This window comes from Devosia sp. UYZn731 (genome assembly GCF_040546795.1).
In the GTDB taxonomy this organism is placed as follows: Bacteria; Pseudomonadota; Alphaproteobacteria; order Rhizobiales; family Devosiaceae; genus Devosia.
Genome location: NZ_JBEPOL010000004.1, coordinates 109,721 through 503,498 on the forward strand (window position 1 = coordinate 109,721; position 393,778 = coordinate 503,498).

Sequence of the window (393,778 nt, forward strand, 5' to 3'; positions counted from 1 at the left end):
TGAAGATCATTGCCCAGGCGATGTAGAAGCCAAGGCGTGCCAGGCGGTAAGATAATGGCTGCTGTTCTAGCGCGCCGAGGCGGCGAGCGATGCTGAACACGTCGATGATGGAGCCAATCACCAGCAGATAGCTCAGCATCGTGAGAACGCCGTGCTGCCAGCTTTGCGGAAAGATGAACTTCTTGCTGCCCAGCTTGATGACCCAATCGGGGTCCTTGTCGGTGTTGGTATAGCGATGATGGGCCAAGTGGTTGCGGCGATAGGCGCCAATGGTGGTCAAAATCGGCCAGCTCAGGACGAGGTCGCAAACCCAGTCACTGAGCTCCTTGCGCTTGTCGATGAAGCGATAATGGGCGAACTCGTGCAGCAGCACGCCGAAGCCGTGCATGCGGCCGCCGATGACCGCAACTGCAGCCAAGTAAACCAGGATATTGCCGGCCCATTGGCTGATGGCGATTGCGGCAATTATCACGGCCCAATCGAAGGCGATGGCCACGGCGGTGCGCCAGGGTGTCAGCACCGAGAGGCGCTTGATGGTGGGGGAATCGATGTAGCTTTCCGACATGCTGCCCTCCGCATGAGGAGGGTACACTATCATTTGAGGCCGGGACGCACCACTGCGTCAGGCCCCCCAGCGGGCCTTTGCACTGTCATCGGCGGATTTGGCTTCGACCCAATGCTCGCCGGTGGCGGTGGTTTCCTTCTTCCAGAACGGCGCGTCGGTCTTGAGGTAGTCCATGACCATCTGGGCACCGTCGAAGGCAGCCTGGCGGTGGGCCGAGAGGGCCATGACCTGCACGATGGGTTCGCCGGGCAGCATGCGGCCATAGCGATGGATCACGGTGATATCGGCCAGCGCAAAGCGCGTCACTGCCTCGGCGGCAATGGCGGTGAGCTGGCGGATGGCCAGTTCCGGGTAACATTCCAGCGTCAGGGCGATGATGGGATCATCGGGGAGCGAGCGGACGAGGCCGGTAAAGGTCACAGCGGCGCCGGCGGCCTTACCGCGGTCGAGGAAAGCATTGCTTTCGGCACCCGGATCGAACGGGGTTTCGGAGACGCGGATATCCATGTCAGCCTCCGGTCATGGGTGGGAGCAGGGCGATGACTTTTGCACCGGCTATGGGCGTGGCGTGGGGCACGATCCGGGCATCGAGCGCGGTCTTGAAGATCGCCGGCCGCTCGAATGCCAGGGAACCGGCTTCGTCGCGGGCGGCCAGATAGGCGATAACGTCGCCGGTGGTGATCACTTCAGGGGGGAAGGCGATGTCTTCCTCACTCATGTTCAGCCGCTCGCGCAGCCAGGCGAAGTAGAGGACTTTCACTTGGCATCGCCCGACAGGTGCGGCCAGGAGGCGAGGAGATATTGCGCGCCGGTCCACACCGTCAGGATGCCAGCGAGCCAGAGCACGATGTCGCTGAGCAGCCCCAGACCGGGCACGATGCGTTCGAGCAGGATGATGGCGAGGGCGACGAGCTGGACCGTCGTTTTCCACTTGGCCAATTGGGTGACCTTGAGCACGACCTTGGTATTGCCGAGGAATTCGCGCAGGCCCGAGATGAAGAATTCGCGGAACAGGATGGCGAGGACGGGGATCATATCGAGGGCGGACAGGCTGCCGTCCCAGGCGAGGGCGGCGATCAGCAGGCCGACCAACAACTTGTCGGCGATGGGGTCGAGCATGCGGCCGAGCGGGGAGGTCTGGTTCCACTTGCGCGCCAGATAGCCATCGAGCCAGTCGCTGGCGGCGGCGAGAATGTAGAGGATCAGGGCAATCAGGCGCAGGTTGGTATCGCCGGTCATCACCAGGGCGATGATAGGCACGATCGCCAGGATGCGGGCGATGGTGATGAGGTTTGGAATCTGCGTCAGCGGAGATTGGGCCATGGGCGGGAGACAACAGGAATGGGGAGAGGGGGTCAAGGGTGCTTGTACCGCCGAACTTGAAGTCGTCACGCTCCCCCTTGATAGGGGAGGGATCAAGGGTGAGGGTCTCGCAGGCACCGAGCTTGCGGGACCATACCCCCACCCTGCTCGATGTACGGACTTAGCTGAAGCTAAGTCCTATCTCGCTTCCCTCCCCAGAAGGGGGAGGGCGGCAGACTGATAGATCCAGCTTAGCTAAGCCACTGCCTGGTTTGTCGCAGCCCGCCGTGCCGTGATAGCATCCGCCAAATCCTGCAGTACCGTCACCGTGGTGTCCCAATCGATGCAGCCGTCGGTGATGGACTGGCCATAGACCAGGTCCTGGCCGGGGACGAGATTCTGCCGGCCGGCGACGAGGTTGGATTCCAGCATGACGCCGATGATGCGGCGGTCGCCCGCGGCGAGTTGGGCGCCGATGTCGGCGAGGACCAGGGGTTGGTTTTCGGGCTTCTTGGAGGAATTGGCGTGGCTCGCGTCGATCATCAGCACCGGAGCCTGGCTGGATTTGATGGCTTCGGCGCAGGCATCATTGACGCTGGCGGCGTCGTAATTGGCGGTTTTGCCGCCGCGCAGGATGATGTGGCAATCGTCATTGCCGGTGGTGGAGGCAATGGCGGAGCGGCCATTCTTGGTCACCGCCATGAAATGATGCGGCTGGCCGGCGGAGGCGACAGCGTCCAATGCGATGCGCACATTGCCGTCAGTGCCGTTTTTGAAACCGACCGGGCAGGAGAGACCCGAGGACAGTTCGCGGTGAATCTGCGACTCCGTGGTGCGCGCCCCAATGGCGGCCCAGCTCACGAGATCGGCGATGTATTGCGGGGTGGTCATATCGAGGAATTCGCAGGCGGCAGGCAGGCCGAGATTGTTGACCTCAAGCAGCAGGCTGCGCGCGATGTGCAGGCCCTGATCGATGTGGAAGCTGCCATCGAGATTGGGATCGTTGATCAGGCCCTTCCAGCCGACGGTCGTCCGGGGCTTCTCGAAATAGACGCGCATGATGATTTCGAGGCGGTCGCCGAGCTGTTCGCGCAGGGCGGCAAGGCGCTTGGCGTAGTCGATGGCGGCGGCAGGATCGTGGATCGAGCAGGGGCCGACGATGACGGCGAGGCGATCGTCCTGGCCATGCAGGATGGAGTGAAAGGCGTGGCGGGCGCTCAGCACGGTGCGGGTGGCCGCGTCGGTGCGGGGATGCTGGCGCATCACCTCGATGGGGGTGGTGAGTTCGGTGATTTCAATTATGCGCAGGTCGTCGGTGGTTTTCAGCACGGTAGTCTCCTCGGGGATCGGGACCAGCCGGCGGCATAAAAAAAGCCGCCAGGGTGAGCTGGCGGCGGCTTTTTGGGTTTTTTGTGTACTTGAGTTTAGATCAAGCGCGTCCCTGCCTCCACCAGCCTCGGATAGCTAAAATACCAAAACGAGAATGTGGCGGCGGAACGGATCATGCGTGGACGTATAGCGCGGCGCCGGATGATTGTCACGAGGGAGATTTACTCCGGGACGATTGCCTAAAAGTTTAGACAAATTTTACCATGAACGAAACGTGTGCGCGTTTCCATGTCAGGCCAGGCAACCAAGCGCCCCCGGCGCAACTTTGGTGAATAACCAAAGAGTATTCCATGATCAAGTTCGCCAGTTTCGCCGTTTTGTCGCTCAGCCTCTGCCTCGTCGCCGGACCTGTCATGGCTCAGAGCGAGCGACCGTTCATCCGGATTCCGATCGAGACGGCTGTGCCGCTGACCGGGGACGCGGTCAATGCCGCCGATTTGCAGGCCTACGTGGCGGAGCGGGCGATGCCGGTCGCCGCGCCGGTTGCCCCGGAAGTCGTCGACCCAACTGCAGTGGCGGAACCGGTCGCGCCGCCGAAGGTGGTGGCCAATCCGGCAATTGCCAAGCTGCAAATTCTCTTGGATCAGGCGGGTGCGTCGCCGGGAGTTATCGACGGTTTTGATGGCGACAATCTGGTCAAGGCCGTCGCTGCGTTTCAGATTATGGCAGGGCTGCCGGTCGATGGCATATTGACCGCCGAGGTTGTTACGCGGCTCGACACCAGGCAGGCGGTGATCGGCGCCTACACCATCACGCCTGAAGATGGTTCGGCGCTGACTGCCCCCACGCCGGTCGATTACGCCGAAAAGGCGCAGATGGCATTTCTGGGTTATTCAAGCATCGCCGAGGAATTGGCCGAGCGCTTCCATATGGATATCGACTTCCTCAAGGCGCTGAACCCGAGTGCGCAGTTCACCGCCGGAGAAACCATTGCGGCGGTGATCACCGGCGCGAACCGTACCGGCGTCGTGGCAAGGATCGATGCCGACAAGACGCTGCGGCAGGTGCGGGCTTTCGATGCCAACGGCGTCATGCTGGCGGCGTATCCGGCGACGATCGGCAGCGAGGATAATCCTTCGCCCAGCGGCACTTATACGGTCGTCTCGGTGACGCCGATGCCGAACTATACCTATAATCCGAAGATCAATTTCCAGCAGGGCGAGAATACTGGCGTACTGACGATTCCGCCGGGGCCAAACGGGCCGGTAGGCTCGATGTGGATCGCGCTGTCCAAGCCGACCTTCGGCATTCACGGCACGCCTGAGCCATCCCTGATCGACAAGACCGGCTCGCATGGCTGCATCAGGCTGACCAATTGGGATGCCGATGAGCTGGCGGGGATGGTCCAGGCGGGCGTGGTCGTGACCTTTATTTAGGGCAGCTCAACCGCCCTTGTTGAAATGGTCGTAGATCAGTTGCGCCATGGCGCCGGAAATGCCGGGCACCGCAGCGAGGTCTTGCAGCGAGGCGCGTCCGGTGGCCTTGGCGGAGCCGAAATGGTTGAGCAGGGCCCGCTTGCGGGTGGGGCCGATGCCCTCGATTTCGTCTAGAGGATTGGCGACAGCGTCCTTCTTGCGCTTGGCGCGGTGGGTGCCGATGGCGAAGCGGTGGGCTTCGTCGCGCAGGCGCTGGACGTAATAGAGCACCGGGTCGCGATGGGGCAGCATGAAGGCCTCGCGGCCTTCCATGAAGAATTTTTCGCGGCCGGCATCGCGTTCTTCGCCCTTGGCGATGCCGATGAAGGTGACTTCCTTTTGCAGGTTCATTTCGGCGATGACGCCGCGCACGGCGCTCATTTGGCCGGCGCCGCCGTCTATGAAGACGACGTCGGGCCATTCGGGCATGCCACCTCCTTCGTCTTCGGCCTCTTCGTCGTTTTCATTGGCGAGCCGGGTGAAGCGGCGCGTCAGCACTTCGCGCATCATGCCAAAATCGTCGCCGGCGGAAATGTCGGATTTGATGTTGAAAGTGCGGTAGTGCTTTTTCGAGAACCCTTCTTCGCCCGCCACCACCATGGCGCCGACAGCATTGGTGCCGGAAATGTGCGAGTTATCGTAGATTTCGATGCGGCGCGGCGGCTCGTCCAGCCCGAAGCATTCGGCGACACCTTCGAGCAGGGTACGATTGGTGGCGCCTTCGGCGAGCTGGCGGCCCAGGGCCTCGCGGGCATTGTTGAGGGCATGGTTGACCAGATCGCGCTTTTCGCCGCGCTTGGGCACTTCGACATAGACGCGGCGGTCGGCGCGCGAGGACAGCGCCTCTTCCATCAGGTCATGTTCAGACAATTCGTGGCTGATCAGCACCAGGCGCGGCGGGGTGCGGCTTTCGTAGAACTGGCCGATAAAGGCTTCGAGCACTTCGGCGTCAGAGAGCGACGAGTCGGCGCGCGGGCGATAGGCGTAGTTGCCCCAATTCTGGAAGGCGCGGAAGAAGAACACCTGGACGCAGAACTGGCCGCCTTCATGGTGAATGGCGAAGACGTCCGCCTCTTCCACCGATTTGGCAGTGGCGTCGCCCTGCGACTGGATTAGCGCAAGGGCGCCGAGACGGTCGCGGAGGAGAGCGGCACGCTCGAAATCGAGCTGTTCGGCGGCCTCGTTCATGTCCTTTTGCATATGGTCGCGCACGCCCTGCGAGCGGCCGCTCAGAAACTCGCGAGCCTCGTTGACCAGTTCGGCATAGCCTTCGGTGGAGATTTCGCCGGTGCAAGGGGCCGAGCAGCGCTTGATCTGGTGTTGCAGGCAGGGGCGGGTGCGGGCGGCGTAAAAGCTGTCTGAGCAGTTGCGCAGCAGGAAGGCCTTTTGCAGGCTGGCAATGGTGCGGTTGACGGCGGTGACCGACGCGAAGGGGCCAAAATAATGGCCCGGCCGGCGGCGGGTGCCCCGGTGCTTGAGCAGTTCGGGGGCGGGGTGATCGGTGGCGATCAGGATATAGGGGAAGCTCTTGTCGTCGCGCAGCAAAACGTTGAAGCGGGGCTTCAGCCGCTTGATCAGATTGGCTTCGAGCAGCAGTGCTTCGGACTCGGTCTCCGTCCGCACGAACTCCATGGTCACCGTGGCGGCGATCATGCGTTGCAGGCGGATTTCGAGCGCTTCGGGGCGTGTGTAATTGGTGACGCGCGCCTTGAGGTTGCGCGCCTTGCCGACATACATCACCTCGCCGGCGGCATCGATCATGCGATAGACGCCGGGGGAAGTGGGCAGGGTGCGAACGAGGGCTTTGATGACCTCGTGGCCGCTGGGCGGGGATGTGTCGGTCATGATCGTGGTGTCGGTCCGCGGCGTGCCGCATAGTCGAGGTGCTGGCCGCCGTCGAGCGCCAGCATCTGGCCGGTCATCGACGGCATTTGCAGCAACATCATGACGCCGGTGGCGATCTCGTCGGGGCCGGCATGGCGCTGCAGGGGCAGGGTGGCGACATGCTTGTCGAAGGCGGCCTGATCCTGCCGCGAATGGGGCAGGACGGGGCCGGGACCGATGGCGTTGACGCGGATATCGGGGGCCAGTGACTGGGCAAGCGTACGCGTGGCGGTCCACAGCACTGATTTGGACAGCGTGTAGCTGAAATAAGCGGGCGACAGATGCAGCACGCGCTCGTCGACGATGTTGACGATGTTGCCCTGCGCGCCTGTGGGAAGCTGGGCGGCGAAGTCGCGGGCGAGGAAGATGGGAGCCTCGGCGTGGACGGCGAAGTGCTGGTCCCACAGGGCTTCGTCGAGGTCGCGGGCGCTGTCGGGGTCAAACACCGAGGCGTTGTTGACCAGAACCGTGAGCGCGCCGAACGGCTTGGCGGCGCGCTCCATCAGGCTGGCGCGCTGGCTGCGTCGGGCCAGGTCGGCCTTGACGATAGCTGCCCTGCCGCCGGCCTTGACGATTTTGGAGCGCACCGCGCGCGCGCCCTCGGCGTCGGAGCGGTAGTGGATGATCACGGCGTGGCCGGCGTTGGCCAGGCGCGTGGCGATGGCTGCGCCAATGCGGTCGCTGGCGCCGGTGACAAGGGCGACGGATTGGTTTGGTGATGGCTCGGTATGATTCGTCATGGTCGATCAGGTTGGAACAGGCAGCGGACCATAAGCTGCTTTGGCTGCACGCATCAACGCTGTGCACAGATAGGGAATGCCAGGGCTTGGACAAGGGCTGTCAGTAGCCCAACTTAGGCAGTGGCTCTGTCCTTTTGTTACGCATGAATCAGGCGTAGCCTCACCTTGTTGTTACCGCCCGGCGGGGAGGCTGCGCGGGACATTTTGGGGAGAATGTTGAGATGGAAGCTATCGTACCACTTCTGGTGCAGTTGATTGCCGGCGGGGCCGGCGGCAACGTCATCGGGCAGGTGATCAAGTCGCTCAATCTCGGGCCAGTGGGTAATTCTATCGCCGGGGCGATCGGTGGCTTGGCGGCCACGTGGCTCGCGACCAAGATTCCGGGCCTGGATGGGCTGGTCGGCATGGCCAGCACCGCTGCGGCGGATGGCACAACGGCCGCGGCTGGCGGACTGAATGGCGGCGCCCTGGCTGGGCAGGCCGTGACGGGTCTGGTTGGCGGCGGTATCCTGACGGCAATCGTCGGCGCCATCAAGTCGAGCATGGCGAAGGCCTCGTAATTGAGCTAGTGCATGGCGTCCCCGCCGGTTCGGCGCGGGGCGCCGTTTTCCTCATATCCAGCATTGTCCATGACCACTCCACTAGTCGCGACCCGCGGCGACAATGTCGCTCGCGCCATCCTCCTCACCCTAATCACCATTGGCGTTTTTGGCGTGCAGGACGCGGTTGCCAAGCTGCTGGTGCAGGACTATTCGCCATTCCAGATCACCATGATGCGCTATTGGGGCTTTGCCCTGTTCGCACTGATTGTGGTGATGCGGCAGGCGCCGTTGCGCCAGGCCCTGGCCTCGAAGGCGCCGCTCCTGCAGGTGATGCGCGGCGTATTGCTGATGGGCGATATCTGGCTGTTCGCGCTGGCGCTGCGCACAGTGCCGCTGGCTGAGCTGCAATCGATCTCGCTGATCTATCCGCTGCTGGTGACGCTGTTCGCCATTCCGGTGCTGGGCGAAAAGGTCGGGGTGTTTCGGCTTGTGGCGGTGGTGGTGGGCTTTGCGGGCGCCATGGTGATCGTACGGCCGGGCGGGCTGGCGCTGGATTGGGGCGTGGGCTTCGCTGTCGCGTCATCGACGCTTTACGCGCTCTACATCGTCATCACGCGGCGGGTGAGCGCGGTTGATCCTGCGCCGACCAGCATGGCCTATGCCGCATTGATCGGGCTGGCGATGTCGAGCGCCGTCGGGGTGTTTTTCTGGCAGCCGATGGACTGGAAAAGCGTGGCGATGGCAGTGGTCGTAATGGGCACCACCTCGGTGGCCCATGGGCTGATGACGGTGGCGCTGTCGATGGCGCCCGCCAGCGTGCTGCAGCCGTTCAACTACTTCTCGCTGCCTTGGGCGATCGTGCTCAGCGCCGCCGTGTTCGGGCATCTGATCGACGGGGTATCGCTGATCGGGGCGGGGATCATCGTTGCGGCAGGCCTCGTGGTGATGGCGCGCGAGCGGATGAAGCGGGTAGATGTCGTTGATGAGGCGGCCGTTGGGCGGGACGGGTAGGACCCCAACGTCGATCCCTCCCCCATATGGGGAGGGAAGCTTGAGAGTGGCCGCGACTGCCGCAGCGAACCCCAGAGGTTCGCTCAGAGCTTGACCTTGGCGTTCTCGCCGATCTTGGGGGAGCGGCGGGTGACTGCGGCGGCGAGCATCGAAATGGCGGTGACGACGCGGCCGGGGCTGTCCCAGAGTTCGGCATCCTGCGGCGCGACCTTGATAACGCGGATGGCTGGATCATCAGCATTGTCCCACCAGGCTTGAGCGAAGGGCGACCAGAGTTCCTTGATCTTGGCGCGGTCATTAAGGACCGTGCCCTTGCCGGTGATCGACACATATTTGGAATGTGGAATATCGGCGAAGGCCAGGGTGACGATTGGGAAATTTTCCACCTGATCGTCCTTGTGGCCATCGACGTCGGTCAGGAAATAGATGGCGTGTTCGTCGCGGTCGACATTGGCCTGCAATGGCCGGCTGCGCTGGCGCTCGCCGTCCCAGGTGACGAACATGCAAACGCCGATTCGCTTGGCGAGTTCCCAGATGCGATCGACATGCTCGCCATGGGCATGGTGGGCGGTCCCGTTGGCCTTGGGTTTAGGCTTGGCGGTGATGGCGGGTTTAGCGGCCTTGGTTGTGGAGGAACTCTTGGCCACCGGCTTTCTAGCGGGTGCAGCCTTGGTTGCCGCAGCCTTGGGCTTGGCCTGTTTGGCCGGTGGTGTGCGCGGGGCGGGGGTAGTGGATTTGGTCTCGGTGGTGGCAGCCGTGCTGGCCATGGCGACAATCCTTTCGCGTTTCTTGGCAACACAACGAGCCATGGCGCCGCACGGTTGCGTGGCGCGTGGTCTTGAACTGCGCGCCGTTGAGGGGCATGTCATCGGCATGGATCGAGGGGGCGTGGAAAATGGCCTGGCTGATTGAACTGGCGCTAGTGCTATTGCTGGTTGGCGGCGGCTGGACGCTGTTTACGCGCGGCAAGCGCACCGATGAACGCGAATCGCTGACCTTGCGGCGGGTCGACGCCTATATCGAGACGATCAGGCGCGAGCGCAGCAACCGCGCTTTGGTGTCGATGAGCGACAGCGAATTGCGCGATCTGCTGCATATGGGCGCGCGCAATCTGCGCATCGCCGGCGAGCGCAAGGCGTGGACGCTGCTGGGCGTGGCGGGTGTGGGCACTTTCGCGGCCATTGTGGCGGCGACGCAGGACGGCATTCGCGGCTTCGCCATTGCGGCGGTCGTCGCGGCGGTGGTGATCTACGGGCTCAACGAATTTCTGACGCGGCAAATGCGGGCGCCGCTGGAAAAGCAGGGCATCGATATCGAACGCATCAAGGTGGAATGAATTAGAAAGCGCCGCCCCGAAGGGCGGCGCTTAATTCTAGTTAGTTGCCGAGGCAGACGTAACCGTCAGGCCCGTTGAAGCAGACGCTGCCGTTGTCACGCGGACGGGGACGATGGGGACCATTGCCCCAACCCGGACCGTTATTGCCCCAGTCGGGGCGACCTGGGCCGTTACCCCAGCCGGGACCATTCCCCCAGCCTGGGCCGTTATTGCCCCAATCGGGGCGACTCGGACGGTTGGGGCGGCCGCGATCGAGATAGCTGGCCGAAACCCAGCCGTCGGGACCGCGCTTTTCGACAAAGCACCAGCTGCCTTGGCAATATTGCACGTCGACCTGTTCGCCGCGGCGAATGGTGTCGATGGCATAATAGCCGGTGCCGGGACCGGAGCGCACATTGACGTTGCCGGTGACGAAGGCAGGAGCCGCAGAGGCGGCAATGCTGGTGCCCAGCAGTGCCAAAGCGGCAAGCCCGGCAGCAAGTATTTTCCTGTTCAAAGCCATGTTCTGAACTCCTTACTCAGGGGGCGTTCATCGCCCGTGGACCTACATAACGGCCTCTTGCCTGAACCGAACCTGAATGGTCCGGTCATCTTGGCACGCGCTATAAACGCAGCAGTTCGACGAAACGTTTGAGGGTGCCGGCGAATTTCTTGCGGTGCTTGGGCTTGAGCTCGCCCATCAGCGCCTCTTCGAGCTGGGTCCAGTGATCGGCCAGGGCGTTGCGGATGCGCACGCCGCGTTCGGTGAGGGCCAGACCGGGCGCCAACTCCGGACCCACAGCCTGGCGACCGACCAGTTCGCGGCCGATCAGGCGTGCGAGCCGGGCATCGAGCGCGTCCTGCGGCAGGCCCAGTTGTGCGGCGAGCGCCGTCTCGGTGGTGCCCGAACGGGCCAGCTCGAACAGCACGGCGTCATCGCCCGGCTCCAATCCGCGCTCGCGCAGGGGCACCAGGAGGGCCTGATGCGCCAATTGGCCGGCCTCGATGAGCCGGTAAAGCGATGATCGGGACGAGGGTCGAGACATAGGCGGGAAAATAGTCTGAACTCCGGGCATGCGTCGATCTGCCATCCAGTCTATCGTTAATCGTGGCACGACCAAGCCCCGTTATTGTTCACCGGGCGCAGATGAGTTATGCGTCGGTGCATGCCGAAACGGATCGCCGGATTGGCACCGCAATCGCCGACAGGCCGGAGTAGGGCAATGACCCAAGACCTCGCGCGCATCCGCGCCTTCGTGCAAGTCTTTGACTCCGGCGGCTTTTCGGCGGCGGCGCGCCAGCATGGGCGCTCCAAGGCGCTGCTCAGCAAATATGTCACCGATCTCGAGGACTATCTCGGCGTGCGGTTGATGAACCGGACGACGCGCAAGCTGAGCCTGACCGAGGCGGGCGAGGCCTATTATCGCGAATCCAGCTCGCTGCTGCAGCAATTGGACGATCTGGACGCCACCATCACCGACCAGACCTCGGAGCCGCGCGGGCTGCTGCGGGTCTCGGCGCCGCGCAATTTTGGCGAGGATACGCTGGCGCCAGCGATTTTCGCCTACCTGGCCAAATATCCCAAGGTGACGCTCGATCTGCGGCTGGAGGATCGCTATGTCGACCTGGTGGATGAAGGCATCGACGTGGCGCTGCGGATTTCGACCATGGCCGACAGTTCGCTGATCGCCCGCAAGATCGCCGACATGCACCTGTTTATCGGCGCAGCGCCATCGCTGCTTGAGGTGCATGGCGTGCCCAAGCATCCTGAAGATTTGCGCAATCTTCCGTGTATCGTCGATACCAATCTGCAGGGGCAGGCGAATTGGCGGTTCTTCGAGGATGGCAAGACCGTATCGGTGCCGGTGACCGGACCGGTGCGAGTCAATTCGCCCCTGGCGGCCCGCCAGGCGGCCATCATGGGCCTTGGCTTTGCCGCATTGCCATCCTACCTGGCTGATCCGAAAGTAGCGTCGGGTGAACTCGTGCCGGTCTTGACCGATTTTGTGCCCACCGGGCAGACGCTGCAGGCGGTTTATCCGCACCGTCGGCATCTCGCCGGCAAGGTGCGCGCATTGATCGATCACCTGGTCGACTGGTTCGCCACGCACCCAATATCCTAGGGGTAGTCGTTGGCGATCATGCAGTTTGGACGTTGTGCAGCGGCGCGGCTTTTGGCGCTTTGCGTCATCGCCCTGGCGCTGGTTTTGCCGGCTGCGGCCCATCCCCATATTTTCATCGATGCCAAGGTCACGGTGGTGTTCAACGATGCCGGAGCCGTTGTGGGACTCAAGCACAACTGGACCTTTGACGAGGCCTTTTCGTCGTGGGTGGTGCAGGGGCTCGATACTAATGGCGACCGCGAAACCAGCCCTGAGGAATTGCAGCCGCTGGCGGACGACAATCTCAAAGGCCTGACCGAATACGGTTTTTACACCTATGCGGGCACGCAGGATAATCCGCTGAAATTCACCCCGGATGGCGATCAGCGCTTTGTTTATGAGAACGGCCGAACGACGCTCACCTATGGGCTGACCGTGACCAATCCGCAGCCAATGGCCAACCGGTTCGAGCTGGGCGTTTATGACCCCGAATATTACGTCGCTATCAGCTTTGCGGCTGCCAGCGACGTGGTGCTGGAGAATGCGCCGGCTGGCTGCGGGGTGACGCTCGACCCGCCCAAGGAGATGAGCCAGGCATTGCAGGACCGACTGTTCTCGCTGGGGCCGGACGTGATGGAATTGCCGCCCGACCTCGCCGCCGCGATGCGCGGCACGCAGGGCATGATCGTCATCACGTGCAATGGCGTTGCGCCCGCGGCGCCGGTTTCGGCGCTCGACGCGGTCAACCAGGTCGCCCAGGCCCAGGCGCATTCGCCCGCATTGCCATTCGGTGGGCCGCCCAAGGAGCCGGGGCTGAACCTGCCGCACAACGGCTTCACCGTGTGGCTGCAGACGCAGCAGCGCGAATTCTACCAGGCGATGAATCAGGCTTTGGCTTCGCTCAAGACCGATTGGACCGCGTTCTGGCTGCTGGGCGGACTGAGCTTTTTGTACGGCATCATCCATGCCGCCGGGCCTGGGCACGGCAAGGTGGTGATCTCGTCCTACATGCTGGCCAACGAAACGCAGGTGCGGCGCGGTATCACGCTGAGCGTGATTTCGGCGATGATCCAATCGGCAGTGGCGGTCGGATTTGTGCTGATCGCGGCGAGCATATTGGGCATGACCAGCATGGCGATGGATGTTGCCGCCAACTGGATCGGCATCATCTCCTACGGCATGGTGGCACTGCTCGGACTGTGGCTGGTGGTGCGCAAGCTGTTCAATATTGGCCACGGGCATCACCATGCGCCTGACGATATGGCGGCAAAGGCGCGCGGACATTTGCATGACGAGCACGAGCACCATCATCATCATGGGGCGCACGATCACGATCATCATGACCATGAGCATCATCATCCGCACCAGCATGCGGCTGAAGCCGGGCATGACCATCACGATCACATGCATATCGTGCCGCCCAGCGCTGCGACCGGAAGTTGGCGCGAGCAGATTGGCGTCGTTTTCGCTGTTGGGTTGAGGCCTTGTTCGGGGGCGCTGGTGGTGCTCGCCTTCGCGCTGTCGCAAGGTCTGTTGCCCGCGGGTATCCTGGCCGTGTTCCTGATGGGCGCAGGTACGGCGATCACCGTAGCTGTACTGGCCACCATCGCGGTCACCGCCAAGGGGCTGGCACAGCGGATCGGCGGCGTGGACAATCCGGTTATGGGCGCGCTGGTGTGGTGGGCCGAACTGCTCGGTGCCTTCGGGGTGCTGGCGTTCGGCGTGCTGCTGGTGATCGCCAGTCTGTAAGCGCGACCCATCGCCGCCTTGCGATTGGGGCGGGAGCGGCTATGGTGCGGCCAAATTCCTAGAACATTTCCAGACTGCGGCGCTCCATGTCCGATAACCTGCCTGCCAATCACCCGCCTGTGGCCAAGCCCAAGATCGGCGTATTGCTGCTCAATCTCGGTACGCCCGAGGCGACGGACTATTGGAGCGTGCGGCGCTATCTTAAGGAATTCCTCAGCGATCCAAGGGTGATCGAGACGCCGCGCCTGCTGTGGTGGCTGATTCTGAACATCGTCATCCTGTCGTTCCGGCCGCAGAAGAGTGGTCACGCCTATGCGCAGATCTGGGACAAGGAGAAAAACGAGAGCCCGCTGCGCGTGATCACCCGCCAGCAGAGCGACGCGCTGGCGCAGCGGCTCGGCGGCGAGGAGAATGTCGTCGTCGATTTTGCCATGCGTTACGGCAACCCCTCCACCGAGGCGCAGCTGAAGGCGCTGCAGCAGGCGGGGTGCCAGAAGATCCTGCTGGTGCCGCTCTATCCGCAATATTCGGCGACCACGACGGCGACTGCTAATGACAAGGCTTTCGAAGTGCTCGGCAAGATGCGCTGGCAGCCGGCAGTGCGTACAGCGCCGGCCTATTTCGACGACCCCAAATATGTCGAGACGTTGGCCCGGTCGATCGAGGAGGGCGTGGCGAAGCTGGATTTCGTGCCGGACCTGGTGGTTACCAGCTATCACGGCATGCCGGTGGAATATCTGGAGCGCGGCGATCCCTACCACTGCCAGTGCCTCAAGACGACGCGGCTGGTGCGCGAGCATCTGGGCTGGGACAAGGGTCGGCTCATGGTCACGTTCCAGTCCCGGTTTGGCCGGGCCAAATGGCTGGAGCCGTATACAGACGTGACTTTAGCAGCGCTGCCGGGGCGGGGGATAAAGAAGATCGCGATCCTGGCGCCGGCATTCTCAGCGGACTGCATCGAGACGCTGGAAGAAATCGCCATGCAGGGCAAGGAAACCTTCATGCATGCCGGGGGCGAGCAATTCGCCTATATTCCGTGCCTCAACGATAGTCCCGGCGGAATGGACATGATCGAGTCCATCGTCCGCCGGGAGCTCTCAGGCTGGCTATAGCTTGATCTTGGCGTTGTCGCCGAAATCGGGGGCTTTGCCGGTGACGGCGGCGACGAGCATTTTGGCGCTGGCAACGAGCTGATTGGGGCTATCCCAGAGTTCGCCGTCGTCGGGGGTGACGGTCAGGAGGCGGATGGAAGGATCATTCTCGTTCTCCCACCAGGCCTTGTCGAAATCGCTCCACAAATCCTTGATCTTGGCACGGTCGTTGCTGATCTTGGCCTTGCCGGCGATGACGACGTATTTGTGGCCGCCGCTATCGACCCAGGCGAGCGAGACGGTGGGGAAACGCTCGATCTCGCCGTTCTTGTGACCTTCGATATCGACCAGGAAATAAATGGCGTGTTCGTCGCGGAAGACGCGGGCGGAGAGCGGGCGGCTGCGCTGGTTTTCGCCGTCCCAGGTGGTGAACATGCAGATGTCGATTTTTTTCGCCAGCTCCCAGATACGGTCTTCGACTTCGTCGGGGGTTAGGTCGCTGTCGTTGGGATGTTCCTTGGCCATGTGAGCCTCCTTTGTTGCAGGAAGCGAACGGGCGGGCGGCGATGAGGTTGCGGAGGATATTTTTCGCGCCGGAGTGATCCAAAACAAAACACCCCCGCCTGGGCGGGGGTGTTGGATGCGTCAGGCCGGATCAGAAGCCGAGGCAGAATGAGGCGTTCTGGCCGGAGACGCAGGTGTTGACGCCGACGGTGTTGTGGGTGTTCCAGCCGCCGTGGTTGTTGCCCCAGCCGCCATTGTTGCCCCAGCCGGTGTGGCGGCGGTGGTGGCGGTCGCCGCCCCAGCCGTTATCGGTGGCGAGGTAGCTGGCGGAGACCCAGCCGTCGCGGCCGGGCTTGGAGACGTGGCACCAGTTGCCGGCGCAATAGTCGATATCGACCGGCTGGCCATACTGGACCGACGAGATGACCGGATAGCCGGTGCCGGCGCCGGCGCGCACATTGGCATTGCCGGTGACGACGCCAGGCGACGCCATGGCGGCGGAGGCGGAAGCGACGAGGACGGCGGCGGCGAGCAGGGCGGTGGTGAACTTGTTCATGGGGAAATCCCTCTGTGTGTCTGGTTGTGGCAGTCGTCTGCCTTGGACACAGTTATGAGGGATGGCGATTGAACGGTGCCTGAGGGGGCCGTTCATCCTGGTTCAGAATGGGAAGCGCCGGTGATGGCCGAACCCGAGCGGGTCCTCGAACAGCAGATCGGGCGGGGTGGCGTTGACCTTGGCGGCCTGGCCGACGAGGTAGCTGGCGCGCACCCAGCCGGTATTGGTGACGAGGCACCAGGCGCCCGAGTGGGTGCAGCGATCCAGCGTCACCACGGTGCCATTGGGCAGCACGCCGATGCTGGCATAGCCCGAGCCGGGGCCGCTTCGCACCTGGATCGTGCCGCCGCTGACCCGGGCGGTGGGCTGGGCCAGAGCCGGGGTGGCGACGAGGGCGAGGGCGACAATGAGGGCGGCGCGCATGGGTGGGGTCTCCGAAGACCGTGAGCATGGCGCGGGCGGACGGCAAATTGATGGCGAAGCCAGCGCCGGGCATGCCGAGACGCCGCACGGCGCGGGCGCCTGCGGGGACACGGTAACGGGCGGCTTTTGCCTCTGAGGTTTGGTTAGGGGAGGCAAGAGCCGCCCGTCACGATCCGGATTTTGAACAGGTTCGGTTCATGCGCGGTATATGCCAACCGCGCGTGCCGGGTTTTGCGCCTGCCCAGGTGAGCGCCCCCACCTGCCGGTCTCCCCGCCTTGACGCCGCGTCAGCGCCAAGTGACTGGCGGGAATGGAGGCATAATGGCATGGCCGGCAGGGACGGGGATAAGTTTTCTCAGGGACGCGTCGGCGCGGGAAATCCGGCGGGTGCGCCGAGGGCCGATTGCCGTTCAGCGACCAGGTGGCGATAGCGCTCCTCGAAGGCAAAACAGGCGGCGGTGAGCCGCGCTGTCAACAGCGCCAGATCGGCCTGCGTCATCGGGCTGGTCGGATCGATGTGGGCAAACTGCGGCAGGCCCGGCACCGGCCGAAACAGGCGGTTGGCCGTGGCGATCAGGCGATTGCAGGTGGACAGGGTCGTCGGCCCGAGCGCACCGGTGGGCTTTTCGCGGCGGATATAGTTGAGGGCGGCGATCTCACGCGACAGGTGATTGTAGATGGCGACGCGGTGCGGCTTGAGATTGGGCTGGGTCATGCTGGCTCCGGGGTTGGGGAGCCGGCAAGTATAAGGGGTGTGGGGGACGCGGGGATTTGTGTTCTTCTTTCCATGGGGAGACGGTGGGCCGAAGGGCCGGATGAGGGGGAGTGCTTGGGGGGCCTCCGGCAATGAGTGCGCGGCGAGATGGTCCTGTTTGTAGGTAGTGGGGGGCGATCACGGGCAGTGACGGTGGATTCGCGACGATCACGCGGATTTAGAGTGAGGACCCCCACCTAATCTCCCCCTGGCAGGGGGAGGGATCATATCCAGTGTGCGGCAAGGCTGGTGCACCACTTCCTGCTCCTCCCCCTCCCAGGGGGAGGCCGGGTGGGGGTTCACTTCCCCATCGCCAATGCTACGCTCCACCCCGGAGGCATCATGGACGATCCCATCACCTTTGCCCGCAAGCTGCGGCGGGAGCAGACGACGGCGGAGCGCGGGTTTTGGGCGCTGTTGCGTCGTGGCGCGACAAGGGCTGGCACTGGCGGCGGCAGGCGCCCATCGGCCCGTTCGTGGTGGATTTCGTCTACAGGCGAGGCTTACTGATCGTCGAGATCGATGGCGATAGTCATTATCAGGACGTGGGGGTGGCACGTGATGCGAACCGGACGGCGTATCTGGAACGGCAAGGCTATGCCGTGGTGCGGTTCACCAATGCCGATGTGCTGGAAAACGCCGAGGGCGTGTTCGACCGCATGCGCGAGATTTTGGGTGAGCCCGCGGCCTGACCTGTTCCTCCCCCTGCTAGGGGGAGGCCGGGGGGCTGCGAAGCGCAGTAAGAGACCATACCTAACATCCCTTGAAGAGGGGTGAGGGATTGAACGGTGATGGGGTGCCGTGTGGGAGTATTTGTGGGCAGGGTGAACGCGGCTTCCCGACGCCTATCTGCGGGCGTTGACCCAGGGACCGTCGAATTGCACCTTGACAACACACCGTTAAAACCGGTCCCACTAGGACATGACGCATCTGCTGGGGGGCAAATTGATCAAGGTAAAAATCCAAAACGGCCTAAATAGCATCGAAATTGAGGGAGCATTGCCGACGTTTCATCTGTACTAGAGAAGTACTGGGTGCCACGGGCAGCTGCATCAGGGATGACGTCGGAGAAGCCGGCGGATGAGGCTGCATCCGGCAAAACAAGATCGAAGTCGAAGCGCAAACCACCTTCGGGCGGCGGCGACGCAGGTAACAAGTCAGTGGTCCTGGACGCTGAGTTGACGGCAAACAAAATTAAGACGGATCAAAGATTTTCAGCGATCAAGACCAAGATATTGGACGTTGGAAACGAATGGATTTCTAAGTGTAAGCTCGTGGCTTTAGTCTCGGGGGAGCCTGTTACCTCGGGCGATGTATACCGCGTACTGACCCAGCTGAGAATCAAGAGCGCCTTATCGACGTTATCGAAAACTCTTAGCGGCAACTCAACAGATTTTCTTACAACGGGCAGCAACCCGGTGAAGTATGAACTTACTGCGGCAGCCCAGCAGGCATTCGAAAAATGGCTCGCTGATGCATGATACGTCGGGTTTCTGTTTGCAGCTCGCGCATGACGACGCCCTCAGCGAAGCGGACATTGCCGTTCTCGTTTCTTGGTTCCTGGGCGAGACACAGGCAGATGTGCCTGACCTAGGCCGAGTAGTTAATTTCATACTCGAGCATCAAATTCGAACAATCATAAACAAGTCTAGGCTCAGGACAAACCTGAAGAAACGTAGGGACATATCGCTGGGTATCGCGGACCGAATCGGAATTCCGCTGAAGGCCAGGGCCGCCATGCTTGAAAGGTTTGGTACCTACTTGGAGGAGAAGCCGCCAACGGTTCTGGACACTGTTCTCGTGCTGTCCGAGTTCGAGGGAGATCGGGCATATATCAAGGGGTTGGTCCGTCAAATCAATTCAAGCTACCAGTTTCACATCTTCGATGGCTGTGCCGTACTGATGCGAAGGTTGGTTGAAGTATTGATAATCGAGTCGTATGAGCGCGCCGAAATTGGTTCGGCTATACATGGCGGTGACAATTATTTGATGCTGTCTGGGATACTGAACGAACTAACTAGCGGACGTAATTTCAAACTATCTAGGAATGCACCAAGGATACTCGGGCGTTGCAAGGATATCGGCGACACGGCGGCGCACAGCCGAAACTATCTTACCAAAAAGATCGATATTGACGATTTTGCACAGGACTTCCGCAGAATAGTGGAAGAGATGAAATCACTGGTACCCCGGCCGTAATTTTTTCTTCAATTTGAGGGAGGTGCATTTGGTAAATGATAGATTAGATACTCCAGGCGAGGACGCGCCGCATTTTTTGTATGCTGAAATTCGCTACAAGTATCAGGATTTGGGCGAGGGCATAAGAAGGATGATAGCCGATTCACTAGAGTCGGCGGACATTCCCTATCATAATATTGGAGCGAGAGCCAAAGAGGTCGACAGTTTTCGCGAAAAATCCCAAAAACTACGTGCTGATGGATCTATCAAGTACAATGATCCACTGTCAGAAATAACTGATCTGGCTGGTGTTCGGGTAATAACTTACACCATCGATGAGGTTCGTAAGGTTTGTGACTTCATTTCCGAAAACTTTGAAATCGTCGAGAGAACTGACGTCGGAGAAGAGCGGTACCGCGGTGGCCGGTTTGGGTATCAGAGCATACACTTCCTAGTTCGGCACTCTGAGAACAGGTTGATGTTTCCCGATTTCGTAAGGCACAAAAACCTTCTATGTGAAATTCAGGTAAGAACGCTTCTTCAGCACGCGTGGGCCGAGATCGAGCACGACGTTCAGTATAAAAATCAGTCGGGTTTGCCTGATTCATTGCAAAGAAAATTTACTGCACTGGCAGGATTGCTAGAAATAGCTGATAGAGAATTTCAGTCCATCAGAGATGAAGATGATAGTCTAAAGCAAAGGATAACGGAGTCATTACAAGAGGACTTAACGAAGGACGCGCTGGCTGAGACTGAGGGAGCGGATAAATCCGGGGCAACCGCTCCGGAAGTTGAGGCTGCCTCTGTTCGACAGTTGGTCAAAGCGAAGCGCTACGATCAGGCTATCAAACTGTATAATGCAATGGTCGCAGACAGCCCCACGATGCATACCCTTTTTCAGGGACGAGCTCGTGTCAAATTCCTGTCTGGAGACCGCGCCGGAGCTATCGAAGATATCGAAAGCGCGCTTGCTCTCAACTCCACGGACCCCGCGACACTTAATCTACTGCGGCAGATTAAGGAGGGAACGGTTGGTGTACCCAATTACCGTTCAAATGGCGGCGGCGAAGCTATGGCGATGGGTAACGAGGCCCTGATGAAGGGAGACGGCGTCAGTGCATACGAGCACTATTCTCGTGCTCAGGAGGAAGGTGCACCCCGGCCGCTGTCCATCTTAAACAAAGCCACAGCTTGCTTTGTCGCGCAAGACTACGAGGGCGCCAAGATTCAACTTGGCGCGCTTGAAATACGACCAGGCACGAACTTTTCTGTGACCATTGGCGGTATGTATGCTCTGATCTATGCCATCTGCTCACCTGAAAAGTTCGACTCAGAACTTGAGCGCCTTCTTCGATTGCATGCTCAATGCAGCGGATATGACTTCGAGGTGTCGGTGCTCGGTAAGTTAGTTCGAGGACTTAGGGCCACGAGTGTCAAGCTTACCAACGAGGCGGAGAGTATGCTGGCGCTGGTGTTGTCTGAACTTCAGAATCAACACCAGCAATAAGTCAATCTAGTTCACCTCGCCACTCAACGTATCCAGTTCCATCTCCCTTAACCGCTTCACCTCGTCCCGCAACCGCGCGGCCTTCTCGAACTCGAGGTTCGTCGCGGCCTCGCGCATCTGGGTTTCCATGTCCTTGATGACGGCGGCGAGGTTGGCGCCGACCTGGACTTGTTCCTTGCCGTCCTTGCCTTTGCCAATAGAGATGGTGACGTGGTCGCGTTCGTAGACCGAGTCCACGATGTCATGGATGTTGGAGCGGACCGAGGCGGGGGTGATGCCGTGTTCGAGGTTGTAGGCGACCTGTTTCTCGCGGCGGCGGTTGGTTTCGGCGAGGGCGCGTTCCATGGAGCCGGTGATGCGATCGGCATAGAGCACGACCTTGCCGTCGACGTTGCGGGCGGCGCGGCCGATGGTTTGGATCAGGGAGGTTTCTGAGCGGAGGAACCCTTCCTTGTCGGCGTCCAAAATGGCGACGAGGCCGCATTCGGGGATGTCGAGGCCTTCGCGCAGCAGGTTGATGCCGACGAGGACGTCGAAGCCGCCGAGGCGGAGGTCGCGGATGATTTCGATGCGCTCGATGGTGTCGACATCCGAATGCATGTAGCGCACGCGAATGCCCTGTTCGTGCAGGTATTCGGTCAGGTCCTCGGCCATTTTCTTGGTGAGGACCGTCAGGAGCGTGCGGTAGCCCTTCTTGTTGGTTTCGCGGATTTCGTCGACCACGTCATCGACCTGGGCCTTGGCGGGGCGGATTTCGACCGGGGGATCGATCAGGCCGGTCGGGCGGATGACCTGTTCGGCGAAGACGCCGTCGGTCTGGTCCATTTCCCATTTGCCCGGCGTGGCCGAGACATAGACCGATTGCGGGCGCATGGCGTTCCACTCCTCGAAGCGGAGGGGGCGATTGTCCATGCAGCTCGGCAGGCGGAAGCCGTATTCGGCTAGGGTCGCCTTGCGGCGCAAGTCGCCGCGATACATGGCGCCGAGCTGGCCGATGGTGACGTGGCTTTCGTCGACGAAGACCAGGGCGTTATCGGGGAGATATTCGAACAGCGTCGGCGGTGGCTCGCCGGGGCGGCGGCCGGAGAAGTAGCGGGAATAGTTCTCGATGCCAGCGCAGGAGCCGGTGGCTTCCATCATTTCCAGATCGAACAGGGTGCGTTGTTCGAGGCGCTGGGCCTCGAGGAAGCGGCCGGCGCCGTTGAGTTCCTGCAGGCGCGCGGCAAGCTCGGCGCGGATCTGCTTGATGGCCTGGTTCATGGTGGCGCGGGGCGTCACGTGGTGGGAATTGGCATAGACGCGAATGAAGGTGAGGTCGGCGGATTTCTTGCCGGTGAGGGGATCGAATTCGGCGATGGACTCGATTTCGTTGCCGAACAGGGAGACGCGCCAGGCGGCGGCTTCATAATGGGCGGGGAAGATCTCGATGGTATCGCCGCGCACGCGAAAGGTGCCGCGCACGAAGCCGGTATCGCCGCGCTTGTATTGCAGGGCGACGAGCTTGGCGAGCAGCTCGCGCTGGTCGATCTTCTGGCCCTTGCCGAGATCGACGGTCATGGCGGTGTAGTCTTCGACCGAGCCGATGCCGTAAATGCAGGAGACCGAGGAGACGATGATGACGTCGTCGCGTTCGAGGATGGAGCGCGTGGCCGAGTGGCGCATGCGGTCGATCTGCTCGTTGATGGTGGATTCTTTTTCGATGTAGGTATCGGTGCGCGGGACATAGGCCTCGGGCTGGTAGTAATCGTAGTAGGAGACGAAGTATTCGACGGCGTTGTCGGGGAAGAAGGACTTGAACTCGCCATAGAGCTGGGCGGCGAGGGTTTTGTTGGGGGCGAGGATCAGCGCGGGCCGGTTGGTGCGGGCGATGACCTGGGCGGCGGTGAAGGTTTTGCCGGAGCCGGTGACGCCGAGCAGGACCTGGTCGGTCTCGCCATTGTTGACGCCTTCCACCAGTTCGGCAATGGCGGTGGGCTGGTCGCCGGCGGGGGTGTAGGGGGTGACCATGCGGAAAGGCATGGAGGCGCCGCGCGTGGGGCGGGTGGGGCGATGCGGCATCCAGGGGGAGGAGCCTTCGACTTCCTTGCGGCCGTGCAGGATGATCTGTTCGAGGGCCTTGACGGTGGCGGTGACGCCGACGGTCTGGGCGTCCTCGACGGTGCGGCTGGAGCCGGATTTGGAGCGGGCGCTGGAGAGGGCGTCGCGCAGTTTGCCGATGGTCTCGGGGTCCTTGGCGGCAGCGCCGGAGATGTCGCGGGCGCTCATCGCCTCGGGCGAGGGCATGTGGCCGAAACCGGCCTGGGGGCTTTCGCCCAGCCCCGAGAAATCGATGCGGTCGACGGAGTTGATCTTGGTCTTGCCGGTTTTCGGCGCCATGCCGGTGGCGTTATCGTGGCTGGACTTGGTGGTGCGGCGCTTTTCCAGCGCGGTCAGCTTGCGCTGTGCGGCTTTTTCGGCCTTGAGAGCCTCCTTGGCGGCAGCGGCGGCGTCGGCCTCGACCTTGCGGGCAGCCTCGATCTTTTCCCAGTCCATGCGGGATTTGTTGCGCATGCGCTCGGCATAGAGGGGCTTATTGGCCGCGATGTCCTCGGCTTTTTCGATCTCGCTGAAGAACTCCTCGATGGAGAACTCGGCTTTGCCCGGGCGGGCAGATTTGTCGGAGGCCATGGGACACCGTGGTACTTTTGATAAGGCAGATATGTGGGAACGTTGCGCGCAAATGCAATGTTCCGGCGACCTTAGCATTCCATGAACGGAGAGGGAACGGGGGTGCTGACAGATCGTGTCAGCACTGATGTTTGGCGCCCATGCGATTTTGGCGGAGCGACGGGGCGGCGGCAAGGGGCGATAACGAGGCATCGGCAGAGGAGCCAAGCGATGGAGATTATCAAGGGCACGAATCTGGCGCTGGCCTTCGCGGTCGAGCTGGCGATGCTGGCGGCGCTCGGTGTGTGGGCGTTCGGGCTGCAGGAGACGTGGGTGCGCTGGGCACTGGTGGTGGTGGTCGTCGGCGTGGCTGTGGCGCTGTGGGCGGTGCTGGCGGCGCCGACATCGGGCAGCCGGCTGGGCGAGCCGTCGCTCAGCGTGTTCAAGATCGTATTGTTTGGGGCGGCGGCACTGGCGTTGACCCAGGCTGGGCACGGGTCTTGGGCGGCTGCGTTCGCCATAGTCGCAGCGGCCAATCTGGGGTTGGCGGCGCTGTGGGGCCAGCTTTAGGCGGGCAGGCACATTGAGCCGAGCGAGCGCCGCCGGGGATAGGCGGCGCTCGATGCGGGCAATCAGGCGAGCAGGCTGGGGGGAAGTTTGCCGCCATTGGCGGCGAGCTTGGTGATGACCTGCTTGTGCAGCCAGATGTTCATGGCGGCGGAGTCGGATGTGTCGCCCTTGTAGCCAAGCTCGTCGGCCAATTGCTTGCGGGCGGTCAGCGAGCTGTCGATGTCGAGGGCCTTGAGCAGGTCGACGATCGAGGTTTTCCAGTGCAGCGTCTGGCCGGATTTAGCGACGGCGGCATCGAGGACGGCGGCGACGTCGACCGTCTGGGGGGCGGCAGCGGAGGCATTGGCGGCCACGGCATCGGCGATCGACTTGTTGGCGGCGGCCATGCCGGCATCAAGCGCGGCCTGCTGGGCGGCCTGTACGCCAGGGGCAGGGGAGGCAACGCTCGTGGGAGCGGGGCTGGCAGCAGGCTGCGACGCGGCAGGGGGAATTGCGGCGGGGGACGTATGGCCGAATATGCGGTCCTTGATGTTGTCAAAAATGCCCATGCTGTGCTGTCTCCTCAGCGATCGGAATGACGTGCCTAAGGCAAGTCTTGCCTCGGCTAACGCGCGGCCATTGGTGCCGTTCCCGTTTGTGGAGTGGCGTGGGCTGGCACAGAGCAGCGTTCAAATCTGGCGTGATTGGAGACTTTGCCTTTGCGACTCCGCAAGGGAAGTGCGAGAGATCGGCCGATAAATCATTAGGATGCGAGCAATTAGCACTACGTCAACGCAGGGCGAGGCCGATGTGCCGACCGCCATCAGCCCTCTCCGCTGGCCCATCCTGGCCGCCGTCATGGTGTCGATGGCGATGGTCGCCTTCGAGGCCACGATCGTGTCGACGGCGATGCCGCAAATCGTCGCCGACCTGGGCGGATTGACGCTCTACAGCTGGGTGTTCTCGTCGTACCTGCTCGCGACGACAGCGGTGACCGTGGTGTTCGGCAAGTTTGCCGACATCTATGGCCGTCGGCCGATCGTGTTGCTCGGCATCGGAGTGTTCCTTGCGGGCTCCATCCTTGCGGGCCTAGCCTCGTCGTTGCCGATGCTGATCGTCGCGCGGCTGATCCAGGGCGTCGGCGCGGGGGCCATGCAACCGGCGGCCATGACCATCATTGCCGATCTCTATCCGGGCAAGCAGCGCGGCAAGGTGCAGGGGTATCTGGCCGCGGTGTGGGCAGTCTCGGCGGTCAGCGGCCCATTACTGGGCAGCTTCATCGTCCACGCCATTTCTTGGCCGTGGGTGTTCTGGATCAACATTCCGATCGGCCTTGTGGCCGCGGTGATCTATTTGGGTTTCCTGCGCGAACCGGCTCGCAAGAAGGGCGGATCCGTCGATATTGCCGGGGCCATCCTGTCCGCCGTTGCCATTGCCGCCCTGATGCTGGCGCTGACCGAGGGCGGCAATTCGATGCTGCTACTCGCCAGCAGCATCATTGTGTTTGTCATTGCGGCTGTGCTGTTCGTCATGCAAGAGCGCCGGGCGCCAGATCCGATGATTTCGCTGGAGCTGTGGCAGCGCCCGTCGATCGCCACGGCCAATGGGGTGACGGTGCTGGCCAGCATGTCGCTGATGGGACTGACCACCTTCCTGCCGATCTACGTGCAGGGCGTGCTGGGGCAATCGGCGATGGTGGCGGGCTTTACGCTGACCACGATGCTGCTGGGTTGGCCGATGGGGGCGACTATCGCGGCACGGATTTTCTATCATCTGGGTGCGCGTCCGCTGGTGCTCACCGGCGCCGTCCTGCAGCCCGTCGGGGCACTGGTCCTGACGCTCATGGGGCCCGATAGCTCACCGATCCAGGCGGGCATTGCCTCGCTGATAATGGGCTTTGGCATGGGGCTTATTACCGTCTCGGCACTGTTGGTGATCCAAGGCGAGGCCGCTGCCCACGAACGTGGTGCGGGCACGGCGTCGAACCTGTTCTCGCGCAATCTCGGCAGCACACTGGGCGCGGCAGTGATGGGTGCGGTGCTCAATTTCGGACTTTGGCAGGTTTCGGCAGGACATGGCGTGAGCGAGGACCAACTGCGCCAGTTGCTCGGTCGGACGGGGGACGTTGTCGCCGCCGAAGGGTCGGTCCGTATTGTGCTGCAGGGCGCGCTACACTTGACCTTCATCGCCATGCTGGTTCTGGCGCTGGCGACGGTCTGCGTCGCGATATTCGTGCCGAAGCGGGTGGCGCAGCCAAAGTGAGCGGCGCCTAAGCCTGGGACGGCGCGCCCAAGGTGACGACGAACTGTTTTGTTCGTGCCTGAACCGGCGCGTTGAACACCTGGGCCGCGGCCCCGGCCTCCACCACCTCTCCACGCTCTAGGAATACCACGTCGTGGGCGATCGCCGCGGCGAGGCGGAGGTCGTGGGTGGCGATGAGCATGGTGGTGCCTTCGCGGGCGAGCTGGACAAGGACGTCGACAACTTCGCCGGCGAGTTCGGGATCGAGGGCGGAGGTGGGTTCGTCGCAGAGCAGGACTTTGGGCGATGGAGCAAGAGCACGGGCGATGGCGACGCGCTGTTGCTGGCCGCCGGAGAGGTTGGTGGGCCAGGCATCGGCCTTGTGGGCCATGCCGACCTTGTCGAGCAGTTCGAGGGCGCGGGTGCGGGCCTTGTCCTTGGGCCAGTTGAGGACGGTCAGCAGGGATTCCATGACATTTTCCAACGCGGTCTGGTGCGGGAAGAGCTGGAAATTCTGGAACACCATGCCGGTGTGACGGCGCAGGCGAAGGATGGCGTCGCGGTGGGGGCGGGACGTCGGGTTGAAATCCAGCACCTCGTCATCGATCTGGACGCGGCCGGATTGGGGGATTTCCAGCAGGTTGACGCAGCGCAGCAGGGTGCTCTTGCCGCCGCCGGAAGGGCCGATCAGGGCGGTGACGCCGCCTTCGCGGACGGCGAGGCTGACATCGTTGAGGACGGTGAGATCGCCAAAGCTCTTGCGAATGTGGTCAAGCGTGATCATGACGCGGACTCCATGTGGCCGCCATAGCGGGAGAGGCGTTTTTCCAGACGGGTCTGCAGGGTGGAGAGGACGGAGCTGAGCGCCAGGTAGATGATGGCGACTTCGATATAGATGATCAGCGGCTCATAGGTGGTGGCGACGATGCGCTGGCCGGCCTGGAACAGCTCGGGCACGGTGACGGCCGCGGCCAGCGAGGTGTCCTTGATCAGGGCGATGAAGGTGTTGGACAGCGGCGGCACGGCGATGCGGCTGGCCTGGGGCAGGATGGTGCGGCGCATGGCCTGGGGCCAGGTCATGCCGATGGAAAAGGCCGCTTCCCACTGGCCTTTGGGCACGGCGGTGATGACGGCGCGGATGATCTCGGACGTATAGGCGCCGACATTGAGGGTGAAGCCGATCAGCGCGGCGGGGAAGGCGTCGAGGACGATGCCGATGCTGGGCAGGCCGTAAAAGATCAGGAAGAGCTGCACTAGCAGCGGCGTGCCGCGAATGACCCAGACGTAGAATTTGACGATGGCGGATAGGGGCGCGGGGCCGAAGAGGCGGGTGATGGCGGCGATGAAGCCGACGGCGAGGCCGAGGGCGAAGGAGAGCAGGGTCAGCGGCACGGTGAAGAGGATGCCGGCGCGCAGCAGCGGCAGCAGGGAGGTCAGCATCAGATCGAGCCAGTGCGGCATGGATGGGTCCCCGTGAGACGCGGTTGAGTCTCGATAGCATTAGTGGGTGTCGGAGGGGAGAGGCGGCTGCATTACCGGGCGCGATCTAGCCCTATACTCCCTTCCTTCCCGCGCGCTTGACCCGCGGGCCTCTCGCCGATCGTGCCGGGTTGAGAGTGGCCCGCGGGTCAAGCCCGCGGGAAGGAAGGTGGGTGGGCATTTAGTGGACTATAAAGCGACCCCCACCCTTGATCCCTCCCCACAAGGGGGAGGGAGACGACTGAGCGTTTGGGTATTTACTTCGAGACGTCGGCGCCGAAGTATTTCTGGGAGATTGTCGCGTAGGTGCCGTCGGCCTTGATGGAGACGAGGGCGTCGTTGATAGCGGCGAGCAGTTCAGGATTGCCCTTGGCGATCAGCACGCCGGAATGGTCGGCGGCGTCCTGGGTGGCGGCGATCTTCACATTGGCGTCGGGCTTCTGCTTCTTGAAATCGTAGAAGGAGAGGCTGTCATTGATGGTGGCATCGGCGCGGCCGTCGATGACCAGAGCGATGGACTGATCGAAGCCGTCGGTGCCAACCAGTTCAGCACCGCTTTCGGTGGCGAGCTTGCCGAAATTGCTGGTCAGGGTCTGGGCCGACTTCTTGCCGGCGAGATCGGCGAAGCTGGTGATATCGGTGTTGTCGCCGCGCACGACGAGGACGGCCTTGGAGGCGATGTAGGGTTCGGAGAAATCGTATTTGGCCTGGCGCTCGGGATTGATGCCGACCTGGTTGATGACGGCGTCATAGCGCTTGGCATCGATGCCGGCGATCAGACCATCCCACTTGCCTTCGACGAATTCGGCTTTGACGCCGAGGCGCTTGGCAATTTCCTGGCCGATTTCGACGTCGAAGCCGACGAGAGCGCCGGTGTCGTCGTGGAAGGTGAAGGGGGCATAGGTGCCCTCGGTGCCGATGCGCAGGGCGCCGGCGGACTTGATGGCGTCGAGGCCAGATTGCGCGAAGGTTGGGGTCATCACTGCAAACTGCAGCAGGCCCAAAGCAATAATCGACTTTACCAGTTTCATGTTTGTCTCCTTGCAGCGCGTATGTTTCCCACGGCGCAAGGTGATCTATAGGCACGGTTCAGTCTTCGCCATCGCTGTTGCCAGCAAAAAGCAGGATGTTTCTGCGGCAGCACCCAAGGCGCATTGGCATACTCAGGATTTGGATTTTAGGGAAACGGCGCTGCTGACGATTAGTGGGGCGGCCGCCCGGAGGCGACCGCCGAGAGCATCAGCTCACGACGCGCAATGGCCTCGGGACATCCCAGCCCAGGCCCTCGATGGAGGTTTCGCGGCCTTCGGTGATATTGGCGAAAGTGGCGATGGCAGCGGGGCGGCTGAGGAGGAACCCCTGGGCTTCGCCGCAGGTTTCGCCGCGCAGGAAATCGAGCTCTTCCAGCCGTTCAATGCCTTCGGCCACGACCGGCAGCTTGAGGCCGGCGCCAAGGCCGAGGACCGCGCGGACGATGGCGGCGGACTGCTCGTTGCTGTCGACCGACTTGATAAAGGACTGGTCGATCTTGATCTTGTCGAATGGGAAGGCGCGCAGGTTGGCCAGCGAGGAATAGCCGGTGCCGAAATCGTCCATGGCGATGCGCACGCCCAGGGCCTTGATCTGGCGCAGGCTGACCAGGGTGCGGTTGATGTCACGGACCAGCGCGGTCTCGGTGATCTCGATCTCCAGGCGCTGGGCGGGGAGCCCGGTCTTGCGAAGGATGTCGGCGATCATTTCGGGCAGCTGGGCGCTTTGCATCTGCACCGCCGAGACGTTGACGGCGATCGAAAGGGGGCTGGCCCAGGAGGCGGCCTCCTCGCAGGCAGTGAGCATCACCCACTCGCCGATCTGCATGATCAACCCGCTTTCCTCGGCGACGGGGATGAAGGTGCTGGGCGAAATCTGGCCCTGGTGGGGGTGGGACCAGCGCACCAGCGCTTCGAAGCCGTTCACCAGGCCCGAGGCGATATCGACCTGGGGCTGATAGACCAGATGCAGTTCCTGGCGGGAAATGGCGTGGCGCAGGTCGTTTTCCATCAGGCGGCGCTGGCGCACGGCGGTGCCCATTTCGGTCTCGAAGAAGCGGTAGATGCCGCGGCCGTCATGCTTGGCGCGGTAGAGCGCGGTATCGGCGTGGGTGACGAGGTGCTGCGGGTCTTCGGCATTGTTGGGGAAGAGTGAAATGCCGATGGAGGCGGAGATCATGGTGCCGTCGGCGGCGTTCTGGTTGGCGTCGCGGAAGCCGTCGAGAATGCGCTCGGCGATGCGGCCGGCGCGGGCCGGGCTGCCGATATCGGGGATGATGACGGAGAACTCGTCGCCACCGATGCGGGCCGCAAAGGCTTTGTCGCCAATGGTGGCGAGCAGGGTCTGGCCGACCCGCTTCAGCAGGGCGTCGCCGGCGGGGTGGCCGAACAGATCGTTGACCTCCTTGAAGCGGTCGAGATCGAGGCACAGCACGGCAAAGCTCTGGCCCTGCCGCGTTGCCAGCGCGATTTCGCTTTCCAGGTGGCGATTAAAGCTGGCGCGGTTGGGCAGGCCGGTCAGGGCATCGTGATGGGCGAGGAAGCGGATATGCTGCTCGGCCTGGCGGCGGGCGCTGAGATCGCGGACGGCCACGACGTGGTGCGGCTTGCCGTTATAATCCACCTTGCGCAGGATGACCTCTACCGGGATGTGCATGCCCTTGGGGCCCACGAGATCGGTTTCGACGGCGACATTGTGCCGGGCGAGCAGGGCGGCGCAGGTGGTGTCATCGAAATAGGCCGACAGTGGCTTACCGGTGACTTCGGCGTCATTCTGGCCGACCAGGGTGCGGAAGCTGGCATTGACCGTGACGATGTTGTCGTTGAGGCAGACTATCAGGCCCTCGACGGCGGCATCGGCAAGGCCTCGCATGCGGTGCCCTTCAAGGGCGGCGCGCTTTTCTTCGCGCAAATCGAGGCGCAGCGCCATGAGGGCGGTCAGCAGGACCATGATGCTGCCGATGGCCACCGCTATTCCCAGATATTCGGGGGTCGCATCGGCGGCGCTGACGATGGCGTAGCAGTTTTGCATGCCAGCGGCACCCATGCCGGTGAAGTGCATGGCGCAGATGCCCAGAGTGAGCAGGGCCGTGCCGCCGAAGCGGGATTTGACGCCGGTGCCGAGCGCAGCAACCAGCAGGGCCGCGGCGCCGAACACGATGCCGAGTAGAAGCGAAGCGGTCACCAGCGTGGTGTCCCAGGCAATATTGCCGCCGATCATCAGCGCGATCATGCCGACATAGTGCATGCCCGCAATGCCGATGCCGACGATGGCGCCGCCCAAGGCCTTGTCGGAGCGTCGACTGCCCGCCGTGGCCACCCAGAAGCCGCCGCCGGTCACGACGATGGCGAGCGCCAGCGAGAGCAGCGTCATCCACAGGTCATAGCCGGTCGGCATGCCGATGGCGAAGGCGAGCATGGCCACGAAATGGGTGGCCCAGATGCCAAAGCCAACCGAACCGGCCGCGATCGCCAACCAAATGGCGCGGGTGCGACCGGGCCTGAGTTTTTGCGCGTGACTCAGCAGCGTGACGCCGGCGAAGGCGGATAGCGCACAGATGAGGGCGGCAAGGACCACGAGGCGCAAGTCGTGATGCAGGAACAGGGTGGAGAGGACAGTTTGCATAATGGTCTCGGCGTTGATTACCTGGACCATCAGGGCGGGTCAGTAAAAACCCTATGAAGGCGGAAATAACGTGATCGAAACCGGGCGGGTTATGGCCCGGCTAGTTAATGATGTGTGGCGAGCGCCCGACGATAAGCGGCTGGCTTTATTGAGTTAATAGACCCGGATCGAGGAAACGGCATCGTTCAGATAGCGGCCCAGGACCGGTTCGCTCTTGATGATGCGGGTGCAATAGGACTGGAAATCGGCGTCGCGGCAGACGGCAGCGGAAACGTGACCCTCGACGGTCACCGAGGAGAAGCGATTATCGATGTGGTACAGCAACAGGTCGTTGTAGACGTTGCCGGAGGTCATGCAGACCGAGGCGCCGGTATAGTTGCGGCCTTCGAAGAAGCAGACCTGGCCGGGGCCGCCATGGCCATAGTTCAGGCGAGGGCCGCTCAGCGGACCGGCGGAGGACAACCCGAAGCTCAGCTTGGAAATCTGGGTCCAGCCGCGTTCATGGCCCTGGCCAACCACGCACCACCGCACGGTGCAGCGATAGACAAGGATTGCCTGGTCGGCGGCGATGGCGCCGACAACGTCATAGGGGCCGCCGGGACCTTCGCGCAGGGTCAGGTCCTGAGTGCTCCAGGCAGGCGTGCCGTATCCGGGACCTTCGGCCATTGCGGGTGCCACTGCGAACAGCAGGACCAAAGGCGCAATCAGTGCAAGCAGGATTTGGCGCGTGCGCAGTACCATGAATAAAGGCTCCCAGGATCGGCGTAAGATGGCGCGATAGTAGCGCGGGCAGTTGCCACATCCAAGCCGCAATTACCAAAGGCAAACAAAAAGCGCCATCCCGAAGGACGGCGCTTGATGTGGCGTCAGAGCAGTTTAGCGAATGCGGACCGAATACACGTCGCCGAAGCTGCTGAGCGAGGAGGCGCTGGTGGTGTAGGTGCGGCAATCGCGGAAGTTGCGATCGGCGCAGACCTGTACGCTCAGGCCGTCCTCATTTTCCATCGACTGGAAGGAGCCGGCCATGCGGCCAAGGTCGCGGACGCTGTCGCCCGACTGGTAGCATTCGCTGTTGCCGCGGAAGCGGGTGCGATCGTAGAAGCAGACTTCGGCATCCTGATAAACGGGCGGGCGCGTGCCGGGGCCGTTGCCCGGGAAATTATCGCCGGGGCGCGGGCCGGGGCCATTGCCGGGGAACGGACCGTTATTGCCCGGGAATGGGCCGTTATTGCCGGGGAAGGGACCATTATTGCCCGGACGTGGGCCCGGGCCATTATTGCCGTTGCCGACACCGATATTGATGTTGGGACCGCCGGGGCCGCCAACGGAGAAGCCGAAGGACACGCCGGGATTGCTCGGATTGACCGGGCGGCCACCAGCGCTCAGGTACTGGGCCGAAACCCAACCGGAGACGCGACGGCCTTCGACATAGCAGAAGCCCGAGTCGCAGCGCTGGACGTCCACCTGAGTGCCGCTCGGCACGGCGGTGACGACGGCATAGTTGGTGCCGGGGCCGGAGCGCACATTGACGTTGGAGGTGATGACGCCCGGCGCTGCCTGGGTTGCGGGGAGGAAGGTGAGGGCGGCAGCGGCGGCCACGGCAAAGCCGGTGGCAAGGTTCAGCAGCATTCTGCGAGTTTGGCGGTTCATCAAGGCGCTCCATGGATGGGCTTAGTCGGCGTGCCCAAGAATCGGGCACGCGGAAGATTAGGTGGATGTTGTGCTAGGAACGGGGCGCCGGTGCAAAGGGTTCCTGCACCGGGCCTCGTGGGGACGCTGAGCTCAATAGACCTCGAGCGAGGAGACTCGGCGGTCGATCTGGCTGGGCAGGCGCGACTGGCTGGAGCGCAGGGTGGCGCAGGCGCCTTCCATATCCTCGTCGCGGCACAGATCGACGCGGGCGCGCCCGAAGATTTCTACCGAGCGGATTTCATTGTCCCAATCGTCAGGCAGGTAGGCATAGCTCTGGCCAATATCGACGCAGAAGCTGTCGCCACGGAAATTGGTGCTGCTGTAGAAGCAGGCCTGGGCGCGCTGAGAGGGCTGGGGGCGAGGCGGGCGCGGTTGCTGCTGCGGCGGGAAGGGGCCCGGATTGTCGTTGCCGAAACCGAAGTCGAAATTGAAATTGGGACCGTTGCCACCAAAGCCGCCATTGTTGCCGTTATTGCTGGGCTGGGGCGCCTGAGGGGCACCATCCAGAGCGATAGTGGGTGGCTTGAAAATGCCCTTGAAGATGATGGAGTCCCGGCCGATCCAGCCGGTCGTATTGCCATCGGAGACCTTGCACCAGACGCCATTGCAACCCACGACATTGATCGGCGTCGAGGCACCATAGGTGGCCACCAAGGCGGCGCCGGAATTGGGCACGGACAGCACCTGGACCTGCTGACTGGTGGCGCCGCCCGTGGCGAAGGCGGGGGTAGCGAGCGCGGCAAACGACATCGCGGCGGCGAAAGCGGCAATGGCAAGGCGGAAGGTGGGCATGAGGGGCTCCCGAAAACGATCGCAATGGCGACCTGTTGGCCGTTTGAACACGAACAGGCTGAACGCGGCCTGAACGGATTCGTTCAGCATTGTGGCCGTTCAAGGGAGACGGTGTCAGGCTTCGATCTTGCGCTTCATGCCGTGATCGTCGAGGGCGACGTAGACGAAGCGGGCTTCGGTGACCTTGACGCGATCACCGAGGCGGTTGCGGCGGGCCCAGGCTTCCATGGAGACGGTGATGGACGTGGTGCCGACACGCTCGACTGTGGTGTAGACGCAGAGCACGTCGCCGACCTTGACGGGCGAGATGAAGGTCATGCCCTCGACCGCCACGGTGACGGTGCGGCCCTTGGTGCGCTCATGGGCGGCGATGGAGCCGGCAATATCCATCTGGCTCATCACCCAGCCGCCGAAAATGTCGCCGGCTGGATTGGTATCGGCAGGCATGGCCAGGGTGCGGATGGTGAGGTCGCCCTTGGGTTCGGTTGCCGAGCGGTCCATGATCAGGGTCCTTTGACTGGCCAACGGCCGACAGCTTCTTCCCAGTGCCGGCGGCAAAGGGACAGGTAAACGGATTTTTCGATGGAAACCTGGTTGCCATCGGTGAGGACGCGTCCATCCATGCCTTGGCGCACCACCATGGTGGCCTTGGCGCCGCAGGAGCAGATGGTGCGAATTTCTCGCAGGACATCGGCAATGGCAAGCAGTTCGGAGGAGCCGGGAAACAGTTTGCCCTGAAAATCGGTGCGCAGGCCGAAACACATGACGGGAATACGCAGGCGATCGCTGACGCGCGCCAGTTGCCAGACCTGGTCATGGTTGAGGAATTGGGCCTCATCGACGAAGACGCAATCGACCTTGGCGGCGTCGGAATGGTCGCGGATGGTCTGGAACAGATCGTCGCCATCCGCATAGAGTTCGGCGGCTTCAGAAATTCCCAGTCGCGACGAGATCAGGCCAACATCATCCTTGGCATAGAGAGAGGAGGTGAACAGCAGCGGGCGCATGCCGCGTTCGCGGTAATTATAGGCAGCCTGCAGCAACAGGGTGGACTTGCCTGCATTCATCGCCGCGTAAGAAAAATAGAGTTTGGCCATGGACCGCGCTGGAGGATTGGATCAGCGCCCGTTGTGCCGCAGCGGCGGGGTTTGCGCGAGCGCAAACGCGATTGGTCCACATAAAAAGCGGCCGCCCCGAAAGGCGGCCCAGATGCCGATTAGGGTCGGCCGAGCCAGGCTGGCGGCCCAAGCTCGCATAAAATGCCTAGCGCGGCGTTGGGGAAACGCGGGGCCGGGCGGTTCGGGCCGAATGGGGTAAGGCCGGAACGAGGCAAGCCTATGAGCCAGGCATGACAGGGCAATGACGGGCATGTGACTGTGGACAAGGGGGTGGAACCGCCTCGTTCAGCGGGCATTCAGCTTGGTGACGGCAGGCTGAACCGATCGATGGTTTTGCGTTCAGGAGATTTCCATGCGGGGTTTTGGTAGGGCGATCGTCGCGTTGGGACTGGTGATGGCAAGCGTGGCGCCAGCTTTGGCGTCGCCCAATGGCGTGTGGGAACTGGAGACGCGCGATACGCGCATCCAGCTGCAGCTTTGCGGCGATGGCACCAAGCTGTGCGGCACGCTGGTCTGGCTGTCCGACGCCGATTACAACAAGCAGTATCAGCGCTATCTGAATACGCCGGTGACGACCGGCATGGCTCAGGCGGGCGAGGGCCGGTGGAAGGGCAAGCTCCGGCTGCTCGGATACGACATGTCCGGCAGCATCACCCAGCAGAGCGAGGATCAGATGACGCTTTCGGGCTGTGCGTTCGTGGTGGTGTGCAAGACCTACCAAATGTATCGGCACGACAAGTGACGGTCCGTCGTGCCCTTCGCGGTGTCGTGGCAGTGGCCGTTTTGGCGATCGCGCCGGCGGCCTTTGCGGCATCGCCGGTGGGCACCTGGGAAATCGAGATGCGCGACTCGCGCTACCGGGTGGAGCTGTGCGGCGACGGCACGCAGCTGTGCGGCACGCTGATCTGGCTGGGCAATGGCGCCGACAACGCGGAGAACCTGCCCTATCTCAACACGCTGTTGATCGACCATGCGCAGGCAACGGGGCCGAATGAGTGGAAGGGCGACCTGCACCTGTTCGGGCAATCGGCGGGTGGAACGATCACCCAGGTGGGCGACGACGAGATTGAGCTGAAAGGCTGCGTAGCGCTGGTGATCTGCAAGACCTATCGGCTGCATCGCTACGCGGAATGAGCCTGGGGTTGGTCAGCCGCCATCCATCCCCGCCGTCGCCCTTCCCGCGGGCCACTCTCAGCCCGGCACAAGCGGCGAATGGCCCGCGGGTCACGCCCGCGGGAAGGGCGGTGGGTGGGGAAGCTTCGGTGCGTCCAGTCTTTTCGGCTTCATCGTCCTTTCCCTTGATGGGTGGGAGCGCTAGGCGGCCGGCGCGGGTGTTCGGCGTGCGTTGAGCGCCGGGACGATCTCGACCAATAATATTGCCACCAGGATCAGCGCGGCGCCGGCATAGCCGACGGCGGGGAGGCGTTCGCCCAGCAGCAGGGCACCGCCGAGCGCGGCAAACAGGCTTTCGGACGACAGGATAATCGCCGCATTGGCGGGCGGCACATATTGCTGGCCGACCGCCTGGAAGGTGAAGGCGATGGCGGTGGAGAAAATACCCGCATAGGCGATTTCCATCCAGCCGTTCATGACGCCATAGAAACTGGGCGTTTCGAGCATGAAGGCCAGGATCAGGCCGAGGGCGCCGGCGACGAGGAAGCTGATGCAGGAAATCAGGATCGGCTGGCCGGTGGTGCGGGCGATATGGCCGAGCATCAGCACGTGGCAGGCCCAGAACAGGGCGCTGATGATGATCCAGAGGTCCCCGCCATTGAGGCGATCGAGCCCGCCGCCATTGAGATAGTAGATGCCGATCAGTGCCATGGGCATGCCGACCCAGACGATGGGGTGGGGCCAGGTGCGAAAGGCGAGCAGCGCGATGGCGGGGACGAACAGCACATAGAGGCTGGTGAGGAAGCCGCCATTGGTGACGGTGGTGGTGAGCAGGCCCACCTGCTGCAGCCAGGAGCCGATGAAGAAGGCCAGCGACATGAGGCCGATGAATAGCCAGTTGTTGCGCGTCAGGTGGACGGCCTGGCGGCGGCGCTCGAACAGGGCGACGGGCAGGATGACGATGCCGCCGAGCAGGTAGCGCAGGCCGATGAAGGTGAGCGGGCCCATCGATTCCATGGCCGATTTTTGCACCACGAAAGCGAAGCCCCAGAGCATGGTGCAGAACAGGAGCAGGGCAATGGCGGCGGGACGGGGCATGGGGACTTTCGGATGGTTTGATGAGACGCGGTGAGGGCAGTCACCCTCACCCGGCCTCCGCTTCGCTCGGCCACCCTCTCCCCGACGGGGAGAGGAATAATGCGAGCGCAGTGCCTCTTATTCTTCTCCCCCGTCGGGGAGAAGGTGGCGCGCAGCGCCGGATGAGGGTGTCTTACTTCAGTTCGGCATCCAAAGCGGCGATGAGCTGGGCGATTTCTTCGGGCGTGGTGTAGTGCACGAAGGAGAGTCGGAGGACGCCGTGGTTGGGGTCGATGCTGAGGGCCTGGAGCAGGCGGTAGGCGTAGAAATGACCGCCGCCGGCCATGATGCCGTGCTTGGCGAGGCGCGCGGCGACGGGGCCGGCGGGTTCGTCCAGCGCGATGGCGATGGTGGGCGCGCGCAGGGCGGGATCGTCAGGGCCGATGAGGCGGACGGAATTCTTGCCGCGCAGATAATCGAGCAGGGGCGTGGCCAGGGCGATTTCCTGGGCACGCATGGCGTGATGGGCGCGGCGGAAGGGATTTTCGCCCGGCGCATTGTCACCGGCGATGGCGGCGACGGCTTCGAGATAATCGACGATGCCCGAGGCGGCGGCGATCTGGGCGTGGTCGGGACCGGCGGGGGTCAGGCGGTAGCGTGGCTTGTCGTCGTTGAAGAAATGGCCCTGGTTGGGCAGGTCCATCGCCAGCGAGGGACGGACGGCCATGACGCCCTGGTGGGGGCCGTAGACCTTGTAGGCGGAGAAAATATAGATATCGACACCGAGCGCGGCGAGGTCGGGCAGGCCGTGGGGCGCGTAGCTGACGCCGTCGATGACGGTGACGGCGCCGATGGATTTGGCGCGGGCGGCGACCTCGGCGATGGGGTTGATTTCACCGGCGACGTTCGAGCAATGGGTCGCGGCGATGAGGCGGACCTTGGCGTCGAGCAGGGTATCGAGCGCGGCGAGGGAGAGGCGGCCGGTTTGTGGATCGACCTGCCATTCGCGCACTTCGATGCCGCGCGCGGCGAGGCGACGCCAGGCGCCCGAATTGGCCTCGTGGTCCTGATTGGTGACCACGATGGCGTCGCCGGGCTTGAGCCAGGAGGCGAAGGCATTGGCCAGCACATAGGTGTTCGCCGAGGCGGAGGGGCCGAAATGGATCCAGTCGGCGCTAACGTTCAGCGCTTGCGCCATGCGGGTGAAGCTCAGGTCCATCGCCGAGCCGGCTTCCTGGGAAGCGGGATAATGGCCATAGGGCTGCACCTTGGTGGCGCGGACGTAATGGTCGAGCTTGTCCATCACCTGGCGCGACATATAGGAGCCGCCGGCATTTTCGAAGAAGGCCTGGCCTTGCAGGGAGGGCTCGGCAAAAGCGGGGAAATGCGCGCGAATGCGGGCCGGGTCGAGGGGCAGGGCGGTCATGAGGTGATCCAGTCAGCGGGGTGGCCGATTGGTAGATCATCAAGGGGGCCGGCGCAACAAGGGGCAGGCCCCGGCTCGTTAGAGCCAGGGCCTGTGCGGCGCCGGGGTATTGTGGGGGCAGGCCCCGGTGCCGACGATCAGCCCGATGCCGGAGGGTAGGGCAGCGGGCTAAACTCTATGCGGTCCTAGCTCTTGAGCGGCACGGGCGCAGCGTCAGGGGCGGCGGGAGCGTTGAGCTGGCCCGGAATTGTCCGCTTGCCATGGTGGCCCATCGGGCCCTTGCGCTGCTCGCCCTGCCAGCCGGACCGCTGCTCGCGCTGCGGCATCAACTTGGCTTTCTGCTCATCGGTGAGACTGGAGAAGAAGGCCTGGAACGACGGCTGCACGGCAGTGAGCGCGGCGAGATGGGCCTTTTCGACCGCAATGCGCTGATCGAGACGGGCGACGATATCTGGGCGCGGGGCCGGTGTCGTGCCGGCAGCTGGGGCGGCGGGGCGACCGGCATCGATGACTTTGGTGAAATCCGCCTGGGCGGCCAAAGCTGCGGTCTTGAAGCTTTCGAGGAGCGTTTTCTGGGCGTCGGTCAGATCGATGCGATGGGTCAGGCGAACCAGCGCGATTTCGATCTGTTGGCTGTCGCGCCCGAAATCGAGCACGCCACCGAGGCCGGCATCGCCATTGCCCGGACGCTGCTTGTTGGCGTGATTATTGGCACCGCCGCCCTGATGATGCATGGGCTGCATGGCGCCGCCTGGATGCTGCATATGCTGCTGGAAGCGGGGTTGGGCTTGCTCGGCCATAGCGGGGGCTGCGGCGGCGAGGCCGACACTGACTGTCATCAATGCCACAATGGCGGTCGCGGAGATCGTCTTCATGGGGGTTGTCCTTTGCATGGAAAGCCGTTTGGAGCGGCGTAAACACACATTAGACCGCGTTACCTGTGCGCGACCTTGCGAGGGGATGAACACTTAGCCATGTTGGTAACGTTCAGGCCGAAAAGGATTGAATGTGATCGACATTGTTAACGATCCGTTGCCGACGGATGCTGCGCTGAGCGCCCTGTGGATGGCGGCTTGGGGTGATGCCGGACCGGCCAGTTTCCAGCCGATTTTGCGGCGCAGCCTGGCGCATGTCGGGGCATATGATGGCGAGCGATTGGTGGGCTTTGTCAATGTCGCCTGGGATGGCGGCATTCATGCCTTTATCCTCGATACCTGCGTGGACCCCGCCTATCGGCGACAGGGACTCGCAACGCGGCTGGTGCAGGCGGCGACCGAGGCGGCGCGGGCGCGCGGGGCACAATGGCTGCATGTCGATTTCGAGCCGCATCTGACCGCGTTTTATCGCGGTTGCGGGTTTGCCGATACAGCGGCGGGACTGATCGCGCTGGCTTGAGGCAGTGCGTCGGTCAGGCCGTTGGAGGGGCCTTCTTGCCGCGTGATGGCGGCGTGGCGGCCGGCTTGCGGCCGAGGCCGTTGCTTTTCGCCAGGGTCGAGCGGACTGCCGCATAGCTGGGGGCAACCATGGGATAATCGTCCGGCAGGCCCCATTTCGCCCGGTAATCATCCGGTGTCATCTGGAAATGCGTCATCAGATGGCGCTTGAGGGATTTGAACTTTTTACCGTCTTCCAGGCAGATGATGAAGTCGGGCGTGACCGATTTTTTGATGGCGATGGCGGGTTTAAGCTCAGGCATCGCCTCAACGGGAGCCGCAGCGCCAAGCGTTTTGAGAGCCGCGTGGACACTGGAAATCAGCGTTGGAAGATCGTGGGTGCTGATGGGATTGTGACTGACATAAGCGCTGACGATTTCGCCAGTGAACACTACTAGATCGCTGGCAGCGTTTGCTGTTTCGTCGCTCGTCATCAAATCGGACCCTGAACCATGTGCGGCTGCCCATACGAATACCGGATTTATCGGGGCTGTCCATCGAAAGTTTAGCCCCGCTAAAATTTCAACTTGCGCCGATTATCGTCGGCCAATCTTTACCGTCAGGGGCATCCGAGAGTGAGTCGGACAGCGGCGACGGTCGGGCCGTGCGCGCCTCAGGAGGCGATGTATTCCCGCAGGGCGCTGGCCTCCTGTTCGACCTCTTCGATCTTGAACTTCACCACGTCGCCAATGGAGATGATGCCCACCAGGGTATCGCCATCAACGATGGGCATGTGGCGGATGCGGAAATTGGTCATGCGCTCCATGACCTCGTCGATGGGGGTAACCGGCGTGCCGGTGACGACGCCGCGCACCATGCAATCGGCAATGCGCAGGTTCAACGTGTTGGCCGGATCGGTGCCGAGGCGGCGCACGATATCGCGTTCCGACAGGATCCCGATGATCGATCCGTTGGTAGCGGTGATGACCACGGCGCCGATATTGTGCCGGTTGAGCAGGGCGACGGCATCGGCCAGGGTGCCGGTTTCGGGCAGGGTGTGCACCAGCACGCCCTTGGTTTGAAGGATATTTTCGACAAGCATCGTTGAGTCCTCCTCATTGCGGTGATTGCGCGGTTTTTCGCAAAGTGTGCGCCCGAGGGCGGGGCAGGGCAATAGGGAGAAGGTCTGAGAGACTGTTTGGAAATTCTACCTTGGCGGCCATCTGCCGCGCTTTTCTGCGCTTCCGGTGCTCACGTACCCAAACGTACGCTGCGCTCCGGTTCTCGAAAACCACGGCATCTGACTCACCAGGGCGAATTTCTAAACAGTCTCGGAGGCGCGACGAAAAAAAGGGCCGGCGCGAGGCCGACCCAGGGGGACGTCAGTCGGGGGAAGTATGGAGGTCAGCCCTCGCCGTTACCGGGGGTCCAGTTGAGGCGAGAGGGTCGGCGGGGTGTGGAATCCACCGGCAAGGCGCCGCGCATCGCAACGCGCGTCACCTCGAACAGCAATGCCAGGACGAGCAGGGTCAGCGGAATCATGAACACCGCAACCTGGGTGTCCGCATTTTGCGCCAGGCTGGATGCCGTTGCGGGCGTTATGCCCGCCGCCAGCGCTGCAGCCGCGCCCACGCCGACGAGGGCGGTGGAGACGATCGCGTAGAGCCTGAAACTTTTCCGCTTGGGAGACGTAGATTTGTGCATGGGATCGGCGTCTTTGCTCGTGGTGGCAATGACGATGAGTAGACCGTGCGAATGCGCGCAGAGTTTGGGTCGATCTGGGTCAAGCGCGTACCATTTGACGGCAGAACTGTGGCGCCGGGCGGCGTTGCAATGCAATGGAGGCGGGAATGCGCATCATAATGGCATTGGCTTTGCTGCTGGCACTGGTGTTTCCAGCGCAGGCGCAAGAGAGCGACGCGCCGTGGCAGGCCACGGTGACGGGGCAGATCGAGGCGTTTCGCGCCGGCGATGGCGTGGCGGCGCTGGATTTTGCCGCGGCGGGGTTCAAAGCGCAGTTCACCGATCCGAACGTGTTCATCAAGGCGATTGCGGCGTCGGGCTATGGGCCTATCGTGGCGTCGCGCTCGCATAGCTTTGGGGATTTCACCAAGGTCAGCGACACAGTGGTGATGCAGGTGGTCAAGTTCGTCGGGCCGGACCAGGGCCTGTATGAAGCGCTATATCAGTTGGTGGACGAGCCCGATGTGGGCTGGCGGGTGCAGGGCGTGGTGCTCAAAAAAGAAGCCGGCATCGGCGTCTAGGTCCGTCGATCTTCAGGTGATGCCGGTCTGAGAATGGTGGTTATCTGCGCTTCCGGTGCTCACGTACTGAAGTACGCTCCGCGCGGGTTGTCGATAACCACCGTTTTCCACTTGGCCTGTCCTGAAGCTCAACCAAGCTGGGCCTAGTGCGGGCGAAGACTGCGTTCCGTATTTCACGACTGCGTGGCGCAATTGGAGTTGACGGGGTGGTGACGGACCAGGCGCTGGCGCAGGGTGGAGGCCAGGGTGAGGACGTTGAGGATGGGCCCGCCACGGTGGGGTTTGGTGTATGGCGTCGCCGGCACGTCGACGGCATGTGGGTTGCACGGGTCGCCCCAGATTTCGGTGTAAAGGCTCTTGGAGAAATAGGTGGTGGGGATGAAGGTCATCATTTTATACTCCTGAGTTGGATCGGTTCAATTCGTAGACGTGCGATCGTTTGGATCGGTTCAAATCTATGCCCATATCAGCCCAAGTCAAGCAGATTTTGAACCGGTACAATTTTTGTGCTAGGAACGGGGTTTAGCGGCGTAGGCGGGCTGATGGCGACGAAGGCGACGGTGAAACTGGCGGATGTGGCGCGCGAGGCGGGGGTGTCCAAGGGCACCGCGTCCAATGTGTTCAGCCGGCCCGAAGTGGTCCGCGACGAGGTGCGCGAGCATGTGCTGGCGACGGCCAAGGCTATGGGCTATGGCGGGCCGAGCGTGCAGGGGCGGCTGCTGCGGGCGGGCAAGGTCAATGCCATCGGCGTCGCCGCGGTGGAGCCAATGGCGTATTTTTTCGAGGATCCGTGGGCGCGGGCGCTGATGGCCGAGATTTCGGCGGTGTGCGACGCCAGCGGCACCGGCATGGCGCTGGTTTCAGCCAAGAACCAGCAGAAGCTGGTGTGGAATATTCAAAGCGCGTTGGTGGACGGATTCATCCTGCTGTGCGTCGAGGGCGGCGAGAAGCTGGTGGAGCTGACGCGGGAACGGCACTTGCCGTTCGTGGCGCTGGCGCTGGGCGTGGATGACAAGTCCATTCCCACCATCGGCATCGACAATATTGCCGGGGCCAGCATGGCAGCGCGGCATCTGGCCGAACTCGGGCATCGGCGCTTTGCGGTGCTGGGGACGGAGTTTTCCGAGGGCGGCGCGGGGCTGTTGACGGATGGGCAGGTGCGGGGCGCCACGTTTTCCACCTCGCGCGATCGTGCCATTGGGTATTGGCGGACGCTGGCGGAATTTGGCGTGGCGCCGGAGTCCGTGCCGGTTTACGAGACCCAGGATGTGGCCAGCATAAGAACCGCAATCGCGGCGATTTTTGCCGCGGCCGAGCCACCGACGGCGATCCTGGCGATGTCGGATCGGGTGGCGCTGGTGGCGATGGAATGGCTGGCGGAACACGGCTTGCGCGTGCCGGAGGACGTGTCGATCGTGGGGTTCGATGGCGTCAAGGAGGCGGAACTGTCGGAGCCGCCGCTGACTACGATTGTGCAGCCGCTGGCGGAAATCGCGCGGCAGGCGGTGCAGGCGATTTTGCAGGACGACGTGCCGGCGCAGCGCCGGAGCATTCCGCTGACCTTGGCGGTGCGCGCAAGTACGGCGGCCCCCAGGGGCTAAGGCGAAAAGGGGGGGCCTCACCGCGCGCTGCGCGCCGGCCCTCTGCCTCAGGGAGAGGCGAGGAAGGCTTGCCCGGCGGGCGTTGAGCCTCTATCAATCCTCGCGATTTCCGGGAGGGTTTTTGCATGGGTTTCCTGTCCGAGGCTTTGAGTCGCGTGGCGCCGTCGGCGACGATCGCGATCAGCCAGAAGGCGCGCGACATGGCCGCGGCCGGGCGCGACGTGATCGCGCTTAGCGCTGGGGAACCCGACTTCGACACGCCGCTGCATGTGCGCGAAGCGGCTATGCGCGCCATGAGCGAGGGCAAGACGCGCTACACCAATGTCGACGGCATTCCCGAACTCAAGGAAGCGGTGGCGGCCAAGTTCCGGCGCGACAACGGGCTGAATGTAACGGCAGCAGACTGTTTCGTGTCTTCGGGCGGCAAGCAGATCATCTTCAACGCCTTCATGGCGACGCTCAATCCGGGCGATGAGGTGGTCGTGCCCGTGCCCTATTGGGTGAGTTATCCCGAAATCGTGCGGCTGTGCGGGGCGGAACCGGTGTTTGCGGTGGCCGATGCCTCGAGCGGGTTCAAGCTGAGGCCGGAAGTGCTGGAGGCGGCGATCACGCCCGCGACCAAGTGGCTGATCCTCAACACGCCATCCAACCCGACAGGGGCGGCCTATACCGCGGCCGAACTGCGCGGGCTGGCCGATGTGCTGCTGCGGCATCCGCAGGTGCATATCCTGACCGACGATATCTACGAAGTGCTGGTCTATGATGGCGGCACCTTCGCCACCATTGCCGGAGTGGAGCCGGCCCTGCAGCCGCGCACACTGACTATGAACGGCGTTTCCAAGTCGCATGCGATGACCGGCTGGCGCATCGGTTACTGCACCGGGCCGCGGCAATTGGTGGCGGCGATGACCAAGCTGCAGGGCCAGTCGACCAGTTGCCCGACATCGATTGCGCAATGGGCGGCGGTCGAGGCACTGAACGGGCCGCAGGGTTTCCTGGCGGATTGGCGCAAGGTGTTCCAGGGGCGGCGCGATCTGGTCGTGGCGGGGCTCAATGCCAATACGGGGCTGGATTGCCTCGTGCCCGAGGGGGCGTTTTATGTGTTCCCGTCGTGCCAGCGGCTGCTGGGCAAGACCTCGGCGGGCGGTGCGAAGCTGGTGACCGACGAGGATTTCGTCTTGGCGCTGCTGGAGGAAACCGGGGTGGCGCTGGTGCATGGCACCGCGTTCGGGCTGCCGGGGCATTTCCGGCTGAGCTATGCGGCCGCCAATAGCCAGTTGGAAGATGCGGTGGCGCGCATCCAGGGGTTTTGCGCGGGGATAGCGTAGCTTTGCTGAAGAACTGACTGTCGGTTGGCGGACAGTTTGGGGCGGTCGGGGGACGGTGCCTTGTGACGTCATACTGGAAGACTGTGGTGCCGTTGTATCTTTCGCTCGTCGTCAGCTTTGCGCTGCCGATTGTGGAAGCGTTGGCGGTCGAAAAGATCGATATCGTGTTCCTGGCCTATCTGGGCCTGGTGATCCCGCTGGCGGTTATCATTTCGACGTCCGCCCGGATCTACGCGCAAAGCGATGTGTTCTCGCACGGCTTTGCGCCGGACACGGACGGCGTTGCGGCGACGGTGAGAACCACCATGGTGTCGCTGGCGGTTTATGTTCCGGCCATGATGTGGCTGCATTTCGTGGCGCCGTGGCCGCAGGAGCGCCCGCTGTGGTCGCTGCTGCTCAGCGTCTTCCTGTTTTCATCGGTGCTGCAGGCGCCGCGCATGGTGGCGCAGGCCATGTCGACCGGCGGCAAGACATCGCGAACGGTGCTGGTGTCCTCGGTGATCATGGTGGCGAGCGCGGCAGTGTTGAACACCGCGATCGTGCTGCTGGTGCACGACGCCGATACCGGCATTGCGCTGAGCATCGCGGCCAACATCGTGTCCGTATCGGCGGCCAGCGGCTACGTCTGGGTGAAAGTGTTTGCCGGTAGCGAAACCCGAGGTGTGCTGGCAAGGGCGCTCACGGGATTTGATATCCGTAACCTGAAAACTCTGGCCTTCGCGGTCATCGAGTCGCTGTCGTACAATGCGTTCTTCTATGTGTTCGCGACAGCGCTGCTGGCGATCAGCGTCGACAGCGCGGCCAAATTCAACTTCATCAGTAGCCTCTGCCTGATCGCCGTGGCGTGGCGGCTGACGTTCTCGATCATTCTGCAGTCCGCCTTCAGCAAACCGCTGGGCGTGAGCGAGCACTATCGGTTGTTCGCCAAACTTGTCGGGGCGGGGCTGGCCCATGTGGTGCCGTCGCTGGGGCTGATCTGGCTGTTCATCAGCACAATGACCGACATTCAGAACTTCCAGAGCGAGTTTGTTGCCCTGTCGGCGATCATGTTGCTGGGGACGTTCAACCAGATTGCGCTGGCCGGCCTGCGGGCGAAGAATGCCATGGGGCGCATGGCCATGCTGTCCGTGTTGAGCAATGTGGTGGGGGGCAGCGTCATCCTGTGGTGGGGGGCCGATGCCGCCTTGGCGGGACTGCTGATCGTGGCGGTGTGCGATGAATTGTTCAGGACGACGATGAGTACGCTGATGCTCTATCGCGTGGTGGCGCGTCCGGCCCCGGTGCTCCTGCCGACGCCAGGCTAGCGGCCGTTTCCTTCACGGTGACGAGGGATCATGCGGCCCAGGGCGGGGTGAAGGGCGCTTGGCCCGGCAGGATAGCCTGACCGCCGACGGGGAAGACGGCGAGGGCGGTGAGCGGGGTGTCGCCCGGATTGTCCAGGCCGAAATCGGTGTGCGGTGGCACGATCAGGGTGTCGCCCGGGGATAGGGTGAGCACCTCGTCGCCCAGTCGGATGCTGGCGGTGCCGGAGAGGCAAACGAAGATTTCCTCGCGGGTCAGTTGATGGGTGGTGCCCACGCTGCCGGGGGCGAGCGAGAGTGTCCAGACGGCGGTGTCGCTTGCGCCGCGCGTCGGCGAGGCGAGGCCGGTGAAGGTGACGCCCGGAATGGTAAACTGGGGAGCGCTGGCGGCGGTGATCAGGGGCACGGGACATCCTCGTGGCGTTGTGTGGGCGGTGGGCGCGTGCGACTGTGCAGGCACCCCGTAATGTGTTATCGTCAAGCAACTTGACTACATGGACTTGGTGAATTGGTCAAGCAACTTGACGAAAAAACGACGTCGGAGCTGATCGATCACGTCGGCTGGCGGCTATGGCGGCTGAGCCGGCAGTGGAAGGACGAGTTCGAGACAGCCATGACCGCGGCCGGCCATGGCTGGATAACGCAGGCGCAAGGTGCGGTCGTGGGGCAATTGCGCGCCGCCGGAGTGCCGCAGGCTGAGTTGGCACGGAAGCTGGGCGTGTCCAAGCAGGCGGTGCAGCAGTTTGTCGATACCCTGGAGGCGGACGGATTTGTGCTGCGTGTCGTCGATCCGGCGGACAAGCGCAGTCGCATTGTGCAGCTTACGGCCAGGGGCGCGCAGGCGCTGGACGACGGCAACCGGATCAAGCAGGAGATCGAGGCGCGCTATCGCGAGGCGGTTGGGACGGCGCGGTTCGAAGATTTTATGGCGGTGCTGGACGAGTTGTTCGAAGGCCAGTAGGGCCTCGGGCTTTCAAGCGTATGCGAACGCCGACCGCCGCCGTTGCGCGGCTGGTCCGGGGCGTTGGCGCGCGGGGCGGTGGATCACCGGGACGGTCCGGTGATGGGTGGGGAGGGGCCGAGGGCAACGGACAGCCGATGCCCTCTTGTGCCGCCTACTTGCTGAACCAGCTCGTGAAGTTGGTGGCGTTGCCCGATGAGGCGTCGCCGAACATCTGGGTGAGTTTTGAGGTGGTGGCGAAGCTGTTGACGGCGGCTTGGTAGAATTGGTCGCTCCAGCCCAGGGCCTGGCGTTCTTCGGCGCTCAACGACGAATAGATGCCGATGACGTTCTGGCTGAAGGCGGTGGGGTCGCTGCTCTTGGCGGCGTTCTGGTAGCCAGCGATCAGGGCAGCGCCGCCCTTGCTGCGCAAGATCGCATTGGCGGCGGAGACTTCTTCGCCCGAAAACTCGTCGTCCTGGTTGAGGACGATGGCGGACAGCGAGCGGGAATCGAAGGTGGACAGATCAATGAAGGTGCCGACTTTGGTGTTCTTGTTGAAGGTGGGCACTTTGCCGTTGGCGAGCGCCGCATCGTATTTCTTGTCGATGGCGACGCGCACGTCGCTGGCCACGTCCTTGATGTCGCGCGGGCCGGACGCCCCGCCGGCCTCCTTCAGGGCCAGATAGAGCGCGACCGGATCGTCGTCGCCCGCATCGGGCTTGGTCTTGGGAGCGGTGGCCAACTGCTTGAGGCCGTCGGTCAGGGCGGCGCGGGCGGCGACCGATTTGGGATCGGCGCGTTCCTCGGGGCCCAGACTATCCAGATAGGCGGCGGCGGCCTGGTAGAGGCCGGTATAGTTGCCGGTGACCTTGGTGATGGCGGCGGGACCGGCCAGGGCCGCATCGAAGCGGCGCTGCATTTCGAGGCCGGCGGCTTTCTTCTCGTCGTCGGTGAAGGCCGCTTTATCGGTGCTGTTGGCCATGGCGTAGATCTCGCGGGCATCGAGGCTGCTCATGTCCAGGGCCAGCTTGCCGCCTTGCAGCGGCGTGGTGCGCTTGGCGTCGGTCAGCAGCGCGGTCATCTTCTGGCGCGCCTCGGTCAGGACCGTGGCCAGGTTTTTGGCTTCGAGCGCGGCCTTGGCGGCGGCGGAAAACTCCACGCTGGTGGCGGGGGTGTCGTCCGTAGCGGTTGCGGTGGCGGGCGTGACGGCGGCAATGGTGCTGGCGGTCTTGCTGGCGATCGCGGCCGCTGTCGAATTGGTATAGGCCGTGGCGGAATAGGCGGTGGTGAGGGCGACCATGACGGGGCTCCTGGCAAGGTTAATCAAACTTATGCAAGCAACGTGCCGCCCCGAAATCCCCGGAAATCCGGGAATTTATCAGATGCGCAAGCGCATCAGGCGGCAAAAACTGCCGGAGCGGCGGCAAGAATGACTGGAAATGAAAAGACCCCGCCCGAGGGGATGGGCAGGGCCTAGGGGTCGTAGGCCGAAGCCTCTGACCTTGGAGATGCGGTCACCACGAAGACCGCGTTCCGGTGACTATCTGCTCGCCGGGTTTCATACACAAACGCACAATGGGCAAGCCAGCCATGCAAAATTGGCGATACCAGAAAACATAGCGGCAAAAAAAGAGGCTCCATCCGAGGATGGAGCCTGATGATAGGGCCGAAGCCAAATCGAAAGTAATGGCCCTGCGCAAGGGAGGAGGATATGCGCCGGACCGGGTGGGCCTAAGCCGAGGGAGGAGGATACGACTTAAACCCGGTGTCGCGTAAAGCCGGTCCGAGGGAGGAGGATACGGAGGGCTTCGCAGCGACAGGTGTATGTATATATTTTGACCGGATGGTCAGCAATGCAGATGCTGACATGTCAGCCATGCACTATGTGCTGCGACAAGTTGTCAAAGGCTCGATCTTCAGGTGATGCCGGTCTGCGAATAACGCTCTGCTGCGCTTCCGGTGCTCGCGTACCTGAACGTACGCTCCGCTCCGGTTCTCGAAGTCCGTCATTCTCGACTCGGCCTGACCTGAAGCTCTTCGCCTTTGCTGTGGCCAACCCAAGGAAGGGACGAAAAAAAGGCCCCATCCGAGGATGGGGCCTGACGATCGGCTGAGCCGATCAAAAGTGGGGCAGAGAGCAAGGGAGGAGGATATGCGCTCTGCCGTTGAACCTGGATCGAGGGAGGAGGATACGATCCAAATTCGGTGTCGCGATACAGAAGACCGAGGGAGGAGGATACGGTGTTCGTCTCAGCGACAATGTGAATATGCGCCCTCCGACATGAATGCACAATTAACATGCTGGTATGTGTGCCATGCGCATACTGCAGGCATTTGCCCAGGGTATGGGCAAAAAATATGGCCCCGCTCGAGGGGAGAGCGAGGCCATATCGATGCGAAGCAAGCCTCGCAAGGAGGGAACGCAGCAGGAGCAAGGGAGGAAGGCCCCGCTGTGTTCGGGCGGTATAAGCCTGTGCAGCATGCCTCACAATTAGGCAGGGCGTATGCCAGCCATGCGCGAGGCGCGGGTGAACAGGAATTGTCGTTTGGAATCAAGGCGCCGGCTGGCTGGGGGTGCGCGAATTAAACTATTGGCCAGAGAGGCGGCCGGTTAGATTTGCCCTGACGAGGGCAGTGGGAAGTCGAGTACTGCTCCGAAACGAGCCCTATGCCGACCGTTTGCGAGAGTTGGAGATTGCTCGCGCCACGGCCAAATGCGCCAAATTGATTCGTTAAGGCTTTATTTATCCTGTGCCCCGAAGGCGTCGATGGCGGCGGGCAATTCGCCAAGATGAGCGATGCGGGCATAGCGCGGATTGCCGGCCGGCTCCTCGGCGTGCTCGAACGACCATGTCAGGTCGTGCGGCACATGAACGGCGAAGGCGCCAGTGGCGAGGGCGGGCAGGACATCGGATTTAAGCGAATTGCCGACCATCAGCGTGCGGTCGAGCCCATCGGCGTGCTGGGTGAAGATGCGGCGGTAGATGGCCTCGGTTTTGTCAGAGACGATCTCGACCGCGGCGAAATACTCGGCAAGGCCGGAGGCGGCGAGTTTGCGTTCCTGGTCGAACAGATCGCCCTTGGTGACGAGAATCAGCCGGTAGCGGTCCTGGAGTTCGCCCAGGGCCTGGTCGACATAGGGCAGGGTCTCGACCGGATGGGTAAGCAATTCGCGGCCGGCGGCGAGGATTTCGGCGATGACGGTGCCGGGCACGCGATGTTCGGTGACCTCAAGGGCGGTTTCGATCATGGAGAGGGTGAAGCCCTTGATGCCGAAGCCATAGGTGGCAAGGTTGCGCACTTCGGCGGCCAGCAGGCGTTCGCCGAGGCCTTCGGGATCGGCGTGATCCTTGAGCAGGGCGGTGAAGCGCTGCTCGGTCAGGCGGAAGAACTGCTCGTTCTGCCACAGGGTGTCGTCGGCGTCGAAGGCGATGGTGGTGATGGGCATGGAGGCTGGTCTTGGCTAAAGGGGCAGGATTCCGGCAACGGGCATTGGGGCCATACCCCTCACCCTGCTCGCTCCGCTGAACGCGTCGCGAGCTGTCCCTCTCCCACAAGGGGTGAGGGTTGACGACTGCAAGCTCCCGGTTCCATCCCTTCTCCCCTCGTGGGAGAAGGTGCCCGAAGGGCGGATGAGGGGGAGCCCTCGGCCTAGAAACTCCACTCGCGGGCTTTGCCGACGAGGAAGTCGCGGAAGACGCCGACGCGCTTGGAGTTTTTGAGGGCCGGGGGATAGACGAAATAGGCCTCGTATTCGGGAATGGTGATTTCCGAGAGGACCTGGACCAGACCATCTTCCTTTTCGGTGACGTAGGCGGGCAGCATGGCGATGCCGATGCCGGCGCGGGCGGCCTGCATCATGCCGTAGACGGCGTTGACCTTGAGCGCGGCGCGGCGCGGGCTGTTGTCGGCGCGGCCGACGCGTTCGAGGAAGTTGATGTCGCCGAGATAGGAGGGCACCGGCTCGCCAAAGCTGATGATGCGGTGATTATCGAGGTCCTCGATATTCTTGGGCATGCCGTATTCGGTGATGTAGCTCTGCGAGGTGTAGAAATAATTGTGGACGGTGAACAGCTTGCGCTGGATCATCTCGGACTGGTTGGGCCGGTGCAGGCGGATGGCTACGTCGGCCTCGCGCATGGCCAGATCGAGTTCGCCGTCGTTGAGGCGGATTTCGAGCTGGATCAGCGGATAAAGCTTGAGGAATTCGTCGAGCCGCGAGGACAGCCAGGTCGAGCCGATACCCACCGTTGTGGTGACGATAAGCGGGCCGGTCGGCACGTCCTGACTTTCGGACATCTGGGTTTCCACCTGCTGCAGTTCCCAGTGCATGCGATGGGCGGTGCGGAACAATTGCTCGCCCACCTCGGTCAGCACCAGGCCGCGTGCGTGGCGGATGAAGAGCTTGAGCCCCAGGTCATCTTCCAGTGCCGAAATCTGCCGGCTGACCGCCGACTGACTCATGCCCAGCTTTTCGGCGGCATGGGTGAAACTACCCGACTCGGCGGCGGTGTGGAAAATCCGGAGCTTGTCCCAGTCGAGCATTTCTTTGTGACGCCTTCTTTTTTACTTGGCAGGCTACTCCGCAGCCTCGGCCAGCTCATGTTCTGCCAGATATCGTTCGGCGTCGAGCGCCGCCATGCAGCCCATGCCCGCCGCAGTGACGGCCTGACGATAGATATCGTCAGTGACGTCGCCAGCGGCGAAAACGCCCGGGATATTGGTTTCACAGGTGCCCGGCTTGACCTGAAGGTAGCCTCCCGCCTTCATGTCGAGCTTACCAGCAAAGATCGATGTGGCCGGAACATGGCCGATGGCGACGAATACGCCATCGATTTTTTGTTCGTAGGTGCGGCCATTGGTCAGGTCGCGCAGGGTGATGGCATTGACCGATGGCGGCATGGCCGAGCCGCCGATTTCGGCAACCTCGGTATTCCAGCGCACTTCGATCTTGGGGTTCTTGAACAGGCGATCCTGCAAGATGCGCTCGGCGCGGAATTCGCCGCGGCGATGCACGACGATGACCTTGGAGGCGAAATTGGTGAGGAACAGGGCTTCCTCGACTGCGGTATTGCCGCCGCCGACCACGACCACTTCCTTGTTGCGATAGAAGAAGCCGTCGCAGGTGGCGCAGGCCGACACGCCAAAGCCCTGGAACTTCTGCTCGCTCGGCAGGCCCAGCCATTTGGCCTGGGCGCCGGTGGCGATGATGATGCTGTCGGCGGTGTAGATATCCCCGCTATCCCCGGTGAGCACGAAGGGGCGACGGTCGAAATCGATCGAGACGATCAGGTCGCTGACCATCCTGGTGCCGACGTGGATGGCCTGCGCCTTCATCTGGTCCATCAGCCAGGGGCCCTGAACCACATCGGCGAAGCCGGGGTAATTTTCGACATCGGTGGTGATGGTGAGCTGGCCACCGGGCTGCATGCCCTGGATCATCACCGGCTCAAGCATGGCACGCGCCGCGTAAATGGCGGCGGTGTAGCCGGCAGGGCCGGACCCGATGATGATGACTTTCGCGTGCATCGACGCTCTCCGAATTTCCACGAAAAACTCCCTCGGCCCTAGATTAAGGGCGCGAGGGTCATAGTTTCAAGGCCAAGTGTTTGCCCGCAGCTTGGCGGACGGCGCTATACACCGAAATGTCACACCCTTGATGAGCAAATGCTCAATTATTGGGCGTCAAACATACCGTATCTTGATGATCTCGTAGCTTCGGGCACCACCGGGAGCGGAGACTTCAAACGAATCGCCCTCGGACTTGCCGATCATGGCCTTGGCGATGGGGGAGGAGATCGAAATGCGGCCCTCGCTGGCATTGGCTTCGCTATCGCCGACGACCTGGTAGGTCTTCTCGTCCTCGGTGTCCTCATCGACATAAGTGACGGTGGCGCCGAACTTGACGGAGGTGCCGCTCAGCTTGGTAACGTCGATGATATCGGCCAGCGCCAGCAGCGATTCCAGTTCCTGGATGCGGCCTTCATTGAGGCTCTGCTGTTCCTTGGCGGCCGAATATTCGGCGTTTTCGGACAAGTCCCCATGGGCGCGCGCTTCGGAGATCGCCTCGACAATGCGGCGGCGCTCGGTGGCGGTGCGGTGCTCGTATTCGACGCTCAGGGCCTTATGGCCACCGATCGTCATTGGGATCTTGTCCATTCTATTTGCCTCCAAAGGCACGGCAACAATATTTCTTCCTGCCAGGTCCGTTCGGCATCCGACAGGATTGGGTGTTTCAGGAGATAGTCTCAAACTGCCCGCCAACCGCGTTGCGGTCAAGCCGGTCTACGCTTGGGAGATAGGGCTCTCCACATGCGGTTGCAAGCCTTAGGGATATTCGCCGCAAAAGGCCAGTGGGGTGCAGGTTTTGGCGTAGAGCCATTATTCAGAAACGGAAAAGGCGCGGCCTCCCAACCGCGCCTTCTCAAATCTATGCCGGTCGGCTTACGAAGCGACCAGATTATCCGCTGCGGACTTGCCGGTGCGCTTGTCCTTGACGATTTCGTAGGTGACCTTCTGGCCTTCATCGAGCCCGTTGAGGCCCGAACGCTGAACCGCGGAGATGTGGACGAACACGTCCGCCCCGCCTTCGTCAGGTTGAATGAAGCCAAACCCCTTTTGGCCGTTAAACCATTTTACGGTGCCGGTTGCCATGATGCGCGTTCCCTCGTGCAGTCGCTGATCTAAGCAGTCCCGGTCACAATGACCGTGACTTGGTTGATATCGAAATATCGGAAAGTGACGTCAGCATGCGCGAATGGTGTTCGCATAAACAGATCGGTCGGCCGCAATATTCGATGGCGGGCAGCCTAACCCGAAAAAAAGGCGTGTTCAATATGTCTTAACACATGACAAAACACCCGGCTGACTCGGGGGTCAACCAGGGCGCGAACCGATCTCGTCAAATATAGACACCAGACCCGAGAAGGGGCCGGCGCCGACGCGCGGGGGTCCAGGCGAAGCGGGAAACTGCCTGCGCCAAGGGCGTCGCATCCATAACCGCCATAGATGGCAACGGTATGAACGTGACCACAATATCCCAGCGCGCGTGCAAATGCACTGCCGCCAATGTCGCAGGGCAAATAGATCGTTCGTCCCCGTTGCAATTGGCGCGGCTTTGCGGCACTCCGCTGGCTCCGGCGATCAGCCGGACCGCTGGGGCCAGCACTTGCGCAAAACCTCCTATACTTCGGGCGATGTGATCGCCGACCGCCGTGCCGACTATGCCAAGAGTTATGCCGCAGACGGGGATTTCGGCGCCGCCGGCGAAGTCATGGCGCAGGCGTTGGAACTGGCCCCCAACTGGGCCGCCGGCTGGGACCTGCTGGGTGGCTATCACGAGCGGGCCGGCAATATCGCCCACGCGCTTTCGGCTTGGCGGCATCTGGAAGCGCTGGATGACGATGGCGAATTCGGCGCGCGGCTGAAGCTGGCGGCGCATGGCGCCTCAAGCGCTGGCGATGGCACGGCGGTCAGTTATGTCGAGGCGCTGTTCGATCAATACGCGCCCAAGTTCGAAGCGGCGCTGGTCGACCGCCTGGGCTATCAGGTGCCCGACCTGCTCGATGGGTTGCTGGCCGACGCGATGGCGGAACTCGGGCTGTTGCGGTTCGCCGATGCGTTGGATCTCGGATGTGGCACCGGGCTGATGGGGGTACGGCTGCGAGGCCGGACGGACCTGCTGGAGGGCATCGACCTGTCGGCGGCCATGGTGGCCGAGACGGCGCGCAAGGGCATTTATGACCGGCTGGAAAAGGCCGAACTGGTTGAGTATCTGGGACGCCGGACGGCACAGGCCGATCTGGTGACGGCCGCGGATGTGTTCATCTATTGCGGGGCGCTGCCGCCGGTGCTGGCCGCCGTGGTGCCCGTGATGACGCCCGGCGGGCTGCTGGCATTCTCGCTGGAGGCCCATGACGGCGAGGAGGCGGTCTTCCTGCGCCCATCGCTGCGCTATGCCCACGGAGTGGCGGCGACGCGGCAGGCGATCGAGGATGCCGGGCTAGAGATACTGCGGTTCGAGCGAGCCACCTTGCGGCAGGATGGCGGCGCGCCGATCGCCGGCATGCTGATCGTGGCGCGCAAGCCCGACTGATTGTTTGGAGAGCCTGATGAGCAACGCCATTTACGACTTCCGCTCCGATACCGTCACAGCCCCAGGCGCGGGCATGCGCGCCGCGATGGCGGCGGCGGAGGTGGGCGACGACGTTTATGGCGACGACCCGACGGTCAACCGGCTGCAGGGCCGGATGGCCGAACTGCTGGGCAAGGAAGCGGCGTTGTTCGTGCCTTCGGGGACGATGTCGAACCTGTTGGCGCTGATGAGCCATTGTGGGCGCGGCGATGCGTTCATCGCCGGGCAGAAGGCGCATTGCTATGCGGACGAGCGCGGCAATGCGGCAGTGCTGGGATCGATTCAGCCGCAGCCGATTACCCATGAGGATGACGGAACACTGCGGCTCGACAGGGTCGAGGCGGCGATCCATCCCGATGATCTGCATTCCGCGCCGACGCGGTTGCTGGCGCTCCAGAATACGCTGGGGGGCAAGGTTTTGCCGCTTGAGTATATGCATGCAGCCGGAGAATTGGCGCGCAAGCATGGGCTGAGTTTTCACCTCGACGGGGCGCGGGCGTTCAACGCCTGCGTGAAGCTCGGGGTCGATATCGCGGAATTTACGGCGCCGTTCGATACGGTTTCGATCTGCCTGTCCAAGGGGCTGGGAGCGCCGGTAGGGTCGGTTCTGGTTGGGCCGAAGGCGCTGATCGACAAAGCCAACCGCAATCGCAAGATGCTGGGTGGCGGGATGCGCCAAGCCGGCATCCTGGCGGCGGCCGGGCTTTATGCGCTGGACCACAATGTGCAGCGGTTGGCGGAGGACCATGGGCTGGCGAAGAAGCTGGCCGAAGGACTGGCGAAGTTCGCCGCGCTCACGGTGACCGTGCCGGACACCAATATCATTTTTGTCGGCATGGAAGAGCGGATCGAGGCCCGGTTTACTCGGTATCTCAATGAGCGTGGCGTGCGCATCAATGGCAGCTACGGCCAGCAACGCTGGGTGACGCATCTGGATGTGGATGATGGCGCGGTTGACGCCGCCCTGACCCATGTGGCGGCGTTTTTCGAGGCCTAGGCGGCGCGATCACACGCCGGCCGAGGCCTTGAAGCCGAGGTAGAGCAGCAAAAAGAGTGGCGTGATCACCGGCCCGGCGGCAAGTCCGGCCAAGCCCGCGGCTGCGCCGCTGACCAGACCGAAGACTGCGAGGACCGGATCGAGTTCGCTCATGCGGCGAAGTAATCCTGCAATGGGCGGACGGTCAAGTTGCCTTGCTGGAAGGCGATGATGCCGGCGACGGCCGCGATGGCGCCGGGGATGGTGGTGTAATAGGGGATGCGGCCCATCAGGGCGGTGCGGCGGATGTCGCGGCTGTCGCTGATCGACTTGGCGCCATCGGTGGTGTTGATGACAAGCTGCACGCCGCCGTTCTTCATCGAATCGACGATGTGCGGACGGCCCTCGAGCACCTTGTTGATCTTGGTGGCGGGGACGCCATTTTCGACCAGGTATTTCTGGGTGCCGCTGGTGGCGATGATGGTGAAGCCGGCGGCGACCAGGTGGCGCATCGAATCCACGATGTGTTCCTTGTCGGCGTCGCGCACCGAGACGAAGGCGACGCCAGATGCGGGGACCTTGGAGCCGGCGCCCATCTGGGACTTGGCGAAGGCCATGGCGAAATCGAAATCGAGGCCGATGACTTCGCCGGTCGACTTCATTTCAGGCCCGAGGACCGTATCGACGCCGGGGAAGCGGTTGAAGGGGAACACGGCTTCCTTGACGGCGATATGCTTGAAGGTCTTTTCGACGAGACCGAAGCTGGCCAGGGTTTCGCCGGCCATGATGCGGCTGGCGATCTTGGCGATGGGCTCGCCGATGACCTTGGCGACGAAGGGCACCGTGCGGCTGGCGCGCGGATTGACTTCGAGCAGGTAGATGACGCCGTCCTTGAGCGCATATTGCACATTCATCAGGCCGCCGACCTTGAGGGCGAAGGCCAGTTCGGTGGTCTGGCGCTTGAGTTCGGCGATGATTTCGGGGCTGAGGCTCTGTGGGGGCAGCGAGCAGGCACTGTCGCCCGAATGGATGCCGGCTTCCTCGATGTGCTCCATGATGCCGCAGACGAAGACGTCCTTGCCGTCGCAGAGGCAATCGACGTCGATTTCGATGGCGTCGGAGAGGTAGCCGTCGAACAGCAACGGGTTATCGCTGAGGACCGAGTTGATCTGGCCGGTCTTGTCGTTGGGATAGCGCATCAGGATATCGGGCGGCACGAGGCCGGTCAGGGTATTCTGGACGTAGCGCTCGAAATCGGCGGGCGAGTGGGCGATGGCCATGGCGCGGCCGCCCAGCACGTAGGACGGGCGGATCACCAGAGGGTAGCCCAGACGCTCGGCGACGAGGCGGGCCTGCTCAAGGCTATAGGCGATGCCGTTCTTGGGCTGGCGCAGTTCGAGGCGGTTGATCAGCTTCGAAAACAGGTCGCGGTCTTCGGCCAGATCGATGGAGTCGGGCTGGGTGCCCAGGATCGGAACGCCGGCCTTCTGTACGGCTTCGGCCAGGTTCAGCGGGGTCTGGCCGCCGAACTGGACGATGACGCCATGCAGGGTGCCGTTCTGCTTTTCGGTTTCGAGGATTTCGATGACGTCTTCTTCGGTCAGCGGCTCGAAATAGAGGCGATCGGAGGTGTCGTAGTCGGTCGAAACGGTTTCGGGATTGCAGTTGATCATGATGGTTTCATAGCCGGCTTCGCTGAGTGCGAAGGCGGCATGGCAGCAGCAATAATCGAACTCTATGCCCTGGCCGATGCGATTGGGACCGCCGCCGAGGATGACCACCTTCTTGCGGTCGGACGGGCGCGCTTCATCGGCTACGGTGCCGGCGAAGGGCTGCTCATAGGTCGAGTACATGTAGGCCGTCGGGGAGGCGAATTCGGCGGCCGAAGTGTCGATGCGCTTGTAGACCGGGCGCACATTGAGCGACCAGCGCAGCTTGCGCACATCTGTTGCGGTGAGGTTGGCCAGTTCGGCCAGGCGGCGATCGGAGAAGCCCATGGCCTTGAGGCCGCGCAAAGCGGCGGCGTTGTCGGGCAGGCCAAGCTGACGGATTTTGGCTTCGGTATCGACGATGCCTTTCATCTGCTCAAGGAACCAGGGGTCGATTTTGCAGGCTTCGTGGATGTCCTCGAGGCTCATGCCGAGACGCATGGCTTCGGCGACGTGCAGCAGGCGATCCGGCGTCGGGGTGCCGATGGCGGCGCGGATGGCGTTTTCGTCATCGCCTTCGCCGAGGCCCGGAATGCCGATTTCGTTGAGGCCGGTGAGGCCGGTTTCGAGCGAACGGAGGGCCTTCTGCAGGGCTTCCTGATAGGTGCGGCCGATGGCCATGGCTTCGCCGACGGACTTCATCGAGGTGGTGAGGCGATTGTCGGCGCCGGGGAATTTTTCGAAGGCGAAACGCGGGATTTTCACCACGACATAGTCGATGGAGGGCTCGAACGAGGCTGGGGTCATGCAGCCGGTGATGTCATTGTCGAGTTCGTCCAGCGTGTAGCCGACGGCGAGGCGGGCGGCGACCTTGGCGATGGGGAAGCCGGTGGCCTTGGAGGCGAGCGCGGAGGAACGGCTCACGCGCGGGTTCATCTCGATGACGACCATGCGGCCATCGGCGGGGTTGATGCCGAACTGCACGTTGGAGCCGCCGGTCTCGACGCCGATCTCGCGCAGTACAGCAATGCTGGCGTCGCGCATGATCTGGTATTCCTTGTCAGTCAGCGTCAGGGCCGGTGCGACGGTGATGCTGTCGCCGGTATGGACGCCCATCGGATCGATGTTTTCGATCGAGCAGATGATGATGCAGTTGTCCTTGGTGTCGCGGACAACTTCCATCTCGTATTCTTTCCAGCCGAGCACGCTTTCCTCGACCAGCACTTCATTGGTTGGGGACGCATCGACGCCGCTCTCGACGATGGCGAGATATTCCTCGCGGTTGTAGGCAATGCCGCCGCCAGTGCCGCCGAGGGTGAACGACGGGCGGATAATGCAGGGCAGGCCGATGACTTCGAGCGCCTGCAGCGCCTCGATGGTGTTGTGGGCCAGCATGGAGCGGGGCGTTTCCAGCCCGATCTTCTTCATGGCGTCGCGGAACAGTTCGCGGTCTTCGGCCTTATCGATGGCTTCGGCATCGGCGCCGATCATTTCGACGCCGAACTTCTCCAGTATGCCCATCTTGCGCAACGACAGTGCGCAGTTCAGTGCCGTCTGGCCGCCCATGGTGGGGAGCAGGGCGTCGGGGCGTTCCTTCTCGATGATCTTGGCGACGACTTCGGGGGTGATCGGCTCCATATAGGTGGCGTCGGCCAGGTCCGGGTCGGTCATGATGGTGGCGGGATTGGAGTTGACCAGGATGATCCGGTAGCCCTCTTCCTTGAGCGCCTTGCACGCCTGGGTGCCCGAATAGTCGAACTCGCAGGCCTGCCCGATAATGATCGGGCCGGCGCCGATGATGAGGATCGATTTGATGTCGGTACGCTTTGGCATGGCTCGGGCTCGCTCGGCTCGTGGTGGTGGCGCTGCGAGGAGAGAATCGCGCGCCAATTTAACCGCCCGGCCAGACGCGCGCGGCAACAGGGCGCTGCGGCGCTTGGGTCAGGCTTGGGCGTGGTGGTTAAGAGGCTCGTTTAGCGGAAGAGGGCGGGGAAGGGAAGGGGCGAACTTCCCTTTCCAAGGTTAGGGAACTTGTGCCTCGCGGTCGAAGCCGATCAAGTCCCCGTAACCCGACTTTGCCATGGGAAAGCCATAGCCGTCTCCTGGCTTGTCCCAACGCAGATTGCCGGCTTCGTGATGAGGACTGACATAAAGTTCGAACGCAACGCGCTGCATCGCCAAATGGAGCGCTTGCACACTATCAAACGCGCTCACTGTGATTTCAGCAGCGCTTTCGGGCCACCCGATTTCGAAACGGCATTCCCAACAACGGTCGCCCTCGATAGGCGCGTGAATTGCAACCAGGACCACGTATTCGGCTTGGCCCTGTCGCAGTGTCAGTCGACGACTTGCTATGATCACAGGAAACCTCAGAAGCGGAGGGTGGGAAGATAATTATTTTTCATGCACGCCGCGTATCGGTCGTAAGCGAGCCCCCAGCATATTGGGCTCTTTGCAGCCCTACAGAGTTCTTCATCCCTTATCTATTGGGCTTCGCACACCGCTGCTCTCCGTGGATCGTAGGCTCCCGCCACATTGATACGTTCCTCGGTATCTACGTCGACCCATTGTCCACCTAGAGCATTGCCACGCGGCACACGAGGTTGGTCCGGGCGGTATTTATGTGGCGTCCGATGAATCTGAATAGCCATCAGACTTAGCTTCAAGTCCAGCAGCGCAGTCTTGCGCTCAAGTAACTGGATAAGGGGTAGAGGTTTGGACATTGTCTTCCGACCGCGAGCCAAAAGGAGGAGGCAGTATGGAAGAAGGCGCGGTGTTGGGGATAAGTGCCGCCTGCGGAACCATCAAAGCTGCAGATAGCTTGCCGCCGACTCGTCAGTTCTGCGCGTGGTCGTTGATCTCGACCCAATAGCCATTGGGGTCCTGGATATAAATCTGACGGAATCCGGCCGGGTGGTGGCCGATGGTGTTGGGCGTGTTGACCCAGTCGTAATAGGTGATGCCCGTGCCGGTGAGGCGGGTGAGGAAATCGTCGAACCCGTCGATGCGGACGGCCAGGTGGTTTTCCTTGGTCACCGTGGTGGTGGCCATGTCGCCCTGGTTGAGATGCAGGTATCGTTGCCGCCTATGCCCAGCCATTGTCCGGTCACCGGATCGCCGCTGGTGCGCACGATGGGCCAGCCAAACACGTCGACATAAAACTGCGTGCTGATGGTGATGTCGCGGACGAGCATGGAGACGTGGTCGAGGCGGAAGTTCGGCATGGGGGACTCGCTTGACGGTGACGCAGTGTAGCGCGTCACGGATCGCGATACAGCATTGGTATGGGTGCGCTGTTGGCGCGTCAAAGCGACGGCTGCCTTCCCCATACTCTATGTAGTGCGAGAATAGTTGTCTTCAAGAATTGTGGCGTCGAATTTTGCTCTATATATTTCAATCTGTTAGCGAAAATATTGCGGATTTTTGAAGCTGTCGGTGCCTGGCTGGGGCGCAGACGGGCAATTTCGGCATAGGAGTTACAGATGACAGAACATGCGGTGATTATTGCGGGGGGCGGTCCGACGGGGCTGATGCTGGCCGGCGAACTGGCATTAGCGGGGGTCGATGTCGCCATTGTCGAACGGCGTCCGGATCAGGAGATTTCCGGCTCGCGCGCGGGCGGCCTGCATGCGCGCACGCTGGAGATTTTCGATCAAAGAGGCATTGTCGACCGGTTTTTGGCGGAGGGGCAGAAGGCGCAGGCGCTGGGGTTCGCGGGGATGCGGTTCGACATCAGCGATTTTCCGACACGCCACCCCTATAGTCTGGGGCTGTGGCAGAACCATATCGAGCGGATTTTGGCGGGCTGGGTGGAAGAGCTCAAGGTGCCGATCTATCGCGGCGTCGAGGTGACGGGGTTTGTGCAGGACGACACCGGCGTCGATGTTGCGCTCAGCGATGGACGCTCGCTGCGCGCGGGGTATCTGGTGGGGTGCGATGGCGGGCGCAGCCTGGTGCGCAAGGCTGCCGGCATCGCTTTTGTGGGGTCGGAGCCGACGACCAGCAATCTGATCGCCGAGGTCGAGCTAGCGGAAACTCCGCCCGAATGGGGCATCCGGCGCGACGCCATCGGCGTCCACTCCATAGGCCGCGTCGATTACAAGGTCCGGGATGGCGAGGTCATCTATGCCGACACGGGGCCGGTGCGCGTGCTGGTGACCGAACGGCAGATCGGTACAGGGGAACCCACGATCGAGGACCTTCGCGCGGCGCTCGTCGCCGTTTATGGGACCGATTACGGGGTCCATAGCGTTACCGCGATCTCCCGGTTCACCGATGCGGCACGGCAGGCGATGGAGTACCGGAAGGGGCGGGTGCTGATCGCGGGCGACGCGGCGCATGTGCATCCGCCCGATGGTGGTCAGGGTCTGCAGACCGGCGTGCAGGATGCGGTGAACCTGGGATGGAAGCTGGCGCAGGTGGTCCAGGGGACGTCGCCCGACAGCTTGCTCGACACCTATCAGGCCGAACGCCATCCGATCGCGGCTCGCGTGCTGCGTCACACGTCAGCAGCGGTGGCGCTGCGTCGCGAGGACGACCGCACCAAGGCGTTGCGCGAGACGATGGCGGAACTGCTCGGCATGAACCAGACTGGTCAGCAGTTCGCCAGCATAATGTCGGGGCTTGAAATCCATTATGACCTCGGGGCGGGGCATGCTCTGCTTGGCCGCCGTATGCCTGATCTCGATCTGGTTACGGCGAGCGGTGCAATACGGGTTTTCAGCTTGCTGCGCGGAGCCGTGCCGGTGCTGCTCAATCTTGGTGGTCCCGGCAGCATCGACATCATGCCCCGGGCCGATCGGGTGCAGGTGATCGACGCCAAATATGAGGGGCCGTGGGAGCTGCCAGCGCTTGGGGTGGTCTCTGCGCCCAAAGCCGTGCTCATTCGCCCTGATGGCTATGTGGCATGGGTGGGCGAGGGAACCCAGCTCGGGCTCGCCGGGGCGTTGAGCACATGGTTCGGGCCAGAGGCTGGTTGACACGCGGCTATATTGGCATTATTTAGCAATCTACGTAATTAGCAGATTGTGCAAATATGGCTGACGCGTTGAGCGCGACTTTTGCGGCACTGGCCGATCCGACGCGGCGGGCGATCCTGGCGCGGCTGACGCAGGGCGCGGCAACGGTCAATGAACTGGCCGAGCCGTTCAGCATGACGCTGCCCTCGGTGTCGCGGCACCTCAAGGTGCTGGAGGCGGCGGGGCTGGTGGTCAAGGAGCGGTCGGCGCAGTTCCGGCCGTGCCGGCTGGAGGTCGCGCCGCTGGAGGCGGCAGATGACTGGATGGGCCAGTATCGCGTCTTTTTTGGCGAGCGTTTCGACCGGCTCGATGCGCAACTCAAGACCATGATGGCGGGAAAATCCGCCACGGACCACAAACCGGAAACAGGAGAGGAAGAATGACCGCGACCTACAAATTCGACCGGGGGTTTACGCTCAAGCGCCAGTTCGATGCCCCGCCCAGCATGGTGTTTCAGGCCTGGACCGAGCCGGCTTATCTCGACTGGTTTTTTAATCCGGGTCTGCCGGTGACCGCCCCGACCGTGGTGGATCTGCGGGTTGGGGGCGTGTGGCGACAGCAGATGGTGGAAAGCGCCGACAAGCAGTATTTCACCGGCGGGGTCTATCGCGAGATCGTGCCCGGCGAGAAGCTGGTGTTCAGTTGGGGCGCCGAGGATGGCTGGCCGCCGCTCGATCTCGACAATCTGGATGAAGGCCCGCTGGTGACGCTGCGATTCAAGCCGGCCGGAGGCGGCACGGAGATGGATTTGCAGGTGCAATTTCCCGATCACCTGAGCGAAGGGCGGGTTCGCGAATGGCTGCAGACCGGCATGCGTGAAGGCTGGGGTTATACCATCGACCGGCTCGCCGATCAGTTGGGCGAGAGCGCGAAAGCGCGGGCCAGCTAGGGTTTTGCCGCGATCAGTTGTTGATCGCGATGATGCCCCAATGGGTCTGCGAGCAACTGTCATCGTCGCAGATATTAGAGACCCACACTTTTCCATCGCCGAAGCCGACGCCTTCGCTGGTGACGATCAGGTCGGCAACGTCCTGGGTGCGAATGGCCTCCTGCGCCTCGGCGGAGACCAGCGTGTCGAAATTGTCGATCATGTCCTGCTCGGCCAGCACGTCATAGACTTCGCCATTCGCCTTGATGGTGATGGGATAGGCGACATTGGCGGCGATGGTCGTCGGATCGCCGAACATCATGGCGTCCTGCATGAGACCGAACAGCTCGAAAAAGCCCTCGGAATCGCCCTGTATCGACTCGATGCTGGCGCTAACCTCCTCTTCGGACTGGGCGAAGGCGGCGGGCGTGGCGGCCAGAACGGCAAACAGGGCAAGCGTCAGTGAGGCAAGGCGCAACATCGTCGTCTCCAAGGTTGGATACGCGAAGCTGCCGCACTGGCCGCCGATAAGCAAATGAAATTGCAGGCGTTGTCTGGGGATGGGCGCTGAGTGGTCGACGATATTCGACCGCAGTGTCGGATCGATCAGCGGCTCAGCGTCATTATGGAGTGTCCCGCAAGGAGATTTGCGATGAGCAAAGTCGTTATCGATATGACCATGTCGCTGGATGGCTACGTTGCCGGGCCGAACGACGGCAAGGCCTACCCGCTGGGCCAGCATGGCGGCATGGCGATTTTTGACTGGTACACAAGCGGCACCGAACAGGTGCAGACGCCGCTGTTCAGGCCGGCGCCGGGCGCCAATCGCGATGAGGTGGACGCAATGTTCGCGGACTCCGGCGCCTTCATCTTCGGGCGCCGGACTTATGACATCACCGATGGCTGGGGCGGGCGGCATCCGGTCAATGGGGTGCCGGTGTTCGTGCTGACCCATAACCCGCCGCGGGATTTCCCCAGGGGGCCCTCGAACCTGACCTTTGTGACGGATGGCATTGCCAGCGCCATCGAGCAGGCGCGCGGCGTGGCCAATGGCAAGCAAATCAAGCTGGGCGGGGCCTCGCCCGGAAAGCAGGCACTGGCGGGCGGGCTATGCGACGAAATCAACGTGCATATCGCGCCCTATCTGCTGGGTGGGGGCGTGCGGCTGTTCGATGAACTGCCGGATGGCATCAGGTTGGAAAAGCTGCACATCAGCAACGGGCCGCTGGCGACCCATATTCGCTACAAGGTGTTGAGGGCCTGAGAGAAATGAGGGGAGAGCCGTTTGGGAATGCAGGCCGGCGAACCGGCTTGCAACGTCTCTCCCCTGTCAGAACAGCCTGGTGGACGCAGGACGTTCCGAATCCGGAGCGCAATGCCTATTTGGCGAAGACGACGGCGTGTGTCGTGTCGTTGGCAGCGTTCTGCGCGGTGCGCCCGAAGGCGTCGCGGAAATCTTCGATATAGACGATGTCTGGCCGGGCGAGCTGGGTGCGGGCCAGCGTGCCGATAATGTAGGCGAGGTGAGCGCTGTTGCGAGCCCCGACCTTAGTCATGATATGGGCGCGGTGGGTTTCGACCGTCTTGTAGCTGATCGACAGCTTTTGACCGGCCTCGCGGCTGGTCAGCCCCTGGCCGATGAGGCTGGCGACTTCGAGTTCGCGTGGCGATAGCTTGTATGGATTGCACGCCTGGATGCGCGCGAGTTCAGGGCCGAGCGCAATATCGAACATCGTCATTCCGTGCCGCATTCCCGGTGAACGACGGGCCTGCCCCAATGCTGCCTCCGCTCACAATAGAAACAATACAACATATTGAGCCGCTTGAAAATTGTGAGGAATGACGCTGGTAAAACTGTCATGGTGAAAAAGGTCATCGTAAAAATTACCATCGAGAAATTTTACGATGGGGTTTTTCACGAGGAACGATGACAAAGCCGGATAACCTGCTAGGTTTTGGCATCGCAGTATCCTCGGTGCGGTCTGCGACGAGGGGGAAACAGTGCTAGCCTTGGTGGAGCGAGTTCTCGATAGCATTCGCAAGTCCCGAACGGATACCGACATCATCGGTGTGCTGGCCGAGATCAGCGCGTCCCTGGGGTTTCGCAGCGGCTTCCTGATCGAGTACGCCGCCGACCTCAAATCGGCGCTGCATATCCTGGACAGCAATCCGCAGCGCGAAGGCTGGCTGCAGGACTATGTAGCCACCGGCCTGAGTACCGATCAGAGCGAGTTGGCCGCACTGCTGGCGGAAGGCGGCGTGCAGACCTTCGACGGCAGCCGTTTCGGTGCGGAAAGCCGCCTGCTGTCCTTCGCGCGCCGGGTCGATATCGTGGAACTGGTGCTTGTGCCGGTCAGCTTCGATGGCGCCGTCATCGGGCTGGGGGGCTTTTCGGGCAATCCGCCGCTGACCGCTGGCCAGAAGACCGCGTTGCAACTGGTGGTCTATAGCCTGTTCGCACAGACCCGCTCGTTCCGGGCCAGTGGCAGCCGCACCGCGACGGAGCCGCTGACGCCGCGCGAAAAGGAGGTCATCCGGCTCTCGGCCGATGGGCTGACGTCGCAGGAGATCGCGTTGCAACTGGGCATGTCGCCGCGCACCGTCAACCAGCATGTGGACAATGTCGCCGACAAGCTCGGCACCCGCAACCGCGCCCATACGGTGGCCGAGGCGATCCGGCACGGGCTGCTCAACTAGCGCCAGATCCTGCGAGCTATTCTTCCGGCTCGCTGGTGAACAGCAAAGGATAGCCTTTGTCGCGGGCGATTTCGGTGGCGCGGTTGGATTTCTCTTCGGCAATTTCCTTGGTGAACACGGCGACCACGCAGGAGCCCTTGGTGTGGGCGGTCAGCATGATGCCGAGGGCCTGAGCCTCGGGCACGCGGAATTCGGCCTTGAGAATGCGGACGACGAAGTCGCGCGGGGTGAAATCGTCGTTGACCAGGATGACCTTGTAGAGCGGGGGCTTCGCCGTCTTGAGGACAGTCTGGGTGCGGTTCTTGGTATCGGTATCAGCCATTGGGAGGCGCTCCTGCCAATGCGCGGGCAATCATTTTATCAAAGTCCGGCGGCCGTTTACAGATGGCACTGTGCCCCGGATGGTTCAATGGCGGAAATAACGAAAACCCGGGGCAGCGGGTTCCCCAAGGTTTGACCGGCCAGTAGCCGCGGGCGTAGGCTAGGCCATCCCCCTATCGCTGGAGACTCACCATGGACTATCGCCGCCTTGGAACGACCGGGTTGGAAGTGTCGCGCATTTGCCTGGGCTGCATGAGTTATGGCGACGCCACGCGCGGCAACCATGAGTGGACATTGGACGAGGCCGCGAGCCGGCCCTTCATCAAGCAGGCGCTGGAGGCGGGGATCAATTTCTTCGATACGGCCAATGTGTATTCGGAGGGCACCAGCGAGGAAATCGTCGGGCGGGCGCTCAAGGATTTCGCCAAGCGGGACGAGGTGGTGATCGCCACCAAGGTGCATGGGCGGATGCGGCCCGGTCCGAATGGTGCAGGGCTGTCGCGGCGGGCGATCATGGCAGAGATCGACAACAGCCTGCGCCGGCTGGGGACTGATTATGTGGACCTCTACCAGATTCACCGCTGGGACCCGGCGGTGCCGATCGAGGAAACGCTGGAGGCGCTGCATGACGTGGTCAAGGCCGGCAAGGCCCGCTATATCGGCGCGTCTTCGATGTTCGCCTGGCAATTCGCCAAAGCGCTGTATGTGCAAAAGGCCAATGGCTGGGCGCGGTTCGTCACCATGCAGGACCATTTGAACCTGATGTATCGCGAGGAAGAGCGCGAAATGCTGCCGCTGTGCCGGGCCGAGGGGGTGGGCGTTATCCCGTGGAGCCCGCTGGCGCGCGGCAAGCTGACGCGCGATTGGGACGAGACCAGCAAACGCGGTGGCACCGATAATCTGATCGCGCGGATGTATACCGAGACCGAGGCGGCCGACCGCAAGGTGGTGGAGGCGGTGGCGCAGGTGGCGCAAAAGCTGGGCGTGCCGCGGGCGCAGGTGGCGTTGGCGTGGTTGTTGCAAAAGGATGGGGTGACGGCGCCCATCGTGGGCGCGACCAAGCCGCAGCATTTGACGGATGCGGTGGCGGCGGTTGAGGTGACGCTCAGCGACGAGGATGTGGCGGCGCTTGAGGCGCCGTATGTGCCGCATGAGATTGCGGGGCATAGCTGAGGCTTTCTCACCTCTCCCTAAGGGGGAGAGGTCGGTGCGTAGCGCCGGGTGAGGGGGCCTTTACTGGGTGAGGTGCGCGGCGAAGGCCCCCTCACCCGACCCAAGAGGGTCGACCTCTCCCCCAAAGGGAGAGGTGAAAGACTAAAGCTTCAACTTGAAGCCTTCGTGCGACTGCTCGAAGCCCAGCTTGCGGTAGAAGCGGTGGGCGTCCATGCGGATTTTGTTGGAGGTAAGCTGCACCACGCCGCAACCGGCTTCGCGGCAGCGGTCGATGGCCCATTGCACCATGACTGTGCCGAGGCCGGAGCCGCGCTGGTCTGAGCGGATATGGACGTTTTCCAGCACGCCGCGCCTCATGCCGAAAGCGGGCAGGCCGGGCAGGAAACTGATCTGCAATGTGCCGACGACCTCGCCATTGCGTTCGGCGACGATCAGGCGGTGGGCCGGATCGGCCTCGATAGCGGCGAAGGCGGCCAGCGTCCGCGGATCGGTAGCCATTGCGGGGTCGAGCGGTGGCGTGTCGGGGCCACGCGCATCGCCGGCATGACTCAGTGTCAGCATGGTCAGGATGTCGGCAGCGGTGGCGTCGCGGAAGGTCAGTTCGGGCATGGCAGGCTCCAGTCGGCACGCGCAACCTAGCGTGCGGCGGCCGCCGATCAACCCGAAATTCGGGCGTCCATCAGGATAATTCAGCCGAGGCCCGCGTGGAGACCACGGGGTCGCCGATGGCGATCTGCTCACCCATGTCCGGCAGGGGCAGGTAGCGGGTTGTCGCGATGATCGAGTCGAGAAAGCCGGGGAAGCGGCTATCCAGATCGGCGCGGCGCAGCGTGACCATGCGCTTGGTGCCGTCGGGACGGACATTGACCACGCCGGCTTCGCGCAATTTGGAGATGTGATAGCTCAGCGCGGTCTTGGAGCCGAGGTCGGAGAACTGCCCGCAGGTGAGGGCGTGGGCCTCGTCGCGCGCCAGGCAGCCAATGATCGCCAGCCGGGTCTCATCGCCAAGCGCGGTAAGGACATTGGGCAGGCTGATCTGATCGGCATCCGGGTGATAAATCGTGCTCATGACCATCACATAGCGCATCGCTGTCCTGCTTTCAATGTTCAAAGACTTTTGAACTTCGCCTTGACAGTTTGGCGTACGAGGTCCAATTGTTCAATGAATTTTGAACAAAGAGGTTTCCTCATGGACATCCGTCTGATCTGGCTGGCGGTGGGCACCTTCGCCATCGGCGTCGAGAGCTTCGCTATTTCGAGCCTGTTGCCGCAAATCGCAGATTCCACCGGGGTGACACTGACGCAGGCGGGCTATCTGGTGATCGCCTTCGCGCTTGCCAATGCCTTTGGGGCGCCGGTGCTGGCGGCCTTGACGGGGACGGCCGACCGGCGGCGGACGCTGACGCTGGCGGCGCTGGTGTTTTCGGTTGGCGCGCTGTGGGCGAGTTTCTCGCAGGGCTATTTCGACCTGATGGCGGCGCGCGTGCTGATGGCGTTTTCGGCGGGGCTCTATACTGCGACGGCGCAGGCGACGGGCGTCGCGATTTCGTCGGTTGACCATCGGGCGCGGGCGATATCGGTGATTGTGGGTGGGACCACGATGGCGGTGGCATTCGGCGCGCCGCTGGGGGCGTTGATCGGTGGTCTGGTAGGATGGCGCGGCGCTTATCTGATGGTGGCGGCGTTCGGGGTGATCGCGGCTGGTTCGATCTGGATGCTGTTGCCAGCCGGGTTGCGCGGCGCGCATCTGCCCCTGCGGCAGCGCATTGCCGCAATCGGCATTCCGGGCGTTCCGGTGGCGCTGCTGACGACGTGGCTCTATATGACGGGTGGCTTTACGGTGATCATCTACATCGCGGCGCTGACCACCAAGTCGATTGGGTTGCCGGCGGCTCTGGTGCCGGCTGTGCTGCTCTCGTTCGGCATCGGCGCGGCGATTGGCAATGTGGTCGGCGGGCAGTTGTCGGACCGGCTCGGGTCGCGCCAGACCATTATCGGGGCGATCGTGTTGTCGGCGGCTCTGATGTTCGGAATTTCCGGAGTGGTGCATCTGCCGGTGGCGGTGGTTGGGCCGGTGTTCTTCGGGCTGATCTTCGTGTGGGGCTTTGTGGCCTGGGCGTTCTTGCCGCCGCAGTCGAGCCATTTGCTGGGCCTGTCGCCCACCAATGCGCCGCTGGTGCTGTCGCTCAATGCTTCGGCACTGTATCTCGGTATTGCCGCCGGCTCGTTCGTCGGGGGGCTGGTGTTGCAGAATGCCAGTGTCAATGATCTGGGCTGGATCGGGGCCCTGTTCCCGGTGGCGGCGCTAGTGCTGACCGTAGTGGCGGCGCCGGGCCGCGAGCGCCTCACAGGCGAAATGCGGCTGGGCTAACGGCGGCGCGGTGCTAACAGCCGCGCCAGCCCGACCACGCCGAGCGCCATGATGGCGCAGCCGACCGCGAGCCATGAGCCTGCCGCCCAGATGGCGCCGGTGCCGGCCCACAGGATCGAGGCGAAAGCTTCGGTCAGGGTGGCGGCGCGGGAGGCGACCTGGCGGCGGCGGAACATCGAGCGTTTCGCCGGCACGCGGAACCAGAGCTGGATCGCGGTGGCGGAGCTGGCGGAGATTACGGCGCAGGCCGCCGTCACCAGCGCCATCTGCGGCGAGGACAGCGCCAGCATGAGCAGCAGCGGCGCCAGCACCAGCGCGATGATGACCAGCACGGCCTCGATCTTGGCGGTGAGCACGGCGCGAGGCGCGACAGGGGCCGTGGTCACCAGATCGTGGGCGTCCTCGCCCGAAATGGCGAGCCAGGCCAGCCCGCCCGCCAATTGTCCCGCGGCCATGACCAGCACCGGCACGACCACCACATAGGCGCCGGCGCGGTCGCCGTAATTGATCCAGAGCATGAGGGCGGGGGGCAGCAGATAGAGCATCTGCATCAGCGTCTGTGACAGCAGCCATGGGTCGCGCTGCAATAGGCGCCACTCCTTGGCGCGCAGCACGGCACGTTGCGAGCGGGCGCGGAAGGGCTGGGCGGCCGGCTTGCGGCGGTTGCGGATGTGGGACAGGCCGGTGGCAGAGATGGCGTGGCGGCCGTAGCTGGAGGCGGTGGCGGCGATGGTCAAGGCGAGTGCCCCGAAACCCAGCAGCGCGACAACGGCGAGGGCCACGGGATCACCCATGCCGGCGCGGGCGGGGAGCCAAAGGGGATTATCGACGCCGGGCGCGGCGGAGATGACCGCCTCTGACTCGAACAGTGAGAAGCGCGAAAAGCTGCCGTAGTAGAGAATGGCGGCGGCTTGGATGCCGATGACGAAGCCGGCGCCCACCAAGGCGGCGACGATTTGGGCGATCAGTCGCGTGCGCTTGGGGCCGACGGTGCGGAACAGGGTGATGGTGATGGCCACCGCGATGGCGGCGGAGAGAGCGCCCAAGGCGGCCAGCGTGCCGTAGGCGGCCAGCCATTTGGGGCCATCGAGCACGATCAGCGTGTTGATCATCGGGCTGGCGAGCAGGCAGGATAGCACGACCGTTGACAATGCAACCGCCGCCGTGCGCACGGCGAAGAGGCGGCGCGAGGAGGCGGGGGAGGACAGGATCAAGTCGAGATCGGAGCGGGCGTAGTAGACCCGCGTCACCGATTCCAGGGCCTGGCTGAGCATGACCGACCAGAACAGCAACCCGCCGCCGGTGAGCAGCACGAGGGTCGGCTTATCGGGCATGATGCCCCGGGCGACCCAGGGGGCCAGGACCGTATAGGCCATCAGGTGCAGCAGCACATAGACCACGCCGAGCACCAGGGCCAGTACGAGGCCGCGGCTGCGGCGGCCGCCGGTCATCATGGCGACGCCCTCGCGCCAGGCGAGATTGATTTCGTGGCGGGCGAACCAGCCCAGCGAGGCGGGCGCGGCGTTCATGCGGCGGCGGGCTCGGCGTCGTCCTGCGCCACCAGATCGAGGAAGATTTCCTCGAGGCTGGTCTGGCCGCGGCCGATGCGGGAGCGCAATTCGGTCAGCGTGCCTTCGGCAATCAGGCGGCCGTGGGTGATGACGCCGATGCGCTCGGCCATGCGTTCGGCGACTTCCAGAATATGGGTGGTCATGATGACGGTGACGCCATCGCGCACCTTGCCGAGCAGCACGTCCTTGACCTGACGGGCGGAGCCGGCATCGAGGCCGGTCAATGGTTCGTCGAGGATGATGAGTTTGGGATCGTGGACGAGGGCGCCGGCCAGCGCGACCTTCTGCAACATGCCCTTGGAAAAGCTACCGCAGAGTTCATTGGCGTGCGGGCCCAGGCCCAGCCAGTCGATCAGCTCATGGGCCTTGGCCTGTGCGGTGCGAGCGTCGATCTGCCAGAGGCCGGCGACGAATTCGAGATATTCCAGCGGCGTCAGCCGGTCATAGACCATGGGTTCGTCCGACACCCAGGCGGTGACGCGCTTGGCGGCGAGAGGATCGTGGCGGGCGTCTATGCCGAAGATGGAGATGGCGCCCTCGTCGGGCTGGAGCAGGCCGGCGACCATGCGCAGGATGGTGGTTTTGCCGGCGCCATTGGGGCCGAGCAGGGCGTAGAATTCGCCCGCGCGGATGGTGAGATCGAGATTATCGACCACGGGCCGATCGAAGCTTTTGCGCAGGCCGGTAATGGCAAGGGCAGGCGTGGAACTGGACATGGTGGCTCCGGCTGGGCTGCCGGAACTCTAGGCGTGCCGCCTTGCGGCGAGGTGAACGCGATGGGTTAAGATTTGGTCCATCCCGATCTATTGCAGGCCGGCGGGGTCGACCGTGCCGATATTGCAGCCGCCATCGGTGGGGCGTGCAGCGGCAGTCAGTTCGGCGAGGTCAGCATCTGGGGTGATGGGGCCAACGAGGCTGATGGTGAGTTCGCTGATCACGAAGCGATCGCCGTCACGCTCGCAGTCCATGCTGACGCGTTGGCCGGTACCGGAGCCGAATGCTGCGTCGAAGGCGGAGCGCACCTGCCGCTGGCTGAGCTGTCGTCCGATATTGGCGGCGAACAGATTGGCCACTCTTGAGCTGTTGAGAGCACTCATCAGGGCGACAGCATCGGTAAAATACTGCTCCTGCGACGCGCCATAGCAGGTGCCGTGCTTGGTCCATTCGTGGCGTTCCAGCTGCGATCGCGTGCCGGGCATGACCTGATCGAGGGCGGACCGCAGACGGGCGCTGAGCGCGACCGGGGGCAGATACTCCCAATACCCATCCTCGCTGTCGCGCACCTGATCGGCCGGAACGTCGCAAAAGACGTTCTCGAAGGGTTCAGGCCACAGACCGTGCAGGCTGAAATGGGTGGCATCGAAGCGGCCCGGTGTCTGGCTGCGGCATTCGGGCGTGCGGGTGTGGGCCTCGCAAAAGGCGGGCTGCCAGCTGACCGCCATGGTGTAGCGCGGCTTGGGACCCGATGCCGGTGGTTGGCGGGGTGGAGCCGGCATGCTGGCCGTGCCGCCATCGAGGCTGCCACACTCGACGGCGACCCAGCGACGGTCGGGCTGCGCGCCGTGAACCACGATCCAGTAATGCGTGGCCTGCGCCTTATTGGCCGCGATCACGCGATAGGTGGCGCCCGGCGAAACAGTGATATCGCCGGGATTGGTCTGCCGATTGATCGATTGCAGAGCCGGGCAGGTGCGTTGCGCCGTGAACGTGCCGTCAAGCGGTACCTCGGCCCGGACGCTGGCGCCCATGACGGCCAGCAGCAACAGGCTCAGGATCGTGCGTACCATCAAGCTCTCCAACATGGCGATAGTCTGGCCGCTGATCGTGAGCTCCGCGAGGATTTGCCGCCAGACCAAATCGCAGCCGTTAAGGGCGATGAATCCAAAGCAACAAACGTCGGCTCATGGGCAAATAGTTGAGACGCGTTAACGAATTTTAGGGGCGATTCGGAGCAATGTCTTTGCGCAAGGTTAAGGACCGTTCCGAATGGCCACGAAAATCACGGCGACGCAGCAGGCTCGGCAGTCGAGCACTTTTGCTGGGTTGAAGATGCTCAATGACGCGGTGGCCAAAGCCAAATTTGCGCAGCAAGCCCGTAGCGGCGGCGTGAGCTACGTGGACAACGTCGTCAAGGTGCCGAAGTACAAGACGCTGATCACCTATAACACCGAAGCGATCATGACCGAGGTGCCCATTTATGAGGGACGCCAGGCCCCCAAGAGCGTCGCGGACGGCACCAAGTCGCTGACGAGCTTTCGGGAGGCTGGTCAAGCCGGGATCGAGATAGGCGCCACCTTCCAGGTTCAGGTCGGCAGCGGTGCTTCGACGTCGATTTCGTTTGGCACCGGCCGGACCATTAACGTCACCTCGGGGTCTTCGACTACCAAATATACCTATGGCGGCGCAGAGGGCGAGTTTGCGAGCACCCTGACCAAGATTCTGGATGGCGTCCCTGGGCTACAGGCCAAGATGGATGGCGGCCAGTTGAAACTGGAAACCGAGAAGTCGGAGTCCCTGACGCTGACCGACTCGCTTTTCAGCCCCCTGGGGTCGCTCGGCCTGACGGCTGGGAACTTCGACCTCAACGGCACCGGTATCGAGCAGGTTCAGATCGGCACCAGAATGGCGCAGACCGGCACCAAGCAGGTGGAGGTCGGGCGCGAATATAGGCGTGATGGCGACCGCGAGATCGTCACCGGCACGCACGCGGTCCAGGAAGCCGTCGATGAGAGTGAAGCGACCCTGACTGCGGCCAGCCGCAAGGCGATCCTTACGGCCGCCCTGGCCCTGGACAACGCCATTGGGCCCGCCGAGATTTCCAAGGGTGTGGCCAATCCGTACGACCAGATCCGCGGCCAGATAGGCCTGACACAGCTCAAGACCGCGAGGACCAGAGGCGATCTCGGCTACAGCCCGGCACAGGTGGCGGTGATGATCCAGTCATATACCAAGCAAATGGCGGCGGCGTCCGGTACCAACAAGCTCGGCTGAGGTGCTGGAGCATTTCCTGCTTTGATTGCATCAAATCAGGAGCTCTAGTCTTTGTGTTGTGGCGTTTCCGATCCCCGGATCAAGTCGGGGAAACCGCTTCGCACTTTTCCTCGAAACGCTCCTAGCGCTGCGTCACATATCCCTCGGGTACGCCCTTGGGCGAGAGGACGAACTGCCAGACCTGTAGCGCCCGCGAGCGGAAGCCGCCGGCACAGCAGAGCAGGTAATACTGCCACATGCGATAGAAGCGCTCGCCCTGGGCGTCGCGGTCCTTGGGCCATTTGGCGGCAAAATTCTGTGACCAGGCCATCAGGGTGTTATCGTAGTGGGGGCCGATATTGTGCACATCCACGGTGGCGAAGAGGCCATCGATGGCGGTGCCGATCTGGGCAATGGAGGGGATGACGCCGCCGGGGAAAATGTACTTTTCCAGCCACGGGTCGATGGTGCTGGTGGTGTGGGCCGAGCCCACGGTGTGCATCATGAACAGCCCGTCGTCGGAAATGGCGCGGCGGGCAGCCTCGAAATAGGCGCGGTAATTCTTGTAGCCGACATGTTCGAACATGCCCATCGAGACCACGTGGTCCACCTTGCCGGTGAATTCGCGGTAGTCTTTGATCTGGAATTCGACCTTCATGTCCTTGTAGCGCTCGCGGCCATAGGCGGCCTGGTCGGGCGAGACAGTGACGCCGACGCAATCGGCGCCATATTTTTCGGCCGCAAAGCCCATGAAGGCGCCCCAGCCGCAACCGATGTCCCAGACCTTCTGGCCCGGCTTGACGCCAATCTTGCGGCAGACCATGTCGAGCTTGGCTTCCTGGGCCTGGTTGACGTTGACGACGCCTTCCGGCCAATAGCCGCAGGAGCCGGTCATGCGGTCATCGAGCGAGGCGCGATAGGCGTCGGTCTCGTTGTAATGCATGGCGGCGACGCGGCGCGAGCGGGTGATGGTCTGCATGTTGAACAGGCGCGCCTGCACCGTCTGCCAGATCAGGTTCATCGATGGCTTGAAATTCCGATCCACCGTCTTGCTGATGACCCTGTTGAAGAATTCGGCCACGTCGGCGCAATCCCACCAGCCGTCCATATAGGCCTCGCCCAGGCCCAGCGTTCCCTCGGCGAGGAAGCGGTTCCACAATCGCTCGTCATGGACCTGCATGTCCCACGGATCGGAGCCGTTGACGACCACCCCCGCGTCGGCGAGCAGGGCGACGATAGTAGATTTCTGGGTCATGGGGAGCGCAATCCTGAAGCTGGTCGCGAGTCGAACTGTGGCGACAGGAGGGCACCAGAGCAATTTTGCGACGGTATTTCAAGCGTTCAGGAATGACGAAGTGCCGTGCCAAGAAGGCGCCGCCGAAGGGTGGGACAAGAGCGAAACGGCGCGAGAAATTCCTTTGCAGGCCGCTGTAACCTTTCTCAAGGGCGTTGCGTATAGGATGGCATAAGCAGTGGGGACTTGGCTCATGGCCATCAGCAGCGACTATCCGCGTCCGATTACCGTCAACGGCTTCCTGTGCCGCAATTGCGACGACGTATCGGAGGCCAAGAAGTTCATCGATCCGGCGAAGCCAACCGGTAGCATGGGGACGGTCGAGGCCAGCGACAACGATCCGCAACGGGCGGTGAATTTTGGGGGAACGCTGTCGTTCCTCAATACCGTATCCCCCGCAAATCCGTCGCCGAGCCCGGCCGCCGATATTGGCCAGCGCTACGACAAGGTCGCCTGAGCCTGGACCAGATATGGAAAAGCCCGGCTACCGATGTGGTAGCCGGGCTTTTCCTGTCGCGGCAGGATCAAGCGGATCGCCGATCACAGCGCTCCGCCCAGGGGGAGGGGTTTAGATCCTGCCGATCGACCGGAAGGCTTCGGGGTCGATACCGAGGGTCCTGAGATGCCGGGAGTGGGGCACCCGACCCGACTGGACGGCCGATGCGGCGGCAACAGCGCTGCCAAAAACATCGACGACAGAACCAAGACGGGCAAACAACGATGTGTTGTGGTGGGTGTTCATTTTCCAAGCTCTCCAAGGATCCGGCCAGAGCGCCGTCGCCTTCATGTTCCAATAGATGGGGCAGGGCGGCGCGGTTTGTAGGGCTGTGACGGCAAGCCAGCCATGCCGCTGCTGCACACGCCGTGGTGCATGGTCGGCAGAACGAATTGCTCTTGTGCAGTGAGTTGCTAGAATTTATTGACTGTGGGGCGCGACTGCGCGCTGCGCAATCAATCCGGATACCGACATGCTGACGAAAAAGGGCAAATACGGGCTCAAGGCGCTGGCCTACCTCGCCGATGTTCCCGAGGGGCGGTTGGCTTTCGTCAACGACGTGGCGGTGGCCGAGAACATTCCCAAGAAGTTCCTCGACGCGATCCTGGGGGAGTTGCGCAATGCCGGGTTCGTGCATAGCCGCAAGGGCAAGGCCGGTGGCTATTGCCTGGCGCGGCCGGCCGACGAGATCAGAATAGGCCATGTGGTGCGCGTGCTCGACGGGCCGCTGGCACCGATCCCCTGCGCGAGCAAGACGCGTTACCAGCCGTGCAGCGATTGCGATGTCGCCACGTGTCAAATCCGGCACTTGATGCTGGACGTGCGCAATGCGATCGCCGAGGTTTTGGACAATACCAGTTTGACGCAGATGAAGGCGTTTGGCGGCGCGGATGAATTGCTGGTGGCGCAGGTGAGCGCTTAGCGTCTGCTGAACTTCGATTTTTTTATAGGGCGCCGTACCGCCTCCCTCCCCCTTGAGGGGAGGGATTGAGGGGGGGGTGTCGAGGTTGGGCGAACTCGACGGCCCTGCAATTGCTGAACCGCCGACACCCCCACCCTAGCCCTCCCCTCAAGGGGAGGGGACCGTGCGGTGTGCTTTTCGACGGTCGACGTCGGGCCTACAGCTCTATGCGATACACACCGAACCCGGTCTCGCTGGTCTGGCCGGTGGCTTCGATCTTGACTGCGGTCACGTCCGCCAGATGCGCGGCGGCTTTCGGGCCGGTTTCGAACAATACCGTGGTGCCCCCAATGGGAGCCAGCGACCAGTTGCTGTCGGCCTTGGGGTTGATGGTGCCTTCTTCGATGATGAAGCGGATGAGCAGGTCGCGATTGGTATCGGGGCCCTTGAACACGATCTTGTCCGCCCCGGTGCCGGGGAAATTGCCGCCACCGCCAGCGCGATAATTGTTGGTGGCAACGACGAATTTAGTCGCCGGATCGATCGGCTTGCCGTCAAACATCAGCTCGATGATGCGGTTGGCGTCGGGATTGGTGACGCTCTTGCCATCGCTGGCATATTTGGAGGGCTGGGTGAGGTCGATCTTGTAGGTGACGCCGTCGATGACGTCGAAATTGTAGGAGGGGAAGTCGAGGTTGATCAGGGATGCGTCCTTGGCGCCCTTTTCGATCTGGTTGAAGATACCGGCCGAGCGTTCCAGCCAGTCCTTGACCTCGGCGCCGGTGATGGCAACGGCCATGATGGTGTTCGGATAGAGGTAGAGATCGGCGACGTTCTTGATGGCGACGGGACCGACGGGCACGTCGGTGTAGTAATCGGGGCCACCACGGCCGCCGGCTTTGAACGGCGCTGCCGCGGAGAGCAGCGGCAGGGCTTCCCACTCGGTGCCCTTGAGCATCTGCTTCAGGTACCAAGTCTGGGCCTGCGAGACCACCTGCACCGATGGATCGTCGGCCACGAGGGCAAAGTAGGAGTAGAGCGGTGCTGAGGTTTCGCCAACCGGACGGCGGACATACTCCAGCGTTTCGTCATGCTCGGTCTGGGCGGCCTCGATGATCTTGGGCTCGTCCTTGACCAGGGCTTTGACCTTGCCGTCGACGCGCTCGAAGATCGGCCGGGCTTCTGAGGTGTGTGAAACGATGCTCCATTTGCCAGCCGCGTCCTGCTCCAGCAGCAGGTCGATCAAGCCCATATGGCTGCCCCAGAAACCGGCCATGACGGCGGGCTTGCCGGCAAGAGTGCCCTTTTCCAGGTCGGCGCCTTCAAGGCCCTCGAAATCCTTGGAATTGGGGAAAACCAGATGCTGGTGGCCGGTGAGGATCACATCGATGCCCTCGACGGCGGCAAGCTGCAGCGAGGCGTTTTCGGCGCCGGGGCCACTATCGGCGGCGATGCCGGAATGAGAGAGCGCGATGATCAGCTCGGCGCCTTCCTGCTTCATCTTGGGGATATATGCCTTGGCGGTCTCGACGATATCGCGGGTATTGACCTTGCCGGCGAGGTTGCCTGCGTCCCAGGTCATGATCTGGGGCGGCACGAAGCCGATCAGGCCGATCTTGATGGTCTTGGTGGCGCCAGCGCCGTCGGTCAGGGTCTTGTCGATGATCATGTAGGGGTCGAGATAGGTGTCGTCGGCCAGAATGTCGGCGCCGAGGGTGTCGCCCTTGACCAGGTTGGCAGAGACGAACGGGAAGCTGGCGCCCTGCAGGGCCGTGTCGAGGTAATCGAGGCCATAGTTGAACTCGTGATTGCCGACGGTGGCGGCTTCATAGCCCAGCGTGTTCATCGCGGCGATCATGGGGTGGACATTGTCCTCCAGGCCCTTTTCGTAGGCGACGTAATCGCCCATCGGATTGCCCTGGATGATGTCGCCATTGTCGATCAGCATGGAATTGCCGGCCTCGGCGCGGATGGCGTCGATGATCGAGGCGGTGCGGGCCAGGCCCATCGTGTCATTGGGGGCGTCGGCGAAATAATCATAGGCGAAGACCGCGACGTGCAGATCCGTGGTTTCCATGATGCGCAGGTGGACTTGGTTAGCCTGGGCGCTGGCGGCGAAAGGATGCAAGGCAGCCATGGCTCCGACACTGACGGAGCCGGCCAGGAAGGCGCGGCGGGAAATGGCGGGATCAAATTTCATCGCGGTTCTCCGGAACGATCCAAGGTTTGGATGGAGGCACGGGAACGATAACCAGCAGCGCCGGTTGTGTTCCGCACTGTAGAGCATGCCTCCTCTTGCCGACCTCAAATGACGCTGCCATGACGCCGACTTGGCCAGTGTTAGGGAAATTGGACCATGTGGTCAAATTTTCACATTTGCTGGCAGCTTGCCTCTGTGCGAAACGTTAACGGCAGGGGCCGGTAGGAGAACACGACCATGAAGTGGCAAGGGCGCGAGCGCAGTTCCAATATCGAAGACCAACGCGGCCAGACCGGCGGCGGACTGGGTGGCCTGGGTGGCGGCGGCAATCCATTTGGACGCGGCGGCGGCGGCATGCGCCTGCCGACCGGGCGTTCGGGCGGCGGGATTGGCGGGGTAATCGGCATCGTCGTGGTGCTTGGCCTGATCTGGGCGCTGACCGGCCAAAACCCCATCGATATCCTGACCGGGGGCTCAGGCACCACCTCAAGCGCGTCTTCGTCGCCCGCACGGCCACTGCCGCAGGCTGGCCAGGATGAACTGGCGGACTTCGTGGGCGTGGTGATCAAGGAAACCGAAGACCTGTGGGGCGCCCAGTTCAAGGCGGCCGGCCAAGTCTATACGCCGCCCAAGGTCGTGCTGTTTACCGATAGCGTCAACACTGCCTGCGGCGCTGCGGATTCCAGCACGGGTCCGTTCTACTGCCCGAACGACAAAAAAGTTTATATCGACCTGGCCTTTTACGACCAGTTGCGGACCCAATTTGGTGCGCCGGGGGATTTCGCCCAAGCCTATGTGCTGGCCCACGAAGTTGGCCACGCCGTGCAGGATCAGACGGGGATTTTGCCGAAGTTCAATCAGCAGCGCCAATCGATGAGCACCGAAGAATCCAACGCCTATTCGGTGCGGATCGAACTGCAGGCTGATTGTTATGCCGGCATCTGGGCCAATTATGCGGGCCAGGAAAACCTGGTTGAGCAGGGCGATTTCGAGGAAGCCCTGAACGCTGCCGACCAGATCGGCGACGATACGCTGCAGAAGAAGATGCAGGGTTTTGCTGTTCCCAAGACGTTCAACCACGGCACCTCGGCACAGCGCCAGACCTGGTTCGCGCGCGGGTATAAGAGCGGCGACGTGAACCAGTGCGATACGTTTAGCGGAAATGTTTGAGCGAGCTTCGGCGTCCCGCGGGACGCCGAGTGCCTGCAGGGCGCGATAAGGACCGCCCGTCGGGTAGCGGCGGCGGCAAAGAAAAACGAAGGATCTTGCGATCCTTCGTTTAAGTCGACGGGAACGTCAGGCGGAGATCAGAAATCTAGAAGTGGTAGTTGAGGCCCACTTTTACGGTATGGGTCACAGCGCTGATGTCGAGGAAATTGCGGCCCGCACCGTCAAAATCGGCACCGTCGAACGTGTTGGTCTTGCTGCCGAGATCGGCATAGTCGTATTCGGCGAAGACGGAGAGATTGTCCGTCACCATGTGTTCGACGCCGGCGCCAATGGTCCAACCCACGTAGGTGTTGGAAGCGGTAGCGTCGAGAGCGCCACCGACGACGACGAGGTTATTCTCCACGCGAGCGACGGCCAGACCACCCGTGGCGTAAAGCAGGGTCGTATCCAGCGCGACACCAATGCGGCCGCGAATAGAGCCCATGAACGGTATGGAACCGGTGAGTTCCTGGCCGGCGACTGGAGCCAGGCTCTCTTCCGAGCTTGAAGCGATAGCGTCGACCACGATACCGACGACCAAGGGACTATCGGGCATCTGATAATCGCAACCAGCCTGGGCACCACCACCGATACCGTTCGGGGTCGTGCTGTAATTGCTGAGCGGAGCGTTGGAATCCAGGGGCGAAGTCGACCAGGTCAGCGGTACGCCGACATAGCAACTGGTCCAACTGAACAGTTCGGGTTGAACAATAACTTGCGGGACAAAAAGGTCCGCGGCGAAAGTTGGGCCGGTCATCAGACCGATCAGCCCCAGCGATGCGACAGCAACAGATTTCCGAAACATTCGACCTCCATTATGGCTCAGTCAATTTTGAGTCATGGCGAGAATGCGGCAATAAGAGGCTTCGGTAAATTGCTGCTGGCGGTAAAGTCTTGCCGCCCAGCTATGTCGACTTGGAAAACGTGCAGGTTTGCAACACTGGTATTGTCGACCAAGTCAATTGGTATCATCCAAATGAATGATTTAGGCCTTCACGAATTCCGGCTGCTGCTCGGCGCCGTTTTGGGCGCGCACGTGATTCATGAACCGCGTGAACAGGTAGTGGCTGTCGCGGGGGCCGGGGCTGGCTTCGGGGTGGTATTGTACCGAGAAGATGGGCTTGCCATCAACGCTGAGGCCGGCATTGGAGCCGTCAAATAGCGAGATATGGGTTTCGGTGACGCCGGCGGGCAGGCTGGCCTTGTCGACCGCGAAGCCGTGGTTCATCGAGGTGATCTCGACCTTGCCGGTGGTCAGGTCCTTGACCGGGTGGTTGGCGCCATGATGGCCCTGATGCATTTTGGACGTGGTGCCGCCAAGGGCGAGGCCCAGAAGCTGGTGGCCGAGGCAAATGCCGAAGACGGGCTTGCCGGTGTCCATCAGCGCCTTGATCGTCGGCACGGCATATTTGCCGGTCGCCGCCGGGTCGCCGGGGCCGTTGGAGAGGAAAATGCCATCGGGCTTGTGTGAGAGTACATCGGCTGCGGTGGCGGTGGCGGGAACCACGGTTACGCGCGCGCCCTGATCGGCAAGGCAGCGCAGGATATTGCGCTTGGCGCCGTAATCGATGGCAACGATATGGAATTGCGGGTTTTCGAGCGTGCCGTAGCCTTCGCCCCATTTCCAGCCGGTCTGATCCCAGTGATAGGTCTGGGCGGTGGTGACTTCCTTGGCGAGGTCGAGGCCCTCAAGGCCGGGGAAGGCATTGAGTTCGGCCATGATCGACTTTTCGTCGAAATAGCCGTCTTCGCTATGGGCGATCACGCCGTTGGGCATGCCGTGTTCGCGAATCTGGGCTGTCAGGGCGCGGGTGTCGATGCCGGTAATGCCCACGATATTGCGCTTCTTGAGCCAGGCGTCGAGCTTTTCGGCGGCGCGGTAATTGGACGGATTTGTGATGTCGGCTTTGAGCACGACGCCACGCACGCCACTGAGGGCGGCCATGTTGACCGTCTCGATGTCCTCGTCATTGGTGCCCACATTGCCGATATGGGGGAAGGTGAAGGTGACGATCTGGCCCGCATAGGACGGGTCGGTCAGGATTTCCTGGTAGCCGGTCATGGCGGTGTTGAAGCACACTTCGCCTGCGGCATGGCCCACGGCGCCGATGCCGCGGCCTTCGAGGCGCGTGCCATCGGCCAGGATCAAAAGGGCGGTCGCGGGGGATTGCTGCCAACCGGTCACGGTGAGCCTCCAGAAGTGTGGACTATGTCGATTGAGACCTTCCTTTAGAAGGCTCGGCGCAGCCGCGCAAGTGGCGCAGCGGCATGTTTACGCCTATATGGGGCCGACAAACGCAAAGCCAAGAGGATGAAAACCCATGCGCGACGAGATCAGCGAAAGCCTCAAGATTGCCCTCAAAGCCCGCGATCAGCGCCGTACGTCGACGCTGCGGCTGATCAATTCGGCGATCAAGGACAAGGACATCGCCATCCGCCAGGAGGCACGTGGGCCGGCGACCAATGAGGAAATCCTCGTCATCCTGCAAAAGATGGTCAAGCAGCGCGAGGAGAGCTTTGCCATTTATGCGCAGGCCGGCCGGGCTGATCTGGCGACTGTGGAAAAGGAAGAAATCGATATCCTCAACGAGTTCCTGCCCAAGGGCTTGAGCGATGCGGAAGTCGATGCAGCGATTGCGGCGGCGATTGCCAGCACCGGCGCCGAGGGCCCCAAGGACATGGGCAAGGTGATCGCCGCACTGAAGGCGGATTATCCGGGCCGCATCGATTTCGGCAAGGCCAGCGGCAAGGTGAAGGCTGCATTGTCCGCTTAGGCTACAAGTCGAAGACCCGGGGCATGGACGCGGTTGCGGCCGTCGCGCTTGGCTTTGTAGAGGGCGCTATCGGCGCGGCCGAGCAGGTGCTCAAAGGTTTCGCCCTTGCTGCCGCTGATGGCGATGCCGGCGCTCACCGTGGCCCTGACGGGCTCGCTCATCGAGGGGGTCAGGGTGGTCTCGAAGGTTTCGCGGATCCGTTCGGCCACGCCGACTGCGGTGCGTGACGACAGGCGGCCGAGCACGATGCAGAATTCCTCGCCGCCTAGGCGCGCCGCAGTATCGGCGGCGCGCACATTGTCCAGCACGATGGTGGCGAATTGCTGCAGCACCAGGTCACCAATGGCGTGGCCGAGCCGGTCATTGATGGCCTTGAAGTGATCCAGGTCGAACATGATGACGGCGACGCCGGGCTCGATGGCCTTGCCCGCGAGATTGTCGAACAAGGCGCGGCGGTTGAGCATGCCGGTCAGTGGGTCGGTCATGGACTGCTGCCGGTGATGGCGCGCGGCGCGGAACTGGTTCAGCGTGATCGATAGCGCGCCGATGCCGGTCAGGCCGATAATTGCAGCGATGGAGTTGAAGTCCTCGGCCCAGTTCTGCGGGCGTGCCGTCAGCACCAGCCTGCCCTCACGCAGCAGTTCGAGGCCGCAGAGCACGAAAGAGACGGCGACGATGAGGTAGAGTACCGCATTGGCGACGAGGGGAACCGGCGCCTCGGCGCGGCCGGACCAACATTCGTGCGCGGCCAGTATCAGGAAGACCGCGATGCCGAAATTGGCGCCGGCCGTTCCCAGCCCCGACAGGCCAAGGGCGAACGCCACGCTGATGCCGCCCGCGAACACGGCCCAGAGGCCCACCACAATGAGCCATGGCACTGCACCCAAGCGGAATTGGCGGGTGCCGGCATAGACCAGCGCGAAGCCGGCGAGCAGAAGGGCGAACGAGGCCAGTTGCAGCCCCGGATCGTAATGCGCGCCCACGATGCTGAAAACGACGACGCCCAGCACCACCAGCGCCATGCCGGCGGCCCAGCTGAGCAGATAGTTATCGGTGCGCGCGCCTAGCCAACTGGCCAGCAGGGTCAGTGTCAGGGCCGCGCTGGAAAAGCCGATCGCCGTCAGCAGGGATATTTGGTCTAGAAGCATGGCCCCGTCCGCACTCGAATACGCCGGGGTTGGCGGTTTCGCGTGTGCAGCAGCCTTAGCAAGCTTCCGCCGATTGCGATTTCACGAGCGCGGTTGTGGTGAGCAAAGTCTTAGCGTCGCCGCTCATTGCGCGGGCAGGGCCGCCTCGATCGCCGCTGGCGGCCGCGAGCCGCTGCGTTTCTCCCAGACCAGGGACTGCAGGGCCACCAGGGCCGCCACCAGAAGCGCCACGGTGCCCAGCAGCGGCAGGCTGCGATAGCCGTAGCCGCTGTTGAGCATGGTCGAGCCGAGGACCGCCGCTATGGCGATGCCGATATTGAACCCCGAGGGGATCAGCGAGGATGCCAGGCCCGGCGCGTCAGCGGTCCAGCTCAGGATGCGGGTCTGGATCGGGGTGCCGATGGCGAAGTTCAGGGTTCCCCAAACGAAGACGGTGGCGACCATGGGCCACGGATAAGGGCTGGCGAGATACAGCACCACCAGGGTGACGGCCTGCAACACCATCATGACGATCATCGAAGGCATCAGCTTCCAATCGGCCAGGCGGCCGCCGAGGAACACGCCGACCGTCGAGCCGACGCCGTTCAGCAGCAGCACCCATGGCACCACATTGGTATCGAGCCCCGTCACCTCATGCAGCATGGGGGCGATGTAGGTGAAGGGCACATATTGGCCGATCATCAGCATCAGCATGAGGAAGAGCGAGGTCCAGACCTGCTGGCGGCCCAGCACGCCCACTTCCTGCGCCAAAGGCGGGCGCGGCGCGGCGGCACCCTTGGTGCGCGGCAGCCACAGCACGATGGCCAGGCTCGCGACCAGCCCGAGCACGCTCATGGCCCAGAAGGTGGCGCGCCAGCCGAACATATTGCCGATGGCTGCGCCCAGTGGCACGCCGACCACGTTGGACACGGTCAACCCGGACAGGATCAATGCGACGGCAAAACCGCGGCGCTCGGGCGGGACCAGCCCGACCGCCACCACCATGGTGATGCCGAAAAACGTGCCGTGCACCACGGCGATCATCATGCGCAGCACCAACATGGCGGCGAAATCGGGCGCCAGCGCGCAGGCGACCTGGCCGACGGTGAATACGGCGATCAGGCCGAGCAGCAGCGTGCGGCGCTGCATATTATTGGTGACGAAGGTCAGCAGCGGCCCGCCCAGCGCGATGCCGATGGCGTAGCCCGATACCAGATAACCGGCGACCGGAATGGTGACGCCAAGCCCGTCGGCGACCTGGGGCAGGACGCCCGCAATGACGAATTCGGTGGTGCCGAAGGCAAAGGCGGCAATGAACAGGGCGATCAGCGGCAGGGACAGCATGGCAGGCCTCAATTGAAGCCGCCTCAAATCACAGCCGGCCGCGCCCGGCAATGGAGATAATGGAAAGCGGGACGCTCAAAAACTGAACCGTGGGATGCTCGACTAGCCGGCAAATGGCGCTACACTCCGCATCATATTTGGGCGGGAGACGGGGCTATGGCGATTTCTGCGGATACACGGCGGCGTTTTGCGCTGGCAACGGCGTTGCGCGGCGTGCTGATGCTGCTGGCGGGACTTTATGTGGTGATCTTTCCGGTGCAGGCCCTGTCCGTGCTGGTGCTGTGGGGCGGCATTCTGCTGATCATCGATGGCCTGCTGGGCCTGTGGAGCCTGACCTTGGGGGGCGGCAAGAGCGGCAATTACTGGTTCGACGTCGTCTCCAACGTGCTGGCGCTGATCCTGGGCATTCTGATCCTGATCAGCCCGTTTATTGCCACCATCTTGACCGTTACGTTCCTCTCCACGCTGGTGGGGATCGCGGCGCTGATCGTGGGCGTCATGCAGATCGTCGTCATCACACGCGAGCGCGAGCATTATGCGCGCATCTGGCCGGTGGTGCTGTCGGGCGTGTCCTATGTGCTGATCGGGCTGGTGTTCCTGTTCTTCCCGGTGCTCAGCGCCTCGATCGGGCTGATGCTGGGCGGCATTTTGCTGATCGTGTTCTCGTTCGGCCTGTTTGGCTGGGCCTATAGGCTCTATCAGCGCAGCAAGGCCGTCTAGGCGGCTCGGGCGCGTTCGGCGAGGGTTTCGAATTCGAGTTGGGCGTTGAGGGTGGCGCCCAGCACCAGGATCAGCGCCGAATTGTACATCCAGAGCAGCAGCACGATGGCGGTCGCCAGCGAGCCGAATGTTGCCTGGAAATTGCCAATGCGCTCGACATAAAGCGAGAACAGCGCGCACACTGCGATCCACAGCAAGGTTGCCGTGATGGCGCCGGGCCAGATCCAGCGGGCGCGATGCGCGCGTCGATCCGGCGCGAAACGGTAGAAGGCGGCGATGGCCAGCACGCCCAGCACCAGCAGCAGCGGCCAGCGCAGCAAGAGCACCGCGAGCTGATTTTGCCCAAGCCAGGGCAGCAGCGCAAAATAGGCGGGCAATACCGCCACCAGCGTCAATGCCACAACCATGGCGAAGGCGCCGGCCAGGGTAGTCAATACCGAGACCACGACCGTCATGACCAGTCCGCGCCGTTCCGGCTCCTGGCGGGTCTGGGAGGTGGCATAGATCAGCGCCGCGACGCCGCGCGAACCGCTCCATAGCGCCACCACCAGGGAAATCACCAGCCCGATACCCAGGCCCACGCGGGGCTGGGCCAGCAGCGTCACCATCTGGCTGGCCAGCGCCTGTTGAGCGACCTTGGGCACGAGGCCGTCGAGCTTGTCGATCATGTCGGCCAGAAATTGGGGGCTAGCGAGCAGGCCGATCAGGAGCACGACGGTGCTGATCGCCGGAAACAGCGAGAGAAACCCGAAATAGGCGATGCCGGCGCACCGCATCGACGTTTCCATCTGCGTCACCGCTTTGGCCGTGCGCCACAGCACGCGCCGCCACCGCCGCCGATAGTTCTTCGGCATTGGCGCGGTTACGGCATCGACGACAAGTTTGGTGGTTTGATCGGTCATGGCGCCCCCATTGCGAGGGGGAACGCCGCGCGGGCGGTGAGGTTGCCGAAGGAGGGGGGCCGAGTTCGTCAGGACCGACGGCCTTCCTGAGATTATTTGGCTATCACCGGGATGTGGCTACCAATCTTTCGCGTGTCGTCGCGAGCAAGCTTCGATAAACCGTCCCGTCGCTGTAAACGAGGACTGGCCCACTGCCGCTCCAAAGTCCTGACAGCCTGTCGTCGGTGGCATCGCTATCCAAGATCAGAGTTAGGAAATGCTGCAACGCTATACGGTCTGCGGGATTCGTAATATATTGCAGGGCATTGTCGACCAATTCGCCCATGTCATCGGCAGGCATTTCATTGAACTCGATCGCGTCGAGCGCATAGAACGCTACAAAATCGTGGAAGGCTTTTGGTATTTTGATTTTGGTCATTTGAAGACCTCATTTGGAACGTCTCTCATCGGAAAGGCGGTTATGACAATGTAGCCCCTGCTACCAGGTGTTGGATCATGGGCGATGAGAACCCTTACCTTGTGGGTAACCTGAATGATTGGAGCGGCGTCGTTAGGTCCCCAATACGCCTCTATCCCCGTTGGATAATGAAAATCATGGGTGATTTGCACTCGATTGTCCCCCTGCACCGCTCTTTCGACAAGCTCAGGATACTCTCGCAGGACCGATGCTACCAATCTATTGGCCTCACCTTCCGTTGCAAAGCCGCCTTGGCTCTGCTGGTGCCGGATAGTAGGTGATCCGTCTGGATTAACCCAAGGTCGGGCTGTTGCTAAGATGTCGGAAAGCAATGCTTCGGGCGTCTTGTTGACATGGTTGCTCCAAGCGTGTGAGCGCCGCGACTCTATCGCCCGCAAATCAAAATAGTAGAAGTCCGGCGAGCGAAATGGCGTTCCGCCGCTTCCCCCGGAGGTTCCGCCCCCAGACCATTGTCCACCAGTGGATGTTCCTGCTGGGTCTCTTGGTTGGTTGGGATCGTAGCCTGCCTTGCCAAGGGTGGCGCCTACTCGGCGCAATGCGGCCATGCAGCGCATCGCAGCGGACTCGTAGCGGAGCTCAAGGGTCAGCCGCCAGATGGCGGTTTCAAGGTCACGATTTGACGAACTGTCCATAAATGCGTCCCGCTTCGATGCCGGCCATTATGAGCATGGCTCGGCCGCGGGCGGACAAAGGGGATAACTCGGCCGCTTGGTGGTGACTTCGGATAGGTAAGTGCTTACTTACCCCCTATGCGCTTCACCGATACATTTTTGGACGAGATCCGTCAGCGCCTGCCGATAACGCAGGTGGTGGGCGAGCACGTCATCTGGGACAAGCGCAAGAGCAATCCGGGCCGCGGCGATATGTGGGCCTGCTGCCCGTTTCATGGCGAAAAAAGCCCCAGTTTTCATGCCGATGACCAGCGCGGCATCTATCACTGCTTTGGCTGCGGCGTATCGGGCGACCATTTCCGGTTTTTGACCGAAAAGGCCGGGATGAGCTTTCCCGAGGCGGTTGAGAAGCTGGCGGGCATGGCCGGCGTTGCGATGCCGGCGCGCGACGAGCGGGTGGAAAAGCGTGAGGCCGAGCAGCGTTCGCTGATCGAGGTGATGGACCTCGCCACCAAATATTTCGAGGCGGCGCTGAGCCACAATATTGGGGCGCGGGCGCGGGGCTATCTTTTCGAGCGCGGGGTTTCGGCGCAGAGCCAGACGCGGTTCCGCGTCGGTTTTGCCCCCGATAGCCGCAATGGGCTGAAGGAACATCTGGCGCAGAATGGCGTGTCGGCGCAGGACATGATCGATACCGGCCTCGTCGTGCATGGCGACGATATTCCGGTTCCCTATGACCGGTTCCGCAACCGCGTCATGTTCCCGATCATGGATTTTCGTGGGCGCGTGATCGCCTTTGGTGGCCGGGCGCTGTCGGCGGATGTGCCGGCCAAATATCTCAATTCGCCCGAAACGCCGCTGTTTTCCAAGCGGCAGACGCTCTACAACGGTCAATCCGCCCGGCAGGCGGCGCGCGATGGCAAGACCATTATCGTGGTCGAGGGCTATCTCGACGTGATAGCGGCTGTCTCAGCCGGTTTCGAGGGCACGGTGGCGCCGCTGGGCACAGCGATGACCGAGGAACATCTGCAATTGCTGTGGCGGATGAGCGAGGCGCCGGTGCTGTGCTTCGATGGCGACAAGGCCGGCCTCAAGGCGGCCGAGCGCACGGCCGACCTGGTGATGCCGCATCTCAAGCCCGGCTTTACCGTCAAGATCGCCACGCTCCCCGATGGGCTCGATCCGGACGATCTGATCAAGGCCCAGGGACGGCAGGCCTTTGCCGATGTGATCGACAAGGCGCGCAGCCTGTCGGACGTGATCTGGAGCATGGAGACCGGCGGGCTGGTGCCGGAGGCGCCCGAAGAACGTGCGGCGCTGCAAGCGCGGATGCGCGAGCGGGCCAATTCGATCCAGGACAGTTCCGTGCGCTTCCACTACGCGCAGGCGTTCGATGAAAAGCTCAAGGCGTTCTTCGCGCCGTCCCGGCAAGGGCGGTTCGAGCCGCGCGGCGGCCGGCCTGCCTATGGGCAGGGCAAGACCTATGGCCAGAGCGGCGCTTACGGATATCCGGCGCGCGGCACCCCCCGGCTGGTGGTCTCTGATACGCTGCGCAATTCGCGGCTGCTCAAGCCCAGCGCGACGGCCGACGCCACCCCGCGCGAGGCGGCGATCATTGTCAGCCTCGTCAATCACCCGGCGCTGGTCGAGGACAAATTCGAGACTTTGGCGGCGCTGGACTTCGAAACGCCGGCCGCTCACAAGGTATTGAGCGAAATCCTCGCGCTGGTGGTGCGGCACCACGATATTTCCGCTGCCGACCTGATGAGTGCCCTTGGCGTGCGCGGTTATGGCGAGGCGCTGGACAGGATGGCGCGGGTGCTCAACCAGCAGGGCGTGTGGCAAATTACCACCGAAACGGCGCAAATCGATGCCGAGACCGGATTGAGTCACGCGCTGGCCTTGCATAACAAGAAAGTTCAGCTAAATAAGGAACTCAAAGCAGCCGAAGCGGCGCTGGGCGAAGACCCAAGCGAAGAAACCTTTGAAAGGCTGCGGGACATCAAGAACCAAATTACCACTGTCGATGGCACAGAGGCATTGATCGAAGGCTTTGGTTCGTTATCGGGACGCGCGACACGCAGTTTTTAGGGTTGAGAGCCTGAAGCCTGCGAGTACGCGCGATTTTGCGTATGGCGATGTACGCATAAAACGGCCGAAACGAACTGCTTGGAGCGTCAGGCGTTAACGTCTGGGTAACCAAACCTTTATCTTTCCTTGAGGCGTCACCACTTATGACCTTACCGGCACCCGGCCGCTGACGGGTCCCGACGGAGTACCAGATGGCCACCAAGGCAGCTACCAAGACGACGACCAAGGACAATGAGAAGCCCGAAGCCGGCGCCCCTGAGGCGACGAACGACAGCCCATTGCTCGATCTATCCGATGCCGCCGTCAAAAAACTCATCAAGGTCGCCAAGAAGCGCGGCTATGTGACGTACGAAGAGCTCAATGCCGTCATGCCTTCGGAGGAAGTTTCCTCCGAGCAGATCGAGGACATCATGTCCATGTTCTCGGACATGGGCATCAATGTCGTCGATGAAGACGAGGTCGAAGAGACCGAAGTCGAAAAAGACGAGGACGACACCGGCACGGAAGTCGCGCCCGCTACGGGCAGCGCCGTTGCCACCACGTCCAATACCAAGGCCGGCTCAGACCGTACCGACGATCCGGTGCGCATGTATCTGCGCGAAATGGGCTCGGTGGAGCTACTCAGCCGCGAGGGCGAAATCGCCATCGCCAAGCGCATCGAGGCCGGTCGCGAGACCATGATCGAGGGCCTTTGCGAGTCGCCGTTGACGTTCCAGGCCATTATCATCTGGCGCGAACAGCTCGCACAGGGTGAAATCCTGCTGCGCGACATCATCGATCTCGAGGCCACCTATGCGGGCCCCGACGCCAAGCAGGCGACGCCGACGCCCGAAGTGCTGAGCATGCACACCCATCCCAAGCCCGAGCCCGTGGTTGCCCCCAAGCCGGTGGCGCGCCGCGCTCCGAGCGGCGATAGCGACGACGATTACGTGCCCGAGGAGCCGCAGGCCCCGCAGGACCCGGTCGCCGACGATGACGACGACGAATTCGAGAATGCGCTATCGCTGTCGGCGATGGAAGCGGAGCTGAAGCCGCAGGTGGTCGAGACCTTCGATCGCATCGCCGAGGCCTATGGCAAGATGCGCGTCATGCAGGACCGCCACGCCGGCAACCCGACCGGCGATGTCAGCGCCGCCGATACCAAGAAGCTCGACGTGCTGCGCGGCGAAGTGATCACCGACGTCAAGTCGCTGTCGCTCAATGCCGGCCGTATCGAGAACCTGGTCGAGCAGCTCTACGACATCAACAAGCGCCTGGTGAAGCTGGAAGGCCGCCTGCTGCGCCTGGCCGAGAGCTATGGCGTCAAGCGCGAGAAGTTCCTCGAGAGCTACTATGGCCAGGAAGTGAACCCGGCCTGGGAAGAGTCGCTGGAAACCCGCGAAGGCAAGGGCTGGGGCGAATTTGCAAAGCGCGAAGCCGATACCATCCGCGAAATTCGTGGCGATGTGTCTACTCTGGCGACCGAAGCCGGCCTCGATATCGGCGAATATCGCCGCATTGTGCATAAGGTGCAAAAGGGCGAGCGCGAAGCTGCGATCGCCAAGAAGGAAATGGTCGAGGCCAATTTGCGCCTCGTGATTTCCATCGCCAAGAAGTACACCAATCGTGGCCTGCAGTTCCTCGACCTGATCCAGGAAGGCAATATCGGCCTGATGAAGGCCGTCGATAAGTTCGAATATCGCCGCGGCTACAAGTTCTCGACCTATGCGACCTGGTGGATCCGTCAGGCGATCACTCGTTCGATCGCCGATCAGGCGCGCACCATCCGTATCCCGGTGCACATGATCGAAACGATCAACAAGATCGTCCGTACGTCGCGCCAGATGCTGCACGAAATCGGCCGCGAACCGACTCCAGAGGAACTCAGCGAAAAGCTGCAGATGCCCTTGGACAAGGTCCGTAAGGTGCTCAAGATAGCCAAGGAGCCAATTTCCCTCGAAACGCCGATCGGCGACGAGGAAGACAGCAACCTGGGCGATTTCATCCAGGACGTGAACGCGATCCAGCCGATCGACGCGGCGATCCAGAGCAATCTGCGCGAAACCACCACTCGCGTGCTGGCCTCGCTCACCCCGCGCGAAGAGCGCGTGTTGCGCATGCGCTTCGGTATCGGCATGAACACCGATCATACGCTGGAAGAAGTCGGCCAGCAGTTCTCGGTGACGCGCGAGCGTATTCGCCAGATCGAGGCCAAGGCGCTGCGGAAGTTGAAGCACCCAAGCCGGTCGCGGAAGCTGCGGAGCTTCCTCGACAACTAGGCAATTTCAGGCATTCTGGATAGTAAAAACGGGGGCCATCGGCCCCCGTTTTCGTTTCTGCGTCAGGCACTTACTCGGTGATGTAGTCCTGGATGATCTTTTCGTTTTTGGCGGTTTCGAGCTTGTAGAGGCGTTCGGCCTGGATGCGGTCGTCGAGGCGGTACTTGACCAGGTTCACCAGGGCCACGGTGAGCAGGAAGATGCCCATGCCCCAGTAGCCCTTGGTGGAGAGATCGACGGGTGCGAGCCAGACGGAGAGGGCCAGCATCACATAGGCGGTGGCGACGCCGAGGCCGTTGAACATGATGTAGACGGTGTTGTTGCTGTTGTTCATTTTTTAAAATCCTTGATTGTGTTGATGTTTTTTGGTTCAGGCATTGCGGAGGCGGGCGAGCACGTCTTGTGCGTGGGTCCTGGTGGCCGGGCCGAAGCCGGCAGCGGCGAGGTTATCTTCGGTGCTGCGGTGCGATAGCGCGTCGTCGATTTCATCCAGCACGCTGGATTGCTGGAACGGGTCATCCTGCTCGGTGACGCGCTGGATCAGTTTTTCGGCTTCGTGGATGGCGCTGCCGCCATCGAGCGAACGGTTAAGGCGGCGCTGCGAACGGCGTTCGAGGTCGATGGCACGGGCCGCGATGGCGTTCTGGCGCAGGTCGCCGACGCGGCGATGGGCCTGTTCTACCGATTGACGCAGCCGGGCGACGCGTTCGGAGAGCCGGGCGAGGGTTTCGGCGCGCACGCTCATTTCGTTTTCCATCTGGGCGATGGCGTCGGCGCCTTCGAGAGCCAGGGCCTCGTTGTCGGCGGCGAGCGCCTCGCGTACCCGGTTTTCCAGGATCGCCTTGCGGACGCCGAGGGTATCGAGGGTCTTCTGTTCGGCGCGCTGGCGGACGATGAGGGCGGCCAGCGCATGTTTGGCGCCTTCGACGCCGGCTTCGGCCTCGCGGATTTTCTGGTTGATCAAGTCTATGGCGAAGTGGTCGGTGACAGTTTCGGTCGCCTTGGCATTGGCGCCGCGGAACAGGGTGGAAATCAAGTCCAACATCTCGGCTTCTCCGGGTGAGGCGGAGGCTGCGAACCGCCGCAAATCGTTTTGAACATCGTTCATGAATTAAACATACGCTTTTTTGAACGGCGTTCAAGTGCAAAAACGAACAAAGTTCAAATTAATATGCTAGGACCTGTGAGGGGCCGAAAACGGACGAAAAATATATGACGCTGGAACATGACACGGTGCGCGAGACGCTGATCGACGCCACGATTGCGCTGATGGACGAGGGAGGGCTGCAGGCGGTGAAGGCGCGTGCGCTGGCGCAGGCTGTCGGCGTTTCGGTGGGCACGATCTACAATCTGTTCGGCAATGTGGACGGGCTGGTGCTGGCCGCCAATCAGCGGATTTACGCCGATCTCAATACGGTGGGGCAGGCCAATATCGGACCCATCGAGGAGCGGCTGGCGCAACGGATCGCGCAAGGTCTGGTTGGCGACACGGCGCGTGACCGCGTGCGGGAGCGGCTATTGGGGCTGTCGGAGGTCTATGTCGACTTCGTAGCCGCTAATGCCAGCCGCTGGAGTGCGGTGCTGACCTTCGATCGCAATCGCAGCACGGCGGAGACGCCTGAAGGCTATGTGGAGCAGCTCGATGCCATGATCGGCATTATCGGGCGAGTGCTTGAAGCGGCGCCGCGCTGTGCCGATATAGGGGTTCGCCACCAGACGGCGCGCGCCCTGTGGTCATCGGTGCATGGAATCGTGACCCTGACTTATTTCAGCGGTGATGTTGCAACCTCCCGGGACCGCACCTGGGCGCTGATTGTTATTCTTGTGAGTGCTGTGGCCGACGGCTTGTTCGTCGAGCCGGCCTGACTGCTTGCCGCGGGCGCCATGCTGAGGCATTAGGGGCCATGCCTCGACGACGGAGACTGAATTGGCGCTTAAAGTGACCTCTGTGCGAGCCCTGCCGCCGTACAAGCTTGATCTGGTGTTTTCCGACACCACATACGGCGCGTTCGATTGTGCGGCGCTGATCGAGGAACCCGGCTCGGGGCGGGCGCTGAAGGATCGGCGCTATTTCGGGCAGGTGATCCTGGAGAACGGCGTGCCGACCTGGCCGAACCATTTCGACCTGTCGCCCGTTTGGTTGCAGGAAGAATTGCGCAAGCGCGACCTGCTGCGGTTGCCCGCGCCCCCCAGAAAGCGATAAGAGAGGCGCAAAGCCCCTCTCAAGGAGAAACCAATGTCATTTTTCAGCAAGCTCTTTGGTGGTGGCGACAAGGCTGCGAGCACGCCAGCCGGCGACAAGGAATTGGATCAGGAGAGCTACAAGGGCTTCCTGATCAAGGCCATCGAGATGCGCGCCGGCAGCGAGTATCAACTCGCAGGCACCATCGAGAAGGAAATCGGCGGCGAGCTGAAGACGTATAAATTCGTGCGGGCCGACCGCATGAGTTCCAAGGACGATCTGATTTCGATGGCGCTCGGCAAGGGCCGGCAGATCATCGACGAGCAGGGCGACAGAATTTTCAGTTAGTCGCCCACCAATACAACAATGCCGATCACGACGCCGGGGCAGCATGCCACCGCCGTGTTCGGCCGCACAGGAGTTAGCCCCATGGCCAAGAAACCCACCGCGCGCAGCGAATATGTGATGTTCGACGTGATCTATGAAGACGGCAGCCAGCGCTCCAACCGCAAGGTGGAAGCGCATTTGCTCGGCGGCCTCGACGGCGACGAGCCGGCGCGCACCGCGATCATGGACCAGGACCGCGCCATCTCGGAAAAGTCCGGCCTGCCGCCACTGCAGATCAAGACCATCCGGCGTTCGGGCAAGTAAGGCCATGAGCGAGGGCGGATTGCAGCTCGGCCGTCAGGTCGCCCCACCGACGACACCCGAGGACGCGGTGCTCGATCCGGTGCCCAATCCGCATCCGGACACGCTTTACGTAGCGCGTTACGTGGCGCCAGAGTTCACCTCGCTCTGCCCGGTGACCGGCCAGCCCGATTTCGCGCATCTGGTGATCGATTATGTGCCGGACCAGTTCCTGGTCGAGTCCAAGTCGCTCAAGCTTTACCTGACGTCGTTCCGCAATCATGGCGCCTTCCACGAAGGCTGCACCATCGATATCGGCAAGAAGATCATCGCGACGATCAAGCCGCATTGGCTGCGTATCGGCGGGTATTGGTACCCGCGCGGCGGGTTGCCGATTGACGTGTTCTGGCAGACGGGTGTGCCGCCCGAGGGCGTGTGGTTGCCGGATCAGGGTGTGGCTGCGTATCGCGGGCGGGGGTAGGGTACTCCACCTCTCCCTTTGGGGGAGAGGTCGGCGCGTGGCGACGGGTGAGGGGGCTTTTGGCAGACACCTCACCCAGTAAAGGCCCCCTCACCCGACCCAAGAGGGTCGACCTCTCCCCCGAAGGGAGAGGTGAAGGGCAGCCAGCCCCTACCGCGGCAGTGCTTTGTCGATTGCCGGCTTAACCACTGTTCCGAACAGCTCGATGGCTTTCATGACCTTATCATGAGGCAGGGTGCCGACGCTGAGTTGCAGGCCGAAGCGGTCGTGCTTGAACCATTCGTGCTGAGCCAGGATCTTGTCGATCACTTCTTGGGGCGAGCCCATGAAGTAGGCGCCGTTGGGCGTGGCGCCGGCATCGAACTGGGCGCGGCTGGTGGGGCCCCAGCCGCGTTCCTTGCCGATGCGGTTCATCACCTGGCTGTGGGCCGGATAGGCGATGTCGCGGGCGTCCTGGCTGTCGGCGGCGATGAAACCGTGCGAGCTGATGCCGACCGGCAGGCTTTTCGGGTCCTTGCCGGTTTTCTCGGCGGTTTCGCGGTAGAAATCTACCAGCGGGGCGAATTGCTTTGGCTGGCCGCCGATGATGGCGATCATCAGGGGCAGGCCGTAATAGGCGGCGCGGGCCACCGAATTGGGCGTACCCCCGACGGCGATCCACAGGGGCAGGGGGTCCTGCACCGGCTTGGGATAGATTTCGAGGCCCGGAATGGGCTTGGTGTGCTCGCCGCCCGGCCAGGTGACCTTGCCGCCAGCGCGAATGGCCATCAGCATTTCGAGCTTTTCCTCGAACAGGCTGTCGTAGTCGTCGAGCTTGAGGCCGAACAAGGGGAAGCTTTCGATGAACGAGCCACGGCCGGCCATGATTTCGGCGCGACCGTTGGACAGCAGGTCGAGCGTCGAGAACTGCTGGTAGACCCGGATTGGGTCTTCCGAGCTCAGCACGGTGACGGCGGTCGACAGCTTGATGGTTTTGGTTTTCGCGGCCGCGGCGGCCAGAATGGTCACCGGCGCCGAGGCGACGAAATCGGGGCGGTGATGTTCGCCCAAGCCGTAGAAATCCAGCCCGAGCTGGTCGGCCAGTTCGATCTCTTCCAGCAGGTCCTTCAGCCGCTCGGCGGGGCTTTGCAGCCTGTCGCCATTGAGCGCGTCGGGGGTGTTTTCAGCGAACGAATAAAGACCGAGTTCCATGGTGTGCCTCTTGTTTGCAGGACAGATGGCCACTGTCCTGCAAACCGGCAAGAACGCACACGGATGTAACCGCGCCTAGACGTTAGTGGTGGACGGCGTATAGGCGAAGGGCGCGGCGGGCTGGGTCGGGCGCAGCAGGCGCTCGCCGGCGGCCTTGTGGATTTCATCGACCAGGCCCGGTTCCAGCTTGAGCTTGGTGGCCAGAGCATCGAGATAAGCGCGTTCCGAAGCCGTATCGGCGGTGATGGCCACCAGCGAGGCGGCATAGATTTCGCTGGCATGCTCGGGCGTATCGGCGCGGGCGACGACGGCGTTGATATCGAGCGGGCTCGAGAGTTCATCGAACACCCAGGCCTTTTCTTCGGCACTCAGCGACATGGTTTCGAGCTTGGTGAAGATGGCTTCCTTCTCGTCGCCATCGATTTTGCCATCGGCCTTGGCGGCGGCGATCATGGCGCGCACGAGGGTCTTGCCGAGTTGTTCCTGAGCCTGTGCATCGGCCTGCGGGGGAATGAAGGCGTCCTGGCTCTGTGCCGGCGCGGGGGCATTGCCCTTGTTCTGCTGGTGGTTCTGCCAGGCCTTGTAGGCCAGGCCGCCCACTGCTGCCACGGCCCCGATCTGGACGGCATTGCCGAGCAGCTTGCCGGGATTTCCGCCGCCGAGCAGCATGCCGGCCGCAACACCGGCGGCGCCGGTCAGCGCGGTGCGCTGCGTGTTGGGATCGGTCTGCAGGGCTTTGAGAATCTGGTCGATATTGAACATGGCTGGCTCCCTTGGTTTTCATGTGAAGTGGGGAAGCGATTGGGGCTTCGCAAGGCGGGCCGCTACGACGTAATGTCGCGCCATCTTTTGGGGATGCCATAAATGAGAAAATCAATTGGACTGATCATGGCCGCGCTGATGCTGCTGACGGCGGCCGCCAGCGCCGCGCAGGCGGTGGAATGGGGCTCGATCTACTATTCGCCCAGCACGCACGCGACCGGGTTTTCGCACAATTACGATACCCAGCGCCAAGCGGAACGGGCGGCTGCGAGCTATTGCCGTGGGGGCGATTGCGAATATGCGATCAGCTTCCGCAATGCTTGCGGGGCTGTGGCGGTGGGCCGCAATGGTGGCTGGGGCGCCGATTGGGGCACTACCGGCAGTTCGGCGCAGAGCAACGCTATAAGCGCCTGCCGCTCGCACGATCGCGGTTGCAGCGTCGTCCGCTGGCAGTGCAGCAAGTAGCGTTTTCAGGCAAAGAAAAGCCCCGGCGGGGCGGCCGGGGCTTTAAGTGACGCCTCAGAGGGAGTGCTGAGGCGCCGGGGACGCTTAAATTACGGGTTAGCTGCCGGAGCCGGCGTCGTGGTGTCGGTGGCCGGGGCAGCAGGGGTCGCGGGAGCCGCGTCAACGGCCGGAGCCGGGGTCGCGGGGGCCGCGTCAGGCGTAGCTGTCATCGGCGCGGGGGCGGTATTGGTCGCCGGAGCTTCGGTCATCGGTGCGGGGGCTGCGGCGCCCGAATCTGTGGACGTGATTGCTGGGCTGGCGCCTGTATTGACTGCGGTCGACGGGCCCGAATTGGCCGAGAAGACCAGATAGCCGATGGCAAGCAGTGCCAAGACCACAATGATGCCGACGAACCAGCCCGTACCGTTGCTTTCGCGGGTATAGACAGTGCGGGTGCCGTCATTGGTGTAAACTGTATCGCGTTCTGGGGTAGCCATGATTGCGCTCCTTTGTTTCACGCTATGGCAAAGAAACGCGGGTTTTCCGAAATCGTTCCCGATTCCGTGATCAAGCTGAGATCCGTGCCCGGTCGCCCAAAAGCGCTGAATTTTCAAAAGATTGCGCGCAAAATTCGCCCGGCGGCCGGGGGTTTTTCCACAGCCAAGGCAAAATAATCGCTTCTAAAGATCGGGTTCTTTGTCTTTTCCGGGCTTTTTGGAGATGCGGTCGATGATCGCCAGGAACAGCGCCGAAACCACAAAAGCCAGGTGGATAATGGTGAACCACATGATCTGGGTATCGGTATATTTCGGCACGTTGAGGAAAATCTGCAGCAGGTGGATCGACGAGATGGCGACGATCGTGGAGGCCACCTTGATCTTGAGCGAGCCGGCATCGATCTGGCCCAGCCAGTGCACGTCGTCCTCATTGTCGAAGCGCGAGACGAAGTTCTCGTAGCCCGAGATGATGACCATGACGACGAGGCTGGCGATCAGCGCCGCATCGATGAGGCCGAGCACCTTGAGGATGGTTTCGGTATCGTCCATCTCGAAGACATGGCTGGCGAATTCCCAGAGCTTGAAGATGAACGAGGCCGCATAGATCGCCAGCGCCAGGCCCAGCCCGATATAGAAGACGACCAGCAGCCAACGCGACGCCAGGATGACCTTCTCGACGAAAATTTCCAGCTGCTTCATGCTCGGCTCCACTGCGAGAACCCCCAATAGCAAGATTTGCCGGCCAAACAAGGGCCCGGGCTGCATAGGGGCTTGTCGGCGGCGCCGGGATCGGCACTGATGCTGGCAAAGCCGCGGAGGGGAAACCGATGATCAGCGATGACGCACGCAAGGAAATCGACGTTCTGTTTGCCAGGCCCAAAAAGGTGGGCCTGACCCTGACGGAGAACCGGCGGCAATGGGAGGAGGAGTGTCTTACCACCCATATGCTGCCCGAGGGGGCGGCGGTGGAGGCGGTGATCGCCGGCGGCGTGCCCGGGGAATGGGTGACGATGCCACAGAGCCAGGCGGGCAAGGTGTTCCTGCTGCTGCACGGTGGCGGCTATAATGCGGGCTCGCCCAAGACGCATCGGCGAATGGCGGCGAACCTCGCCGCCGCGACGGGCATGCGGGTGTTGGTGCCCGATTATCGGCTGGCGCCCGAGCATCCGTTTCCGGCCGGCGTCAAGGATGCGCTGCTGGCCTATGGGTGGCTGCTGAGCCAGGGTTTGAGCGAGGCCGATGTGGTGGTGGGTGGTGACTCCGCCGGGGGCGGGCTGGCGCTGTCGATGCTGCTGGCCCTGCGCGAAGCCAATGCAAAGATGCCGCTGGCGGCGGTGCTGATGGCGCCGTGGACCGACCTGACCGTCTCGAGCCCGTCTTATGAAACGCTGCGCGCCAAGGATCCTATCATTACCCGTGAGGGCCTGCGCGAGGCGGGGCTGTGGTATGCGGGCAATCGCGATCCCGCCGATCCCATGCTGTCGCCGCTGTTCGCCGACCCCAGCGGGCTACCGCCGCTGCTGATCCATGCCGGTGGCGACGAGGTGATGGTGGATGACTCGGTGCTGTTCGCGCAGAAGGCACAGGCGGCTGGGGTGGAGACGATTCTGAAGGTGTGGCCCGGGCTGTGGCACGTGTTCCACGTTCAGTCCTATGTGCCCGAAGCGGCGCAGGCGATTGCCGAGATCGGGGCGTTCGTGCACGAGCGGATGGGGCGGTCGAAGACTTAGGCACCCTCATCCGGCGCAACGCGCCCCTTCGCCCCGACGGGGAGAAGAATAAGTGGGCCAGCGGGGTTCGCCGAGGACTTAGCTGGCGCCTTCAGCCTTGGCGAACCCCCTGTCGGAGGCCCTCGCTTCCGGCAGGAGTGGTATGCCCGATTGAACATGAACGCATATCGAACAGATGTTCGATGTTCCGTTCATCTTAGCGGCTGGCGAAGTACGGCGTCACCAAGGGCGTGATGCGGCGGATGGTGACGCGCCGGTTCTGCGCTTCGGCGCGCGGCGTCCTGATCCGCAGGTAGCGCTCGCCATAGCCCTGGGTCGCCAGGTTTTCCGGCGGGATATCGTAATACTGGGTCAGGATGCGCGCGACATTGCTGGCGCGCTGGTCCGACAGCAGCAGGTTGTCGCGGTCCGAACCGGTGGCGTCGGTGTGGCCTTCGATGAGGAAGGTTTCGCCCGGGTTCTGCTCGAGCAAGGTCGAGATGGCCTCGGCGAGGCGGCTCAGCCCATTGACCTGGCTGCGGCTGAGGTTGGCCGACCCCGAGGCGAAGTTCAGGTCGTTGACTTCGAGCCGGCGCAGGCTGTCGCGCAGGCGGGCGGAGCGCTTGACTTCGTCGATCGAGTAGATGCGACGGGCCCGCTCCAGCGGCGGTTCGGCGAAGAATCGCGCAATCCGGGCCGCATCGGCGTAGCGCCAATCCAGCGCATAGTCGCGGATCGAGATGGTGATGCGCAGCGGCGGCAGGTCGATGCCGGGGTCGCCCCAATATTGCATGTCATCGTAATAGGCCGGGTCGAAATAGGCCATCACATAGGTATCGCCGTAGGGGTCGGTGCGGTAGCGCTCGAGGATATTGCCGTACTGGTCGCGCGTGGTGACGACAACCGAGCCGTCGTCGCGATAGACGGTTTCGCGGAAGCGGTTATCGCCGATCTGGTCGAACTGGTAGTTGTCGTCGCGGCCGAAAATGCGGTCACGGTCGGCGTAGGAATTGTTGATGATGACGGTGTTGTTGGTCTCGTAGATATAGGTGTTCTGGACGTTGTTGATGATGGTGACGTTCTGCGGCGTCACCACCTGGGGGGCGGCCGCCAGCCGTTCGCCCGGAGCCGCATTGGCCTCAACGATCTGCTCGGGTGTCACCTCGGCCATAACCTGCGCCTGCTCGTCGCTTACGGGCGCTTCTTCGTCCTCGCCAGTGTCCGCCTCCATGTCGACCGTGCCCTCCTTGGCGCTGTCGAACAGGGGCGCAGAATTCTCGGCCGATTCGCCGTCGGCCAGCGGCTCTGTGGCGGTGGAGAGTTCCTCGGCGGGCAGGTCGGCGATCGGATCGTCCTCTGCGAGAGCTTCGGCGGCCATCGGCTCGACATCCGCGTCGTCCTCGACAACGAGATCGGGGTCAGCAACCTGGTCGGCGGTGACGTCGGTCTGCTCCTGGCTTGCGTCGGGCTCGACGGCAGTGTCTTCGTCGGTGGTTTGGGGTTCGGCGGCAGTCTCTTGGTCGGTAGTGTCCGGCACAACCACCGGCTCGTCATCGCTCGTTTCAGGTTCGACGGCAGGATTCTCCTGCGTCGTGTCGGTCTCGACGTCCGTCGTATCGTCTGGCGTGGCCTCGTCTACAGATGGTTCAGCAGCGGGCTCGTCATAGACAGGTTCATCCGCTGCCGGTTCGTCGTAAACGGGTTCCTCAGGCGTCGGCTCATCATAAACCGGCTCTTCGGCTGCAGGTTCGTCATATACCGGCTCCTCGGCCGCCGGCTCGTCGTAGACCGGCTCTTCGGGAGCGGGTTCCTGGTAGACGGGTTCCTCGGGGGCAGGCTCCTGATAAACGGGTTCCTCAGGGGCGGGCTCCTCATAGGCAGGCTCTTGGTAGACCGGCTCCTCGGGAGCAGGTTCCTCATAAACCGGTTCCTCGGCCGGCGCGGCGCCCTGCAATGCAGCCTGGCATTCGTCATAGCTTGCAAAGCCTGCGCATTCCTCAGGCATGTCTTCCTGCGCAAATGAGGGTGCCGCCAGCACAGTAGAGAAACCGACAAGGGCAAGCCAGAAACGAAACCGCATTGAAGGTCCTTAGGCCGCTGTAGAATTAGCCAGCAGCTATACTGAAATCTAGACCGCCGCACAGTCACAAGTTGGCCGGATCGTTACCGGGCCAAAAAAAGAAAAAAGGCCGGGCGATGTGCCCGGCCTTCGTGTTCAGCGTCCGTTCAGATTAGTTGCTGGCCATGGTGATCAGCGGCGTAATGCGGCGGATGGTGACGCGGCGGTTTTCGCGCTCGGCGGCATCGGTGCGGATGCGCAGATAGCGTTCGCCATAGCCCTGGGTCGCCAGGTTTTCCGGCGGCACCTTGTAGAAGTCGGTCAGGATGCGGGCCACCGTGGCGGCGCGCAGGTCGCTGAGCTGCAGGTTCTTGATATCGCTGCCGACAGCATCGGTGTGGCCTTCGATCAGGAAGGTTTCGGCCGGGTTGTTGGCCAGCAGGCCAAGCATGGCGTTGGCCACGTTGCTCAGGGCCGCAACCTGGTCACGGCTGATAGTGGCCGCACCGCTATCGAAGGTCAGGCCGCCCACTTCGAGCTTGCGCACGCTGTCACGCACGCGGGAAGACCGCTTGACCTCGTCGATCGAATAGAGACGCGCGACCTGTTCGACCGGTGGCTGGCGGAAGAACGTCTCGACGTCGCCCTGATTGGCATTGTCGGCGTCCAGCACGTAATCCTGCACCGGAATGTTGAGGCGCAGCGGCGGCAGGTCCTGGCCCGGATCGCGCCATTCCAGCAGATCGTTGTCGTAACGATCATCGAAATAGGCGAGTACGGTTTCGCGGCCATCGGGCGAGAAGCGCGAGCGGCGCAGGACGTCGCCGTTGCGGTTACGCACGGTGACGATCTGGGTACCATCTGGTCGCGTAATGGTCTCGCGGACGCGACCATTGCTGAGGTTTTCGTAGAACACCTCATCCTTCTGGTTGTCGAAATACCGGTCGGTATCCTGGCCGGGGGTGTTGACGATCAACTGCGTACCAATCTGCAGGATGACCTGGGTCAGCTGATCACCATAGGTGGTCTGGCGCAGGTCGTTCTGCTCGATATTGGTCTGCTGGCCGATATTGGTCTGCGTGTTGTTCTGGGTATTGTTGGTGGTGTTATTCGTCGTGTTGTTGGTGATGTTGTTGACGACATTGGTCTGGTTGATGATCGTCACGTTCTGCGGCACCGCGGTCGGTGCGACGGCGGCAGCAGTTACCTGTTCGCCCTGTTCCTCGGTGACCGAGACGCGGGCGGCTTCTGCAGGCGCAAAGGCGGCCTGAGCGGCGGCATCGTTTTCCGGTGGCGGCGCTACGGGTGCCTCGGGCACCACTGCGGCGGCAGGCTGGCCATCGGCGGGTGCGGGAGCGGCTTCGAAGTCCTTGGCGCTGTCGAGCACTGGAGCAACCTGCTCCTGCGTGATGCCCTGCGGCAGGTTCTGGATCACTTCGACCGGCTGGCCCGTGGCGTCGACGGGAGCTTCGCCAACCGGCTGTTCAGCCGGGGTCTGTTCGGCCGGCGTCGGCGCCGCCGGGGTGAGGCCGGGCACTTCGGTAAGCTTCAGGCCATTGGCGGCAAGGCAGGCATTGGCGTCGGGCTGGCCGGCGGCAGCGCAGATGCTGGCGATCTGGGCGCGGGCAGCGTCCATATTGGCCTGGGCCGCGGTGGCATCGCCACCCGACATCAGGTCGGCAAGGGCGGTGTCGTAGGCATTGACCTGGGCTTGCAGGTCGGCCTGCAGATTGGCGCTGACCGGAGCGGGAGCATTTTCCGGAGCCGGAGCGGCTTCTGGAGCCGGGGCGGCTTCCGGTGCAGGCGCAGCCTCTGGAGCCGGTGCGGCCTCCGGAGCGGGAGCAGCTTCAGGTGCCGGAGCGGCCTCTGGGGCCGGGGCGGCTTCCGGTGCAGGCGCGGCCTCTGGAGCTGGTGCGGCTTCCGGAGCGGGAGCAGCTTCAGGTGCCGGAGCGGCCTCTGCGGCCGGGGCAGCTTCTGGGGCTGGAGCAGCTTCCGGTGCAGGCGCGGCCTCTGGAGCCGGTGCGGCTTCCGGGGCGGGCGCTGGTTCAGGGGCAGCCTCAGGCGCAGGGGCCGGTTCGGGCGCAACCTCGGGGGCAGGCGCCGGCTCTGGAGCCGCTTGGGGAGCGGGGGCGGGCTCAGGCGCAGCTTCAGGCGCGGGCTCCGGTGCGGGAGCGGCTTCCGGGGGGGCGGGCGCTGGTTCGGGCGCAGCCTCAGGCGCGGGGGCGGCTTCGGGTGCTGGGGCAGGTGCCGGCGCAGCCGACATGGCGGCGACGCAGGCGTCGAAATCGGTGATACCGGCGTCGATACACTGCTGCGGCAATTCCGGTGCTGGAGCGTCCTGCGCGAAGACCGGTATGGGCGCGAAAATCATTATTCCCAGGCTGGTGCTCGCGAGGAGCCAGTTTCGAATGCGCATAGTGATTCCTTTGTGGTCGACAGACACTTGGGATCAGCATCACGGCGCCAGTCTGAACCGAGACTGAACGGCGCCAAGATTATCGATGTGATGCAAATCCCCTCGTAATGCCCGCAACGCTTGGACTTGTGCCAAGGTTCCGCAGGCAGGCAATCGAACATGAGCGGCCGATGATGGCGTCAATGCGGCGCTGGCAGCGCGAGCCGCTCCGTGTTAGGCCGGAGGCACACCACCGGACCCGCCATGCTGCAAGCTCTCGATACGCTCACCCTTTCCACCAGTGGCGCCGCACTCTACGAGTTTACCCGTGACGTGCGCCGCTTCGTGGAAGCATCGGGCGTGGCCACGGGCCTGCTGACCGTCTATTGCCGCCACACGTCCTGTTCGTTGCTGATCCAGGAAAATGCCGACGACGACGTCAAGACCGATCTCGACGGCTTCTTCCGCCGCCTGGTGCCGCAGGGCATGGCCTGGATCGTCCACACCACCGAGGGTGCCGACGACATGCCCGCCCATATCAAGGCGGCGCTGACCCAAACCTCGATCGCCATTCCCATTGCCCAGGGCCGGCCGGTGTTCGGCACCTGGCAGGGCATTTACCTGTTCGAGCACCGCACGCGTCCGCATCGGCGCGAGGTGGTGCTGCATATTATCGGAGACGCATGATGGACTGGGGTTCACTCCTGTCATACTGGCCGTTCGTGGTTGGCCTCCTGGTCACTGGTGTCTGTTCGGGCATTGCAGCGGGGCTGCTGGGCATTGGGGGCGGCGCCATCATTGTGCCGGCGCTGTCGACGGCGCTGTCGGTACTCGGCTACGGCAGTGACGTGGTGCAGCATGTGGCGGTGGGCACGTCGCTCGCCATCATTATCCCCACCGGTATCATGAGCGCGCGGGCCCATCAAAAGCGCGGCGCGCTGGACATGCCCACGCTCAAGCTGTGGGTGCCGTTCATCGTCATCGGCACGCTGATCGGTGGCGTGGCGGCGGCGTTCCTGTCGGGCGACGTGTTGCGTGTGGTCTTTGCGGTCATGGCATTCGTCATCGCGGCCAATATCGTGTTCGGCTTCCAGGACAAGGTGATGGGCCACCTGCATGGCTCGGGGCTGACGCACCGGATTTCGGCGTTTGTGGTCGGCTTCATCTCGGCACTGATGGGCATTGGGGGCGGCTCGCTCAGCGTGCCGACGCTGGTGGCATTCGGCGCCAAGATGCATGCCGCGGTGGGCACGTCGGCGGCGCTGGGCGTCGCCATCGCGATTTCCGGCACCGTTGGCTACATCGTTTCGGGCTGGGGCGTGGCCGGCGTGCCGCCGCTGAGCCTGGGCTATATCAACCTGCCGGCGCTGGTGCTGGTCGCCGTGCTGGCGGCGATCTTCGCGCCGTTGGGAGCAACCATTGCGCACCGGCTGGACCAGAAAACGCTCAAATACGTTTTCGCGGGGTTCCTGGTTTTCGTGGGGCTGAACATGCTGTGGAAGGTGGTCTACGGGTAGGTCCGGCGCGAGCTCAATCTCCAATGAGTTGACCCCGCGCCTGTTTTTTTATTTCCCGGCCGCCGTTACTTCCCACTTCGCCGAAATACTGGACGAAAAGCTGAGTGTCCCGGGCGCGATGCGGACGATCGGGATGATCAAATCGGCCTCACCTTCGGACGGCGCATATTCCATGGTGTCGGTGTCATAACCGCCGCCTTCGCGCAGCGACAACAGGTCACCCAGCTTTACCCCTGTGGATGCCGCATAGGCCTGCGCCTTGGCCAGCGCATTGGCGGTCGCCACATCGCGGGCCTGGGCATAATAGGCGGGCGCCCTGGACGACAGGAAGGTGACGGAGCCGATTTCATTGCCCAGGCGGGCAATTCCGGCCAGGACGGTCCCGATCTTTGGCAGGTCCTTGACGTCGATGCTGACCGAGTTGCGGACGCGATAGCCATCGAACGTGTCGCGGTCCGGGTCGTCCTGTTGATACATGTTGTTGGCACCTTCGGCCCGTATGTAGACGGTCTCAAAGATGAAATTGCTGGTCTGGACATCGGCCTCCGGAATGCCGAGGGCGATCAGCGCGTTGAACAGCTTGTCGGTGTCGGTGATGTTGCCATCGACCACTTCCTGCGGCGTCTGGCCCTTCTTGACCACAGACACTTCGACGGTCGCGTGGTCGGGCGGCGCTGTGACCGTGCCTTTAGCTTCGATATAAATATAGTGGCGGGTGTCGATTTCGTCGGCAATAGCGGCGGTGCAGGCTAGCGCGGCAGACAGAAATACTATCGATCTCAGCAATATCACGGCGGTGCCCTCTCATGTGCAATGCAATGGAGCAACGCATAAAATTGGCGGCTTAAATATGGCCTGAATAGAGCCGTCAGAGTGCATTCAGGCGCATTGTCAGCTGCCCGGAACAACAAAGGCCGGACTTGCGTCCGGCCTTTGTAATTAGGTTGGTGGGGACGGTTGACTACGAAGGCCGTCCCCACCGTCCAAGCCCCTTGGGAGGGTTTGGGTTACTTGCCGGCGTCTTCCAGGTCCCACTGGACCGAAACGTTGATGGCAAAACTGAGTTCCCCGGCCGCGATCGGCACATCGGCACGCGGCGCTGCCGCCGCCATATCCTTGAACATGTACGGCTGCGGCTGGCCAATATCCTGGCCTTCGTTGATCGACACGATGTCGTCCAGCTTGGCGCCGGCCGCGGTGGCATAGAGTTCCGCCTTGGCGCGAGCGTCGGCAAAGGCCGCCTTGCGGGCTTCGTTGAGCAGTTCGCTCGGATCGGAGACGCTGAAGCTGACGCCGTTGATGGTATTGGCGCCCACGGTCACGGATTTATCCAGGATCGCGCCCAGCGTATCGAGGGCGCGCACACGCACCGTCACGGTATTGCTGACCTGGTAGCCGTTGATCTTGGGCGGCAGCGTATAGCCATTGGCGTCGCGCTCTTCGGTATAAACATAGTTCGGGCTGACCGAGAAGCCCGAGGTCTGCACGTCGCGCTCGGCAATGCCCGAAGCCTTGAGTTCAGCCAGCAGGTCGGCCATTGCCTTGGTGTTCAGGTCCAATGCCTCGCGCGCGCTGGCGCCCTGGGTGGTCACGCCGGAGGTTACGAAAGCGGTGTCCGGGGAAGCGGTGACTTCGCCATGGCCGGCGATGGAGACGGTGCCGGCGAAAGCAGGCATCGACAGGCCAGCAAGCAGGGCGAAGGAAACAAGACCGATCAGGGGACGCATATGAAGAACTCCTTGAGGGCGTGGCGGCGACACTTCGCCACCTAATGCGTCCATAATGGGGCGTAGCTGAACCGAACTTGAACAGACTGTGGAAACTCGCGCCGGCGATCCTAGTCCCATGGCGTCGCATCTGTTTTGCGAAAAAACGGTTCCCGCTTTTTCGCTCGACGCTCTCGTTGGCCGAAGGGATGAGCCCGTTTGAGGCACGTACACCTTGCGCGCAAGGGTCGCCGCGGGTTACTCAGCCACTAACATTTCAGGGGACCGGCATGAGCGAAGTGATCTATCCCGCCGATGGCGTTTTACTGGGGCGTGCCCGCGTTCCGGGCATTTCCCATCCGCTCATCGTGACGGTGCGGGATGGCGAGCTGGTCGATATCACCGCCAAAGGCATGGCCACGGTGCGCGATATCGCCGAAAGCGCCGATCCAGCGGGTTATGTGGCTGCGGCGCCGGGCAAGTCCATCGGCTCGGCCGACGCGATCGTGGCCAATAGCTGGGCCCGGGTCACCGATTCTGCCAAGCCGTCGCTGCTGTCGCCCATCGATCTGCAAGCCATCAAGGCCTCGGGCGTCACCTTCGTGGTGTCGCTGCTGGAGCGGGTAATCGAGGAGCAGGCGCGCGGCGACAAGGCCCGGGCCGACGCGCTGCGCGGGGAAATTATCGAGCTGATCGGGACCGACCTCAGCGAACTGGTTCCGGGATCGGAAACGGCCATGCGGGTCAAGGCGGCACTGATCGCCAAGGGCGTCTGGAGCCAGTATCTCGAAGTGGGCATTGGCCCCGACGCGGAAATTTTCACCAAGGCGCCGACCATGGCCTCGGTCGGCTTCGGCGCCGATGTGGGGCTGCATCCGATTTCGAGCTGGAACAATCCGGAGCCCGAAGTCGCGCTGCTGGTGTCGAGCGCCGGCAAGATCGTCGGCGCGACCCTGGGCAATGACGTCAACCTGCGCGACGTCGAAGGCCGCTCGGCCCTGCTGTTGGGCAAGGCCAAGGATAATAACGCCTCGGCCTCGTTGGGGCCGTTCATCCGCCTGTTCGATGGCCAGTTCACGCTCGATACCATCAGCCAGGCCGAAATCGCGTTGCGCGTCGAGGGCGAGGATGGCTTCGTGCTCGATGGCCATTCCTCGATGAGCCAGATTTCGCGCACGCCCGCCTCGCTGGTCGAAGCCACCATCGGCCGCCATCACCAATATCCCGACGGGCTGGTGCTGTATCTCGGCACCATGTTCGCGCCCGTCAAGGATCGGGATGGCGCGGGTAAGGGCTTCACCCACAAGCTCGGCGATACCGTCTCGATCTCGACATCCAGCCTGGGCACACTATCTAATAGGGTGAACCTTTCCACGCTTGCTCCCGCCTGGACGTATGGCACCAGCCACCTGCTGCGCGACCTCGCGACGGCCAATCTTCTCTGAATTCCTCAAAAGGCACTTCATCATGACATTGCATCAGAACCTCATCGGCGGCGAATGGGTCGGCAGCGAAGGGCGCGACAACATCAACCCGTCCAACATCAATGATGTGGTTGGCGTCTACGCACAGGCTTCGGCCGAAGAGACCAAGCAGGCCATCGCCGCCGCCAAGGCGGCTTTTCCGGCCTGGTCGCGCTCGGGCATTCTGGAGCGCCACGCGATCCTGAGCAAAACCTCCCAGGAAATCCTCGCGCGTAAAGCCGAGTTGGGCGAGTTGCTGAGCCGCGAAGAAGGCAAAACCCTGCCCGAGGGCATTGGCGAAGTCACCCGCGCCGCGCAGATTTTCGATTTCTTTGCTGGCGAAGTGCTGCGCCTGGCCGGTGAGATCATCCCGTCGGTGCGCCCCGGCGTCGGCGTCGAGATTACCCGCGAACCGATCGGCGTCGTCGGCATCATCACGCCGTGGAATTTCCCCATCGCCATCCCGACCTGGAAGATCGCTCCGGCGCTTGCCTATGGCAATACCGTGGTCATCAAACCGGCCGATCTGGTCCCCGGCTCGACCTGGGCCATCGTCGATATTCTCGTGCGTGCCGGCCTGCCCAAGGGTGTGTTGAACCTGGTCATGGGCAAGGGTTCGGTCGTCGGCCAGACCATGCTGGAGAGCAAGGACGTCAACGCCATCACCTTCACCGGCTCGGTCGGCACCGGCAAGCGTGTCGCGCTCGCCTCGATCGAAGTCGGCCGCAAGTTCCAGCTTGAAATGGGCGGCAAGAACCCCACCGTGGTGCTCGATGACGCCGACCTCAAGGTCGCCGTGGAATCGGTGGCGCAGTCGGCATTCTTCTCCACCGGCCAGCGCTGCACCGCGTCCTCGCGCGTCATCGTGACCGAGGGTATCCACGACAAGTTCGTCGAGGCTTTGAGCGAGCGTATCCGCAATCTGCGCGTCGGTGATGCGCTGCACAAGGATACCGAAATCGGCCCGGTGGTCGATGCCAGCCAGCTCAAGCAGGACACCGATTACATCGCCATCGGCAAGGCCGAAGGCGCCAAGCTCGCCGTGGGCGGCGAACTGGTAAAGGGCGCGACGGAAGGCTTCTACCTGCAGCCGACGCTGTTCACCGAAGCCACCAACCAGATGCGCATTTCGCGCGAGGAAATCTTCGGGCCCGTCGCCAGCGTCATCCGCGTCAAGGACTATGACGAGGCTCTGGCCACTGCGAACGATACTGAATTCGGGTTGTCGGCTGGCATCGTGACCACGTCGTTGAAATACGCCACCCACTTCAAGCGCAATTCGGAAGCCGGCATGGTGATGGTCAATGTGCCAACCGCTGGCGTCGATTTCCACGTGCCGTTCGGTGGTCGCAAGGCGTCGAGCATGGGCCCGCGCGAGCAGGGCAAGTATGCCAACGAGTTCTTCACCGTGGTGAAGACGGCTTATACGGCTGCGGGTTAGGTTTTTCTCACCTCTCCCTTTGGGGGAGAGGTCGACGCGTAGCGTCGGGTGAGGGGGCCTTCCTCTCACCCGGTGCCAAGAAAGGCCCCCTCACCCGGCTCGCAAGGGCGATCCGACCTCTCCCCCAAAGGGAGAGGTGGAGAGTTAGCCCACCACCATCTCCGCCCGACGCGCTACCTTCCCAATCAGCCCGCACAGCTTGTAAATCCCGCCCTCGATCTGAGCTTCGTCGCAGAGCGAAAAGCTCAGCCGCATGGTGTTGCGCCCCGAACCATCGGGGAAAAACGCCGCACCGGGGACAAACGCGATGTCGGCCCGCAGCGCCTGCTTGAGCAGGTCGCCGGTGTCGATATGCGCTGGCAGCGTTACCCACACGAACATTCCGCCCTCCGGCCGGGTCCAGTGCACGCCCTCCGGCGCATAGCGCTGCAAGGCGGCCAGCATGGCGTCGCGCCGCGTGCGGTACACAGAGCGAATCCGCGAAACCTGCGCGTCGAAACTGTCCACGGCCGCGTGGTGAATGATGATCTGGTTGATGGTCGCCGTATGCAGGTCCGCGCCCTGCTTAAGCAGTACGAGCCGGCGGATCAGCGCGGCCGGGCCGCAAATCCACCCCACGCGCAGGCCCGGCGACAGGGTCTTGGAAAACGTGCCGCAATAGAGTGTGCGCACGCTCTCGACGCTGCCGGTGCGTGCCTGGTCCAGCGCTGCGATCGCGGGTAGATCCTGGCCGTCATAGCGCAGTGCCGAATAGGCCGCGTCCTCGACGATCAGCGCGCCCATTGTGTCCGCCTGCGCCAAGGCCGCGTGGCGCGCCTTGAGGCTCATGGTCTCGCCTGTGGGATTGGCGAAATCGGGCACCAGGTAGATCAGCTTGGCGGGGCAGGCGGCACGCGGCGCATCCAGCGCCTCAAACGTAGGCTGATAAGCGGAAAAAGCCTGCAGAGCGCCCAGATAGGTTGGCTGGGCCGTGGCCACGGTGTCGCCTTCGTCCAGCATCAGCTTGCCGATCAGGTCCAGCCCCTGCTGCGAGCCGCTGGTGATCAGAATATTGTCGGGTGCGCAATTGACGCCCATGGCAGCCATCCGAGCGGCGATCCACACGCGCAGCGGCAGGTAACCCTCGGTGGTGGAATATTGCAGCGCTTCGCGCGCGATTGACGGACCCGCGAAGGTCTGCCGATAGGCGTCCTGGAACAGCCCCACATTGAACAGCGCCGGATCGGGAATGCCGCCGGCAAACGACGTCATGCTCGGACGAGATACCAGCTTGAGCAGTTCGCGGATTTCCGAGGCCTTCATGGCCAGTGCGCGGGTCGACAGGCGGGGCAGGGGGTGCGGTGGCATTGTATCACCTATGGCTGATATGATAGATACAATACCCGCGGCATTGTTATGTCAACTCTGTTGACCTTAATATTGTTGCGGCGTAGCGTCGGTTCCAGTGAAGTCAATGTCCAATCCCGCAAGCGCTGCCGGGATATCCTTGTCGATGCAGCTAGGGGGCGACTCTGATAAAGATGAGGCGCCACTTGAAGCGCAAACGTGCTGGCATGAATGGAACACCATATTGATTCAGCAATTGTATCTCCATGAAGGCATAGAAAGTGATACAATCGTGGACCAAGCGATACAATGACCGCTGTGAAAACGCTGCTGCTGCCCGATGGCGATCAAGCGCTGCATGAGCGCCTGGCGACTGCGCTGGTCGTCGCCATTGATGATGGGGCCTTCAAACCGGGCGAGCGGCTGCCGACCCACCGAAGGCTGGCGGAGCGCTTTGGTGTTTCCATCGGCACCGTTACTCGCGCCGTCGATACACTCAGCGATCGCGGCTTGGTGCGCGGCGAAATCGGCCGGGGCACTTTCGTGCTGGAGCGGGCCGCGCCGTCCGATGCCAACGATATTGTCGATCTCACCATCAATGCGCCGCCGCCTTTGCTGGGCTATGAGGCGCTGGCGGAAGCTGCCGAAATCGCCACGCGCCGGGCGCTGCGGCTCGGCAATGGCGGTTATGTCGATCACAGCGGTACCGATACGCAGCGCGGTGTGATTGCCGCTTGGCTGACCGGGACGCGCCAGACGGCCATGACCGACGAAATCGTGCTCACCAATGGGGCGCAACAGGGCATCCATCTGGCCTTTGCCGCGCTCAAGGATCGCTCGGCAACCATTGCGACCGAAGGAGCCACCTTCCCCGGCGCCATCTCCGCCGCGGCCAATCTGGGCCTCGCTATGTTGCCGGTGCTCACTGACGCGGAGGGCATGATGCCCGATGCGCTCGACGCCGTGCTGGCGGCCAACCAATGCAAGATCATCTATACGACGCCCGTGTGCCAGAACCCGCTAGGTTTTGAGACCGGCCCGGAGCGGCGGCGCGCCATCTCCGCCGTGGCGGCCAAAAACGGCGCCGTCATCGTCGAGGACGATATCTATGGGCTCTACGCCGCCAAGGGCCGGCTGACCTATAAGGACATCGCGCCCGAGGGCACGATCTTCGTTACCAGCCTGTCCAAAAGCCTGACGCCGCTGGTGCGGCTCGGCGTCATGGTGCCGCCGCGGCCGATGCGGGCGGGGATCATCAAACGGATGCGAGCGGAAAGCTGGGGCCTGCCGCCCTTCGTGGCAGAACTGTCGGCAGCTTTGATCGAAACCGGCGCCGCCACCCATGTCGAGGGGCAATTGCGCGATGAGGCGCTGGTGCGGCAACTCATGGCGCAGCAGATCCTCAATCTCGCCAGCCTGCCCATGCCCAAGGGCGCCCCCCATATCTGGTTGCCGATGAGCCCGCTGGCGGCGGAGCGATTGGCGCGGCGCGCCAGTGAGGCGAAGGTGCGGATCACGCCGCCCGGTGCCACCCAAGTGGGCGCTTCCAGCGTCGGAGGGGTTCGTCTCTGCATCATGGCACCGCCGACGCGCAGCGGGCTGGAGCGTGGGCTGACCATTCTCGCGGGTCTGCTCGGCAGCGAAGAAGACGTTATAGTCTGAGGCGTCATCTGGTTGTTACGCCGGCCTGATGAACTCATCCGGCAGGCCTTCGATCGCACCGGTGACGGCGGGGCGAGTTTGCACACGTGCACACGCAAAAGCCGCGCGCCGGGACTCCGGAGCGGCCTCGTCATGAAGTCATATTTTCCACTTTGTGACAGCGTCATTTTTGAATTATTACAAAGATATGTGTTTAAGTTCATAGCTTTAGGCTGTCACAAATCCGTGGCCCAACTGCAATAAAACTGTCGCCACGCCCTCCTATGGTCTGCCACGTCACAGGGCGGCCCGGCGCGAAGCCGGATTGGCCAGCCAGATTAAAAAATGAATTCCGAAAGGGAAATCTCAATGAAAACCGCACTCCTCACCGGTGTTGCAGTCATCGCTCTGGCCGCCATGGGCACGACCGGCGCTTTCGCCCAGTCGCGCGACACCATCCAGGTCTCGGGTTCCTCGACCGTGCTGCCGTTCGCTTCGATCGTTGCCGAAGAATTCGGCGCCACCTTCCCCGAGTTCAAGACGCCAGTCGTCGGTTCGGGCGGCACGGGCGCTGGCCTCAAGCAGTTCTGCGAAGGCGTTGATCTCAACACCACCGACATAGCCAATGCATCGCGTCCGATCAAGTCGAGCGAAGTCGAAGCTTGTGCCGCCAATGGCGTGACCGATATCCGCGAAGTTCAGTTCGGCTATGATGGCATCGTGTTCGCCTCGGAAGCCTCCAAGGGCGATTTCAAGCTGACCCCGCTGATGGTTTACAAGGCCATTGCCGCTCAGGTTCCAGTCGATGGCAAGCTCGTCGCCAATCCCTATACCAACTGGCACGATATCGACGCGTCGCTGCCTGACCAGCCGATCGCCCTGGCCATTCCGGCTTCCAACCACGGTACGCGTGAAGTGTTCCAGCAGAAGGTTGTCGATGCCGGCGCCGAAGAAGCCGGCCTGCCTGCCGACCTGACCGACGAACAGAAGCTCGCTGCCACCACCACGTTCCGTCAGGACGTCGTTGTCGAAATCTCCGGCGACTACACCGAAACCCTGGCTCGCCTGAAGTCCAATCCCAACACCGTCGGCGTGTTCGGCCTCTCGTTCTATGACGAGAACAAGGACACCCTCAAGGTTGCGACCGTCAACGGCGTCGTGCCCACCAATGACACTGTCGTTTCGGGCGAATATCCCGTGTCGCGTCCGCTCTACTTCTACGTCAAGGGCGCTCACATCGGCCAGATCCCCGGCATCGAAGACTACGTGTCGTACTTCCTGTCCGAAGGCGTTTCGGGCGAAGGCGGCATCCTGGAAGACGCTGGCCTGATCCCGCAGCCAGCCGAAAAGACCGCTGAAGTCCTGGCTGCCTTCACCGCCGGCCCGACCAAGTTCTGATAGATCCGACCCGGGCTGCGCTCATTCGAGCGCAGCCCATCCTCTTCGGCCCCCGGGAAAGCGTGACATCGTGAACTCCTTGATAATTGCCGGCCTGTTGATTGTTCTCCTGGGCGTTGCCTATCAGATGGGGTGGTCCAAGAGCCGCGCCCTGGTGACTGCCGATGGCGTCAAGGTGCATTCGCGTTCCCAATACCATGGCTCGCTGGTTGCGATCTGGACCATCATTCCTGCCCTGCTCGTGGTGGGTCTGTGGGCCTATTTCAGCGATAGCGTCACCCACAATTACATCGTCTCCCAGCTCCCGTCCGATCTGGTGATGAGCCTCGATCAGGCTGGCCTCAACGGGGTCATGCAGCGCGTCCAGGCCATCGCTTCAGGTTATGGCGTGGCTGGCGAGGTGCAGCCTTATGAGCAGAGCGCCGGCGAGGCTCTGCGCCAGTTCCAGTTCATCACCTTCCTCGTGGTGATCGCCGCCGCGGCCGGTACCGGCATCCTGGCGCTGCTCTATGCCCGCGGCAAGATCAGTGCCCGACTGCGAGCCCGCAACAGTGTGGAGCGCATCGTCACCCTGCTGCTGCTGTTGTGCTCGGCCATCGCCATCCTGACCACGGTGGGCATCGTCGCCTCGCTGGTCACCGAGGCGTTCAAGTTCTTCACCTTCATCAGCCCGGCGGACTTCTTCTTCGGCACCGTCTGGGCCCCGAAGTTTGCCACCACCGCTTCGGGCGACGCCGGCCAATATGGCATCCTGCCGCTGCTGACCGGCACGCTGATGGTTTCGGTCATCGCCATGCTGGTGGCGGTCCCGGTCGGGCTGATGACGGCGGTTTATCTCAGCCAATATGCCCCGCGCAGCGTGCGCGCCGTGGTCAAGCCAATCATCGAAATCCTGGCCGGCATCCCCACCATCGTCTACGGCTTCTTCGCTCTGGTGACGGTTGGTCCGTTCCTCGCCGGTATTGGCGCCGCCATCGGGCTGCAGGTCAGCGCCACCAGCGCGCTCACCGCCGGTATCGTCATGGGCATCATGATCATCCCGTTCATTTCCTCCCTTTCCGACGACATCCTCAATCAGGTGCCGCTGGCGATGCGCGACGGGGCCTTCGGGCTGGGCGCCACCAAATCCGAAACCATCCGCAACGTGCTGCTGCCGGCCGCTCTTCCCGGTATCGTCGGCGCGTTCCTCCTCGCCATCAGCCGCGCCATCGGGGAAACCATGATCGTGGTGCTGGCAGCGGGTAACAGCCCGGTCCTCCGCGGTAATCCACTGCAGCCGGTCTCCACCATCACCGTCTCGATCGTCAACCAGCTCACCGGCGATACCGATTTCGCTGGGCCACAATCGCTGGTCGGCTTCGCGCTGGGGCTCACCCTGTTCGTGATGACCCTGGTGCTCAACATTGTCGCGCTCTACATCGTCCGCCGCTTCCGGGAGCAGTACGAATAATCATGGCCAATACCACAGCTTCCGCGATCTCGACCGGCCTCCAGGCCTCGCGCGACCGCACCAAACTGATCCGTGACGGCCTGCGCAAGCGGCACACCACCGAGGCCATCTTCAAATGGTCGGGCGTGGGGGCCATCATTCTCGCACTAGGCTTCGTGGCGATCCTGTTCGCCGACGTGCTGGTCAAGGGCATCCCGGCCTTCACCCAGGCCAATCTGCATCTGACGGTTACTTACGACCCGGCCATCGTCAAGATCGATCCGGCCCCGGTTCGCGCCGCTGGCCAGTCGGATGCCGATTTCAACCGGGCGAACCTAGATTGGCAGCGCAAGGTTGCGCTGCTGAACTGGAACAAGGTGGTCGAAGCCTCGCTGCGCGCCGCAGCGCCGGCCGGCTACGAAATCGACAGCAAGGACCTGCTGTCCATCGCTGAAACCGATAGCCGCCACACCATCCGCGAACGCTTCGTCGCCGACCCATCGCTGCTGGGCAAGACGACCGAGATCGACGTGTTGGCGTCGGCCAATGCGGCCAACTGGATCAAGGGCAATATCTCCCGCGATGCCAGCGATGCCCAGCAGCAGCTGACACCTCCGGCTCGCACGCTGATCGATCAGTTCGTCGACAACGGTACGATCTCCAACGGTTTTGCCTGGAGCATCTTCACCAACGTCGATAGCCGCGCGGCTCCTGCCTCGGCGGGCCTGCTCGGCGCCTTCATGGGCTCGCTGTTCATGATGCTGATCGTCATTATCCTGGCGGTGCCGATCGGGGTGGCCAGCGCCATCTATCTCGAGGAGTTCGCGCCCAAGTCGCGCTGGACCGATCTGATCGAGGTCAATATCAACAATCTGGCGGCCGTGCCCTCCATCGTCTTCGGCCTGCTCGGGGCGGCGCTGTTCATCAACACCTTCCACCTGCCGCTCTCGGCGCCGCTTGCCGGCGGCCTGGTGCTGACCCTGATGACACTGCCCACCATCATCATCGCCACCCGCGGTGCATTGCAGGGCGTATCTCCGTCGCTGCGCCAGGCGGCGCTCGGCATGGGTGCCTCCAAGACGCAGATGGTGTTCCACCATGTGCTGCCGGTGACCTTCCCCTCGATCCTGACCGCGACCATTATCGGCGTGGCGCAGGCGCTGGGTGAAACGGCGCCGCTGCTGCTGATCGGCATGAACGCCTTCGTGGCTTCGGTGCCGGCGACGCCGCTGGATCAGGCCACCGCGCTGCCGGTGCAGATCTTCCTCTGGCAGGGCAATGAAAACCGCAACTTCTTTGAATCACGCACCTCGGCGGCCATCATGGTGCTGCTGGCCTTCATGATCCTGCTCAACGCCGTCGCCATCTTCCTGCGCACCCGGCTGGAGCGCCGGGCATGACGCAAAACAATTCCGGAGACACTCAAATGGACATGCTGGCTGGCAAGGTTAAGATGACGCAGACATCAGTGAATAGTGCCATGAACCCGACAGATATGCTCGAACGCCCGATCCGCCTGCATGCCAAGGACGTCACCGTCCACTACGGCGCCAAGCAGGCCCTGTTCGGCATTTCAATCGACATTCCCGACCGTGCGGTGACCTCGTTCATCGGACCTTCGGGCTGTGGCAAGTCCACGTTCCTGCGTTGCATCAACCGCATGAACGACACGATCGAAGGCGCCAAGGTTGGCGGCTTGATCGAGCTGGATGGCGAGGACATTTACGATCAGTCCCTCGACGTGGTGGAACTGCGCGCCCGTATCGGCATGGTGTTCCAGAAGCCCAATCCGTTCCCCAAGTCGATCTATGAGAACGTCGCCTATGGCCCCAAGATCCATGGCCTGGCCCGTTCCAAGACCGATCTCGACGAGATCGTGATTTCGTCCCTGCGCAAGGCGGGGCTGTTCGAAGAGGTCAAGGACCGCCTCAACGAGCCCGGCACCGGCCTGTCCGGTGGCCAGCAGCAGCGCCTGTGCATTGCCCGCGCCATCGCCGTCGGCCCCGAAGTCATCCTGATGGACGAGCCCTGCTCGGCGCTCGATCCGATCGCGACGGCCATCATCGAAGAGCTGATCGATGAATTGCGCGAGAACTACACCATCGTCATCGTCACCCACTCGATGCAGCAGGCTGCGCGCGTAAGCCAGAAGACGGCGTTCTTCCATCTGGGCAAGCTGATCGAGGAGGGTGTCACCGAAGACATCTTCACCAACCCGATCAACAAGCAGACCCAGGACTACATCATGGGCCGCATCGGTTAGGAGGCCGATCTTCGTGCCAAGCCGGGCTGCAAATGCCACCTATCTGCGCTTCCGGTGCTCACGTACCAAACGTACGCTCCGCTCCGGTTCTCGATAGGCGCCATTTTCGCCTCGGCCTGACACGAACCTCGACCTCCTAATGCCCTCCACAAATTTCGAGGATAAAGCCATGGCCACCACGTCCCCAGAACATATCGTCAGCTCCTATACCGACGAATTGACTACGCTTGCCCAGTTGATCGCCGAGATGGGCGGCCAGGTCGAAGTCGCCATCGAGAACGGCACCAAGGCGCTGCTCAAGCTCGACCGCGAGCTGGCCGATGTCACCATCATCGCCGATCAGCGTATCGACGACATGCAGCGCCGCATCGACGATATGGCAGTGTCGATGATCGCCCGCCGCCAGCCGATGGCCAGCGATCTGCGCGCCATCATCACCTCGATCCACGTCGCGTCCGATCTGGAACGGGTCGGCGACATGGCCAAGCAACTGGCCCGCCGCTCGCTCAAGCTGGAAGGCCTCAGCCTGCAGCCCACGTTCTACAATGGCGTGCGCAACATGACCAATCTGGTGCTGCGCCAGATCAAGGATGCGCTGGATGCCTATGCCAGCCGCGACGCCGAAGCCGCCATCGAGGTGTGCAATCGCGACGACGAGGTCGATGCCATGCACACCTCGCTGTTCCGCGAGCTGCTGACCTACATGATGGAAGACCCGCGCAACATCACGCAGTGCACGCATCTGCTGTTCTGCGCCAAGAATTTGGAGCGCATTGGCGACCACGCGACCAACATCGCCGAACGCGCCTATTACCTGCAGACCGGCAAGCAATTGACGGCCGACGTGCAGGAACTTCAGCGGACCCAGATCAAGGCGTAGCCGGCTGCGGCCGAGCGACCTTGGGAGCACAACAATGCCCGCAACGATACTTGTCGTCGAGGACGAGGAAGATATCTCGATCCTCCTGCGCTACAATCTTGAGGCCGAGGGCTTCCGCGTCCTGACCGCCGAAACCGGCGATCAGGCGCAGGAACGCATCCAGGATAAATTGCCGGACCTGATCCTGCTCGACTGGATGCTGCCCGAAGTCTCCGGCATCGAGTTGTGCCGACGTCTGCGCGCCCGCGAGGAAACTGCCCGGGTGCCGATCATCATGATCACCGCGCGTGGCGAGGAAGAAGAGCGCGTGCGCGGCCTTGCCACTGGCGCCGACGACTATGTGGTCAAGCCGTTCTCGGTGCCCGAACTGCTGGCGCGCATTCACGCGCTGCTGCGCCGGGCCAATCCGAACCTGGTCACCGCCGCGCTCAAGGTGGGCGATCTGGAGCTGGACCGCACCACCCACCGCGTCCGCCGCGCCACCCGCGACGTGCATCTGGGGCCGACGGAATATCGCCTGCTCGAATATCTGATGCGTCATCCGGGCCGGGTCTATTCGCGCGAGCAATTGCTCGACGGCGTTTGGGGCAATGACGTTTACGTCGATGAGCGTACTGTGGACGTCCATATCGGCCGTCTCCGCCGCGCCATCAATCGCGGTCGCGAAAGCGACCCGATCCGCACGGTGCGCGGCGCCGGTTATGCGTTTGACGAGCGGTTCGCGCAAGTGGCGTAGGGTTAGCACTAAGCGGCTCCTCCCCCTTACAGGGGAGGCTGGGTGGGGGTGTGAGAGCCCAAATCCGGCAGATACGACCCCCACCTTGATCCTCCCCCTGGAAGGGGGAGGTGTCGACTGAGGGGACTTACCTCACCCGCTCCAGATAGCGCTGCTTGCTCGGCTGCAAGTGATCGACGCAGAGCTGCGCCAGCACCCAATTATCGTGGCCTTGCAGCATGTCGATCATCATGGCGTGGTGTTGGTGCGCGATGCGCAGGGACTCCTTATCGCCCATAGTGTTGGCGCGCACCGGCAGGCTGAGCCGCATATAGAGCTCGATCGATTGCACCAGATGCGCATTGCCACAGGCGCCGAACAGCGTCAGATGGAAGCGGTCATTGGCCTCGTGCACGCCGCGCAGGAAGCCGGCTTCCATATGCCGGCCATGCTCTTGGTGGATGGCTTCGAGTTCGGCGATCAACGCGGCGGGTGCCGGCAGCGGAATCCACAGCGCCGCCTGCCGCTGCAACAGTTCGCGCACGTCGTAGATTTCCTGCACCTGTTTGGGCGTCAGCGAACGCACGGTGGCGCCGCGATTGCGTTCGCGCACCACGATGCCCATGGCCTCAAGCTGCACCAATGCCTGGCGCGCGAAGTGACGCGTCACGGCAAAGCGGGCGAGCAGCGTATCTTCGGTCAGCCGCGTGCCGGGGGCGAGACGGCCGAAGATGATGTCCTCTTCCAGCGCTCGGGCGATGCTGAGATCGTCGTGCTCGATAGCGATTTGTTCGGTTTGGGTCGCTGCGGCCAAGGTCGTCTCCACGTAACGATGCTCATCCTACAGCGATTTTTGCTGCCGGTCGAATTGGTCGGGCAAAACCGCCCAGGGCGCCTGCGCACGGCTTGCCCTGCGGCGGCCTCTGGCCGATACCGAACCATCGGCCGCCGCTCGCGGCACCATCTGGAGATCACGCATGGCAATCCTCAATGAACAGGCCAAGGGCGTCTACGTCATCGCGGTGACCCCGTTCGAGGATAATGGCGCATTGGACCTGGCGAGCGTCGATTCCATGCTGGATTTCTACGAAGGCGCCGGGGTGAGCGGCATCACCGTGCTCGGGCAATTGGGCGAGGCGCCCAAGCTGACTTCAGCCGAGTCGGCGCAAGTGGTGGAGCGCGTGCTCAAGCGCCTCGGTGGCCGCCTGCCGGTCGTGGTCGGCGTTTCGGCACCCGGCCTCGCGCCGATGACAGAGCTGGCACGGACCGTGATGGACCAGGGCGCGGCGGGCGTCATGGTGGCGCCACCCTGGACCATTAAGACCGACGATCAGAGTTTTGCCTTCTACCAGTCGGTCGGCGAGGCGTTGGGAGATATCCCGTTCGTGCTGCAGGATTATCCGCTGACCACCAATGTTACGATTGCCCCCAAGGTGATCGACCGGATCATTCGCGACGTGCCCAATTGCGTCATGCTCAAGCATGAGGATTGGCCGGGCCTGTCCAAGATTACGGCTCTCCGCGCCGCCAGCGACAAGGGCGAAACGCGGCGGATCTCGATCCTCTGCGGCAATGGCGGGCTATTCCTGCCCGAGGAAATGAGCCGCGGTGCCGATGGGGCGATGACCGGGTTTTGTTATCCGGAGATGATGGTTGGCGTTGTCGCCGAATTCGCCAAGGGCAATGTCGAGCGGGCGCATGATATCTTCGACGCCTACCTGCCGCTGGCGCGCTACGAGCAGCAGCAGGGCATCGGGCTGGCGGCGCGCAAATACGTGCTGGCCAAGCGCGGCGTCATCAAATCGGGGGCGCTGCGCAAGCCGCGGCCGGTGATGTCGGCGCTGGATGTGGCGGACGTGGAACTGCTGCTGGTGCGACAGGCACGGCGGCTGGCGGAGATTGGTGCGTAATGGCCAAAACCTACGACTTCATCATCGCGGGCGGCGGCTCGGCGGCCTCGGTGGCGGCGATGCGGCTGGTGCGAGAGTTCGGTTTTTCGGTATTGATCCTCGAACGCGGGCCGCGCGACACGGCCAAACTGATGGCCTATCCCGCCGGCTACATGAAGTACCTGGCGCGCGAGGACTTCCTCGAAATGCACCATACCGTGCCGCAGCCACAACTGGGCGGGCGCGGGCCGATCGTGCCGGTGGCCAAAGCCTTGGGCGGCGGCAGTGCGGTCAATGCCATGGTCTATATGCGCGGGCAGCGCGAGGACTATGACGGCTGGGCGGCCCATTTGGGCAACGAGACCGAATGGTCCTACGCGGACATGCTGCCGCACTTCAAAGGCATCGAGGCCAACACCAAGTTCAATAATGAATTCCATGGCATCGGCGGCAATTTACGGGTCTCAGAGCCCGGCCATATTGCCGATACCACGCAGGATTTCCTGCTCGCGGCACAGGGCCTGGGTCATGAATTCAACCCCGATTTCAACGGTGCTCGCCAAAACGGCGTTGGCATCATGCAGCACACCTATGGGCAATGGGGCCGCTACAAGGAGCGTTCGGACGCCAAAAAGGCGTTCCTCGATCCGCTGTCGGGCGATGATCGACTGAGCATCGTCACCGGCGCGCGGGTGGACAGGATTGTCATCGAGAACGGTCGCGCGGTTGGCGTCAGCTATACCAGGGGCGGCGTCAGTCATACGATGCATGCCGAGCGCGAAGTGCTGGTCGGGGCGGGGACCTATAACAGCGCCAAGCTGATGATGCTGTCGGGGCTCGGGCCGGCCGACCACCTGCGCGAGCATGGGGTGGATGTGGTGGCCGATATCGCCGGCGTGGGCGCCAATTTGCAGGATCACCATGAGGTCCCGGTCATCGCCACTACCAAAGGCAAGTCCGGCTATTTCGGCGAAGACAAGGGCTGGCCGATGGTTCGGAATGGGTTGCAGTATCTGCTGTTCAATTCGGGGCCGGTGACCACCACCGGCATCGAGGCCTGCCTGTTCTATGATCCCGACGGCGGCGAGCGGCCGACGATCCAGCTCTATTGCGCGCCCATCGTGTATCTCGACCGCGACGTATCCTCGGCCAAGCCAACTTATGGGGTCACATTCACCTCATGCCTGCTGCGGCCCAAGGCGCGTGGCAGCGTCAGGCTGCGCTCGGCGAACCCGGATGATCAGCCGCTGGTGAACTGCAATTTCTTTGGGCATCCGGATGACCTGCGGCTGACGCTGGCGTCGCTGAAGGTGGCGCGGCAGTTACTCGAAACCGAGCCGTTCAAGTCCAAGATCGCCGAGGAACTTTTGCCGGGCAGAGCGGTGCAGGACGAGGACAGCCTGACTCAGTTTGCCGGCCAGACCGTCAAGACCAATTACCATCCCTCGGGCTCGCTGCGCATGGGGCCGGATGGCGATCCGATGGCGGTGGTCGATCAGAGGCTGCGGGTGCGTGGCGTCGAGGGGCTGCGAGTCATCGATTGCTCGATTATCCCGTTCATTCCCTCGGGAAATACCAATGCGCCGGCCATGGCGATCGGGTCGAAGGCGGCGGCGATGATTGCGGAAGATCATCGATAGGGTTCAAGCGCGGAGATTGGCTTTGGGTGATCCCCACTCGATGCAACCACCACCACCGGTCTTCCCGCGGGCTTGACCCGCGGGCCATTGGCCGCTTGTGCCATGCTGGTGGAGGCCCGCGGGTCAAGCCCGCGGGAAGGCCGGTGGGTGTGAGGGGTGAAGCGAGTGGGTCGGGCGTTGAAGGTGGGTGGGTGGGCGCTTGAGGCGAGTGGGTGGGGCGTTGAAGGTCGGTGGGTGGCGGTGCCAAACACGCTGCGAGCCCCCAAATTAGAAAATGAGCGCGCCCCGGGGAGGGTGAGCGCGCTCGGAACTCCGGCAGTTACCAGTCGAGGCGAAGCAATGAGGCGCCTTGGCGGGGATCGTGGTCCGGAGTTCGATGCTGCTATTGATGAGCGTAGTGCTGGCCTGATCCCCGGCCTGGGCGACGGTCATGCCGCGTCATACACCCGCACCAGTCGACCATCGGGGCGGCTGACCAGTTGCCCGCCTGGCGCCGTCGCCAGCCTTGTGGCCAGCGCCACCATATCCGGATTGGTGGCGAGCTTACCGTCTCCGGCATCCTCGGTGGATAGTACCGAGGCCTTGAGGAGGCGCGAATAGGGATGTTCGGGGTTTTCCAGCACGGTGCGCGCGTCGCCCATTTCCACGATCCGCCCGCGCTGCATGATGATGAGCCGGTTGGAGATGTAGTAGGCCGTCGCCAGGTCGTGGGTGATGTAGATCACCGACACCCCAAAATCGTCGCGCAGGGCCTTGAGCAGGTTGACGATGGACATGCGCAGTGAGGCATCCACCATCGACACCGGCTCGTCGGCGATCAGCAATGGTGGATTGGGGATCAGCGCTCGGGCAATCGCCGCGCGCTGCAATTGCCCGCCGCTCATTTCATGGGGATAGCGCCCCTTCACTTCGGCCAGGCTCAGCCCAACCTTCTGCAAGGCTCCATCCATTGCGGCGTCGACGGCAGTCCGATCCTTTAGGCCCAAAAAAGTCCGCGCCGTGGATTCCAGATAGCGGTCGATCTGCTTGAGCGGGTTGAAGGCCTCGAACGGGTTCTGGAACACTGGTTGGACGGCCGACATGAACGCCATGCGTTCGGCCTTGGTGGCGCCGCCCACAGGCTTGCCGCGGAAGGTGATACTGCCACTCGTGGGCGTTTCCAGCCCCAGGATCATGCGGGCCAGCGTGGTCTTGCCCGATCCGCTCTCGCCGATAATGGTGAAAATCTCTGGCTTTTCAGCAGCCAGAGAAAAGCTGGCGTCCTGAACGGCAGCCGTGGTCTTGCGCGACAGCACGCCGCCCATAGCAAAAGTCTTGGAGACGTTGTCGACATTGAGCAGGGTGGTCATGCTGGCACTCCATGGGCGGCGTGCGGCGCGACCAGCGGCTTGACGTCCTGCCAACGCCAGCAGGCGGTGCGATGATCGGGCGCCACGGTTTCCAGCGGCGGCACGTCGGTCTTGCATTTGTCGATTGCGAGCGGGCAGCGCGGGTGAAAGCGGCAGCCGCTGGGCGGCGCGGCCAGGCTCGGCGGGCGGCCCTCAAGGGCGGGGCGCTGCGTGGTGTCGCCGATGCGGGGCAGGCTGGCCACGAGGTGCGCCGTGTAAGGATGCTTGGGCGCGAAGAACATCTGGCGCGTGGGGCCTTCTTCGACCAGCCGGCCGGCATAGATAATGCCCACGCGGTCGGCCATATTGGCGTGCACGCTCATGTCGTGAGTGACGAACACCACGGAAGAGCCCATTTCCTGCTGCACGTCGCGGATCAGGCTCAGCACTTCCTTTTGCACCACCACGTCGAGCGCCGTGGTGGGCTCGTCGGCGATGATAAATTCGGGACGGCAGACGGTCGCCAATCCGATGGTGACGCGCTGGCGCATGCCGCCGCTCAGTTCATGCGGATAGGCCCGCAAAACGTCGGCGGGCAGCTTGAGCTTTTCCAGATGCGCAACAACGCGATCCTCGAAGGCCCTGCCCTTGAGCCCGAGTGGCCGCGCAGCAAAATCCTCAAAGGTCCGCCCGATGCGTCGCACCGGGTTGAGCACGCTCATCGAGCCTTGCATGATGTAGCTCAGATGCCGCCAGCGGATCGCTTCGATCTGCGCGTCCGTTGCCTTGGCCACGTCCACCGGCCCGCTGGAAAAGTCATATTTCACCAAGCCGGCGACGACGCGGAAGGGTGGCCGCAAAGCCGCTGCCAGCACTTTGATAAATGACGTTTTGCCAGAAGAGCTTTCTCCCGCAATGCCGTAAATCTCGTTGCGGCGCACGGTCATGGTGATGTCGTCGACGGCGCGCACTTCGCGGTCCACGCCAAAATAGCTCATCTGGTAATAGGCCTTGAGGCCCTCGACCGTCAGGATATCGCGGCGTTTGTTGTCCTGGGCCATGGTCATGCTCCCATGCGGCGCAGGCGGCTGCGCGGGTCGATATATTCGTTGAGCGAGACGGCCAGCAGGAACAGCCCGATGAACAGCAGCACGACGATGATCACCGGGATCAGGATCCACCACCACACGCCCACCACCATGGCCGAGTGATTGTTGGCCCAGTACAGCGTCGTGCCCACGGTGGGGATATTGATATTGGTGAAGCCAAGAACAGCGAGGGTCACTTCCAGCCCGATCGACCAGATCATATTGGCCATGGTGGTGGCGAAAATGATCGGCATCACATAGGGCAGGTGTTCCTGCAGCATGATCTTGACCGGCGACATGCCGGCAAACACCGCCTGCCGGGTAAACTCGCGATGGCGCAGGCCCAGCGTCACCGAACGGATCAGGCGCGCGTCATAGGGCCAGCCGAAGCAGGCCATGACCAAAGCCAGGGTAAAGCCGTTCAGATTACTGCGCATGACGAAGTAGAACAGGATCAGGATTGGAAAGATCGGGATGGCGACGAAGATGTCGTTGATGAACATCAGGACCCGATCGACCCAGCCGCCCAGATAGCCGGCCGCCAGGCCCACGCCGATCGAGAGGATGCGCGACAGCAGCGCCACGGTCAGCCCGAAAGTCAGGGTGTTGCGGAAGGCGAAGCTAAGTTGCCAGAACATGTCCTGGCCGCGCGAATTGCTGCCGAACCAGTATTGTGCGCCTGGCGGCTGGTCGGGAATGGCGAGATAGACCTGGGTCGGATCGACCGGCGAGAAGAAGCTCAGGCCGGCGAAGATGACTATCACCGCGACCAGGATGGCGCCGATGGTGAATTCGATATTGTAGCGGACGAGGTCGCGCAGGACTGCAAACATGGACTACTCCGCCCGAACGCGCGGGTCGATCAGGGGGTGCACGAGATCGATGATGAAGATGGCACTGGCAACTGCGATCACGGCGATGCAGGACACCGCCAGAGTGGTGGCAGAGTCGCCGGCATTGACCGCGGTGACCAGAAGACTGCCCAGACCAGGATAGCCGAACACCTGCTCGGTGATGATGGTGCCCGAAAAAATGCCGCCCAGGGTCATGGCAAGCGAGGTCAATTGCGGCACCATCGCGTTGCGGATGACGTAGCTGAAGACGATGCGATTGCGCCTGACGCCACCGAGCTCGGCAAAGGTCACATAGTCTTCGGTGACGATATTGGACACCAGTGCGCGCATGCCCAAAAACCAGGTGCCGATGCCCACGATGACGAGCGAAGCCGCCGGCAGGATCGAATAGTGCAGCACCGACAGGACGAATTCAGGTGTCCAGGAAGGGCGCACATTCATCGCAAAGCCGCCGCTGATCGGCAGCACCGGCCAGAAGAAGCCAAAGACGATGACCAGCAGGAACGCGACGATGTAATAGGGGATAGGCTGCACGGCGATGGCCAGAATACCCAGCGTCTTGAGGATCTTGGAATTCTGGTAATAGCCCGCGAGGCCTCCCGCGATGTTGCCGATCAGCCAGGTCAAGACCGTCGAGACCATCAGCAGGCCGAAGGTCCAGGGCATGGCGAGCATCACCAGTTCCATGGCGGGTCGGGGAAAAGCCATAAGCGAGGGGCCAAAATCGAACGCGAGCAGGCGGCGCAGGAAATTGAAATACTGTTCGTGCAGCGGCACGTTGAGGCCGAACAATTCGGTCAACGTATCGCGCAGCGACTTGATGGCCTCGGGGCTGTAGCTGGATTGTCCGCTCACCCGGCCGATGATGGATTCAACCGGGCTGATGGGAGACAGATGCGATACCACGAAGGCGATCGAGCATCCGGCAAAGATAACGGCAAGCAGTTGGATGAATCGCTTGAGGGCGAAAAGAAGATAGGCCTTCATCGTCGGCAAGGTCCTCTGGTCAGGCGCCCGGCAAAGCCGAGCGCCTGGGGCGGGGGAGGGCGGTTAGGTCCTTGGTGCGTCGCGCTTCCGAAGCGGACAAACGCGACGCACATTTCCTAAAGGCTCTATGCGCCGGTCGGCTTCAACTGGGTCAGGATGAACTTGGAGTTCGACCAGTTGTTGACGATGTTGGCGTAAGGATTGGACTCGGCGGCCGGGAAGCCTGTCCAGTAGCGGGTGCTGTAAGCCGAGAACACGTTGAACGACATGATCGGGATCACCGGCATTTCGTCGATCATCAGCTTGATGAACTCGTTGCCCAGCGCCACGTTGGCGTCGTGATCGGTGAACTCGGTGACGCGCATCTTTTCGATGATCGGATCGAGGCCCGGATTGGTCCAACGCTGCCAGTTGCGCTGCGTCTGGCGTTCGCCAGGCTTGGCCACATAGGACGAGTGCCAGCTATCGAGGAAGAACGAGAGGTCGGGATTGCCGCCCCAGGTTTCGATCGACCAGCCCATGGCGACTTCATAATCACCCAAGGGAAGCTCGTTGCCGAAAATGTTCGGCACGGTTTCCGCGGTCGTCTGGACGCCGGCCTGCGTCCATTGCTGGGCGATGTCGGTCCCAAGGCGATTGATCACGCCATCGGGGAAGGTCTTGAGGGTGAACTTGAACGGCGTGCCGTCCGCGAGCATCCACTGATCGCCCTGCTTGGTGAGGCCAGCGGCTTCCAGCAGTTCGCCGGCGGCCGCGAGGTCCTTTTTCCACCAGCCGAAGCCGAAGGACTTGTGGATGGCCTTTTCGTCGGTCGGCACGGCGTCGCCAAATTGCGGACGAACCATTTCGGCGATGCGGGTGCCGACGGTGGCGTCGTATGGCTTGATCTTCTGCTTGCCGGTATCGAGTTCGTAGGCAACCAGGTAGTCCTGCAAGGGGCCATGGTAGTCGTCGGTGTGGGTGCCGGTCGGCGGCATGGCGATGGCCGAAAGGGTCGCCGCGCCACGATAGGAGGCCATCGACATTTCCAGCGGATCGAGCATCAGCGTCAACGCCCAGCGGACGCGCTTGTCCTGGAACATCGGGTTCTGATTGTTGAAGATCGCCATGGGCAGGGTCGGATCGGGATGGGCATAGGGGAAGCCCGGGAACCAGCCGCGAGCGGTCTGGTCCTGCTTGGCCAGCGCGAACATGCCTTCCGGCGACAGATCGTGGATCATGTCCAGATCGCCGTTGACCATCTCGATCAGGCGTTTGTCGTTGTTGGGGATCGAGCGATAGATGACGTATTTCGGCCCGGGTTCACCCCATTCGGCCATGGCGGTCTTGTCCCAATCCTTGCGCTTTTCCCAGATGTACCAGGCGCCGTTCGGATCGAACGAGTGCAGCGTGTATGGGCCAAGGCCGACCGGTGGGTTGAAGTCGTACGCCTTGACGTCGGCCTGCTTCTCGAACACGTGCTTGGGCATGATCCAGGCGCCGTTCCAGCGAACGGTGAACAGGGCATGGAAACGGGCATTGGCCTTCTTGAGCTTGAAGACGACGGTGTAGTCGTCCGGCGTTTCGACAGTGTCGATGGCGTCGGCGAAGGGCGCGCTCCAGGTCATGCCCGGATTGGCGATCTGGGTTTCCACCGTGTACTTGACGTCGGCGGCGGTGAATTCGACACCGTCGCTCCACAGCACGCCCTTGCGCAGCTTGGCGGTCATCTCGGTGAATTCGGCGTTGTACTTCCATGGCTCGCTGGCGAGTTCATTGTACATCGAGCCCTTGAGGCCATTGTCAGGGTCGATGAACCACAGGGTGTCGAGCACCAACTGATGCGTGCCGTTGGAATTGGATACGCCGTTGCCCGCAACCCACAGGTTGAAGTTGCTCGGGTTGACCGACGGGTTTTCCGGATTATTGATGATCAGCGTTTCATTACGCGGGAAATCGGTCAGCGACGGTGCCGCTGCCTCGTCCTGACCATAGGCCAGGCCCTTGGCCGCCAACATAAGCGCACCGACGGCGGTGCCCACCATAAAGCCACGTCTATCCATTTTTTATCCTCCCTTGGTGGAGCGCCATTCGGCTTCTCCGGTCGAAAGTGCCCTCCAGCACTGTGAGATCATGCTAGCGCATAAGGCGAGTAAGTCAACGTACTACGTGATATGAACCCGAAACCATGATGAACAATACGAATGGGCGCACCTTTGCCGGTGCGCCCATTGTCAGGTCGGTGGAAGCTTTGGCGCGTCAGACCTTTACGCGGACCATCTGGTAAGAATAGGGGGGCAGGCTGACGGTGAGCGTGCCGTTGTCGATGCTGGCGCCGTTGCCCTTGCGGGGCGCGACGGCGTTCTGATCGCCGGCGGTGTTGACGGCCTTGAGGTTCGGATGGGTCATGACCTGATGGTCGATGACGGTGCCCGTGCCAAAGCCCTGCAGGCTGACTTCCGTGTCGATGCTCTCGCTGGTGTGGCGATTGACGATGAAGAAGCTCAGCGTGCCATCAGCCTCGTTGTGGACGCCGGAGACGTCAACGAATGCGGTGTCCTTTGCGTGGGTCGTCTCGTAGCCGGGCGAGTTAGTGACGAGCTGCAGCGCCGTCCCGCGACCGAAGATCGAGGCGAAGTAGTAGGGATAGTAGATCGTCTGGGCCCAGGCAGGGCCGCCCTTTTCCGTCATGATAGGGGCAATGACGTTCACCAACTGGGCGATACAGGCGATCTTCACCACGTCCGAGCGGCGGATGAAGGTGTTGAGGATCAGGCCGACCATCAGCACGTCTTCGAAGTTGTAGATGTCTTCGAGCAGGCCCGGAGCATGCGGCCAGCCGCTGTTGCCATCGAGGATCTGGCGATCCTGCTTGTTGGAATGGTACCAGACGTTCCATTCGTCGAACGAAATGGTGACGTCCTTTTTCGACCGCTTCTTGTGCTTGACCTGCTTGATGGTCGCCGCCACCGTTTCGATGTAGGTGTCCAACTTTTCGCTCAGGCCGAGATAGTTGGGCGTATTGTCGTCGCGGTTGGCGAAGTACATGTGCAGGCTGATATGATCGACGTGATCATAGGTATGCTCGAGCACGATGCGCTCCCAATCGGGAAAGCTGATCATATCCGAATGAGACGAGCCGCAGACGATCAGCTCCAGCGAGCTGTCGAACATGCGCATGGCGCGGGCGGTGTTGGCGGCCAGTTTGCCATACTCTTCCGCATCCTTGTGGCCGACCTGCCATGGACCGTCCATCTCGTTGCCGAGGCACCACATCTTGACGTTGAAGGGCTCCTTGCGGCCGTTCTTGATGCGCAAATCGCTCCAGTAGGAGCCGCCGGGATGGTTGCAATATTCGAGGAAATTGCGGGCTTCGTCGACGCCGCGTGACCCCAGGTTCACGGCCAGCATCATCTCGGTGCCGACCGTGGCGCACCAGTCGGCGAATTCATGCACCCCAACAGCATTGCTGTCCGAAGTGTGCCAAGCCAGATCGAGGCGTGTCGGGCGCTCGTCGCGCGGCCCAATTCCGTCTTCCCAGTTATAGGCGGAAACGAAGTTACCCCCAGGATAGCGCACGACAGGTACATTGAGGTCCTTGACCAGCTTGGCCACATCGCCGCGCATGCCATTGGCATCGGCCGTGGGGTGATCTGGCTCGTAGATGCCTTCATAGATGGCGCGGCCGAGGTGCTCGAGGAATGCCCCATAGACACGATCGTCGATTTTCGAGATCGTGTAATCCTTATGCGCCGTTACCGTCGCCTTCATCGTATCCTCCCAGTAGTCCCGTTTATCTGATTTATATCAGTTGTCGCGTTTGTACGTGACGGGGCGTGGCGGCGCAAGCACCTGCGGGGGAGAAATTATCGACGATGTGTCAGCGTTCGGTCTCCAGCCTCAGCACGATATCCTGATCGTAATTGCCGAAGCCCTTGCCGAAAATATTGATGCCACCGGGGTGTTTGGCATCGGCCTTGACGGCAATGCGCAGGCGGATCGAGTGATGGTTTTCGAGGTCCAGGTCGACGAGCGAGATCGGTGAAATCTTCATCCCATCGACAAAGCTGCCGTCATGGGTGACGCGCCAGGATTTGAGTTTGCCGTATTGGCTGCCCTTCAGTTTCCACCAATCGGGGGTGTAGACGCCGCGCTTATCCCCGAAATCCCCCGGTGACATCCAGGTGCCGATTTCGGTGCCGTTGACCGAGAGGGTAATGTCCGAGGGCCAGTCGGCGGACGTGCCGGGCACTTCCGAGGACAGCTCCATCGAGAATTCCATGGACTCGATCTTGTTCTGCGCCAGCTTGGCATTGTTGGGGAATTGATACTCCACATATCCCCGCGTGAACCAGATCAGCCCGGTCTTCATCCGCTCCGGATCGAGGAAAGTATCGGGCACGTCGAGCAGGCCGATAATGCCCTCGCTGGAACAGAGGCCACACGGAGCCGAAACTTCGCAACTGGTGTAAAGCCCAAGCGGCATCGAGACTTCGATACCGTTGGAGCGTTGCTGGGAGATGTCTTCCTTAAACATCACCAAGACTTCATCGAAGGTCGAATGGCAGATTTTCTGGTTGCCCTTGCGGGCCTTCTGGGTTTCGGTGCGGATCAGCCCGGCTTCTTCCAATATCTGGATATTGGTGGAGACCGTCGACTGCGGCAGGTCCAGTTTCTCGGCAATGTCGTTACCGTTCATCGGCCCATGTACATGTAATAGCTTCAGTATCCGGATCCGGATCGTCGACGCCAGGCCCCGGAGAACCTCGAAATCCTCTTCGGGGTCGACGACCAGAAAGTTGCGGCTCATAGGGGACAGCTTCGCATGTGACGGATTGATAACAAATCTGTATCAGAAATTATGATTGAATCAACGGCGTCCAGCATGCCGGGTTTCGCCAGCATGCTGGATTTCTTGTGAGAGCATATCAGGGCGAAACCAGCTCCAGCGTCTGTTCGTCGAACAGGGGTGCGTCCTGGCCGGCAATGACGAACAAAATCTTGTGCGCGTTGTCATGCGCCTCGAAATACTGGATGCCGTCTGGCCACTCGCCGAGGTCACCGCATGGCGGTTCGGGGAGTTCGTCGGGGGAAGCGGACTTTTCCAGTTCAGCTGCGTATTCGGCATTTGGGACGAAGCTATATCGGCGGACGCCGGCCGGCACGGTGCCGTAATCGGCGTCTGCGGCGACGCAACGGCTGGCGGTCGCGGGATCGGTATGCTCGGCATAAATGCGGTTCAGGCCCGCTTCTTCTGTTTCGCCGTCTTTGAGATCGAAAATCTGGATCACTGGCTCGGCGTCACCGCCGTCAGAGTACTTTTCCACCACGGTGTTGCCGTCGAAATGCAGGTCGATCTTGCGGTCGCCGAAATCGCAGCGTTCGACCCAGGCGGAGAGGCCGACTTTGGCGTCGGACAGTTTTTCCCAGGCGCAGCGATCATCGGCGGGGCGGGAGGGCTCGCCGGTCTGGGCGAAGGCGGGGGCGCTGAGCAGGACGGTCAGCGCCAGCAGGGCGAAGGTGGGGAGGGCAAATTTGGTCATGGTGAATTCCAGGTTGGGTGGGCGCCTATTGGCGGGTGTCGTTAAGGTCTTTGAGCTTGTCGATTTCGGTGGTGTCGCCGTCGAAAAAGCCGGTGGCGGCGTTCCATTGGAACAGCGCGGAATATTGGTCGGTGTAGGGGGCCAGGCCCACGGGTTGGGCGCAGCCGTCCTTGGTTGGGTGACCGAGGTCGTTGATCGTCACCTTAATATCGTCATAGGGGCCAGCCGTGGGCGGCTTCTGCGTCGTGACGTCGAGGGTTTGCGTGCGTTCAAAGCCGCAAAGGAGGGTGCCGGTGCGGAAAAAGCCGCCGACGGCGTCGAACTTGCCGTTGCGCATGAACAGCAGCGTGTCGGCGCTCTGGGTCTGGCCCTCGTTGGCATAATCGCTGCTCGTGACGATGGCTTGATCCTTGGCGCCAATGCGCAAGGGTTGGCCGATGGTGACGGTATCGCCCATGCTGACATCCATGACATCGAGCAGTTTGGGAGTGGCATCGTCGCTGAAGGCCAGCAGCAGTACTGGATCATCCGGGTTGGTGCGCAGGCCGACGGCCGTCAGGATCAGCAGGCGGCTGGCGCCCTCGGATTGGATCGTGCGGGTCTCGAAGGAGGCGAAGCTGACGGTGGCGTCGAAGTGCGCGACGAAGGGTTTGCCCATGACGTGGGGGATCGGCTGGGTCGGGGCGGTGCCGGTCGCGATGGTCTCGTTGAGGCGGAGGTCGGGGACCAGTTGGCGCAGCAGGTCGGAATAGCGCAGCTCGGGATGGCCCGGCACCACGGTGTTGATGTCCGTATAGGTGAATGGCGGCGGCGCGGTCTCGGCGCCGAAGGCAGCGAGGGTGCTGACGGCTAAAGCGAGCAGCGCGGTCCAGGAGCGGTGGATGGGGAACATGAGATTTCCAGGGATGGCGCATCGGCAGCGCTGAAAGTTGTTGGCGAGCAATGCCTTGATGGATGTGAAGCCAGGCTGAACGGACCATTGGGGGGCGCGACAGGATGGCCCGACTATAGGGACTGCGCCGGCCGAAAGCTTGAGCCGGTCCAGGGGGCGTCCATGATTTTCCGTACAGCGTGCATTCTGGCTTTTGCGAGTGTCGCAATTGCCGCCAATGGGGCGGAGTGCCGACTCGACCAGGCGCACTATGTGGAGCCGGTCTCGGGCGCGACCATGCAGTTTCATCCCAAGGGGCCGGATGAGGCGGCGCAGACCATGGCGGTGTTCGATGTCGCCCTGCCCAATGTGGTCCGCACCTATGCTGGCGATATCACCTGGAACGCCGGCAACAATGCGCGGCCCGACCCGAGCATCGAGGAGTTGCTGGATATCAGTACCGTCTACGCTATCGATGGGGGCAAGGTCGGGCTGATCGACGATGTCGACATGGCGGCGCCGGCGAGCATCCTGATCGTCGATTTCGGCCGGGCGCTGCATGGCTTCAGCGCGTTTCTCGAGGCCAACCCGGACAGCCAGGCCTTCGATGTCTTCACGCTGACCGGGTGCCCGTAAATGGAACTGAAATGGCTGCTATTCGGCATCCTGATGGCCATGGACGGCTTGGTCATGGTGGCCGCGGCGACGAAATATGCAGAGGTCAAGCGCGCCAATATCTGGGCCGCGGTAGCGGGCAAGATCACCTCGTCGCGCTCGGAAGCGCGCAGGGTCGACAGAAGCTCGGGCAGTGGCCTCGACCGGACCGTGGACACCGAAATCCGCAATTTTGCGACCGTTGCCTATGAGTTTCACGCCGATGGCAAGAAACAAACCGGCAATCGGATCAGCATTGCGCATGACGTGGGCAATTATCAGGTGGCCGAGAAGCTGGCGAAGTATCCCGTCGGCGCGAAGGTTACGGTGTTTTACGATCGCAACAAGCCCACCGACAACGTGCTGGAGCGCGAGATGTCGATGCGCGGCTTTGAGATCACCTTCCTGATTGGCGCACTGGTTGCGACGGTTGCCGTGCTGGCCATGCTGATGACGGAGAATGTGGGGGCGATCGTCGCCCAGTACGTGCCGCAGGACGGGCGCACCTCGGGTGGAATTTTCGTGACGGTGATGGCCGGTTTCATGGCGCTGTTTGCCAACGCCATCTATCAGCGCGGGCAGGCGACGTTCAGCTGGCCAAAGGTGGAGGGCGTGGTCGCATCATCGCAGGTCGACAAGGTGCAAAGCTATTATCTGCGCGGCAACGGGGTCATGTACTACTGGTATATGTTTCGGTCCCGGACGGTCTACGACTACCGGGTCAACGGGGTCGCGTATAAAAGCGACCGGGCCAGTTATGGGGCGCAGACCTATGCCAGCTTCACACTGCTGGCGAAGCGGGAGGCGGAGCGCTTCGTTCCCGGCGATAGCGTCGAGGTTTATTATGATCCGAAGTCGCCCGAGCGGGCGGTGCTGGTGCGCGGTGCGCCGGGGCAGTGGCTGATCTGGGTGGTCGCGTTGGCCCTCTTTGCCGTGGCCGCGCGGCTGATCGGGTTGATCTGAGAGGCCGTCTGGAAACTCTACTTTGGCGGCCATCTGCCGCGGTTTTCTGCGCTTCCGGTGCTCACGTAACAAACGTACGCTGCGCTCCGGTTCTCGAAAACCACGGCAGCTGACTCACCAAAGCGAGTTTCCAAACGGCCTCTGCGTCGCAAGGGCTGAGCGATTATTGGCCCGGAATGCGGCCGGCAGTCTGGCGGGCGACCATCCAGCCGGGATATTCCGGAGGCAGGGCGCTGACCGTATCGAGGCGCTTGAGCTCGTCCTCGGTCAGCTTGACTGCGGTGGCGGCCAGATTGTCATCGAGCTGTTCGATGGTCTTGGCGCCGATGATCACCGACATGACGTGCTTCTGGTGCAGCACCCAGGCCAGCGCGATGCGGGCAACCGAAACGCCCTTGGCGTTGCCGATTTCGCGCATCACATCGACGGCGTTGAAGGCGCGGTCCTTGTTGACGGGCGGGAAATCGAAATTGGCGCGGCGGGAGCCATCGGGGGCATTGCCGTCGCGGTCGTATTTGCCGCTGAGCAGGCCGCCGGCGAGCGGGCTCCAGACCATCAGGCCGAGCTTCTGGTCTTCGATCAGGGGGACCAGATCGCGTTCCAAGTCGCGGCCCGCAATGGTGTAGTAGGCCTGCAGGGTTTCAAAGCGAGCCCAGCCGTGCTTGTCGGACAGGCCGAGCGCTTTCATGATGCGCCAAGCGGCCCAGTTGGAGACGCCGACGTAGCGGACATGGCCTTGGCGGACGAGATCATCGAGGGCGCGCACGACTTCGTCGACCGGGGTCAGGAAATCCTGCGAGTGGATCTGGTAGAGGTCGATATAGTCGGTATTGAGCCGCTTGAGGCTGGCCTTGACCGAATCCATGATGTGGCCGCGCGACGAGCCGCGATCGTTGGGGCCCTGGCCCATGGCGCCGGTGGCCTTGGTGGCCAGAACCACGTCGGTGCGCTTGCGGCCGGAATTGACCATGGCCTGACCGGTAATCTGTTCGGAAAGGCCTTCGGAATAGACGTCGGCTGTGTCGATGAAGTTGACGCCAGCATCGAGCGCGCGGGCGACGATGCCATCAGCCATCTTCTGATCGAGCTGGCCAATATTGCTCCAGATGCCGCCGCCGGTGCCGCCAAAAGTCATGGTGCCGAGGCAGATTTCGGAAACGAGCAAGCCCGTCCCGCCTAAAGGTTTGTATCGCATTGCGAATTCCGATCTGAATGGGTCTCGCGCGCGGCTGGAGAAGCGGCGGGCGAGACCTATCTTAGCATTGAATTCGGCTTTTGCGCTAGGTGGGGCCGGCCGGGACGAACCCGGCCGGACGACAATCAGGCGGCGATGCTGGTGACGCCGTAGCGTGAGGCCGGGCGGTTGGCCACGAGCCCTGACAGCAGCTTGGTCCGCGCCTCGACGACGCGCGCATAGTCGCTATCGCCATGTTGGGCCGGGATGGTCACGAGCTCCTTGTTATCCATGCCTGCAAGGGCCGCATCGACCAGGTCTTCCACTTCCATGATCTGCTCATCGGGAATGCCGGCACCGTTGCCGATCATCGGCGTGCGGGTATAGCCGGGCAGGACGGCCTGAACCTGAACACCCTGCGGCGCCAATTCAAGATCGAGCGAATGGGTGAAGCTGAGGACATAGGCCTTGGTGGCGCCGTAAGCGGCAGTCTGGGGCGTGTCGAGCAAGGCCAGCAGCGAGCTCAGGTTGACGATGATGCCACGCTTGCGCTGGGCGAAACCGGCGGCGGCCGCGGCGGCAAGGCGGGTGAGCGCGGTGACGTTGATGTCGAGCATGGTTTCCAGCTCGTCCACATTGGCCTGGGCCAGTGGGCCGCCGCCAAGGATCACGCCGGCATTGTTGACGAACAGCGTGATGGCGGCGTCGTCGCGCAGGCGGGCCTCGACCACCTTGCGGTCGGCGGCGTTGCCCAGTTCGGCGCTAATGGTTTCGACCTTGCGGCCGGTTTCGGTGCTGAGGCGCGTGGCGAGGGCCGTGAGACGCTCCACATTGCGGGCGACCAGAATGAGGTCATAGCCGCGCTTGGCGAGGCGGTCGGCATAGACTTCGCCGATGCCGGAGGACGCGCCGGTGATCAGGGCGGTGCCGAGGGAAGGATTGGACATGGAAATTCTCCGTTAAGCCCAGCGCCAGCCGGAGCGGCGCGATACCGGACGGCTCGTCCGGCTGCCTTTAGATTATGATCATCATCTAAATCGACAAGGGGTGAGGTCGGATATTTTTCGGGCTATTCCGGTTTTGGCGAAACGGCCTGCAGAGCAGCACTCAGCAGGTCGTCGGAAACGGCAGTGCCACGGGTCGCGCGGGAGAGCAGCAGGGCGCCGACCATGGTGGACAGCGTGACCAGCGCCTGCTGGTGGTCTTCGGCGGATGGGTTGCCCCGGACGGCTTCTAGCTTGTCCATCGTCTGCTCGAGACCTTGGACATAGGCCTGTTGCGCTACGCAGCCCGGCGCCGCGCGGGCAACGTCGCCCGCCAGGGCCGAGGTGGCGCAACCGCCGCCGGGGTCGTCGCGGTGGGCCGGGGAGAGATACGTGGCGAAAAACTCGCGCAACGCGCCTTCCGGATCGGCGGGATGGTTGGTCGTGGCGGTTTCCAGGAAATCGTCGACCGTCGAAAAGGCACGCGCAAAGGCCAGCGGCGCCAGCGCTTCCTTGGAGGCAAAGTGGCGGTAGAAGCCGCCATGGGTCAGGCCGACTTCGGCCATCAGATCGGGTACGCTGACGCTGTCGAAGCCTTTTTCGCGCACGAGTCTCGCGGCGGCGTCGATGATGGCTTCGCGATGTTTTTCCGTATCCTGGCGCGATGAGCGCATGGCTTGTTCCTCAATCCGGCCACCATGATATAGGAAAGCCACCCGGTTTTTACATCACGATGCCGGCGAGTCGCATTGGCCGGGAAAAGGCGCCGCATGTCTGTTCAAGAAGGGCGTAAGGGTAAGCCCAGTTCCGGCGGCCTGCTGCCGCTATTGACCCCCTATTGGCCATGGATTTTGCTGCTGGTTGGGCTGACCATTGCCAGCAACGCGCTGAACCTGGTCGGACCGCAACTGATCGCGCGGGCGATCGACAGCGTTGGTGGGCCCGATTATCGGCTGACCACGCTGATTGAAGAGTTCCTGACGCTGGCGGCGGGCGTGTTCATCCTGACTTACGGGCAGTCGATCGTACAGACCGTGGCGGCCGAGCGGGTGGCGCGCGATTTGCGGGCCCGGCTGGTGGATACCATTTCGCGGCAGGACTTTGCCTATGTGCAGACGGTGACGCCGTCGCGGCTGTTGACGAATTTGACGTCGGACGTCGATGCGGTCAAATCGTTCGTGTCGCAGGCGATTTCATCGATCGTGTCGTCGTTTTTCCTGATCATCGGCGCGAGCATTTTGCTGCTGCTGATCGACTGGCAACTGGCGCTGGCGGTGCTGACCGTGGTGCCGGTGATTGGGTTTAGTTTCTATTACGTGCTGAGCCGGGTGCGAAAGCTGTTCCGCAAGTCGCAGGAGGCGATCGACTGGCTGAACAAGGTCATCAACGAGAGCATTCTGGGCTCGTCGCTGATCCGGCTGCTGAATTCGCAGGCCAGCGAATATACCAAGTTTCTGGAGGCCAATAGCGAAGCCAAGTCGATCGGCATGAGCATTTTGCGCATGTTCTCGACACTGATCCCGATCATCACATTCTGCACCAATCTGGCGACGCTGGTGATCGTGGCGTTTGGCGGGCATCTGGTGATTTCGGGCACGATGACGCTGGGCGATTTCACCGCGTTCAACAGCTATCTGGGCATCCTGATTTTCCCGATCATCATCATCGGCTTCATGAGCAATGTGGTGGCGCAGGCTTCGGCATCGTATGAGCGCATCGCCAAGGTGCTGGTGAGCGAAGCGCCCAAGCCGTGGGGGAATGTGGATGTCGAGCTGCGCGGCGATATCGCGGTGGAGCATCTGACGGTGCGGTATGGCCAGCGCAATGCGCTGGACGATGTCAGCATGGTGGTGAAGGCGGGGACGCGCACTGCGGTGATTGGGCCGACGGCGGCGGGCAAGACGCAATTGCTGTTCGCGATCAGCGGGCTGCTGGTGCCGCAAAGCGGTCGCGTCACCGTCGATGGGCGAGTGCTGACCGACTATGACAAGCAGGCGCTGCATCGGCAGGTGGGGCTGGTGTTCCAGGACAGCGTAACGTTCAACATGTCGGTGCGCGAGAATATCGCGTTCAGCGCGCTCGTGGACGATGCGAGCCTAGCCAAGGCGGTGGAAACGGCGGAACTGGATGACTTCATCGGCACGCTGCCGGCGGGGCTGGATACGGTGATTTCGGAGCGCGGCACCTCTCTGTCGGGTGGGCAGAAGCAGCGCATCATGCTGGCGCGGGCACTGGCGCTTAATCCCAAGGTGCTGTTGCTGGACGACTTCACGGCGCGGGTGGATGCGCGGACGGAGAAGAAAATCCTCGCCAATGTCACGGCCAATTATCCGGGCATCACGCTGATTTCGGTGACCCAGAAAATCGGGCCGGTCGAGGATTATGACCAGATCGTGCTGCTGATGGAGGGCAAGGTGCTGGCAGAGGGCACGCATGCCGAACTGATGCACAGCTCGCCCGAATACGTGCAGATTTTCTCTTCGCAGCAAAGCACCGAAGACTATGAACTACAAGCTTAACACCAAGGACGCCAGCGAAAGCAAAGAGTCGATCTGGACCGGCCTAGCCCGGTTGCTGCCACTCATGGCCGATGAATGGCGCAATATCGGGATTGCCTTTTCGGCGATCGCGGTGACCTCGGCGATGGCGCTGACCGCGCCGTTCATCATCGGGCACATCGTGGATCAGTTCATCTCCAAGGGTGACTATACGGGCGTGCTCACCTGGTCGGGCCTGTTGCTGATTGTGTTCCTGGTGCAGCTGGTGTCGAGCTATACGCAGACGCGCACCATGGGCGGGGTGGGGCGGCGCATCCTGTTCAACCTGCGCAATGCGATTTTCACCAAGCTGCAGGAGCTGCCGGTCGCGTTCTTCAACCAGAACCGTTCGGGCGACCTGATCTCGCGCATCAACAACGATACCGACAAGCTGAACCAGTTTTTCGCCCAGGCGCTGATGCAGTTTCTGGGCAATGCGTTTCTGATCGTGGGCGCGGGCATTTTGCTGCTGGTGCTCAATATCAAGCTGGGCGCGGCGGCGCTGGTGCCGGCGGTTCTGGTGCTGATCGCGACGCAATTGCAGTCGCCCTGGGTCAAGCGGGCCAGCTTCAAGAGCCTGCAAACGCTGGGCGGGCTGAGCGGGGAAGTGCAGGAGAGCCTGGCCAATTTCAAGGTGATCGTGGCCTTCAACCGGCTGGATTATTTCCGGCAGAAGTTCGCAGTCGCCAATGATGTCAACTATTCGGCGTCGGTCAGCGCCGGGGTGGCCAGCAATATTTTCCTGCCGCTCTATGGGCTGGCGGCGACGCTGGGGACGCTGATCGTGCTGGGTTATGGCATCATGCTGATCGACGCGGGTGACATGACCACCGGCCTGTTGATCGGGTTTTTGCTCTACGTCACCAATTTCTACAATCCGCTGCGGCAATTGGCGTCGATCTGGTCGTCGCTGCAACTAGCGCTGGCGGGGCTGGACCGGATTTCCGAAGTGCTGGCGCTGCAATCGGACATGGTGGTGGTGCCGTCCGAGGCGGTCGTGTCAGACGCCGTGATGGCGTTCGAGAACGTGTCGTTCCGCTATCCCGATGGCAAGGATGTGCTGAGTGGGATCACTTTTGCGCTGGAGCGCGGCAAGACCTATGCGCTGATCGGGCCGACCGGCGGTGGCAAGACCACGACGGCGTCGCTGATGGCGCGGCTTTACGATCCGAGTTCGGGAACGGTGCGGCTGGAGGGGCGGGATATCCGCGGCTATACGCCGGAGGAGCGCGCGGCCAAGATCGGGTTCATCTTGCAGGAGCCGTTCCTGTTCACCGGCACGGTGCGCGACAACATTATCTACGGCAATCCGACTTATGTGGGCAAGCCGGACGCGGTGTTGGTGGAAACGCTGGAAAGCGCGGGACTGCATAGTCTGCTGTCGCGGTTCGAGGCGGGGCTGGATACTTCGGTGTCGTCGAGCGGCGATGCGATGAGTCTGGGGCAGAAGCAGTTGATCGCCTTTATCCGGGCGGCGTTGCGCAATCCGGAATTGCTCATCCTCGACGAGGCGACGGCCAATATCGATACGGTGACCGAGCAATTGCTGGAGGATATTCTCAAGCGCCTGCCGGCGAGCACCACCAAGGTGATCATCGCGCACCGGCTCAACACGATCGACAATGCGGACGCGATTTTCTTCGTCAATGCGGGGACGGTGACGCTGGCGGGATCGATGGAAAGCGCAGTGGACATGCTTTTGAACGGGACGATGCAGAGCTGAGGCGATTTGTGCTAGGGTCTGGCGTCGCATTTAAAGGAAGAAGCTCATGAAGATCAGTGCCAGGAACCGCCTCAAGGGCGTCGTCACCGAAGTCGTCAAGGGCGCGACCACGGCCCATGTGCGGATCGATGTTGGCGGCTCGATCGTCACGGCATCGATCACCAATGAGGCGGTCGACGAACTGGGGCTGAAGGTTGGGCAGAGCGCCTACGCGATCGTCAAAGCCTCCGACGTCATGGTTGGCGTCGACTGATCGCGACCGTGCAGGCGGACGATTTACTGGGCCTGGTCGGCGATTGGTCGTTCAGGCGGTCGGTGACCGGCGGATCGATCATGACCGGGCAGGCGACGTTTGGTCGGGTCGGCGAGAATTGCCTGAACTATGCCGAGACGGGGATGCTGACCCTGGCGGATGGCAAGGATTATGCGTTCGAGCGGCGCTATATCTATGAGCTGCGCGGCGGCGGCTTTCGCGTGCTGTTTGACGAAAAGCCGCCGCGGTTGTTTCAGGATGTCGATCTCGGCCTGAGTGATGACACATGGATCGGCAGCGGCTTTCACAATTGTGCCCCCGATATCTATGCGTCCACCTACCGGTTCGATCTGCCCGTTGGGTTTCGCATTGCCCACGATGTGAGCGGGCCGCGCAAAGCCTATGCCATCGTCACAGACTATGCGCGGCGCTAGCGACTAACGGCGCAGGGCTTTGGCGGTCACGACAAGGTTCTCCAGCGCAGCCTCGACCTCGGGCCAGCCGCGGGTTTTGAGGCCGCAATCGGGATTGACCCAGAGTTGATCCGCCGGAATGCCCTGCGCTGCCTTACGCATCAGGGCTTCCATGTCCGCCTGGCTGGGAACGCGCGGCGAGTGGATGTCCCAGACGCCGGGCCCGATCTCATTGGGATATTTGAAGTCGCGGAAGGCTTCGAGCAGTTCCATGTCGGAGCGCGAGGTTTCGATGGAGATGACATCGGCGTCCATCTCGGCGATGGCGGGCATGATGTCGTTGAACTCGGCATAGCACATATGGGTGTGGATCTGCGTGGCGTCGGAGACCCCGGAAGCGGAGGCGCGGAAGCAGTCAACCGCCCAGCGGAGGTAGACGTCCCAATCGCTGTGGCGGAGCGGCAGGCCCTCGCGCAGGGCGGGCTCATCGATCTGGATGATGCCGATGCCGGCAGTTTCGAGGTCGATGACCTCGTCGCGGATGGCCAGCGCGATCTGGCGGCAGGTTTCCGAGCGAGGTTGGTCGACGCGCACGAAGCTCCATTGCAGGATGGTCACCGGGCCGGTCAGCATGCCCTTCATTGGACGGTCGGTGAGCGAGGCGGCATAGGCCGACCAGCGCACTGTCATCGGGGCAGGGCGGCTGACGTCGCCGTAGATCACCGGCGGCTTGACGCAGCGCGAGCCATAGGACTGGACCCAACCGTTCTTGGTGAAGGCAAAGCCGTCGAGCTGTTCGCCAAAGTATTCCACCATGTCGTTGCGCTCGAATTCGCCATGCACGAGCACATCGAGGCCGATGCGCTCCTGGATGCGCACGGCGCGTTCGGTTTCGGCTTGCAGGAAGGCGTCGTAGGTGGCGGTGTCGATCTGGCCCTTTTTGAAGGCGGCGCGCTGTTCGCGCACTTCGGCGGTTTGCGGGAAGGAGCCGATGGTGGTGGTGGGGAAGGGCGGCAACTTGTAGCGTTGGCGCTGTAAGGCACGGCGGGTGGAGAAGACGCCGCCGCGGCCGAGGGCGATTTTGGCGGCGGCGCGAGCCTTGACCTGCGGCTTGTGGATGCGGGCCGAGGCCTTGTGGGCGGCGATGGCGGCGGCGCTGGCATCGAAGGCGGCTTTGGCGGCGCCACGGCCTTTCTGCATGGCCAGGGTGAGGGCGCTGACTTCGGCCAGTTTTTGTTTGGCGAAGGCCAGCCAGGATCGCAGTTCCTCGTCTAGCGCGGTCTCGCCGTCGAGATCGACTGGGGTGTGGAGCAGCGAGCAGGAGGGGGCGATTTGCAGGCGGTCAGGGCCGATGGCGTCCCAGGCGGTGGTGATCAGGGCCAGTTGCCGGTCGAGATCGGCGCGCCAGATATTGCGGCCGTCGATGACGCCGACGGAGAGGGTTTTGTCGGCGTCGAGCAGCTTGAGGAGGTGGGGCAATTGTTCGGGCGCGCGGACCAGATCGATGTGGAGGCCCGAGACCGGGAGTTGCGTGGCGAGTTCTGCATTGTCGAGCAGCGCTCCGAAATAGGTGGCGAGCATGATGCGCGGACCGGCGGCGGACAGGGTCGCATAGGCCTGGCGCAGGGCGTGCTTTTGCGCGTCGGACAGGTCGAGGACCAGGATGGGTTCGTCGATCTGCACCCAGGTGGCGCCTTCGGCTTTGAGGGCGGCGAGCAGTTCGGCATAGAGGGGCAATACGCTATCGAGCAGCGACAGCGGGTCGAGGCTGCCATCCTTGGCCTTGGCGAGGCTGAGCCAGGTGACGGGGCCGACCAGCACGGGGCGGGTGTCGATGCCCAAAGCCTTGGCTTCGCGATAATGGTCGAGGGCTTTGGTGCTGGCGAGGTGGAAGCGCTGGCCGGTGTGAAGCTCGGGGACGATATAGTGGTAATTGGTGTCGAACCATTTGGTCATCTCCATGGCGGGCGCGGCGGCGGTGCCGCGGGCCATGGCGAAATAGAGCTGGTCCGGATCGGCGATGCCGGCAAAGCGCGGGGGAATGGCGCCGAGCATGGCGGTGGTATCGAGCATGTGGTCGTAATAGGCGAAGTCATTGGAGGGGATGATGTCGATGCCGGCATCGCGCTGGAGTTGCCAGTGGCGGGCGCGGAGCTGTTTGCCGGTGGCGTGGAGGGCGTCGGCGTGGGTCTCGCCCTTCCAGTAGGATTCGAGGCTCTTCTTGAGTTCGCGGTGCAGGCCGATGCGGGGAAAGCCGAGATTGGCGGATTTGGTCATGGTGGTGCCGATGCAAGGTTACGCGCCCGCCGGCGGGCCATAGGCCGCCACGGTCTGGGCGTCGAAAAACAATGAGGAACTAGGTTCGGAGCGTCAGGAGCGACGCATTCGGAACCGGGGCCTTGGTGCTATCGGCAGCAGGGAGATCGTCATGGCATGTCCTCGACCAGTCCACCCGACTGGCGTGTTGTGAGCGTTCAATCCCAAGGTAGGTCTCCTGGCTCGCGGGTGTGGCCGGATGCTCGCCTTCCCAGCTTGCGCCAGTGGCTTGATGAGCACCCGTCACCGCCTACAGTTGCGGGGGCAGCTCCGGACTGGGCAAAGCCGCACCGGATTCCCTGTTATCCCCTTGCGGGGACCATGGGCTGGACGACCATGCACTAGCGGCGGAAAGGCTGTCAATTGAGATATAAGGATTTCTTTATATCCCCGCTGTCCACAGCGGCGGTCGGTCGCCGGCAAAAATCCGTCACAAGTCATTGACGCGAATCGCGGGTAGGAACACAAGATATAGTGTGTCGTGGTCATCCGGGTCGCAAGGACGGGTGATAATAGGGAAGCTGGTGCGAACTTCGGTTCCAGTCCAGCGCTGCCCCCGCAACTGTGAAAGCGTGTTTCGGCACGCCAGCCAGATACCTGCCACGACAGGTTAATTCGTCCACGGCGGGGTGTCCGGTTGGTCGCATGCGAAGCCGTGGCCGCTCGACGGTCCCTTCGCGCGCGTCCCCATCCCCCGCTTCCACCTACGGGGTCTCTGGGGTCCACATGACTGAACTCGATATTGTTGAGCGCGCTGACACCGCTGTCGCGCAGTTTGCCTATGACGCTTCGGACCATCGGTCTGCGGCGGAGCCGGGCTATTCCATCATCAAGCGCAATGGCGGCACGGTGCCGTTCGATCCGTCCAAGATCGCGGTGGCGCTGACCAAGGCGTTTTTGGCCGTGGAGGGCAACAAGGCGGCCGCATCCCGCCGCGTGCATGAGATCGTCGAGGGGCTGAGCGGGGAGGTGTTTGCCGCGCTGAGCCGTCGCGCCAAGGACGGCCGCGTGTTCCATATCGAGGATGTGCAGGACCAGGTCGAACTGGCGCTGATGCGCGGCGAGCACCAGAAGGTGGCGCGGGCCTATGTGCTCTATCGCGAGGAGCATGCGAAAGCGCGCGCGGCCAGCAGGCCGGTGACAACTTCGGCTTCGGCGCTAAGCATGAAGCTGGCGGATGGCACTCTGGTGCCGCTGGATGAAGTGCGGTTGGCGACGGTGGTTGGCGAAGCCTGCGATGGGCTGGAGGGGACTTCGGCGCAGACCATTCTGGAGGAAGCCCGGCGCAATCTCTACAATGGCATTTCGCTGGACGAGCTGGCGCTCGCGCCGATTCTGGCGGCGCGGACACTGGTGGAGACCGAGCCGAATTATGCGCTGGTATCGGCGAGGCTGTTGCTGGACAAGCTACGCCGCGAGGCACTGAGCTATGTTTCCGGACGCACCGAACTGGCGACGCAGGCCGATATGGCGACGCGCTATGCGGAGTATTTTCCGGACTATCTGGCAGTTGGCATCAAGGCGGAGCTGATCGATCCGGAACTGGCGCGGTTCGAGCTCAAGCGCATCGCGGCGGCGATCAAGCCGGAGCGGGATATGCAGTTCCAGTATCTGGGGCTGCAGACGCTGTACGACCGCTATTTCCTGCATGTCGAGCGCACTGTGTTCGAGCTGCCGCAGGCGTTTTTTATGCGCGTGGCCATGGGGCTGGCGGTGCGCGAAATCGATCGCGAGGCGCGGGCGATCGCGTTTTATGACCTGCTGTCGAGCTTCGATTTCATGGCGTCGACGCCGACTTTGTTCAATTCGGGCACGCTGCGGCCGCAGTTGAGCTCGTGTTTCCTCACCACCGTGGCGGACGATCTGGACGGCATTTTCAAGGCGGTGAGGGACAATGCGCTGCTTGCCAAATATTCCGGCGGGCTTGGCAATGACTGGACGCCGGTTCGTGGGCTGGGCGCGCATATCAAGGGGACTAACGGGGAGAGCCAGGGGGTCGTGCCGTTCCTGAAGGTGGCCAATGACACCGCCATCGCCGTCAACCAGGGCGGCAAGCGTAAGGGGGCGGTCTGCGCGTATCTGGAAACCTGGCATGTCGACATCGAAGAATTCCTCGACCTGCGCAAGAATACCGGCGACGACCGCCGCCGCACGCATGACATGAACACGGCCAATTGGGTGCCGGACCTGTTCATGGAGCGCGTCGAGGCGGGGGCGGACTGGACGCTGTTTTCGCCGGATGAAGCGCCGGACTTGCATGATCTTTATGGGCTGGCGTTCAAGGCGGCCTATGAGGGTTATGAGGCCAAGGCGGCTGGGGGCGGGCTGAAGGTGTTTCGGACGGTCAAGGCGCTCGATCTGTGGCGCAAGATGCTGACCATGATCTTCGAGACCGGGCATCCGTGGATCACCTTCAAGGACCCGTGCAATATCCGCTCGCCGCAGCAACATGTGGGCGTGGTGCATTCGTCGAACCTGTGCACCGAGATCACGCTCAATACGAGCAAGGACGAGGTGGCGGTGTGCAATCTCGGCTCGATCAACCTGCTGGCCCATATCGGGCCGCACGGGCTGGATATGGCGCGCCTCAAGCGCACGGTCGACGTGGCCATGCGCATGCTCGACAATGTGGTGGACATTAATTTCTACACCATTCCCGAGGCGCGGAAGTCCAATCTGCGGCACCGGCCCGTGGGGCTGGGGCTGATGGGATTTGCCGATGCGCTGCAGGTGCAGGGCATCGCCTATGCGTCGGAGCGGGCGGTGGAATTTGCCGATAGCTCGATGGAGGCGATCAGCTATTTCGCGATTTCGGCATCGACGGATTTGGCGGAAGAGCGCGGCGCTTATGCGTCGTTCCAGGGTTCGCTGTGGAGCCAGGGTATCTTGCCGATCGATAGCCAGGAACTGCTGGCGCGGACGCGCAGCGAAATCAATATCGACCGCACGCAGCGGCTGGATTGGGAGACGCTGCGGGCTCGGGTCAGAAACGTTGGCATGCGTAATTCCAACACGATGGCGATCGCGCCGACGGCGACGATTTCCAACATTTGCGGTGTCAGCCAGTCGATCGAGCCGGGGTATCAGAACCTCTATGTGAAATCGAACATGAGCGGCGATTTCACCGTGGTGAATGCGCAACTGGTGCGTGATCTCAAGGCGCGCGGGCTTTGGGACGCGGTGATGATTTCGGACCTGAAGTACTTCGATGGTTCGGTGGGGCAGATCGACCGGGTGCCGGACGATATCAAGGCGATCTATGCGACCGCGTTCGAGATGGATTCTGCGTGGATCATCGCGGCGGCGTCGCGGCGGCAGAAGTGGATCGACCAGGCGCAGTCGTTGAACCTGTATCTCGCCAATCCATCGGGGAAGGCGCTGGACCAGCTGTATCGGTCGGCGTGGAAGGCGGGGCTGAAGACGACGTATTACCTGCGGTCGCGTTCGGCGACGCATGTGGAGAAATCGACGCTGAAGGGCACGGATGGGAAGCTCAATGCGGTGGCGGTCTCGGCTCCCGTCGTTGTTGCGCAGGTCGTTGAAGCGCCGCCGCCGCGTATGTCCCTGAGCATACCGGTGATCGATGGGCCGGCGTGCCTGATCGACGATCCTGATTGCGAAGCCTGCCAGTAAACAGAACCCCTCATCCGGCCTTCGGCCACCTTCTCCCACAAGGGGAGAAGGGAAAGAGCCGAGAGAGCTTCGGGCAGTCGCCTTCTCCCCTCGTGGGAGAAGGTGCCCAACGGGCGGATGAGGGGGTCTCTCCAACAAGGAAATCCCAAAATGTCCCTCGACTGGACCTCCGACACTCACAAACCTGCTCCTGTCCTAGAAGCCCACAGTGACCTCAAGGGTGGCCGCGTCTCCGTTGACGACAAGGCGATGATCAATTGCCGCGCCGATGTGAACCAATTGCTGCCGCTCAAATACAAATGGGCGTGGGAAAAATATCTCAACGGCTGCAACAATCACTGGATGCCGACCGAAGTGTCGATGCAGGCCGATATCGCGCTGTGGAAGTCCAAAGACGGGCTGACCGATGACGAACGGCACACGCTCAAGCGCAATCTGGGGTTCTTTGCGGCCTCGGAGAGTCTGGTTGCCAACAACATCGTGCTGGCGATCTACAAGCACCTGACCAATCCGGAATGCCGGCAGTATCTGCTGCGGCAAGCGTTCGAGGAGGCGGTCCATACGCACACGTTCCAGTACATCGTGGAAAGCCTGGGGCTGGATGAGGGCGAGCTGTTCAACATGTATCGCGAGGTGCCCTCGATCACCGACAAGGCGGCGTGGGCGATCACCTTCACCCAGCATCTGGACGATCCGGATTTCACCACCGGCACGCCCGATACCGACCGCGCCTTCGTGCGCGATCTGATCGCCTTCTATGTGATCTTTGAGGGGATGTGGTTCTATACCGGCTTTGCGCAGATCCTGTCGCTGGGGCGCCGCAACAAGATGGTCGGTATTGCCGAGCAGTATCAGTACATCCTGCGCGACGAGAGCATTCATCTCAACTTCGGCATCGACGTCATCAACCAGATCAAGGCGGAGAACCCGCATGTCTGGACGGCGGAGTTCCAGGAGGAAGTGCGTGGCATGATCCGCACGGCGGCGGAGCTGGAGGCGGCTTATGGGCGCGATACCATGCCGCGCGGGTTTCTCGGGCTGAACGCGGCGCTATGCGAGCAGTATATGCACTTCATCGCCAACCGTCGCTGCGCCCAGCTTGGGCTGGCGCCGGTCTATCCCGAGACGGAGAACCCGTTCCCCTGGATGAGCGAGGCGATGGATTTGAAGAAGGAGAAGAACTTCTTCGAGACCCGCGTCATCGAATATCAGAATGGCGGGGCGCTGAGCTGGGACTGACGGACGTCACCGCGGCCATTTGATCACCAGCTTGTCGCCCGGTCCGTGGGCGGCTGCGAACATCAGGCCGGCGAACAAGCTGAAATGATCGACGAAGAAGCCGAACTCCATCTGGTTGGCGGTCCAGGTGGAGGGTCCGTGAAAGGCAAAGGCCAGGAAGATGACGTAGAGCCCCGCCAGCACGGCGGCCGGCGAAAACAGGATGCCGGTGAAGAAGGCGGCGACTAGCGCCAACTCGAAAAGGGCTGCCAGCCAGGCGAAGACCAGCGGCAGGGGAAAACCGATGGAGGCGATATAGCCGGCGGTCGCCTCCATGCCGGTGAATTTGAAATAGGCGGCCATCAGGAATACGCATCCGAAGATGAGCCGCCCAAGAAGCACTGCGGTTGTGCGAGCCATTTGTATTCTCCTCTCATTGCTGTTCGGCGGCATCGGGCCGCGCGAGCCCCTAGGGCTCTCAAACAACGACGAACGGGGTGGGAGAATTCAGACAGCGATGTGGGGGAATTTATGGAGACGCTTCGCGCGACCACTACGTGCCAGCTGCTCAAAGCATGATCCGGCGCTGACGGTGACCCGCTGCCACGCAGCAGGCCTTTCGAAGGGCAACTTTCAAGATGCGAAAGCAAGGCGTGAGTGACCGGAATGGGGCGGTGGGTTCAACTGATCGTCGCAACACCTTTAATCTGAGAGGATTGGGAGGTGTCGCATGGTGACGTCAAGGGTCTGGTTTACCGCCGAACAGAAGGTTGAGCTCTGGGAGCGATGGAAGCAGGGTCAGAGCATTCGTCGATCTCGCGAGCGCTGGATCGCAGGACCGAAGGTGGCGTTCAGCGGATTGTAGTTGTCCGTGGCGGCATTGCTCCATCAGCAAGACGGCGAGCTGCAAGGACGCTCGAGGTGTGGGAGCGCGAAGAGATCTCTCGCGGGGCTGCGGCAGGTCTTTCCATCCGCGCGATTGCTCGATGTCTGGGGCGGTCCCTCGCACGAGGCCTACCGAGGAAGCCGCGAAGCTGGGCAACGCCCCGGCATTTTTGGGAGGATGCTGTCCGCCCGCAATGGAGCGAGCGGACAGCATCGTGTCAACGCGACGGTGCGAATGGAGCTAGTACATCGTCCGCGGATTGGTGGCGTCTGCGGGAATTTGCTGGATCACGTCCCAATGCTCGGCAATCTTGCCGTTCTCGACGCGGAAGATGTCGACGATGACGGTGCCGGGGGAGTTTTCCGATTTCGGCTGCGCGGTTTGCAGCATCACAAGATCGCCTTCGCGATTACACGCTCGAATTTGACCTGCCGTTTCGGCCAGGAGTCGATGCCCAGGCCCTGGAGGAAGGTCTTTACTGCCTCCCGGCCATCGGTCATGGAGGGATTGTGCTGGATGTACTCGTCGGCCCAGTAACGGTCGAGGGCAGTGAGATCGGCATTACCGAACAGTTCCTGGAACGCCTTTGTAACCAGCGCCTTGTTGGCCTGTGTCAGTTCGTAGTCCTGCACGATCTGGGTCTGGGTGGCGTCCTGGGCAAAGACAGGTACCGCCAATCCCGCGACCGAGGCGGTCACGATGAAGATGGATGCGAGAAGCGTCTTCTTGAACATTGGGTCGTCTCCTGGTGTTTGCGCCTAGCTGAGCGCGCGGTTGACCAGAACGGTGTCGACATACTGGGTCATGCGAATGACCTTGCCGTCCTCGATCTGGTAAAGGTGGGCGAAGGGCGCGGTCATGGACTTGCCCGTCGCGTTGTAGGTGCCGGAATAGAGGCCGAAGGCGGCAACCCGGTCGCAGTCGGCAAGGTAGGTGTGGACGTCGGCGCGATAGCCGGTCCATTCCGTGCCAAGGCGGCGGAATACGCCGTCGATCAGCGCCTCTGGCCCGACATAGGTGCCGGCATAGGGGAAGCCCTCGGCCTCAGTCCATTCCACGTCCGGCGCCAGGACAGCCCGCAGATTGCGGCCGTTGTCCTCGGAGGACCCTTCATAGGTCGCCCGGATCAGTTCGAGATTGGTGCTCATCTCAGCCCCACTTCATTTCGCCGGTGGCGACCTTGGAGCCGATGTCGAGAGCGACACCCATGCCCAGGTTCGGAAAGCGCGCTTCGAGCGCGGCCTTGAGCGCGGCGGAGTCGCCGCCCTTGGCCAATTCCTCCTCGAAAGCCAGCAGATACACCTTGGTATGCTCGATCGCGGCAAGACCGGTCGGCGCTGCGGGGTCCATGTGGCCCGGAATGACGACCGACGGATTGCGGGCGGCAATCTTGTCGAGATTGGCGATCCAGGCCGCGCGCTGCTCCTTGGTGGGCGTGTCGGCGGTCCACACATGCACGCCCGAAAAAATCAGGACGCCGCCAAAGACGGCATTCAGCGTCGGAAGCCACAGATAGCGGCGATTGGCTGGGCCCTCTGCCGGGACGATTTCGACCGTTTCGCCATCCACGGTAAGCGTCGGGCCGTCAAAGGCCTCCGGAAAAACGATATCGGCCTGGGTCTGCGGACCATTCTCGTTGAGCTTTGGGCCCCATGCGGCCAGCTTCTTGTCCACATTGGCCTTGATAGCTTCCACCGTCGCCGAAGCCGCAACGACCCTGGCGTGCGGGAACGCTTCGCGAACCGGCTTCAGGCTGAAATAGTAATCGGGATCGGACTGGCTGATATAGATCGTGGTCAGCGTCTTGCCCGTCGCCTTGATGGCGTCGGCGAGCGCGCGCCCGTCGGGATAGGTGAAGCCGCCGTCGATCAGCAGTGCCTCGCTTGGGCCCGACAGCAGCACCGGCGCCCGGAAGAAGCCGTTCCCGCCGGCTGGAAAGTGCGTCCAATTCAGAGTTGTTGCCATGATTGTTTCCTTGGTGATGCTTGTCGTCGTTGGGATAAGGGCTCAGGCAGCTTCGAGCTGAGCGACCAACATTTCGGGGCCGCCAAACATCGCGCCGTTGGGAAGCAGCCGGCGGCTGTCGCCCTTGCCGACGACCAGCGCGGGCACCCCGTTGGCGCCGAACAGCGCCATGTCGGCGCGGCCGGCCGCTATCCGCGCGCGGTAGGCGGCCATCAGCTCCGGGTCTGGCACGCGAAGACGGTCGGCGGCGTCAGTGAATCCGGCATCCGCGAGGATACCGATCACGACGCCGATATCGCCGTTGTCCCGGCCGTCGACATAGCGTGCGCGCTGAAGCGCCTTGAGCGTCGCTAGCTCATCACTAGGCGCCTGCAGCCCGACGGCCACGATGGCCAGAGTTGCCGGCGCAGAGTCGAAGGTGGCGCCTGTCGCGCCGAGTACCTGCTGGCGGTAAGTTTCGCTGAAAATCTGCCCGGTCAGCCGGGCGATGCGCTGATCGTTCTGCCAGGCATAGGCGGCAAACGATTGGTCCATGGAGCGGGCGCCTTCACCGGCAAAGAGGCCAGTGGGGGCAAGATGGATAGTCGCGCCAGCCACACGGCTCAATTGCTCTAGGGCACCACTGGCCCCGTAGCACCAGCCGCACAGCGGGTCGAACAGGTAGGTAATGTTCATGTCCTGCATCCTTCAATGTCTTGAATGCAAGCTAGGCCACCGCTATTGATTGATCGAGGACGTCAAAGCGTACAAAATGTTTGCGTACGGCATACAATGTGGTGATCTGGTGCAAGCTATTCGGCTCAATCGATTGGCCTACTTCTCCGCAGTGGCTGAGACTGGATCTTTCACCAAGGCCGCTGACCGCCTGGGCATCACCAAGGCCGTCGTGAGCCAGCAGGTCAGCCGTCTCGAGGCAGAACTCGGGACGAGTCTGCTGGTCCGAACCACGCGGCGGGTCGAGCCAACCGAAGCCGGCAGGCTGTTGCACGCGCGCTGCGTGCTGATCTTCAGCGAAGTCGAGGAAGCGGTCGGGGAAATCGCTCAAACCAATGCAGAGCCAACGGGAACCTTGCGCATAACCGCTCCCAATGACTATGGCGCGTCCACCATTGCGCCTGTCATCGCAGCCTTCACCCGGATGTACCCGGCCTGCAATGTGGAATTGCAGCTGTCCGATACCAAGGTCGACCTGATCGCCGACCATTTCGATCTCTCCATCCGCGTCGGCTGGCTGGATGATTCAAGCTATCATGCCAGGCGGATCGGCACGTTTCGGCAGTTGTTGGTGGCATCGCCGGACCTGACGCGGGCCTGGACCGCCGACGTGCCCGAGGACGTGACTGGTCTCCCTTTCATTGCCAATGCGTCGCTGAAAGAGCCGTTGGTCTGGCGCTTCGCCAAGGATGATTTCGACCCCAGGACCGTCAGACTTCGGCAGAACATCCTGACCAATTCCACGCCCGCGGCGCTGGCGGCCGTGCTGGCCGGTGGCGGCATGTCGGTTTTGCCGGACTTTCTCGCGGCGGCGCACTTGGAGGCCAATCGGCTCGTCCAACTCCTGCCAGCCTGGAGCCTACCAGCTGGAGGGGTATATGCCGTCTATCCGGCGGCGCGGTTCCGTCCACCCAAGGTCACCGCGTTCGTGGCGATGTTGTCACGCCACCCAGGCGATCAAACAAAGCTGGAAAAGTAGATATTCGCATCAGCCGCACGTGGAAACCGCGGCGGAGCTGGCTCGCATGATGAGTTTTGGCTGCAGGATAATGTGTTGCGCGCTTACCCGCCCTCCGACACGCTCAAGCAAAAGCCGGGCGGCGGATTGACCCAGCACGGCGCCCGGTTGGTTCACACTGGTGAGGCCATTCTGAGCGAGCGCGCAAACCGGGCTATTGTCGTAGCCAACGATCGCAACATCGTTGGGACTTGTAAGTCCCATGTCCGAAGCGACACTCAAAACTTCCACCGCTACCAAGTCTGACCAACAGAACAATGCGCGTGGCCTCACCGGCTCATCGAGCACCCGTTTGGCGCCAGCGACGATCTGCGCTTTAGCGCTGCCCACCCGGACGATGTTGATGTGTTCGGACAGACCACACCGGATCATCTCTCTACGGTATCCCAACTCTCGCTGGGCGATGATCGTGGACTCGGGGCGGTCAAGGCTGAACATGGTGGTCGCCAGGAAGCCGTTCGCGACTAAATGTCGGACGGCCAGGCGGGCGCCGAGCTGATCGTCAGTGTTGACCGTGTCAAACGTCCGCATCGTAGGCGCGTGAAATCCAAGCGCGACCAACGGCAGGCGCGACGCGAGCGCGTCTACGACGGCCTCTACATTGACTGTGCCAACAAGGATTATCCCTTCGACCTGCCGATCGATCATAGCCTCGATGACTGCGTCTTCGCTGGCCGCGGGCTCGGTTATACCAATCATGACCTGATACTGCGTTTCGGCCAAGGCGGATGCGACGCCATCGAGAATTTCGGCAAAGAAGGGGTTCCGGATGTCCGGCAGGACAAGCCCGAGCGTATAGGTCCGGCCGCGCATGCCTCGGGCGGCGGCCAGGGGCCGGTAGTTCAACTCCCTGATCGACGCCTCGACCCGCGCGCGCAGCGAAGCGCTGACGCCGTAGGCATCGCGCAACACCTTGGAAACTGCCGATACCGAAACGCCCGCATTCTCGGCCACCTGACGGATAGTAACCCTGGGGGGCAACCTGTCTTCCTGCACACCCAAGGTTGACACCTCCTCTCGAACTGCAACGAATTGAGGATCGGGAGGTCCCCGATCCTCAATTCGGCAGAGAGTTAGGCAGTTTTCCAATATTGGCGTTCGGCGGCGTCGGGATCGTTCACAACTCGGCATTCGGCATCGATCCACATGGTGGCTCGTTCCGTCAGGTTGTAAGCAGGCCACGCCGGCACGCTATCGGCATGGGGTACACCGGTACGGGCGAAGTCGGCCCATAAGGCACTCATGTTCTCGGCCGTCTTGTAGCGCTCGGGCGACTGATCCATCCCGAGAATGAAGTCCTGGCCGGCGGCCGGGTTGTTGAACTTCATGGCAATGTCAGAAGCATGAGGCGACCCCAGTTCGAATTCGGAGCCCGGAACCTTGGTCTTGCTGTGGTAGACGAGTTGGTACGAATAGACGGACGCGCCGGCTTGCGCGACCTTGGCTTCCGCAATTTTGATGGAATCCGGGACGATCGGCGCGGTCTTGATCGCGAAGTAGATCTCAGCCGGCGTCGCGTCCGGCCGCGAGCCCTTAAAGGTGGCGATGATAGCCTCGAGTTCGTCGCCCTGGTAGGTGTCGCTGAGCTGTTCGCGCAATCCGGCATCGTCGATGTTGAAGATGTCCGGTGGGCCAAAGAGCGAGAAGAACACCATCTCGTCGCGGGTCGTGCCGCACATCAGTGGTTTGTCCTTTGAGAACGACGCTACGCCCTGGGCAAAGGGGTTTTGCGGAATGATGGTGCCATCCACGAAGGCGCCAAATCCGGGAACCTCCCGACTTTCCGCCCAAGGCGCCTCGCCCATGGGTACGTCATTGCCTTGTTGGGCTTCGAGCAGCTTTGCGACGGGCATGTCCGTGAGCAGACCCAGATCGGCTTGGGCGATGCCCAGCGCAGCAAGTGTACTGCGGGCACGCTCGGTGGCACCCTCTCGGGTGGCAAGGGTCAGGGGCGCCGAACTTTCGATCGAGGCCTTGTGGAACAGGTTGGCCGCGCCGGGCATGGTATAGACGCAGGCGGTCTTGGCGCCGCCGCCGCTCTCGCCCCAGACCATCACATTGTCCGGATCGCCGCCGAAATTCTCGATATTGTCCTGCACCCATTGCAGCGCGAGCTGGATATCGAGCATGCCGGCATTGGCCGTGTAATCCTCGCCGCCGAGGTCACCCAGGAACAGGTAGCCGAGCAGGCCGAGGCGATGGTTGGATTGCACCACGACAACGTCATGCAACCGCGCCAGATTGGTGCCGTCCTGCCCGGCGGCCGAACCGGAGCCGACCGTATAGCCGCCACCATGGTTGTAGACCATGACCGGGCGGCGCTTGTTGTCGGCAGCGGGCGTCCAGACATTGAGGTAGAGGCAATCCTCGGAGGGTGCAGGCATGCGCCTGTCGGGACCCATGTCCGGCTGCGGCGCCTGAAAGGACGGGTTGCCGAACGTCATGGTGTCCCGAATTTCAGTCCAGGGCTGCGGCGGTTGCGGTGCCCGGAACCGCAGGGATCCCAGCGGCGGGGCGCCATAGGGAACGCCGAGGAATTTGGCGATGCCATCCTCGGTCTTGCCGCGGATCGGACCGTGGGTCGTCGCCGCGTCAATGGTGCCGCCGTCGGCCTGTCCCACCGCTGACAGCGGCAATCCTGCGACGCCGAGTAAAGCGGCTCCCTGCACCATCATTGTCCTCCGGGTTATGCGCATTTGAGTCATATCTGCTCCATCTGTTAATAGGGCATGCAGTCTCGTTGACCGACGCGTTGGCGCGGCTGGCTAAAGGCGACCGGGCCGGTGGCACTAGAGGTGGCGGGCGCGCCCGGAGGGATCGAAGACGATCGCATCCTGGGGTTCGAAGCCGAAGCTCACCTGTTGTCCGGGCTGCAGTGTCTTGTCGCCATCGAGCACCGCCAGGAAGTTGACGCCCGACGGCAGGTTGACGCTGACATTGGTTTCGCTCCCCAACCGCTCGACAAGGACAACCTTCCCGACCAGCGACCCTTGATCGCGAAGGACGAGCGCCTGTGGCCGTATCCCGAGCGTGACCTGGTCGCCAGGTTTCAAGCCTGTTGCATCTGCGAGCACTTCCACCCGCTCGACGCCCTTGCCACTCACGGCGATGGTGTTGGAACCGATGGCGTCCACGCCGGCGGACAGCAGGTTCATCTTTGGCGATCCGATAAACCCGGCGACGAACAGATTGGCCGGCCGCTGATAGAGGTCGATCGGGGCGCCAATCTGCTGAACCGTGCCGCCGTCCAACACGACGATCTTGTCGGCCAAAGTCATGGCTTCGACCTGATCGTGGGTGACATAAATCATGGTCGAACCGAGGTCCTGATGCAGCTTGCTGAGCTCCATGCGCATGTCGACACGCAGGGCAGCGTCGAGATTGGACAGCGGCTCATCGAACAGGAATACCTCGGGCTGTCGCACGATGGCGCGTCCAATGGCGACGCGCTGGCGCTGACCGCCGGACAGTTGGGCTGGCTTGCGCTCAAGCAGATGTTCCATCTGCAGGATACGCGCCGCCTCGCGCACCTTGGCGTCGCGCACATCCTTGGGCGTCCTGGCCAACTTGAGGCCGAAGCCCATGTTCTCGTAGACCGTCATATGGGGGTATAGCGCGTAGCTCTGGAACACCATGGCAATGCCGCGGTCGCGCGGTTCCACCTCGTTGACGATCCGCGAGCCAATGGACAGCTCGCCCCCGCTGATCTCTTCGAGGCCGGCGATCATGCGCAGCAAGGTGGACTTGCCGCATCCCGAGGGCCCGACGAACACGACGAACTCGCCGTGTTCGATCGAGATGTCCACGCCCTTGATGATTTCCACGCTGCCATAGCTCTTGTGGAGTTGCTTGAGTTCCAGTCCGGCCATGGCGGCCTCCCTTGAAAAATGTTGTCAGCCCTTGACCGCACCGGCCGTCACACCGGCCACGATCTGCCGGTTGAAGAACAGGAAGACCAGAAGTGGCGGGATGGTGATGAGCAGGATGTTGGTGAAGAGCAGATTGTAGGAGGTGTTGAACTGGCTCTGGAAATTATAGAGCGTCAGCTGCACCGTCGCGTTGCCATTCCCGGGCAGATAGTAGAGCGGGTTGGTGAAATCGTTGAAGATGGCCACCGATTGCACCACGATATTGGTCACCGTCACCGGCCAAAGCAGGGGCAGGATCACCCGGAAGAACACATCCAGCGGGCGAGCGCCGTCGATGATAGCGGCTTCGTCCAGCTCGCGCGGAATAGTGGAAATGAAGGCCCGATACAGCAGGATGGAGAATGACAGGCCGTAAGCGACCTCGATGAGCACCAGCCCGTGCAGCTTGCCGAACAGGCCCAGGCCCTGCAGCAGCCAGATCGTGGGGACAACCGCCGGCGGGATCATCAGCCCGGCCAGGATCAGGAACTCGATGAGCCCGTTGAACCGCGTCTTGCGGCGGGCCAGCACGAAGCCGACCATGGCAGCAAGCACCACCAGCAGGGTGACGCTGGCCACGGTCAGGATGGTGGAATTGATAAAGGCGGTGATCAGCATCCAGTTGCGCGTCGCGGCCACCTCCACCACGTTGTCCCAGAGGTGAAAGCCATTGGGCCAGGAAAAGTCCCGCAGCAACGACTGCCGGCGATCCTTGAACGCCATGAGCACGATGAACGCGAAGGGTATCAGGAACACCACGGTCGAAGCGACGATGGCGGCTGCACTGATCAGAATGGATGGCCGGGATTTCATTCGTGACCCTGCTTGCGGTTGAGGAGCATGGTCAGCGGGACCACCAGGACGCCGATGAGCACGAACAGCACCACATTGCCGGCGGTCGACAGCCCGTAAAAGCCGGCCTGGTACTGCTTGTAGATGACGGAGGCCACCGTATCGGAGGCAAAGCCGGGGCCACCTCTGGTCATCGCCCAGATCAGATCGAAGGTGCGCAACCCGCCAATGAAGCTGAGCGTGATCACGGTGGCCGTCGCCGGCCGGCTCAGCGGCAGCGTGATGTAGAGGAAATTCTGGAACTTGGTGGCCCCGTCGATCCGCGCCGCCTCGTAATAGTCCTGCGGGATGGCCACGATGCCGGCGATGTAGATAACAGTAGCGAGGCCCACGCCCTTCCAGACATCCACCAAAGCGACCGAGAACAAAGCGAGGTTGGGGTTGGTCAGCCAGCCGGGCCCCTTGATGCCGATCAGGGCCAAACCCTCATTGATCATGCCGGTGGTGGGATGCATCAGCACCGTGAAGGTAATGCCGACGCCCACTGTCGAGACCAGGACGGGAAAGAACACCACCGAGCGGAGGTAGCCACGCGCCAGGATCTGGCTGGTGAGCAGCAGCGCCAGCAGCATGCCAAGCACGACCTTGAGACCTGAAGTGATCACCGCATAGAGCACGGTGTTGACCAGCCCCCTGATGAGGAACGGCTCACGAAAGAACTGCGCGAAATTTTCGAACCCGATGAACGTCGAGTTGAACAGCGTCCAGCGTGTCAGGCTGAAATAAAGCGACGCAAAGGTGGGCATCAGGAACAGCACGCCATAGATCACCGCCGCAGGCAGGAAGAACCAGCCTGGATAGGGCGAGGGGCGGGCTCCCAGTCTGGCAGGCATGACCAGCGGGGCGAGGCGCGTATCGGACGCGGCTGACATCAGCCTTCTCCTTGAGAAAGAGGGTGGCAGCCCGGAGCGAGACCAGATGCTCCGGGCTGCCTGGGCAGCAAACGCTTACCAGCCAGGGAGGCCGAGCTGCTGCGCCTGCTTGCGGACGTCCTCGTCATAGAGTGCCGCGGCATCTTTGGGGGTGCGGATGCCGGAGCCAACTTCGACAGTGATGTTTTCCAGACTTGGGCCTTTGACGGGCGACAGGAATTCCAGCGCTGGAGCGGTACGGCCATCGGCAGTGAAATAAGTCTGCAGATCTGTGACGGCCGGAGGCACATCGGCCGGCAGTTCACACCCCTGGATCAGGAACGGTCCGGTGATGGCGTTGAGTTTGACCCATGGGTCGCAGCCGCCTTCCTTGCTCGCGACGAAGGCCACAAGCTTCTTGGCCGCCTCCAGATTGGGCGAACTCGCCGAGATGTAGAGTGCAGTCGGCATCCAGACCGTGGTGCCGTTGACGGCAGCGTCGTCGCCCGGCAGGGCGAAGAAGCCGACATCCTTGAGCTGGTCGGGATAGTCCTGCGCGATCGTGCCGACCGCGAAGGTCAGCATCGGATAGTGGGCACCCTCGCCCATAGCGAGCATGCGCAGGCCGTCATTGAGCGTGGCGGCACCGAAATCTTCGTTCAGATCCCCAGCGTTGAATATGTCGGCCTGTTTCTGGAAGCCGCCCATGGCGGCCGGGGTGTCGGCATATTTGGCTTCGCCGCGTGTGTACATCTCGGCAAACTGCGGGTTTTTGGCCTGCACATTGAAGAAGTCGGCGAGGATGAATAGCTGGCTGGTCCAGGTATCGCCGAACGTCTGGATCACAGGGGCCTTTCCGGCGTCTTTGATCTTGGCATTGTTGGCCATGAACTCGGCCCAGGTCATCGGAACCGAGAGGCCAAGCTCTTCATAGACCTTCTTGTTGTAGAGAATGCCGCCGCCCATGGCCTGGCCATAGGGAACGCCGCGCAGCGTGCCATCGGAGGCGGCCACGGTCTGCTTGAAGCTGCCCAGGATCGTGGACATATAGGGTTCGTTGGTCAGGTCGACCGTGGTCTGCAATGGATTGATCGCCTGGAACAGCGAGCCGGCATTGTAAACGAAGACATCGTTCATCGTGCCGGTTGCGAGGCGACTCTTGACCATGTTGTCGCGCTCGGTGCCGCCCGGCCCGACCTCGATTTCCACATTGATATCGGGATTGGCAGCTTCGAACGCCGTAACCATAGCTTCAGTGTAGGCGACAGCGGCCTGATCGTTTGGTGCAAACAAGCTCAGCGTCGTCTGCTGTGCGAAGGCAGCGCCCGACAAGGCGGTGAAGCCCATCAAGCCCGCAGCGAACCCGGCAATGGCGTGCCGGCGGTTGGTCTTCTGCATAGTTAATCCTCCCTGTGATCGAGCCATTTGGCTTCGATCGGATGTTGTGATCCCGCCAGAGCGGGCTCCGGTAACTAGTTCTCCCGCCGGCTGATCCGGAACGTCACCGTGTGACGGCCGGGCGCGAGCTGGCATCGCGCTGTCTCGCCGGACGAGCGGCCAAGGGCCCCGCCATCCACGATGATTTCCTGGTATTCCGGCCGCAGAACGAGCGTGCCGGTGGAGTGCATGGGTACGAGCACCTCGTAGGTGACACTGTCGCCATCCAGGCTCCAGGCAGCCTCGATCCGCCCGATCTTGGCGTCGTGATGGGCGGCGACGGGCGAGAGCGACGGCACGATCAGCGGCTCGAAGACGACATGCTCGAAGCCGGGCTTTTCCGGATCGGGCCGGAAGCCCGCGACGGCTTCGAACAGCCATTGGCAGACCGCGCCGTAAGCATAGTGATTGTAGGAATTCATCGTCGGCTCGAAGATCGAACCGTCCGCCTTGATGCCGTCCCAACGCTCCCAGATGGTGGTGGCGCCTCGTTTGACCTGGGCGAGCCAGCCTGGAACTTCCTCCTGGAGGAACAGGCTGGCTGCCATGTCCGGTTCGCCGATCTTGACCAGTGCCGGCAACAGCGCCGGCGTGCCGATGAAGCCGGTGCCAATCCGCCCCCGCGCGCGTTCGACGGTTGCCTTGAAGAAGCCTTTTGCCGCTTCGAAATGCTCTGCCGGGATCAGGTCGTGCAGGAAAGCCAGGGCGTAGGAGCTTTGGTCGTCGTAGAGAAGTCGGCCGGCGGGGGTGATAAACTCCCTGGCAAACGCCTGTTTCACGGCTTCGGCGCGTGCGCCAAAATGTTGCGCCTCGGCCTGTCGACCGATGATCGAAGCGATGTGCGAAATTTGTCGCGACGATATGTAGAGGTAGATCGTGGCCGCGGCATCGTCGCCCATGGTGGGCACTGCCTTGAGATGATCGTTCTGCGGCTGCAGCCAGTCGCCGAACGAGAACCCCTTGACGCCCCAGCCCGAAGGTGGCCGAACAACCGGGCCGTCGCTGATGGCCCAGACATAGTCATTCCACCGCGTCATGGCGACGAAAGCCTCGTCCAGGATGGCCCTATCGCCGTACTGGAGGAACAGGGTCCAGGGGATGATGCTGATGGCATCGCCCCATCCGGTTGAGCCGGCAAAACTGCTGCCATCGAGCGGTGGCTTGAGCCGAAGCGGATTGGGAGACACATGCGCGATGGCGCCGTCCGGCTCCTGGTCCACCATCATCTCGCGGACAAACTTGGCCAGGAAACCGTGGCTGTCGGCCAGGTAGCACGCGGTGGACGCAAAGACCTGGGCGTCACCGGTCCAGCCCAGGCGCTCGTCGCGCTGCGGGCAATCGGTGGGAATATCGATGAAATTGCCGCGCTGCGACCAGATGGTGTTTTGAACCAGCTTGTTGACCAGCGGATTGGCCGACGTGAAGCTGCCGGTTGGGGTCGGGACCGAAGTAATCGGCACCGCAACGATGCTCTCTATGCTCGCAGTGCCGGTGATCGTGGCCCGCGCATAGCGGAAGCCCTGAAAGGTGAATGTCGGCCGGTATTCTTCCGCCGCATCGCCAGCAAACACATACTGAACCACTGCCTCGGCGCTGCGGAAGTTCCCGTTGTAGAATGCGCCATCCTTGTCGAGGATTTCGGCATGCTCGAACAGGACCGACGCACCTGCGACACCACGCCCCCTGAAGGCAACATAGCCACCGATATTCTGACCGAAGTCATAGACGGCGCGACCCTGGGCATCGTTCCAGGTCTTGACCGGGGCCAAGCCAGCCATTTCTCTGATGGGAAGGCATTCCGGTGCGACCAGGACACCGGGATTGAAGTCGAGCACCTCAACGCCCTGGTCCGCAACCAGCTTGACCTGCGCGTCGAAAATCTCGCCGAAATAGATGCCAGACTTTCGGACCCCGCTCTCGCCGCTTTTCCAGGAGGCATCGGTGACCAGCAGTGGCTCGCCCAGGCGACGCGACTCCTGGTTGAACGCATCGACGGCCGGCAGAAGGCCGAAAACTTTCTGGTTCATCCCCGTCTTGTCGCGCGGCGCAGCACGGCAAGCAAACCAGTCGAAGCCAGATCGGTCTCTTAGACCGCCGAGCGGCGCATCGGATCACCTGTCGGCGTCCGCAACCCCGGGCGCGGCAGGATATTCGCTGGGTGCAGATCCGCATGCAGCCAAACGGCCGGCCAAGCCCAGGCAGGAGCGGTGACCGCCGTTGGCCGGGCCCTGATATATGGCCGGAAAGGGGCCGGTAGCGGAGTGGCACGTCTTTTGTGAGCCTAAACGAAAGCGGACACATGGCGGGCAAATGTCGACTATGTCCATTGTGGAGCGCCCCAATGAGCGATTGAAGGGCGAACTTACTTTAATGTCCGTCCTAAGCCTGTCCGTCGGCCCATCTTGGTTTTGCGACCAGCAGCCTGGCCTGGGCAAGCAACTGCCGGCTGCTGCGAAGGGGAATGGCTTCAATCCCGACAAAGCCTCTGTATCCCGCGTCGCCCAGCCACTTCAGTTCGTTTGCCCAGTCGACCGTTCCCGTGCCGAACTCGTGCCGCCCCGGCACGTCTGCGGCCTGAACGTGACCGACCATGTCCATGTTGGCCGCAACCGCCCAACCCAGGGGCTCGGCATTGAGGATGGCGTGGTAGCGATCATAGAGGAAGCGCACGTCGGGACGACCCAGCCGGCGCAGCAGATCAATGGCCGTTCTTGAGTCCTGGACCAAGGCACTGGGGCCTTCGAACTCGCGGTTCACCACTTCGAGCAGCAATGTCAAACCGGACCCGGCGATCGCTGTCGCCGCCGCATCCAGGGCTTCCACCAGGCGATCATGCTGTATCTGCTCGTCAACTGCGTCAAGGCGATCGCCAGGCAGCACCACGAGATTGGGTGTGCCAAGTTCGAGAGCGGTCGCCGCGCTGCGCTGCACCCGCTCGACGAACTGTTCGCGCGCTGCCGCATCGCCAAGCCGGCATTTGTCCCGCCAATCCTCCACGCAGAGCGTATGCAGCGTCGTGCCGGTATCACGCAGGGCGTGGCGCAGTTCCGGCAGCGGTTTGGTCCACCAATCCCATATCTCGACCGCCTTGAAACCGCTTGCTGCAGCGGCGCGGACCCGCTCGGGAAAATCCCCACCGTCTTCGGTGAAGGCGGTTTCGATGCAGACGCTGAACTCGATCATGAGCGATAGCGCGAGACGACTGCCAGGCCCTCGCGCAGGGCAGCGACGGGATCGGCTGCGACATCAAGCTCGATCAGGGCGATATCTCGACCCGGCGTGCGCGCCATGGCAGCGGCCCAGCCAGCCCAGTCAACCACGCCCTTGCCGAAGTCCGCCATGTAGCGTTGCTGCTGCTCATAGATGGTTGCGTCGATGACCAGGTGCCCCTCAATGGGGCCAAGCGCGTCTTTCCAGTGCGCCAGGGCAATGCGTTGACTGTGACGTTCGGCCACCTGCACCGGGTTGCCCCCGCCCAAGGCGATGTGGCAGGAATCGGGGCACAGCCAGACATAGCGCGGGTCTGTCAGGGCCATGAACAGGTCGATGTCACGCTCATACCAAAGCGTACTGTTGGATTCGGTATGCAGCGCAAGCTTGATACCCTTCCGACTGATCGCATCGCCCACGGCGTGGGCAATGTCGGCCATGGCCTGCACGTAGCGGCCATCGACGAAGACCGGTGGCTGTTCGCCAAAGGTTTTGCGCATGGGCAAGCCGCAGACCAGGATTTCAGCACCGAGTGCTGCCAGGACATCGGCGCGGCGTTCGGCGTCGGCGACGATGGCGGGAATGCCCGCATCGCCATCCCATTTCGGACCATCCGCGACAAAGGCGCTGACAACGCTTATTCCCGCGACATCCAGCGCAGACCTGAAGGCCTTTACGCTGCCATAGGCCTTGAGGGCGTTGTCGATACTGCCCGGACCAAATGTCAGTTCAAGCCCGGTGACACCTGTGCCGGACAGTGTCGTCAGTACCTTGTCCCAGAAGGCCCGCGGGTGCGCGGCGCCCCAGGCCAAAACTTCGTCAAAAGTGCTCAGACCCCAGAACTTTGGATCGTAGAATGTAATGATGTCGGTTGCGACCATGAATGGCATGGGAATTCCTTGCTAAGCCCGCGGGCTCGATATGACGGAGCTATTTGATGCCGGTGCCGGCAATGCCTTGAACAAAGTACTTTTGCAGGAAAAGGAAGAGGATCAGCACCGGCAACAACACGACGATGGCTCCTGCCAGCAGCAGCCCATAGTCGGTCGACTTGGCGCCCTGGGAGGCTACTGCCAGGCCGACGGGCAGGGTGTAGGTGTCCTGGTTCTGCGCCACGATCAGCGGCCAGAGGAAGTAATTCCACGAGTTGAGAAAGGTGATGATCGCCACCGTCGCCATGGCCGGTCCGACCAGCGGGATAAATATCCTGAAGAAGATCGTGAACTCTCCGGCACCGTCGATGCGGGCTGCCTCGAGCAATTCGTTGGGAACGGAATCGGCGAACTGGCGCATGATGAACACGCCAATCGGCATGACCGCTATCGGAAGCACGATCGCGGTCAGGGTATTGACCAGCCCCATCTGGACGATGATGAAAAACTGGGGCACGAACAGGGCGATATAAGGCACCATCATTGCCGCCAGCACGCAGCCAAACACCAGCTTGTGGCCGGGGAACTCGAGCTTGGCGATGGCATAGCCTGCCATGGTGGCAAACAGCACGTTGGTAAGAACAGTTGCCGACGACACGATCAGCGAATTGACCATGTAGCGCCCAAACATGCGCTCGGCGAATAAGGTGACAAAGTTGGCGACATTGCCAAAACTCTGCGGCAGCCAAGCCCCGGGCGCGGACATGATTTCCGCCTGGTTCTTGAACGCACCGAACAATACCCAGGCAAAGGGGAGCAGGGCAATCAATGCCCCGAGCGTCAAGAGGCCGTAGAGGACGGCTGTCACGACAGGATGGGTTTTGTTCATTGGCGGGCCCCCAGGAAGCGGAGTTGGAGGACACCCAGGACCACGACGATGGCCAACATGACGTAAGAGCCGGCCATTGCGGGCGCGATATTGCCCTGCCCGAACTGTTCGTAGACCCAAAGCGCGACCGACTTGGTCGAGCTCAGCGGGCCGCCTTTGGTCAGCAGATACGGCTCGTCGAAAATGTTCATGAATGAGACGGTCATCAGCACGGTTACCAGCAGCGTTGCCGGCCTGAGCAGTGGGAGCGTCATGGTCGTGAAGCGTCGCCAGGCCGAAGCGCCGTCAATCTTGGCAGCTTCGTAGACGTCGACAGGGATCGCCTGCAGGCCGGCGAGGAACAGCACCATGCATGTGCCGACGTTACGCCAGACGGCCAGCATGATGACGGTCGGCATCGCCATCCTGGGGTCGCCGAGCCAATTTGGACCGGCCGTGCCGATGGAGGCGAGGAAGGAATTGACCGGCCCGCTCAGCGTGAACGCATACTGCCAGATCACCGCAGCGGCCACGATGTTGGTAATGACAGGCAGGAAGAAGGCCGCACGATAGGTGGCGCGCAACTTGGTGATGCCGTTGTTGAGCCCCATTGCCAGCGCCAGGCCGATGATCATGGTCACTGGCACGCCGACAATCACAAAAAGCGCGGTGGTCCAGACCGACTTGAGAAACCCCGGATTGGTCAACACGCGCGCAAATGTCTGGAACGAGACAAAGTCGACATCCAGCGGGTGCCGGATGTCAGCCACGCCGATATCGGTAAAGCTGTAGATCAGCGCCAGTACCGCCGGAATTGCGGTGAACAGCACAAAGATCGTCATGAACGGGGCGACGAACAGCCACGCCGTGCTGACGCGTTGGCGGCTTGGCGCCTGCATCCAGGAAACGAAGCGAGTCATGGCAGGCTCCAGACAACGGAGGCAGCAAAAGGCCCCGGAGCGTAATGCCCCGGAGCCGTTCGGGAGATCAGTTGCCCAGCCCTGCGCCTTCGGCAAAGCTCTGGACATCATCGAGCACATCCTGGGCGCTGGCCTGGCCGCGGGCCACCAGTTCCATCTGTTGGCCAAGATAGGTGCCGACCTGCGTCCAGGTGGGAACCTGCGGAATGTCCACGGCCGTCTGCAGTGCCTCGCGTTCGGCATCGAGCAGGGGATTGGACGCGATGGACGGATCGTCCCATGCCGCCTTGACGGCGGGAAGGGACCCAAACGTCTTGTACCAGGCGATCTGGGTTGCAGATTCGGTCAGGTAACGCGCCAGCTTCCAGGCGGCGTCAGGGTTCTTGGCGTCCTTGAGCACCGCAATGCTGCCCGAGCCCAGAGCGGAAAAGCTGCCGGACGAACCAGCAGGCACCGGTGCCGTGGCGAGATTGGCTTTCACCCAGTCGGCGCCGTTGGCATCCACCAGCCATTGCTCAAGCCAGGGGCCGTTATCCTTGGCGGCAATCTGACCGGAGGTGAGCCACGGCACGGTGTCGAGGAATTTGGGACCGTCGGGGGAGGCATAACCCTGCGAGATCAGCGAGCCCCAGAATTCAAGTGCGGCGACATTCTCGGGGGAGTTGATGGTCCAGGCCGTCTGGTCGGCATTGATGAAGCTGCCGCCATTCTGGTGCACATATTCGTTCAAGCCCTGGGCATTGTAGATGTCATAGCCGACATCGAGCGATATCGGCCACTCGACGCCGTGTTCCTTCATGGCAGCGGCAAAGGTCTTTAGCTCGTCCCATGTCTTGGGCGCTTCAAGCCCTGCCTTGTCTGCCAGATCCTTGCGGTACTGGAAAATGGTCGCATAGGCATCCCATGGAAGACCGTAGGCGACGCCATCCTTGACGGTGGTGTTGTAGGTATTGGCGAAGAATGTTTCGGGATCGACCAGACCTGCCGGGACTTCCGCGAAAGCCCCGGTCGCCAGCAGTCCCGACTGACTCTGTGAGTAGAGCCGCACCAGATCGGGCACGGTGCCGGCAGCAATGGCAGTCAGGAGCTTGGTGTCAAACTGATCCGACGGGATCTGGGTGACCTGGATATTGAGATCGGGGTTGGCTGTTTCAAAATCGGCGAGAAACGCGGGCAGCTTCTCTCCTTCCGCTCCACCGATCCAGATTTGCAAGGCGCCAGAGGCCGGGGTGTTGTCGATTGGGCCCTGGGCGACAGCGAATGGTGTTGCGAGAGCAGTGCCCGCTAGAAGCGATACGGCGATCATCAGACGTTTCATGGTCGTAGTTCCTCAAGACCCGTGAATGACAGCATTGCTGGCCTCTCCACACGCCGCTTCCCGTCAGCACCGGTCGGACCATTTAGGTTTGGCAATCGATTGCCAACGCACTATTGATGGCATATGCTGATTTGGTGCGCAAGAGTGGTTGATGCCTCCAAATTAGGCTACTTCGCTATTTGAGGTTTTGATCTGCAGGTTGGGATTAGCATGGCGAGGAATGATGATCGCGTGGCCGGACCGTCCATTTCGGATGTGGCACGCGAGGCTGGAGTGGCGACGTCGACGGTCAGCCGTGCGCTGACCAAACCCGGCCGCATTGCTGAACCCACGCGCCTGAAGGTGGAGGCCGCGGCGCGAAAGCTCGGCTACACCGTCAACCAGACGGCACGCAACCTGCGCGTCGGGCAGACCCGCACCGTGATGATCGTGCTGCCGGAGGCACTGTATATCGGGGCGTCTCAGACCGTTATCGAGGGTCTCGAATCCGTCGCCAGGACGCTGACGGAACGCGGCTATCACCTGCTGATCGCCAACGTCTCGCGAGAGGCCTGGACGGACGAACACATCATTACCACGGCCTTTGGGGGCACCATTTGCGGCGTGATCCTGATGGCTACCCTTCCCCCCAAGACTGCGGAACTGACCCTTGCCGAGGCCGGCCTTCCAGTCGTGTCGTTGCACTTCGACCAGAGCGCAGACGGCATTCCCAGCGTGGTGAGCAATGACTTCAACGCAATCGCCGAGGCGGTGCGGGCATTGTTCGATCTGGGGCACCGCAAATTCGTGTACGTCGGGGGGCGCGCCGACAATTATCATGAGCATCAGCGCGTTAGCGGTGTCCGCGACACCCTTGCAGCACTAGGTGTGCCGACCCAAAATCTGGAAGTCTTGCGCGGCGACTTCAATTTTGGTGGCGGCGTGCGCGCTGCAGCCGAATATCTCGAAACGGCATCTGACCGTCGCGCCACCGCGGTAATCTGTGCCAATGACGATACGGCCATCGGCTTCATCAAGCGGGTGACCGATGCCGGTCTCGACGTGCCAGCCGATGTCTCGGTAGTCGGGTTCGACGGGGCGCCGGTTGGAGCATTTCTGGTGCCCAGCCTGTCGACGATCCAGCAATCCACGACCGAACTCGGCCAGCAGGCCGCCGACCTTCTCATTCGTATCGTGGAAGGAGAGGCGGTTCCGTCCAACGCGCGCATCGAAGTGGCGTGCCAACTGGTCCTGCGTCAAAGCGTCAGAAGAATCCAGGCATGAACACACCCCTCCGTCCCGGCCTGCGTGGCCGCGCCATCATCGGTGATTTTTTCCACGCGCCCGTGCTTGATCGGCTCGAAATCCTTTTTGATACGCTGATCGAAGTCGATGAAGTCGGCACCATCTCAGCCGTTCTTGGTCCCAATGATCCCCGCCGCGCGGAGGCGGAAGCACGTTTTGGCGACATGCTCCTGAGATTGCCGCAGGGAAGGTATGGCCTGCCGGGTTTTGTTGATACTCATGTGCACGCGCCGCAATATCCGCAGCTGGGACTGGCGCTCGATGCGCCGCTCGAAACCTGGCTCAACACCTATACCTTCCCGCTCGAGGCGCAGTATGCGGACCTGGAATTCGCCGCTGCGCGCTACCAGTTGCTGGTGGAGGACCTGCTCGCCGGTGGTACGACCACTGCGCTCTATTTCGCCACGCAGCATGTCGAGGCCAGCAAACTGCTTGCCGATATCTGCCTCGCCCTTGGCCAGCGCGCCCTGGTGGGCAAGGTTGCCATGGACGACGCTACCGCCTGTCCGGAAGGCTATCGCGATGCGACCCCGGAAGACGCAATTGCCGGAACGCGAGACGTCATTGAATACATCCGCTCGCATCCGGACAATCAAGAGGCCCTGGTGCTGCCCGTCGTGACGCCGCGGTTTACGCCCTCCTGCTCGGATGAAGCGCTGGCCGGCCTGGGCGCATTGGCGCTCCAATATGATTGTCACGTCCAGACCCACTGTTCGGAAAGCGACTGGGCGCATGGTCATGCCCTGTCGCGCTTCGGGGTGACGGATGCCGAAGCGCTTGACGGCTTCGGGCTGTTGACGCGTCGAACAGTTTTGGCCCATGCCAATTTTCTCTCAAGTGATGACATGGATCGGTTGGCCGGCCGAGGGGCTGGCGTGGCTCATTGCGCCCTGTCCAACATCTATTTCGCCAACAGCGTCTTTCCGCTGCGCAAGGCCCTGGAGCGACACGTGCGCGTGGGCTTGGGGACCGACATTTCGGGCGGCCCGTCGGCGTCCATGTTCGATGCCTGCCTGACAACGGTGCGGTCATCTCGCATGCTGGAGGAGGGTGTCGATCCGGACTTGCCAGCCGAGCGCCGCGGTCGCCCCCGATCTGCCGTCGATCTCGTTGCAGCGTTTCACCTGGCCACGGCCGGCGGCGGCGATGTGCTGGATCTGCCGGTGGGACGCTTGGCGGTGGGCTACCGTTTCGACCTGGTGGCTATCGATGCGACCGCCAGGTCCGGGGGCATTCGTCTTTTCGATCTCACCGAGCCAACGGCAATTTTTGAAAAGATTATGCACGGGGCGACCCGCGCCAACGTAGCGGCTGTCTGGGTCGACGGGCACCAAGTCGTCCCGTCGCCAACGGGCGAAGCAGTTCGCTAGTCGGCAGCGCTATCTTAAACACCATACAATCGATGGAGCGACTATGCCGGACCCAGTTTACGATGCCCTGATCGTCGGGGCGGGCGCCTCAGGCATGTTTGCGGCCCAGGAACTGACCGCGCAGGGGCTACGCGTGGTTCAGCTCGAGGCCGGCCCGGAGATCGGCGTCGGCAACTTCGATCCTTCATCGGTTCGCCGACAGAGCGACATCAACCTGTGGCAGCGCATCAAGGCCTTCGTCGGCGGCCAGGGCATCCAGGCACGGGCTGCTTTTTTCGATGCGCGCCAGCGCCACCTGTTCGTCAACGACCGTGAACTGCCGTACACGACCCCGCCCGACGCGCCGTTTGTCTGGATTCGAAGCCGGCAGGCCGGTGGCCGGACCCATGTCTTCGGTCGCGTCCTGCTGCGCTGGACCGACGACGATTTCAAGATGCGTAGCCGCAGCGGCCGCGGCGTTGATTGGCCGATCGGCTATGATGATCTGGTGCCGTACTACGAAGAAGTGGAACGCTCTCTCGCCCTTTATGGCGAACAGGATAATGTTCCAACGCTTCCCGACAGCCTATACGGCCATCGCGCTGCGATGACGTCCGCCGAGCAGATCTTCAAGAGGGATGTCGAGAGTCGGTGGCCCGAACGCAAGATCGTCACTTGGCGCTATATCGGTCCCGAAGCCACCCGCGTCCTGCGACCGCTGCGTGATGCCATAGCCAGCGGCAGCCTCGACATCCGCTACAACAGTATCGTGAGCAGGGTCCTGACCGACGAAGCCGGGCGACAGGCGACGGGCGTGGAGGTGATCGATCGCCTCACGGGTCAGAAGACTGCCGTGCTGGCCCGTTCGGTCATCCTTTGTGCTTCGCCGGTCGAAAGCATCCGCCTGATGCTCAATTCCGCTTCTGCGCACCATCCCAATGGCCTGGGCAACAGCTCGGGCACACTGGGCCGCTACTTTGTGGATCAGCTGCCTTGCGTGGTCGCCGGCACCTATACCAAGGCCAAGGGGTGGGCCAGTGCCGACCCAGCACCCGCCGACCCGTTCTACGGTCCGTCAGGCGGCATTTACATGCCGCGTTTCGTCGCTCCAGATGGCCGGTCCGCCGACAGCGACTTTGCCTTTCAAGGCAGTATCGGGCGCTATAGCACCCCCGACGATGCCGATGCCCGCTTCAGCTTCTTTGGTTATGGCGCCATGGACGCCGACCCGGACAATCGCGTCACCCTCAATACCAATCGACGCGACGCCTGGGGCATTCCAATTCCGCATATTCGATGCAAGATCGGCGAGCATGACCGCACCACTCTCAAGCAGCAAATCGGCGCCATCGTCGAAACCATCGAGCAGGCCGGCGGGCGCATTGACTATGTTGGCTCGCCTCTGGGCCTCGAGGAAAAAGGGCGCGGTGCCTATCCCGACGCCAACCCGCTCAGCCGCTTTGTGTTTCGAAAGATGTTTTCGCGGACCATGGTGATGGGCGCCGCCATTCACGAGGCAGGCGGCGCTCGCATGGGCGACGATGCCAAGACATCCGTTCTCAATGGCTGGAACCAGAGCTGGGACCTGCCCAACCTGCTGGTGACCGATGCCAGCGCGTTTGCCAGCAGCGGCGTCTCCGGAACGACACTGACCATCATGGCCATGACTGTGAGGGCCTGCCGCAATCTGGCGTTACGACTGAAAAGCGAGCCGAGGTCGGAAACCTAGAGCGGCCAGCGAGACACTACGAGCAGCCGCTTCCAATAGCTTCAATCGTGTGTCCGCACTGACACCGGTCCGGTTGTTTAGCGCACATGAGACGGTGCCGATGGAGATGCCAAGGGTGTCCGCCAATAGCCGGCTACACGCAGACCGTTTTTCTGCGGGTCTAGAGATCTGCATCCCAAAAGCTGCGCAGTCCGGTGTCACTTCAACAGCCGGAGACCCCTGAGGATATTATGCATGGCCTTCCGATCTTCGCGAAAGGCTATGCCGACAATGTTCAGGTCTTCGGTGCGCGCAGCATACGCCCGGAAAGGTTGGTGGGCCCACCAGGACTCGAACCTGGAACCAGACCGTTATGAGCGGTCGGCTCTAACCATTGAGCTATAGGCCCTTGCGTCGAAACGCCTGTACTCACTAGGGTCTACAAGTGGAGCTGGTCAAGGGCGTTTCTGGGGCAACTGCATAGACGATGCCAACGACCTATGGCCATCGTCGTAGGCGTGTAGACACTGGTGCAGGACGAAATTGCGGATGCCGCCACGCTGCTTGTACCCGGGGAGGGGCCGTCCCCTCGTTGCAGTTCCACTGGTAGAATGGCCAAGCGATGCCGAGGCTTGACCTGCTGTTAGTTTACCTCGTTGACGAGTTACTTTCGGCTAAGGTCACTTTCGATAAGGATTTTACCGACCTCGTTGAGCAATTTGAAGTACCGGCACCCTATAAGGGGAGAATGGAACCCGAGCGCCGCAGGCAAGTAAGACATCCAGTCAAGATCAGCGCCACGCTGGTTGCCGGCAACGGACTTGACCGCATGGCGGTCGCAATAACCGATATGTCCGACCTCGGAGCCCGCCTCGCATTTAGACCTTCCTTCCCACTCCATGGGGAGATTTACATGCTGATTCCGAACAATACCCTGCAGCCTTGCCGCCTTGTGTGGCATCAGGACGAGCGTTTTGGCCTAAGCTTCCTTTAGCAGCCGCTGAGCTCCGCTCGAGGCCATTCGGTCATCCCTCCGCCACCCCTCGCATGCGATCTGTCAGGGATGCATCGCCGTTCGGGCGTGACGACGCTTTTGCCCCTTTTGGCGTTCGCGAAATCAAGCTGGCGCAATTCTTAGACCGTTCCCGTCCGGCAGCGTCCCGCGTGACGAGGTCCAAGAGGTGACGGTGAGCTCCAAAATAGCGCCGTCATGCGGAACCTGCCGGCATCTACGACATTGGGTGCGCAAAGAAGGTGCGCCCCATAATGCAGATCAAGTCCGGATTCTCGTTGACCTACGACTGCCCCCAGCCGACTCCAATGTTGCTGACCCTGAACATCCACCCATCGCGCCGTGTAGACCTACTCACCCCGCAGGTATTGAGCTTTTCACCGGAGGTAGAGCCTTGGGAATATCTGGATGTTTACGGGAACGTCTGCACCCGAATAACCGCCCCGGCAGGTCAGTTGACGATCTCCACCGAGTTCGAGCTTTATGATGCTGGCCTCCCTGACATTGTGCCCTTGGATGCCCGGCAGCACGATATCCGCGACCTCCCCGATGAAACCCTGATCTACCTCCTGGGATCCAGATACTGCGAGACCGATGTACTGGCCAACATCGCTTGGAATCTTTTCGGTCAGACCCCCCCGGGCTGGCCACGCGTCCAAAGTATTCTCGATTTCGTACATCAGCACATTGCGTTCGACTACCAGAAGGCAGATCGCACCCGGACTGCGTACGGTGCTTATATCGATAAAACCGGCGTATGCCGCGACTTCGCCCATCTGGCCCTGACGTTCTGCCGGTGTATGAATATTCCGGCCAGGTACTGCACCGGGTACCTTGGAGACATCGGGGTGCCATTCAACCCTGACCCGATGGACTTCTCCGGGTGGTTCGAAGTCTACCTTGGCGGGCACTGGTATTCGGCGGACGCTCGCCACAATGAACCGCGAATTGGGAGAATCCTGATGGCCAGAGGGCGTGATGCCACGGATGTTGCGCTGTCCACTCAATTTGGCCCGGCGACCCTCTCGAGCTTTTCCGTCACAACCTACCAGATGCCTGATCCGATCGGACAGCGTTGAGCGATAGAGGATCCTTGCCTTGCCCTACTCGCCAATCGAAGCGATATGCGAGCCCGGTTGAGTGCAATTGCCTCCTTGGTCCGCTCCCGATCTTTGGCACCAGGCCTTGGGGAAGCCATCGAGCAGGCGGCCTGTGTCGACGCAAGCGGCCGGTAACCGAGCTGCGGTCGCGGGCACCCAATGAGACGTGATGCTGTCGCGCGCAGTGCCGCCTCCTTCATCGGACCGGCTCAGATCGGGTGCCTTTTCAGGAGCATGAGTGAACCAGTATGCCCTCCAGCCCGTATCTACGGGGGAACAGGAGCGCAGCATGGCATCTCGGAAAATGGCCTGGGTTACCGGCGCAGGAACCGGCATTGGCCGGGAAGTTGCCCGGCGCCTGGCACTGGATGGCTGGCAGGTGGCCGTCAGCGCCCGGACCAATGCCGACCTGGACAGCCTTGCGCGCGAAGTTCCCGATGCGATCCATTCGTTCCCACTCGATATCACCGACCGCGATTCAGTCAACGCAGTGGCGACACAGATTCGTGACACCCTTGGCCCGTTGGATTTGGTGATCCTGAGCGCCGGCACTTATGTGCCGATGTCGGCGAAGGACTTCGATGTGGATGGCTTCGCCAAGACCATCGATGTCAACCTGATGGGCACGGTCAATTGCCTTGCCGCGGTCATGCCACCAATGATTGCGCGGCAGAGCGGACACATCGCGGTGGTCGCCTCGGTCTCGGGATTTGTTGGACTTCCCGCTGCCGGTGCCTACGGCGCCAGCAAGGCGGCGCTGAACAATCTGTGCGAGGCGCTGCAGCCCGACCTGGCACGCTATGGCGTGAGGCTGTCGGTGATCAATCCAGGCTTCGTCGACACGCCGCTGACCAAGAAGAACGACTTTCCGATGCCATTTCTGATCCCAGTCGAACAGGCCGGGGATGCGATCATGGCCGGCCTCAAGACAGATCGGTTCGAAATTGTATTCCCATGGCAGATGTCGGTGGCGATGAAAACGCTGGCCTTACTGCCGCATGGACTGCGGCTGGCTATCACCAAGAGGATGCTGCGCTAGGCCTCCTCGCGCTCGCGCACGACGGTGGTGGCGATGCGCGTCGCTGCCGGCTTGTGGCGGAGCAGGGGAACGCCCTTGCGCCAGAGCTTTAGCGCCTCCCAATGGATTGCGCCGATGATCTTGACGGTCATCAGAGGGTAGGAAACCAGCGCCCGCAACAAGGCGTGGCCATTCAGTTCCTGCCGGTCGCCGGAAAACGATGCCCGCAGCAACAATCCCTCGGCATCCGTTTCGTTGATGCTCACGACCACGCGCCTGGCCGGCGGCTCGATGTGGAAGTGATAATCGCACTCCATCGGCATGAAGGGGGAGACGTAGAGTTGCTTGGCGCAGGAATGCTCCACCGCTCCATCGTGGTCCCCAGCGTGGATGACATAAGTGTGTCGCTCGCCAAAGGTGTTGCAGACCTCGTAGAGAATGGCCCGCGTGGTCCCACTCGCGTCCGAGCAAAAATACACCGTCAGCGGATTGAACACGTAGCCGAACATGCGCGGATAACACAGCATACGGATTGTGGGCCGGCCCATATCGATACCTGCGGCATCCAATTGCGCCTCGACCCACTGCCGCAACCCACCCGCGCGGCCATCGCCATGGTCCTTTTCCCAGAAACTCAAGACGCCGCGGGCATTGATGCCGAACAGTTTTGTCAGTCCCGCTAAGGCCGGCAGTTCATCCAGATCGAGCAGCAGGCAGAATACGCGGTAATGCAGGTTGTGCTTGCGCGGCCGCAGGCGGGAATGCACCACGTGACCCGCATAAATGGCGGACTGCATGCTCATTCGGCCGCTTCCAACATCTGAGGCGCCAAGGTGATGCGATCAGAACTGCCCGCGACCGACCAGGGCCGGCGCACGCCACCCAGCATTTCGGCAACCGACAGACCCGATTGCAGCGCGTCTTCGTGGAAGCCGTGGCCGAAATAGCTGCCGCAGAACCAGGTGTTGCGCCGCCCCTGCAATTGCCAGAGCTGCTGCTGGGCCGCGAGCGCCGCCGCATCGAACAGCGGATGGGTATAGGCGAAGCTGCGGATGATCTTGTCCTCGCGGATCTCTCGGGTTGGATTGAGCGTGACGAACAGCGGATGGGCCGGATCGAGATTCTGCAGGCGGTTCATCCAATAGGTAACGCAGAGCGGTCGATCCCCACTAGCGCAACTTTCCCCTATGTAGTTCCAGCTCGACCACACCCTGGGGCGCTTGGGCATCAGGCCGGGGTCGGTGTGCAAGACCGCGGTATTGCTCGTGTAGCGCATGGCGCCAAGCAGCGTCCGCTCTTGCTGGTCCGCGTCGGCCAACATCTTGAGCGTCTGGTCGGCATGGCTGGCAATCACAACATCGCTAAAGGTCTCGGTGCGGCCGAACATGTCGGTGATGTCGACGGTGCCGTTTGCCCGCGAAATCCTCTCGACCGGGCAGCCCAGGCGCATTTCCCCTTTGAACGCAGCGACCAGGCGTTGCACATATTGCTGGCTGCCGCCGGTGACGGTTCGCCATTTCGGCCGGCTCATCAGGTTGAGCAGGCTATGGCTGGCGAAAAACCGGATAAACGCCTTGAGGGGGTAGCGCCGCATTTCGGTGGCGCTGATCGACCAGATCGCGGCTCCCATCGGCAGGAGGTGGTCCTCGATGAATGCCGGCGCATAGCCATTGGCGTCCAGATAATCGCCGAGGCAGATAGCATCGAGTTCGGGCAGGTCGAGCAGACCTGGCGCGTCGCGATAGAAGCGCACGATATCGCGCAGCATCAGCCAGAACCGGCCGCGTGCGAGATTGCCGCGCTGGCCGATCAGGCCATTGAGCCCATTGCTGGAATATTCCAGCTTGCCGTCATCAAGTGACGCGGCGAAGGACATGTTGGAGGCTTGGTGCGCCACGCCGAGATGCTCGAACAGTGCCACCAGGTTGGGATAGTTCTGCTCGTTATAGACGATGAAGCCGGTATCGACGGAAATGCTGCCGTCGCCGCCGGGGACCATCACGGTATTGGCATGCCCTCCCAGCCGGTCGTCCGCCTCATAGAGCGTGACGCGGTGGCGCTTGCTCAGCAGCCAGGCGGCCGAGAGCCCGGCAATGCCAGATCCTATGACGGCAATGTTGCGCCCTGTCTGATATTCGCCCGATGTCATCTGGTGCAGCACGCGCCATTCCTTCTACACGTTGTGCAGGTAGATACGGGCGGCAGCGCAAAACGGACTTCGCCGGTTTGAAAAAATCTGCCGATCACTGATCCGGCCCCGCACCGGCAGCGTAACAGCACCATGACCCTGGACCTGCATATCGCTGTTCTGCCGCCCGCTCGGGTTGTATTTGCGGCAGGGCCGAGGCTAGCCAGAGCAAGGCGTTCTGATCATAATGTGCCCATGACCGCACTTCCGGACGGCCAAGCCGACAAGAGCATGACGGAGTTGCTGCTCGCCGTTGGCCGCAGCCAGGATATCGATGCGTTCGAAACCCTGTTTCGCTATTACGCCCCCCGCATCAAGGCCTATATGTCGCGCGGCGGTGGCAGTGCGTCGGCCGAGGAGCTGATGCAGGAGACCATGGTGGCGGTGTGGAAAAAGGCCGCGCTCTATGATGCGTCCAAGGGCGCCGCATCGACCTGGATTTTTTCGATAGCGCGCAATCTGCGCATCGATGCCTATCGGCGCGAACGCCGTCCCGAATTCGATCCCAACGATCCCGCCTTCGTGCCGGACGAGGCGCCTGCCGCTGATGTTGCAATGGCGGCATTCCAGGATGCCGGGAGGGTTCAGCGGGCGTTGTTGAGCTTGCCCGCCGATCAGGCGACGGTGCTCAAGATGTCATATTTCGAGGACCAGTCGCAAAGCGCCATCGCCGCCGCGCTCGACCTGCCATTGGGGACAGTCAAATCACGCATGCGCCTCGCCTTCGACAAACTCCGTGCGCTGATAGGGGGGGACCCCTCATGAGCGTTATCCATCACCTGAACGATGACCTGCTGGTCAGCTACGCCGCCGGGGCCCTCAGTGAGGGCTGGAGCATCGCCGTGGCCACGCATCTGGCCCTGTGCCCGGACTGCCGCCGGCGTGCAGCTGTGGCCGATGCGGTTGGCGGCGCCATGCTGGATGATCTCGACGCGGCACCATCCGAGGAAAAATCCTGGCAGGCCGTACGCGCTCGACTGACGTCAGGATCCGAGTCGGGGAAATCGCGTTCGACAGGCCGCCCACAGACCCTGCCGCAGCCGTTGCGCGACTATGTGGGGGGCGACCTCGATGGCGTCCGCTGGCAGGCACTGGGCAAGGGCGCCTCGCAATTGCGCATCAAGACTGCGGATCGCGCCACGCAGGTGCGGCTGTTGCGCATTCCCGCCGGCAAGCCCGTCCCTGAGCATACCCATGGCGGACGTGAACTAACCCTCGTGCTGACCGGCAGCTTCCGCGATGGCGACACGATTTTTGCGCGGGGCGATATCGAGGATGCCGATGCCAGCCTTACCCATCAGCCTATCGCGACGCCGGAGGCCGATTGCATCTGCCTCGCGGTTACTGACGCACCGCTACGCTTCAGCAGTTGGATCGTGCGGGTGGTGCAGCCCATTTTGGGAATTTGAACGCAGGCGGAGCTCATCGTGCTGAAATACATCGTCGCCTACGCCGCCACCGCCGTGATTTTCTTCGCCTGCGATTTTGTATGGCTGTCCACAATGGGCGGCTTTTATCGCGAGCGCGCCTCGGGCCTGTTCCTGGACAAGCCGAACCTCGCCATCGCCGGCCTGTTCTACCTGGTCTATGTCGGCGGCGTCGTTTTCCTCGCCGTCATTCCCGGCCTATCGGGCGGCAGTTGGAGCGCGGCATTGCTCGCCGGTCTGGTGCTCGGCCTTGTGGCCTATGGCACCTATGACTTGACCAATTTGTCGACCCTAAAGAACTGGCCGTTGGCAGTAACGCTGGTTGATCTGGCCTGGGGCACCGGGCTTACCGGCGTCGCCGCAACCGGCGGCTTCCTGGTGACACGCTGGCTGGCTGCGTAATCTGCCGCTTAACTCCAGTGACACGGCCTGGGGCTCGGCAGGACGAACCCAAGACTCGACGAGCCAGCCTGTTCAAATAGCGCCGACGATAGGTTTTCATTGCATTCGCGGTCGTGGTCCACGCGCTGCATGTAATTCACGCCTGCCTGCCCGTGTTCATGCAGGAAGGGGAGGCGAGTCAGCGATCGACGTGCTTGTTTTGGGCGCAGGCACACGATGATTGCCCTGCCATCACTGCGATGATGGAGCCTCAACACCCTCAATAGTTCGCCCGGTAATGGCCACTGAAAGCTTGTTTCGGCGAGGCTGGAATAATCATTCGCGCCGGTTGTCTCCTAGCCTGCGGATAGCGAACTCCCACGCCGGCCGGACAGGTGCAAGAATCCCTTTGATTATGTCGTTATAACGTCATAACACTATGACCTATCGGTTAGCGCTTGGCTGGCCGGACGCGACGGGGAGAAAATTCATGCATTACGTTAGGGCCATCCGCTGCCTAGCTGGCGTGGCGACTGTCCTGGTATCCGGCACCGCGCTCACGCAGGCGGCCGAGATTTCGTTTCTGACCCATTGGTCGCCGGACACGGTGGCCATGCTGGACGCCGCGATCGCCAAATATGGCGAGACGCACAAGGACGACACGATCACTGTCCGCGCCGTACCGTTCGGCGACCTGTTGACCACGCTGCGCACCTCGGGTGGTGGGGCAGGCGGGGCAACCATTGCGGGCATTTATGACGCCTGGCTGCCGGACCTGGCAAAGGACAAGCTGGTCGCGCCCGTGGCGGCCGAAATGGCCACGGCCGTGACGGCCAATTGGCCGGCCGGTGTCGTCAGTGCGGCCACGGCGGGCGGTTCGCTTTATGGCATTCCCAATGAAATCGATGTCTATGCGCTGAATTATAATAAGCGCCTGTTCGCGGCAGCCGGGATCACCGAGCCGCCCAAGACGTGGGAAGAATTTCTTGCCGATGCGGAGAAGCTGACGGACAAATCGAAGGGTCAGCAGGGCTTCGGTATGATCAATTCCTGGGCCGCGGGCGTGCTGCATCCGTTTGCGTCGCTGCTGGTGTCCAATGGCGGCGACCTCGTGGTCGACGGCAAGCCGGTGCTGGACAGCAAGCAGGCCAAGGAGACGTTTGAGCTCTACGAAAAGCTCATCACCTCCGGCTTCTCCGATCCAGCCATGGCGACAGCCGACGCCAATACGGCCGGGCCGTTCCTAGACAATTTCGTTTCAGGCAAGACCGGCATGATCATCATGGCGAACTGGTGGGAATCGGCGCTTAAGGCCGGCATGGGCGGCGCGTTCGCCGATATCGCCACCGCGCCGATCCCGGTCGGTCCATCGGGCGACAAGGCGCATTCGATCTCCTATTCGTGGATGACCGTGGTCAACGCCCAGGCCAGTGCGGAAGAACAGGCTGCGGCCTGGAGCTTCCTCGATTGGCTCAACGGGCCGGAATCCGGGCCGAACGGCGCCTCGGCCATGGGCGAAATCCTGATGTCGATGGGTATCCTGCCCTCGCGCACCTCGGACGCGAAGGCGTTTGGCGATCGTCTCAGCGGGGACGCGTTCCTTGCCGGATATACGGGGCCGCTGTCGGATGCCAAGCCGTTCCCGGTGGTGCTCGGTGGTCAGGAGTTCTCGGAATCGCTGCAGCAGACGCTTGAGGCCTTGCAGTTCGGGCAGGTTACTGCCGCCGAGGCGCAGACCAATGCCCAAACCGATGCGACCGAAATTCTTGGACGCAACGCCAAATAGGCATCTCATCATCACGTTCTGGGCGGCTACGGCCGCCCAACTCTCCTTGCCCCGGATAGTTATGCTCCGCACTCAAAACAGATCAGCGATCGGCATGCTGGCGCCCGCGACGGGCCTGATCGGCGTGTTCGTGCTGCTGCCGACGGCGCTGACCATCTGGCTGGCGTTTCAGGACTGGTCGACCCAGACCGGGTTCGAGACCGCACGCTTCATCGGCGTGGACAATTTCCTGGCCATTTTCGGGCCCGGTTCGGTCGGCCGCGATTTCAAGGCAGCGCTGGTCAATACCGCTATTTATACCGTGCTGTCGGTCCTCATCATCGTGCCGCTGTCGGTGGCGCTGGGCCTGCTGGTGCATCAGAAGATCGCGCCCGGCGGCATCGTGCTGCGCACGGTATTGTTCTCGACCTATATGGTGCCGATGATCGCGGTGGCGCTGGTGTGGTCCAAGCTGTATTCGCCCACCGAGGGGCCGATCAACCAGATGCTGGGCTGGATTGGCATCGGAGCCCAGACCTGGCTGTCGTCGCCCAAGACGGCGCTGGTTTCGCTGGTGCTGCTCAATGTGTGGCAGCAGGTGGGCTATTTCACCGTGCTGGCCGTTGCGGGACTGACCCAGATTCCGCCGGTTCTATATGAGGCTGCCCGCGTCGACGGCGCCTCGGCATGGCGGCAGTTTCACGCGATCACGCTGCCGCTGCTCGGCAATACGCTGCTGTTTTCGGCGGTGATCGGCGTCATCAACGCGGTGCAGGTGTTCGAGCCGGTGGCGCTGATTACGCAGGGCGGGCCGGTCAATTCCACTAACGTGCTGACTTACCACATTCGCCGGGTCGGCATCGAGCGGGCGCAGGGTGGGCTCGGCTCGGCGATGGCCGTCACGCTGATGCTGGCGCTGATCGTGGCGATCACCGCCTTGTTCGCGGTCGCGCGCAGCCGGGAGAACCGGCCATGAGCAGCGATCGGCCGAAAATTTTCGCTTCGCCGCAGGAAGGTCTGCTGACCCTACTGATTATTTTCGTTGCCGTGGTTGCGGCTTTCCCGATGGCCTGGATGGTTCTGTCGAGCCTCAAGACGCCGCAGGAAAGCATGCAGACGCCGCCCGTCTGGTTTCCGGCCACGCTGAACCTGGATGCCTATTTGCAGGTGGCCGATGTGGTGAGCCTGGGACAATCGTTCCTGAATTCGGCGGTGATTGCGGTGATCACGACCGCCGCCATTCTATTGACCAGCCTGATGGCGGGCTATGCCTTCGCCAAATACACGTTTAAGGGCCGCGACGCGCTGTTTGCCGTGTTGATCGCGGCGATGTTCCTGCCGCCTATCGTTACGCTGATCCCGCTCTATCGCATCACCGGCTATCTGGGGCTCAATGCGAGCCTGTTCGGCGTCATCGTGCCCAATCTGGCCAATGCCTTCGGCATCTTCCTGATGCGGCAATATATCAAGGGCGTGCCCGACGACATGATCGATGCGGCACGCGTCGATGGGGCGAGCGAAATGCGCATCCTGTTCAAGGTGGTGGCGCCTTCGGTGATGCCGGCCATAGCGGCGCTGACGCTGTTTGCCTTCGTCTATCACTGGAACAGTTATCTGTGGCCGCTGACGGTGTTGCAGGGCAAGACCGACCAATATCCCATCGTCATCTCGCTCTCGCGACTGCTGAGCTATAATCGCGGGGCGATGAATACCGGGCTGGTCATGGCCGGCGCGACGCTGGCGGTGTTGCCGCCGGTGGTGCTGTTCGTGTTCTTGCAGCGCTTTTTTGTCGACTCTATCGTGTCGAGCGGGGTCAAGGGATGAGCGCGATCCTGGCTATCGATTTAGGTGGCACGCGCTGCCGTATTGCGCTCGCGACGTCCGATGATGCTGGCGCCGTTCAGGCGGTTGCGAACGTGCCGGCGCCGACCACGAGGCAGGATTTCATCGCGCTGATAGGGGGGCAACTCGCCGAGCATGGCGCAGAGGCGTTGGGCTTGGGTATTCCGGGTCTGGCCGAGGGCAGCGTCTGCCGCTGGGTGCCTAACTTGCCCTATCTCGATGGTCTCGACCTGGCTGACGCCTTTCCTGCAATCTCGATTGCGCTGGGTAATGATGCGCAGTTAAGCCTGCTGGCCGAGGCAAAGTCCGGCGCCGCTGTCGGCGTTGCGGATGCGATCCTGTTGGCAATCGGCACCGGCATTGGCTCGGCCGTTCTTGCTGGTGGTACGATCATCAGTGGGACTATGGGCGCGGCGTGTTCGTTTGGCTGGGCATCGGTGGATGTCGACGACGGGGGCGAGGACGTCAGTGGATGGCTCGAACGGCATTGTTCGGGCCGGGCGCTGGACGCACTGGCCCGCCAGCAGGACCTCGCCGACGGAACGGCGCTGATAGCGCAGGCCCGGGCGGGCAACGCCGCGGCGCGCAAGGCGCTTCAACGGTCTATGCAAATGCTCGGGACGGCTCTAGCGGGTGCGGTGGCGCTGCTCGCGCCCAAGAGAGTCATCTTTGCCGGCGGCGTTGCCGATGGGTTCGATGTGCTTGCGCCGCTGATCGAATCGGGGCTGGTCCGGCATCTGCCACCGCATTTGCGGCAGGTTGAACTGGTGGCGGCCCGGCATGGGCCTGGCGCCGGCCTGATCGGGGCCGCGTTTGCCGGGGCAGTGGGGCCAGCTTGGAGAACCGGACATGGATGAGCCACAAGGCCTGCAACGGCCCGATCGCCGCCGACCCGAGCCGCTCTGGCACCAGGCCGAAACGGCGCTGCGCGAACTGATCAAGAGCGGGGAATGGGCGGCCGGCTCACAAATTCCCAACGAGGATCGCCTCGGCGAGATGCTGGGCATCTCCCGCATTACTTTGCGCCACGCGCTGCGCAATCTGGAGGAGGCCGGGATGCTGCGCCGCGAGCATGGCCGCGGCACGTTCGTGCGCTCTGCCACCATGGTGGCGGGGGTGCGCGGGCTGACCAGTTTCACCGATGAAATGCGCACACTGGCGCTCGAGCCGGGTACACGGCTGATCGCGGCGCAGATCTTGCCGGCCACCGAGGTTATCGCCGAAGCGCTTGAGGTCAGCGTCGGAGCGCCGATCGTGCAGTTGCGTCGGCTCTGGCTGGGCAATGGCATGCCGATCGGCATCCAGACCACACATCTGGCGGCAGAGCGGGTGCCGGGCCTCTACGAGGCCGCGCCCAGCGTCGGTTCGCTCTATCGCTGGCTCAAGGACAATTGCGGCATCGACCCGATCAAGGCCAAGGAAGTCTATCGCGTCGGCAGTGTCCCGCAGGGCGATGCAGACCTGATCGAATTGCCCGCCGGCACGCCTGCTTTCGAGGTTGAGCGCGTGACCTATGATCGCGCCGGCCCATTCGAATTCGCCCTCTCCATCATGCGGGCGGACCGCTACGAAATCCGCTCCACACTTTTCGTCTAGTCCAGAAAGGCACATATCCATGTCCACGCTCTATATCAGCAAACTCGTCAAGCTCGCCGAACAGGCCGGCGCGGACAACGAGGCGGCCTACGAGGCGGCCTCCAACGCCATGACCGAAAGCCTCGCTAATGATGGGCTGGTCCACCTCTACGGCTCGGGCCATTCGGTGTTGCCCGTGCAGGAAACCTATCCACGCTACGGCTCCTATCTCGGCTTTAACCCACTGACCGATCCGCGCGTCATGTGGCACAATATTTTGGGTGCCGGCGGCGTGCGCGAACTGCTCTGGCTCGAGCGCACCGAGAACTATGCCGAGAAGTTCCTCGATCACCAGCCGCTCAATGCCGGCGACACCATTGTTATCTTCGGCCATTCGGGGCGGAATTCCTCGGGCATCGATACCGCCATCTATGCCAAGAAGCGCGGGCTGACGGTTATCGCGATCACCGCCAAGTCCAATCTGGACAAACCTGCCACGCATTCCTCGGGCAAGCGGCTCGCCGACGCGGCCGATATCGTCATCGATACCTGCGCGCCGATCGAAGATGCCATCGTCGATATCAAGGGCTGGAGCCGGCCGGTGGCCGGCGCCTCGACCGTGCTCGCCATGATCAACATGCATGAGCTGGTGGCGCGCACGGCGCAGAAACTGGCCGATCGCAATATCGAACTGCCGGTGTTTGCCTCGCCGACGATCGCCGGGGTCACCCTGCACGACACCGACATCATCTATGGCCAGTACCGCGAAAAGATGCTGGACGCGCAGACCAAGCATCTGCCGCAGTTCAAGAAATCCATGGCCAAGGAAGATTAAGACGGTCGGCTCTAAGCGTTGAGCTATAGGCCCTTACGTCGAGGACCCCCGGCTGATCCGTGGGGCTCTGGATGGTAGTGGTCAAGGGCATTTCTGTCCCCGTGTCGACCTCCGGCTCTGTTCCGCGCATCAATGTGTCGCCACAGAGCTGGGGGTTGGTCGCGTAATTTTACACGTCCGGGATGTCAGATTTCCTCTATCGTATCGGGGGTGGCATCGGCGGCAGGAACGTGCGCTTTGCGGCCGCCGGAATGCCCGGAGACTTCTGCGCCCGCGTCCCGAGGCAGCCTCACGAAGGTCAGCGCGGTCAGCAGCAGCACGACGCCCATCAGTCCCAGCGCGATCTGGAAATCAGGCAAGCCCGGCGTCGCCGCGCCGCGCCAGAGCTGGGAAAGATTGACGCAACCGGCGGCGGCGGCGACGCCGAACACCATGGAGAGCTGCTGCGACATGCTCGAGATGGTCGTGGCCGAACTGCGCTGGCTGGCGTCGACATCGGCAAAGGCAAGCGTGGCGAGAGCGGTGAACTGCATCGAGCGGGTGGCACCGGCGATGAGTAGGATGGCGATGGTGATCGGGTAGGGCGTTGCCGGCCCCAAAAACCCGCAGGCCATGACCGAGAGTCCGGCCAGGCTCCCATTGATGACGAGGACGGCCCGAAAGCCGAAGCGCTGCAGGGTGGGGGTGGTGATTGCCTTCATGGCAAGATTGCCGATGAAGTAGGCGACCACTAGGCCGCCGGCCTGTAGAGCATCGAGCCCGAAGGCAACCTGGAACATCAGGGGCAGCAGGAACGGCGTAGCATTGATGGCGATACGCGCCACGACGCCGGCCTTGGCATCGGTTGCCGCGAAGGTTGGAATTTTGAGGGTACGCAAGTCAAGCAGCGGGTGGGCGCGCCGGAGCAGCCAGACGATTGCGACGGCGCCGAACACCAGGCCAACAGCCGCCAGAATCACGGCATAGAGCACCGGCAACGTTCCCTGGACCAGGGCGTCGAAGCCGTATAGCAGCGTCGCCAGGGTGATGCCGGTCAGCACGAAGCCGACGCGGTCAAAGGGGCGCCGCTGGAACTCGCGGTCGGCTGGAACAATCCGGAACACCAGCACGAATGCGATGATGCCGAGCGGCACGTTGATCCAGAAATTCCAGTGCCAGGACGCATATTCGGTCAGGAACCCGCCCAAGGCTGGGCCAAGCACCGGCGCGAACAGCGCGGGCCAGATGGTCAGGCCGATGGCCGAGACGATCTCTGACTTCTGCGCCGTCTTCAGCACGATGATACGGCCGACCGGAAACAGCACCGCGCCACCGGCGCCCTGCAGGGCGCGCGCCACGACGAACTGGCTCAGATCCTGTGCCAGTGCACAGGCAATCGACGTGACGGTGAAGATGGCGATGGACAAGAGGAACGTGCGGCGCGCGCCCAGAGTATCGGCGAGCCAGGCAGCGGCGGGGATGCAGATGGCGACAGCCAGCATATAGATGGTAATGCCGATGCTCATCTCGAGGGTGCCGACATTGAAGTCGCGCGCCATCTGGGGCAGGGCGGTGACGATGATCACCCCGTCGAGAATCTGGGTGAATAGCGCGGCAGCGACGACCAGCGCGATATTTCGGGAATGGGGGGTGAGAACTGAGGGCATACAGGCGGGACCGGGCGCAGATTTTGGTACTCCAGCGGCCTGGAGCGCCGCTTTGTGTGCCACATATTTGTGAGCCAACCTAGTCATTTGCGATAGGCTAGGCGGTTGTCGAACGTTGGCCGTTGCGCGCGCAGGCAAATGGAGCGGCGTTCGGTGTCCGCCAATCAGGCGCGGTATGTGAGCCGGCATATGGGGCCGGAACGCCATTGTCGGGATATCCAGATTAGCCGCATTTCAGGTGTCATCGTAGAGCGGTATGATGTGGAGCCCGGAGATTCGCCTCATGTCGACAGATTACGACGCCGTCCTCGCCGACATCACAGAGCTTGCCCGCCAGGCAGGTGCGCTGACGCTTGGATATTTCAAGCGGTTCCGCGAGCTTGAAATCGGCATCAAGGGGCCGGCCGATTTCGTGTCCGATGCCGATAAGGAATCGGAGTTGCTGATCCGCAAGTTCCTGTTCGAGCGCTATCCGGACTGGAGTTTTACCGGCGAGGAGTTCGATCCGGTCACCGGACGGAACCTGGAATACCGCTGGCTGGTCGATCCGATCGATGGAACGACCAACTTCATCAACGGTATGCACTACACCATCTCGATCGCACTGCGGCGTGGCGACGAAACAGTTTGTGGCGTGCTTTACAATCCGCCCGCCGACGAGATGTTTACGGTCATCAAAGGGCAGGGCGCCTTCCTCAACGGTGAGCGGCTGCAGGTCAGCCAGCAGACCGACATCGGCCTGATGACCGTTAGCACCGGCTTGCCGACGCCGAACCTGCAGCTTTATCCCGGGGCCTATGAACGCCTCGATGCCATCCGGGCACCGATCGGCGCGGTGCGCATCGTCGGCAGCGCCGCCAATTCCTGCGCCTATGTGGCTATGGGCCGCCTCACCGGGTATTTCGAGGAGACCGGGTTTGTCGATACGGCAGTGGGCATTCTTCTCGTCGAGGAAGCCGGTGGCGTGGTGACGGATTGGTGGGGCCGTGGGCCGGAATTCTATGAAAAGACCGGCACCTTGATCGTCGCCAACAAGGCGACGCACGCTTTCCTGCTGGAGAAGCTCGGGGACGTGCCGCGCAAGGACCCGAGCTAAGCCAAGGCGTCGGCGAGACCTTCGGGATCATCGGTGGTGATCTGGTCGACCTTGAGCGCCAGCAGCCGCTTGACACGGGCGACGCTTTCAGGATCGGAGCGCTGGATGGTGTAGGCGTCGATCCGCCTCCCATGAGCGTGGAACGCAGCGATGATGTCGAAGCCAGCGTCATCGGCGCCGAGCACCAATCGCCATTCCAGATAGATCATTTCGGCGTTGGGAGAGGCTGCCACGGCATCGGCCACGAAGCCGGCGAAGTCCTGGCTTTTGGCCAGATTGTCCAAGGCGTCTCCGTGGCAGGGGTCGTAGCCGATGCGGACGCCCGGCGCGGCCGTGGTCAGCAGGCGAACGGCCTCGGCATCGCCGGATGACAGGATCATGTTGCGGGCCACCGGGGCGACGCTGCGGGCGAAATTATCGAGGGCGACAGGATCGAGCGCCGCCGCGTCTTCCTTGTAGTCGAGTTGCAGCAGGGCGTCGGGATGCACCGTCTCGTTCGCCAAGAGGCTCGCCAGATCTTCAAGCAGCATGATCGGCTCGTCGATCGGGGTGCCGGTATTGTCGCGCAGCCGCAGTGCGCGCAGTTCGGCGGCGGTCTTGGAGAGCACTGCGCCGTCGCCGGTGCTTTCGCGGCCCAAGATCATATCGTGCAGCACGGCGAAGCCGCGTTCGCCATGGATGACCAGATCGACTTCGACGCTGGCGCCCAGGCGCATGCCTTCGATGATGCGCGAGCCGGTGAAGACGGAGTCGCTGGCGCGGCGGCGGCCCCGGTGCCACTTGAAGAAAGTGCGATGGCCGTCGCGAGTTATTGAAATGGCGTCAGCCATGATTGTCGAGGCTCCGGAAGATGGCGGCGTTGTCGCGATAGGCGGCAAAGGCGCGCGGCTTGAGATCGATGGCTTGACCGGCCGACCAGTTCCGCGCCTCGCCCACCATGGCCTTGAGGCGCACGCCATCGGGCAGGTCGACATCGACGATGGCATGGGTGCCGTAATCGGTGACACGATGGATCTTGGCCATTCCGGCGCCGGCCGCCGGCACGATATCGAGTGCTTCGGGGCGCACCGCCAGCGTCGCCGGCCCGTCGGCCGCAGCTAGCGGCACGGCGAAACCCGTATGGGTGAAAACGCCGTTGGCGATCGTGCCGTCCACCAAGTTCATGCTGCCGATAAACCCGGCAACGAAGGGGGTTGCGGGTTCGCGATAGACTACATCAGGCCGGTCGGCCTGTTCGGTATGGCCATCGCGCATGACGACGATCCGGTCGGCCAGCGCCAGGGCCTCGTCCTGTCCGTGGGTCACGAACAGCGTCGTGATTTTGAGGCGCTGCTGGATATCGCGCACTTCCTCGCGCAGGCGTTCGCGCAAATGCTGGTCAAGGCTGGCGAAGGGTTCGTCGAGGAGCAGAATTTTGGGCTCCAGCACCAGCGAGCGGGCGAGCGCCACGCGTTGTTGCTGGCCGCCCGAAAGCTGGGTGGTGGCGCGCGAGCCATAGCCACCGAGGCCCACAAGTTCGAGCACGGCGTCGACCTTGCGCTTGATTTCGGCCTTGGGCAGGCGACGCAGCTTGAGGCCGAAGGCCAGGTTGTTGAAGACGTTCATGTGCGTCCACAGCGCGTGGCTTTGGAATACCATGCCGGTGGGGCGCCGTTCGGGGGGGACTCGGGTGACGTCTTCGCCATCGATGGTGATGAGGCCGCTAGTGGCAGTTTCGAAACCGCCGATCATGCGCAGCAAGGTCGACTTTCCGGAACCCGAAGGGCCGAGCAGGCAGACGAGCTCGCCGTCAGCGACGGTCAGGGTGAAATTGTCCACCGCCATGGTGGTGGAGAATTTCTTGGTGACGCCTTGGATATCGAGCACGGCCATACGCCGAAGACCTTTCTAGCCGCCGAAGCCGCGGGCGAATGAGCCCGAGCTGATAATACGCCGCGCGAACAACAGAGCGGCAAAGGAGGGCACCCACAGGATCACCGACAGCACCGCGCCATATTGGATCACCGGCTGGTTGTTGATGAAGGAAATCATCAGCACCGGCAGGGTGCGGATTTGCGGCGCACCGATCAGCCAGGCGCCTTCTGTTTCATAGAAGGTGCCGACGAAACTGAGCAGCACGGCCGCCGCGATGGTCGGCCCGGCCTGGGGCAGGGTGATGGACCAGAACACGCGGAATGGCTTGGCCCCGACATCGCGGGCCGCTTCCTCCATGCGGCGATCCACCGACTGGAATGCCGCGACTGGAATCCAGATCATGAACAGCAGCGTGCCCACGAGCTGGATCAGCACCACGCCCCAGAAGGTGGCGATGAGATTGAGCTGCAGGAAAATGCCGGCAATGGCGACGAGGAGGCCAAATTTGGGGAAGGCGTGCCCGGCCAGGAACGAGAAGAACAGCAGGTTGCGCGCCGGAAATTCCATGCGCGCAAAGGCATAGGCGGCCGGCAGGCAAATGACGCAGGACAGCAGCGTCACCGTGACCGAGAGGCTCAGGCTTGTGGTGATCGAACTCCAGACGTCGGCGCGGGCCAAGGTCTGCTGCCAGAATTTGAGCCCGAATTCCTGCGGGATCACCGAGGGATAGCGCCACACATTGGTGAAGGCCCAGGTGCCGACCACCAGCAGCGGGAAAATGATGACCACGGTCAACACTGCGGCAAAGCCGATACCAGTCCAGTCCATGCGCTTTTCGATCAGGGCACGGGCCATCAGGGCGCTCGATTCTTGGCGACGGAATAGACGTAGAACAGCCCGAACACGATGCAGAAGCCGAACGCGATTACCGCCTGGGTAATGGCCGTCGTCGGATCGTTGAGATCGCGGAAGGTGCGCTGCATGAACGGCCCCATCATTTCGGGCGCCGCGGGCCCCAGCACATAGGGCAGTGTAAAGGCCGAGAAAATGCCCAGAACGGTGAACGACACCGCCACCAGCAGCGAATTGGAAATGCGCGGCAGGATGATGTGCCACAGCACGGCGATCCGCCCGGCGCCGACATCACGCGCGGCCTCGATCGACTGGTTGGACACATTGCCCAGCCCCGACAGCAGGATCAGCACGGTCAGCGGGATATTGTCCCACACCAGCCCGAGAACCGGACCCCACGGCGTCAGATAGGGCGAGCGGATGTGAGGCAAATGCACCGCGTTCAGCAGCAGGTCGACCGTGCCGTTCGGCCCGAGCACGCGGATGAAAGCGTAGCTCAGAATGATCGAGGGCACGAACATCGGGAAGATCGCCAGGCCCTGCACATAGGCGGCAATGCGATTGGTCGCAAAGCGCAGGTAGAGCGCGATCGGCAGACAGATCAGCAGCAGGATCAGCGCGGTCACCGCGGTGGTCCACAGCGTCACCAGCAGATTATTGATGCTGTACTGGTCGGAAAAGAAGAACTGGTAGGTTTCGAGCGAAAAGCGCTTTTCGCCCGCTGCGTCTGGCAGCCAGATGGTGCGGATGATCGCCGAAATGATCGGCCAGATGATCAGCCAACACACCAGCAGCACGGGCGCGGCGACGAGCAGGAGGCCAACTGGCCTCCTGCTCGATTTCGTGCCGACAATGTCGTTGGCCGGCAAAGCGGTCATGCGGCGGTACGGTCGACGTTCGGTGCCACGGCGCGATACCAGCCGTCATTGATGGCCTTTTCCCAATCGCCGCCGGGAAAGACCGGGATGGAGTTCGGCACGATATCCTTGAACTTTTCACGCAGGTCGGCGGCGACATAGTCCCAGGATACGCCCGGATAGCCACCGAGTTCGGTCAGAACGGCCGACTGGATTTCCTCGGTCAGCACGAAATCGGCCAGCTTGAGGGCCGCATCCTTGTTCACGCCATTGGAGAACACGCCGAGCTTGGTGAAACCGCCCGGCATGCCGAGGTCGGTCAGCTGTACCAGACCCGTGGTTTCGGGCAGCACGCCTTGGCTGATCGCCGACAGCGCCTGATCGGACCAGGCGGGGATCATGGTAACGGCAGACTGGCTAAGCAGCTGGATCGACTGGGTATTGCCCGAAGTATAGGCGCCCTTGTCGAACAGCGAGCCCGACAGATCCTTGAGGATGTCCCAGGCCGGGTTCAGCGAGGCATCGGCCAGTTCCTGGGTGTAATTTTCAACGGTGAACTTGGAGGGGTCCTTGCCGGTCGCTTCATAGATCGCCCGACGCACGAAATTGCCGCCCGAGCCGCCCTTGTCGGGACGGTTGTAGATGAACTGGCCGGGATTAGCCTTGATCCAGGCAATCAGGTCCGGCCAGGTCTTTGGCACGGAAGCGGGATCGAGCTTGGTGGTGTCGTAAGCCAGCAGGACCTGCGAGCCGCGATACGGCAGGTTGGTCGGAATGTCCTGCGCCAGCGGATTGATCTTGGAATAGTTGGACAGGTTGGCCTTCGCGAAATCGACCCAGAGGCCAGCTTCGATGCCGCCACTTGGCAGGCGCGTATCGAAGCCTTCGGCGAGGTCCGACTGCGGATCGGCACCGCTCGGCAGGGCAGCCAGCGCGCGCTCGGCAATGGCCTGCACGCCGGCGCTATCGCCACCGTCGACCAGATTGAGGGTGATGCCGGCATTGGCGGCTTCGAATTTCGGCTTGATCACATTGGTCCAGAAATCGATCACGTTCTGATCGGATGTGAAATACACGTCGATCTTGCCGGCTTCGGCGAAGGCCAGACGGGGCAGCAAGGCAAGGCCAGCGGCGGTGCCGGCGGCCGAAATCATGAATGAGCGACGTTTCATAACTGTTCTCCAGGTCCTGCGGAATATCCGCGGCGTTAAAGTCCGAAGTCGGTCGGTGACTGATCTGCTTCCGCAGACGACCGCTGAAGGCGCAGGAAGCCTGCGGGCATTATGAGATGTGTGTGACAGGCAAATGACCGCGCCTGCGGTCGACAAGACGTGCTGGGCTCTCCCTTTGGCTCTTTGCGAGCTCTACGGTAAGCGTGCACATTTTCGGTCGGCATTCCAGCGCGTTCTGTTAGCGATCATTCAAATCATTTTGGTCCCAGTGGTCGCCTGCAACGGGTTTGGTGAGACAGACGCTCCCCGAGCCGGCCGCTAGAAAATGGAGATTTCGACGGGACTGAGGGGTGACAGGTGTCGCGCCGGTATTCCGTCGAGGTTGTCTTGGCGGAAAGCCAAGCTTGCCAATTGAGCTGGGTGAGGCCAATCTCGGCCTTAGCAGGCGTTTGGCGGGTGCACTGCCGATCGGTTTTTTGGTCAGGCAACGGGAAATGGGAAACTTCAAGTCATGATCGTAGACAATGGGATTGTGGATGCTCGTGAAATGGGCGAGGTCACTTCGGCCCGGCTCGCGGCAGGGGCTCTGAGCCGCAGGTCGTTTCTGGTCGGTTCTGCTATCGGTCTTGGCGCTTTGGCGCTTTCCGGTTGCGCGACCGGCGGTATGAGCCTTGCTGAGGCGGAGAAGACTTACGGGCCCGTGCCTGATGAGCGCTTCCCGATCCCGGCCGTCGCTGTCAGCAAGATCGATCCGAAATTTTATCGCCGGACCGTGCGCTATGACACCAAAGAGGTCGCTGGCACGATTATCGTCGATCCCAGCCACCACTACGTCTACCGTATCGAAGGCGATGGAAACGCCACGCGTTATGGTGCCAGTGTCGGCCGCGCCGGGTTCCTTTGGAGCGGGGACGCCTATATCGGGCGCAAGGCCGAATGGCCCGTCTGGACGCCACCCAGGGAGATGATCCTGCGGCAGCCGGAAGCCGCCAAATATGCTGGCGGCATGCCGCCAGGCCTGGACAATCCGCTCGGCGCCCGCACGCTGTATCTCTATCAGAATGGCGCCTACACGCTTTACACGCTCTACAGCACGAGGGTGGCCGAAACGATTGGAAAGGGCATTTCAAGCGGCTGTATCGGCCTTCTCACTCAGGACATGATCGACCTTTATTCGCGGACGCCGGTTAACACCAAGGTGGTCGTGCTGCGCGCATAGGCGACAGCGGCAGAGCCGTTCGGAAAATCATGCGACCTTGAAGGGGCGGCGACCTTTGCCTATCTGCGCCGTCTCGCCGGCGCCAAGATGAGGCCTATATCGCCGCAACCTATTTTGTCTTCTGCTTTGCCGGCTGCTGCTACAGCCGGTGGCTGGAGCAGCGGCCGCGCAAATCCCATTGAGGCGGCTGCGGCTATCCAGGGCGGCGGCAAATGGCCGGCGAAAACCGGCTTAGGGGAGGCGGTAGTCGTCGCTTTCGCCTTCGATCAACTCAAACGGCCAGAGGCGGCGGACGGTGCCTTGCGGATAGTCGGCCTGGTAGGCGGGCATGGTGGCCAAAAGGGCTTCGGCGAGGGCGATGCCGACATTGCGCAGCGACAGGCCGAAGCAGGTCAGGGTGGGCGACAGGAACGTGGCGTGCGGGCTGTTGAGGCCGATCACGGCGATGTCGCGGCCTGGGCGGACGCCGGCCTCGGACAAGCCGCGATAGAGGCCGATGGAGACGCTTTCATTGATCAGGACAATTGCGGTCGGCTGATCGGGTCGTTGCAGCAGGCGCTTGGCGATGTCGTAGCCGCCGGCTTCGTTGGGGGTGGAGCGGAAGATCATGTCGTCTTCCAGCGTGAGGCCGCGGGCGGCGAGGGCGCGGCGGCTTTGCTCGACGAACACATATCCCAGGTTGACGTCGTCATGGGGCGCGCTGATGGCGATGCGGCGGTGCCCGCGCGCCACCAGGCGATCGATGGCGGCCGTGGCATAGGCTTCGAAGTCGAGATCGAGCCAGGGGTGACCGGCGTCGGAAAGGCTGCGTCCGAGGGCGACGAAGGGGATGTGGCGCTGGGCCAGATATTCGATGCGGGGGTCCTTGCGTCGGGTGGCCGAGATGATGAGGCCATCGGCGAAACCGCGCGCGACGATGCGCTGGACATAGGCCTCGGGGTCTTCCTCGGACGAGCAGAGCAGGGCAACCAGATCGAGCTGGTGGCGGGCGAACACGGTCTGGACGCCATCGAATACGCCCATAAAGAAAGTATCGCCCTGTCCGGTGATTTCAGAGCCGGTTTGCATCATGAAGCCGATAACGCCGGTGGCGCCGCTGCGCAAAGCGCGGCCGGCCTGATTTGGCACATAGCCCAGCTCGGCGGCGGCCTTGAGGACGCGTTCGCGCGTTGCTTCATTGACGTCGGGCTTGCCGTTCAGGGCCCGCGAAACAGTGCCGATCGAAATATCGAGATGCTGCGCTAATCGTCTGATGCCCTTCATGATTTCAGCCGATTATTCCCAAGGTCGTGGATCGCATCAGAAACGTTTACGGAACCCTATTGACATGGATTGGGGTCAGAATATAGCGTCGTAAACGTTTACGGCATATCCCCAGTCAAGCTGTCGCACAAGACACAAGCAGACTGGCGGGGTGGCCGAAAGGGAGGCTTCATCTTGACGTTTACGGCCGTTCTCGCGGGTTGCGGTGGCATGTCCAAAGGGTGGTTGTCGGCGCTTGCTGATAGCGACCTGCTCAAGGGGCGGGTGCGCATTGTTGGCCTCGTCGACCTAGATCGTGCGGTGGCCGAACAACGGGCCGCCGAGTTCAATCTGGGCGATGTGGTGATCAGCTCTGATCTCGATGCGGTGTTGGCAGAGACCAAGCCGGACCTGCTGTTCGACGTGGCAATCCCGGCGGCGCGCGAAGCCATCGTGACCACCGGGCTGCACCATGGTTGCCACGTGCTCAGCGAAAAGCCGATGGCGGCGAGCCTTGCGGCTGGTCGGGCGCTGGTGCAGCAGGCGGCAGCGGCGGGGCGCGTCCATGCGGTGGTGCAGAACCGGCGGTTCATCGCCGGGGTGCGGCGGATCAAGACGCTGATCGAGAGCGGCGCGCTGGGCGAGCTAACGGCGCTGCATTGCGATTTCTTCGTTGGCGCGCATTTCGGCGGGTTCCGCGACGAGATGGACAATGTGCTGCTGCTCGACATGGCCATCCACACGCTGGATGCGGCGCGCTTCATGGCCGGCAAAACGCCGGAGGCGGTCTATTGCCTCGAAACCAATCCGCGCGGCTCCTGGTACGCCCATGGCGCAGCGGCCAATGCGATCTTCGAATTTTCCGACGACGTGGTGTTCAACTATCGCGGCAGCTGGGCCGCGGAAGGCGCCAATACCAGCTGGGAAAGCGCCTGGCGGATCGTGGGCACCAAGGGCACGCTGCTCTGGGATGGCGGCGACAGTTTTGAGGCCAAAGTGGTCAGCGGCGACACCGGGTTTTTCCGCGACCTGGCCGACCTCGCGGTGCCGGAGCCGGCAAATGCCGACCAGACCCATGGCCATGCCAGCGTCATCGCCGAATTCCTGAATGCCATCGAGGGCGGACGACCGCCCGAGACGGCGAGCAGCGACAATATCAAGAGTCTGGCGATGGTGTTCGCGGCGATCGAAAGCGCCAAGACCCGCCAGCGCGTCATCATAGCAGTTTGAGGATTATCTCGTGACCAACCCCGCCAAATCCATCCGCATCGGCACCATGATCCAGGCGACAGCCGGACAGGGCGCCGAGAACATCGCCAAGATTGCCGATCTGGGTTTCGAGAGCTTTGAGCCGTTCTTCTGGCAGACCACCAATGGGCAGGACCTGGCGGAACTGGGCAAGCGGTCGCTTGAAGCCATCGGCAACCGCGACATCACCATTTCCACCATCGGCATGTTCGGCAATCCGCTGGAGGACCAGGAGATGGACCGCCAGACGCTGCAGGGTTGGAAGGATTGCATCGACAATGCGCACCATTTCGGCGCGACCTGCGTCGCCGGTTTTACCGGGCGCGTGCGCAACAAGCCGCTGACCGACAGCCTGCCGCGCTACAAGCAGGTGTGGAGCGAGTTGGCCAAGCGGGCGGCGGACAAGGGCGTCAAGATTGCCTTTGAAAACTGCGCCATGGACGGCAATTGGGCGAGCGGCGACTGGAACATTGCGCACAATCCCGATGCCTGGGAGCTGATGTTCAACGAGACGCCGGACGACAATATCGGGCTCGAATGGGAGCCCTGCCACCAGATGGTCTATCTGATCGATCCGCTGCCCCAAATTCGCAAGTGGGCGCACAAATTCTTCCACGTGCACGGCAAGGACGCGACCATCCGCTGGGAGGTCATCAAGGAGCACGGCATTTTCGGCAAGGAAAAGTTCGTGTTCATGCGCACGCCCGGCTTCGGCGACACCAATTGGGTGGATGTGATCTCGGAACTGCGGCTGGCCGGCTATGCGGGCGCTATCGATATCGAGGGCTGGCACGATCCGGTCTATCGCGACGCCCTGGAAATGACCGGGCAGGTGCGCGGGCTCAACTATCTCAAGCAATGCCGGGGGGGCGACTACGTCGCCTGACCCCGTCTGATCGCCAGGACAGGCTCCGCAGAGGGCCTTGGCGATTTCATATGAACCGCGGCCACTGCCGCACAATGGGAGGACTAAGATGAAACTTTCGACATTGGCCATGGCGATGGGCGCCATGGTATTGGCGACGGGCCTGGCCCACGCCCAGGACAAGACGTTCAATATCTGGTGGTTCGAAGATCCTGCGAGTGCGCAGGGTACCGCCTGGACCAAGGCGCTTGAGGAGTTCAAGTCCGCCCATCCCGACGTGACCGTGAACTTCGAGCAGAAGACATTCGCGCAGTTGCAGGCTTCGGGCAGCATGATCCTGAATTCGGATCAGGCTCCGGACGTCCTCGAATACAATAAGGGCAACGCCACCGCCGGCCTCGTGGCCAGCCAGGGACTGCTGACCAACCTCGACGATTATGTGACCTCGCAGGGCTGGGACAAGATCCTCAACGAAGGCGACCTGGTTTTGTCCAGGTATGACGACAAGGGCATCTATGGCTCGGGCCATGTCTGGGGCATTCCAGCCAATGGCGAATATGTGTCGGGTTTCTACAATATCGACGCGTTCGACAAGGCCGGCCTGAAGGCTCCCACCACGATCGCGGAGTGGGAAGCCGACATGGACTATTTCAAGAAGCAGGGCATGACCCCGCTCGCCCTGGGCGCCGGTGATACCAGCGGCCAGCATCTGCTCGCCTCGCTGGCCTATACCAAGGCCGACGATACCTGGATCCAGAACTATCAGGGCTTGAAAGCCCCGCTCGATGGCGCACCCTACCTATACGCCGCCCAGACGCTTATCGACTGGGTCGGCAAGGGCTATATCAGCAAGGACTCCACCGGGATGAAGGACCCGGACGCAGCTCTCCTGTTCACCTCAGGCAAAGCCCCGATGTATGTCTCGGGGACCTGGAACCTGGGTTCGTTCAGCTCGACCATCAAGGATTTCAAGTGGGGCCAGTTCGTGATTCCGACCGCGAAGTACTCGGTTGGCTCGACCGGTAACCTCTGGGTCATTCCAAAGGGTGCCAAGAACGCCGACCTGGCGGCTGAGTGGATCAGCCAGACCTTGTCGCCGAAGTACCAGACCGAGCTGGCCAATGCGGGTGGCGTCGCAATCGCCGCCGATCCGGCCACGATCACCGATCCGGTCGGCAAGAATGCCGTGACCGTGTTCAAGCAGATCTCGGACGCCAATGGTCTGGGTTTTTATCCCGACTGGCCGGTTCCGGGCTTCTACGACACGCTCAACCAGAAGGATAGCGGCCTGTTCCAAGGTACTCTGACCCCTGAGCAGTTCGTCGACGAAATCAAGAAGGTCTATGACGACGCCCAGGAAAATCAGTAAAATCTGAGCATGCCGGATCGCGCCGAAAAGGTGCGATCCGGTGACTTTGGAGGGGAAAATGACGGACTCGACCGATTCTGCCGCCGAAGACCGGCGCAGTTACTATTTCTACCTGCTGCCAGGCGCCATCGGCTTCGTTGTCATCGTCCTGATCCCGCAAATCGCCAATTTCCTGCTGAGCTTTACAGCCTGGAAAGGCGTCGGCCTGCCGCGCTTTGTCGGCCTGCAAAATTATCTCAAGCTGCTAACGGACGACCAGTTCTGGGGTTCGATGGTCCACACCCTGCTGTTCATCATCTCGATGACCATCATTCCGGTGATAGTGGGGCTGGTGCTGGCCGCGCTGCTGTTCGATTATGTCCGCGACGAGTTCGGCGAGACAGTTTCGAGCATCTTCCGCGCCGGCTTCTATCTTCCGCAAATTCTGCCCGTGACGGCGGCTGGTGTGCTCTGGGGTTGGATACTGAGTCCCATTGGCGTTGCCAACACGATTCTGCAGGCCGTGGGCCTGGGTGGGCTGACGCAGAACTGGATCGGTGATGCAACCTTTGCGCTGGCGGCGGTGTCGCTGGTGATCGTCTGGATCCAGGTGGGGTACTGCCTCGTGGTGTTCATGGCCGGCCTGTCGCGCATCGATCCGGCGCTTTATGAGGCCGCCGAACTGGATGGCGCCGGCTGGTGGCAACGCCTCGTGACCATCACCATTCCACTACTGGCGCCGGAAATTTTCGTGGTGGTGCTGACAACGCTGATTGCCGCGCTCAAAGTGTTCGCACCAATCTTCGTAATCACGGCGGGCGGACCGGACAACGCGACCCTGGTGCCCTCCTACCTGACGTATTTCCACTTCTTCACCACGCAGCGCGTCGGCTATGCGGCCTCGATCGCTGTCGTGCAAACGGTGCTGACCGTCACCCTTGCCGTGATTTTCCTGCGCTTCCAGGCCCGCCAGGAAGGGAACTCCTGAGATGAGCGATGCAATCCTGACCGATAACGCCGCATCCGCGGCAGCAGAGGACGCCGCGCACAATCGCCCGCGGCGCAGCCCATTCCGCTGGCTGGTGCTGTTGCTGGTCACCCTCATGCTGTTGCTGACGCTGTTTCCGTTCATGCTGGCCGTCATCAATTCGATCAAGAGCGGCGTTGACTACGCGCGAAATGGACCGCTTTCGATACCAACCAGCACAGATTTCGGGGCTCTTGCCTACTTCTGGAATCTCTCCGATTTTGGCCGGAAGCTCGTCAACAGCGTCATTATCAGCCTCTCCGTTTCGCTGCTGGGCGTGCTGATCAGCCTGCTGAACGCCTACGCCATCAGTATCGGCCGGGTGAAGGGGTCGAGAATATTCCTCGTCATACTGTTGCTGGGCATCATGGTGCCGCAGGAATCCATCGTTTACCCGTTGTATTACATGGCCAAAGCGACGGGCCTATATGACACCCAGCTCGCTGTGATTATCGTTTTTGCGGTGCTGCAAAGCGCCTTCGGCACTTATCTGCTGTCGTCCGTGCTGCGGAGTTTTCCCAAGGAAATCATCGAAGCGGCGGAAATGGATGGGGCCAACCGCTGGCAGGTGCTGTGGCAGGTGGTGGTCCCGGTGCTGCGGCCATCGCTGATGGTGGTGGGGACGTTCTTCTTCATCTGGACCTGGAACGAGTTCCTGATCCCGCTGGTCATGCTGGTGTCCAACAACAACCAGACCGTCGCGGTGGCGATGGGCCTGACGCGTGGACAAAACATGTCAGACCCCACCTTTCAGGCGGCGGCGTCGCTGCTTGGTATCGCCCCGACGCTGATCTTCTTCCTGATCTTCCAGCGCACCTTGACGCGGGGCGTGGTGGTGGGAGCGGTCAAATGACGGTGCGTATCAGTCTTCACATTGGAGAACTCAAATGAGCGATATCCAGATCGAGTTAGCCAATATCAACAAGCACTACGGCACCTATCATGCGCTCAAGGACGTCAGTCTGCGCATCGAGAAGGGGAGTTTCGTGGCGCTGGTGGGGCCTTCGGGGTGTGGAAAGTCCACGCTGTTGCGCTCGCTGGCGGGGCTGGAGAGCATTACGGGCGGCACCATCAGGATTGCCGGCGAGGTGATCAACAATGTGCCGCCGCGCAAGCGCGACGTGGCCATGGTGTTCCAGTCCTACGCGCTTTACCCGCATATGACGGTGGCGGAGAACCTGACCTATTCGCTGCGCATCAAGGGCGTGAAGAAGGATGTGGCCCGCAAGGCGGCTGAGGAGATCGCGGCGACGACCGGGCTGACCGGGTTGCTGGACCGGTATCCGCGCGAGTTGTCCGGTGGGCAGCGGCAGCGCGTGGCGATGGGGCGGGCGATCATCCGCCATCCCAAGGCGTTTTTGTTCGACGAGCCACTGTCCAATCTCGATGCGGCGCTGCGGGTGCAGATGCGCAAGGAAATCCGCAGCCTGCATGACCGGCTGGGCGCGACCTCGGTTTACGTGACTCATGACCAGATCGAAGCCATGACCATGGCCGACCATGTGGTGGTGATGCGCGAGGGGGTGATCGAGCAACAGGGCGCGCCGCTGGAGCTTTACGATACGCCGGCCAACAAGTTCGTGGCGGGCTTTATCGGATCGCCGGCAATGAATTTCGTGCCGGGCACGATTGCGGCTAATGGGCATGAAGTGGTGCTGGACCTGCCCGGTGCGCCGGTGATGGAACTGGGCCGGCAGGTCGAGGCCAATCGGCAGGTGACGGTGGGTCTGCGGCCCGAGCATCTGAGCGTCGTGCCGCTGGATGAGGCGAGCCTTCGGCTACCGGTCGCGGTGGTGGAGTCGACGGGGTCGATGACCTATGTGACGACAGCGACCACGCCGGAACTCACCGTGGTCGAAACGGGTCGCACGGCGGCCAAGACCGGCGACAATGTCGGTGTGCGGATCGAACCGGGCAATGTGCACCTGTTCGACCGGCAGAGCGAAAAGGCGATTTAGGGCACAGCCATTCAGGTTTGCCAGCACCCTCTTGCTGCTCCTCCCCCTCCCAGGGGGAGGCTGGGTGGGGGTATGAGAGCCCCAATCTCACGAAGAAAACCCCCACCTTGATCCTCCCCCTGGAAGGGGGAGGTGTCGACTGAGGCATTTCGCTCTCGATTGGTCTCTAGTGTTGCCAGACGACGAGGCCGGCGGCGGTGGCCATCATGGCGCCGGCGGTCTTGTTGAGCCGGCCAAGGGCCTTGGGGCTGCGGAACATTTCGCGGGCGGCGGAGGCCAGCCAGGCGTAACCGCAGCCGATGATGAGCAGCACCACGACTACGATGAAGGTCAGTTCGGCGAAGGCAACAGGGTTCATCTGGTCGAGCGGGATCACCGTGGGCAGGATGGCGAGGTAGAAGACGATGGTCTTGGGATTGCCCATGGTCAGCGAGAAGCCGGCGAGGAAGGTCTTGAGCGCGCTCTCGCTCTTGGGTTTCATCTGTTCGGCGCCGGGCCGGGCGGTCCAGAACTTGTAGGCGACATAGAGCAGGTAAGCGGCGCCAGCCCAGCGGATGACGACGAAGATCGGGCCGAAATAGTGGGCGACGGCGGCCAGCCCGAACACCGCGAAAACGAAATAGACCAGATCACCGGCCAGGATGCCCAACACCATTGGGAAAGCACCGCGGAAGCCGCCGCCCAGGGCGCGCGCCACCACGGCGGCGACGCCGGGACCGGGCACCAGCACGGCGATGGCATAAGCGATGGTGAAGGTCAGAAGCGTGAAGATATCCATGATCGGCCCGCCAGATTGGAGGCGGACCCTAACGCTGGTCGGTCAGCTTCGCAATCGTCTACGGCAGAAGCGCGAGGCGCTCCAGCAACAGCGCGTAGAAGCCAACGGCATTGCCGTTGCGCATGTAGTTCACGTTCCGCGGCCTGTCGGTGACGTGCCAGTAATCGGCCACGGTCATGCCGACGGTCAGTTCGCTGGCGGTCTCGATGGTAACGTTGCACAGGCGCCCGTCGAACAGCTCAGGGCGCAGCAAATAGGCGATAACGGTGGGGTCGTGCAGCGGTGCGCCGTCCCAGCCGTATTTCTTGAGGTCAAAACTCTCCGAGAAGGTGAGCATTTCGTACACGGCGGTGCCACTTTTGTTGCCGATGGCGCGGATGGCGTTCAGCCGTTCGGGGGTGGACTGGATTTGATGGGTCACGTCGAGCGTCATCATGGTGATCGGCGCCCCGCAGCGCATAACGAGGTCGGCGGCTTCGGGATCGACATAGATGTTGAATTCGGCGGCGGGTGTGATGTTGCCCGCTTCGAAATAGCCGCCGCCCATCATGACGATCTCGGCGATGCGTTCGGCAATGGCCGGCTGCTTAACCAGCGCCATGCCGATATTGGTCAAAGGCCCCAGCGTGCAGAGGGTGATGCTCTTGGGCTCGGCCGCCATCAAGGTATCGATGATGTAATCGACGCCGTGCTGGGCTTGCAGCGCGGTTTTGGGCTGCGGCAGGTCGGGGCCGTTGAGGCCGGTATCGCCATGCACATGCTCGGCGGTCACCAGCGTGCGGCGCATCGGTCGGGCACAGCCGGCAAAGACCGGAACATCGGCTCGTCCGGCAAGCTCGGCGATCTTGAGGGCGTTATTGGCGTTATGGTGCAGACCCACATTGCCCGCCACAGCCACGATGCCCAGCACCTCAAGTTCGGGTGAAGCCAGCGCGAGCAGGATGGCGACGGCATCGTCCTGACCAGGATCGGTGTCGATGATGATTTTGCGGGGCATGAGAAGGCCTTAGCTTCAATGGTTGAATCGCCACGATGATAGCGGGCGCCGGGAACGCGGTCGACCGGAACGTTTGACCCGCGTCACCGTTGTGGGCACGGGCTTTAGACGTCGAGGGACAACAGATGGCACGCGTGTCGAGCAGCAAGGTCGACCAGGAGCTGTCGGAGAGCCAATTCGAGCGCATCTTGCGCAATGCCGGCAGTGTTGCTCTGGTGTTCCTGGGCTTCATGGTGCTGGTGGTTGCGTTGCAGGTGGGGCAGGTGTTCCTTGCCCCGGTTTTCCTCGCCATCGTCATTGGCTTGATGTTCGGGCCAGTCGCCGATCGGGTCGAGCGCTTTGGCGTGCCGCCGGCGCTGTCCTCCGCCGTGGTGGTGCTGCTGCTGATCGCCGTGATCCTGCTGGGCATGGCGCTGTTTGCGGTGCCGCTATCGGAATGGGTCGCCAAGGGCCCGATGATCTGGCAGAAATTGCAGGCGGAACTGGCCAATTTCAAGGAGCCGCTGGCCGCCATCGGCTCGTTCCAGGAGCAATTGGGGTCGGTCTTCGGGCGATCCAGCGCCATGAGCGTGACGGTGGACAATGGCGGCGGCGCCGTGACCAGCATCGCGCTGCTGGCGCCCGCAATCCTCGCACAAATGCTGATATTCCTAGCCAGTCTCTACTTTTTCGTGGCGACGCGCGACCATATCCGCCTGTCGGTTTTGTCGCTCTGCGTCAGCCGACGGATGCGCTGGCGCACAGCGCATGTGTTTCGCGATGTCGAACAGAAAGTGTCGCGGTTCCTGCTGTCCATCACGATGATCAATATGTGTGTCGGGGCTGCGGTCACGCTGGTCATGTGGGCCATCGGCATGCCCTCCCCGCTGCTGTGGGGCGCGATGGCGGCGGTGCTGAACTATATTCCTTATGTGGGTCAGGGCGTCATGATCCTGGTGCTGGTATCGGTAGGTCTTGGGACCCAAACCGGGCTGGAACATATCCTGCTGCCGGTGGCCTGCTATCTGGTGATTACCTTTTGCGAGGGGCAGGTGGTCACGCCCCATTTCATCGGCCGGACGATGACGCTCAATCCGTTCCTGATTTTCCTGTCCATCACGTTCTGGCTTTGGGCGTGGGGTCCGGTCGGGGGCCTCGTGGCTGTTCCGTCACTGTTGATCACCACCTCGATCATGGCGCACTTGTTGCCCAGCAAGCCGCTGGAGCCAAGCCGGCGGGTGCGCCGCACGCGCAATATGACCGACCGCGACGAGTTGCTCGCCAATGCGGCCAAGGCCATTCGCGAACAGGCTGAAGCTGCCGCAACCCCGGCGGAAAAGCGCAAGGACGCCCGCCTTCAGCCCCCCGAAGGCACGCTGCCGAGCGGGGTCGAAACGGCGACCTGAGGGACTGCCCTGCAGCCATGACGCTTGACGCCGTGATGAGCAGGCGAAACACTTGCCGCTCAATGCAGGAGAGTGTTCGTGGCGGTTGAAGTAGTGGGGCATGCGGCAGAGGCGGCGAGCCATGGCATAGATTTGGTGCCGGTCGTGGTGCTGCTGGCGGCGGGCGTGATTGCCGTGCCGTTGTTCAAGCGACTGGGGCTTGGCAGCGTGCTGGGATATCTGGCTGCGGGCCTTCTTCTGGGGCCATCCGGCCTCGGCCTCATCCATGATCCTGAATCTGTGCTGGCGGCGGCGGAACTCGGCGTCGTCATGTTCCTTTTCATCATTGGCCTTGAAATGGAGCCCGCGAAGCTGTGGGCGCTACGCAAGCAGATTTTCGGGCTGGGCGTTATCCAGGTGGCCGTCTGTGGCGCGCTGTTGACTGGTGCCGGCGTGTTGCTGGGGTTTTCGCCGGTGGTGGCCTTCATTTTCGGGATGGGCTTCGTGCTGACCTCGACGGCCATCGTCATGCAAATCCTGGGGGAGCGGGGCGAGCTGTCGACCGATAGCGGGCAACGCATGGTGTCGATCCTGCTGCTGGAAGATCTCGCCATCGTGCCGCTGCTGGCCATTATCGCGATCCTGGCGCCGACGGGGGAAGACGGCGGGCTATGGGCGCGCCTGACCAGCATCGCCATCGCGTTGGGCGCCGTGGCGCTGCTGATTTTCCTGGGGCGGCGAATCATGAATCCGCTGTTCGCGCTACTCGCCGCCAGCAAATTGCGCGAGGTGATGACGGCAGCGGCGCTCCTGGTGGTGCTGGGGGCGGCACTGCTGTTCCAGGTCAGCGGATTGTCTATGGCGATGGGCGCGTTTCTCGCTGGGGTGCTGCTATCAACGTCGGCGTTCCGCAACCAGTTGGAGGCTGATGTCGAGCCGTTCCGTGGCATTTTGCTCGGGCTGTTTTTCCTGGCCGTGGGCATGTCGCTGGACCTGTCGGTGGTGGCCGGACACTGGGTCACCATCGCCATGAGCGTGGTCGCCTATATGCTGATCAAGGCGGGCGCGATCTATGTCATCGCGCGGCTGCTCAAGTCCAAGCATGCCGAGGCGCTGGAGCGGGCGGTGCTGATGTCGCAAGGCGGCGAATTCGCCTTCGTGCTCTATACCACCGCGGCGACGGCGGGGCTGATCGACGGGCCGACCAATGCCATCTTCACCGCCACCGTGATCGTCTCGATGGTCATCACGCCATTCGCCATCATCGCGCTGGGTTACCTGACGCCCAAGCCCAAGCCCTCGATGGAGGGCGTGGAGAAGGTCAGTGGCCTGGATGCCCGCATCCTGCTGATCGGCTTTGGCCGCTTCGGCCAGATCGCCAGCCAGCCGCTGCTGGCCATGCACCATACGGTATCGATCATCGATAACGACACCGACATGATCCGGGTGGCCGCGCAACTGGGCTTCAAGATCTATTACGGCGACGGCACGCGGCTGGATATTCTGCGGGCCGCGGGCGCCGGGACGGCCGACGTGGTGATGATCTGCATCGACAACCGGGAGTCCGCGATCCGCATCGCCGAATTGCTGCGCGACGAGTTCCCGCTGGTCAAGGTGATGGCCCGCGCATTTGACCGTGGTCACGCGATCAAGCTGGTCAATTCCGGGGTCGAATATCAAATCCGCGAGGTTTTCGAATCATCGCTGGCGTTTGGGCGGGCGGCGATCCGCATTCTAGGCGCCACCGATGAGGAGGTTGATAACGTCATGGAGGGCGTGCGGCAGCGCGACCGGCAGCGGTTCGACCTGCAACAGGCCGGTGGGCCGGCAATGGCGGGGCGGCACCTGCTGCTCAGCAATGCCGAGGATCAGGCCCGCGAAAGTGGCGTCGACATCGATCCCGAGGCGATCGAGGAAACAGTTTCCAAGACTACTCATCCAGTCGAACCGGCATAGAGCCATGCAAAATTCTGGGGGTTTCAACTGCCCAAATTAAGTGCAAGACTAAAGTCTCTAGAGGGGAATACATCGTCATGAAACCTGGATTGCGATATGCCGCAACAGCCGATCGTTTACGACGCCCCTACGCCGGAGCCACGTGCCACCACCGTTGAGGCCATCCAGGCCGAAATCCTAGAAAGACTGATTTATTCAGTCGGGAAAGACCCCATTGTCGCCCGCCCACATGACTGGCTGGCGGCCACTATCCTGACGGTACGCGACCGGGTCATGGATCGCTGGATGGAGTCCTCACGCGAGACGTGGCGGACCTCGCAGAAGCGCGTCTATTATCTCAGTCTCGAGTTTCTCATCGGTCGCCTGATGCGGGACGCGATGAGCAATGTCGGGCTGATCGAGCCGGTGCGCGATGCGCTCAAGAACCTCAATGTCGATCTGGGCGACCTGATCAACCTGGAGCCCGATGCGGCTTTGGGCAATGGCGGTCTCGGCCGGCTGGCGGCGTGTTTTCTGGAATCCATGTCGACCCTGAAGATTCCCGCCTACGGCTATGGCATTCGCTATGTCCACGGCCTGTTCCGGCAGGAAATGAGCGAGGGCTGGCAGGTCGAACTGCCCGAAGAATGGCTCGCCCACGGCAATCCATGGGAATTCGAGCGGCGTGAAAGCGCCTATGAGGTCGGCTTTGGCGGCCATGTCGAGCCGGTGACCGATCCGGACGGCACCATCCGCCAGGAATGGCGACCGAACGACCATGTGCTGGCGGTGGCCTTCGATACGCCAATCGTGGGTTGGCGCGGCGCCCGGGTGAACACCTTACGGCTGTGGAGCGCGCAGCCGATCGATCCGATCCTGCTGGACAAGTTCAACTCGGGCGACCATATCGGCGCGCTGGAGGAAAGCTCGCGGGCGGAAGCGATCACGCGGGTGCTTTACCCCGCCGACTCGACGGCGGCGGGCCAGGAACTGCGGTTGCGCCAGGAGTTCTTCTTCTCGTCGGCATCGCTGCAAGACATCGTGCGCCGACATTTGCAGCAATATGGCGATCTGGGCTCGCTGCCCGAAAAGGTGGCGATCCATCTCAACGATACCCATCCGGCGATTTCGATCTGCGAGCTGATGCGCATTCTGGTCGATGACAATGGGCTGAAATGGGCCGACGCCTGGAAGCTGAGCCGTGGCGTGTTTGGCTATACCAACCATACGCTGCTGCCCGAGGCGCTCGAAACCTGGCCGGTGGCGCTGCTGGAGCGGCTGCTGCCGCGCCACATGCAGATCATCTACCAGATCAACGCCGACGTTTTGACCGAGGCGCGGGTGCGCGCCAAGTTCACCGACGCGCAGATCGCCAATGTGTCGCTGATCGACGAAGCGGGCGGCCGGCGCGTGCGCATGGGGCAGTTGGCGTTCGTGGGATCACACTCGATCAACGGCGTTTCGGCGCTGCACACCGAGCTGATGAAAAAGACGGTGTTTTCGGACCTGCACAAGCTCTATCCCGACCGCATCAACAACAAGACCAATGGCATCACGCCGCGCCGCTGGTTGATGCAGTGTAATCCGGGGCTGACCAAGCTGGTGATTGACCGCATAGGACCCGGATTTCTCGACGATATCGAGCTGCTCAAGGGGCTCGATGCGCATGCCGACGATCCCTCGTTCCAGGGGCAGTTCGCAGCCGTCAAGATGGGCAACAAACGCCGGCTGGCACAGTTGATCAAGGATCGGCTGGGCATCGTGGTATCGCCGGACGCGATGTTCGACGTGCAGATCAAGCGTATCCACGAATACAAAAGGCAATTGCTGAACATTATCCAAGCTGTTGCCGCCTATGATGAAATTCGGGCGCATCCGGAACGCGAATGGGTTCCGCGCGTTAAGATTTTTGCGGGCAAGGCGGCTCCGGGCTACTGGAACGCCAAGCTCATCATCAAACTCATCAATGACGTGGCCAGGGTCATCAACAATGATCCTGCGGTGCGTGGCCTGCTCAAGGTGGTCTTCCTGCCAAACTACAATGTCAGCCTTGCCGAAGTGATCGTACCTGCCGCGGACCTGTCCGAGCAGATTTCGACCGCTGGCATGGAAGCCTCGGGCACCGGCAACATGAAGTTCATGGCCAATGGGGCAATCACCATCGGCACCATGGATGGCGCCAATGTGGAAATGCACAAGGAAGTGGGCGCGGACAATATCGTGATCTTCGGCCTGACCACCGATGAGGTCAACGACAAGCGGGCCAAGAGTGAAGTGCCACGGTCGGCGATCGACAACTCGTCGCGGCTCAAGGAAGCGCTGGGGTCGATTTCATCGGGCGTCTTCTCGCCGGACGATCCGAACCGCTATCGCGACCTGATCGGCGCGCTCTACGACCATGACTGGTTCATGGTGGCGCGTGACTTCGACGCGTATGTCGAAGCGCAGGCGCAGGTGGACGCGATCTGGACCGACAAGCGGCGGTGGAACGCCATGGCGATCCGCAATACCGCCCATGTGGGGTTCTTCTCGTCGGACCGCACCATCCGGCAATATGCTGCCGACATCTGGGGCGTGACGGTGCCCGCATGACGATACGACTGGCGGTAACTGACCTCAAGATCAGGCCGGCAGGAAACATAGGGTCATATGTGGCGCACTGGTGCGCTGCGACGGACCATAGGGGGATGGACGTTTGAGTAAGGAAACCTGGCAGGCCGACTCGGCAGAGGTGGATGCAATCGTTGCTGGTCGGCACGCCAATCCGTTCGGCTTCCTGGGGCTGCAGCAGATCGGCACCGATTGGGTGCTGCGCGCGTTCATTCCGCATGCCGAACTGGTCGAGGCGTTCACGCTGGATGGTACGGAACTGGGCTTTTTGACGCCGCGGCATCCGGCAGGCTTTTTCGAGGGCCAGGTCACGGTCGACAAGCGTCAGCCGATCCGCTATCGCGCCAAGAATGCCGGCGGCGAATGGGAGGTCTACGACCCCTATAGCTTTGGGCCGGTGCTGGGGCCGATGGACGATTACTACATCGGCGAAGGCAGCCATTTGCGGCTGTTCGACAAGCTCGGCGCCCATGAGATGGAATTCGAGGGCATCCACGGCACGCATTTTGCGGTGTGGGCTCCGAACGCCAAGCGCGTTAGCGTTGTTGGGCCGTTCAACGAATGGGACGGGCGGCGCAATCCGATGCGCAACCGGTTCGAGAACGGCATCTGGGAAGTGTTCATTCCGGTGCTGGGCACGGGGACGCTGTATAAATTCGAGATCGTCGGGCCCGATGGGGTAGTACTGCCGCTGAAGGCCGATCCGTTTGCGCGGCAATCGGAAATGCGGCCAAAGACGGCTTCGGTGGTGCCAGATCCGACGCCGTTCGTATGGACCGACCAGAAATATATCGAGGAGCGGGCGACGCGCGATTGGCGCCGCACGCCGATGTCGATCTATGAGGTGCATCTCGGCTCATGGCGCCGACGGCCGGATGGCGGTTTCCTGACCTATGACCAATTGGCCGAGCAGCTCGTGCCCTATGCGGCCGACATGGGCTATACCCATATCGAGCTGATGCCGATTACCGAGCATCCGTTCGATCCGAGCTGGGGTTATCAGCCGACCGGGCTTTATTCCCCAACGGCACGGTTTGGCGATCCGGCAGCGTTTGCGCGTTTTGTCGACGCGGCACACGAGGCGGGGTTGGGGATTATCCTCGATTGGGTGCCGGCGCATTTCCCGACCGACGAGTTTGGGCTGGCCCATTTCGACGGCACGGCGCTCTACGAACATGCCGATCCGCGGCAGGGCTACCACCCCGACTGGAACACCGCGATCTACAATTTCGGCCGGCGCGAGGTCGTCAGCTTCCTCGTCAACAACGCGCTGTATTGGCTGGAGAAATTCCACATTGATGGGCTGCGGGTCGATGCGGTGGCATCGATGCTGTATCTCGATTATTCGCGACAAGCGGGGCAGTGGGTGCCCAACAAGCTTGGCGGCAACGAAAACCTCGAGGCCGTCGAGTTCATCCGCAAGGTCAATATCGAAGCCTACCGGCTGCATCCGGGCACATTCATGATCGCCGAGGAATCCACGTCATGGCCCGGCGTCAGCCATCCGGCCTATACGGGCGGACTGGGTTTCGGGTTCAAGTGGAACATGGGTTTCATGAACGACACGCTGCGGTTCATGAGCCGCGAGGCGGTGCATCGCAAGTACCACCACAACGACATGACCTTCGGCATGGTCTACGCATTCTCCGAGAATTTCGTGCTGCCGCTGAGCCATGACGAAGTGGTGCATGGCAAGGGCTCGCTGATCGAGAAAATGCCGGGCGATGACTGGCAACAGTTCGCTAACCTGCGCGCGTACTACGCCTTCATGTGGGGCCATCCCGGCAAGAAGCTGCTGTTCATGGGCCAGGAATTTGCCCAGCGCGAAGAATGGGCCGAAAGCAAGTCGCTGGATTGGTGGTTGCTCGACGCCGGCGCGCATGAAGGCATGCGGCGGTTGGTGACGGATTTGAACACCGCTTATCGCCAGCTTCCGGCTCTCCATGAGCGGGATTGCGAGCCGGACGGGTTCGAGTGGATCATTGGCAATGACTATGCCAATTCGGTGTTTGCCTGGGTGCGCAAGGCGCCGGGGGCGGAACCGGTGCTGGTGATCTCCAATTTCACGCCGGTGCCGCGCGAGAATTACCGCATCCCGATGCCGGCTGCTGGCAAATGGGTCGAGCGGATCAATACCGATGCCGGATGGTACGCCGGCAGCAATACCGGCAACCAGGGCGCCGTCATAGCCAAGCCCGTGGAAGGCCAGCATTGGCCGGCGGAGGCGGAGCTTTACCTGCCGCCGCTTTCGACACTGTTCCTGAAATTCGAACCGGAATGAGCCGGTTTCATTGAGATACGTTCCGGACTAATCCGGGCATATAACGGAGGGCAAGAATGGCAGACTATCGAGTTCCTTCACCGCTGGCACGCGAGGCGATGGCCTATGTGCTCGCTGGTGGCCGCGGTACGCGGCTGATGGAATTGACCGACCGGCGCGCCAAGCCGGCCGTGTATTTCGGCGGCAAGTCGCGCATCATCGATTTTGCGCTGTCCAATGCCATCAATTCGGGCATTCGCCGAATTTCGGTGGCGACGCAGTATCAGGCCCATAGCCTGATCCGGCATCTGGGGCGCGGCTGGAACTTCCTGCGGCCGGAGCGTAACGAAAGCTTCGACGTGCTGCCCGCCAGCCAGCGTGTGGCCGAGGACATGTGGTATGCCGGCACCGCTGACGCCGTGTACCAGAACATGGACATCATCGAGGATTACGGCGCGCGCTATATCGTCATCCTGGCGGGCGACCATATCTACAAGATGGACTATGAAATCATGCTGCGCCAGCATGTGGACACCGGTGCCGATGTGACCATCGGGTGCCTGGAAGTGCCGCGCATGGAGGCCACCGGATTTGGCGTGATGGCTGTCGACGGACGCGACCGGGTTGTCGATTTCGTAGAAAAGCCCAAGGATCCGCCGGGGATACCGGACAATCCGAACATGGCGCTGGCCTCGATGGGCATTTATGTGTTCGAGACGCGGTTCCTGATGGAGCAGTTGCGCCGCGACGCCGCGACCGAAGGCTCCAGCCGCGATTTCGGCAAGGACATCATTCCTTATATCGTCAAGAACGGCACCGCCTGGGCGCACCGCTTCAACCGCTCCTGTGTGCGCTCGTCCAAGGAAGACGTGTCGTACTGGCGGGACGTCGGCACCATCGATGCCTATTGGAAGGCTTCGATCGATTTGACCGACATCCAGCCGCAGCTCGATCTTTACGATCGCGACTGGCCGATCTGGACCTATGCCGAGATCACCCCGCCGGCCAAGTTCGTGCATGATTTCGACGGTCGTCGCGGTGCGGCGGTCAATTCACTGGTGTCGGGCGACTGCATTATCTCGGGCGGCTATCTGCAGAAGACGCTGCTCTCGACCGGCTCGCGGGTGCATTCTTATTCCGAACTCAATGAGGCGGTGGTGCTGCCCTATTGCGATATCGGGCGCAGCGCGCGGCTGACGAAGGTGGTGATCGACCGCGGGGTGAACATCCCCGAGGGACTGGTCGTTGGCGAGGACCCCGAATTCGACGCCAAATGGTTCCGGCGCAGCGAAGAAGGGGTGACGCTGATCACCCAGGCGATGATTGACAAGTACCTGGCGAGCCGATGATCGAAGTCCTCTCCGTTGCGGCCGAAGTCTATCCGCTGATCAAGACCGGGGGGCTGGCCGACGTGGCCGGCGCCCTGCCTTTGGCGCTGGGCGACAAGGGCGTGACCCTGCGTACACTGCTGCCGGGTTATCCGGCGGTGATGAGCAAGATCGATGGCGGCCGGGTGGTCGCGGAAATCGATGATCTGTTCGGCGCGCCAGGCAAATTGATCGCGGGCCGGTTCGCGGGGCTCGACCTGATCGTCATCGAGGCGCCGCATCTCTATGACCGGCCGGGCAATCCCTATGTGGCGCCGGATGGCTGGGACTGGCCGGATAACTGGAAGCGGTTCGCGGCGCTGAGCTGGGTGGCGGCCGAACTAGCCTGGGGGCTGGTTGATGGCTATCGTCCGCAGGTGATCCATTGCCACGATTGGCAGGCGGGGCTGGTGCCGGCCTATATCAAATACGGCACGCCCTCGGGCATCAAGACCATCATGACCGTCCATAATATGGCCTTCAAAGGCTTTTTCGGACGCGAAATTTTCGCTCAGTTGCGACTGCCACCGCAGGCGTTCGAGGTGGGTGGCGTCGAGTATTATGGCGGGATTTCCTACCTGAAATCGGGCATGGAATGCGCCGATTACGTCACCACGGTGAGCCCGAACTATGCCGATGAAATCCGCACGCCGGAATTCGGCATGGGGCTGGAAGGGCTGCTCAACGGGCGCGCCGATACGGTGATCGGCATCCTCAACGGCATCGATACCGCCGCCTGGGACCCGATGACCGATGCGTCGCTCCCGCAAAAATATTCCGGCAATACGGTGCATCTGCGCCGAGCCAACAAGGCCCGGCTGGTGGAAAAGTTTGGCCTCGACGGCGAGGACGGCCCGCTGTTCTGCGTTATCAGCCGGCTGACCGACCAGAAGGGCATGGACCTGCTGCTGCAGGCGCTGCGCGGTCTGGTCGAGCTGGGGGCGCGATTGGTCGTGCTCGGCTCGGGCGAGGGGTATCTGGAAGACGGGTTCCGCCATGCCACGGGGCTGTATCCCGGCAAGGTCGGCATCATCACGCGCTACGATGAGGACTTGTCGCATCTGATCCAGGGCGGGGCGGATGCGATCCTGATCCCGTCGCGGTTCGAGCCGTGCGGGCTGACCCAGCTTTATGGGCTGCGCTATGGTTGCGTGCCGGTAGTGAGCCGCATTGGCGGGCTGGCGGACACGGTGATCGATGCCAATCCGGCGGCGTTGGATGCGGGCGTGGCGACGGGCATAATGTTCGATGCCAATAGCGCGCACGCGCTTTACGAGGCGATCCGCAGGACGGTTCGGCTCTACAATGACGACAAGACCTGGAAAAAAATGCAACGGCGGGGGATGAAGTCCGACGTGTCTTGGGAGGCGAGCGCGGGTCGCTATGCCGATCTCTACGCCACACTGACAGGGCTCAATATTCATGACGATTCAAACGATTAACACGACGCCCTATGACGATCAGAAGCCGGGGACCTCGGGCCTGCGAAAGCGGGTGAAGGTTTACCAGCAGGAGAATTACGTCGAGAACTACCTGCAGGCGATTTTCGATAGCCTCGAGGATTTTCAGGGCAAGACGCTGGTAATTGGCGGCGATGGGCGGTTCTACAATGATGTCGCCATCCAGACGGCGATCCGCATGGCCGCCGCCAATGGGTTCGGCAAGGTGATCGTGGGGCAGGAGGGTCTGCTGTCGACCCCGGCCGCGAGTCATCTCATCCGGCACTACAAGGCGTTTGGTGGGCTGGTGCTGTCGGCCAGCCACAATCCGGGCGGTCCGGACGGCGATTTCGGCATCAAGTACAATATCGGCAATGGCGGGCCGGCGCCCGAGAAGATCACCGATGCGGTATTCGCGCGCAGCAAGGTGATCGAGAGCTACAAAATCGCCAATGAGCGCGATGTCGAGCTGGGACGGCTGGGCATCCAGAATTCGGCCGGGATGATCGTCGAGGTCGTCGATCCGGTCGCCGACTATGCCGCATTGATGGAGACGCTGTTCGATTTCCCGGCGATCGAAGCGCTGTTTGCATCGGGCTTCCGCATGACGTTCGACGCCATGCACGCGATCACCGGGCCATACGCGCATGCCATCCTCGAAGGCAGGCTGGGCGCGCCGGTGGGCACCGTGGTCAACGGCAAGCCCTTGCCCGATTTCGGCGGCGGGCATCCCGATCCCAATCTGGTCTATTGCAAGGACATGTTCGACCTGCTGATGACCCCAGAGGGCCCCGATTTCGGCGCGGCCTCGGACGGCGATGGCGATCGCAACCTGATCATCGGCAAGAACCGATTTGTGACGCCATCGGATTCGCTGGCGCTGCTGGCGGCCAATGCGCATCTGGCGCCGGGCTATAAGGGCGGTATTGCCGGCATTGCGCGCTCGATGCCCACCAGCGCGGCGGCGGATCGGGTGGCGGAAAAGCTCGGCATCGAAATGCACGAGACGCCGACGGGCTGGAAGTTCTTCGGCAATCTCCTCGATGCGGGTCGGGTGACGATCTGCGGCGAGGAAAGCGCCGGCACGGGCTCGAGCCATGTGCGCGAGAAGGACGGGCTGTGGGCGGTGCTGCTCTGGCTCAACATCGTCGCGGTGCGCAAGCAGAGCGTCGATGAGATCGTGCGCGAGCATTGGGCCACCTATGGCCGCAACTACTACACGCGGCACGACTATGAAGAGGTCGATGCGGGCATTGCCAGCGGCCTGGTGGATGACCTGCGCGCCAAGCTTCCCGGCCTTGTGGGCCAGAACTTCGGCGATGACCTGCAGGTCGCCTATGCGGACGACTTCACCTATCACGACCCGGTGGATGGCTCGACCAGCGCCAAGCAGGGCATCCGCATCGGTTTTACCGATGGGTCTCGTATCGTACTGCGCTTGAGTGGAACCGGCACCGTCGGGGCAACGTTGCGGCTGTATCTCGAAAATTATGAGGCAGCTGATGGACGACACGATCTTGAGACCCAATCCGCCCTTGAGGAGCTCATCGAACTCGCCGACCAACTCTCAGGCCTCAAGCAGCGAACCGGCCGTCAGGAACCCAGTGTCATCACCTAATGTCGGCAATCTGATGAAACCCAATCTGGTTCCCGGCGCCGGGAGCATCGACAAGCTCGGCGCCACCATTGTCGACGAGGGCGTCAATTTCGCCGTCTATTCGGAGTCGGCCTCCACGATCTGGGTCTCGATCTATGACGAGCAGGACCAGGAAACCGACCGGTTCGAACTCGACGTGCATCAGGATAATATCCGCGCCGGCCTCGTGGCCGGGCTTGGCGCCGGCACGCGCTATGGCTTGCGCGCGGACGGGGAATATAACCCGGAGCAGGGGTATTTCTTCGATCCGCAAAAGCTGCTGGTCGATCCCTATGCGCGCCGGTTGGACCGGGTGTTCGTGCGCTCGCCGCGGCTGCGGCTGGATCGGCAGGAGGCGGTGGATACGGCCGAACTGATTCCCAAGGCGATCGTGGTCAGCGATGGCAATGAAGCCATCATGCCGCGTAACCGCGCGCCCAAGCTGATGTATGAGCTCAATGTGCGTGGTTTCACCATGCGCCATCCGAGCGTGCAGGGGCCGTTGCGCGGCACTGTCGCGGCGCTGACGACGCGGCGGGTGATCGACCATTTCAAATATCTGGGTGTCGATACGGTCGAATTGATGCCGATCGCGGCCTGGATCGATGACGGTCACCTGCCCAGCCTGGGCCTGACCAATGCCTGGGGCTATAATCCGGTCAGTTATTTCGCGCCCGACCCGCGCCTGATGCCGCGCGGGCCGCAGGAATTGCGGAACATGACCGATCTGTACCGCAAGAACGGCATCTCGGTGATCCTCGATGTGGTCTACAACCATACCGGCGAGGGCGACGAGAACGGGCCGATGCTCTCGCTGATGGGGCTGGATGCCAAAACCTATTACCGCTTCGTCGAGGTCGATGGGCAGCAGCATCTGGTCAACGATACCGGCACCGGAAATACGCTGCGCTGCGATCATCCCGCGACACAGCGGCTGGTGATTGAAAGCCTACGCTACTGGGTCGAGGAAATGGGCGTGTCCGGCTTCCGCTTCGATCTGGCGCCGGTCTTGGGCCGCGAGCCGGGGTTCAATCCGAATGCCGAGCTGTTGCAGAAGATCAAGGCTGATCCGGTGTTGAGCAAGGCGATCCTCGTGGCCGAACCTTGGGATCCGGGTCCGGGCGGCTATCAGCTCGGGCAGTTCGGCAAGGAATTCCGCGAGTGGAACGACACCTATCGCGATGAAGTGCGCAGCTTCTGGCGCGGTGACGATGGCAAGATCGGCGCATTGGCCGGCAAGGTCGCCGGTTCCGCCGAGATTTTCAACTTTGCCGGGCGCAAGCCGACCAGCGGCGTGAACCTGTTGGCCGTTCATGACGGTTTCACGCTGCGTGATCTCGTCAGCTACAACGACAAGCACAACGAGGCCAATGGCGAGAGCAATCGCGACGGGCACAGCAACAATTCCTCGTGGAATTGCGGTGTCGAGGGCGAGACCGACGACGAGGCCATCAATGCGGCGCGTAAGCGCGATGTGCGGGCGCTGCTGGCCACGCTGTTCCTGTCACGCGGCACGCCGCTGATCCAGCAGGGCGATGAGATGTACCGAACCCAGAGCGGCAACAACAATGCTTATGCGCAGGACAATGAAATCACCTGGGTCGACTGGGAAACCAATGACGGCGACCTGGTGGATTTCGTCGCTGCCGCGCAGCGGTTTAGACGGAGCCATCCGGCGCTGACGCATGAGCATTTCCTGACCGGCGCCACCGACAAGGCGGGCATCCGCGACGTGGTGTGGCTGCATCCGGACGGGCGCGAAATGAACGAGGGTGACTGGCAGGAATCCGGCGCTTCGGTCCTCGGCATGCAATTGCGGACCAAGGACGATGAAGTGCTGGTGTGGTTCAATCGCCGCACCGAGCCGGTGGTGGCGCGCATGCCCGAGGGCGACTGGGTGGTCGGGATCGAATCCGACGATCAGGCCGATGTGGCGTTCTCCGAAGGCACCGTCACCCTGACGCCGCGCTCGGTGGTGGCTTTGGTGCGCGACCAGTAAGCTTAGCGCGAGACTTCAACCATGCCGAGCCGGGCATAGAGCCGGCGCGCGGGCTCTTCGTCGGTGTCGACCTTGAGGTCGACATGGGCAAGGCCGCGCGCGGCGAAGAGGGCGAAGGCGTGTTGCATCAGTGCGGCGCCGACGCCTTAGCCGCGGAAACGTTCCGCGACCGCGAGGTCCTTGATGAAGCCCGACGTCCAGCATTGCATGAAACCCGCTATGCTGCCGTCCTCCGTCTGAGCGGGCACGCAAAGGGCGGGGTCGAATTCATCGTAGCTGGTCATGTTGCCGTACCAATCCGCAAGCGGGGCGACGAGACCGGGGAACGCCTCTTCCAGCACCGCGTGCAGCAGGCGTGGGTCGACGGAGTCAAAGGCTGCCGGCCTGATCCCAGGGGGCCAAACGGGCGCCTCGACCGCCGTGTCGAGATGCTTGCGCATACGAAGATGGCTTGTGCTCACGGCTACTCGGCCGCGACGGCGTCCTGCAGGCCGCCGGCGTGCTCGATATAGGCGATGATCTCGTCGAGGGCTTCGCGGCGGAGCAGGTCGGTGAAAATATAGGGCCGGCCCTCGCGCACCTTCTGCGTGTCGCTTTCCATCACCTCGAGGCTGGCGCCCACATAGGGGGCCAGATCGGTATGGGTGATGACCAGCAGGTCCGAACGAGAAATGGCCGGGCCGCCTTTGCGCGGTATTTTTTCGCCCTGGGCTACAGAGATGACATAGATCGTCAGGTCGGCCAGGTCGGGCGAGAAGGTCGCGGCCAGGTTATCGCCGCCGCTCTCGATCAGGATGATATCGAGATCGGGAAACTTGCGGTTGAGATCGGCGATGGCGGCGAGGTTCAGCGAGGCGTCCTCGCGGATCGCCGTATGCGGACAGCCGCCGGTTTCGACGCCGACGATGCGGTCCTCGGAAATGGCCTGGGCGCGCGCCAGGATCAGCGCGTCTTCCTGGGTGTAGATATCATTGGTGACGACAGCCATGGAGTAGCGGTCGCGCATCGCCTTGAGCAGCATCTCGCAGAGCGTGGTCTTGCCGGAGCCGACGGGGCCACCGATGCCGATGCGCAATGGACCGTTGAGCGACTTCATACCAACCTCATCACCACAAGAACCAGAAAGCCTGCGCCGAGCGCCAGGCATAGCGGTGAGTATACACGCCGGTCGTTGAGGCGGAAGTTGGGTTGGGGGGTTTTGGCCTTGAACCAGGCGGTGTAGCCGGCAATGCCGCGCGCTAGAAAAATGGCGGCGAAGGGGACGCCGAGCAGCGTCATGCCCACGCCGCCGCTGTCGTGATCGGCGAGGGCCAGCGCGGTCACGCCGGAGAGGATGGTGAAAAGCGCGACGCCGAACGACGCCAGCTTGGGCGGCATGTGTTCAACGCCAGCAGTGCCGACGACCGTCTGGGCCAGCAGCTTTTCCTCGCGGATCGGCCAGGTGCGGCCGATCGACCAGAGCAGGTGGGCGAAGCAAACCGCCAGCAGGGCGACGAACATGAAGGCGGCGATCAGCATGCTCATGAGCGGAAAATTCTTGTCGTGAGGGTTTCGTGGCGCATCTGGGCGATATCAGCGGCGTAGGCGATCGTGCCGATATCGTCCAGTGCGGCATGCTGGCACAGTTCGGCACGGGCCAGAATAGTGGGCTCCAGGGCGGCCATGATTGCGAGGCCGTCGGACTGGCCGATGGGGACGAGACGGACGGCGACCGAGACTTGGGCGTGGACAATGGCAGTCAGGAACGCGACCAGCGTGGCGGCTAGATCGATGCCGTGGGCGGCGGCGATAGCGCCGACGGCGATGGGGTAGGGGCAGGGCTGGGGCAGTGATGCATAGACCGGTGACGGCCAGGCGCGGGCGGCATTGGCGAAGGCGTCCCCGGTGATGGTGGTTTCGTCATGGCGCTCGCGGGCCGGGGTGAGGGCGAGGCAGAGATCGGCCAGCTCGCTGAGAGCGGCGGCATTGGTAGAGCGGTGAGCGTGGGCGAGCAGGATGGCGTCGGTGCGCAGGCCGCCATGGGCGAGGCTGGCCTCGATCCAGTCATGCGTGGTGGCGCGATCGTGGATGCGGGCATCGACGATGGCGGTTTCGAGCCCGGCGGACCAGGCGAAGGCGCCGACCGGGAAGGCAGGGGAGAGCCAGGTCAGCAGTTTTTGCAGGTCGCCGGCTTTGGTCATCGGGCGAGCAGAGCGTGGCCGGGTTCGGCGTGGCTATGATAGGCGCCGTGTTCGGCAAAGAACGGTTCGGACACATTGGTGACGACGGCGCCTAGGCCTTCGAGCATGGTCTTGAGCACGTGGTCGCGCTTGATCAGGATGCGGCTGGCTTCGAGTTGCGCCGAAGTGTGGCGGTTGCCGATATGCCAGGCGAGACGGACCAGGTGGTCGGCGTCGCGGGCGCGGATTTCGTAGAGCAGTTCGGGGGCGGCGATGACTTCGACCAGGCGGCCATCTTCAAGCTGGATGGCGCCCTGGTGGTCCAGGGTGATGGTCTGGGGGAAATCGAGCATGATTTCCTCGCCGTTCTGTAGCCGCAGCAGCTTGCGGCGGAGGCGGCGTTCGTCGTGTTCGAGCACGACGCGGTCGAACGGGATGCCCTGGCGGTGCTCGGCGGGGAGGTGGGATAGGGCACGCAGCATGAAGGGCTTTCCGGGGTCAGGTGACAGTGTTGAACAGGCGCAGAATCCATGAGCCCTGGTAGATCAGGTGGACGCTGACGAGCGCGAGATGAAACCGCCGGTCGGCGGTGCGGATGGCGCAGAGGATCAGGCCGATCGGGACCTGGATGTAATATTCGAGGCCGAACTTGTCCCAATGGGCCTGGCCCTTGATCAGCGTATCGGTGGCGTCGAACAGGAAATTGGCCAAGGCCGATGACCATACCCATGACGATACGAACATGGGGAAACAGCTCTGGAGCCGGCACAGTTTCCATGGCCTAGGGTGTGTTGATGATTTCGGAGCAGGTGGCGAGCGGGGGCGCACCCTCGGCGGCGGTGACATCGAGCAACGTGGCTTCGGGTCCCTTGGTGGCCCATTCATGGGTGCCCGAAACGTAGCGGGCACCGGAGCCGCTCAGCACCGTGGTGAAAATGAGCGTCTCGCCGTCGAAGGGCACGAGGGCGAGGAAATTCGAGCCGGCATTGATATAGACGACGCTGAGCTGCCCGAAGTCGCCGCAGTCATATTGGCTGGTTTTCTTCTCGACATCGCCGTCGAGACTGAGCGTCACGCTGGATTGGACGGACTGGGCAAGGCTCGGCGTCACAGCGGCCGCGAGCAACAGGACGGACAGAACGATACGGTCGAGACGAACGGTCATTTTCAACTCCATGACGCACCCTGCGCAGCCTGGTTAAGCGATGCGCAGGGCGGAAGTTTGGCCGCCGATCAAACCACGTAGTAGACGATCAGCAGGGCGGCGACGACAGCAACGATGTCCTCGATTATGCCGGCGGGCAGATCGCGGCCCAGGGCCTTGGCCAGCATCGAGCGCACTTCGGCGCCGCCAAGCGTGCCGAGCACGGCGCCGACGGCACCGATGATCAGCCCGATGATCCAATTGGCGGGGAACAGCAAGGCGCCGGCGATGGCGCCCATGATCACGCGGCCACCGAATTGCATCGGCACCTTGCGGCTGGGCGTCGATGGCAATTGGTCGCCGACCAGTTCGAGAATGGCGAGCAGAACGAGAATGATGACGGCTGGTAGCGAGCCGAGGAAACTGTACCAGGTGCCAGTGAAATCGAGCCAGCCAAGATAGGCGCCAAGGCTGATGGCCGCGATTGGCGTGGCGGCGCGCAGACCGGCGACGATGCCGATCAGCAAGACGAGAACGTAGATCATGATGAGTCCCCCAAAGACATTTGTGAAGCGAGCAAAGTCTAGCGTGGAAATCGGGGATTGTATCGTTCGATATTTGAATGAGCGAACGCAAACGCCGCGCGGGCTTGCCGGGCGGTTGCCATTCGAGCGTAGCTCTTATGGCCTTCTCTCCTCAAATCGATCCACTGGATCGATTTGCCCGCAGAGCGGGACGGCTCGAAGACTGCGGCATGCGGCGAGACGTGCCTCATGGTTTTGTAGATAAGCGAGACAGCGTCTCGCCGCATGCGATGGGGTTTCTGGCCGCTCGAACGTGGCCTCCATTGTTTCAGGAGACGAACGTCGCGCTGGCCCAGGGATCGCGCGACCGCATTCCCCTCCCACCAAACTCTCCACGGCCGTTCGTCGCGAACCCGCAGCCATTGTGGAGATATCGGGGGTGAGTATGCGGGAGGATTTATCGAGGGGGATAAGAGGGAGAAATTCGGGGGCAAGGGATGCTCACACCGCACTCGGTCTTCCCGCGGGAAGGGCGGTGGGGGACTAGATCGAGGCCAGCCATGTGGCGCGGAGTGGCGTTGGTTTCGGCTGGCTCCCCTCGGAGGAGAATTCCCCCACCCTGGCCCTCCCCTCAAGGGGGAGGGAACGATGGAGCTGATGCATTGGATAAGCGATACGGTAGATGGCTTTATCACCGCGCTCTTACACCACCGGTCTTCCCGCGGGCTTGACCCGCAAGGCACTGTCCGGTCGCACTGAATTCGGTGGGATGGCGAGGGGCCCGCGGGTCAAGCCCGCGGGGAAGGGGGGATGGGGTGAGATCGAGGTCAAACGAGACCCCCACCCGGCCTCCCCCTGGCAGGGGGAGGAGTACGCGCCGCTCTTGGGGCGCGATGCAGTTCAGGCCGCTGGCCTTTTCCTCCCGATGAGAGGGGGGTGGTGGGCGCCACGATTTCGCATCGTGACGGCCACGTTTCTGCCGGGACGATATCTAGGGGCCGCGATGCCCTTCGTCTCAAAATGGAGGGCGACTCATCATGGCCCTAGAACAGGAAGTACCTCTGCGCCATCGGCAGGACTGTTGCTGGTTCACAGGTCAGCAATTCTCCATCCGCTCGGACTTCGTAAGTTTCGGGGTTCACGTCGATGACCGGTGTGGCGAAGTTGTGGATCATCGAGGCTTTGCCGATGTTGCGGGTGTTCTTGACCGGCACCAGTTGCTTGTCGACGCCCAGCTTGCCGCGCAGGCCGTCGTCATAGGCGGCTTGCGAGATAAAGGTGACCGAGGAATTGGTGCGCAGCTTGCCGAAGGCGGCAAACATGGGACGGTAGTGCATTGGCTGCGGCGTCGGGATCGAGGCGTTGGGATCACCCATCGGGGCGGCGGCGATGGAGCCGCCGAGAATGACCATGTCGGGCTTTACGCCGAAAAAGGCGGGAGACCAGAGCACGAGGTCGGCGCGCTTGCCGACTTCGACGGAGCCGATGTGCTGGCTCATGCCGTGGGCGATGGCGGGGTTGATGGTGTATTTGGCGATGTAGCGCTTGACGCGGAAATTGTCGTTGTCGCCGGTTTCGCCGGCAAGGCGGCCGCGCTGCTTTTTCATCTTGTCGGCGGTCTGCCAGGTGCGGATCATCACTTCGCCGACGCGGCCCATGGCCTGGCTATCCGACGAGATGATCGAAAGCGCGCCCATGTCGTGCAGGATATCTTCGGCCGCGATGGTTTCCTTGCGGATGCGCGACTCGGCGAAGGCCACGTCCTCGGGGATGGACGGCGACAGGTGATGGCAAACCATCAGCATGTCGAGATGCTCGGCAATGGTGTTGACCGTGTAGGGCCGCGTCGGATTGGTCGATGATGGAATGACGTTGGGCAGGCCGGCGACGCGCAGGATATCGGGGGCATGGCCGCCGCCGGCGCCTTCGGTGTGGAAGGCGTGGATGGTGCGGTTTTTGAAGGCCGCGATGGTGTCCTCGACGAAGCCGCTTTCGTTGAGCGTATCGGTGTGGATCATCACCTGAACGTCGTAGTCGTCGGCAACCGAAAGGCAATTGTCGATGGCGGCGGGGGTGGTGCCCCAGTCCTCATGCAGCTTGAGCGAGGAGGCGCCGGCCAGCACCATCTCGACCAGCGGGGCGGGGAGGGAGGCATTGCCCTTGCCGGCGAGCGCCAGATTCATCGGGAAAGCATCGAAGCTTTCGATCATGCGCCCGATGTGCCAGGCGCCGGTGCAGGTGGTGGCCAGCGTGCCATGAGCGGGGCCGGTGCCGCCGCCCAGCATGGTGGTCATGCCGCTCATCAGCGCTTCTTCGATCTGCTGGGGGCAGATGAAGTGAATATGGGCGTCCATGCCGCCGGCGGTGATGATCTTGCCTTCGCCGGCGATGGCCTCGGTCGATGGCCCGATGATAATGTTGACGCCGGGCTGGGTATCGGGATTGCCGGCTTTGCCGATGGCATGGATGCGGCCATCGCGCAGGCCGATATCGGCCTTATAGATGCCGGTGTGGTCGACGATCAGCGCATTGGTGATGACGGTATCGACGGCGCCCTCGGCCCGCGTGGCCTGCGATTGGCCCATGCCGTCGCGGATCACCTTGCCGCCGCCGAATTTGACTTCCTCGCCATAGGTGGTGAAGTCCTTTTCCACCTCGATGATGAGATCGGTATCGGCCAGGCGAACGCGGTCGCCGGTGGTGGGGCCGTACATGTCGGCATAGGTGGCGCGGGAAATGCGAGCGGGCATGGGGCGGCTCCGTCAGATGGAAAAGGTAGGCGGGGAATTGAGAGGCGGGGCGCAACCATCGCCGCGCGGGCCCGTTGGTGCAGCGATCGGGCGGGGGCTGATTTGGGCAGCTCGAAAGGACTTTTCATGAACAGAATGATCATCACCGCGCTGGCGGCTGGACTGCTGATGAGCACGGCATTTGCACAGGACGCGGCTACTCCCCCCGCGCCGCCCCAGGACCCGAATGCACCATCCATCGCGGTGGAAAGCGGAGCGCCGGTCGAACTGGGGACGACCGATGCGAAAACCGACGTACAGATCGTGTTGCTGTCCGAGTTGCCGGAAAATGCAACGCCGCTTGACGTGACCGAAGACAAGGACGAACTGGCGACGCTGCACGCTTCGATTACGGACAATCCCGCGGTCAAGGCCAAGCTCGACGCCGGCGGCTACTCCATTGATGACGTCGTTGCCATGGAAAGCAACGTCGATGGCTCGATCGTCGTCTACTTGGACGATCGCGGCTAGACGTGCCGCAGGATGCTGACGCTGGACGCGATCCTGCAGCATTGCGCTAGTTGGGCTTGGGCTGGGCGCGATAGAGCGCAATAGCGTGGTTGATGCGAGCATCGAGCAATTGCTCGCCCTCCCGCATGGCGGGGTCCTTGCGTTGCGTGCCGGCGACGAGCGAAACAGCCAGCGCCTGTATAGCGTAGGCGTGCATGGCGCGGCCGGCGGCGTGATGCTCGCTGCCTTCGTGCTCGAACTTTTTCAGCAACTGATCGTAGAGCGCCGGGGTGATGACCTGCTTGGCCTCGGTCCAGTCCTTCCGCTTCAGATCATTGCTCAGATCGGAGGCGAGGCTGCCCAGCAGATACATGGCCTGCGGGTCCTTGCTGCCGTCCTGCTGCAAATCCTGCAGCACGGTGGCGAAGCGGCTCTTGAAATCTTGCTCTTTGGTCATGCGAAGCGTCCCGGCTTATTGGCTAAGCCGGTCTTTGAGCATTTTTGCAGAGGCACTGCCAAGACTATCATAGGGCTCCCATGACCTTGCCGCGGAAGCCGTAGACGGTGCGGGTGCCCGAGAGCGGCACCAGATTGACGTCGCGGGCCTGGCCCGGCTCGAAGCGGACCGCAGTGCCGGCGGCGATATCGAGGCGCATGCCGCGGGTGGCTTCGCGATCAAAGCGCAGGCCCGCATTGGTTTCGTAGAAATGGTAGTGCGAGCCGACCTGGATCGGGCGGTCGCCCGTGTTGGCGACTTCGATGGTGAGCTGCGGCGCGCCAACGTTGAGCTCGATATCGCCGGATTTGGGGAAAATTTCGCCGGGGATCATAAGACTTTTCCTTTGCGCATGATCTTGTCCAAAAACCGGTAGGCACTTTTTGGGATCATGCTCTTACCGAATGGGTTCGTGGACAGTCACCAGCTTGGTGCCGTCGGGGAAGGTGGCTTCGACCTGGATGTCGGAGATCATTTCGGCAATGCCGTCCATGACCTGGTCGCGGGAGATGACATGGGCGCCGGCTTCCATCAATTCGGCGACCGGGCGACCGTCGCGGGCGCCTTCGACCACGAAATCGGTGATCAGCGCGATGGCTTCGGGATGGTTGAGCTTGACGCCGCGTTCCAGCCGCTTGCGGGCGACCACGGCGGCCATCGAGATCAGCAGTTTGTCTTTTTCGCGCGGCGTCAGGTTCATTCAGTTTTTCCTAAATCTTGGCCGGGTCATCAGCGCTGACCGATCTTCCCTCAGAGATGCCAGAGGCGGGGCAGGCTGCCCGCGCCCGACAGTTCGGCAACAATTGGGACGATCATGCGGCGCAGCGCAAGCCCGGATTCGGCGATGGCGCGCACCACAAGACGCTCGCCAATGGCACTGGCGGCAATGAGGCCGTTGGCGGGCATCAGCGCCCGGACCGTCTCCAGCCGGCGCGCAGCGAGGGGGCCGATATGCAGGATGGTGGCAAAGGCACGGGCGCCGGCGAGCAACGGCGCGGCAATGCGCTCGCTGCCTTGGCCGGTCAGCAGCGTGGCCTCGGCATGGAGCAGGCGTCCATTGCGGCGAATGCGCCAGTTGTCGCGCAGGTAAGCGTCGCTAGCCAGCTCGCCCATTGCATCGCGGCCGAGCAGGACGGCCTCGATGGCCGTGAGGCTGGCGCCATCGGCCAGGTCGATATCGATGCGGCGGTCGAGCTTGCTGGCCTCGAACAGAATGGTCTCCTGCGGCAGCCAATCGAGATGCGCATTGGCGCCGACGGTGAGGCGGGTCTCGACGCGGGCGGTGGCGCCGGTGGAGCGGTAGATGCGCTCGCAGGCCTGGGTGGTCAGCACCATCTTGCCGTTGGGCGCGGCGTCGGCGCCCCATTGCATATGGTCGCCCCCGGTCAGGCCGCCGGCTGTGTTGATCAGGACCGCTTCGAGCGCGGAACTGTGGGTGTGGGGCAGGCGAATTTTAGCGCAGCCATCCTGATAGAGCGTGTCGATGACGGTGACGCCATCGCGCAGCTTGGTGGCGATACGGCCGACGCCACGGGCCCGCTGCATGGAAGCAAGTGGAAACACTGATGCTGCGGATTGTGCGATAGTCATGGGAACCTATGCCCATTCCGTACGTTTTGAACCCGACAAAGATTTTTCAGCGTCACCCTACAACAAAGATAGGATCTATTAAAATGACCTTCAAAACCGTTACTTGCGCTATTGTTATGGGTTCGGCTCTTCTGTTTGGCGGCGCCGCCTATGCTGACACTATGGTTGGTGCCTCTTCGGTGACCGATGCTGATCTGCCAGCCGTGCAGGCTCGTTGCGACCAGATCGCAATGGCTACTGGAAACGACTCCTTGGGCGGCGGCGCAATGTCTGCTGACAGCACCGACTCGTCTGCCGCTGCAACGGATGCGAGCATTTCTGGTGGCGTTGAAAAGGTCGACGAACTGGCCGCAGCGACGACCAAGTCGATCGATCTTGACACCATAACCGCTGAACAGTGCACCGCCGCTGGCCTGACCAAGTAACTGCTTATACATTAGAGTTTCCATGAGCGCTCGGCTTCGGCCGGGCGCTTTTTCGTATTTACACCATCAGGTGGCGGCGTACTTCAGGCAGGTCGAGGTCGCTCGCAGGCCCTGCATGCTGGATTTCACCACGGTCCATCACATAGATGTCGTCGGCGATTTCACGGCAGAAATCGAGAAATTGTTCGACCAGCAGGATGGTCATTCCCTTTTCATCGCGCAAAAACTGCAACGCACGGCCGATATCCTTGATGATCGAGGGCTGGATGCCTTCTGTTGGCTCGTCGAGCACCAGGACCTTGGGTCGGGTGACCAGGGCACGCCCGATCGCGAGCTGCTGCTGCTGGCCACCCGAGAGGTCGCCGCCGCGCCGGTTCAGCATGGATTTCAGCACGGGGAAAAGTTCGAAGATATAGGGCGGAATGTTCTTGTCGACGCGCGGGACGCTGGCAAAGCCGGTCTGCAGGTTTTCGCGCACGGTGAGCAGCGGGAAGATTTCGCGGCCCTGCGGCACATAGGCAAGGCCCATGCGGGCGCGTTTGTAGGGTGGGGCCTTGCGCAAGATTTCCTCGCCGAAGGTGATGTCGCCGGCGGTGATGTTGTGGACCCCGGTGATGGCGCGCAGGGTCGAGGATTTGCCGACGCCGTTGCGACCGAGCACCGCGGTAATGCGGTTGGGTCTGCATTCCAGCGACACGGACTTGAGGGCCTGCGCGGCGCCGTAGTGGAGGTCGATGGCCTGGACGGAGAGGGCGGTCATGCAATGCCTTTACTTGGTGAGCGCGGTATCGAGCGCCTCGATGGCAAGGGTTTGGGTCTGTGTGCGGTTTGGCGTGAGGGCCGCGATGGCCTGGGCCATGTCCAGCAGTTCCATACGCTCGCCGGTGGTCAGGTTATCGAGCCAGAGTGGGCGAAAGCGCCGGACGCAGTCGCGGGCATCGATCACGCTTTTGGCAGCCCATTCGGCATAGGCGATGAATTCGTCCATCTTGTCGGCGGGTACGATATTGGTGAGTTGCCGGCGAATTTCTGGGCCGGCGAGATGGGCGGCGCTGTCCGCCTCATTGGCGAGGGCGAAGAGGAAGATGGCGGCGCCGAGGGCAGGGTCATCGACGCTGGCCAGCACGGAGCTTTCGGCCTTCTTCCTGAAATTGTGCATGCGATAGGCACCGCGGGCACGGCCGACCGCATCGACCACGTCGCTGCCGACGTCCCGCATGGCCTTGAAGCGCCAATACCAAACACCGATGGCGCCAATAACCACGCCAAGAAATGCGATAATATGCATGTGATTTCCACCTAAACGACTGTGGTTGCAAGCTTCCATCAAATCATCGCGGTGGCAATGGTGGGCCGTCATCTCCCCAGATACCTCTCGATCACCACCGGATTGGCGCTGACCTGGTCAAGCGTGCCCTCGGCCAGCACCGAGCCTTCGGCGAGGCAAGTCACCCGTGAGCCGAGGTCGCGGACGAAGCTCATGTCGTGTTCGACGACGACGACGGAGCGGGTCTTGGCGATGTCCTTGAGCAGCTTGGCGGTTTCGACGGTTTCGCTGTCGGTCATGCCGGCGACGGGTTCGTCGACCAGCAGCAGCTTGGGGTCCTGCGCCAGCAACATGCCGATTTCGAGCCACTGTTTCTGGCCGTGGCTGAGATTGGCGGCCAGGTCGTCCTTGCGGCCCAGCAGGCGTACCGTCTCGAGGATTTCGGTGATGCGGGCCTCGTCGTCGGCGCTCATGGAATAGAACAGCGCCGAAAACACGCCGCGTGGTTTGCGCAGGGCCATGACCAGGTTGTCCCAGATGGTCTGGCTTTCGAACACGGTGGGCTTCTGGAACTTGCGGCCGATGCCCAGGTTGGCGATGGCGGCTTCGTCGAGCTTGGTCAGGTCGGTGCGGCCATCGAACAACACCTCGCCGTCATCGGGGCGGGTCTTGCCGGTGATGATGTCCATCATCGTGGTCTTGCCGGCGCCGTTGGGGCCGATAATGGCCAGCATTTCGGCGGGATAGACGATGATGGAGAGTTTGTTGATCGCCTTGAAGCCGTCGAACGAGACGGAGACGCCGTCGAGATAGAGCATGGTGCCGGTCTTATCAGCCATGTGCTACTCCGCCGGATTGGGTTGCGGATCGACGCCGGCTTCGACTTCGGCTGGCGAAGTTGCGTTGCGATCGTGCTGTTCGCGCTTGGTGGTCATGGTGCGCCACTGCGCGATCAGGCCGACAATGCCCTTGGGCAGAAACAGGGTGGTGAAGATGAAGAGGCCACCTAGGGCGTAGAGCCAAACATCGGACAGAGCCGGCAGCTTGAAACTGCCGTAGAGGGCCAGTTGATAGAGGCCATAGAGCACCGGGATGGCGACCGAGGCGGCGATGACGATCAGGCCCTTGGTCCAGCCGCTGGCGACGGCGACGATGCCAGAGAAGATCAGGATGACCAAGCCAGCCGCGATGTAAGACGAGCCGGAAGTGAAGATCGATTTGGTCAGGTTGACGACGATAGCGCCGATGATGGGGCCGACAATGGTGCCGCGACCGCCGACGGCGGTCCAGATGACGACCTCGATGGAGTTGCCCGGTTCGAATTCGCTGGGATTGATGATGCCGACCTGGGGAGCGTAAAGCGCCCCGGCGATGCCGGCGAGGACCGCCGAGACCACAAAGGCGAAGAGTTTGACGTTGTCGACGCGGTAGCCGAGGAAGCGGGTGCGGCTTTCGGCATCGCGGACGGCGACCATGACCTTGCCGAGCTTGGAATTGACGATGGCCGAGCAGATGATGACGGCCAGCGCCAGGGCGAAGGCGGAGGCGGCGAACAGGGCGGCGCGGGTAGTGGCGGCTTGGACGTTAACGCCCAAGATGTCTTTGAAATCGGTCAGGCCGTTATTGCCGCCAAAGCCGAGATCGTTGCGGAAGAAGGCGAGCAGAAGCGCATAGGTCATGGCCTGGGTGATGATCGAGAGATAGACGCCGGTGACGCGGCTGCGGAAGGCGAGGAAGCCGAAGACGAAGGCCAACAGGCCCGGCACGATCAGCACCATGGCGAAGGCGAACCACCACATGTCGAAGCCATTCCAGAACCAGGGCAGTTCCTTGTAGTTCAGGAACACCATGAAATCGGGCAGGGTGGGATTGGCATAGACCCCGCGCGCGCCGATCTGGCGCATCAGGTACATGCCCATGGCATAGGCGCCGAGCGCGAAGAACGCGGCGTGGCCGAGCGAGAGAATGCCGCAATAGCCCCAGACCAGGTCGAGCGCTAGCGCCAGCATGGCGTAGTTTAGATACTTGCCGAACAGGGGCACGGCGTAATTGGGGATGTGGAGCGGGTTGCCCTCTGGGACCACCAGATTGAGGATGGGAACGCCGATGGCGATGATCGCCAGCACAGCGACGAGCCAGATGGCCTTCTTGTCGAGCGCGCGGAGGATGAGTTGGGTGATCATGCTGCGGCACCTTCTAAAGCAAGGGAGGCCCCCTCACCCGGCCTGCGGCCGACCTCTCCCCTAAAGGGAGAGGTGAGGAAGAAGCAAGATCGTGCCCATGCGCCACCTCTCCCTGGGGGGAGAGGTCGACGCCAAGCGTCGGGTGAGGGGGCCTTCGCTGAGTGCGGGAAAATCATCATTGTTCCACCGACCGGCCCTTGAGCGCGAAGAGGCCGCGCGGGCGCCATTGGATGAAGAGGATGATGAGGACGAGGATGATGATCTTGCCCAGCACGGCACCGAATTGCGGCTCGAGCAGCTTGTTGCCGACGCCGAGCATCAGCGCGCCGATCAGCGTGCCCCAGAGGTTGCCGACGCCGCCAAAGACCACGACCATGAAGCTATCGATGATGTAGCCCTGGCCCAGATTGGGGGAGACGTTGTCGATCTGGCTGAGCGCCACTCCGGCCATGCCCGCGACGCCGGAGCCGAGCCCGAAGGTCATGGCATCCACGAACGGGGTGCGGATGCCCATGGAGGAGGCCATGCGGCGGTTTTGCGTGACGGCGCGCATCTGCAGGCCAAGCGCGGTGCGGTTGAGCACCAGTTGCAGGATGGCGAAGACGGCGATTGCGAACACCACGATCCAGAGGCGGTTCCAGGTGATGGAGAGGCCGCCGACATCGAAGGCGCCGGTCATCCAGCTTGGGGGCGAAACCATCTGGTTGGTAGGGCCGAACAGGGTGCGTACGACCTGTTGCAAAGCCAGCGACAGGCCCCAGGTGGCGAGCAGGGTTTCGAGCGGGCGTCCGTAGAGCCAGCGGATGATGCCGCGCTCGATGGCGATGCCGACGAGGGCGGTGAACAGGAAGGCGGCGGGGACCGCAAAGGCGAGGGAATAATCCATCAGGCCGGGCGCGAAATTGCGGATCAGTTCCTGCACCACGAAGGTGGTGTAGGCGCCCAGCATGACCATTTCGCCGTGGGCCATGTTGATGATGCCCATGACCCCGAAGGTGATGGAGAGGCCGATGGCGGCGAGCAGCAGGACCGAGGACAGCGACACGCCATAGAGCAGGTTTTGCGCGACCTGCCAGAGCTGCAAGTTGCGGCCAATGGCGTCGATGCCGGTCTGGATGACGGGCTTGAGTTCATCGGGCGCGGCGGCAAGGGCATTGACCAGCACGGTTTGGGCGGCCTGATCGCCATGGGCGGCGATGGTATCGACGGCGGCGCGCTTGTCCTCCAGCGTGGCGTCGGACTTGAGCACGATGACGGCGCGGGCCAGGTCCATGGTGGATTTGATCTTGGGATCGGTTTCGGCGGCGAGTGCGCTATCGAGCAGCGGCAGCATGGCCGGATCGGCGTTCTTGAGAATGCTTTGGGCGGCCGAGAGGCGGCTGGCGCTGTCGGGGCTGAGCAGGGTCATGGTGCCGATGGCGGTGCGGATCTTGCCGCGCAGGCCGTTGTTGACCTTGACCTTGTCGATGTCGGCGCTGGTCGCGGTGCCGGCATCGGCCCCGTCCACCGGATCGGTCAGCTTGAATTCGGAACCGGCTTTGGCGGCGAACAGCACGCGCTGGTCGGACTTGCGCACATAGAGCGTGCCGTCGCTCATGGCTTGTAGGATGGGCGGGACGCGCTCGTCGCCGGTGGCGACCAGGGCGTTCATAGCCGCTTCGCGATCGGGAAAGCCGCCCTGTCCAAGGGCCGCCACCATGGTGGCGAAATCAGGAGCCTGCGCCATGGCGGGCAGGGGAGATAAGGCGAGAGCGAACAGGACCGCGATCAGTCTGAGGATACGAATGGGCATCGGGCGCTCGATCGCTGGGGAGAGAAGGGTAGTGAAGGCGGGCGAACCCGCCTTCACCGCGGCTAGCGGCTTGCTCAGGAAGCAGGCGCGGCGCCGCAGGTCTTGGTTGCGGTGTCGAAGTGACCGCAACCGGTGAGCGGATCAGTCCAGTCGGCCTCGATGCCCTTGTCTTCAGGCAGCACATCGGACCAGGCATCGCCGGGAACTTCTGCGGTCTGCTTGACGATTTCGAACTGGCCGTCGGCCTGGATTTCGCCGATCAGCACGGGCTTGGTCAGGTGATGGTTCGGCAGGACGGTGGCGGTGCCGCCGGTCAGGTTCGGCACGGAGAGGCCGACGATAGCCTTGAGCACGGCATCGGTATCGGTGGTGCCGGCCTTTTCCACGGCCGCAACCCACAGGTTGAAGCCAAGGTAAGCGGCTTCCATCGGGTCGTTGGTGGTGCGGGTGTCGCTCTTGATATACTTGTGCCATTCGCTGATGAAGGCAGCATTTTCCGGGGTATCGACGGACTGGAAGTAGTTCCAGGCGGCGAGATGACCGACGAGGTTGGTGGTGTCGAGACCAGCCAGCTCTTCTTCGCCGACCGAGAAGGCGACGACCGGGATGTCTTCAGCGGAGACGCCCTGGTTGGCCAGTTCCTTGTAGAACGGGGTGTTGGCGTCGCCGTTGATGGTGGAGACCACGGCGGTCTTCTTGCCGGCCGAGCCGAATTCCTTGATCGCAGCGACTTCGGTCTGCCAATCGGCGAAACCGAACGGGGTGTAGTTGATCTTGATGTCTTCGGCGGCAACGCCCTTGTCGAGGAGGTACTGCTCCAGGATCTTGTTGGTGGTGCGCGGATAGACATAGTCGGTGGCTTCGAGAACCCAGCGCTTCACCGAACCGCCTTCTTCGCTCATCAGGTAGTCGACGGCCGGAATGGCCTGCTGGTTTGGCGCGGCGCCGGTATAGATGACGTTCTTTTCGGACTCTTCGCCTTCGTATTGCACGGGGTAGAACAGGATCGAATTGAGTTCCTTGAACACCGGCAGCACGGACTTGCGCGACGAGGAGGTCCAGCAGCCGAACACGGCGGCAACACCATCGACGGCGATCAGTTCACGCGCTTTTTCGGCGAACAGCGGCCAATCGGAGGCAGGATCGACGACGACGGCTTCAAGCTGCTTGCCCAGGAGGCCGCCCTTCTTGTTCTGCTCGTCGATGAGGAACAGCATAGTGTCCTTCAACGTCGTTTCGGAAATCGCCATCGTGCCCGACAGCGAATGCAGCACGCCCACCTTGATGGTGTCCGCAGCGATCGCCGGAATGGCCATCGCCCCCATAGTCATCGTCACGCCGAGCCCAAGGCCCGCAATCATGCGGTTTACGACTGTCATATTCCCTCCGACAGATTAGGTGTTTGCACCGCAAAGCAAATTGCAAAGCCCGTGCCAGCACTTGAGTGCGGGGGCTAATAGATTGATTCAATTGAGGTCGAGGGGGTTTAGGGAGACGGTGGGCCCAACCGCCTGCCTCTACAGTACAGCTGGTTGCCGGTTCTTTAGGCAGGTGTGTTTACGCCTGATTAATGTTTGGGCAGGCAAGTCGAGGTCGGATAATCGTGATGAAATCGGTTGCAGGTGACCTGTCGTGGCAAATCAGCTAGCGTGGGGAAACCGAAGAAATTCTTCGGCAGAGGTCGTTTGCACCGACTACCTCGGCCCCGCGCCCGCATACGGCGTGGGGCTTCATTCAGTTGATGCCGAGCCAAATATGGGCCCTGACCCCGCCAATTTCGACCGCTGACGGCCCAATCCATGCATAGTTTGCATGGAACGCATAAAATAGGGCGTTAATCTTGCTGCCACCGATGCTCGATGTTTTTCTCCTTTCGTCGAGAAGACATAAGCAATCGGGAGTTGAGAAAATGAAGACTTTGATCGCAGTATCGGTCGTTGCTGTCATGGCGCTGACATCGGGCGCCCAGGCCGGCGGGTTCTTTACCAAGCGTGCGCCGATCCTGTCCAACATCACTGGAATTGTTGTTGGTCTGACCACGCGTGACATCAACGTGCTCAATGGCAATACCGTCGCCGTCGGTAATAACAGCAATATCCTGTCCGGTATCGGCAATGGCAGTGCCAACGGCCTGCTGGGCGGGGGCCTGCTGAACGGCGTGCTCAATGGCAACGGCATTCTGGGTCTCGGCGGCCAGAACCAGACCCAGAACAATAACCATCGCCGCGGCTGGTAGGCGGTTTGCGAGCAAGGGGCCGTGCCACCAGTTGGCGCGGCCCCTTCTGTTACAGACGGCCGGGCTGGTGCCAGAGTTTGATGCTGCGGCGCGTATCCCCCAGGCTATCGAGCCGAACTTCCTGGACGCGCACGTCGCGGTCTTCGCTTACGGCGGGACCAAAAATGAGTTCGGCAAGGCAAACGCGGACCCCGGCAATCGAGTGAATGGTATTGCCGAGGACCGCAGACCAGGCCTCGCCTTCATGCTCGAAGGGCAAGGTAATCGACATGCCGATAACCCCGCCGGGGCTCTGCAGCAATTCCAGGTAGCGCCGATGGGCGGGCGCAAACGCCGGGTTGCGCACCGGGTCCAGAACCCAGCCGAAGCGATCGAGCGGGTTTGGCGATGCCTGGTATGGAATGCTGCGTGCCAGGATATTCTGCTGATCATCGAGCAGCAGCAGGTGCTGGGTAGAATTGGTCACGAAGTGGCGAAGCGCCAGCAATGGATCGGCTTCCGGGCCCCAGACCAGGCGGCGGATGGCCTCGATATTGTGCGGCCGCGGCAGGTCCCGTCCACTTTCCCACCGGCTGATCTGGCTTTGCGCCACCCCAAGACATTTGGCGATGGCATCCTGGCGCAAGCGCGAGCGGATGCGCCAGGCGCGCAAGGCGGAGCATAGTTCGGTTTCCATGGCGTGATCGCGATCGAACATCATGCTGCGAAAATCCCAGCAACCGGAAGAACAATATAGTTAATCAAATACTTACGGGCCGGTTCTCGCGTCTTAATGGTGAATTTTAAGCAGGAAAAATCAGGGTGAGCGCGTAGGGCCTACGTGAAATATTGGTTACTGAACTCATCCATCCTGCGTCCAAGGCAGGAGAACCAGCATGATCAGGCGGGCGACTGGGACGGTATTGATCGCGACGCTGGTGGTCTGGCCCGTGGCGGCACAGTCGCCGCTGTCGATCACCAGCCAGGTGGAAACCGGCTGGACCTCGAACGCGACCGACAGCGCGGCGGGGCGTGGCGATTTTTACGCGACCCATAACGAGGAAATATCGCTGACGGGCGTAGCGGGCGATGCGCTTTTGCGCGGCACCCTGCGCATTACGCAAACGCGGTTCCTGGACACCACCTTTGAAGATGATGACGAAGTCGCTGGTGGTATCGAGGCCGAGCTGGCGTTTGGGGCAGATGCCAAGCTGCGCCTCGGCTATGCGGTGACGCGAAGCTGGACGGGCGACGATCTCAATATCGAGGGGTTCATCATCCCCATCCGCAGCGAGGAAACGGATCACGAATTCGTCGGAACTTTCGTGGTGACCGGGCCGGACCAAAAGGTGACGGTGGATGTCGCCGCGCTATGGGCCGTGCAGGGGAACAGCGAACTGGTTGGATTGGGGCTGCCGCCGCTGAAGCTTGAGGCCGACGTCGGCACCGTGACGACACGCATTGCCTGGGAAAAGGCGATATCGCCGACCATGGCGGCGTTGGCGGGGATGGAAGCGCGGTTCACTACGGTCCCTGAACTCGACCAATTCCTGTACTTCCGGGCGCCGGCGGATGGCGGACGGGTGAGCACGGGTCTGCGGGTCATCGCAGGCCAACTCACCCTGAGCGGCTCGGCCGGCTTCGATCTGGTATGGCCAAAGGGGCATGCCGATCTGCGGCGCACCTCGCCATACTTTGCGGTGGCGGCGAGCCTTGTGCCCACCGATGGGCTGACCGTGACCCTCAACACCGCAACCGGCGTCGAGTTGGCCGATCCGCTCGATGGCGTGGCGGGGCGCACGGCCGCGATCGATCTGGGCGCCACGGTAGCGCTGGCCCCGCAAGTCGAGCTATCCGCTCAGCTTGGCGGCTGGCAGGAGGCGGGGCTCTACGACACCAGCTTGATCCGCTCCCGTCGCACGGCGGCGGTGGGCCTGCATTATGCCGTGTCGCCCCGGTTGGCTTATGGGGCGACGGTTTCGTTCGCTCACCATGACGATCCGGGCGAGAGCTATGACAAGACCGGCATCGCCCTTTCGGTCACCGGAAGTCTTTAAGTGCGGTGCTGTCGATCACAGATCGCGTTTGGAGGAACTGTTGCCAGTGCGCGCCGTTAAGGCTGCGAACCGTCGTTGCACTCCAGACATGACGGCTTAGGAATGGCGGCCGTGACCCTCCCGGCTGCCAGACGATCGGCAGACTGCCGCAGAGGCTGACGCTCCTTTGTGGTGTCGCCGATGGGGGCGCGAGACTTCGGTTTCGCGCCCTTTTTCTATTGCCAACAGAGTCCATAATAGGGCATACGTATTTACCTAGTATAGACTGTCATAAATTTTTATATACTTTTAGTATTTGAATTGTTTTCGCGTTCTCCATGATAATGCGCGGATCGAAACTTAATCTCAGAGATCGGGTTGCTCCATCAACAGCCATTCAGGTTGTTGATCAGGAGATTTGCCATGAAACGCAATACAATAGCGATTCTTGCCGGCATTCTACTTGCCGGTTCTACTATGCCTGCTTTCGCCCAAGGCCTTCTCGGAGGCATAATCAGCGGGAGCGGTGGGAATGGACTGGTGACCGTCGGGTCCGGTGATGCGGGCTCCGGTGGTTTGGTCAATGTTGGCCTGGGGGGCAACGGCTCCGATGGCGGACTGGATGTGAACGTCGGTAGCGGCAGCAGCCCCGCGGCCAATGTCAATATCGGCGGCAGCAGTGGTGGCGGCTCCGGCTCGCTGGCAGATGTCAATCTGGGCGGTGGGGGCAATAATGGCCTAGCCCACGTGGGCGTAGGCGGGGGTATCGCTGGCGTCAATGTGGGTGGCGCCGGAACCAGCGGCAACTTGGTGGACGTCAATGTGCTGACTGGCTCCCGTGGGAACCCGGGGGGCCCAGGTACGCCCGGCCAACCCGGTCAACCCGGTGCCCCTGGTCAACCTGGTGCGCCTGGACAGCCCGGCGCCATAGGCGTGAACGGTTCGTCGGGCAGCAATGGCTCTAACGGTTTTGGCGGTTCCTCGAAGATCACCTTCCTCGCTCGGCTGCTTGAAAACCGCGCCTACCTGCGCTTCGCCACCGGCAATGCGGTTTGCCTGCCGCCATCGGGGATTGCCAACGTGGCCAGCCTGCTCTCGCGGCGCGACGCCACCCGGGCAAACCAGTTGCTCGGCAGCTATGCGGGCGATATCGGCAACCTGCGCAACCTGCTGAAGCAGTGCGGCAGCCGGACAATCAGCCAGGCCGATATCAATCGCGCCGTGGCGGTTGACCTGCGCCGCGACGGTACGGTGGTGCTCTACGTGCTGTAAGCGCCAACAATCCGACGAACGGGCCCCGGCAGGTTGCCGGGGCTTTTTGTTGCGCTTGCGTCAACGCGCCGGGGAGGGGACAATGCCAGCATGCGCCGCTGTAGACGGCAGAGGAGTATGTGATGGCCCATGGCAAGCCGATCGTCGGTGGCGGACCCAAAAAGGTTCTCTATACGCTGCAGACCGTTGGCCGGATGGGCGTGGGCAAGGCAGCCAAGGCGTTGACGTCCAAGAATGCTTGCAAGGCCTGTGCCTATGGCATGGGCGGCCAGCGCGGCGGCATGACCAACGAGCTGGGGGAATTTCCCTCGGTCTGCAACAAGAGCGTGCAAGCGCAATCGAGCGACGTGCGCGCGGCCATTCCGGAGCCGATTTTCGAACATTCCATTGCCGAGCTGGGCGAGTTGACCGGGCGCGAGATGGAAAAGCTCGGGCGGCTGGGGACGCCGATCTTCAAGGCCGCGGGTGCGGAGCGGTTTGAGCCGGTGGGCTGGGACTTTGCCATCGCCCACGCGGCCGCGCAGCTCAAGGTGACGCAACCGCAGCGCAGTTTCTTTTATTCCTCGGGGCGCTCGTCCAACGAGGCGGGGTTCATTTTCCAGCTTTTGGCGCGCGCCTACGGCACCAACAACGTCAATAACTGCTCCTATTATTGCCACCAGGCGACCAGCGAGGGGCTGAAGACGACGATCGGCTCGGGCACGGCCAGCGTCGAGCTGGAGGACCTCACAGGCTGCGACCTGATCTTCGTGATCGGCGCCAATCCATCGTCCAATCATCCGCGCTTCATCCACATGCTGAAAAACTGCCGCGAGCGGGGCGGGCAGGTCATCGTCATCAATCCGGCCAAGGAGCCGGGGCTGGTCAAGTTCGCGGTGCCGAAGTCGCCTTCCTCGATGCTCAAGGGCGGCAGTGAAATTGCCTCGGACTACCTGCAGCCGCGCATCGGCTCGGACATCGCGCTAATGAAGGGCATCGCCAAGGCGGTGATCGCGGCGGGGCTGGAAGCGCGTGACTTCATCGCCGCCCACGCCAGCGGCTACGAGGCGTTCCGGGCCGATCTAGATGCGTTGAGCTGGGATGAGATCGTGGCGGCCTGCGGCATTGCGCAGGCGCGCATTGAAGAGATCGCGCAACGTTATGGGCAGGCGCAGAATGCCGTATTCGCCTGGGGCATGGGGATGACGCACCACGTTCATGGCGTGGAAAATGTCGAGGCCATCGCCAATCTGGCGACCCTGCGCGGCATGGTGGGCAAGCGTTTTGCCGGGCTGCTGCCGCTGCGGGGGCATTCCAACGTGCAGGGCATCGGCACGATCGGGGTCAAGCCGGTGCTGGCCAAGGATGTGCTGGGCAAGATGGAAACCGCCTTCGGGATGAGCTTTCCGAGCCAGCAGGGCATGGACACCATGGCCTGCCTCAAGGCGGCCGAACGCGGCGAGATCGACGCGGCGGTGATCATGGGCGGGAATCTGTGGGGCGCCACGCCGGATACGGAATTTGCCAGCCGGGCGATGGGCAATATCGGGTTCAAGCTGTTCCTCACCACGACGCTGAACCTGGGCCATGTGCATGGCTTGGGCGATGGCGAAGTGCTGATCCTGCCGGTCACGGCGCGCGACGAGGAGTGGCAGCCGACCACGCAGGAATCGATGTTCAACTATGTGCGGCTCAGCGATGGCGGCATCAGGCGGTTGGAGCATGTGCGGCCGGAAAGCCATATCCTCTGCGATATCGCGGTGCGGCTGCTGCCGGACTCTCCCGTCGATTTCAAAGCGTTCGCCCAACACTCCAGGGTGCGTGAGGCGATTGCGGCGATCGTGCCGGGGCTTGAGCAACTGGCCGATATCGACGTGGCCAAGCAGGAATTTCACATCAAGCACCGCGTCATGCATGTGCCTGAATTCGGCACCGCCGATGGACGGGCGCATTTCGTGGTGACGCCGCTGCCGGTGCTGGAGGCGGGCAAGCTGCTGCTGGCGACGGTGCGCAGCGAGGGCCAGTTCAACACCATCATCTACGAGGACAATGACAGCTACCGGGGCGGCGCGGGCCGCGACGCGGTGTTCCTGAATGGCGCCGACATGGCGGCATTCGGTGTCAGCGCGGGGCAGGTGGTGACGCTGGCCTCCGACGTGGGGCGGATGAGCGCGGTGGTCAAGGAGTTCGACCTACCGCGGGGCAGCGCCATGGCCTATTACCCCGAGGCCAATGTGCTGGTGGGCACGGCGGTTGATCCTCGCAGCAAGACCCCGGCTTTCAAGTCCGTACCCGTGTGGATCGAGGCGTGATCGGTTCCGCCGAGACCGTGCCGAGCGCGGCATTGGCCGCCTTGGTGGCGGAGCAGGTTACGGGCGCCTCGCCCATAGCGGTCACGCGGTTTACCACCGGCGCGCAGCACTACGTCTACGAGGCGCAGTTTGCCCAATCGGCGCCGGTCGTGGTGCGCATCGGTAGCCAATCGGCGCATGCCGAAATGGCGGGCGCCGTGCATCTCTCGGCATTGCTGAGGCCGCGCGGAGTGCCACTGCCGGCTCTGTTGGCCCAGGACATCGAAGCGAATTTGCCCTGGATCGTGCTGGAACGGCTGGCTGGAGGCGATCTTGGTGGCGTCATCGGATCGCTATCGGAGAACCAGCTTGATGGTATCGCAGCCGGCGTTGCCGCCGCGCAAGCCGCCGCCGGGCAGACGGGATCGGCAGGTCGCTATGGATATGCGATCCGGCCGGAGGACGCGCCGTTTGGCAGGTGGGAGGACGTGCTGGCCGCCAACCTCAATCGATCGCGGCAGCGCATGACGGCCCATGGACTGTTCGACACCAGCCCGATCGACGTTGTGGAGACGATATTGGCAACCCAGCGCGAGCGGTTGGCCGATATCGCAGCCACGCCGTTCCTGCACGATACGACGACCAAGAACGTCATCATCGACCCAACCGGCACGCTGTCCGGCATTGTCGATGTTGACGATTTGTGTTTCGGCGACCCACGCTATCCAGCAGCGCTGACCCTGGCGGCGCTGCTGGCCTATGGCGGGCCACCCAGCTACGTCACTGCCTGGCTGCGCCATGCGGGGCAGTTGGACGACGCGGTTTTCCGGCTCTATGTCGCCCTGTTCCTGCGCGACCTGATGGCGGAACATGGTGGGGTGTTCAACGGCAATGAACAGAAGTCGAAGCCCGAGGACAGGTCGAGAATGCTCGCGGCGTTTACTTCGATCGTCGCGATGGCACGCGAATAGCCCCCAGATTCATGGCTGCGCGGGTGCTTCCGGCATCGGGGCGGGCGCAGGTTGGGCAGCCGGGGTATCGGCCGGTGTTGCTGCCGGACCCAGCAGCAGGATGGTCGGCTTGACGCTCAGCAGCTTGACGGCCGCAGCCTTGACCTGCTCGAGCGTGACGGCGTTGATCAGCGCCGGACGCCGCGCCATGTAGTCGATGGGCAGATCGACATCCTGCAGGCCGACCAGCGTATTGGCGATGGCGACCGAGGAGCTCATGCTGTTGATGGCATAGGAGCCGATGATATATTTCTTGGCCGAGGCCAGCTCCGCTTCGGTCGGGCCGTCCTTGGCGAGGCGGGCAATCACGTCCTCGATGACCTTGAGGGTTTCGCTGGCGCGGTCGGCGCGCGTCGAGGTGCCGATCACCAGGGAATCGGCATGGTCGGCGTTCTGCAGCGACGAGCTGATGCCATAGGTCAGGCCGCGTTTTTCGCGCACTTCGGCGAACAGGCGCGAGGAGAAATCGCCGCCGCCCAGGATATAGTTCATCACGTAAGCCGCGAAGAAATCGGCGTCGTCGCGACGCACGCCCGGATAGGCCATGTAGATCGTGGTCTGCGGCAGGTTGTAGGTGATGGCGATATCCTGGCCGAGCTTTGGCACCATATCGGCGACCGGCGTCAGGGCCGGCCCGGCGGGCAGATCACCGAATACCTCGTCCAGCCGCGCCTTCAGGGTCTCCGCATCGATGGCGCCCACGACGCCAATATGCAGGTTGGCGCGGGCGAACATCGCTTTGTGGAAGGCGCGCAAATCTTCGGCCGTGACGGCCGCCAGGCCGGGAATTGTGCCTTCACTCGTGCGCGAATAGGGATGATCGCCATAAAGCGTCTTGGCCCATTGCTGATCGGCCGCGGTCTCGGGCCGCTGCGCACTGGCGAGGATGCCGGAAACGATCTGGCTGCGCATGCGATCGATCGGGTTCTGGTCGAAGCGCGGGTTTTGCACCGACATCTTGAGCAGGCCAAAGGCTTCCGGTTGCTGGTCGGCCAGCATGCGCATGGAGCCGTAGACACCGTCCAGGTCGGCGGAAAAACTCATTTCGGCTCCAGCGTCATCCAGCTTGATCTGGAAGGTGTCGCTGTCGAGCTCGCCCGCGCCCTCATCGAACAGGCTGGTCATCAGATTGGCCAGGCCCTCCTTGCCGACAGGATCCTGCGAGGTGCCGCCGGCGAACGAAAAGCGGATGGTGACGAGGGGAACCGAATAGTCCTCAACCAGCCAGGCGTGGATGCCCTTGGGGGATGTGACGTCCTGGAACACCACTTCGGCTTGCGCGGGGACAATGGCCAAGAGGGTTAGCAGGGCGACAGCGAGGGCGGAGACGAAACGAACGGCCATGGCTATTTGCCCTCGGTGGCGGGCGGCAACAGGTAACTGGTGACCGCGACGGATGGATCGAGATAGCGCTGGGCGACGGCCCGAACCTGCTCGGCGGTGACAGCGCGAATACGATCCGGCCACTCGGCAATGTCTTCGACGGTGCCGCCGGTGGCGAGTTCCCGGCCGTAGAGATTGGCCATGTCGGCCTGTTCGTCGCGGGCGAAAACCAGGCTGCGGACATAGCGCGTCTTGGCGCTGTCCAGTTCCTGTTCGGTGACGCCGTCCTTGATCAGCAGCGCGATCTGGGCGCTGACGGCCGCTTCGACCGTCGCCAGCGTGTTATCGCCCTGGGGCACGCCATATACGGTGAAGGTGCTGGGATCGTAGGCGCCTGAATCGTAGCCCGCGCCGGTCGCCGAGGCGATACCGGTCTTGACCACGACCTGTTGGTAGAGCCGGCTGCGCGTGCCGCCGCCCAGGATTTCGGACAGCAGGTCGAGCGCCTCGGCCTCGCCGGGCTTGGCATTGTGATAGGTGGGGACCACCCAGGATGTGGAATAGCTGGGCACGCCGACGCGCGCGTCGTTCATGGTGACGGTGCGGCGCGTATTGTGCTCAGGTTCGGACGGACGCACGCGCGGCGGCAAGTCTGGGCCACGCGGCACCAGGCCATAGGTGGTCTTCGCCAGCGCCAGCACCGCTTCGGGCTCGACATCGCCGGCCACGACCAGCACGGCATTGTTGGGCGCGTAATATCGATCATAGAAGGCCGTCGCATCGAGGCGGTTGAGCTGTTCCATCTCATGCAGCCAGCCGATTACCGGAATGCGGTAGGGACTGTTCTGGAACAGGGTGGCCTGGGTCTCTTCCTGCAACAAGGCGCGCGGGCTGCCGTCGATCCGCGAGCGGCGCTCTTCGAGCACCACGTCGCGCTCGGCGCCGATGACATCCTCAGACAGGATCAGGCCGCGCATGCGATCGGCCTCAAGGCTCATCATGGTGGGCAGCGCCTCGGGCGGCACGGTCTGGAAAAAGGCGGTGTAGTCATTGGCCGTGAAGGCGTTCTGGTTGCCGCCGATTTCGCTGACCACGCGGTCGAATTCGCCGGCCGGGTGCGCCTTGGTGCCCTTGAACATCAGGTGCTCGAAGAAGTGGGCGATGCCGGACTTGCCGGGCGGCTCGTCGGCGCTGCCGATCTTGTACCACACCATATGGGTGACAATGGGCGAGCGGTGATCGGGGATGACGACGATTTCGAGGCCATTATCGAGCACGTAATGCGTCACGGCCGCCTCGTTGGCGACGGCCGCCGGGGCCTCGGCCAGCGCGGGCAAGCTCAGCGTTGCGATCGATAGCGCCAAGGCACCGGCACGCGCCAATCCAGTCATCGACACCATCAGACGCTCCAGGCTTCCCCGCCGACGATGGCGATGGGTTTGCCTTGTAGAGCGCAAAGTGGGGTCAAGTCGAGCCGCTGGCGTGGCGGTATGCGAGCAATTCTATGGCATTAGCGAGCCCGCTGGCAGGGACGGCTTAAGGCTCGCCGCCAAGGCGGCAGGTCGAGACCGAATGGTGTCCGACCTGCCCGAGGGCGTTATTTCGCCACGGGATAGGCGACGTAGGCGAAGCGTTGGCTGTCGGGCGCCCAGGAATTGACGTTGATGGTGCCCTGGCCGCCGAAGAAGCTGACCAGCGTGCGCTGATCGGAGCCATCGGGGTTCATCATGCGCAGCAGCACATCCTTGTCGGCCGGGTGGCCGAGAGTGCCGGTGGGGAAGCTGATGAAGGCGATCTGCTTGCCGTCGGGCGACAGGTGGGGGAACCAATTGACCAGGTTATCGAAGGTCAATTGTTCCAATCCGCTGCCGTCGGTGGCGTTCATGCGGAAAATCTGGGCATGGCCGGGCTGGCTCGCCGCCAGTTCGGAGTTGAAATAAACCCAGCGGCCATCGGGCGAGTATTCGGGGCCGTCATTGGGCACCGATACGTCCGTCAGGCGGGTATCGGCGCCTCCAGCAGCCGGAATGGTGAAGATGTTGACGCGGCGATCGGGACCTTTGCCCTCGATGGCGACGTAGCTCAGCGTTTTGCCATCTGGCGAAATGCCATGCAGGTAATAGTGGAACGGGGTGTCATGCGTGTTGGATACGCGGCGCGGCTCGCCACCGGCGAAAGGCACCGCATAGAGGTGGCCATCGTCGGAGCTGACATAGATGGTCGAACCATCGGGGGACAGGACGTGGTCATTGTTCAGGTCGGCCAGGTGGCCGGTATCGATCGGGGTCACCTCGCCGCCGGTGGGGGCGATGCGGAACAGCTTGCCGCCGGCATTGAACACCAGCGCGGTGCCGTCCGCAGTCCAGTTCGGGGCCTCGATGATTTCATCGGCGGTGAAGATGACGGTCGCGTTGCCAGCGAGGTCGATGACGGTCAGTTCGGAGCGCTGGCCGGCCAACAGCGTGCGGCCACGGCGGGGAAAGGTGAAGGTCAAGATAGAACGCCTTGTCGTTGTATGAACGTTAATCCAGCGTAGCTTAGAAAGTTTTGGGTGGATAGGGGGCGAGCGTAGAGTCGCTGTGGAGAGATCGCACCCCTCACCCTGACTATTCTGCTGAACGCAAAATAGTCTGTCCCTCTCCCACAAGGGGCGATGGGGACGATTGCGAAATTTCGGTTCTATCCCCTTCTCCCCTCGTGGGGGAACGTGCCCCGAAGGGGCGGATGAGGGGGTCTGCATCGAACAGGATTGCCGCGCCGGGGGCCTTGGCCTACATACGGGGCAAATCCTGTTCCCGTTATCGAGGTTTGCAAGCCGATGGCTCGCCAATTCATCTACCACATGAGCGGAATGTCCAAAGCCTATGCCGGCGGCAAGAAGGTGTTGGACAATATCCACCTGTCTTTCTACCCCGATGCCAAGATCGGCGTGTTGGGGCCGAATGGCTCGGGTAAATCGACGCTGCTCAAGATCATGGCCGGGATCGATACCGAATTTACCGGCGAAGCCTGGCTCGCGCAGGGCGCCAAGCTCGGCTACCTGAGCCAGGAGCCGGAGCTGGACCCAGCACTGAACGTGCTCGGCAACGTCATGACCGGGGTCAAGGAGAAGAAGGCCGTCATCGATCGTTACAACGAGCTGATGATGGACTATTCCGACGCGACCGCCGACGAGGCATCCAAGCTGCAGGACCAGATCGACGCGGAAAACCTGTGGGATCTGGAATCACAGGTCGAAGTGGCGATGGAAGCCCTGGGCTGCCCGCCCGGCGATGCCGACGTCACCAAGCTGTCGGGTGGCGAGCGCCGCCGCGTGGCGCTGTGTGCGCTGTTGCTGAGTAAGCCCGACCTGCTTTTGCTCGACGAACCCACCAACCATCTCGATGCCGAAACCACTGCATGGCTCGAACGCCATCTGCGCGAGTTCGAAGGCGCCGTGCTGATCATCACCCATGATCGCTACTTCCTCGACAACGTGACCGGATGGATTCTCGAGCTCGATCGCGGCAAGGGCGTGCCGTATGAGGGCAACTATTCCGCCTACCTGACCGCCAAGGCCAAGCGCTTTGCGCAGGAGAAATCCGAAGACCAGGCCCGCGCCAAGGTGCTGGAGCGTGAGCGCGAATGGATGGGCCAGTCGCCCCAGGCGCGCCAGACCAAGTCCAAGGCCCGCCTCAAATCCTATGAAGAACTGGTCAAGATCAACGAGGCGCGCACGCAGTCCTCGACCGCCCAGATCATCATTCCGGCTGGCGAGCGGCTGGGCAATAACGTCATCGATATCGAAGGGTTGTCGAAGTCCTATGGCGATCGCCTGCTGATCGACAACCTGACCTTCAAGCTGCCGCCTGGCGGTATCGTCGGCATCATCGGGGCCAACGGCGCGGGCAAGACCACGCTGTTCCGTATGCTGACGGGCCAGGAAACGCCGGATTCCGGCACCGTGACCATCGCCGACAGCGTGCACATGGGCTATGTCGACCAGAGCCGCGACAGCCTCAACCCCAACAAGACCGTCTGGGAGGAAATCTCCGAGGGCGATGAAATCCTGATGCTGGGCAAGCGCGAGGTCAATTCGCGCGCCTACACGTCCTCGTTCAACTTCAAGGGCGGCGATCAGCAGCAGAAGGTCGGTAATCTCTCGGGTGGGCAGCGCAATCGCGTCCACCTCGCCAAGATGCTCAAGAGCGGCTCCAACGTGTTGCTGCTCGATGAGCCCACCAACGACCTGGACACCGAAACCCTCGCCGCGCTCGAAGAGGCGCTGGAGGAATTCGCCGGCTGCGCCGTGATCATCAGCCATGATCGCATGTTCCTCGATCGCCTGGCGACCCACATGCTGGCCTTCGAGGGCAATAGCCATGTCGAATGGTTCGAGGGCAATTTTGCCGACTACGAAGCCGACAAGGTCCGCCGCCTGGGCGCCGACGCGGTCAACCCGAAGCGCGCGACCTACAAGCCGCTGACGCGGTAGGGATTGGGGCTGGGCGGGAGCCCGGCCTTTTTGCAATGAGTGTGGAGTTTTGTGCGTGGTCGGGACGCCGTTTTCGGTTGCCGTTCGGGGCGCAACATTGGCCGGCATCGCGGCGGGCGAGGGCCTGCCGGTGGTGTTTTTGCATGCCGGGGTCTGCGACAAGCGGATGTGGCAGAGCCAGATGGACGAGGTCGCCGAGGAGGGCTGGGAGGCGATCGCCTATGACCGGCGCGGCTATGGCGAGAGCGTCAGCGAGGACGTGGCGTTCAACCATGTCGACGATCTGGTGGCGGTGCTGGCCGCGCGCGATATTCATGCGGCGGTGCTGGTCGGCTGCTCGATGGGCGGCGGCCTGGCGGTGGATTTCGCGCTGCGCTATCCCGGGCGCGTCCTGGGGCTGGTGCTGATCGGCACTTCCATCACCGGCGCGCCGGCGGAGGTTAGCGAGGTCGAGCAGCAGCTGGAAATGGCCGAGGAAGACGCCTTCGAGCGTGGCGATCTCGACATGCTCAACAAGGTGCAGGCGCATGAATGGCTCGACGGGCCACGCGCGGCTAACGGCCGGGTTGGTGGCGCGGCGCGGACGTTGTTCCTCGACATGAATGGCGTGGCATTGCGCAAGCCGGAATTGACGCTGGAAGAGCGGCGCGCGGATGCATACCAGCGGATGGACAGCATCAATACGCCGACCCTGCTGATGGTCGGTGACCAGGATTTCAACTACCTGATCGAGCGGCACGATCACCTGTCCGAAGAAATGCCCAACGCCTTCGCGGTGGTGCTGGAAGATGTCGCGCATATTCCGAGCATTGAACGGCCGGATTTGGTCAATCCCCTGCTGCTGCAGTTTTTGGATGCGATCAGTGGCGACGCGGATGATGAGGACGAGGACGAGTAGCGACTGTCCTTCACCTCTCCCTTTGGGGGAGAGGTCGGCGCGCAGCGACGGGTGAGGGGGCCTTCGGGCAAACGCCTCACCCAGCAAAGGCCCCCTCACCCGACCCAAGAGGGTCGACCTCTCCCCCAAAGGGAGAGGTGAAGCAGGCCGAGCACCTCAGACAGCCAACCCTTTGAAACTAAACGCTCAAAATCCCGTCGAAATGCTTGTCCAACTGCGCCGTCGGCAAATTGGTCAGATCCTTGTCGAGTTCTGCGACCACGGTCTTCTTGACGCCGGCACTCATGGCCTTGCGGATGTCCCCCAACGCAATGGGAGCCGCGGCGATCACCAGGCGATCATAGGCGCCCTTCTGCTGCTGGCGGTCGAGCATGTCGGCGAGCGATTTGACAAACTGGGTTTCGCGATATTCGACGGGGTCGGTCTTGGGCTCCATGCCGCTGCGGGCCGAGCCGTTGGAGGCGTGACTACGGCCGGGGCGATCTGACATGATGTCCTGCGCCTGTTTGGTATCGATCGAAAAGTCCAGCCCATCGACCTGAGTGAGGCCTTTGCCGGGGCCGTTATGCTGCAGCACGCGGGCCTGGGCGCCATCGGCGATCAATACCCAAGTGACGGTCTTCTTCATGGCAATTGCTCCTGTTGGTCTCAATGGTACCAACGTGCCGCGACCCAAAAGGTTGGCCCTTAGTCATCAAAATGGGGCGGGTTGCGATCACAAAGCTTCATTGGCGAGGTGCTGGCGCCGCTGCTATCACAGGCTTTTACGGCGCCGTCCGGGCGCGGAGTTTTTCATGTCCCTGCCAGAATCGGCGCCTGCGACGCTCGCCCGGGCGCCAGCCCCCGTCATCGATGCCAAGGACGCCGCCAATGGGGTCGTGGCGGCGCTCGTCGCCTATCTGCTCTGGGGCTTCCTGCCGCTGCTGCTGCATCCGCTGAGCGAGGCGGGCGCTGTGCTCGTCGTGGCTGAACGCACGATGTATTCGCTGATCCTTTTGGCCGTCGTCCTCGCCATCACCGGCAAGTTCGGCGAAGTGCGCGCTTTCCTGCGCGACGGTCGCAAGGTGCGCGTGCTGGCCCTTTCGTCGGTGCTGCTGGCGTTCAATTGGCTGCTCTATGTCTACGCGGTCGACGCCAACGAATTGCTGCAGGCCAGCTTTGGCTATTTCATCAACCCGCTGGTCAATATCGCCATCGGCATGGTGTTTTTGGGTGAGCGGCAGAACAGGTGGCAAACGGTCTCGATCGGCATCGCGGTGATTGCCATCGGTATCCAGACGGCCGCCTTGGGCAGCGTGCCCTATATCTCGCTGGGTCTGGCGATATCGTTCGGGCTCTACGGTTATTTCCGCAAGACGGCGATGCTGGGGCCGGCCACGGGCCTGTTCGCCGAAACGCTGATGATCGCGCCGGTGGCGATTGCCTATATCGGCTATAATCTGGTGACCGTGGGCATCGGCGTGCATAGCGATCCGACCATGCTGCTGCTGCTGATTTTGACTGGCCCGGCAACGGCGGTGCCGCTGCTGCTGTTCGCCTTCGCGGTGCAGCGGCTGCGGCTGACGACCATTGGCATGTTCCAGTATCTGGCGCCGTCGATCCAGTTCCTGATCGCGGTGTTCGTGTTCCACGAGGAAATGAATGCCACGCGGCTGGTGAGCTTTGCGCTGATCTGGCTGTCGCTGGTTGTGTTCAGCTGGGACAGTTTCCGGCGCCGCCCGAGGGCTATTGCGGCGTAGGGCACGCTATTTCCACATCCACCGCCCTTCCCGCGGACTTGACCCGCGGGCCTCCCGTCGCGCGTGCCGGGCTGAGAGCGGCCCGCGGGTCAAGCCCGCGGGAAGGACAGCGGGTGGGATATTGCGGCTGCGATTGCGGGATCGGTAAGGGTTTCCGGGCTCCCCACGCCATCGGTAAAAAATCCCGACAATTTGAATCAAATCCGAACTGGCAATTTCAGCGGGCACGAGAACCTGCCGGTCCATCCTGATGCTCCAGATTTGCGGCAGGAGCCGGGAGACACATGATGAGCGAGCTTGACCAGGGACAGCGGGCGTTTTCGAGCTTCAGGGTTCTGAACGGCGAAGAGAACCACTCCGAACGCGACCAGTTGTTCCGCAACATGGCGCAGCTCTTCAGCTTCGTCTCCGCACAGTGCGATGACGAGCAGGTGGCCCAATATGACGAAGTGCTCTGCCAACTGGCGGAGCTGGTCGAGGTGGAAGCGCGGGTGCATGTCGCCAAGCTCCTGGCGCCGCTCGAGCGGGCGCCGGGCACGGTGGTGGTCAAGCTGGCCAATGACGTCATCGAAGTGGCGCGGCCCCTGCTGGAATTTTCCAACGTGCTCAGCGATGACGACCTGATCGACATTATCAGCACGCATGGCGAGGCCCACCGAGTGGCCATTGCCAGCCGGGTCAATGTCCCCGAGCGCGTCGGCGAAGCGATCGTCGAGCATGGCCGGACCTCCTCGGTGGTCCGCCTGGTGCGCAATCCCACCGCCGAATTCGATGCCGAGACGCTCCGCAAGCTGGTGGCACGCGCAAGGGTAGATGCCGAAATCGCCCACGATCTGCGCGCACGCACCGAGATCGATTGGTCCTCGCTGCGTGGGCAAATCGATGAAGCGGCCGGCAAGGTGCTCGAAGCGCTGGGCGACGTGGATAGCCATGTCGATCCGATCGCGGCCGGCAAGATCAACGCGGTGGTTTATAATCGCATGCGCAATCGGGCGGGCTTTTCGGCCACCGAATGGAAACTGGCCTATAATCAGGTCAAGGCGCTCAGCGACCGCCGTCAGCTCGACGATCGGGCGCTGGCCCGGTTCGCGCGGTTTGGCTATGGCCACCATGCGGCGGCGGCGCTGACGGTGATGCTGCGGGTGGAGCCCGAAGTGTTCGTCAAATGGCTGGCGGGACAGGATTACGTGGCCATCACCGTGGCGCTGCGCGCCGCCGGGCTGACCCCGGAGTTGTTCGAGTCCATCGTCGGCATGTTGCCTTGGCGAGACCTGCCCACCGAGATGGACAAACGCAATGTGCTGGCCCGCTTCGAGGCGATCAGCCGCGACGAAGCCAGTGGCATCTTCGAATTGTGGCGGGCGCATTCGTTCCGCAAACGCGTCGCTGAAGACCGCGCGGCGACCGCGGCCGCCCTCTAGCGCATCGCAAATCGCGCTGGACCTCGCCAGCCAACCCGCTATTAGGCAATTCGCGTCCATCTGGATGCGAGCTGCCGGGCCTGCGGGGAATAGACATGACACTACCGACCATCGTGACGTTCTGGCACGGGCCAATGAGCTGGCTGGAGCGGCTGTGTGCCGTCTCGTTCGTGCGGCAGGGGCATCGGGTCGAAGTCTATGCCTACGAGCCGATGAACGAGCTGCCCGAGGGCGTGGTCTGGCGCGGTGCGGCTGAGATTTTGCCGCGCGACAAGCTGGTGTTCTACAAGGGGCGCGGCACGCCGGGCGTGTTTTCCGACTATTTCCGCATGAGCCTGCTCAAGGCCGAACGCGGCATCTGGGCGGACCTGGATGTGTTTTGCGTGCGGCCCATCGCCGAACCGCCGGACTATCTGATGGGCTGGGAGCGCGAAGGCTCGGTCAATGGCGCGGTGTTGTTGTTGCCGGCGCAGTCCGAATTGCTCGATAATTTGCTGGCAGTGTTCACCCAAGCGAAGCGCCCACTGTTGGAGCCGCATCTGCCGATCGGACGGCGGCTGGAGGTCGCGGCGCGACGATTGATGGGGCAGGCGGTGCCGCCCGAATATATGCAATATGGTGCCACGGGGCCGTTTGCGCTGACGCACTATACCCGCGCGCTGGGCCTGACCGGGCAGGTGCAGGCGCGGGAGGTGTTTTATCCGGTGCGCTACGAAGAAATTCCACGACTGATGCAGGCGGGGAGCCGGCTGGAAGAATTTGTGACCCCGGCGACGCTGGCGGTGCACATCTGGCGCAGCCAGATCACCAATCGCGGCCGGGCCGAGATGCCGGTGCCGGTGGCGGACAGCGCGCTGGCGGTGCTGTGTGCGGAGCTGGGGGTGGTAGTTTAGGGGAAGAGCCCCCTCACCCTGCTTGCTCCGCTGAACGCGTCGCAAGCTGTCCCTCTCCCACAAGGGGCGAGGGGGGACGACTGAGAGCTCTCGGCTCTATCCCCTTCTCCCCTTGTGGGAGAAGGTGCCCGAGGCGCGGATGAGGGGGCTTGGACGCGCCGCCCGCCACAAATCCCCCTAGACCCCTCCGTCAAATCGGATATAAAGACATCTTTATATCTCGTGAGGGGCGATGGCCGAGCTGGGAACATTGGTGGGATTGCTGAAAGCGGCGGGTGAGGGGACCCGGTTGCGCCTGTTGGCATTGCTGTCCGATGGCGACCATTCGGTCAAGGACCTCACGGAAATTCTGCGTCAAAGCCAGCCGCGTGTCTCGCGTCATCTCAAGCTGCTGGCCGATGCGGGCCTCGTGCAGCGCAATGCAGAGGGCGCCTGGGCCTATTACGGGCTCGCATCAGGCGGCGAGGGCGCCGAGTTGGCGCAATGGCTAATTACCCGCTTGGATCACAGCGACCCCGAGCGCAAGCGCGATTGCGAACGCCAGCATGCCGTGCGCGCGGCCCAGCAGGAGCAGGCGGCGCAGTATTTCGCCAAGGTGGCTGGTAGCTGGGATCTGCTCAAGACCCTGCACGTGCCCGAATCCGCGGTCGAGGCTGCGGTGGTCGAAGCGCTGGAGGGCAGGGTGGTCGACTTATTGGTCGATCTTGGCACCGGCACCGGGCGCATGCTGGAAGTGTTGGCGGGGTCCTACAAGCGCGGCGTCGGCGTCGATGCCAGCCGCGAAATGCTGGCGGTGGCGCGCTCGCGGCTGGCCAATGCGGCCATCGGCCATGCGCAGGTTCGGCTGGGCGACATCGGCGATCTCGATGCCAGCGTCGGCCCGGCCGATGTGGTGGTGATCCACCAGGTATTGCATTATTTCGACGATCCGGGCCGCATGCTGGCCCAGGCGCGGCGCCTGCTCAAGCCTGGCGGGCAGATCGTCATCGTGGATTTCGCGCCGCACACTCTGGAATTCCTGCGCAGCGAGCATGCCCATCGCCGGCTCGGCTTGTCGCAGGTGCAGTTGGAGACCTGGGCGGCGGCTATAGGAATGGACGTCGATCTGGTGCGGGAATTTCCCAGCGACAGCGGCGAAAACGGACTGACGGTCTGCCTCTGGCGGCTGAACGACAAGAACTGAAAGTTTTGAGACCATGATTGACGACAACGCCCGCGCCAGTCGCCTTACCGCGGAAAAGCGGCCCGACCTGCAGCTCAGCTTCGAATTTTTTCCGCCCAAGACCGACGTCATGGAGCAGAAATTCTGGGAGTCCATCCATAAGCTGGCCCCGCTCAAGCCGCGCTTCGTGTCGGTGACCTATGGGGCCGGTGGCGGCACCCGCGAGCGCACGCTGCGCATGGTGTCCTCGATCAAGGCCGATACCGGGGTCGATGCGGCGGCGCACCTGACCTGCGTCGGGGCCTCGCGCGACGAGGTCGATGCGGTGGTGCGGGGCTATCAAGCCGCGGGGATTACCCGCATCGTGGCCCTGCGCGGCGATGCCCCGGAGGGCGTCGGCCAGCCGTTCACCGCCCATCCCGATGGTTATCGCAATGCGGCCGAACTGGTCGAGGGTATTCGCAAGATCGGCGATTTCGACATCTCGGTGGCGGCTTACCCCGAGCGGCATCCGCAGAGCCCGGACTGGGACAGCGATATCGCCAATCTCAAGCGCAAGATCGATGCCGGCGCCACCCGCGCGATCACCCAGATGTTCTTCAAGAACGCCGATTACCTCCGCTATGTCGAGCGCGCCCGCGCGGCTGGGGTGACCGCGCCGATCGTGCCGGGCATCCAGCCCATCCACAGCTTCAAGCAGATTTCAGGCTTCGCGGCCCGCACCGGCGCGACCATTCCCGCCTGGATGGCCGAGCGCTTCGAGGGGCTGGAGGATGATCCGGAGACCCATGCGCTCGTGGCCTCGGCAGTCGCCGCCGAGCAGGTCATCGAGCTGCTCGACGAGGGCGTGACCGAGTTCCACATCTATACGCTCAACCGATCAAACCTGGCGCTAGCGCTGGCGCGGCTCTTGGGGAAGCGCCCGGATTAGACTGACCCATTGAGTTCCGAGCGCGCACTGACCTGCCTCCCTCCCCCTTGAGGGGAGGGATCGAGGGTGGGGGTGCCGAGGGCTGAGCGAACTCGATGTTCACGGTTTGCTGAACCGCCGACACCCCACCCTAACCCTCCCCTCAAGGGGGGAACGGATCGCGCTCGTGGGGACATCAAGAGAGATGTGAACATCGAGACGGCCATGGATGCATGGGTCCAGGACCCGGATTAACCTTGCGTTCACCATAATCTGGTGCCATGAGACCCGCGCTCGGCGGCCATCGAGCTTGAAGAAGCGTCGTTCAGGTCCCATTCAGGTCGCGGGGAGTGTGGTGGAAGACGGTGCCAATTTCACAAATTGGCCATGAAAACCGGCTTTGTCGCCCGAAAGGGCGGAGCAATTCGGGACTGGAAACATGCAGATCGACCGCCGCATTACCAATGGCCTGGCCTGGGCTGGCCTATGTATTGTCGTCGCCATACCCGTGGCCGACGCCGTTTCCAAGCAGTTGATGGGCGATGACCACCAGGTCGCCCTTGCCACCGTGGTCGAATTGCCCAGCGTAGAAGCCCCGATTCCAGCGCCGTTGAGCCAACGCCCGCATGCCCCGGTGATCGAGACGGCGGCGATCGCGCCGACGCAGCCTGTCGTGGCCAAGCCCGTGGTGCCAGCCGTTGCCAAACCCGTCGCAGCCGCCAATCCGGTCGTCGACAGCTTCCTGTCCTCCGGCAAGGCATTGCCCTCCTATATTACGGGCGGCGACGAGCCGGCACAGGCCGTGGTCGCGCCCGCGCCCGCCAAGCCTGTCGTACCTGCCGTAACCAAGCCGGTCGTTGCCCCGGTTGAAACCGCGGTCGTGGCCCCGGCCAAGCCGATTGTCGCCCCCGAAGCGCCAGTCGCCATCGATCCTGTCGAAGTGGCCGCCCTGCCGGCCGCCAATGTCGCGCCAATGCCGATGCCGCTCTCGATGCGCCCCACGCCGGTGACCCGTCCGCTGGCCACCGCGTCGCGCAATGACGATATCGTGCTGCCCCCCGAAGTGGTGGCCAACAACAATGCCCGGCCTGCGGCGGTCGTTGACGACCTGCGCGATTGGGAATCAGGTCCGCTGTCGGAGTTCCTTGCCCGGCGTCAGGGGCAGCAAAAGTCGTCGGCCACGGTGACCAGCGACCGCGCTTTCCCGGATGGCTATTATGACGACAGCAATGCCGTCCGCCGTCCGCGTCGCGATGTTTATCTCGGGCCGGTGCAGGACGATGCGGTGTTTTTTCCCTTCGTGAACTAATCCGTAGAGCGGCTATGCACTCCTGACGGTGGACCGCCGCACTCTTGCGATATATGCTGGACAAACATATGCGGTACTGCGTCGCCTGACGCGGGCCGCTTTGGTTTGGGAAAGGCTGCCGGAATGTTGTGCTGCGTGCGCAAGCCCGAAGAAAACCACGATGGCTGGCAGAGACTGACCGATTTCATCGGTTCGTTCAGCAAGCGCACGGGCGTCGTCGGCTCGGTGGTCAATATTCTGGACCCCGATACCTGGCTGCCGGGCGGGCGCGAAGCCGCGTTCACGCTGGCGCTGATCGCGCTGGCCGCCAAGATGGCTGTCGCCGACGGGGCCGTGACCGCATCCGAAGTGCGGGCCTTCAACATGACCGTCGAGATCACTGCCGGGCAGGAGCCGCAGGTGGAGCGCCTGTTCAACCTCGCCAAGCAGGATGTCGCCGGCTACGAGCACTATGCCCGCAAGATCGGCCGGTTCTTCCACGATAGCCCCGAAACGCTGGAGCATGTGCTCGACAGCCTGTTCTTCATCGCCACCGCCGATGGCATGGTGCATGAGGCGGAGCTGGATTACCTGCAATCGGTCAGCGATATTTTCGGCTTCGATCCGGCCCGGTTCGAGCAGATGGCCAGCCAGCATGTCATGCTGGAAGAGGGCGTCGATCCTTACCTGGTGCTGGGCCTTGCCCCCAATGCGCCGCCGGCCGAAGTGCGGCGGGTCTATCGCCTGCTGGTGGCTGAGCATCATCCCGACCGCCTGATCGCCAAGGGCGTTCCCGAAGAGCTGATCGATGTGGCGACCGCCAAGATGGCGGCCATCAACCTGGCCTATCAGGCGATCACCAAACCGCGTGTACAGCCGCTGCTCAGCGCTTGACGCGCGGCGCGCAGAGTCTCTAAAGCTTCCCAGCCAGTTGACCGGGTGGCCGCTGTCGCGTGGGTAACTGCGCGATGGAGGAAAGTCCGGGCTCCATCGAAACACGGTGCCGGATAACGCCCGGCGAGGGCGACCTCAGGGAAAGTGCCACAGAAAGTAAACCGCCCCGGCGTGCCGGGGTAAGGGTGAAAGGGTGCGGTAAGAGCGCACCGCGGACCTGGCAACAGGGACGGCACGGTAAACCCCACCGGGAGCAAGACCAAATAGGGATGACGCGGGGCTTCGGCCCCAGCCGGTTTTGAGGCCAGATCATCCGGGTTGGTTGCATGAAACGCCTGGCAACAGGCGTTCAAGATGAATGGCCGCCACGTACGCATCGCAAGATGCGTGCCCTACAGAACCCGGCTTACAGGTCAACTGGCGTTGATTTTTCTGGTGGCGCGGTTGCGGTCCTGCGGCGGCGGCCGATGCCGGCATAAGGCCGGCACCGGTCATGAGCTTTAGGCGGCGCCTGCTTCCTTGACCCGCCGCGGCAGCAGGAAGTCGACCAGTGCGAAAACCAGTACGGCGGCGCCGGTCAGTGGGAATGCCAGGCAGACCGCCAGCGCAATAACGAGCACGGCCCAGGGCGCACGATATTGGCGGGGATAGAGTGGGGCGGCGAATCGACCTTTGGGCCGGCGCATCCACCACATGATGATCCCCGACACCGATACGAAAAGAATGGCGGCGCAGAAGAACAGGTTGAGGACGATGTTCCACCATCCCAGATTACCCTGGTGGAGCGCTATGCCCGCAGCCATGGCCTTGCCGCCGATGCCGTAATCCGCGAAGGCGATTTCCGTCAGCACCTTTCCGGAATACTGGTCGACATGGACGGTGCGGTCGCCGAATGGGTTGCTGCTATCGCCGCTGGTGGAGTCCGAGGAGATGGTGAAGACGCCGGTCGCATCGGCCGGCATGTTGATCCGCACCTGGCCCTGAAAGCCGATCTGGCGGGCCAGCGATGCGACACTATCCAAGGTCACCGCACCTGGCGGAGACATATCCATCCCCTCCATACCAGCCATGTCGTCCATGCCGGCCATACCCGCCATATTCGAATGGTCATGGGATGTCGGCATGGGTGTCTGTTCTAGCGTCCAGGGCACATCCTTCTCGTCGCCGTGGTTCATACTGGCATGCTTGGCATCCGAGAGTGGCAGGCCAGCAAGCTTGCCGGCCGGGAAGGTATTCCAGGCCTGGACGAGTTGGGTACCCCAGACGCCCGTCCATGACAGGCCCGATATCAGGAAGAACAGCATCACCACCGCGAAATAGGCACCTGCGCCCATATGCAGTTCGCGCCAGAAGCCACGGCCGGTGAGCAGGCGCGGCGTCAAGGCCTGCTTGAGCGTTCGCCCCTGTTTTGGCCACCACATATAGAGGCCAGTCAGGAGCAGGATGATCCCCAGGCCTGCGGCGATCTCCAAGACGTGGTCGCCAAAGTCGCCCAGCAGTAGGGTGCCATGGATTTTGGAAGCCCAGTTGAACAGCACGCTGTCCTGGCGGTAGTCGGCGATCACGGCCGTATCGGCCGGGTTGACGGCAACGATGTGCGCACCGTCGGCGGCGGTCACGATGAAGAGGCTGGCCTGATCGGGCGTGGATGGCTGCACATACATGGAGACGGTGCCGCCGGGGATCGCCGCTGCTGCAGCATCGGCTTGAGCCACCAGAGGCGCCGGTGTCGAGGTTGGCGCCACGAAGTGTCGCGGCCCCAGCATGGTCTGCACGGAATTGCCGTAGAGCATGATCATGCCGGTGCAGGCCAGGATGATGAAGAACGGTACAACGAAGAGGCCGGCGTAGAAGTGCCAGCGCCACACGGCACGATAGAGGCGAGAGCTGGCGCGGCTATCGGCTGGCGCTGCCTCGGTTGAGGCTGTGGTCATCGAGTATTATCCAAATAGGCACGCGCGCGCTAGGGGCGGCGGCGAACTGCAGATGCAAGGGGCGGATCGGCGGCTCAAGCGAGCGAGGGCGGTCCGCGTATAGGCTGCAGGGTGGTCGGCCATTGCTGTCGCGCTGACGCAGTGGGCGCCAGGTAGACGAGGGCTTCGGTGCACAGCGCCAGGCGCTCGCCATAAACGGGGGGCTGCGGCAGGTCGGCGCCTGCGCCGATGCGGCAGGCGTGGCACGCGGCGTGGCCCGTCCGGTCGGGAGCGTCGGGAGAACCGCAAAAGGCGGTGTAGGCGCCAACGCTTTGGTAGCCAACCGGTCCAGCCTGGGCGGGAACGGTCTGGTGGCCCAAATTGAGCAGGATCAGCGCCAGCACCATCAGTGCCCGCGTCAACTCCGCCAAATAGGTATTGCGTTGTGCCATTGCGTCCTCGGGCCCTCCGCTACACGGTGGCGCTTCCGATTTCCATCAAAATACTTTGAATCGCACCGACCGCTTTTGCGAGGGCAGCGTGGAGACAACGCCGGCCACGGGCTATCCGGCAAATCGCAGTGACACGCTCGTGCCGCCGCCGCCGCCATAGCTTACAGTCGCGCCCAGGCTATGGGCCATGGCTTTGACGATGCGGCTGCCCAGGCCCGTGCCCTGTGGGGTGCCGGTGCCGTCCCAACCGATCCCGTCGTCTTCGACGCGCAGTTCCACACTCTCGCCGATACGGACCAGCCGGATGCGCACTTCGCCCTGCTGGGTGTCGCGATAGGCGTATTTCATCGCGTTGGTGACGAGTTCGGTGACGATGACGCCGACCGAGGCGGCTTTTTCGGTGGCGAGGGGGAAGCTAACGGCTTCGACATTGATCAGCGCGTGGTGGCCGGCGGCCTTCATGGAGGCATCGAGTTCACCGGCGAGGCTGCGCAGATAATCGCCGATCTCGACCGTGCGGACGTCGTCAGAGGTGTAGAGGTGGCGGTGCACGCCCGCGATGGCGGAAATGCGGGCCTGGGTTTCGGCCAGCGCATTCTTGGCCTCGGCGTTCTGCACCGCATTGGCCTGCAGGCCAATGAGCGCTGCGACCATGGCCAGGCTATTGGCGACGCGGTGATTGACCTCACCCAAGAGCATTTCGGCGCGCTCGCGGGCCTCGCGCATGTCCTGTTCGGCGCGCAGCTTGTCCCGGTTGAGGCGGACGCGTTCGACGGCGTGGTCAATGGCCGAGGCCAGCAATTCCATGAGATCGTCGTCGAGGCTCTTGGCCACATAGTCACTGGCGCCCGATTTCAGCGCGGCGACGGCGACGGCGGTTTCGGCGGAGCCGGTGACATAAACCACGGCGGGATGGTCACTGAGCGACTCCATCGCGGCCAGTACGTCAAGGCCGGTGCCGGTGGGCAGGTAGTGGTCGAGCACGACGACGTCGATGCCGCCCTGGGCGATCCGGGCGAGGCCGGCTTCCCCCGTGGCGGCGTGCTCAAAATGGTATCCGCGCCGCTCCATGGCCTTTTGCACGAGTCGCGCAAGGCCGGGATCGTCATCGATATAGAGTACGCGCGGAATGCGGTTGGGCATGGATCAGTCGGCCTTCGGAATCTGCATCACCGAGAAGAACAGGCCGAGCTGCTTGATGGCATTGGCGAAGCCATCATAGTTCACCGGCTTGGTGATGTAGACATTGGCGCCCAGGTCGTAGCAGCGCTGGATTTCGCGCTGGTCATCGGTGGTGGTCAGCACCACGACCGGCGCGCAGCGGGTATGATCGTTGGCCTTGACCTTCTCGAGGATATCCACGCCCGTCATGTCGGGCAGGTTGAGATCGAGCAGGATCAGCAATTGGCGGCCCTTGTTGACCAGACCCGAGCCATCGGGACCCAGCAGGAAGGCCAGGGCTTCGGTGCCGTTGGTGAAGGGCATGATCTCGTTGGAGACACCTGCGCGGCGGATATTCTTTTCGATCAGGCGCGCATGGCCCTCGTCGTCCTCGATCATGACGATGGTGACCGGCTTGGCTTCGTTGCTCATTGGACGCTCCCGACGTAATTGCGCAGATCGCGCGGCAGGCTGATGGTAAAGGTGGTGCCGGTCCCCAGTTCGGAGACCAGCGTGATTTCGCCGCCCAGGCTGCGCACCATGGTGCGTACATGCGCGAGGCCGATGCCTTCGCCCGGCTGGCTCTGGGCGCCGGAACGGCGGAACAGCTCGAAGACGCGTTCATGGTCGGTGCTGGCAATGCCGCGACCATTGTCCTGCACATCGATACTGATGCGGTTGCCCGCCGCGAGGGCTGCCCGTACCACGATGGTCAGTGGACGGGCGGTATCCTGGTATTTAACGGCATTATCCAGCAGGTTGCCGAGGATCTGCTCCAGCGACAGTTTGTCCGAGACGATGCGCGGCACCTTCACATCGCTCGTCACCGAGCCGCCGTTTTCGCTGATCTGGTGATGCACGGCCGAGGTCGAGGTTTCGATGACCTCGTTGAGGTCGAGCGATTCGGGACGGAGCTGGCGGCGTCCTTCGCGCGAAATCTTGAGGATGGCGTTGATCAGGCCATCCATCTTGCGGGTGGACGAACGGATGAAGCCGATCGCTTCGGGCAGGTCCTCGGTGGCGGCCAGCCGGGCGTCGCTCCAGCGCGGATCGTCGCCGTCGTCATGCCCGTTCATATAGCCCTGCAGCGTGCCGACGGTGCCTTCCAGCTCGGCGGTGAAGCCCATGATATTGACCAGCGGCGCGCGCAGGTCGTGGGTGACGATATAGGCGAAGCGCTGGATTTCCTCGTTGGCCTTGCCCAGGTCGGCCGTTCGCTCGCGCACCCGGTCTTCGAGGCCGGCATTGGCGGCTTCGAGGTCGCCGCGCGCCTTGGCGATGTCGCGCGTATAGGCCATGACGGTCAAGGCGGAGCCGCCCACCACCACGAAGATGACGAAGGCGCCGATGATGGTCACCCAGCGCAGCGCATTGGTGGAACCGCGCTGGTCCTCGATGCCGGCCACGATACGCTCGTCCGCGGCGGTGATGATGCCATCGAACAGGGTGCGGGCCTCGTCCATGGCGTCCTTGCCACGATCAGTCTCGACGATGGCCATGGCCTCGTCGCGTTTGCCGGCGCGTGTCAGCGCAATGGTCTGCGCCAGTTCGGAGAGCTTGTCGGCCACGCCGGCATTCAGTGCGGCAACCGGCGCGTCGGCCTCGGGATAGGGCTTGAGCACCGTGTTGAACCGCTCCAGCAGATCGGAAATCTGCGGCAGCGCGTCGTTATAGGGTTCGAGATAGCGTTCTTCGCCGGTCAGCAGGAAACCGCGTTGGCCGGTTTCGGCGTTCTGCAACGCGTTGCGCAAATTGACGGTGGCCGAACGGGCAATGCGCGCTTCCAGGCCCTCGTCGAAATAAACCTGGTTGCGTTCGACCAGCCAGATCGTGGTGCCCACGATAGCGGCCAGTGCCAGCAGGCCGACCAGCAGCAGGGCTGCGGTCGAGCGGACCAAGGCATTGCCGGAAATGGGCATTCAAGGCGTTCCTTCACACTGGTGCACGTTCATGGCGCAAAGGCAAAAGGGGGGCAATATGCAAAGTATAATTGTGGGGCGTTTGTCTGTTTTTATCAGCGGGGTCAGACCGTTCTCTCCGTTTTCGTGCCCGCTGGGGGCGATGGCCAGCGAGCGCCGCCACCAAAACATCGTCTCAAAATCCGAATGGGAAACAGAATCTTAAAACGTCTTGGTCAAAGTGCGCAGACTATGCGTACCGGTCCTGTCGGCCGGTGTTGGAGTTCGCCAGATGGGCAAGCGTTCCCTGCCCGATACCAGCCAGAATGCCGGACCCCACATTCCGGTGCTGCTCGATGAAGTGCTTACCGCGCTTGCCCCCTTGGCCGGCGCGCGAATCGTCGACGGCACGTTTGGAGCGGGTGGATATTCGCGCGCGCTGCTGCAGGCCGGCGCCCACGTGGTGGCGATCGATCGCGACCCTGGCGTCATGCCCTTCGCCGATGCGCTGACGGCCGAATTTCCCGATAGCTTCACCTTCGTGGCCGGCACGTTTTCCCAATTGGACACCCTGGCGGCCGAGCATGGCCCCATCGATGGCGTGGTGCTGGATATCGGCGTCTCTTCGATGCAGCTTGATGAGGCCGATCGCGGCTTCTCCTTCATGCGCGACGGGCCGCTCGATATGCGCATGAGCGGGCAGGGCGAGAGCGCCGCCGACCTCGTCAATACGCTCGATGCCGAGCCGCTGGCCAACCTGCTCTATGCCTTTGGCGAAGAACGCAAATCGCGACGCATTGCACAGTTTATCGTCGCGGCCCGCGAGACCGCGCCCATCACCACGACGCTGGAACTGGCAAAAATCATCGAGAAGGCCATCGGCCGCAAGCCCGGCGACGCCCATCCGGCGACGCGCAGCTTCCAGGCGCTGCGCATCGCGGTCAATGGCGAGTTCGACCAACTGGTCGAGGGCCTGTTCGCCGCCGAGCGGCTGTTGCCCGAGGGTGGCCGCCTGGCGGTCATCACCTTCCATTCGCTGGAAGACCGCATCGCCAAGCGCTTTTTCGATCCCGACAAGGGTGGTCCGACCCAATCGCGCCACCTGCCGCAGGTGCAAACCGAGGCACGCCGCTGGATCGAGGTTCGCAAGCCCGTCAAGGCCGGTGAAGCCGAGCTCGGCCGCAATCCCCGTGCACGCTCGTCGACCCTGCGCTCGGCCCAGCGATCCGACGCGCCGGCGCGGCCGGTGCGGCTCGATGGATTGGGCGTGCCCCAAGTCAGGGGCGCCGCATGATCCGCAATCTGAACATCATTCTGATCTTCACCAGCGTGGTCATGCTGTCGGGCGTCTATGCGCTCAAATTCGCCATCGAGCATACGGCAAGCGAGCGCACGGCGCTGATCGCCCTGATCGATAGCCAGGAGGGTGACCTCTCGGTGCTCAAGGCCGATGAGGCGGTGCTGAACCAGCCCGGCCATATCGAGCCCATCGTCAAGCGCCACCAGGAGGCGCTGGCCATTGTGCCGGTGGCCCAGAAGCAGTTTGGCGCCTTTGCCGATCTGCCGATGCGCCCGGCCCAGCCCGACAATGCGGCGCTCGACGCCTTGCTGCGTTCGCTCGATGCGGGTGTCGATCCGATTGATGCGATCCTGACCTCTGAAGGTATCGAATAATGGCGATCACCGCCGAAGACTTCGCCCCCACCATTGCGCTCGACGGCACCCGCAAGGTGCGCGGAAACATGACCCAGGCGCGATTGCGCTGGGTCATCCTGGCCATCGTGCTGGGTTTTGCCACGGTCGGCGGGCGGCTGGTGCAACTGGGCATGATCGTGCCCGACAATTCCATCGAAGGGGTGGCGCGCGCCGAGATCACCGCGACGCGCCCCCCGATCCTGGATCGCAACGGCCTGGAAATGGCCGTCGATATCCGCGTGCCATCGCTTTATGCCGAGCCGCGCCGGATCATCGACGTCGAAGAGGCCGTGTCCAAGCTGCGCACCGTGCTGCCCAATCTGAGCGAAAGCTGGCTGCGCAGCCGGCTGACCGGCGACAAGGGCTTTGTCTGGCTACAGCGCGAACTCAGCCCGGCTATCGAAGAGCGGGTAATGCGGCTGGGCATTCCAGGCATCGAATTTCTGACCGAATCCAAGCGTTTCTATCCGGGCATGAACGAGGCCTCGCATATTCTTGGCTCGACCAATATCGACAACCAGGGCATTGCCGGCATCGAAAAGCACATGGACGTCGAGGACGTGGCGCTGCTGCAGGACCTGGGTCTGGCGCGCGGCAATGCGCTGACGCCGGTGCAATTGTCGATCGATATGCGCGTGCAGCACGTCGTGCACGAAGAAATGGTCGACGCGCTGACCCGCTACAAGGCGATCGCGGCGGCCGGCGTGATCATGGATATCCATACCGGGGAGATCGTCGCTTTGGCCTCGGTGCCCGATTTCGATCCCAATGATCCCTCCACAGCGTTGGTCAAGGACAGTTTCAACCGCATTACCGCCGGCATTTACGAGCTGGGCTCGACCTTCAAGACCATCACCATTGCGGGCGCCATCGATAGCGGCGCGGTGACGCTCAACGACAAGTTCGATGCGCGGTACGGCATTCGCTACGGCCGCTATACGATCGACGATTTCCACGGCAAGCACCGTGTCCTCTCGGTGCCGGAAATCTATAAATACTCCTCCAATATCGGCACCATCCGCGTCATGCAGGCCATGGGCAAGGAGAATTACCGCGCCTTCCTGACCCGCATGGGGCTGGATACGCGCGTGCCGTTCGAACTGCCGGAAATGCGGTTGCCAAACGTGCCGAAGAATCCGTCCGATATCAGCGCGGCTACGATGAGCTTCGGGCATGGTCTGAGCGTTTCCCCACTGCATATGGTGGTGGCGATGTCGGCCATTGCCAATGGCGGCAATTACATTGCGCCCACGCTCTATCGCCGCAGCCTGGAGGAAGCGCAGTCGGAATATGTGCGCGTGCTCAAGCCTGAGACCAGCCGCGACATGCGCTATCTCATGCGGCTCAACTCGCTGGAAGGCTCCGGCAGCCTGACCGAGAAGATCGCCAAGGGCTACCGCGTCGGCGGCAAGACCGGAACGGCCGAAAAGGTCGAAAACGGCGTCTATTCCCACAGCAAAGACTTCAACGTCTTTGCCGCCGTGTTCCCGATGGATGCGCCCCAATACGCACTTGTGGTCGTGGTCGACGAACCCCAGGTCGAAGAGGGCGGGCTTGGCACCAATTCCGCCTATAATGCAGGCATGATGAGCGGACGCATCGTGCAGCGCATCGCTCCTATGCTGGGCGTTGCTCCCAATTTCAGCCAGGCGCTCGACGACGCCATGGTTCCTCCCAATCTCATCAGATAGATTGATCCAGAAGGATAATCTCCAGTGTCACTCAGCGTATCTCAACTGCTCGAAGGCTCGGGTGCTCGCCCCAAACGGGGGCTTGGCGCCGTATTCGGCCTGCGGTCAGACAGCCGCAATATCGAACCGGGCGACATCTTCTTCGCCCTGCCGGGCGGCAAGATCCACGGCAACGACTTCATCGACGAGGCGGTGCGGCGCGGCGCGCTCGCCGTCATCACCGACTTGCATCCCGTGGGCGATCCGGGCGTGCCGGTCATCGTCGTCAGTGATGTGCGGGCCGCCTACGCGCGCGCGGCCTCGCGCATCTTCGAGCCGCAGCCGGAAATCAATGTGGCGGTGACTGGGACCAACGGCAAAACGTCTGTGGCCTCGTTTGTTCGCCAGATATGGACCTATGCGGGCATCGCCGGGGCCAGCATCGGCACGCTTGGCGTCGATACCGAGACCCGCCATATCGATGGTAGCCTGACCACGCCGGACGCGCGCAACCTGCATCAGTCGATGCGGGCGCTCAAGGCGCAGGGGATCGATCACGTCGCCCTCGAGGCCTCCAGCCATGGGCTGGAGCAGCGGCGGCTGGACGGCATCCATTTCGAGGCAGTGGCCTTCACCAATCTCAGCCGCGACCATCTCGACTATCACCCCGATATGGACGCCTATCGCAATGCCAAGCTGCGCCTGTTCACCGACCTCCTGGTCAACGGCGGGCCAGCGGTGGTCAATGTCGATGATCCCGAATACGAGCCCTTTATGTTCGCCGCGCTGGGCAATGGCTCGACGCTGCTGACCGTTGGCCGCGAAGGCGCCTATATCGAAATCCTGTCGATCGAAACCGAAGGCTATGGCCAGCGTGTCGAGGTCCGCCACGTCGGCGAGAAGCTCAGCTTCCATCTGCCGCTTACTGGCGAATTCCAGGTCAGCAATGCGCTGGTCGCCGCCGCTTTGGCGATGTCCAGCGGCGTCGACAAGGAACATGCTTTCCCCGCTCTCAGCGAACTCAAGGGTGCCAAGGGGCGCCTGGAGTTGGTGGCCGAGCATAAGGGCGCGGCCATTTTCATCGATTATTCGCACACGCCCGATGCGCTCAAGACCGCGCTGAACGCGCTACGGCCCTATGCGAAGGGCTCTCTGCGGGTGGTGTTCGGCTGCGGCGGAGATCGCGACAAGGGCAAGCGTCCACAAATGGGCGCAATCGCCAGCGAACTTGCCGATAGCGTAATCGTGACCGACGATAATCCGCGCACCGAGGACGCCGCGACCATCCGCAAGGAAATCATGGCCGCTGCGAAGGGTGCCAAGGAGATCGGCGACCGCAAGGACGCCATCGTCACCGCGATCAAGGCTTTGAAGGCGGGCGATGTCCTGCTGATTGCCGGTAAGGGTCACGAGGACTATCAGATCATCGGCACGACGAAGCACCATTTTTCCGACCATGAAGTGGTGGCGGAAGCGATCAAGGGATAGGCATTTGGGCATGGTGGGTGGATCAATGAGAACTTTTGCAACTGCACAAGTTACCCCCACCCCTATCTCCTCCCCACAAGGGGGAGGCAGACAATCCCAATCGCTCGTCTTCTCACAACCACAATGTTCGCAGTTCCTTCGTCTTCCTCCCCCTTGTGGGGAGGGGACAGGGGTGGGGGTTTCTGCTTTCCATCCCAGCGCACCAATCACGCCATGACCAAACCCCTCTACACTCTCGACGCCGTCCTCACGGCAACCGGCGGCCATGCCGATGGCATCACTACTTCTGCCATCAACTCCATCACCATCGACTCCCGCGAGATCGGTCCCGACGCATTGTTCGTCGCCATCAAGGGTGATCGCTTCGACGGCCACTCTTTCGTGGCGACTGCGCTTGCTGGCGGCGCCGTTGCCGCATTGGTCAGTGACGGCAAAGCCGGCGGTCCCGGCACCATCGTGGTCCCCGACGCTCTCGCAGGCCTAGCCGACCTGGGTCGCGCTGCTCGCGCCCGCAGCCGCGCCAGTATCGTCGGCGTCACCGGCAGCGTCGGCAAAACCACCACCAAGGAAATGATCCGTACCGTCCTCGCCGCCGCCGGACAGACCCACGCGTCGATCAAGAGCTTCAACAATCACTGGGGCGTCCCGCTGATGCTGGCCCGCATGCCCGAAGAAGCGCAGTTCGGCGTTTTCGAAATGGGCATGAACCATGCCGGCGAAATCGAGCCGCTGGCCAAGATGGTGCGCCCGCATATCGCGGTGATCACCACTGTCGCTCCGGCCCATCTGGAAGCTTTGGGATCGCTTGAGGGGATCGCTGCCGCCAAGGCGGAAATTTTCACCGGCCTCGAACCGGGCGGGACGGCGGTGCTCAATGCCGATCATGAACAGATCGATCTGCTGCGCGAGCATGCGAGAGCGGCCGGGGTCGAAAAGGTGGTCACCTACGGTTTCTCGCCGGACAGCGATTGGCACATCGTTCGCTACGAAACGGCGGCCGACAAAAGCTTTGCAGAAATCCAGCATGCTGGTTCAAAATACGACCTGGTGCTCAATGTTCCGGGCCGCCACATGCTCGCCAACGCGACCGGCGCACTGGCCGTCAGCTTCATCGCCGGGGTCGAGCCGGCCGTCGCGCTGGCAGCACTTGCTACCTTCGGCGCGCAGGTCGGCCGGGGGCAAAAGCTCAGTTTCGGCGATGAGGATAAGCCGCTTATCTTGCTGGATGAGAGCTACAATGCCAACACGGCCTCGATGATTGCCGCGCTCGACGTCTTCTCCAGCCAGACCGCCGTGGGCCGCAAAGTGCTGGTCCTGGGCGACATGCTGGAACTTGGTGAGCAGAGCCCGCAATTGCACGCTAGCCTCGCCGATGCCGTAAGTGCCTCTGGCGCCAACAGAATTTATCTCGTTGGCCCGCAGATGGCGGCGCTCGCGGCCGAACTTGGCTCCGAGGCTGTCACCGCCCATACACAGGCGGCAGCCGAGATGGCGGAGATTGTGCTGCGCGATCTTGCCTATGGCGACACAGTTATGGTCAAAGCATCCAACGGCATCGGGCTGGCGGATATCGTTGATAAAATCCGCAAACGGTTCGCCTGAACCCCGAGACGAGGACGCGTCCAAGCATGTTGTATTTACTCGGTCAGCTCGGCGAAAGCCTCACGGCGTTCAACGTTTTCCGCTACGTCACCTTCCGCACCGCCGGCGCCGTCGTCACGGCCCTATTCTTCGTGTTCATGTTCGGCCCCGGCATGATCGCCCTCCTCCGCCTCAAGCAGGGCCGTGGCCAGCCGATCCGCGAGGACGGGCCGGCCGGGCACCTGCTGACCAAAAAAGGCACGCCAACCATGGGCGGGCTGATGATTTTGTCGGGCGCCGTGCTGTCGACACTGCTGTGGTCGAACCTGGCAAATGGCTATGTGTGGGTGGTGCTGTTCGTCACCATCGGCTTCGGCGCCATCGGCTTTTACGACGACTATCTCAAGGTCAAGCGTATGAGCCATAAGGGTTTTGGCGGCAAGCAGCGCCTGCTGATCGAGGCTATTATCGGGCTCATCGCCTGCTACGCGATTTCCAGGCTGAGCGAGCCGGCCTATGCGACCTCGCTGCTATTCCCGTTCGTCAAGGGACTGGCCTGGAACATGGGCTATTTCTTCATAGTGCTGGGCGGCTTCGTCATCATGGCGGCGGGCAATTCGGTCAATCTGACCGATGGCCTCGATGGCCTCGCGATCGTGCCGGTGATGGTGGCGGCGGCGTGCTTTGCGCTGATCGCCTATTTGGTCGGCAGCGTGACATTTTCGGACTACCTGTTGCTCAATTATACGCCGGGCACGGCGGAGTTATCGGTCGTCTGCGGAGCGCTGATCGGGGCAGGGCTGGGGTTCCTCTGGTTCAATGCGCCGCCCGCTCAGATCTTCATGGGCGATACCGGCTCGCTGGCTTTGGGCGGCGCCCTGGGCACCATCGCCGTGGCCACCAAGCATGAAATCGTGCTGGCGATTATCGGCGGGTTGTTCGTGCTGGAGACCGTATCGGTGATCGTGCAGGTGGCGTCGTTCCGGCTGACGGGCAAGCGCGTGTTCCGCATGGCGCCGATCCATCATCATTTCGAGGCGCTGGGCTGGACCGAGAGCCAGGTGGTGATCCGGTTCTGGATTATATCCTTTGTGCTGGCACTGATCGGGCTCAGCTCTCTGAAACTTCGGTAACCGAGTCGCAAAACGCGAAGCCGACAGGGAATCGGTAACCATCGGCGGGCTAGAGTGGCGGGGAATTCTTTTTCCCTTCCAGGAGGCCGGGCTGACCGGCGCGCGCATGATGTTTTCCCGCGCAGAAAAGACGCCGTTGGCGGAGTGGTGGTGGTCGATCGACCGCGAATTGCTCGGGGCGCTGATCCTGTTGATGACCTGCGGCATGGTGCTGAGTTTTGCCGCCAGCCCGCCTGTGGCCGAGCGTATCGGGCTATCCCCGTGGTTCTTCGTGATCCGCCATGCGCTGTTCTGCCTCGCGGCGCTGCCGGTGATGATCGCGACGTCGTTTCTCAACCATCGGCAGGCGCGGTTCTGGGCGCTGGGGACGCTGATTATCAGCGTTGCGCTGCTCTGGGCGACGCTGAAATTCGGCACTGAAGTCAAGGGTGCGCGGCGCTGGGTGTCGTTTGCCGGCCAGTCGATCCAGCCGTCTGAATTCGTCAAGCCGGCCTTCGCCGTGTTGGGCGCATGGCTGTTTTCCGAGAGCATGGTGCTGAGGAACGTGCCGGGCAAGATCATCGCGACGGTGATCGCGTTCACCATCGTCGCCGGACTATTGCTGCAGCCTGATATCGGGCAAACGGCGCTGATCCTGGCCACCTGGGCAGTGCTGATGTTCGTATCGGGGATTTCCTGGTGGATCATTTTTGGCATGGCGGGAGCGGGCGGCGGGTTGCTGTTCGGCGCCTATATTTTCTTCCCGCACTTTTCCAAGCGCGTCGATACCTTCCTCAATCCTGAGGGGGGCGGCAATACCTATCAGATCGACCGGGCGCTGCAGTCCTTGCTGGAGGGTGGCTGGTTCGGCCGGGGCCCGGGTGAATCAGAGGCCAAGAAGCTGATCCCCGACGCCCATGCCGACTATGTGTTCTCGGCAGCGGCCGGCGAGTTCGGCATCCTGTTCTGCATGGTGCTGGTGGGGCTCATCTGCTTCATCGTGATCCGGGCCATGCTGGGTGCGCAGCGGCAAACGAGCCTGTTCGCGCGGCTGGCGGCATCGACGCTGGCAATCCAGTTCGCCATGCAGTCGGGCATCAACCTGGCGGTGAACCTCAACCTGATCCCGCCCAAGGGCATGACCCTCCCCTTCGTCAGCTATGGCGGCACCTCGATGATCGCCATCGCCTTCGGCATGGGGCTGATGCTGGCGTTGACGCGCTCCAAGCCCGAAGAGCGGTTGACGACGGGCATCCCGGTTTACCGCAGCGCATTGGCGCCAGCGGAATGAAGACATTTGTTTTGATGGCGGGCGGCACGGGAGGACATCTCTTCCCGGCCATGGCGCTGGCGCAGGAACTCAAGCGGCGCGGGCACGAGATCGTGCTGATGACCGACCATCGGGTGGCCAATTATGGCGCCGATTTTCCGGCAAAGGAAATCCATGTGGTCCCGGCGGCAACGCCGTCGCTGAGCAATCCGATAAAGTTCGTGACGGGCGGGTTCAAGATTGTCGGCGGGATTGCCGTGGCGTTCGGCAAGTTGGGCAAGGTCAGGCCGGATGCGGTGATCGGGTTTGGCGGCTATCCGACCTTTCCGCCGTTTGTTGCGGCAAGCCTGCGCGGCATTCCGGGGATTTTGCACGAGCAGAATGCGGTGCTGGGACGGGCCAACCGGGCGCTGTCGCGGTTCGCCGATATTCTCGCGCTGAGCTTTCCGCAGACCAAATTCGTCGATGCCCTGACGCTGGAAAAGCGGGTGACGGGCAATCCGGTGCGCGACCGGGTGCGGGCGATTGCACGCACGCCCTATCCGGCGCTGGACGGGCAGAGCCCGATCCGGGTGGTGATTTTTGGCGGTAGCCAAGGGGCGCGAGCCTTTGCCGATCTGGTGCCGCCGGCCATTGCGCTGCTGCCCGAAGAGATCAGGCATCGGCTGCAGGTGGTGCAGCAGTGCCGGGCGGAGGATTTGGACCGCGTGACCGAGGCCTACCGGCAAGCCAAGGTCAATGTGGAGCTGGCGGCGTTTTTTGAAGATTTGCCGGAGCGCATGGCGCGTGCGCATCTGGTGATCGGCCGCTCGGGAGCTTCGACCATAGCGGAGCTATGCGTGCTGGGGCGGCCGGCGATCCTGGTGCCGCTCCCGGGCGCGATCGATGCCGACCAGAAGAACAATGCCATGGTGATGGAGGCCGCAGGCGCCGGCTGGATCGCCGAGCAGGCCACGCTTTCGCCGCTTTCGCTGGGCACTCGGCTCACGACTTTGTTAACCAATCCTGATGCCCTGCAAACGGCAGCCGCAGCGGCCCGCGCACTGGGCCAGCCGCTCGCCGTGGAAAAGCTGGCAGACCTGGCTGAAATGCTGGCCGGCAAGGGCACGACCGAAATGGAACGCACTCAATGAAAATGCCGCGCAATATCGGGCCGGTCCACTTCGTCGGTATCGGCGGGATCGGCATGAGCGGGATCGCCGAGATCCTGCACAACCAGGGCTATGTGGTCCAGGGATCCGACGCTGCCGCCAATCCCAATGTCCAGCGCCTGCAGAGCATGGGCATCAAGATTGAAATCGGCCAACGCGCCGAGAACTTGGGCGAGGCGGCGGTGGTCGTCGTTTCGTCGGCGATCAAGAAGGGTAATCCGGAGCTTGATGCAGCGCGTGCGCGCGGATTGCCGGTGGTGCGGCGAGCCGAGATGCTGGCCGAAATCATGCGCTTCAAGAACGCCATCGCCATTGGTGGCACGCATGGCAAGACCACGACGACGACGCTGGTGGCGACGCTCCTGGATGCCGGCAATCTCGATCCGACGGTGATCAACGGCGGCATCATCAATGCCTATGGCACCAATGCGCGCCTGGGCGAGGGCGAGTGGATGGTGGTGGAGGCCGACGAGAGCGACGGCACTTTCGTCAAGCTGCCGGCCGATGTGGTGGTGGTCACCAATATCGATCCCGAGCATCTCGATCACTACCACGACTTCGAAGGCGTCAAGAAAGCCTTCCACAACTTTGTCGAGAATGTGCCGTTTTACGGCTTTGCGGTGATGTGTCTCGACCACCCCGAAGTGCAAGCGTTGGTCGGAGAAATCCGCGACCGGCGCGTGATTACCTATGGGCGCAATCCGCAGGCCGATGTGCGGCTGGTGGATCTGGAAACTATCGACGGGGTCAGCCATTTCGCGGTGGAAATTCGCGACCGCATCCGCATGACGCAGTTGCGTATCGACGGGCTGGAACTGCCGATGCCGGGCGTTCACAACGCGCTCAACGCAACGGCGGCGATCGCCGTGGCGGACCAGTTGCATGTGCCGGCCGAGGCGATCCGCAAGGGGCTCAAGGGCTTTACCGGGGTAAAGCGGCGCTTCACCAAGACCGGCGTGGTCGGCGGGATCACTGTGATCGACGATTACGGGCATCATCCGGTGGAGATCGCGGCAGTGCTGAAGGCTGCGCGCTCGTCGACCAGGCGCGATGTGATCGCGGTGGTGCAGCCGCATCGCTATTCGCGGCTCAACGACCTGTTCGATGATTTTGCCGCCTGCTTCAATGACGCCGATACGGTGATCGTGGCGCCGGTCTATGCGGCGGGCGAGCAGCCGATCGCTGGTGTGACGCATGAGGAACTGGTCAACCGTATCCGGGCGCGCGGGCATCGCGATGCGCGGGTGCTGGACAAGGCCGAGGACCTGCCTGCGCTGATCGCCGAGCGCGCGGCTGACGGGGATTATGTGGTGCTGCTCGGCGCGGGCAATATCACGCAGTGGGCCGGGGCATTGCCGGCCGAGCTGGGCGCGCTGCTCGGGAAGGATGTGCAATGAGCAAGCACGTTGCCGTCCTGATGGGCGGGTGGTCGCAGGAGCGGCCGGTGTCGTTGAAATCGGGCACTGAATGCGCGGCGGCGTTGCGGCGCGCCGGATATCAGGTGACCGAGGTCGATGTCGGGCGGGACGTGGTGGCGGTGCTGACCGCGCTCAAGCCCGATGTGGCCTTCAATGCGCTGCATGGGCCGTTCGGGGAGAGCGGGATGATCCAGGGCGTGCTGGAGCTGATGGAACTCCCCTATACCCATTCGGGCGTGCTGGCCTCCGCGCTGGCCATGGACAAGCATCAAGCCAAGATCATGCTGAAGGCAGCTGGCGTACCAGTGACCGATCACGTGATCGTGTCAAGGGCCGAAGCGGGCCGCGCGCATGTCATGCCGCCGCCGTATGTGATCAAGCCGATCGCCGATGGGTCGAGCTTTGGCGTGTTCATCGTCAAGGCCGAGACCAGCCATCCGCCGCAGGAAATCCTGCGGGAAGACTGGAAATCTGGCGAGGACCTGATGGTCGAGCGCTATATCCCGGGACGCGAGTTGACTTGTGCGGTGATGGGCGACGTGGCGCTTGGGGTGACGGAAATCGTCACTAATCTCGACTTCTACAACTACGACGCCAAGTACGCCGAAGGTGGCTCCGTCCACATCATTCCTGCGCAACTGAAACCGAAAATTTACGACAAAGTGCAGAAGATGGCTTTGGCCGCGCATGCGGCGTTCGGGTGCCGGGGCGTGACGCGAACCGACTTCCGTTACAACGAGGCGGCGGGCGAGGACGGCGAGCTGGTGTGCCTGGAAATCAATACCCAGCCGGGGATGACCCAGACCTCGCTGGTGCCTGAGCAGGCTTTGCATGCCGGGCATTCGTTCGAGGAACTGGTCGCCTGGATGGTGGAGGACGCGAGTTGCAACAGGTAGGCACCAAGGCGTTCGTCGCCGGCGCAAGGGTCATCGACCCGCGCGCGCTGCCTGTGCATGTCTCTGCGCCGCGTCGACGGCTGCGCAATAATTTCGGCCGAACCTGGATTTTGCACCGCATCGCCGTGGTGCGGATCGTCGTGGCGGTGGTCGCCGTAGTGGCGGTGGGTGTGCTGTATGAAACGCGCGATGCCGTCATCCAGGCTGGCGCGAACCTTGCTGTGGTGGCGCAGGGACAATTGGGCCATACCTCCTTCGCGATTGGTGAAATCTCCATCAGCGGGCAGTCGCTGACCAGCGAACAGTCGATTTTCGACGCGCTGGGCGTTGAGCCGCACACGTCGAGCGTGAGCTTCGATGTAGAAGCGGCGCGGCAGCGGATCGCGGAACTGCCGTCGGTCGAGACCGTCAATATCCGCAAGATTTATCCGGGTGACCTGGTGGTCACCATCACCGAAAAAGTGCCGGTCGCGCGCTGGCGCGTCGATGGCGTGACCTTCGTCGTCGACGGCGAGGGCGAGCAGATCGGCGAAGATCACGGCACCTATAGCGAGCTGCCGCTGGTGGTGGGCGATGGGGCCGCAGACGACGCGCTGGGAATGATCATGGCGCTGAAGCAATATCCGCATCTGCAGGATGGGCTGGTGGCGCTGTCGCGCATCGCCGATCGGCGCTGGGACCTGATCTACGACACCGGCCTGCGGGTGCAATTGCCTGAGCTAGGGGTGGCTCAGGCGCTGAAGCGCCTCGACTATTACCAGAACGATTTCCAACTGCTCGACCGCGACGTGACCCAGATCGACCTGCGGGTTGCCAGCATCGTGGCGGTACGTCCGACCAAGACAGAAGAACCACCCAAGAAATGATGACCGATTCGATGACATCGCGGCTGCGGCCCGTGCAACCCGGCAAGACCACGCTGGTGGCGGTGCTCGATATCGGCTCGACCAAAATCTGTTGCGTCATCGCCCGGCTGACGCCGCGCGCCGAAGGCAAGGCGCTGCGGGGGCGTTCGCATCAGGCCGAAGTGATCGGCTTCGGCTATGGGCCATCCTCGGGCGTCAAGAGCGGTGTGGTCAGCGATATCGAAAAGGCCGAGCAGGCGATCCGTTCGGTTGTCGGCATGGCCGAGCGCGCCGCCGGGCTGACGCTGGAATCGGTGATCGTCAACGTAACGGCCGGCCGGCTGGGCTCGGAGATGTTCTCGGCGGCGGTGTCGCTGGACGGGCAAGAAGTCGAAAAGTCGGACATTCACCGCGTGCTGAAGGCCGTCAACGAGCGCAGCGTGCGGCCCGAACGCTCGATCATCCATGCGCTGCCGATCGGCTATTCGCTGGACGGGCAGAAGGGCATTCGCGATCCCAAGGGAATGGTGGGCGAGCAGCTCGGCGTCGACGTGGCGGTGGTGAGTTCAGAGACGCTGGCGATGCGCAACCTGGAACTGGTGCTGCATCGGTGCCACCTGCAGATCGAGGCGCTGATCGCGACGCCTTACGCATCCGGGCTGGCGGTGCTGGTGGACGATGAGTCCCAGCTCGGCGTGGCCTGCATCGATTTTGGCGGGGCGACGACGACGGTCTCGGTCTTTAACAATGGGCACCTCTGCTACGCTGATGCGATCGCCATTGGCGGGCATCACCTGACGCTGGATATCGCGCGGCAGCTTTCGGTCAGCGTGGCCGATGCCGAGCGGCTGAAGACATTCTATGGCTCGGTGCTGCCGGGGCAGGCGGACGAGCGTGACATGATCTCGATCCAACCGGTTGGCGCGACGCATGACGAGGCGCCGGGGCAGGTGGCCCGTTCGGTGCTGACGCGCATCATGCGGCCGCGGATCGAGGAAATCCTGACCGCCGTTCGTGACCGCATGCAGGCGACCGGGATGATGGATGTGTGCGGCCGGCGGTTCGTGTTGACCGGCGGGGCCAGCGAGATGACCGGCCTGCCCGAGGTGGCGCGGCGGATTCTGGCGCGCAATGTGCGCAATGGGCGGCCGATGGGTATTGCCGGCCTGCCGGAAATGGCCAAGGGCGCGGCTTTTGCCAGCGTGGCGGGCATGCTGATCTATCCGCAGGTGTGTGCGCGCGAATATGCCGAGCCACGCAGCGTGCGCAAATTGACCGGCACGGACGGGTATTTTTCGCGCGTTGGGCATTGGCTGCGCACGAGCTTCTGAGGGTGGTCAAGCCTACCCGCATTACATTTTGGCAAGGCTGTCGTGCAGCGTGTTCAAGCGCGTTGACAGGCCCGTTGCGCGGGCGCATGACGCGCGCAGTGGTCCAGCCACTTCAACCCAGAGAAACCCCATGAACCCCGACAGTCGAAGTTGTTCTTCGATCCCCTTGGCGGTCCAGCGCGCCTGACAGCGATGTCGGCTCGGCGGACCGTAACCGGTCTTGCCCAGGAGCCTCGCCATGCTGCGCGCTTATCAACATCAAACCAATAAACTCATCCAGATTCCCGTATCCGAAGGCAGTTTGACCGAAGGACTGGTCTGGCTCGACCTGCTCGATCCGACGCCCGAGGAAGACAATCTCGTCGAGTCGCTGCTGGGGATCGTCATCCCAACCCAGGCCGAAATGGAAGAGATCGAGCTGTCGGCCCGGCTTTATAATGAAGACGGCGCCGAGTTCATGACCATGACGGCACTGTTCAAGCTGGACACCGAAGAGCCGTCCAAGACTCCGGTGACCTTCATTCTCAAGGGCATGACACTGGTGACGGTGCGCTATGCCGAACCCAAGCCGTTCCTGGCGTTTTTGACGCGGGCGCAAAAGGCCAAGGGCATTATCTGCGGCTCGGGCGAGCAGGTGTTCCTGGGGCTGCTGGAGGCGATGATCGATCGGACGGCCGATGCGCTGGAGCGGGTCGGCTACGAGATCGACCATATTTCGCGCGACGTTTTCCGCAAGAAGAAGTCCAGCGCCAAGCAATTGCAGCAGGATTTGCGCTCGATCATCGAACAGATCGGCGCCAAGGCCGAACTGTTGACGATGGTGCAGGAGAGCCTGGTCAGTATTTCGCGGCTGGCGGCGTTTCACTCGGCGCCTGATGCCCCCACCACCAAGGCGGGACGCGAGACGCGGCAGTTGATCAAGCTGATCCAGCGCGATGCGCTCTCACTGGGGGAACATGCGCGCACGCTATCGAGCAAGATCAATTTTCTGCTCGATGCCACGCTTGGTCTGATCAATCTGGAGCAGAACCAGATCATCAAGATATTCTCGGTGGCCGCCGTGGTGTTCCTGCCGCCGACGCTGGTGGCCTCGATCTATGGCATGAACTACGCCATCATGCCCGAATTGCAGTGGACCTTCGGCTATCCGTTCGCCCTGGGGCTGATGGTCCTGTCGGCCATCCTGCCGTATCTCTATTTCAAGCGCCGCGGCTGGCTCTAGGTCGATCTACCAGGCGCGGCCGGCGGCCTCGCCCACCGTCAGCCTCAATCGCCGGCGCGTAGCGGCCTCAAACTCTTCGGGCCAAGCGATATCCAATCGCTTGGCCATCGCCCGCGCCCGCGGCATGAATTGGCGGGCGATCTCGAAATTGGCCTCGATCAGCGCGTCGCGGTCCGGTCCCGGATAGGGCAGGGCGGCGAGCAATTGCATCTGGTCGGGCGGCAATAGTTTGGATTGATGCAGAATGCCGCCTGGATCTGGGTTGGTCACGTCCTGCATCAGCAGGGTTTCCAGATGCCCGCGCATCATGCCGACGCCGAGCACCATGGTCACATATTCCCGCCGTCCGAGCGCGACAGGGAGCAGGCCCAGCATGCGGATGAATTCGTGGATCAAATAATGGACCACGCCTGCGTCGGGCGCCCTGAACGGGAGGCTATCGGGCAGCGAGGCGTAGATGCCGTCGCGGTCGATGAGCGGCTTCAGGGTATTCTTGGCGCGGTGTCCCAAGTTGCCGGGCGGCGCGACGTTCAAGTCGCAACGTAGCCACTCTGATGACACCGCCATGATGATGAGGCCGCCACGGTTCAACTCGTTCCAGAACACGATGGGGGTGATCGCATTCAGCACCTCGCGCCAGCGGAGGGCAAAAGCGCGCTGGTCGTCCGGTGCCACGACGGCAAGAAAGTCGACGTCGCTCCACTCGTCGGCAGTGTCCCGGCCGTAGCTGCCGGCCAGGAACATGGCGCGGATCGCGGGCTCGTCCATCAGAGCCTCTTTGACGGCGCCGATCAGGTCTTGCTGGTTCATGCCGATCCTCCTCGATGGCACGCGGTAGCAGGCCATAGTCCGGGCCGATTGGCAACAGCTTGGCAGTGTTGGATTTTGACCTATATGGCAGCGCGGAGTATCCTGATCCCATGACCAAATATCTTTTCAAGAACGCCGCGACGCATTTGCCGGAATATTGCCGGCCGACCGGAGAAATCCTGGCGATGCTGGGCGACAAGTGGTCAGTGGCGATCCTGGGCAATCTGTCCAAGGGACGCGTGCGGTTCTCGGAATTGGAAAACCTGATCGAGGGTATTTCGCAGCGCATGCTGACGCTGACCCTTCGCAGCCTTGAACGCGACGGGCTGGTTGCCCGGATTGTGACGCCGACGGTCCCGGCGCGGGATGGGTTTTATTGGGGTGCGGATCAAACGTGTGCGGGTCTGATGACACGGGCGTGGGATTTGTACTAAGTCGTAGATATGGCCGAGGACGACGAATTTACTGCCGCAAGACTGGCGGCCCTTTCCAGCTACAGCATCATGGACACCGAATCCGAACAAGGGTTCGATGACATCGTGCTTTTGGCCTCGCATATTTGCCAAACCCCGGTTTCGCTGGTGAGCCTGGTGGAAAAGGATCGGCAGTGGTTCAAGGCGCGGATCGGTTTTCCGCCCTGTGAAACGCCGCTCGGCCAGTCCGTGTGCGCGCATGCGCTGCGCGAGGATGACATGTTGATCATCCCCGATCTGACGCAGGACAGCCGAACCCACGATAATACGCTGGTAACTGAGGATCCGAATATCAGGTTCTATGCCGGGGCCGTGCTGAAGTCGGCGGATGGCGTCCCGTTGGGAACGCTGTGCGTTATCGACACCGTGCCACGGCCACAGGGCTTGTCATGGGTTCAGATCGATAGCCTTAAGGCATTGGCGCGTCAGGTTGAAAACCAGATGGAACTGCGCCGGATCGTCAAGCAGCGCGACGAAGCCTTGGTACGGGCCAAGGCCGCCGATGAGGAGCTGCAAACCCATCAGACGCTGCTGCGCAATGAGTTGAACCATCGCCTCAAGAATATCCTGAGTATCGTCCAATCCATTGCCGCCCAGAGTTTCCGGGGGGCCGGAACGCTCGAGGCGGCGCGAACGCTGATCGAGAGCCGGGTCGCTGCACTCGGGCGCGCCCAGGACATACTGGTGGCGTCGTCGGTGGAGAGCGCGACACTTGGGGATATCGTGCGCGATGCTACCGCGCCACACGACCCCGATCGACGAATTTCAGGCCAGGGTGACGATGTGCGGCTGGGGGCCAAGACGGCGTTGCTGTTTGCCCTGACGCTGCATGAATTGGCGACCAACGCGACCAAGTATGGGGCTTTGTCTACGCCAGGCGGGCGGGTCGACCTAACCTGGATGACCAACCAAGGTGAACTGGTGATCGAATGGCGCGAGATCGGCGGCCCGCCGGTGAACACGCCATCCCGGCGCGGGTTCGGCACCCACTTGATCGAGGGAGCATTGGCGGCCCAGGTGGGTGGCCGCGCAATGCTCGACTATAAGCCCGGTGGTATGGAATACCGGCTCGTGGCTCCGATCGGCAGTCTGACTTAACCGTCGGTCCGAACTCAGGCGCCCGCATAGGCCTTCTGCAAATCGGCGACGATGAGTTTGCGCATCTGCATCATCGCCTGCATGGCGCGCTGGGCACCGGCTCGGTCAGAGCCCCCGAGAGTTTCGAAGAGTTGCTTGGGCACAATCTGCCAGGACAGGCCGAACTTGTCCTTGAGCCAACCGCACTTGCTCTCCTCGCCGCCATCTGCGGTCATGGTGGTCCAGAAATAGTCGACTTCGGCCTGGTCGGCGCAGGTGACGAAAAACGATACGCTTTCGTTGAACTTGAACTGGGGTCCACCGTTGAGCGCCATGAACTTCTGGTTCTCCAGCTCGAACTCGGCGGTAAAGGCCGGCTGGCCAGGGGCAGAGCGGTTGACGTTGGTGACTTTGGCGTTCTTGAACGTCTTGGTGTAAAATTCGATAGCTTCATCGATGCGGTTGTCGAACCACAGACAGGGCTTGATTGAGGTCATAGTCGTCTCCTCGGATTGGGGCGTTGTGCGTTGTATAGAACCAATTGGTTATATGACTATATGGTTATGTACGGGGTGACGACGCCCGTCAACCCATATTTTCGGCCGTTTGGGGTGTGTCATGGTTAACGCAGGGTAAGCGAAACGATCCCTTGTGTCGCAAATTGCGGTCACGTTAACGCCTGAGGGACAATTGTTAGGCTGGAGTTAACGAATAGCGGGGTAAATCTTTACCAACCACGCCACTATGAGGCCCTTCATGACCATCAACCTCACGATTCCGGATATCCAGGAACTGAAGCCCCGCATCACCGTATTCGGGTGCGGTGGTGCTGGCGGCAACGCCGTCAACAACATGATCGAGTCGGGCCTCGAAGGCGTCGACTTCGTCGTCGCCAATACCGACGCGCAAGCGCTGGCCCTCAGCAAGGCCCCGCGCATCATCCAGCTCGGCGTCGGTGTTACCGAAGGCTTGGGCGCCGGCTCGCATCCTGAAGTGGGCCGCGCGGCCGCCGAAGAGAGCTGGGACGAAATCAACGACCACCTTTCCGGCTCGCATATGGTGTTCATCACCGCGGGCATGGGTGGTGGCACCGGTACCGGCGCAGCGCCTGTCGTAGCTCGCGCAGCTCGCGAGCAGGGCATCCTGACGGTTGGCGTGGTCACCAAGCCGTTCAATTTCGAAGGCAATCGCCGGGCCCGTCTGGCCGAAGACGGCATCGACGAGCTGCACCGCCATGTCGATACGCTGATCGTCATTCCGAACCAGAACCTGTTCCGCGTCGCCAACGAGAAGACCACCTTCGCCGACGCGTTTGCGATGGCCGACCAGGTGCTGTTCTCCGGCGTCGCCTGCATCACCGACCTGATGGTCAAGGAAGGCCTGATCAACCTCGACTTCGCTGACGTACGCGCCGTGATGCGCGGCATGGGCAAGGCGATGATGGGCACCGGCGAGGCTTCGGGCGAAGACCGTGCCCGCCACGCCGCCGAAGCCGCCATTGCCAACCCGCTGCTCGATGACGTGTCGATGCAGGGCGCTCGAGGCCTGTTGATCTCGATCACCGGCGGCCCCGATCTGACCCTTTATGAAGTCGATGAAGCGGCCAGCCGCATCCGCGAGGAAGTCGATGCCGACGCCAATATCATCCTGGGCGCCACCTACGATCCGAGCCTGACCGGCACGATCCGCGTGTCCGTGGTGGCCACGGGTACCGACGCCGCCATGGTGCAGGCGCTGGAGCCGGCCAAGCCGCATGCTTCGCGCACCCCGCTTTCGGTCAAGCGCCACGTTCCGGTGGAGCCGACCCGCGTCGCCATGGAACGCGCCGCGATGGCTACGCCGATCGAAATCGAGCATCAGGTGGAAGCGGCTGTTGCCGAGGCCTTTGCGCTCGAGCAGCCGACGCATACATCGAGCTATGGGCATGAGGACGACGGCGTGTTCGTGGAGCCTTATATCCCGGCCGTTGATTCGAATTACGAGCATGAAGAGATTGCTCAGGTCGAAGACCAGCCCGTTCCGAGCGTTTATGTGCCCTCCAATGCCGCCCGTCCCGAAGGTCAGCGCCGTATGCCGCGCACCGAAGAGCTGCCGATTGTTGCGCGCCGGTCACAGGAAGCGCAGGAACGTCAGGAGGTCGAGCCGCGCAATGCCCGTGCTTTGTTCAAGCGGCTGGCGTCCAATGTCGGCCTAAATCTGGGCCAGCAGGCGCCCGCGAAGGACGAAACCAGCTATTCGAGCGCCGACGACCAGGCGGCTCGCAGCGCAATTGAAGCAAGCAGCGCAAGGGGTTCGCAGGTTCGTCCCCCTGTCGACGGGGCCGTTGGTGGGCTCGATGCGCAGGGTCGCCAGCCAGCGCCGGCACTGCAAAAAGACCACCTCGAAATCCCGGCTTTCCTGCGCAAGCACGGTTAAGGTCGGGTAATCCAAACGCTGAAACATTGCTCGGTGCGGCTTCCGCACCGAGTTTTTTTTGGATAACACTTTCGTCGCAAAACCACGGCCGGGTCCGGAGTTCTTTCGAGTATGCAGAATATGACCACGCGCCAGCGTACCCTTGCTGCCGCGATTAGCTTTGCCGGATACGGCGTTCATAGCGGCCAGCCGGTAACCCTGACGCTTAGCCCCGCTCCCACTGACAGTGGCTACCTTATCAGCCGTGATCTGGGCGAAGGCCGCAGAACCGCGCCGGTCGCGGTCCATTTTTCTCGGATTACCCGCACCACGCTGTGCACCACGCTGGACCTTGGCGATAGCGTATCGGTCGCCACTATCGAACATGTAACCTCGGCTCTTTCAGGGATGGGCGTCGACAATGCCCTGATCACCGTCGATGGCGGCGAATGCCCCATTCTCGATGGCAGCTCGCGTCCATTCGCCGAAGCCATCCTGCAGGTGGGGCTGGAAATCCAGCCGGCACAGCGCAAGTTCCTCAAGATCATGCGCGCCGTCACCGTGCGCAACAATGATGCCTTTGCGGCGCTTGAGCCCTATAACGGGCGCGCGCTGGATCTCGAGATCGATTTCGACTCCAAAGTCATTGGCCGCCAGCGCATGATCTTCGACTGGACGCCGCGCCGCTATTACGACGATGTTTCGAGCGCCCGCACTTTCGGCTTCGTCCGCGACGCCAAGGCGCTGCGCCAGGCCGGCTATGCGCTGGGCTCCAGCCTCGACAATTCGATCACCGTGCATGAGGACCGCATCCTCAATCCGGGCGGGCTGCGCTACGAGGATGAATTCGTGCGCCACAAACTGCTCGATGCGATCGGGGATCTGTCGCTCGGCGGGCTGCCGATCTGGGGTCGGTTCCGCTCGTACAAGGGCGGCCACGCTCTCAACGCCCACGTCCTCAGCGGTCTCTTTTCCAGCGATGCCAACTATGAAATAGTGAATGCCGAGGATCTGCCGCTGGAGTTCGATAGTTTCGATGACCAGCCGGAAGGCCTTGAGATCCGTCACTATCTGCGCTCGGTTGGCTGATCGAGCGTCATGGCGCGGCCACAGTTTTGATCCAATTGAACTTTAGGCCGCAGCCCATATGCGGTTCTTATGAGGACGGGGCAGTTCGTGACAGTTGATGCAATTGGTGGTTACACCAGCCGGGCCGCCCGGTTTCTGACGATGGGCCTGCTGGTCCTGGCGCTGGCAGGCTGCTCGGGGTTCAACCTGTTTGGTCCTCCCAAGATCAAGGAAGAGCCGATTATTCCGGCCGCAGCCCTGTATCAGAGCGCGCTCGATAATATGGACAAGCAGCGCTACATGACGGCGATCGATACGCTCAAGACGCTGGAACGCCAGCATCCGCGCGATCCGATCACCGAAAAAGCCAAGCTGATGGAAGTCTATGCGAACTATCGCATCGGCGGATATCCGGAAGCGATTCTGGCGGCCGACCGGTACCTGGCGGTTTATCCGTCCGGCAAGGACGTGCCCTATGTGCTCTATCTCAAGGCCACCTCGTATTTTGGCCAGATCAAGGACATCACCCGCGACCAGCAATTGTCGCGTGATTCGATCGACACCTATAACCTGCTGATCTCGAACTATCCGAAGTCCGAATATGCCGACGACGCCAAGGAAAAGCTGCTGGTTGCCTATGACCAGTTGGCCGGCAAGGAAATGTCGGTGGGCCGTTATTATCTCGGCAACGGGCAGTATACCGCAGCCATCAATCGTTTCCGCGTCGTGGTGGAGCAGTGGCAGACTTCGACCCATATCGAGGAAGCGCTGTATCGCCTGACCGAGGGCTATTTGCTGCTGGGTCTGACCAACGAGGCCAAGACCGCCGCGGCAGTGCTGGGCCACAACTATCCGTCCAGCGACTGGTATAAGGAAGCATTCGACCTGTTGGGCAAGCAGGGGCTCGCGCCGGCGATGAATGACGGTAGCTGGATGGCTGGCTTCAAGAAGTAATCTAAAATTCTGTTGCTTGTTTGTTCCGGGGTGCGCTAGCTTGCTGGCGCGCCCCGTTCGTTTGTTGCCGGCTGAGTCCGGCGAGGCAATGCGGGGTGGGCAGGGCGCTTTGGACCAAAGCGTCAAGTGAGAGTTCGGGAACAGTCACGCCATGCTCAATACGCTTTCGGTTCGCAATATTGTCCTGATCGATCAGCTCGACCTGGCGCTCGATGGCGGCATGACCGTGCTGACCGGCGAGACCGGCGCTGGTAAATCGATCCTGCTCGATGCGCTGACGCTGGCGCTGGGCGGCCGCGGCGACGCCTCGCTGGTGCGGGCTGGCTGCGATAGCGGGCAGGTTGTGGCAGTGCTGCAACTGGCCAAGAATCATCCGGCGCGCGCTGCGCTACGCGATAATGCCATCCCCGACGACGAGGACGTTATCCTGCGGCGGGTGCAATATCCCGATGGGCGGACGCGGGCATTCATCAACGACCAGCCGGTCTCGGCCGCGCTGCTGCAGCGCGTCGGCAGCCAGATCGTGGAAATCCACGGCCAGCATGACGACCGGGCACTGGTCGACGTGGCCACCCACCGCTCCTCGCTGGATACGTTCGGCGTGCTCGAAGGGCAGGCGTTCGCGGTGCGCGAGGCCTGGTCGGCGCTGACCGATGCGCAGGATGCGGTGATGGCTCAGAAGGCGCTGGTGGCCGAGGCGCTGGCGCAGGAGGATTATGCGCGCCACGCGGTAGAAGAACTGTCCAAGCTCGGTGCGGCGGTCGGCGAGGAGGAGGAACTGGCCGAGCGGCGCCAGCACTTGCAGCAGATCGAGCGCTCCGCCTCCGACGTGAAGGAAACCGACGACATTCTCAACGGGCCCTCGGCGCCCGCGCCAGCGCTGTCGAGCCTGATGCGGCGGCTGCTGCGCAAGATCGATAGTGGGGCGACGCTGTTCCAGCCCATCGTCGATGCGCTGGACGCGTCTTTGATTGCGCTGGACCACACCTCGGATACGCTGGAAGCCCTCAAGCGCGAGATGGCTTATGATCCTTCCGAGCTTGAGAATGTTGAGGAGCGGCTGTTCGCTTTGCGGGCAGCGGCGCGCAAGCACCAGACGGTGTGCGACGAACTGCCAGCAATTTTGAAGAAGTATGCTGGTGACCTCGAAATGCTGCAAAGCGGGGAAACCAGGCTTGCGGCGCTCAAGCACGCGGCGGCCAAGGCGCTGGCTGATTATTCGGCGCTCGCTGCCACGCTGAGCGCCGGGCGCGCCAAGGCGGCGGCGGCTTTGGGGGAAGCTGTCGGCGCGGAACTGCCGGATTTGAAGCTGGGTGCGGCGAAGTTCATCGTCGATCACCAGGTGGACAAGGACCGGATCGCGGCCAGTGGTTTCGATCAGATCGCCTTCCATGTGCAGACCAATCCAGGAACCATGGCGGGGCCCTTGCTCAAGGTCGCGTCGGGTGGCGAATTGAGCCGGTTCCTCCTGGCGCTCAAGGTGGTGCTGGCCGATCGCGGTTCGGCGCCCGTGCTGATCTTCGACGAAATCGATACTGGTGTCGGTGGTGCGGTCGCCGATGCCATTGGGCGGCGCTTGGCGCGGCTGGCCGGCAAGGTGCAGGTGCTGGCGGTTACCCATGCGCCACAGGTTGCCGCACGGGCCCAGCGGCATCTGCTTATCGAGAAACAGGCGGTGGAGGAGGGCGCCTTCGTGCGTACTCACGTCAAGCCGCTCGATAAGCCGGCTCGGCGCGAGGAGGTTGCCCGTATGCTATCCGGCGCAGAGGTGACGGCCGAGGCACGGGCGGCAGCGAGCAAGCTGTTGAGCGAGGTCGGCTAGGCAGAAATTGGCTTTCCCGCCGGCGGTGGCTGGTGCAAATTCGCCCCTGGATTCTGAGTGTGAGTGCTTGCCATGGTCGAACGAGCTGACAAACCCATTGATGAGCTCACCGAAGCCGAAGCCGAGGTAGAACTGGCGCGTTTGGCGGCTGCGATTGCCCAAGCCAACATCGCCTACCACCAGAACGATGCGCCTGACCTGAACGACGCCGAGTGGGACGCGCTGAAGCGCCGCAATGACGCGATCGAGGAGGCATTCCCGGGGCTGGTGCGTGTGGATAGTCCATCGCTCACCGTCGGTGCGCCGCCCGCCGAGGGGTTTGCCAAGGTTCGCCACGCGGTGCCGATGCTCAGCCTCGCCAAGGCCTATACCGACCAGGACGTGGTCGATTTCATCCAGCGCGGGCATCGGTTTTTTGAGCGGGACAAGGAACTCGAGCTGGTTTTCACCGCCGAGCCCAAGATTGACGGTCTATCGGCTTCATTGCGGTATGAGAACGGCGTGTTTGTACAGGGCGCGACGCGCGGCGACGGCACGGTGGGTGAGGACATTACCGCGAATTTGAGGACCATCGCCGATATACCGGCCAAGCTTGCCGGCACCGGCTGGCCCGACAGCATCGAAATTCGCGGCGAGGTCTATATGACCTATGCCGAGTTCCAGGCGCTTAAGGCGCGTTCGGCAGCGGCCGGTGGGCAGGACTATGTCAACCCACGCAATACCGCGGCCGGCTCGTTGCGGCAGAAGGACGCCGCGGTAACCGCGAGCCGCAATTTGCGGTTTTTCGCCTATGCCTGGGGGCAGAGCAGCGCCGAGCCAGCCGATACGCAATACGATGCCGTGCAGAAATTTGCCGAATGGGGCTTCAAGGTCAGCCCGCTGATGGTGCGCGCCAAATCGGTCGAGGAGCTGGTGGCGCAGTATCGGCTGATCGAGGCACAGCGCTCGTCGCTGGGCTATGACATCGACGGGGTGGTCTACAAAGTCGACCGGCTCGACTTGCAGCAGCGCTGGGGTTTTGTCACCGGCGAGCCGCGCTGGGCAATTGCGCATAAATTCCCGGCCGAACAGGCCACGACAGTGGTCAAGCGCATCGATATCCAGGTGGGCCGCACCGGCACGCTGGCGCCGGTGGCGCGGCTGGCCCCGGTGACCGTGGGCGGCGTGGTAGTCGAGAACGTCACGCTGCACAACGAGGATTACATCAAGGGCATCGACAGCACCGGGCGGTCGATACGCGGTGATGAGCCGATCGACGTGCGCATCGGCGACACGGTCGTGATCCAACGGGCTGGCGACGTCATTCCGCAGATCGTGCGGGTGGTGTTGGAGAAGCGGCCGGCGAACGCGGCGCCGTATGAGTTTCCGCATGAGTGCCCAATCTGCAAATCACCCGCCACGCGCGAGATAAACCCCAAGACCGGCAAGGAAGACTCGCGGCGGCGCTGCACCGGGGAACTGGTTTGCGCGGCGCAGGCGGTCGAGCGGCTGCGGCACTTCGTGTCGCGCGGGGCGATGGATATCGAGGGGTTGGGGGCCGAGAATATCGACCTGTTCTTCAATGCCGGCCTGATTAAGACTGCCGCCGATATCTTCACGCTCAAGGACCGGCGTGCCGAGGTGCAGGCCGCGCTCGGCGCCCGGCGCGAGGCGCAGGCGAAATTGCGTGAGGAGGCCTCAGGCAAAGCACGGAAAAATGTGCGTGGGGTAGAGGATCGCAATTACGAGGGGCTGGAAAAGCTGTTCAACGCCATCGATGCGCGGCGCGAGCCGGAATTGGACCGCTTCATCTTCGCATTGGGTATCCGCCATATTGGGGAGACCACGGCTGCGGTACTAGCACGGACTTTTTCGACCATGGAAGAGCTGATCCGGGTCGGTAAGGAGACGGCCGCCCATGCCGACGATCCGCATAGCGTATTCCCCGATGTCGACGGCATTGGCGATACGGTGATCGAAGCACTGATCGACTTCTTCGGCAATCAGCGCAATGACGACGTCATTGAGGCGCTGCTAAAGCAGGTTAAACCCAAGCCCTATGTACTGAGTGTTTCGGCCGATAGCGTGGTGGCCGGCAAAACGGTGGTATTCACCGGGTCTCTCGAAAAAATGACACGATCTGAAGCCAAGGCTATGGCGGAGCGGCATGGCGCCAAGGTCGCGGGGTCGGTTTCTGCGCAGACGGATATCCTGGTGGCGGGACCAGGAGCCGGCTCGAAGCTCAAGAAAGCCGAAGACCTGGGCGTGCAGGTGATCAGCGAAGACGATTGGTTCGCGTTGATCGCCAAATAGAAGGCCGAGGGGCCGCAGGGAGAAATAATGGGCTTGAAGCTTTGGGCGGCCGGACTGGCCGCCGCATCACTGATGTTGCCTGGTTGGGCGCAGGCGGGAGAGGCGGGCGACCTGCTGCGCGCCCACCTTTATGAGGGCACGATTACCGAGGGACTGGCGGCGGTAACGCCACTGGCCGAGGCGGGCGATCCGGAGGCCAAGTTCGCGGCCGGCATGCTGACGTTTGTGGATGGGCTGCAGGGCGTGTCGCAAGATTTGTATCGCTATGGTGCGACGCTTCCGGATACCGGCGTGCTGGGCGTGCTCGGCATGATGGGCCCCAGCGGGCAGGGCGTGCCGGCCAATCCAAATCCCGAACCCATCACCTATGAGAAGTTCCGCACGGTGTTGCAGGACTTGGTGACCAGCATGGACGCGGGCAAGGCCCTGTTCGAAGCGGCCGGCGAGAATGGCGATTACGTGGTGGCGCTGGAGCCGCTGAAATTCCGCTTCGACGCCAATGGGGATGGCACCGCCGAGCCCGGCGAGACCCTGGGCGATCTGCTGGGACCGGCTTTCGGCTGGGCCGATATTCCCTACCCAGATGGGCCGCCGCCAAGCGGCAAGAAGAAGGGCGGACAGACGCCGGCCGAGCAGAAATTCGAGATCGGCTTCGATCGCGCCGATGCGCTCTGGTTCGCAGGCTACACCCAGGTGGTGGCGGCCCATGCCGATTTCCTGCTGGCACATGACTTCCATGGTCTGGTGGACGCTTATTTCCACCGTCTCTTCCCCAAATCCGGGCTGCCGATGCAGGATGCGAGCAATGGTACGCTGGCGATGGACCCACAGACCGATGCGTCGATCGCCGACGTCGTCGCGGCAATCCATACGCTCGATTTCCCGGTGATCGATAAGGCGCGGCTAGCCGGCGTGCGGGATCGGTTGCTGTCGATCACGGCACTGTCGCGCAAGAACTGGGACGCGATCCTGGCGGAGACCGATGATGACCATGAACTGGTGCCCTCGCCCCGCCAGACGCCGCTCAGCAAGGACGCCAAGGTAGACGAGGCCACGGTCAAAGCCTGGATGGCGACGCTGGATACGGCCGACCAGATTCTTAATGGCGAATTGCTGGTGCCGCATTGGCGCTTCAAGCAGGGCTTTGATCTCAAGGCCTATTTCGAAACCGCGACCGAGACCGATTTCGTGATGATCCTGACTGGCCTGGGTGCCGTTCCCCTCCTCAAGGATGGTCCGGTGGCGAGCGCCGAAAGTTTTGCCGAGGCCAATAAGGTATTCGGCGATCAGTGGCTGGGCTACGCCTTCTGGTTCAACTAGAACTTTTGCGCTGGCGCTGCCTTCGAGCCGCGCCGGCGCTCACGCTTCACTATGGAGGACTTCCATGCGTCTTGCCGTTCTCGCCGCCGGCTTCGTTCTGGCGTTTACCGGGATTGTGGCTGCACAGCCCTATGATACGCCCGACGCGCTACTGCAGGCATTTTATGCGCGCTATCTCGCCGCCGACACGGATTTCAGCGATGAGGGCGAGTTCAGGTCCGCCGGGCTGCAAGCGCTCTACGACGCCGATGCCCAAGCGACCCCGGAGGGGGATAGCGGCGCACTGGACTTCGATCCGTTCATCGACGGGCAGGACTGGCAAATTACAGATCTGCAGATTGGCGCCGCCGGAATTGCCGGCGATTATGCATCGGCCGACGTGAGCTTCAAGAATTTTGGCGAAGAGCGGACGCTGAGCTACGACTTGGTGAAGGAAGACGGTGGCTGGAAAATCGACGATGTCGAATCCAAAACGCCCGGCAACGAATACCGGCTGAGCGAGATTTTTACGCTGGCACATGCCGATTGAGGATAACGAGGGGGCTCAAAAGCCCCCTTTTACCGCTAGATCGCGGCGGTTGCCTGCTTCAGCCAGTCCTTGACCTTGCCCTTCACCAGCGGGCCGATCTCCTTGAGCACGCGCTGGTGGTAAGCATTGAGCCAGTCGCGTTCAGCGTCGGTCAGCAGGGTCTTGTCGATCAGGCGGGTGTCGATAGGCGCCAGGGTCAGGGTTTCGAAATCGAGAAAACCGGGCGCCATGGCGCTGTCGTGGATGACAACCAGATTTTCGATGCGGATGCCGTATTCGCCGGTCTTGTAATAGCCGGGCTCGTTGGAGAGCACGCTGCCGGCTTCGAGCGGTAGGGTATAGCGCGGGGCGATGCCAGTCGGGCCTTCATGCACCGAGAGGAAGGCGCCGACGCCGTGGCCGGTGCCGTGATTGTACGTGACGCCGGCCTGCCAGAGGAACTGGCGGGCGAGCACGTCGATCTGCGCGCCCGAAGTGCCCTTCGGGAACCGCGCAGTCGAAATGGCGATCATGCCCTTGAGTACGCGAGTGAAGCGGTCGCGCTGCTCGGGCGTGGATGAGCCGGTCGACATGGTGCGGGTGATGTCGGTGGTGCCCGCGAGATATTGCGCGCCCGAATCGAGCAGCATGAGTTCGCCGGCGGCCAGGGTTCGATCGGTCTTGGTGGTGACGCGGTAATGCACGATGGCGCCATTGGCGCCGGCGCCCGAAATGGTATCGAAGCTGGCGTCGACGCAGGTTTCTTCCTCTCGCCGGAAAGCTTCGAGCGCAGTGACGATGCCGATTTCGGTGAGAGTGCCCGAGGGGGCATTGTCATCGAACCAAGCGAGGAATTTGGCGAGGGCGACGCCATCTAGCTTGTGGGCCTCGCGCATGCCGGCGAGTTCGGCGTCGTTCTTGCGCGATTTGGGCAGCAACACGGGGTCGCGCTTTTCGATCAGCTTGGCGCCGGCCATTCGCAGGGTCGCGGCGACGGCTTCGGGCGCGCTGGCGGGATCGATCAGCACGGCTTTGGCGCCTTTGCCGAGGCGGGCGAGGGCGGCTTCGAGCGTACTTGTCTTGGCGAGTTTGGCGATGCCCTCGAGGGAGCGGGTGAGTTCCGGCGTGATACGGCCGCCATCGAGAAACAGGGTGGGCAGGCCGGATTTGGGCACGACGGCATAGCCGAGCACGAAGGGCGTATTGGGCACGTCGCGGCCGCGGATGTTGAGCAGCCAGTTGATTGATTCGGGCAGAGTGAGCACGGCGGCATCGGCCTGATCGGCAGCGAGGCTGGCCTGCAGTTCGGCCAGTTTGTCGGCCGGGGTCTTGCCGGCGCGGTTGTGGCCCAACAGTTCAATGGTGGAAGCGGGCGGGGCCGGGCGATCGGGCCAGATGCGGTCGACGAGGTTTTCGCTGGGCACCAAAGTGGCACGGCTGCCGAGCCGATTGGAAAGGTCGCGGATTTCGCCCGGCGTATGCAGCCAGGGATCGAAGCCGATGCGGCCGCCCTTGGGGACATAGGCGGCGACCTCGTCGGAAATACCGGTCTGGAGAAATTCGTGGACGGTGATCTTCTTGGTATCGGTCTGGGCCGGCGCCTGGAGCGTGTAGCGGCTATCGACGAACAGGCCGGCCTTTTTCGATCCTACGATGGCAATGCCGGCCGAGCCGGTGAAGCCGGTGACGTAGGCGAGGCGCGCTTCGCCGGGTGGGACCGATTCGCCGCGATGGGCATCGGCGCGGGGAATGAGGAATGCGTCGAGCCCGGCCTTGCTCAATTCGCCCCGCAGCGCGGACAGCCGGGGAGCGACGTTTTTCGGATCGGCTTTTTCTTCAAAGCTTTGAAAAACGGTGGGGGCGAAGGTCTGGGCGGTCATCGAACAAGTCCTGGCGCCGGAATGGCGGCTTTTGGGCCGATCTTAATCACGGCGCGAACGAACGCCAGTCTGAACGGCAAATTAATGAAGCGGTAACGGGGTTTGCGCCGCCGGCATGGCTGCTGTGTGGGGGGAGGGCTAACCAAAGGTTTCGCGCTACCCTAAATAGTTCGTGTCGGGGGCAACAGACAACCGACAACGCGCATGGAGACTGAAATGACTGAGAGCAAGAACGATTTCCGCAAGGCCCTGGGTTCCGTTATCGACGCCCGTGGCCGTGAATCGAACCGCCAGGTCAGCTATCGCATGCAGCACCAGCTGATCGGCGCATTCACCAAGCGCCCGTAAGGCCGCTGCAGTTCACTGCTGACGATCTGATGATCCCCGGAGCTTGCTTCGGGGATTTTGCTTTTGTGCACCGCAAATGCGGTGAGGCCGGTCTGCAAGCGGCAACCGCCTGCGCTTCCGGTGCTCACGTACAGAACGTACGCTCCGCTCCGGTTCTCGGCGGCCGCCGCTTTCGACTCGGCCTGACCGCACTATCGGCACACAAATGGTGCCCACCTAACAGAAGTGGTCTAGCGCTTTTCCAGCATCAGCGTGGTCCAGTCTTTGCGCTGCAGTTTTTGCGTCAGCACCATGCCTTGCAGCGCATAGGCGGAGATGACGCCGGGGGCTTGGCGTTCGAGAATGCCCGAGAGGATGATGCTGGCGCCGCGCTCGACGATGCGGCCCATGGCCGGGGCGAGGGCGGTCAGCGGGCCGGCCAGGATATTGGCGACCACCAGGTCATAGGGCGCATTCTGCGCAATGGTGCGGTGGTTGAGACCGGTGGCCTTGATGGGAATGATGAATTTGCCGACGCCGTTCTGAGCGGCGTTGTCGACGGTGGTCTTGACTGAAATCGGATCGATGTCGCTGGCGATGACGGGCGTGTGCAGGCGCTTGGCCAGCGCGATGGCGAGCACGCCGGTGCCGGTGCCGACATCGATCATGACGCGCGGCTTCTTGCGCTTGAGCAGGCGGTCGATGGCTTCGAGGCACCCAGTGGTGGTTTCGTGATGGCCGGTGCCGAAGGCCTGGGCGGCGTCGATCCGCATGGCGGTGAGGCCCGAGGGAATAGGGCCGGTTTCGTGGCTGCCATAGACGTAAAAGCCGCCGGCGATCACCGGGGGCAGGCCTTCGAGTGATTTTGCGACCCAGTTGATTTCTGGATCGAGGGGCGCGACGGAAAATTCGACGACGCCGCCAAGGGTTTGGCGGGCCAATTCGACGAATGCGTCCAAGTCCGGAGGGCTGTCGCAGGCCGCCTCGAAGAACCATTCGCCGGTCGCTTCATTCTCATGCGCCGAGGCGGTCAGCGCCAGGTCGTCGCGCTCCATGACGGCGTCGACCAGCGCATAGGCCTGGTCCTTGGTGAGCGGGGCGGAGAGCTGATCGACGGGCATGGGCGGTTCCGGTATTGAGGTCGTCTGTGCTCATAAAGGGTTGAAGGGAAAAATACCATGTATGGCCTGATCGGGAAAATGCTGGCCGCGCCGGGCAAGCGCGAGGACCTTTTGGCGATCCTGCTCGACAACAACGACACCATGCCGGGTTGCCTCAGCTATATCGTCGCGCGCGATCCCGCCTCGGAGGACGGCATCTGGATCACCGAGGTGTGGACGGACACCGTGAAACACCAGGCCTCGCTGCAATTGCCGCATGTGCAGGCGATGATCGCCAAGGCGCGTCCCATGATTGCCGGCTTCGGCGAGCGGTTCGAAACCGAGCCGCTGGGCGGGATCGGACTATAGACCGGGGTTAGAGCTTTACCGCGGTGCCTGAGACCGAGACCATCAGCATCGAGCCGCCCTGGCCGACGACTTCATAGTCGATATCGATGGCCACCACGGCATCGGCGCCACGGCTTCGGGCTTCTTTCTCCAGTTCGCGGAACGCTTGCTGGCGGGCGCTGCGCAGGGTGGATTCATAGGCTCCGGCGCGGCCGCCGACGATGTCGCGGATGCCCGCAAAAAGGTCCTTGAAGATATTGGCGCCAACGATGACCTCGCCGGTGACGATGCCGAGGTAGTCGCGGATCGGGCGGCCTTCGACGGTCGGTGTGGTGGTGATGATCATGGGTGAGCCTTTCAAGGCAATCAGAAGGCAACTTTGAGCGCGGTGATTTTCCATTCGCCGCTGTCATTGTTGTAATCGAAGCTGATGGCGCCGTCGCCGGTGGGGAAGGTTGCGGCGCAATTGGCGGATGCCGTGCCGCGGCCATTGGTGATGTTGAGAGACGGCACGGTGCAGGGCTTGAGCGTGACCGGCTTCCCCAGCAATTGGTAAGTCTTCCAAGCGGCGAATCCGGCCTGCTCCTGGGCGGCGAAATAGTCCGGCGTGGCGAAGGCCTTTAGCGACTGCGGGTCCCAATCGGCCACAATGGCGATCGCGGCCTGGTCCGACAGCGCGGCGACCTCGCGCGATTGCGCGAACAGATCATCGAACACGCCGCTGAAAAAGCTGGTCGCACGCCAAGCGCCCGCAGCAATCAGGGCGACGACAGCGATGATGATGATGGCTTTGACAGGTTTGTTCATCAAGTTCTCCGGGTTGTCGAACGTGCGACCTCACCCCTTCTTGATAAAACTATCCAATACCTTCTTGCGACCGGCTTTTTCGAAATCGATGGTGAGTTTATTGCCTTCGATGCCGGAGATGGCGCCGTAGCCGAATTTTTGGTGGAAGACGCGATCACCGAAGGCGAAGGCAGAGCGGTCGCTCCCCAGATCGACCGAGCGGGCGACGAGGTCGCCGTCGATGGTCAGGGGACCGCCACCCTTGCGGGTGTTCTGCTGGGCGCGGGCGCGTTGCCAGCCGGGGGTTTCGTAGACGCTTTCGAACGGATCGGCCTTGTTGAAGCGGGATGAGGCACCGCCGCCATAGCCGTAGCCGCCGTAGGAGGAGCCGGTGTCCTTGACCTCGACGGCGTCGGCGGGCAGTTCGTCGAGGAAGCGGCTGGGAATGGCCGATTGCCAGAGGCCATGGATGCGGCGGTTTTGGGCCGCGGAGATGCGGACGCGCTTGCGGCCACGGGTGATGCCCACATAGGCGAGGCGACGTTCTTCCTCGAGGCCGGCACGACCGCTTTCGTCCATGGACCGCTGGCTGGGGAAGGTGCCTTCTTCCCAGCCGGGCAGGAAGACGGTGTTGAACTCGAGGCCCTTGGCGCCGTGCAGGGTCATGATGGTGACGGCGTCGCTGGCTTCGCCGTTGTCGCGGTCCATGACGAGGGCAATGTGTTCGAGAAACCCGCCGAGAGTTTCGAATTCCTCCATGGCGCGGCTGAGTTCCTTGAGGTTCTCTTTGCGACCTTCGGATTCCAGCGACTTATCGGCGCTGAGCATATCGGTATAGCCGCTCTCTTCGAGGATTTGCTCGACCAGCTCGAACGGCTTTAGCGTCTGGGAGCGGAATGTCCAATCGTCGAACTGGCCGATCAGGCTGCGCAAGGTTGTGCGCGGCTTGGCTTTAAGTTCATCGGTTTCGAGCAGCTGTCGGGTCGCCGACAGCAAGGGCATGCCGCGGTGCCGGGCGGCCTGCATCAGCATCTTGACCGTGGTGTCGCCAATGCCGCGCTTGGGGGTGTTGACGATGCGCTCGAAAGCCAGGTCGTCGGCGGGCTGGGCGACAAGGCGCAGATAGGCGAGGGCATCGCGGATTTCCTTGCGCTCGTAAAAGCGCGGGCCGCCGATGACGCGGTAGTTTAGGCCGAGCGTGATGAAACGTTCCTCGAATTCGCGCATCTGGAACGAGGCACGGACGAGAATCGCAACGGAATTGAGGTCTTCGCCGGCGCGCTGATATTGCTCGATATCCTCGCCAATGGTGCGGGCTTCCTCCTCGGAATCCCAAACCTGGGTGACCGAAAGCAGTTCGCCCTTTTCGGCGACATCGGTCTGTAGGGTTTTTCCCAGGCGGCCCTCGTTGAAGGCGATGAGGGTGGAGGCAGCCTTGAGGATATTGGCGGTGGAGCGGTAGTTGCGCTCCAGCTTGATCACCTTGGCGCCGGGAAAGTCCTTTTCGAACCGCAGGATGTTGTCGACCTCGGCGCCGCGCCAGCCGTAGATGGATTGGTCGTCGTCACCGACGACGCAGATATTGGCTTCGGAGGCGGGTCTGCCGGCGGCCAGGAGGCGCAGCCAGAGATATTGGGCGACGTTGCTGTCCTGGTACTCGTCCACCAGCATGTATTTGAATTTGCGATGATACTCCGCCAGCACATCCGGGTTTTCCTTGAACAGGCGGATGCATTCGAGCAGCAGATCACCGAAATCGGCGGCGTTGAGAGATTTCAGGCGAGCCTGATAATCAGCATAGAGCTTGGCGCCGCGCCCATTGGCGTAGCTGCCGCTATCGGCCGGCGACACATCCTTGGGCAGCAGGCCCTTATTCTTCCAGCCATCCATCATGGAGGCGAAGAGCTTGGCGGGCCAACGCTTCTCATCGATATTGTCGGCCTCCAGCAATTGCTTGATGAGGCGGATCTGGTCGTCGGTATCGAGAATGGTGAAGGTCGACTTCAGGCCGACGAGTTCGGCGTGAGCCCGCAGGATGCGGGCGCCGATGGAGTGGAAGGTGCCCATCCACGGCATGCTCTCGAGGCGCGGCACGAGTTTTTCGATACGCTCCTTCATCTCCCGGGCGGCCTTGTTGGTGAAGGTCACCGAAAGGATTTGGGACGGCCAGGCGCGATTGGTATTGATGATATGAGCAATACGCGTGGTCAGAACGCGCGTCTTGCCCGTACCTGCGCCAGCCAGAACCAGCAGAGGCCCATCGATAGAGACAACTGCGTCGCGTTGCTCATCATTGAGCCCGCTGAGGTAGTCAGGCGCCGGCGGCCGTTTGAACTGGCTGGTGATCGAGCCAGCGGCGGGGCGCTCCATTCTGTTGGCATCGGCGGTCATGCGGCTTGACGAATCTCTTTTTGTTCTCGTTTGCAATATAGGCAGCGTCACACGCGATGTATACGGCAAGCCAAGTATGTGGGGGCTTTTGAGCTTAAAGGGTGGCGCTTGACGCAAGCGTGATAGAAGGGGCCGCGAACGGCCAGATTCTTGCCGATAATACAAGGCAATCACGCACTTGCGTGGCAGCCTGACTTGCCTAAACTCACAGCGACGAACCCGGGCGAAACCTAAGTGCTCAATCGCATTTACATCATCATCGGCATGCTGGCGATTCTCGTGCTCGCGGCGGCGTTCATCGTGCCGCGGTTCGTGCAGTGGAGCGATTATCGCGAGCGCATGGAGGCGCTGGCGTCCGGGTTGCTTGGTGCCGAGGTGGTCATTCGCGGCGATATCGAATTCAGCCTGCTGCCGCAGCCGCGCTTGAGCTTTTCCGATGTGCTGGTGGGACCGCCGACCGATCCGGCGGCGACGATCGGCACGGTGGAGGCCGATTTTTCGCTGCTGGAGTTTTTGCGCGACGATTACAACGTCACCCGTCTGGTGCTGCGCCAGCCGATGTTCGACGTCGCAATCGACGAAAGCGGGCTGTTCGGCAGCGGCGTAACCTTCGGCGCCGGTGGCAAGGGCAGCGTTGCGTTGAAGCAGGCGACGGTTGTCGACGGCACGATCCGGCTGGCCGATACGCGGGCAGGACAGAATCTGGTCGCCAGCGATGTCGACGGCGAATTGGGGCTGGACAGCTTTTCGGGGCCGTATCAATTCCAGGGCAGTGCCACGATCAATAACGGCCGCTATGGTATCCGGGTCAATTCGAGCGCGGTCGATGCCGATGGCTATAGTCGGATGACGGCCAGCGTGACGGCGGTCGACGGGGGAGTCTCCATCTCCGCGGAAGGCCAGCTCGAAGCCGGGATGGCGCCGAAATTCGACGGTCGACTGAGCCTGCGGCAAAAGCCGCCAGCGGGCGAGACCGCCGATGATATTCGCGGCGATCTGGTGCTGGAAGCGCAAGTGGCCGCCTCAACCGACCGAATTGTCTTTTCATCCTATACGCTGCAGCCCGATGAGAACCGGGCCGGGATGCGGTTAACGGGTGCGGCCAGCGTGCAACTGGGCACGCGGCGCAGTTTTGATGCGGTGATCTCGGGCGGCGTTTTCACCTTGCCGCCGCGTGACGCCAAGGAAGACCCGACACTTTTGCCGTACGAGTTCGTGCGGATGCTGTCGGAATTTCCCGCGCCGCTTATTCCGCCGCTGCCCGGGCGGATTGGGGTGGACCTGGCCGAGGTGGGCCTGCGCGGCTTCGCGTTGCGCGACGTGCGCATGGATGCCAGCACCGATGGCAAGGTTTGGCAGGTCGAGCAGTTTACCGCGCAATTGCCGGGCGAGGCCACTATGCGCGCCAGTGGCGTGCTGCAAGCGCAGAATGGCAAGCCGGCGTTTAACGGCCAGGCCTCGGTGACGACGCAGCGGCTGGATGCGCTGGCGCGGCTGTGGCGCAAGCCCGATGAGGCCAATCTCTTGTTCAACGTGCCGGGTTCGCTTGATGCCAAGGTGTTGTTGATGGGCGACGCTTTGGGGCTGAGCCAGGGCGCGCTGACGCTGAATGGCAAGAGCCATGCGGTTGAATTGCGCGTGGGTTTTGGCGCCGAAAGGCGACTCGATGTGGTGGGGCACTTCGACGATCTCAATGCGGGCGACAGCGCCGTTCTGGGCGCACTGCTGCCCAATATCGCGGTGGAGCCGTCGTTCCCGGTGAGCTTCCCAAGCGGCAGCTTTTCGCTCTCGGCCAAGAGCGCGACGCTTTTGGGACAGGCGGGCGCAGGGCTGGCGGCCGAAGGTCAGTGGGGCAATAGCGGTCTGAGTTTCACCCGGCTGTCGGCAGTCGATTTTGGCGGTGTCGGGCTGGACGCGGCCCTGCAACTGGCGGGTACCTTTGCCGAGCCGAAGTTTTCGGGCTCGGGGCGCGTCAAGGCGGCCAAGGGTGACGCACCCGCGCTGGCGGCGCTGTACGACCTGGGGGCGGTGCCCGCGGAATGGCGCGATTTCGTTGGGCTGTCGCTGCCGGGCGAGGTAATTTTCGATCTCGACCCCGTCGAGGAAAATGGCGGGCAAACGCTGACTTTGGGCGGCACGCTGGGAACCGCCGCCATCGATGCGACGGCGCAGATGGCGGGCGGGGTCGGGCAGGCGCTGAGCGGGCAGTTGCGCTTCAATGGATCGATGGAGTCAAATGATCCGGCGGCGTTGACGCGACAATTGGGCTTTGGCGATGCTGAACTGTTCGGCGAGGATGGCTCGATGCTGGTGGCCCTGAACTTGTCGGGTTCCCCGTCCAACAGCTTGACCAGCCAGATTACCGCCAGCGTCGGCAAGCAGAGCCTGAGCTATTCGGGCACGCTGCTGGTGAGCAATGGCGAATTGCAAGGGACCGGCACGCTGCATGGCACGGCGCTCAATGGCGGCGGGCTGGCGCAGTTGGTGGGCATTGATGGAATGAGCCTGCCGATAACCGAGGTCAATGCTGCGCTCGATTTTGACGGCATGCGCGCGACGCGGCTGACCGAGATTGCGGGCACGTCCGGCGCGACCGGGTTTTCCGGAGACCTGTCGCAATCGCGCACCGGAGACGCCAGTGTGATCGCCGGTACGATGGCGGTCGACAGCGTCGATATGGCCGGTCTGGTGGGCAGCGTGATGGGCGCTTCGGCGCTCGTGCCTGGCGGTGGGGTGTGGCCGGACGGGCCGATCAATACCGGACATGCGCCGCGGCAGACTCGCGGATCAGTGGCGGTGACGGTGCCGAAGGTAATTGCGGGCACCACGACAGTAACCGGCACCAAGTTCGATCTGAGCTGGGACGAAACGAAGTTGCGGCTGGGACGGCTGTCGGCAGCTATCGGGGCGGGAACGGTCAGCGGCGATCTCGTTGTGTGTTGCGCGGGGCCATTGCCGGACAAATCGGTGACCGGGCGGCTGACGCTGGCCGGGGTCAATCTTGACGACGTGGTGTCACCTGCCGTTGCCGACGCGGTGGGCGGCACGCTCGACGGCGGCGTCAGTATCGAGGGGACCGGCGCCAGCATCGCCAGCATTCTGGGCGTGCTGTCGGGCGAGGGCAATTTCACCCTGCATGACCTGACGGTGCGGCAGCTCGATCCCAAGGTGTTCCCGACGGTCGCGGGTCTCAATGATGTGCTGGAGACCGATGGCGACGCGCTGGCAGCGCTGATCGGACTGTCGCTAGGGCAGGGGCAGTTTACCGCGCCGACCGCCAATGGGGCCTTCACCATCGCGGGGGGCGTGGCGCGAATGACCAATCTTTTGGTCGAAGGCAATGGCGCCAAGCTTGGCGGCGATCTCAATGTGCGGCTGGACACGCTGGGGCTGGATGGCAATTTCGTGATGAGCCCTTCCGGGTTCACCGATCCGAACGATCTGGTGACCGCCGATACGGCGCTTATCGGTAATCGTGTGAGCGGCACGCTGGCGGCACCGGTCACCAGTCTCAACCTCGATAATTTCGTGGCCGCAGTGCAGATGCGCGCCAACGAAATCGAGGTGGATCGGCTGCAGGCATTGCAGGCGGCGGATGCCGAACGGCAGCGCGCCGCAGCCGAGGAGCGCAACAAGCTGATTGCGGCCCAGCGCAAGGCTGCAGCGGAAGCAGCGGCCAAGGCTGCGGCGGAGGAAGCGGCGAAGGCGGCGGTCGAGGCAGAAGCTCTGCGGTTGCAGCAACAGCAGACGCCGCCCAATGCGCAGAGCGACCCGGTCTTGCAGGGGCCGCTGGATCTTGGTCTGCCGCCGCCATCGACGCCGGGGCAGTTCACTATTCCGCTGAATTAGGGGGATACTCGCTCGTTATCGCACTGCCCCACCCACTGCTCTTCCCGCGGGCTTGACCCGCGGGCCACTGTCAGCACGGCACATGCGGCGAGAGGCCCGCGGGTCAAGCCCGCGGGAAGGGCGGCGGATGGCGAGAAGTACGGTAGGTGGCGGGAAAGGACAGTGGTGGCGGGAAAGACAGCGGGCGGGCCCCGCGCCGTCCCTTAATCTTGCTGGGCCTTGCCCTGATACCAGGCCAGCACGGCCAGCCGGACCGCGGATGACAGGTTGGTGGTGGCGCGGCTGCCGTCGATCGAACGGATCACGGCGGCGAGGGGTTGACCTGCCTCCAAGGCCATAGCGTCAAGGGCGGCCCAGAATTCGGGCTCCAGCGCGATGCTGGTGCGGTGCCCCGCAATGGACAGCGAGCGCTTTTCCAACGCTCGGGCCCGATCAGGGCTTCTTGCGGAAGGCGTCGAGGCTGACGACTTTTTCGCCGGGCTTTTCATCAGCGGTGGCGGTATCGCCGTTGGCGGCGCCTTCGCGATCGTCGCCATCATCTTCGTCCTCATCGTCGGCCTTGGCGCCGACGGGGTCGAATTGCAGGCCGAACTGCACGGAGGGATCGAAGAAACCCTTGATCGAGGAGAAGGGCACGACCAGCAATTCCGGCTGGCCATCGAAGGAGAGGCCGATCTCAAACCCGGTTTCGGTGACCTTGAGGTCCCAGTACTGGTTCTGGATGACGATGGTCATTTCCTTGTCGTACTGACCGAGCAGTTTCTCGGAAATACGAACGCCCGGCGCGCGGGTCATGAAGGAGATGAAAAAGTGATGGTCGCCCGGTAGGCCTGTCTTGGCGACTTCTGACAGGACTTTGCGGACGACGCCGCGCAGCGCTTCCTGTGCCAGAATGTCGTAGCGGATCAGATCTTCGGCCATAGGCGCCCTTCCGGCGTTTGGGGAGAATCCCGTGGCCCCCTTTTTCGTCCCGATTGGGGCGAAACGGAAGTCCCAAGTTCAAATTTGCTGCAGTTTAGCAGCCAAGCCGCGGCGAGCAGGCGTCCGCCTCGCAGCAAGAACCCATATCAGCCCTACGTTCCATGAGATTTCAAGAACAAAGGCGCACGCAGCGATGAAAGAGAAGGTGCAGGCTTCTGTTGCCAGGTGCCTGCGGACCCCGCCTGTCACCCGGCTAGGGGTGGAGGACTTAATTTCCCAATGCTAGCACCGCTTACGCGGCGAGAGCGACTGGAGCCTTATGGTTGTCATTTGCAACTATAAGTTTTGGACCGATAACGGTGGTACCTCACCGAGCAAAAGCACACCCTTTACGCCCTCGTCGATCCTGTTTCGCCCCCGTTGGCTACCCCTTCGAGAGGGGGAGATGGTGGAGGCGCCGGGTACTGCCCCCGGGTCCGAAAGGTTTATTACGATGACAGTTTATCGCCATAGCTCTTGCGAGCAGCTTCTATATAGGCGGGGCGGGGCGCGATGAAAATAGCCTGGGCGATAATTGTGACATCGGACAGTCACATGCCGAAGGTGTCATAGCGGCGAAAGCCATGAAATCGGTGTAGATTGGTGGCGACAAGCCAAGAGAGCCAGCCATGACCGATACTTCGAGCGACAAACTCATCACCGCTGCCGAGCGCTTTCTGGGCAAGGGCGAGCAGGCGCTGACCAAGCGCGAACGTCAGGTGCTGAAGCAGGCGATCGGCAGACAGGCGCTGTCGCGCGATACGAGCGAAGTGTTCGACGACAAATCGACATTCGGGCAGCGGCTCGCCGATGGCGTCGCCTCCTTTGGCGGCTCATGGACCTTCCTGATCAGCTTCGGCGTCGTGCTGCTGGCCTGGGTCGGCTACAATCTGCTGTTGCGCGGCGGGGCACCGGATCCTTACCCGTTCATCTTCCTCAACCTGCTACTGTCGATGCTGGCGGCGGTGCAGGCGCCGGTGATCATGATGAGCCAGAACCGGCAGGCGGCCAAGGATCGCCTGGTGACCGGCCATGACTATGAGTGCAATCTCAAGGCGGAGATTGAAATCATGGCGCTGCACGACAAGATCGACCAGTTGCGCAATGATGATCTCAAACGGCTGATCGGCAAGCAGCAGGAGCAGATCGACCTGCTGACGCGGCTCGTGGAAAAGTCGGTGGGAACGGCCTGAGGTGGCGAGCGAATCGCATTAGGATGATCCCATGCAGCCCTATCTCAAGCTTCTCGCCGATATTCTTGAACATGGCACCGACAAGGGGGACCGGACCGGTACGGGCACGCGCTCGCTGTTCGGGTATCAGATGCGGTTCGATCTGGGGCAGGGGTTTCCGCTGCTGACCACCAAGAAGCTGCATATCAAGTCGATTGTTTATGAGCTGCTGTGGTTCCTGCGCGGGGAGACCAATGTGCGCTGGCTGCAGGAGCGCGGCGTCAAGATCTGGGATTTCTGGGCCGACGAGAATGGCGATCTGGGGCCGGTCTATGGCTCGCAATGGCGTAGTTGGCCGACGCCCGGTGGCGGGCATATCGACCAGATTGCCAATGTGGTGCACTCGATCCGCACCAAGCCGGATTCGCGGCGGCATATCGTTTCGGCGTGGAACCCGGCGGAAGTCGACGAGATGGCGCTGCCGCCGTGCCACTGCCTCTTCCAGTTCTATGTGGCCAATGGGAAACTGAGCTGCCAGCTCTATCAGCGCTCGGCCGATACGTTTCTCGGCGTGCCGTTCAACATCGCGTCCTATGCGCTGTTGACGCATATGGTGGCGCAGGTGACGGGGCTGCAGGTGGGCGATTTCGTGCATACCTTTGGCGATGTGCATCTCTATTCCAACCATTTCGATCAGGCGCGCGAGCAGTTGACGCGGGCGCCGCGAGCGCTGCCCAAGCTGGTGCTGAACCCAGAAGTGAAGGAACTCGAGGCCTTCACCTTCGAGGATATCGCGATCGAGGGCTATGATCCGCTGCCCCATATCAAGGCGCCGATAGCGGTTTAGCTATTCGGTTCAGCTACCTTTCAGGTGGCGACGATTAAGCGCTAGATGGTGCGTCGATGCCGGGCTTTTTCCTGAGGATAAGATTCGGGTGGCCCGGGGAAGCGCTTGAACCTATTGCGTCTTTGGAGAGACAAGAGATGAAGCTGATTCACGCGCTGGCCTGTGCGCTGTTGCTCGCGCCGCTGCCGGCCATGGCCAACGATACCACGGCTCAATTGGGCACCGGCGGGCTGGTCTTCGTGACCAATGAGGATATCGAGATGGCCTCGGAAGACCTCTCGATCTCCGCCGAGCAGGTCAAGGTGGTCTACAAGTTCCACAACAAATCGGATCAGGACCAGCATATCCTGGTGGCGTTCCCGATGCCCGACATCACGGGCGATGGCGATTTCATGGTGGGTATTCCTACCGAAGATCCCGAGAATATCTTTGGCTTCCAGACCACGTTCAACGGCAAACCGGTGGATGCGGTGCTGCATCAATATGCGTTCGCCAACAATATCGACTATTCCGAAGAGCTGAAGAAAATGGGCATTCCGCTGGCCCCCTATGGCCAGGAAACGCTCGCGGCGCTAAACGCGCTGTCTGACGCCGACAAGGCGACGCTGACCGGGCAGGGCCTGGTAATTCCCATGGAATACGATGCCGGAAACGGCCCGCAGGTGGATACGACCCCAATGTGGACGCTGCGCTCGACCTATAGCTGGGAAGCCACCTTCGAGGCCGGCAAGGACGCCGATGTGGTTCACACCTACAAGCCCAGCGTCGGCGGCACAGTGATCGCCACGTTCATGAAGAGCTCGGACGACGATACCTATTCCAACGAGCAGCTCGCCGCCTATCAGAAGAAATATTGTGTCGATGATGACCTGATCGCGGCCATCAAGAAACAGGGCAAAACGACGGACGGCTACACCACCTATCCGTTCACCGAGAGCTGGATTTCCTACATCTGGTCGACCGGCAATAACTGGTTCGGCCCGATCGGCAAGTTCTCGCTGACCGTGGACAAGGGCGACGAGGCGAACCTGGTGTCGTTCTGCGGCGAGGGCGTCAAGAAGATTGGCCCGACCACGTTCCAGATGACCGCGACGGATTGGTCGCCGCCCTATGAGGACGAGCTGGAAGTGCTGTTGCTGGTCAAGAACGATTGGCAGCAATGAGTCTCGTCATTCGGCCAGCGATAGCGGAAGACACGGCGACCATTGTCGCGTTCGTGCTGGCGTTGGCCAAGTATGAAAAGCTTGAAAACGAGGCCAAGGCGAGTGAAGCGGACGTGGTTCGCGACTTGTTTGGAGCCGAACCCAAAGTGTTCTGCGAGATCGCCGAATGGGAGGGCAAGCCGGTCGGGTTTGCCCTCTGGTTCTACACATACTCGACGTTCCAGGGGCGGCACGGTATCTGGCTGGAAGACCTTTATGTCGATCCCGAACTGCGCGGCAAGGGCATCGGCAAGGCGCTGCTGACCGACCTGGCGCGGCGCTGTGTCACAGAACGGCTCGGACGCTTCGAATGGTGGGTGCTCGACTGGAACGAACCGTCCATCGAGTTCTACAAATCGCAGGGCGGCGTCATGCAGGACGAATGGACCAAGGTGCGCGTCGAGGGTGATGCGCTACTGCGGTTGGGTGCCGCATGAGCGTGCGGATCGCCATGATTGCCGGTGTGGCCGAGAATGGCGTGATCGGCTCCCGCCAGACCATCCCATGGCGCATTCCGTCCGATTTCGCCTATTTCAAGCGCATGACCATGGGCAAGCCCATCGTCATGGGGCGCAAACAGTTCGAGACGGTCGGCAAGCCTCTGCCGGGGCGCGCCAACATCATCGTTACGCGGCAAGAGGGCTACCAGCCCGAGGGCACGCTGGTGTTTTTCAGCATCGATGCGGCGCTGGCAGAGGCGCGAAACATCGCCGCGGCGGATGGCGTTGACGAGATCATGATCATTGGCGGGGGCGAGCTTTATGCCCAGCTTATGAACCGGGCCGACCGGCTCTATATCAGCCATATCGACCTGCATCCGGAGGGGGATGTACGGTTTCCCACGATCCATCCTGAAGAGTGGGCAGTGGTCGATCTGCCCGAGATTACCCCCTCCGACAAGGACAGCGCCACCTACCGCGTCAAAGTGTACGAGCGGCGTTAGGACAGTGCGCATTGATCGGCGGAGAAGCCTTCCCTATATAGGGCTGCAATGACTTTATAAAACATCCGAAAGGGACGCGATGCCGTGGGAGAATAACGGAGGCGACGGTGGCCGCAACAATAACGGCGGACCATGGGGCCAAGCCCCGGGCGGTGGCGGCGGGCCACGCCGGCCGGGCAAGACGCCCAACCTCGAAGATATTCTCAATCGCGGCCGCGACCAATTCCAGGGCGGCTTGCCGGGCGGACGCTGGGCCATCATCGGCGGCGTCGTTGTCGTCATCGGCTTCTGGCTGCTGAACTCGATCTACACGATCGATCCGCAGGAAGTTGGCGTCGAGCTGCGCTTCGGCCAGCCCAAGCCCGAGCTTTCCATGCCTGGGCTGCATTTCCATCTGTGGCCCATGGAAACGGTTGAGCGGGTGGTCACCACCGTCAACCAGACCCAAATCGGCGTCGCCAATGCCAGCGGATCGCGGACCAATGCCTCAACAAGCTCCGATGAAGGCCTGATGCTGTCGGGCGACCAGAACATCGTCAACGTGCAGTTCTCGGTGTTCTGGGCGATCAACGATCCGGTGCAATACCTGTTCAATGTACGCGACCAAGAATCCATGGTCCGCTTCGCCGCCGAAAGCGCCATGCGCGAAGTCGTCGGCCGCCGTCCCGCACAGGACATCTACAGCGATGACCGAAGCGGCGTTTCGGCCGAAGTGCTCTCCATCACGCAGGGCATCCTGCAGAGCTACGGCCTTGGCGTGAATGTCAGCCAGGTGCTGATCGAAAACGCCGGCCCGCCGGCTGAAGTCATCGATGCCTTCAACGAAGTGCAGCGTGCCCGACAGGATGAGACCCGCCTGCAGGAAGAGGCCCGCGCCTATGCCAATACGCTGCTGGGTAATGCCCGTGGCCGTGCTGCGGCGCTGCGCGAAGACGCCGCCGCCTATACCAACCGCGTGGTGCAGGAAGCGACCGGTGAGGCAGAGCGCTTCAACGCCGTCTATGCCGAATACGTCAACTCGCCCGAGGTAACGCGCAAGCGCCTGTTCCTCGAGACGATGGAAGACGTACTGGGCGGATCGGAAAAGGTCCTGCTCGAAAAAGGCGAAGGGGGGCAGGGTGTTATCCCCTATCTCCCATTGCCTGAGTTGAAGCCCGGCCCGAAAACCAACGTCCCCGCGACGACCAACCAGACGACGGGGAACTAAGCCATGCAAAACCGTCTCATCGTCATCGGCGTCCTTATCGTCGCGGCTATCTATGTGCTGTTCTCGTCGCTTTATGTGGTGGACGAGCGCCAGCAGGCTATCGTCATGCGCTTCGGCCAGATCACCGATGTCCGCACCGAACCGGGCATCTATTTCAAGGTGCCGACCGATATCGTCGATAGCGTCCAGATCATCGAAGATCGTCTGTTGCGCTACGATATCGCCAATATGCGCGTCCAGGTTTCGGGCAATGCCTTCTACCAGGTTGACGCGTTCCTGACCTATCGGATCGCCGATCCGCGTCTGTTCCGCGAGCGTGCCACCGGCCAGCTTTCGGTGGCCGAAGACCGTATCGGGGCCAGCCTCGACTCGGCCCTGCGCCAGGTCTACGGCTTGCGTGAATTCAATGCGGCGCTGTCGGAACAGCGCGCGCAGATGATGCAGGAAGTGCGCGACCTGATCCGGCCTGATCTGGCCGAACTGGGTATCGACGTGGTCGATGTGCGTATCCTGCGCACCGATCTCGACGCTGAAGTGTCGGCGACAACGTTTGAACGCATGCGCGCCGAGCGTCTGGCCGAGGCCGCCCTGCTGCGGGCTCGTGGTCAGGAGCAGGCACAGAGCCTGCGCGCTATCGCCGATCGTCAGGCTGTGGAAATCGTGGCTGCGGCAACCCGTGACGCGGAAATCATTCGTGGTACTGGCGACGCCGAACGTAACCGGCTGTTTGCGGCGGCCTATGGTCAGAACGAGGAGTTCTTTGAGTTCTATCGTTCGATGCAGGCCTATCGCAAGTCGCTGGTCGGGACTGGCACGACGATGGTGCTGTCGCCGGATTCGGAGTTCTTCAAGTACTTCGGCTCCAACGGCTCGCTCCCGGCCGCCAGTACCAATCTGGCTCCGCCGATCCAGCCGACAGCGGCTCCGTTGACGGCACCGCCGTCCAACGAGCCGGCGCTGGATGGCCTGGGTATCGAAGAGTCGCCCGCGCCGCCGACCATTACACTGCAGGATGGCTCTCAACTGACGCCCACGGTCGGCACCGACGTACCGGCGCCGGTTGATCCGATTGTCCCCGCCGCGCCGGCAGAAACGCCGGCCGCTCCTGCGGTCCAGTAAGACGCAATTCGCCCAATCCGAAGCCGGCGCTATCCTCCGACAGCGCCGGCTTCACTGTTTCTTGTGCCGGGTTAACCCTATCGCGCAATCGAGCCGGTTGCTTCCCGCGCCAGCGCGGCTAAATTGGCTTTGCGTCAAATGCCGATGAGTAGGGGAGTGCAGCATGGGGCGTTTTGCAATCGCAGGATTGGTGCTGGCCGTGGTTCTGGCCAGCAGCCCCGTCTATGCTCAGGCCGAGCCGCAGGGCCCGAAATCCGTCGCCGCGCTGGCGGCGCAATTATCGCCAGCCGTGGTCAATATCGGCAGTACCACGCACGTGCCGGGCGGTACGCCCTTCCCCGAATTTCCCGAGGGTTCGCCGCTGGGGGACATGTTCGACCACCTCAACCCCAATGAGGGCAAGGGCAAAGGCCCGATGCAGGAGGCCACCAGCCTGGGCTCCGGTTTCATTATCAGCGCCGACGGTTATATCGTCACCAATAATCACGTCATCGAGGGCGCCGACGAGATCGAGATCTATCTGACCGATGGGCGCCGGCTGCCAGCGAAGCTGGCCGGGCATGACGACAAGACGGACCTGGCCGTGCTCAAGATCGAGTCGCCAACGCCGTTGCCCTTTGTGCAATTCGGCGACAGCGACAGCGCACAGGTCGGTGATTGGGTCATGGCGATCGGCAATCCATTCGGGCTGGGCGGTTCGGTGACGCTCGGCATCGTCTCGGCGCGCAATCGCGATATCGAGGCGGGGCCTTACGATAATTTCATCCAGACCGATGCCTCGATCAACCAGGGCAATTCGGGCGGACCGCTGTTCGACATGTATGGCAAGGTGGTGGGCATCAATACGGCCATCATCGCGCGGGGCGGCTCATCGCTGGGTATCGGCTTTGCCGTGCCGGGCAATCTGGCGTCGCCCGTGGTGCGCCAACTGACCGAGTTCGGCGAGACGCGGCGCGGCTGGCTCGGGGTCGGCATTCAGGAAGTTACCGACGATATCGCGCTCAGTCTGGACCGGCCCAATACCAATGGGGCCATGGTGGTGGATGTGGATCCGGCAGGACCGTCGATTGGCGTGCTGTTGGAAGGCGACGTGATTTTGCAGTTCGACGGCAAGACGGTGGCGCGAATGCGCGACCTGCCGCGCATCGTGGCCGAGACCGCGGTTGGTCGAGCCGTGCCGGTCAAGGTGTTGCGCAACGGCTCCGAAGAGGACGTCGATATCACGCTCGGCCGGCTCGAAGTGCCGGGCGATACGGCGATGGTGGCGGGCACCGACGCGCCGGCGCCGGCAATGGCGGATACCGCGCCTGCTGTCGGGCTAGATGAGTTGCTTGGCCTCGGCGTGGCACCGCTGAACGACGCGGCACGGGCCGAATTCGGGATCGACGCGGCCGTCAACGGCATCATCATCACAGAGGTGACCGATGGCAGCGATGCCTATGAAAAGGGAATGATTCCGGGCCTGTTGATCACCGAGGTCAACCAGAAGGCAGTGTCCAGCGTCGAGGAGATCGAAGCGCTGGTAACCGAAGCCAGCACCGCCAAACGCCCGGTGGTGCTGTTCAAGGTCACCGACCCGGCGGGATCGAGCCGGTTTATTGCGGTGAAGTTGGGCTAAATCGGGTTCGGATTGGGGATGCGATAAAGCACGTGCGGCCGTAGCTTGTGGCCTTCCGGAACCAATGGATGCTCGAAGTCGCCATCGGGATCGAGCAGCATGCCGAGTTTCTGCATGACGCGCTGGCTTGGCATGTTGGAGGTGGAGGTGAAAGCCACGATTTCGGGCAAGCCAAAGTTTTTGAAGGCAAAATCCAATACGCCACGAGCGGCTTCTGGTGCGTAGCCCTGGCCCCAGAATTGTTGGCCAAGGAGCCAGCCGATTTCGGCAGGTGGCGAGCCATTGAGGGACATCCGTACCGGCGCCAGGCCGACGTCGCCGATCAGCGCACCGTCGCTTTTGCGGATGGCCGGCCAGAAGCCGAAGCCGTCTCGCTCATAGCCTTCGATGTAGCTATCGACCGCAGCGTCGCTCTGCTCGCCCGTTAAGGTATCGACATAGAAGCGGCGGACCACCGGATCGGCCACGAAGCTGGCATAGGCGGCGCGGTCGCCGTCCTGCCACTGGCGGATAAAGAGCCTTTCGGTTTCGATGATCACCGCACGATCTCTTCATCGTCATAGCCCTGCAGATAGAGCAGGGCGGTGAGGTCGCCGTGGTCGATGCGGACGCCGGCCTCGGCGGCGACGGCAGGCTTGGCGTGGAGGGCCACGCCGAAGCCGGCGATGCGGATCATGTCGAGATCGTTGGCGCCGTCACCGACCGCAATGGTCTGGCTCAGTGGCAGGTTGCGTTCAGTCGCCAGGGCCGTCAGGCGCTCTCGCTTGGTGTTCTTGTCGACGATGGGCTTTTGCACCGTGCCGGTTAGGGCGTCGTCCTCGAACAGCAGCACATTGGCGATGGCTTCGTCGAAGCCGATGCGCTTGCCGAAATAATCGGCGAAGATGGTGAAGCCGCCCGAGACCAGCGAGGTATAGGCGCCATAGGCCTTCATGGTGGAGATGAGCGCGCGTCCGCCGGGGGCGAGGGTGATGTTTTCGCGGCGGACGGCTTCGATGACCTTGCGCTGCAGGCCTTTGAGCAGGGCGACGCGGGTGTCGAGCGCCTGGCCGAAGTCCAGTTCACCGCGCATGGCGCGGTCGGTAATGGCGGCGACCCGGTCCTTGATGCCGATGGCGGCGGCCAGCTCGTCGATGCATTCCTCGTTGATCATGGTGGAGTCCATGTCGGCGACGAGGAGCTGCTTGCGGCGATTTTCCGTGGGCACGAGGGCTGCATCGACCTTGGCGGCGCCGATGATTTCGCGGGCCTCGGCGAGCGCATCGGTTGACTTCGGCTCAAGGATTTCGCAGGCAATAGAATGGTTAAGCCAGTTAAGCTCGCCCCCCACCTGTTTGACCACGCGGGCGGCCAGGGCCACGTCGAGTTCGCTATCGGTGGGATTGGCGATGAGGCAGAGAACCGGCATAGGTGAGGTCTCTTGGGGATGTCGGTGATGAGCGGGCGAGTTGCAGTGCTGATAGCGGGTCCGACTGCCAGCGGCAAGTCGGCGCTGGCGCTTGGCATGGCGGCAGAGCGGGGGGCGGTGATCGTCAATGCCGACGCGATGCAGGTTTATGACACGCTGGCGGTGGTGACGGCGCGGCCGGGGGCGGCGGACTTGGCTCGGGCGGAGCATCGGCTTTATGGATTTGTGCCGGCGGCGGTGCGGTTTTCGACGGGGCGGTGGCTGGATGCGGTGGCGGAGGCGATTGCTGAGACGGAGGGACGGCCGCTGATTTTTGTAGGCGGGACAGGGCTTTACTTCGATGCGTTGCTAAATGGATTCGCCGAAATTCCGCAGGTGCCGGAGGCTGTGGCACTTGAAGTTCAACAGGAGATTCAAGCGCTGGATGCAGGCGAGCGGCTGGCTCTGCTGCAGCGGGAAGACCCCGAGACTGCAGCTCGGCTCAAGGTTGCGGACCCGCAAAGGGTGATCCGGGCGCTTGCTGTGAAGCGGGCGACGGGGCAGACGATTTCGAGCTTTCAGGACGCGCCGCGAGCCAGCATGCTGGAAAGCTGGAAAATCGAAAGGCTGGTTTTGGACCCGGATCGCGATGTGTTGCGCGCTCGGATCGCGCGACGGTTCGAGGCGATGTTCGAGAGTGGCGCGGTGGAGGAGGTGGAGGCGATCCTGGCGCAGCATATCGATCCCAGCCTGCCGGCGATGAAGGCGATCGGGGTGCCCGAGATTACCGATTGGTTGGCGGGACGATTGTCGCGCGAGGAGGCGCTGCGGCTGGCGATCACCGCCACCCATCAATATGCCAAGCGGCAGCGGACGTGGTTTCGCAATCGCATGGGCGATTGGCCGCGACAATAGGATTGACTGGATGCATCGCAGTTTGCAGAGTTCGGCCATGAAGCTTTTTGCAATTGCCCTTGTTGCCCTCGCCGCGCTGGCTCCGCCGGCGTTCGCTGTCGAAACCACTAACGAGACGACTGCGGCACTCTTCGCCGAACAGTACCCGGTTACCCGCAGTGTGTTGGCTGCCGATTTTCCGCAAGACCTGCAGGCGCTGGAACAGAGTTTCGGCGATATCGACAGCACGGAAATCTCGCCACAGCTCAAGATGCAGCGGGCTTTTCTCGAGTTGACGGCGCTGCGCAAGCAGTATGCGTCGCAATTGCAGTTTGCGCGGGCCGACATGTCAGCGCTGGTGGTGCTGAGCCTGGCCGATTTTTACCAGAGCGTGCTGCAGCGTGATGGCGCGGCGGTGTGCGGCGGGTTTGCCACGGACGGCGCGGGAGCGCTGTACACGATCGGCGCGGCACCGGGCTATGCGCTGGAGTTGGACCGGCAGAGCGCGGCCTATTTTTCCGCCGTGGTCAGTGCGCTGGAAGACCCCGATGCGGTCGGGCCGGCCAGCGAGGAAGACTGGAAGCAGGTGATGAGCCAGATCGTCACCGATGGCCATCCCCCGTCCTACCTCGCATCGATTGCCGGGGGCAGGGCGACCGATCCTGATTTGTGCCCGGCGCTATCGGCCTTCATGCACGCCATGGTGGATGTGAAATCGGACGTCGCCTTGCGAGCGCGCGCCGACTTTATACAGAACGCCACCGGGTATTGAGGCCGGCTGCTCTTTTGGGGCGGGACGAGAAGATGACATGGAGCCGGTGGGCGGTCTGGAACCCCCACCCTGGCCCTCCCCCCGGGGGGAGGAGACTGGATCGGGGCTCTCGGGCCTCAGCATTAAGGCCGAAGATTTTTAGCGGGGCCGCATGAGGCCCAGGCGTTCGCGCAGGGCAAAGCGGGCGACCAGCACTACGGCGACGAAGGCGAGGCCGGCCGCAAGGCCGATCCAGATGCCGACGCCGCGCCATTGCACCACAAAGCCCAGCACATAGGCGATCGGCAGGCCAATGAGCCAATAGCCGGCAATGGCCAGGATCATCGGCACCGTCGTGTCGCTGAGCCCGCGCAGGGCGTGGGCCGAAACGACCTGCGCACCATCGACCAGCTGGAACACGCCGGCGACGACAAGGAAGGTTGCGGCGAGCGCGAGCGCATGGGCATTGGCCGGCTCGTTGGCGTTGAGGAACAGGCCGACCACAACGGGCGCCAGCGTCAGGAACAAGAGGCACGATAGCGCCATAAAGGCGACGCCGACGGCGATGGCGGTCCAGCCGGCGCGATGCACGCCCTGGGGGTCGCTGCGGCCATAGGCGAGGCCAACGCGCACCGTGGTGGCGGCGCCGATGCCCAGGGGCACCATGAAGGCCATCGAGGCGCATTGCAGGGCGATGGCGTGGGCCGCCACTTCATCGGTGCCCAGGAGACCCACCAGCAGCGCGGCGGCGGTGAACAGGCCCACTTCGGCCAGCACGGTCAGCCCGATCGGCGTGCCGATGCGGAAGATTTCGCGGAAGCGGAGCCAGTCGGGCTTATGGAAGCGCAGCAGGATGTGGAAGCGCTTGAAGCGGCGATGGCGCAGCACATAGGCCAGCATCAGCGCAAACATCAGCAGATTGGTGGTGACAGTGGAAATCGCGGCGCCGCGCAGTTCCAGCCGGGGAAAGCCGAAATTGCCGAAAATCAGCAGGTAGTTCATCCCGGCATTGAAGAACACGCCGGCCACGGTGATCCAGAGGATGACGCGCGTGTCGTCGAACGCCGACACCAGCGAGCGCAGCACGGTGAGCAACAGCGCCGGAAACAGCATCCAGACGCCGATGTGAATGAACTGCTCAGCCATTTCGGTGGCGCTGGCATTCTGACCCAGCGCGAGGAAAATCGGCTTGATCTGCCAGATCAACGGGGTCAGCAGCGCGGCGAGCAGAATGGCGGCCCAGGCGCCCTGGCGCACGATGCGGCGGACGGCCTTGATATCGCGGGCGCCGCGCGCCTGCGCCACCAGCGGCGCCACCGCGCCCACAATGCCCATGCCTGCCACGAGGAAGGGCATAAGGAAGGTGGTCGCCAGCGTGGCGGCGGCCAGATAGGTGGGGCCAAGCCAGCCGATCATGATGACGTCGGTGGTGGTGAGGGCGTTCTGCGCCAGTTGGGCGATGACCAGCGGCCAGGCTAGGGTGAACATGGCGCGCAGTTCAGTCGTCCAGCCAGTGGATTGCGCAACGCGTTCTGCGGCAGCGTGGCGCGCTGCCGTTGTCTGATCGGTCATGATATGTCGTCCCATTCGCGCTTTCGGTTTAGCCGAAGGCGAGGGCAGGGGAAAGGGCGGACGGCATGGCGCCGCCCGCGACAGCGCAGGATGGAAATTTCATGGCACAGACCAACCCGGTTTTGGCGCGGCTGACGATCGTGGTGGCGGGCATTTTGGGTGGCGGCGGGGTGATGGCGGCGGCTGCGGCCAGCCACGGCGGCGATGGTACCAATCTGGGGCCAATCGCCATGGTATGCCTGGCGCATGGACCGGCTCTGCTGGCGCTGGGGCTGTCATCGCTGCGTGGGCGGCTGTTCGATGCGGCCGCGATCCTGCTGGGGCTGGGCACGCTGGTCTTCGCCGGCGACCTGCTGGTGCGGCAGTATCTTGGGCATGCCGCTTTCCCCATGGCCGCGCCGATCGGTGGCGTGGGCATGATCGGCGGCTGGCTCGCAGTCATTATTGGCGGCGTCTTCAGCCGGACTGTGGGTAAATAGGAAGCGGACACAGTTTGGTTAAAATTGTATTGGAACCAAGTCCGTGGCCACACGTTTGAGCCTCGATTGTTTCTCGGAGGGTTTCCTAATGCATAAATTTCTGATCATCGCCTGCGCCGCTCTATCCATGACGGCTTGCACCACCACACAACAGGGCGCCGCTGTTGGCGGCGTTGGTGGCGCTGTCGTTGGCGCGGCTTTGGGTGGCTCGGTTCTGAGCACGGCCGTGGGCGCGGGTGTTGGTGCCGTCGCCGGCGCTGCGGTCGGTAACATGATTGGCCGCGTACCGAACAGCAATAACCTGTGCTGGTACGAGAATTCGCGTGGCCAGCGTTACAAGGATACCTGCCCGCGCGGCTAAATCCTATCAGCCGCATCGCCCCATGCGGCTGCGCGCCTTAAGTGGCGCCAAAGCACCCGATCCGAGCCAGTCTTGGGTCGGGTGTTTTTATTCCTAATCGGGAATGGCCTTGTAATCGTCTTCGTTTGAAGCCATATTCATCGAATACGTTTACACTCGTCTTGCGCTATCTAATCGACCGGCTCGCCGGGAAGCTTGGCTACCTCCTGATCTGTGAATCGTTAGGCCCGGGTCTCGCACCTTGCAAAACCCGGTTTGAACCCTTAGCCGCGCGGCGCGGCACCCACTTATTTGTGAGGATCACAAGCATGTCTACTTTCACCGGTACCGTTAAATTCTTCAACACCACCAAGGGCTTCGGCTTTATCTCGCCTGAAGGCGGCGATAAGGACGCGTTCGTTCACATCTCCGCTGTTCAGCGTTCGGGCCTGCAGGGCCTGTACGAAGGCGACAAGGTGACCTACGAACTCGAAACCGGCCGTGACGGCAAGGTTTCCGCGACCAACCTGACCCTGGTCAGCTAAGTTCTAGAATACCGCAAAACGAGAAAGGCCCCCTTGAGGGGCCTTTTTTTTATGGCCGTTGTTGAGTTGGTTTGAATGGTGGCAGTCTAAAAGACCAAGTTAGGCCGGAGTGAGCGCCCGGCACAGTTGTTGGTGGGATTTAGACTGAAACCGGTTTCTGTTGTTTTGGGTGGTTGGCGGCGCGCGGAATTGTGGACTCTCGCTCCCGTGGCAATGAAATCCGGTCGTAGGTGGCGGGATTCCATCGGTCAGGGCTGGGCGTGTCTTGGCTGGATGAAGATCAGCTCGCCAGCTTACGGTTCAACTCCTCGCCGAGTTTGTTCATCCGCCATCCGGTGCCCTTTGGCGCTGTTTGGCCGTGGCCCGCCCCATAAGGGAAGGGCTGTCGCCTATGGCCGGGCACCAACTTGGCAGGGCCACCGATCGGCTCCTCCCCCTCCTAGGGGGAGGTTGGGTGGGGTTGGAGAGCCCAAGTCCGGCAGAAAGACCCCCACCTTGATCCTCCCCTGGAAGGGGGGAGGTGTCGACTGAAGCATTGCGCCCGGTGGGCAGCCGCGAGTCCGGCGTTGTAAATCAGCTCGCCATCTGGCGGGTCAATTCTTCACCCAGTTTGTCCATCAGCCATTCGGTGCCCTTCTGGCGCTGCTCGACATTGTCGAGGCCATCGAGGAAGCAGCCGTGTTCGGTGACGATCATGTGGGTGCCCTCGCCTTCGGGGCGCAGTTCCACGGCGGCGACGGAGACGGAAATCTTGGGGCCGCCCAGCGCCATTTCGTAAGTGTAGATGATGCGGTTATCCGGCACGATATCTCGATAGGAGACGTCGAAGCTGAAGCCGTTGCCCTCGGCATATTCACGGCCGCCGACGCGGAAATCGAATTCCTTGGTGTCCTCGGGCGAGGTGCCGAACCATTTGGATTTGATCTTGGGATCGGCCCAGGCCTGGAACACCCGCTTGGGGCTGGCCGGATAATGGCGCTCGACGGTGAAGGTGCCGTGGGCGATAGAGCGTTCAGTCATGGTGGTCTCCCGTTGTTTGTTAAGAGGAAAGTTAAATGACGGATTTCGACCTGTCAACGCTTAAGTTATGACTTAAGTGAATGGCTGCGCGTCTCGAAGCTGACGCGCGCGCTTGACAGGGCGGCGCACTTGCTCTTATCAATGCGGCCATTAGATTTTCAGGAGCGGTCCCGTGCGGGCATCCATTCTCGTAGTACGAACGCGCATTGGCACCGTGGGGTAACTCCCCGCGAGCAAGCTGATGCGCGTAACACAGGTCCCACACGGGGCCTTTTTTATTGCCTTTTTTCCGGTGATGCGGACTAAAGGCGCCACGAAACAGACGAAACGGCATGCCAGAGCGCTGCCGACCGAGGAGACCGAAGATGGCCGAACAGATGACCGGCGCGGAAATGGTGATACAGGCGCTGACCGATCAGGGGGTCGAGTTCATTTTCGGCTATCCCGGCGGCGCGGCACTGCCGATCTATGATGCGCTGTTCCAGCAGGACAAGATCCAGCACATTCTGGTGCGCCACGAGCAGGGCGCTGGTCACATGGCCGAGGGCTATGCTCGCTCGACCGGCAAGCCGGGCATCGTGCTGGTGACCTCGGGCCCAGGCGCGACCAATGCGGTGACGCCGCTGACCGATGCGTTGATGGATTCGATCCCGCTGATCTGCATCACCGCGCAGGTGCCCACCAATCTGATCGGCTCGGATGCGTTCCAGGAATGCGACACGGTCGGCATCACCCGCAGCTGCACCAAGCACAATTACCTGGTCAAGAACGTCAATGACCTGCCGCGCATCATGCACGAGGCCTTCCTGATCGCGACCACTGGCCGTCCCGGCCCGGTGGTGATCGATATTCCCAAGGACGTGCAGTTCGCGCTCGGCATGTATTCCAAGCCCGATATCGAGAACCTGCGCCATCCGAGCTATCGGCCGCGCATGGACGGCGATCATGCGGCTATCGAGGCGGCGGTGGAGCTGATGCTGCGCGCCGAGCGGCCGGTGTTTTATACCGGCGGTGGCGTCATCAATGCGGGGCCGGAAGCGTCCGAGCACCTGCGCGAACTGGCGGAACTGACGGGTTTCCCGGTGACCTCCACACTGATGGGGCTGGGCGCGTTTCCCGCGTCCAATCCGCAATGGCTGGGCATGCTGGGCATGCACGGGACGTATGAAGCCAATCTGGCGATGCACGATTGCGATCTGATGATCAATATCGGGGCGCGGTTCGATGACCGGATTACCGGGCGCGTCGATGCGTTCTCGCCCAATAGCCGCAAGATCCATGTCGATATCGACCCGTCCTCGATCAATAAGGTGATCACGGTGGATGTGCCGATCATCGGGGACAGCGCGCGGGTGCTGGCGGAAATGGTGCGGATCTATCGCAGCAAGACCAACCAGCCGCGCACCGAGGCGATTGCGCCGTGGTGGAAGCAGATTGCCAAGTGGCGGGCCGTTAATTCGCTCGGCTACAAGAATTCCGACACCATCATCAAGCCGCAATATGCCATCGAGCGGCTGTATGAGATGACCAAGGACAAGGACGTTTACATCACCACCGAAGTGGGGCAGCACCAGATGTGGGCGGCGCAGCATTTTCATTTCGACAAGCCGAACCGCTGGATGACGTCGGGCGGGCTGGGGACGATGGGCTATGGCCTGCCGGCTTCGGTGGGCGTGCAGGTGGCCCATCCCGATGCGCTGGTGATCGACATCGCCGGCGAGGCCAGCGTGCAGATGACGATGCAGGAGTTTTCGACGGCGGTGCAGTATCGCCTGCCGGTCAAGATTTTCATCCTCAACAATGAGCGCATGGGCATGGTCCGCCAGTGGCAGGACCTGCTGCATGGCTCGCGTCACGCGCATTCGTATTCCGACTCGCTGCCCGATTTCGTCAAGCTGGCGGAGGCCTTGGGCGGCAAGGGCATTCGTTGCTCGAACCCGGCGGAGCTGGATAAGGCGATCACCGAAATGCTCGATTATGAGGGGCCGGTGCTGTTCGATTGCCTCGTCGAGAAGGACGAGAATTGCCTGCCGATGATCCCGTCGGGCAAGCCGCACAATGAGATCATCTTGCCCGATACGGCAAACATTGGCTCGATCATCGACGAAGCAGGAAGGGCGCTGGTTTAGGCGGCGCAAATCCGCCCCGCCGGCCATCTGGCGCGGTCGTCTCCGCTTCCGGTGCTCACGTACTTAAGTACGCTCCGCTCCGGTTCTCGACGACCACGCCAACTGACTCGGCAGGACGAATTTTCACTCGCCAAAACTCATGCCAGAGGAACAAGAAAATGAACGCACATTTGCAGCCCACCGGCTCCGCCTATTTCCTGACCCAGGAAACCCAGCAGATCGAGAAGCATACACTGTCGGTTCTCGTCGATAACGAGCCGGGAATCCTCGCGCGGGTCGTCGGCCTGTTTTCGGCGCGTGGCTACAATATCGATAGCCTCACCGTCAGCGAGACCGAACACAATAAGCGACTTAGTCGCATCACGGTGGTGGTGGTGGCGACGCCCAAAACGCTGGTGCAGATCAAGCTGCAGCTCGAACGGCTGATCCCGGTGCATAAGGTGCATGACCTGACGGCCGAAGGCGCGTCGATCGAGCGCGAGCTGGCGCTGATCAAGGTGGCGGGTTCGGGCGAGCATCGTGCCGAGACCTTGCGGCTGGCCGATGCGTTCCGGGCGCAGATCGTGGATGCGTCGGTGACGAGCTTCGTGTTCGAGCTGACCGGCAAGTCGAGCAAGATCGACAGTTTCATCGCGCTGATGGCGCCGTTGGGACTGGTCGAGGTGGTGCGCACCGGGCTGGCGGCGATTTCGCGCGGTCCTGAAGGGATGTGACTGCAAGCGGTGATGGAGCGCCTCGCAAAGGGCATGTAACGGTGCGGGCGGTGTCCATGGCCGCCCTCTATGCTAACCTATCGGCAGACGAAGGATCGACAGGGAGCGCGTCATGTTTGGTCGCAGACAGTTTCTGGTGGCGGGTGGAAGCCTGACACTGGCACCGCTCTTCACCTCTCACGCGCAAGCGGAGACGAGGCCAGTGGACGTTCTGCGCAGCTATGAGATGCCACTCGAATCCGAGCCGCATGAACGCACCTTCATGCAATGGCCGGTCAGTCTTGAGGTGTATGACCGCGCCTCGCTCGCCGCTGTGCAGGCGAGCATTGCCGATATTGCCAATTCCATCGCTCAACATGAGCCGGTGGTGATGCTAGCTGGCGGGCGGCATGTGGATGCGGCGCGCAAGCAGCTCTCCGGCGAGGTCGAGGTCTGGGACATTCCCACCGACGATTTGTGGTGCCGGGATTCCGGCCCGACCTTCGTGCGCAATGGCGAGGGCGAGCTGGCCATCGCCCATATCCGCTTCAACGGCTGGGGCAACAAGCAGCCCCATCGCGAGGATGCCCTGATTGCGCCGCGCCTGGCGGAGCGTCTGGGCGTGCCGCTGTTGGACACGGGGCTGGTGGGCGAGCAGGGCGGCGTCGAACATGACGGCGCGGGGACTTTGATGGCTCATAGCAGCTGCTGGGCCAATCCGAACCGCAATCGCCTCTCCGAAGGGGAGATTGGCACACGGTTGCTGGACGCGCTGGGCGGAACCAAGATGATCTGGGCGCCCGGAATCAAGGGAAAGGACATCACCGATTATCATATCGATGCGCTGGCGCGCTTTGTCGGGCCGGGCAAGGTGCTGATCCAGCTCGGCGACGAGATAGACCCGGACGATCCATGGTCGGTGTCCGGGCATGAAACACTGCGGATTCTTGAGCAGGCGACGGCAGCGGATGGCCGCAAACTGGAGATCGTACGTTTGCCCGATCCGGTGGATATCCGCAGCCGGCGCGACGATTTCGTCGCCAGCTACGTCAATTACTATGTCTGCAACGGCGCGGTGATTGCGGCCCAGTTTGGCGACGAGGCCGCCGATGCGCATGCCAGGGAATTGCTGCAGTCGCTCTATCCGGGACGCGTCGTTGAAATGCTCGATATCGATCCGATCGGGGAATCGGGCGGTGGCATCCATTGCGCAACCCAACAGCAGCCCGTGGCCAAGCCGGCGGCGTAACGGCCTGGCGCTGCATTTCCGCAGCTGATGGCGGTCATCAAAAGGTTCGATTGGGCTTGCGGCCCCATTGGTGTAATGGTCGCGCCGAAATGATCCGGACGCTTTCATGACCGTTCTTTCCGTCAATCTCAATGCCGTCGCCCAGCTCCGCAACCGCCGCAACCTGCCGTGGCCCAGCGTCACCGGCATTGCGCGGGTGGTGCTCGATGCGGGCGCCAGCGGCATCACCATTCATCCGCGGCCAGACGAGCGGCATATTCGCCGCACCGATGTACATGAGCTGGAAGCGCTGTTGCGCGCCGATTATCCGCGGGCGGAATACAATATCGAGGGGTATCCGAGCCCCGAATTCCTGACGCTGGTGGAGCAGGTGGCGCCGGATCAGGTCACGTTCGTGCCGGACGATCCGAGCCAGAATACGTCGGACCACGGTTGGGATATTGCCGGTGATCGGGCCGTTCTGGAGCCGGCGATGGCGCGAATGAAGGCGGCGGGCATCCGGATTTCACTGTTTATCGATGAGGACCCGGAGGCGCCGGCGCTGGCGAGGGCCATGGGCGCTGATCGGGTGGAACTTTACACCGGCCCCTATGGGGGGAGCTACAGCACGCCCGAGGGCGACGAGCATCTGCGGTTGCTGGCGGTGACGGCGGGGGCGGCGCATGCGGTGGGGCTGGTGGTCAATGCGGGGCATGACCTGACGCTGGACAATTTGCCGGTGTTTATGCGGGTAATGCCGGATATCGCCGAGGTATCGATCGGGCATGGGATTACCGCCGATGCGCTGCTGATGGGGTTTGCGGAGGCGGTGCGGCGGTATCGGGTGGTGCTGGGGGGGTAGACGGTCGCATTTGATTGGGGCACTGGCTTTCATCCCCACGATCTTCCCGCGGACTTGATCCGCGGGCCTCTCGTCGCTTGTGCCATGCTGATGGCGGCCCGCGGATCAAGTCCGCGGGAAGGTCGGTGATGGGGCATGGATCAAGCTCAATCCGAACGATCTAGGATTTGCCCTGCCGTGCCCCAAATGCCCGTAAAAACGTGGCGACGCCGGCGGAGGCGGTTTGGCGGAGTTGGTCTTCGGTGGGGTGGCTGCACGATGCGTCGTCATTGGGCAGGTCCGAACAGACCAGCGCCAGGAAATGCCGCGTGGCCTGGCTGACGTCGGTCAGGTCGAGATAGCCGTCGCGGGCGAGCTTGGCGAAACAGGCGGAAATCAGCGGGAAATCCTTTCCCGGCCCGTATTCCTTCCAGGTCTCGAACAGTTTTGGATGGCGATAAGCTTCGCGCTTGATCAGGGTCGATAGCGCGCGGCCATCCATGTCGCAGAAGCAGCGGGCCAACATATTCACGGCAAAATCAGTCAGTGCCGCCTGAATGTCATCTGGTTGATCGGGGAAGCTGGCTATAACGGCCATCAGCGAGGCGCTGGAGCGGGCAGTGACATCCTCGACCACGGCAATGAACAGCTGATCACGGTCGCCGATGAGATTATAGACAGTTTGCCGCGACACGCCCGCCTCGATGGCAATGCCGTCGATGCTGACGCTACCGACACCGTCGCGCACAAAGGCGCGCTTGGCGGCATCGAGTATCGCCTGCCGCTTGGACAACGGGCGGGGTTGGGAAGCAGGGATGGTGGCTTCTATCTGGCTCATTGCCTCAAAACATAGCACCGGCTTTTAGATTTTACAACATTGTCCAAAATTTTGGACAGAACTGCTTGACGAATTTTACACTTGTGTCCAATATGCGCTAATCACGGGGTTGCGACCTCCCTCGCCAGCCGTGAGCCCTTTTTCAACCGGTATCGTCGTGGCCTCCGCAGCAATGCGCCGGAACACGCGGAGGTTTTTTGCAATGAATACCCCAATGTTGCGGGCGGCACTTGTGCTTGGCCTGCTATCGGCCATCGGGCCGTTCGCTATCGATATGTATTTGCCGGCACTGCCGGCCATCGGCGTCAGCCTGCAGGCCAGCACGGCCGAAGTGCAGATGAGCCTGATGGCCTTCATGGCCGCCATCGCGGTCTGCCAACTGTTCTATGGTCCGATCAGCGACATGATCGGGCGCAAGCCGCCGCTGTATTTCGGCATTGCGCTGTTCAGCATCGGCGCTATCGCCTGCGCGCTGGCGCCGTCGATCGAATGGCTGATCGCGGCGCGCTTCGTGCAGGGCGTGGGCGCCTGCGCCGCCATGGCGCTGCCCCGCGCGATCGTGCGGGACGGCTACAGGGGCGCCGATGCGGCGCAACTTCAAAGCCTTCTTATGCTGGTGTTTTCGGTCTCGCCGATTCTGGCGCCGCTGGCCGGTAGCCTGATGGTGCAGTTCGGTGACTGGCGCACGATTTTCTGGGCGATTGCCGTCATCGGCGTGCTCGGCCTGCTGCTGATCGCGTTTTTCCTCAAGGAAACCCGTCCGGCTTCTGATCGGCTCGAATCAAGCGTTGGCAGCGCCATGCGCGGCTATGGCTTGCTGCTGAAGGATCGTAACTTCATCGGCCTGTCGCTGATCGGAGCCTTCGGCATGTCCAGCTTCATGGCTTATCTCGCCAATTCCTCGTTCATCCTGATCGACCATTACCACCTGACGCCGACGCTCTACAGCGTGATGTTCTCGATCAATGCCGTGTCGTTTATCGGCGTGTCGCAACTGACGGGCGTGTTGACCCGCCGCTTCGGCCTCAACACGGTGGTGCGCACCTCGGTCAGCGGTTTCATCGTGGTGATGGTGGCGCTGGCGGCGCTGTTCCTGGCCGGGATTGACCAGCTTGCCGTGTTGGCGGTGCTGCTGTTCATCGGCTACGGCTTCCTTGGCCTGGTCGTGCCTACCACCGCCGTCCTGGCGCTGGAGAATCACGGCACCATCGCGGGCACCGCTTCGGCCCTGATGGGGACGCTGCAAATGGTCACTGCCGCAATCGTGATGGGCGTGGTCGGGGCGTTCTTCGACGGCACCGCCAAGCCGATGGTCATCGGTATCGCCATCTGCGCCATCATCGCTTTTGCCCTGACGCGGTTGACAATCAAGGGCACGGCCGGCCAGCCGGTCGCCGCGGAATAGCTTCCGATACGACGCAAAAAATGGGGCGCAGCCACGAGCTGCGCCCCTTTGTCATGCACGGCCGGTTATGGGTTGAAGTTGAACTGGTTCAGCTCGCACACATTATTGTTGCGTGAGACGACCTGGTCGTCGTCCTCGAACACGGCCAGGAAATCGAATTTGCAGTAGCCGCTGCCGTCATCGATATTGATGATGACGCTCTCGCCGGCCGGCAGGATGCCGCGGCCCAGAATGTCCTCCTGCCAGTCATTGGTGCCTTTGTTGGAGGCATAGAACTGCACGATATCGTAGCCGGTATTGTTGTTGATCTGCATGCGCCGGTCCAGCGCCGCAGCCGATGAAATGCTCAGCGCCACCAGGGCGCCGGCGACCGCAAGAGCGGTCAGTTGTCGTGTCCACATGATTGTTCCCCAAAAGCCGGTGTGCCCCCCGGCGCATAATTCATAGGTCGGGGGCGAGGGCGGAGCACCCCCGGTTCCGGGGTTGGGCGATACAGAGAATTCCACTTGATCGATATCAGCGAACGGTTCGTTCCATGCCGCAACGCTATGGCTTCAGCGGCAAGCCCCGTAGGGCGTTCTGACGCGAAAAACGTAGACGACGTCAATACTTACCTTGAGGTGCCTATGGCAGTCCCGTGTGCCTGCGCCACAACTTCGTGCCTCCTTGTGAGTATCTGACAAAGGCACATATATCGCCTCAGTTACGATTTGTTACCAAGGAGGGCTCAATGTCCAAACTCAAGATTGCCGTGATTATCGGTTCCACCCGTCCGACCCGCTTTGGCGACCTGCCCGCCAAGTGGATCCTCGACAAGGCCAATGAACGCGCCGAGATCGACGCCGAGATCGTGGACGTCCGCGACTTCGACCTGCCGCTGTTCGACGAAATGGCCTCCAATGCCTGGATGCCTTCGGCCAACCAGAACGCCGTCAAGTGGCAGAACAAGATCAGCGAATTCGATGGCTACATCTTCGTGACCGCTGAGTACAACCGCTCGGTTACCGGCGCTCTCAAGAATGCGCTCGACCAGGCCTATGTGAACTGGAACAAGAAAGTTTTCAGCGCCGTGGGTTATGGCACTGTCGGTGGCGCCCGCGCTGTCGAGCACCTGCGCAATATCGGCGTCGAGCTGCAGATGGTCCCGACTCGTTCGGCCGTTCACATCGGCGGCGCTGACTTTGCTGCGGTGCATCCCGGCTTCGGCGGCACCAAGGCTATTGCCGACCTCGAAGGCTCGATCGGCAATTCGGCCAAGGACATGCTCGACCAGATCATCTGGTGGGGCAATGCAACCAAGGCGGCTCGCGCCAACGACGCCGTGGCCGCCCAGGCTGCCGAATAAGCTTCACGAAGACCTCCAAAGTCGTCGTTTACCGGCAGGGGCCGCTCCGAAAGGGGCGGCCTTTGCTGTTGTGGCTTGAACCATCGCGGCGGGAAAGTGTTGTGTGTGTCCGGGGCCGGGTGTAGAGAGGCGCCGCCTTTGACCAAGAGAGCGCACGGTTCATGACGCAGACGAACACGCCCGGCATGACCGCCGGGGTCGATGCGATCGACCATACCCCCCATTCCCGTAAAGACATGAACCTGCTCATCTTGGGCGCGTTGGGTGTCGTTTACGGCGATATCGGCACGAGCCCGATCTACGCGTTCCGCCAGGCCATGAGCATTCGGCCGGGCGCTTCCTCCCATACCAGTGAAATCCTGGGGCTGTTGTCGCTGATCGTGTGGGCGCTGACCCTGACGGTCGCGGTCAAATACGTGTTCTTCGTCACCAGGGCCGACAATAATGGCGAAGGCGGCACGCTGTCGCTGGTGGCCCTGGCGCGCAAGACCTTCACCAAACCACCGGCCTGGATCACCGCGCTGGGTGTGCTCGGCGCGGCGCTGTTTTTCGGCGACGCCATCATTACGCCGGCCATTTCGGTGTTGTCTGCTGTCGAGGGTCTCGAATTGGTGGCGCCGGACCTGACGCGCTGGGTGGTGCCGATCACGCTGGCGATCATCGTCGGGGTGTTTTTCGTGCAGCGATTCGGCACCGCGAAGGTGTCGATCGTGTTCGGGCCTATAACCGCACTGTGGTTCATCGTGCTTGGCGTCTCGGGGCTGGTTCACATTATCGGCACGCCCAGCGTGCTGCTGGCGATCAATCCGCTGCTCGGCGTGCAATTTTTAATCACCCATATCGGCATAGCGTTCGTGGTGGTGGGGGCCATTTTCCTGGCGGTGACCGGGGCCGAGGCCCTGTATGTCGATCTGGGGCATTTCGGGCGCAAGCCGATTGTCATCGCCTGGTTCGGGCTGGTGTTTCCCTGCCTGCTGCTGAACTATTTCGGGCAGGGCGCCTATGTGCTGCAGGTTGGGGTCGAGAACGTCAAAAGCCCGTTCTTTGAAATGCAGCCCGAATGGGCGCTGGGGCCGTTCGTGGCCTTGGCGACATTGGCCACTATCATCGCCAGCCAGGCGGTGATTTCGGGCACGTTCAGCCTCGCCCAGCAGGCCATCGCACTCAACATGCTGCCGCGCATGGTGGTGCTACACACCTCCGAAACGCAGAGCGGGCAGGTCTATATGCCCCAGATCAATTCCATGCTGATGGTGGGCGTGCTGGTGCTGGTGCTGGCGTTCCGCAGTTCGGAAGCGTTGTCCAATGCCTACGGTATTGCGGTGTCCGGGGTGATGATCGTGACGCTGCTGCTGCTGCTGGTGGTGATGTGGCGCAACTGGAAGTGGCATCCCCTGGCGGTCATTGCCTTCGGGGCGCTGTTTACGGTGATCGATCTGGGGTTCTTCGCCTCCAACGCGTCCAAGCTGTTCCAGGGTGGGTGGATGCCGGCATTGGTGGCGGCCGTCGTGGCGCTGATCATGGCGACCTGGATTTCCGGCCGGCGGCGTCTGGCCGACAAGACGCGGCGCGACGAGGTGCCGTTGCAGTTCCTGGTGGATAATCTCTCCAAGAAAAAGCCCACCATCGTGCCGGGCACGGCGGTGTTCCTGACCAGCGATATCGAGGGCGCGCCGACGGCGCTGCTGCATAGTCTCAAGCACTACAAGGTGCTGCACGAGCAAAACGTCATCCTGACGGTCAACACTTCGGCCTCGCCGCGCGTCAATGACGACGAGAAGGTGCGGATCGAGGCGTATAACGAGCTGTTCAGCCGCGTCATCGTCACCTTCGGCTATATGGAAACGCCCAATATCCCCAAGGCGCTGGCGCTGGGCCGCAAGCTGGGGTGGAAATTCGACATCATGAGCACGTCGTTCTTCCTGTCGCGGCGCTCGCTCAAGGCCGGCAACAAGCAGGGCCTGTTGCGATTCTGGCAGGATCGGCTGTTTACGCGGCTGGCGCGTAATGCCAGCGACGCGACGGAATATTTCCACATTCCGACGGGGCGCGTGGTGGAGATCGGCACGCAGGTGGTGCTTTAGACTGACGGGGGCGCGATGCCGAAGACTCTCGACATCGCGGTGTGCGGCGCTGGACCGGCGGGGCTGGCAACGGCGCTGTATCTGCGGCGGCTCGGGCATGATCCGATTGTTTTCGAACGCTTCGATGTGCCCAAGGCGATCGGGTCGGGGTTGATCCTGCAGCCGACAGGGCAGGCGGTGCTGCACGATCTGGGACTGCTGCCGGCCATCGTGGCGCTGGGCTCGCCGATCGATCGGCTGTGCGGCACAGATGCGCGCAGCGGCCGGATGGTGCTCGATGTCGGCTACAAAGCACTGCCGAAGTTGGGCCGAGGTCTCGGCATTCACCGGGCCGCGCTGTTCGATGTGTTGCATGACGCCGTGTGGACCGCCGGCATTCCGATCCATACCAGCAGCGAAGTCGTGACGCTCCGAGACGCGGCGGAGGGAAAGCGCGCGCTGGTGTTTGCTGGCGACAGGCAGTCGGAGGCATTCGATCTGGTGGTGGATTGCCTTGGTGCGGGGTCGCCGCTCAAGAGCCATTCGCGGGCGCCGGGCAAGGCGCGTCCACTGGCCTTCGGCGCGATCTGGGCGACGCTGCCCTGGCATGGCGTGGGGTTTGATGCCGCCGCGCTGTTGCAGCGTTATCGCGCGGCCAGTGTGATGGCAGGGGTGTTGCCAATCGGGCGATCGAGCGATGGCGCGCCGCTGGCGGCACTGTTCTGGAGCCTGAAGGCGTCGGACTACGAGATGCTAAAGCGCGATGGCCTCGACGCCTGGAAGCGGGTGGTATTGGAGAACTGGCCGGAGACCCAGCCTTATCTCGATGCTATTGCGAATTTTGAGACCATGACCCTGGCGCGCTACGTACATCATACCATGGCCGATCCGACGGGTGATGGGCTGGTATTTGTCGGCGACAGCGCGCATTCGACCAGTCCGCAACTGGGGCAGGGCGCCAATATGGCATTGCTCGATGCGCGGGCGCTGTATCTGGGGCTACGCGACAGGGGTGACGATCTGGCGGGGGCGCTGGCCCACTATGCCGGGCTGCGGCGGAACCATGTGCGGCTCTATCAGGCGCTGAGCGCCATGTTCACGCCGTTCTATCAGTCCGATAGTCGGGTACTGCCGCTGGTCCGCGATGTCTTCGTGGCGGCACTGGCGCGTATTCCGCCGGCGCCGCAATTTCTGGCGGCGATGATTTCGGGATCGTTGCTGTCGCCGATCAGGACGTTGGGGTTGGAGAAGGCGCCAAGGGTTTAGGGATACGGGCAGGCAGAATGGCTCCCGTTGTCGCGGGAAGGACGTCGGGGGGGGTCGTAAGTCGCTTAGGAGGCTCGACCCTACTTGACCATATCTGGGCACAGATAGGGCACGGTCGCCGCGACGAAGTGCTGTTCCTGGATGTTCTTGCCTAGCTTGAGGTTCAGCACGAGTTCGGTGGGGCTGACGGAAGCGATATCGGCGTTGATGGTCATGCCGTCCTCGTCCCAACTGATGGCGGTGTCGGAGACCTGCTGCCATTTGGAGAGGCGGTAGGTTTCCCAGCAGCTATCGGTCACCAGCGTGCCGTCTTCGAGGAAAATCTGCATCGGGCCGGGCAGGCTGGGATCGGCATCAGAGCGCACCCAGACCTTGTTGAGCAGGGCATTATCCGCATCGTCGCCAGCATCGTCGGTGGCGTCCTCGGTATCCTGGCCCAGTGCGGGGGCGGTCGCCGTAGCGCCCACGCCCCAGACGGTCAGCAATGCGATGATGGCTGCCTTGGTATCCATGCCCATACGAAATCTCCCTGTGCCCATCCTGATCTGGTGATCAGTTCGCGACGCTACAAGAGTGGCGTCGCGAAAGCGGCGATTTTGCGTTGCGGGCAGGGTCGTTTGGCGATGCTATTGTGCGAAGGCGCGCCGATGCAGCGAGCGGTCGAGGCTTTCCACACGCTTGGTCGGGTTGGGCCACAGGTCATATTCGGCCGAGCCCAGTTCCAGCTTGGCATGGACGGCCCAATTCGGATCGTCCAGGGCACCGCGGGCCAGGGCAACAAAGTCGGCCTCACCGCTGGCGATGATGGCCTCCGCCTCGGCAGCCTCCGAAATCAGGCCAACCGCCATGGTGAGAATATCGGCGCCCTTGCGCACGGCCTCGGCGAACGGCACCTGGTAGCTGGCGACGGATTTGATCTGGCCGCCGTGGAAGCCGCCGCTCGAGCAATCGACGGCGTCGACGCCACGGGCCTTGAGTTCCCTGGCCAGCACCACGCTGTCCTCGACCTGCCAGCCATCGGGATGGTTGTCGCTGACCGAGATGCGCACCAGCAGCGGCTTGTCGGCGGGCCATACGGCGCGCACGGCCTCCACCACTTCGAGGGGAAGGCGCATGCGATTTTCGCGGCTGCCACCATATTGGTCGGTGCGCTTATTGGCCAAGGGCGAGAGGAACTGGTTGAGCAGATAGCCGTGCGCGGCGTGGATTTCCACCGTGTCGAAGCCGGCCTGTTCGGAGCGGATGGTGGCAGCGACAAAGGCATCGATGATGCCCTTGATGCCGGCCAGATCTAGCTCGGCGGGCAGGGAGAAGCCCGGCTCGTCGCTATGGGCTTCGGCGGTCGGCGCTACGGGCGTCCATTCGGTATAGGCGACGGAGGCGCGCCCCTCTTCGGTGGCCAGCAAATTGCCATTCCATGTGACCGGGGTCGATGCCTTGCGGCCCGCGTGGGCAAGCTGAATACCGGCAGCGGCGCCCTGATCGTGCAGGAAATCGACAATGCGGGCCAGCGGGGCGATCTGTTCGTCTTTCCACAGGCCGAGATCGCCATAGGAAATGCGGCCCTCGGCGGTGACGCCGGTGGCTTCCAGAATCACCAGCCCAAAGCCCCCAATGGCGAAGCGACCCAGATGCACCAGGTGCCAGTCATTGGCGAAACCATCCTTGGCCGAATATTGGCACATGGGGGCAACGACCGTGCGATTGCGCAGGGTCAGGCCACGCAGGGTGGCGGGGGAGAAGAGTTGGGACATTTTTGGGAGCTCGTGGTTATCGCGGCGAAAGGTTTGGAGACCATGCACCGGATGACATCCATCGGCAAGTGCCGATGGAGTGAACCTGCTCTCCGCCTTCCGCATGGAACGGCCGGGCGGGCTTGGCGACCAGCGTCCGGCGCGGTACCATTGCGCGAAGTGGCGGGGGCCATCTGCTTGCTGAGGGATACGCCACCGTGAAAGTCACGCTCGATCTGGACGCGCTGGTCGCCGCCGGCAAACTTACCAATGCCGAAGCCACACGGCTCAAGACCATGGCTGCCGCCGATACCGGGGCCCTTGGCACCAATATTTTCCTCGCCTTCGGTGCAGTTGCGGTGGCGCTGGGTGTAGGGATTTTCGTGCCGACGCCGCAGACAGCTATCGTGATCGGCGCGCTGCTGGCCGGACTGGGACTGGCGCTGACGCTCACGCGCTCCATGCATTGGGCGGTGTTCGCGCAGATCGTCACGGTGATCGGCGCGCTCGGCATCCTGGGCGGCGTGTTCCTGCTTTCGGATGGATCGATCTGGATCAACCTCGCCATGACCGCGCTGCTGGCCGTAGCGGCGGTGGTGGCATCATCCGGGCTGCTGGCCGCGCTCTCGGTCTTGATGCTGGCGGTGGCGCTGGGCAGTGGTTCGTCCTATTGGCAGGCGAGTTGGTTCCTGGGTTTCGACCGTCCGGCGCTGACTATCGGCGCGCTGTCATTGCTGACGCTGGCGCTGTATCTGGTGTCCCTGCGGCTGAAGCCGGGGCAGGAGCGGTTGGCGATCATCGCGATGCGCACCGCAATCCTGATGATCAACGCGGTCTTCGCCATCGGCTCGCTGTTCGGCGATGCGCTTCTGGGCTGGCCCTCACAGGTGTTCAGCATCGGCTGGGCAATAGCGCTGATTGCCGTTGGCGTCTGGGCGATCATGGTCAACAGGCGCTGGCTGGTGAATACGGTCGCGGTGTTTGCTGCCGTGCACTTCTTTTTTCGCTGGTTCGAGCTTCTCGGACCCAACCCATTTGGTATTCTGGGTGCTGGCCTGCTGCTGATCGGTTTTGGCCTTGGGTTGGCGCGATTCAACCGCTGGATCTCGGCGCGGCGCGCAGGCATCGTTGCCGGTTAGGGTCTTCTACATCTTCCCCGGTGGCCTTTAATCTTTCCACTTGCTTAGAACCGTACCGTACGGTACGCCTGCGTTCCAGAATGAAGACGGGATCAGGACAGTGTTGCGCGTGCCGATGATCAGCAAGATCGACGAAGAGGTGTTCACGCCCCGCCAGCAGGCGGTGCTGACGGCCGCGCTCGATCTGCTGGTGGAGAACGGCGACGGGCTGACCATGACCGCGGTGGCGCGCCGCGCCTCCTGCTCCAAGGAAACGCTCTACAAGTGGTTTGGCGACCGCGATGGGCTGCTGACGGCCACAGTGCAGTGGCAGGCGGCCAAGGTGCGCATGCCGCAGGTCAACCGCTCCAGCCTCAACGCCAAGGCGCTGCGGGCCAGTGTCGAGCAATTTGCCCGCGACCTGCTGACGGTGCTGATCGGGGAAATCTCGATTACGCTCAACCGCACCGCCGTCACCCACGCGGCGCAGGAAAAAGACAGCCTGGGCGCCATCGTGCTGGAAAATGGCCCGATGGCCATCCGCCGGCGGCTCAAGCCCATTCTCGAGGCCGGTCGCGATGCGCGGCTGCTGCGGTTCGACAGCAGCGAGGATGCGTATCGCACCTTCTTTGGCCTGGTCGTGCGCGACGTGCAGATCCGGCTGCTGCTCGGCGACAAGACGCTGACTCAGATCAATGTCGAGGCCAACATCGAAGCCGATGTGCAGACCGCGACGGACCAATTCTTTGCCCTCTATGGGGCGGATAAAACGCAATAAAAGGGAGTACTCCAATGCGCGTTTATTACGATCGTGATGCCGATCTCAACATCATCAAGTCCAAGAAGGTCGCGATTGTCGGCTACGGTTCGCAGGGCCATGCCCATGTGCTGAACCTGCGCGACTCGGGCGTCACCGATGTCGTCGTCGCCTTGCGTCCAGGCTCCCCGTCGGCCAAGAAGGCCGAGGGCGAGGGCCTCAAGGTCATGTCGGTTGCCGACGCGTCCAAGTGGGCCGACGTCATCATGATGCTGACCCCCGACGAGCTGCAGGCAGATATCTACAAGCAGCACATCGAGCCCAATATCCGCGACGGCGCGGCGCTGGCATTCGCGCATGGCCTCAACGTGCACTTCAACCTGATCGAGCCCAAGTCGACCGTCGACGTGATCATGATCGCGCCGAAGGGCCCGGGCCACACCGTGCGCGGCGAATATCAGAAGGGCGGCGGCGTGCCATGCCTGATCGCCGTGCATCAGGACGCGTCGGGCAATGCCCATGATATCGCGCTGGCCTATGCGTCGGGCGTTGGTGGCGGCCGTTCGGGCGTCATCGAAACCAATTTCCGCGAAGAATGCGAAACCGATCTGTTCGGCGAGCAGGTCGTGCTCTGCGGCGGCCTGGTCGAGCTGATCCGTGCCGGCTTCGAAACGCTGGTGGAAGCCGGCTATGCACCGGAAATGGCCTATTTCGAGTGCCTGCATGAAGTGAAGCTGATCGTCGACCTGATCTATCAGGGCGGCATCGCCAACATGAACTACTCGATCTCCAACACTGCCGAGTGGGGCGAATACGTCTCAGGCCCGCGCATCATCACCTCGGACACCAAGGCCGAGATGAAGCGCGTGCTCAAGGACATCCAGTCCGGCAAGTTCACCGCCGAGTGGATGCAGGAAATCAAGGCCGGCGGTTCGCGCTTCAAGGCGACCCGTCGCCTGGCCGACGAGCACCAGATCGAAGAAGTCGGCAGCAAGCTGCGCGACATGATGCCCTGGATCAAGGCCGGCGCGCTGGTCAACAAAGAGAAGAACTAAGGTTCTTTTGAACGTCTAGGGACGGGGGCTTCGGCCCCCGTTTTTATCTAGAAGCCTGACCACTTTTCGCCTTCTACCATTCGTCCCCGTAGCGTCGCGGCTTGCCACCTTTGGCGATGTAGCGGTCGATAATAATGATGGCTGCTTTAAAGAACGCATTGGCTTGGCGCGGAATGTCCCTCGCGCCGGTTCCCCACATCAGGTCAACCAGTTCCCTGTCTGTATAGCGCCCGCTCGATAGGTGCACGAGTGCGTCCCTTAATTCCCGTAGCATGGCCAAACGGTCGCCTGCCGGCAGATTGTCGAGGGCGACTAAAGTCATCTCCTCACCGGTCGACTTACCCTCCTCTGTCAAGTCGATGAGATGGCGGGCGAAGGCGTAGAATATTTTAGGAGCGCTTGGTCCAGGCATTTAAAACTCCATCAGCTCCATGTGTTTACGGGTTGTTTCATTGGGTATTTCGTTCATAGGGTAAGCGGTTACTACCCTGTAGCCTTTGCCGCCGGACCATGGGTCATTCGTGATATAAATTTCAACCCAGTAGGTGGTTCTGATTATGGGTGGAACTTGGACGCTCGGCTGGTAAGCCTCGTATCCCGTATCGTAGCCAAACCTGTGCAGTATTCGTAGATTCTTGCCACCATCTATTGCGGCTTGCACGACATCAGGATTTGCGCGTAGCGCGGCTGCCACCAAGTTATTGGCCTCTCCCAAAGAATGAAAAGATCCCTCGGCGGGGTGTAGTTCATTTATCGGATTCATGTTCCAGGCAATAACGTAAGCTTTAAGATAGCCGGCAGTTTTGGCAACGTGCTTGCTGTAGCCGTGCCCACCCTTTGCGCTCCTCCTCCGCCAGATCAACATAGTACAGCCCCGGATTGTCGAAGGCCGAGACCGCCACGTGAACCCGGTCGGCCGTGCCGGCGCCCACCCATTGTCCGCCGATAGCCGACCCAGCTGGTGCCCTTGGTTGGCTCGCGTCATACCCCGCCTTGGATAGCGCCCGTTGCAAGCGCAGCAGCTTGACGCTGGCGCGAAGCGCATTGATGTTCCAAAGTGCGGCCAAGGCGTTGGGTTGATAGAGCATGGGTCCTGCGATCCGGTTTCGGCGCGCCCATGATGCCTGCGCGTAACCGCTCCGGGGATAAGCTGGACCCGTTGAACGGGTCATCGGCCATATTTCCGCGACAGTGGTTCAGGTTATCGATAATACGGATGCGGAAAACCAATTTGGAGTCGGTTCTTGTCTGTGCAAAGTGATCTGGACATCATCGTCGAGCAGGAGCGTCAGCTCGTTTTCACGCAGTTCGACGAGGACATTGCCTTCGCCATTGGCGCGCATGTGCGCGAGGCGGGCAGGGCTCTCGGCAAGGGCGTCGCGGTGGGCGTGACGCTGTGGGATCGCACCATGTTTTATGGCGTGACCGCTGGGGCTTCGGCGGGCAATCGCGCCTGGGTCGAGCGCAAGAGCAATACGGTGCGGCTGCAGATGAAAAGCACCTATCGGATCGTGCTCGAACGCGGCGACAAACCGAGGCTGTTCGAGGATAGCTGGGCGCTGGACCCGGCGCTCTATGTGATCGCAGGCGGAGCCTTTCCCATCGTGATGAAGGGGTTGGGCGTGGTTGGCGCAGTTGCCACATCCGGGCTCAGCGAGCGTGACGATCATGAGTTATCCCGCCGCGCCATTGCGGTGGCGATCGGCCGGAATCCGGACGATTTGGCGCTGCCGGTGGTGTAGCGGCCTTCTACGCCTTCGCGGTTTGGTTTAAGTCTGGCGCGGTTCGATCAATCCCCGAGTCGCGTCAGATGGATTTGCCGGAATTTCCCGTCGAGGGCGGATGCCAATGTGGTGCGGTGCGCTATCGGCTGACCGGGGCGCCGCTCGGCGTTTACAATTGCCATTGCAAGGATTGCCAGCGCTTCTCGGGCGCCGGCTGGGCCATGTCGATGCCGGTGGCGCGCGAGCGGGTCGAACTGATCTCGGGCACGCTCAACGCCTATGACAGCGTTGCCGACAGTGGCCGTGTGGTGCGCATGTTGTCGTGCTCGCGCTGCAATACGCGGGTTTGGAACGAGCCGCTCAGCGCGCCCGCCATGCTGGTGCTTCGTCCTGGCACGCTCGATGATATCAGTTGGGTCGTGTCGGTGGGCAATATCTGGACCGAAAGCGCGGCGCCCTGGGCGCCGATCGATCCGCGCCAGGTGCATTTTCCCGGCCAGCCACCCGATCGCCAACCGCTCTACGACGCGTGGGCCGCATTGACCCAAAAGGAAGCCTGACATGGCCGCTGCCGACGATATCGCGCTGATCAAGAACCAGGAGCAGGAACTGGTCCTGCCCGCATTCGACGAGCATGTGGCGTTCGCATTGGGCAGTGCCATCTATCAGCGGGCGAAGGCCGAGGGACTGAGTCTCGTGGTGGATATTCGCACCTGGGACCGGCAGATGTTCTTCGCCGCGACGCCGGGCACCAGCGCCGACAATGCCGAATGGGTGCGGCGCAAGATCAATACAGTGCGCCGCTTCCAGAAGGCGAGCTATCGCCTCGTGGCCGAGCGCGGCGGCGACGCGATGTTCTCCGACATCGTCAATGCGCCGGCTACCGATTATGTCATCGCCGGCGGTGGGTTTCCGCTGCGCGTGGTCGGGGCGGGCATTATCGGTGCCCTGACCATTTCGGGCCTGCCGGGGCGGAGCGATCATGGCGTAGCGGTCGATGCACTCTGCGATTATTTGGGCCGCGACAGAACTTTGTTTGCCTTGCCGCCGGAATAGCGGCGGCGATGCGTTGACTATAGTGACGCTTTTGGCCGTGTTTATTCATATCGATGAGGCCTGCAAATGAAACTCAATTACCTGCTGCTCGACGTATTTACGCGCGAACCGCTCAAGGGCAATCCGCTGGCGGTGGTGCTCAAGGCCGATGGCCTGCTTGATGGCGAAATGCAGGCGATTGCGGCTGAGTTCAATCTCAGCGAAACGGTGTTCATCCAGAAGCCGCATGCCGAGCGCAACACTGCCTCCCTGCGCATCTTTACCCCCACCGTGGAGTTGCCCTTCGCGGGGCATCCGACGGTCGGCTCGGCGGTGGTCCTGGGCCTGCAGAACAAGCTCAGCGCGGTGCGGCTCGAAGAGCAGATCGGGCTGATTACCGCTTTGTTCGAAAAGAGCGACAAGCGCTCGGGCGAGGCCCGTTTCGCGCTGCCGCGCCTGCCCAGCCAGGTGGTGCCGCTCAATGACAAGCTGATCCTGGCGCAGGCGCTTGGCATCGAGGTCGAGGATATCGGCTGCGGCTCCTACAAGCCGGGCGTGTACTCAGCCGGTGTCGAATTCCATCTGGTGCCCGTGCGTGACGCCAGTGTGCTGCGTCGCATCGAGCGCAATATGGCGATCTGGCCGGTGGCGTTTCCCCATGGGCGCCACTCGGTCTATGTGTTCACCGAGACGCCCAATGAGCCGGATAACGACCTTGCTGCCCGTATGTTCGCGCTGGGCCTGGGGATGGGCGAAGATCCCGGCACCGGCTCGGCTGCCGCGGCGCTGATCGGACTGTTGTCAGAGCACGTGCCGCTGGGCACCGGACAGGCCGATTTCGTACTGCGCCAAGGCGCCGAGATGGGCCGTCCCTGCCGCATCACCATCCAGTTGCGCAAGGACAACGATGTTCTCGTGCATGGCGGGATTGGTGGCCATGCGGTGATCGTGGGTGAGGGCGTGCTGGATCTGGGGGACTAGGACGTTCCGCTGGCAACGGGGCGTAAAGGAAAAAATCAGGATATGCGCTCGGTTGTGCTTGCACGGCACGCTGGATTCGCGCATTCTAGGGACGAACCGGGATCGGACCTATGCAGCGCAAGCGCGCTATCGCCATCGCAATCGAGCAGCAACAGACCCACAAGGTCCGCTTGATCGTGGCTTCCGGCCTGCTGCTCAGCACGGCACTTCTCCTCCTTCTTATCAGCCCCTGATAACCGACAGCTCGCCAGGCGAGCGGGTGGTCAGGGGATTGTGTCACATGCCGAACAGCAAATGTCCGGCCTGCAGAGCCGTGTCTCTGGGCCGTTTGATAGGAAGAAATCGATGTCCGCCGTAACCTCCGACACCAATAAAGACCGCATCTTCATTTTCGACACTACGCTGCGCGACGGCGAGCAATCGCCCGGCGCCACCATGACGCTGGAAGAAAAGCTGCAGGTTGCCGAAGCGCTCGACGAGATGGGCGTCGATATCATCGAGGCCGGTTTCCCCATCGCCTCCAATGGCGATTTCGAGGCCGTAGTCGCGGTAGCCAAACGCGCCAAGAACTCGGTAATCGCCGGGCTGGCCCGCGCCATTCCGGCCGATATCGACCGCGCTGCCGAGGCTGTGCGCCATGCACCGCGCGGGCGTATCCATACTTTCGTATCGACCTCGCCGATCCATCTGGCGCACCAGATGCGCAAGACGCAGGACGAGGTGCTGGAGATCATTTCCAAGACCGTCGCGCAGGCGCGAAACCTGATCGACGATGTCGAATGGTCGGCGATGGACGCCACCCGCACGCCGATCGAATACCTGATGCGCTGCGTCGAGGCGGCGATCAAAGCCGGCGCGACGACGATCAACCTGCCCGATACGGTGGGTTACGCGATCCCGGAAGAACATTTTGCGATGTTCAAGACCATCATCGAAAAGGTGCCGGGCGCCGACAAGGCGATTTTCTCTACGCACTGCCATAACGACCTGGGCCTGGCGGTCGCCAATTCGCTGGCGGGTGTGCGTGGTGGCGCGCGGCAGATTGAATGCACGATCAACGGGCTGGGCGAACGCGCCGGCAACGCGGCGCTGGAAGAAGTGGTGATGGCGCTGCGCACGCGCGGCGATGCCATGCCCTATCACACGCAGATCGAGACCACCCATCTGGCCCGCGCCAGCAAGATCGTCTCGGCGGCGGCCAATTTTCCGGTGCAGTACAACAAGGCGATCGTGGGCAAGAACGCCTTCGCCCATGAGAGCGGCATCCATCAGGATGGCATGCTCAAGAATGCCGAGACCTATGAAATCATGACCCCGGCCAGCGTCGGGATCAAGGAAACCACCTTGGTGATGGGCAAGCATTCGGGCCGAGCGGCCTTCAAGGACAAGTTGAAGGAACTGGGCTACGAGCTGGGCGATAATGCCTTTCAGGAAGCCTTCGTGCGCTTCAAGGACCTGGCCGACCGCAAGAAGCATGTCTATGACGCCGATATCGTGGCGCTGGTAGATGACGAAGTCGGCTCGGTCGGCGACCGCATCCGCATCGTGGCCATGGAGGTCGTCTCCAAGATCGGCGGCGTGCACAAATGCGATATGACGCTGACCATCGATGGCGAGGAAACCAGTGTCAGCTATGAGGGCACCGGCTCGGTCGACGCCATTTTCAACGCCATCAAGCAGGCCGTGGGACAGGAGCCCAACCTGGTGCTCTACGCTGTCGACGGCGTGACCGGTGGCACCGACGCGCAGGCCAGCGCCCATGTGCGCCTGGAAATGAACGGCCGCATCGTCTCCGGCAATGCCGCCGAACCCGATACGCTGGTGGCCTCGGCGCGCGCCTATCTCAACGCCTATAACCGCCTGCTGATCGAACGCGGCGCCGCGGCGCAGGGCGCCATGGCTGGCTAGAATTGCGATTGCTCGTGCCCCGGTCCGTGGTGGGCCGGGGCAGGAGGACAAATTGGGCTATACCCTCATCGAAGTGAGCGAGCCTGCCGACTGGCAGGCCTATCACGCCATTCGCCGGCAGGAGCTGTTCGAGGCGCGCGGGCGGCACGGCATGTATGATGAAAATTATCCCGGCGAACGGGGCGCCAACATGCATCATTATCTGCTCAAGCTCGATGGCAGGCCGCTCGGGACGACCCGGCTGGATGTGCGCGAGGACGGTATCGCGATTTTTCGCCTGGTCGCGATCACCGCGGCCGAACAGGGGCGCGGGCATGGCCGGGTCCTCGCGCAGATGTTGGACGAGCGCGCTCGTGCGTTTGGGGCCAGCATTCTCTATGTGAACGCCGCCGTCACCGCCGTCGGCTTTTACCAGGCGACCGGCTGGCACGACCATGTGTGGGACCCGAGCGAGCTGGTTGGCATCGCCGCTACCTGTCAGCAGATGCGCAAGGTGCTGTGATTGCTGCGGAATTCGTGGCGCAATTAGTCAGCCACGCGACCGCGCCAGTGCCACCGGTAGGGCCACTTCAAGCACATCAAGCATGGCATCCGTGCCTGCGGTAATGCGGATGCAGCGGTCGAGGCCTGGGGCCATCGGCTTGCGGATGAACACGCCAAGGTCGGTGAGGGCGTTGAGGACATTTTGCGCGAAGGCGCCATCGCGGCCACAGTCCACGGCCACGAAATTGGTCGCGGAGGGGAGAGGGGTGAGGCCGTTGGCCCGCGCGATGGTGTCAATGCGTTGTCGGGCTGCGCCGGTCTGCGTCACTACCGAGGCGAGATAATCCTGATCGGCCAGGGCGGCGAGCGCTGCGGCCTGGGTGATGCTGGAGACGCCGAAATGATTGCGGACGCGGTTGAAGGTGCCGGTCAGTGGCGCAGGTCCAATTGCGTAACCGCAGCGCAATCCGGCCAACCCGTAGGCTTTGGAGAAGGTGCGCAGGCGCAGGACATTGCCTCGGCCGGTATCGATCGGCGGCAGGGTGCCTGGCGGGGCGAATTCGCCATAAGCCTCATCGAGCAGCAATAGCGTCGTCGGCGGCAGGGCATTGGCCAAGGCCGTGACGGCGTCCGCCTTCCACCAGGTGCCCATCGGATTGTCGGGATTGGCGAGGTAGACGATTTTCGCGCTCGTCTCGCGGACGGCCGCCAAGAGGCAGTCGAGGTCTTCGCGGTCGTCGCGATAGGGCACGGCGTGCAGGCGCGCGCCGAAGCCGGTCACATGATAGTTGAACGTCGGGTAGGCGCCGATGGAGGTCACCACCACATCGCCCGGCGCGGCAAACAGCCGGATGCAGTGCCCCAATAGTCCATCGATGCCTTCGCGACGCTGACCTCATCGGGGGTGACGCCGTGATGGCGGGCCAGGGCCTGGCGCAGGTCGAACACCTCCGGATCGCAGTATTTCCAGCTTTCGGGCGCTGCGGCGGCGATGGCAGCAATCACTGCCGGCGAGGGGCCGAAGCTCGATTCGTTGGCGCCGAGCCGAGCCCGAAAGCGTAAGCCGCGGGTTCGCTCGATGGATTCGGGGCCGATGAAGGGCACGGTTTCGGGCAGGCTGGCGGCGAGCGGCGTCAGTGCGGGCAGGGGCATCGGGCAGCCTTGATTCGGGACTGCCCCATCGTAAATCCCGATTTGGGGGCTGCGCCAAGTGCGCTTCGGCGGCGGCATGGATGGCAGCGCACCGGTTATGCACAGGCCGGGTAAATAGGTCACGGACCCTATCCCCTTGTACCAAAGGGCCTTGCGCCGGCTTGTCCGTTACCAGGCATTTGAAACAAATTGCGCCGGTCGCGGCAAGCTTGCGGAAGGCATGACGGCCCACATTGGACCCGTGCTGGTGCAGGCACTCTCCCCTCTGAATAACCATGGAGCTTCGTCGATGCCGCCAACCTTTGTGCACGCCCGCGATCATCTGGAACGCGCGGTAGCAATCCTGCAGGGGTCCGACAGCCGCTCCCGGCAGTTGCGCCATATCATTGAACGCACCATCGGACTGATCGAGGAATTCGACGGTCACGTGCCGCCAGAAGGCGACAATGTGCTCGATCTCGACGCCTTCCGCCGGACGCGGCAGGGCTGGATGTGACGCCCTAAACTGCCGGCGCGAACGCATTCTGCGCCAGCGCCGTATCCACCTCGGTCTTGACGCGCTCCTGCAGTGCCGAGCGCGCCACCGACCAGTCTGCGCTCTTGACGACCGCGCGCAGCACGACAGTCACTGCGGCGTCGCCGAGGCTTTCAACCCGGACCAGCGGCGCCGGATCGTTCAACACATAGTCAGATGCGGCGGCCTGCAGCAGGGTGTCGCGCACCCGTCCGATATCGGCGCTGCGCGGCACATTGATGCTGATTTCCACGGCCCGGATCGGCTGGCGGCTGTAATTGATGATCTTGGCGTTGGACAGTTTCGAGTTAGGCGCGAACATGTAGACGCCCTCGGGCGTGCGCATCTGGGTCGCGAACAGCCCCACCTCGACGACACTGCCGACAATGCCGTCGGCGTCGATATTGTCGCCGACATTGAACGGTCGCAGCAGGATCAAAAGGATGCCGGCGGCGATGTTGGACAATGTTCCCTGTAGCGCCAATGCGACCGCCAGGCCCGCGGCGCCAAGCACGGCGAGGATGGAGGCGGTCTGCACGCCGAACTGGCCCAGCACGATGATGACAGTCACGAGCAGCACGCCATAGCGCACCACCTGCGACACCAGGGGTGCAATGGTCTGGTCGCGATGCAGGGGCCGTGGGAGGAGCCTGGTGATGTGGTCGGACAGGAATTTGGCCAGTATCCAGCCGGCGACCAGCACGATCAGGGCGATGAGCGCCGACCAGACATTGGCGATAATCCAGGCGCTGGAAATGGCAAAGGCGTCACTATTTGGCATGGTCGGCTCCGTGAATTCACCCGAGGCGAATGCAGCGGCGGCGCAAAGGTTGCCTCAATCGCGAGCTGGCGCGGGCTGGCTTTCGGGGCTCGGGTTTGCCGGATTGGGGGCGACGGTGATGTTTGATTTATCCTCGGCGCTGCCGCTCAATTCACGGTTCAGCGCCAGCTTGGCCTCTTCGGTGAGGGCGTAAAGTGTGGGCAGATAATCGGGGGTCAGCACCCAGGCGCGCATCTGCATGTTGACGGCGGCGCCGCTGAAGCTTTCGACATGCACGGTCGGCACCGGATCCACCAGCACGCGCTTGTCCATGGTGGCAATGCGCAGCAGGATCTTGCGCGATTTGGGGATGTCGATGGTGTCGGGCACGCTGACATTGACGTCGATGCGGCGGCGCGGCTCGCGGCTGTGATTAGTGATCGCCGAGGCCCATAGCTTCTGGTTGGGGGTGAAGATATAGAGCCCGCTGCTCGAGCGCAGCCGCGTGCCGAAGAGGCCGATTTCCACCACCACGCCGGCCACGCCATCGCCCTGGATGAATTCGCCGATGGCGATGGGCCGCAGCCAGATCAGCATGATACCCGCAGCAATATTGGCCAGCGTGCCCTGCAGGGCGAGCGCCACCGCCAGGCCCGCGGCGCCCAGCACGGTCAGGATGGAATTGTTGGCGACGCCTAACAGGTTCAGTGCCGTCACCACCGCAAAGATGATGATGGCATAGCGTGCGGCCTGCGACAGGAGCGGCGCGAAATTCTGGTCGACGCCATAGGCACGGGGCAAAAAGCGCTTGATGGCCCGCGCCGCGATGCGCGCGACATTCCAGCCCGCGACCAGAACGGCAATGGCCGCCAGCAGACTCACGCCGTTATCGAGCAGCCAATTGCCGGCGAGAATTAAAAAATCGGGCAGATGCATGTGGAAAAGCCTGACGCTGCTGGGCAGAAGCGCCCCATTATCATCCTAACCAAGCCTCGTCCGCAGGAAAGTGGCGCTGGGCTGTAGACAGGGGAGAATCCCTTTGCTAGAGAGCGTCCACTTTGGAAGCCCAAGCAATGGGCGAGTAGCTCAGCTGGTAGAGCAGACGACTCTTAATCGTCGGGTCCACGGTTCGAATCCGTGCTCGCCCACCAAAGTATCCCCTTGATATCGATGTGATTTCGGCAACGCACGAGCGTTGTGGGCGGCATGTGAAATGTGATCGTCACTGCCGCCGAATGCGTATTGTTTTACGCAAATACCAGCTAAGAATGCGCGTCTTAAATTCCCATGTGGAACAAAAATGCGCAAAGCCGCCCGGTCCCTCGTTCTCATCGCCGCCGCCGCCCATCTGGCTGTCGCGCCGATCGCCTATTCGACGCAGTCGTTCGCCTTGGCTGGCGATGTTCAATTGCCCAATCCCTATGTGTCGCGGGCGCTCGACGCGGTCCTGATCCCGATCGACGCCGTGGTGCGCACCACCTTCGCGCTCGACGCCAAGGATCAGGGCGTGCTGGTGCTGTCGGTGCAGCCCGGCGGCGTTGCCGACCAGCAGGGCATTCTGCCCGGCGACGTGATCTCGCAGGTTCGTGGGCACAAAATCGTCAACCCGATCGATCTGGACGAGGTGGTCTATTACTGGATTCAGAAGGGCAGCTATGATTTCTCATTCAGCTACTATCGTGCCGGCATCATCGCCACGGCCGCGGCCCTGATCACGCTGGAACTCTATAGCGAAGTGTTCGACATCGCTTCGGTCGCGAGCTGGCAATCCTGGTCGGTGGCGACCAGCTTTAGCTATGCGGAGTTCTACTCGGAATATTCCGAGGAAATCACGGCCAGCTACGAAAGTTCCGAGACCACGATCGAGGAGACCACCAGCTCAGAGGAATTCTCCAGCGAGGTGACCTCAGAGGAAACCGCCTCGGAAGAAACCTCGACCGAGGATGCCGCCAGCGACCAGGATGGTGACGGCGTGGATGACGCGGTCGACACCGACGACGACAATGACGGCATCGACGATGCCGTCGATACAGACGACAACAATGATGGCGTCGATGATGCGAGCGAAGTCGATGACAGCGCCGATGACTCCGGCGGCGACGACGCGGGCGAAGATAGCGGTGACAGCGGTGACGATAGCGGCGGCGAGGACTGATATCGCACTGGTTTGACGGACGCGGCCCCGACCTTGGCCGGTCGGGGCCGTTTGCATTTTCCGCAAAGGCGCGCGTCCCCCTTACAAACCAGCCTCGCTACGCCAATTTACCGTAAAGTCTGCGACTTTTGGTGCATGCCCTCCGGTTCGGTCTTTCCCTGGCGCACCGTGACCGCTATAGCGCCAGCAACAGATTTTCGTCCCGAGGTCACCTATGCCGTTTCTCGACCCCAGCTTCCTCAGCTCGCTCCTGCAGGTGGTTCTGATCGACTTGGTGCTGGCCGGCGATAATGCTGTTGTTATCGGGCTGGCGGCCGCCGGGCTTGCCAGCGACGTGCGCAGGAAAGCCATCCTGATCGGCATCCTGGCGGCGACCGTGCTGCGTATCTTCTTTGCCCTGATAACCACGCAATTGCTCGCGCTGGGCGGTGGGCTGCTGATCGCTGGCGGCGTATTGCTGCTCTACGTCTGCTGGAAGATGTACCGCGAACTCACGACCTCCCATGGCGATGAGCATAATGCTCAGGAAGCGCTTGAGAACGTCGATAGCAACGCCGACGGCACCGTTGGCGGCAAGCGCCGCAAGACACTGCGCCAGGCCGTCATCCAGATCATCATCGCCGACGTCTCGATGTCGCTCGACAACGTGCTGGCCGTGGCCGGCGCGGCGGCGCACCACTTCGAAGCCCTCATCATCGGGCTGGCCCTTTCGGTGGTGATGATGGGCGCTGCCGCTACGTTCATCGCAGGCCTGCTGCACAAGCATCGCTGGATTGCCTGGGTCGGTCTGGCGATCATCCTGCTCGTGGCGGTCCGCATGTCGCTCGAGGGCCTGGGTGCGTTCATCACCATCCCGGAAATTCCCTTGCTCTACACGCCCCACGCCGTGGGTGCAGCTGCGGCCGTCGCACATTAGTGTTTGGTAACCAAAGGCCGAGTTTTGCGGCATTTGTCGGGGTGGGATAGGGATTTGCTCATCTTGCGGGACTAGGTTTGCGGCGATTGTTCAGCCGGAAACCTGCACGATGTCCGCCATTGCCAACCGCCTGGCCCCAGACGCCGCAGTTCTGCCCGCGCGCAAGGCCAGTGCCGTGGCCGCGCTCCGGCTCGAAATGCGCCTTGTCAGCGGCCCGGAATGGGACCGCACGATCGGCGAATTCGACGAGGTCTGCCAGGAACAGTTGCACGTCTTTGCCACCGCACGCTGGCCCGCCGTCGAGCAGGAGCCGGTGATCTTTCTCGCCAATGGCGAGGTGGTGGGCGGCTCGTTGATGATGGTCCAGCGGCTGCCGCTGGGGATTGCCAAAATCGCGGTTTCCAAATGGGGCCCAATGCTCAAGGACGCCGCCAGTACCGATGCGGCCGATATCCGGGCGGGCATGATCGAGGCGCTGATCGGCGAATATGCGGTGCGCCGCGGGCTGATGCTGTCGGTGCTGCCGCGCGCCTCGCTGGCGCCGGGCAATCCTGAATATGCCAGCCTGATCACGCGGGGCTTTCAGCGTGGGTCCGAGCTGGGTTTCCCCAGCCGCTATATCGTCAACCTGCGGTTGAGCGATGCCGAACAGCGCAAGAGTTTTGGCCAGAAATGGCGCTACCACCTTAACAAATCGGAACGGGCGGGCCTGACCTTCGAGCGCGCCGGCGCGGAGCAGATCGGCGAGTTCGATGCGCTCTATACGGCGATGACCGATCGCAAGAAGTTCACCGATCATTCGGCGTATGAAACCGTGCATGAACTGATGGCGCTCGAGGTCGAGGCGCTGCGCCCGGAACTGTTCTTTGTGCGGCACGAGGGCGAAGTTGTCGCCGGGGCGCTAATCTTCAAGGCGGGGGACCGCGCGGTTTATCTCTACGGCGCCACCAATGACAAAGCGCTGCCGCTGCGCGCCGGCTATTTCATCCATTGGAATGTCATCCGTTGGCTGCGCGATAATAGCACGGCCAAGTGGTACGACCTCGGCGGCACGGATGGTTTTCACGGCCTGCATCAGTTCAAAAAGGGCATGGTGGGGGAGGCGGGCATTATCACGCCGGTGCCACCGGTGGCCAATTATGCATCGCGGCCACTGCCGTTCCTGTTCGGCACGGCAGCATTTTGGGGCCGCGACGTGCTGCATCGCAGCCGCAACAAGCTCAAAAGTCTGTTGCAGGCCAAGGCGCGGCCGGATCAGGCGCCGATCAGTTCGGATACGGGCGTGCCATGAGCCTGCAGCGGCGGCTGGCCTCGCAATCCACCATGATCTTTGGGGCCCGCCTCGGCGGCTCCGGGCTGGTGTTTCTAACCCAGGCGCTGATTGCGCGGTTTTGGGGCGCGGAGCTATTGGGTGAATATCTGCTGGTCACCGCCACGGTCAATCTGATCGCCGTGGTGATGCCGCTGGGCTTTCACACGGTGGGTGCTTATTTCGCTGCCGACTACCGTGCGCGCGGAGAAAAGCGGCAGCTCACACAGTTCATGACGCGCGCCTATGGCCACGTGCTGGGCACGTTCGCGCTGTTGCTGGTGGCGGGGTATCCGTTGCTGAGCCTGCTCGGGCAGACCGATTCCGCGCTGGGCCAGCATTTTGCGCCGCTGGTAGTGTTGGCGCTGAGTACGGGCTTGGTCCATGTCAACGGCTCGGTGCTGATCGGGCTCAAGCGGCCGCTCGCCGGCTATTTCGCCGATGCAATTTTCCGCCCCATGGTGGTGTTGGCGGCGTTCCTCGTTGCGCTGTCGTTCGCGGTGCCGGCCGAAGCGTTCGATCGCATGCTGTGGATTATCGCCATTGCCTATGTGGCGGTGGCGCTTGGTCATTTCGGCTTTGTGGTGGCGACGCTGAAGACCGTCCCGGATACGGCGGCGGTACGCACCGAGGATGTGCGGCGCTGGTGGCGGTTCGCGTTGCCATGGGTGCTGATTTCGCTGGCTACGGATTTTTTCTTCGATATCGACCTGCTGCTGCTGTCGCATAGCCTGCCTAAGGAAGAGTTGGCGATTTTCGGCGTTTGCACGCGGATTTTCTCGCTGGTGTCGTTCGGAGTCGCTGCTGTCTATTCGGTGACGCTGCCGGACATTTTCGAGAGCGAGGTCAATGCCGACCGCGCGGCGTTCAATCGCAAGATCGGGGATGCGAACCTCGTCGCCAGCGGGCTGTCGCTGCTGCTGTTTGCCGGCATGGCGGTGGTTGGTCCGTTTGCACTGATGCTGTTCGGGCCCAGCTTTACCGCCGGTGCCATGCCGCTGGCGATCCTGTGCCTGGCGCTGGTGGTGCGCTCGGTGATGGGGCCGGCTTCCGTTGTGCTGTCGATGCACGACCGACCTTACGCAAGCCTGCCGGCGGTTGGGCTGGGGATTGTCGCGCTGGTGGCGCTGAACTGGCTGCTGGTGCCGACGATGGGCCTGATGGGCGCGGCCATGGCGGCGACGCTGGCGATTACGCTGTGGTCGGTGGCGCTGTGGTGGACGGCGTTGCGGACGGCGAAGCTGGACGTGTCGATCATGCAGCGGTTTCGGCGGGTGCCCGAGGTGGCTTCGGCATAGCCCCCTCATCCGCCCTTCGGGCACCTTCTCCCACAAGGGGAGAAGGGGATAGAGCGGCGAGTCTTCAGTCATCACCCCTCGCCCCTTGTGGGAGAGCGACAGACCTGACGCGTTCAGGCGGAAGGTCAGGGTGAGGGGGCCTATGCCCCCACCAAGCTCCCCAACCTTTGCTTCAGCCGCCCCAGCCGCCCCAAATTCACGCCGTGGTCATAGCCTTCGCTGGCCTTGGTGTATGGCTTTTCCACGAACACATAGTCCTGTCCGAACAGGTGCTTTTCCATCGTGAAGAGCGCTTTGTAGCCGTAGCGGCGCAGCAGCAGCAGGGCGACTTCGTTTTCGGGGCGCACGAAGGTATAGGCCTTGTGGAAGCGGTTGTTGTCCCAGTGCTCGTCGAAGGCGCGCATGCCGAACATGCCAAGCTTGGTGTCGCGGAATTTGGGGAAGACCCAGCTCCAGTAGCGGAAGATCGCGCCATATTCGGGGCCCGACACCATGGCGCCGCCGGGCTTGCCGTCGCTCATCATGATCATGATGTGCCAGGGGTCGTGGGCGACCAGCGCGCGCAGGAAGGGCTTGGTCAGCCGGCCCATTTCATGGGCCTTGAAGATGTCGTTGTAGTGCGGCGAGCTGGCGATCACGTCCATCAGTTCGGCATGGATCATGTCGATATCGGCGTTGGTCGCCGGTCGGATCTGCATTTCGGCCATGGCATCACCTCATCTGTCCAACATTGTAGCAAATTGAGAGCACAGCCCGAAGCGCGCGCCGCTGCCGCAGTTAATGGGTTGTAGTGGCGCGCGTTGGGAAACCTGCTTGCCCGGCGCGGGGCCGGTCACTAGAACAGGGGCGGGAGAGCCGAAGGGAGCCAAATCCATGACCGAACAACACATATTTCCGCCCAGCGCGGCCACCATCGATCACGCGCTGGTCAATCCGGAACAATATGCGGAAATGTATGCCCGCTCGGTCAGCGACCCCGACGGCTTCTGGGCTGACCAGGCCAAGCGTATCGACTGGATCAAGGCTCCGACCAAGATCAAGAACGCGACCTTTGCCTATCCGGATGTCTCGATCAAATGGTTCGAGGACGGTATTCTCAACATCTCGGTCAATTGCATCGACCGGCATTTGGCGACGCGCGGCGACCAGGTGGCGCTGATCTGGGAGGGCGACACCCCCGGCAGAGACGCCAAGGTCACCTATAACCAGCTTTACGCCGAGGTCTGCCGCTTCGCCAATGTGCTCAAGGCGCAGGGCGTCAAGAAGGGCGACCGCGTCACCATCTACATGCCGATGATTCCGGCTGCCGCTTATGCGATGCTGGCCTGCGCGCGGATTGGCGCGGTGCATTCGGTGATTTTCGGCGGCTTCTCGCCCGATGCTGTCGCCGGCCGCATCCAAGATTGCGCCAGCACCATCGTCATCACCGCCGATGAGGGCCGGCGGGGTGGCAAGACCATTCCGCTCAAGGCCAATGTGGATGCGGCGCTGGCGAAGGCGCCTGGCGTCAAGACGGTGCTGGTGGTCAAGAATACCGGTGCTGCCGTGGCCATGCAGGCCGGCCGCGATCTCTGGTACGAGGACGCCGCCAAGGGCGTAGCGGCCGAATGCGCGCCCGAGCCGATGAATGCCGAAGACCCGCTGTTCATCCTTTATACATCGGGCTCGACCGGCAAGCCCAAGGGCGTGCTGCACACAACGGGCGGCTACATCGTCTATGCGGCGATGACCCACGAGTTGACCTTCGACTACCACGATGGCGACATCTACTGGTGCACGGCCGACGTCGGTTGGGTCACCGGGCACACCTATATTGTCTATGGCCCGTTCGCCAACGGTGCCACCAGCCTGATGTTCGAGGGCATTCCGACCTATCCGGATGCCGGCCGCTCATGGGCGATCGTCGATAAATACAAGGTCAATATCTATTACACCGCGCCCACGGCGATCCGTTCGCTGATGGGCATCGGCACGCAGTTCCTCGACGCGGCGGACCTGTCCAGTTTGCGTGTCATCGGCTCGGTTGGCGAGCCGATCAATCCTGAAGCCTGGATGTGGTATCACACCCATGTCGGCCGCGGCCGTTGCGCGGTGGTCGATACCTGGTGGCAGACCGAGACAGGTGGCCACATGATTACCTCGCTGCCGGGCGCTATCGCCACCAAGCCTGGGTCGGCAAGTTTTCCGTTCTTTGGCGTGCAACCGGTCGTGTTGTCGCCCGAGGGCAAGCTGCAAGAAGCCACCAAGGCCGAGGGTGTGCTGGCGATCAAAGATAGCTGGCCGGGGCAGGCGCGCACCATTTGGGGCGATCATGCACGGTTCGTCTCGACCTATTTCGAGACCTATAAGGGCTATTATTTCACCGGTGACGGCTGCCGCCGCGACGAGGACGGCTATTACTGGATCACCGGCCGCGTCGATGACGTGCTCAACGTGTCCGGCCATCGCCTGGGCACCGCCGAAGTGGAAAGCGCGCTGGTGGCGCATCCCAAGGTGAGCGAGGCGGCCGTCGTTGGCTATCCGCACGACATCAAGGGGCAGGGGATTTATTGCTATGTCACCCTGATGGGCGGCGAGGTTGGGACCGACGCGCTCAAGACCGAACTGCGCAACTGGGTGCGCAAGGAAATCGGCCCGATTGCCTCGCCGGACCTGATCCAGTTCGCGCCCGGCCTGCCCAAGACCCGCAGTGGCAAGATCATGCGTCGGATTTTGCGCAAGGTCGCCGAGAACGATTTTGGCTCGTTGGGGGATACGTCGACGCTGGCCGACCCAGCGGTGGTGACGGATCTGATCGAGAACCGGCAGAATCGGTAGACCCAAAAAAATCGGACGGGAACCCCAAGATTCCCGTCCGACAAATCGGCGGCAGCCCCGTGCTGAAAGGTTGAAGAACGGCACAGGCCCCTAACCGCCAGGATCGACATTTCACTGTTTTGCTAAGGCCAGCATCCCCTATTTGGGGGGAACTGGGCAAATAATCTGAGCCGTACCACTTTGCTCACGCCATTGTTTCGGCTGGTTTTGCCCATCATCGTGCCAGCAGCGAATCGTTACCGGGATCATCCTCTTGCGCACACTTTCGACCAGGCTGCTGCTGGCGCTGGCTCTCTTGGCCGCGCCCCTCGTTTCCGCCAATGCGGCAACGCTCGAGCAGATGGCCGGGCAGATGATCGTCGTCGGCTTTCAGGGCGACGATGTCGATGATGCTTCGGTCAAGGCGCTGCGCGATGAGATCGCCGCCGGTCGCCTGGGCGGCGTCATGTATCTCAAGACCAATGTGAAAAGTCTCGACGCCGTCAAGGCGATGAACAGCGCGTTCAAGGCCGCTTCGCCCGAACTGCCGCCGTTCATCACCCTCGATCAGGAAGGTGGCGCAGTCGAACGGTTGACGCGCGATGTCGGTTTCCTCGAAATTCCCAGTGCCGCGACCGTCGCCTCCGGCTATTCACCGCAGAAGGCCGAAGCGATCTATTCCAGCATGGCGCAGGATATCGCGGCGCTCGGCTTCACCGTCAATTTCGGGCCGGTCGCCGACGTCAACGTCAATCCGAACAATCAGGTCATCGCCAAGTTCGGGCGCTCGTTCAGCCCCGATCCTGCGGTGGTGACGCAATACGACCAGGCCTTCATCAATGCCCATCACAAGGCGGGGCTGCTGACGTCGCTCAAGCATTTTCCCGGCCACGGCTCGTCCACGGCCGATAGCCATGCGGGGTTCGTGGACATCACCGGCACCTGGAGCAAGGCCGAGCTTGATCCCTATCGCGGGCTGATCGCCGATGGCTATGAGGACATGATCATGGTTGGCCATCTCTACCATGCAGGCTATTCCGGCAGTGACCAGAAGCTGCCGGCTTCGCTGTCGCCGCAATGGATCACCGGGGTGCTGCGCGACGAGCTAGGCTTCAAGGGCGTGGTCATCAGCGACGATCTGGAAATGGGCGCCATCCGCAAGCTGTTCGACTTGCACGACACAGTCACCCGCGCCGTCCGCGCCGGCACCGATGTGCTGCTGTTCTCCAATACGGCCGCCTATCACGCCGGCCTGGGTAAGGAAATCCTCGCCATCCTCGTCGACGAGGCCGGCAAGGACCCCGCCTTCGCGGCTCGCATCGAGGAAAGCTACAACCGCATCGTAGCGCTGAAATCGCGACTGCATTGATGCCGATTCGGTCCTGACCATGCGATCCGCGCTTTATGAATCACCCGCGTTCCGGGTCTTTCACGCTGCCTGTTCCTTCTTGCGCGCGTGGCGGATAAGATAGCCGTCCGCGCTGGTCGCGGGGGGCAGCAGGAGACAGCGCGCTTGACGATCGAAGGCCGGGAAACGCGCCACGTGCGCGCGATATTCATTTCAGATGTGCATCTGGGCATGCGCCCGATCCGCGTCGGGCAGTTGATCGCGTTTCTGCGCGCCCACGATGCCGATACCATTTACCTGGTCGGCGACATTCTGGATGGCTGGCGGCTGGCCAAGTCCTGGCACTGGCCCAGCGAATACAATGTGCTGGTACAACTGCTGCTCGATAAGGCGCTGGCCGGCACGCGGGTGGTCTATCTGCCTGGCAATCATGATGAATTCCTGCGCGAATATCTCGGCACCTATTTCGGCGAGGTCGAGATCGTCGACCGTACCATCCACACCACGGCGCTCGGCAAGACGTATCTGGTGATCCATGGCGACCAGTTCGACGTGGTGGTGATGAACGCCAAGTGGCTCGCCCATGTGGGGGACTGGGCCTATAATTTCGCCCTGCGCGTCAATATTGCCATCAACTGGACGCGGCGGCGGCTGGGGCTGCAATATTGGTCGCTGTCGGCCTGGGCCAAGCAGAAGGTCAAGAACGCGGTCAGTATTATCGGCCGCTTCGAGGAGGCTTTGGTGCACGAAGCCAAGGTTTCGGGCGTCGATGGCGTTATTTGCGGGCACATTCATTTTGCCGACATGCACGACAGGTTAGGTATCCACTACATCAATACGGGTGACTGGGTGGAATCGTGCACAGCGATCGTGGAAACCCCGGATGGCCAGTTCGAACTGGTCAAATGGACCGAGATGGCGGCTGGCGAGCCGCGCAAATTCAGGCTGCGGCGCGCCGCGTCCTGATCGTCACCGATGCGTGGCGCCCCCAAACCAATGGGGTGGTTCGCACGCTCGAATCGCTGGGGCGAGAACTTGAGCGGCGCGATATCGAGGTGCGATATCTGACGCCGGAGCGGTTCTGGACCCTGCCGGTGCCGACTTATCCCGAAATAAGGCTGTCGCTGGCGACGCAGAGTAGTGTCGCCGCCTTTATCGATGGCGTCGCGCCGCATCATATCCATATCGCCACCGAAGGCCCGCTGGGGCTGCAGGCGAGGCAGTATTGCCTCGATCGGGGCCTGGCCTTCACCACCAGCTTCCATACCCGGTTTCCCGAGTATCTGGCCGCCCGTATGCCGGTGCATCCGGATTGGAGCTACGGTTACTTCCGCTGGTTCCACCAGCCGGCTACGAGCACAATGGTGCCCACGCCGTCGCTGCTGGCCGAACTGTCCGAGCGGGGGCTGGGCAATCTGGTGCTGTGGTCGCGCGGGGTCGATTCGGCGCGTTTCTCGCCGGGTCCAAAATCTCGTTTCCTCGATCTGCCGGGGCCGCACCTGCTCTATGTCGGTCGTGTCGCGGCCGAAAAATCGGTCGAGGATTTTTTGCGGTTGAAGGTGGGGGGCACCAAGATTGTGGTTGGTGACGGACCGGATCGTGCCGGGCTGGAGCGCGATTATCCCGATGCGGTGTTCCTCGGCTATCAGTTCGGCGAGGAATTGGCGGCGCTTTATCGCAGCGCCGATGTGTTCGTGTTTCCCAGCCGTACCGACACCTTTGGCAATGTGCTGATCGAAGCGCTGGCCTCGGGCGTGCCGGTCGCCGCCTATCCGGTTACGGGCCCCAAGGATATCGTCACCGATCTTGAGGCTGGGGCGCTCGATACCGATCTCGGCGCGGCCGTCAGCCGGGCGCTGACCCTGTCGCGGACGGCGGCGCGCAGGCTGGGCGAGAGCTTCACCTATTCGGCCAGTGCCGGTCAGTTCCTCGCCGCTCTGGTGCCGGTGGGGCAGATGATTTCACAATTGGCCACTGCCGGCTGAAATCGTCGCCCCTGTGGCCGATCCGCCCTTGCGCGGCGGGACGGTTGGCGTCAGGAAACCAACCGGGCGGTTATTTCGCCCGGAGTTCATTTTTATGTCGGCTGCATTGGCGCGCTGGGCGAGCCCCGAATTCCGCGCGTCGGTCTTTCACTTCACGGTCTTCGGCACCGGCGCCGTCGCCTCGGTTTATCTGGGCATCTGGCTGACGCTGAAGGGCATTCATCCCGACCAGATCGGCGTCATCAGCGCCGTGCCGGTGTTTGGCCTGCTGCTTCTCAACCTGTTCATCGGGCGCCTGGCCGACAAGGCCGGCGACTGGCGGACGGTCATCCTCATCCTGTCGTTGCTGGGCGCGGCCTTTCCCATCGGCCTGTTCTTCGTCAACGAGTTCTGGGGCATCCTTTTGGTCTGGGCCTTCTGCACCATGTCGGCCGGGGCTATTCCGCCGGTCATCGATGCGGCGACAGTGCGGTTGACCCAGCGCAACGGCACCGATTTCGGTGCTGTTCGCGCCTGGGGCACGGTGGGCTACGTGGTCGGCGCCGCCGGCACGGGCGTGGTCGCCACCGTTTTCGGCCCGCATGCCTTCGTGCCGCTGTTCTTCGCGATGGCGCTGTTCCGCGCGCTGGCGGCGTTGCAATTGCCGCGCTTCCGGGCTCCGCCGCAGGCCGCGACCCTGGCCGCCGTCAACGCGCGTCCCGGCGCCAGCCGACTGCGCGAAGTGCTCAAGCCCTGGTTTGTGCTGCCGCTACTGGCGTTTGCGCTGGTCAATTCCAGCCACGCCATCATCGGGACGTTTTCGGCCCTGCTCTGGCACGTCGATGGCGTGCCCGGTTACTATATCGGCCCGTTGCTGGCCATTTCGGCCGCCGCGGAAGCCGTGATGATGTTTGTCTGGCGGCGCATTGGTGGCCGGTTCAGCGCCCGCAACATGATCCTGTTGGCGGCCATTGCGGCAATCGTGCGCTATGCCATCATGGCGTTCAGCCCACCCGTGGCAGTGCTGTTCGTCATCCAAACGCTTCACGCACTCACCTTCGGCGTGGGCTATTTCGGCGTCGTGCATTTCATCGCCAACTGGACGCGCGAGGAAATCGCCGCGGAGGCGCAGGGATTTGCCAATGTGCTGCAGCAGGGTGTCTCCGTCATCGCGCTGATGGGATTTGGTCTGCTCATCACCCATTTTGGCACCCATGCGTTCCTGGCATCCTCGATTGCCGGCGCCCTGGCGGTTGCCTGCGTGCTGGTGTCGCTGCGCCTGCGCCCCGCCAAGGATGCGCATTGACTGGCCCTTTGAAATCGATATGGCTGCTCCGATACTGACCGTTCTCTGACTTGCCGCCGCTCCAGCGCGGGCCGCATGCAACCGAGTTATTCTTCAGCATGGCTTTGACCGAGGCGGCTCCCCGCGTTTCCCCCGAACTGCGCACGACCGCCTTTTACTTCACCTATTTCATGGCCGGTGGTGCGTCGGTGGTGTTCCTGCCGATATGGCTGGCGCAGAAGGGCATCAATCCCGAACAGACCGGCATCATCAATGCGTTGCCGATTTTTCTGATCATAGCGCTCAACCTGGTGGTGGGCCGCATCGCCGACCGGGCCAGCGACTGGCGGCAGGTGATCGTCATCGGCGCGCTGATCGCCGGCATCATTCCGATCGGGCTGCTGTGGGTCAACGAATTCTGGGGTATCCTGCTGGTCTGGACGCTGGCCTCGCTGCCGCCCGGAGCCATCGGCCCGGTGATGGATGCCGCCACCATGCGCATGACGCGCCGCAACGGCACCGATTTCGGCACGATTCGCGCCTGGGGCACCGTGGGCTATATGCTGCTCAATGCCGGGACGGGGTTCCTGGTGGTTTGGTTCGGCTCCGATATTTTCGTGCCGCTGTTCATCGGCCTTGTACTGCTGCGTGCCGTCGTGGCGCTGTTCCTGCCCAAATTCCGCGCTCCGGTAAACGAGGCCACCGTTGCAGCCGTTCGGCCCGTTGCGGGCAAATTGCGCGAAGTGCTCAAGCCGTGGTTCCTGCTACCGCTGGCCGGGTTTTCGATCATTTACGGCACCCACTGGATCCTCAATGCCTTCGCCGCCTTGCTGTGGAAGCAGCAGGGTATTTCCGAAGACATCATCGGCCCATTGATCGCGCTGGGAGCGTTTTCCGAGGCCGCAATGATGTTTGCCTGGCGGTTCTTCGGCGGGCGCGTTTCGGCGCGGACGGTGTTGCTGATTTCGGCCGTAGTTACGGTACTGCGCTGGGTGGCGATGGCGTTTTCGCCGCCGGTCTGGCTGCTGATTCCGTTGCAGATGCTGCACGGGGTTACCTTTGCGCTGGGCTATCTGGGTGGCGTGCACTTCATCGCTAACTGGACCCATGAGGACATCGCCGCCGAAACCCAGAGCTATTTCGTGGTGGCGCAGCAGGCCATGTCGGTCATCGCTCTGGTCGGTTTCGGCTGGATCGTGGGCGCGCTGGGGCCGCACGGCTATTTCGTCGCGGCGGCTTTCGCTGCCGTAGGCGCGCTGTGCATCTGGTTGTCCAAGGCCATGGTGGCGCCCAAGAAGGACGCGCTGAGCGGCAGCTAGGCCTTTGCGTTTGCCCGGCGTTCGCGCAGGATCGTATCCCGCGCGCCAAGACCGACCAGCACCAGCGCCGTCATCGCGGCCAGCGTTAGCGGCTCGACATTGCCGCCGATCAGGCACAATCCGATCAGCACCACGATCGCCACGCCGGTGGACACCGGCCATCGCCGGCGCAACGTGCCCTGGAACAGGCTGGTGCCGCACAGATAGAGCAGGGGGCCTCCCACGATGGTCAGCACCGTGCCAAGGTCGGCATGATGCCCGCTGGGATGGGCCAGCACGAGTTCATCGCCGACGGCCGATACGATAATGCCGGCCACGATGATGGTGTGGAAATAGGTATAGCCATTGCGCGCCAAGTCGCTGCTACGTCTGACCGCCTCGGCATCCATGGGGTCGGGCACGTTGTGGTGCTCGGCGCTATTGTTGAAATAGATCCACCACATCGCCACCGAACCGACGAAGGCGGTAATGAACGCGGCCAGTGTCAGCGCATCGAAATGCGCCTCGCCGAAGGTCGCACCGGTGACCAGGATCGATTCGCCCAGCGCGATGATGATGAACAGCCCTGCGCGCTCGGCCATGTGGCCGCCCTCGACATCAAGCGCGTTGAGCGCCGTCTTGCCTAGCCACGGCGTCCAGAACGCCAGCGCCGGGGAGGCATATTCGACGACAACGGCGATGGTCCAGACCACCATGCGCTGTTCGGTCGGCAGGAAGGCGCCGATGATCCAGAACACGCCGCCAAACGCCTGCCATGAGCTGATGCGCAGGAAGTTGACCGCATTATCGGGCGCCTGGCGCCGCATCGCCCAGGCGGTGAACAGGCAGCGGCCGACCTGCATGAACACATAGGCCAGCGCAAATGGCAGGCCGCGCTCGCCAAATGCCTCGGGGATGGAGGTGGAAAACACCAGCCCCGCAAGCATCAGCACGAACAGCATCAGCCGGACCAGCGGCCGGGTCGGATCGAGCCAATTGGTGGCCCAGGCGGTATAGATCCACACCCACCACATGGCGAACAGCACGATCGCCGCCTGGATCGCACCCTGCCAGCTCAAATGCGCCAGTAGTGTGTGGGACACCTGAGTGACCGCAAATACGAAGACCAGATCGAAGAATAGCTCGGCAAAATCGACGTGGGCTGCTTCGCCGGCTACGCGCTGACGCAGATAGGATCGCATGACGACTCCGACTTTACCTGAACGGCAGCCTAGATGGCCGCTTCGCCGTTGTCACCGTTGGCCGAGGGTCTCCCGCACAAGACGCACTGTTCTCGCAAGGTGTCGTCTCTCGCGAGGCGTCGTCGTTTTCTGAGCCGCTGTCCCTCAGTCGATACCCTCCCCTTGCGGGGAGAGCTATTGCACATGATAACAGCACCAACGTGCCAGTGCCACTGAACGGCTCCTCCCCGTCCCAGGGGGAGACTGGGTGGGGGTTGGAAAGCCCAAATTCGGCAGGAAAGACCCCCACCTTGATCCTCCCCCTTGAAGGGGGAGGTTCCGACTGAAGCATCGCGGCCATCGACCTCGGCATATGCGATAGCCCTGCCCCTAAGGGGAGGGTGTCGATTGCGCCTTTGGCTTATTCCATTGGCTTAAGCACGCTATGTCGCGCCTCGACCACGCCCACAAACCAAAACGGCCCCAGTTTCCCGGAGCCGTTTTGGCGACGTTGCCTCAGAAAGCTTAGGTCAGGCGACCGCTGGCATGGGCCAGGGTGGTGTAGACTTTGCCGCGATCGGAGAGCAGGTATTCGCGGGTTTCGGCGGCGGCGCGAGGGCCGGCGGCGGCGCGTTTCAGCAACTGTTCGAACTCGGCCATGTAGGCGTTGGCGGTGCGGGCGAAGTCGGCGTCGCGCTGGAACTTCTTGCGCACTTCGTCATAGGTGCCCTGGCCGGTCAGCGAATAGATGCGGCGCGAGAACACGTTGGATTCACCGGCCTGGTAGCGGGTCCAGGCATCGGCAAGGGCTGCGTCGTCGATCGAGCGGGCAATCTCGTCGGTCAGGCCGGAGAGGCCCTGCTGCTGCTGCGGCTGGGCGCTGGCCTGTTTGGCGGTGGCATTGCGCAGCACGTCGCGCAGCCAGCCGCCGTCATTGGCCGACGGCGCTGCCGGTGCGGCTTCCGCGGCCACGGGCTGGGCCTCGGGCTGTGGCGGGGTCGGGCGCTGGGGCTCGGGACGATAGGTGTCCGGGCGAGCCGGTTCCTGGCGCTGCGGGGTCGGGCGCAGCACGTCCTGGATGGCCGCTTCCTGACGTGCGGGCTCCTGGCGCACGGGTTCCTGACGGGCAGGTTCCGGACGGACGGGCTCCTGCCGCTGTGGCTCGGGACGATAGGTCTCGGGCTGGCGCGGAGCCTGATAGGGGGCCTCGGCGCGGGGTTCCGGGCGGCTCGGAGCCGGCGGGCGGCGGTCGTTGAGGTCGCGCGTGGCCGGCTGGGCCCGCACGATGGCGTTGAGCTCGCTCAGAGCCTCGATCTGCTCGGCCACCACGCGGCGCATGGCGGCGGCGCTGGCACGGGTTTCCTCGGGCAGTTCACTGACGCCGCGCTGTAGCTCGGAACGGGTGGCTTCGAGTTCGCTGCCCACTTCCTTGGCGGTGTCGCGCATGGCCTTGGCGGTATCGTTGAAGCGCACGGTGGCTTCCTCGATCGCCTTCTGCATTTCGGCGATCATGGTCTGCTGGGCCTGGCGCAGGGCAGCATTGGCACGCTGGCCCTGGGTGTCGGCAGTGTCGCGGAAATCGCCGAGACGGGCCGCCACTTCCTCGGTGGTCTGGTCCATGGCCTGGCGGAACGTACCAGTGGTCTGGTCCAGCGCCTGGCGCAACTGGCCGGTATGGGAGGCCACGGTATTGCGCACGTTGGCCGAGCTTTCGCTGATCGCATCGGCCAGCGTGCCGGTGGTCGAGTTGAGTACGTCGTTGACGTTGCCGGCGGTGATGGCCAGCACTTCGCTGACCCGCTCGCTAGTGTGGGTGAGCGTGTCGTCGATGCGCGCACTGGTCTGGTTGAGGGCCTCGTCGACGCGGGCGGCATTGCTGCTGAGCGCCGCGTTGACCCGCGAGGCATTGTCGGAGAGCACCGAGCTGACCTGGCCGGCATTGTCGGACAGCGCGTTCTTGACCACGTTGGTGGTCTGGCTGAGCGCGGCGGCCGCGGCATCGCTGGCACGGAGCAGGGCGCCATCGACCTGGGCCGAATTGGCATTCAGTGTCGTGGTGAAGCGCTCGCTGGTCGAGTACATCGCGTCGTTGACGCTCGAGGTGGTCGAGGTCAGCACGTCGGTGATGTTGACCGAGGTGGTGGTCAGCGCCTCATTGACGGCCGCCGTCGTGGTGGTGAGCGCGTTGGTCACCGTATGGGTCGTGGCCTGCAAGGCATCGTCCATGGCGCGGCGCGCGCCGATCAGGCGGCGTTCGGTATCATTGACCGTATCGGCGATCGATTGCGCAAACAGGCGCATGCGGCCATCGATATCGTCGGCGCGCGAAGCGAAGCTGGAGGCCAGTGCATCCATCGCGCCGCGCCGGTCTTCGAGGGTTTCCAGAGCCACGCCGCTGGTATTGGCCAGCGAGTCCGAGGCTTGCTGCATGTTGACGGCTTCGGCATCGAGCTTGCCCAGGACGCTGGAGAATTCGCCGACCATCGAGCGGATGGTGGCCTGCAGGGCGCCGACATGCTGGCTGACCATGGCGCCAGCCTGTTCGGTCTGGCCGATGGCCTCGCGGACGGTCGACGAATAGGTCGAGGTCTGCTGGGCGACGGTGGATTCCAGGTTTGCCAGGTTCGCGGTCGAGGCATCGAGCACGCGCTGCAGCAGCAGGTTGCTGTCGTTCAGCTTGCCCAGAGCGGCGGTGACGTCGGTGAGGATGCGCGAGGTCGAGACCGACATGATGGCTTCGGCTTCGCGGGCATTCTCGCCCAAGGCGTCGCGCAGCAGGTTGCCATGGCCGTGCAAGGCATTCTGCAACTGCTCCGACTTTTCGCTGACCAGCGCCGCGAAGGCATTGGTCTGCTGATCGACGGAGCGGTTCACATCGGCCAGGCGCTGGCTAATGGTATCGACGGCGCCGACGGCACGGACCGAGACGAGCTGGTCAATATCGGTCGCAGCGACGCGAATCTGGTCGAGCGCCGAGCGGACGGCCAGGTCCATGCGGTTGGCAGTGCTGGTGACGTCGTTGGAGATGGCCTCGGTCGCCAGCGTGATCCGGGTGGAGATGGTTTCCTCGATCCGATCGGCGCCGGCTTCGAGATCGGCCATCGACTGGGTGATCGAGGTATTGATCGAGGCATTGAGGGCCGAGAGGCGCTCAGCGGTGATATCGGCACGGGCGGTGATGGCCTCGGGCAGGGTGCCCAGACGCTGATCGACCAGATCGGTAATGGTCTTGCGGGCCGAATTGACGTTGGATTCGATCAGGTCAGCGGCCTTGCGGGCACTCTCGCTGACGGTCTGGCTAGCGTGATCGATACGGGCGGTGACGCCGGCTTCGGCATCGGAGATGCGCTTGACCGCGGTGTCGATGCCCTGGCCGAGATTGTCGTTCACTTCGGCAACCTTGAGGGCGATCATGTCCGACATGGACGAGACGCGGTCGGTCATGGTGTCGGTGGCGGTGCGCATCGAGCCGTCGATCTTGGCGCGGGCGTCCTCGCTCTGGTGAATGAGCGTGTCTGCCAGCTCGCTGGTGCGCAGGCCGATGGTCTCGCCGATCGAGGTGGTGTGGGTCGCGAGGGTATCGGAAAGCTGCTGGGTGCGGGCGCCGAGGGCGTCTGCAAGCTGCTGGGTGCGGGTGCCCACCGCGCTGGCCAGCTTTTGGGTGCCGCCGTCCAGCGCGCTGGTCAGGGCTGCGCCGCGTTCATCCAATTGGCTGGTCAGCAGGCCGGCGCGCTCGTCAATCTGGGTCGAGAGGTCCGTGGTGCGCTCGGCGAGGGTGTCGGACAGGCGCTGCGTGCGGCCGGAAATGGCCTGGTCGAAGACCGACGTGCTAGTCGCGAGGGTTTCGCCCAGCTCTTGCGAGCGCAGCCGGATGGCTTCGCTCATCTCCTGGCTGCGGCCAGACAGGGTCTCGTTCAGTTGCTGCGTGCGGGTGTCGAGCGCGGAATTGATTTCGCCGGCGCGCGTGGTCAGCAGCTCATCGAGCCGTTGCGTACGGCCGTCCATGGCCTCGGTGATGAGGTCGGAATGGCCGAGCAGCGAGTCGGTGATTTCGCGCGAATGGCCTTCGAGCGTGTCATGGATGGCCTTGGTGCGGCCTTCCAGTGCGTCGTTGAGCTGCCTGGTGCGGCTTTCCAACGCTTCGCTGAGAGTAGCGGTACGGCCTACCAGCGTCTCGCCGAGGGTAGCCGTGCGACCCTCGAGGGTTTCGCTGAGCGCTGCCGTGCGGCCTTCCAGGGTTTCGCTGAGAATCTGAGTGCGGCTTTCCAGGGCGTCGTCGAGAGCCTTGGTGCGGCTGTCCAATGCGTTGTTGACGGTCCGGCTGCCGCTTTCCATCGTTGCGGCAATGCCCGCCGTGTGCTGGGTGATGAGGTCGTTGAAGCGACCCGATTGTTCGTCCAGCGCCATTTCCAGCACATTGGCGCGGGCGGCAAAGCTTGAGCCCTGCGCGTCGAGACGCTCGATCAGATTGTCGCCCTTATCGCCGATGACACCATCCAGCGTCTGCAGGCGCGAATCGAGAATGCCAGCGATTTCAGTCAGCCGGGCATCGAACTGGCCCAGCGAGTCGGCACCGGCCGAGCTGAGGGTGATGCGGGCGCGCTCGGACGTATCGTCCAGCGCGCCGTTGATTTCGATCAGCGCCGATTGCAGGCGGCTATCGAGTGAATTGAGTTGGATGGAGACGCTTTCATCGAGCTGGCGGGTCAGCGAGGTCAGCATCGACTCGGCTTCGCTCGAGCGCAGGCCGATGTTTTCGGCAATGCGCGAGCCGACCAAATCGAGAGCGGTGCTCACCTGCTCGCCGCGGTCGCGGAGCTGTTCGAGCAGCGTCGAGCCGCCTTCGGTCAGCACGCTCGATAGCGCATTGGTGCGCTCTTCGATGGCGCCCGAGAGGGTAGTGGACCGGCTATCGAGCGCATCGGTGAGCGCCGTCATGCGGTTGTCGATGGTCGAGGACAATTCGATGGTGCGCGTTTCAAAGTCACGCGACATGGTGGAGGAATGGTCTTCGAAGGTCAGCGCCAGGCGGCCGGCGCTATCGTCGATGGCCGACAGGAATTCACCGGTGCGGTTATCCACCAGCGTGACGAAGCCTTCGGTGCGATCGCCGAAGGCATTGGTCAGCGTGTTGCCGGCGGTTTCCAGCGCCTTAGTCAGGTTGCCGCCGCTTTCCACGATGGTGCCAGCAATGCGCTGGCTGATCATGTCGAGGTCGAACACAAGCCCGGTATGGCTCTCGGTGATGGCTTCGCGGACCCGCTCGGTATTGGTCAAAACGCTTTCGCGCTGGCTGGCCAGTTCGGAGATCAGGGCGCGCATGCGCGATTCATTGTCGGAATAAGTGCGTTCGAGCGCGGTGACCTCGTTGTGGATCATCACTTCGAGCTCGCCGGCGCGCGACAGAGCGCGTTCCAGCCCGTCGCCCAGCGCATTCACCTCGCGGCGAACGGCCTGGCCCACCGAGGCGACCTTGTCGGCGGCGGTGACTTCGGGCTCGGCCAGCCGGATCGCCGCCTGGGTGATGGATGAGGCGGCGTTGCGCAGGTCGGCGGCACGGCGGAACAGGGTGGCGACGGCGAAAAAGCCCAGGACCGGCAGCACCAGAACGGCGATCATGCCGATGAAATCAAGGGTGCCAACAAAGCTGCCGAAATTGTTGAGCTGCGTGCCATAGCGGATATAGGCCGCGGCCCCGGTGGCCACCAGCCAGATGATCGACAGCAGCAGCGCAATCACGGTCGGTGCGTTGGACGACTTGTTCTGCAGGCCATAGAGAATTTTGGACGTCGGGAAGCGGTCGTCATTGGCGATATTGCCGGCCTGGCTGGCGATCTTGTCGGCAGCGCGCAAGCGCTCCGAACGGCCGGGCGACGGCGAAGAGGTCGATGACGAATCGCTCAGGCGTCGTTCGGAAGCAGTTTCCTTGGGCGCCGGAGCATCCAGACCGAAAACCGATTCCTTGAGGGCATCCTCAACCGCTGAGAATGCCAAGGCGGCGGGATCGTTTGCTGGGGTGGGGTTATTCGCCATACTCTTTACAACTCTCGCGTCGGCTCGGCAGCGACTGTGCAGCTATGATGAGTTGTAATGACCCCGCAGCCCTTGTCGGACCGCTCGCCATTTGGAGACAATTTGATGCAAAGGCATCCAACCGTCTCCCCAACCCTCCGCCGCCGCGCGCTGGTTAATTGCCAGTAATACATTCAATTTGAACCAAACCGAATGCTTTCTTACCCAAAGGTTAATTTTTTGAGTGGGAAACTCGGCGCACCAAACGGGCTAACAACGGCGAACGTGTGGCTTAATGACCTGTTCACCCGCCTCTTCTAGGGTTGTGGCATGCGGAATTTTCCACAGCCGGAAGCTGGCCGCGCGAACGAGGTGATGCTGGATGGCCCAGAACGCAGTCCCTGCCGAAAATCCGGGCTCCGAAGTTTCCCGACGGCCCGCGCGCCCGATCGACCTGGTTCATCTGGCACGCCAATGCCTGGGCGACGCCGGTCTTGAGCATGAAATCCTGCGGCTGTTCGACACCACCGCAAAAACCTATTTCGCCCGCTTGCAGCAATCGAGCACCTTCGATGATCTGGCGTTGAACCTGCACTCGCTCAAAGGCGCCGCCAGCGGCGTTGGGGCCTGGTCCATCGCCGACCTGGCCCGTGCCGCCGAGACCGAACTCAAAGCCGGTCGGCCGCTCAGCCCCGAGCAGATTGATGACATTGGCGTAGCGGTGGAAGAAGTCAGCGCGTTCGTTGCGGAAATGCTGAGCAAAGAGCCGATCTAGCTCCTCACCGCGCGGCCGACCCGGACCAGCGTCCCGCTGGGATCACTGACCGCGAACTCGTAGGTTCCCCAAGGCTTGAGATGTGGCGCGCCTTTCTCGATGATGCGATCGCGCACCCGGGCCGCGACGGCGTCGACATCGTCCACATATAGATAGAGACCGAACGGATTATCTTCAGGTGTGGGCGGCCAGTTAGCCTGGTGCCGCAGGTGAAGATCCCAGCCTCGCCCATCGGTCAGGATTCGATAGTCTCCGTAGTCACTGGCCAACGTAAATCCGAGAAGCTCGTAGAAGGCCTGACTGGCATTGAGGTTGCTGCTCGGGATGATCGCCGTGGCGCGATGCGTTTCGCTCAATGATCTGCTCCTGCAATTTGACCCTGTCCGCGCCAGCGCCTATATAGCGCGCAACTTGCCGCCAATGCTGCGGCCGCAACAGTTCAGCAGTACCGATGACCATGTCAACCGCCGCCGAGGTCAAAGCCCGGCCCATCGTCGAAGCGTTCCGCACGCGCCGGACCTTCGCCATCATCTCGCATCCGGACGCCGGCAAGACCACGCTGACGGAGCGGCTGCTGTCGGCTGCCGGCGCGATCCAGCAGGCCGGCGCGGTGCGTGGCAAGGCCGGAGCGCGGTCAACTCGTTCGGACTGGATGGAAATCGAGCAGCAGCGCGGCATTTCCATCACCTCCTCGGTGATGACGTTTGAGTTCGACGGGCTCACCATGAACCTGCTCGATACGCCCGGACACTCGGACTTTTCCGAGGACACCTATCGCACGCTGACAGCGGTCGATGCCGCCATCATGGTGATCGACGCGGCCAAGGGCATTGAATCCCAGACACTTAAGCTGTTTGAGGTTTGCCGTCTGCGCGACATTCCCATCATCACCTTCATCAACAAGGTGGATCGCGAGGGGCTGAGCCCCCTCGAGTTGATCGATGAAATCCAGGGCAAGCTGGCGCTGGACCTGACGCCGGTGCTGTGGCCGATCGGGCAAGGCGTTGATTTCGGCGGATATTTGGACCTGCAGGAAAAGCGCGTGGTCAGCCCGCAGGGCAAGCCCATCGCCGAGTATGACGCCATCGAGGACCTGCTCGACAACGAGAGCTTAGTCGACAATGCGGTGTTCATGACGGCGATCGAGACGCTGGAAATGGCGACAGCGATGTTGCCGGCGTTTGATCTGAAAACCTTTCATGCTGGGCACTTGAGCCCGGTTTTGTTTGGATCGGCGCTCAAGGGTATTGGGGTGGCCGAGCTGTTGCGGACGCTGGGTGAGTGGGGGCCGGAGCCGCGGCCGCAGCCGGCAATTCCTCAACCAATTCAACCGGATGACAGCAAGGTCAGCGGGTTCGTGTTCAAGGTGCAGGCGAACATGGACGCCAACCACCGGGACCGGATCGCGTTCGTGCGGCTGTGTTCGGGCACGTTCATCCGCGGGATGCGGCTCAAGAATGTGCGCTCTGGCAAAGACATGGCGGTGTCGAACCCGATGTTCTTTTTTGGTCACGACCGCGAACTGGCGGAGCAGGCGGTGGCGGGCGATATCGTCGGCATTCCGAACCACGGCACGCTGAGCGTTGGCGATACGTTGACCGAGGGGGCCAATATCAATGTGACTGGCATCCCGAACTTCGCACCGGAAATCATCCGGCGCGTGCGGCTGACCGATCACATGAAGACCAAGCAGATGGCTAAGGCCTTGAGCGACCTTGCAGAAGAGGGCGTGGCGCAGGTGTTCCGGCGAATCCTCGGTTCGGACTGGATCGTGGGCGTCGTCGGGCCGCTGCAGCTCGAAGTGCTGGGTGCCCGCATCGCCAAGGAATATGGCGTGCCGATCACCTTCGAGAGCCTCAATTTCGAGGTGGCGCGCTGGATCGAAAGCGACGATCCGGAGGAGCTGAAGAAGTTCATCGCTGTGCAGAAAACGAACATAGCCGAGGACCGTACGGGCGCGCCGGTTTTTCTGGCGCAGAACGCCTGGTGGGCGGATCGGGCGAAGCAGGATTTCCCGAAATTGCGGTTCATGACCACGAAAGAACGGCATTGAGTTCGGCCGAGCGCATCGAGGAATTCCTCGGGGAGGTCAAAAATTCCTTTGGTAACAATGCGTTAGTGAAGTTGAAGCTGGCTGGCTATCATGGCGGCGAGGCCGATCTGAAGTCGATCGACGTCAAGAAGATCGTGGTCAAGGGCGGGGATAAGTTCAGCTTCACCTTTCACTACAAGACGCGCGACATCATCAAGAACCTGATCCAGCCGGAGGCGATCGGCGCCTTGCGGACAGCGCTGACCAGCGAATTCCGCAGTGCGCAACTGGCCACGACGGGGTTCGATATCAGCTTCGAGCGCAATGGGGATAAGGTTCGGCTGAAGCGCACCGAAGTGGCGGGGCGCGAGGCGCCGTCGGGCGATCATGATCGCGCCAAGAACCGGATGATCGACGCGGGCAAGAAGCCGTATCTGCATGCGCTCAAGATCACTGGTGCCGATGGCAACGTGCTCAGCGGTAGCCAGGATAAGTTTCGACAAATCAACAAGATGGTCGAAATCTTTGCGCCGTTGATTCAGGCTATTCCGGGCGAAAATCCCAGAATCGTCGATATGGGCGCGGGCAAGGGTTACCTGACCTTTGCGCTCTATGACTACCTGGTCAATGTGGCCAAGCGGCCGGTTGAGATGGTGGGTGTCGAGTATCGGGCAGAACTGGTCGAACTGTGCAACGAGATCGCTCGGCAGTCGGGGTTTGACGGGCTGCGGTTCGAGCAGGGTTCGATCATCGATTATGATGCGAGCGGCGCCGATGCGGTCATCGCATTGCACGCCTGCGACACGGCCACTGACGACGCGATCTTCAAGGGGATAAGTTCGGGGGCGTCGCTGATCACCGTGGCGCCGTGCTGCCACAAACAGATCCGCCGCCAGATGGAATCTGCTCCCCAAACTGCCAGCATGCTGGATTTCTTGCTCCGCCATGGCACGTTCATGGAGCGGCAGGCGGAAATGGTGACCGATGGACTGCGCGCGCTATTGCTGGAACAGCATGGCTACAAGACCAAGGTGTTCGAATTCATCTCGGACGCGCATACGCCCAAGAATGTGCTGATCGTCGCGGAGAAGCAGAACAAGTCGGCGGACGGTAAGGCGGTTGCGGAGAAGATCGCCGCGACCAAATCGTTCTTCGGCATCGACTACCATCATCTGGAACGGCTGCTCCAAGCGCCTCTATAAGGTTTTGAAATGGCAAAAGTGACTTTCGTCGAGCCCGATGGCGAGCGCATCGAGACCGAGGCGCAGAACGGTTCGACCGTGATGGAGACGGCCGTCATCAACGGCGTGCCGGGGATCATCGGCGAGTGCGGGGGCGCGTGCACCTGCGCGACGTGTCACGTCTATGTGGATGATGCCTGGACCGAAGTCGTCGGGCCGCCGTCGAACATGGAAGAGGACATGCTGGATTTCGCATTTGATGTGAAGGCGACCAGCCGGCTGGGGTGCCAGATCAAGATCCGGGATAATCTGGATGGGTTGGTTCTGCATGTGCCGACGCGGCAGGGATAGGCTGCCTGCCCGGGCATCGCGACCCCTCACCCTGACCTTCCGCTGAACGCGTCAGGTCTGTCCCTCTCCCGCAAGGGGCGAGGGGGGACGACTGAGGACTCTCGGCTCTGTCCCTTCTCCCCTTGTGGGAGAAGGTGCCCGAAGGGCGGATGAGGGGTGGCGGAGTTCCTGGTCGTCCCCAATCCCGAAGTAGAATTTTCTTCTCGCCGCCTGCGCAAAGATTCTTTTAGCGGCTTTGGGGGATAGTGTCGCGCGGCGTTCTACGGGCGCGCCTCAGCGGGAAATATAAAAGCGATTGAATTTCAATGCCTTGTTGTGAAGTCCGCATTTGCTGTAGTTTCCGGCTCTCACTGACAGGAATCCAATGGGCGACCTCAACACATTTCCGTTGAGCTACAAAGTTCAGGGCAAGCGCATCGTCATCATCGGCGGTGGAGAAGAAGCCCTCAACAAAGTCCGGTTGGTCACTAAGACGACTGCAACAGTCGTGATTATCTCCCAGCACATCGAGATCGATTTTTCGGCATTTGTGGTCGAGGTTTTCGTGCGGGCATTCGTGGCCGCCGACCTTGATAACGCGGCGCTGGTGTTCGTGGCCGAGGAAAGTGCCGATGCGGAGGCCGCGAAGGCGGCGGCGCGGGCGCAGAACATTCCGCTTAATGTGGTCGATGTTCCCTCCGAATGCGATTTCTACACCCCATCCATCATTGATCGCGCGCCGCTGACGGTGGCGATTTCGACCGAAGGCGATGCGCCGGTGCTGGCGCGGCTGGTGCGGGCGCGGATCGAGGCGATGCTGTCGCCGCGGATCGGGAAAATCGCCAAGCTGGCCGGTGGGTTACGCCAAAAGGTGGAGAGCCTGATTCATGAGGGCGCGGCAAGGCGGCGGTTCTATGAAGCGCTGGTGACCTCGCCGGAGGTTGAAGCCGCAGAACTGCGCGGCGAGGGCGAGGCGGCGGCGTCGGCACTGCTGGACCAGCATGTTGTGGGCCGGCAAGGGCAGGGCGTGGTCTGGTTGATCGGCGCTGGTCCGGGCTCCGAGGACCTGCTGACGCTGCGGTCGCAGCGGCTGTTGCAGGAAGCCGATGTGATCGTGCATGACCAGTTGGTGCCGTCTGCCGTGGTGCAGATGGGGCGTCGCGATGCCGAGCAGATCGATGTCGGCAAGGCCAAAGGGCACCATTCGTTTTCGCAAGCGCAGATCAATACGCTGATCGTGCGGCTGGCGCTTGAGGGCAAGAAGGTGGCGCGGCTGAAGTCGGGCGATCCGATGATCTTCGGACGGGCGGGCGAGGAAATCGCGGCGCTGCGCAAGGCCGGTATCGGCTACCAGATCGTGCCGGGCGTCAGCGCGGCGCTGGCGGCGGCGGCCGATACGGCGACGCCGGTCACTTTGCGCAAGGTTTCGAGTGGGTTTGTGATGGCGACGGCGCATGGTGCCGACGATAGCGACCTGGCGCATTGGGCTTCGCTGGCGCAGTCTGGGCTGACGCTGGCGCTCTATATGGGCAAGTCGATCGCGTCCGAAGTTGCCACTCGCCTGATCGGGCAGGGCGCTGCGGCGACATTGCCGGTGGGCGTGGTGGTCAATGCGGGTCGCGCCAACAAGTCATTCTATCGCGGCACGCTGGGCGCATTGTCGAGTGAGGTGCTGGAACTGGCCGATGGGCCGGCAATCATTTTCGTAGGCGAGGCCGTTGCGGCAGGGGATTGGGCGGACGCCGCCACGATCGCCGCGCAGGGCTTCAAGGTGGCATGAGCATGGAAATACTGGCTGGCAACGAACTGACATCAGGGACGGCGGTTTATCTCGACCGTCATGGCAACTGGGGCGAGAGCCTGCAGGCTGCGCGGATGTTCGGCAAAGACGAGGCGGAAGCGCGCGATGGCGCCATTGCAGCGTCGAAGGCGACGGGCCGTATCGTCGGCATTGAAATCGAAGAGGTCGAGGACCTCAACGGGCACCTAATCCCCAAGCGCATGCGCGAGCGCATCCGGGCAGCCGGGCCGACGACAATCGCATGGAACGGCAAGACTTTCGGCCGCCAGCATCTGGATGAGGACGGTCATGTATCGATATGACGAATTCGACGCGGCCTTCGTAGAGGGCCGTACGGCGCAGTTTGCCGACCAGGTGGCGCGCCGCCTGTCGGGGGAATTGAGCGAAGACCAGTTCCGGCCGCTGCGGCTGATGAACGGGCTCTATCTGCAGTTGCACGCCTATATGCTGCGTATCGCCGTGCCCTATGGCACCCTGAATGGCCGGCAGATGCGCAAGTTTGCCCATATCGCGAGGACCTATGATCGCGGCTATGGCCATTTCACCACGCGCCAGAACATACAGTTCAATTGGCCCAAGCTGCGTGATGTGCCGGCGATCCTGAGTGAGCTGGCGTCGGTGGAGATGCATGCCATCCAGACCTCGGGCAATTGCATTCGCAATACCACGGCGGATCAGTTCGCCGGGGCGGCGGCCGACGAGATCATCGATCCACGACCGATCGCCGAGATTATCCGGCAGTGGTCGAGCCTGCATCCCGAATTCACCTATCTGCCGCGCAAGTTCAAGATTGCCATGACGGGCGCGCCGAATGATCGCGCCGCGATCCGCTTCCACGATATCGGCTTGCAGGCGGCCACCAATGGCGCCGGTGAAATCGGCTGGGAAGTGTGGGTTGGCGGTGGGCTCGGGCGTACGCCGATGATCGCCAAGCTGATCAACAGCTTCGTGCCCAACGAGCACCTGCTCGCCTATCTCGAAAGCATCATGCGCGTTTACAACCGCTATGGCCGCCGGGACAACAAGTACAAGGCGCGTATCAAGATCCTGGTGCATGAAGAGGGCCTGGAGACGATCAAGGGCCAGGTCGAGGCCGAGTTTGCCGAGGTGCGCGGGGGCGTGTTGACTCTGCCGCAGGACGAGGTGGATCGCATCACGGCTTATTTCGCGCCGCCGGAATTCAAGACGGGGACGGCGACCAAGATCGACGTGGCGTATGAGTCGATCATCGATCCTGCCTATGGGCGCTGGCTTGACAACAACATCAATTCGCATCGCCAGCCCGGTTATGCGTCGGTGACGATTTCGCTGAAGCCAATTGGCGGCGCGCCGGGCGACGCGACCGACGTGCAGATGGACGCGGTGGCCGATATCGCCGAGCGCTATGCGTTCGATGAATTGCGCGTCAGCCATGAGCAGAACCTGGTGTTGCCGCATGTGGCGATCAGCGATCTGCGGACGGTTTATGATGGTTTGGTGGCGGCTGGGCTTGCCGAAGGCAATGCGGGGTTGATTACCGACATCATCTGCTGCCCGGGTATGGACTTTTGTGCGCTGGCGACGGCGCGGTCGATCCCGATCGCGCAGGAAATCGGACGCAAGTTCGCGGCGCCGGAGCGGCAGCAGGATATCGGCGATCTCAAGATCAAGATTTCCGGCTGCATCAATGCCTGCGGCCACCACCACGTGGCCCATATCGGCATTCTGGGCGTCGAGAAAAAGGGCGGCGAGCTGTATCAGATCACGCTGGGCGGGGACGCCACCGAAAACGCATCGGTGGGCAAGATCATCGGACCCGGCTTTGAGGCCGAGCAGGTGCCGGACGCCATCGAGACGCTGGTCGATACCTATCTTGCGCGGCGCATAAGCGCTGACGAGAGCTTTATCGCTGCCTATCGGCGGCTGGGCGAAGCGCCCTTCAAGGAGGCGCTGTATGGCAACGCTTAACGCTCTTCACCTCTCCCTACGGGGGAGAGGTCGGCGCGTAGCGCCGGGTGAGGGGGCCTTTCCCCAACACCGCACCCAGAAAAGGCCCCCTCACCCGACCCAAGAGGGTCGACCTCTCCCCCAAGGTAGAGGTGGCGCTGCCGCGCAGATTATCAATTTGGAGGCCCGTTATGGCCATTCCTAATATGCTGCATTCGGAACGCAAACCCGACAAGCTGCGCTCGCTGGGCATTCTGGCGCTCAACGGCATGTTCGACGAGATGGACGCCGTCGGCGTGCTGCGTCAGGCCGCGCGGGAAATTTTGCCGGGCGACGTGGCGATCGTGTCGTCGTTCGGGGCGGACTCGGCGGTGTTGCTGCATCTGGTGGCGCAGGTCGATCCAAGCCTGCCGGTGTATTTCCTCGAGACGGGCAAGCATTTTCCCGAGACGATGGCCTATGTCGAGACGCTGAAGAAGCAGCTCGGGCTGATGAATGTCATCGCCATTCATCCCGATCCGGCTGATATCAAGCGCTTCGATCCCAATGGCGAATTGTGGGAAACGGATCCGGATTCGTGCTGCCACATTCGCAAAACCGAGCCGCTGGAGCCCATTACCGAGCAGTTCGGCGGCTGGGTGACCGGGCGCAAGCGCTTCCAGACCAAGGAACGCGGCGTGCTGCCGCATTTCGAGCTGACGAGCGACGATCGCATCAAGGTCAATCCGCTGGCCTATTTTAGCGATGCCGATGTCAACCAGTACAAGATCGATCACGGCTTGCCCGAGCACCCGCTGTTCTCTATGGGCTATAAATCAATCGGCTGCGCGCCTTGCACCTCGGTGGTTGCCGAGGGAGAAGACCCGCGCGCCGGACGGTGGCGCGGCCTCAACAAGAAAGAGTGCGGCATCCACTTCGATTTCAACGGAGCGATTGCCTCGCCGATGAACGCCGCCAAGTTCACGCTCTACAAGGATGGCGCCTTTATCGCCGATCCCTTCCATGCCTGGGAGGACAGCGACGAGGCTGCGTCCGCGCGCTACAAGCACGTGCCGCTGCCGGTGTTCCTGGCCAATCGCGAGGCGTTTCTGGATAATCAGGCGCCGCTCGGGCTGCTAGTGTCTCCCGGAGACAATGTCGAGACGGTGCAGGGCGACCTGAGCCGGTTTTCGTCGATTGCGATCAAGTTTCCGGCGTTTACCGATGGGCGGGGCTATTCGACCGCCCGACTGCTGGCGGAGCGCTATGGCTATGAGGGCGAAATCCGCGCGGTGGGCGACGTGTTGCAGGACCAGATCCCGTTGATGCGCCGCTGCGGCGTCAATGCGTTCGTGGTGACGCATCAGCCGACGCGCGAGGCGCTGGAAGAGAACCGGTTGCCGGAAGTGGCGATCTTCTACCAGCCGGTCGGCATCACCGAAGTGCCGGTGGGCACGCGGCCGTATCTGCGCCGGGCGCACTGAGCAAGCCTACCACCACCGCGTCATTCCCGCGCAGGCGGGAACCATTCTGCGGCGTAAAAAGAATGGGTCCCCGCTTTCGCGGGGATGACGTCGAGAGTAATAGGGGCTTCGGCCCTGAACTGTTGAGACCATTATGAGCGGAAATGAAATCGTCACCGATGTTGTTGTGATCGGCGCGGGGCCCTGTGGGCTGTTCGCGGCGTTCGAACTCGGGCTGCTCGATCTCAAGTGTCATTTCATCGATATTCTGGACCGGGCGGGCGGGCAGTGTGCCGAGCTTTATCCGGAAAAGCCGATCTATGACATTCCGGGCTTTCCGGTGGTGACGGGGCAGGCGCTGGTCGACAACCTGATGGCGCAGATCAGCCCGTTTGCGCCGGAGTTTCATTTCAACCGCATGGTCAATTCGCTGGTCAAGCAGGATGATGGTTCGTTCGTTTTGACCACGGATGCCGATGAGGTGTTCCGAGCCAAGGTGGTGGTGATCGCGGCCGGTGGCGGCTCGTTCCAGCCCAAGCGGCCGCCGGTGCCCGAGATCGAGCAGTACGAGAACAAGTCGGTGTTCTACTCGGTCCGCAAGATGGACGACTTCCGCGACCAGGATGTGGTGATCGTCGGTGGCGGGGACTCGGCCCTAGATTGGACGCTGAACCTGCAGCCGATCGTGCGGTCGCTGACGCTGGTGCATCGGCGCGATGCGTTCAAGGCGGCGCCGGCTTCGGTCAATAAGATGCGCGAGCTGGTGATGGACGGGAAGATCAACTTCCTGCTGGGCCAGGTTGCCAAGCTCGATGGCGCGGATGGGCAGATCAACCATGTGCACCTGACCATGGATGCGGGCGATCTTTCAATTCCGGCGACGCGGCTGCTGCCGTTCTTTGGGCTGACGATGAAGCTGGGTCCGGTCGCCGACTGGGGGCTGGAGCTGAATGACAACCTGATCGTGGTGGACACCGAGAAGTTCGAGACCTCGGTGCCCGGCCTGTTCGCAATTGGCGATATCAATACCTATCCGGGCAAGCTCAAGCTGATCCTCAGCGGTTTCCATGAGGCGGCGCTGATGGCGCAGCGGGCCAAAAAGATCGTATCGCCTGACGAGCGGGTGGTGTTCCAGTACACCACCAGCTCCACCAAGCTGCAGAAGAAGCTCGGGGTCGCCTGATGATCGTCAACGTCACCGACCAGGCGGGGGTAGACCACGAGCTGGAAGCGCTCGAAGGCTGGCGCGTGATGGAAGTGATCCGCGACTGGGGGCTGAACATCAAGGCCGAGTGCGGCGGGGCGATGGCCTGCGCGACGTGCCATGTTTATGTCGACGCAGCGTGGCTGGATAAGGTCGGGGCACCGAGCGACGGGGAAGAGGACATGCTCGATACGGTCGGGGATGTGCGCTCGAACTCGCGACTGAGCTGCCAGATTTTGATGAGCGATGAGCTGGATGGGCTGAAGGTGACGTTGGCGGCGAGTGCGGCCAAGGATGACGTGGCGGCCTGAGACGGGGCGAAGCTTACTTCACCTCTCCCTTTGGGGGAGAGGTCGGCGCGCAGCCACGGGTGAGGGGGCCTTCCCCACGCACATCACCCGGTAAAGGCCCCCTCACCCGACCCAAGAGGGTCGACCTCTCCCCCAAAAGGGAGAGGTGAAGATCATTCCGCCGCAACCGCCAACGCTTCCCTTGGGCCGTGGTGGTCGATGAAGCGGGTGAACTTGTCGAGGTAGCCGGTGAGGAAGCCGCGGGTGACGTCGTCGGTGATCTCGAAATGCTCGTCGATCAGACCGGGCTTGGTCTGGAAATAGACTTCAGGCTGACCCATGACGACCAGATCGAACAGGGGCAGAATCTGGCGCAGGTGGCCTTGGCCGACGGCGGTGCCGATGGCGCCGGGCGTGGTGCCGACGAGCGAGACGGGTTTGCCCAGCCAGGCGCTCTGGCCCCAGGGGCGCGAACCCCAATCGAGAGCGTTTTTGATTACGCCGGGGAAGGAACGGTTGATTTCCGGCATGACGATCAGCACGGCATCGGCGGCGGCGATTTGAGCCTTGAGCTTGGTGACAGCCTCGGGCGGGTTATCCCACAGGTCGTTGTTGTAATGGGGCAGGCTGCCGATATCGAGATAGTCGAACTTGAGCTGTCCCGCAGCCAGCTTTTCCAGGGCCTTGGCAAAAGTGGCGTTGATGGAATTCTTGGTCAGGCTCCCGACCATGACTGCGACAGTTTTCACGATAATCTCACTGGTATCCGTTGGTGACTGACGCTATATGAGTGACTGTGAAAATCGCCGCAAGACGGCACTTTTTCGATACGTCAGGCACCAAAATGAAACCAATTGATCCCCACCACGATTGCCGCCCAGTCGGCGAAATCCTGCATCAGATCGGCGGCAAATGGACCGTGCTGATCATCACGCAACTGGCGGGCGGGCCGATGCGATTCGGCGAGATCAAGCGCACCATCGGCGGCATCAGCCAGAAGGTTCTGACCGCGACGTTGCGCGATCTGGAGATGGATGGCTTCGTGACCCGCACGGTGACGCCATCGATTCCGCCGCGGGTGGATTATGAACTGACCGATCTGGGGCGTGACCTGCAGGTGCCGCTCAAGGCAATCGGCCAATGGGCGACACAGAACCGGCCCAAGGTGCTCGATGCCCGCCGGCAGTATTTTGCCGAGCATCCCGATGCCGTGCCAGCCCGGATGGGCCGGGTGGCGGAGTTCAAGCAAGCGGCGGAGTAGCCGCGGCAGCCGCTTGCTGGGCAAGCGGTGTTGGCAAGTGGCATCCAAGGGGGGCGGGTGGTCGGATGGCGTCTCGCCTACTCCGGCCCGGAGCTCCGGCAATTCCGGGTCGGGGTATACAATCATCAGCGAGAGATTGCCTGGCGCCCGTGGGCGCCCTGGCATCGTAACGAATTAGTCGCCCATGATGCTCAGCGGCATATCGTATTTGGGCGCTGCCACGGGGGCCTTTGGGACCACCTTGATTGCCTTGGCGCCGGGCTGGCGGACCGAAACCTCAGACGCTACGACATCGCAGCGGAAGCCCTTGGTATCGGCTGCCGTGACGGCATCCTGCATCGCATCGCTGTGCTCGACCAGCGACTGGCTGGACTGGTCAGGGGTGAGACAACCGGTAGCGGCATAGGCGGAGCCGCCAGTCGCCAAAATTCCCAGACCAACAACGGCAGCAGCAAAACCCGATTTCACATATGTGTTCATGTTACTTCTCCTTTACTTTAGGCCATACCCGGCAGCTGGCGATCCAGCTGCGCTGAAGGCCATTGGATAGGGTGGTGATGGCGACTGATTTTCGTTTGTTTTCAGTCGTCTAGGTGAAATTTAAGCAGCGTCGGGGCGGCATTCAAGTTAAGAGATGGTCATGCTTTGGCCATCTATGGCCAGCACCGGCACAGACGTGGTGCCGGGCCAAGCGCAGAGGCCCGCAACAGCTAAAAGTATCTCCGAAGAAACTGCCCGGTGTTTAGCAATATGCGGCCGGATCATTTCAGCTATGCATCTATGTTCTGGCTTGGTTTGGTTGGGAACCGATAGCGCGCGTGGCGGGCCGGGCCTGAATTTTGGCGTGATATGAGCCACACGGGACAAAACAGCGCGCCGCCAACCCAGGTAGGGCAAGCGGTGACCGTCATTCAGCTTTTTTTGGATCAGGTGGTCGGAGGGCGTCTCGCCTACTCCGGCCCGGAGCCCCTGCATTCCGGGTCGGGGTATACATTCGTCTGCGAGAGGTTGCCTGGCGCCTATGGGCGCCCTGGCATCGTGATAGATTAGTCGCCCATGATGCTCTGGGCCGTTTCCTGCTCAGGAGCGGCCTGGAAGTAGACCTTCGGGGTCACTTTGGCGGCAGGCTGCTGAACCGAATATTCGGAACCCACGACATCGCAACGAAAGCCCTTAACGTTGGCTGCAGCAACGGCATCGTAGTCGGAGTCATTGTGGTCGATCAGCGACTGGGAGGTCTGGTCGGGAGTCAGGCAACCAGCGGCGAAAGCAGAACCAGCGCTCGCAAAGATCCCCAGGCCAACAACTGCAGCAGCAAAACCAGATTTCAAATAGACGTTCATTTTTACTTTTCCTTTACTTACGGACACAGTTACGCTTTCGGCCCCCGGCTATGCTGAGGTCCGCTAGATATAACTGCGGTAGCGCTTGATTTTTTAGCGTTATCAATCGCCTACGGTGAAGGTAAGCACACTTATGATCTGTTTCAAGTCATCAGATTGTCATGCTTTTGGTGTCCATGGGCGGCGTCCCGCATAGATGTTGTGCGACCGCATTGGCAAACGCCCGGAATATCCAAAAGTATCTTAGAAGAAACTGCCCATATTTAGGTGATATGCAGCAACATCATTCCAGCCATGCATTTAGGTGGTAGGTTGGGCGACTTTGGTCAGTTCTGGAATAAAGTCCCGGACCATGGGCTGTTTTTGCGTTTCGAAGGGTAGCGGGCGGACGACTCGCATGGCGGCGATGCCGACGCGAACCGTCATCAGGCCGTTGACCACGCCTTCGCCGAGTCGCGCCGAGAGCTTGGCGGCAATGCCCTGGCCGACCAGTTGCTCGACAATGCCATCGGTCAGCACCAGGCCGCCGGTGACGGCGAGATGGGCGAGGATGGCCCCGGTGAGCCGCCAGAAGCCAAAGAAGCCGGGACGGGCGCCGTAAAGAGCGGCAATGGCACCGGCGAGGCGGATGCTCTCGTAGATGACGAAGGCGATGTCGACCAAAGCGCGCGGCGAGACGGCGGTGACCAAAGCGACACGGCGGGCGGAGGCGGCGGTCAGTGCCTTGGCGCGGGCGTCGAGGGGCGCCATCAGGCTGCGTTCGGCGAGGGCAATGATTTCATGGCCGTCGAACAGGTGGGGGACATTGTCGGCGACGGACTGGCGGGCCCGAGCGAGGTCGGCGCGGGCGGTATAGATGCCCTCCAGGCGGCTGACGACGTGCTGGGCGGCATGTTGGTCATTGTTAGCGGTGGCGAGCGCGGCATCGCGCTTGAGGCTGTCCAGGACCTTGAGGCGGCGCAGGGCGAAGATTTCGCGGGCCGCCAGCACGATGACGGCGAGCACGAAGATGGCGAGGACGCCGATGCCGGCCCAGCCGAGCCATTCATTGGCGGCGAACAGGTCGCGGATGAGGCGGTCGGCGGCAAGGCCGATGCCGGTGGACACGAGGATGCCGCCCGCGGTCCAAGCGGCGCGAGCGGCCCAACCCATCGGCTTGGGGGCGGGGGCGACGAGGGCCTCGTCCGCTGCGGGATCGAAATCGGTTTCGGTGATTTCAACCTTGGTGGGGAGGAAGGCGCGGGGCAGGCGGATGCTGTCGTCGGGCTCGGCAGTGGTGGCGGTGGGGCGGGCGATGGGGCGTTTCATTTCAGCCAGTCTCCGATGAGGAAATCCAGCGCCCGGTCGAAGCGGATATGCGGCAAGATGGGGTCGCCGGCGGCGTTGCGGTCGAGCTTTTGCGGCGGCACGAAGCGCAGGAAATTCAGCGAAACCGGCGTGCCGTCTTCAAAGAGTGAATCCGGGCGTTCGGGCAAGTCACCGGGAAACAAGGCGATTTCGGTTTTGCCGTCATACTTGGTGCCGTCAAGCACCTCGCCCGCCATGGGGGTGCCGATGATGGTGGGCAAGGTTTCGCCGGCTTCGCTGATGGTGCCCTCGCGGGTGGCGCGAATGGCAGCCAGCGCGATGGAGCGCGTTTCGGCGCCGACGAAGCGGGCGCGCTTGCTGGCATCGGCGACGAGGCGGTTGAGGATGCTTTCGAGCCGGTCATGGCTGGTGTGGTGGACGTGATCGGCCTTGGTGGCCGCAAACAGGATGCGGTCGATCTTGCGCACGAAGGGGCGGAGCAGCGGGTTGGTATCGCCCTGGCGGAAGCAGGAGAGCACCGAGGTCAGCGCAGTTTCGAGGTCGGCGACGGCGGCGGGGCCGGCATTGAGCGCGCGTAAAGTATCGACCAGCACGATCTGGCGATCGAGGCGGGCGAAGTGATCCTTGAAGAAGGGGCGGACCACCTGGTCCTTGTACGCCTCGTAACGGTGCTCCAGCATGGCGTAGAGGCTGGTATTGCGCTGCGGCATGGTGGGTGGCCGCAGTGGGGCGAAAGTGAGCGCGGGGGAGCCCTCCAAGTCGCCGGGCAGCAGGAAGCGGCCGGGGGGCAGGGTGGAGAGCGCGCCGTGTTCGCGGCTGCGGCGGAGATAGTCGGTGAAGGCGGCGGCGAGCTTTTCGGCGTCGGGGTCGTTGGCGTCCTTCTTGGTGTCGATGCTGGCCAGGATGTCGAGGAAGGGGCCGGCTTCCTTGCCGGAGCCGGAGCGCTGGGCGCGCTCGAGGGCGTCGCGGCTCCAATCGGCGAAGCTCATGGTCAGCAAGGGGAGGTCGAGGAGCCATTCGCCGGGGTAGTCGACGATATCGAGGTTGAGCGTGGAGGGGCCGCGCATGCCCGAGAACCAGGCGGTGGACTGGTATTTCAGCACGATGCGCAGTTGGGAGATGCGGCGGGTGCTTTCGGGCCAGATCGGGGTCTTGCCGATGAGGGCTTCCAGGTGCTGCTCGTAGGCGAAGCGGGGGATGGTGGCTTCGGGATATTCGGCCAGGCGGGCGCCGATGAAGCGGCCTTCGGCCAGTGGCGCAAAGCCGGGCAGGCGGCCGCCGGTTAGCAGGTTATGGATCAGCGCGGTGATGAAAATGGTCTTGCCGGCGCGGCTGAGGCCGGTGACGCCAAGACGCAGGGTGGGGGTGAAATTGCCGGTGGCGGCATCGGCGAGATTGGTGAGGGCAATGCCCAGTTCGTCGACGATGGTCGTCGGAGATTGTGCCAAGCGATCATCCTCGGTGTGCCGGCAGAAAGTAGGGTGTTGGTGGGGCAATGCAAGGGGCTGGAGGCAGCCCTTGCACGTGCCGGTCTATTCGGGATCGCCCTTGGACCAGGAATCCAGCCCCTGGATATGGCGGCCGAGCGACCAGTTGAAATCGATGCGGCTTTCGAGGTTGGAAAAGCTGTCTTCCTGCATGATCCAGTCCTGGCCGCTGTCTTTGGGCTGGCTATTCCAGATGGCGCAAAGCAGCAGTTCACCGCCTTCATTGTAGGCGGCATAGTCCTCCATGCGCAGGCCCTTCTCGCGCAGCTCGCCTTTGCGGTCGATCAGCCCCTTCCAGGTGTCGCGCAGCGATAGGAGCTGGTCATAATCGCCACTTTCATAAAGGCCCACATACCAGCGCAGCTTGCCGTCGTGGAACGTATCGATCGAAACCAGCCGCTGGCGGTTGTCGCGGCGCTGGCGCCAGTCGGCCTCGAACTTTTCACCGGGGAGCAAGACCAGTTCGGTCGGCTCGCCATCGCCGCTGAAGGTGCCGCCGAGCATGGTCTGGCCATCTTCGCGATAGCAGAAGATGTCGTCGCAGCGGATTTTCTGTTTGCTCAGGTCATTGTATTTGTGGGTGAAATTCGGCTCGTCCATGAGCCAGAACTGCCATGGCCCGGAACCGGCACTGTAGATGCCCATAAAGGTACGGCTGTTGGTATTGGCGAAACGGGGCTGGTTGGCATCGGTCAGGCAGCTCGATACCCGGCGCAGCCGCAGACCCTGCGCGATCCAGTCGTCCTGGTTTTTGGTGAAGCCGGTCCAATCGTTGACCGACCAGCCATTGCGATCCACCCAGCCCTCGCGGAACAGCGGGATATATTGGCGCGTGTCGTCCCACCCTTCGGCCGCCACCGGGGTAATCGAATACCAGATGGTATAGCCCCCAATGGTCTCGGTATCGCGGGGATAGGGGCTCCAGTTGGTCGTGCCGTTGGCGCCCAGCAGGTCGGAGACGCTGGCGCTTTGCCAGACCGCGCCGAGCGGGAATTCCTCGGCGGGGTTGCGCAGGACTTCCATCGGCTCGATCTTGTCGTCTGGATTGGGCCAGTCGTCGATTTCGTCGCCGCTGATCCTGATGCGGACCTGGCCATTGAGCAGGGGCACCACGAAGCTCATGCTGAGGGGGTAGATGTTGGAGCCGGGGCCGATCAGGCCGGCGCTGAGCGGTACGTCCTGCCGCCAGAACGCTAGCTGGCCATTGACGGCAAAGACCAGGTTCCATTCCGCGAAGCTGCCAGGTTCGCCGGCAACCGAATGAGCGTCATCGACGCGAATTTGATGAATGGTGACGCGAGCAAGGTTGGTAACGGTCATAAAGGTGGCCCCTTTGACAAATCGACCTGCCGAAATTGCGCGATAAAGCGAAGCCAACCGCATGAGGCTCCGCCGGAAAGCGGCGAGGACTTACCCTAGGATAGTCCCATCGGAGCGGCAAGGCAGGCCAGCGGCCAGGTCCGGGAGCCGTCGTGGGAGATTGTGCCAAGTGATCATCCTCGGTGTGCCGGTAGAAGGTAAGTGCTGGTGGGGCGGGCGGAACGGGTGAAAGGCCCAGGCGTTTTCCTAATGAAGGAGACGTGCCATGCAAAAACCTGTTGTCGAAGTCGATACCGTTATCGCGGCCGATCCCAAGACGGTGTGGTCAGCCATGACGGCCCAGGGGAAGTCGGCGCTGTTCGCCGGCACCGACGTGAAGACCGATTGGAAAGTCGGCCACAAGATTACCTTTTCGGGCGACTGGAAGGGCAAGAAGTTTGAGGATCACGGAGAGATTCAGCGGTTCGAGGAGGGCAAGGAGCTCAGCTTTACTCATTGGAGCGCGATGAACGGGGAGCCGGATCGGCCGGAGAATTATCACGTGGTGCGTTATGTGCTGGAACCCAGCGGCGGCAAGACGCGGGTGCGGCTGAGCCAGATCAATACGGGCGAGGCGGCCGACATCGATGCCAAGACCAAGGCAGAATATACCAAGAACTGGAAGATGATGCTGGATGGGCTGAAGGAGAGCGTGGAGAAGCACTAAGGGTATCGGGGGCGACCCCTCCCAAACCCTCCCCGCAAGGGGAGGGTGCCGATCGAGTTTGGGCGCTATTGCAGGTTTGACGTTAGCGGCCGATCTCGTCCATCTCGTATGGGGTAGTCTGGTACATCTCGTTGATCCAGTTCTGGAACAGCAGATGAGCGTGGCTGCGCCAGCGGTTTTCGGGGACGGCGGTGACGTCACCGTTGGGAAACAGGTTCGTAGGCTGCTTGGGCGCGAGGCCTGCCTTGACGTCGCGTTCGTATTCGTCGGCGAGCGAGCGGTTGTCGTATTCCAGGTGATTGAGGAAATAGATCGCCCGGCGCTGCAGGTCGCCCAGCATGCACACGCCGATTTCGGCGTTGTCGATGAGGACCTCCAGATTGGCGCCCAGCGTCGATTTGTCGATGTCGTTGTAGCGCGACACCGGGATCATCGGGCTATCGGAGAAGCCGCGCAGGAAGGGCGACAGCGGGTTGGTCACCTGGTGGCGGAACACGCCGAAGGCCTTTTCGGCCATGCGGTAGCGCTGCGCGCCGTGGAAATGGTGCAGGGCGGCCTGTGCGCCCCAGCAGATGAACATGGCCTGGTGCACGTTGGTCTTGGTCCAGTCCATGATTTCGAGCATTTCGGGCCAGTAGCGGACCTCCTCGAAAGGCATGTTGGCGACCGGCGCACCGGTGACTATGAATCCGTCGAACTTCTGCGTGCGCACCTCTTCCCAAGTTTTGTAGAAGGTCTTGAGATAGTCCTCGGGGGTGTTCTTGGACTGGTGATCGGAGACGCGGACGAGCGTCAGCTCGATCTGCAGCGGGGTCGAGCCGATCAGGCGGGCGAACTGGGTTTCGGTGCGTTCCTTGTTGGGCATCAGGTTGAGCAGGCCGACATGGAGCGGGCGGATGTCCTGGCGCGCGGCGCGGGTGGAATCCATAACGTTGACGCCCTCGGCTTCGAGCGTCTTGCGGGCGGGCAGATCATCGGGAATGCGAATAGGCATGTGACCCTCTTTCGGGTTCGTTAGTGGCGACAGATGGCGATGCAGGCAGGCGCGTCTCCCGCAGGAGGCGCGCTAGCGCATTCGCTGTTCGATCGCTGCGGCCATCAGGTCGACGAATTCGTCGCCGTCGCGCACGATGGCGAGGTCGGAGGCTTCCACCACATAGCCGAAATTGTCCGCCAGTGTCTGGTAACGCGGCAAGCGGTCGTGGAGCAGTGCCTCGAAGCCCCAGGCGCCAAAACCGGCCGGATCGACTTCACAATCCTCAGCGATCTTATTCAGCGCTTTGTATTCGGCCCATTTCCGAACGAGGAAGGCAGGCGTGTAATACATCGGCTTGGGGCTGGCCTTGAAGCGGGCGACAAGTTGGGCGGCGTCCTTTTCGGTGCCGCGGATGTAGAGCAGGGCGGTGCTGGCGGTCAGCGTCTCGATGACCGGATCATGCGGATCGGTCGGGTCGACGACTTCGATCAGCGAGCCGCCGGTATCGGCGATAAAGTCGTCGTAGCCGTAGAGCGCCTTGGCGCGCTCGATGAAGTGCGGCACGTCGCGCAGGGCGGCGATTTCGGAAACGCGGTGTTGGTCCTGCCGGCGCTGGTATTCCTCGAGCGGCAAGCCGCCTTTATCGGGATTGCCGGGCGTGCCGAGATAGGTCGACAGCGGGTCAAGATTGGCGAAGGTGATGTTGGACGAGATATAGATCGAGTCCGAGCGCAGCAGTTCAGCCAGGAAGGGGTTCTTCATGGCTTCGCGCTTGAAGTTGTCGACGATGTGCTCGCCCATATAGCGCGTGCCGATGCGGTAATCGGCCGAATAGTGGAACCAGTTCGAGCTGCGCAGCATGGCGCTCAGCCGCGTCTTGCCGACGCCGGCCATGCCGAACACGGTTACCGCGCGATGGGTGGATTTGACGAACTCGTCGGCATTCTTGAACAGCATCGCGGCCCTTCCATCCCACCACGCCACGCCTTGCAAAAGGGGGAATGACGCGGGGGAGCAACTGGCTTTGCGTTTAATCGAATGGCGGCAACTTCACAAGCAGGCGGCAATTTCTACCGCCGGCCCGGACGGAGTTGCCGGTCTGGGCGGTTGCGTGATCGAGCGCCGCGTTAATTAATCAACAAAATCAATGGTTAACTCAGTTGGCACCGCAATTGCATTGCTATGGGCGAAGGCGTCGCCTGGCGCCAATGGATTCCACGGAGTTTTTTGATGGGCATTTACGGGGCTCTTTCCACTGCGGTCAGCGGTTTGCGGGCTCAGTCCCATGCGCTGGAGAACATTTCGGGCAACATCGCCAACTCACAGACCGTGGGTTACAAGCGCATCGAAACCTCGTTCTCCGATATGATTGCCGACGCCCCGGTCAAGCAGCAGGTGGCTGGTGCGGTCTCGGCACAATCGCGCGGCACCAATGGCGAGAAGGGCGATATCAAGTCGGTCACCAACGAGACCTTTATCGCGCTCAATTCCAATGGCTTCTTCGTGGTCGAGCCCAAGAGCGGCATGGCGGATGGTTCGCCAACCTTTTCGGGCGCTGATTTCTATACCCGTCGCGGCGACTTCGAGATCGACAAGGATGGCCTGCTGGTCAACGGCGCCGGATATTATCTCAAGGGCCTGCCGGTCGACATCAAGACCGGTAACGTCTCCGGCGCAGTCCCGGGCGTGATCAAGCTTTCCAACGCCTTCCTGCCGGCGCAGCAGACGACGCGCATCAACTATCAGGCCAACCTGCCCCAGTTGCCCAAGAATGCCAGCTATGACGCCACCGTCAGGGGCAGCGAGCTGATGAATACGGTCGATTACGCCGCCCCGGCGACAACGACCGGTACGGGCGGGCTGAGCGGCGCAGCCGCCATGGACAGCATCGTGAACGCCGGCGACGTCGTTACGTTCAAGGCGAGCACCGGCACCGCAGTGAATTTTGAGTTCTTCGATGGCGCCGCCGGTGCCTATGCGGGCGCCAATGTGGGCGTCGACATTCGTACGGTTCCGCCGGTCAGCATCGACGCCGCGCTGGCCGACATGCAGACCAAGTTCCGCACCCTTGGCGGTGCGGGCGCAGAAAGCGCGACCGTGGGACTGAGCGGTGGACAAATCTCGGTGTCCCTGGGCAGCAACAAGACGGCGACGTTGAGCGCAACGGCCGCTGGTGGCGTTATGGGCCTGCCAGCGACCGGCAGCCCCGATTCCATCCCGGCTCCGGTCCTGGCGCGTCTTTCCACGATCCCCGCCAGCAGCAATTCGCAGTTCCTGGCCGACTCCGTGGCCGGTGGCTCGCTCACGACCTACGCCAAGAACGGTGCGCCGGCCGTCGTGGTCATGCAGTGGGCCAAGGTGGACAGCGCGGCTTCGGGTGTCGGTCACGCCGATACGTGGAACCTCTATTACATGTCGGACAGCACCGCGACCGGCACTGCCCCGATGTGGACGCGCGTCGACCAGGAATATGTCTTTGGTCCCGATGGTTCGATGAACCCGCCGGTGACCTCCACCACCATTACCGGCCTCACGGTCAATGGCGTCAGTGTGGGCAATGTCGAGTTGCAGCATGGCGCTGGCGGCATGTCCCAGCAGGCCGACGTCAACGGCAAGGTGAGTACCTCGACGTTGAACCAGAACGGCTATGGCGCGGGCGAATTCGTGTCCGTGGGCATCAGCGATAACGGCCGTGTCGTGGCGACCTATTCCAACGGCGAGCGCATCGACATGGCGCAGGTGGTGACGGCGCAGTTCAACGCCGTCAACCAGCTCAAGCGTATGGATGGTGGCGTATTCACGGCGACCAAGGAGTCGGGTGAGCCCATGCTGGACACAAATGGTACCGGCATCCTGGGTGGCTCGCTGGAGGCGTCCAACTCGGACATCTCGGACGAGTTCACCAAGCTCATCATCACCCAGCAGGCCTATGCCGCCGGCACCAAGATCGTCAGCACGGCGAACGACATGTTGCAGCAGGCTCTAAGCATGATCCGCTGATCCAGAATTTGGATCAACTCCGGGCCCGGTCAATTTTGATCCGGGCCCAAACCCTTTGTGAGGAGCTCAAGAATGGGTCTTACAACGTCGCTGAATAACGCGGTTTCCGGCTTGCACGTCAATCAGGACGCGCTGGCGGTGCTGAGCCGCAATATCTCCAATGCGGGCACACCGGGCTACCACAAGCAGTCGCTGAACATCATCGACTACAACTCGGCCAATTCGACCTATGGCCGGACGGCGGGTATCAACCGGGCGTTCAACACCAGCCTGCAGACCTATTATACGCGGCAGGTTTCCGACACAGCGACGTCCAGCGTGCAGGCGAACTACCTGGATCGTCTACAGGGTGTGATGGGCAAGCCGGGCTCGGCTGGATCGCTCGATACGCTGTTCGGCAAGCTCCAGAATTCATTGCAGACCCTGGCGACCAGCCCCGACGATTATACGGCGCGCGGGCAGGCCGTGCAGACGGCCCAGGACATGGCCAGCAACCTCAATCGCCTCTCCAACTCCGTGCAGGACCTGCGCCGTGAGACCGAGGGGCAGATCGCTGTCGACGTCGAGAGCCTTAACGGCCTGCTGTCATCGCTGCAGGACGTCAATTCGCGCATGCTGGACCTGGGCACGGGCGACGCGTCGCGGGCCGCGCTGGCGGATCAGCGCGACCGGCTGGTTTCCTCGGTGTCCGAACTGATCGACGTACAGGCCGATTACCGGCCCAACGGCACCGTGGCGCTGATGACCCGCTCGGGCGTCGGTCTTATCGACGGCGCCGTGTCGGTGTTCAGCTTCGATAGCGCCGGGAGTCTGGCGGCCACCTCGCAGTTCGACACCGATCCGAGCAAGGCCAAGACCGGCAAGCTGACGCTGACGACGCCCTCGGGCCTCAAGGTGGACCTGGTCGAGCATAGCGTGATCCAGGGCGGCGAACTGGGTGGGCTGCTGACGCTGCGCGACAAGACGCTGGTCGAGGCGCAGTCGCAGCTCGACGAAATCGCCGGCAACCTGGCCCAGGCGTTTTCGACCGTCCAGACGCCCGGCACGGCGATCCCCAATGGCTATTCGTCGAACACGACAAATGTAGCTCCTGGCAACGATCTGATGCTGAAGGTCAAGGTCGGCGGCGTCGAGCAGACGGTCAAGATCGTCAATACCAAGCAGCCCAACGTGGATTACCGCGATGCTTCGGGAAACCGTGTCATCGGCGTCGACATGGCGTCGGGCGATGCGGCCGTGGTCAGCCAGTTGACCGCAGCCTTTGCCAGCACCGCCAATGGGCCGTCGCTGGGCGTAACCGTCGCGGCCAATGCCGGACAACTGGACTTTACGGGCGCCGGCACCACGCAGGTGACGGGCCTGACCAAGCGCAGCACCTCGACGGGACTGCAGGGGCAGGGCCTGGCGCTCAACCTGTTCGTGGATTCCGACAACGGCGCCTTCACCAACGATCTGGACGGCAGTCCGCCGCAGAAGCTCGGCTTCGCGGCGCGCATCTCCATCAACAATGCGGTGCTGGCGGACAACAGCCTGATGGTGCGGGCGCAGGCCGGGCAGACCCTGGGCGACGCGGCGCGGCCGAACATGATGATCGACCAGCTCAACAGCATGCAGTTCGTTGGTGGCGGCAATCCGGCGTCCGACAAGGGGCAGTTCCAGCTCAGCGGCAAGCTCGGCGACATCATCAGCCAGGTGATCGGCTTCCAGGGCTCCAGCACGCAGAAGGTGTTGACGCAGAGTTCGGACCGGCAGCTCGCCCTGGACACGATTGTTCAACAGATGGGCGTTGAATATGGGGTCAATGTCGATGAGGAAATGGCGCGCCTGATGGACCTGCAGAACTCCTATTCCGCCAATGCGCAAGTGGTGGGAGTGGTCAAGGAACTGCTGACCGCCCTGCTGAACGCCGTCTGAGGAGAACCAAGATGATCGTCAACAAAACGATGTTCCCGGTGCAGACCGGTTTCTCCGTGATCTCGCAGATGCAGCAGCAGCTGTCGGACATGCAGATGCAGCTCGGCAGCGGCCAGAAGGCATCAACGCTGGCCGGCATGGGCCGCGACCTGCCGATGTCGCTCAGCGTGCGCTCGCGGCTCGACAAGATCGAGGGCTATAAGGGCAATATCGACATTATCGACCTGCGCCTGAGCTTTCTGGACAAATCCATGACCCGGTTCGACGGGATCGAGAGCGAAGCGCGCACCGCGGTGACCACGGGCGACTATGGCACCAACGACATCAACATGGCGACGCTGCCGGGCCTGTCGCTTGCCCGGCTCGACGAGGTCGTCACCATGCTGAACCAGGATGTTGCCGGACGCTATCTGTTCGGCGGCAATGTCACCGACAAGCCGCCGGTCCAGACCACCGACGTGCTGCTCAACGGTGAAGGCGGCCGGCTTGGCTACCGGCAAATCCTGTCCGAGCGCATGGCCGCCGACCAGGGTACGGACAAAATGGGGCGGCTGAGCCTGCCCGCAGTCGTCGCCGGCAGCGGCGCGGTGCACCTGGCCGAGGATGGCACCCATCCGTTTGGCTACAAGCTCTCCACGATCTCCACCAACGGCGCTCCGGCGATTGCGGTGACCCAGGCTGCCGGAACGCCGAAAGACCTGTCGGTGACCTTCTCCGCCGAGCCTACGCCGGGTCAGCATGTCATCGTCGGCATGACGTTGCCGGACGGCAGCGAGACGCAACTGACCCTGACGGCCACGACGGACTCCCCTCCGGGAGCCGGCTCGTTCCAGATCGATGCCGATCCGGACGTGATGGCCGCCAATTTCCGCACGGCGCTGGAGACCAGCCTCAAGCAAAAGACCGGCGGGGAACTGCAGGCGGCATCGACATTCGCCGCGGCCAACGATTTCTTCGACGATAATGGCGTGCCCAAGCGCCCAGCGGGCGGCCCTCCGGCCACCAGCCTCGTGGATGCCGATCCCAATGACGTGGTGTTCTGGTATGCGGGCCAGACCAGCGCCGATCCTCGCGCCAGCGTTGCCGCCAAGGTCGACGATGCGACGACGGCCAAGTATGGCATCCAGGCCACTGAAAGCGGGTTGCTGAAGCTGGTGCGGACGCAGGCGGCCCTGGCGGTGACGCAGTATCCGGTGGAAGCCGACGTGCGCGCCACGCCGAGCATCGAGCAGATCAGGCTGGATGCCATGGCGCTGCCGGACGACGCCACCCGCGTGGCCAAGCTGGAAGAGTACGAAGCCGCGGTCAGCGCCGGCTATCGGCAGTCACGGGAACTGTTCGACGGCATGGCCAGCCGGCAGCAAAGGGCAATGTCGGAAGGTCATAATTCCGAGGCCGGCTCGATCGAGCGCATCACCATGGATCTGTCGGTGGCCACCATGGCCAGCCACAGCGCCACGGAGCGCCACACCAACTACAAGAACCAGTTGGAAAACCTGCTGACCAATGTCGAAACGGTCAGCCAGAACGACACCGCCATGGCGATCCTGGCGCTGCAGACCCGGTTGCAGGCGAGCTACCAGGTGACGGCGGCGGTCAGCAAGCTCAGCCTGTCCAATTACATGTAGCCGACGATTAGCGATGATGAAGCCCCTGGTCTCGGCCGGGGGCTTTTTTGTTTGGGATGTCGGGTCGGTATCGTGCAAAATAAAAAAGCCCCCGACCGAGGTCGAGGGCTTATTGTTTGTCGTTCGTGTCGATCAGGCTGGCATGGCGCGGAGGCCGGCGGCGATCTGGCGGTTGATGTTGATGATGCCGTCGAGCTTGTGCGGCTGGGGTTCCATGGTCAGTTCGCGCGTTTGATTCAGAATGAACAGGCCGAGGTTGACGATGTTCTGGCGGACCTGCTGGGGGAGGGGGCTGTCTTCCATGGCGGCGGAGCTCATGAAGATGGTCCAGAGCTTGCGGTTGAATGTCAGCGCCTTGCTCAGTTGATCGAAGTCTTGCGGCCAGGTATCGCGAATATTCTGCAGGGAAGCGGCGGCTTTGATCAGGAGTGCCGCTTCACGCTCGCGGGGGGTCTCAACGGTCTTGGTCACCTGCTGATAAGCTTGCGCCCCGTGATGCTGCATTTTCGATAAGATCCTGTTCGAATTGAATAAGTTGCTTCGCCGACTTAAGAGCTTTGTACAATGCGCCCGTTAAGATGTCGTTACTAATTCGATCCACAATGGCCATGCTGGACGGCGCAGCCGTGACGATATCATTGATCAGGGAGAAGTATTCCCGCCGCAGAACATCAGTATTATTCTCTATATACATGATCTGGACCGCCAGATAGACGCGCTTGGCCGGCGTATCGGCAGTCGTTGGCGTCAGAATATCTTTTTCGCGAAGAATAGGCGCCTGGCCCTCTATAAACAGCCGCGTGCGCTGGTCCGAGTTGGTGATGATGCAATTGCCCACCAGCAGCTTCTCACCCGGCTTCAGTTCGACCTTGAGCGCCAATTGCATGCCTCCGAATTGAATCAATTCGTGATCGTTGTAGCCTAATCCATCTCGGCGTGCCGATAGGGGAGGCGAAAAAAGAAAAGGCGGGCACGAGGCCCGCCTTTTCCGATATTTGCCGAACCGAGATTAACGGAGCAGCTGGAGCACGCCCTGGTCGGCCTGGTTGGCCATCGACAGGG

375 protein-coding genes, 2 tRNA genes, 2 other RNA genes, 5 pseudogenes and 2 riboswitches (1 of these 386 only partly in view) are annotated in these 393,778 nt (G+C 62.5%); of the genes and pseudogenes, 199 read left to right on the forward strand and 185 right to left on the reverse strand.

Annotation, left to right across the window (positions count from 1 at the left end):
* From ABIB57_RS11115 to ABIB57_RS11135, 5 genes are all read right to left on the reverse strand, one after another.
* On the reverse strand, positions 1–565 hold the 5' portion of the coding sequence (locus tag ABIB57_RS11115; RefSeq protein ID WP_354040792.1) for a fatty acid desaturase family protein. Its footprint begins 371 nt before the window's first position; only the first 565 of its 936 coding nucleotides appear in the window; it begins with the start codon at positions 563–565; its stop codon lies beyond the left edge, outside the window.
* A gap of 57 nt (positions 566–622) precedes the next feature.
* Positions 623–1,072 carry a molybdenum cofactor biosynthesis protein MoaE gene (locus tag ABIB57_RS11120; RefSeq protein ID WP_354040794.1) on the reverse strand — a complete coding sequence of 150 codons (450 nt, stop codon included), beginning with the start codon at positions 1,070–1,072 and terminating at the stop codon, positions 623–625.
* Between the two features lies 1 nt (position 1,073).
* Positions 1,074–1,325, reverse strand: coding sequence for a MoaD/ThiS family protein (locus ABIB57_RS11125; RefSeq protein WP_354040796.1), 252 nt, complete (start codon positions 1,323–1,325; stop codon positions 1,074–1,076).
* Positions 1,322–1,888 carry a CDP-diacylglycerol--glycerol-3-phosphate 3-phosphatidyltransferase gene (gene pgsA / locus ABIB57_RS11130; protein ID WP_354040797.1) on the reverse strand — a complete coding sequence of 189 codons (567 nt, stop codon included), beginning with the start codon at positions 1,886–1,888 and terminating at the stop codon, positions 1,322–1,324. Before pgsA ends, ABIB57_RS11125 begins: the two co-directional genes overlap by 4 nt.
* 234 nt (positions 1,889–2,122) lie before the next feature.
* On the reverse strand, positions 2,123–3,196 hold the full coding sequence (locus tag ABIB57_RS11135; protein ID WP_354040798.1) for a 3-deoxy-7-phosphoheptulonate synthase: 1,074 nt from the start codon (positions 3,194–3,196) through the stop codon (positions 2,123–2,125).
* 353 nt (positions 3,197–3,549) lie between these two features.
* On the opposite strand from ABIB57_RS11135, the gene ABIB57_RS11140 reads away from it, so the two are divergent.
* Positions 3,550–4,632 (forward strand): L,D-transpeptidase family protein, encoded by a 1,083-nt coding sequence (locus tag ABIB57_RS11140; RefSeq protein ID WP_502914384.1) that lies wholly within the window; start codon positions 3,550–3,552, stop codon positions 4,630–4,632.
* A 6-nt stretch (positions 4,633–4,638) separates the two neighbouring features.
* On the opposite strand, the gene uvrC is transcribed toward ABIB57_RS11140, so the two are convergent.
* Both uvrC and ABIB57_RS11150 read right to left on the reverse strand, forming a co-directional pair.
* The gene (gene uvrC / locus ABIB57_RS11145; protein WP_354040800.1) at positions 4,639–6,516 is read right to left on the reverse strand and encodes an excinuclease ABC subunit UvrC; all 1,878 of its coding nucleotides are present in this window, start codon (positions 6,514–6,516) and stop codon (positions 4,639–4,641) included.
* Positions 6,513–7,295, reverse strand: coding sequence for an SDR family oxidoreductase (locus ABIB57_RS11150; protein ID WP_354040801.1), 783 nt, complete (start codon positions 7,293–7,295; stop codon positions 6,513–6,515). Before ABIB57_RS11150 ends, uvrC begins: the two co-directional genes overlap by 4 nt.
* A 221-nt stretch (positions 7,296–7,516) precedes the next feature.
* Here ABIB57_RS11150 and ABIB57_RS11155 point away from each other — a divergent pair, with 221 nt between their 5' ends.
* Both ABIB57_RS11155 and ABIB57_RS11160 read left to right on the forward strand, forming a co-directional pair.
* Entirely contained in the window at positions 7,517–7,855 is a 339-nt protein-coding gene (locus ABIB57_RS11155; RefSeq protein WP_354040802.1) for a hypothetical protein, read from the forward strand.
* Positions 7,856–7,924: 69 nt separating this feature from the next.
* On the forward strand, positions 7,925–8,848 hold the full coding sequence (locus ABIB57_RS11160) for a DMT family transporter (protein WP_354040803.1): 924 nt from the start codon (positions 7,925–7,927) through the stop codon (positions 8,846–8,848).
* A gap of 83 nt (positions 8,849–8,931) precedes the next feature.
* Here the strand turns inward: ABIB57_RS11160 and ABIB57_RS11165 are convergent, their stop codons facing one another.
* Positions 8,932–9,615 carry a pyridoxamine 5'-phosphate oxidase family protein gene (locus ABIB57_RS11165; RefSeq protein ID WP_354040804.1) on the reverse strand — a complete coding sequence of 228 codons (684 nt, stop codon included), beginning with the start codon at positions 9,613–9,615 and terminating at the stop codon, positions 8,932–8,934.
* A gap of 128 nt (positions 9,616–9,743) precedes the next feature.
* Here ABIB57_RS11165 and ABIB57_RS11170 point away from each other — a divergent pair, with 128 nt between their 5' ends.
* Positions 9,744–10,184 (forward strand): hypothetical protein, encoded by a 441-nt coding sequence (locus tag ABIB57_RS11170; RefSeq protein ID WP_354040805.1) that lies wholly within the window; start codon positions 9,744–9,746, stop codon positions 10,182–10,184.
* Positions 10,185–10,224: 40 nt separating this feature from the next.
* Here ABIB57_RS11170 and ABIB57_RS11175 read toward each other — a convergent pair whose 3' ends face one another.
* Entirely contained in the window at positions 10,225–10,686 is a 462-nt protein-coding gene (locus ABIB57_RS11175; protein ID WP_354040806.1) for an SH3 domain-containing protein, read from the reverse strand.
* Between the two features lie 100 nt (positions 10,687–10,786).
* On the reverse strand, positions 10,787–11,239 hold the full coding sequence (locus ABIB57_RS11180) for a winged helix DNA-binding protein (protein WP_354040807.1): 453 nt from the start codon (positions 11,237–11,239) through the stop codon (positions 10,787–10,789).
* A 147-nt stretch (positions 11,240–11,386) separates the two neighbouring features.
* On the opposite strand from ABIB57_RS11180, the gene ABIB57_RS11185 reads away from it, so the two are divergent.
* The 3 genes from ABIB57_RS11185 to hemH all read left to right on the forward strand — a co-directional run bounded on the left by ABIB57_RS11185 (position 11,387) and on the right by hemH (position 15,126).
* Complete coding sequence (locus ABIB57_RS11185) at positions 11,387–12,286, forward strand: LysR family transcriptional regulator (RefSeq protein ID WP_354040808.1); 900 nt, start codon at positions 11,387–11,389, stop codon at positions 12,284–12,286.
* 18 nt (positions 12,287–12,304) lie between these two features.
* Positions 12,305–14,014 carry a HoxN/HupN/NixA family nickel/cobalt transporter gene (locus tag ABIB57_RS11190; protein WP_354041355.1) on the forward strand — a complete coding sequence of 570 codons (1,710 nt, stop codon included), beginning with the start codon at positions 12,305–12,307 and terminating at the stop codon, positions 14,012–14,014.
* A gap of 86 nt (positions 14,015–14,100) precedes the next feature.
* Positions 14,101–15,126, forward strand: a complete 1,026-nt coding sequence (gene hemH / locus ABIB57_RS11195; RefSeq protein ID WP_354040809.1) for a ferrochelatase — start codon at positions 14,101–14,103, stop codon at positions 15,124–15,126.
* Here hemH and ABIB57_RS11200 read toward each other — a convergent pair.
* The 4 genes from ABIB57_RS11200 to ABIB57_RS11215 all read right to left on the reverse strand — a co-directional run bounded on the left by ABIB57_RS11200 (position 15,121) and on the right by ABIB57_RS11215 (position 17,303).
* Positions 15,121–15,630 carry a pyridoxamine 5'-phosphate oxidase family protein gene (locus ABIB57_RS11200; RefSeq protein ID WP_354040810.1) on the reverse strand — a complete coding sequence of 170 codons (510 nt, stop codon included), beginning with the start codon at positions 15,628–15,630 and terminating at the stop codon, positions 15,121–15,123. The genes hemH and ABIB57_RS11200 overlap by 6 nt on opposite strands.
* Before the next feature lie 130 nt (positions 15,631–15,760).
* Positions 15,761–16,165 carry an SH3 domain-containing protein gene (locus ABIB57_RS11205; RefSeq protein ID WP_354040812.1) on the reverse strand — a complete coding sequence of 135 codons (405 nt, stop codon included), beginning with the start codon at positions 16,163–16,165 and terminating at the stop codon, positions 15,761–15,763.
* Positions 16,166–16,267: 102 nt separating this feature from the next.
* Positions 16,268–16,588, reverse strand: a complete 321-nt coding sequence (locus ABIB57_RS11210; protein ID WP_354040814.1) for an SH3 domain-containing protein — start codon at positions 16,586–16,588, stop codon at positions 16,268–16,270.
* 355 nt (positions 16,589–16,943) lie between these two features.
* Complete coding sequence (locus tag ABIB57_RS11215; RefSeq protein ID WP_354040816.1) at positions 16,944–17,303, reverse strand: hypothetical protein; 360 nt, start codon at positions 17,301–17,303, stop codon at positions 16,944–16,946.
* 446 nt (positions 17,304–17,749) lie between these two features.
* Between ABIB57_RS11215 and ABIB57_RS11220 the strand changes: the two genes are divergently transcribed.
* The 4 genes from ABIB57_RS11220 to ABIB57_RS11235 all read left to right on the forward strand — a co-directional run bounded on the left by ABIB57_RS11220 (position 17,750) and on the right by ABIB57_RS11235 (position 21,027).
* Complete coding sequence (locus tag ABIB57_RS11220; RefSeq protein WP_354040817.1) at positions 17,750–18,034, forward strand: endonuclease domain-containing protein; 285 nt, start codon at positions 17,750–17,752, stop codon at positions 18,032–18,034.
* A gap of 366 nt (positions 18,035–18,400) precedes the next feature.
* Positions 18,401–18,823, forward strand: coding sequence for a hypothetical protein (locus ABIB57_RS11225; protein WP_354040819.1), 423 nt, complete (start codon positions 18,401–18,403; stop codon positions 18,821–18,823).
* Positions 18,816–19,541 carry a hypothetical protein gene (locus tag ABIB57_RS11230; protein WP_354040820.1) on the forward strand — a complete coding sequence of 242 codons (726 nt, stop codon included), beginning with the start codon at positions 18,816–18,818 and terminating at the stop codon, positions 19,539–19,541. The genes ABIB57_RS11225 and ABIB57_RS11230 overlap by 8 nt, the downstream gene beginning before the upstream one ends.
* A gap of 28 nt (positions 19,542–19,569) precedes the next feature.
* Complete coding sequence (locus tag ABIB57_RS11235; RefSeq protein ID WP_354040822.1) at positions 19,570–21,027, forward strand: RelA/SpoT-related domain-containing protein; 1,458 nt, start codon at positions 19,570–19,572, stop codon at positions 21,025–21,027.
* A gap of 33 nt (positions 21,028–21,060) precedes the next feature.
* On the opposite strand, the pseudogene uvrB reads toward ABIB57_RS11235, so the two are convergent.
* Positions 21,061–23,403: pseudogene (gene uvrB, locus ABIB57_RS11240) on the reverse strand (excinuclease ABC subunit UvrB); the annotation flags it as partial.
* 501 nt (positions 23,404–23,904) lie between these two features.
* On the opposite strand from uvrB, the gene ABIB57_RS11245 reads away from it, so the two are divergent.
* Positions 23,905–24,243, forward strand: coding sequence for a DUF2568 domain-containing protein (locus tag ABIB57_RS11245; protein ID WP_354040824.1), 339 nt, complete (start codon positions 23,905–23,907; stop codon positions 24,241–24,243).
* A 62-nt stretch (positions 24,244–24,305) separates the two neighbouring features.
* Here the strand turns inward: ABIB57_RS11245 and ABIB57_RS11250 are convergent, their stop codons facing one another.
* Positions 24,306–24,791, reverse strand: coding sequence for a DUF3597 domain-containing protein (locus tag ABIB57_RS11250; protein WP_354040826.1), 486 nt, complete (start codon positions 24,789–24,791; stop codon positions 24,306–24,308).
* Positions 24,792–24,990: 199 nt separating this feature from the next.
* On the opposite strand from ABIB57_RS11250, the gene ABIB57_RS11255 reads away from it, so the two are divergent.
* The gene (locus ABIB57_RS11255; RefSeq protein WP_354040827.1) at positions 24,991–26,484 is read left to right on the forward strand and encodes an MDR family MFS transporter; all 1,494 of its coding nucleotides are present in this window, start codon (positions 24,991–24,993) and stop codon (positions 26,482–26,484) included.
* 7 nt (positions 26,485–26,491) lie between these two features.
* On the opposite strand, the gene ABIB57_RS11260 is transcribed toward ABIB57_RS11255, so the two are convergent.
* The 9 genes from ABIB57_RS11260 to ABIB57_RS11300 form a co-directional block, all read right to left on the reverse strand.
* The gene (locus ABIB57_RS11260; protein WP_354040829.1) at positions 26,492–27,247 is read right to left on the reverse strand and encodes an amino acid ABC transporter ATP-binding protein; all 756 of its coding nucleotides are present in this window, start codon (positions 27,245–27,247) and stop codon (positions 26,492–26,494) included.
* Positions 27,244–27,924 carry an amino acid ABC transporter permease gene (locus tag ABIB57_RS11265; RefSeq protein ID WP_354040831.1) on the reverse strand — a complete coding sequence of 227 codons (681 nt, stop codon included), beginning with the start codon at positions 27,922–27,924 and terminating at the stop codon, positions 27,244–27,246. The genes ABIB57_RS11260 and ABIB57_RS11265 overlap by 4 nt, the downstream gene beginning before the upstream one ends.
* A 275-nt stretch (positions 27,925–28,199) precedes the next feature.
* Complete coding sequence (locus tag ABIB57_RS11270; protein ID WP_354040833.1) at positions 28,200–28,973, reverse strand: amino acid ABC transporter substrate-binding protein; 774 nt, start codon at positions 28,971–28,973, stop codon at positions 28,200–28,202.
* 208 nt (positions 28,974–29,181) lie between these two features.
* Positions 29,182–31,596 (reverse strand): EAL domain-containing protein, encoded by a 2,415-nt coding sequence (locus ABIB57_RS11275; protein ID WP_354040834.1) that lies wholly within the window; start codon positions 31,594–31,596, stop codon positions 29,182–29,184.
* Positions 31,597–31,749: 153 nt separating this feature from the next.
* Positions 31,750–32,337, reverse strand: coding sequence for a peptidase inhibitor family I36 protein (locus ABIB57_RS11280; RefSeq protein ID WP_354040836.1), 588 nt, complete (start codon positions 32,335–32,337; stop codon positions 31,750–31,752).
* Between the two features lie 135 nt (positions 32,338–32,472).
* Positions 32,473–33,246 carry an SH3 domain-containing protein gene (locus ABIB57_RS11285; protein WP_354040838.1) on the reverse strand — a complete coding sequence of 258 codons (774 nt, stop codon included), beginning with the start codon at positions 33,244–33,246 and terminating at the stop codon, positions 32,473–32,475.
* Between the two features lie 132 nt (positions 33,247–33,378).
* Positions 33,379–34,080, reverse strand: coding sequence for a peptidase inhibitor family I36 protein (locus ABIB57_RS11290; RefSeq protein ID WP_354040840.1), 702 nt, complete (start codon positions 34,078–34,080; stop codon positions 33,379–33,381).
* 114 nt (positions 34,081–34,194) lie between these two features.
* Complete coding sequence (locus tag ABIB57_RS11295; RefSeq protein WP_299732847.1) at positions 34,195–34,581, reverse strand: acyl-CoA thioesterase; 387 nt, start codon at positions 34,579–34,581, stop codon at positions 34,195–34,197.
* A 2-nt stretch (positions 34,582–34,583) separates the two neighbouring features.
* Positions 34,584–35,177, reverse strand: coding sequence for a thymidine kinase (locus ABIB57_RS11300; protein WP_354040842.1), 594 nt, complete (start codon positions 35,175–35,177; stop codon positions 34,584–34,586).
* Between the two features lie 373 nt (positions 35,178–35,550).
* Between ABIB57_RS11300 and ABIB57_RS11305 the strand changes: the two genes are divergently transcribed.
* Both ABIB57_RS11305 and ABIB57_RS11310 read left to right on the forward strand, forming a co-directional pair.
* Entirely contained in the window at positions 35,551–35,940 is a 390-nt protein-coding gene (locus ABIB57_RS11305; protein WP_354040844.1) for a DUF2147 domain-containing protein, read from the forward strand.
* 32 nt (positions 35,941–35,972) lie between these two features.
* Positions 35,973–36,332 (forward strand): DUF2147 domain-containing protein, encoded by a 360-nt coding sequence (locus ABIB57_RS11310; RefSeq protein ID WP_354040846.1) that lies wholly within the window; start codon positions 35,973–35,975, stop codon positions 36,330–36,332.
* A 180-nt stretch (positions 36,333–36,512) separates the two neighbouring features.
* Here ABIB57_RS11310 and ABIB57_RS11315 read toward each other — a convergent pair whose 3' ends face one another.
* From ABIB57_RS11315 to ABIB57_RS11325, 3 genes are all read right to left on the reverse strand, one after another.
* Positions 36,513–37,409, reverse strand: coding sequence for a DMT family transporter (locus ABIB57_RS11315; RefSeq protein WP_354040848.1), 897 nt, complete (start codon positions 37,407–37,409; stop codon positions 36,513–36,515).
* A gap of 172 nt (positions 37,410–37,581) precedes the next feature.
* A complete protein-coding gene (locus ABIB57_RS11320) occupies positions 37,582–38,814 on the reverse strand; it encodes an aminotransferase class V-fold PLP-dependent enzyme (RefSeq protein ID WP_354040850.1) in 1,233 nt (410 codons plus the stop codon).
* A gap of 185 nt (positions 38,815–38,999) precedes the next feature.
* Positions 39,000–39,689: a Spy/CpxP family protein refolding chaperone gene (locus ABIB57_RS11325; RefSeq protein WP_354040852.1), complete on the reverse strand. Its 690-nt coding sequence runs from the start codon at positions 39,687–39,689 to the stop codon at positions 39,000–39,002.
* Positions 39,690–39,879: 190 nt separating this feature from the next.
* Here ABIB57_RS11325 and ABIB57_RS11330 point away from each other — a divergent pair, with 190 nt between their 5' ends.
* Positions 39,880–40,209 carry a GNAT family N-acetyltransferase gene (locus ABIB57_RS11330; protein ID WP_502914385.1) on the forward strand — a complete coding sequence of 110 codons (330 nt, stop codon included), beginning with the start codon at positions 39,880–39,882 and terminating at the stop codon, positions 40,207–40,209.
* Between the two features lie 13 nt (positions 40,210–40,222).
* On the opposite strand, the gene ABIB57_RS11335 is transcribed toward ABIB57_RS11330, so the two are convergent.
* The 3 genes from ABIB57_RS11335 to ABIB57_RS11345 all read right to left on the reverse strand — a co-directional run bounded on the left by ABIB57_RS11335 (position 40,223) and on the right by ABIB57_RS11345 (position 41,891).
* Entirely contained in the window at positions 40,223–40,681 is a 459-nt protein-coding gene (locus ABIB57_RS11335) for a Ros/MucR family transcriptional regulator (RefSeq protein WP_354040856.1), read from the reverse strand.
* Between the two features lie 179 nt (positions 40,682–40,860).
* A complete protein-coding gene (locus tag ABIB57_RS11340) occupies positions 40,861–41,289 on the reverse strand; it encodes a CBS domain-containing protein (protein WP_354040858.1) in 429 nt (142 codons plus the stop codon).
* Between the two features lie 302 nt (positions 41,290–41,591).
* Positions 41,592–41,891: a hypothetical protein gene (locus ABIB57_RS11345; protein WP_354040859.1), complete on the reverse strand. Its 300-nt coding sequence runs from the start codon at positions 41,889–41,891 to the stop codon at positions 41,592–41,594.
* 146 nt (positions 41,892–42,037) lie between these two features.
* Here ABIB57_RS11345 and ABIB57_RS11350 point away from each other — a divergent pair, with 146 nt between their 5' ends.
* Entirely contained in the window at positions 42,038–42,451 is a 414-nt protein-coding gene (locus tag ABIB57_RS11350) for a DUF4864 domain-containing protein (protein ID WP_354040861.1), read from the forward strand.
* Positions 42,452–42,624: 173 nt separating this feature from the next.
* Here ABIB57_RS11350 and ABIB57_RS11355 read toward each other — a convergent pair whose 3' ends face one another.
* On the reverse strand, positions 42,625–42,843 hold the full coding sequence (locus ABIB57_RS11355; protein WP_354040863.1) for a hypothetical protein: 219 nt from the start codon (positions 42,841–42,843) through the stop codon (positions 42,625–42,627).
* A gap of 150 nt (positions 42,844–42,993) precedes the next feature.
* Here ABIB57_RS11355 and ABIB57_RS11360 point away from each other — a divergent pair, with 150 nt between their 5' ends.
* From ABIB57_RS11360 to ABIB57_RS11370, 3 genes are all read left to right on the forward strand, one after another.
* Positions 42,994–44,052 (forward strand): LacI family DNA-binding transcriptional regulator, encoded by a 1,059-nt coding sequence (locus ABIB57_RS11360; protein ID WP_354040864.1) that lies wholly within the window; start codon positions 42,994–42,996, stop codon positions 44,050–44,052.
* 125 nt (positions 44,053–44,177) lie between these two features.
* Positions 44,178–45,380 (forward strand): pyridoxal phosphate-dependent aminotransferase, encoded by a 1,203-nt coding sequence (locus ABIB57_RS11365; protein WP_354040865.1) that lies wholly within the window; start codon positions 44,178–44,180, stop codon positions 45,378–45,380.
* Positions 45,381–45,466: 86 nt separating this feature from the next.
* The gene (locus ABIB57_RS11370; protein ID WP_354040866.1) at positions 45,467–46,684 is read left to right on the forward strand and encodes a hypothetical protein; all 1,218 of its coding nucleotides are present in this window, start codon (positions 45,467–45,469) and stop codon (positions 46,682–46,684) included.
* A 28-nt stretch (positions 46,685–46,712) separates the two neighbouring features.
* On the opposite strand, the gene ABIB57_RS11375 is transcribed toward ABIB57_RS11370, so the two are convergent.
* A complete protein-coding gene (locus ABIB57_RS11375) occupies positions 46,713–47,087 on the reverse strand; it encodes a cupin domain-containing protein (protein ID WP_354040868.1) in 375 nt (124 codons plus the stop codon).
* Between the two features lie 102 nt (positions 47,088–47,189).
* Between ABIB57_RS11375 and ABIB57_RS11380 the strand changes: the two genes are divergently transcribed.
* Positions 47,190–47,642 (forward strand): MarR family winged helix-turn-helix transcriptional regulator, encoded by a 453-nt coding sequence (locus ABIB57_RS11380; protein WP_354040869.1) that lies wholly within the window; start codon positions 47,190–47,192, stop codon positions 47,640–47,642.
* 154 nt (positions 47,643–47,796) lie between these two features.
* Here the strand turns inward: ABIB57_RS11380 and ABIB57_RS11385 are convergent, their stop codons facing one another.
* The 6 genes from ABIB57_RS11385 to ABIB57_RS11410 form a co-directional block, all read right to left on the reverse strand.
* Positions 47,797–48,924, reverse strand: coding sequence for a hypothetical protein (locus ABIB57_RS11385; protein WP_354040870.1), 1,128 nt, complete (start codon positions 48,922–48,924; stop codon positions 47,797–47,799).
* Between the two features lie 1,440 nt (positions 48,925–50,364).
* Positions 50,365–51,072, reverse strand: coding sequence for an HAD family hydrolase (locus ABIB57_RS11390; RefSeq protein ID WP_354040872.1), 708 nt, complete (start codon positions 51,070–51,072; stop codon positions 50,365–50,367).
* 203 nt (positions 51,073–51,275) lie between these two features.
* Positions 51,276–52,169, reverse strand: a complete 894-nt coding sequence (locus ABIB57_RS11395) for a LysR family transcriptional regulator (protein ID WP_299732908.1) — start codon at positions 52,167–52,169, stop codon at positions 51,276–51,278.
* A gap of 33 nt (positions 52,170–52,202) precedes the next feature.
* Complete coding sequence (gene trxB, locus ABIB57_RS11400; protein ID WP_354040874.1) at positions 52,203–53,153, reverse strand: thioredoxin-disulfide reductase; 951 nt, start codon at positions 53,151–53,153, stop codon at positions 52,203–52,205.
* 156 nt (positions 53,154–53,309) lie between these two features.
* Positions 53,310–53,783, reverse strand: a complete 474-nt coding sequence (gene greA, locus ABIB57_RS11405; RefSeq protein ID WP_354040876.1) for a transcription elongation factor GreA — start codon at positions 53,781–53,783, stop codon at positions 53,310–53,312.
* A 285-nt stretch (positions 53,784–54,068) separates the two neighbouring features.
* Positions 54,069–54,278, reverse strand: coding sequence for a cold-shock protein (locus ABIB57_RS11410; protein ID WP_299747237.1), 210 nt, complete (start codon positions 54,276–54,278; stop codon positions 54,069–54,071).
* Positions 54,279–54,792: 514 nt separating this feature from the next.
* Here ABIB57_RS11410 and ABIB57_RS11415 point away from each other — a divergent pair.
* Positions 54,793–55,719: a methyltransferase gene (locus tag ABIB57_RS11415; protein ID WP_354040878.1), complete on the forward strand. Its 927-nt coding sequence runs from the start codon at positions 54,793–54,795 to the stop codon at positions 55,717–55,719.
* Positions 55,720–55,735: 16 nt separating this feature from the next.
* Positions 55,736–56,755 (forward strand): low-specificity L-threonine aldolase, encoded by a 1,020-nt coding sequence (gene ltaE, locus ABIB57_RS11420; protein ID WP_354040880.1) that lies wholly within the window; start codon positions 55,736–55,738, stop codon positions 56,753–56,755.
* Between the two features lie 9 nt (positions 56,756–56,764).
* Here the strand turns inward: ltaE and ABIB57_RS11425 are convergent, their stop codons facing one another.
* The 5 genes from ABIB57_RS11425 to ABIB57_RS11445 all read right to left on the reverse strand — a co-directional run bounded on the left by ABIB57_RS11425 (position 56,765) and on the right by ABIB57_RS11445 (position 61,607).
* The gene (locus ABIB57_RS11425) at positions 56,765–56,908 is read right to left on the reverse strand and encodes a hypothetical protein (RefSeq protein WP_354040882.1); all 144 of its coding nucleotides are present in this window, start codon (positions 56,906–56,908) and stop codon (positions 56,765–56,767) included.
* Entirely contained in the window at positions 56,905–60,216 is a 3,312-nt protein-coding gene (carB, locus tag ABIB57_RS11430) for a carbamoyl-phosphate synthase large subunit (protein WP_354040884.1), read from the reverse strand. The genes ABIB57_RS11425 and carB overlap by 4 nt, the downstream gene beginning before the upstream one ends.
* Positions 60,217–60,405: 189 nt before the next feature.
* Entirely contained in the window at positions 60,406–60,744 is a 339-nt protein-coding gene (locus tag ABIB57_RS26840; RefSeq protein ID WP_502914377.1) for a DUF6968 family protein, read from the reverse strand.
* Between the two features lie 474 nt (positions 60,745–61,218).
* Positions 61,219–61,434 carry a VOC family protein gene (locus tag ABIB57_RS11440; protein WP_354040888.1) on the reverse strand — a complete coding sequence of 72 codons (216 nt, stop codon included), beginning with the start codon at positions 61,432–61,434 and terminating at the stop codon, positions 61,219–61,221.
* A complete protein-coding gene (locus ABIB57_RS11445) occupies positions 61,416–61,607 on the reverse strand; it encodes a VOC family protein (protein WP_354040889.1) in 192 nt (63 codons plus the stop codon). The genes ABIB57_RS11440 and ABIB57_RS11445 overlap by 19 nt, the downstream gene beginning before the upstream one ends.
* Positions 61,608–61,865: 258 nt before the next feature.
* Here ABIB57_RS11445 and ABIB57_RS11450 point away from each other — a divergent pair, with 258 nt between their 5' ends.
* The 3 genes from ABIB57_RS11450 to ABIB57_RS11460 are packed head-to-tail and all read left to right on the forward strand — an operon-like array spanning position 61,866 to position 64,290.
* Positions 61,866–63,362, forward strand: coding sequence for an FAD-dependent monooxygenase (locus tag ABIB57_RS11450; RefSeq protein WP_354040891.1), 1,497 nt, complete (start codon positions 61,866–61,868; stop codon positions 63,360–63,362).
* 56 nt (positions 63,363–63,418) lie between these two features.
* Positions 63,419–63,784, forward strand: a complete 366-nt coding sequence (locus ABIB57_RS11455) for an ArsR/SmtB family transcription factor (RefSeq protein WP_354040892.1) — start codon at positions 63,419–63,421, stop codon at positions 63,782–63,784.
* Positions 63,781–64,290 (forward strand): SRPBCC family protein, encoded by a 510-nt coding sequence (locus ABIB57_RS11460; protein WP_354040893.1) that lies wholly within the window; start codon positions 63,781–63,783, stop codon positions 64,288–64,290. Before ABIB57_RS11455 ends, ABIB57_RS11460 begins: the two co-directional genes overlap by 4 nt.
* 13 nt (positions 64,291–64,303) lie before the next feature.
* On the opposite strand, the gene ABIB57_RS11465 is transcribed toward ABIB57_RS11460, so the two are convergent.
* Positions 64,304–64,750 carry a hypothetical protein gene (locus ABIB57_RS11465; RefSeq protein WP_354040895.1) on the reverse strand — a complete coding sequence of 149 codons (447 nt, stop codon included), beginning with the start codon at positions 64,748–64,750 and terminating at the stop codon, positions 64,304–64,306.
* Positions 64,751–64,921: 171 nt separating this feature from the next.
* On the opposite strand from ABIB57_RS11465, the gene ABIB57_RS11470 reads away from it, so the two are divergent.
* Positions 64,922–65,533 (forward strand): dihydrofolate reductase family protein, encoded by a 612-nt coding sequence (locus ABIB57_RS11470; protein ID WP_354040897.1) that lies wholly within the window; start codon positions 64,922–64,924, stop codon positions 65,531–65,533.
* 115 nt (positions 65,534–65,648) lie between these two features.
* Here the strand turns inward: ABIB57_RS11470 and ABIB57_RS11475 are convergent, their stop codons facing one another.
* Positions 65,649–66,008, reverse strand: coding sequence for a helix-turn-helix domain-containing protein (locus tag ABIB57_RS11475; RefSeq protein ID WP_354040898.1), 360 nt, complete (start codon positions 66,006–66,008; stop codon positions 65,649–65,651).
* A gap of 274 nt (positions 66,009–66,282) precedes the next feature.
* Here ABIB57_RS11475 and ABIB57_RS11480 point away from each other — a divergent pair, with 274 nt between their 5' ends.
* The gene (locus ABIB57_RS11480; RefSeq protein WP_354041357.1) at positions 66,283–66,966 is read left to right on the forward strand and encodes a helix-turn-helix transcriptional regulator; all 684 of its coding nucleotides are present in this window, start codon (positions 66,283–66,285) and stop codon (positions 66,964–66,966) included.
* A 16-nt stretch (positions 66,967–66,982) separates the two neighbouring features.
* Here ABIB57_RS11480 and clpS read toward each other — a convergent pair whose 3' ends face one another.
* Positions 66,983–67,288, reverse strand: coding sequence for an ATP-dependent Clp protease adapter ClpS (gene clpS, locus ABIB57_RS11485; protein ID WP_354040899.1), 306 nt, complete (start codon positions 67,286–67,288; stop codon positions 66,983–66,985).
* Positions 67,289–67,479: 191 nt separating this feature from the next.
* Here clpS and ABIB57_RS11490 point away from each other — a divergent pair, with 191 nt between their 5' ends.
* On the forward strand, positions 67,480–68,460 hold the full coding sequence (locus ABIB57_RS11490) for an aldo/keto reductase (protein WP_354040901.1): 981 nt from the start codon (positions 67,480–67,482) through the stop codon (positions 68,458–68,460).
* Positions 68,461–68,601: 141 nt separating this feature from the next.
* Here ABIB57_RS11490 and ABIB57_RS11495 read toward each other — a convergent pair whose 3' ends face one another.
* On the reverse strand, positions 68,602–69,069 hold the full coding sequence (locus tag ABIB57_RS11495) for a GNAT family N-acetyltransferase (protein WP_354040903.1): 468 nt from the start codon (positions 69,067–69,069) through the stop codon (positions 68,602–68,604).
* Positions 69,070–69,139: 70 nt separating this feature from the next.
* Positions 69,140–69,529: an ArsR/SmtB family transcription factor gene (locus tag ABIB57_RS11500; protein ID WP_354040905.1), complete on the reverse strand. Its 390-nt coding sequence runs from the start codon at positions 69,527–69,529 to the stop codon at positions 69,140–69,142.
* A gap of 120 nt (positions 69,530–69,649) precedes the next feature.
* On the opposite strand from ABIB57_RS11500, the gene ABIB57_RS11505 reads away from it, so the two are divergent.
* Positions 69,650–70,831 (forward strand): MFS transporter, encoded by a 1,182-nt coding sequence (locus ABIB57_RS11505; protein WP_354040906.1) that lies wholly within the window; start codon positions 69,650–69,652, stop codon positions 70,829–70,831.
* Here the strand turns inward: ABIB57_RS11505 and ABIB57_RS11510 are convergent.
* The 3 genes from ABIB57_RS11510 to ABIB57_RS11520 form a co-directional block, all read right to left on the reverse strand.
* A complete protein-coding gene (locus ABIB57_RS11510) occupies positions 70,828–72,360 on the reverse strand; it encodes a permease (protein ID WP_354040908.1) in 1,533 nt (510 codons plus the stop codon). The two genes, ABIB57_RS11505 and ABIB57_RS11510, sit on opposite strands and share 4 nt — an antisense overlap.
* Entirely contained in the window at positions 72,357–73,118 is a 762-nt protein-coding gene (locus ABIB57_RS11515) for an ABC transporter ATP-binding protein (RefSeq protein WP_354040910.1), read from the reverse strand. The genes ABIB57_RS11510 and ABIB57_RS11515 overlap by 4 nt, the downstream gene beginning before the upstream one ends.
* An 87-nt stretch (positions 73,119–73,205) precedes the next feature.
* Positions 73,206–74,189 carry a ribonuclease T2 family protein gene (locus ABIB57_RS11520; RefSeq protein ID WP_354040911.1) on the reverse strand — a complete coding sequence of 328 codons (984 nt, stop codon included), beginning with the start codon at positions 74,187–74,189 and terminating at the stop codon, positions 73,206–73,208.
* A gap of 199 nt (positions 74,190–74,388) precedes the next feature.
* Here ABIB57_RS11520 and ABIB57_RS11525 point away from each other — a divergent pair, with 199 nt between their 5' ends.
* Entirely contained in the window at positions 74,389–75,393 is a 1,005-nt protein-coding gene (locus ABIB57_RS11525; protein WP_354040913.1) for a hypothetical protein, read from the forward strand.
* Between the two features lie 121 nt (positions 75,394–75,514).
* On the opposite strand, the gene cfa is transcribed toward ABIB57_RS11525, so the two are convergent.
* Positions 75,515–76,627 carry a cyclopropane fatty acyl phospholipid synthase gene (cfa, locus tag ABIB57_RS11530; RefSeq protein WP_354040915.1) on the reverse strand — a complete coding sequence of 371 codons (1,113 nt, stop codon included), beginning with the start codon at positions 76,625–76,627 and terminating at the stop codon, positions 75,515–75,517.
* A 232-nt stretch (positions 76,628–76,859) separates the two neighbouring features.
* On the opposite strand from cfa, the gene ABIB57_RS11535 reads away from it, so the two are divergent.
* A complete protein-coding gene (locus ABIB57_RS11535) occupies positions 76,860–77,123 on the forward strand; it encodes a hypothetical protein (RefSeq protein WP_354040917.1) in 264 nt (87 codons plus the stop codon).
* 111 nt (positions 77,124–77,234) lie between these two features.
* Here the strand turns inward: ABIB57_RS11535 and ABIB57_RS11540 are convergent, their stop codons facing one another.
* A complete protein-coding gene (locus ABIB57_RS11540) occupies positions 77,235–77,408 on the reverse strand; it encodes a hypothetical protein (RefSeq protein WP_354040918.1) in 174 nt (57 codons plus the stop codon).
* Between the two features lie 226 nt (positions 77,409–77,634).
* On the opposite strand from ABIB57_RS11540, the gene ABIB57_RS11545 reads away from it, so the two are divergent.
* Positions 77,635–78,084 (forward strand): RrF2 family transcriptional regulator, encoded by a 450-nt coding sequence (locus ABIB57_RS11545; RefSeq protein WP_354040920.1) that lies wholly within the window; start codon positions 77,635–77,637, stop codon positions 78,082–78,084.
* A gap of 196 nt (positions 78,085–78,280) precedes the next feature.
* On the opposite strand, the gene ABIB57_RS11550 is transcribed toward ABIB57_RS11545, so the two are convergent.
* Positions 78,281–80,263 (reverse strand): bifunctional 2',3'-cyclic-nucleotide 2'-phosphodiesterase/3'-nucleotidase, encoded by a 1,983-nt coding sequence (locus tag ABIB57_RS11550; protein WP_354040922.1) that lies wholly within the window; start codon positions 80,261–80,263, stop codon positions 78,281–78,283.
* 237 nt (positions 80,264–80,500) lie between these two features.
* On the opposite strand from ABIB57_RS11550, the gene ypfJ reads away from it, so the two are divergent.
* Positions 80,501–81,433 (forward strand): KPN_02809 family neutral zinc metallopeptidase, encoded by a 933-nt coding sequence (gene ypfJ / locus ABIB57_RS11555; protein ID WP_354040923.1) that lies wholly within the window; start codon positions 80,501–80,503, stop codon positions 81,431–81,433.
* A 145-nt stretch (positions 81,434–81,578) separates the two neighbouring features.
* Here ypfJ and ABIB57_RS11560 read toward each other — a convergent pair whose 3' ends face one another.
* A complete protein-coding gene (locus tag ABIB57_RS11560; RefSeq protein ID WP_354040925.1) occupies positions 81,579–82,277 on the reverse strand; it encodes an outer membrane protein in 699 nt (232 codons plus the stop codon).
* A gap of 180 nt (positions 82,278–82,457) precedes the next feature.
* Complete coding sequence (gene carA, locus ABIB57_RS11565; RefSeq protein WP_354040926.1) at positions 82,458–83,657, reverse strand: glutamine-hydrolyzing carbamoyl-phosphate synthase small subunit; 1,200 nt, start codon at positions 83,655–83,657, stop codon at positions 82,458–82,460.
* A 136-nt stretch (positions 83,658–83,793) separates the two neighbouring features.
* On the opposite strand from carA, the gene ABIB57_RS11570 reads away from it, so the two are divergent.
* Complete coding sequence (locus ABIB57_RS11570; RefSeq protein WP_354040928.1) at positions 83,794–84,246, forward strand: GatB/YqeY domain-containing protein; 453 nt, start codon at positions 83,794–83,796, stop codon at positions 84,244–84,246.
* Here ABIB57_RS11570 and ABIB57_RS11575 read toward each other — a convergent pair.
* Both ABIB57_RS11575 and ABIB57_RS11580 read right to left on the reverse strand, forming a co-directional pair.
* Positions 84,243–85,394 (reverse strand): GGDEF domain-containing protein, encoded by a 1,152-nt coding sequence (locus tag ABIB57_RS11575; protein WP_354040930.1) that lies wholly within the window; start codon positions 85,392–85,394, stop codon positions 84,243–84,245. The two genes, ABIB57_RS11570 and ABIB57_RS11575, sit on opposite strands and share 4 nt — an antisense overlap.
* Before the next feature lie 123 nt (positions 85,395–85,517).
* Positions 85,518–86,714, reverse strand: a complete 1,197-nt coding sequence (locus ABIB57_RS11580; protein WP_354041359.1) for an MFS transporter — start codon at positions 86,712–86,714, stop codon at positions 85,518–85,520.
* Positions 86,715–86,873: 159 nt separating this feature from the next.
* Between ABIB57_RS11580 and ABIB57_RS11585 the strand changes: the two genes are divergently transcribed.
* On the forward strand, positions 86,874–87,437 hold the full coding sequence (locus tag ABIB57_RS11585; RefSeq protein ID WP_354040932.1) for a DUF308 domain-containing protein: 564 nt from the start codon (positions 86,874–86,876) through the stop codon (positions 87,435–87,437).
* On the opposite strand, the gene ABIB57_RS11590 is transcribed toward ABIB57_RS11585, so the two are convergent.
* The 3 genes from ABIB57_RS11590 to ABIB57_RS11600 all read right to left on the reverse strand — a co-directional run bounded on the left by ABIB57_RS11590 (position 87,434) and on the right by ABIB57_RS11600 (position 89,449).
* Positions 87,434–88,339, reverse strand: a complete 906-nt coding sequence (locus ABIB57_RS11590; RefSeq protein WP_354040933.1) for a YihY/virulence factor BrkB family protein — start codon at positions 88,337–88,339, stop codon at positions 87,434–87,436. The genes ABIB57_RS11585 and ABIB57_RS11590 overlap by 4 nt on opposite strands.
* A gap of 103 nt (positions 88,340–88,442) precedes the next feature.
* Positions 88,443–88,757 carry a hypothetical protein gene (locus ABIB57_RS11595; RefSeq protein ID WP_354040935.1) on the reverse strand — a complete coding sequence of 105 codons (315 nt, stop codon included), beginning with the start codon at positions 88,755–88,757 and terminating at the stop codon, positions 88,443–88,445.
* Complete coding sequence (locus ABIB57_RS11600) at positions 88,754–89,449, reverse strand: RNase A-like domain-containing protein (RefSeq protein WP_354040936.1); 696 nt, start codon at positions 89,447–89,449, stop codon at positions 88,754–88,756. The genes ABIB57_RS11595 and ABIB57_RS11600 overlap by 4 nt, the downstream gene beginning before the upstream one ends.
* A 117-nt stretch (positions 89,450–89,566) precedes the next feature.
* On the opposite strand from ABIB57_RS11600, the gene dnaG reads away from it, so the two are divergent.
* Both dnaG and rpoD read left to right on the forward strand, forming a co-directional pair.
* Positions 89,567–91,519 (forward strand): DNA primase, encoded by a 1,953-nt coding sequence (dnaG, locus tag ABIB57_RS11605; protein WP_354040937.1) that lies wholly within the window; start codon positions 89,567–89,569, stop codon positions 91,517–91,519.
* 191 nt (positions 91,520–91,710) lie between these two features.
* On the forward strand, positions 91,711–93,777 hold the full coding sequence (gene rpoD, locus ABIB57_RS11610) for an RNA polymerase sigma factor RpoD (protein WP_354040939.1): 2,067 nt from the start codon (positions 91,711–91,713) through the stop codon (positions 93,775–93,777).
* 70 nt (positions 93,778–93,847) lie between these two features.
* Here the strand turns inward: rpoD and ABIB57_RS11615 are convergent, their stop codons facing one another.
* Together ABIB57_RS11615 and ABIB57_RS11620 are read right to left on the reverse strand one after the other, a co-directional pair.
* Positions 93,848–94,111, reverse strand: a complete 264-nt coding sequence (locus tag ABIB57_RS11615; protein WP_299728300.1) for a YiaA/YiaB family inner membrane protein — start codon at positions 94,109–94,111, stop codon at positions 93,848–93,850.
* Between the two features lie 36 nt (positions 94,112–94,147).
* On the reverse strand, positions 94,148–94,822 hold the full coding sequence (locus ABIB57_RS11620) for a PspA/IM30 family protein (RefSeq protein ID WP_354040942.1): 675 nt from the start codon (positions 94,820–94,822) through the stop codon (positions 94,148–94,150).
* 167 nt (positions 94,823–94,989) lie between these two features.
* On the opposite strand from ABIB57_RS11620, the gene ABIB57_RS11625 reads away from it, so the two are divergent.
* From ABIB57_RS11625 to queF, 5 genes are all read left to right on the forward strand, one after another.
* Positions 94,990–95,643, forward strand: coding sequence for a TetR/AcrR family transcriptional regulator (locus tag ABIB57_RS11625; protein WP_354040944.1), 654 nt, complete (start codon positions 94,990–94,992; stop codon positions 95,641–95,643).
* A 73-nt stretch (positions 95,644–95,716) separates the two neighbouring features.
* Complete coding sequence (locus ABIB57_RS11630) at positions 95,717–95,980, forward strand: hypothetical protein (RefSeq protein ID WP_354040946.1); 264 nt, start codon at positions 95,717–95,719, stop codon at positions 95,978–95,980.
* Between the two features lie 33 nt (positions 95,981–96,013).
* A complete protein-coding gene (locus ABIB57_RS11635) occupies positions 96,014–96,307 on the forward strand; it encodes an HlyU family transcriptional regulator (RefSeq protein WP_354040948.1) in 294 nt (97 codons plus the stop codon).
* An 81-nt stretch (positions 96,308–96,388) separates the two neighbouring features.
* Positions 96,389–96,610, forward strand: coding sequence for a hypothetical protein (locus tag ABIB57_RS11640; protein WP_299728287.1), 222 nt, complete (start codon positions 96,389–96,391; stop codon positions 96,608–96,610).
* A 4-nt stretch (positions 96,611–96,614) separates the two neighbouring features.
* A complete protein-coding gene (gene queF, locus ABIB57_RS11645; protein WP_354040949.1) occupies positions 96,615–97,067 on the forward strand; it encodes a preQ(1) synthase in 453 nt (150 codons plus the stop codon).
* Positions 97,068–97,217: 150 nt separating this feature from the next.
* Here queF and ABIB57_RS11650 read toward each other — a convergent pair whose 3' ends face one another.
* Complete coding sequence (locus ABIB57_RS11650; RefSeq protein ID WP_354040950.1) at positions 97,218–98,258, reverse strand: LLM class flavin-dependent oxidoreductase; 1,041 nt, start codon at positions 98,256–98,258, stop codon at positions 97,218–97,220.
* Positions 98,259–98,333: 75 nt separating this feature from the next.
* Positions 98,334–99,020 carry a tellurite resistance TerB family protein gene (locus tag ABIB57_RS11655; RefSeq protein ID WP_354040952.1) on the reverse strand — a complete coding sequence of 229 codons (687 nt, stop codon included), beginning with the start codon at positions 99,018–99,020 and terminating at the stop codon, positions 98,334–98,336.
* A gap of 102 nt (positions 99,021–99,122) precedes the next feature.
* On the opposite strand from ABIB57_RS11655, the gene ABIB57_RS11660 reads away from it, so the two are divergent.
* Positions 99,123–99,485, forward strand: a complete 363-nt coding sequence (locus tag ABIB57_RS11660; protein WP_354040954.1) for a DUF4189 domain-containing protein — start codon at positions 99,123–99,125, stop codon at positions 99,483–99,485.
* An 89-nt stretch (positions 99,486–99,574) separates the two neighbouring features.
* Here the strand turns inward: ABIB57_RS11660 and ABIB57_RS11665 are convergent, their stop codons facing one another.
* Together ABIB57_RS11665 and ABIB57_RS11670 are read right to left on the reverse strand one after the other, a co-directional pair.
* The gene (locus tag ABIB57_RS11665; protein ID WP_354040955.1) at positions 99,575–99,961 is read right to left on the reverse strand and encodes a hypothetical protein; all 387 of its coding nucleotides are present in this window, start codon (positions 99,959–99,961) and stop codon (positions 99,575–99,577) included.
* A 183-nt stretch (positions 99,962–100,144) separates the two neighbouring features.
* Positions 100,145–100,660, reverse strand: a complete 516-nt coding sequence (locus tag ABIB57_RS11670) for a TIGR00645 family protein (RefSeq protein ID WP_354040957.1) — start codon at positions 100,658–100,660, stop codon at positions 100,145–100,147.
* A 128-nt stretch (positions 100,661–100,788) separates the two neighbouring features.
* On the opposite strand from ABIB57_RS11670, the gene ABIB57_RS11675 reads away from it, so the two are divergent.
* Complete coding sequence (locus ABIB57_RS11675) at positions 100,789–101,691, forward strand: alpha/beta hydrolase (protein ID WP_354040958.1); 903 nt, start codon at positions 100,789–100,791, stop codon at positions 101,689–101,691.
* A gap of 196 nt (positions 101,692–101,887) precedes the next feature.
* Here the strand turns inward: ABIB57_RS11675 and ABIB57_RS11680 are convergent, their stop codons facing one another.
* Positions 101,888–103,750 carry an OmpA family protein gene (locus ABIB57_RS11680; protein WP_354040960.1) on the reverse strand — a complete coding sequence of 621 codons (1,863 nt, stop codon included), beginning with the start codon at positions 103,748–103,750 and terminating at the stop codon, positions 101,888–101,890.
* A 151-nt stretch (positions 103,751–103,901) separates the two neighbouring features.
* Positions 103,902–106,145: an OmpA family protein gene (locus tag ABIB57_RS11685; RefSeq protein WP_354040961.1), complete on the reverse strand. Its 2,244-nt coding sequence runs from the start codon at positions 106,143–106,145 to the stop codon at positions 103,902–103,904.
* A 243-nt stretch (positions 106,146–106,388) separates the two neighbouring features.
* Between ABIB57_RS11685 and ABIB57_RS11690 the strand changes: the two genes are divergently transcribed.
* Positions 106,389–106,811, forward strand: coding sequence for a secondary thiamine-phosphate synthase enzyme YjbQ (locus ABIB57_RS11690; RefSeq protein ID WP_354040962.1), 423 nt, complete (start codon positions 106,389–106,391; stop codon positions 106,809–106,811).
* Positions 106,811–107,641, forward strand: a complete 831-nt coding sequence (locus ABIB57_RS11695) for a sulfite exporter TauE/SafE family protein (RefSeq protein WP_354040963.1) — start codon at positions 106,811–106,813, stop codon at positions 107,639–107,641. The genes ABIB57_RS11690 and ABIB57_RS11695 overlap by 1 nt, the downstream gene beginning before the upstream one ends.
* A 48-nt stretch (positions 107,642–107,689) precedes the next feature.
* Here ABIB57_RS11695 and ABIB57_RS11700 read toward each other — a convergent pair whose 3' ends face one another.
* Positions 107,690–108,433, reverse strand: a complete 744-nt coding sequence (locus ABIB57_RS11700) for an SIMPL domain-containing protein (RefSeq protein WP_354040964.1) — start codon at positions 108,431–108,433, stop codon at positions 107,690–107,692.
* 215 nt (positions 108,434–108,648) lie between these two features.
* Complete coding sequence (locus tag ABIB57_RS11705; RefSeq protein WP_354040965.1) at positions 108,649–109,368, reverse strand: SIMPL domain-containing protein; 720 nt, start codon at positions 109,366–109,368, stop codon at positions 108,649–108,651.
* A gap of 269 nt (positions 109,369–109,637) precedes the next feature.
* On the opposite strand from ABIB57_RS11705, the gene ABIB57_RS11710 reads away from it, so the two are divergent.
* Entirely contained in the window at positions 109,638–110,792 is a 1,155-nt protein-coding gene (locus ABIB57_RS11710; RefSeq protein WP_354040966.1) for a fumarylacetoacetate hydrolase family protein, read from the forward strand.
* Between the two features lie 22 nt (positions 110,793–110,814).
* On the forward strand, positions 110,815–112,251 hold the full coding sequence (locus ABIB57_RS11715; protein ID WP_354040968.1) for an aldehyde dehydrogenase family protein: 1,437 nt from the start codon (positions 110,815–110,817) through the stop codon (positions 112,249–112,251).
* 144 nt (positions 112,252–112,395) lie between these two features.
* Here ABIB57_RS11715 and ABIB57_RS11720 read toward each other — a convergent pair whose 3' ends face one another.
* Positions 112,396–113,598, reverse strand: a complete 1,203-nt coding sequence (locus ABIB57_RS11720) for an aminotransferase-like domain-containing protein (protein ID WP_354040970.1) — start codon at positions 113,596–113,598, stop codon at positions 112,396–112,398.
* A 288-nt stretch (positions 113,599–113,886) separates the two neighbouring features.
* Here ABIB57_RS11720 and ABIB57_RS11725 point away from each other — a divergent pair, with 288 nt between their 5' ends.
* The 7 genes from ABIB57_RS11725 to phoB all read left to right on the forward strand — a co-directional run bounded on the left by ABIB57_RS11725 (position 113,887) and on the right by phoB (position 121,924).
* Positions 113,887–115,239 carry an aminotransferase-like domain-containing protein gene (locus tag ABIB57_RS11725; protein ID WP_354040972.1) on the forward strand — a complete coding sequence of 451 codons (1,353 nt, stop codon included), beginning with the start codon at positions 113,887–113,889 and terminating at the stop codon, positions 115,237–115,239.
* Positions 115,240–115,587: 348 nt separating this feature from the next.
* The gene (locus ABIB57_RS11730) at positions 115,588–116,616 is read left to right on the forward strand and encodes a substrate-binding domain-containing protein (protein ID WP_354040974.1); all 1,029 of its coding nucleotides are present in this window, start codon (positions 115,588–115,590) and stop codon (positions 116,614–116,616) included.
* 70 nt (positions 116,617–116,686) lie between these two features.
* A complete protein-coding gene (gene pstC / locus ABIB57_RS11735) occupies positions 116,687–118,066 on the forward strand; it encodes a phosphate ABC transporter permease subunit PstC (protein ID WP_502914378.1) in 1,380 nt (459 codons plus the stop codon).
* 2 nt (positions 118,067–118,068) lie between these two features.
* Positions 118,069–119,445: a phosphate ABC transporter permease PstA gene (pstA, locus tag ABIB57_RS11740; protein ID WP_354040976.1), complete on the forward strand. Its 1,377-nt coding sequence runs from the start codon at positions 118,069–118,071 to the stop codon at positions 119,443–119,445.
* Positions 119,446–119,525: 80 nt separating this feature from the next.
* A complete protein-coding gene (gene pstB / locus ABIB57_RS11745; RefSeq protein WP_354040978.1) occupies positions 119,526–120,308 on the forward strand; it encodes a phosphate ABC transporter ATP-binding protein PstB in 783 nt (260 codons plus the stop codon).
* 169 nt (positions 120,309–120,477) lie between these two features.
* Complete coding sequence (phoU, locus tag ABIB57_RS11750) at positions 120,478–121,188, forward strand: phosphate signaling complex protein PhoU (protein ID WP_299733254.1); 711 nt, start codon at positions 120,478–120,480, stop codon at positions 121,186–121,188.
* Between the two features lie 34 nt (positions 121,189–121,222).
* Complete coding sequence (gene phoB / locus ABIB57_RS11755) at positions 121,223–121,924, forward strand: phosphate regulon transcriptional regulator PhoB (RefSeq protein WP_299733256.1); 702 nt, start codon at positions 121,223–121,225, stop codon at positions 121,922–121,924.
* Between the two features lie 127 nt (positions 121,925–122,051).
* On the opposite strand, the gene ABIB57_RS11760 is transcribed toward phoB, so the two are convergent.
* On the reverse strand, positions 122,052–122,717 hold the full coding sequence (locus tag ABIB57_RS11760) for a GntR family transcriptional regulator (protein WP_354040981.1): 666 nt from the start codon (positions 122,715–122,717) through the stop codon (positions 122,052–122,054).
* Positions 122,718–122,880: 163 nt separating this feature from the next.
* Here ABIB57_RS11760 and ABIB57_RS11765 point away from each other — a divergent pair, with 163 nt between their 5' ends.
* Together ABIB57_RS11765 and ABIB57_RS11770 are read left to right on the forward strand one after the other, a co-directional pair.
* Positions 122,881–123,813: a dihydrodipicolinate synthase family protein gene (locus ABIB57_RS11765; RefSeq protein WP_354040983.1), complete on the forward strand. Its 933-nt coding sequence runs from the start codon at positions 122,881–122,883 to the stop codon at positions 123,811–123,813.
* A complete protein-coding gene (locus tag ABIB57_RS11770) occupies positions 123,813–125,432 on the forward strand; it encodes a GMC family oxidoreductase (protein WP_354040985.1) in 1,620 nt (539 codons plus the stop codon). The genes ABIB57_RS11765 and ABIB57_RS11770 overlap by 1 nt, the downstream gene beginning before the upstream one ends.
* Positions 125,433–125,860: 428 nt before the next feature.
* On the opposite strand, the gene ABIB57_RS11775 is transcribed toward ABIB57_RS11770, so the two are convergent.
* From ABIB57_RS11775 to ABIB57_RS11820, 10 genes and pseudogenes are all read right to left on the reverse strand, one after another.
* On the reverse strand, positions 125,861–126,781 hold the full coding sequence (locus tag ABIB57_RS11775; protein ID WP_354040987.1) for an ABC transporter ATP-binding protein: 921 nt from the start codon (positions 126,779–126,781) through the stop codon (positions 125,861–125,863).
* Positions 126,778–127,827: an ABC transporter ATP-binding protein gene (locus tag ABIB57_RS11780; protein ID WP_354040989.1), complete on the reverse strand. Its 1,050-nt coding sequence runs from the start codon at positions 127,825–127,827 to the stop codon at positions 126,778–126,780. The genes ABIB57_RS11775 and ABIB57_RS11780 overlap by 4 nt, the downstream gene beginning before the upstream one ends.
* Entirely contained in the window at positions 127,824–128,681 is an 858-nt protein-coding gene (locus ABIB57_RS11785) for an ABC transporter permease (RefSeq protein WP_354040991.1), read from the reverse strand. The genes ABIB57_RS11780 and ABIB57_RS11785 overlap by 4 nt, the downstream gene beginning before the upstream one ends.
* A gap of 3 nt (positions 128,682–128,684) precedes the next feature.
* On the reverse strand, positions 128,685–129,689 hold the full coding sequence (locus ABIB57_RS11790; protein WP_354040993.1) for an ABC transporter permease: 1,005 nt from the start codon (positions 129,687–129,689) through the stop codon (positions 128,685–128,687).
* Positions 129,690–129,814: 125 nt separating this feature from the next.
* Positions 129,815–131,668, reverse strand: coding sequence for an ABC transporter substrate-binding protein (locus ABIB57_RS11795; protein ID WP_502914386.1), 1,854 nt, complete (start codon positions 131,666–131,668; stop codon positions 129,815–129,817).
* A pseudogene (locus ABIB57_RS11800) lies at positions 131,629–131,736 on the reverse strand (hypothetical protein); the annotation flags it as partial. The pseudogene ABIB57_RS11800 and the gene ABIB57_RS11795, both read right to left, overlap by 40 nt.
* Positions 131,737–131,927: 191 nt before the next feature.
* Complete coding sequence (arfA, locus tag ABIB57_RS11805; protein ID WP_354040995.1) at positions 131,928–133,439, reverse strand: arabinosylfuranosidase ArfA; 1,512 nt, start codon at positions 133,437–133,439, stop codon at positions 131,928–131,930.
* 109 nt (positions 133,440–133,548) lie between these two features.
* Positions 133,549–134,478, reverse strand: a complete 930-nt coding sequence (locus tag ABIB57_RS11810; protein WP_354040997.1) for an ArsR/SmtB family transcription factor — start codon at positions 134,476–134,478, stop codon at positions 133,549–133,551.
* A 118-nt stretch (positions 134,479–134,596) separates the two neighbouring features.
* The gene (locus ABIB57_RS11815; protein WP_354040999.1) at positions 134,597–135,211 is read right to left on the reverse strand and encodes a hypothetical protein; all 615 of its coding nucleotides are present in this window, start codon (positions 135,209–135,211) and stop codon (positions 134,597–134,599) included.
* 25 nt (positions 135,212–135,236) lie between these two features.
* Entirely contained in the window at positions 135,237–136,103 is an 867-nt protein-coding gene (locus tag ABIB57_RS11820) for a hypothetical protein (protein ID WP_354041001.1), read from the reverse strand.
* A 162-nt stretch (positions 136,104–136,265) separates the two neighbouring features.
* Here ABIB57_RS11820 and ABIB57_RS11825 point away from each other — a divergent pair, with 162 nt between their 5' ends.
* Together ABIB57_RS11825 and ABIB57_RS11830 are read left to right on the forward strand one after the other, a co-directional pair.
* The gene (locus ABIB57_RS11825) at positions 136,266–136,718 is read left to right on the forward strand and encodes a hypothetical protein (RefSeq protein ID WP_354041003.1); all 453 of its coding nucleotides are present in this window, start codon (positions 136,266–136,268) and stop codon (positions 136,716–136,718) included.
* Positions 136,719–137,699 carry a DUF3592 domain-containing protein gene (locus ABIB57_RS11830; protein ID WP_354041004.1) on the forward strand — a complete coding sequence of 327 codons (981 nt, stop codon included), beginning with the start codon at positions 136,719–136,721 and terminating at the stop codon, positions 137,697–137,699.
* A gap of 163 nt (positions 137,700–137,862) precedes the next feature.
* Here the strand turns inward: ABIB57_RS11830 and ABIB57_RS11835 are convergent, their stop codons facing one another.
* From ABIB57_RS11835 to ABIB57_RS11845, 3 genes are all read right to left on the reverse strand, one after another.
* Positions 137,863–138,894 (reverse strand): aldo/keto reductase, encoded by a 1,032-nt coding sequence (locus ABIB57_RS11835; RefSeq protein WP_354041005.1) that lies wholly within the window; start codon positions 138,892–138,894, stop codon positions 137,863–137,865.
* 125 nt (positions 138,895–139,019) lie between these two features.
* Positions 139,020–139,820, reverse strand: a complete 801-nt coding sequence (locus tag ABIB57_RS11840) for an SDR family NAD(P)-dependent oxidoreductase (RefSeq protein ID WP_354041006.1) — start codon at positions 139,818–139,820, stop codon at positions 139,020–139,022.
* 122 nt (positions 139,821–139,942) lie between these two features.
* Positions 139,943–140,530, reverse strand: a complete 588-nt coding sequence (locus ABIB57_RS11845) for a TetR/AcrR family transcriptional regulator (RefSeq protein ID WP_354041008.1) — start codon at positions 140,528–140,530, stop codon at positions 139,943–139,945.
* 96 nt (positions 140,531–140,626) lie between these two features.
* Between ABIB57_RS11845 and ABIB57_RS11850 the strand changes: the two genes are divergently transcribed.
* From ABIB57_RS11850 to ABIB57_RS11865, 4 genes are read left to right on the forward strand one after another with little or no spacing between them, the layout of a single operon-like run.
* On the forward strand, positions 140,627–142,375 hold the full coding sequence (locus tag ABIB57_RS11850) for an ABC transporter ATP-binding protein (RefSeq protein ID WP_354041010.1): 1,749 nt from the start codon (positions 140,627–140,629) through the stop codon (positions 142,373–142,375).
* A complete protein-coding gene (locus ABIB57_RS11855; protein ID WP_354041012.1) occupies positions 142,359–144,116 on the forward strand; it encodes an ABC transporter ATP-binding protein in 1,758 nt (585 codons plus the stop codon). The genes ABIB57_RS11850 and ABIB57_RS11855 overlap by 17 nt, the downstream gene beginning before the upstream one ends.
* 46 nt (positions 144,117–144,162) lie before the next feature.
* Positions 144,163–144,369 (forward strand): TOBE domain-containing protein, encoded by a 207-nt coding sequence (locus ABIB57_RS11860; RefSeq protein WP_299733313.1) that lies wholly within the window; start codon positions 144,163–144,165, stop codon positions 144,367–144,369.
* A gap of 8 nt (positions 144,370–144,377) precedes the next feature.
* Entirely contained in the window at positions 144,378–144,803 is a 426-nt protein-coding gene (locus tag ABIB57_RS11865) for a DUF6314 family protein (RefSeq protein WP_354041014.1), read from the forward strand.
* A 3-nt stretch (positions 144,804–144,806) separates the two neighbouring features.
* Here ABIB57_RS11865 and metE read toward each other — a convergent pair whose 3' ends face one another.
* Positions 144,807–147,059, reverse strand: coding sequence for a 5-methyltetrahydropteroyltriglutamate--homocysteine S-methyltransferase (gene metE, locus ABIB57_RS11870; protein WP_354041015.1), 2,253 nt, complete (start codon positions 147,057–147,059; stop codon positions 144,807–144,809).
* Between the two features lie 190 nt (positions 147,060–147,249).
* Positions 147,250–147,437: riboswitch (cobalamin riboswitch) on the reverse strand.
* Positions 147,438–147,563: 126 nt separating this feature from the next.
* Positions 147,564–147,717: riboswitch (cobalamin riboswitch) on the forward strand.
* A gap of 107 nt (positions 147,718–147,824) precedes the next feature.
* Between metE and ABIB57_RS11875 the strand changes: the two genes are divergently transcribed.
* Together ABIB57_RS11875 and ABIB57_RS11880 are read left to right on the forward strand one after the other, a co-directional pair.
* On the forward strand, positions 147,825–150,731 hold the full coding sequence (locus ABIB57_RS11875; protein WP_354041017.1) for a ribonucleoside-diphosphate reductase subunit alpha: 2,907 nt from the start codon (positions 147,825–147,827) through the stop codon (positions 150,729–150,731).
* Positions 150,732–150,881: 150 nt separating this feature from the next.
* Positions 150,882–151,970: a ribonucleotide-diphosphate reductase subunit beta gene (locus tag ABIB57_RS11880; RefSeq protein ID WP_354041019.1), complete on the forward strand. Its 1,089-nt coding sequence runs from the start codon at positions 150,882–150,884 to the stop codon at positions 151,968–151,970.
* A 6-nt stretch (positions 151,971–151,976) separates the two neighbouring features.
* Here ABIB57_RS11880 and ABIB57_RS11885 read toward each other — a convergent pair whose 3' ends face one another.
* Complete coding sequence (locus ABIB57_RS11885; RefSeq protein ID WP_354041020.1) at positions 151,977–152,369, reverse strand: DoxX family protein; 393 nt, start codon at positions 152,367–152,369, stop codon at positions 151,977–151,979.
* A gap of 310 nt (positions 152,370–152,679) precedes the next feature.
* Between ABIB57_RS11885 and ABIB57_RS11890 the strand changes: the two are divergent.
* Positions 152,680–152,951 (forward strand): annotated as a pseudogene (locus ABIB57_RS11890) (helix-turn-helix domain-containing protein); the annotation flags it as partial.
* A 124-nt stretch (positions 152,952–153,075) separates the two neighbouring features.
* Here the strand turns inward: ABIB57_RS11890 and ABIB57_RS11895 are convergent.
* The 5 genes from ABIB57_RS11895 to ABIB57_RS11915 are packed head-to-tail and all read right to left on the reverse strand — an operon-like array spanning position 153,076 to position 155,475.
* The gene (locus ABIB57_RS11895) at positions 153,076–153,225 is read right to left on the reverse strand and encodes a nuclear transport factor 2 family protein (RefSeq protein ID WP_354041384.1); all 150 of its coding nucleotides are present in this window, start codon (positions 153,223–153,225) and stop codon (positions 153,076–153,078) included.
* Positions 153,225–153,569 carry a nuclear transport factor 2 family protein gene (locus ABIB57_RS11900; RefSeq protein ID WP_354041021.1) on the reverse strand — a complete coding sequence of 115 codons (345 nt, stop codon included), beginning with the start codon at positions 153,567–153,569 and terminating at the stop codon, positions 153,225–153,227. The genes ABIB57_RS11895 and ABIB57_RS11900 overlap by 1 nt, the downstream gene beginning before the upstream one ends.
* Positions 153,570–153,593: 24 nt before the next feature.
* Positions 153,594–153,983, reverse strand: coding sequence for a nuclear transport factor 2 family protein (locus ABIB57_RS11905; RefSeq protein ID WP_354041023.1), 390 nt, complete (start codon positions 153,981–153,983; stop codon positions 153,594–153,596).
* A 1-nt stretch (position 153,984) separates the two neighbouring features.
* Positions 153,985–154,836: an MBL fold metallo-hydrolase gene (locus ABIB57_RS11910; protein WP_502914388.1), complete on the reverse strand. Its 852-nt coding sequence runs from the start codon at positions 154,834–154,836 to the stop codon at positions 153,985–153,987.
* 6 nt (positions 154,837–154,842) lie between these two features.
* Positions 154,843–155,475, reverse strand: coding sequence for a DsbA family protein (locus ABIB57_RS11915; RefSeq protein ID WP_354041027.1), 633 nt, complete (start codon positions 155,473–155,475; stop codon positions 154,843–154,845).
* A 109-nt stretch (positions 155,476–155,584) separates the two neighbouring features.
* Between ABIB57_RS11915 and ABIB57_RS11920 the strand changes: the two genes are divergently transcribed.
* Positions 155,585–156,493, forward strand: coding sequence for a LysR family transcriptional regulator (locus ABIB57_RS11920; RefSeq protein WP_354041029.1), 909 nt, complete (start codon positions 155,585–155,587; stop codon positions 156,491–156,493).
* A 9-nt stretch (positions 156,494–156,502) separates the two neighbouring features.
* Here ABIB57_RS11920 and ABIB57_RS11925 read toward each other — a convergent pair whose 3' ends face one another.
* The 12 genes from ABIB57_RS11925 to ABIB57_RS11980 all read right to left on the reverse strand — a co-directional run bounded on the left by ABIB57_RS11925 (position 156,503) and on the right by ABIB57_RS11980 (position 170,768).
* Entirely contained in the window at positions 156,503–157,528 is a 1,026-nt protein-coding gene (locus ABIB57_RS11925; RefSeq protein ID WP_354041365.1) for a LacI family DNA-binding transcriptional regulator, read from the reverse strand.
* A gap of 77 nt (positions 157,529–157,605) precedes the next feature.
* Positions 157,606–159,204, reverse strand: coding sequence for a carboxylesterase/lipase family protein (locus tag ABIB57_RS11930; protein WP_354041030.1), 1,599 nt, complete (start codon positions 159,202–159,204; stop codon positions 157,606–157,608).
* Positions 159,205–159,321: 117 nt separating this feature from the next.
* Positions 159,322–160,401: an ABC transporter ATP-binding protein gene (locus tag ABIB57_RS11935; RefSeq protein WP_354041031.1), complete on the reverse strand. Its 1,080-nt coding sequence runs from the start codon at positions 160,399–160,401 to the stop codon at positions 159,322–159,324.
* A gap of 24 nt (positions 160,402–160,425) precedes the next feature.
* The gene (locus ABIB57_RS11940) at positions 160,426–161,253 is read right to left on the reverse strand and encodes a carbohydrate ABC transporter permease (protein ID WP_354041032.1); all 828 of its coding nucleotides are present in this window, start codon (positions 161,251–161,253) and stop codon (positions 160,426–160,428) included.
* The gene (locus ABIB57_RS11945) at positions 161,250–162,164 is read right to left on the reverse strand and encodes a carbohydrate ABC transporter permease (RefSeq protein WP_502914379.1); all 915 of its coding nucleotides are present in this window, start codon (positions 162,162–162,164) and stop codon (positions 161,250–161,252) included. The genes ABIB57_RS11940 and ABIB57_RS11945 overlap by 4 nt, the downstream gene beginning before the upstream one ends.
* A 75-nt stretch (positions 162,165–162,239) precedes the next feature.
* Positions 162,240–163,541: an ABC transporter substrate-binding protein gene (locus ABIB57_RS11950; protein ID WP_354041034.1), complete on the reverse strand. Its 1,302-nt coding sequence runs from the start codon at positions 163,539–163,541 to the stop codon at positions 162,240–162,242.
* Between the two features lie 74 nt (positions 163,542–163,615).
* Positions 163,616–165,607 (reverse strand): alpha-L-rhamnosidase, encoded by a 1,992-nt coding sequence (locus ABIB57_RS11955; protein ID WP_354041036.1) that lies wholly within the window; start codon positions 165,605–165,607, stop codon positions 163,616–163,618.
* 352 nt (positions 165,608–165,959) lie between these two features.
* The gene (locus ABIB57_RS11960) at positions 165,960–166,763 is read right to left on the reverse strand and encodes a TIM barrel protein (RefSeq protein WP_354041037.1); all 804 of its coding nucleotides are present in this window, start codon (positions 166,761–166,763) and stop codon (positions 165,960–165,962) included.
* Entirely contained in the window at positions 166,760–167,680 is a 921-nt protein-coding gene (locus tag ABIB57_RS11965) for a sugar phosphate isomerase/epimerase family protein (RefSeq protein WP_354041038.1), read from the reverse strand. The genes ABIB57_RS11960 and ABIB57_RS11965 overlap by 4 nt, the downstream gene beginning before the upstream one ends.
* A 40-nt stretch (positions 167,681–167,720) precedes the next feature.
* Positions 167,721–168,551 carry a carbohydrate ABC transporter permease gene (locus ABIB57_RS11970; RefSeq protein ID WP_354041039.1) on the reverse strand — a complete coding sequence of 277 codons (831 nt, stop codon included), beginning with the start codon at positions 168,549–168,551 and terminating at the stop codon, positions 167,721–167,723.
* Complete coding sequence (locus ABIB57_RS11975; RefSeq protein WP_354041040.1) at positions 168,548–169,450, reverse strand: carbohydrate ABC transporter permease; 903 nt, start codon at positions 169,448–169,450, stop codon at positions 168,548–168,550. The genes ABIB57_RS11970 and ABIB57_RS11975 overlap by 4 nt, the downstream gene beginning before the upstream one ends.
* 67 nt (positions 169,451–169,517) lie before the next feature.
* Positions 169,518–170,768 (reverse strand): extracellular solute-binding protein, encoded by a 1,251-nt coding sequence (locus ABIB57_RS11980; protein WP_354041041.1) that lies wholly within the window; start codon positions 170,766–170,768, stop codon positions 169,518–169,520.
* 210 nt (positions 170,769–170,978) lie between these two features.
* Between ABIB57_RS11980 and ABIB57_RS11985 the strand changes: the two genes are divergently transcribed.
* Genes ABIB57_RS11985 through ABIB57_RS11995 form a run of 3 tightly spaced genes read left to right on the forward strand, consistent with a single transcriptional unit; the run spans position 170,979 to position 175,130 of the window.
* Positions 170,979–172,031 (forward strand): LacI family DNA-binding transcriptional regulator, encoded by a 1,053-nt coding sequence (locus tag ABIB57_RS11985; RefSeq protein ID WP_354041043.1) that lies wholly within the window; start codon positions 170,979–170,981, stop codon positions 172,029–172,031.
* Positions 172,028–173,422, forward strand: a complete 1,395-nt coding sequence (gene guaD / locus ABIB57_RS11990; RefSeq protein WP_354041044.1) for a guanine deaminase — start codon at positions 172,028–172,030, stop codon at positions 173,420–173,422. The genes ABIB57_RS11985 and guaD overlap by 4 nt, the downstream gene beginning before the upstream one ends.
* 43 nt (positions 173,423–173,465) lie before the next feature.
* The gene (locus ABIB57_RS11995) at positions 173,466–175,130 is read left to right on the forward strand and encodes a GMC oxidoreductase (protein ID WP_354041046.1); all 1,665 of its coding nucleotides are present in this window, start codon (positions 173,466–173,468) and stop codon (positions 175,128–175,130) included.
* A gap of 312 nt (positions 175,131–175,442) precedes the next feature.
* Here ABIB57_RS11995 and ABIB57_RS12000 read toward each other — a convergent pair.
* Positions 175,443–175,518, reverse strand: a tRNA-Ile gene (locus ABIB57_RS12000).
* Between the two features lie 213 nt (positions 175,519–175,731).
* Between ABIB57_RS12000 and ABIB57_RS12005 the strand changes: the two genes are divergently transcribed.
* From ABIB57_RS12005 to ABIB57_RS12015, 3 genes are all read left to right on the forward strand, one after another.
* Positions 175,732–176,103, forward strand: coding sequence for a PilZ domain-containing protein (locus ABIB57_RS12005; protein ID WP_354041048.1), 372 nt, complete (start codon positions 175,732–175,734; stop codon positions 176,101–176,103).
* A 272-nt stretch (positions 176,104–176,375) separates the two neighbouring features.
* Positions 176,376–177,200, forward strand: coding sequence for a transglutaminase-like domain-containing protein (locus tag ABIB57_RS12010; protein WP_354041049.1), 825 nt, complete (start codon positions 176,376–176,378; stop codon positions 177,198–177,200).
* A 310-nt stretch (positions 177,201–177,510) separates the two neighbouring features.
* On the forward strand, positions 177,511–178,260 hold the full coding sequence (locus ABIB57_RS12015) for an SDR family NAD(P)-dependent oxidoreductase (protein ID WP_354041051.1): 750 nt from the start codon (positions 177,511–177,513) through the stop codon (positions 178,258–178,260).
* Here ABIB57_RS12015 and ABIB57_RS12020 read toward each other — a convergent pair.
* Complete coding sequence (locus tag ABIB57_RS12020) at positions 178,257–179,042, reverse strand: DUF1365 domain-containing protein (protein WP_354041053.1); 786 nt, start codon at positions 179,040–179,042, stop codon at positions 178,257–178,259. The genes ABIB57_RS12015 and ABIB57_RS12020 overlap by 4 nt on opposite strands.
* Positions 179,039–180,388 (reverse strand): NAD(P)/FAD-dependent oxidoreductase, encoded by a 1,350-nt coding sequence (locus ABIB57_RS12025; RefSeq protein ID WP_354041369.1) that lies wholly within the window; start codon positions 180,386–180,388, stop codon positions 179,039–179,041. The genes ABIB57_RS12020 and ABIB57_RS12025 overlap by 4 nt, the downstream gene beginning before the upstream one ends.
* A gap of 234 nt (positions 180,389–180,622) precedes the next feature.
* Between ABIB57_RS12025 and ABIB57_RS12030 the strand changes: the two genes are divergently transcribed.
* The 9 genes from ABIB57_RS12030 to ABIB57_RS12070 all read left to right on the forward strand — a co-directional run bounded on the left by ABIB57_RS12030 (position 180,623) and on the right by ABIB57_RS12070 (position 188,252).
* Positions 180,623–181,192, forward strand: coding sequence for a sigma-70 family RNA polymerase sigma factor (locus tag ABIB57_RS12030; RefSeq protein WP_354041054.1), 570 nt, complete (start codon positions 180,623–180,625; stop codon positions 181,190–181,192).
* Positions 181,189–181,836, forward strand: coding sequence for a ChrR family anti-sigma-E factor (locus ABIB57_RS12035; RefSeq protein WP_354041055.1), 648 nt, complete (start codon positions 181,189–181,191; stop codon positions 181,834–181,836). The genes ABIB57_RS12030 and ABIB57_RS12035 overlap by 4 nt, the downstream gene beginning before the upstream one ends.
* Positions 181,837–181,854: 18 nt before the next feature.
* The gene (locus ABIB57_RS12040; RefSeq protein WP_354041056.1) at positions 181,855–182,256 is read left to right on the forward strand and encodes a DUF2177 family protein; all 402 of its coding nucleotides are present in this window, start codon (positions 181,855–181,857) and stop codon (positions 182,254–182,256) included.
* A 469-nt stretch (positions 182,257–182,725) separates the two neighbouring features.
* Positions 182,726–184,021, forward strand: coding sequence for an ABC transporter substrate-binding protein (locus ABIB57_RS12045; protein WP_354041058.1), 1,296 nt, complete (start codon positions 182,726–182,728; stop codon positions 184,019–184,021).
* A 61-nt stretch (positions 184,022–184,082) separates the two neighbouring features.
* Positions 184,083–184,976 (forward strand): carbohydrate ABC transporter permease, encoded by an 894-nt coding sequence (locus tag ABIB57_RS12050; protein ID WP_354041059.1) that lies wholly within the window; start codon positions 184,083–184,085, stop codon positions 184,974–184,976.
* Positions 184,973–185,824 carry a carbohydrate ABC transporter permease gene (locus ABIB57_RS12055; RefSeq protein ID WP_354041060.1) on the forward strand — a complete coding sequence of 284 codons (852 nt, stop codon included), beginning with the start codon at positions 184,973–184,975 and terminating at the stop codon, positions 185,822–185,824. The genes ABIB57_RS12050 and ABIB57_RS12055 overlap by 4 nt, the downstream gene beginning before the upstream one ends.
* A complete protein-coding gene (locus tag ABIB57_RS12060; RefSeq protein ID WP_354041061.1) occupies positions 185,821–186,699 on the forward strand; it encodes an ROK family protein in 879 nt (292 codons plus the stop codon). Before ABIB57_RS12055 ends, ABIB57_RS12060 begins: the two co-directional genes overlap by 4 nt.
* Complete coding sequence (locus ABIB57_RS12065) at positions 186,692–187,438, forward strand: GntR family transcriptional regulator (RefSeq protein ID WP_354041063.1); 747 nt, start codon at positions 186,692–186,694, stop codon at positions 187,436–187,438. The genes ABIB57_RS12060 and ABIB57_RS12065 overlap by 8 nt, the downstream gene beginning before the upstream one ends.
* A 19-nt stretch (positions 187,439–187,457) precedes the next feature.
* Positions 187,458–188,252, forward strand: a complete 795-nt coding sequence (locus ABIB57_RS12070) for a sugar isomerase domain-containing protein (protein WP_354041064.1) — start codon at positions 187,458–187,460, stop codon at positions 188,250–188,252.
* 185 nt (positions 188,253–188,437) lie between these two features.
* On the opposite strand, the gene ABIB57_RS12075 is transcribed toward ABIB57_RS12070, so the two are convergent.
* Positions 188,438–189,898 (reverse strand): MFS transporter, encoded by a 1,461-nt coding sequence (locus tag ABIB57_RS12075; protein ID WP_354041065.1) that lies wholly within the window; start codon positions 189,896–189,898, stop codon positions 188,438–188,440.
* A gap of 283 nt (positions 189,899–190,181) precedes the next feature.
* On the opposite strand from ABIB57_RS12075, the gene ABIB57_RS12080 reads away from it, so the two are divergent.
* Entirely contained in the window at positions 190,182–190,994 is an 813-nt protein-coding gene (locus ABIB57_RS12080; protein WP_354041066.1) for an inositol monophosphatase family protein, read from the forward strand.
* Here ABIB57_RS12080 and ABIB57_RS12085 read toward each other — a convergent pair.
* From ABIB57_RS12085 to ABIB57_RS12105, 5 genes are read right to left on the reverse strand one after another with little or no spacing between them, the layout of a single operon-like run.
* Positions 190,991–191,824: a glycerophosphodiester phosphodiesterase gene (locus ABIB57_RS12085; RefSeq protein WP_354041067.1), complete on the reverse strand. Its 834-nt coding sequence runs from the start codon at positions 191,822–191,824 to the stop codon at positions 190,991–190,993. The two genes, ABIB57_RS12080 and ABIB57_RS12085, sit on opposite strands and share 4 nt — an antisense overlap.
* On the reverse strand, positions 191,817–192,866 hold the full coding sequence (locus ABIB57_RS12090) for an ABC transporter ATP-binding protein (protein WP_354041068.1): 1,050 nt from the start codon (positions 192,864–192,866) through the stop codon (positions 191,817–191,819). The genes ABIB57_RS12085 and ABIB57_RS12090 overlap by 8 nt, the downstream gene beginning before the upstream one ends.
* 15 nt (positions 192,867–192,881) lie before the next feature.
* A complete protein-coding gene (locus ABIB57_RS12095; protein WP_299727366.1) occupies positions 192,882–193,703 on the reverse strand; it encodes an ABC transporter permease in 822 nt (273 codons plus the stop codon).
* Positions 193,703–194,578, reverse strand: coding sequence for an ABC transporter permease (locus ABIB57_RS12100; protein WP_354041070.1), 876 nt, complete (start codon positions 194,576–194,578; stop codon positions 193,703–193,705). The genes ABIB57_RS12095 and ABIB57_RS12100 overlap by 1 nt, the downstream gene beginning before the upstream one ends.
* Positions 194,575–195,729, reverse strand: coding sequence for an extracellular solute-binding protein (locus ABIB57_RS12105; RefSeq protein WP_354041072.1), 1,155 nt, complete (start codon positions 195,727–195,729; stop codon positions 194,575–194,577). Before ABIB57_RS12105 ends, ABIB57_RS12100 begins: the two co-directional genes overlap by 4 nt.
* 511 nt (positions 195,730–196,240) lie before the next feature.
* On the opposite strand from ABIB57_RS12105, the gene ABIB57_RS12110 reads away from it, so the two are divergent.
* A complete protein-coding gene (locus ABIB57_RS12110; RefSeq protein ID WP_354041074.1) occupies positions 196,241–196,948 on the forward strand; it encodes a L,D-transpeptidase family protein in 708 nt (235 codons plus the stop codon).
* A gap of 231 nt (positions 196,949–197,179) precedes the next feature.
* Here the strand turns inward: ABIB57_RS12110 and ABIB57_RS12115 are convergent, their stop codons facing one another.
* Positions 197,180–198,211: a LacI family DNA-binding transcriptional regulator gene (locus ABIB57_RS12115; RefSeq protein ID WP_354041075.1), complete on the reverse strand. Its 1,032-nt coding sequence runs from the start codon at positions 198,209–198,211 to the stop codon at positions 197,180–197,182.
* 171 nt (positions 198,212–198,382) lie between these two features.
* Between ABIB57_RS12115 and ABIB57_RS12120 the strand changes: the two genes are divergently transcribed.
* The 6 genes from ABIB57_RS12120 to ABIB57_RS12145 all read left to right on the forward strand — a co-directional run bounded on the left by ABIB57_RS12120 (position 198,383) and on the right by ABIB57_RS12145 (position 204,636).
* On the forward strand, positions 198,383–199,420 hold the full coding sequence (locus tag ABIB57_RS12120) for a Gfo/Idh/MocA family protein (protein ID WP_354041371.1): 1,038 nt from the start codon (positions 198,383–198,385) through the stop codon (positions 199,418–199,420).
* A 10-nt stretch (positions 199,421–199,430) separates the two neighbouring features.
* Positions 199,431–200,324, forward strand: coding sequence for a sugar phosphate isomerase/epimerase family protein (locus tag ABIB57_RS12125; protein ID WP_354041077.1), 894 nt, complete (start codon positions 199,431–199,433; stop codon positions 200,322–200,324).
* Positions 200,325–200,412: 88 nt separating this feature from the next.
* Positions 200,413–201,672 (forward strand): ABC transporter substrate-binding protein, encoded by a 1,260-nt coding sequence (locus ABIB57_RS12130; RefSeq protein ID WP_354041079.1) that lies wholly within the window; start codon positions 200,413–200,415, stop codon positions 201,670–201,672.
* 58 nt (positions 201,673–201,730) lie between these two features.
* A complete protein-coding gene (locus ABIB57_RS12135; protein ID WP_354041081.1) occupies positions 201,731–202,639 on the forward strand; it encodes a carbohydrate ABC transporter permease in 909 nt (302 codons plus the stop codon).
* Position 202,640: 1 nt separating this feature from the next.
* The gene (locus ABIB57_RS12140; RefSeq protein WP_354041082.1) at positions 202,641–203,531 is read left to right on the forward strand and encodes a carbohydrate ABC transporter permease; all 891 of its coding nucleotides are present in this window, start codon (positions 202,641–202,643) and stop codon (positions 203,529–203,531) included.
* A gap of 34 nt (positions 203,532–203,565) precedes the next feature.
* Entirely contained in the window at positions 203,566–204,636 is a 1,071-nt protein-coding gene (locus ABIB57_RS12145) for an ABC transporter ATP-binding protein (protein ID WP_354041084.1), read from the forward strand.
* Between the two features lie 166 nt (positions 204,637–204,802).
* Here the strand turns inward: ABIB57_RS12145 and ABIB57_RS12150 are convergent, their stop codons facing one another.
* The gene (locus ABIB57_RS12150; RefSeq protein ID WP_354041086.1) at positions 204,803–205,414 is read right to left on the reverse strand and encodes a LysE family translocator; all 612 of its coding nucleotides are present in this window, start codon (positions 205,412–205,414) and stop codon (positions 204,803–204,805) included.
* A gap of 58 nt (positions 205,415–205,472) precedes the next feature.
* On the reverse strand, positions 205,473–206,411 hold the full coding sequence (locus tag ABIB57_RS12155) for a nucleoside hydrolase (protein ID WP_354041088.1): 939 nt from the start codon (positions 206,409–206,411) through the stop codon (positions 205,473–205,475).
* Positions 206,412–206,536: 125 nt separating this feature from the next.
* Between ABIB57_RS12155 and ABIB57_RS12160 the strand changes: the two genes are divergently transcribed.
* The 8 genes from ABIB57_RS12160 to glgX all read left to right on the forward strand — a co-directional run bounded on the left by ABIB57_RS12160 (position 206,537) and on the right by glgX (position 221,021).
* Positions 206,537–207,796 (forward strand): AI-2E family transporter, encoded by a 1,260-nt coding sequence (locus ABIB57_RS12160; RefSeq protein WP_354041090.1) that lies wholly within the window; start codon positions 206,537–206,539, stop codon positions 207,794–207,796.
* A 78-nt stretch (positions 207,797–207,874) separates the two neighbouring features.
* Positions 207,875–209,731, forward strand: a complete 1,857-nt coding sequence (locus ABIB57_RS12165) for a monovalent cation:proton antiporter-2 (CPA2) family protein (RefSeq protein ID WP_354041092.1) — start codon at positions 207,875–207,877, stop codon at positions 209,729–209,731.
* 96 nt (positions 209,732–209,827) lie between these two features.
* On the forward strand, positions 209,828–212,302 hold the full coding sequence (locus ABIB57_RS12170; protein WP_354041093.1) for a glycogen/starch/alpha-glucan phosphorylase: 2,475 nt from the start codon (positions 209,828–209,830) through the stop codon (positions 212,300–212,302).
* A 103-nt stretch (positions 212,303–212,405) separates the two neighbouring features.
* On the forward strand, positions 212,406–214,601 hold the full coding sequence (gene glgB / locus ABIB57_RS12175) for a 1,4-alpha-glucan branching protein GlgB (RefSeq protein ID WP_354041095.1): 2,196 nt from the start codon (positions 212,406–212,408) through the stop codon (positions 214,599–214,601).
* A gap of 56 nt (positions 214,602–214,657) precedes the next feature.
* Positions 214,658–215,929 carry a glucose-1-phosphate adenylyltransferase gene (gene glgC / locus ABIB57_RS12180; RefSeq protein ID WP_354041097.1) on the forward strand — a complete coding sequence of 424 codons (1,272 nt, stop codon included), beginning with the start codon at positions 214,658–214,660 and terminating at the stop codon, positions 215,927–215,929.
* Positions 215,929–217,389: a glycogen synthase GlgA gene (gene glgA / locus ABIB57_RS12185; protein ID WP_354041373.1), complete on the forward strand. Its 1,461-nt coding sequence runs from the start codon at positions 215,929–215,931 to the stop codon at positions 217,387–217,389. Before glgC ends, glgA begins: the two co-directional genes overlap by 1 nt.
* Positions 217,370–219,004 (forward strand): alpha-D-glucose phosphate-specific phosphoglucomutase, encoded by a 1,635-nt coding sequence (locus tag ABIB57_RS12190; RefSeq protein WP_354041099.1) that lies wholly within the window; start codon positions 217,370–217,372, stop codon positions 219,002–219,004. The genes glgA and ABIB57_RS12190 overlap by 20 nt, the downstream gene beginning before the upstream one ends.
* A gap of 13 nt (positions 219,005–219,017) precedes the next feature.
* Positions 219,018–221,021, forward strand: coding sequence for a glycogen debranching protein GlgX (glgX, locus tag ABIB57_RS12195; protein WP_354041101.1), 2,004 nt, complete (start codon positions 219,018–219,020; stop codon positions 221,019–221,021).
* 2 nt (positions 221,022–221,023) lie between these two features.
* On the opposite strand, the pseudogene ABIB57_RS12200 reads toward glgX, so the two are convergent.
* The 10 genes and pseudogenes from ABIB57_RS12200 to ureC all read right to left on the reverse strand — a co-directional run.
* Positions 221,024–221,155: pseudogene (locus ABIB57_RS12200) on the reverse strand (GNAT family N-acetyltransferase); the annotation flags it as partial.
* 12 nt (positions 221,156–221,167) lie between these two features.
* Positions 221,168–221,461, reverse strand: coding sequence for a hypothetical protein (locus ABIB57_RS12205; protein ID WP_354041103.1), 294 nt, complete (start codon positions 221,459–221,461; stop codon positions 221,168–221,170).
* Between the two features lie 23 nt (positions 221,462–221,484).
* On the reverse strand, positions 221,485–222,117 hold the full coding sequence (gene ureG, locus ABIB57_RS12210; protein ID WP_299732268.1) for an urease accessory protein UreG: 633 nt from the start codon (positions 222,115–222,117) through the stop codon (positions 221,485–221,487).
* Positions 222,114–222,545 (reverse strand): DUF3995 domain-containing protein, encoded by a 432-nt coding sequence (locus ABIB57_RS12215; protein ID WP_354041105.1) that lies wholly within the window; start codon positions 222,543–222,545, stop codon positions 222,114–222,116. Before ABIB57_RS12215 ends, ureG begins: the two co-directional genes overlap by 4 nt.
* A complete protein-coding gene (locus ABIB57_RS12220; protein WP_354041107.1) occupies positions 222,542–223,201 on the reverse strand; it encodes an urease accessory protein UreF in 660 nt (219 codons plus the stop codon). The genes ABIB57_RS12215 and ABIB57_RS12220 overlap by 4 nt, the downstream gene beginning before the upstream one ends.
* Positions 223,198–223,662, reverse strand: a complete 465-nt coding sequence (locus ABIB57_RS12225; protein WP_354041109.1) for an urease accessory protein UreE — start codon at positions 223,660–223,662, stop codon at positions 223,198–223,200. Before ABIB57_RS12225 ends, ABIB57_RS12220 begins: the two co-directional genes overlap by 4 nt.
* A 16-nt stretch (positions 223,663–223,678) precedes the next feature.
* Positions 223,679–223,924, reverse strand: a complete 246-nt coding sequence (locus ABIB57_RS12230; protein ID WP_354041110.1) for a hypothetical protein — start codon at positions 223,922–223,924, stop codon at positions 223,679–223,681.
* Positions 223,925–223,961: 37 nt separating this feature from the next.
* Entirely contained in the window at positions 223,962–224,345 is a 384-nt protein-coding gene (locus ABIB57_RS12235) for an MliC family protein (protein WP_354041111.1), read from the reverse strand.
* Between the two features lie 68 nt (positions 224,346–224,413).
* The gene (locus tag ABIB57_RS12240) at positions 224,414–224,869 is read right to left on the reverse strand and encodes a DUF4126 family protein (protein ID WP_354041113.1); all 456 of its coding nucleotides are present in this window, start codon (positions 224,867–224,869) and stop codon (positions 224,414–224,416) included.
* Between the two features lie 1,022 nt (positions 224,870–225,891).
* Positions 225,892–227,598, reverse strand: coding sequence for an urease subunit alpha (ureC, locus tag ABIB57_RS12245; protein WP_354041114.1), 1,707 nt, complete (start codon positions 227,596–227,598; stop codon positions 225,892–225,894).
* Between the two features lie 126 nt (positions 227,599–227,724).
* Here ureC and ABIB57_RS12250 point away from each other — a divergent pair, with 126 nt between their 5' ends.
* Positions 227,725–228,108: a hypothetical protein gene (locus tag ABIB57_RS12250; RefSeq protein ID WP_354041116.1), complete on the forward strand. Its 384-nt coding sequence runs from the start codon at positions 227,725–227,727 to the stop codon at positions 228,106–228,108.
* A 46-nt stretch (positions 228,109–228,154) separates the two neighbouring features.
* Here the strand turns inward: ABIB57_RS12250 and ABIB57_RS12255 are convergent, their stop codons facing one another.
* From ABIB57_RS12255 to ABIB57_RS12270, 4 genes are all read right to left on the reverse strand, one after another.
* Positions 228,155–228,544: a hypothetical protein gene (locus ABIB57_RS12255; protein WP_354041118.1), complete on the reverse strand. Its 390-nt coding sequence runs from the start codon at positions 228,542–228,544 to the stop codon at positions 228,155–228,157.
* Between the two features lie 67 nt (positions 228,545–228,611).
* On the reverse strand, positions 228,612–228,917 hold the full coding sequence (locus ABIB57_RS12260; RefSeq protein WP_354041120.1) for an urease subunit beta: 306 nt from the start codon (positions 228,915–228,917) through the stop codon (positions 228,612–228,614).
* Between the two features lie 63 nt (positions 228,918–228,980).
* Positions 228,981–229,283: an urease subunit gamma gene (locus tag ABIB57_RS12265; RefSeq protein ID WP_354041121.1), complete on the reverse strand. Its 303-nt coding sequence runs from the start codon at positions 229,281–229,283 to the stop codon at positions 228,981–228,983.
* A 50-nt stretch (positions 229,284–229,333) separates the two neighbouring features.
* Positions 229,334–230,173: an urease accessory protein UreD gene (locus tag ABIB57_RS12270; protein ID WP_354041122.1), complete on the reverse strand. Its 840-nt coding sequence runs from the start codon at positions 230,171–230,173 to the stop codon at positions 229,334–229,336.
* Positions 230,174–230,256: 83 nt separating this feature from the next.
* On the opposite strand from ABIB57_RS12270, the gene ABIB57_RS12275 reads away from it, so the two are divergent.
* Positions 230,257–230,598: a hypothetical protein gene (locus tag ABIB57_RS12275; protein WP_354041123.1), complete on the forward strand. Its 342-nt coding sequence runs from the start codon at positions 230,257–230,259 to the stop codon at positions 230,596–230,598.
* Positions 230,599–230,656: 58 nt separating this feature from the next.
* Here ABIB57_RS12275 and urtE read toward each other — a convergent pair whose 3' ends face one another.
* The 6 genes from urtE to urtA all read right to left on the reverse strand — a co-directional run bounded on the left by urtE (position 230,657) and on the right by urtA (position 237,201).
* Positions 230,657–231,358: an urea ABC transporter ATP-binding subunit UrtE gene (gene urtE / locus ABIB57_RS12280; protein ID WP_354041125.1), complete on the reverse strand. Its 702-nt coding sequence runs from the start codon at positions 231,356–231,358 to the stop codon at positions 230,657–230,659.
* 9 nt (positions 231,359–231,367) lie between these two features.
* A complete protein-coding gene (locus ABIB57_RS12285) occupies positions 231,368–231,886 on the reverse strand; it encodes a hypothetical protein (protein WP_354041127.1) in 519 nt (172 codons plus the stop codon).
* Between the two features lie 68 nt (positions 231,887–231,954).
* Positions 231,955–232,704: an urea ABC transporter ATP-binding protein UrtD gene (gene urtD / locus ABIB57_RS12290; protein ID WP_354041129.1), complete on the reverse strand. Its 750-nt coding sequence runs from the start codon at positions 232,702–232,704 to the stop codon at positions 231,955–231,957.
* Between the two features lie 3 nt (positions 232,705–232,707).
* Entirely contained in the window at positions 232,708–234,048 is a 1,341-nt protein-coding gene (gene urtC / locus ABIB57_RS12295) for an urea ABC transporter permease subunit UrtC (protein ID WP_354041130.1), read from the reverse strand.
* 175 nt (positions 234,049–234,223) lie between these two features.
* Positions 234,224–235,774: an urea ABC transporter permease subunit UrtB gene (gene urtB / locus ABIB57_RS12300; protein WP_502914389.1), complete on the reverse strand. Its 1,551-nt coding sequence runs from the start codon at positions 235,772–235,774 to the stop codon at positions 234,224–234,226.
* Between the two features lie 140 nt (positions 235,775–235,914).
* The gene (urtA, locus tag ABIB57_RS12305; RefSeq protein ID WP_502914390.1) at positions 235,915–237,201 is read right to left on the reverse strand and encodes an urea ABC transporter substrate-binding protein; all 1,287 of its coding nucleotides are present in this window, start codon (positions 237,199–237,201) and stop codon (positions 235,915–235,917) included.
* 548 nt (positions 237,202–237,749) lie between these two features.
* Between urtA and ABIB57_RS12310 the strand changes: the two genes are divergently transcribed.
* Positions 237,750–238,076 (forward strand): hypothetical protein, encoded by a 327-nt coding sequence (locus ABIB57_RS12310; protein ID WP_354041133.1) that lies wholly within the window; start codon positions 237,750–237,752, stop codon positions 238,074–238,076.
* 49 nt (positions 238,077–238,125) lie between these two features.
* On the opposite strand, the gene ABIB57_RS12315 is transcribed toward ABIB57_RS12310, so the two are convergent.
* Positions 238,126–238,776, reverse strand: a complete 651-nt coding sequence (locus tag ABIB57_RS12315) for a helix-turn-helix domain-containing protein (RefSeq protein WP_354041135.1) — start codon at positions 238,774–238,776, stop codon at positions 238,126–238,128.
* Positions 238,777–238,951: 175 nt separating this feature from the next.
* On the opposite strand from ABIB57_RS12315, the gene ABIB57_RS12320 reads away from it, so the two are divergent.
* From ABIB57_RS12320 to ABIB57_RS12335, 4 genes are all read left to right on the forward strand, one after another.
* The gene (locus ABIB57_RS12320) at positions 238,952–240,112 is read left to right on the forward strand and encodes a porin family protein (RefSeq protein ID WP_354041137.1); all 1,161 of its coding nucleotides are present in this window, start codon (positions 238,952–238,954) and stop codon (positions 240,110–240,112) included.
* 519 nt (positions 240,113–240,631) lie between these two features.
* On the forward strand, positions 240,632–241,363 hold the full coding sequence (locus tag ABIB57_RS12325) for a hypothetical protein (RefSeq protein WP_354041139.1): 732 nt from the start codon (positions 240,632–240,634) through the stop codon (positions 241,361–241,363).
* A 122-nt stretch (positions 241,364–241,485) separates the two neighbouring features.
* Positions 241,486–243,654 (forward strand): FdhF/YdeP family oxidoreductase, encoded by a 2,169-nt coding sequence (locus ABIB57_RS12330; RefSeq protein WP_354041141.1) that lies wholly within the window; start codon positions 241,486–241,488, stop codon positions 243,652–243,654.
* A complete protein-coding gene (locus tag ABIB57_RS12335; protein ID WP_354041142.1) occupies positions 243,651–244,604 on the forward strand; it encodes a phosphotransferase family protein in 954 nt (317 codons plus the stop codon). Before ABIB57_RS12330 ends, ABIB57_RS12335 begins: the two co-directional genes overlap by 4 nt.
* 9 nt (positions 244,605–244,613) lie before the next feature.
* On the opposite strand, the gene ABIB57_RS12340 is transcribed toward ABIB57_RS12335, so the two are convergent.
* The 3 genes from ABIB57_RS12340 to ABIB57_RS12350 all read right to left on the reverse strand — a co-directional run bounded on the left by ABIB57_RS12340 (position 244,614) and on the right by ABIB57_RS12350 (position 248,460).
* Positions 244,614–245,987, reverse strand: a complete 1,374-nt coding sequence (locus tag ABIB57_RS12340; protein ID WP_354041144.1) for a M16 family metallopeptidase — start codon at positions 245,985–245,987, stop codon at positions 244,614–244,616.
* Positions 245,988–245,989: 2 nt separating this feature from the next.
* Positions 245,990–247,366, reverse strand: coding sequence for a M16 family metallopeptidase (locus ABIB57_RS12345; protein ID WP_354041145.1), 1,377 nt, complete (start codon positions 247,364–247,366; stop codon positions 245,990–245,992).
* Positions 247,367–247,563: 197 nt separating this feature from the next.
* A complete protein-coding gene (locus ABIB57_RS12350) occupies positions 247,564–248,460 on the reverse strand; it encodes a TolB family protein (RefSeq protein ID WP_354041146.1) in 897 nt (298 codons plus the stop codon).
* Between the two features lie 324 nt (positions 248,461–248,784).
* On the opposite strand from ABIB57_RS12350, the gene ettA reads away from it, so the two are divergent.
* A complete protein-coding gene (gene ettA / locus ABIB57_RS12355) occupies positions 248,785–250,440 on the forward strand; it encodes an energy-dependent translational throttle protein EttA (protein ID WP_354041147.1) in 1,656 nt (551 codons plus the stop codon).
* Positions 250,441–250,495: 55 nt separating this feature from the next.
* On the forward strand, positions 250,496–251,338 hold the full coding sequence (locus tag ABIB57_RS12360) for an alpha/beta fold hydrolase (RefSeq protein ID WP_354041148.1): 843 nt from the start codon (positions 250,496–250,498) through the stop codon (positions 251,336–251,338).
* A gap of 178 nt (positions 251,339–251,516) precedes the next feature.
* Here the strand turns inward: ABIB57_RS12360 and ABIB57_RS12365 are convergent, their stop codons facing one another.
* The gene (locus ABIB57_RS12365; protein WP_354041149.1) at positions 251,517–251,966 is read right to left on the reverse strand and encodes a host attachment protein; all 450 of its coding nucleotides are present in this window, start codon (positions 251,964–251,966) and stop codon (positions 251,517–251,519) included.
* Between the two features lie 166 nt (positions 251,967–252,132).
* Here ABIB57_RS12365 and rarD point away from each other — a divergent pair, with 166 nt between their 5' ends.
* The 8 genes from rarD to rnpB all read left to right on the forward strand — a co-directional run bounded on the left by rarD (position 252,133) and on the right by rnpB (position 260,070).
* Complete coding sequence (gene rarD / locus ABIB57_RS12370) at positions 252,133–253,077, forward strand: EamA family transporter RarD (protein WP_354041151.1); 945 nt, start codon at positions 252,133–252,135, stop codon at positions 253,075–253,077.
* A gap of 287 nt (positions 253,078–253,364) precedes the next feature.
* Positions 253,365–254,498 carry a DUF2336 domain-containing protein gene (locus tag ABIB57_RS12375; protein WP_354041153.1) on the forward strand — a complete coding sequence of 378 codons (1,134 nt, stop codon included), beginning with the start codon at positions 253,365–253,367 and terminating at the stop codon, positions 254,496–254,498.
* A gap of 95 nt (positions 254,499–254,593) precedes the next feature.
* Positions 254,594–255,391 (forward strand): glycosyltransferase family 32 protein, encoded by a 798-nt coding sequence (locus ABIB57_RS12380; RefSeq protein WP_354041155.1) that lies wholly within the window; start codon positions 254,594–254,596, stop codon positions 255,389–255,391.
* A 232-nt stretch (positions 255,392–255,623) separates the two neighbouring features.
* Positions 255,624–256,574 (forward strand): ArsR/SmtB family transcription factor, encoded by a 951-nt coding sequence (locus tag ABIB57_RS12385; protein WP_354041157.1) that lies wholly within the window; start codon positions 255,624–255,626, stop codon positions 256,572–256,574.
* A 13-nt stretch (positions 256,575–256,587) separates the two neighbouring features.
* Positions 256,588–257,484: a methylenetetrahydrofolate reductase [NAD(P)H] gene (gene metF, locus ABIB57_RS12390; protein WP_354041158.1), complete on the forward strand. Its 897-nt coding sequence runs from the start codon at positions 256,588–256,590 to the stop codon at positions 257,482–257,484.
* 418 nt (positions 257,485–257,902) lie between these two features.
* Positions 257,903–258,772: a hypothetical protein gene (locus ABIB57_RS12395; protein ID WP_354041160.1), complete on the forward strand. Its 870-nt coding sequence runs from the start codon at positions 257,903–257,905 to the stop codon at positions 258,770–258,772.
* A gap of 135 nt (positions 258,773–258,907) precedes the next feature.
* Positions 258,908–259,645 (forward strand): TerB family tellurite resistance protein, encoded by a 738-nt coding sequence (locus ABIB57_RS12400; protein WP_354041162.1) that lies wholly within the window; start codon positions 258,908–258,910, stop codon positions 259,643–259,645.
* Between the two features lie 33 nt (positions 259,646–259,678).
* An RNA gene (gene rnpB / locus ABIB57_RS12405) (RNase P RNA component class A) lies at positions 259,679–260,070 on the forward strand.
* Positions 260,071–260,145: 75 nt separating this feature from the next.
* Here rnpB and ABIB57_RS12410 read toward each other — a convergent pair.
* The 5 genes from ABIB57_RS12410 to ABIB57_RS12430 form a co-directional block, all read right to left on the reverse strand.
* Complete coding sequence (locus ABIB57_RS12410) at positions 260,146–261,579, reverse strand: PepSY-associated TM helix domain-containing protein (protein WP_354041164.1); 1,434 nt, start codon at positions 261,577–261,579, stop codon at positions 260,146–260,148.
* A 74-nt stretch (positions 261,580–261,653) separates the two neighbouring features.
* Positions 261,654–262,010: a hypothetical protein gene (locus ABIB57_RS12415; protein WP_354041165.1), complete on the reverse strand. Its 357-nt coding sequence runs from the start codon at positions 262,008–262,010 to the stop codon at positions 261,654–261,656.
* A 111-nt stretch (positions 262,011–262,121) separates the two neighbouring features.
* A complete protein-coding gene (locus ABIB57_RS12420) occupies positions 262,122–263,153 on the reverse strand; it encodes a histidine kinase dimerization/phosphoacceptor domain -containing protein (RefSeq protein WP_354041167.1) in 1,032 nt (343 codons plus the stop codon).
* Positions 263,154–263,156: 3 nt separating this feature from the next.
* Positions 263,157–263,603 (reverse strand): response regulator, encoded by a 447-nt coding sequence (locus ABIB57_RS12425; protein WP_354041168.1) that lies wholly within the window; start codon positions 263,601–263,603, stop codon positions 263,157–263,159.
* On the reverse strand, positions 263,600–265,090 hold the full coding sequence (locus ABIB57_RS12430; RefSeq protein WP_354041170.1) for a sensor histidine kinase: 1,491 nt from the start codon (positions 265,088–265,090) through the stop codon (positions 263,600–263,602). The genes ABIB57_RS12425 and ABIB57_RS12430 overlap by 4 nt, the downstream gene beginning before the upstream one ends.
* A 271-nt stretch (positions 265,091–265,361) precedes the next feature.
* Here ABIB57_RS12430 and rsmH point away from each other — a divergent pair, with 271 nt between their 5' ends.
* The 13 genes from rsmH (at position 265,362) to corA (ending at position 280,748) form a co-directional block, all read left to right on the forward strand.
* A complete protein-coding gene (gene rsmH, locus ABIB57_RS12435) occupies positions 265,362–266,363 on the forward strand; it encodes a 16S rRNA (cytosine(1402)-N(4))-methyltransferase RsmH (RefSeq protein ID WP_354041172.1) in 1,002 nt (333 codons plus the stop codon).
* Positions 266,360–266,743, forward strand: a complete 384-nt coding sequence (gene ftsL / locus ABIB57_RS12440; RefSeq protein WP_354041174.1) for a cell division protein FtsL — start codon at positions 266,360–266,362, stop codon at positions 266,741–266,743. Before rsmH ends, ftsL begins: the two co-directional genes overlap by 4 nt.
* Positions 266,743–268,455, forward strand: coding sequence for a peptidoglycan D,D-transpeptidase FtsI family protein (locus ABIB57_RS12445; RefSeq protein WP_354041175.1), 1,713 nt, complete (start codon positions 266,743–266,745; stop codon positions 268,453–268,455). Before ftsL ends, ABIB57_RS12445 begins: the two co-directional genes overlap by 1 nt.
* A gap of 24 nt (positions 268,456–268,479) precedes the next feature.
* A complete protein-coding gene (locus ABIB57_RS12450) occupies positions 268,480–269,922 on the forward strand; it encodes a UDP-N-acetylmuramoyl-L-alanyl-D-glutamate--2,6-diaminopimelate ligase (protein WP_354041177.1) in 1,443 nt (480 codons plus the stop codon).
* Positions 269,923–270,135: 213 nt separating this feature from the next.
* Positions 270,136–271,524: a UDP-N-acetylmuramoyl-tripeptide--D-alanyl-D-alanine ligase gene (locus ABIB57_RS12455; RefSeq protein WP_354041179.1), complete on the forward strand. Its 1,389-nt coding sequence runs from the start codon at positions 270,136–270,138 to the stop codon at positions 271,522–271,524.
* Positions 271,525–271,550: 26 nt separating this feature from the next.
* Positions 271,551–272,636, forward strand: a complete 1,086-nt coding sequence (gene mraY, locus ABIB57_RS12460) for a phospho-N-acetylmuramoyl-pentapeptide-transferase (RefSeq protein ID WP_354041181.1) — start codon at positions 271,551–271,553, stop codon at positions 272,634–272,636.
* A 109-nt stretch (positions 272,637–272,745) separates the two neighbouring features.
* Complete coding sequence (locus ABIB57_RS12465) at positions 272,746–273,906, forward strand: FtsW/RodA/SpoVE family cell cycle protein (protein ID WP_299723239.1); 1,161 nt, start codon at positions 272,746–272,748, stop codon at positions 273,904–273,906.
* Positions 273,903–275,018 (forward strand): undecaprenyldiphospho-muramoylpentapeptide beta-N-acetylglucosaminyltransferase, encoded by a 1,116-nt coding sequence (gene murG / locus ABIB57_RS12470; RefSeq protein WP_354041185.1) that lies wholly within the window; start codon positions 273,903–273,905, stop codon positions 275,016–275,018. Before ABIB57_RS12465 ends, murG begins: the two co-directional genes overlap by 4 nt.
* Complete coding sequence (murC, locus tag ABIB57_RS12475; RefSeq protein WP_354041187.1) at positions 275,015–276,433, forward strand: UDP-N-acetylmuramate--L-alanine ligase; 1,419 nt, start codon at positions 275,015–275,017, stop codon at positions 276,431–276,433. Before murG ends, murC begins: the two co-directional genes overlap by 4 nt.
* The gene (locus tag ABIB57_RS12480) at positions 276,430–277,350 is read left to right on the forward strand and encodes a D-alanine--D-alanine ligase (RefSeq protein WP_354041189.1); all 921 of its coding nucleotides are present in this window, start codon (positions 276,430–276,432) and stop codon (positions 277,348–277,350) included. Before murC ends, ABIB57_RS12480 begins: the two co-directional genes overlap by 4 nt.
* Positions 277,338–278,216, forward strand: coding sequence for a cell division protein FtsQ/DivIB (locus tag ABIB57_RS12485; RefSeq protein ID WP_354041191.1), 879 nt, complete (start codon positions 277,338–277,340; stop codon positions 278,214–278,216). Before ABIB57_RS12480 ends, ABIB57_RS12485 begins: the two co-directional genes overlap by 13 nt.
* The gene (gene ftsA, locus ABIB57_RS12490; RefSeq protein WP_299722674.1) at positions 278,213–279,526 is read left to right on the forward strand and encodes a cell division protein FtsA; all 1,314 of its coding nucleotides are present in this window, start codon (positions 278,213–278,215) and stop codon (positions 279,524–279,526) included. The genes ABIB57_RS12485 and ftsA overlap by 4 nt, the downstream gene beginning before the upstream one ends.
* Before the next feature lie 238 nt (positions 279,527–279,764).
* The gene (corA, locus tag ABIB57_RS12495; RefSeq protein ID WP_354041194.1) at positions 279,765–280,748 is read left to right on the forward strand and encodes a magnesium/cobalt transporter CorA; all 984 of its coding nucleotides are present in this window, start codon (positions 279,765–279,767) and stop codon (positions 280,746–280,748) included.
* A 6-nt stretch (positions 280,749–280,754) separates the two neighbouring features.
* Here corA and ABIB57_RS12500 read toward each other — a convergent pair whose 3' ends face one another.
* Complete coding sequence (locus ABIB57_RS12500; protein ID WP_354041196.1) at positions 280,755–281,558, reverse strand: nucleotidyltransferase domain-containing protein; 804 nt, start codon at positions 281,556–281,558, stop codon at positions 280,755–280,757.
* Between the two features lie 110 nt (positions 281,559–281,668).
* Between ABIB57_RS12500 and ABIB57_RS12505 the strand changes: the two genes are divergently transcribed.
* Together ABIB57_RS12505 and ABIB57_RS12510 are read left to right on the forward strand one after the other, a co-directional pair.
* A complete protein-coding gene (locus tag ABIB57_RS12505; protein WP_354041198.1) occupies positions 281,669–281,992 on the forward strand; it encodes a winged helix-turn-helix transcriptional regulator in 324 nt (107 codons plus the stop codon).
* A 9-nt stretch (positions 281,993–282,001) separates the two neighbouring features.
* Positions 282,002–283,129, forward strand: coding sequence for an HWE histidine kinase domain-containing protein (locus tag ABIB57_RS12510; protein WP_354041200.1), 1,128 nt, complete (start codon positions 282,002–282,004; stop codon positions 283,127–283,129).
* A 14-nt stretch (positions 283,130–283,143) separates the two neighbouring features.
* On the opposite strand, the gene ABIB57_RS12515 is transcribed toward ABIB57_RS12510, so the two are convergent.
* Positions 283,144–283,605, reverse strand: coding sequence for a VOC family protein (locus tag ABIB57_RS12515; RefSeq protein ID WP_354041202.1), 462 nt, complete (start codon positions 283,603–283,605; stop codon positions 283,144–283,146).
* Between the two features lie 259 nt (positions 283,606–283,864).
* Between ABIB57_RS12515 and ftsZ the strand changes: the two genes are divergently transcribed.
* The 7 genes from ftsZ (at position 283,865) to ABIB57_RS12550 (ending at position 293,487) form a co-directional block, all read left to right on the forward strand.
* Positions 283,865–285,523, forward strand: coding sequence for a cell division protein FtsZ (gene ftsZ, locus ABIB57_RS12520; RefSeq protein WP_354041204.1), 1,659 nt, complete (start codon positions 283,865–283,867; stop codon positions 285,521–285,523).
* A 111-nt stretch (positions 285,524–285,634) separates the two neighbouring features.
* Positions 285,635–286,591: a UDP-3-O-acyl-N-acetylglucosamine deacetylase gene (gene lpxC / locus ABIB57_RS12525; RefSeq protein WP_299722659.1), complete on the forward strand. Its 957-nt coding sequence runs from the start codon at positions 285,635–285,637 to the stop codon at positions 286,589–286,591.
* Between the two features lie 87 nt (positions 286,592–286,678).
* Positions 286,679–287,524 carry an outer membrane protein assembly factor BamD gene (locus ABIB57_RS12530; RefSeq protein ID WP_299722656.1) on the forward strand — a complete coding sequence of 282 codons (846 nt, stop codon included), beginning with the start codon at positions 286,679–286,681 and terminating at the stop codon, positions 287,522–287,524.
* A gap of 151 nt (positions 287,525–287,675) precedes the next feature.
* Complete coding sequence (gene recN / locus ABIB57_RS12535) at positions 287,676–289,346, forward strand: DNA repair protein RecN (RefSeq protein ID WP_354041206.1); 1,671 nt, start codon at positions 287,676–287,678, stop codon at positions 289,344–289,346.
* Positions 289,347–289,418: 72 nt separating this feature from the next.
* The gene (gene ligA / locus ABIB57_RS12540) at positions 289,419–291,638 is read left to right on the forward strand and encodes an NAD-dependent DNA ligase LigA (protein ID WP_354041208.1); all 2,220 of its coding nucleotides are present in this window, start codon (positions 289,419–289,421) and stop codon (positions 291,636–291,638) included.
* Between the two features lie 27 nt (positions 291,639–291,665).
* Positions 291,666–292,958, forward strand: coding sequence for a hypothetical protein (locus tag ABIB57_RS12545; protein ID WP_354041210.1), 1,293 nt, complete (start codon positions 291,666–291,668; stop codon positions 292,956–292,958).
* Between the two features lie 64 nt (positions 292,959–293,022).
* Positions 293,023–293,487, forward strand: a complete 465-nt coding sequence (locus ABIB57_RS12550; RefSeq protein ID WP_354041212.1) for a DUF3828 domain-containing protein — start codon at positions 293,023–293,025, stop codon at positions 293,485–293,487.
* A 35-nt stretch (positions 293,488–293,522) separates the two neighbouring features.
* Here the strand turns inward: ABIB57_RS12550 and ABIB57_RS12555 are convergent, their stop codons facing one another.
* Entirely contained in the window at positions 293,523–295,346 is a 1,824-nt protein-coding gene (locus ABIB57_RS12555; RefSeq protein ID WP_354041213.1) for an aminopeptidase P family protein, read from the reverse strand.
* A 216-nt stretch (positions 295,347–295,562) separates the two neighbouring features.
* On the opposite strand from ABIB57_RS12555, the gene ABIB57_RS12560 reads away from it, so the two are divergent.
* On the forward strand, positions 295,563–295,694 hold the full coding sequence (locus ABIB57_RS12560) for a hypothetical protein (RefSeq protein ID WP_354041214.1): 132 nt from the start codon (positions 295,563–295,565) through the stop codon (positions 295,692–295,694).
* A gap of 230 nt (positions 295,695–295,924) precedes the next feature.
* Here the strand turns inward: ABIB57_RS12560 and ABIB57_RS12565 are convergent, their stop codons facing one another.
* Positions 295,925–296,794: a 50S ribosomal protein L11 methyltransferase gene (locus ABIB57_RS12565; RefSeq protein ID WP_354041216.1), complete on the reverse strand. Its 870-nt coding sequence runs from the start codon at positions 296,792–296,794 to the stop codon at positions 295,925–295,927.
* Between the two features lie 57 nt (positions 296,795–296,851).
* Here ABIB57_RS12565 and ABIB57_RS12570 point away from each other — a divergent pair, with 57 nt between their 5' ends.
* On the forward strand, positions 296,852–297,142 hold the full coding sequence (locus ABIB57_RS12570) for a putative quinol monooxygenase (RefSeq protein ID WP_354041218.1): 291 nt from the start codon (positions 296,852–296,854) through the stop codon (positions 297,140–297,142).
* 7 nt (positions 297,143–297,149) lie between these two features.
* Here the strand turns inward: ABIB57_RS12570 and ABIB57_RS12575 are convergent, their stop codons facing one another.
* Genes ABIB57_RS12575 through ABIB57_RS12585 form a run of 3 tightly spaced genes read right to left on the reverse strand, consistent with a single transcriptional unit; the run spans position 297,150 to position 300,298 of the window.
* Positions 297,150–297,467, reverse strand: coding sequence for a heavy metal-binding domain-containing protein (locus ABIB57_RS12575; RefSeq protein WP_354041220.1), 318 nt, complete (start codon positions 297,465–297,467; stop codon positions 297,150–297,152).
* A gap of 20 nt (positions 297,468–297,487) precedes the next feature.
* Positions 297,488–297,928 carry a hypothetical protein gene (locus tag ABIB57_RS12580; RefSeq protein ID WP_354041222.1) on the reverse strand — a complete coding sequence of 147 codons (441 nt, stop codon included), beginning with the start codon at positions 297,926–297,928 and terminating at the stop codon, positions 297,488–297,490.
* A gap of 30 nt (positions 297,929–297,958) precedes the next feature.
* The gene (locus ABIB57_RS12585; protein WP_502914380.1) at positions 297,959–300,298 is read right to left on the reverse strand and encodes an ATP-dependent helicase; all 2,340 of its coding nucleotides are present in this window, start codon (positions 300,296–300,298) and stop codon (positions 297,959–297,961) included.
* A 234-nt stretch (positions 300,299–300,532) separates the two neighbouring features.
* Here ABIB57_RS12585 and ABIB57_RS12590 point away from each other — a divergent pair, with 234 nt between their 5' ends.
* Positions 300,533–304,147, forward strand: a complete 3,615-nt coding sequence (locus ABIB57_RS12590) for an AsmA family protein (RefSeq protein ID WP_354041224.1) — start codon at positions 300,533–300,535, stop codon at positions 304,145–304,147.
* Between the two features lie 203 nt (positions 304,148–304,350).
* On the opposite strand, the gene ABIB57_RS12595 is transcribed toward ABIB57_RS12590, so the two are convergent.
* The 3 genes from ABIB57_RS12595 to ssrA form a co-directional block, all read right to left on the reverse strand.
* Positions 304,351–304,566, reverse strand: a complete 216-nt coding sequence (locus ABIB57_RS12595) for a ribbon-helix-helix domain-containing protein (protein WP_354041226.1) — start codon at positions 304,564–304,566, stop codon at positions 304,351–304,353.
* Between the two features lie 13 nt (positions 304,567–304,579).
* Positions 304,580–305,068: an SspB family protein gene (locus ABIB57_RS12600; protein ID WP_354041227.1), complete on the reverse strand. Its 489-nt coding sequence runs from the start codon at positions 305,066–305,068 to the stop codon at positions 304,580–304,582.
* 204 nt (positions 305,069–305,272) lie between these two features.
* Positions 305,273–305,631: a transfer-messenger RNA gene (gene ssrA / locus ABIB57_RS12605) on the reverse strand.
* A 105-nt stretch (positions 305,632–305,736) separates the two neighbouring features.
* On the opposite strand from ssrA, the gene ABIB57_RS12610 reads away from it, so the two are divergent.
* The 8 genes from ABIB57_RS12610 to ABIB57_RS12645 all read left to right on the forward strand — a co-directional run bounded on the left by ABIB57_RS12610 (position 305,737) and on the right by ABIB57_RS12645 (position 313,215).
* Positions 305,737–306,300, forward strand: a complete 564-nt coding sequence (locus ABIB57_RS12610) for a DUF1003 domain-containing protein (protein ID WP_354041228.1) — start codon at positions 305,737–305,739, stop codon at positions 306,298–306,300.
* A gap of 31 nt (positions 306,301–306,331) precedes the next feature.
* Complete coding sequence (locus ABIB57_RS12615) at positions 306,332–307,126, forward strand: thymidylate synthase (protein ID WP_354041230.1); 795 nt, start codon at positions 306,332–306,334, stop codon at positions 307,124–307,126.
* A 137-nt stretch (positions 307,127–307,263) separates the two neighbouring features.
* On the forward strand, positions 307,264–308,289 hold the full coding sequence (locus ABIB57_RS12620) for a DUF4424 domain-containing protein (RefSeq protein ID WP_354041232.1): 1,026 nt from the start codon (positions 307,264–307,266) through the stop codon (positions 308,287–308,289).
* Positions 308,286–308,765 (forward strand): GNAT family N-acetyltransferase, encoded by a 480-nt coding sequence (locus tag ABIB57_RS12625; RefSeq protein ID WP_354041234.1) that lies wholly within the window; start codon positions 308,286–308,288, stop codon positions 308,763–308,765. Before ABIB57_RS12620 ends, ABIB57_RS12625 begins: the two co-directional genes overlap by 4 nt.
* Positions 308,762–309,271 (forward strand): dihydrofolate reductase, encoded by a 510-nt coding sequence (locus ABIB57_RS12630; RefSeq protein WP_354041235.1) that lies wholly within the window; start codon positions 308,762–308,764, stop codon positions 309,269–309,271. The genes ABIB57_RS12625 and ABIB57_RS12630 overlap by 4 nt, the downstream gene beginning before the upstream one ends.
* Before the next feature lie 79 nt (positions 309,272–309,350).
* Positions 309,351–310,478, forward strand: a complete 1,128-nt coding sequence (gene hflK, locus ABIB57_RS12635) for an FtsH protease activity modulator HflK (RefSeq protein WP_354041237.1) — start codon at positions 309,351–309,353, stop codon at positions 310,476–310,478.
* A 3-nt stretch (positions 310,479–310,481) separates the two neighbouring features.
* The gene (hflC, locus tag ABIB57_RS12640; RefSeq protein ID WP_354041238.1) at positions 310,482–311,597 is read left to right on the forward strand and encodes a protease modulator HflC; all 1,116 of its coding nucleotides are present in this window, start codon (positions 310,482–310,484) and stop codon (positions 311,595–311,597) included.
* A 163-nt stretch (positions 311,598–311,760) separates the two neighbouring features.
* A complete protein-coding gene (locus tag ABIB57_RS12645) occupies positions 311,761–313,215 on the forward strand; it encodes a Do family serine endopeptidase (RefSeq protein WP_354041239.1) in 1,455 nt (484 codons plus the stop codon).
* On the opposite strand, the gene ABIB57_RS12650 is transcribed toward ABIB57_RS12645, so the two are convergent.
* Together ABIB57_RS12650 and serB are read right to left on the reverse strand one after the other, a co-directional pair.
* Positions 313,212–313,754, reverse strand: coding sequence for a GNAT family N-acetyltransferase (locus ABIB57_RS12650; RefSeq protein ID WP_354041241.1), 543 nt, complete (start codon positions 313,752–313,754; stop codon positions 313,212–313,214). The genes ABIB57_RS12645 and ABIB57_RS12650 overlap by 4 nt on opposite strands.
* Positions 313,751–314,623, reverse strand: a complete 873-nt coding sequence (gene serB, locus ABIB57_RS12655) for a phosphoserine phosphatase SerB (RefSeq protein ID WP_354041242.1) — start codon at positions 314,621–314,623, stop codon at positions 313,751–313,753. The genes ABIB57_RS12650 and serB overlap by 4 nt, the downstream gene beginning before the upstream one ends.
* Positions 314,624–314,641: 18 nt before the next feature.
* Here serB and miaA point away from each other — a divergent pair, with 18 nt between their 5' ends.
* Positions 314,642–315,517 carry a tRNA (adenosine(37)-N6)-dimethylallyltransferase MiaA gene (miaA, locus tag ABIB57_RS12660; RefSeq protein WP_354041378.1) on the forward strand — a complete coding sequence of 292 codons (876 nt, stop codon included), beginning with the start codon at positions 314,642–314,644 and terminating at the stop codon, positions 315,515–315,517.
* 37 nt (positions 315,518–315,554) lie between these two features.
* Entirely contained in the window at positions 315,555–316,268 is a 714-nt protein-coding gene (locus ABIB57_RS12665) for a hypothetical protein (protein ID WP_354041243.1), read from the forward strand.
* A gap of 138 nt (positions 316,269–316,406) precedes the next feature.
* On the opposite strand, the gene ABIB57_RS12670 is transcribed toward ABIB57_RS12665, so the two are convergent.
* Positions 316,407–317,819 carry an MATE family efflux transporter gene (locus tag ABIB57_RS12670; RefSeq protein ID WP_354041245.1) on the reverse strand — a complete coding sequence of 471 codons (1,413 nt, stop codon included), beginning with the start codon at positions 317,817–317,819 and terminating at the stop codon, positions 316,407–316,409.
* Positions 317,820–317,920: 101 nt separating this feature from the next.
* Here ABIB57_RS12670 and ABIB57_RS12675 point away from each other — a divergent pair, with 101 nt between their 5' ends.
* From ABIB57_RS12675 to ABIB57_RS12685, 3 genes are all read left to right on the forward strand, one after another.
* A complete protein-coding gene (locus ABIB57_RS12675; protein ID WP_354041247.1) occupies positions 317,921–318,298 on the forward strand; it encodes a DUF423 domain-containing protein in 378 nt (125 codons plus the stop codon).
* A gap of 88 nt (positions 318,299–318,386) precedes the next feature.
* Complete coding sequence (locus ABIB57_RS12680) at positions 318,387–318,659, forward strand: YMGG-like glycine zipper-containing protein (protein WP_354041249.1); 273 nt, start codon at positions 318,387–318,389, stop codon at positions 318,657–318,659.
* A 308-nt stretch (positions 318,660–318,967) separates the two neighbouring features.
* The gene (locus ABIB57_RS12685; protein WP_299744093.1) at positions 318,968–319,183 is read left to right on the forward strand and encodes a cold-shock protein; all 216 of its coding nucleotides are present in this window, start codon (positions 318,968–318,970) and stop codon (positions 319,181–319,183) included.
* Between the two features lie 573 nt (positions 319,184–319,756).
* Here the strand turns inward: ABIB57_RS12685 and ABIB57_RS12690 are convergent.
* Positions 319,757–320,203: an SRPBCC family protein gene (locus tag ABIB57_RS12690; protein WP_354041251.1), complete on the reverse strand. Its 447-nt coding sequence runs from the start codon at positions 320,201–320,203 to the stop codon at positions 319,757–319,759.
* A 365-nt stretch (positions 320,204–320,568) separates the two neighbouring features.
* Between ABIB57_RS12690 and ABIB57_RS12695 the strand changes: the two genes are divergently transcribed.
* From ABIB57_RS12695 to ABIB57_RS12710, 4 genes are all read left to right on the forward strand, one after another.
* Complete coding sequence (locus ABIB57_RS12695; RefSeq protein WP_354041252.1) at positions 320,569–322,332, forward strand: acetolactate synthase 3 large subunit; 1,764 nt, start codon at positions 320,569–320,571, stop codon at positions 322,330–322,332.
* A gap of 158 nt (positions 322,333–322,490) precedes the next feature.
* Positions 322,491–323,045: an acetolactate synthase small subunit gene (gene ilvN, locus ABIB57_RS12700; protein WP_354041254.1), complete on the forward strand. Its 555-nt coding sequence runs from the start codon at positions 322,491–322,493 to the stop codon at positions 323,043–323,045.
* Positions 323,046–323,247: 202 nt separating this feature from the next.
* The gene (locus tag ABIB57_RS12705; RefSeq protein ID WP_354041256.1) at positions 323,248–324,273 is read left to right on the forward strand and encodes an agmatine deiminase family protein; all 1,026 of its coding nucleotides are present in this window, start codon (positions 323,248–323,250) and stop codon (positions 324,271–324,273) included.
* A 106-nt stretch (positions 324,274–324,379) separates the two neighbouring features.
* Complete coding sequence (locus tag ABIB57_RS12710) at positions 324,380–325,114, forward strand: pyridoxine 5'-phosphate synthase (protein WP_354041258.1); 735 nt, start codon at positions 324,380–324,382, stop codon at positions 325,112–325,114.
* A gap of 160 nt (positions 325,115–325,274) precedes the next feature.
* Here the strand turns inward: ABIB57_RS12710 and ABIB57_RS12715 are convergent, their stop codons facing one another.
* Positions 325,275–325,931 (reverse strand): TetR/AcrR family transcriptional regulator, encoded by a 657-nt coding sequence (locus tag ABIB57_RS12715; RefSeq protein WP_354041260.1) that lies wholly within the window; start codon positions 325,929–325,931, stop codon positions 325,275–325,277.
* A 202-nt stretch (positions 325,932–326,133) separates the two neighbouring features.
* Here ABIB57_RS12715 and ABIB57_RS12720 point away from each other — a divergent pair, with 202 nt between their 5' ends.
* Complete coding sequence (locus tag ABIB57_RS12720) at positions 326,134–327,336, forward strand: multidrug effflux MFS transporter (RefSeq protein ID WP_354041261.1); 1,203 nt, start codon at positions 326,134–326,136, stop codon at positions 327,334–327,336.
* 65 nt (positions 327,337–327,401) lie between these two features.
* On the opposite strand, the gene ABIB57_RS12725 is transcribed toward ABIB57_RS12720, so the two are convergent.
* Complete coding sequence (locus ABIB57_RS12725) at positions 327,402–327,737, reverse strand: hypothetical protein (protein ID WP_354041262.1); 336 nt, start codon at positions 327,735–327,737, stop codon at positions 327,402–327,404.
* 329 nt (positions 327,738–328,066) lie between these two features.
* Here ABIB57_RS12725 and ABIB57_RS12730 point away from each other — a divergent pair, with 329 nt between their 5' ends.
* The 3 genes from ABIB57_RS12730 to ABIB57_RS12740 all read left to right on the forward strand — a co-directional run bounded on the left by ABIB57_RS12730 (position 328,067) and on the right by ABIB57_RS12740 (position 332,010).
* Entirely contained in the window at positions 328,067–328,681 is a 615-nt protein-coding gene (locus ABIB57_RS12730) for an NADPH-dependent FMN reductase (RefSeq protein ID WP_354041264.1), read from the forward strand.
* 161 nt (positions 328,682–328,842) lie between these two features.
* Positions 328,843–330,765 carry a potassium transporter Kup gene (locus ABIB57_RS12735; protein ID WP_502914381.1) on the forward strand — a complete coding sequence of 641 codons (1,923 nt, stop codon included), beginning with the start codon at positions 328,843–328,845 and terminating at the stop codon, positions 330,763–330,765.
* A gap of 15 nt (positions 330,766–330,780) precedes the next feature.
* Positions 330,781–332,010 (forward strand): FAD-dependent oxidoreductase, encoded by a 1,230-nt coding sequence (locus ABIB57_RS12740; protein ID WP_354041266.1) that lies wholly within the window; start codon positions 330,781–330,783, stop codon positions 332,008–332,010.
* Positions 332,011–332,090: 80 nt separating this feature from the next.
* Here ABIB57_RS12740 and ABIB57_RS12745 read toward each other — a convergent pair whose 3' ends face one another.
* Together ABIB57_RS12745 and ABIB57_RS12750 are read right to left on the reverse strand one after the other, a co-directional pair.
* A complete protein-coding gene (locus tag ABIB57_RS12745; protein ID WP_354041267.1) occupies positions 332,091–332,528 on the reverse strand; it encodes a hypothetical protein in 438 nt (145 codons plus the stop codon).
* Between the two features lie 108 nt (positions 332,529–332,636).
* Positions 332,637–333,764, reverse strand: coding sequence for an NADH:flavin oxidoreductase/NADH oxidase (locus ABIB57_RS12750; protein WP_354041268.1), 1,128 nt, complete (start codon positions 333,762–333,764; stop codon positions 332,637–332,639).
* Between the two features lie 197 nt (positions 333,765–333,961).
* Here ABIB57_RS12750 and ABIB57_RS12755 point away from each other — a divergent pair, with 197 nt between their 5' ends.
* From ABIB57_RS12755 to ilvC, 3 genes are all read left to right on the forward strand, one after another.
* On the forward strand, positions 333,962–334,882 hold the full coding sequence (locus ABIB57_RS12755) for a hypothetical protein (protein WP_354041270.1): 921 nt from the start codon (positions 333,962–333,964) through the stop codon (positions 334,880–334,882).
* Between the two features lie 115 nt (positions 334,883–334,997).
* The gene (locus ABIB57_RS12760) at positions 334,998–335,639 is read left to right on the forward strand and encodes a TetR/AcrR family transcriptional regulator (RefSeq protein ID WP_354041382.1); all 642 of its coding nucleotides are present in this window, start codon (positions 334,998–335,000) and stop codon (positions 335,637–335,639) included.
* 14 nt (positions 335,640–335,653) lie between these two features.
* The gene (ilvC, locus tag ABIB57_RS12765; RefSeq protein ID WP_354041272.1) at positions 335,654–336,673 is read left to right on the forward strand and encodes a ketol-acid reductoisomerase; all 1,020 of its coding nucleotides are present in this window, start codon (positions 335,654–335,656) and stop codon (positions 336,671–336,673) included.
* 73 nt (positions 336,674–336,746) lie between these two features.
* Here ilvC and ABIB57_RS12770 read toward each other — a convergent pair whose 3' ends face one another.
* Both ABIB57_RS12770 and ABIB57_RS12775 read right to left on the reverse strand, forming a co-directional pair.
* Positions 336,747–337,085 carry a hypothetical protein gene (locus ABIB57_RS12770; RefSeq protein ID WP_354041273.1) on the reverse strand — a complete coding sequence of 113 codons (339 nt, stop codon included), beginning with the start codon at positions 337,083–337,085 and terminating at the stop codon, positions 336,747–336,749.
* Positions 337,086–337,538, reverse strand: a complete 453-nt coding sequence (locus ABIB57_RS12775; RefSeq protein WP_354041274.1) for an RNase A-like domain-containing protein — start codon at positions 337,536–337,538, stop codon at positions 337,086–337,088. It abuts the gene before it with no gap.
* A 385-nt stretch (positions 337,539–337,923) separates the two neighbouring features.
* Between ABIB57_RS12775 and ABIB57_RS12780 the strand changes: the two genes are divergently transcribed.
* From ABIB57_RS12780 to ABIB57_RS12810, 7 genes are all read left to right on the forward strand, one after another.
* Positions 337,924–338,415 carry a heme-binding protein gene (locus tag ABIB57_RS12780; RefSeq protein ID WP_354041383.1) on the forward strand — a complete coding sequence of 164 codons (492 nt, stop codon included), beginning with the start codon at positions 337,924–337,926 and terminating at the stop codon, positions 338,413–338,415.
* Positions 338,416–338,483: 68 nt separating this feature from the next.
* Positions 338,484–338,957: a GFA family protein gene (locus ABIB57_RS12785; protein WP_354041276.1), complete on the forward strand. Its 474-nt coding sequence runs from the start codon at positions 338,484–338,486 to the stop codon at positions 338,955–338,957.
* Position 338,958: 1 nt separating this feature from the next.
* Entirely contained in the window at positions 338,959–339,453 is a 495-nt protein-coding gene (locus ABIB57_RS12790) for a heme-degrading domain-containing protein (protein WP_354041277.1), read from the forward strand.
* 66 nt (positions 339,454–339,519) lie between these two features.
* Positions 339,520–340,413 carry a PhzF family phenazine biosynthesis protein gene (locus ABIB57_RS12795; RefSeq protein ID WP_354041279.1) on the forward strand — a complete coding sequence of 298 codons (894 nt, stop codon included), beginning with the start codon at positions 339,520–339,522 and terminating at the stop codon, positions 340,411–340,413.
* Positions 340,414–340,523: 110 nt separating this feature from the next.
* Positions 340,524–340,646 carry a hypothetical protein gene (locus ABIB57_RS12800; RefSeq protein WP_299731191.1) on the forward strand — a complete coding sequence of 41 codons (123 nt, stop codon included), beginning with the start codon at positions 340,524–340,526 and terminating at the stop codon, positions 340,644–340,646.
* 112 nt (positions 340,647–340,758) lie between these two features.
* Positions 340,759–342,321 carry a 2-isopropylmalate synthase gene (locus tag ABIB57_RS12805; RefSeq protein WP_354041281.1) on the forward strand — a complete coding sequence of 521 codons (1,563 nt, stop codon included), beginning with the start codon at positions 340,759–340,761 and terminating at the stop codon, positions 342,319–342,321.
* A 52-nt stretch (positions 342,322–342,373) separates the two neighbouring features.
* Positions 342,374–342,823: a GNAT family N-acetyltransferase gene (locus tag ABIB57_RS12810; protein ID WP_354041283.1), complete on the forward strand. Its 450-nt coding sequence runs from the start codon at positions 342,374–342,376 to the stop codon at positions 342,821–342,823.
* Positions 342,824–342,850: 27 nt separating this feature from the next.
* On the opposite strand, the pseudogene ABIB57_RS12815 reads toward ABIB57_RS12810, so the two are convergent.
* A pseudogene (locus tag ABIB57_RS12815) lies at positions 342,851–343,956 on the reverse strand (pyridoxal phosphate-dependent aminotransferase).
* A 289-nt stretch (positions 343,957–344,245) separates the two neighbouring features.
* Between ABIB57_RS12815 and ABIB57_RS12820 the strand changes: the two are divergent.
* Positions 344,246–344,452, forward strand: a complete 207-nt coding sequence (locus ABIB57_RS12820) for a hypothetical protein (protein WP_299744152.1) — start codon at positions 344,246–344,248, stop codon at positions 344,450–344,452.
* Positions 344,453–344,456: 4 nt separating this feature from the next.
* Here the strand turns inward: ABIB57_RS12820 and ABIB57_RS12825 are convergent, their stop codons facing one another.
* Entirely contained in the window at positions 344,457–345,251 is a 795-nt protein-coding gene (locus tag ABIB57_RS12825) for a mechanosensitive ion channel family protein (RefSeq protein ID WP_354041284.1), read from the reverse strand.
* Between the two features lie 54 nt (positions 345,252–345,305).
* A complete protein-coding gene (locus ABIB57_RS12830) occupies positions 345,306–346,166 on the reverse strand; it encodes a mechanosensitive ion channel family protein (RefSeq protein ID WP_354041285.1) in 861 nt (286 codons plus the stop codon).
* Positions 346,167–346,305: 139 nt separating this feature from the next.
* On the opposite strand from ABIB57_RS12830, the gene ABIB57_RS12835 reads away from it, so the two are divergent.
* From ABIB57_RS12835 to ABIB57_RS12855, 5 genes are all read left to right on the forward strand, one after another.
* Positions 346,306–346,381: transfer RNA gene (locus tag ABIB57_RS12835), tRNA-Lys, on the forward strand.
* 149 nt (positions 346,382–346,530) lie between these two features.
* Positions 346,531–347,385 (forward strand): PDZ domain-containing protein, encoded by an 855-nt coding sequence (locus ABIB57_RS12840; protein WP_354041286.1) that lies wholly within the window; start codon positions 346,531–346,533, stop codon positions 347,383–347,385.
* 214 nt (positions 347,386–347,599) lie between these two features.
* Positions 347,600–348,301: a YjbE family putative metal transport protein gene (locus ABIB57_RS12845; RefSeq protein WP_354041288.1), complete on the forward strand. Its 702-nt coding sequence runs from the start codon at positions 347,600–347,602 to the stop codon at positions 348,299–348,301.
* A gap of 109 nt (positions 348,302–348,410) precedes the next feature.
* Positions 348,411–349,592, forward strand: coding sequence for a lipid II:glycine glycyltransferase FemX (locus tag ABIB57_RS12850; protein ID WP_354041289.1), 1,182 nt, complete (start codon positions 348,411–348,413; stop codon positions 349,590–349,592).
* Positions 349,589–350,908: a lipopolysaccharide biosynthesis protein gene (locus ABIB57_RS12855; protein ID WP_354041290.1), complete on the forward strand. Its 1,320-nt coding sequence runs from the start codon at positions 349,589–349,591 to the stop codon at positions 350,906–350,908. Before ABIB57_RS12850 ends, ABIB57_RS12855 begins: the two co-directional genes overlap by 4 nt.
* A 140-nt stretch (positions 350,909–351,048) precedes the next feature.
* Here the strand turns inward: ABIB57_RS12855 and ABIB57_RS12860 are convergent, their stop codons facing one another.
* On the reverse strand, positions 351,049–351,615 hold the full coding sequence (locus tag ABIB57_RS12860) for a GNAT family N-acetyltransferase (protein ID WP_354041292.1): 567 nt from the start codon (positions 351,613–351,615) through the stop codon (positions 351,049–351,051).
* Between the two features lie 166 nt (positions 351,616–351,781).
* Between ABIB57_RS12860 and acs the strand changes: the two genes are divergently transcribed.
* The 6 genes from acs (at position 351,782) to ABIB57_RS12890 (ending at position 359,620) form a co-directional block, all read left to right on the forward strand.
* Entirely contained in the window at positions 351,782–353,725 is a 1,944-nt protein-coding gene (gene acs / locus ABIB57_RS12865; protein WP_354041294.1) for an acetate--CoA ligase, read from the forward strand.
* 253 nt (positions 353,726–353,978) lie between these two features.
* A complete protein-coding gene (locus tag ABIB57_RS12870) occupies positions 353,979–355,073 on the forward strand; it encodes a glycoside hydrolase family 3 protein (protein WP_354041295.1) in 1,095 nt (364 codons plus the stop codon).
* A 150-nt stretch (positions 355,074–355,223) separates the two neighbouring features.
* The gene (locus ABIB57_RS12875) at positions 355,224–356,018 is read left to right on the forward strand and encodes a UDP-2,3-diacylglucosamine diphosphatase (RefSeq protein ID WP_502914391.1); all 795 of its coding nucleotides are present in this window, start codon (positions 355,224–355,226) and stop codon (positions 356,016–356,018) included.
* Positions 355,958–357,037 carry a glycosyltransferase family 4 protein gene (locus ABIB57_RS12880; protein WP_354041299.1) on the forward strand — a complete coding sequence of 360 codons (1,080 nt, stop codon included), beginning with the start codon at positions 355,958–355,960 and terminating at the stop codon, positions 357,035–357,037. Before ABIB57_RS12875 ends, ABIB57_RS12880 begins: the two co-directional genes overlap by 61 nt.
* Positions 357,038–357,131: 94 nt before the next feature.
* Entirely contained in the window at positions 357,132–358,322 is a 1,191-nt protein-coding gene (locus ABIB57_RS12885) for an MFS transporter (RefSeq protein ID WP_354041301.1), read from the forward strand.
* Between the two features lie 98 nt (positions 358,323–358,420).
* A complete protein-coding gene (locus tag ABIB57_RS12890; protein ID WP_354041303.1) occupies positions 358,421–359,620 on the forward strand; it encodes an MFS transporter in 1,200 nt (399 codons plus the stop codon).
* Here ABIB57_RS12890 and ABIB57_RS12895 read toward each other — a convergent pair.
* Entirely contained in the window at positions 359,617–360,801 is a 1,185-nt protein-coding gene (locus ABIB57_RS12895) for a low temperature requirement protein A (RefSeq protein WP_354041305.1), read from the reverse strand. The genes ABIB57_RS12890 and ABIB57_RS12895 overlap by 4 nt on opposite strands.
* A 504-nt stretch (positions 360,802–361,305) precedes the next feature.
* Positions 361,306–366,813, reverse strand: coding sequence for an apolipoprotein A-IV repeat region-like domain-containing protein (locus tag ABIB57_RS12900; RefSeq protein WP_354041307.1), 5,508 nt, complete (start codon positions 366,811–366,813; stop codon positions 361,306–361,308).
* 361 nt (positions 366,814–367,174) lie between these two features.
* On the opposite strand from ABIB57_RS12900, the gene ABIB57_RS12905 reads away from it, so the two are divergent.
* Positions 367,175–367,567: an Hpt domain-containing protein gene (locus tag ABIB57_RS12905; protein WP_354041309.1), complete on the forward strand. Its 393-nt coding sequence runs from the start codon at positions 367,175–367,177 to the stop codon at positions 367,565–367,567.
* Here ABIB57_RS12905 and ABIB57_RS12910 read toward each other — a convergent pair.
* Positions 367,564–367,923 carry a VOC family protein gene (locus ABIB57_RS12910; protein ID WP_354041310.1) on the reverse strand — a complete coding sequence of 120 codons (360 nt, stop codon included), beginning with the start codon at positions 367,921–367,923 and terminating at the stop codon, positions 367,564–367,566. The two genes, ABIB57_RS12905 and ABIB57_RS12910, sit on opposite strands and share 4 nt — an antisense overlap.
* 95 nt (positions 367,924–368,018) lie before the next feature.
* Here ABIB57_RS12910 and ABIB57_RS12915 point away from each other — a divergent pair, with 95 nt between their 5' ends.
* The 9 genes from ABIB57_RS12915 to ABIB57_RS12955 all read left to right on the forward strand — a co-directional run bounded on the left by ABIB57_RS12915 (position 368,019) and on the right by ABIB57_RS12955 (position 377,794).
* The gene (locus ABIB57_RS12915; protein WP_354041312.1) at positions 368,019–369,620 is read left to right on the forward strand and encodes a peptide chain release factor 3; all 1,602 of its coding nucleotides are present in this window, start codon (positions 368,019–368,021) and stop codon (positions 369,618–369,620) included.
* The gene (locus ABIB57_RS12920; RefSeq protein WP_354041313.1) at positions 369,617–370,801 is read left to right on the forward strand and encodes a class I SAM-dependent methyltransferase; all 1,185 of its coding nucleotides are present in this window, start codon (positions 369,617–369,619) and stop codon (positions 370,799–370,801) included. Before ABIB57_RS12915 ends, ABIB57_RS12920 begins: the two co-directional genes overlap by 4 nt.
* A gap of 9 nt (positions 370,802–370,810) precedes the next feature.
* The gene (locus ABIB57_RS12925; protein ID WP_354041314.1) at positions 370,811–371,131 is read left to right on the forward strand and encodes a 2Fe-2S iron-sulfur cluster-binding protein; all 321 of its coding nucleotides are present in this window, start codon (positions 370,811–370,813) and stop codon (positions 371,129–371,131) included.
* A 364-nt stretch (positions 371,132–371,495) separates the two neighbouring features.
* On the forward strand, positions 371,496–372,890 hold the full coding sequence (gene cysG, locus ABIB57_RS12930; RefSeq protein WP_354041316.1) for a siroheme synthase CysG: 1,395 nt from the start codon (positions 371,496–371,498) through the stop codon (positions 372,888–372,890).
* 2 nt (positions 372,891–372,892) lie between these two features.
* Complete coding sequence (locus ABIB57_RS12935) at positions 372,893–373,213, forward strand: DUF2849 domain-containing protein (protein ID WP_354041317.1); 321 nt, start codon at positions 372,893–372,895, stop codon at positions 373,211–373,213.
* On the forward strand, positions 373,200–374,858 hold the full coding sequence (locus tag ABIB57_RS12940) for a nitrite/sulfite reductase (protein ID WP_354041318.1): 1,659 nt from the start codon (positions 373,200–373,202) through the stop codon (positions 374,856–374,858). Before ABIB57_RS12935 ends, ABIB57_RS12940 begins: the two co-directional genes overlap by 14 nt.
* A 170-nt stretch (positions 374,859–375,028) precedes the next feature.
* A complete protein-coding gene (locus ABIB57_RS12945) occupies positions 375,029–376,300 on the forward strand; it encodes a phosphoadenylyl-sulfate reductase (RefSeq protein ID WP_354041319.1) in 1,272 nt (423 codons plus the stop codon).
* A 133-nt stretch (positions 376,301–376,433) separates the two neighbouring features.
* Positions 376,434–377,462, forward strand: a complete 1,029-nt coding sequence (locus ABIB57_RS12950; RefSeq protein WP_299731106.1) for an NAD(P)/FAD-dependent oxidoreductase — start codon at positions 376,434–376,436, stop codon at positions 377,460–377,462.
* Positions 377,462–377,794 (forward strand): 2Fe-2S iron-sulfur cluster-binding protein, encoded by a 333-nt coding sequence (locus tag ABIB57_RS12955; RefSeq protein WP_354041321.1) that lies wholly within the window; start codon positions 377,462–377,464, stop codon positions 377,792–377,794. Before ABIB57_RS12950 ends, ABIB57_RS12955 begins: the two co-directional genes overlap by 1 nt.
* A 152-nt stretch (positions 377,795–377,946) precedes the next feature.
* Here the strand turns inward: ABIB57_RS12955 and ABIB57_RS12960 are convergent, their stop codons facing one another.
* Positions 377,947–378,522 (reverse strand): NADPH-dependent FMN reductase, encoded by a 576-nt coding sequence (locus ABIB57_RS12960; RefSeq protein ID WP_354041323.1) that lies wholly within the window; start codon positions 378,520–378,522, stop codon positions 377,947–377,949.
* 95 nt (positions 378,523–378,617) lie between these two features.
* Here ABIB57_RS12960 and ABIB57_RS12965 point away from each other — a divergent pair, with 95 nt between their 5' ends.
* Positions 378,618–379,034: a winged helix-turn-helix transcriptional regulator gene (locus tag ABIB57_RS12965; RefSeq protein WP_354041325.1), complete on the forward strand. Its 417-nt coding sequence runs from the start codon at positions 378,618–378,620 to the stop codon at positions 379,032–379,034.
* Between the two features lie 174 nt (positions 379,035–379,208).
* Here ABIB57_RS12965 and ABIB57_RS12970 read toward each other — a convergent pair whose 3' ends face one another.
* The 5 genes from ABIB57_RS12970 to ABIB57_RS12990 all read right to left on the reverse strand — a co-directional run bounded on the left by ABIB57_RS12970 (position 379,209) and on the right by ABIB57_RS12990 (position 384,492).
* Positions 379,209–379,514 carry a hypothetical protein gene (locus tag ABIB57_RS12970; protein WP_354041326.1) on the reverse strand — a complete coding sequence of 102 codons (306 nt, stop codon included), beginning with the start codon at positions 379,512–379,514 and terminating at the stop codon, positions 379,209–379,211.
* A 566-nt stretch (positions 379,515–380,080) separates the two neighbouring features.
* Positions 380,081–380,377: a hypothetical protein gene (locus ABIB57_RS12975; protein WP_354041327.1), complete on the reverse strand. Its 297-nt coding sequence runs from the start codon at positions 380,375–380,377 to the stop codon at positions 380,081–380,083.
* Between the two features lie 300 nt (positions 380,378–380,677).
* On the reverse strand, positions 380,678–381,685 hold the full coding sequence (locus ABIB57_RS12980) for a YcjF family protein (protein ID WP_354041329.1): 1,008 nt from the start codon (positions 381,683–381,685) through the stop codon (positions 380,678–380,680).
* Positions 381,682–383,133, reverse strand: a complete 1,452-nt coding sequence (locus ABIB57_RS12985; RefSeq protein ID WP_354041331.1) for a YcjX family GTP-binding protein — start codon at positions 383,131–383,133, stop codon at positions 381,682–381,684. Before ABIB57_RS12985 ends, ABIB57_RS12980 begins: the two co-directional genes overlap by 4 nt.
* 84 nt (positions 383,134–383,217) lie before the next feature.
* Complete coding sequence (locus ABIB57_RS12990) at positions 383,218–384,492, reverse strand: hypothetical protein (RefSeq protein ID WP_354041333.1); 1,275 nt, start codon at positions 384,490–384,492, stop codon at positions 383,218–383,220.
* 265 nt (positions 384,493–384,757) lie between these two features.
* Between ABIB57_RS12990 and ABIB57_RS12995 the strand changes: the two genes are divergently transcribed.
* Positions 384,758–385,198: an SRPBCC family protein gene (locus ABIB57_RS12995; protein WP_354041334.1), complete on the forward strand. Its 441-nt coding sequence runs from the start codon at positions 384,758–384,760 to the stop codon at positions 385,196–385,198.
* Between the two features lie 82 nt (positions 385,199–385,280).
* Here ABIB57_RS12995 and ABIB57_RS13000 read toward each other — a convergent pair whose 3' ends face one another.
* Together ABIB57_RS13000 and ABIB57_RS13005 are read right to left on the reverse strand one after the other, a co-directional pair.
* Positions 385,281–386,192 (reverse strand): homoserine O-succinyltransferase, encoded by a 912-nt coding sequence (locus ABIB57_RS13000; protein WP_354041336.1) that lies wholly within the window; start codon positions 386,190–386,192, stop codon positions 385,281–385,283.
* A 72-nt stretch (positions 386,193–386,264) separates the two neighbouring features.
* Positions 386,265–387,131 carry an ATPase gene (locus tag ABIB57_RS13005; protein WP_354041337.1) on the reverse strand — a complete coding sequence of 289 codons (867 nt, stop codon included), beginning with the start codon at positions 387,129–387,131 and terminating at the stop codon, positions 386,265–386,267.
* Positions 387,132–387,404: 273 nt separating this feature from the next.
* Here ABIB57_RS13005 and ABIB57_RS13010 point away from each other — a divergent pair, with 273 nt between their 5' ends.
* The 3 genes from ABIB57_RS13010 (at position 387,405) to ABIB57_RS13020 (ending at position 392,716) form a co-directional block, all read left to right on the forward strand.
* Positions 387,405–389,174, forward strand: a complete 1,770-nt coding sequence (locus tag ABIB57_RS13010; protein ID WP_354041338.1) for a flagellar hook protein FlgE — start codon at positions 387,405–387,407, stop codon at positions 389,172–389,174.
* A gap of 72 nt (positions 389,175–389,246) precedes the next feature.
* The gene (gene flgK, locus ABIB57_RS13015) at positions 389,247–391,088 is read left to right on the forward strand and encodes a flagellar hook-associated protein FlgK (RefSeq protein WP_354041340.1); all 1,842 of its coding nucleotides are present in this window, start codon (positions 389,247–389,249) and stop codon (positions 391,086–391,088) included.
* Between the two features lie 11 nt (positions 391,089–391,099).
* Positions 391,100–392,716: a hypothetical protein gene (locus ABIB57_RS13020; protein WP_354041341.1), complete on the forward strand. Its 1,617-nt coding sequence runs from the start codon at positions 391,100–391,102 to the stop codon at positions 392,714–392,716.
* A gap of 132 nt (positions 392,717–392,848) precedes the next feature.
* On the opposite strand, the gene flaF is transcribed toward ABIB57_RS13020, so the two are convergent.
* On the reverse strand, positions 392,849–393,187 hold the full coding sequence (gene flaF, locus ABIB57_RS13025; protein ID WP_354041343.1) for a flagellar biosynthesis regulator FlaF: 339 nt from the start codon (positions 393,185–393,187) through the stop codon (positions 392,849–392,851).
* Positions 393,171–393,596: a flagellar biosynthesis repressor FlbT gene (gene flbT, locus ABIB57_RS13030; RefSeq protein WP_299731056.1), complete on the reverse strand. Its 426-nt coding sequence runs from the start codon at positions 393,594–393,596 to the stop codon at positions 393,171–393,173. The genes flaF and flbT overlap by 17 nt, the downstream gene beginning before the upstream one ends.
* Positions 393,597–393,778: the final 182 nt, after the last annotated feature.

Excerpts from the sequence above, each read along its gene's own strand:
- ABIB57_RS11120 (WP_354040794.1), bottom strand. The coding sequence starts at position 1,072 with ATGGATATCCGCGTCTCCGAAACCCCGTTCGATCCGGGTGCCGAAAGC.
- pgsA (WP_354040797.1), bottom strand. The coding sequence starts at position 1,888 with ATGGCCCAATCTCCGCTGACGCAGATTCCAAACCTCATCACCATCGCC.
- uvrC (WP_354040800.1), bottom strand. The coding sequence starts at position 6,516 with ATGACCGACACATCCCCGCCCAGCGGCCACGAGGTCATCAAAGCCCTC.
- ABIB57_RS11150 (WP_354040801.1), bottom strand. The coding sequence starts at position 7,295 with ATGACGAATCATACCGAGCCATCACCAAACCAATCCGTCGCCCTTGTC.
- ABIB57_RS11155 (WP_354040802.1), top strand. The coding sequence starts at position 7,517 with ATGGAAGCTATCGTACCACTTCTGGTGCAGTTGATTGCCGGCGGGGCC.
- ABIB57_RS11160 (WP_354040803.1), top strand. The coding sequence starts at position 7,925 with ATGACCACTCCACTAGTCGCGACCCGCGGCGACAATGTCGCTCGCGCC.
- ABIB57_RS11165 (WP_354040804.1), bottom strand. The coding sequence starts at position 9,615 with ATGGCCAGCACGGCTGCCACCACCGAGACCAAATCCACTACCCCCGCC.
- ABIB57_RS11170 (WP_354040805.1), top strand. The coding sequence starts at position 9,744 with ATGGCCTGGCTGATTGAACTGGCGCTAGTGCTATTGCTGGTTGGCGGC.
- ABIB57_RS11175 (WP_354040806.1), bottom strand. The coding sequence starts at position 10,686 with ATGGCTTTGAACAGGAAAATACTTGCTGCCGGGCTTGCCGCTTTGGCA.
- ABIB57_RS11180 (WP_354040807.1), bottom strand. The coding sequence starts at position 11,239 with ATGCCCGGAGTTCAGACTATTTTCCCGCCTATGTCTCGACCCTCGTCC.
- ABIB57_RS11185 (WP_354040808.1), top strand. The coding sequence starts at position 11,387 with ATGACCCAAGACCTCGCGCGCATCCGCGCCTTCGTGCAAGTCTTTGAC.
- ABIB57_RS11190 (WP_354041355.1), top strand. The coding sequence starts at position 12,305 with ATGCAGTTTGGACGTTGTGCAGCGGCGCGGCTTTTGGCGCTTTGCGTC.
- hemH (WP_354040809.1), top strand. The coding sequence starts at position 14,101 with ATGTCCGATAACCTGCCTGCCAATCACCCGCCTGTGGCCAAGCCCAAG.
- ABIB57_RS11200 (WP_354040810.1), bottom strand. The coding sequence starts at position 15,630 with ATGGCCAAGGAACATCCCAACGACAGCGACCTAACCCCCGACGAAGTC.
- ABIB57_RS11205 (WP_354040812.1), bottom strand. The coding sequence starts at position 16,165 with ATGAACAAGTTCACCACCGCCCTGCTCGCCGCCGCCGTCCTCGTCGCT.
- ABIB57_RS11210 (WP_354040814.1), bottom strand. The coding sequence starts at position 16,588 with ATGCGCGCCGCCCTCATTGTCGCCCTCGCCCTCGTCGCCACCCCGGCT.
- ABIB57_RS11215 (WP_354040816.1), bottom strand. The coding sequence starts at position 17,303 with ATGACCCAGCCCAATCTCAAGCCGCACCGCGTCGCCATCTACAATCAC.
- ABIB57_RS11225 (WP_354040819.1), top strand. The coding sequence starts at position 18,401 with ATGACGTCGGAGAAGCCGGCGGATGAGGCTGCATCCGGCAAAACAAGA.
- ABIB57_RS11230 (WP_354040820.1), top strand. The coding sequence starts at position 18,816 with ATGCATGATACGTCGGGTTTCTGTTTGCAGCTCGCGCATGACGACGCC.
- ABIB57_RS11245 (WP_354040824.1), top strand. The coding sequence starts at position 23,905 with ATGGAGATTATCAAGGGCACGAATCTGGCGCTGGCCTTCGCGGTCGAG.
- ABIB57_RS11250 (WP_354040826.1), bottom strand. The coding sequence starts at position 24,791 with ATGGGCATTTTTGACAACATCAAGGACCGCATATTCGGCCATACGTCC.
- ABIB57_RS11255 (WP_354040827.1), top strand. The coding sequence starts at position 24,991 with ATGCGAGCAATTAGCACTACGTCAACGCAGGGCGAGGCCGATGTGCCG.
- ABIB57_RS11260 (WP_354040829.1), bottom strand. The coding sequence starts at position 27,247 with ATGATCACGCTTGACCACATTCGCAAGAGCTTTGGCGATCTCACCGTC.
- ABIB57_RS11265 (WP_354040831.1), bottom strand. The coding sequence starts at position 27,924 with ATGCCGCACTGGCTCGATCTGATGCTGACCTCCCTGCTGCCGCTGCTG.
- ABIB57_RS11270 (WP_354040833.1), bottom strand. The coding sequence starts at position 28,973 with ATGAAACTGGTAAAGTCGATTATTGCTTTGGGCCTGCTGCAGTTTGCA.
- ABIB57_RS11275 (WP_354040834.1), bottom strand. The coding sequence starts at position 31,596 with ATGCAAACTGTCCTCTCCACCCTGTTCCTGCATCACGACTTGCGCCTC.
- ABIB57_RS11280 (WP_354040836.1), bottom strand. The coding sequence starts at position 32,337 with ATGGTACTGCGCACGCGCCAAATCCTGCTTGCACTGATTGCGCCTTTG.
- ABIB57_RS11285 (WP_354040838.1), bottom strand. The coding sequence starts at position 33,246 with ATGAACCGCCAAACTCGCAGAATGCTGCTGAACCTTGCCACCGGCTTT.
- ABIB57_RS11290 (WP_354040840.1), bottom strand. The coding sequence starts at position 34,080 with ATGCCCACCTTCCGCCTTGCCATTGCCGCTTTCGCCGCCGCGATGTCG.
- ABIB57_RS11295 (WP_299732847.1), bottom strand. The coding sequence starts at position 34,581 with ATGGACCGCTCGGCAACCGAACCCAAGGGCGACCTCACCATCCGCACC.
- ABIB57_RS11300 (WP_354040842.1), bottom strand. The coding sequence starts at position 35,177 with ATGGCCAAACTCTATTTTTCTTACGCGGCGATGAATGCAGGCAAGTCC.
- ABIB57_RS11305 (WP_354040844.1), top strand. The coding sequence starts at position 35,551 with ATGCGGGGTTTTGGTAGGGCGATCGTCGCGTTGGGACTGGTGATGGCA.
- ABIB57_RS11315 (WP_354040848.1), bottom strand. The coding sequence starts at position 37,409 with ATGCCCCGTCCCGCCGCCATTGCCCTGCTCCTGTTCTGCACCATGCTC.
- ABIB57_RS11320 (WP_354040850.1), bottom strand. The coding sequence starts at position 38,814 with ATGACCGCCCTGCCCCTCGACCCGGCCCGCATTCGCGCGCATTTCCCC.
- ABIB57_RS11325 (WP_354040852.1), bottom strand. The coding sequence starts at position 39,689 with ATGAAGACGATCTCCGCGACCGCCATTGTGGCATTGATGACAGTCAGT.
- ABIB57_RS11330 (WP_502914385.1), top strand. The coding sequence starts at position 39,880 with ATGGCGGCTTGGGGTGATGCCGGACCGGCCAGTTTCCAGCCGATTTTG.
- ABIB57_RS11335 (WP_354040856.1), bottom strand. The coding sequence starts at position 40,681 with ATGACGAGCGACGAAACAGCAAACGCTGCCAGCGATCTAGTAGTGTTC.
- ABIB57_RS11340 (WP_354040858.1), bottom strand. The coding sequence starts at position 41,289 with ATGCTTGTCGAAAATATCCTTCAAACCAAGGGCGTGCTGGTGCACACC.
- ABIB57_RS11345 (WP_354040859.1), bottom strand. The coding sequence starts at position 41,891 with ATGCACAAATCTACGTCTCCCAAGCGGAAAAGTTTCAGGCTCTACGCG.
- ABIB57_RS11350 (WP_354040861.1), top strand. The coding sequence starts at position 42,038 with ATGCGCATCATAATGGCATTGGCTTTGCTGCTGGCACTGGTGTTTCCA.
- ABIB57_RS11355 (WP_354040863.1), bottom strand. The coding sequence starts at position 42,843 with ATGATGACCTTCATCCCCACCACCTATTTCTCCAAGAGCCTTTACACC.
- ABIB57_RS11360 (WP_354040864.1), top strand. The coding sequence starts at position 42,994 with ATGGCGACGAAGGCGACGGTGAAACTGGCGGATGTGGCGCGCGAGGCG.
- ABIB57_RS11365 (WP_354040865.1), top strand. The coding sequence starts at position 44,178 with ATGGGTTTCCTGTCCGAGGCTTTGAGTCGCGTGGCGCCGTCGGCGACG.
- ABIB57_RS11385 (WP_354040870.1), bottom strand. The coding sequence starts at position 48,924 with ATGGTCGCCCTCACCACCGCCTATTCCGCCACGGCCTATACCAATTCG.
- ABIB57_RS11390 (WP_354040872.1), bottom strand. The coding sequence starts at position 51,072 with ATGCCCATCACCACCATCGCCTTCGACGCCGACGACACCCTGTGGCAG.
- ABIB57_RS11395 (WP_299732908.1), bottom strand. The coding sequence starts at position 52,169 with ATGCTCGACTGGGACAAGCTCCGGATTTTCCACACCGCCGCCGAGTCG.
- trxB (WP_354040874.1), bottom strand. The coding sequence starts at position 53,153 with ATGCACGCGAAAGTCATCATCATCGGGTCCGGCCCTGCCGGCTACACC.
- greA (WP_354040876.1), bottom strand. The coding sequence starts at position 53,783 with ATGGACAAGATCCCAATGACGATCGGTGGCCATAAGGCCCTGAGCGTC.
- ABIB57_RS11410 (WP_299747237.1), bottom strand. The coding sequence starts at position 54,278 with ATGGCAACCGGCACCGTAAAATGGTTTAACGGCCAAAAGGGGTTTGGC.
- ltaE (WP_354040880.1), top strand. The coding sequence starts at position 55,736 with ATGAGCAACGCCATTTACGACTTCCGCTCCGATACCGTCACAGCCCCA.
- ABIB57_RS11425 (WP_354040882.1), bottom strand. The coding sequence starts at position 56,908 with ATGAGCGAACTCGATCCGGTCCTCGCAGTCTTCGGTCTGGTCAGCGGC.
- carB (WP_354040884.1), bottom strand. The coding sequence starts at position 60,216 with ATGCCAAAGCGTACCGACATCAAATCGATCCTCATCATCGGCGCCGGC.
- ABIB57_RS11440 (WP_354040888.1), bottom strand. The coding sequence starts at position 61,434 with ATGGCCACCACCACGGTGACCAAGGAAAACCACCTGGCCGTCCGCATC.
- ABIB57_RS11445 (WP_354040889.1), bottom strand. The coding sequence starts at position 61,607 with ATGCCGAACTTCCGCCTCGACCACGTCTCCATGCTCGTCCGCGACATC.
- ABIB57_RS11450 (WP_354040891.1), top strand. The coding sequence starts at position 61,866 with ATGACAGAACATGCGGTGATTATTGCGGGGGGCGGTCCGACGGGGCTG.
- ABIB57_RS11455 (WP_354040892.1), top strand. The coding sequence starts at position 63,419 with ATGGCTGACGCGTTGAGCGCGACTTTTGCGGCACTGGCCGATCCGACG.
- ABIB57_RS11460 (WP_354040893.1), top strand. The coding sequence starts at position 63,781 with ATGACCGCGACCTACAAATTCGACCGGGGGTTTACGCTCAAGCGCCAG.
- ABIB57_RS11465 (WP_354040895.1), bottom strand. The coding sequence starts at position 64,750 with ATGTTGCGCCTTGCCTCACTGACGCTTGCCCTGTTTGCCGTTCTGGCC.
- ABIB57_RS11470 (WP_354040897.1), top strand. The coding sequence starts at position 64,922 with ATGAGCAAAGTCGTTATCGATATGACCATGTCGCTGGATGGCTACGTT.
- ABIB57_RS11475 (WP_354040898.1), bottom strand. The coding sequence starts at position 66,008 with ATGACGATGTTCGATATTGCGCTCGGCCCTGAACTCGCGCGCATCCAG.
- clpS (WP_354040899.1), bottom strand. The coding sequence starts at position 67,288 with ATGGCTGATACCGATACCAAGAACCGCACCCAGACTGTCCTCAAGACG.
- ABIB57_RS11490 (WP_354040901.1), top strand. The coding sequence starts at position 67,480 with ATGGACTATCGCCGCCTTGGAACGACCGGGTTGGAAGTGTCGCGCATT.
- ABIB57_RS11495 (WP_354040903.1), bottom strand. The coding sequence starts at position 69,069 with ATGCCCGAACTGACCTTCCGCGACGCCACCGCTGCCGACATCCTGACC.
- ABIB57_RS11500 (WP_354040905.1), bottom strand. The coding sequence starts at position 69,529 with ATGAGCACGATTTATCACCCGGATGCCGATCAGATCAGCCTGCCCAAT.
- ABIB57_RS11505 (WP_354040906.1), top strand. The coding sequence starts at position 69,650 with ATGGACATCCGTCTGATCTGGCTGGCGGTGGGCACCTTCGCCATCGGC.
- ABIB57_RS11510 (WP_354040908.1), bottom strand. The coding sequence starts at position 72,360 with ATGAACGCCGCGCCCGCCTCGCTGGGCTGGTTCGCCCGCCACGAAATC.
- ABIB57_RS11515 (WP_354040910.1), bottom strand. The coding sequence starts at position 73,118 with ATGTCCAGTTCCACGCCTGCCCTTGCCATTACCGGCCTGCGCAAAAGC.
- ABIB57_RS11520 (WP_354040911.1), bottom strand. The coding sequence starts at position 74,189 with ATGGTACGCACGATCCTGAGCCTGTTGCTGCTGGCCGTCATGGGCGCC.
- ABIB57_RS11525 (WP_354040913.1), top strand. The coding sequence starts at position 74,389 with ATGGCCACGAAAATCACGGCGACGCAGCAGGCTCGGCAGTCGAGCACT.
- cfa (WP_354040915.1), bottom strand. The coding sequence starts at position 76,627 with ATGACCCAGAAATCTACTATCGTCGCCCTGCTCGCCGACGCGGGGGTG.
- ABIB57_RS11535 (WP_354040917.1), top strand. The coding sequence starts at position 76,860 with ATGGCCATCAGCAGCGACTATCCGCGTCCGATTACCGTCAACGGCTTC.
- ABIB57_RS11540 (WP_354040918.1), bottom strand. The coding sequence starts at position 77,408 with ATGAACACCCACCACAACACATCGTTGTTTGCCCGTCTTGGTTCTGTC.
- ABIB57_RS11545 (WP_354040920.1), top strand. The coding sequence starts at position 77,635 with ATGCTGACGAAAAAGGGCAAATACGGGCTCAAGGCGCTGGCCTACCTC.
- ABIB57_RS11550 (WP_354040922.1), bottom strand. The coding sequence starts at position 80,263 with ATGAAATTTGATCCCGCCATTTCCCGCCGCGCCTTCCTGGCCGGCTCC.
- ypfJ (WP_354040923.1), top strand. The coding sequence starts at position 80,501 with ATGAAGTGGCAAGGGCGCGAGCGCAGTTCCAATATCGAAGACCAACGC.
- ABIB57_RS11560 (WP_354040925.1), bottom strand. The coding sequence starts at position 82,277 with ATGTTTCGGAAATCTGTTGCTGTCGCATCGCTGGGGCTGATCGGTCTG.
- ABIB57_RS11570 (WP_354040928.1), top strand. The coding sequence starts at position 83,794 with ATGCGCGACGAGATCAGCGAAAGCCTCAAGATTGCCCTCAAAGCCCGC.
- ABIB57_RS11575 (WP_354040930.1), bottom strand. The coding sequence starts at position 85,394 with ATGCTTCTAGACCAAATATCCCTGCTGACGGCGATCGGCTTTTCCAGC.
- ABIB57_RS11585 (WP_354040932.1), top strand. The coding sequence starts at position 86,874 with ATGGCGATTTCTGCGGATACACGGCGGCGTTTTGCGCTGGCAACGGCG.
- ABIB57_RS11590 (WP_354040933.1), bottom strand. The coding sequence starts at position 88,339 with ATGACCGATCAAACCACCAAACTTGTCGTCGATGCCGTAACCGCGCCA.
- ABIB57_RS11595 (WP_354040935.1), bottom strand. The coding sequence starts at position 88,757 with ATGACCAAAATCAAAATACCAAAAGCCTTCCACGATTTTGTAGCGTTC.
- ABIB57_RS11600 (WP_354040936.1), bottom strand. The coding sequence starts at position 89,449 with ATGGACAGTTCGTCAAATCGTGACCTTGAAACCGCCATCTGGCGGCTG.
- dnaG (WP_354040937.1), top strand. The coding sequence starts at position 89,567 with ATGCGCTTCACCGATACATTTTTGGACGAGATCCGTCAGCGCCTGCCG.
- rpoD (WP_354040939.1), top strand. The coding sequence starts at position 91,711 with ATGGCCACCAAGGCAGCTACCAAGACGACGACCAAGGACAATGAGAAG.
- ABIB57_RS11615 (WP_299728300.1), bottom strand. The coding sequence starts at position 94,111 with ATGAACAACAGCAACAACACCGTCTACATCATGTTCAACGGCCTCGGC.
- ABIB57_RS11620 (WP_354040942.1), bottom strand. The coding sequence starts at position 94,822 with ATGTTGGACTTGATTTCCACCCTGTTCCGCGGCGCCAATGCCAAGGCG.
- ABIB57_RS11625 (WP_354040944.1), top strand. The coding sequence starts at position 94,990 with ATGACGCTGGAACATGACACGGTGCGCGAGACGCTGATCGACGCCACG.
- ABIB57_RS11635 (WP_354040948.1), top strand. The coding sequence starts at position 96,014 with ATGTCATTTTTCAGCAAGCTCTTTGGTGGTGGCGACAAGGCTGCGAGC.
- ABIB57_RS11640 (WP_299728287.1), top strand. The coding sequence starts at position 96,389 with ATGGCCAAGAAACCCACCGCGCGCAGCGAATATGTGATGTTCGACGTG.
- queF (WP_354040949.1), top strand. The coding sequence starts at position 96,615 with ATGAGCGAGGGCGGATTGCAGCTCGGCCGTCAGGTCGCCCCACCGACG.
- ABIB57_RS11650 (WP_354040950.1), bottom strand. The coding sequence starts at position 98,258 with ATGGAACTCGGTCTTTATTCGTTCGCTGAAAACACCCCCGACGCGCTC.
- ABIB57_RS11655 (WP_354040952.1), bottom strand. The coding sequence starts at position 99,020 with ATGTTCAATATCGACCAGATTCTCAAAGCCCTGCAGACCGATCCCAAC.
- ABIB57_RS11660 (WP_354040954.1), top strand. The coding sequence starts at position 99,123 with ATGAGAAAATCAATTGGACTGATCATGGCCGCGCTGATGCTGCTGACG.
- ABIB57_RS11665 (WP_354040955.1), bottom strand. The coding sequence starts at position 99,961 with ATGGCTACCCCAGAACGCGATACAGTTTACACCAATGACGGCACCCGC.
- ABIB57_RS11670 (WP_354040957.1), bottom strand. The coding sequence starts at position 100,660 with ATGAAGCAGCTGGAAATTTTCGTCGAGAAGGTCATCCTGGCGTCGCGT.
- ABIB57_RS11675 (WP_354040958.1), top strand. The coding sequence starts at position 100,789 with ATGATCAGCGATGACGCACGCAAGGAAATCGACGTTCTGTTTGCCAGG.
- ABIB57_RS11680 (WP_354040960.1), bottom strand. The coding sequence starts at position 103,750 with ATGCGGTTTCGTTTCTGGCTTGCCCTTGTCGGTTTCTCTACTGTGCTG.
- ABIB57_RS11685 (WP_354040961.1), bottom strand. The coding sequence starts at position 106,145 with ATGCGCATTCGAAACTGGCTCCTCGCGAGCACCAGCCTGGGAATAATG.
- ABIB57_RS11690 (WP_354040962.1), top strand. The coding sequence starts at position 106,389 with ATGCTGCAAGCTCTCGATACGCTCACCCTTTCCACCAGTGGCGCCGCA.
- ABIB57_RS11695 (WP_354040963.1), top strand. The coding sequence starts at position 106,811 with ATGGACTGGGGTTCACTCCTGTCATACTGGCCGTTCGTGGTTGGCCTC.
- ABIB57_RS11705 (WP_354040965.1), bottom strand. The coding sequence starts at position 109,368 with ATGCGTCCCCTGATCGGTCTTGTTTCCTTCGCCCTGCTTGCTGGCCTG.
- ABIB57_RS11710 (WP_354040966.1), top strand. The coding sequence starts at position 109,638 with ATGAGCGAAGTGATCTATCCCGCCGATGGCGTTTTACTGGGGCGTGCC.
- ABIB57_RS11715 (WP_354040968.1), top strand. The coding sequence starts at position 110,815 with ATGACATTGCATCAGAACCTCATCGGCGGCGAATGGGTCGGCAGCGAA.
- ABIB57_RS11720 (WP_354040970.1), bottom strand. The coding sequence starts at position 113,598 with ATGCCACCGCACCCCCTGCCCCGCCTGTCGACCCGCGCACTGGCCATG.
- ABIB57_RS11725 (WP_354040972.1), top strand. The coding sequence starts at position 113,887 with ATGACCGCTGTGAAAACGCTGCTGCTGCCCGATGGCGATCAAGCGCTG.
- ABIB57_RS11730 (WP_354040974.1), top strand. The coding sequence starts at position 115,588 with ATGAAAACCGCACTCCTCACCGGTGTTGCAGTCATCGCTCTGGCCGCC.
- pstA (WP_354040976.1), top strand. The coding sequence starts at position 118,069 with ATGGCCAATACCACAGCTTCCGCGATCTCGACCGGCCTCCAGGCCTCG.
- pstB (WP_354040978.1), top strand. The coding sequence starts at position 119,526 with ATGAACCCGACAGATATGCTCGAACGCCCGATCCGCCTGCATGCCAAG.
- phoU (WP_299733254.1), top strand. The coding sequence starts at position 120,478 with ATGGCCACCACGTCCCCAGAACATATCGTCAGCTCCTATACCGACGAA.
- phoB (WP_299733256.1), top strand. The coding sequence starts at position 121,223 with ATGCCCGCAACGATACTTGTCGTCGAGGACGAGGAAGATATCTCGATC.
- ABIB57_RS11765 (WP_354040983.1), top strand. The coding sequence starts at position 122,881 with ATGGCAATCCTCAATGAACAGGCCAAGGGCGTCTACGTCATCGCGGTG.
- ABIB57_RS11770 (WP_354040985.1), top strand. The coding sequence starts at position 123,813 with ATGGCCAAAACCTACGACTTCATCATCGCGGGCGGCGGCTCGGCGGCC.
- ABIB57_RS11775 (WP_354040987.1), bottom strand. The coding sequence starts at position 126,781 with ATGACCACCCTGCTCAATGTCGACAACGTCTCCAAGACTTTTGCTATG.
- ABIB57_RS11780 (WP_354040989.1), bottom strand. The coding sequence starts at position 127,827 with ATGACCATGGCCCAGGACAACAAACGCCGCGATATCCTGACGGTCGAG.
- ABIB57_RS11785 (WP_354040991.1), bottom strand. The coding sequence starts at position 128,681 with ATGTTTGCAGTCCTGCGCGACCTCGTCCGCTACAATATCGAATTCACC.
- ABIB57_RS11790 (WP_354040993.1), bottom strand. The coding sequence starts at position 129,689 with ATGAAGGCCTATCTTCTTTTCGCCCTCAAGCGATTCATCCAACTGCTT.
- arfA (WP_354040995.1), bottom strand. The coding sequence starts at position 133,439 with ATGAAGGCGACGGTAACGGCGCATAAGGATTACACGATCTCGAAAATC.
- ABIB57_RS11810 (WP_354040997.1), bottom strand. The coding sequence starts at position 134,478 with ATGAGCCGCAACTTTCTGGTCGTCGACCCCGAAGAGGATTTCGAGGTT.
- ABIB57_RS11815 (WP_354040999.1), bottom strand. The coding sequence starts at position 135,211 with ATGACCAAATTTGCCCTCCCCACCTTCGCCCTGCTGGCGCTGACCGTC.
- ABIB57_RS11820 (WP_354041001.1), bottom strand. The coding sequence starts at position 136,103 with ATGTTCCCCATCCACCGCTCCTGGACCGCGCTGCTCGCTTTAGCCGTC.
- ABIB57_RS11825 (WP_354041003.1), top strand. The coding sequence starts at position 136,266 with ATGATTTTCCGTACAGCGTGCATTCTGGCTTTTGCGAGTGTCGCAATT.
- ABIB57_RS11830 (WP_354041004.1), top strand. The coding sequence starts at position 136,719 with ATGGAACTGAAATGGCTGCTATTCGGCATCCTGATGGCCATGGACGGC.
- ABIB57_RS11835 (WP_354041005.1), bottom strand. The coding sequence starts at position 138,894 with ATGCGATACAAACCTTTAGGCGGGACGGGCTTGCTCGTTTCCGAAATC.
- ABIB57_RS11840 (WP_354041006.1), bottom strand. The coding sequence starts at position 139,820 with ATGTCCAATCCTTCCCTCGGCACCGCCCTGATCACCGGCGCGTCCTCC.
- ABIB57_RS11845 (WP_354041008.1), bottom strand. The coding sequence starts at position 140,530 with ATGCGCTCATCGCGCCAGGATACGGAAAAACATCGCGAAGCCATCATC.
- ABIB57_RS11850 (WP_354041010.1), top strand. The coding sequence starts at position 140,627 with ATGTCTGTTCAAGAAGGGCGTAAGGGTAAGCCCAGTTCCGGCGGCCTG.
- ABIB57_RS11855 (WP_354041012.1), top strand. The coding sequence starts at position 142,359 with ATGAACTACAAGCTTAACACCAAGGACGCCAGCGAAAGCAAAGAGTCG.
- ABIB57_RS11860 (WP_299733313.1), top strand. The coding sequence starts at position 144,163 with ATGAAGATCAGTGCCAGGAACCGCCTCAAGGGCGTCGTCACCGAAGTC.
- metE (WP_354041015.1), bottom strand. The coding sequence starts at position 147,059 with ATGACCAAATCCGCCAATCTCGGCTTTCCCCGCATCGGCCTGCACCGC.
- ABIB57_RS11875 (WP_354041017.1), top strand. The coding sequence starts at position 147,825 with ATGACTGAACTCGATATTGTTGAGCGCGCTGACACCGCTGTCGCGCAG.
- ABIB57_RS11880 (WP_354041019.1), top strand. The coding sequence starts at position 150,882 with ATGTCCCTCGACTGGACCTCCGACACTCACAAACCTGCTCCTGTCCTA.
- ABIB57_RS11885 (WP_354041020.1), bottom strand. The coding sequence starts at position 152,369 with ATGGCTCGCACAACCGCAGTGCTTCTTGGGCGGCTCATCTTCGGATGC.
- ABIB57_RS11895 (WP_354041384.1), bottom strand. The coding sequence starts at position 153,225 with ATGCTGCAAACCGCGCAGCCGAAATCGGAAAACTCCCCCGGCACCGTC.
- ABIB57_RS11900 (WP_354041021.1), bottom strand. The coding sequence starts at position 153,569 with ATGTTCAAGAAGACGCTTCTCGCATCCATCTTCATCGTGACCGCCTCG.
- ABIB57_RS11905 (WP_354041023.1), bottom strand. The coding sequence starts at position 153,983 with ATGAGCACCAATCTCGAACTGATCCGGGCGACCTATGAAGGGTCCTCC.
- ABIB57_RS11915 (WP_354041027.1), bottom strand. The coding sequence starts at position 155,475 with ATGAACATTACCTACCTGTTCGACCCGCTGTGCGGCTGGTGCTACGGG.
- ABIB57_RS11930 (WP_354041030.1), bottom strand. The coding sequence starts at position 159,204 with ATGGTGCAGGGAGCCGCTTTACTCGGCGTCGCAGGATTGCCGCTGTCA.
- ABIB57_RS11935 (WP_354041031.1), bottom strand. The coding sequence starts at position 160,401 with ATGGCCGGACTGGAACTCAAGCAACTCCACAAGAGCTATGGCAGCGTG.
- ABIB57_RS11940 (WP_354041032.1), bottom strand. The coding sequence starts at position 161,253 with ATGAAATCCCGGCCATCCATTCTGATCAGTGCAGCCGCCATCGTCGCT.
- ABIB57_RS11945 (WP_502914379.1), bottom strand. The coding sequence starts at position 162,164 with ATGTCAGCCGCGTCCGATACGCGCCTCGCCCCGCTGGTCATGCCTGCC.
- ABIB57_RS11950 (WP_354041034.1), bottom strand. The coding sequence starts at position 163,541 with ATGCAGAAGACCAACCGCCGGCACGCCATTGCCGGGTTCGCTGCGGGC.
- ABIB57_RS11955 (WP_354041036.1), bottom strand. The coding sequence starts at position 165,607 with ATGAACCAGAAAGTTTTCGGCCTTCTGCCGGCCGTCGATGCGTTCAAC.
- ABIB57_RS11960 (WP_354041037.1), bottom strand. The coding sequence starts at position 166,763 with ATGATCGAGTTCAGCGTCTGCATCGAAACCGCCTTCACCGAAGACGGT.
- ABIB57_RS11965 (WP_354041038.1), bottom strand. The coding sequence starts at position 167,680 with ATGCCATTCATGGTCGCAACCGACATCATTACATTCTACGATCCAAAG.
- ABIB57_RS11970 (WP_354041039.1), bottom strand. The coding sequence starts at position 168,551 with ATGAACAAAACCCATCCTGTCGTGACAGCCGTCCTCTACGGCCTCTTG.
- ABIB57_RS11975 (WP_354041040.1), bottom strand. The coding sequence starts at position 169,450 with ATGACTCGCTTCGTTTCCTGGATGCAGGCGCCAAGCCGCCAACGCGTC.
- ABIB57_RS11980 (WP_354041041.1), bottom strand. The coding sequence starts at position 170,768 with ATGAAACGTCTGATGATCGCCGTATCGCTTCTAGCGGGCACTGCTCTC.
- ABIB57_RS11985 (WP_354041043.1), top strand. The coding sequence starts at position 170,979 with ATGGCGAGGAATGATGATCGCGTGGCCGGACCGTCCATTTCGGATGTG.
- guaD (WP_354041044.1), top strand. The coding sequence starts at position 172,028 with ATGAACACACCCCTCCGTCCCGGCCTGCGTGGCCGCGCCATCATCGGT.
- ABIB57_RS11995 (WP_354041046.1), top strand. The coding sequence starts at position 173,466 with ATGCCGGACCCAGTTTACGATGCCCTGATCGTCGGGGCGGGCGCCTCA.
- ABIB57_RS12005 (WP_354041048.1), top strand. The coding sequence starts at position 175,732 with ATGCCGAGGCTTGACCTGCTGTTAGTTTACCTCGTTGACGAGTTACTT.
- ABIB57_RS12010 (WP_354041049.1), top strand. The coding sequence starts at position 176,376 with ATGCAGATCAAGTCCGGATTCTCGTTGACCTACGACTGCCCCCAGCCG.
- ABIB57_RS12015 (WP_354041051.1), top strand. The coding sequence starts at position 177,511 with ATGGCATCTCGGAAAATGGCCTGGGTTACCGGCGCAGGAACCGGCATT.
- ABIB57_RS12020 (WP_354041053.1), bottom strand. The coding sequence starts at position 179,042 with ATGAGCATGCAGTCCGCCATTTATGCGGGTCACGTGGTGCATTCCCGC.
- ABIB57_RS12025 (WP_354041369.1), bottom strand. The coding sequence starts at position 180,388 with ATGACATCGGGCGAATATCAGACAGGGCGCAACATTGCCGTCATAGGA.
- ABIB57_RS12030 (WP_354041054.1), top strand. The coding sequence starts at position 180,623 with ATGACCGCACTTCCGGACGGCCAAGCCGACAAGAGCATGACGGAGTTG.
- ABIB57_RS12035 (WP_354041055.1), top strand. The coding sequence starts at position 181,189 with ATGAGCGTTATCCATCACCTGAACGATGACCTGCTGGTCAGCTACGCC.
- ABIB57_RS12045 (WP_354041058.1), top strand. The coding sequence starts at position 182,726 with ATGCATTACGTTAGGGCCATCCGCTGCCTAGCTGGCGTGGCGACTGTC.
- ABIB57_RS12050 (WP_354041059.1), top strand. The coding sequence starts at position 184,083 with ATGCTCCGCACTCAAAACAGATCAGCGATCGGCATGCTGGCGCCCGCG.
- ABIB57_RS12055 (WP_354041060.1), top strand. The coding sequence starts at position 184,973 with ATGAGCAGCGATCGGCCGAAAATTTTCGCTTCGCCGCAGGAAGGTCTG.
- ABIB57_RS12060 (WP_354041061.1), top strand. The coding sequence starts at position 185,821 with ATGAGCGCGATCCTGGCTATCGATTTAGGTGGCACGCGCTGCCGTATT.
- ABIB57_RS12065 (WP_354041063.1), top strand. The coding sequence starts at position 186,692 with ATGGATGAGCCACAAGGCCTGCAACGGCCCGATCGCCGCCGACCCGAG.
- ABIB57_RS12070 (WP_354041064.1), top strand. The coding sequence starts at position 187,458 with ATGTCCACGCTCTATATCAGCAAACTCGTCAAGCTCGCCGAACAGGCC.
- ABIB57_RS12075 (WP_354041065.1), bottom strand. The coding sequence starts at position 189,898 with ATGCCCTCAGTTCTCACCCCCCATTCCCGAAATATCGCGCTGGTCGTC.
- ABIB57_RS12080 (WP_354041066.1), top strand. The coding sequence starts at position 190,182 with ATGTCGACAGATTACGACGCCGTCCTCGCCGACATCACAGAGCTTGCC.
- ABIB57_RS12085 (WP_354041067.1), bottom strand. The coding sequence starts at position 191,824 with ATGGCTGACGCCATTTCAATAACTCGCGACGGCCATCGCACTTTCTTC.
- ABIB57_RS12090 (WP_354041068.1), bottom strand. The coding sequence starts at position 192,866 with ATGGCCGTGCTCGATATCCAAGGCGTCACCAAGAAATTCTCCACCACC.
- ABIB57_RS12095 (WP_299727366.1), bottom strand. The coding sequence starts at position 193,703 with ATGGCCCGTGCCCTGATCGAAAAGCGCATGGACTGGACTGGTATCGGC.
- ABIB57_RS12100 (WP_354041070.1), bottom strand. The coding sequence starts at position 194,578 with ATGACCGCTTTGCCGGCCAACGACATTGTCGGCACGAAATCGAGCAGG.
- ABIB57_RS12105 (WP_354041072.1), bottom strand. The coding sequence starts at position 195,729 with ATGAAACGTCGCTCATTCATGATTTCGGCCGCCGGCACCGCCGCTGGC.
- ABIB57_RS12110 (WP_354041074.1), top strand. The coding sequence starts at position 196,241 with ATGATCGTAGACAATGGGATTGTGGATGCTCGTGAAATGGGCGAGGTC.
- ABIB57_RS12115 (WP_354041075.1), bottom strand. The coding sequence starts at position 198,211 with ATGAAGGGCATCAGACGATTAGCGCAGCATCTCGATATTTCGATCGGC.
- ABIB57_RS12130 (WP_354041079.1), top strand. The coding sequence starts at position 200,413 with ATGAAACTTTCGACATTGGCCATGGCGATGGGCGCCATGGTATTGGCG.
- ABIB57_RS12135 (WP_354041081.1), top strand. The coding sequence starts at position 201,731 with ATGACGGACTCGACCGATTCTGCCGCCGAAGACCGGCGCAGTTACTAT.
- ABIB57_RS12140 (WP_354041082.1), top strand. The coding sequence starts at position 202,641 with ATGAGCGATGCAATCCTGACCGATAACGCCGCATCCGCGGCAGCAGAG.
- ABIB57_RS12145 (WP_354041084.1), top strand. The coding sequence starts at position 203,566 with ATGAGCGATATCCAGATCGAGTTAGCCAATATCAACAAGCACTACGGC.
- ABIB57_RS12150 (WP_354041086.1), bottom strand. The coding sequence starts at position 205,414 with ATGGATATCTTCACGCTTCTGACCTTCACCATCGCTTATGCCATCGCC.
- ABIB57_RS12155 (WP_354041088.1), bottom strand. The coding sequence starts at position 206,411 with ATGCCCCGCAAAATCATCATCGACACCGATCCTGGTCAGGACGATGCC.
- ABIB57_RS12160 (WP_354041090.1), top strand. The coding sequence starts at position 206,537 with ATGGCACGCGTGTCGAGCAGCAAGGTCGACCAGGAGCTGTCGGAGAGC.
- ABIB57_RS12170 (WP_354041093.1), top strand. The coding sequence starts at position 209,828 with ATGCCGCAACAGCCGATCGTTTACGACGCCCCTACGCCGGAGCCACGT.
- glgC (WP_354041097.1), top strand. The coding sequence starts at position 214,658 with ATGGCAGACTATCGAGTTCCTTCACCGCTGGCACGCGAGGCGATGGCC.
- ABIB57_RS12190 (WP_354041099.1), top strand. The coding sequence starts at position 217,370 with ATGACGATTCAAACGATTAACACGACGCCCTATGACGATCAGAAGCCG.
- glgX (WP_354041101.1), top strand. The coding sequence starts at position 219,018 with ATGAAACCCAATCTGGTTCCCGGCGCCGGGAGCATCGACAAGCTCGGC.
- ABIB57_RS12205 (WP_354041103.1), bottom strand. The coding sequence starts at position 221,461 with ATGCGCAAGCATCTCGACACGGCGGTCGAGGCGCCCGTTTGGCCCCCT.
- ureG (WP_299732268.1), bottom strand. The coding sequence starts at position 222,117 with ATGAAGTCGCTCAACGGTCCATTGCGCATCGGCATCGGTGGCCCCGTC.
- ABIB57_RS12215 (WP_354041105.1), bottom strand. The coding sequence starts at position 222,545 with ATGAGCATGCTGATCGCCGCCTTCATGTTCGTCGCCCTGCTGGCGGTT.
- ABIB57_RS12220 (WP_354041107.1), bottom strand. The coding sequence starts at position 223,201 with ATGACCAAAGCCGGCGACCTGCAAAAACTGCTGACCTGGCTCTCCCCT.
- ABIB57_RS12225 (WP_354041109.1), bottom strand. The coding sequence starts at position 223,662 with ATGCTGCGTGCCCTATCCCACCTCCCCGCCGAGCACCGCCAGGGCATC.
- ABIB57_RS12230 (WP_354041110.1), bottom strand. The coding sequence starts at position 223,924 with ATGTTCGTATCGTCATGGGTATGGTCATCGGCCTTGGCCAATTTCCTG.
- ABIB57_RS12235 (WP_354041111.1), bottom strand. The coding sequence starts at position 224,345 with ATGACCGTTCGTCTCGACCGTATCGTTCTGTCCGTCCTGTTGCTCGCG.
- ABIB57_RS12240 (WP_354041113.1), bottom strand. The coding sequence starts at position 224,869 with ATGATCTACGTTCTCGTCTTGCTGATCGGCATCGTCGCCGGTCTGCGC.
- ureC (WP_354041114.1), bottom strand. The coding sequence starts at position 227,598 with ATGCCCGCTCGCATTTCCCGCGCCACCTATGCCGACATGTACGGCCCC.
- ABIB57_RS12250 (WP_354041116.1), top strand. The coding sequence starts at position 227,725 with ATGAACAGAATGATCATCACCGCGCTGGCGGCTGGACTGCTGATGAGC.
- ABIB57_RS12255 (WP_354041118.1), bottom strand. The coding sequence starts at position 228,544 with ATGACCAAAGAGCAAGATTTCAAGAGCCGCTTCGCCACCGTGCTGCAG.
- ABIB57_RS12260 (WP_354041120.1), bottom strand. The coding sequence starts at position 228,917 with ATGATCCCCGGCGAAATTTTCCCCAAATCCGGCGATATCGAGCTCAAC.
- ABIB57_RS12265 (WP_354041121.1), bottom strand. The coding sequence starts at position 229,283 with ATGAACCTGACGCCGCGCGAAAAAGACAAACTGCTGATCTCGATGGCC.
- ABIB57_RS12270 (WP_354041122.1), bottom strand. The coding sequence starts at position 230,173 with ATGACTATCGCACAATCCGCAGCATCAGTGTTTCCACTTGCTTCCATG.
- ABIB57_RS12275 (WP_354041123.1), top strand. The coding sequence starts at position 230,257 with ATGACCTTCAAAACCGTTACTTGCGCTATTGTTATGGGTTCGGCTCTT.
- urtE (WP_354041125.1), bottom strand. The coding sequence starts at position 231,358 with ATGACCGCCCTCTCCGTCCAGGCCATCGACCTCCACTACGGCGCCGCG.
- ABIB57_RS12285 (WP_354041127.1), bottom strand. The coding sequence starts at position 231,886 with ATGCATATTATCGCATTTCTTGGCGTGGTTATTGGCGCCATCGGTGTT.
- urtD (WP_354041129.1), bottom strand. The coding sequence starts at position 232,704 with ATGGCTGATAAGACCGGCACCATGCTCTATCTCGACGGCGTCTCCGTC.
- urtC (WP_354041130.1), bottom strand. The coding sequence starts at position 234,048 with ATGATCACCCAACTCATCCTCCGCGCGCTCGACAAGAAGGCCATCTGG.
- urtB (WP_502914389.1), bottom strand. The coding sequence starts at position 235,774 with ATGGCGCAGGCTCCTGATTTCGCCACCATGGTGGCGGCCCTTGGACAG.
- urtA (WP_502914390.1), bottom strand. The coding sequence starts at position 237,201 with ATGATTGCGGGCCTTGGGCTCGGCGTGACGATGACTATGGGGGCGATG.
- ABIB57_RS12310 (WP_354041133.1), top strand. The coding sequence starts at position 237,750 with ATGAAGACTTTGATCGCAGTATCGGTCGTTGCTGTCATGGCGCTGACA.
- ABIB57_RS12315 (WP_354041135.1), bottom strand. The coding sequence starts at position 238,776 with ATGATGTTCGATCGCGATCACGCCATGGAAACCGAACTATGCTCCGCC.
- ABIB57_RS12320 (WP_354041137.1), top strand. The coding sequence starts at position 238,952 with ATGATCAGGCGGGCGACTGGGACGGTATTGATCGCGACGCTGGTGGTC.
- ABIB57_RS12330 (WP_354041141.1), top strand. The coding sequence starts at position 241,486 with ATGGCCCATGGCAAGCCGATCGTCGGTGGCGGACCCAAAAAGGTTCTC.
- ABIB57_RS12340 (WP_354041144.1), bottom strand. The coding sequence starts at position 245,987 with ATGGCCGTTCGTTTCGTCTCCGCCCTCGCTGTCGCCCTGCTAACCCTC.
- ABIB57_RS12345 (WP_354041145.1), bottom strand. The coding sequence starts at position 247,366 with ATGGTGTCGATGACTGGATTGGCGCGTGCCGGTGCCTTGGCGCTATCG.
- ettA (WP_354041147.1), top strand. The coding sequence starts at position 248,785 with ATGGCTCGCCAATTCATCTACCACATGAGCGGAATGTCCAAAGCCTAT.
- ABIB57_RS12365 (WP_354041149.1), bottom strand. The coding sequence starts at position 251,966 with ATGAAGAAGACCGTCACTTGGGTATTGATCGCCGATGGCGCCCAGGCC.
- rarD (WP_354041151.1), top strand. The coding sequence starts at position 252,133 with ATGTCCCTGCCAGAATCGGCGCCTGCGACGCTCGCCCGGGCGCCAGCC.
- ABIB57_RS12375 (WP_354041153.1), top strand. The coding sequence starts at position 253,365 with ATGAGCGAGCTTGACCAGGGACAGCGGGCGTTTTCGAGCTTCAGGGTT.
- ABIB57_RS12380 (WP_354041155.1), top strand. The coding sequence starts at position 254,594 with ATGACACTACCGACCATCGTGACGTTCTGGCACGGGCCAATGAGCTGG.
- ABIB57_RS12385 (WP_354041157.1), top strand. The coding sequence starts at position 255,624 with ATGGCCGAGCTGGGAACATTGGTGGGATTGCTGAAAGCGGCGGGTGAG.
- metF (WP_354041158.1), top strand. The coding sequence starts at position 256,588 with ATGATTGACGACAACGCCCGCGCCAGTCGCCTTACCGCGGAAAAGCGG.
- ABIB57_RS12395 (WP_354041160.1), top strand. The coding sequence starts at position 257,903 with ATGCAGATCGACCGCCGCATTACCAATGGCCTGGCCTGGGCTGGCCTA.
- ABIB57_RS12410 (WP_354041164.1), bottom strand. The coding sequence starts at position 261,579 with ATGACCACAGCCTCAACCGAGGCAGCGCCAGCCGATAGCCGCGCCAGC.
- ABIB57_RS12415 (WP_354041165.1), bottom strand. The coding sequence starts at position 262,010 with ATGGCACAACGCAATACCTATTTGGCGGAGTTGACGCGGGCACTGATG.
- ABIB57_RS12420 (WP_354041167.1), bottom strand. The coding sequence starts at position 263,153 with ATGCCCAACCGCATTCCGCGCGTACTCTATATCGATGACGATCCCGGC.
- ABIB57_RS12425 (WP_354041168.1), bottom strand. The coding sequence starts at position 263,603 with ATGAGCAACGAAGCCAAGCCGGTCACCATCGTCATGATCGAGGACGAC.
- ABIB57_RS12430 (WP_354041170.1), bottom strand. The coding sequence starts at position 265,090 with ATGCCCATTTCCGGCAATGCCTTGGTCCGCTCGACCGCAGCCCTGCTG.
- rsmH (WP_354041172.1), top strand. The coding sequence starts at position 265,362 with ATGGGCAAGCGTTCCCTGCCCGATACCAGCCAGAATGCCGGACCCCAC.
- ftsL (WP_354041174.1), top strand. The coding sequence starts at position 266,360 with ATGATCCGCAATCTGAACATCATTCTGATCTTCACCAGCGTGGTCATG.
- ABIB57_RS12445 (WP_354041175.1), top strand. The coding sequence starts at position 266,743 with ATGGCGATCACCGCCGAAGACTTCGCCCCCACCATTGCGCTCGACGGC.
- ABIB57_RS12455 (WP_354041179.1), top strand. The coding sequence starts at position 270,136 with ATGACCAAACCCCTCTACACTCTCGACGCCGTCCTCACGGCAACCGGC.
- mraY (WP_354041181.1), top strand. The coding sequence starts at position 271,551 with ATGTTGTATTTACTCGGTCAGCTCGGCGAAAGCCTCACGGCGTTCAAC.
- ABIB57_RS12465 (WP_299723239.1), top strand. The coding sequence starts at position 272,746 with ATGTTTTCCCGCGCAGAAAAGACGCCGTTGGCGGAGTGGTGGTGGTCG.
- murG (WP_354041185.1), top strand. The coding sequence starts at position 273,903 with ATGAAGACATTTGTTTTGATGGCGGGCGGCACGGGAGGACATCTCTTC.
- murC (WP_354041187.1), top strand. The coding sequence starts at position 275,015 with ATGAAAATGCCGCGCAATATCGGGCCGGTCCACTTCGTCGGTATCGGC.
- ABIB57_RS12480 (WP_354041189.1), top strand. The coding sequence starts at position 276,430 with ATGAGCAAGCACGTTGCCGTCCTGATGGGCGGGTGGTCGCAGGAGCGG.
- ftsA (WP_299722674.1), top strand. The coding sequence starts at position 278,213 with ATGATGACCGATTCGATGACATCGCGGCTGCGGCCCGTGCAACCCGGC.
- corA (WP_354041194.1), top strand. The coding sequence starts at position 279,765 with ATGCTGCGCGCTTATCAACATCAAACCAATAAACTCATCCAGATTCCC.
- ABIB57_RS12500 (WP_354041196.1), bottom strand. The coding sequence starts at position 281,558 with ATGAACCAGCAAGACCTGATCGGCGCCGTCAAAGAGGCTCTGATGGAC.
- ABIB57_RS12505 (WP_354041198.1), top strand. The coding sequence starts at position 281,669 with ATGACCAAATATCTTTTCAAGAACGCCGCGACGCATTTGCCGGAATAT.
- ABIB57_RS12510 (WP_354041200.1), top strand. The coding sequence starts at position 282,002 with ATGGCCGAGGACGACGAATTTACTGCCGCAAGACTGGCGGCCCTTTCC.
- ABIB57_RS12515 (WP_354041202.1), bottom strand. The coding sequence starts at position 283,605 with ATGACCTCAATCAAGCCCTGTCTGTGGTTCGACAACCGCATCGATGAA.
- ftsZ (WP_354041204.1), top strand. The coding sequence starts at position 283,865 with ATGACCATCAACCTCACGATTCCGGATATCCAGGAACTGAAGCCCCGC.
- lpxC (WP_299722659.1), top strand. The coding sequence starts at position 285,635 with ATGCAGAATATGACCACGCGCCAGCGTACCCTTGCTGCCGCGATTAGC.
- recN (WP_354041206.1), top strand. The coding sequence starts at position 287,676 with ATGCTCAATACGCTTTCGGTTCGCAATATTGTCCTGATCGATCAGCTC.
- ligA (WP_354041208.1), top strand. The coding sequence starts at position 289,419 with ATGGTCGAACGAGCTGACAAACCCATTGATGAGCTCACCGAAGCCGAA.
- ABIB57_RS12545 (WP_354041210.1), top strand. The coding sequence starts at position 291,666 with ATGGGCTTGAAGCTTTGGGCGGCCGGACTGGCCGCCGCATCACTGATG.
- ABIB57_RS12550 (WP_354041212.1), top strand. The coding sequence starts at position 293,023 with ATGCGTCTTGCCGTTCTCGCCGCCGGCTTCGTTCTGGCGTTTACCGGG.
- ABIB57_RS12555 (WP_354041213.1), bottom strand. The coding sequence starts at position 295,346 with ATGACCGCCCAGACCTTCGCCCCCACCGTTTTTCAAAGCTTTGAAGAA.
- ABIB57_RS12560 (WP_354041214.1), top strand. The coding sequence starts at position 295,563 with ATGACTGAGAGCAAGAACGATTTCCGCAAGGCCCTGGGTTCCGTTATC.
- ABIB57_RS12565 (WP_354041216.1), bottom strand. The coding sequence starts at position 296,794 with ATGCCCGTCGATCAGCTCTCCGCCCCGCTCACCAAGGACCAGGCCTAT.
- ABIB57_RS12570 (WP_354041218.1), top strand. The coding sequence starts at position 296,852 with ATGTATGGCCTGATCGGGAAAATGCTGGCCGCGCCGGGCAAGCGCGAG.
- ABIB57_RS12575 (WP_354041220.1), bottom strand. The coding sequence starts at position 297,467 with ATGATCATCACCACCACACCGACCGTCGAAGGCCGCCCGATCCGCGAC.
- ABIB57_RS12580 (WP_354041222.1), bottom strand. The coding sequence starts at position 297,928 with ATGAACAAACCTGTCAAAGCCATCATCATCATCGCTGTCGTCGCCCTG.
- ABIB57_RS12585 (WP_502914380.1), bottom strand. The coding sequence starts at position 300,298 with ATGACCGCCGATGCCAACAGAATGGAGCGCCCCGCCGCTGGCTCGATC.
- ABIB57_RS12600 (WP_354041227.1), bottom strand. The coding sequence starts at position 305,068 with ATGGCCGAAGATCTGATCCGCTACGACATTCTGGCACAGGAAGCGCTG.
- ABIB57_RS12610 (WP_354041228.1), top strand. The coding sequence starts at position 305,737 with ATGACCGATACTTCGAGCGACAAACTCATCACCGCTGCCGAGCGCTTT.
- ABIB57_RS12615 (WP_354041230.1), top strand. The coding sequence starts at position 306,332 with ATGCAGCCCTATCTCAAGCTTCTCGCCGATATTCTTGAACATGGCACC.
- ABIB57_RS12620 (WP_354041232.1), top strand. The coding sequence starts at position 307,264 with ATGAAGCTGATTCACGCGCTGGCCTGTGCGCTGTTGCTCGCGCCGCTG.
- ABIB57_RS12625 (WP_354041234.1), top strand. The coding sequence starts at position 308,286 with ATGAGTCTCGTCATTCGGCCAGCGATAGCGGAAGACACGGCGACCATT.
- ABIB57_RS12630 (WP_354041235.1), top strand. The coding sequence starts at position 308,762 with ATGAGCGTGCGGATCGCCATGATTGCCGGTGTGGCCGAGAATGGCGTG.
- hflK (WP_354041237.1), top strand. The coding sequence starts at position 309,351 with ATGCCGTGGGAGAATAACGGAGGCGACGGTGGCCGCAACAATAACGGC.
- hflC (WP_354041238.1), top strand. The coding sequence starts at position 310,482 with ATGCAAAACCGTCTCATCGTCATCGGCGTCCTTATCGTCGCGGCTATC.
- ABIB57_RS12645 (WP_354041239.1), top strand. The coding sequence starts at position 311,761 with ATGGGGCGTTTTGCAATCGCAGGATTGGTGCTGGCCGTGGTTCTGGCC.
- serB (WP_354041242.1), bottom strand. The coding sequence starts at position 314,623 with ATGCCGGTTCTCTGCCTCATCGCCAATCCCACCGATAGCGAACTCGAC.
- miaA (WP_354041378.1), top strand. The coding sequence starts at position 314,642 with ATGTCGGTGATGAGCGGGCGAGTTGCAGTGCTGATAGCGGGTCCGACT.
- ABIB57_RS12665 (WP_354041243.1), top strand. The coding sequence starts at position 315,555 with ATGAAGCTTTTTGCAATTGCCCTTGTTGCCCTCGCCGCGCTGGCTCCG.
- ABIB57_RS12670 (WP_354041245.1), bottom strand. The coding sequence starts at position 317,819 with ATGACCGATCAGACAACGGCAGCGCGCCACGCTGCCGCAGAACGCGTT.
- ABIB57_RS12675 (WP_354041247.1), top strand. The coding sequence starts at position 317,921 with ATGGCACAGACCAACCCGGTTTTGGCGCGGCTGACGATCGTGGTGGCG.
- ABIB57_RS12680 (WP_354041249.1), top strand. The coding sequence starts at position 318,387 with ATGCATAAATTTCTGATCATCGCCTGCGCCGCTCTATCCATGACGGCT.
- ABIB57_RS12685 (WP_299744093.1), top strand. The coding sequence starts at position 318,968 with ATGTCTACTTTCACCGGTACCGTTAAATTCTTCAACACCACCAAGGGC.
- ABIB57_RS12690 (WP_354041251.1), bottom strand. The coding sequence starts at position 320,203 with ATGACTGAACGCTCTATCGCCCACGGCACCTTCACCGTCGAGCGCCAT.
- ABIB57_RS12695 (WP_354041252.1), top strand. The coding sequence starts at position 320,569 with ATGGCCGAACAGATGACCGGCGCGGAAATGGTGATACAGGCGCTGACC.
- ilvN (WP_354041254.1), top strand. The coding sequence starts at position 322,491 with ATGAACGCACATTTGCAGCCCACCGGCTCCGCCTATTTCCTGACCCAG.
- ABIB57_RS12710 (WP_354041258.1), top strand. The coding sequence starts at position 324,380 with ATGACCGTTCTTTCCGTCAATCTCAATGCCGTCGCCCAGCTCCGCAAC.
- ABIB57_RS12715 (WP_354041260.1), bottom strand. The coding sequence starts at position 325,931 with ATGAGCCAGATAGAAGCCACCATCCCTGCTTCCCAACCCCGCCCGTTG.
- ABIB57_RS12720 (WP_354041261.1), top strand. The coding sequence starts at position 326,134 with ATGAATACCCCAATGTTGCGGGCGGCACTTGTGCTTGGCCTGCTATCG.
- ABIB57_RS12725 (WP_354041262.1), bottom strand. The coding sequence starts at position 327,737 with ATGTGGACACGACAACTGACCGCTCTTGCGGTCGCCGGCGCCCTGGTG.
- ABIB57_RS12730 (WP_354041264.1), top strand. The coding sequence starts at position 328,067 with ATGTCCAAACTCAAGATTGCCGTGATTATCGGTTCCACCCGTCCGACC.
- ABIB57_RS12735 (WP_502914381.1), top strand. The coding sequence starts at position 328,843 with ATGACGCAGACGAACACGCCCGGCATGACCGCCGGGGTCGATGCGATC.
- ABIB57_RS12740 (WP_354041266.1), top strand. The coding sequence starts at position 330,781 with ATGCCGAAGACTCTCGACATCGCGGTGTGCGGCGCTGGACCGGCGGGG.
- ABIB57_RS12745 (WP_354041267.1), bottom strand. The coding sequence starts at position 332,528 with ATGGGCATGGATACCAAGGCAGCCATCATCGCATTGCTGACCGTCTGG.
- ABIB57_RS12750 (WP_354041268.1), bottom strand. The coding sequence starts at position 333,764 with ATGTCCCAACTCTTCTCCCCCGCCACCCTGCGTGGCCTGACCCTGCGC.
- ABIB57_RS12760 (WP_354041382.1), top strand. The coding sequence starts at position 334,998 with ATGATCAGCAAGATCGACGAAGAGGTGTTCACGCCCCGCCAGCAGGCG.
- ilvC (WP_354041272.1), top strand. The coding sequence starts at position 335,654 with ATGCGCGTTTATTACGATCGTGATGCCGATCTCAACATCATCAAGTCC.
- ABIB57_RS12770 (WP_354041273.1), bottom strand. The coding sequence starts at position 337,085 with ATGCCTGGACCAAGCGCTCCTAAAATATTCTACGCCTTCGCCCGCCAT.
- ABIB57_RS12775 (WP_354041274.1), bottom strand. The coding sequence starts at position 337,538 with ATGTTGATCTGGCGGAGGAGGAGCGCAAAGGGTGGGCACGGCTACAGC.
- ABIB57_RS12785 (WP_354041276.1), top strand. The coding sequence starts at position 338,484 with ATGGATTTGCCGGAATTTCCCGTCGAGGGCGGATGCCAATGTGGTGCG.
- ABIB57_RS12790 (WP_354041277.1), top strand. The coding sequence starts at position 338,959 with ATGGCCGCTGCCGACGATATCGCGCTGATCAAGAACCAGGAGCAGGAA.
- ABIB57_RS12795 (WP_354041279.1), top strand. The coding sequence starts at position 339,520 with ATGAAACTCAATTACCTGCTGCTCGACGTATTTACGCGCGAACCGCTC.
- ABIB57_RS12800 (WP_299731191.1), top strand. The coding sequence starts at position 340,524 with ATGCAGCGCAAGCGCGCTATCGCCATCGCAATCGAGCAGCAACAGACC.
- ABIB57_RS12805 (WP_354041281.1), top strand. The coding sequence starts at position 340,759 with ATGTCCGCCGTAACCTCCGACACCAATAAAGACCGCATCTTCATTTTC.
- ABIB57_RS12820 (WP_299744152.1), top strand. The coding sequence starts at position 344,246 with ATGCCGCCAACCTTTGTGCACGCCCGCGATCATCTGGAACGCGCGGTA.
- ABIB57_RS12825 (WP_354041284.1), bottom strand. The coding sequence starts at position 345,251 with ATGCCAAATAGTGACGCCTTTGCCATTTCCAGCGCCTGGATTATCGCC.
- ABIB57_RS12830 (WP_354041285.1), bottom strand. The coding sequence starts at position 346,166 with ATGCATCTGCCCGATTTTTTAATTCTCGCCGGCAATTGGCTGCTCGAT.
- ABIB57_RS12840 (WP_354041286.1), top strand. The coding sequence starts at position 346,531 with ATGCGCAAAGCCGCCCGGTCCCTCGTTCTCATCGCCGCCGCCGCCCAT.
- ABIB57_RS12845 (WP_354041288.1), top strand. The coding sequence starts at position 347,600 with ATGCCGTTTCTCGACCCCAGCTTCCTCAGCTCGCTCCTGCAGGTGGTT.
- ABIB57_RS12850 (WP_354041289.1), top strand. The coding sequence starts at position 348,411 with ATGTCCGCCATTGCCAACCGCCTGGCCCCAGACGCCGCAGTTCTGCCC.
- ABIB57_RS12855 (WP_354041290.1), top strand. The coding sequence starts at position 349,589 with ATGAGCCTGCAGCGGCGGCTGGCCTCGCAATCCACCATGATCTTTGGG.
- ABIB57_RS12860 (WP_354041292.1), bottom strand. The coding sequence starts at position 351,615 with ATGGCCGAAATGCAGATCCGACCGGCGACCAACGCCGATATCGACATG.
- acs (WP_354041294.1), top strand. The coding sequence starts at position 351,782 with ATGACCGAACAACACATATTTCCGCCCAGCGCGGCCACCATCGATCAC.
- ABIB57_RS12880 (WP_354041299.1), top strand. The coding sequence starts at position 355,958 with ATGGACCGAGATGGCGGCTGGCGAGCCGCGCAAATTCAGGCTGCGGCG.
- ABIB57_RS12885 (WP_354041301.1), top strand. The coding sequence starts at position 357,132 with ATGTCGGCTGCATTGGCGCGCTGGGCGAGCCCCGAATTCCGCGCGTCG.
- ABIB57_RS12890 (WP_354041303.1), top strand. The coding sequence starts at position 358,421 with ATGGCTTTGACCGAGGCGGCTCCCCGCGTTTCCCCCGAACTGCGCACG.
- ABIB57_RS12895 (WP_354041305.1), bottom strand. The coding sequence starts at position 360,801 with ATGCGATCCTATCTGCGTCAGCGCGTAGCCGGCGAAGCAGCCCACGTC.
- ABIB57_RS12900 (WP_354041307.1), bottom strand. The coding sequence starts at position 366,813 with ATGGCGAATAACCCCACCCCAGCAAACGATCCCGCCGCCTTGGCATTC.
- ABIB57_RS12905 (WP_354041309.1), top strand. The coding sequence starts at position 367,175 with ATGGCCCAGAACGCAGTCCCTGCCGAAAATCCGGGCTCCGAAGTTTCC.
- ABIB57_RS12915 (WP_354041312.1), top strand. The coding sequence starts at position 368,019 with ATGACCATGTCAACCGCCGCCGAGGTCAAAGCCCGGCCCATCGTCGAA.
- ABIB57_RS12925 (WP_354041314.1), top strand. The coding sequence starts at position 370,811 with ATGGCAAAAGTGACTTTCGTCGAGCCCGATGGCGAGCGCATCGAGACC.
- cysG (WP_354041316.1), top strand. The coding sequence starts at position 371,496 with ATGGGCGACCTCAACACATTTCCGTTGAGCTACAAAGTTCAGGGCAAG.
- ABIB57_RS12935 (WP_354041317.1), top strand. The coding sequence starts at position 372,893 with ATGGAAATACTGGCTGGCAACGAACTGACATCAGGGACGGCGGTTTAT.
- ABIB57_RS12940 (WP_354041318.1), top strand. The coding sequence starts at position 373,200 with ATGTATCGATATGACGAATTCGACGCGGCCTTCGTAGAGGGCCGTACG.
- ABIB57_RS12945 (WP_354041319.1), top strand. The coding sequence starts at position 375,029 with ATGGCCATTCCTAATATGCTGCATTCGGAACGCAAACCCGACAAGCTG.
- ABIB57_RS12950 (WP_299731106.1), top strand. The coding sequence starts at position 376,434 with ATGAGCGGAAATGAAATCGTCACCGATGTTGTTGTGATCGGCGCGGGG.
- ABIB57_RS12955 (WP_354041321.1), top strand. The coding sequence starts at position 377,462 with ATGATCGTCAACGTCACCGACCAGGCGGGGGTAGACCACGAGCTGGAA.
- ABIB57_RS12965 (WP_354041325.1), top strand. The coding sequence starts at position 378,618 with ATGAAACCAATTGATCCCCACCACGATTGCCGCCCAGTCGGCGAAATC.
- ABIB57_RS12970 (WP_354041326.1), bottom strand. The coding sequence starts at position 379,514 with ATGAACACATATGTGAAATCGGGTTTTGCTGCTGCCGTTGTTGGTCTG.
- ABIB57_RS12975 (WP_354041327.1), bottom strand. The coding sequence starts at position 380,377 with ATGAACGTCTATTTGAAATCTGGTTTTGCTGCTGCAGTTGTTGGCCTG.
- ABIB57_RS12980 (WP_354041329.1), bottom strand. The coding sequence starts at position 381,685 with ATGAAACGCCCCATCGCCCGCCCCACCGCCACCACTGCCGAGCCCGAC.
- ABIB57_RS12990 (WP_354041333.1), bottom strand. The coding sequence starts at position 384,492 with ATGACCGTTACCAACCTTGCTCGCGTCACCATTCATCAAATTCGCGTC.
- ABIB57_RS12995 (WP_354041334.1), top strand. The coding sequence starts at position 384,758 with ATGCAAAAACCTGTTGTCGAAGTCGATACCGTTATCGCGGCCGATCCC.
- ABIB57_RS13000 (WP_354041336.1), bottom strand. The coding sequence starts at position 386,192 with ATGCCTATTCGCATTCCCGATGATCTGCCCGCCCGCAAGACGCTCGAA.
- ABIB57_RS13005 (WP_354041337.1), bottom strand. The coding sequence starts at position 387,131 with ATGCTGTTCAAGAATGCCGACGAGTTCGTCAAATCCACCCATCGCGCG.
- ABIB57_RS13010 (WP_354041338.1), top strand. The coding sequence starts at position 387,405 with ATGGGCATTTACGGGGCTCTTTCCACTGCGGTCAGCGGTTTGCGGGCT.
- flgK (WP_354041340.1), top strand. The coding sequence starts at position 389,247 with ATGGGTCTTACAACGTCGCTGAATAACGCGGTTTCCGGCTTGCACGTC.
- ABIB57_RS13020 (WP_354041341.1), top strand. The coding sequence starts at position 391,100 with ATGATCGTCAACAAAACGATGTTCCCGGTGCAGACCGGTTTCTCCGTG.